Origin of the sequence: Streptomyces sp. NRRL F-5126 (assembly GCF_000721265.1) — a bacterium.
Classification (GTDB): domain Bacteria; phylum Actinomycetota; class Actinomycetes; order Streptomycetales; family Streptomycetaceae; genus Streptomyces.
Genome location: NZ_JOFZ01000004.1, coordinates 281,361 through 631,733, shown reverse-complemented (window position 1 = coordinate 631,733; position 350,373 = coordinate 281,361). Strand labels below are relative to the sequence as shown.

Genomic DNA, 350,373 nt, shown 5'->3' with positions numbered 1-350,373 from the left:
CGTGCCGGCCTGAAGGTCCCGGCGCACCACCCCGTGCAACGACGCCAGCGAGGGCACCTCGCCCCCGGGCCGCCTTCAGATACCGGTGCAGCACCGCCCAGCGACAAGGACACCAACCCTCCCGACACCCGAATACCACCAGCCCGCCGGGCATCAAGATCCACGAAAGAAGCGGACCACCTCCTCACCCAACAACCGACCGGAGCCCCGACCCCGTGCACCGCGACAACCCCCCCTGCACCACAAGGGCGGGCCCCACCATCTCAACGACTTCAGAATCCGCCTGCGCCCTGACTCGACAACACGCAAGAAGCAACCATAGAAACCATAGAAACTTAATTCGCTTCTCAGCTATCCAGCGGGCGCGCCGACGTGAACACGGAAACGACCGGCCGGCTCTTCCTCGCCTCAGGTTTCGATCACGTCAGCATGGACGAACCCGCGCGCGACCTCGGTACGAGCAAGAAAACGATCTACCACCAATTCCCGGACAAGCACAGCCAGCCCGTCACAGTCCTGGACCGACAATTCCCCACGATGCAGCACGCCCCGGTGACAACCGAGAACACACAAGAGCAACCACTCGGCATGCGCGTCCAGCGATTCGTCATCGCGGCGGGCAGCGAACTCGCGCGGATCGGTGCGGCCCAACTGGCCTCCGGCAGGGGCGAGGCGATGATGCGCCAGTACGTGGAGCAACGCGTGGACGCGGTGGTCTACCGCAGGCTCGATGAACTCTTCCGCGACGGGCACCGGCGCGGAGTGCTGCTGGCGCCACCCGAACTGCTGAGCGAGATCCTCCGCGGCGCCTTGGAACGGTTGCTCAGCTCGCGACTGCCCTACGACCTCGACTGGACCGCGGCCGATCTGCTGCGGGCGACCGTCGACACAGTGCTCTACGGGGTGATCCGCCCAGCACACCGAAGCGACGACGACGAACGCCTCCAAGAGCATGCCCGCGACGACGAGCAGGAGACCGGCCGGTGACCGAGGCGGACAGCAGGATCGCGCTGGTGACCGGGGCAAGCAGCGGGATCAGCGCCGCCACCGCACGCCTCCTGGCCCAGCAAGGAATGCGTGTCGTGGTCAACTACCTCCGGAGCACCACCGCCGCACAAGAGATCGTCACCGCCATCGAGGCAGAGGGCGGCCAGGGGATGGCACTACAGGCCGACGTACGGGAGACCACAGCCGTCACGAACATGATCGATCAGATCCACACGGCCTGGGGTAGCGTCGACGTACTGGTACACAACACCCTCACTCCCTAGGCCGACTCACACACCCCAACGACGTCACCCACGCAATCACCTTCTACACAAGCAAACACAACACCTTCACGACCGGAACCACAGCCGCAGTCAACGGCAGCATGACCATGCACCAACAACCAACCCCCACCCACACACAACCACCACACACCCACCCCAACCCGAGAACACACCCACAACCCCCAACACCACCCACCCCAACACCACCAGCCACTGCGACCGAGCTTGCGGCAGCCGTGGCGGTGTCCGCAAGCATTATGTCGATCGGGTACAGGCTGACCTCACCCGATCGGGCGGTGCAGTTCCGCCGGTTGACGCAGGGCCTCCTCGGCCACCTCGCGTGCCACGACGGCTTCGATGATGTCGCCGGGCGGATACCGGCAATAAGTGGCTTAATACCTAAGTCAGGATAAAGTGCCGCCGGTGTCTCAGCGGATCTTCAGCGCGCCGACTCCCGTCAGGGGTCGGCAGCGCACCCACTCACCCTGATCGCCCTTCACGCCGACCAACGGGAGAGCAGACCTATGAGCGTCGGCCCATGCGAGACCGAGGACTGTGAACCCGTTCGGTTCGGCCGGCGGTTTGGGTGTCGGTTCCCCGGCTGCGGCGCACGCCCGCGCATGCCTGTTCGTAGCGTCGTGCTGATGAGACGATGAGCCGCCACGTCCCTCAGGTGGTCGCCGACCTGCATCCGGGCTACGGAGCACTGCTCATGGCCACCGGGATCGTCTCCACGGGCTTTCATCTGTTCGGTTGGCACGTGCTGTCGGACATCTTCCTGGTGCTGGCCTTCATCGCGTTCGCCCTGTTGCTGGCGGGCTACGTCTGGCGTTCGGTGGCCCTTCCGGGGCGCGTGCTGGCCGATGCCCTCGATCCCGGCCGGGGCTTCGGATACTTCACGCTCGTGGCCGGTCCCAACGTGGTGGGCATGCGGCTCGCTCTCGACGGCCATGTGCTCGCCACGGCGGTGATCGCCGCAGCGACCGTCCCGGTGTGGATCACGGTCACCCTCTTCGTTCCGGGCTCCATGGTGATGGGCCACCGTGATGAGGCGGTACTTTCCCGAACCAATGGCAGTTGGTTCATGTGGGTGGTGGGCACTCAGTCGCTGGCCGGGGCGACCGCCGTCGTCGCCGCGGGCATACCCGATCTGACAGCTGCTCTGGCCCCGTTGGCCGTGGCGTTCTGGGGCATCGGAGTGGTGCTGTACCTGATGCTGGTCGGCCTGGTGACCGTGCGTCTCCTCGATGCCCCCGTCAGCCCCCATACCCTCAGCCCCACGTACTGGGTCTATATGGGGGCCACGGCCATCAGCGTGCTCGCCGCAGCCGCGATCCTGGCGCTGCCCGCACGCCTGCCCGTCCTGGCGGTGACCGGATACGTGATCTCCGGTCTCGCGTACCTGCTGTGGGCCTTCGGCACCTGGTGGATCCCCCTCCTGCTGGCCTTCGGGGTATGGCGCCACCTGCGGGGCGAGACGGTGGGCTACCACCCCACGTTCTGGAGCATGGTCTTCCCCCTGGGGATGTACGCGGCCGCGAGCGCCGACTTCGGGCGGGCGGCCGGACTCGGCTTCATGACCGACATCGCCCGGGTCGAGGTGTGGATCGGCTTCGCCGCATGGGTAGCCGTAGCCGCCGCCATGGGCAGATCGTTTGCACTCCCCCGGCGGCAAGGAGCGCCTACGTAAAGCCACGGACCACTCGCCGACCGCTGGGCACCGCCGGCGGCCCTGGCGCTCACGCACGAGAAGTCACCCACGATCAGCAGCGGCTACAGAAAGGACGCCGGTACATGGGCAACGATCGCATCACGGACATCTGGGGGCCTCGTACCCCGTATATCGCGGATACTCCCTGGCCGCAGCGAGTGGACCAGCACCTGGCCGACGGGATCGGTGAAGCCGACGTGGAGAAGTGGGTGCGCGGGGCGTGCCTGCTGTGCTCCAACGGATGCGGGCTGGAGGTCGCGGTCAAGGACGGCCGGATGGTCGGGGTCCGCGGCCGGGCCGAGGACCGGATCAACCACGGCCGGCTCGGGCCGAAGGGGCTGTACGGGTGGCAGGGCCAGCAGCACGACCGGCTGACCACCCCGCTGATCCGCGACAACGGCCGGCTGGTGGAGACCGACTGGGAGACCGCCATGGGGCGCGTGGTGGAGCGTTCCCGGTCGCTGCTGGATGCCAAGGGCCCGCTGAGCCACGCGTTCTTCACCTCGGGCCAGCTGACGATCGAGGAGTACTTCAGCCTGGCCACGATCGGCAAGGCAGGCATCGGAACCCCGCACATGGACGGTAACACCCGCCTGTGCACGGCCACCGCGGCCGCCGCGTTCCAGGAATCGTTCGGCTCCGACGGCCAGCCCGGGTCCTACGCCGACGTCGACGGATGCGACGCGCTGTTCCTGTTCGGGCACAACGTCGCCGAGACTCAGAGCGTGCTGTGGACGCGGATGCTGGACCGTCTCGAGGCCGCCGATCCACCGCGGCTGGTGTGCGTGGACCCGCGTCGCACCAAGGTCGCCGAACGGGCCACCGTGCATCTGCCGATCCGCAACGGCACCAACCTTGCCCTGATGAACGCCCTGGTGCACGAGCTGATCGCGAACGACTGGCTGGACCACCCCTACATCGACGCGCACACCGCGGGTTTCGAGGAGCTGCAGCGCCTCACGCGGGAGACGACACCGCAGTGGGCCGCCGGCATCTGCGACGTGCCCGCCGGCGACATCCGGGCGGCAGCGGAGATCTTCGGCACCAGCAAGCGGGTCGTCTCCACCTGCTCGATGGGCTTCTACCAGTCCCATCAGGCCACCGCCGCCTCCTGCCAGGTCAACAACCTCCACCTGCTGCGCGGCATGCTGGGCCGCCCCGGTGCCGGCATCCTGCAGATGAACGGCCAGCCCTCGGCCGAGAACAACCGTGAGGCCGGCTGCGGGCCCGCTCTGCCGGGCTTCCGCAACTGGGACAACCCCGAGCACGTGCGCGAGCTGGCCGAGCTGTGGAACGTCGACCCGATGGTGATCCCGCACTGGGCCGCCCCCACCGACGCCAACGCCATCTTCCGGTTCGCCGAGGAGGGCTCGATCTCCTTCATGTGGATCGCGGGCACCAACCCGGCGGTCTCCATGCCCGACCTGGCCCGCATCCGCCGCATCCTGTCGGGCGAGCAGTGCTTCGTCGTCGTCTCCGACGGATACCGCAGCGAGACCGCTGAACTGGCCGACGTGGTACTGCCGGCGGCGCTGTGGGCGGAGAAGACCGGCACCTTCACCAACGTCGACCGCACGGTCCACCTGCAGGAGAAAGCCGTCGAGCCGCCCGGACAGGCCCGCGGCGACCAGGAGATCTTCACCGACTACGCCCGCCGCATGGGCTTCACCGACAAGGACGGCCGCCCGCTGCCGGCCTGGGACACACCCGAAGGAGCCTTCGAGGCCTGGAAGGCCGCCAGCGCCGGGAGGCCCTGCGACTACTCGGGCCTGACCTACAAGAAGCTCCACGACATCGGCGGCATCCAGTGGCCCTGCACGGACGACGCACCACAGGGCACCGAACGGCTCTACACCGAGGGGGTGTTCAACACCGCCGTAGAGACCTGCGAGACCTACGGGCACAACCTGTCCACCGGGGCGCCCGTCGGTGAGACCGCCTACCGGGCACGCCGCATCGACGGCCGCGCCCTGCTGAAGACCGTGCCCTACGAGCACCCCTTCGAGGAGCCCGACGAGGCGTACCCGCTGCGGTTGACCACTGGCCGCACCGTCTACCACTGGCACACCCGCACGAAGACGATGCGCGCCCGGCAGCTCAACGATGCCGCCCCCGCGATGTGGGTCGAGCTGTCCCAGTCCGACGCGCAGCGGCTGGGTGTGGACGAGGGTGACATCGTGCGGGTCACCTCACGGCGCGGCACGATCGAAGCTCCCGCCCGGATCTGCCATATCCGCGAGGGCGTCGTCTTCGCTCCATGGCACTAGGGTGACCACATCACCGCTGCGAACGAGTTGACCCTCAACGGCTGGGACCCGGTGTCCAAGCAGCCCGAGCTCAAGGTCGCGGCGGTCGCGGTCGAGCGGATCGCTGCCGGTGACGGCCCCGCACCGGCTCCCACCACGACGGCGTCCGCGCCGATCCACCCGATGAACGACCTGGTCCATGAGTGAGGAGCCTGCCATGCATCTCGTGACCTACCTGGCATTCCAGCAGGAGAGTGAGCGTGCTCTCGGCGGCAGTTTCGGGGTGGTCTCCTACGGCCACACCGGCGAGGCCGACGTGCACTGGACCACTGGCACCTTCGCCCAGCAGTGTGCGGCCCACGCCGAGGCGCTGGGCCCGATCCTGGCCCGGTGCCCGGCGCCTGACGAGCCGGTTCCCGAACGTCTGCACGCGCAGGGGATGACCTCGGTGCGCTCCGGGCCGGCCGGTCTCCTACGGGATCTGCAGGACCTCTACCAGCTCGTCAATCTCGTCGACATCACCTGGTCGCTCATCGGCCAGGCGAGCCAGGCCGCTCGTGACCGCGACCTGCTCGCGGTCGGCCTGCGTTGCGCCGAACAGACCACGGCCCAACTCGACTGGCTGCGCATGCGCATGAAGGCGGCCGCGCCGCAGACGCTGCTCGTCGCCACCTGACACGTCCCTCGACGCGGGACGCGGCGGGCCCGTCAGGAAGCCGGCAGGCCCGCCGCGTGCCGGTGGACCGCGTCAGTCGGCCTGCAGGCCAGGCCGCATCCTCGACATCGCCCCTGGAGAGAGTGTGAAAGTGGCCCGGTGATGGTGCACCGTATTCTCAGGTCGCTGGCGCAGGACGTCTGGGACGTTCTTCGCGCGGCGAGCCCGACCCACGCGAGCTTGCGCGACAGACTCGTCAAGGCCTTCCTGCTCACAGTGATCGTCGACGTGGCCGCAAGCGTGGGCATCTACTACGCCGAGCGGCATGCGCCGATGACCGGCGTGCACGACTTCGGCGATGCGCTGTTTTGGACGACAGCACAGATGTCGACGCTCTCGTCCTCGCTGACCAACCCGCTCACCGGTGCGGGGAAAGCGATCTCCGTCGTCATCGACATCTACGCGATCACTGTGGTCACCACCCTGGCCGGCATCTTCAGCGCCTTCTTCTACCACCGCGGCGAGGAAGGCCGGCAGCGCGGTGACTCGTCCCACCAAGGCCCGTGAAGCCTCATGTCGAAGCGGTTTGCCGCCGGCCGGCTGCGTGCCCAACGCATGGACCTGTGCTTTGAGCGGCGTGGGAATCCGTGAGTATCGAGGAGCAGGAACGGGGCATCGGGCGCTGGAAGCTGTCCGGTGCGAACGGGCCCGACGCGGTCTGCCAGTGACGCCGGTTGAAGACTGGGAGGGGCCGTGGCGGCGGACTTCATGATGACAGCCCTGGTCGGCGCGGGTGCCGGTGGCACCGTAGGGGCTCCGCATGCGGTCCCACCGGTCATCTTGTGCCGTACTGCTGTGGGCCGATCGGATTCTATGCCGCAGGTGTCGCGGTGAAGGCAGGCCCGTGACGGCGGGTCGCTTCGGGCGCGTTACCGGGCGAGAAGGCATACTCAGCGTCATGGGCGCGCAGCGGGAAGCGGAGCCACCTCGTCCTTATTCGGGACCGGGGCCGGTTCGAAGAGGTACTTCGCCTGGCGGTGAGTCCACCTTCACCGTCATCGTTGCCGCATCCGCCAATTTCGGGATCGCCCTGGCCAAGGCGGCCGCCGGTATCCTCAGTGGATCCAGTGCCATGATCTCCGAGGCTGCGCATTCGCTTGCCGACACGGTCACCGAGCTGCTGTTGCTGACCGCGCTGAAACGCAGCAGGAAACCGGCGGACGAGGAGCACCCGCTCGGCTACGGCCCAGCACGGTACGTCTGGGCGCTGCTGGCGTCGGTGGCCACATTCGTGGGAGGCGGTGTGTTCGCCGTCTACGATGGGACCCGGGCGCTGGTGCACAGCGAGAGCCCTACCAAGGCGTTGGTCTCCTACATCGTGCTCGGTGCGGCGTTCCTCCTGGAGGGCTGGTCGTTCCGGACCGCGCTCAAGCAGAGCTCGGGCGAGGCCCGGCATTCCCGGATGCCGTTCCTGCACTACCTGCGCCACACGCCCGACACCGCGGTCAAAGCGGTCTTCATGGAGGACGGGGCGGCCCTTGTCGGGCTGGTGCTGGCTGCGCTGGGCGTTCTGGGCGGGCAGTTGAGCGGGTCCGGCGTCTGGGACGGCATCGCCTCGGTCCTCATCGGGCTGCTGCTCGTCTTCGTGGCCTGGGTATTGGGCCGATCCAACGCCGATCTCCTCATCGGCCGCGCCTTGCCGCAGCAGATGAGGGACGCGGTCCGCGAGGAGTTGATGGCCGTTGACGAGGTCAAAGGCGTACTGAAACTGACCACCCTGATGCAGGGGCCGAACGAAGTCCTCGTCGCCGCGAAGGTCGACTTTCGCAATGTCTCGACAGCCCACCAGGTCGAACTGGCCTGTGAGGAGGCCGAAGAGCGGCTGCGAACCTTGCTGCCGGCCATCAAACGGGTGTACTTGGACCCGACTCCTGACCGCCGCGCCGACGTCGTGGGAGATGAAGCGCCGTAGCGGCCGGGCGCTGTAACCGGGGTCGTACAGCTCCACGGTCTTCTCGATCTGTGGTTCGCCCAGCGGTTTGAAGAGCACGATCCAGGTGCGGTCCAGGCGGTAGCCGCACACATGATCCAAAGAGAGCCGCCCAGATCCTGCAAGGCCGAGACCGATGGCGGCGACCCCTAGGCCATGGGCAGTTCGCAACCGCCGGCGCAGCCGAAGAAGCCGTGCGGGACATGGACGGCGGCAGCGCCCGCCATCACGCCCGCCGCGCCGGCCCCGGCCCCGCTGACCATCTCTGCGGGCCCGGACGAGATTGCGCTCTCCTCACCGGGGTCGTACTCGTGGGACTCATGAACGTGGACGTGCCCTTCAGGCCCCCACCGCCGAACCACCCGAGACGAAGCAGCAGCCAAGATCTCGACGGTCGGGACGGAACACGGCGACGCACCTCCTGCGGTCACGTGTCTACGTTCACACTGCCTTCCACACTCGCTCCACTCATCGTTCTGCTCGGCCAGGACGGCGGTGCGGCCGGGGTTACCACCCAGGGCTGGGCTGGTTTCGGGGCCCGGCTCCGCAGGTTGCGGGCGATGGGGATGCCCGGATGCCCCATGCCCGTTCATGACGTGGGGGCGAGTGCGGCAGTGCTGCCGGGTCGAACCCTTACACCACCTGCCTGGGCGCAACTCCGGACCACAGCGGCTCACCCCGTCGCGAAGCGGGTGAGGACAGCGGCGGGGCGCACGCCCGGCAGCGCGGCGCGAAAGGCGCGGTAGTAGCCGAGTTCCTCCTTGCTGCGCAGCTGCGGCACACCCTTCTGGGCAAGCGCCGCGGCGTACTCGTGCTGGGTGATGCGGCTGTCCCAGATCTTGCTCAGCACGCTCTGTGCTCCGCTGCCCGTGCCGAACTGCTCCTTGCGCCGCCACAGCAGGTGGTGCGGCAACCAACCCGCGAAGGCGCGGCGCAAGTGGCCCTTCTCCATGCCGTCCTCCTCCAGGGTCTTCATGTCGGCGGGCAGCGACATCGCGTGGCCGATGACCTCGCGGTCGAGGAAGGGCACGCGGGCCTCCAGGCCGTGGGCCATGGTGACTCGGTCGCAGCGTTGCAGGTTGAGGCCGTGCAGCGATGTGATGGTCCGGCGCAGTTCCGCGTCCAGGTCCTCGGGGGCGGCGTGCTGCCGGTGGTAGTAGCCGTAGCCGGCGAACAGCTCGTCCGCGCCCTCGCCGGTGAGCACCGACTTGACGTGCTGTGCGGCGAGCGCGGACAGAAACCAGTTGGGCACCGCGCTGCGGATGAGGCTGGCGTCGAAGGACTCCACGCAGGCGACCACCTCGCCGAGGGCCTCGTGCGCCGCGCGGGCGTCCAGCAGCGCCTCTCGGTGCTCGGTGCCGAGGAACGCGGCAGTCTCCCGTGCGGCCAGCAGGTCCGGCGAGTCCGGTGTTCCCACCGCGAAGGTCTGAAGCCGGCGCCCCTGACGGGCATACTCCTTCGCGGCGACGGCGGCGACGATGCCGGAGTCGAGGCCGCCGGAGAGAAACACGCCGACCTCTACGTCCGCCATCAGATGCCGCCGAACCGAGTCCGCGACGCAGTCGAAGGTGGCCTTCTCGACGTCCTGCCGCGATGCGCCGTTCCAGTTTTGTGACGGCGAGGGTGCGGGGATCGCGTCGGCGAAACGGCGCAGACCCCCCTCCGGAGTCCACCGGTAGCCGGGCGGGAAGGCCTCGGCGCGCCCCTGCACACCGACGGGGAAGGCGCGCAGCTCGGAGGCGAAGTACACGGCGGTGTCCGTGCGCGCCCAGTACAAGGGCTTGATGCCGACCGGGTCGCGGGCGGCGACGAAGCGGCCGTCGCGCGTGGCCGCACACAACGCCCACATCCCCCGGAGCCGGCGCAGGCCGTCGGCGCCTTCGGTGCGCAGCAGCGCGAGGGCGGCCGCACAGTCGCAGCAGGAGCCGAACGCGCCGGCGGGCAGTTGGCCGCGCAGTTCCTGGTGGTTGTAGATCTCGCCGTTGCACACGAGGGACCAGTCGCCGTCGGCCGCTTCGCCAAGGGGCTGGTGCCCGCCGTCCAGGTCGACGATGGACAGCCTGCGGTGACCCAGCCAGCTGTGCTCGCCGAGGGTGCGTGTCCCTTTGTCGTCGGGTCCGCGGTGGGCCAGCCGGGCGAGCATGCCCTCCGCGTCCGCTGTGGCGCACACGGTGCCGATGTTTCCGTCAAAGCTGTGGATCGCTGCTATACCGCACATGCGGCACGACGATAGGCGGATGGGTGCGCAGGGTACATCGTGAGTTGCTGTATACGCACGCGTGGGGCAGGGTGGTCGCATGGGTAGCGAGAGCCTCAGCAGCGTGCACCGGGCACTGGACATCCTGCGTGCCCTCGGCCGGCGTCCGATGGGCGTCCAGGACGTGGCCCAGGCGGTGGGCAGGGAGAAGTCCCAGGTGTCACGGACGTTGAAAGTCCTGGCGCAGGAGGGGTTCGCCGAGCGGGATCCGAGCAGCCTGCACTACCGCATCGGCCCCCAGTTGCTGGCACTGGCCTCGTCGGCCGGTGAGAGCAGGCTGCACCGTGAGGCCCCGGCGGTGCTGCGTGAGCTGGTGCACCGGGTCGGCGAGCCGGCCTATCTGACGGTGCTGTCCGGGCACGGCGTGGTGACCGTGCTGACCGAGCGCACCTCGCGCACGCTCCAGGCGCACGAGTGGATCGGCCGCACCTCGCCTTTGAACTGCACCTCTGCCGGCCGGGCCCTGCTGTTCGATCGGCCGGACGAGGAGGTGGCGGCGCTCCTGGCCACCGAGGGCGAGGCACTGATGCCCGGCACCAACGCGGCTCCTCGCGAGGTGGCGGCCGTGCTGGAGCGGCTGCGCCGGGAACGCGAACACGGGTACGCGCTGGCCATCGAGGAGATGGAACCGGGGCTCATCGCGGTTGCGGCGCCGGTGTACGACCACCGCGGCCGCGTGGTTGCCGCGATGAACGTGTCCGCGCCGGTCTTCCGGCTACCGCCACAGGCAGTGCTGGGGACCGCGGAGGCGGTCGTCGGCGCCGCACACCGGCTGTCGGCACGCCTCGCCGGCGCCGAGCCGCCCGTTCGCTGAAACTCCGCCCGGTTCTCTTGCCTTGTGCAAGGATGGGTGGGCCGTCTTTGGTGGCGATGGGCGTTCAGCGGCATGCGCTGCCGGAGCGTCATCGCGAGAACACACTCCAGGCGCAGAAGGGGCCGTGATGCCGCGCAAGGTAAGAGCCACCCCGTCACCGACCGGCTGGCGCCGCCTGATCGCGCGTGCCCCGATCCACCTGTACCGCTGGCACCTGGGCGCTGTCACGGGCAGCCGCCTCATGTTGCTGACGCACACCGGCCGCAGCAGTGGGCTGCCCCGCCAGGTCGTCGTGGAGATCACCGGCCGCGTCCCGGGGACCGGCGCCTACCACCTGGCCTCCGGCTTCGGGCCCACCTCGCAGTGGTACCGCAACATCCAGCACACACCGCACGTCACGATCCAGGTCGGACGACACCGCACCAAGGCCGTCGCCCGGCCCATGACGCCCGAGGAATCCGGACGCGCCATGGCCGAGTACGCGCCCCTCCACCCGCGGACCGCCCGCCGCCTCATGGCTGTCTGCGGCATAGAGACCGACGGCAGCACCGAGGACTACTACGCCATCGGCCGCGATCACATTCCCTTCGTCGAGATCACGCCGACCCCGGAGTCAAGCGCGTCGGCTACGAGTCCTTGACCGCGGCCCGCGCGAGTACCGCCTCGCGCAGGGCGGCAGGGTCCTTCCCCAGTGCCGCCAGCACTTCCAGGCCGCGGCCTTCCCCTGCTGCCAGCAGGCCGAGCAGCACATGTTCCGTGCCGAACGTCTCGCGGCCCAGTGCTCGTGCCTCCCGCAGGGTGTGTTCGAGGGCTTTCTTGGCGTCCGGCGTGTAGGCAGGCCTGGGGTACTGGAAGGCGCCGAGGCCGAATGCGGCATCGGCCCGCCGCTGAATCTCGTCCACGTCGATACCGATGGCCGACAGTGCTTCCTTCGCGGGTCGGCCGCCGCAGGCTGCGACGCCGGCAGCCTCCAGGACCCGCACGGTCTCCTGCCTGGCCCGCGTCAACTCGACGCCGTGCTCCCGCAATACGTCTCCGGCGGTGCTCCGCTCGGTGCCGATGAGGCCGAGCAGGATGTGCTCCGTGCCGATGAAGTCATGTCCCAGTGCGATCGCCTCGTCCTGGGACAGCACCACGGCGCGCCTCGCGCGGTCGGTGAAATACTCGAACACCCCTAGTCCTCCTTGCCCGTGGCTTTGCGCCTGCTTGCGTGCTTCTCGTGGACCGACTGCCTGCTGACGTTCAGCGCCGTGGCGATGCTCTGCCACGACCAGCCCTGGCCGCGGGCGTTGTCGACGTGGACGCGCTCGAGTTCTTCCAGAAGACGGCGCAGTGCGACGACTGCCTGCAGGCCCACAGCCGGATCCTTGTTGGTGACTTGCCCGGCCAGCGAGGCCGGTGTGTCCTCAGCTCCCATGCGTGTCAGGGTGCCCTGACAGGGTGACGCCTGTCAAGGAACCCTGACAGGCGCCCCGGCCGGGTCGCAGTCCGGGGCGGCGGTCGTTACGGCGTCCGCGTTGCCGGGTACCCGGATCGTTCATGGGGCGGCCCGATGCCCGCCGCCGCTTGAGGAAGCAGAACGGAGGAACCGGAATGGCGAAGGAGTTTTCCGCGGGTGACCACGTGCGCTGGAATTCCGAGGCCGGTCACGTGGAAGGCGTCATCGTGAAGAAGCACACGCACGATGTGACGTTCAAGGGCTACACGCGCCACTGCTCACCGGACGATCCGCAGTACGAGATCAAGAGCGACAAGACCGACCACATCGCGATGCACAAGGGGGGTGCCCTCGCGAAGGCCTAGGTCATTGGCCGCGCTTTCGGGAGTTGTTCCATGAGCTACGTCGACGACGTCCGGGATGCGGTCTGCGCGATACCCGCGGGTGCCGTGGCCTCTTACGGCGACGTCGGCCGACAGGCCGGTGTCGGTGCACGCCAGGCGGGGCGGGCCATGGGTCTGCTCGGCGACGACGTGCCGTGGTGGCGCGTCGTGTACGCGGACGGCACACCTCCCACCTGCCACGGCGGGCAGGCTTCGGCCCTGCTTCGCAGCGAGGGGACGCCGCTGCGCGGAACACGTGTGGACATGGCGCGTGCTCGCTTTCAGTGGGCGTCGTGAACCATACCGGCGCCGTGCGGTCCGGCCCGTCAGGTTGATACGAACAGGGTCCGCGGCGCGGCTGCCTTCATGCGTGTGCGCGGCGGACGCCTTGGGCGTGGAAGCGCTCGGGCACGGGCTCGTCCGGCGATTCGAGGTGCGCCAGGACGGGGTCGAGCGACGCGGAGTGGGCGGAGCACTGGCGGGCGACGCACGCCCTGGCCCAGTGGAGGTCGGCGTCGGCGGTGCGGCCCCGGAGATGACCATGAGGCCGCTGCGCGAGGTGGCTGCACTGGTGTGCTGGAAGTCCAGGTAGGTCACGAGATGCATCGTGTCGTCTCTTTCACTCGTCGAGGGCGCCGAGGTGCGGACCGGAGCGGAGGCTGTGGTGAGGGGCGCGGGCCCCTTTCCCGTCGCGGTCCGTTCGACCGAGACGGCCGCCACCGTCCTCGTAGTGTCAGGGCCCGCTTCGTCGAGCCGTCGGCTACGCCGGGATCCTGGTCCGGGTGTGCCAGTAGTACGTGGTGCGTTCTGGAGGGAAGGTCATGGCACCCAGCGTGGAAAGAGGGCCGCCTGGTTGCCGCTCACCAGGCGCGGCAGGCCATGAAGACCGGCCGAAGGGCTCCGCCGAAATCCGCTTGGCGGCCGTCACGAGGTTGTGGACACTGGCGCGGTGTACTCGGACTCCGACGCCGCCGCGCTCTATGACCTGCTCGATCCGTGGGACCCTGACCGTTGGCCAGGAGACGCGTTCTATGCCGGTTTGCTGACAGACGCCGAGTCGGTCCTCGACGTCGGTTGCGGCACAGGGGCGATGCTGCACTGGGCGCGCGCGCACGGGCATCATGGACGCCTCGCCGGCCTCGATCCGGACTGCGCCGCCCTCGCGCGTGCGCGGCGCCGCGCGGATGTCGAATGGGTCAACGGGGTGGCGGCGTCGATGGGCTGGGACACCGAGTTCGAGCTCGCGATCATGACCGGCCACGCGTTCCAGTTCCTGATCGCCGACGACGACATACGTTCATCGCTCGCCGCGATCCGCGCGGCATTGCGCGCCGGCGGCAGATTCGCCTTCGAGACCCGTCACCCACAGGCACGGGCCTGGGAGGCCTGGAATCCGTCGAACGCATCGGACGTCGTCGACGCGGCCGGCCGGACGCTGCGGGTCTGGCATCAGGTGGAGGCCGTCCGTGAAGATGTCGTCACGTTCACGGGAACGACCGCGGAGCCCGGCGGGGCCGTAGTCCGCGTCGACCGCGCGAGCCTGCGCTTCCTGGACGCCGCCGGCCTCGACGCGTTCCTCGCCGAGGCCGGCTTCACGGTCGAGGCCAGATACGGGGACTGGGGACGTGGGCCCGTCACCTCCACGAGCGAGGAGATCATCACCATCGCACGCCGCGCGTAGGGAATCGGCGGGTGACGGTCACGGCCGAGGCTGCCTGGGCATGCCTGCCGGCCGGTCAGTTGTGGCCGTACTGTGTGCAATTCAGGCCGTGTCCGCTACCGTCGTCCCCGAGTGCGTGCGTTCCGGATCTTGCATCGTTGACAACGTTGTCCTTCCGGCGGGCCGGAACGCGTGCGTGTACCGCGAACGCTGGAGAGGTGCCGTGCCCACAAGACCCCAAGCCCCCTTCCCACGTCCGTTTTTCGCGAGACCCACCCGCCGGCGCCGCCGATCACTGCGCGCACTCGTCGCCGCTCTCCTGGCGGGGGCGCTCGGCCTCGCCGTGCTGGCAGGGGGCGGCACCGCCGTGGCGGCGCCCGTCGCGGCCGCGGCGTCGGGGTCTGCGGGGGCTTCCGGCGGCACCGACTGGACGAAGCTCGTCGACCCGTTCGTGTCGACAGCCGGTGACGACGGCAACGACCTGCCGGGCGCCGAGGCGCCGCACAGTCTGGCCAAGGTCAACCCGATGACCACGCCGGGCCGCAACCACTCCGGGTACGACTACGACGAGGACCACATCGCCGGGTTCACCGCCACGGACCTCGACGGTGTCGGCGGCTCGGGGGGCGGCGGGGACCTGCTGGTCGTGCCGACATCCGTGCGGTACGACAGCCGCCCCGCGACCGGCAGTTACGCGCACTCGTACAGCCACGACGACGAGACCGCGACGCCCGGCTACTACCAGGTGGGCCTGGGGGCTCTGGCCGGCTCCGGATCGTCGGTGAAGCCGGCTTCGGGGACCATCGACGCCGAGATGACGGCGACGACGCGTACGGCCCTCGAACGGTACAGCTTCCCCGCCGGGTCGGATCCCGAGCTCGTCCTCGACCTCGCGAACAACTACACCAGCCGCACCCGCTCGACCATGAAGGCGACGACGCTCCCCGACGGAACCACGTCGATCACCGGGCTCGTCGCGGGGTCGTTCAACGGCGCCTCGTACCGGCTGTACTACGCCGCCACCACCAACGCCCCCGTCACCTCCCTGCGCAGTTGGGGCGACGACGGCAGGCTGAGCGACGCCGCCGCGCAGGACGGCAGGGACACCGGCGCCGTCCTCGGCTTCGGCAAGACCGGCGGGGACGACATCGAACTGCGTGTCACGCTGTCGCCGATCAGCGCCGAGCAGGCCGTGAAGGATCAGCACAGCGAGGTCGGCAACCTCACCTTCGACGAGGCGCGCGCACAGACGAAGGCCGACTGGAACCGCACGCTCGGCGCCGTCGCCGTGAAGTCCTCCGCGAAGTCCGACCCCGGCTCGACGCTCACCAAGGAGTTCTACACGCATCTGTACCGCATGTACGGCCTGCCGGTGAACGCCACCAGCACCAGCGGAACGTACCGGGGCGTGGACGGGGCGGTGCACAAGGCGAACGGCTTCACGTACTACGACGGCTGGTCCACCTGGGACGACTTCCGCAAGTACTCCGTCGAGGCGTACATCGACCCGGCCACCTACCGGGACATGGTGCAGTCGGCCGTCATCCTCTTCGCCGACGCCCACACCGCTGGCAAGAGCCTCGGCAGCCTCACCCACTCGGTGCCGACCGTGCGCTGGGAGCGCTCGGCCGTGGTGATCGCCGACGCGCTGTCCAAGGGCTACAAGAAGTTCGACCGGCTCGACGAGGCCTACCCGGCGCTGAAGTCGTACGTCGGCTACTACACGGGTACGCAGCTGCGGCAAGGATATGTCGCGGGTGACCCCGGTACGACCGTCCAGCGCGGCTACGATCAGTGGGCGCTGTCCGTCATCGCCGGCGCGCTCGGCAAGGACGCGGACGCGAAGAAGCTGCGCAGCCAGTCGACGATGGCCATCGACAATCTCGTCAAGGCCGGCGCCTGGACAGCGCCGAACGGCACCAAGGTCGGTGTGCTCACCCCGCGCGCCGCGGGCGGCGACTGGCAGAGCGCCGACTACGAGCAGTTCGAGGCGGCGGGCCTCTACCAGGGCACGCTGTGGCAGTACAACTGGTACGACGCGTACGACATGGGCGGCCTCGTGCAGGCCATGGGCGGCGAGAAGGCCGGCAGAGCCGCTGTCGAGCACATGTTCGGCGAGGACTCGGGCGCCGACGACGGCTCCACCATGCTGCACTCCAACGCCAACGAGATCGACCTGCAGGCGCCCTACCTCTTCAACTACGTCGGCGAGCCGAGCCTGACGCAGAAGTGGGTGCGCGCCATCTACACCGGCACGACCTGGAACCGCTACATCGCGACCGGTTCCACGAACGAGGCCCCCAGCGGCCACGGTGAGTTCACCCCGCCGGTGAAGACGCGGGTCTACAAGCTCTCACCGCACGGCTTCCTGCCCACGATGGACAACGACGCCGGCACCATGTCGACGATGTTCGTGGCGGCCGCCCTTGGACTGTTCCCTGTCACGGCAGGATCCAGCCAGTTCCAGATCGGCAGCCCGTTCTTCGACTCCACGACGATCACGTACGCGAACGGCACGAAGTTCACGGTGAAGGCCGACGGCGTGTCGGCTGACGACTACTACGTGCAGAGCGCGACGCTCAACGGCTCGCGGTTCACGAACACGTGGCTGGACTACTCGCAGATCATCTCCGGCGGGACGCTGAAGTTCACCATGGGCTCCAAGCCGTCCAGGTGGGGCGTTCACACGAAGCCCGCGTACTCGCTGAACACGGACGGGGGTGACACGGGAGGCAGCGGCACCGGGCCCGGCAGGGGCGGCACCATACTCTCCGCCCGTCCCGCGACCGTCGACGCCGCCGCGGACGGCGCCGTCCACGGCAGTGTCAAGCTCGCCCTGTCCGGACGGGCGAGGTTCGCCGCGCACAAGAGGACCAGCCTCACCAAGACCGGCGCGGCTGCCGTGACCGGGCTCCCGGACGGCGTCACCGCCGATATCCGCGTCACCGGCTCGCGCACGGCGACGCTGTCGCTCACCGGCACCACGAAGGTCGACGCCCGGTTCGGCATCACGTTCAGCGACAGGGCCTTCGCCCACGGAGTGCCGGCCTCCTCGGTGCACGGCACCGGCATATCGGTGACCGATCCACTCGTCATCTCCGCGGCCGCCGCACAGCGGGGGGATCTCAAGTCGCTCGTCGACCAGGCGTCCCTTGTGCGCAGCGGCAACTACTCCGACGGCTCGTACAGCCTGTTCCGGTCGGCGCTGGAGCGCGGGCGGACCGTCCTCGCGGACAGCGGCTCCGCGACCGGGACGATCATGGCCGCGCACGACGCACTGCGGTCGGCCATCGACGCGCTCACGATCGCCGAGGGCGGCTACGCCGTCCTGCAGGCGGAAAGCCCCGACCAGGAGCACGGCCCCAGCCTCGTCCATGAGGCCTACCAGTCGGACGGCGACCTCGGCGGCGTCACGGAGGGGGCGTGGGAGCGGTTCGCCAAGCTGGACTTCGGCGGCGTGGCCCCGCACAGCATCTCGGTCCGTTACGCCAACTCGCAAGCGGCGACGGCGAAGCCGAGCAGTGTCGACGTTCACGCGGGCGACGCCGACGGCCCCGTGGTCGCGACCGTCTCGCTGCCCGGCACCGGAGGCTGGCAGTACTACGCCACCGTGCAGGCGGCCGTCACCGATCCGCAGGCCCTGCTGGACGCTTCGGGTGCCACCTTCGTCTTCCACGCCCCCACCGGTCAGCAGTGGGTGTCGAACTTCGACTGGTACCAGTTCTCGCCGAACGAGGTCTCCTCCTCCCCCACGACCACGCTCGCCACGCTGACCGCGGCGAACGCCGCGGCCACCGGGGGCGGTTCGCTCCCGCTCAACCTGTCGAACGGCATCTTCGAGAACGTGACGAACGGCGCCTGGGCCGAGTGGCACGGCACCGACCTCGGCGACGGCGCCGACACCGTGACCGTCAGCTATGACAAGCCGCAGTCGCGCGCGGCGTCGGACTCGCACATCGAACTGCACCTCGGCTCGAAGGACGGCCCGAAGAGCGTCGACATCCCGCTCGACTACACCGGTTCGGGCTGGGGAACCGTCGCCACCGCGACGGTGCACCTCGACAGCGGTGTCTTCGCCGGCGTCCAGGACGTGTACGCGGACTTCGTCTCGTCCACCCAGACGTCCTCCCAGCCCTACGTGGGCAACGTCTACTCGCTGAAGCTGACGAAGAGCGCCGACACTCCGACGGTGTTCGATGCCACGGCTTTCCGCTCGAACAGCGGCGGTGGGCTCAAGAGCGAGCCGGCCGGCTGGAGCGACGCGGGTTCCGCCACCGACCTCGGCGGGACGTACGACGGGGCCTGGCTCGACTACGGGGACATCGGCTTCGGCGACGCGCCGAAGAACACCGTCACACTCACCTACGTCAACAACTCGGCCCGCTGCGGCACCGGTTCCGCCGTCCAGATCTACCTGGACTCCTTCGACCCGGCCGACCCCGGGTCGCCCGATGCGACGGTCCCGCTGCCGGTGACGGGAAGCGCGTGGTCGTCCGGGGGCACGACGAGCCTGACACTGCCCAAGGCGATCACGGGCACGCACAGCGTCCACCTGCGGCTGACGACGAACGCGGACGCCTCGCACCCGTACGTCGCGAACCTCGGCCGTATCACCTTCAGTCACGTCGTGGCGCCCCCCGCCACGGACAAGACGGCCCTGCGGAAGGCGATCGCCCAGTACGAGGGACTCTCCGGCGACAAGGCGCGGTACGACACGATCGACTTCGGTGTGTACCAGCGCGAACTCGCCGCCGCACGTGCCCTCGCCGATGCCGACGACGCGACCCAGCTCGAGGTCGACACCCGGACCCGCAGCCTCACCCTCGCCGCCGGCCAGCTGGTGCCCCTTCCGAGGCTGAAGCTCGAGGACCTGGTCGCGACGGCTTCGGCCCTCGACGACGCCCGCTACACGGACGCCTCGTGGAAGGCGTTCACCGGGGCGCTCGCGTCGGCGAAGGCGGCCGTCGCGGACGACTCGGCGACGGACGAGGACCTCACCGCGCGGTACGAGTCCCTCGACCATGCGATGTCCGCCCTCACCACGAAGCCCAAGGCGGTGCCCGCCGCGCCCGGTGCCGTGTCGGCGACCGCGTCAGGTGCGAGCCTGACTGTCGCCTGGTCGGCGCCCGGTGACACCGGAGGCTCCGCCGTCACCGGGTACAGGGTCGCCCTCGACGACGGCCACCGGGTCGGGATCGCCGATCCCGGCAGCCGGAGCACGACGTTCACCGGTCTTCCGGCCGGCAGGTCGTACACAGCGCGCGTCCAGGCGGTGAACGGCGTCGGCGCGTCGAGCCCGACCGCCGCCACGGCGCCCGTGGTGACCGGCGGCGCCAGGCCGCAGAGGCCGGACGTGACGGGCGTGATCACCGACGGCAAGCAGGTCAGGGTGGACTGGCGGGCGGGCGGCGACGGCGGGTTCCCCGTCATCGGGTACACCGTTGCCCTCGACGACGGAACCACCGCACACGTCCCCGCCACGGCGGACACGGCACTGCTGACCACCACCGGCAAGGCGAGGACGCACACGGCGACCGTGAGCGCCCTCACCCTGGCCGGGACCTCGGACGGCGCCGGCACCGTGGCGACGTCGTCGTCCGGTGGCTCCGACCCGTCCTCGTACGTGCCGTCCCCGTTCCCCGACGACACGCTGAACGCGAAGTACGCGTCGGACGCGTGGCCGGCGACCGGTGACGGGACCGACTACTTCGACGACTTGCTCAGCGGCATCGACGACCTGCACACCGGCATCCTGGGCGCCAACACCAAGGTGCCCGTGGGCGCCCCGCTCACCGCCGAGAACGACAAGATCGCCGTGCGCATCAACAACGCGGCGACGCAGAAGGACGTGGACAGGGCAGAGACGGACGCCACGCACAGCGCCACGGTCACGATGGCCGACGGCCTCGGGTCCCGGCTCGGCAAGATCTACCAGGACGCCCTGAACGGCGGTGATCTGCCGAAGACCAGCGCGCTGTTCTCCCGCGTCACGAAGAACCTCGACACACACGACGCGGCGAAGGACCACTACGACTACCTGCGCCCGTACGTGCGGCTCGGGTTCGCCGGCGACGGCGGCGCCGTCTACGAGTCTCAGGACGGCTCGTACGCCTCGCTCGCCACCAGTGGTTCGTACCCGAGCGGCCACACCTACAGCGGGTACGAAGCGGGAACCATCATGGCCACACTCCTGCCGGAGCTGGCCCCTTCCATTCTCGCGCGCACCTCGGAGTACGGGAACAACCGCATCATCCTCGGGTTCCACTACCCGATCGACGTCATGGGCGGGCGCATCACCGGGCAGGCCACCGTGGCACACCGGTGGGCGGACCCCGGCTTCGCCAAGCTGCTGACGCAGGCACACACGGAGATGGAGAACGTGCTGCTCGCGCAGTGCGAGAAGGAGGGGTACGGCGACACGCTGACGGCCTGCGAGGGCGACTCGTACGACGGCCTGAGCACCGCCCAGGACGTCGATCTGTACACGCGGCGTCTGACGTACGGCTTCCCTCAGGTGGGAAAGGCGGGGCAGGCCCTCAAGGCGCCGTCCGACGCGGCGGCGCTGCTGGTCACGGCCTTCCCCGATCTCACCGACGAGCAGCGCACCGAGATCATCCGGCAGACCGCGACGGACTCGGGTTACCCGCTCGACGCAACGGCGGACGGTGGAGCGAGCTGGCAGCGGGTCAACCTGGCGGCCGCGATGGCGGCGCACGTGGCCGTGGGCGCCGACGGGTCGGTCACGGTGACGAACTTCGCCGACGCCACCAGGGCCAGTGTCGCCGACGCCCGCGCCATCACTGTGGGAGGCACCGCGATCGACGGGTTCGATCCGGACGTGTCCACGTACGTGGTCGACTGGCCGAACAACCGGAGGATCCCGGCCGTCTCCGCGGTGGCTGCCGAGCCCGGCGCCCGGGTGAAGGTCACGGACGGCAGCTCCGTGCTCACGTCGTCCGCGCACCGCTTCACCACCCGCACCATCACGGTGACCTCGGCCAACGGTTCGGTCCTGCGGACGTACACGATCGGGTTCCAGCGTTCGCACCCGGGTCACCGGCCGTTCGCGGCCGGCGGTGGCGGCGCGGGACGCGGATACGCCGGCGCCGCGGTCTGGTCGCTGGTGCCCGATCCGGCGAAGAAGGAAGGGGCCCCGTGGGCGCGCGGGAGGAATTGACGGCCTGAGCGGGAGCGCGCCTCGTGGCAGCGGCGGGAGCCCACTGGTCGTCACGAGGCGCGAGCCGTCGTCATGTGGTCGGCGCGTACGGGGGATCCGGTGGACGGAGATGTGTGAGCGCGAGTCCGCGGTGAACGGGGCGCCGGTCCAGTCCGCGTGCCTGCTTTCCAGCTCGGATCCGGCCGGCCGGGCCATGAGGTCGAGTTCGGACGGCCAGGTGGCGGCCCTGCCGGGTGGGAGCGATCGAGCTCGGGTACCCAGAGCACGATTGCGAACCGCCCTCCGGGCTCCAGGTGCCTTGCCGCGTTCCTGAAGCACTGGACCTGCTCGTCCTGGGTGAGCAGGTTGGCGATCGTGTTGTGGACGAGGTGGACCAGCGTGTACGTGCCGGGTGCGGCGCTGGTGGCCATGTCGCCCATGACCACGGGGATCGTGGCCTCGTCGACCTTGGTGCGGAGCGCTCCACCATCGGCAGTGACCGTTCGATGCCGGTGACACGTCCGCGGTCGGCCCCAGGACCTCGGGGGCGAACATGCCGGTCCCCGGCGTGTCGTGGCGGCGGGCGGCATCGCTGTCCCACAGTCTCTCCTGCTGCATTCCGCCCACGCTCGCCCGTCGGCGCGGGCGTTGTCCTCGGGTACTCGATGAACGTTCCGAGTTGGGCGAATGCCCAGGAGCGCCGCCGTGCCCGCTGGTTCTTGTCGGCCGCAACCCGCCGCCGGATACCGGGCGAGGGCGATGAGCTTCTTGGCGATGATGTGGTTGCGCTGCGTGGCGTACCGGGCATCCTTGCGCCGATTGCGCTTGAGCGCGCGGACATCGGACTGGTCGCCGTCCTCGCCGTCCCCGTCTTCGCCGAACGCCGCATCCACACCCCGGCGCAGGCCCGAGAAGCCCTCGACGCGGGTGCCTGGGGCGTCGTGGGCACCGCCTTCGCGGCCCCCAGGTGGATCACCGCGCGGTTCGCCGGAGCCCTCGGCGTAGCGTCATGTGCCCGAGGCGATCGCCCGTGTGACCGCCGTGACCGCGGGCGTGGGGTGGCCGGGCAGGCGTGCGACGAGGACCCTGCGGACCTCGGGGGGCACGCCATCGACATGCAGCAGGGCCACCCCGGGCGGCAGCACGGACGACATCCCCGACGGCACCGTCGTCACGCCGAAGCCGCCCGCGACCAGTCGCAGCTTCGTCAGCCAGTCGCGGGCGGAGTGGGCGATGTGCGGACGCCCCGGCAGGCCCGGCCAGACGCCGAGCAGCGGCTCGGAACGCGACGAGGCGGTGGCGATCCAGTCGGCGTCGACCAGCTCGTCGACGTGTACCGAGGTGCGGCCCGCGAACACACCGGCCGCGGGTGCGGCCACGACCAGTTCGGTGTCCTCGACAGTCTCCATGTGCAGGCGCGGCGACTCGCCGTCGGACGGCCGGTGGGGCGGCCTCGACGTCAGCACCGCGAGATCGATCGAACCGGCGCGCAGTGCACGGATGAGGCGGGGGGTGGTGCCCTCGGTCGTCTCGACCGTGACCTCGGGGGACGCCTGTGCGAGGTGTCCGAGCGCGGCGGGCAGGAGCACGGCGCCCGCGCTCAGGAACATGCCCAGCCGTACCAGTTCGGTGCGCGGGGCCGTGCCGGAGAGATCACGCTCGGCGGCCGCGACGGAGTCCAGGATCGTGCAGGCGTGCCGCAGCAGCACGAGGCCGGCGGGGGTCAGCCGCACCCCGTCGGGCCGCCGTTCGAACAGGGCCGCGCCCGCGCTGCGTTCGAGAGCGGCGGCCTGGCGTGAGATCGCCGACTGGGTGTAGCCGAGCCTGGCGGCAGCCGCGGTGAAGCTGCCGGACTCCGCGATCTGCCGCAGGGCGCGCAGTCCCTCACTGGAGATCTCCATGCGATGTGAGCATACCGGGGATGCCGGATGCTCGCTTCCCGCATGGCTGTCGCGCTCGTAGCGTTGACCTCGGAAACACGGAACAAGACGGAGGTCTCCACGTGCGCGCAGCAGTTCTCGCGAAGTTCGGTGCACCGCTCGAGGTGCGGGAGGTGCCGGTACCCGAGGCGGGGGGCGGCGAGGTGCTCGTCGAGGTGCTCGCCACCTGCGTGCTCCCGTATGCGGCCGAGATCTTCGGCGGCGAGCGGAACTATCCCCTCGTGCCTCCCGTCGTGCCCGGCATGGGCGGGGTGTGCCGGGTCGTCGGCATCGGCCCGGACGCCACCCGGCTGCGCCCCGGCGACCTGGTGTGGTGCGACTCGACGGTACGTTCGAGGGACGACGCGCTGACGCCCGACATCACGCTCCAGGGCTGGAGCTCGCGCGGCGAGGGCGGGGCGAGGCTCGCCCGGCACCTGCACGACGGCTCGTTCGCCGAGTCCATGCGTGTCCCCACAGAGAACGTTTTCCCCCTGCCCGCCGCAGCCGGGGACGACCCGGCGCGCTGGGCCGCACTCGCCGTGTACGGGGTCCCCTACGGCGGGCTGCTCGCCGGCCGCCTGGAGGCCGGAGAGACGGTGCTCGTCAGCGGGTCGACCGGCAACTTCGGCAGCAGCGCGGTCGCGGCCGCGCTCGCGATGGGGGCGGGCCGGGTCGTCGCGCCGGGCCGCAACCGGGCGGTGCTCGACCTGCTCGCCGACCGGTTCGGCCCACGGGTACGCACGGTCGAGTTGTCCGGCGACGAGGCGGCCGACCGCGCGGCGATGTCGGACGCTGCCGACGGCCCGGTCGACCTGGTGATCGATCTGCTCCCGCCGAGCGCGCCGAGTTCGGCCACGCGCGCGGCCGCCATGACCGTGCGCGAGTACGGCCGTGTCGCCCTCATGGGCGGCGTCGGCATGCTCGGCGGCGACGACCTGGCGCTCCCGTACCCGTGGATCATGCGCAACTCGATCACCGTGCGCGGGCAGTGGCTGTATCCGCGGGCGGCGAATGTCGGCCTCCTGCGGATCGCCGCATCGGGCGCACTGGACCTGGCCGCCGAGCGGGTGAGGACGTTCGCGCTGGACGACGTCAACGACGCTGTCGCCCATGCCGCGGCGCACGGCGGGCCCTTCGACCGTACGGTCCTCACCCCCCGGGCCGGCGCCGTCCGGGCGGCGACTTCGCGGTGATCTCCCGGGACCCGGTCAGCAGGCGCCGGTGCCGGGACCGCCCAGGCGGAACGAGTTCCTCTTGACCTTGCCGTAACCGTAGTACTGCGGGCTGCTGGCGGTGACGGTCAGTTGCGGCTTGTCGGCGGCGGCGTACAGGCGGAAGTCGCCGATCGACGAGGCGTGCTGATCACTGCCCGGCCGTCCGTTGCCCATATCGGTGCACGAGGGGCTGTCGGTCTCGTTCTCGGCCACCTCACCGAACGCGGTCACGACCTGCGCGCGCTGGTAGGTGCCGTTCCACAGGGAGCCGGGGAAGTAGCCGACCTTGGTGTGGTTGTACAGGATCCACCAGTCGCCGTCGATGTTGCGGATGGCGAAGTCGGCCTTGCGGCCGGCCTGGAGGGGCATGCCGGCGGTGATGGTCTTGGAGACGGGCACGAAGCCGCAGCCGTTGTAGCAGGACGTCTGGCCGTCGACCCAGTGGTAGACGAACAGGTGCGGTTGCCTGTCGCCGTTGAGCTCGGGGTCGACGGTCCAGCCGACTTCGACGGTGGACTGCTGGGCGGTGTCCTGGAGCGAGAGTTCCTGCAGGGAGTGCTCGCCGGTCTGGGCCGGGTTGACCTGCGGATCCGCGACCTCCATGCGTATGGAGGCGCCTGCGGTGTCGGTGTGCTGGCGTCCGTAGACGTAGTCGAAGCAGGCGCCGAACCAGCAGGTGGGCCCGGTCGCGGCCGTCCCCGCTGCCGAGGTCGGCGGCACGCTGGGGGCCGCGGCGTCCGCCGCTTGTGCGGACGGCGAGAACAGCGCCAGGGCGCCGGCCGCCGTGGCGAGTGCAGCGGCGAGGGACATGGATCTGCGCATGGTCGGGCTCCTGCTTCCATGAGAGTGCATGTAAGTTGAGAGATAATTAGACTTACATGGCGAGTTAAACTAGGCCTCGCATACGAGGTCCGCAAGCCCTGGCGGGCAGTCACTTGACATCGCTTCGAGCAGCGGGGCCTGTGGTAGGACTGGGCCCGGCCCGTCGATCGGGCAGTGAGGCGGGGGAAGGAAGGCGGCCATGGCCGGTGGCGGTACGGGCGAAGGTGCGCACCGTGAGGCACGCCGGATCGGGGAACGCGTCCAGGCTCTGCGTACCGGGCAGCGGCTGACCCAGCGTCAGCTTGCCGAACCGAAGTACACAGCGGCCTACGTCTCCACCGTCGAGGCCGGCAAGGCCCGGGCCTCGGAGACCGCCCTGCGCTACTTCGCGGTCAAACTCGGTACCACCTATGACCAGTTGACGACCGGAGTGCCTGCCGGGCTGCGAGCTGAACTGCGCGAGGGACTGGCATCCGCGAGCGATCTGATGGCGGGCCCGAGCGGCAGCAGGGCCGAGCCGCTACTGGCCGGCCTGATCGAGCGCGCCGGACACCACGGAGTGCCGGACCTGGAGTCACAACTGCGGGTGGCGCTGGGCCACTGCCTGCTGCGGCGCGGCGCACTGGCCGAGGGACGCGCACAGTTCGAGCGCGCACAGGGCCTCGTGGCCGACGAGCCGCTGCCCCGGCAGGTGCCGGCCGTGCGCGGGCTGGCCACGGCCCACCAGCTGGAGGGCGATGTGCGCTTCGCCTGCTACCTGCTGGAGAAGACCATCGACGAGCTCAACGCCCAGGGGCTTCCCGACCCCGAGGCGCTGATGCTGCTGTACGCCACGGTCATCACCCCGTACATGGACCTGGGCGCTCACGAACGCGCCGCCAAGGCAGCCGTCCTGGCCCTCGACCTCGCGCCGCGCGTCAGTGACCCGGTCGCCGTCGCGGGCCTGCACCGCTCCGTGGCCCGTACCCTGATCGCCGGCGGCCGCTACGACGACGCGGAAACGTATCTGGCCAAGGCGCAGGAGTTGTACCGGCGGCGCGACATCCACTCCGAACTCGCCCAGTGCCACTGGATGAGGGGCTACCTGCACACCCAGCACGGCAGGCTCGCCGAGGCCGAGGACGAGCTGCGTACCGCGCGCGAGATGCTGCGCACCACCGGCGGCAGCTTCTACGCCGCGCAGGTCGAGGTCGAACTCGCCGACGTACGCCGTCGACGTGGCCACGACAGTGACGCCGAGCAGCTCCTGAACACTCTGCTCGAAGGACTCGGGCCGGGGCACGGCGCCGTGCACGCAGCCGCGGCTCACCGGTTGCTCGGCCTCATCCACCAGGAGCGGGGCGAAGACGGCGCCGCGGAGCGGCACTACAAGGAAGCCATCCCCCTGCAGGAAGAAGCCGAGGTCAGCGGCGACCTGGCCGACACCTCCCGGCTGCTCGGCGACCTCCTGCACGCCCAGGGCCGCACCGAGGAGGCCATCGCCGTCTACCGGAGAGGCCTGGCCCGCCTGTCGCGCCCCGGGACGGTCACCCTCGGTCCCGCGCCCACTCCCCCGCCGCTGCACCCCATGGCACGCGCCCCGGAACGCTGAACGTCAGGACGCCGAACGGTGTGTCATCGGCCGGGTCGCGGGCGGACCGCGTCGACGACGAGGTCGAGGAGGCGTTTCGTGCGGTCGAGGCTGTCGCCCGCGGCCGTCGCGAGGAACACGCCGAGGAGCATCGTGGTGACGTCCTCCGCCTCGACGTCCGCGCGGAGTGTGCCCTCACGTGCCCCGGCTTCGAGGATCGTCGCGATCGCGGCGGTGACGCGCTCCCGTGTGGTCGGCGTCGCGATCCGTCCCGAGGCCCAGCCGGCACGGAGGGTGTCGACCATGCCGCGTTTGGTCGCGACGAACTGCGCGTAGCGGTCGGTCCACGCGCGCAGCGCGACGTCGGGCGGGTGCTCTTCGAGCAGGGCGCCGGCGCTCGTGGTGACGTCGTCCAGCTCGGCGGCGTAGACGGCCTCCACCAGTGCCTCACGGGTGGGGAAGTGGCGGTAGAGCGTGCCGATGCCGACTCCCGCGTCGCGGGCGATGTTCTCGAGCGGGACGGTGTCGTCCGCCGCCGTGAAGGCGGCCCGGGCCGCGGACAGGAGGTTCTCGCGGTTGCGCCGCGCGTCCTTGCGGAGCGGGCGTGCTGGCGTCGATTCCGGCGGAATCAAAACGGAGGCACCTCCGGTAGTGCTACAGTCGACTTAACGGAGGTTCCTCCGCTTCCCCTATCATCTCACGTGTCAGGAGTTCTGTGATGACCACCGGCACCCCCTCCTCCCCCGGCACCACGGCCTCGGGCGCCGCACGCCCAGGCGGCCCCGGCCTGATCGCCGGCCGGACCGTTTCACGCGTCGGCTACGGCGCCATGCAGCTCGAACGCGTGCGGGAAGGCCGCGCCGCGGCCGTCGCGCTGGTGCGCCGCGCGGTCGAGCTCGGCGTCGACCACATCGACACCGCCCAGTTCTACGGCGACGGCCTGTCCAACGAGGTGCTGCGCGAGGCGCTGCGCCCCGAGGACGACGTGCTCGTCGTGAGCAAGGTCGGCGCCACGCCCGACCCGGGCGGCCCCCGCCCGCTGCGCCTCGCCCAGCGGCCCGAGGAATTGCGGGCGAGCGTCGAGGACAACCTGAAGAGCCTCGGCGTCGAGCGCGTCCCCGTGGTGAACCTGCGGCGCACGGACATCGGGCCGGGGATCCGGGCCGAGGGCGACCAGGTGGTCGGCCTCGACGACCAGCTCGCGGTGATGACCGCGATGCGCGACGAGGGCAAGATCGGCGCGATCGGCCTGAGCAGTGTGTCCGCCAACGTGCTGCGCCGGGCGATGCCCGCGGGCATCGCGTGCGTGCAGAACAGCTACAGCCTCATCGCCCGCGAGGACGAGGAGATCCTCGCCCTGTGCGCCGAGCAGGGCATCGCCTGGGTACCGTACTTCCCGCTCGGCAGCGCGTTCCCCGGGTTCCCGAAGGTGACGGACGAGCCGGCGGTACTCGCCGCCGCGCAGTCGCTCGGCCGCAGCCCCTCGCAGGTCGGCCTGGCCTGGCTGCTGCACCACTCCCCGAACGTGCTCCTCATCCCGGGCACTGCGGACACAGGCCATCTGGAGGCGAACGTCGCCGCCGGAGCCGTCGCGCTCGACGACGCGACGCTCGCCGCGCTCGACGCCGTACCGTCTCGCTCCCAGGACGTGCCGCTCGGCTGACACGGCGCGCCTGCTCGCGGCAGACTCGGTGATCCGCGCTCAGGCGCCGACGTAGGCCGCCAGGTGCTCGCCGGTGACGGTGGAGCGCGCGGCGACGAGGTCGGCGGGTGTGCCTTCGAAGACGACGCGGCCGCCATCGTGGCCCGCGCCGGGACCGAGGTCGACGATCCAGTCGGCGTGGGCCATGACCGCCTGGTGGTGCTCGACCACGACGACGGTCCTGCCCGAGTCGACGAGGCGGTCGAGGAGCGCGAGCAGCTGCTCGACGTCGGCGAGGTGCAGGCCGGTGGTCGGCTCGTCGAGTACGTGGACGAGCCGGTCGCCGCCCTTGTCCCCCAGGTGGGTGGCGAGCTTCAGCCGCTGGCGCTCGCCGCCGGACAGCGTGGTCAGCGGCTGCCCGAGCGTCAGGTATCCGAGACCCACGTCGGTCATCTGCCGCACGATCCGCTGGGCGGCGGGGATGCGCGCCTCGCCGGAGCCGAGGAACTCCCCGGCCTCGGCCACCGACATCGCGAACACCTCGCTGATGTCGCGGCCGCCGAGACGGTGTTCGAGCACGGACGCCTGGAAGCGCTTGCCCTCGCACTCCTCGCAGGTGGTGGCGACCCCGGCCATCATCGCCAGGTCGGTGTAGACGACGCCGGCGCCGTTGCAGTTCGGGCAGGCCCCCTCGGAGTTGGCGCTGAACAGGGCCGGCTTCACGCCGTTGGCCTTCGCGAACGCCTTGCGGATCGGGTCGAGCAGCCCGGTGTACGTGGCGGGGTTGCTGCGCCTCGAACCGCGGATGGCGCTCTGGTCGACCGGCACCACGGTCATGCCCCGGGCCGGTGGCCGGCGGACGAGGGACCCGTGCACGAGCGAGCTCTTTCCTGAGCCGGCGACTCCGGTGACGACCGTGAGCACGCCGAGCGGGATGTCGACGTCGATGTCGCGCAGGTTGTTCGCGCTCGCGCCGCGGATCTCGAGCGCGCCGGTGGGCGTGCGCACCGTCTTCTTGAGGGCCGCACGGTCGTCGAGATGGCGGCCCGTGAGCGTACCGCTCCCGCGCAGCCCCGCGACGGTGCCCTCGTAGCAGATGGTGCCGCCGTCGCTGCCGGCGCCGGGTCCGAGGTCGACGACGTGGTCGGCGATCGCGATGACCTCCGGCTTGTGCTCCACGACGAGGACCGTGTTGCCCTTGTCCCGCAGCCGCAGCAGCAGGCCGTTCATCCGGCCGATGTCGTGCGGGTGCAGGCCGATGGTGGGCTCGTCGAAGACGTACGTGACGTCGGTGAGCGGGGAGCCGAGGTGGCGGACCATCTTGACGCGCTGCGCCTCGCCGCCGGACAGCGTGGCCGACGCCCGGTCGAGCGAGAGGTAGCCGAGCCCGATCTCCACGAACGAGTCGAGGACCCCGCGCAGCGCGGCCAGCAGCGGCGCCACGCCGGCATGGTTCGCATCGCGCGAGGATGACGGCGCTTCGCCGAGGGCGCGCACCCAGGCGGCGAGATCGCTGATCTGCATCGCGCAGGCGTCGGCGATGCTGGTGCCCTCGATCCTCGACGACCTGGCCGCCTCGCTGAGCCGGGTGCCGCCGCACTCCGGGCACGCGGTGAAGGTGACCGCCCGGTCGACGAACTCCCTGATGTGCGGCTGCATCGACTCGCGGTCCTTGGCGAGGATCGACTTGCGCACCCGCGGGAGGAGCCCCTCGTAGGTCATGTTGATGCCCTCGATCTTCATCCTCACCGGTTCGTGGTGGAGGAAGTCGCGCGTCTCCTTCTTTGTGTAGTCGCGGATCGGCTTGTCCGGGTCGAGGAGGCCGGACGCACTGTAGAGCCGGTAGTTCCAGCCGCCCGCCTTGTAGCCGGGGACGGTGAGCGCGCCTTCGGCCAGCGACTTGGAGGCGTCGAAGAGCTGGGTGAGGTCGATGTCCGAGACCGAGCCGCGGCCTTCGCAGCGCGGGCACATCCCTCCGGTGACGCTGAAGCTGCGGCGCTCCTTGACCGTCCGGCCGCCGCGCTCCATGGTGACCGCGCCCGCCCCGCTGATGGAGGCGACGTTGAAGGAGAAAGCGTTGGGCGAGCCGACGTGCGGCCTGCCGAGCCGGCTGAACAGGATCCGCAGCATGGCGCCGACGTCGGTGGCCGTGCCGACCGTGGAGCGTGTGTCTCCGCCCATCGGCCGCTGGTCGACGATGATCGCGGTCGTCAGCCCTTCGAGCACGTCGACCTCGGGGCGCGCCAGAGTCGGCATGAAGCCCTGCACGAAGGCGCTGTAGGTCTCGTTGATCAGCCGCTGCGACTCGGCGGCGATCGTGCCGAACACCAAGGAGCTCTTGCCCGAGCCCGAGACGCCGGTGACCACCGTCAGGCGGCGCTTCGGCAGCTCGATGCTGACGTCCTTGAGGTTGTTCTCCCGCGCGCCGTGCACGCGGATCAGCTCGTGGCTGTCGGCGGCGGGCGGCACGGCCGGCTGCGTCTGCGTGCCGGTGGCGCTGTCCGTGGACCTGGCCATCGTGTCTCCCTCTCTCAGGCGGCGCCGTACCGGCTACGAGGCGGGGCCCGGTCGGCCGGCTACGAGCCTAACCGGCGGTCCCGCCGTGCCGGGCACACGTTCAGCGGGCAGGAGCGGCGATCTCCACGCGGTCGCTTCCGTGGTCGGAGAGGAAGGACGCGAGCGCCCGCCCCTCCTCTGCCACGGCGTCGCGTTCGCCCGGTGACCAGCGGCCGAGCGGTGTGACGGCGACGGTGCCGGCCTCGACGCTCCAGGTGGCGGCGACCCTGCCGTCGACCAGGACCACGCGGGCGCCGGCGACCGACAGGCCGCGGTGGGCGTCATCGACGATCCGGCCGCGGTCCTGGTAGCCGAGGAGCGCGTTGTCGTACGCCGGCAGGAACCGCACCGGGGCGGGCGTCGCGGGGTCGGGCCGCGGCGCACCGGGCAGGTCGAGCAGCTCCCGGCCGCGCTCGTCGCGGAAAGCGACCAGTTCCTCGCGGATCGCGGCGACCGCGGCCGGCAGCCCCGCCAGGCCGCACCACGCGCGCAGGTCGGCCGACGCGGCGGGTCCGAACGCTGCCAGGTATCGCCGCACCAGCTGCCTGCCGACCGCGTCGGTGCCGCCGCGGTCGGGTGGGTCGACCTCGCGTCCGAGCCAGGAGGAGAGCGGGACGTTGCGCACCGCGCCCTTCGTGCGCCACAGGCCGCGGGGTGGCTGCTGGGCCATCGGGATGAGTGCGGCGACCAGCATCTCGCCCAGTGCCCGCGGCCCCGGCGACGGCCAGCGGCCGGCGAGCTCGCGTGCGAGTGAGGTCATCGAGCGGGCCTCGCCGTCGGCCATGACCGCCCGCCCGGCGGCGGCGAGTTCGTCGAGGTCCACTCCGTCGAGCTCGCGGCGGTAGGCCCCCAGCACCCTCTGGCGCAGCATCGTGTCGTGGCGCGATCGCCAGGCCAGGGCGTCCTCGGCGGTGACGAGGTGGACGGTCCGGCGCATGAGGTGGGTCCTCACCACGCGCCTGCCGGTCAGCAGGTCCGAGAGCGCGGACGGGTCGAACCCGCGCAGCCGCGACCAGAGTCCGGTGAAGGGTTCCTGCGGCTCCTGGGCCTGCAGGCCGCCAAGGTGCGCGACGGCGTCGAGGACGGGTACGTCGGCGCGGTCGAGCAGCAACTGGCGGGCGAGCGTGGCGCGGCCCAGGGCGCGGGTGCTGAGAACGGTCATCGTGTCACCGCCGCGCACGCGTGCCGGTCCTCGGACTCGGGCTCGGGCCCGCCTGCGGGGGCGGTGTTGACGCCGCCCGGCGCTTCGGGCGGGCCTGGCCGCACTGCCGCGTCCCTGCCGGCGAGCCGGCCGCTGCGTGTCCTCACCGTCACGTTTCCGCCTTCCTTCCGTGCGACCGCGCATCGCGGTCGTCCCGTTCGAGGGACAGGCTCTCAGGCACAGCGGTCAGGATGTGTCCGCTACTGGTGCGGGACGGGGGCCCGGGAGGGCGGCGCGGTGCTCGCGCGTACGACCAACCGCGGTTCCACCGAGGCCGGTTCCGGCAGTGCGCCCGGGTCGGCGAGGTGACGCAGCAGGTGCGCGACGGCGAGCGCGCCCATCCGGGCGAAGGGCTGGGCGACCGTGGTCAGCGGTGGCGAGCAGTACTCCGCGAGTTCGATGTCGTCGGTGCCGACGACCGAGATCTCCTCGGGGACCCGTCTGCCCAGTTCGCGCAGTGCCCTGATCACCCCGAAGGCCATCTCGTCGCTGGCCACGAAGACCGCTGTGGCGTCCCGGATGCGTGCCAGCACGAGGCCGCTGCGGTAGCCGGAGGCCGGGGACCAGTCGCCTTCCAGCGGTGGTGGGACGGGGCGCCCCGCGGCCTCCAGCGTCGCGCGCCAGCCGTCGCGGCGGCTCGCGGCCTCCAGCCACTGGCCCGGGCCCGCGATGTGCCAGACGGTGTCGTGCCCGAGGTCCAGCAGGTGCCGCGTCGCGAGGCGGGCGGCGAGTGTCTGGTCGATGGCGACGACCTCGGTGGCGTCGGTACGGGATCCGTCGATGGCGACGGTGGGCGTGGAGCGGGTGAGCTGCTCGATCCGTTCACTGGTGTGGATGAGCGGCACCGACAGGATGACGCCGTCCACGCCCTGGTCGGCGAGGCGGGACAGTGCGCTGCCGATGGCGGAGGTGTCGAGGGAGGCGGTCGTCGCCGTGCTGACGGCGTACCCGGCGGCCCTGGCCGCGTTCTCGATGCCCGAGGTGACGGCCGCGCGCGAGTAGAAGTCGGTCTGGAGAGTGACCACGCCGATGGTGCGGCTGCGTCCTGAGGACAGCATGCGCGCGGCGTTGTTCCTGCGGTAGCCGAGTTGGCCGACCGCCGCCAGGACCTTCGCGCGGGTCTTGGCCTGCACGTTGGGGTGGTCCGACAGGACTCGCGACACGGTCTGCGCCGACACCCCGGCAACCCTGGCGACGTCCGCCATCCCGGGCGGCCGCTCCCCGCCGTCACTGCGCTTCGCCATGGGTCCCTTGCTCGTCCACTCGTCGGATGCGTCGGTCACTCGGATAGGTGGAAGCCCCATGATATCGCCATCATGCATGTCTCGCTCCATGGTTGAGGCGTGCTTTGTTCGGCACTCCCACTCATTGGCATCGATAACATTCTCTGCAATAGTTCAGCCGTCAGCACCCAGGTCCGAGGCCGGGAGATCAGCTCATTGCCGCAATTGCCGGAGTAGCGGAAGTCCGTCGTCCCCCCTCGTGGTCGCCTTTTTCGCCCTGCGTCGCATCCGGCGTGCGGGCCTGACCGCCGGAGCCGTCAAGTGACCGCCCCACTCCCAGCGTCCGCCGCACCCGCCGAGCACCCGGCGCCCGCGCTCACCCGCTCGGGCGGCGTGTTCCTGCGTGACGGCCGGCCTCACCGCATCCTCGCCGGCTCCCTGCACTACTTCCGCGTCCACCCCGATCACTGGCCGGACCGCCTGCGGCGAGTGGCAGCGCTCGGACTCAACACCGTGGACACGTACGTCCCGTGGAACTTCCACGAGCCGTCGCCCGGCCGGGCGCGCTTCGACGGCCGGCGCGACGTGGCACGGTTCGCCCGGCTGGCGCAGGAGGAGGGCCTCGACGTCATCGTGCGGCCTGGCCCGTACATCTGCGCCGAGTGGGACAACGGCGGGCTGCCGACCTGGCTGACGGGACGGCCGGGCATGCGCCCACGCACCTCGCATGCGCCCTTCCTCGACGCGGTGGGGCACTGGTTCGACGAGCTCCTCCCGCGCCTGGCACCGTTGCAGGCCGCGAGGGGCGGGCCGATCGTGGCGATGCAGATCGAGAACGAGTACGGCAGCTACGGCGACGACGAGGCGTACGTCCGCTGGGTGCGCGACGCCCTGGTCGGCCGTGGCATCACCGAACTGCTCTACACGGCCGACGGCCCGACTCCCCTGATGCTCGACGGCGGCACACTCCCCGACGAGCTGGCGGCCGTGACGTTCGGCTCGCGGCCAAGGGACGCGGCGGCGCTGCTGCGCTCGCGGCGCCCCGGGGAGCCCTTCCTGTGCGCCGAGTTGTGGGGCGGATGGTTCGACCACTGGGGCGAGAAGCACCATGTCAGGTCGGCCGGCAGCGCGGCACGCGCCATGGAAGGCGTCGTGGCGGCCGACGGGTCGGTGAGCCTGTACATGGCGCACGGTGGCACGAACTTCGGGCTGTGGGCCGGCGCCAATCATGACGGTGCGGCCATCCGGCCCACCGTCACCAGCTACGACTCCGACGCGCCCATCGCCGAACACGGCGCGCTCACGCCCAAGTTCTTCGCCCTGCGCGAGAGGCTGACCACTCTGAACGGTGTCCCCGCGCCACCGCCGCCCGCCGATCCACCGAGGCTGGAGCCGCGGACCCTGCCGGTGACGCGCGGCGCGGCGCTGCTGGAGGCGCTGCGGACCATGTCAGAGCCGGTGCACGCGCCTGGCCCGCTCAGCTTCGAGGAACTCGGCCAGTCCGCGGGCCTGGTGCTGTACGAGGCCCGGCCGCTGCTGCCGCCCGGCGAGCACGAGATCACCGTGACGGGCCTGCACGACCGCGCGCAGGTATTCGCGGACAGCCGGCCCGTCGCCGTGCTCGACCGCGAGACCGCGGCGTTCACCCTGTCGGGCAACGGGACGCGCGTACGGCTCGAGTTGCTGGTGGAGAACCAGGGACGGATCAACTACGGCCCGCTGCTGGGCCAGGGCAAGGGCATACTCGGGGGCGTACGGGTGGAACGCCGCCTGGTGCACGGCTGGACCATGTACAGGCTGCCACTGGACGAGTGGGCGCCGCAGGACACGGCACGCGCCGTGTCCTCAGCGCCGCCTGGCGGCACGGCCGGATTCGCGACCGCCGACCTGCACGTCACGGAGGCCGCCGACACCTTCCTCGCCCTGCCCGGATTCACCAAGGGCTTCGTCTGGGTGGGCGGCAGCCTGCTCGGGCGCTACTGGGACGTCGGACCGCAGACCGCGCTCTACCTGCCCGGACCCTTCCTGCACACCGGGCACAACACGCTCACCGTGCTGGAGCTCGAACGGCGCGGCGACCACCTCGCGCTCCTCGACGGCCCGGAGCTCGGCCCGGCCGAGGAGTACGTCGAGACGTTCGGATGACGGCGGGGACGCACGAAGGCCCTGCCCGGCAAGCCGCCCACCCGTGCCCGGCCGACGCCGGGCCGGCACCGCACAACGAGGGGCCGGCGCGGCCCCCTGCGAAGGAGAAGGAGTACCTGTGGCAGTTCAACGCAAGACACTGCTCGGCACCGTCGTCGCCACGGCCCTGACCCTGGTGGGCGGCATGGCGGTCACGCCTCCCGCGTCGGCCGCCCCGTCCGGCCCCTCCCCCACGTACACCGTCACCGTGGGCGCCAAGGGCACCTGGAGCAACCCCGACGACACACCGGCCGCCTCCTACATCGACAAGGACGGCACCTTCTACTACCAGCAGTCGCACTCCCTCTACGGCGCGACCGCGAGCCGCCAGTGGAACTTCTTCACCGGCGGCGACTTCGACACCGCCACCCGCTCCAGCGCGATCAGCGACGCCGCCGACCCGGCCGATCCGCAGGACAGGAACAACGACACCACCTCGCGGTGCAACAACAGCCCGACGGGCAAGGAGGCCACCTTCCCGCCCGCGGGATCGAGCTACTCGCAGCGCAACTTCTGCGACCTGGCAGGCGTGTGGGTCGATCCGGACACCGGCGACTGGTACGGCCTGGTGCACAACGAGTTCACACCGCAGCCGTTCGGCGACGGCATCCACTACGACGCGATCGACTTCGCGCTCTCCACGGACCAGGGCAGGACCTGGACCATCAAGAACCATGTCATCACCTCGCCGTACAGCACCGTGCGGGGCGACAAGGACGCCTTCCCGCAGCAGACGTACTACTACGGCGACGGCGACCCGCGGCTGTTCGTCGATACCGCCTCCGGGTACTTCTACGTCTACTACGGCTCGCGGGTCGTGGAGAAGGGCGGCACCTGGAAGGCCTTCCAGGCCCACGTCGCCCGTGCGCCCATCTCCGCCAAGATGGCGCCCGGCTCGTGGCACAAGTGGTACGACGGCTCCTGGTCGCAGCCGGGGGTGGGCGGCAAGGAGAGCAACATGGTGCCGGTCGGCGCCGGCAGCACCACCGGCTACACGCCCACGGCCAAGGAGTACGACCCGCACAACAGCGGCACGGTCAGCCAGCAGGTCGCCGCGGGCACCATGCCGCCCACGTCACCGCTGTTCGTCATGGACATCACCTACGACGCCTATCTGGGGCTGTACATCGGCGAGCCGCAGGCCGTCAACCAGGACGGCTCGGAACCGCAGCACTACTACGCCAGCCGCGACCTGTCGACGCAGAAGTGGTTCCCGATCGGCGACACGGGCAGCGGCTACACCACGGCGTCCTGGTACCGCTGGTTCCTCGACGGCACGAACAGGACCAGCTCAGCGATCGTCGGCAGGACGTTCCGCTCGTACTGCTCGTTCGGCTGCTCGGACGGCTCCTCCAGCGAGTACGTGAACGTCACGATCGGTTCGTCCGCGCCCGCCGCGCCGGTGAGGTCCGGCGGGACGTACCGCATCGCGTCGGGCGACGGCCGGTTCCTGGCCCAGGCTGCCCACGGCTCCGCCACCACGTCACGGGCCTGGGCCACCGGTTCCGGCCATGACGCGTGGACGTTCGCGCCGGACGGGGACGGTTCGTACCGCATCACGAACGCCGCCACCGGCGGGCTGCTGGGCGTCGACTCGACCTCCACGGCGGGCCGCGCCTGGGGCGCGAGTCCCACCGTGACCGCCGCCCCGTCCGCAGGCCCGACCGTCGGGCAGCAGTGGTTCGTCATTCCCAGCACGCCTGCGGGCAAGGGATCCGCGAGGACGTACCGGCTGGTCAACCGGTACAGCGGCCTGGTGATCGGCCTGTCGTCGCACGCCGGCCGGCTTGCCGAGACGACGCCGGTGCGTTCCTGGACCGACACCAGCGGCAGCAGCGTCGGCGGGGCGCGCACGGCGGCGGAGCAGACATTGACGCTCACGCCGCAGCCGGCGGCGCACGGCCGTGGCCACGGTCATGGCCGTGGCCAGGGAGGCGGTTCGCTCGCGGGGCGCTAGTGGCCAGTCACACGCCTCGCGCTGCTCGTCGACGACCGGGTCCGGCCGCGGGCTGCAGGCCGATCCTCGCCGTCGACATCCTGGACCAGCGGCTCGGCGGCCCCGTCGAGGACACCACCCTGAACGAGGGCACGGACCTCGCGGCGCTCGCCGCCGACGGGACACGAGGCCTGGAGTACGAGCCGCCGCGGCGCCGCTGTTGGCGTTGCCGGGTGGCGCTCACCTCTGCCGCAGCCGGAGTCGTTCGCCGCTCTGTCCGTCGAGGCGCGGGACGGAGACCCCGGGTCCACGCTCAGGCTGTACCGCACGGCACCGCGGCTGCGCCGCGAGCCGGCCGTGGGCGGCCCGCGCTGCGCCCTCGGCACCGGGCCTGACCCCGTGGCGCGGCACGCCGAACGGGTGGCCGTTTGGCCCGTCCGGTGGGGCGCGCGGACCACTGCGCAGTGGCGGGCGCCCGCCGGCCGTGGGCAGCGCTATGGTCCGGCGGCCTGCTGTCGCCACCACGGGGAGGCCCCGATGCCGCTGCTCCTGACGCTGTTCGGCGCTCTCGCCGGCGGCTCGCTGCGCTACGTGACGGAGAAGGGCCTGCAGACGCGCCTGCGGCGGCCCGGCCGCGGGGGCCCGTTCGCGCTGAACTTCCTCGGCTGCCTGCTTCTTGGCGCGCTGTCGGGCTGGGCGTACCGGCAGGGCGCGGGCAGCGCGACGACGGCTCTCGGCGCGGCGATCACGCTGTTCAGCGTCTGCGGCTACGAGACCGCCCGGATCTTCCGCACGGGCCGGCGCGGCATGGCCCTGGCCGAGGCGGTGGCGGGCTGGCTCGTCGGGCTGATGGCGTCGGCGGCCGGGGTGTTCCTGGTGGTCAAATGAGTCCGCGGCGCCGACGCGCGAGGTGGACGGTGATGTCCGCGTCGACCTCGACCGTCCCCGGCAGCACCCCCAGGATCTCGCGGAACAACTGCTCCCGCTGCGGGCCCGGCAGCGCGAGGTAGGCCGAGACGGTGGAGAGATGGCCGACGTAGTCGCGTGCGGTCATCGTCAGCCGCCGTTCGATCACCGACTGCCGGACGTCGGTGAACCATGCGGACCTTACGAGTTCCGTTCCCGGCCACTGCATGTCCGACGACGGAGACGTGCCGTCCGGGGACGGGACGTCGTCGCTCTCCAGAAACGGCGCCCTCGCCGCACGCACCCTTTGCGCCACGGCCGCATCGGCGAGCCCGACCGGCCCGCCGAACGACGCGAACACGCCGCCCGGCTCCAGCAGGGCCGCCACCCGCGGCCATCGGCCCTCCCGGTCGGTCCAGTGCAGGGACGCCGCGGCACAGACCAGCCCATGACGCGCGTCGGGCCGCACCTCCTCGAACGCGGCCCGCACCGTTTCGACGTTCCCGGGGACGTGTTTGCGCAGTTCGGCGAGCATGGCGCCGTCAGGATCCGTCGCGGTGATCCTGATACCCCGTCGGGCGAAGAGGCGGGTCGCCTTCCCGGTCCCCGCACCGATCTCGAGGGCGCTTGCCACGGGACGTCCCGCGTAAGCCATCACCGTGTCACAGAGTTCCTCGGGATACCCGGGACGGAACCGCTCGTACGCCTCGGACACGGCACCGAAGCTCAGGGCACGAGAAGGCATGCGGGCATCCTGACACGAGCCGCGCCACCGGATCAGCTCAGTTTCGCCAGGTGGTGCGCGATGGCGGTTCGCAGCAAGTCGCCGCAGGCCGCGTCGGCGTCGGTGGCCCAGCAGACGTAGCCGTCGGGGCGGACGAGCAGGGCGGCGGCGCCCAGGTCGTCGGCGCAGGTGGCGCGGACGAGATCGACGCGCGGCGGGAGGCCGGGATCGGCGGGGACGGTGCCTGTGAGGTCGAGCAGGACGGCGTGCCCGGACCGGAACAACGCCGACAGTCGGGTGGGGCCGTCGCCGGTCACCAGGTCGGCGTCCGGGACGCGCTCCCCGGTGAGCGGATGGTCGCCGGGCAGGTCGTAGCGCAGCGACAGTCCGGACATCAGCCCCGCGAGATGGCGGTTGGTGTCGGGCAGTCGCAGGAGGTCGGTGACGATGTCGCGGAGGGCGGCCACGTCCTCCCCGGGATCCGGGTGGGCCAGGACGCGCTGTGCCGAGGTGTGGTGCAGGACCAGCGCCCCGGCCGGGTGCCGTTCGGTGTGGTAACTGTCCAGGAGGCCGCTCGGTGCCCGGCCCTGGATGACGGCAGCCAGTTTCCAGCCGAGGTTGAAGGCGTCCTGTACTCCGAGGTTGAGGCCCTGGCCTCCCAGCGGCAGGTGGATGTGCGCGGCGTCGCCCGCGAACAGGACTCGGCCCGCGCGGTAGTGCTCCAACTGGCGTGTGGCGTCGGAGAACCGGGAGGAGTTCTCGACGGCGGCGAGTGTTGTTCCCTGGCCGTAGACGGCCTTGAGCGCGTTGCTCACCTCGTCGTGGGTGACGGGGACGTCGCGGCCGGTTTCCGGCTGGTTCGCGTGTCCGAAGGTGAATCGGTAACGGTCATCGCCGAGGGGTACCAACATGGACCAGTACCCCGCCGCGTGCCGGGTCAGGGTGCTCATGTGGCCCATCTGCCGCGGCACCAGCGGCGTCACGGCGGACAGCCGGATGTCGGCAAGTGCCGCCTGCCTCGTTCCCGGCCTGCCGGGGAACGGCAGGCCGAGCAGCCGCCGGATCGTGCTGTGGCCGCCGTCGCACGCGGCGAGGTAGCGCGCCCTGGCCCGGAGGCCGCCTGCCGTGACGAGTACGCCGTCGTCGTCCGACTCGACCTGCGAGACCGCGGCGCCGCGCAGGACCCTCGCCCCGGCGGCGACCGCCCGCTCTTCGAGCACCTCCTCGATCTCCCACTGCGGGACCGTGAGCGGGAAGGGGTGCCTGGTGCGCCAGGGGGCGCAGTCCAAAGGCACCGGCAGGCCGGCGAAGTGCCCTCCCACAGGGTCGCGAGGCACGGCACGCTCCAGCAGCAGTTCCAGGAGCCCGCGGAGCTCGAGCAGTTCCGCGGTGCGTGGCTGGATCGCGCCGCCCTTCACCTGCTCGATGCGCTCGGGCAGCTTCTCCAGCACCAGGGTCTCGACCCCGGCAAGGGACAGTTCGCACGCCAGCATCAGCCCGGTCGGGCCGGCACCCGCGATGACGACGTCGGTCGTGGTTTCCGTCAGCGTTCCTGTCAGCACTGTCGCTCCGCCCCATCTCTCGACTCGGAGCAAATGTATACCAGGTGCAGAATTACCCTCGTCGCAGGGATTTGCTAGGGTGGAAGCCGTGGACAGCAAGCCAGGCCTGCGGGAACGCAAGAAGCAGCGAACCCGCGAGGCCATTTCGCAGGCGGCAATCGCGCTGTTCCTCGAACACGGCTTCAACCAGGTCTCGGTGGCTCAGGTGGCCGAAGCCGCCGAGGTGTCCAAACGCACGCTCTTCGCCTACTTCCCGGCGAAGGAGGACCTCGTGACGCACCGTCTCGCCGACCACGAGACGGAGATCGCGCGCGTGGTGCGGGCACGACCGCCACAGTCGGCCCCGCTGGCCGCGGTGCGGGACCACTTCCTGCGGGGGCTTCGCGAGCGCGACCCGATCACCGGGTTGAACGACGTCCCCGAGGTGCGGGCGCTCCACCGGATGATCCTCGAGACACCCGCGCTGGTGGCCCGGATGGAGCGGTTCAAGGCAGGTGCCGAGACCGCGCTCGCCAAGGCGCTGCGCGAAACGGCGGACGCTGCTGAGCTCACCGCGCGCCTGGCCGCGGTCCAGATCGTCGCGGTCCAGTGGGCGCTGGCCCAGGAGAACGCCGCGCGGCTCGCATACGGGGAGGAGGCCGACGCGCGCTGCGCGGGCGCGCTGGCTGACGCGTCGTTCGCGTTCGGGCTCCTGGAGAACGGCTTGCGCGATCTCGCCGCGCACCGGTGACGCGCTGCCCGAGGAGTGCCCGGGCGATCTGGCGGGTGCTCCGGGCGATCACCTCGGGGTCGTCCGCGTCAAGGGCGGCTCCTTCGACGCACCCCGCCGCGGCCCGGACATGGTGCCCGGGCCGCGGCGGTGCGGGTCAGGCGCCGCGGACGCGCCAGGCCAGCAGGCCGCCCGAGACGCCCGGCCGCAACCGAACCGCGAGCCGCAGAGCCGTGGTGCGCACCGTGTCGAAGCGGGCCTCGTTGAAGCTGTCCTTCGCCACGCCGTAGGCGGTCGCGCCGGTCACGGGGCGGAAGGTGCCGGAGCCGTCCAGGTACTCGACGGACCAGCCGGCCGGAACGCGGCAGGCGCCGTGGCCCGTGTCGTCGTACCAGTAGACCGAGACGCCGCTCGCCCTGATCGGCTCGTCCCACGTGTAGGCCACCCACTCGTCGGTGCCCGTGTGGTCCCACCAGGTGAAGCGCGGCAGGTCCTGGTCGTAGGAATCGGTGGGCTCGGCCGGGCCGTTGAGCACGAGCGCCTGCGGCTCGTCGACCCCGCTGAAGGACGCGGTGCAGGATGCCCAGGGCGTGGCCGCCGCCCCGGTGCCGGCGGTGGGGAACGACGTGACGCGCAGCCGTGCGGCCGCCGACGGGACGAGCGTGAGGACCTCGGTCCGCTCGCTGGTACGCACGGGGCTCGGCTGCAGCGGCGTGACCACGTCCTGGTCGTCGGCCGTCCAGGTGGGCACGCGGCGGCCCCTGGCGCGCAGGCGGATGGGTGTGCTGCCGGCCGTGAACGGGTTGGCGGCCGTAGCGCGGGCGTGCTCCACGTGGAACGAGCGGTCCGGGTGGGCCGCGTCGACGTCGAGTGCGTAGTTCCACGCGGACCCCGGGCGCACCTCGTACTCGGGCCAGTCGTCCGTACCGGCGAACCGCGACCACTGCTCGTCGATACGCAGCGAGTAGGTGAGCGGTCCCCGGTCGACGGAGACGGAGTCGCGGTTGTCGTGCCAGGTGCGTACGCGCACGTCCATCGGCAGGCGCAGTTCGACGCGGTCGTTGTGGTGCCAGTCGCGTTCGAGGACGAGGTACCCGCCGGTCCTCCTGGCGTGTGTGCCACGGCCGTTGACTTTCAGCGACGGTGCGGAGCACCAGCCGGGAACCCTCAGGTACAGCGGGAAGCGGACGCTCCTCGGCGTGGACAGGGCGATCGACACCGTCTCGTCGAAGGGATAGCCGGTGTGCTCGGTGAGCGTCACCGAGGTGCCGCCGGCGACCTTGGCGGTGACGGCGGACTCGCCGTACAGGGAGGCGCACAGCCCGCCGTCCCGGCTCGCGAGCCACATCTCCTCGGCGTAGTACGGCCACCCCATGCCGTAGTTGTGCGGGCAGCAGCGGTACTGGTGGATGCCGGGCATGTACGCCTGCATCGCGAAGCCGTTGTCGAACTGCCCGTGGGACTTAGGGACGTTGTCGAGCTGGATGCTGTTGGGCGCGGTGATGTAGTGCGTGCCCTTCTGCTCGGGGTCGAAGGCGGCGGGCAGCATGTTGACCGCGAGCTCCTCGCAGCGGTCCGCCCAGACCGAGTCGCCGGTGATGCGGGTGAGCATCTGGTGGCTGTGCATGTATTCGACGATGCCGCAGGTCTCGAAGCCCTGGCGCGGGTCGTGGTAGCCGCTTCTTGCGTTCTCGTCGCCCGCGAAGCCACCGCCGGCGAACTGCCCGTACCTGCCCATCACCGTGTCGTACACCCGATAGGTGGCGTCCTTGAAGGACCGGTCGCCGGCGAGCACACCGTACTGCGCGGGTTCCCGGAAGCCCTGGGCGAGGTTGACGTTGTGCCAGGTGGGGATGGAGTGCGTGTAGTCGGCGCCGTTGGTGTGCATGTCGTGCACGAGGTCGAGCAGCCAGCTGTCACCGGTGCGGTTGTAGAGCCAGTAGGCGGTGTCGATGGTGTCGCCGCACCTCGCGGAGCCCCAGCCCTGCGAGAACAGCGTCGGCGGCTGCTTGTGCAGGAAGGCGAGCCAGCTGGTCAGGGCGGGCACGACGCGCTCGTCGCCGCTGTACTCCTGCCAGGTGCGCAGCGCGTCGAGGACGGGCATGTGCGGCCAGAAGTCCACTCCGCCGTTGAGCGCGGTGCGTACGGACGTGGGCCCGAAGAAGCCGTCCGACTGCTGTGTCGCCAGGATGCGGTCGATCCACGTCCTGGTCAGTTCCAGCGTGGCAGCGTGGCCCGTGACGTAGCCGAGGTCGCCGAACCCGCGCAGCCAGTAGGGCAGTTCCTCCCAGCCGGGCTTGTCGGGGACGGACCAGCCGCTGGTGGTGAGGCCGAGGTAGTCGGAGACGTCGGGCATGCGCCCGTTGAGGCCCGCGATCTGAAGGTCGAGTTGGGCGCGCAGCCACCCCTTGGGAGTGATGCTGCCGGGCGGCAGCCTGAGGAACGGCTCGCTGGTCAGCGGGGCCTTGTTGGCGGTGTACTGGGGGCCGGCGCCGCCGCTTCGCGTGGGTACGGGGCCGGGCGGGGCGGCCGCGGAGGCGGCGGTCAGGTTGACGGACCCGGCGAGCGCGGCACCCGACGCGACGGCGGCGGTGCGGTTCAGGAACGAGCGTCTTTCCACGGTGTGTCCTTCCTCGCTGCGCGGGCGGGCACGGCGGCTCCGTGCCTGCGCGCACGGTGTTCGGTCACGTTCGGGAAGACGCGGACGGGCCCGCGTGCCCGCCCGCGCCCAGGGCCCCGCCCGCGATCAGGTAGCGGGCGGGGCCGCCGGTCGGCACCGGCTCGGTGCCCGGCGCCAGGAGCACGGCCTCAGTAGCGCAGGCTCAGCAGCGCGAACACGCCGCCGATGACCGGGCGCGCCTTGAATCCGCCGCTCGGCCTGTCGTCGATCGTGTCGTACCAGTCGCTGAAGGGCACCCGGCTGGGCGTGGTGTGCGCGAAGTCGTACAACGAGTCGATCAGGTAGTCGCGGACCGGGTGGTCGTGCAGCCAGGCGGCGGTCCACATCTCCCAGTCGCCCTTGGTGTAGGAGTGGCGGATGTCCAGCGGGATGCCGTACTGGTTGGCCCGGCTGAGGTACCAGTCGCCCTCGGCCTTGGCGACCTCGCGCGGGATGAGGTTCAGCTTGAGCAGCTGGTCGGGGTAGCCGTTGTACTTCAGGCTCCACGTACCCGGCTGGTCGTAGGCCAGCTTGAGGTGGCGCGCGTCGGCGTCCTGGGCCTTGTCGACCCACTGCGCGATGTAGCTCTTGGCCGTGGAGAGGTAGCTCGCGGCATCGGCGGTGTTCCCGGCCACCTTGGCGATCTTGCTCATGGCGCCGATGGCGAGGATGCCCTTCAGCGCGAGGTTGACGCTGTGCCCGATGAACCCGGTGAAGTCGTCCGTCTGGTTCTGGTACGCGGGGTCGAGCGCGTTGGCCACCAGGTAGTCGGCCCACTTCTTGAGGATCGTGTAGTGGCCGGTGGCGAACGTCTTCGCGTTCCCCGCGGACGTGCGGTCCAGGTATGCGGCGGACATGATGATGGCGTTCGCCGACTCCTCGACCGGCATGTCCTCCTCGTTGCCGTCGTTGTGCCCGGCGGCGTCGGGGTAGTGGCTGCCCAGGTCGTGCTCGGCGAAGTCCTTGGGCCAGCCGCCGTTCTCGGCGTAGTCGAGCATCGGCGCGAGCAGCAGCCCGAGGTACTCCGGGTCGGTGACGAGGAAGGCCGGTACGCCGGGGTACGTGACGTCGAGCGTCGACATGTTGCCGTCGGAGGAGATCTCCTTGAGGAACGCCCACGGCTTGCCGTTGCGGCTGACGAGCTCCGTGCCCGCGTACGCCTGGCGCAGCGCGAGCGCGCACAGCGCCGCGTAGCGTGCCCCGCCCGCGGCGGTCGCCTCGCGCCGGATGCGCCGGTCGAGGGAGGCCGTGCGGTGCTGGGCGCCCGGCAGGTCGGCGTGGAAGTCGCAGACCATCGACTGCCAGGTGTCCCAGTGCGATCTCCACAGCGGGGGCAGACGGTCGCCGAGGTACGCGACGGCCGGCTCGCGGACGTGGCCGATGGAGAGCACGGCGCTCTCCTTGCGGGACGCGACCGTGCCGAGGTCGAAGTGGTAGGCGAAGACGGGCCAGTGGTCGTTGATGGCCCGCGGCTGGTCGCCGTCCGAGGTATCGGCCAGCTTGCCGTCCCCCAGCGCGGCGGGCCGCACGGTGGTGTCGGGGCCGATCTGCCAGGTCAGTCCCGGACGGTCGGTGGCGCTGAACACCACGCTGCCCCAGGTGGCCATGTCGTTCTTCTCACCGATGACGGTTGGGTCGGTCGGCGTGCATGACATCGTTGTCAGCGATGCTCCGCCGGCGCCGTTCACCTTCTCCTGCTTCCACCCGATCTTCGTTCCGGCGTCGCCGCTCGCCCACTCGCCCGAGATGTCGAAGTAGAGGCCGACCTTGTGCCGATGCCCGTCGGTGGAGCGGACGTCGGCCGTGATGTACGACAGCGGCACGGACTGCCTGCGCAGGTCGCCCGGCTCGACCGGGGACAGGAAGGTGAGGGTCAGCTCGACGCCGCCACCGGTCAGGACGTAGACGGACCTGGTCGCCGTCACCGTCAGGGACTTCTGCACCATGCCGCGCGGCGCTGGGCTGTCGACGGCGGGATCGCCGAGGAAGAGGAAGTTGTCCCCGTCCACCGTCGCGTAGCCCACCATGGCCGTGGTGCGCCCCGTCCAGAAGCCGGGCCAGGTGCCCGCCAGGTTGTCGTCGGCGCTCCACGTGCTCAGGTAGGGCGACCGCACGGCCAGCGGCACGGCCGGGGGCCTGACCGGGTCGAAGGCGGGGAGAGCGGCCGTGCCGTTCCTCCCGGCGGCGGCCGGGGCGCCCTTCGGTGTCGCCGCGAGCGCGCTCTGGGGAAGCAGAGCCGCGCCGGCCGCGCCGAGGCCGGCCGCGCCCGTCCAGCGCATCAGGCCGCGGCGGCTGAGGCCGTCGCCGTTCACGGGTGTGCCGCCTTCACGGGCGGCATCGGGGGAATCGGCCGGGTCGGCAGGGTCGTGACGGAGCGACATCTTTTCCTCCACTTGTCCTGGGCCGGGGGCCGGGCGTGCCGTGCCCGGCCCACCGGGCCTGTCCAGGCGGCCGCAGCACGGGTGCGGCCGCCTGAGGTGGTACGGCGATGGTGCGGCGGCCGCTCTCGGTGGGGGCAGGAGCAGTGGTTGCCGCGGAGCCTGCCGGGGCGCGGGCGGGGAGAACGGCGTTGATCGCCATATGCCCCGTTGCGCCCCGGCGTCGATACAACGTTGGAAAACGATGGGGCAGCCAGCATGAGAGCACGGCGCGTCGGCCAGTGTCCAGGGGTGCGACACCGGCAACTACCCCGTTTTTACCTGAGCGCAGTCCGGATCCCGGCGTCCCGGAGCCGCCGATTCCGGGCTCGGGACCATGCTTTTTGCTCTCCGACGCACTCCCAAGACGTCTGCCGTCCGGGGTCGTTGCTCACGGTGGACGGCCCGGCGGGCAGCGGTGGCGGCAACGCGCCGGCGCCGCGTGCCGCGCGGGCACGAAAACGTCCTCCGGTGCGCCGCACTTTTCCGCATCGGCAACTTCCGGGTCGCACAGTTCCCTTGACACCCCGTGCGACGTGACGCAATCTCCTCCTTACATCGTTGGAACGACCCGTCGTCACCACACCGTCGGGGCCGTTCCCGGGCGACGTGCGCCTCCGGCGCTCCCGGCCCCCTCAGCCCTCTCCCCGCATCGACGAGGATGTGATCCGCGCATGAACGCCTTTCCCCGGGCCAAGGCCACGGCCGCCCTGGTGATGACCGCCGGTCTCTGCCTGGCGGCCTCTGCATGCACCAACTCGGGTACGTCGAACTCCGGTTCGTCCAGCAGCAGCCCGGGCGCCACGAGCAACAAGGCCGCGGAGCAGAAGGTCGTCTCCTCCGGCTCGTCCGGCCCGTCCTGCACGTACAAGTCGTACGGCGGTGGCGTGCCGAAGCTCGACATCACCGACGGCAAGACCGTGGTGGGCTTCTCCCAGTCGGAGTCGACGAGCAACCCCTTCCGTGCGACCGAGACGAACAGCATCACCGCGCAGGCGAAGAAGCTGGGGGTCAAGCTGATCCAGCGCAACGCCAACGCGGATGTCAACGCCCAGAACTCGCAGATCGAGGACATGATCGCGCAGGGCGCCAAGGTCCTCATCGTGGCGCCGGAGAACTCCGACGGGCTCGGCCCGGCGCTTGCCAAGGCGAAGGCGAAGAAGATCCCGGTCCTCACCATCGACAGGACGGCCGCCGGATCCGCCTGCACCGACTTCATGTCGTTCGTCGGCTCGAACTTCTACGGCCAGGCCCAGACCGCGGCGGACGACCTGGCCGCGGCGACGAGCGAGAAGGCGAAGGTCGCCATCCTCACCGGCACTCCGGGCAACAACGTGACGACCGACAGGACCAAGGGCTTCAAGGACCGCCTGAAGGCCAAGTACCCGAACATGAAGGTGGTCGCGTCGCAGACGGGCAACTTCGCCCAGACCGACGGCCAGAAGGTGATGGAGCAGTTGCTCCAGGCGCACCCGGACATCGACGCCGTCTTCACCGAGAACGACGAGATGGCGCTCGGTGCCCTCCAGGCGATCCGCTCGGCGGGCAAGACCCCGGGCAAGGACGTCAAGGTCGTCACCATCGACGGCATCAAGCAGGTCGTGCAGGACGTGTCCGCGGGCGGTGTCGTGGCCGACATCGAGACGAACCCCCGGTTCGGCCCGCTCGCGTTCCAGGCGCTGCAGGACTTCTACGGCACCAAGGGCGTGCAGGCCAAGGTCATCATCCAGGACGGCCACTTCACGCAGAAGAACGCCAAGCAGGCCCTGGACCAGGGGCTCGTGTACTGACGACCGCGCCCGAACGCACACGTCCAGGCACCTGACCCGGCCGGCTCCCCCCGACCGGCTCAGCCCGGCCCGGCCTCGGCTCGCACCCGGGGCCGGGCCGATCGTCCCGTCCGGCGCGGCCAGGACGGCGGCAGTTCCATGCGAGGAGGAGAACATGGCCCAGGAGGACGAACAGGCACCGGCGGCGCCCGCCCCGGTGCTCGAAGTCGCCGGTGTCACCAAGAGCTTCGCGGGCGTGCACGCGCTGCGCGACGTCGACTTCGCCCTCCGCCCCGGCGAGGTGCACGCGCTGGTGGGCGAGAACGGCGCGGGCAAGTCGACGCTCATCAAGGTGATGACCGGCGTGCACCGCCCCGACTCGGGCGCGGTCCGCTTCGAGGGCGCGGCCCGGGAGTTCCGCAACCCGCTGGAGGCGCAGGCGGCCGGAATCTCCACCATCTACCAGGAGGTCAACCTCGTACCGCTGATGTCCGTCGCCCGCAACCTGTTCCTCGGGCGGGAGCCGCGCCGTTTCGGGCTGATCGACCAGCGGCGGATGAACCGTGAGGCGGCCGCCGCGCTCGGACGCTACGGCGTCCACGTCGACGTGACGCGTCCGCTGCGCACTCTCGGGCTCGGCGCCCAGCAGATGGTGGCACTCGCACGCGCCGTCCAGGTCGACGCGCGCGTCGTCGTCATGGACGAACCGACCTCGTCACTCGAACCGCGCGAGGTCGAGACGCTCTTCTCCGTCATCCGCGGCCTGCGCGAGCGCGGCATCGCCGTCGTGTACGTCAGCCACCGCCTCGACGAGCTGTACGCGATCTGCGACCGCGTCACCGTCCTGCGGGACGGGCAGCACGTGCACACCGGGAGGATGGCCGACCTGCGGCGGCTGCAGCTCATCTCCATGATGCTGGGCCGCGAGATGGCCGCCGTGCGCTCCGGGGGCACCACGGCGTTCGACAGCGCGCGCCACGAGCAGGCCGGGACGGAGCCGGTCCTGCGCGCGAAGGGGCTCAGCGTCCGCCACCGGGTGCACGACGTGTCCGTCGATGTGCGTCCCGGCGAGGTCGTCGGCCTCGGCGGCCTGCTCGGCGCGGGGCGCAGCGAGACGGCGAAGGCCGTCGTCGGTGCGCTGGCGACCGACGCGGGCACGGTCGAGGTCGACGGCAGGCCGATGAAGCGGCGCAGCCCCGCGGCCGCCATCAGGGCGGGCGTGGTGATGCTGCCCGAGGACCGCAAGGCGGAGGGCATCATCCCGAACCTGTCGGTCCGCGAGAACATCTCGCTGGCGGCACTCCCCCGGCTGTCGCGGGCGGGCATCGTCTCCCGGGCGAAGCAGGACGAGGTGGTGCGCTTCTTCATGGACCGGCTGCGCATCAAGGCCTCGAGCCCGGACCAGAAGGTCAGCGACCTCTCCGGCGGCAACCAGCAGAAGGTGCTGCTCGCCCGGTGGCTCTGCCTCAGCCCCAAGGCCCTGCTGCTCGACGAGCCGACCCGGGGCATCGACGTCGGCGCCAAGGCCGAGGTGCAGGCCCTGATCGACGAACTGGCCGCCGACGGGCTCGGCGTGCTGCTCATCTCGTCCGACCTGGAGGAGCTCATCGAGGGGTCCGACCGGGTCGTCGTGCTCAAGGACGGCCGGGTCGTGGGGCACTTGACGGGGGACGAGGTCGGCGAGGAGCAGCTGATGACCGCACTCGCCGCGGCGGACCCGCAGGCGGACGCCGGCGCGCTCCCCGACTCCGCCCCCGGCACCCCGCCCACAACGAAGGAGTCCCGCCGGTGAGCGCAGAGACCCTGCAGACCCCCGCTTTCGACCGCGACCGGGCGCTGCGGCTGCTCCAGGAGTACGGCGTCTACGCGGCGCTGATCGTCCTCGCCATCGTCGCGGTGGGCCTCGACAGCCACTTCCTGTCGGCCGACAACCTGCGCGTGCAGCTGTTCCAGGTCTCTCCGACGCTGCTGGTGGCGCTCGGCATGGCCCTGGTGATCGGCACGGAGGGCATCGACCTGTCGGTCGGCGCGGTCATCGCGCTGTCCGCGTCCGTCCTCCCGCTGTACCTCGGCTACGGCCTGCCCGCCGCACTGCCGGTCGCGCTGCTGCTCGGCGCGGCGTCGGGCGCCGCGGGCGGGGCCATGGTGGCGCTCACCCGGGTGCAGCCCATCGTCGCCACGCTGTCCCTGATGATCGGCGTGCGCGGCCTGGCCGAGATCGTCAACGGCAACTCCGCCAAGCCGGTCAGCCAGGCCGGGGCGCTCGACCTGGGCACCGGGGCGCTCGCCGGCGTCCCGTACATGGCGTGGATCGCCGCGGCCGCCGCGGTGCTTACGGCCCTGCTGGTGCGCCGCACCACCTTCGGCAGGCAACTGGTGGCCGTGGGCGACAACCGCACCGCGGCCGGCCTGTCCGGCCTGCCGGTGCGCCGCGTGCTGATCACCGTCTACGTGATCTCCGGCGTGCTGGCCGCGCTGGCGGGCGTGCTGATCGTGGGTCACGGCGCGGAGGCGGATCCCGCGAACCAGGGCATCAACATGGAGCTCAACGCCATCACCGCGGTCGTCGTCGGCGGCACACCGCTCAGCGGTGGCCGCGTACGCGTGCTCGGCACTGTGGCGGGGGCGCTGTTCATGCAGCTCATCACCGCTGTGCTGACCCAGCACAACGTGCCCAACTCGTACACCCAGATCGTCGAGGCCGTCATCATCTGCTTCGCCGTCTACGCGTCCCAGGAGCGTGGTACCCGATGAGCGCCAGCCTGAGTTCGGCCGTCACCCCGGGGCCGCCGGGGCCCGGGCAGGACCTGCGCGCCCCGGCGCGCGAACGGCTGGCCGGCCGCCTCCAGCAGCACGGCGCACTCGCGGTCCTCGTGCTGGTCGTGATCATCGCATCGGCCACCTCGTCGGCGTTCCCGACCTGGGCGAACGTCAGCAGCATCCTCGGCGGCAACGCGTTCGTCTGGCTGCTGGCTCTCGGAATGACGTTCGTGATCATCACGGGCGGGATCGACCTCTCGGTCGGCTCGATGTACGCGCTCGGCGGGGTGCTCGGGGCGGAGGGCTCGCGCGCCGGCACCTGGCTGGCCATCCTGCTGCCGCTGGCCGTGGGCGCGGCCTGGGGCACGATGCAGGGCCTGCTCGTCGCGCGGGCGAAGATGGCGCCGTTCATCGTCACCCTCGCCGGGCTGCTCGGCGCACGCGGACTGCTCCAGGCGCTCACCCACGAAGGATCGAAGACCTACCTCGTTCCCAAGGGGTCGTTCTTCCGCCAGCTCGGCGGCGGCACCTGGGTGCCGGTGCTGATCGTGGCCGCGCTGTTCGCGCTCGGCGCGCTGCTGCTCACCCGTACCCGCTTCGGCGCGAACCTCACCGCGCTCGGCGGGAACGAGAACGCGGCGCTGCTGATGGGGCTGCCGGTCCAGCGCACCAAGGTCCTCGTCTACGTGCTGTCGGGCACACTCGCCGCGGCGGCGGGGGCACTGGGCGGCGCCCGGCTCGGCTCCGGCGTCACCACCATCGGCGTCGGCTACGAACTGACGGCGATCGCCTCGGTGGTGATCGGCGGCACGCTGCTGACGGGTGGCAGCGGCTCGGTGGGCGGAACGGTCAGCGGCGTCCTGCTGCTCGCCGTGATCCACAACCTCATCGACCACTACTTCTCGCAGTACGGCTCGGCCTTCACCGACGCCGTCAACGGCGCCTTCCTCGCCCTGGTGGTCCTGTTGCAGACGGTTCTCAGCAGAACCCAGAAACTACCGTGACCCGTTCCTGAGCGCCGCTCACGGCGCGGGAAACGGCGGGCCCGCCCGCCGCGGCAGCGCAGCACAGCATCCGGGCCCCGCGGCCCGGCCCAGGACAAGGAGCGCCGTGGGCGTCAGCCTCAAGGATGTCGCGCAGCGAGCGGGCGTATCGGTGAAAACCGTGTCGAACGTCGTCAACGACTTCCCCCATGTCACAGCCAGTACGAGGGCCCGGGTGCAGCGGGCCATCGACGATCTCGGCTACCGGCCCAATCTGAGCGCGCGCCATCTGCGCAAGGGTCGCACGGGCATCATCGCGCTGGCCGTCCCCGAACTCGGCAACCCGTACTTCGCGGAGGTCGCGGGCGCGGTGATCGACGCGGCCGTGCGCCACGAGCACACCGTGCTGCTCGACCACACCGCGGGGCGGCGCGAGCTGGAGAACCTCGTCTCGCAGGGGTTCCGTTCGCATGTCATCGACGGCCTGATCCTCAGCCCGATCGAGCTGGAGAACGAGGACCTGATCGCCCGTCCCTCGGGGCCGCCGATGGTCCTTCTCGGCGAGCGCCAGTACGACGCGCCGTACGATCACATCGCGATCGACAACATCGCGGCCGCGAGGACCGCCGTACGCCACCTCCTCGACCTGGGCAGGCGCCGCATCGCCTTCCTCGGCGCACGGCACGAGAGCGAGCGCCAGCCCGCCCATCTGCGCCTGCAAGGGTGGCGCGCGGAGATCGAGGCGAACGGCATGACGCCGCCCGAGTCGCTCGTCGTCGCCACGGACGGCTACGGGCGCCGTGACGGCGCGGTCGCGATGGCGGCGGTGCTCGACCGGGGCGAGCGGCCCGACGCGGTGTTCGCGTACAACGACATGATGGCGCTCGGCGCGATGCGCACACTCTACGAACGCGGGTTGCGCATCCCCGAGGACGTCGCCGTGGTCGGCTTCGACGACATCGAGGAGGGCCACTACGGGGCGGTGTCGCTCACCACCATCGCCCCTGACAAGGCGGCGATCGCGGAGCTGGCCGTGGAGTGCCTGGTCGCACGGATCACGACGCCTCCGTCTCCCTCGGACGAGCCGCGCCGCATCCATCCCCCGTACCGGCTTGTGGTGCGGGAGTCCACGCGCGTCAGGCGGGGCTGACGCCAGGTGGTACTCGCGGTCCCAGGAAGACGGGACGCCTGGCCGGCCGCGGCTGCGCGCCGCAGGGTGGAGCCATGACGACAACACTGATCACCGGAGCGAACAAGGGTCTCGGCTTCGAGACCGCACGCAGGCTCGTCGAGGCGGGACACACCGTCTTCATCGGCAGCCGTGACGCGGAGCGCGGGCGGCGTGCCGCCGAGGAGCTGGGGGCGCGGCTCGTCGTCCTCGACGTGGCCGACGACGCCTCCGTGGAAGCCGCGGCTCGGACGGTCGAGGCCGCCGGCGGGCTCGACGTGCTGGTCAACAACGCGGGGATCGAGCAGCGCGGCGCGGGCAACACCGTGACCGATGCGGCCGGCACGACGGCGGACGTGGTCCGGGAGACGTTCGAGACCAACGTGTTCGGCACCGTGCGGGTCCTGCACGCGTTCCTGCCGCTGCTGCGGCGTTCGGCCGCGCCCGTCGTGGTCAACGTGAGCAGCGGCCTGGCCTCGCTGGCCGGGCTCTCCACGCCGGGCACGCCCGCCTACGGCTATCCGGGGGTGGCCTACCCGGCGTCCAAGACGGCCGTGAACATGATCACGGTGCAGTACGCGAAGGCCTTCCCCGAAATGCGGATCAACTCGGTCGAGCCCGGGTTCACGAAGACCGACCTGAACGGGAACACCGGCCTGCAGACGGTCGAGGAGGGCGCGGGCATCATCGTCCGCATGGCGCAGGTGGGCCCCGACGGGCCGACGGGCGGCTTCTTCGACGCTCAGGGCCCGCTTGCCTGGTGACGGCGCGAGCCCGCCGTGCGGCGGATCGCGGGTGCCGGTGCGGTCCGGTCCGGTCCGGTCCGGTCCGGTCCCGGCCGATATTGCGATGCGAGCCGGTCAGGCCGGTACCTACAGTGGGATCCCGTGGAACCACTCACCGAGAAACAGATCCGCTCGTCGTTCGTGAACTGCACGAAGGGCGAGGCGACGCGGCTGCGGCTGCCCCTCGACTTCGCCGGCCTGCCCTGGGGGGATCTGGACTTCCTCGGGTGGGTGGACCCCGGGGCCCCGCTTCGGGCGCACCTCGTGATGCCCGGGGCACAGGGGCCGTTGGGCATCACGCTGCGTGTGCCGTCGGTGAGCCGTACCAGTGCGGTCAAGTCGAGTCTGTGCCAGATCTGCCTGACCGGCCATGCCTCTTCCGGTGTGACCCTGCTGGCCGCCCCGCTCGCGGGCGCGCGCGGCCGTGAGGGCAACACGGTCGGCATCTACGTGTGCGCGGACCTCGCGTGCCCGCTGTACGTGCGCGGGAAGCGGCAGCCGAAGCTGCGCGCGGGACGGTACGAGGAGTCGCTGACGCTGGACGAGCGCCTGGCGCGCATGGCGGGGAACCTGGACGCCTTCGCCGCGAAGGTCACCGCCGACTGAACCTCGCGCGGGCGCACGGGGGACGCCGGGGCGCGGGGGCGCGAGCGTTTCGCCGGCGGGCTCATGGCCGCCGCGCGACGAAGACGAATTCGCGGCCGGGGCGGTCGGGCGCGTCGCGGACGTCCTCGACGACGTACCCGTGAGCGGTCAGGTCGGCCTCGATCTCGTCCCGTTGGCGGAACCGGAGCGTCGAGCGCGACGTCAGCGTCCGCCCGTCAGCCACGAACACGTAACTCCACAGGAACGTCACCAACGGCCCGTTCACATCGAGGAGCTGGACCCAGCTCTCGACGGCGCCCACGCCGGGGACGTCCGTCACGCTGCGGGAGGCGTCGCGGTTCCACTCCCGCCAGGCGCGCCCGGCGGGGTCCCGGGTCTCGAAGATCAGGCGGCCGCCCGGCCGCAGTGCCGCGTGGACACCTCGCAGTGTGTTGTGCCAGTCGCCGGGGCGGGCGATGGCCTGGGCGACGTTGGCGGTCATCGTGGCCGCGTCGACCCGTAGTCGCGGGAGCGCCGTCGCGTCCCCGTGTATCCACCGCACGCGCCCGGCGCCCGGCTTGCCGCGTGCCACGGCCAGCGACGCCTCGGCGGGGTCGAGGGCGACGACCTCGACCCCGCGCTCCGCCAGGAGCAGGGCGAACACCCCGGTCCCGCACCCCACATCCAGCACGCTGCGCGCCCCGAACTCCCCCACCGCGCCGACGTAGGCGTCGAGATCGCCGCGGTCCGGGTCGAGCGCGTCGTAGATCGCGGCGAGTGCCGCGTCCCGGAACTCCTCGTCAGCCATGGGGCTCACGGTACGGGCCCGGGACCTCGGTCGGCGGATGATTATGCGGTGTGCGAGCGGCCTGCGTCGATGCCGGCGAGCAGGAGATCGATGCCGGCCAGGTACTGCTCGCGGTCGTCGTGCGCGCGCGCCTGGTCCGCGACGGCCCGGGTGAACGGGTAGTCGTCGGGGTCGAGCCTCTTCCACGCCGCCGACACGGTGCCGAGGAACTCGCCGCGGTCCGCCCCGGGACCGAGGGCGCGGGCGCTCTCGGTGTTGGCGACGTTCTGGCCCGCGGCGCCCAGGATGTAGTGCATCAGCGCCGAGGCCGCCGTGAACCAGCCGGCCTCGGGCACGCCCAGCGCCCGCACGTGCCGGCCGATGCCCTCCAGGATCCGCGGCGCGACCGTTCCCCCGGGACTGCGGGAGAGCTGCGTCGCGAGCTGCGCGGCGATCCACGGGTGTTCCTCGGTCGCGTCGAACAGGCGCAGGGCGACGGCACGGATCCCGTCCTCCGGATCCTGTGACGCCTCGCCGGCGCCGGCCACGGCGCCCGCGACGACGGCGTCGGTGGCGGCGGTGAGCAGTTCGTCCTTGTTCGCCACGTGCCAGTAGATCGCCCCTGGCCCGGTGGCGAGTCGCTCCGTCAGCGCCCGGAATGTCAGCCCGCCCTCGCCCGACGCGTCGAGCAGTTCGACGGCAGCCTTCACGATGCGCTCGCGGGAGAGCGCCTCTGTGCGCCGCTGTGACCGGCGTGTCCGCGTTGCCATGCGGCAAGTTTGACATATCTGGTACGCCGTTCCAAGAATGGAACGACATACCAGAGAGGGTTGGCCGGGCCTGCCCGGCCAGCTCCGGACTTCCGGAGGTTCACCATGCGTACGCACGTCACGATCATCGGTGCCGGTCTCGGCGGCCTCACGCTGGCCCGGGTCCTGCACGTCCACGGCATCCCGGTCACCGTCTACGAGGCGGAGCCGTCGCCGGCGGCCCGCGCACAGGGCGGGATGCTCGACATCCATGAACACAACGGCCAGCCGGCCCTGCGGGCGGCGGGCCTGATCGACGCGTTCCGCGGCCTGGTGCTGGAGGGGCGCGAGGCGACACGGGTCCTCGCCCCGGACGGGACCGTGCTGCACGACGAACCCGACGACGGCACGGGTGGACGCCCCGAGGTACTCCGCGGCGACCTGCGGCAGCTCCTGCTCGGCTCCCTCCCGGACGGCACCGTCCGGTGGGGCCGCAAGGTCAGCGGCGTCCGGGCCCTCGGCGGGGGACGCCACGAGGTGGCGTTCGCGGACGGCACCACGGTGGAGACGAGCCTGCTGGTCGGCGCCGACGGCGCGTGGTCACGGGTGCGCCCGCTGCTCTCCCCCGCCACCCCCGAGTACGCCGGCACGTCGTTCGTCGAGACGTACCTGTACGACGCGGACACCCGCCACCCGGCCGCGGCGAAGGCGGTCGGCGACGGCGGGATGATGGCGCTCGCGCCGGGGAAGGGCATCCAGGCACACCGGGAGAGCGGCGGCACGCTCCACACCTACGTGGCACTGCGCAGGCCGAAGGACTGGTTCGCCGGGATCGACTTCACCGATCATGCCGCGGCCGCCGCCCGGGTGGCGGCCGAGTTCGGCGGCTGGGCACCCGAACTCACCGCACTGATCACCGACGGCGAGACCGCGCCGGTCCTGCGCCCGCTGCACACCCTGCCCGCCGAACACCGGTGGAACCGGGTGGCCGGGGTGACCCTGCTCGGCGATGCCGCCCACCTCATGGTCCCGTCGGGCGAGGGCGCCAACCTGGCCATGTACGACGGCGCGGAACTTGGAGGTGCCATCGCCGCGCACCCTGACGACGCCGAGGCCGCGCTCGCCGCCTACGAGCGCGAGCTGTTCCCCCGCAGCGCCGCGGAGGCGGCCGAAGCCGTTCTCCTCCACGAGGCCATGTTCGGCGAGGACGCGCCCCGCGGCCTGATCGACATGTTCACGGGGCAGGAGTAGCCCAGGACCTGGAGCTCCACTGCGGTCCCCGAACGCGGCGGACCCTACCCGCGGGCGGCCGGCGCGCCCGCCGTTGATCCTGCGGCGTCCGGCGCGGGCTCGGCCGCCAGGTGGTCGCGGACCTCGCCCGGCGTGACCAGGCGCTGCAGCCGGCCGGGCACATCGAAGCCGACGAGGGCGACCACCACGACCGTGCCCACCGCGGTCAGCACGGCGAGCGCGGTGCCCAGCTTCATGCCGTCGGCCAGCCGTGCGCCGAGCACCGGGGCGACCGCCCCGCCCAGCGCACCGACGTTGTACGTGAAGCCGAGGCCCGCGGCGCGCGACTCGGTCGGGAAGTGGCCGCCGATGTAGCGGGGCAGCAGGCTGGAGATGCCGAAGCTCAGCGCTTGGAGGACGAAGAGCAGGACACCCAGCAGGGGCAGGTTGTCGTGGGTGGCGAAGACCGGGTAGACGAAGATCAGGGACGCGAGCAGCGTGAAGGCGTAGGCCTTGACCGTGCCGATCCAGTCCCCGAGGAAGCCGGCGAGCCAGCAGCCGGCGACGGTGCCGAAGCCCGCGTAGAACAGGACATCGGTCACCTGGCCCGTCGAGTAGTGCAGCTGGGTCTTGAGGTAGGTGGGCAGCAGCGCCTGGATGGGCCAGCTGTACATGAAGGCCACGAAGATCGTGACCATCAGCGACAGGTAGAGCAGCCAGCGGCGTCCGCCCAGCTGGACGGCGAAGGCGGCGAGGCAGAGACCGGCGACGACGGACAGCGGGAGCGTCAGGCCGCCCGCGTTCGACGTGAACACGCAGAAGAGGGAGACGGTGGCCAGCACGGCGAGCACGACGTTGACCGTGGCGAGGGCGGACGTCCGAAACAGCGGTCGGAAGGGGTTGGGGCGCGCGCCGCGGTCGGCGACCCGCTCCTGCCACTCGTCGGCCTCGGGCAGCGCGCGGCGCACCCACAGCGCGATGAGGATCGGGACGAGCCCGATGTAGAACATCCACCGCCAGCCGAGGTTGGGGACGACGACCTTGTACGCCTCGGCCGCCATGACGGTGCCCACCGAGTAGCCGGAGATCAGGAATCCGCTCGCCTTGTTGCGCATCCTGGCGGGCCAGCTCTCCAGCACATAGGTGGCGCTCGCCCCGTACTCGCCCGCCATGCCCATGCCGATAGCCAGGCGCGCGGCGAACAGGCTGGTGTAGTTCCAGGCGAATCCGCAGGCCAGCGTCCCGAGTGTGTACAGCAGGATGCTGAAGATCATGGAGTACTTGCGGCCGAAGCGGTCACCCACGGCGCCGAGCACGGCGCCGCCGAGCCAGCGCGTGATGAACGCGGCCGAGACCAGGCTCGCGGACTCGACGGTACTCAGGTGGAAGTCGTGGGCGATCTCCGTGAGGACGAGCGTGATCAGCACGAAGTCGAAGCCGTCGAGTACATAGCCGAGCCAGGCCGCGAAGAACGCCTTCCAGCGGCGGGCACCGAGCTCGCGGTACCACGGTGGCGGTGTGGTGGTGGGGTTGTGCATGTCTCTCCATGGTCCAGCCGCCGGATGCGGCGGTGGCTGGATGAGCGTAGGGGACGGGGAAGCGCCGCGGGAAACGGTGCGGGGTCAGCGGGCGTCCGGCGCGAGGGCCGCCGTGAACCTGGCGGTGATGGCGCCGGGCGCGGTGATGGCGGTGCCGACGACGACGGCGTGGGCGCCGCGGCGCAGCGCCTCCGCCGCCTCATCGGGCGTGCCGATCCTGCCCTCGGCGATGACCGGCAGGTCGGTCCTGCCGGCGAGTTCGGCGACCAGGCCGAGGTCGGGGCCGCTCCCCCGGTGCTGTCCCGGGACGTATCCCGACAGGGTGGTGGAGAGCAGGTCCGCGCCCGACCGCTGCGCGGCGATGCCCTCCGCGGCGGTGGAGATGTCGGCCATCACGAGGCCGCCGTCGGCGTGGACCGCGGCGACGAGGTCCGCGAACGTGCTGCCGTCCGGGCGCGGCCTGTCGGTGGCGTCGGCCGCGACCACCGCCGCGCCCGCCGCGCGTACCGCCATCGCGTGGCGCACGGTGGGTGTGATGTAGACGCCCTGGTCGCCGTCCTTCCACAGGCCGATCAGCGGCAGCGGTACGGCCGCCGCGATGGCGGCGACGTCGTCGGGCCCGTTGGCGCGGATGGCGACGGCGCCGCCGGCCTGCGCGGCGCGGGCCATCCGCACCATCGTGGCGGTGTCCCGCAGGGGGTCACCAGGAGGGGCCTGGCAGGAGACGATGAGCTGTCCCCTGAGCGCGGAGACCAGCGCGGCGGCCGTCTCGGAGGCATCCTGCGCGGAGGCGTCCTGGGTGAGTGGGGCGGAAGGTTTCATCGGGCCTCTCCGGTGTGCGGGGCGTGCAGGGGCGCGGTCGCGGTGAGAGCCGCCGCGCCGAGGACGGGTGCGTCGGGGCCCGCGAGCGGCGGGCGCGGGACGAGGGAGTCCGCCGCCGAACGCAGGGGCTCGATCAGTTCGGCGGCGAAGGCGGCGCGCAGCGGCGCCCAGTACGGGCCTCCGATGCCGGTGACACCGCCGCCGACCACCACGTGGCCGGGGCCGAGCGCGTTGGCCAGGCCGCCGAGCGCCCGGCCGGCGGCGGTGGCTCCGGTGGTGATCGCCTCGGCCGCGGGGCGGTCTCCGGCGGCCGCGCGTCGCGCGACCTCTTCGAGCGATGCCGGTGTCCCGCCGGCCAGGCGGGCGTACAGGGCCGCGATCCCGGGACCCGCCGCCACCGCCTCCAGGTGGCCGGCCACCCCGCAGCTGCACGGCAGCCCGGCCGCCTCGGGGCTCGGCAGGTGGCCGAGGTGGCCGGCGACTCCGGCGGATCCGCGCAGCATCCGGCCGCCCGCGACGACGGCGCCGCCCACCCCCGTGCCGACGGACAGGTGCAGCAGCGACGCGCCGGGCTCTTCCAGGGCGGCGTACTCGGCCGCCGCGGCGGCACGGACGTCGTTGTCGCAGGCGACCGGGCAGCCGGTGCGGGCGGCGAGGAGCGGGGCGAGCCGTACCCCTGACCAGCCCGCGATGGTGGAGGTCGCCGCGCGTACGGTTCCGGCCTCCGGGTCGACGACCCCGGCCGCGGCCACCCCGACGGCGCACGCTTCGGTGCCGCCGCGGACGGCGGCGGCCGCATGGGCGAGCGCGTCGAGCACGGCGTCCGCGCCCTCGGTCGCCGGGGTGGGGCGGCTGTATCGGGCACGTACCGTCCCGTCGGGGGCGACGAGCGCCGCGGCGATCTTGGTGCCCCCGAGGTCGAGGCCCACCACGGGCCCGGCCACGGGCGCCGCCGCGGGGCGTGCGAGGCTCACCGGGCCGCGCCGAGTCCCGCGTCCGCGAGGAGCTTCGCCACGCGCGCGACGGACGCGTCGTCCAGCGGGATCTGCGGGAACGCGGTGTCGTGCCGGTCAATCACCCCTTGCAGCCGCAGCGCGGCCTTGAAGGCGCCGAGCGCGGACGACGATCGGCCCATCCGGTCCTCCGGGCCGGCGTCGACGATCGCGAAGAGCGCGACGAGCCGCTCCTGTTCGGCGGCGGCGCGCTGCCAGTCGCCACCGCGCGCGGCGTCGTAGAGCCGTACGTACGCGGCGGGGTCGACGTTGCCGAGGCCGGGGACGACACCGTCGGCGCCGCACAGCAGGGCCGCGTCGACGGTCAGTTCGCCGCCCGTGAGCACGCTGAACCCGGGTGCGCCCCGGCCCGCGCGGTCGGGGCCGCCGAGCGCCGTCATCAGGCGCCGCAGACCGCCCTCGTCGCCGCTGCTGTCCTTGACGCCGGCGAGCGTGCCGTCGAGGGCCAGCTCGCGCACCAGGTCGGCGGAGAGCTTGCTGTGGACGGAGACCGGAATGTCGTAGGCGAACAGCGGGAGGTCGCACAGCTCGCGGATCCTGCGGAAGTGCGCCGCGATCTCCAGGGGGTGGGTCCTGGTGTAGAAGGGCGCAGTGGCGACGATGGCGTCCACGCCGGCGTGGGCCGCCGCCCGCGCGTGTTCCAGCACCCGCGGCGTGGTGGTGTCGATGACGCCGGCCAGCACGGGGACGCGCCCGGCCCCGGCGGACACCACCGTTTCGAGGACGGTGCGCCGCTGGGCGTCGGTGAGGTAGGCGACCTCACCGGTCGAGCCGAGCGCGAACAGGCCGTGCACGCCGCCGCGGACGAGGTGTTCCACGAGCCGGGTCAGCGAGGCCGTGTCGACCTCCCCCTCCGCGTCCAGGGGGGTGCAGACGGGGGGAACGACGCCGCGCAACGGGGCGGGCAGTGCCATGAGGTGCTCCAGCGTGAGTGACCGAGGGGATGTAGAACGTAGGATGTCCTATCTGTGAGCTAAGGTAAGCCGACGTTGGCGCATCCGGTCAAGGGCCGGAGGCCATCGAAAGCCGAAAAGCGGAAGGGAGCGCCGATGAGCAGGCCGAGCAGGTCCGAGGACGCCCGGGCGCAGATCAAGCAGCTGATCCTGGACCGCCGGCTGGCCCCTGGCGACCCGCTTCCGACCGAGACCGAGCTGATGAAGCTCCTCGACATCAGCCGCAACTCGGTGCGCGAGGCACTCAAGGCGCTGCAGGCCATGCGGATCGTCGACATCCGGCACGGCTTCGGCACGTACGTGGGGAGCCTCTCCCTCGATTCGCTCGCCGAGGGCATCGCCTTTCGCGCGGCCGTGCGCCACCACCAGGGCGAGGCCGGGCTGTACGAGCTGATGGCCGTGCGCGAGGCGCTGGAGTCCGGCCTGATCAGCTCGGTCGCGGGAGCCCTGCCACCCGGCGACCTCGCCGCCCTGCGGTCCATCGTGGACACCATGCGGCAGGAGGCCGAGCAGGGCGGCGTCGCCCCGGCGACCGACCGGGCGTTCCACGCCACGCTCTACGGGATACTCGGCAACCACCTGCTGAGCGAGGTGCTCGATGCCTTCTGGTCGGCCATGAACCAGGTGCGGGCCGAACTGCACGGCGGCCCGTCGGACCCCCTGTCGACGTGGAAGCAGCACCAGGCCATCGTCACCGCGCTGGAGACGGGCGACCGGCAGCGGGCCGCGGAGACGATGCACCGTCACTTCGACGACCTGCGCACGCTGCTGAGCGCCGAGGCGGCACCGGCGAACTGACCTCGGGCAGCGGGGCGTGGAGGCGTCAGACCGTGCTGCCGACGCGCTCCGCGCTGACCGCCAGCGTGGCGTACGGCATCGTGAACGCGCCTCCCAGCGCGTCGATGGCGGATCCCGCGCCCGCCAGCACCTCGGCCAGGGCGCCGGGTGCCAGGCGCGTGAAGGCGCCCTGGGTGGGCATCTGCTCCAGCCACTCCTCCCGGGTGTAGCGCCGCTCCCAGTCGAAGCGCCACAGCTCGGGATCGCCGAAGCCGCCCGAGCGCCGGATGCCGTCGGCGGCCATGTCCTGGAAGGGCCGGTAGCCGTCCGCGGCCGGCTTGGTGACCACGCTGAAGTCGAAGGGTGCACCGGGCATCACCCGCTCGCACGCCGCGGCGACGGCTTCCGCCACCGGGAGCGGCAGCTGGAAGGCGTTCCAGAACACGGTGAGCCTGCCGCCCGGCGCCAGCACCCGCGCGGCCTGAGCGGCTCCGGCCGCCGGATCGACCCAGTGCCACGCCTGGCCCGCGACGACCGCGTCGAACACGCGCCCCGCCGGGTCCCACTCCTCGAAGCGCCCGGCGTCGACCTCGATGCCGTCCTGCCGCGCCACGGCCGCCATCCGCTCGTCGGGCTCAACGCCGCGGACCCGGCAGCCCGCCCCCTTGAGCTGGCGGGCGGCGATGCCGGTGCCGCAGCCGACGTCCAGGACGGCACCCGCCGAAGCCGCGGCGGCGATCCGCTCGATCAGGGCCGCGGGATACCGGGGCCGCGACCGGTCGTAACGGCCGGGGTCGGAGCCGAAGGACTCCGCGACCGTCCTGAGCCGATGGGGTTCATCCCGTACGGGACGGGGGCGCTCCGGCGGTAGAGTGGGCATGCGCCCACCTTAGTGGGCGGATGCCCACTCGACAACCGTGCGGGCCATCGGGAGAGGGGCGGCAAGTGCCGACAGGGGTGGCCCTGCGCGACGTGCGCGAGCAGCTGTTCGACGCGGCCGAGCGCGTGCTGCTCAGCGACGGGCCGAACGCGCTGACCAGCAGGGCGGTCACGTCCGAGGCAGGCTGCGCCAAGGGCGTGCTGCACCGCCACTTCGCCGACTTCGACGAGTTCCTCGCCGAGCTCGTGCGCGACAGGATCGGCCGGATCGACGGCCAGGCCGCCGCCCTGCGGGACGCGGCGGGGACGGGCACGGTCGCGGGCAACGTCACCGCGGCACTGGCCGAGCTGTTCGGGACGGTCGCCGTGGCGATCGTCGGCCTCGTCACGTCACGCGACGAACTGCGCGCTCGGCTGCGCACGACCACGCCGGCCGGCATCCCCCTCCTCACCGAGGCCACGGCCATGTTCGCCTCGTACCTCGCCGCCGAACGCGGCCTGGGCCGCATCGCGGCGGACGCCGACATCGACGCACTCGCGCCGACGCTGACGGGCAGCGGCCACCTCCTGTTCGCCGACCGCAAGGCCGCCCCGCCCAGGGCGGAGGCCGTGCTCCAGGTGGTGACCGCCGTCATCGCCGGTGTGACGGGCAGGTCCTGACACCCGCACGCGAGTCGTTCAGGCGCCGGCCCGCTGGTAGAGGCTCAACGCCTCGTTGCCGAGGTAGGGGTGGTACTCGTTGCTCCCCGCGCTCACACTGATGTTGCCGACCAGGTAGCCGCCGCCGGTCGAGGTGTCGAAGTTCGAGAGGAACCCGCCACCGCTGGAGCCGCCCGACTGCACGCAGTCGATGCCCCACATCGTGGATCCCGCACGCCCCGTGTCGGCGAACTCCGTGCCCTCGCAGTGGTTCAGGCGCTCCCCGCTGCCCTCGGCCGCCGAGCCCCCGTACCCGAAGGAGTGCACGTCCTGCCCCGTCGGGGAGTTGAAGGCGATGCCCTCGGCGCCCACGGTGTCGACGAGCGTGCGGCCGCCCACCTGGCCCACCTTGGCGAAGGCGAAGTCGTAGTTGGCGTTGCCGCCGGTCGAGACGTACTGGTCGTCGTGGAAGAGGTCGGTGGCGGTGAACGTGCCGTAGGGCCGGTTGCCGTTGTTGTAGCCGGGGATGAAGACCCAGTTGTGGTACACCTCGCCGGTCGAGGCGTTGACCACGCAGTGTCCCGCGGTCAGGACGATGGACTTGTTGTCGCTGTTGGCGACGGTGGCCGTACAGGCGAAGGTCCCACCCGAGTTGTTCTGGAAGAAGACCTTGCCCGCCGTCGTGGAGATCAGGCCGCCACCCGTCCACGCCGTCGGTGAGGAGGCCGGGGAGGCTGCGGAACGCGCCGCCGCGGCATGCCGATCGGCGGTCGCGGGGCCCGGCACCGGCGGCACCGACACCGGAGCGCCGACCGGGCCCTCGGCCGCCGCCGTGGCCGCGCCCGCGTGCGCTCGCGGCGCGGTGGTGACGTCGCGGGCCGAGCGCAGCCGCGAAGCCGTCCAGAAATGGCTCGCCTCGCGCTGCTGGGAGGCGGAGACATGGGTGGCCACCGCGCCCGTGGCGGGCGCCGGCTGCGCCTGGGCGGGGACGGTCAGGCCCAGGGCGGCGATGCCGAGTGCGGCGCCTGCTAGTCCCGCCGCCTTGCGTCTGTTCGTTTTCACGGCTGCTCCCGATGGTGGGGGTACGGGGTGCCGGGAGGACGACAACGTTGTCACGATCCTCTCGGAGTGCGCCAACTCAGAGTGCCAGCCGTGCAGTTGACTGTCCATGGCGCGGACACGACAGAATCGGACCGCCAGGGGCCGGGGTGGCGGTACGCCTGTCGGGCGCCACCCACCGGGTGGCGCCCGACAGGCGTACCGCTCCTCGCCGTCAGTTGTAGTTGCGCCAGGTGTCGGAGAACGCGCCTGCGGACAGCGCGCTCGGCTGGGCCTTGACCGAGCCCGTGTCGAAGTTCTCCATGACGATCTCGTCCGAGCTGCCTGGCAGGGTCGACCCGTTGGCCGTCGAGCCGCTGAAGTTGACGGTCCCGAAGTTCGAGAGCGCGGCTATCTGGCCGTTGACCTGGGTGGCCTCCGCGATGACCTCGGCCGAGCTGCCGTTGACGCCCTGGCTGCCGGCGTGGTGGGTGGTCTTCGTCCAGCCCTCGGTGGAGTCGGCGAGGGTCATGGTGTACTGGCCGTTGCCGTCGTTCGTGACCGTGGCCTTGAGGTGGTCGCCGGGCTTGACCGTTACCGAGTACGCGCTCTCGGCCGCGGGCAGGACCTCCCACCATGCGCCGTAGGTGGCCCTGCCGTTGATGCAGTCCGCCTCGGTACCTGTCTGCTCCAGGCCGTTGTCGCTCTGGCTGTACCCGTCAATGCCCACCCAGAACGACGAATAGGTGTTCTGCGAAGTGCAGCTGACGGCAGGCTGGACCCACGAGGAGGAGACCGACTTGTAGGCGCCGCTGCCGCCGGTGGCCGCGTAACCCGACCAGTTGCTGGCCTCGGTGGTGGTGTTGTGGCCTCTGGCGCCGTGGAGGGCGTGCGACTCGTGGCTCGCGATGGACGAGTTGAGCTGGGCGGGGTTCTGCGGCGCCGCGTTCGCGCCCGCCATGCTCAGACCGGCCACGCTGACGACTGCGGCGCCGACGGACAGCGCCCGGAGGCTTTTGCGGCGGGTGGAGACGTGAGAGGACATACGGGTGCGCTCACTTTCTGTGCGTGGGGGGAGCACGTGATGGGGGGTGCCGGCCCGGCTTTGGCCACCTGGCCGGCGTTCACGGTTGTGCGCACCAGAAGAGTGACGGTTCGAAAGTCTGTACAGCAAGAGACGCAGGCTTTTTAGTTTTACGGGAGTTGAGCGCGGCAGTTGGGGCGCGCGGGAGTCGAGGGGCGGATCCGGGCCCAGGAGCCGGCGAGCGAGCGGCGGCCGGCGGAGTCGCGCGCTCCAGTCCTGGTTTCCTCTTGGGTAACCTTTGGTTGACCTGCACCCAACAACTCGGCGTAGCGTTCCGGACAGCACAGCGGCCGTCCGGAAGGCAGACACCGCATGCAGTTCGAACGCACGGCCCATGCCGCGTCCATGGCAGCTCCGGCGGTCCACCGCGGACTCGTCGACCGAGCCGGCGCGGGCCCGACGCCCCAGCTCGCGCAGTTGTTGCGCACCGGGCCCTTCCACGACGCGCTGCGCGCCGCCATCGCGGCGAGCGGGCTGAGCCTCGACAGGGTGCAGGACCGGCTGCGGCGGCACGGCGCCGACGTCAGTCTGGCCAGCCTGAGTTCCTGGCAGTCCGGCAGGTACCGCCCGGAGCGGCCGCGTTCGCTGGCCGCGCTCCGCGCCATGGAGCGCTTCCTGCCGGTGCCGGACGGCGCCCTGTTCGCGCTGCTCGGACCGCCGCGCCCACGCGGTCCCAGACCCCCGGGCGCGGAGGGCAGGGCCTCGCTGGAGAGCATGGTCCCCGCCCTCTCGCTGCCCGCCCTCAGCGGAATCGACACGAGCTGGGACGCGAGCCTGACGCGGATCAGCTGCCAGACCCGGATGGAATTCGACGAGAACGGCCGCAGCCGCGCGAAGTGGACGCGGCAACTGCTGCGGGCCGACCGTGACGGCCCCGACCGCTGGGTGACGGTGTACCGGCTGGACGAGCCGGGCTCTCCCCCGGGCATCGAAGTGGTCTCACCCTGCCGTACCGGGCGGGTCGTCAGGAGCCACGAGGGAGGCCTGCTCGCCGCCGAGCTGCTCTTCGACAGGCCGCTGGCGCGCGGTGAGACCGTCATCGTCGAGTACACGCTCACGCATGCCGCGCCCCGGCCGTTCGAGACGCATGTCGAGGCCGCACTGCACCTGCCGGTGCGCGAGTACGTGATGGAGGCCCGCTTCGACCCCGCGTGCCTGCCGTCGGCCTGCTACTCCTACCACCTCGACGGCGCCTGCGCGCGGGACGGCGCCGCGGACCAGCGCAGCGAACGGCTGCTGCGCATCGACGCGGCCGGGTCGGCCCATGCCGTGGCGCTCGAGGCGGGACACTGCCGCATCGGGCTGCGCTGGGCCTGGGAGGGCCCGCGCGGGGCGGGCGCCTGACCGGCACGCCGTAACGCCATGGCCCGCCGTTTCGGCGGGCCATGGCGCTGTCAGCCGGCGGAGCCGACGACGGCGGGCGGCGCGGCATCGGCCGACGTGCCCCACTGCGAGGGCCGCGGGCCGACCGTGAACGTCAGATCACGTGTGCGGCGCAGCGTGTCCGTCGTCAGGTACGTCTTGCCGTAGGAGGATCCGTCGGCCGAGACGGACTGCGTGTAGCGGTCGGTGCCGGACGTGCCCGCGGCCCTGATGGTGAGGTGTCCGCGGGGGTAGTAGTGCCGGTCGAGGGTGATGTCGACGCGGTCGAAGATCGGCGTGGACAGTCCCCAGGTGCTCGTGCCCGGCTGCACGGGAAAGATCCCGATGGACGAGAGCACGTTCCAGGCGGACATGGTGCCCAGGTCGTCGTTGCCGGTCATGCCGGTCGGCGTGTCGGTGAAGAGGGTCAGCGCCGCGTGCACCACGTCCGTGGTCTTCCACGGCTGACCCGTGGACAGGTAGGTGTAGGGCGCGATCAGGTCGGGCTCGTTGGACGGGTTGTACTTGTTCGCGTTGTAGTACGAGTAGGGCCCGTTGACCCAGACCTCACTCGCGGTCTTCGCCGGGTCCTTCAGGAGCTGGTCGTAGGCGAAGAAGGAGTCGAGGCGTGCGTTGGCGGCCTTCTCGCCGCCGATCAGGCCCACCATGCCCGGGATGTCCTGCGGCACCAGCCACTGGTACTGCCAGGAAGTGCCCTCGTGGAAGCCGACGCTCTGCGCCGGGTCGTCAGGTCCGGCCCAGGCGCCCGTGGTGTCACGCGAGCGGAAGAAGCCCGTGGAGGGGTCGAAGATGTTGCGGTAGTTCTCGGCGCGCTCGGCGTAGCGCGCCGCGTCGGCCCTGTGGCCGAGGTCGGCCGCCATCTGGGAGAGCATGCCGTCGGCGAGCGCGTACTCCAGCGTCGCGCTGCCGCCGTAGTCGAAGTCGGAGTCGCCCGGCTTTGCGTGCGTGTGGTTCGCGATGTAGGGCACGTAGCCGTTCGCGATGTACTGCTTGTTGCCCTCGCGCCCGACCGGTGCGGAGTCGGCGGGCGGCACGCCGTCCGCGTTCTTCTTCAGCGCCTGGTACGCCTGCTCCTCGTACCCCTTGAGCAGGCCCTGCTGGTAGGCGTTGGTCAGGAACGGCGTGACCGGGTCACCGGTCATGATGTTGGTCTCGACGGTCCCGTAACCCCACTTGGGCAGCCAGCCGCTGTCCTTGTCGATCTGGAGCACCGAGATCGCCATGTCGCGGGCCTGCCGGGGCGCGAGCAGGGACAGCAGCTGGGTCTGGGTGCGGTAGGTGTCCCACAGCGAGAAGTTCTGGTAGTACGTGAAATTCCTCGCCCGGTGGATCTTCTGGTCCCAGCCGGTGTAGCGCCCGTCGACGTCGCTGCCGGTGTTCGGCGCGAGGAAGGAGCGGTACAGCGAGGAGTAGAACGTCTTCTGCTGGGTGTCGCTGCCGCCCCGCGTCCGCACGCTCTCCAGGCGCCTCTCCCAGGTCGCCTGGGCGGCGTGCTCGACGCGCTTGAAGGAACGGCCGCCCTCGGCACGGAGGTTGAGCGCCGCGCCCCTGGCGTCGACGTAGGAGACCGCGGTGGTCGCCTCGACGGTGCGGTTCCTGCGCGTGTCGAAGCGGACGTAGGCGCCGTTGAGCCCCGAGGTCGCGGTGGAGTGCCGGGAGCCCGCTGTGACCGTCTCGCCGTTCCACGTACCGGAGGTGGTGAAGGGACGGTTGAAGCGGGTCACCGTGTAGACGGTGTAGGGCTTGGTGTCCTGGCAGAACCCGCTGCCCGTGATCGCCGTCTGCACCGTGTGGTCATTGAGGATCGTGACCTTGGTGGACAGCGTCTTGTGCAGCGCCTGGCCCGCGTTCAGCAGGACGTTGGCCTTGTCGGTCGCGGGGAACGTGTAGCGCTGCACACCCGTGCGCTGCGTGGCGGTGAGCTCCGCCTTGATGCCGGAGTCCAGGCCGACCTCGTAGTAGCCGGGGCTCGCCTTCTCGTTGTCGTGGCTGAACGTGGCCGCGTACTTGGAGTAGTCCGTCTCGGTCACATCGCCGGTGGTCGGCAGGACGGGCAGGTCGCCACCGAGGCCGCAGCCCACGCCGGAGAGGTGGACGAGCGAGAAGCCGCGTATGTGGTTCTGCGTGTAGTCGTACCCGGTGTTGTGGCCGGTGTCAGGGGAGAACTGGACCATGCCGAACGGCACGGTGGCGCCCGGATAGGTGTTGCCTTCGTCCTGACTGCCGATGAACGGGTTGACCAGGCTGGTGAGTCGGCCGTGCGCCCCGGCAGCGCTGTGCGGGGCTGCCTGCACGGCAGGCGCGGCGAGCGCGCCGCCGATCAGGACCGCGGCCGTCACCGCCCCCGCGGTGCGCAGGCGCGGAAGTCGGGTCCATCTCATCGGGGTTCCTCCAAGGTGGTGACCGCGTCGCCGCGACGGTGGCACCTCTGACTAGACAACGTTGTCATGACATGGCGGCATCATTCTTCGAGGGTTCGCGTCCACCGTCAAGGGGGCGTGCGTGAGTCGGCGCCGCGCGGACGTGCCGGTCCGCGCGGCGTCCGGGCGTCAGACCACGGTCGCGGCCTCACGGGTGGCCAGCGCGCGCAGGACGTCGGCGGCGAGCGCTGTGCGTTGCGTCATGCCGGCGAGGCTGATGTGCTCTTCGCGCGCGTGGGCGCCGGCGCCCACGGCGCCGAACCCGTCAAGTACGGGTATGCCGAGTGCGGCGACGAAGTTGCCGTCGCTGGCGCCACCGACCGAGCACTCGGGCAGGTCGACCCCGAGACCGGCGGCCCGCTCGCGGGCGAGCGCGTACAACCGGCCGTTGCCCGGGGTGCGTTCCATGACGGGCCTGTTCCACTCGCCGTCCCACTCCAGCACGGCGCGCGGGTCGTGCGGGCGGAGGGCGGCCAGGGCGCGGTCGATGCGCTCGGCCTCCCGCGCGTCGGCGACCCGCACGTCGATGTGCGCCACGGCATGGCCCGCCGCGACGTTGGTGCGGGTGCCGCCGCTGACGACACCGACGTTGACCGTGGTGCCTGCCGCCGGATCGGCGAGCGCGTGGAGGTACAGGACAGCGCGGGCTATCTCGTCCACGGCGCTGACGCCCTTCTCGGGGTCGAGCCCGGCGTGCGCCTCGATGCCCGTCGCGGTGACCCGGAAGAGACCTACGCCTTTGCGGGCCGTCTTGACTGCGCCGTCGGCCGATGCCTCGAAGACGAGGGCCGCGCGCACCCCCTCGGCCGCCGCCTCGATCACAGGGCGCGACGTGGGGCTGCCGATCTCCTCGTCGCCGTTCAGCACCAGGCGCAGCGGCGGGCGCGGCAGACCGAGCGCGTCGAGTGCCCGTACCGCCCACACGGCCTGCACGAGTCCGGCCTTCATGTCGAACACGCCGGGCCCGGTGGCGCGGTCGCCCTCGATGGTGAAGGGCCTCTGGGCGACGGTGCCCTTGGCCCACACGGTGTCGTAGTGGCACAGCAGCAGCACGGGCGTGCCGGCATCGTCATCCGGGCCGCCGGGGCGGGCGCCGGGCCAGTCCCATACCAGCGTGTCGCCGTATGTCCCGCCGTCGGCGCGGCGCCGGGCGGAGGGGGTGCCGAGCGCACATTCGAGCCAGGACTCCAGGCGGGGCAGGATCGCGTCGAGGCACTCCTTGTCGTCGCTCGGGGTGTCGGTGTTCACGTAGCGGGCGAGTTCGTCGAGCATGGTGTCGCGGTGGTCGGCGACCCAGTCGCATACGGATGCGGCGGCCGGTTCGCCCTGCGGGGTGGGTGTGGTGTTCAACGTGCGCTTCCGTGGGAGGTGTGGCGGTACAGGTCGGTGAGGTTGTCAGCGCTCATGGGGCGCGTGCCCGACTCGACCTCGGCGAGCATCGTCAGCAGGCGTTCCAGTGCCGGTGTGGGAACGCCCAGTTGGGCGGCCCTGCTCAGGACGGGCCGGTAGTGGTGGTGGACCTCCACCGGCCGGTGGCGTACGGCGATGTCGCGCCAGATGCCGCTGCGGTCCTTGGCCTGCCCGCCGAGCCAGGCGACCAGCCGGTCGGTCGCCGCCTCGCGTTCCGCGGCCCCGGCTGCGGGCAGGTAGGCGGACGGGTCGAACGCGTCGAAGGGTTCGAGCGTGAGCCCGTCCGCCGTGGCGACAGCGGCGACCTCGGCGGCGAGGGTGTGCATCAGCGGCCGGTGGACGTCGATGAGCCGCGCCATCGGCGCGTCGACGAGGGCCGTCGCGGTGAGCATGGAGCCGAACGACAGCTTGGACCAGAGATATCCGGCGACATTCCCCGTCTCGCGAGCGGGCCCCCACGCCTGGAGGTCGCGCACGAGGGCGCGCACGCGCTCGCTCGGCGTGCCGTCGAGTTCGCCGACGACGAGGGCACCCGCGCCGCCGTCCTGGACCACGCCGGGTGCGACCACGTCAGCGAACAGGTTCACGAAGGCGCCGATGGTGCGGTGTGTTCCGACGCGCCGTGCGATCGGGCGCTCGTTGAGGCCGTTTTGGAGCGACACGACGTAGCCGTCTTCGCCCAGCACGGTCGCCAGCCAGTCGGCCGCGGTCCCGGTGGCCTGCGCCTTGACGCAGAGCAGGACGTGGCGCGGCTGGTGGTCGAGCGCGTCGGGCGTGGTCGCGGAGACGGCGGCGGTGCGCTCGCCCTCCGGGCCCCGCAGTGTGAGTCCTTGGGCGCGCAGCGCGGCCACGTGGCCGGAGTCGGTGTCGACGATCCGTACGGTGTGTCCGGCGTCGGCTAGGTGGAAGGCGAGGGTGCCGCCGATCGCGCCGCCTCCGACGACGGTGTAGCCGGTGGGGTGGGCGGCCGTGGCGCCGTCCGTGTTCATGAGGCCTCCTCGTGCGGTGCGGCGCCCGCCTGGGTTCCCGACAGTTGCGGCCAGTGCAGGGGCAGCGTGGTCGTGCCGGCCGAGGCGCCGCCGTCCAGCCTGACGATCGACCCGGTCATCCAGGACGCCTCGGGTCCTGCCACCCAGCGGACCGCGCGGGCGATGTCGTCCGGTTCGCCCGCTCGCCCGAGGGGGTTGACCGACACCGCGGCCGCGTACGCGTCGGTGACGGGGTTGGCGGCGCTGTCGACCGTGACGAAGCCGGGCGACACGGCGTTGACGCGGATTCCGTGCGGCCCGAACTCAACGGCGCACGACCGTGTGAGCATCTCCAGTGCGGCCTTGGAGGCGCTGTAGTGGGCGGCGCCGGGACGTGCGCGCAGGGCGGCGCCCGAGGTGATGTTCACGACGGTGCCGGTCTCGCCGCGTGCGATGAGTGCCCGGGCGAGAGCCGTGGTGGTGAGCATCGCCGCACGGACGTTGACGTCCATCACGCGGTCCCACACCTCGGCGGTCAGCTCGCCGAGCGGTGTGGCCGGGTAGATGCCCGCCGCGTTGACGAGGACGCCGGGCGTGCCCGCGAGTCGCGACGCACGGCCAACGAGGTCCGCGGCCGCTCCCGCGTCGGACAGGTCGGCGGGCAGGGCGTGGGCGGTCGTGCCGTGCGCGGTCAGCCGCTTCACCAGGGCGTTCAGCGGCGCGCCCGGCAGGTCGCTCGCCGTGACGATGCACTTCTCCGCCGCGAACGCGGCGCAGATCGCCGCCCCGATGCCGCCCGCCGCCCCGGTGACCAGGACGTGCCGCGCGGACGGCGCGGGCCGGCCGGGCGGCGCGGAACGCTCGGGGGACGGGGTGCGTGGACTCATGCGATCTCCTTGCTCTTGGTCTCGGGCATCGTGGCGTAGACGATCACACCGACGAGCGCCGCGGCTGCCAGGTACAGCCAGACGAGGCCGCGGTGGCCGTGCGAGCTCATCCAGGTGGTGACGTAGGGGGCGGTGCCGCCGAACACCGCCACGGCGAGGGCGTACGGCAGGGCGATGCCCGTGGTGCGGACCTCGGGCGGGAACTGCTCGGCCATGACCACGGCGCAGTTGGCCGAGTAGCCCACGAGCAGCACCATGCCGACGAGTTCGACCGCCAGCAGCGTCCAGAAGCTGTCGCCCAGCACGTGGAACAGCGGCCAGGACAGCACGAGGAAGCCCGCCGCGAAGGCGAACATGGTGGGCTTGCGGCCGATCCGGTCGGACAGCATGCCGCCGAACGGCAGCAGCACGATGAACACCACGAGGGAGAGGGTGTTGGCGAGCAGCGCCCGGCTCAGCGGCATGCCCGTCGTCACGTGGACGTACGACGGCATGTAGCTGACCCAGATGTAGTAGATCAGGGTGCCCGCCACGGTCACACCGGCCACGCGCAGCGCGGCCCGCGGATGGTCGGTGACCATCGCGCGCAGCGGGTTGGCGCGGGGGCGTTCGGCGTGCTCCACGCGGCGGAACGACTCCGTCTCCTGCACGGACACCCGCAGCCACAGGCCGACGAGACCCAGCACGCCGGCCACCGCGAAGGCGACACGCCAGCCCCACGTGTCGAGTGCGTGCTCGTCGAGGCTGCTGGTCAGGATGGTGCCCATGAGGGAGGCGATGAGGGTGCCCGCGCCGACGGACACCTGCTGCCAGGAGCCCGCGAGCGCACGGCGTGACGGGGCGGCGGACTCGACGAGGAACGCCGAGGACGTGCCGAACTCGCCGCCTGCCGAGAAGCCCTGGACGAGCCGGGCGAGCACCAGCACGATGGGCGCGCCCACGCCGATGGTGGAGTAGCCGGGGCAGACCGCGATCACGAGCGCCGCGGCCGCCATCATGGAAATGGTCAGGGTCATGGCCTTCTTGCGGCCGTGGCGGTCCCCGTAGGCGCCGAGCAGCGCCCCGCCGATGGGCCGCATCAGGAATCCGACGGCGAACACCGCAAGCGTGGACAGCAGGGCGGCCTCGGGGGCGTGCGAGGGGAAGAACGTGCCGGCGAACACCGACGAGAACGTCGAGTAGACGGCCCAGTCGACCCACTCGACGGTGTTGCCGACGGCGCCCGCCCAGATGGCGCGGCGGCGGGCCGCGGCGCTGCCGGGCGCGGCGGCGGAAGGGGCGGTGGCCCCGGACGGCACGGAGCGGGCTGGCCGCGGCGTGCCCGGGGGCGTGGCGTGCTGCGTCATCGTGACTGCCCTTCGTGGACGGCTGGTCGCGGGGACGGTGCGCTGCTGCCGGCGGCCGTGGCCGCCGGTGCGTGGCATGGGTTGGCGGGGAGGCCGGCGCGCTCGGCCACGTACCGTGCGATGTCGGCGTGGGTGGCGAACCAGACGCCGGGGTGCGCCGTGATGTGGTCGAGCAGTTGGGCCAGTACCACGAGGCGTGAACGGTGGCCGATGAAGTGGGGGTGGCACGTGAGCTGGAAGACGCCGCCCTCGCGGTACGCCTGGTCGAACTCGTCGCGCCAGATGGTGAGGACGGAGCGCGGCGGTGTGTACGGGCGCAGTCCGGCGTAGCGCTCCATCATGAAGTAGGGCGCGTCGTCGCGAATCCACTCGACGGGTATCTCGACGATGCCGGTGGGTTCGCCGTCGGCGAGGAGTTCGTAGGGGTCGTCGTCGGCCATGAGGGACGAGTCGTACAGCAGTCCCATCTCGCGCGTGATGCGCAGCGTGTGGTCGGAGAAGTCCCACGATGGTGTGCGGATGCCCACCGGCCGTGTGCCCGTTACCCGTTCGAGGGTGTCGGCGCTGCGCAGCTGCAGCTCGCGTTCCGCGTCGGGCGGCAGCTGCATGTTGCGCTCGTGGATCCAGCCGTGGATGGCCGTCTCGTGTCCGGCGGCGGTGTACGACCGCGCCTCCTCGGGGTGCAGCAGCGCGGAGACGGCGGGCATGAAGAAGGTGGCGGGGGCGGAGTGGCGCTCGAGCAGCCGCAGGATCTTGGGGGCGGCGACGCGCGAGCCGTACTCGCCCTGCGCCAGTTTGCCCGGGCGTGTCTCGCCGTCGCGCAGTGCGGGCGTCTCGTGGTCGGAGTCGAACGACAGGGCCACCGCGACCCGCGCGCCGCCCGGCCACGCGGGCGGTGTGAGCGAGGCGCCCGCGCGCACCTGTTCCACGTGGCCGCGCCAGGTCTCCTCGCTCCACTGCCACGGCTCCTCGCCGGTGTGTCGCTCCCCGGCGTTGCCGCCCGTGGGTTCGTCTGCCATCGTGAACTCCCGTTTCATGCCTTCTCGTGTTTTGCACTGACTTATGCCACCGGAAAGCAGGCGACACCAGTGCCCGGACACGTGTGCGAGTGATGTGGTGGTGTGCCGCGCGCGGACGTTCTGGCGGGCACGGCCCGGCCTGCGTCGGCCGCCCTGCCGGTGTGATGCGCGGTGCCGCGCCGGTGCGTGTCGCCGGTGCGTGTCGCCGGTCACCGAAAAGGTGTCGTGGTTTCCGAGGCGCCGGACGTCCGTCCCCGATCGGGGGTGTACGGCCCGCGGCTATCCCTCGAAGATGTCCATGTTCCTGCTCAGCCGCTCGCCCGCTTCGAGCCGCTCGGAGCCGAGGTGCCCCACGACGCCGAGCGTGAGGGCAAGTCCCAGGCTGGTGGCGGCCGTTGTCGAGGGCAGTCCCCCGGACGCCTTGCCCGAGACACGCAGCACCAGCTCCGCGTCCTTGGCCAGCGAGGGGCTACCGTCGTCGGTGACCAGCAGGACGGGCACGCCTCTCGCGGCGAACATCCGCCCGATGTCGGCCGTACTGCGGGTGTAGCGGCGGAAGGTGAAGGCGATCAGCAGGTCTTCGGGGCCGACGTCGAGGAGTGGCTGGTAGTCGTGGAGGATCGCCGAGGTCACCCGGCGCACACCGCCCCTGACCCGCGCGAGCGAGAACGCGAGCGCGGCGGCGGCGGACTCGGAGGCCCGGCCGCCGAGCACCCACACGGCGCCGGCGCCCGCGATCATGCGGGAGGCGGCGTCGAGTACGTCGTCGGGCAGCTCCCTGAGCTGCTCCAGGTTGCGGGCCTCGCGCTCCCAGATGCGCGCGTATCTGCCCTCTCCCCCGGTCGGGGCCGCCTGCGGTGCGAGGACGGCGCGCAGGTCGCCGCGGACCGCGTCCTGGAGGTGCGGGTAGCCGTCGAAGCCGAGGCGCTGGGCGAAGCGGGTTACGCTCGCCGCGCTGACGCCGAGGCTGTCGGCGATCTCCGCCGCGCGCAGGAAGGGCACGTCATCGAGGTGTTCGAGGAGGTGGTCGGCGATCAGCCGGTCGGTCCGCGACAGCTCCGAGGAACAGGCGGCGATGCGTTCAGCCAGCATGGGTCCTCCCGGCACTCGGTGCTCGCAGCGCCGCAGGCAAGCCCGCAGCGTCTGCAATCTCGATTTCAGTTGCCGGGAACCTTACAAGCAGTCTTACGGGATGGGAAGAGGGTCCGTCTCTTCTTTCCACGGGCGCCTGGCGCGGCGGCCACGGCCTACGGCCGAGGCGGTTTGCCCGCCGTGTACAGCCAGGTGTGGAAGAGCTCCCCGAGGTCCTTGCCCGACACACGCTCGCTCAACGCGACGAACTGGGCCGTCGTGCCGTTGCCGTAGCGGTGGCCGTGCGCCCATGTCCGCAGGATGGTGAAGAACGCGCGGTCGCCCACGGCGTCGCGGAGTTCCTGGAGCGTCATGGCGCCCCGCGTGTAGACCGGTGAGGCGAAGATGTGGGCGCCGTCGCCGGGGTCGGCCGAGGGGAACGCCCAGAGGCCGTCGCTCGCGGGGAGGGCGTAGTAGTGGTCGAAGGACGCCTGCGCGCTGCGGCCGCCGTGCTGCTCCTGCCACAGCCACTCCGCGTAGGTCGCGAAGCCCTCGTTCAGCCAGATGTCCTGCCAGCTGGTGAGGGACACCGAGTCCCCGAACCACTGGTGCGCCATCTCGTGCACCACCGTGCCGACGTCGGGCGCCCGGTCGTAGATCGGCCTGGTCTGCGTCTCCAGCGCGTAGCCGACGTCCGGCGCGTGGTCGACGATGGCACCGGCCGCCGAGAAGGGGTAGGGGCCGAAGAGTTTCGTCTCCCAGTCCAGGATGTCCGGGATCCTCGCCAGCGCGGGGGCGGCGCCCTTCTCCTCGCGGGGATCGACGGCGTTGTACACGGGGATGCCCGAGCGGGTGGTGTACCGCTGGACGTCGAACTTCCCGACGGTCGCCGTGGCCAGGTAGGACGCCATCGGCCGGCTCTGCCGCCAGCGGAACGTCGTCTCGCCCCGGGACGTGTGCCGCGAGGTCAGGACGCCGCCTGCGACCGCGGTGTATCCGCTCGGCACGGTGATCTCGAAGGAGTAGGACGCCTTGTCGAGCGGGTGGTTGTCGGAGGGGAACCAGGACATGGCGCCCTGGGGCTCGCCCGCGACGAACGCGCCGTCGTCGGTGGCGATCCAGCCGTCGGGGGACCCGTCCGGGTCGGTGACCTGCTCGGGAACCCCGCCGTAGGCCACGTCGACGCGGAAGGCGGCGCCGCGCCTCAGCGTTCGCGCCGGCTCGATGACGAGTTCCTGGCCGCGGCGCGTCCAGTGTGCCGCCCTGCCGTCCACGCGCACGCCTGCGACCGTCAGCCCCGACAGGTCGAGGTCGAACGCGCGCAGGCCTTGGGTGGCGTGCGCCGTGATCACGGCGCGCCCGTCGAGCCGCCTGGTGGCGGGATCGTAGGCGAGGTCGAGGTCGTAGTGCCGGACGGTGTAGCCGCCGTTGCCCGCGAGAGGGAAGTAGGGGTCGCCCTGGCCGGGCGCGCCGGCGCCGGCGCCTGGGGCGGCGACGGAGCCGCCGGCCGTCAGGGCGGTGATCGCGAGGGCCGTGGCGGCGACGCCGACGACTCTGGAGCGTACGGAACCGGGGCGCGGACGGGCGCGGGACACGGGGGGTTCGGCAGCGAGCACGGGCACTCCTGGAACGGGGCGGCAGCCCGGGAAGGGGGCACTGCGGAAGCGGGCACACAGTAATGCGCACGCACGGCGGAGACAAGACGACAACACGTGTGCCGGCAGGCCCGGTTGCCCCGTGGACATGGGGCGCGACCGCGCGGGGAAAGTCGGAGAAAGAATGCTCGCCATCCGTGAACTTTTCCCCAAGGCCCCGCATCGGACGTGGTGTAAGGCTTCAAGCGGAAAGGTGAACGACATGAACGTGTACCAGCGGTGGGGCAAGCGCGGGACAGTGGCCGCGACGATGGCGGCGGTCGCCCTGACGGGCACGGCGGCCGCGGGTGTCGCGCAGGCGGCACCGGCCGCACCGGCGTCCGCGAAGACTCCGACCTGTTCCGCATCCTCGCTGCAGGCATCACTGCACCACCCCCTCGCGGGAGGCATGAACCACGAGGGCGCGGTGCTGCAGCTGAAGAACACCGGTGACCGCACCTGCGCGCTGCTCGGCTACCCCGGCCTCGGGCTGGAGAACGCTCAGCACAAGGTGCTCGCCTCGCACGTGAGTTGGGGCAGCACCTGGTACGCGAAGAACCCGGGCAAGAAGGTCGTGGACCTTGAGCCGGGACAGGCCGCGCAGGCCGTCATCGCGTGGACTCACGCCAACGCCAACACCTCCGGCGCGACCCACGCCGCGTACCTGATCGTCACGCCGCCCGCTTCCACCGCGCACAAGACGCTCGCGTTCGGCAAGTGGGTCGACAACGGCGACCTCGACGTGACGGCGATGGCCCACCAGGTGGCCATCAACGGCTGACCGAACGCACGCTCGCCTCGGCGACCAGCGGCCCGCTCCCCGACCGGGGGCGGGCCGCTTTCCGTGTCACGGCCGCCGCGCGACGGGCCTTGACAGGCTCTCGTCATGCGCGGAACACTCCGAGTCGGGAGAGCGCTCTCCCGGTTCTCCCTACTCGTCCGGCGCGGTCCACGCGAAGCACCGCGGGGTCACCGCTCCGGAGCCAGGAACCTGATAGGAGGTCTCCCATGGCACGGAGGTCCAGAGTCTTCTCCGGGCTGCTCCTGTTCGCGGCGACGAGCCTGACCGGCCTGAGCCTCGTCGGCGTCGCCGCGGCGGGCAACGCGTCCGCCGGCACGTCCACGCCTGCGGGCATGGCCGCGTCCACGCAGACGTCCGGCGACGACCCGGACGGCGACGGCTACATCATGGCCGACCCGCCCGTCACCGGCGTCACGCCCTCGACGTATGTCCCGCCGCACGCGTACTTCCACGAGTTCCAGGCCAAGTGCGCGGCGGACCACACGCTCCCCGACGACCCCATCGTCTTCCCCGGTCAGCCGGGCAAGTCCCACGACCACACCTTCATGGGCAACACGGGCACCGACGCGTACACCACGACGGCGTCCCTGGACACCGCCGGCACCGCCTGCCTGGCACCCGGCGACAAGTCCGCCTACTGGATGCCCAGTCTCTACGACGGGGACCGCAAGGTCCTGCCCATCGGCCCGCAGACGATCTACTACAAGTCCGGTGTCACGGACTACACGAGCGTGCGCCCGTTCCCCAAGGGCCTGCGGTTCGTCGTCGGCAACCCCATGCAGACCCTGGACGAGTTCAAGAACCTCAAGGGCACGGTCGAGGGGTGGGAGTGCGGTACGTCGTACAAGAACTTCGACTTCCCCACCAGCTGTCCCTCCACCCCCGACACGCAGCTCAACATTCGTCTCCAGGCCCCGAGTTGCTGGGACGGCATCCATCTGGACACGCCCGACCACAAGAGCCACATGGCCTACCCGCTGGCGACCGGCAACAACCAGAACGTCTGCCCTGCCGACCATCCGGTGGCGCTGCCGATGATCGAGTTCAAGATGGCGTGGCCCGTCAACGGCGACACGTCGAAGCTCAGGCTGGCCAGCGGCACCGGGCACTCCTTCCACTACGACTTCTTCGACGGCTGGGACGAGGCCACGCTCAGCGCCATGGTCGCCCACTGCATCAACGGCGGCCTGCAGTGCGACGCCCACGGCTACGACCAGGCGCACCCCGAGAAGGGCGCGGTTCTGGACGCCGACTACGAGCTTCCCTAGCCGATCGCTCAAGGAGGATCCGATGTATCCACCCCCCACCAGACCTCAGCGAACCAGGCGCGCCCTGGCGCCGCTCGCCGCCGTCGCACTGCTGTCCGCAGCGGTGGTCGGCCTGCAGGCACCACAGGCGCACGCGGTGGGCAGCGTCGTCAAGGTCACGGGATCGCAGGGCGACTGGCAGCTGACGGTCAACGGCGCGCCCTACGAGATCAAGGGCCTCACCTGGGGTCCCCCGACCGCCGACGCTGCGAAGTACATGCCGGACGTCGCCTCGATGGGCGCCAACACGGTGCGCACCTGGGGCACGGACGCCACCAGCAAGCCGCTCTTCGACGCGGCGGCGGCCAACGGCGTGAAGGTCATCGCCGGTTTCTGGCTGCAGCCGGGCGGCGGCCCGGGAGCCGGCGGCTGCGTCGACTACCTGACGGACACGGCGTACAAGAACGACATGCTCACCGAGTTCCCGAAGTGGGTGGCCACGTACAAGGACAACCCCGGCGTCCTGATGTGGGACGTGGGCAACGAGTCCGTGCTCGGCCTGCAGAACTGCTACAGCGGGACCGCGCTCGAGCAGCAGCGCGACGCGTACACCACGTTCGTCAACGACATCGCGAAGAAGATCCACCAGGTCGACCCGAACCACCCCGTGACGTCCACCGACGCGTGGACCGGCGCCTGGCCCTACTACAAGAGGAACGCCCCCGATCTCGACCTGTACGCGGTCAACGCGTACAGCGACGTCTGCAATATCAAGTCCGCCTGGGAGCAAGGCGGTTACACCAAGCCCTACATCGTCACCGAGACGGGTCCCGCCGGCGAGTGGGAGGTGCCCGACGACGCCAACGGCGTGCCCGACGAGCCCACCGACGAGCAGAAAGCGGCGGGATACACCAAGGCGTGGGGGTGTGTCACGGGTCACCGCGGCGTCGCGCTGGGCGCCACGCTGTTCCACTACGGCACGGAGGACGACTTCGGCGGCGTCTGGTTCAACCTCGTCCCCGACGGGCTCAAGCGCCCTTCGTACTACGCGGTGAAGAAGGCGTACGGCGGCGATACCTCGCACGACAACGCGCCGCCGCAGGTCACCGATATGACCGTCAGCGGCGCCACACAGGGCGTCGGGGCCGGCAGCGACGTCACCATCAGCACCAGGACGACGGACCCCGATGGCGACCCCGTCTCCTACCAGGTGCTGTTCAGCAGCAACTACATCGACCAGAACAAGGGGCTCGTGCCGGCGGACGCCACCGACCACGGCGACGGCACGCTCACGGTGAAGGCGCCGGACAAGCTGGGCGTGTGGAAGGTGTACGTGAAGGCCACGGACGGCCACGGGAACGTCGGCATCGGGTCCAAGTCCCTCAGGGTCGTGGCGCCGAAGCCGTCCGGCACGAACGTGGCGCTGGGCAAGCCCGCCACCGCGTCGTCGTTCCAGACGGACCCGACGGGCGGCTGCCCGTGCACGGCGGCGGACGCGGTCGACGGCGACCTCACGACCCGCTGGTCGAGCGACTGGAGCGACCCGCAGTGGCTGCAGGTGGACCTCGGCGCGCCGACGTCGTTCCACCACGTGCAGCTCGCGTGGGAGACGGCCTACGCGAAGGCGTACGACATCCAGACGTCCGACGACGGACGGAACTGGACGACGGTGAAGTCGGTGACGGACGGCAACGGCAACGTGGACGACCTCGACGTCGACGGCACGGGGCGCTACGTCCGCGTGACGGGCACTTCGCGGGGCACCGGATACGGTTACTCGCTCTACGAGTTCGGTGTCTACCACTGACGCACCACAGCACCACAGCACGACGGCAACACAGCACCACGGCACCGGCGGCGCGGTGGTGCGGGGCTCACGCCGAGGCCCGCACCACCAACTCCGGGTCGAAGACGACAGAGGTGACGGCGCGGTCCTGCTGCTCGATGTGCTGCTGGAGGAGGCGGGCCATCTCGCGGGCCATGTCCTCGACCGGCTGCCGGACGCTGGTGAGCGGCGGTGTGCAGGCGGACGCCACGGAGCTGTCGTCGAAGCCGACCACGGCGACGTCGTCGGGCACCCGCCTGCCGTGGTCCCGCAGCACCTGGCAGGCACCCTGCGCCATCAGGTCGTTGGCCGCGAACACGCCGTCGAGATCCGGGGTGTCCGCGAGCAGCCGCTCCATCGCGCGTGCGCCGCCGACGAGTGTGAAGTCGGCCTCCGCCACCGGTGCGTACGGGTGGCCACCGCGTGCCATGGCGTTCCTGAAGCCGTCCAGCCGGTCGTGGCCCGACGGCACGTCAAGCGGGCCCGCGATGGTGACGACCCGCCGGCAGCCGCGGGCCAGCAGGTGGTCCACGGCGAGCCGTGCCCCGTCCTGGTGGGCGAGGTCCACGTAGCTGATCGGCACGGGGCCCGCGGGCCGGGAGAACAGGACGGCGGGCAGGGACGCCTCGGCGACCATGGCGGGCAGCGGGTCCTGCGCGTGCGTCGACACGATGAGCGCGCCGTCGGCGCTACCCTGCCGCAGGAAGCCCACGACCTGGTCGCGGGCATCGGACGTCTCGGCGAACATCAGCACCGGATGCATGGAGCGCGGCCTGAGGTAGCTGATGACGCCGCTCGCCACGCGCCCGAAGAACGGGTCGGCGAACAGCCGGGACGCGAAGGCGTCCTGCTCGGCCTCGGACGCGTCGCCCGCCCCGGAGACGACCAGCGCGATGACCTCGGCGCGGCGGGTCACGAGGGAGCGCGCGGCGCGGTTGGGCGTGTAGCCGGTCGCGGCGACCGCCTGGCGCACCGTCTCCTGGATCTCGGGGTCGACGTTGCGCACACCGTTGACGACCCGCGAGACCGTCGCCCGTGAGACACCGGCGGCGCGCGCCACGTCCTCCAGTGTCGGTCCTGGGGACGCCCCCGTCCTACTGTTCATGGGAGGGGATTCTACCTCAGAGAGAGCGCTCTCCGGCTAGGAGCCCGGGCAGCGCAGGGCCAGCAGGGCCTGGTCGTCGTGGGCGCGTCCGCCGCTGTGCCTGCTGACGTCGTGGATGAGGGCGTCGAGCAGCACGGCGGGAGCGGGGGACTCCCCGGCGGCGTGCGGAAGGTGGTGCATGAGGTGGGACAGCCGGGCGAGGGGGTCGTAGAAGACGCCGGAAGGGTCGCGTGCCTCGGTCAGCCCGTCGGTCAGGAAGACGAGCGTGGCGCCCGGCGGCAGCTCGAACCTGTCGACGGGGGCGTGCCACCTGCCGAGTGCGGTGAGACCGAGCGGCGGCGCCTCGCGCGAGGGCTCAAGGGCCGTGACACGCCCGTCGGGGCAGTGCAGCAGGGGCGCGGGGTGGCCGTGGTTGACGATGCTCACGCGCCTGAGGTCGGCGCTCAGTTCCGCGATGACGGCGGTGGTGAACCCTCGGTCTGGTCGAGCCCCTGCCTGCGGGCGCCCTCCCTGCGCAGGGACTCTTCCATGGCGTCGACCAGTTCCGGGAGGGTGCCCGCCAGGTCGGCCGCGAACCGGAAGGCGCTGATGTCCATGCTGACCGCGGCGACCGCACCGAGGCCCTTGCCCCGCACGTCGCCGATCATCACGCGCACGCCGAACGGTGTGTCCTGCACGACGTACAGGTCACCGCCGATGAGCGCCTCCCGGTCGGCGGGGACGTAATGGGCGGCGATGCGCAGGGCGCCCAGCTCCTCGGGCGGTGCGGGCAGCACGGCCCGCTGCGCCAGCGCGGCGGCGCGCCAGGCGCGGTCGGCCTTGCCGTGCTGCATGCGCAGATTGTGGTTCAGCCATACCGAGAGGACCGTCACGGCAAGGAGGCAGAGCTGGTTGGCGATGCCGTGCTGCCAGCCGAAGGTGTGGTCGACACGGGCGAGCCAGGCGTGCACGGCCATCGAGACGGCGCCGACCAGCACGATGCCGACCGGCCCGAGCAGGGGCGCTGCGGCGACCGGCGCTGCGATCAGGAGGGCCGCGGACGAGACGGCCGTCGGTGTCACGAGGTCGATCACGACCGCCACGACGATCACCGCCCAGGGGACCCAGGTCCTCTTCGGTCGCCACACGGGAGCACTCATCCGCGCCAGCATGCCGCAGACGGCGGCGAAGCCCCGGCCCAGCACGCCCGGTCCTCCCTCAATCCGCCATGTGGACCAGCAGGCGGCCGGCTCAGGCGCCGAGGCGCTCCGCCGTGTCGCGCTCGGGGGTCGCGCGCAGTTCCGCGATGACGCTGTCGAGGTGGGCGCGCGCGGCGGCCTCGGCCGCGGCGCCGTCGCCGGCGACGACCGCGTCGATGATGGCGAGGTGCTGCGGAAGCGACTGGTTCGGGCGGCCGGGGCGCAGGGCGAGCCGGAACTGGTACCTGACCATCTGGCCCTTGAGCCGGTCGAGCAGCCCCTCGGCGACGGTCTGACCGCTCATCCGCGCGATGGAGTCGTGGAGTTGGCGGTTGAGCGCGGAGTACGCGTTGAGGTCGCCCTCGGCGACCGCCTTGCGCATCCCCGTGCCGATCTCCCGCAGGCCCTCACGCCGCTGCGACGGCGCGTGCTCCGCCGCCCGCCTGGCGCACAGACCCTCGAGCGCGGCCCGGCACTCGGTGATCTGGATGGCCTCCTCGACGGAGACGACGCGCACGCGCGCCCCTCTGCGCGGCACGAGCTCGACGAGGCCCTCCGCCGCGAGGTCCTGGAGCGCCTCGCGCACCGAACTGCGCGTCGCGTGGTACCTCTCGGACAGTTCCTGCTCCACGAGGCGCTGGCCGGGCACCATGTCGCCCGCCGAGAGCGACCTTCGGATCGCCGTGCTGACCACATGCCGACCCGCTCGACCGGTGACCCGGTTCTCCGCCACTCCTACCGCCTCACTGCGCCGCGAACACTGTCAGAAGCCGTTGCCCTACCGACGGCCCGCAGTCTATCCGCGCCGCCCTCCGTGCCGATCATAAGGGGAACTTTTTCGTCGGAGCTATTGTCAACAATTTCGTCGCCAGTTAAGTTGACGCTCAACACACCAGCGAGGGGAGAGCAATGACGCAGCCCACGTCCATCCGGCCGGCAGGCGGCACGCGCCGCCGTGGCGGCCAGACCGCGGTTCCCTGCTGGTTCATGCGCGGCGGCACCTCACGTGGTCCGTTCTTCCGCGCCGGCGATCTGCCGTCCGGCCGTGCCGCGCGCGACGCGATCCTGCTGGCGGCCCTGGGTTCGCCCGATCCCCGGCAGATCGACGGCCTCGGCGGGGCGCACCCCCTCACGAGCAAGGCCGGCATCGTCGGGCCCGGCAGCCGCCCCGGTGTGGACCTGGATTTCCGCTTTGCCCAGCTCCAGCCCGAGAGCGACGTCGTGGACACCACGCTGAACTGCGGCAACATGCTCGCGGCCGTGGTCCCCTTCGCCGTCGAGTCGGGCCTGATCACACCGGAGGCCGACACCACCACCGCACGCGTGCTCACCCTCAACACCGGTGTCACGGCGGACATCACCATCGCCACCCCCGAGGGACCCGAGGGCCGCTACGTCGAGTACGCCGGATCCACGCACATCGACGGCGTGCCGGGAACGGCGGCCCCTGTGACGATCGACTTCCTCGACACGGCGGGCTCGGTGTGCTCCTCGCTCCTGCCCACGGGCAACGTCCGCGACCGCGTCGAGACCCCCTCGACAGGGCCCGTCGACGTCACATGCGTCGACAACGGCCAGCCGCTGGTCGTGGTCGCCGCCGCCGACCTCGACCGCACCGGCTACGAGTCCGTCGCGGAACTCGGCGCCGACGAGGAGCTGAAGTCCAGGGTCGAGGAGCTGCGGCTGGCCTGCGGCGAGCTAATGGGGCTCGGCGACGTCACGACGAAGAACTACCCCAAGATGACGCTCGTCGCGCCGCCGGCGCACGGCGGCACCCTCAGCACCCGCAGTTTCATCCCGCACGTGTGCCACGCGTCGATCGGCGTCCTGGCCGCGGTCACCGCGGCCACGGCGTGCGTGCTCGACGGCTCGGTCGCCCACGCCGTCGCCGCGCCCGCGGGCGCGGACGGCACGGTCTCCGTCGAGCACCCGTCCGGCGAGTTCAGCGTGGTGCTCGGCCTCGACCCCGCAGACCCCCAGCACGTCACCCGCTCGGCCCTGCTGCGCACCGCGCGCCTGATCATGGCGGGCGACGTGCTGGTCCCCCACAGCACAACGCACGACGGCGCGACGCCGTCCCATGAGGAGAGCCGATGATCATCGACTGCCACGGCCACTACACCACCGCACCGCCCGCCCTGGCGTCGTGGCGCGACCAGCAGGTCGCCGCACTCTCGGACCCGGCCGCCGCGCCCTCCCCCGCAGGCCCTGCCATCAGCGACGACGAGCTGCGCGAGAGCGTCGAGGCGAACCAGCTGCGCCTGATGGACGAGCGCGGCATCGACATGACGGTCTTCTCCCCCCGGGCGTCCTTCATGGCCCACCACATCGGCGGCTTCGAGACGTCCTCCCAGTGGGCGGCCCTGTGCAACGACCTCTGCCACCGCGTGAGCGCGCTCTACCCCGACCGGTTCGTGCCCGCCGCGATGCTCCCCCAGTCGCCGGGTGTGGACCCCGCCACCTGCCTGCCGGAGCTCACCCGGTGCGTGGAGGAGCTCGGCGCGGTGGCGCTGAACCTCAACCCTGACCCGTCGGGCGGCCACTGGAGCGCCCCGCCGCTCACGGACCGCTCGTGGTACCCGGTCTACGAGAAGATGGTCGAGTACGACGTCCCCGCGATGGTGCACGTCAGCACGAGTGTCAACCCGGCCTTCCACACCACGGGAGCCCACTACCTCAACGCCGACACCACCGCGTTCATGCAGCTCGTGCAGGGGAACCTGTTCGCCGACTTCCCCACGCTCCGCCTGATCATCCCGCACGGCGGCGGGGCCGTCCCCTACCATTGGGGGCGCTTCAGAGGCCTCGCGATGGCACTGGGGAAGCCGCCGCTCGAAGAGCACGTCCTGGGCAACGTCTTCTTCGACACGTGCGTCTACCACCAGCCCGGCATCGACCTGCTGCTCGACGTGGTCCCCACCCGCAACATCCTGTTCGCCTCGGAGATGATCGGCGCCGTACGGGACATCGACCCCGCCACGGGCCACCACTTCGACGACACGCGCCGCTACACGCGCGCGGCGGGGTTGCCGCCCGGCGACCTCGCCGCCATCCAGGAACACAACGCGCGTGCCGTGTACCCGCGCCTCGACGCCCTGCTGCGGCGGCAGGGCCGCTGACCGCCCGGCGGCCGCGCACCGCACCGTTCCACCACGCTCAAGGAGGAGCACCCCCGATGTACGAACTCGGAGTCGTCCACCGCACCGTCCACCGCCCGGCCCGCGAGCGGGTCGAAGCGGTGGCACCGTTCGGCGTCGCCACCCTGCACGAGGCCATGGGGCGCACCGGCCTGATGCGGCCGTACCTGCGGCCCGTCTACCGCGGCGCCGCGCTGTGCGGAACGGCGGTGACGGTGCTGCTGCAGCCGGGCGACAACTGGATGCTGCACGTGGCGATGGAGCAGGTGCGGCCCGGCGACGTCCTGGTGGCCGCCTGCACCACGGAGTGCGGGGACGGGTTCTTCGGTGAGCTGCTGGCGACCTCCGCCCGTGCCCGCGGCGCGGTCGGCCTCGTCATCGACGGCGGGTGCCGGGACGTCGCGGAGCTGGAGGCGATGGACTTCCCCGTCTTCAGCCGTGCGGTCCACGCCAAGGGGACGGTCAAGGCGACACTCGGTTCGGTCAACGTGCCCGTGGTGTGCGCGGGCGCCCTGGTACGCCCCGGCGACGTGGTCGTCGCGGACACCGACGGCGTGGTCGTCGTCCCGCCGGAGCGCCTCGACGACGTCGCCGGGGCCGCCCGCCGGCGCGAGGACGCCGAGGAGGGCAAGCGCCGGCGGCTCGCCGCGGGCGAGCTCGGCATCGACATGTACGGCATGCGCGGGCCGCTGGACGCCGCGGGCCTCAGGTACGTCGACTGACGGACGCGACCGAGGCCCCGCCCGAACACTTACGGAGAACCATGAGCAACCCCGCATTCACCAAGACCCCCGGCTGGCTGGACTGGTACCGCGACCCGTCCGTACCCGCCTTCGCGCTCCCGCGGGGCACCGTCGACGCGCACTGCCACGTCTTCGGTCCTGGGGCCGAGTTCCCCTACGCTCCGGAACGCAAGTACACGCCGTGCGACGCGAGCAGCGAGCAGCTGTTCGCGCTCCGCGACCACCTCGGCGTCAGCCGCAACGTGGTCGTGCAGGCGACGTGCCACGGCGCGGACAACAGCGCCATGCTGCACGCGGTCGAGGCGTCCGGCGGGCGGGCACGCGGCATCGCGACCGTACGCGAGGACGTCACCGACGCCGAGCTGGCGAGGCTGGACGCGGCGGGCGTGCGCGGTGTGCGGTTCAACTTCCTCAAGCGCCTGGTCGACGCCTCGCCTCGGGATGAACTCGCGGCGGTGGCACGGCGGATCGCGCCGCTCGGCTGGCACATCGTCCTCTACTTCGAGGCTGAGGACCTCCCCGAGCTCGAAGACTTCTTCACCTCGCTGCCCACACCGCTCGTCGTGGACCACCTCGGGCGGCCCGACGTCGCCAGGCCGGCCTGCGGGCCGCAGTTCAGCCGCTTCCTGCGCTTCGTGGAACGCGGCGACGTGATGGTCAAGGTGACGTGCCCGGAGCGGCTGAGTGTCACCGGGCCCGCCGCGCTCGGCGGCGAGCGCCACCCTTACACCGACGTGGTGCCGTTCGCGCGCCGGGTCGTCGAGGAGTTCCCCGACGCCGTGCTGTGGGGCACCGACTGGCCGCACCCGAACCTCAAGGACCACATGCCGGACGACGGTCTGCTGGTGGACTACGTGCCACTGGTCGCCCGGACCGCCGAGCAGCGCCACAAGCTGCTCGTCGAGAACCCGATGCGCCTGTACTGGCCCGACGAGAGTGCCTGATTTCTTCCCATCCACCTTCCTTCGCAAGGGCCGTGCCACGATGCAGCATTCCAACGCGATGAACCGGCTGAACCGGCTACCGCTGTCCCGGTTCCACAAGATGACCCTGGTGGCCGTCTCGTTCGCGTACTTCTTCGAGTTCGCGGACATCAACAGCTTCTCCTCCACGGCGCCGCACCTGGTCAAAGTCTGGGGCGTCAGTGTCAACCAGGTCGCGTACGTGACGTCCCTGTCGTTCGTCGGCATGTTCCTCGGCTCGATCACGGCCGGCTGGGTCGCGGACCGGTGGGGCCGCAAGAAGGCACTGACCATCACGACGGTGTGCTTCGGTGTGTTCTCCTTCGCGGCGGTGTTCTCGTGGAACCTCGTCTCCCTCGGCATCTTCCGTGTGCTGACCTCGGCGGGCCTCTCCGCCATGACCGTCGTGGCCGTCATCTACGTCAACGAGCTCTACCCGGCGGCCGTGCGCGGCAAGTACCAGGCCTACGCGATCGTCATCGGGATCTGCGGCACGCCGGTCACCAACCTGATCGCGAGCGCGGTCGTCCCGCTCAACGACTGGTCGTGGCGGCTGGTGTACCTGTGGGGCGCGCTCGGCATGTTCTACATGCTCTTCGCCAGGCGCCTGAAGGAGTCGCCGCGCTGGTACGAGAACAAGGGCGACTACGCGCGGGCGGACGCCGTGCTGGCCGAGATCGAGGCGGAGGTCTCGGCCGAGAAGGGCCCGTTGCCCGAACCGGCCCCGCCGGTCGAGGCCGCTCCCCGGGCGAAGGCACCCCTTCGCACCCTGCTGCAGAAGAAGTACCTGCTGCCGACCGCCCTGCTCGCGGTCCTGTGGATCACGCAGACCATCGGCTTCTTCGGCTACTCGAGCTTCGCGCCGACGCTGCTGTCCAAGGAGGGCTTCAGCGTCGGGAAGTCGATCTTCTTCGTGGCGCTCACCACCGTGGGCGCGCCGCTCGGCTCCTACCTGGCGTCGCTGGTCACCGACAGGTTCGAGCGCAAGTGGTGCCTGGTGGGCTTCGGCACGGTCATCGCGGTGTGCGGCCTGCTCTACGGGCTGACCTTCAATCCGGTGCTGATCGTGATCTTCGGCTTCCTCGTCAACCTCTTCGAGCGCGGGTACACGGCGCTCGGCTACGCCTACTCCCCCGAGCTGTTCGACACGCACGGCCGCTCGCTCGGCACCGGTGTCTCCTACGGTCTCGGACGGCTGTCGAACGCGGCCGGCCCTCTGATCATCGCCGCGCTGTTCAACCACTCGGGCTACCAGAGCGTGTTCCTGTTCATCGCGGGCGTCTGGCTGCTCGGCGCGCTCGTGCTGGCCCTCTTCGGGCCGAAGACCCGGCAGGCGCGCCTCGCCCCGCCGCAGGAGCAGCGGCCCGTAGGGGTCTGAGCCGGGGCCCGGCGCGGGGCGCGGCCGGTACGGGCGGCGGCAGACGGGACGCGCGGCGGCGCATAGGCTGCGGGCGCGATCCCGCGCCTCTCGCCCTGTGTCTCTCGCCCGGAGGTACCGATGTCCGTCCGTCGTGTCGTGCCCGTCCTGCGCTCCGTGTCGCCCGCCCGGAACAGGGAGTTCTACGGTCTGCTGGGCCTGCACGAGGTGATGGACCTCGGCTGGATCACGACCCTCGCCTCGCCCGCGAATCCGACCGCACAGGTCAGCTTCATGACACGCGACGAGACGGCCCCCGTCGCACCGGACGTCAGTATCGAGGTGGAGGACGTCGACGCCGTCCACGCGGCTGTTCTCGCGCAGGGCGCCGAGATCGTCCATCCGCTGCGTGACGAGGAGTGGGGCGTGCGCCGCTTCTTCGTCCGCGACCCCGAGGGCCGTGTCGTCAACGTGGTGAGCCATGGGAGCCGCCACTGAGGCAGGGCGTCAGACGAACGCGCTGTAACCCGTTGCCGCGCGGCCCACGATGAGCGAGTTCATGTCGCGGGAGCCCTCGTACGAGTACAGGGCCTCCGCGTCGGCGAAGAAGCGGGCGGCATCGTGCTCCAGCAGGATGCCGTTGCCGCCGAACACCTCACGCGCCCACGCGACCGTCTCCCGCATGCGCGTGGTGCAGAACATCTTGGCGAGCGCGGCCTGCGCGTCGCCGAGCCTGTCCTCCTCGTGGAGCCTGGCCATCCGCACCGCCATGGCCTGGCAGGCCGTGATGTTCGCGAGCATGCGCGCCAGCAGGTCCTGGACGAGCTGGAAGGAGCCGATGGGGCGCCCGAACTGCTCGCGTCGCACCGCGTAGCCGCGGGCCGCCTCGTACGCGCCGACGGCGCAGCCCGTCGCGGACCAGGCGACCCCGCCGCGCGTCACCTTCAGCACACGCGCGGTGTCGCGGAAGGTGTCCGCGTGCTGGAGCCGGTTCTCCTCGGGCACGCGGACCCCGTCGAGGACGATGTGCGCGTTCTGCACGCCGCGCAGCGAGATCTTGTCCTCCAGGGCCGTCGCGGAGAACCCCGGCGTCCCCTTCTCCACCACGAAGCCCTTCACCTGCTCGTCGGCCACGTCCTTGGCCCACACGACGACGAGGTCCGCGAAGGTCGCGTTGCCGATCCACTTCTTCTCGCCGTCCAGCACCCAGCCGCCGCCCTCGCGGCGCGCCGTGGTGGTCAGGCCCAGCGCCGTGCCGGAGCCGACCAGCGGCTCGGTCAGGGCGAACGCGCCGATCTTGTCCCAGCGCACCATCGGCGGCAGCCAGCGGTCCTTCTGCTCCCGCGAGCCGCACTCGCGGATCGAGCCCATCGCAAGCCCCGCGTGGACGCCGAAGAACGTCGCGAACGACGGGTCGACGCGGGACATCTCCATGCCGAGCAGGCCCGTCAGCAGGTAGCTGCGCGGGGCGATGGCACGGTCGTCCGCGTAGGTGCCGGTGATGTCGAGCTCGCGGATCTCGTCGCGCAGGTCGAGCGGGCTCTCGCCGGCGATCCACAGCTCGTTGGCCCTCGGCGCCACCCGCTCGACCAGGAAGTCCCTGACCCGGTCCAGCTTCCCCCGCTCCTCGCGGTCCAGCAGGTCCCTGACGTAGAAGAAGTCGCCCTCGACCGCCGCGGGGTCGATCCTGTGCTGCCGCTCAGCCATGTGCGCGCCCATCCTTCCCAGTGATCCGGTTACCGGCGGGTACCCCGTCGTGCGCCCGTCAGACCACCGGTCGGCGCGGGCGCCCGCAGGCCCCTCCTCGCACGCACGGACCGCGCCGTGGATCCGCGGAGTACCCGTGAGTAACCTGATGCGGACCACGGGCCGTCCCGGGTCGGCGCACCCGCGCCGGCGCCGCCGGCCCGCCACCGGACCCGCTGGAGGTACCGATGCGGCTCGCCCCGCGCTCGCCCCTTCTGCTCGCAGGCCTGCTCGGCAGTGCCGGCGTGCTGCACTTCGCCAGGCCGCGCCCCTTCGACACCACCGTGCCGCGCCTGCTGCCCGGGGCGCCCCGTACGTGGACGTACGTCAGCGGGGCCGTGGAGCTCGGCCTTGCCGCGGCGGTCGCGGCGCCCCGCACCCGGCGCGCCGCCTCCCTCGCCGCCGCGGGGTTCTTCGTCGCGGTGCTTCCCGCGAACGTGCAGATGGCGCTCGACCGGCGGGAGCGGCACGCGGCGATGAGGGCGGCCGCCTACGCGCGCCTGCCGCTCCAGGCGCCGCTGGTGGCGTGGGCCCTGCGCGCGAGCCGCGACGCACGCGGCTGAGCCCGCGTCAGGCCGCCGCACGCTCCCGTGCGGGCCTGCGGCGGCGGTACGGACGCTGGATGGCCGGGGGCGCGTAGGCCTGATCAAGCCTGCCGACGTCGGTACCTGGCGGCACGATCGCGTCGATCCGGTCGAGGATCTCGTCGCCGAGCGACACCTCGGCGCCCGCGAGAAGGTCGTCGAGGTGGCCCATCGTGCGCGCCCCGACCAGCGCGCTGGTCACGCCAGGGTGGGCGATGGTGAACGCCATGGCCAGGTGGGGCATGGGCAGGCCCGCCTCGTCGGCGAGCGCGACGAACCGCTCGACGACGTCGATCCTGCGCTCGTCGCTGAGGTGCCTCACGAGGGACGCGCGGCGCAGGACGTTCGCCTCGCCCCTGCGTACGCGGCCGGTGAGCATGCCCTGCCCGAGCGGGCCCCACACCAGCGTGCCCATCCCATGGCGCTGCGCGGTCGGCAGCACCTCGCGTTCGATACCGCGGTCGAGCAGCGAGTACGGCGGCTGCTCGGTGTGGAACCGCTCCAGGCCGCGCCGCTCGGCGACCCACTGGGCCTCCACGATGTCGGAGGCGGGCATCCCGGACGTCCCGATCGCACGGACCTTCCCGCTGTGGACGAGGTCGGTGAGCGCGGACAGCGTCTCCTCGACGTCGGTTTCCGGATCCGGGCGGTGGATCTGGTAGAGGTCGATACGGTCGGTGCCAAGACGGCGCAGGGAGTTCTCGACCGCCGTGATGATCCAGCGCCGCGAGGCGCCCTGCTGATTGGGGTCGTCGCCCATCGGGCGGCCCAACTTGGTCGCGAGGACGACGCTGTCGCGGCGTCCCTTGAGCGCCTTGCCCACGACCTCCTCGGAGTCGCGGTAGGAGTCGGCCGTGTCGATGAGGTTGATGCCGGCGTCCAGCGCCCTGTGGATGATCCGGGCGGAGTCGGCGGGGTCGGGGTTGCCGATGGACGTGGCGAGCATCAGCGCGCCGAGCCCGTAGGGGCTGACCTTGATGCCGGTCCTGCCGAGAGTGCGGTACTGCATGGAGTCCGTGCCCTTCCTTGCGTGTGCCGGTCCCGGTCGTGCGCGGGAGCGGCGCCGGCGATCCCGCCGGACGGCCTCAGCGTGCGGCGCCGCGGGTGCGGGCGGGAGAGACGCGCTTATCCGGGGACCGGCTCTCCCTGGCTGCGCGCGGCGTGGCGGGGCATGGTGGCAAGCATGGGCATGGACAGATCCGGGCTGGCCGACTTCGTGCGCCGCTGCCGCACCCGCCTCGCCCCGGCCGACGTGGGGCTCCCGCACGGCGCACGGCGCCGCACTCCGGGGCTGCGCCGCGAGGAAGTGGCGCAGCTCGCGGGCATGTCCACCGACCACTACACGCGGCTCGAGCAGGCCAGGGGCTCGCGCCCGTCGCGCCAGATGCTGTCCGCGCTCGCCCGCGCGCTGCGGCTGACCGGCGACGAGCGCGACCACCTCTTCCACCTGGCGGGCGAGGTGGAGCCGCGGGACCTGCCCGCCACGGACCACGTGCGCCCAGGACTCCTCCTCGTCCTCGACCGGCTGACCGACACCCCCGCCCAGGTGGTGAGCGACCGCGGCGACGTCCTCGCGCAGAACGCGATGTCCAAGGCGCTCTCCGGTGACGCGTCGGCCCGGCCCGAGGCCGAGCGCAATCTCGTCCGGCGCTTCTTCACGGACCCGGCGGCGCGCGGACTGTTCCCGGCCGATGAGCACGAGCACGCCGCCCGCGTGGCGGTGGCGGACCTGCGTGCCACGCTCGCCGCCCGGCCGGACGACGCGCGGCTGGCGGGGCTCGTACGCCGGCTGCGCGCCGGGAGCGAGGAGTTCGCCGCGCTGTGGGAGGCCCACGACGTGGCCCTGCGCCGCACCGACGTCAAGCGCTTCCTGCATCCGGTCGTCGGCCTGCTCGAGTTGGACTGCGAGGTCCTGCTGAGCCCGGAGCACGACCAGCGGCTCGTCGTCTACACGGCGCGCCCCGGCAGCGAGTCCCGCGAGCGGCTCGAACTGCTGCGCGTGGTCGGCCTGCAGGAGCTCACCCTCGGCTGAAAAGCTCCCAGGTGCGTGCGGCCCCTCCCCCGCAAGGGTGACGCGGTCCGCGGCGTGCGCGCACGGTGGTAGGTCTCGGTCACGGCGGGGCGGCCGCCGGGGCCCGGTACGTGCCCGCGCGGCCGTCGGCCCGCACACGCCGATCGCAACCGGGAGTCCCCATGACCGACATCTCCGCCGGCGCACCGCCCGCCGGTGGCACGACCGTGCACGACTGGCCCGTCAGCCACCTCGACGGCCTGGACTTCGATCCGCTGCTGCACCGCCTGCTGCGCGAGGAACCCGTCGCCCGGGTGCGGATGCGCTTCGGCGAGGGCGACGCGTGGCTCGTCACGCGGTACGACGACGTCAAGGACGTCACGTCCGATCCCCGGTTCAGCCGCGCCCTCACCGTGGGCCGCCCGATCACCGGAATGACGCCCCATCAGATCGCCCCGGCCTCCGGCGTCGGTCGGACGGACCCGCCGGTCCACACCCGGCTTCGCCGGCTGACCTCCCAGGCGTTCCGCCGCAAGCGCGTGGCCGCCCTCCAGGTCGACGCACGCGCGATCGCCGACGAGCTCGTGTCGAAGATGCTCGCCGAGGGAGCGCCGGCCGACCTGACGGAGCACCTGACGGGTCCGCTGCCGGAGCGCGTCATCGCGACGCTGATGGGCGTGCCCGCCACCGGCCTGCCGCGGCTGCGCACGTGGCGGGCGGTGATCCTTTCGAGTTCCCACTCGCTGGAGGAGGCCTCGGCCGTCAAGGCCGAGATCGCCGGGTACTTCGGCGACCTGGCGGACCACAGGGCGAAGCAGCCGTCCGACGACCTGTTCAGCGAGCTCGTGGGCGCGCACCGGGAGGGCGCGCTGAGCCGCGCGCAGCTGATCTCGCTGTCGGTGATGATCGTACTGAACGCGCTCGACCAGGTGCGCAACCAGACGTCCACCATGGTGTACGCCCTGTGCACGCACCCGGACCAGCTCGCCCTGGTGCGCGACGACCCGGCCCTCCTCCCCCGTGCCATCGACGAATTGCTGCGCTTCATCCCGCAGCGCAACGGTGTCGGCATGCCGCGCGTCGCCACGGAGGACGTCGTGGTCGGCGGGGTGCGGATCAGCGCGGGCGACGCCGTGTACGTCTCGTATCTGGCGGCCAACCGCGACCCCACGGTCTTCAGCGACCCCGACCGGCTCGACCTGGCCCGCGACGAGGCGCCCCACCTCGCCTTCGGGCACGGCGCGCACTACTGCGTCGGCGCGGCGCTCACCCGCATGCTGGCCGAGGTCGTCCTCACGACCGTGGTGCGCGACCTGCCCACGGCCCGGCTGGCCGTCGCCCCCGAGGAGGTCCGCTGGCTGCGGGGAACGGTCAACCGGGGGCCCGAGGCACTGCCGATGGCCTGGTAGCGCCGGCCCGGCGGGACTCGCGCCGCCGCCGTGGGCGCGCCGCCGGTATTGCCGCAACGTTCGCCGGATCCCGCGAACGGCTTCACAGGTATGGCCCACTGACGCCCCGCAGGCCACACGGCCCATCCCCCCGAAGACGTCGTCCACCTGCCCTGACGTGCGAAATCCTCTCGCGTCCCGGGTAGTTGACGATCAGTTTCCGCGGGGGTACTGCTGGGGCCGGCGCGTTCGATCCCTCCACTCCCCAGGAGCTGCCCATGCGACGAGATCGTCACTCCGCGCGTGCGAGAGCCGGGCACCGGCCCGTGCTGCGCACGGTCTTGACGGCCGGTACGGCGGCGGCCCTGCTGCCCGTGCTCGCCGTCACCCAGCCGGCCTCGGCCGCCCAGCCGCACAGAGCCGGGTCACTCCAGCAGGCGTTCGCATCCGCCGCCCACCGCTACCACGTGCCGGAGGGCGTCCTGCTCGCCGTCTCGTACATGGAGTCACGGTGGGACACCCACGCTGGAGCGCCCAGCGTGTCCGGCGGGTACGGGCCCATGCACCTGACCGACGCCCGCACCGCCCTTGCGCAGTCGCACGCGGACGCCCGGGCCGGGGACACCCGGGCCGCGGGCGACGGGCGCGGTGACACGGCCAGGCCGATGAGCGTGACGGCCGCACCGGCGAAGAACGCCGAGGTGCCCGCCTCGCTGCGGACGGCGGTACGCGCCGCCACGCTCACCCGTGTGCCCGAGGACCGCGTGCGCCGTGACCCCGCCGCCAACGTCGCGGGCGGGGCGGCCCTGCTCGCGGCGGACCAGAAGGCGCTCGGACACCCCCTCAGCGCCGACCCCGCGGACTGGTACGGCGCCGTCGCCCGGTACGGCGGGTCCTCCACGCGGACCGCGGCGGCCGGATTCGCCGACAGCGTGTACGCCACCCTGCGTTCGGGCGAGAGCCGCACGACCGACCAGGGGCAGCGCGTCGCCCTGCCCGCGCGGCCCTCGGTCTCGCCGCGCACCGCGCAGGTGGACGCGCTCGGCCTGCCGAAGTCCGGCGGTGGCACGACCGAGTGCCCGAAGTCGGTCGCCTGCGCCTGGGTGCCGGCGCCCTACGAGCAGTACGGCCCGAACCCCGGCGACTACGGCAACCACGACCTCGCCGACCGCCCGCACGACTCCTCGATCGACTACATCGTCATCCATGACACCGAGGAGACGTGGGACGACACCCTCGGGCTCGTGCAGGACCCCACGTACCTCGGGTGGCACTACACCGTGCGCTCGTCCGACGGCGCGATCGCGCAGCACATGGCGACCAAGGACGTCGGCTGGCACGCGGGCAACTGGTACATCAACTCGAAGTCCATCGGCGTCGAGAACGAGGGCTTCCTCACCGACCCGGACGCCTGGTTCACCGAATCGATGTACCGGTCCTCCGCCGCCCTCGTGCGCTACCTGGCGTCCCGCTACGACATCCCGCTCGACCGGCAGCACATCATCGGCCACGACAACGTTCCCGGCACCGTCCCGAGCACGGTGGCCGGCATGCACACGGACCCAGGACCCTACTGGGACTGGGCGCACTACTTCCGGCTGCTCAAAGCGCCGTTCCACCCGAACGCGGGACGCCGCTCGGGTGCCGTCACCATCGATCCGTCGTACCGGGACAACAAGCCGGTGCTGACGGGCTGCGTGAGCGCGGGCACCCCGTGCGCGCCGCACGGGTCGAGCGCCGTCCTGCTGCACACCGCGCCGAGCGAGAGCGCGCCGCTCGTCAAGGACGTCGGCCTGCACCCCACCGGTGGCTCCACAACCGACGTCAACGACACGGGCGCACGCGCCTCGACGGGGCAGCAGTACGCGGTCGCCGACCACCAGGGTGACTGGACCGCGATCTGGTACCTCGGCCAGAAGGCCTGGCTGCACGACGCACGCAACGCTCCCGCCACGGTCCCGGCGCGGGCCACCGTGGCGACGCCGCGCGCGGGTCTCTCGTCGATCCCGGTGTACGGCAGGGCCTACCCCGAGGCGTCCGCCTACCCCGCGGGGGTGCCGGTGCAGGCGCAGACGCCGCTTCAGTACAAGCTGCCCGCGGGACAGAGCTACGTGGTGGGAGGGCGGATGCCCGGCGAGTACTTCTACTCGACGACGTTCGACACCTCTCACCAGGCGTGGGTCAGGGGCCGGGAGCAGTACTACGAGATCCAGTTCGGGCAGCGTGTGGCCTTCGTGAAGGCTGCGGACGTGACGCTGCACCGGGTGAAGTAGCGGGCAGGGTCGCGGGCCCGGTCACCCCTGGCCGGTCCCTGCCCCGGACCCGCCTACCGCCGGCGGGCAGCACGGGGACGGCGGTCTACGCGCACCGCCAGGACGTGCCGACGACGCTACGGGGCGGCGGCAGCGGCCGGGATGCCGCCGGTGCGGCCCGGCTCGGTGGGAGACATGGGGGCATGATGCCCATTGGCGGCGTCCGTCACAGACGGTCGGCGGCCCAGCGGCTGGCGCCGCACCGCTACCGCGCGGCCGGCCCCGGCGCTGCGGCCCGCAGCCGTGCCAGGCGCTGCTGGATGTTCGCCACCGCGCCCGGGCGGCGTCCCGGCACCCGGTGGCGCAGTGCCAGCAGGTGCTGCGCGAGGCGCTCGGCACGCGCCGCGTCGGAGACCCGGCTCCACTGGTGGTGTGCGCGGTCGAGGGCTTCCGTGAAGGCGGGGTCGTCGGTGCCGCCCGGCAGCGCGAGTCGCGCGTCGCAGGCACGCAGCCACAGCTCGCAGCTCCGGTAGGGGTCGTGCGAGAGCCAGGCTATGTCCGCCTGCACCTCGATCCAGTGCACGGCCTCGGGGGATCCGGGCCCGTGGCCGCGCAGCGCGGCGCTCTCCCAGGCGGCGGCTATGGCCGACGCCTCGCCGAACCGGCCGGCACGAGCCGCAGCCTGCACCGCCTGGTGCGGATCGTGGGCGGCCGGCGAGGGAACGATCGGGCCGGATCCGCGTGCGGAAGCCGGTGCGGCAGCGCGGTCGGGCTTGGGCAACACGGCCGGGGCGCAGGACGGCGCGGGCACCGGGGCGTGCGCCGAAACCTGCGCCGGCGACGACGAGGCCGGGACGGCCGCCCGAGGCGCGTGCGGCGCATCGGCGGAGGGGACGGGCGCGGGGGCCGACGCGGGGACGGGCGCGGGCAGGACCGTGGGCGCGCTCCCGGCAGCGCGGGCGCGCCCAGGGGCCGCCTGGGGTGCGGGCACGACCGCGGACGCCCGTGGTGCGGAGCGCGGCACGGCCGCGGGCATGGGTCCGGCGTGGGTCGTGGCGGCGTACGTCGCGCGGGGGGTCTCAGCCGGCGGCGCGACGGGTTCGCCGTCGTGCGGGGCGAGGAACACCGCCCCGCCCGCGTCTCCCGCCTGCTCGGCGGCGTACCGGTGGAGCTGCCCCGCCGGCAGGCCACGGCCGTGCGCGCGCAGGAGTGCCGCGTACGCCCGCAGATACGTGGGCGCCACGGCGGACGCCCTCGTGCGCCGCGCGGGCGGCGGGGCGATACGGCCGTACAGCCGCGCGCCGGGACCGAGAGTCAGCTCCTCGCCGGCCGCCCGCAGGCTTTCGCACACTTCGCGGTCGGCGACGAGGTCGACGACGGCGGTGGCGCCCGCCGGGCGGCGTCCGAGCACGTCCGCGAACCACGCCCACGGCAGCGCCGTGTAGCGCAGCGTCGCCGCCGTCGTCCTGGCCAGGGCGATGTGCGGCAGGTGCTGGCGGGAGTCGAGGTGCAGCTGACCCGCGACGTACACGGACAGGTGCCCCGGCGCGTCCGCCGCGGTCCGCAGGCGCGTGAGCACCGTCTGCGGGTCGACCGGGTCGGCGAGCTCGACCAGCGAGGCGGTCCGTGCGCCCGCGAGGACGGCGGGCGCCACCGCGGCGAGCGCGGGCAGCGCGGACGCCGCGTCGATCAGGCGGCCCCGCCCGAGGGGCGCCGCCGCCAGTAGCAGGGCCGCGCCCTGGCCCGGCTCTTCTGCCTCCCCCGAGATCGTCACGACACACACGGTAACTCCTCCGCGTCCGGGGCCGTCCTGCCCACCCGGTGGTCGGAGGTCTCGCCATGCGGGGGCGGACGTCACTGCGCGGCGTCCGCCACCCATCGCGTCCGGCGATATCGGGTTAAAGTTGGTGAAACTCTCTCGCGCGGCGGGAGGAGCCAGCGTGGAATCAGACGAGGGCAGCGACCTCCTCGGGGGTTTCCGGTTCGATGCCGTCGCCGTCGCCGTGGTGGACCGTGAGGGGCTGGTCGTCTCCTGGTCAGCGGCCGCGGCCCGGCTCTTCGGGCGCGGTACCCGCGAGGCCATGGGTGTCCCCCTGTGGGAAATGCTCTCCCCATCCGGCGAGTGCCGCTCCGTGATCCTCGCGGAGACGGTGCGCGCCGGGCACGGCAGGGCGGGCGGGACGACCGTCGACTTCGGAGTGTGCCCGGTGCCGCCCACCGGGCACCGCGTCGTCATGCTCCTGCCCTCGCGGCAGGCGGTGGAGTGGGCGCAGGGCATCTCCTTCTTCCAGGCACTCTTCGCCCAGGGACGCATCGGCGTCGGCGTCCACGACAAGGACCTGCGACTCGTTCGGACCAACATCAGCCACGGAATGTTCGGCCAGCCCGCCCCGGGTCCCGGGGAGCCGTGGGAGAAGGGCCTGAACACGGCGGACGCCGACTGCCTGCGTGCCCTGCTCGCGGACGTCCTTCGTACGGGCGTGCCGGCCCTCGGCGCGCAGCAGTCGCTGCGGCTCGCGGACGCGCCCCTGCGCAGGCCACAGGTGGCGTCCATCTCCGCCTTCCGGCTCCATGACGGCGAGGGCAGGCCCAACGGTGTCGTGGCGCTCGTCGAGAACGTGACGAAGCAGCTGCGGGACCAGCGGCACCTGGCCCTGCTCCACGAGGCCGCCGCACGGATCGGCTCGTCGCTCGACATCCGGCAGACCGCGCATGAGCTGGCGGACGTCCTCCTGACGGATCTGGGCAGCCTCGTCACCGTCGACCTCACCGAGGGCGTGCTCGCGGGCGACGACCCCCCGGCCGCCCTCGGCACCCGTACCCCGCGCCTCACGCGCGCCGCCGTCGCCTGCGAGGACAGCCGCAGGGCCGAACCGCTGCTCGGCGAGGGGGACACCTACCCCATGCTCCCGGAGAGCCCGCAGCTGCAGCGGGTACGGCAGGGGCACGCGGTGACGATGTCGCGCGACGAGGCCGTCGGCGCCCTCTCCGATCCCCGGCTGACCGATTTGCTCGTACCCGAGGGCGCCGGGTCGCTCACGGTGGCGCCGCTGCTCGCGCGCGGTCTCGGCCTCGGTGCCGTCTCCGTGTGGCGCACGGAGCGGCCCGAACCGCTCGACAGCGACGAGCTCTCCCTGCTGAGCGAGATCGCCTCACGCGCCGCCCTCGGCATCGACAACGCGCGCCGCTACGCGCGCGAGCACCGCGCGGCCGTGTCCCTCCAGGAGAGGCTGCTGCCGCGTGCCGCCGCCGACATCGCCGCGGTGGAGGCGGAGGGCATCTACCGGCCCGCCACGGGCCGCGCGGACATCGGCGGCGACTGGTTCGACGTGGTCACCCTGCCGTCGCTGCGCGCGGCGCTCGTCATCGGCGACGTCATCGGCCACGGCCTGCCCGCGACGGCCACCATGGGCCGGCTGCGCACCGCGATCCTGACGCTCGCCGACCTGGAACTCGACCCCGCCGAGGTGCTGACGCGGCTCGACGACCTCATCCAGCGCCTCGCGGCGGAGACGGTGGCCGAGCAGAAGGACGCCGTCGGCGCCACGTGCCTCTACGCGGTGTACGACCCGGTCGAGGCCAGGATCACGCTCGCGAACGCGGGCACGCCGCCGCCGGTGCTGATCTCCCCCGACGGCGCCGTGTCCTTCGTCGAGGCGCCGCCGGGGCCGCCGCTCGGCGTGGGCGGCGTCCCGTACGAGTCGGTGGCGCTCGAACCGGAACCCGGCAGCGTGCTGACCCTCTACACCGACGGCATGCTCGCGCTGACCGAGTACGACGACGAGCTCGGCCTGTGGCGCCTCAAGGAGGGGCTCTCGTCGTCGTGGCGTCCGGGCATCGATCTGCGGGACCTCGGCCGCCGGATGCTCGGCGAGCTCGGCGACACGCAGCCGCGTGACGACATCGCGCTGCTGATGGCGCGCACGCGCGTCGTCGACGCGTCGCACACGGCGAACTGGCAGCTGCCCGCGGCCCCCGAGTCCGTCGCCGAGGCACGGAAACTGGCGGACGACCAGCTCGACGCGTGGGGCCTCGACCGGCTGAGCCTGACCACGGAGCTGATCGTCAGCGAACTCGTCACCAACGCCGTGCGGTACGCGGGCGGCCCGATCGGTCTCCGGCTGATCCGCGACGCGGCGGTCCTCATCTGCGAGGTCTCCGACCCGAGCAACACCCAGCCCCGGCTCGTGCGGGCCGGCGACACGGACGAGGGCGGGCGCGGGCTGTACATCGTCGCGCAGTGCTGCCAGCGGTGGGGCAGCCGCTACGGCCACCGCGGGAAGACCATATGGACCGAGCAGTCGCTGGACGAGCAGGGGACGGCGTTCCCGCCGGACATGTGGGCGGAGGAGTGAACCCGGGCGCGGGGCGGCTGCGTACGCGGGGCGGCTGTGCGGGGTGTGGCTTCGGCGCCGGGGCCCCGGCGCCGAAGCCACACCCCCGGCACTGCTGCGACGTCGCCGCCGTGGCGCATCGGGCGGCCGGTGGGGCGGTGGGGCGGTGGGCGTCCACCGCCCCGGGGTGCCGGCCTAAGCCTGGGAGGGCGGCTCGACCACGGCGTCGGGGCCGGGCTGGATCAGCGTCTCGTGCCCGTCCTCGAAGCGGATCCGGTAGGGCGGAGCACCGTCCTGGCCGAGCACCTCGATGACCTCCCCGGTACGGTCGTGCTGTCCGACGGTCCTGCCGTGGATGTGGATCCGGTCGCCGATACTGGCCTGCATGTCGTCGCCTCTCTTGCCGATGGGTTCCGTGGGGGTCGCCACCACGGCAGCGTAGGAACCACGGCACCACGACACGCCTGCGACGCCGCGCCGCCGCGTACGGTGCACCCGGAAAGAGGCACGCGGCACCGCGGCGGACGGGGTACGGTGCATGCAGCGTCGCGTGCCGGTGGCAGACCGTGTCAGGCATGGAGGCGCCGGACCGAAGGAGGCCGACGATGCGTTCGTCGCACCCTTCGCTCTCGCGTGTCTGAGCGCGAGACGACCAGGCTTGTGGCCTGGAGCCAGGAAATCCGCCGGGTACACGGCAGGCTGCGGGAAGCTCTGGCCATGACCCGCGCGTCCCTTGCCGATGGCACCCCGGGCGAGGCGGCCACCCGTGAACTGCTGCTGTACTGCCATGGCTTCTGCGCGGCTCTCGACGGCCATCACCGGGGCGAGGACCGCACCCTGTTCCCGGCCGTCGCGGCGGCACATCCGGAGCTGCGACCTGCGCTGCGCACGCTCGAACAGGACCACTCGACGATCGCGCACCTGCTCACCGCCTTGCGCGCCGCCACCGCGCGGGCCGCGCCACCCGACGAGCTGGACCGCCATGTCGGGGGCATCGCCGCGCTCATGGAGAACCACTTCCGCTACGAGGAGCGGCTGTTGCTCACGGTGCTCGACACGCTCGAACCGGGGGCCGTCCCCGGCGAGACGCTCGGCCCGCTGTGACCCCAGCGCCGGCGCGCGTGCGGGTGCCGTCAGCCGGTAACGCGGCTCGGCAGGGCGGCGGCCAGCCGTTCGAAGGCGGTCGGGCGCGGGAGGCCCCCCGACAGACGCCGCGCGATGCGCTCCGCGCACTGACGTGGGCTCTCGCGGCCGGTGTCGACGGTGATGTCGTGGACGCCGTGCGCGTGCACCACCGGGTACTGTGCGGCGGCGAGCCCGGGCGTGCGGTCCCCGCGCTCGGTCTCGCGTCGCACCAGTTCTGCCCGCGGGCAGTAGACCTTCACGAGCATGACCCGGCGGGAGTCGAGGAGGTCGAGGCAGTCGAGGAGCCGCCAGCGGCGGCTCAACGGGTAGTCCACGACCAGGTTGTTGCCCGCGGCCGCCATGCCCGCGACGGCCCGGTGGAAGCCCTTCGAGGTCCGGTCGATCTCCGCCTGGAGGTCCTCGTCCGCGATGCCCCGGTCGACGCGCATCGCGTGGAACGCGTCGACCGGCATGTGGAAATAGGTCTCGGCCAGCAGCGGCAGCAGCGCCTTGGCGATGCTCGACTTGCCGGAACTCGACGTGCCGTTGAGCAGGATCACCGTGCCGGGCCCGACGGTGCGCGGTACGTCCTCGCGGAGGAAGTCGTCCGCCGAGACCCGGCCGCCCGGCACATCACCGGCGTGCCTGGTGTCGTCCAGTGGCATCGCGTCCGCCTCTCCCCCGCCGTCCCCGGGCAGTCAACCACGTGAGCGGTCCCCTTGTGGCGTGTCGGCGATCGGTGACACGCTGGCACGCCGTGGTGCCACCAGCGGCGTTGCCGCCCGCGGACGCGTCGTGCGCGGGTGCCGGCGCCCGCGCCGTCAGAGGGGCTCTACTCGCAAGTGGAGGGGACGCATGGCTGATTTCGCCGTGGAGGCGGAGGCCGGGGAACTCGGCTTCGACGCGGGCCGGCTGGCCCGCATCGACCGGTACTTCCGTCCTTACGTGGACGACGGGCGGCTGCCCGGCTGGCTGATCAGCGTGAGCCGGGCGGGGCGGATCGTGCACCTGTCCACCTACGGCCATCGCGACGTGAGCAGCGGACGCCCGGTGGAGACGGACACCCTGTGGCGCTGGTACTCGATGACGAAGCCCGTCACGTCGATCGCGGCGATGATGCTCTTCGAGGAGGGCGTGCTCCAGCTCACCGACCCCGTCGAGAAGTTCATCCCCTCCTTCGCGGACCTGAGGGTCTTCGCTGCGGGCAGCGACCTCAAGCAGGAGACCGTGCCGGTCACCGAGCCGATGACCGTGTGGCACCTGCTCACGCACACCTCCGGGCTCACCTACGGCTTCCACCGCGCCCACCCCGTCGACGCGATCCTGCGCGCCCGCGGGTTCGAGTGGGGCCAGCCGGAGGGGTACACGCTGGCGGACGCGTGCGACGCGTGGTCGCGGATCCCCCTGCTGTTCCAGCCCGGCGCCGAGTGGAACTACTCGCTCTCCACCGACGTGCTGGGCCGCGTCGTCGAGGTGGCCTCGGGGCAGAGCCTCGACACCTTCTTCCGTACCCGGATCTTCGAGCCGCTCGGGATGGACGACACCGGTTTCCACGTCTCCGGCGACGGAGCCGACCGGCTCGCCACCCTGTACGTGCGGGGGCCGGACGGCGCGCTCGCGCCGACCGGCGCGCCCGCCGGCAGCCTCGTCCGGCCGCCGAGCTACCTCTCCGGCGGCGGCGGGCTCATCGGGCCCGCCGCCGACTACCACCGGCTGACGCAGATGCTGCTCGGCCGCGGCGCGAGCGGTGGTGCCCGGCTGCTCGGCTCGCGGACGGTGGACCACATGACGCGCAACCAGCTTCCGGGCGGCGCTGACCTGGCGCACTTCGGCCGGCGGCTGTTCAGCGAGACGGTGTTCGACGGCACCGGGTTCGGACTCGGCTTCTCCGTCGTCACGGACCCGGTGGCGCTGCGCAACATCGCCTCGGCCGGCGAGTACGGCTGGGGCGGCGCGGCGAGCACCGCGTTCTGGGTGGATCCGGCGGAGGACATCACCGTCTCGTTCTTCACCCAGCTGCTGCCGTCCAGCACGTACCCGATCCGCGCCCACCTGCGCACGCTGGTGCAGCAGGCGCTGGTGGACTGATAGCCCCCGACGCCTCAGTGCGCGGAGAGTGGCGTTCGCATCCGTGCGATCTCCGCCGTCCGGGACGAGGCGATCGACGCCGGGAGGTGCCGTGCCGGGCCGTAGTTGTCCTCGGCGTGCTCCGTGTGTGCCATGGCCGCCGCGCCGCGGTGGAGAGCGATCATCATGCGCAGGAACGCCGTGTCGAAGGCCTCGCCCGACGCCTTGCGCAGCGCGGCCAGTGGGTGGCGGCCGCCGGCGGGACCGGGCGCCCCGGGCGGCGAGCCACCCGGACATGGTGGTGATCTCGGGACCCTGCGCACGCGCGATGCCCGCGGCCGGCGACTTGACAGCCGGCGATCCGGCCCGCGACGCAGAGCCGGTCGCGGGGCGGGCGTTCCCCCGAGCCCTGTCCGCGGCAGGCGGTGCGGACGAGCGTGGCGGCCGTCAAGGCGGTGGCAGCGGCGAGGGCGCGGCGGGCCGGGTGACGTGCCGGTGCCGTGCGGGTGCCTCTGGACGCGCAGGAGTTGCAGTTCGCTGAGATCGGGCGGGGCCCGGCAGGCGGAGTGGACGGGCGAGTGCGGGTCCGGCGCCGCCGAGGGCGCGTCGACGGAAGTCACGGACATCTGCGGGGGGCCGGAGGCGTCCAGGGCGTGACGAGGCCGCGCACAGCGTGGTCGCGCAGTCGTGCCCGGCATCCGTGCCGCCGCCGCACGGGCCCGGCCCGGGCGCTCGCGCGGGCGGTGGTCGACCGGGCGCGCCCGTGGGCGCCCCCGTTGGCGACGTAGACCGCGGAGGAGCGGGGCGCCGCGAGGTGCGTACGGCGCGCGGCGCCGGGAGCGCGGCGTGCGTGGGCAGGCCGCACATGGCCAGGAGGCCGGAGAGCAGGGCCAGGACGAGCAGCGCGTCCGAGGTCAGCCGATGAGCCCCAGCCGCACCGTGCCGTCGGGCTCCACGCTCCAGGCGGGGTTGTGCGCAATCTCCCAGACAAGACCGTTCGGGTCGGCGACATGGGCGTGGTATCCGCCGAAGGCCGCCTCCTGGGGCTCTTTGAGCACCGTCCCGCCGGCGGCCACTGCACGCTCCACTGCCGCGCCCACGGCCTCGGGGCCGGCGACGTTGTGGGAGAGCGTGACGCCGCGGATCGGCGCGTCGCGCACGCCGAGGTCCTCGGCGAACTTCCCGGCGTCGAACAGGCCGAGTACGAGTCCGTGTCCCACCTGGAAGAAGACGATCTCGCCGGGAACGTCGAGCAGGGGCGTCCAGCCGAGTCCGTCGCGGTAGAAGGCACGGGCCGCGTCGAGGTCCGCGGTGGAGAAGGTGAGGAAGTCGGTTCGCTGTTCCATGGGACGAGTGTGGCGCGTGGGCCGGGTCCATGTCTTGAACGGAACGGACACGCCGCGCGTCCACGACTCCCGGGCAGGAGCCGGCCGGGCGGCTCTACTGTGCGGCCCGGAACGAGGCCGCCCAGGTGCGGTCGCGGCCGGGCAGGCCTCCCGTCCCGATCCCGCAGACGTACGGGCAGAAGATGCTGTTGAGCACCCAGGGCGAGCTGTTCGCGTCGAAGTCGGGGATCGGGCCGCCCTGGGTGATGCCGTAGCCGGCCACGGCGAGCCTGCCGGTGTCGCGCAGGCGCGCCATCTCGTTCCTGATGAAGGTCTTGTGGTTGGCGAACCACGTGTTCGAGAGCAGGAAGTCGTTCCACTTCTGCTCCGTGAAGGGGCGGTTGGCGGCGTTGTGGATGACCTGCCACACGGGAGTACCGGCCGGGGTGCCGTAGGCGCTGGTGAAGGCGGCGTCCACCGGGTCGCCCATGTGCTGCCTCCACAACTTGATCAGGGAGAACTCGGTGGCGAGGAACTTCTGGTCGGCACGCAGGTACGGCAGCACGAAGTCGGTGTACTTCTGCGCGGCGTCAATGCCCGGCACGTGGGGGTGGATGTCCACGCCGGCGATGTCGGTGTCGCCGGCCGCGAAGGTCATCCAGCGCTTCGTCTGCGCGTTCTGGTTCGCTGGATCCTCCAGGCCGTTGAGCGCGCCCATGTACAGCGCGGTCTTGCAGTCCGTGCCGCCGCGCGCTCCCCGCACATTCCGGTTGACGGGGCGCCGGCCCTGCACGGTGGTGATCGCGCCGGGCGGCGGGCGTCCGGCGGAGGCGGGCGAGCGCCGGCCGCCGGCGAGGCCGGGTGTCGCTGATCTTTAACCACCGCCGATGCGTACCTTAAGCGCTCCCTAAGAACGCCCGTCCCTGCCCGATACGCGGATTTCGCGGCAGCCGGCCGGGCTAGCGTCCTGGAGCGCAAGGCCTCCTTGCTCCCCACCAATCCCGGCTACACAGAGGCAGATACGCGATGGGCAACAGCACACACCGCCGCACGGTGACCACGAGGACCAAGGTGATCGGGGCCGTGGTCGCGGCGGGCGTCATAGGCGGCGCCGGGTTCGTGGTCGCCGGCAGTGCGCAGGCCGCCACGGCGGGCGCCGCCTACTCCAGGACCGCCTCCTGGTCGGGCGGCTACACCGGCAGGTACGTATTGACCAACTCGACGGACAAGACACTGTCCGGCTGGACACTGGAGTTCGACCTGCCGGCGGGGACCACCCTCAGTTCGCTGTGGAACGGTACGCACACCGTGCAAGGGCGGCACGTAACGGTGAAGCCGGCGAGCTGGAACGGGGACATCGCACCCGGCGCGTCCGTCACCGTCGGCTTCGTGACGTCGTCCTCGGGCAAGGCGGCCGATCCGACTTCGTGCCTGATCGACTCCGCGAAGTGCTCCGCCGGCGGCGGGGCGGCCCCGGAGCCGAGCGGCCGTCCCACCGCGGCGCCGACCACCACTCCTTCCGGCAGCCCGTCGCAGCGGCCGTCGTCCCCGCCGCAGGCGTCGGCGACGTCCTCGGCTCCCGCGTCGTCCTCGGGCGGCAAGTTCTCCCCCTACGTGGACACCTCGCTCTATCCGTCGTACGACCTGCTGGACACCGCGTCGAAGACGGGGGTCACCACGTTCAACCTGGCGTTCGTCACCTCGGGCGGCGGCTGCGTACCCAAGTGGGGCGGCGTGAGCGCCATCGGCTCGGACGGCACGCCCGGGCAGATCGACGCCCTGCGCGCCAAGGGCGGTGACGTGCGTGTCTCGTTCGGCGGTGCCTCGGGCACCGAACTCGCGGGCGCCTGCTCGTCCGTCTCCGACCTCGCGGCGGCATACGGGAAGGTCATCGACCAGTACAAGCTGACCAAGGTGGACTTCGACGTGGAGGGCGCCGCGCTGCCGGACACGGCGGCCGGCACGCGGCGGTCGCAGGCCATCGCCACACTGCAGAAGTCGCACCCGGGGCTCGACGTGTCGTTCACGCTGCCGGTCATGCCCGAGGGGCTGACGCAGGCCGGCGTCGACCTGGTGTCGGACGCGCACAAGAACGGCGTGAAGATCGGCGCTGTCAACGTGATGGCGATGGACTACGGGGCGTCCTACAGCGGCGACATGGGCCAGTACGCGATCCAGGCGGCGACCGCGACGCAGGCGCAGATCAAGGGCGTCCTCGGCCTGTCCGACGCCGCGGCGTGGGAGAAGGTCGCGGTCACGCCGATGATCGGGGTGAACGACGTGAGCTCCGAGAAGTTCACCGTCGCCGACGCGTCGAAGCTGGTGGACTTCGCGCGGTCGAAGAAGCTCGCCTGGCTGTCGATGTGGTCCGCGGCCCGCGACAAGCAGTGCCCGGGAGGCGCGAAGAACTCCGCCGACCCGACGTGCAGTTCGCTCACGCAGCAGCCGCTGGACTTCACGAAGGCGTTCGGCGCCTACGAGTGAGACCGGCCCGCACGCGGCGTGCCGCGCCCTCGCGGATAGGGTGACTTGCGCGGGAATTCACGCGGAAAGGCGAGGTCACGGCGATGGCGAAGGCATTGGTTGTGCAGCACGGCCCGGGGAGCGGGCCGGGGCGGTGGGCCGGCTGGCTGGCGGAGGGCGGCCTCGCGCTCGACGTCGTCGCGGCGTACGAGGGCGACCCGCTCCCCGCCTCGCTCGACCACCAGGCGCTGATCGTGCTCGGCGGCGGCTACCTGCCGGACGACGACGCCCGCGCGCCGTGGCTCGCCCCGACGCGCGCGCTGGTGCGCGAGGCGCTGGACAGGGACGTCCCCCTGTTCGGGATCTGCCTGGGCGGCCAGATGCTGGCGCAGGTCGCCGGGGGCACCGTGCGCGGCGAGTACGGCGAGCCGGAGTTCGGCAGCACACCGCTGACGCTGCGGCCCGAGGCCGCGGACGACCCGCTGTTCGCGGGGCTGCCCGCCAGCCCGAGCGCCATCGAGAACCATGTCGACCGGATCACCGAGCTGCCGCCTGGCGCGCGGTGGCTCGCGCACAGCGGGCACTGCCCCTACCAGGCGTTCCGCCTCGGGGACCGCGCGTGGGGCGTGCAGTTCCACCCGGAGGCCGAGGCCGGCCGGATCCAGGGGTGGAGCACGGAGCGTCTGGGGAGGTACGGGGTGGACCGGGCGGAGCTGCACGCGGCGGCGGTACGCAACGAGGCGGCCGAGAGCGCCGTCTGGCGGCAGGTCGCCGCACGTTTTGCCGCTCTCGCGTCCGCGGCGTGAACGGCCGCCGGATGGCGCCGTCTTGGTAAGATCCAGGTTTCGATGACTGTGATCGCCCACGTACCCGCCCTGTCCGCCGCCGGGAGGAGCCGGTGACGGGCTACGGCGGAGACCCGGCGGCCGGGCGGCGGCGCTTCCTGCCGGCGTTCCCGCGGCTCCGGCGGCGTGCGGCCGTGGTCGGTTCCGTGGCGGCGGCGTACGACGCGGCGCACGACGGCAGACACGCGGGCACGCGGCCGATGAGCAGGGAGGACGAGCAGCGCGTCCTGCGGGAGTGGGAGGTGCTGCGGGACAGGCTCACGTCGCTGGCGCGGGCGCGCCTCGCCGACGTGGGCGATCTGCTGTCCGATGCGCGCCTGGAACTCCCCGGCGGGGCGGAGCCCGCGGTGCGGCGGGAGTACGAGGCGGCGCTGGAGGCATTCCAGGCGGCGGGCAAGATCCTGGACGAGGCGACGGACCTGCCGGACCTCGCGGCGTCCGTGGTACTCGCCGACCGCGCGGCGGAGCTGTTCGCCGCCGCGCACGCACGTCACGAAGGCAGGCGTCCGCAGAAGAGGGCGGTGCGCTGCTTCTACAACCCGCTGCACGGACGCGCCGAGCCGCCCGGGGCGCACGGAAAGCGAGGCAAGGGCGGCAAGGGCGGCGGACGCGTGCGCGTCTCGCCGCGTGAGGCGGCTGCCGGCCGGCGGCCCGCCTGCTCCTCGTGCCGGCTCGCCATCCTGGCGGACCAGACCCCCGACGTGCTGCCCGCGCTGTTCACCGTCAAGGTGTCCAAGCACCGCACCGCGAAGGTGTTCGTGCCGTACTACGCATTGCCGCAGCAGATGTCGCTGTGGTCGGTGACGGGGTGCGGGGCGTACGACGAGGAGGCGCCGGCCCGCGTGCTGCGCGGGGAGCACCGGCGGCGCGCCGAGGGGGCCCGCTGAATTCCCGGTGACCCGCGGGGATGCCGGGGCTAGGTTGGCCCGTGTGTCCTTCCAGGTGATCGTACTCAACGGTGGTTCCAGCGCGGGCAAGTCCGGGATCGCCCGGTGCCTGCAGCACGTCCTGCTCCCTGAGCCGTGGCTGTCGCTCAGCGTCGACACACTGGTCGACGCGCTGCCGGCCGCGCTGCGCGACGCCGAGGGCGGTCTGACGTTCGAGCCGTCGGGCGAGGTGCGCGTGGGAGCCGGCTTCCGCGAGGTGGAGGCGGCGTGGATCGAGGGGGTGGCGGCCATGGCGCGGGCCGGCGCGCGGGTCGTGGTGGACGAGGTGTTCCTCGGTGGCACCACGTCGCAGGAGCGGTGGGTGGCGCGGCTCGGCGGGCTGCGGGTGCTGTGGGTGGGGGTCAGGTGCGACGCCCGGGTGGCGGCGGGCCGGGAGGCCGCGCGCGGCGACCGGGTGGCCGGGATGGCCGCCGCGCAGGCCGACGTGGTGCACCGGGGCGTGCGCTACGACATGGAGGTGGACACGACCCACACCGAGGCGCGGGACTGCGCCCTGGCCATCGCGGCCCGCGTCGCCCCGCGGGACCGCCCGGCGCCCGGCGGGAATTGACCTCTGCACGTGTCTAGGCCGTACCGACCGGTCGGTACTAGCCTCTCCCCCACCTCGGAGCGGTTGCGGGCGCGGGGTGCGCCCGCACGGCGCGCTCCGGCATGCGCAGGAGGCCCCCATGCCCACCCGTCCTGGCCGTCCCGGCGTCGCCTCCCGGCTGTGGTACCGGGAGTTGCCGCACTATCCGGCGCCGCCCCGGCGGTACGCCAACCTGGCGATCGTCGTGGTGACGACGGTCGTGCTCTACTACATGCTCTACGTGCAGTACGCGGTGGCGACGTCGATCATCACCCACTACGGCATGAGCTACACGTACTTCGTCTGGGTGTCGGTGCTGGGCAACCTCGTCGGCGCGTTCACCTCGCTGGTCGCCGGGCTCGCCGACCGCTGGGGGCGGGCGAACCTGGTCGTCTACGGGCTGCTCGTGGCCGGACTGCTGCTGGTGTTCGCGCTGCCCGCCGCGCCGGACAAGACGCTCTACACGGTGGTGTTCTGCCTGGTGGGGCTCGTCGAGGGGATCGTGCTGGTCGCGACGCCCGCGCTGATACGCGATTTCTCGCCCCAGCTGGGTCGCGCGACCGCGATGGGCTACTGGACGATGGGGCCGGTGCTCGGCTCCCTGGTGGTCACCGTCGTCACCAGCACCACGCTCGACTCCTCGTCGTGGCAGGACGAGTTGCGGTACTCGGGCGTCGCCGGGCTCGTCGTGTTCGCCGCCGCGCTGTTCGCGCTGCGCGAGCTGTCGCCCGGTCTGCGCGGCCAGGTGATGGTCAGCCTGCGCGACCGTGCGCTGGTGGAGGCCCGGGCCCGGCGCGGCGGGGGCGCGGCGGTCGCCCGGGCCGGGTCGCCGTGGCGGCAGATGCTCCACCTCGACGTGGTGGGTTCTGCTGTCGCCATCAGTGTGTTCCTGCTGCTGTATTTCGCGGCTGTGGGCAACTTCGTGGTGTACTTCTCCGCCAACTTCGGCTACAGCCAGCAGCGCACGAACGCGCTGGCCAACTGGTACTGGGGCGCCAACGCGATCGCTCTCGTCGTGGTCGGGCTGCTGTCGGACAGGCTGCGGGTGCGCAAGCCGTTCATGCTGGTGGGTGCGGCCGGCTCGATCGCGGCGACGTCGTACTTCGCGGTCCTCGCCACGCGCCACGCCACGAGCTACTCGACCTTCGCGTGGCTGTTCGTCGCGATCGGTGTCTTCTCGGGCGTGGCCTACGCGCCGTGGATGGCGAGCTTCACCGAGACCGTGGAGAGGCGCAACCCCGCGGCGACGGCGGCCGGCCTCGCGGTGTGGGGCTGGACGCTGCGGATCGTGGTGGCCGCGTCGAGCGCCGTGCTGCCGCTCGTGGTCACCTCCGCGTCACCGCTCGTCGAGCACGGGGAGGCGGTCGCGGCGGCGCAGCACGAAGCGGGCCCGGCGCTGGCGGTGGTGAACGCACACCCGGATCTGTTCGCGCGCCTCGCGAAGTACCCGGCGGGCAAGGCGCCGCAGGAGCTGGCCGCGCGGGCGGCGCGCGAGGTGGGCCCCTCGGGCCTCGCCCTCGTGCGGAAGGCGCAGCCGCAGCTCGACGTACTGCGCCGGTACGGTCCCGAGGTCGCGAGGGCGAGCCGGCAGGGTCCTGGCCAGTGGCAGACGTGGTGGTGGGTGACGGTGGGCGGCCAGGTCGTGTTCGTCCCGTTCGTCTTCGTCATGGCGGGACGCTGGAGCCCGCGCCGGGCGAGAGAGGACGAGCGGCGCCACCGGGAGGCCGTGGCGGACGAGGAGCTGGCGCTGGCGGGCGACGGGACCTGACGCGCCGCCGGCGGCCCTGACGCCGCGGCTCTGTTCAAGCCGGGCGTTCGGTGAGACGGTGGGGGCCGGGCGCCTGCCCGGCCCTACTGGCCGGCGGCCCCGAGGCCATCAGGCAGGTGTGGCCGCACCCGGAGAGGGGGAAGCGGCATGTCCACGATGACTTGCACCTCCGCGCGCCACGCCCGTGCCGTCGTACTGTCACCGCACGGCGATCTCGACTTCGGCGCGCTTCCGCTGCTGTGCCGGGCTCTCGCCGAGGTGCCGGCCGGCACGCGCGAGGTGACGCTCGACATGAGCGACGTGCCCTTCATGGACATCGCGGGCGTCCATCTGATGGAGGAGCTGCGCCTGTTCGGGCTGCGGCGCCGGGCGAGTGTGGAGACCGTCGGCTGGCAGCGTCAGCCACTGCGCGTGCTGCGCCTGAACGGCAGGGCCGCGCGGGACGGCCGGTACCGGGTGAGCGCGGCGTGCGTCCTGGTGCACCGCCGCGTGCGTCCGGACGGCGGGGACGGCCCGGCCGGCTGAGCCGTCACGGATCGTCCCGGCTCTGTAACAGGCCGGCGTCCGTACAACTCCCCCCGTGGGTCGGCAGTCTGACGATGTGTGGCGTTGACCGACGCCACTACTGCCAAGAGCAGGGGGAACAACGATGAAGTTCACTCAGCGTGGTGCCGTGGCCGGAGCCGCTCTCGCGGGTCTGGCGTGTGCCGGCGTGGTCCTCGCGCCCGCCGCCGGGGCCGCTCCGTCCTCGGGTGCCGCCCCCGCCGCGACCGCCTCCGCCGCCTCGCACGCGGTGCCGGCAGCGGCGGCTGTCACCACCGGGGCGAAGGCCCCGGCCGTCGCCTACAACAATGTCTGCGGCTCCGGGTACGGCGTGGTCAACTCCGCGCCGATCGGGACCGCGGGCACCGTCTACCTCACCTACAGCTCGAAGACCAAGAAGAACTGCGTCGTCACCGTGCGCAGCAGGCCGGGCGCCGCGGTCCACATGACGGCGTCCGTCGGCATCGGCACGCACACGCACGACGTCATCGACTCGGGCAACTACACGACGTACGCGGGTCCCGTGTACCTCTACGCGCCGGGCCAGTGCGTCAGCTGGCGCGGCGAGATCGCGGGCGCGGTCGCGGGCAAGAACCAGACGAACTGCGCGGCTCTCGCGCGCTGACGCCCGTGCGGGCGGTCCGGGAACCACCGGGCCGCCCGCACCCGCACGGACATGTGCCCGCATGCGCCGTGCTCAGGCGCCTTCGCGGTCGAAGGGCTGCTGGTGGTCGTGCGAGGGTGCGCGGCCCGGCGGCTGGGCGGGCGCCGGGTGCACGGACCACACGGGCAGCTTGCGCTCCACCGGGGCCCCGGCCGTCACGGTGATCCGCTCCCCGCAGTGCTTGAGCGGCAGCGGGTCGCCCTCGAGGAGTGTGTACGTGACCGACGACGTCCTGATCTCCACGGCCAGCCTGCGCCCGAAGATGTGCATCTTGAAGGCGAGCCGGCGCAGCCGCTCGGGCAGCTTCGGGGTGAACTCCAGGTCGTCACCGCGGTGGCGCATGCCGCCGAACCCCGCGACCAGCGCCATCCAGGTTCCGGCGAGCGACGCGATGTGCACGCCGTCCCTGGTGTTGTTCTCCGTGTCCTCCAGATCCAGCAGCGCCGCCTCGACCAGGTAGTCGTAGGCGAGCCTGAGGTGGCCGACCTCCGCGGCCACCACGGACTGGACGCATGCGGACAGCGACGAGTCGCGGACTGTCAGGGGCTCGTAGTAGGCGAAGTTGCGCGCCTTGTGGTCCGCGTCGAACTCCTCGCCTCGCAGGTACATCGCCAGCACCAGGTCGGCCTGCTTGACGACCTGTTTGCGGTAGAGGTCGAAGTACGGGAAGTGCAGCAGCAGCGGGTACTGGTCGGGGCGCGTGCCCGCGAAGTCCCACTGCTGGTGGCCGGTGAAGCCCGCGTGCTGCTCGTGCACGCGCAGCTCACTGTTGTACGGCTTGTTCATGGCGTCGGCGGCGTCGCGCCAAGCGGCGCTCTCCTCGTCGTCCACGCCGAGTTCCGCCGCCCTGCGCGGGTGGCGCTCCACCGCGTCGGCAGCGTGCCTGAGGTTCGCGCGGGCCATCAGGTTCGTGTACGTGTTGTCGTCCATCGCGGCGCTGTACTCGTCGGGACCCGTGACCCCGTCGATGTGGAAGACGCCGTGGTGGTCGTGGTGGCCGAGCGAGCGCCACAACCGTGCGGTCTCGACGAGGAGTTCGACGGCGATCTCGCGTTCGAACCCCTCGTCGCCCGTCGCCGTGACGTAGCGGACGGCGGCGTCGGCGATGTCCGCGTTGACGTGGAAGGCGGCCGTGCCGGCGGGCCAGTACGCGGAGCACTCGGACCCCTCGATGGTGCGCCAGGGGAACGCGGCGCCCTCAAGGCCGAGTTGCTCGGCGCGGTCCAGGGCCGCGGGCAGCGTGCTGTGCCGCCACCGCAGGGCCTCCTCCACGGCGTGCGGCGACGTGTAGGTGAGCAGCGGCAGGACGAAGGTCTCGGTGTCCCAGAAGCTGTGCCCGTCGTAGCCCGATCCGGTCAGTCCCTTCGCGGGGATGGCGCGCTGCTCCGCCCGCGCGCCCGCCTGCAGGACGTGGAAGAGCGCGAAGCGCACGGCCTGCTGGACTTCCTCGTCGCCGTCCAGCTCCACGTCGGCCCTGGACCAGAAGTCGTCGAGGTAGTGGCGCTGTTCCGCGACGAGGCCGTCCCACCCCGTGGACATGGCCTGGGCGAGCGCCGCGTCCACCTGGTCTCGTACGCCCGGCAGTGAGCGGGTGGACGACCAGCCGTAGGAGACCGTCTTCTCCAGGCGCAGCACCTCGCCAGGCTGCAGCTGGGCCGTGCACGTCACCCGTCCGACGTCGTCCCCGCTCTCGCTGCTCGTGCGCGTCGAATCGGGGCCGGTGACGACGTGGTCGGCGGCCACGGCGACCCGCAGCCCGCTGCGCGCGGTGGTGTGGACGAGCCTGACCCGTGCGTCGGTGGCGAAGTGCTCCTCGGAGACCAGCGGCGACTCCAGCGCGACCGCGGCGCGCGGGTCGCCGTCGGAGCGCGGCAACTGCTCGTTGGCCATCAGCTCGGACTGCACGACGAGGCGCACGTCGCTGTCGACGGCCTCGACCTCGAACCGCACGGCGGCGATGGCACGCTGGGTGAAGGAGACCAGGCGGGTTGAGCGGACCTTGACGGCGCAGCCCGCGGGCGAGACCCACTCGCACGTCCTGTGCAGCAGCCCGGTCCTGAAGTCGAGTACGCGCTCGTGGGAGCGGACGGTGCCGTAGCGCAGGTCGAACGGCTCGTCGTCCACGAGCAGCCGGATGATCTTGCCATTGGTGACGTTGATGACCGTCTGGCCCGACTCGGGATATCCGTAGCCCGCCTCCGCGTAGGGCAGCGGGTGCAGTTCGTGGACGCCGTTGAGGTAGGAGCCGGGCAGGCCGTGCGGCTCGCCCTCGTCGAGGTTGCCCCGCCAGCCGACGTGGCCGTTGGAGAGGGCGAAGACGGACTCGCTCTGCGGCAGGACGTCGAGGTTGATGCCGCACTCCCGCAGGACCCACGGCTCGACGGTGTAGTTGGAGTGCTTGATCATGCGTCCGTCCCCAGGTCGGCGAGGTCCTTCACCACGATGTCGGCGCCGTGGGCGCGCAGCGCGTCCGTCTGTCCCACCCGGTCGAGGCCGACGACGTAGCCGAAGTGCCCCGACCTGCCGGCGTCCATGCCCGCGAGGGCGTCCTCGAACACGGCGCTGTCCGCCGGGTCCACGTCGAGGTCGTGCGCGGCGGCGAGGAACGTGTCGGGGCGCGGCTTGCCCGGCAGCCGCCGCTCGGCCGCGACGATGCCGTCGATGCGGACCTCGAAGAGGTCCTCCGCGTGCACGGAGCGCAGGATGTCACGGCAGTTCGCGCTTGAGGAGACGACGGCGGTGCGCAGGCCGCGCTCGCGCGCGTCCCGCACGTAGCGCAACGTCCCCTCGTACGGTTCGACCCCGTCGGTGCGGATCTTCGCCAGCACCAGGGTGTTCTTGCGGTTGCCGAGCCCGTGGACGGTGTCCTTGTCCTCGGGGTCGCCGTCCGCGCCCTCCGGAAGTTCGATGCCGCGCGAGGCAAGGAAGGAGCGCACCCCGTCCGCGCGGGGCAGGCCGTCCACGTACCGGTCGTAGTCGTCCGGGGTGAACGGGCGGAAGTCCGCGCCGTCCCGTCGTCGCAGGAATTCGTCGAACATCTCCTTCCACGCGGCGGCGTGCACGACGGCGGTCTTGGTGATGACGCCGTCGAGGTCGAACAGACAGGCCCGGATGTGTTCGGGCAGACCCAGGTTCTTCATGGCACCCACCTTCCCCCGCCGGCGCGGATCTCCTCCCGCGGACGCGCAGATGAGGCGCGTTCCACTCGCGGAGCCGCAGGTCGGACGGGCATGTGTGACGCGCGCCACGGAGAGCTCTAATGGCACACATGTTCGGTTTTCGCGTTACGCTGGCCCCATGTCCGTTCCACTCCAGGGTTCGCTCTTCGACCAGGACGCGGCGCCCGGGCTCGGGCCGCTCGCCGCCGCCCGGCGGACGGCGCTGGGCGACGGGGCGTGGATCGACCTGCTGCCCTCCTGGCTGACGGGGGCCGACGAGGTCTTCGGCACGCTTGCCGCCGACGTGCCGTGGCAGGCCGAGCGGAGGCGGATGTACGAGCGCGAGGTCGCGGTACCCCGGCTGCTGTGCTTCTACCGTGCGGGCGCGCCGCTGCCGCATCCCGCGCTGGCCGAGGCGCGTGATGCGCTCACCGCGCACTACGCCGGCGAGCTGGGCGAGCCGTTCACCACCGCCGGGCTCTGCTTCTACCGGGACGGCCGCGACAGCGTCGCCTGGCACGGCGACCGCGTCGGGCGCGGGTCGCGCGAGGACACCATGGTGGCGATCGTCTCGGTGGGACAGCCGCGCGATCTGGTCCTGCGGCCGCGCGGCGGCGGCAGCGCACGGCGTGTCCCGCTCGGCCACGGCGACCTGGTGGTGATGGGCGGCTCGTGCCAGCGCACGTGGGAGCACGCCATCCTCAAGACCGCCCGCCCGGTGGGCCCTCGCATCAGCATCCAGTTCAGGCCGCACGGCGTGCGCTGACAGCCGATGACGTGCGACGACGCGCCTCCTGGCACAGGGGCCGCGGCGCGTGCACGGCCGGGTCGGATCTACCGTGGGCCCGTGAGCTACGACATCGCCTCCATACGCGCCCGGTTCCCCGCCCTCGACAGCGGCGTCGCCTTCTTCGACGGTCCGGGCGGCACGCAGACACCCCGGCCCGTCATCGACGCCGTCGCCGCGGCCATGTGCGCGCCGCTGTCCAACCGCGGCCGGCTGACGGCCGGCGAGGTGAACGCCGACCGGATCGTCACCGGCGCCAGAGCCGCGCTCGGCGACCTGCTGGGCGTCGCGCCCGGCGGTGTCGCGTTCGGCCGTTCCGCGACGCAGCTGACCTACGACCTGGCGCGCACGCTCTCGCGCGGCTGGGCGCCGGGCGACGAGGTGGTCGTCACCCGCCTCGACCACGACGCGAACATCCGGCCGTGGGTGCAGGCCGCGGCCCGCGTGGGCGCGACCGTACGGCACGCGGACTTCGACCCGGAGACCGGCGAGCTGACGGTCGCGGACATCGAGGCGGTGCTCGGCGACCGGACGCGTCTCGTGGCCGTGACCGCGGCCTCCAACCTGATCGGGACCCGGCCGCCGGTCACCGCGATCGCCGAGGCGGTCCACGCGGCCGGCGCCCTGCTGCACGTGGACGGCGTCCACCACACGGCGCACGCGCCGGTGGACCTGGCGACGCTGGGCGCGGACACCTACGTCTGCTCCACGTACAAACTCCTCGGCCCGCACCTGGGCGTGCTGGCGGCGGACCCCGCCTTCCTCGAAGGGCTGCGGCCCGACAAGCTGCTGCCGTCCTCGGACGCGGTGCCCGAGCGGTTCGAGCTCGGCACGCTGCCGTACGAGCTGCTGGCGGGCGCGGAGGCCGCCGTGGACTTCCTCGCCGGACTCGCGGGCTCCACGGAGGGGACGCGTCGGCAGCGCCTCGCCGGGGCCTTCGACGCGCTGGAGGGCCACGAGAACGCGCTGCGGGCACGCATCGAGTCCGGCCTCGCCGAGCTGCCCGGCTTGACCGTGCACTCGCGGGCGAAGGATCGCACGCCCACGCTGCTCGTGACGTTCGCGTCACGGGACGCGGCCGGCGCCTACCGCTTCCTCGCCGAGCGGGACGTCGCCGCGCCCGCGTCGTCCTTCTACGCGCTGGAGGCCTCGCGCAGGCTCGGCCTCGGGGACACGGGCGGCCTGCGCGTCGGCATCGCCCCGTACAACGACGCACAGGACGTGGACCGCCTGCTCGCGGGCCTGGCAAGTTACATAGGTGCGTGATACAACTTAAAGGGTGAGTGAGGAAGAACCCCCTCAGGACGACATGGCCGACTTCATCGAGGCGGCCGCGCTGCTGACCATCCGGTATCTGATGGCCCGCGACGTCAGCCTCAGTGCGGCGGCCACGCTCAGCAGGCTGTCCCGCACGGGTCCCGCGCGGCTGACGGCGCTGGCCGCCGAGGAAGGGTCGTCGCAGCCGTCGATGACCCAGCTGGTGCAGCGCCTCGAACGGCATGGCCTGGTCAGCAGGGTCAAAGACCCGGACGACGGGCGCGTTGCGCTGCTGTCGATCACCGACGCGGGGCGGGTGCTGCTCGACGAGCGGCGCCGCACCCGCACGCGGCGGCTGAAGGCCCTGCTGCGCACCCTCTCCCCCGAGGACGGCGCCGCACTCACCGAGGCGGCGCGGCTCGGCATGCCCGCACTGCGCCACCTCGCGGAACGCGCCGCCGGCAGCGACGCCGACGGCCCCGCGGGCGCACCGCCCGGCTGACGGTCCCCCGCACGGAGCGTTCCGCGTCCCACCCGTCCCCCGTCCCCTGTCTGGAGCTGCACGTGTCGTCACAACCCGGCGCTGTGAGCCCGTTCCGCCAACCGAAGGCCGTCTGGGCCGTGGCCTTCGCCTGCGTCATCTCGTTCATGGGCATCGGCCTCGTGGACCCGATCCTGCCCGCGCTGGCCAGCGGCCTCAAGGCGTCGCCGAGCCAGGTCACGCTGCTGTTCACCAGCTACCTCGTGGTCACCGCCGTCGCGATGCTCTTCACCGGCTTCGTCTCCAGCCGGATCGGCGCCAAACGCACGCTGGTCGCCGGTCTTGCGATCATCGTGGTCTTCAGCGCGCTGGCCGGGGCGTCCGGCAGCATCGGCGGGATCGTCGGCTTCCGTGCCGGCTGGGGGCTCGGCAACGCGCTGTTCATCGCGACCTCGCTCGCCGTCATCGTCGGCTCAGCGAGCGGCGGCTTCGCCGGAGCGATCATCCTGTACGAGACGGCGCTCGGCATAGGCATCGCCATCGGGCCGCTGCTCGGTGGCGAGTTGGGCGGGATCAGCTGGCGCGGGCCGTTCTTCGGCGTCGCGGTGCTGATGGCGATCGCGCTGGTGGCGACGGTGGTGCTGGTGTCGCCCACACCGAAGCCGCAGCGCAAGCAGTCGATCGTGGAGCCGCTGAAGGCGCTGCGCCACCGCGGCCTGCTGACGATGGGTCTGACGGCGCTGCTGTACAACTGGGGCTTCTTCACGGTGCTCGGCTACGCACCCTTCCCCATGCACCTGGGAACACACCAGTTGGGCTACGTCTTCACCGGCTGGGGCGTGCTGGTCGCGTTCTTCGCCGTGTTCGGCGCGCCATGGCTGCAGGCGAAGCTGGGCATCGCGAAGGCCCTCTACCTCAACCTGGCCCTGTTCGCGCTCGACATCCTGGCGATCGCGGTGTTCACGGACCACAAGACGGGCCTGATCGTCGCCGTGATCGTGTCGGGCGCCTTCATCGGGATCAACAACACGATCACGACCCAGGCCGTGATGACCGTCTCCCCCGTGGAGCGTCCGACGGCCTCGGCCGCCTACGGCTTCGTGCGGTTCATCGGCGGCGGTCTCGCGCCGTTCGCCGCGGGCAAGCTGGCCGAGCACTTCAACGTGCACGTGCCGTTCTACCTGGGCGCCGCCGCCGTGGCGGTGGCCATCGGCGTGCTGGCCACGGGCCACTCGCTGCTCGCCGCCGCCGAACACAACCAGCGCGCAGACCTGGCATCGCACGCCGGCGACGAGGAGCGGCTCGTGGAGCAGGCCGAGGCGGAGGACGTCGGGTCGAGCAGCTGATCCGTCATGCGGCCGAGGGGCCGGCGCCGCGGTGGGAACGCCGCGGCGCCGGCCCCTCGGCCGCATGTGGCGCGTGTGGCGCCTGTGGTGGCGGCCCGGGGCGCACGCGAGCGGTGGGGCGGCGCCTTCCATGCGGTCAGGACGACCGTCCCACCATGTGGTTGAGCCGGAAACCATGTGCCGCACCGACCTTGACACAGCACCCGCGGAGCAGCAGGCTTCCGGCATCCGATAGATCCATACCGGTATCCGGTAGCGGCGCGCCGGGTGTACGTCGAAGCGGTGATCCGTCGCGCCACGCCCGCGAAACGCCGACCGGAGCCGGGCGCGAAGGAGGAGACGGCAGGACAGTGGGCCTCGCGGCGCCGCGGCCACGCCAGGCCATGGCACCCGAAGAAGCCAACGGCAGGCCTCAGAACGAGGAGACGCGATGAGTCGGCATCTGGTTCGGGCGGGCGCCACGGCGCCGGATGAGACCGCGCCGCGCGCGCTGCTGCTGGCCCAGCGGCTGCGCGGGCGCATCGGCGCCGACAAGGTGCTGACCGACCCCGCCCAGCTGCGGACGTACGAGTGCGACGGCCTCGCCACGTTCCGGGTGCGGCCCGCCGTCGTCGTTCTGGCGGGAGACCGCGACGACGTCGTGGAGACGGTACGCATGTGCGCGGCGGACGGCGTGCCGTTCGTGGCGCGCGGCAGCGGCACGGGGCTGTCCGGCGGCGCGATGCCCGTCGCCGACGGCGTGCTGATCGTGCTCTCGCGGCTGCGTCGCATCGTGTCCGTCGACCCGGACAACGCGCGCGTCGAGGCGGAGCCGGGCGTCATCAACCTCTGGGTGACGCGGGAGGCGGCGCCGTACGGGCAGGCGTACGCGCCCGACCCGTCGTCACAGCAGGTCTGCTCGATCGGCGGCAACGTCGCGGAGAACGCGGGCGGCGCACACTGCCTCAAGTACGGCTTCACCGTGAACCATGTGACGGGCGCCGAGGTCGTCCTGCCGGACGGCGAGGTGGTGCACCTCGGCGGCACCGCGCCCGAGCACCCCGGGCTCGACCTGCTCGGCGCGTTCGTCGGCAGCGAGGGAACACTCGGCATCGCCACGCGGGTGACGGTGCGCACGATCCAGGCGCCCGAGGCGGTGCGCACCATGCTGGTGGGCTTCCGCACCGTCGCCGACGCCGCCGGGACGGTCAGCGACATCATCGCCGCCGGGATCCTGCCCGCGGCGGTCGAGATGATGGACGCACTCGCCATCGAGGCGGCCGAGGCCGCGGTCAGCTGCGGCTACCCCGAAGGCGCGGTCGCCGTGCTCGTCATCGAACTCGACGGGCCACTGGCCGAGGTGGAGGAGCAGTTCCGGCAGGTCGAGACCATCGCGGACGCGCGCGGCGCCTTCGAGACGCGGATCGCGAAGGACGACACGGAGCGCGCCCTGATGTGGCGCGGACGCAAGTCGGCGTTCGCCGCCGTGGGCCGGATCAGCCCCGCGTACTACGTGCAGGACGGCGTCATCCCGCGCACCCGGCTGCCCGAGGTGCTCAGCGAGATCGGGCGGCTCGCCGACGAGGCGGACGTGCGCGTCGCCAACGTCTTCCACGCGGGCGACGGCAACCTCCACCCGCTCATCCTCTTCGACGACACGGTGCCGGGGGCCGCCGAGGCCGCCGAGGAACTCGGCTTCGCGATCCTCGACCTCTGCGTCGACCTCGGCGGTTCGATCACCGGCGAGCACGGTGTCGGTGTGGAGAAGAAGTCGAGGATGGCGCGGCAGTTCACATCCGCGGACCTCGACACCATGCAACTGGTGCGGTGCGCCTTCGATCCCGCGGGGCTCGCCAACCCGGGCAAGCTGTTCCCGACGCCCCGGCTGTGCGGCGAACGCCCCGGCGTGCGCACCGCGGCGGACACGCACGACCCCGCCCTCGGCGAGGTGTTCTGACGTGGCGCCAGTGACGGGCGGGGCCCGGGACGCCGTCGCGGGCGTGGCGGCCGGCGACGTGGTGGCGCCCTCGAGCGCCGACGAGGTCGCCGAGGTCCTGCGCTCGACGCGCGGCAGCGTGGTGGCGGTCGGCGCGGGGACGAAGACGGGCTGGGCGGCGCCGCCGTCCTCCTGCGACCTGCTGCTGCGCACGTCGGGCCTCGGCCGCATCGTGGAACACGTCCCCGGAGACCTGATCGCGGTGGCGGAAGCGGGCGTCCGGCTCGACACGCTCCAGAAGCGGCTGGCCGAGCACGGCCAGATGCTGGCGCTCGACCCGCCGGAGGAGGGCGCCACGCTGGGCGGGATCGTCGGCGCGAACGCGTCGGGGCCGCGCAGGCTGCGCTACGGCACGGTGCGCGACCTGCTCATCGGGGTGCGTGTGGTACTCGCGGACGGCACGGCGGCCCGTTCGGGCGGGAAGGTCGTCAAGAACGTCGCGGGGTACGACCTCGGCAAGCTGTACACCGGAGCCCACGGAGCGCTGGGCATCGTGGTCTCCACGGTGTGGCGGCTGCACCCGCTGCCGAAGGCCTCGGGCGCCGTGATCGTGCCGGTGGCGGACGGCGCGGAGGCCGGCCGGCTCGCCGCGCTCGTGGCGCGCTCCACGCTCACGCCGACCGCCGTGGAACTGCGGTTCCACGACGGGGCGTGGGAGCTCGTGCTGCTCTTCGAGTCGATCGAGGCGTCCGTTCGGGCCCAGTCGGCGGAGGCGCTCCGGCTGCTCGGCGGTGGCGAGCGCGCGGCCGCGCCCCCCGCGTGGTTCGGGCGGCGGCCCGAGGGCCCGCTCGTGCTGCGCCTCGCCCACGCGCCCGCGGCGCTGCCGCACATTCTGGCGGCGCTGCCCGGCGCCGCTCGTGGCACCGCCTCCGCCTGCACCGGCGTGGCCTACGCGGCGGTGCCGGAGGAGACCGACCTGGCGGCGCTGCGGGCGGCGATCGCGCCCTACGACGGCTCCGCCGTGGTGGTCGCCTCGCGCGAGCCGCGGGACGCGGCGGCCCACTGGGGGCCTGTGACCGACTCGTTCGGTCTGATGACACGCGTGAAGGACCAGTTCGATCCGGCGCGGCGGCTGTCGCCCGGCCGCTTGCTCGGAGGGCTCTGAATGGCCATGGCACAGGACGCGGAAGGCCCCGGTCGAGGCGAGGGCGGCGCGGTCTCCGCGACGGCGGCTGCCGCGACAGTCGGCCTCGGAATGCCGGGCAGCGGTCCACCGCCCGACGGCGCCTTCGACGCGCTGCGCCCGCCGGACGCCGCGCTGATCGGCGACTGCGTGCATTGCGGGTTCTGCCTGCCGACCTGCCCCACCTACGTGCTGTGGGGCGAGGAGATGGACAGCCCTCGCGGCCGGATCGACATCATGAAGGGCGGTCTGGAGGGCGACGCCTTCGACGCGGGCAGCGTGCGCCACCTCGATCAGTGCCTCGGCTGCATGGCGTGCGTGACGGCCTGCCCGTCCGGCGTGCAGTACGACAAGCTGATCGAGGCGACCCGGGCTCAGCTGGAGCGCCGGGTCGAGCGGCCCCGCGCCGAGCGGCTGCTGCGCACGGCGGTGTACTCGGTGTTCCCCCATCCGCGCCGGCTGCGTGCCCTGCGCGGGCCGCTGCGCGCCTACCAGGCCACGGGGCTCGGACGGCTGCTGGCCCGGACGGGCGTGCTCGGGCGGCTGCCCGAGCCGCTGCGCGCCATGGAGTCGCTGGCGCCGAAGCTGGGACGGATGAAGGCACTGCCGGCGCGCGTTCCCGCTCGGGGCACCCGCCGCCGCACGGTCGGCCTGCTGACCGGCTGCGTGCAGGGTGCGTTCTTCCCCGACGTGAACGCGGCGACCGTGCGCGTACTCGCGGCCGAGGGGTGCGACGTCATCGTGCCGCGACGTCAGGGGTGTTGCGGCGCGCTGTCGGCACACGCGGGTCGCGAGGGCGAGGCGCTCGCGTTCGCGAAGCGCGCGATCGAGACGTTCGAGGCGGCCCGGGTGGAGACGGTCGTCGTGAACGCGGCGGGCTGCGGATCCCATCTCAAGGAGTACGCGCACCTGCTGCGCGACGAGCCCGGCTGGCCCGAGCGTGCGCGGGCGATGGCGGCGAAGGTCAGGGACATCACCGAGCTGCTCGACGAACTCGGGCCGGTCGCGAAGCGCCACCCGCTGCCGATGAGGGTCGCCTACCAGGACGCCTGCCACCTCGCACACGCCCAGCGGGTGAGGGAGCAGCCGCGGCGGCTGCTGCGCGGCGTGCCCGGCGTGGAGCTCAGAGAACCGGCGGAGGCGGAGATCTGCTGCGGCAGCGCGGGCACCTACAACCTGCTGCACCCGGGACCTGCCCGCGAGCTCGGCGAGCGCAAGGCGAACGCCGTGCTGGCCACGGGCGCCGAGGTGATGGTGACGGCGAACCCGGGGTGCTGGATGCAGGTGGCGACGACGCTCGCCGCCATGGGCGAGCGCATGCCGGTCGCGCACACGATCCAGGTCCTCGACGCTTCGATCCGCGGCGTCCCCGTCGAACGGCTCCTCGCGCGCGCCCTCGACGGCCCGGGCACCGCGCTGCCCGCCTCGGGGACGTCCCCGGCCGCACGCCCGGGCGCCGGGCCCGCAGTCTCCCCGCCGTCCTAGACGCCGGGGCCGCAGTTTCTCCGCCGTCCCAGAAGGGATGCACATGCTGCTTGCCGACTATCAACAGGGCTACAGCCCGATAGCGGACTCGGTCGGATGGTCGTCGCTGGTCGCGATCCTTCCGCTCCTCGTCCTGTTCGTGCTGCTCGGCGTCCTGCGCATGCGGGCCTGGCTCGCCTCGCTGATCGCCACGGCGGTGGCCGTCGTCACCGCGGTCGCCGCGTACTCGATGCCGATCGGGGACGCTCTGAACAGCGGCGCGCTGGGCGCCGCGAACGGTTTCTTCCCGATCATGTGGATCGTGATCAACGCGATCTGGGTCTACAACCTCACCGTCGCGACAGGCCACTTCGACGTGCTGCGCAGGTCGTTCGCGTCCGTGAGCGACGACCAGCGGGTGCAGGCGATCATCATCGCGTTCTGCTTCGGCGCGCTGATGGAGGCGCTGGCCGGGTTCGGCACGCCGGTCGCCATCAGCTCCGTCATGCTGATCGCACTGGGGTTCAAGCCGCTCAAGGCTGCCACGGTCTCCCTGGTCGCCAACACCGCGCCTGTCGCGTTCGGCGCGATCGCCGTGCCCATCACCACGCTCGCCGGCGTGACGAACCTGCCGGTCGACCACCTGGGCGCGATGGTCGGGCGCCAGACCCCGGTGCTCTCGGCGTTCGTGCCGCTCGTGCTGGTGCTGATCGTGGACCGCAGGAAGGGGCTGCGGCAGGCCTGGCTGCCCGCCGTCGTGGCCGGTGTGGTCTTCGGTGTGTTCCAGTACCTCTCCTCCAACTTCTGGTCGGTGCAACTGGCCGACATCATCGCGTCGTTGGTTGCCGCGCTCGCGGTGGTCCTGTTGACCAGGGTGTGGCAGCCGAAGGAGACCTACCAGGAGGCGGGACGCGAGAACGGCGCCGCCCCCGAAGCATCGCCGCATGCCGCGGACGACGCCGCCCGGCCGGCTCGCGACACACCGTTCGAGGTGTTCCGCGCCTACGTGCCCTACCTCGTGATCATCGTGGTGTTCGTACTGGCGACACGCGTCCCGGCCATCCAGGGCAAGCCGCCATCCGGTGTGGGCGACGCATCCGGCACCGGCATCGAATCGGTGACCCGGATCGTCAACTGGCCGGGCCTGCACATAACCAACGCCGCCGGTGATGCGGTGGGCACGACGTTCAAGCTCAACTACCTGTCGACGGCAGGGAGTCTGCTGCTGATATCCGGCCTCGTCACCCTGCTGATCCTCGGCGTCGGCCCGGGCCGCGCGCTCAAGGCATACGGACGGACCCTGAACCAGCTGAAGTTCGCCATCGTGACGGTGATGCTGGTGCTTGGCCTCGGCTTCATCATGAACGAGTCGGGGCAGACGACCACGCTCGGCGTGTGGGTCGCGGGCGCGGGCGGGTTGTTCGCCTTCCTCTCGCCGATCCTCGGCTGGTTCGGCGTCGCGGTGACCGGCTCCGACACGTCCTCCAACTCGCTGTTCGGCGCCTTGCAGATCACCGCCGCGCACCAGGCCGGTCTCTCACCGACGCTGATGGCCGCGGCCAATTCGTCGGGTGGTGTGCTCGGCAAGATGATCTCGCCGCAGAACCTGGCGATCGCGGCGTCGGCGGTGGGCATGCAGGGCAAGGAGGGCATCATCTTCCGCAGGGTCATCGGCTGGTCGCTGGTGTTCCTGCTGTTCATGTGCGTGCTCGTGTACCTCCAGTCGACACCGGTGCTCGGCTGGATGGTGGTGTGACGGCGCGCAGGGGCGCGGCCGTCAGGACGACGGGTTGAACGTGTCCGGGTCGAAGCCCCTGCGCTCGTTCCTGTTGAGCGCCGAGATCTGTGCGATGTCGTCCTCGCTGAGCGCGAAGTCGAACAGGTCGAAGTTCTCCTTCACACGCGCCGGCGTGACCGACTTCGGGAAGACGATGTCGCCCCTGTCGATGTGCCACCGCAGCGTCACCTGGGCCGGGGTCTTGCCGAGCCGCTCGGCCATGGAGGTGATCACCGGGTCGCCGAGCACGGCGCCCTGGGCGATCGGCGACCACGCCTGCGTGGCGATCTCGTGCTCCGTGTCGAAGGCGCGCAGCTCGTCCTGCGTGAGGTAGGGGTGGATCTCGATCTGGTTGAGCGCCGGCACGATCGTGGAGTTGTCCAGCAGGCGCCGCAGGTGGTGCGGCTGGAAGTTCGACACGCCGATCACGTTCACGTCGCCCGAGCGGTACATCTCCTCCATGGCGTGCCACGTCTCGACGAAGTCGCCGACCTTCGGCAGGGGCCAGTGGATCAGGAAGGCGTCGACGTGGCCGATGTCGAGCGTCTCCAGCGTGCGACGGAAGGCCCGCTGCGCGACCTCTGGCTCGTGCGCGTCGTTGTCGAGCTTGCTGGTCACGAAGATCTCGGTGCGGTCGAGGCCCGAATCCCTGACCGCCTGGCCGACTTCCCGCTCGTTCCCGTACATCTGCGCGGTGTCGATGTGGCGGTAGCCGACCTCGAGCGCGGTCAGGACCGCCGCACGGGTGTCCTTCGGGGGGATCTGGAACACCCCGAAGCCCAGTTGAGGGATGCCGACACCGTTGTTGAGGGAGATGGTCGGTACCTCGGTCACGTTCGTTCCTCCATCGTGGGTGTTTCGGCCCTCGCCCCTTTCGGGTCCCCCGCGCACGCCTTCGGAAACGTGTACCCGGCAGTCACCACCCGCTCGGCGCACATCCGCGGTGCCGCGCCAGGCGCTGCCGGGCGTCGTCCAGGACGGGACGAGGGGGCGCCGGCCGTATGGAACACTGACCGCCGAAAGACCGTTCGAGCGTGGGGGCAGCCCTGTACTGGTACATCGAAGTCCTGAAGAAGTACTCCGTGTTCACGGGGCGTGCGCGCCGCCGGGAGTTGTGGATCTACGCGGTCGTCAGTCTCGTGGCGGCGTACGTGGTGGGCTTCGCGGGTTCGGTGGCCGGGATCTCCGAGCACCTGGAGGACGCCTACGGCCTCGCGGTGCTGGTGCCGACGGTGGCGGTGCTGACGCGCAGGCTGCACGACACGGGCCGCTCGGCGTGGTGGCTGCTGGTGCCGCTGGTTCCGCTGGTCGGCACGCTCCTCTTCCTCGTCGTGCTCTGCCTCGGCGGGGACGGCGGCGGCAATCGCTACGGGGCGGCTCCCGGACAGGCCGGGCCGGTCAGCCCTTCAGCCCCAGCGCGGTGACGGCGGCGCGCGCGCCCTTCTCCACGAGGGAGACCCCGGAGGGCATGTCCGCGTTGCCTGACGACAGGGCCGCGAGCAGCACCCGGTGCCCGCCGACCGTGACGAGTCCGATGCTGTTGATGTCCCACTTCTTCGTGGCGCTGCGCGGCAGCCAGCCGTTCTTCAGCCCCTCGGCCCTGCCGGCGGCCGAGACGCCCCACCGCTGGTCCTTCTCGACCTGGCTCATCAGCGTGCGCGCGTAGGAGCGCGAGGCCGCGCTCAGCGGCGAGTGGCCGCCGTAGACGGCGGAGAGCAGGGTGAGCTGGTCGTGTGCGGTGGTCTGGGTGAGCCCCCACAGGCCGCCCGCGCCCGCTGTGGTGCGGGTGAGGCCGATGCGGCGGTTGGCCCGGGTGAGGCCCGAGGTCCCGCCGATGGTGTCCCACAAGGCGTCGGTGGCCTTGTTGTCACTGGCCCTGATCATGTCGCCGGCGAGGCTCTTCTGCTTCGCGGTGAGTGGGCGGCCGGCGTCCTGCGCCCGCAGGAGCAGCGCCGCGAGTATGTCGACCTTGACGATGCTCGCGGTGTCGTGGACGGGTTCCGACGCCGTCCGGTACCCGGCCCTGTGGCCGTCGGTGAGGTCGAGTGCCGCGATGGAGAGCGCCGCGGACGAGCCCTTGCTCAGAGTGATGGGGATCTCGTGCACGGACCCTTCCGGCTGTTCGGCGGCGGCGCGGCCGTGGGCGGGTGAGGCCGCGAATGCGTGGTCGGCGGCCGTCCATCCCGCCAGGAGCAGGGCGACGGCCGCCGACGTGCCGAGCAGGCGGCGGCGCCGCACGGGGGCGTGCGTGGTCGACAGGGGCCGGGGCATACGGGCGAGCGTAGGAAGTCCGGCCGTGCGAAAACCACCGTTTCCCGTGCACGAAAAATCACACTGCCGGGTCCCTGTCGAAGAGGCGGCGCGTGTAGTCGTTGCGGAACGTGCCGGACGGGTCGAGCGTGCCGGCCAGCGCCCGGAAGTCCTCGTAACGCGGATAGAGCTCCCGCAGCCGGTCGCCGCCGGTGAGGAAGACCTTCCCCCAGTGCGGACGTGCGGCGAAGGGGGCGAGCGCCTCCTCGATGGCGGCGAGCGCCGGGGCGACCGCGTCGATGTCCTGGACCCAGGTGAAGTGGAACGCGACCGAGTCGCGGCCCTGCGCGGGGTCGAGCCACAGGTCGGTGGCCGCGACGGTGCGGATCTCGCCCACCAGGAGGACGGGCGCGATGCGGTCGGCCACCGCGCGCAGCGCCTCGAAGGCGGCGGGGCCGTCCTCGCGGGCCACGAAGTACTCGCTCTGGAGTTCGTCGCCTTTGCTCGGGGTGAACTCCGCCCTGAAGTGGGGCAGCCGCTCGTGCCAGGGGCCGGCGTCGCCGCCCTGTACGGTGCAGTGCGCCGGGTCCACGCCGGGCACGGGGTGGCGCGGTCCTTCGGCGAGGCGCGCGCCGTGCCAGACCGGTGGCGCCGCCCCGTCGGCGCCGGGCCCCGGGTCGCCCACGCGCTGCTTGAGCCACACCTGGTCGGCCTCGTCGCCCTGCCAGCGTGTGAACACGCTGACGCTGTAGGCGGATGTGAGTATCTCGTCGAAACGCTCGGCCAGCACGGCGTGCGGCAGCCCCTCGTACACCCACTGCCGCACGTCGAAGGCGGGTACCAGGTCGAGGGTGGCGCGGGTGACGACGCCGAGCGAGCCGAGGGCGACGACGGTACCGGGGAAGTCCTCGTCGCCGCGCTCGAAGGTGCGCAGGTCGCCGTCGGCCGTGACGAGTTCCACCGCGCGCACGGCGGTGGCGAGGGAGCCGTTGCCCGCGCCTGACCCGTGCGTGCCGGTCGCGCAGGCGCCGGCCAGCGAGATGTGCGGCAGCGATCCGAGGTTGTGCAGGGCGAGCCCGGCCCGGTGCAGCGCCCCGGTGAAGGCGGCGAACCGCAGTCCGCCGGAGACCGTCGCCGTGCGCGCCGCCGGATCGATGTCGACGCACGCGGGCAGTCCTGCGACGGACACCTGATCGCCCGTGGTGTCCGCGATCGTGTTGAAGGAGTGCCCGCTGCCGAGCACCCGCACGGAGCTGCTCGCGGCCACGGTCTCGCGGAGCTCGTCGACGGTGGCGGGAGTACGCAGGCTCGCCGCGTGGAAAACGATGTTCCCGGCCCAGTTGGCGGGGATCCGGTCGGGTGTCGCTCCGGGTGTACGGCGCACGGCTGTCTCCTTGACTGCGTTCGGACGTGCTCGAATCGGCATGGCACTCGTCGTCCTCGTGCACGCCGGGAGCTGGAAGAACTCTGACACGGCCGGTAGGGACCGGTGGAAGGCAGGTGGCGATGTGGCCGGGCGACTGCCCGTCGCGGCACGGTGTGCCGTCCCCGGGCTGCTGATGCTCACGTTCGCGACCGGGCTGGTGGACGCGTTCTGCTACCTGGGACTCGGCCGCGTGTTCGTCGGCAACATGACGGGCAACGTGCTGCTCCTGGGTTTCTCGGTGGCCCCCGGCTCGGGGCTGCCGGTCGCCGACCCGCTCGTGGCGATGGCCGCGTTCGTGGTCGGCGCCCTTCTCGGCGGACGGATCGCGGGGCCGGCCGAGGCGGTCGGCCGGCGGCCTGGTGCGGTGTTCGCGGCGGAGGCCGCGGTGTTCACGACGCTGGCGGTGCTGCTCGCCAGGGGCGTGCTCGGCATGGCCGGCCCCGGGCGCTCCGTGCTCATCGTGGCGCTCGCGGTCTGCCTGGGCGCGCAGACCTCGCTGGTGCGGCTCATGGGGTCGCGTGACGTCACCACGACCGTCATCACTCAGTCGCTCGCCGGGTGGGCGGCGAACACCGCGGTCGGCGAGGGCGGGCGCGCCACGCAGCTGCGCAAGGCCGCATCGGTGGTGACGATGCTCGCCGGTGCGGCCACGGGCGCGTTGCTGCTCCGGGTGACGACGGGGGGCGTCCTGGGCCTCGCGGCGGCCCTCGCGGCGTGCGCGGCCGCGCTCTTTCTGCTGGCCCGCCCGCTCGCGGCCGAGACGGAAGCCGAGCCGGAAAAGGACGCGACCGGCGGGCAGGACCGGCCGTAGCCTCAACGCCATGGCGACGACCGAGGACACCCTCGACGACCTGCTCGCGACATACCGGCCGCGCACGCCCATCGAGGCCGAACACGTGCGTGCCGCCCGCGCTCTGGCCACCGCGGCGCCGGACCCGTGGTCGCGGGCGCTGCCCCTGCACGCGACCGCGTCCGCGCTGATCGTCCATCCCCCGACCCGCAGGGTGCTGCTGCGGTGGCACGCACGCCTGGGAGCCTGGCTCCAGGTCGGCGGGCACGGCGACCCCGGCGAGAGCGCGCCGCTCGCGATCGCGCTGCGGGAGGCCCGGGAGGAGACGGGTCTGGCGGACCTCGAACCGTGGCCGGACGCCTCGCCGCGCCACGTCGCGGTCGTACCCGTACCCGCGGGCGGCGGCGAACCGGCGCACGAACACGCCGACCTGCGCTTCGTGTTCGCGACGGCCGATCCCGGCTCGGCGCGCCGGGAGAACGCCGAAGCGCCGCTGTGTTGGCTTGGTATCGAGGAGGCGCGGGAGAGGACGGCGCAGGCCAATGTGCGGGAATCCCTGGCGCGGGCCGCGTACCTGCTGACCGCCGCCGGCGGCAGCGGCCGGGTATAGCGTCCGGGTTCGCCATGGAACTGTCGCTCTGGGGGTACGCCGCGCTCGCCGCGGCCACGGCGCTCGTCGGGTTCTCCAAGACCGCCGTCAGCGGTGCCAACACCGTGTCGCTCGCCGTCTTCGCGGCGGTTCTGCCCGCGCGTGCGTCGACGGGCGTGCTGCTGCCGTTGCTGATCGCGGGTGACCTGGTGGCCGTGGCGAGCTACCGGCGGCACGCGCACTGGCCCACGCTGCTGCGGCTGTTCCCCGCCGTCGCGGCGGGCGTCGTGGTCGGCACCGGCTTCCTCGTGTGGGCGGGCGACGCGGTGGTGCGCGTCTCGATCGGCGCGATCCTCATCCTCATGGCGTGCGTCACGATGTGGCGCAGGCGTGCGGCCGCACGGCGGGAGGGCGCCGATCAGGAGCCGGACACGGGTACCGGGCGCGCCAGGGCACGGTCGTACGGGGTGCTCGGCGGGTTCACGACGATGGTGGCCAACGCGGGCGGTCCCGTCATGTCGATGTATCTGCTTTCCGCGGGGTTCGGCAAGTGGCGCTTCCTCGGCACGTCCGCGTGGTTCTTCCTCGTCGTCAACGTGTCGAAGCTCCCTTTCAGTGCGGGTCTCGGCCTGATCGACGGCCATTCGCTGCTGCTCGACCTCTCGCTCGCCGTGTTCATCGTCCCCGGCGCGTACGTCGGCCGGCGCTGCGCCGCCCGGCTCGACCAGCGGCTCTTCGAACGTCTTGTGATCGCGGCGACGCTGCTCGGCGGCGTCGAGCTGCTGCTGCGGTGATCGCCGCGGGCCTCCCCCGTGAGTCACGGCCCGCCGCGCACTGGCAAAATCAGGGCTCGGGACGTCGTCGACCGGGTGGAGACAGCTGCATGGAACAGGACGAGAAGACCGGTTCGGACACGGTGACCGGCGCGCCCTGCTGGGTAACGCTGCTGTCCCGCGAGCTGTCCACCGCGCAGGCGTTCTACTCCGACGTACTGGGCTGGACGTACCGGGACACGAGCCTCGGCGACAACTTCTGCGTCGCGCTCACGAACGGCTCGCCGGTCGCGGGCATCGGCGGCGTCGCCTCGTCGCTGCAGGTCGCCGCCGCGTGGACGCCGTACTTCGCGGTATCGGACGTCGACGCCGCGGCGGCCAGGATCAGGGAGCGCGGCGCGACGGTCGCCGTGGGCCCCCTCGCGTTCCACACGGGACGTGCCGCGCTGGCGACCGACCCGGACGGCGCCGCGTTCGGCATCTGGGAGGGCGCTGTGCGTTCCGACTGGACCGTGGGACAGGGGTCCGCGCCCGCATGGCTCGAGTTGCGCACGCGTGACGCGGCGGGCGCGACCCGCTTCTACGACGAGGTGCTCGGCTGGTCGGGGGACGCGCGCAGCGCCCTGTCCCCCGCGTACGAGGACGGGAACGCGGTACTGCGGCAGCACGGCCACATGGTGGCGCGCATCAGCGAGGGTGCGGTGCCCGCGTCGGCTGATCCGCAGGTCAGACCCCGCTGGCACGTCTACTTCCGGGTACAGGACGTGGGCGCTTCGGTGGCTGCCGCGGTGGCGGCCGGCGGCGGTCTCGTGAGCCCGGCCACCGAAGGCGAGCAGGAGCGCGACGCGACGCTGCGTGACCCCGACGGCGCGCTGTTCACGGTGACACCGGCCTGACGACGGCCTGCTCCGGGCGGCGCCCGGGGGCACGCGGCCCGCGGATCAGAGCGGCCTGACCGGTCCCATGCCCTCGACCTCGAAGGCGACGCCGTCCTCGTAGCACCACCACCAGCCCTCGCCCGGCTCGTAGCTGCGGACCAGCGGGTGGCCCGTCGCCTCGTAGTGTGCCGTGGCGTGCTTGTTCGCGGAGGAGTCGCAGCAGCCGATGTGGCCGCAGCTCTGGCATTCGCGCAGGTGCACCCAGGTGTCGCCGGCGGCGACGCACTCGGGGCAGCTGTCCGCGCTGTCCGCCGTCACGGGCTCGACGTCCGCCAGATGGCTGCAGATCGCCATCTGGCTCGCGAGGCCTTCGTTCTCCGCCATGGTGCTGTCCGCCCGTCCCGTCCTGTCCGGTCACGTCGCGTAGTCGTTCGCACCTCAACCGTACGGCCGTGCGCACCGTACCGCCAGCAGGACGGGCCGGGGCGCCATGACCGCCCGTACCCGTTCGGGTGCCTTGTCAGCGATGCCGGGCCGGAGAAGCCCGAGAAGGCAGCGCCGGGGGGGCGCAGGCCGGGGGAACGGGGGCACCGCGATGACCGTGACGCGTCCGCATGCCAGGAGCGGCTGCCGCTCGCCGCGCTCGGTCCGCTGGACAGGTCGCTGCGCGACGTCGACCGCGCGACGACGGGCAGTGCGCTGACGCACGCCCTCGGTGCGGCGGCCACCGCCTCGACGACGGCGGCGGAATCCGTCGGGTCGGCCGACACACCGGACGACGCCATCGCGGGCGGCACCCGGCCGGCCCAGGTGCTGCGCGACCTCGGCGACGGCCTGCGAAGCGCGCGCGGCAAGGGAGACCGGTGCGCCATCTCGCCGCGCGTCGAGATGGGGACGGGCGCCTACCTCCAGTCGGTACGGGACGCGCAGAAGGCGCTGTCCACGCTCGGCCGCACGGCGCCTGAACGCCCGGCGCCGGGCGTGCTTTGATGCGGTGTGGCGGATGACGGCGAGGGACACGGCGGCTTCGAGGCCGCCACCGGCTACGGCCCCCCGAGGGCGGAAGCCGCGCCCCGCGGCCGCGCCGCCGAGGTGCGGGTGGCGTACGAGGGGCTCCGCCAGATCCGGCGCCTGACAAACGCGGGCTCCGGCGATCCCGCGGGCGCGCCCGCCGCCTGGGAGCGGCAACGTCCGGTACGCGCGGTCGCGCTCGCGCTGGAGGCCGCGGGGATCCCGCCGTCGGCCGTGGACGACGCGGGGTCCCGCACGGCGACGGGCTACGCCGTACGGGAAGGGGACGGCCCCGGCACGGCGCGGGTGGAGTGGCTCGGCCCGGCCGGCAGCGGCGCGGCGCTCGAGGAGGAGGCAGCGCTGACGCGGTGCGCTGACGCGCTGGAGCGCCTCGGCTGGGAGGCGCTGCTGTACAGGGGGCCGAGGCGGCGCCGGTACCTGGAGGTCGAACCGGCGCGCTGAGCCGCCGGGTCGCCTCGTCACCGGCACGCCGCCTCACCGGCACGCCGCGTCAGGGCCGTTCGGCCCGGGCGAGGTGCGCGACCAGCAGTTCGGTCACTGCCGCGGGCTCCTCCACGACGGCGAGATGGCCCCCGTCCACCACGTCGAGGCGCGCGCCGGGGATCGAGTCGGCCAGTTCGCTCCCGTGCGACACGGGCGTCGCCACGTCTCCCGCCCCGGCGACCACCTGCGTGGGTGCGGTCACCGCGGCGAGCCCCGCCCGCTCGTCGAACGCGGCGAGCGCGTCGCAGCAGGCGGCGTAGCCCGCGGGGTCGGCCGCCGCGTGGTCGGCGAGCAGCGCGGCGCCCCGCGGCGTGGTGGCGGTCTCGGGGTGGGCGAACCAGCGGGCCGGCGCCGTGGCGGCGACCGGCGCCATCCCCTTCTCCCGCACCAGCGCGGCCCGCTCGCGCCAGGTCCCCGCGCCGCCGAAGTGGGCGGAGGTGCACACGAGTGCCAGCGAGGCGATCCGGTCGGGGTGGTGGACGGCGAGATACGTGCCGACCGCGCCGCCGAGCGAGACCCCGGCGTAGTGGAATCGGTCGAGCCCGTGCCGGTCGGCGAGGTCGAGCACGAGGCCGGCGAGGTCGGCGACCGTGGTGGCGCCGGGTTCCTGATGCGGCAGCAGCGATGCCGGGGAGCCCCCGTGGCCGGGAAGGTCGTACCTGATCACCCGGTGGGCCCTGGCGAGGGCGGCGAGTTGCGGGATCCAGAGGTCGAGCGAGGTGCCGAGGGAGGGGCCGAGGAGGAGTGCCGGGGCGTCCTCGGGGCCGGTGGCTTCGTGGTGGAGAACAGGGGCGTTGTCGGTCACCTGCCCATCCTCTCAAGCGGCCGGTCCTGGCCGGAGGGCGCGGCGGCGGGAGCGGTGCGGTGGGGTCTCGCCGCTGGGCGGCCTGTACGGGGAAGGTGCCGTCCGCGTACCGTCGGCCCGAAGCGTTACTCGCCAGTAGGAACGATCGGAGCCCTCATGCCACGCACCCTCACCGTCTCGGACAGCGTCGTCGTGGCCCGCGCGCCGCTGGCCGTCTACGAGCAGGTCAGCAGCGTCTGGCGGATGGGCGAGTGGAGCCCGGAGAACCTGGGCGCCCGGGTGCGCGGCGGACAACGGGCGGCCGAGGCCGGGATGGTGTTCGACGGGCGCAATCGGCGGGGCGTCTTCAGCTGGACGACCCGCTGCACCGTCGTGGCCGCGGAGCCGGGCGAACGGTTCGTGTTCGCGGTGCGCGCGATCGGCCTGCGCACCCCCCGGCTGCGCGGCCCCATCGCCACATGGGAGTACCGCTTCGAGGCGGTGCCCGGGGGCACGCGCGTCACCGAGACGTGGACGGACGACCGCACGCGCTGGCCCGATCCGGTCGCGAACGCCTTCGACCGGATCGCCACACGCGGGCACACGTTCGCCGCCTTCCAGGCCCGCAACATCGCCACGACGCTGCGCAACCTCAAAGCGGCCCTTGAGCGGCAGCGGAATCAGTGACGTCGAGGGATCCGCAGACGCCTCTGGCATATGCTGCAAGCACCCGTATGCCGAGTGTCGCCAAACGGCTTACGCGTCACAGGCGCGTGTGTCAGAGTCGGTACGGTCCCGTCAGCCAGAGGCGCACGAGCGCGCCCGTATCGGAGAACGAGATGCCGTCCCCCCTCTTCGCGGAGCATTCCACCCCGCCGCCGGGCCGGGACACGGTGGACGCGCTCATCACGCAGACGCGCCTGCTGCGCGGCGAGGTCGACGCGGTACGCCAGGACACGGCGCTGGACGAGGACGACGCGCTCTGGCGCTGGCAGCGCGCCCTGTGCGATCTCGCGGTGCACCAACTGGACGATCTCGGGGCCCACTTGGACCAGCTCAGGGCGGGGCGGCCCGGCGGCGCGGCGGGCGAAGGACCGCCCGCCGGCGCGGGCGCCACCACGTCGGGGACGCTGACCGGCCGGGTCGGCAGCGCCGAGTGGGACCTGACCACCGACGAGGTCAGCTGGTCCGACGAGCTGTTCGGCATACTCGGCCGGCCGCGCTCCAGCGGCGCGCTGTCCCTGGACGAGCTGCCGTCCCTGGTGTTCGCGGAGGACCGGGCGCTGCTCACCGCCATGGTGACGGGGTGCCTGATCGACGGCAGCCCGATCGACGGCGAGTTCCGCGTGGTCCACGGGGACGGCCAGGTACGCACGGTGCACATGATGGGCGAGCCCGTCCTCGACGGGTCGGGCCGCACGGCGTCCATGTGGGCCGTCCTACGCGATGTCAGCGACCTGCGCCGCGGCGAACGCACGGTCAGGGCGACCCGCGACTCGATCGTCCGGGACGGCGCGTCCGCGAAGCCCGGGGACACCGAGCAGCCCGCAGCGGCGAGACGGCCGGCGCTCGGCATGACGGCGCAACAGCTCCACCGGGAGTACGCGCCGCACGCGGCGCTGGATGTCTCGGCGTACTGCCCGCAGGGCGGGGGCGGGCCGCTGCTCGGCGGCGGCTGGCACGACGTGTTCGCGCTCCCCGACGGCGACATGCTGCTCGCCGTCGGCGACCTCATCGGGTACGGCGCTTCGGCCGCCTCGTCCCTCTCGATGGTCCGCGGTGCGCTGCGCGGCATGGCTGTGGCGGGGGTCGGGCCGGGACCGCTCCTCGGGCATCTCGGCCACCTCGGCGACGCCCAGGACCAGCCGGCGCTCGGCAGCGTGGTGTGCTCCCGCTACCACCCGCCGGCCAGGGCGTTCACCTGGGCGGGGACCGGCGGTCCCGCGCCGCTGCTCGTCCGCGACTCCACGGCGCGCGCCCTGACGCCGCCGGACGGCACACCGCTCGGCGCGGCCCCCGGCGCCCCGTACGGGCAGTCCGGGGTCCGGCTCCTGCCGGGCGACGTGCTCGTGCTGCACACGGAGGCGCTCGCCGCCGACGCCCCCGCACGCCTGCGAGCGCTCGCCGCACGGCTCACGGCCGCACCGTCCGCGCGCGAGTGCGCGGCCGTCGTCGCGGCCGCGTTCGACTCCACGCCGCACACGGACGACGCGTGTCTCCTGGTGGCCAGGGCGGCGTAGGCGCCCGCGGCCCGCACTGCTACGCGCGTACGCCGCGGGAGCGGGACGGCGCCTTCGCGAGTGCCTGCGCCATGTCGTCGCGCAGGTCGTCGACCTCGGCGCTCCCCGCGTACCTGCCGGTGAGGCGGTACATCTCACGCAGCCGGTCCCAGGTGCGGTGCGACGAGGTCTCCCCCATCGACACCAGCGCCAGGCGCGCGTACCGGTCGGCCTCCTCGGGGTCGTCGGCGATGAAGCAGGCCGACGCCATCGACAGGTAGTCGAAGATCGTGGACCTCTTGCGGCCCTGCGCGCGCAGGTCGAGCGCCTTCTTCGCGTGCTTCCTCGCCGTACCCGCCGCCTCGGAATCGTGGTCGGCGAGCGTGCGGTACGCCAGGGCCTCCATGCCGTGCAGGTCGGCCTCGTCGAACAACTCCATCCAGCTCGGCGGCTCGTCGCCGTCCCGGTCGGAGACGAACAGCTCCTCGGCCTCGCCGAGCGTGCGCCGCATCGCCTTCCCGTCACCCATGGCCGCCTCGGCCCAGGCCTCGATGGTGCGCAGCATCGCGCGCGTCCTGGGCAGGGCCTGTTCGCCCGAGCCCGAGGAGGCGAGCTTCATCAGGTCGAGCGCGTCGTCGGGCCGGCCGAGATGGACCATCTGACGGGCGGCCCTGGACAGGGCCTCGCCGGCCCTCGGGCGGTCGCCGCCCTCGCGCGCCGCGTGGGTGGCGATGACGAAGTACTTCTGCGCGGTCGGTTCGAGGCCGACATCGTGCGACATCCACCCGGCGAGTACCGCGAGGTTGGCGGCGACGCCCCACAGGCGGCGCTGGATGGAGTCGGGGTGGCGGTAGGCGAGCATGCCGCCCACCTCGTTCAGCTGGCCCACCACGGCCTTGCGCTGGAGTCCACCGCCCCTGGCGGCGTCCCAGGCGCGGAACACCTCGACGGAACGCTCCAGTGCGTCGATCTCCTGCGACCCGACGGGGGCCGCCTCGTAGCGGTCGAAGCCCGCCGGGTCGGCGCGCAGCGGCTCGGCGGTCGCGGGGGCGTCCGCGCCGAGTACGGGGTCGGCGTGCAGCCAGTCGTGCATGGAGCTGGTGAGTGCGGAGCCTGCGGTGAGCGCGGCGCCCGCGCCCACCAAGCCGCGTCGGTTGAGCATGAGGTCCATTCCCGTGAATTCGGTGAGGACCGCAGCCGTCTGCTCGGGCGCCCAGGGCAGGCCGCCGGGGTTGTCTTCCGTCGTCCCGGCGTCCCGCCGTTTCCTCGCGCGCCCCGTGCGTACGAAACCGAGGTCCTCGATGGTCACGACACGACCGAGCCGCTCGGTGAACAGAGCCGCGAGCACCCGCGGCACGGGATCCCTCGGGGTCTCCCCCATGTCGATCCACCGCCGCACCCGCGAGGTGTCGGTGGACAGTTGGGGGTGGCCCATGGCCGCCGCCTGCCTGTTCACCAGCCTCGCGAGCTCGCCCTTCGACCAGCCGGCCAGGCCGAACAGGTCGGACAGACGGGTGTTGGGTTCTCCACTCACAATCAAGCCCCCAGGTTCTCGGCTGACTTGACAGTAGCCCGCCGGCAGGTGCGTCGCGACTATTCGCCAGGGTTCGCCAGGGTGCGCCAGATGGTGTGCCACCGGTGGCCGGGTGTCGGGTAGGAGTGCGCCATCCCGCCCCGGCGGCCGGCCGTACTCCCCAGGGTGCGGATGGGCACCGGGGTGGCGGCGCACGCAACGTGTCGGCACACGAAGGGATCTGTCCCCCCATGTACACAGCATCGTCCTCCGTGTCCGCCCCGTCCGGGTCGCAGCGCTCGGTCATCCCCGGGGGCGGACCGTACGCCGCTCCCGGACAGGCAGGCCGGGTACGGCGCCAGGCAGGCGCGGGCACGCCCCGGGTCAGCGGCAGGCTGGACCTGTCGGGCCCGCAGGGCGCCCAGCTGCGGATGGCGGTCGCGTCGGTGCACCGCATCTGCCCCGACTTCCACCCGGCGCAGGTGCTGCGGCGCAGCGGCCGTTCCGTGCTGCTCGTCGGGTCGGCCGGCCGTGCCACGGTGGTGGCCAAGTGCCTGCTCGACCAGTCCCCGGTGTGGGTCGAACGGTTCAGGCACGAAATAGCGTCGTACCGCGCGTTCGTCAGGAACCGCCCGCCAGTGCGCGTCCCGCGCCTGGTCGCGGCCGATCCTGCGGGCGGCGCGCTCGTCCTGGAACGGATCCCCGGCCGGCCGGCGGCGCTCGCGCGCCACCCGCTGCAGGCACCGCCGCGCACGGACGTCCGCGCGGTACTGAGCGCGATCGCGGGGCTCAACACCTGGCAGCCTCCGGCCGGGCTGTTCGAGGCACCGCTCGACTACGCGTCGCGGGTCTCGCGCTATCACGAGCTGGGCCTCTTCACCGACCGCGACCTCGGCGACCTGCAGAAGCTGCTGCACGGCATCGCCGCGCAGCGGCACGGCGCCCGCCAGTTCTGCCATGGCGACGCGCTGCTGTCCAACGTGCTGATCGCGCCGACCGGCCCGGTACTGGTCGACTGGGAGCACGCGGGCTGGTACCTGCCGGGCTACGACCTGGCGACGCTGTGGGCGGTCCTCGGCGACGATCCCTCCGCGCGCCGCGAGGTCAGCAAGCTGGCGCAAGCGGGCGGGCCTGCCGCACGCGACGCCTTCCTCGTCAACCTGATGCTGGTGCTGACGCGCGAGATCAGGATGTACGAGACGGCCGTGCAGCGCACGCTGCGGGAGGCCCCCGCGGTGGGCGGCCAGGTGGCGCAGACCCAGAGCGGCCTCGCACCGGGCGAGGAGCAGCGGCTGCTGCTGCGGCGGCTGCACGACGACTGCGCGCTGGCGCGGCGCGCCGTGCGCGCCGCGGTCGGCACCCGGTGAGGCCGCCGCTGATGACGGTGTGTCAGTAGCGCAGGACGGCGGCGATGCGGCCGCGCTCCGCAAGGCTGCCGTCCGGCAGGAAGACCACCTCGGCGCCGCTGTCGAGCGCGGCCTCGACGAGTTCGTCGACGAGGTCGTCGCGCACGTCCGGCCATGCCACGGCCGCGTCCTCGACGGGCAGCAGGTGCCCGTCGTCCACGCGCACCGTGACGTTGAAGTGCTCTTCCAGGGCGACGAGTTCGACGCGCTTCTCGCGCACGGACTCCCATACCTCGTCCAGGCCCGCGGCGAAGGCACGGCGGCTCTTCGCCGCGTCCAGCCTGGCGAGCACCTCGGTGCGCTCGCGGCGCGCGTGCTGGTCGAGCAGCGGTCGCAGTTCCCGCAGCAGCACGGGGGCGGGGCCTTCGGTGAAGCCGCCTTTGACGAGGCGGCCGGCGGCCTGGCGCGTGGCCGCGTCGCCCGCCTGCTCAAGCAGGGCGAGCGCGGGGGCGAGGCCCACCACGTACAGCGGGCGCGGACGGCGGGCGAGCACGGTGGCCACGGCCGAGTCGACCGACCTGAGGAAGCGGCGCGTCTCCTCGTCGCGGAAGGTGCTCGGGGTGTCGCCGACGCGTTCCTCGCGTTCGACGTCCCATTCCGACGGCGGCGGGGTCATCGGGAACCCGTCGCCGGTGTGCTCGTGCAGGCTCTCTCCTCCGCCGCTCCACAGGGTGGCGCGGTCGGCGGAGACACCGAGGACCCAGTACGGGTGGGACTGCGCGGTGGCGGCGACGAGGTTGCGCGTCAGGTAGGTGTCGCTGAGGACGACGGCCTCGGGGACGGTACGCGGCAGGTACCAGACGCTGTGCTCGCCGCTGTCCGCGAGGATCAGCAGTCCGTCGAGCGACCTTCGCGTGTCGACCTCCGCGACGGCCCGGTCGAGCTGCTGCCTGACGGCGCCGCGTGCCGTGCGCGACACGTCGGAGTCGGCCTCCAGCCTGCGCACGCCCTGGGCGAGGAGGTTGCGCAGGCGCACGCCGTCCTGCTCACTGCGCGGATCGCGGCGGTGTGTCGGCATCGTGAGCGACACGGCGGGGTAGGAGCGCGGAGCGCGCAGTTCCCGCAATGCGTCCGGGGTCAGTGCGTCGCCGTCCATGCTGTCCCTCCGCTCGACAGGGCCCACCGCTCGGCAGAGTCTCCGGCGTGCCTCCCATTGTGCGGTCAGCCGCCGCGTCCCGCAGGACGGCGGGTACCGGACGGACCGGGACGAGCGGTTCAGCCCTGCTGGAACAGCTCTGCGGGCAGCGGCTTGAGCAGCGCGTAGAGGTCGTCCGTGATCGGGCGGTCCCAGCTCGCGATGGTGACGAGGACGTTGTCGCTGCGGTCGAACTGCACGCAGGAGACGCGGTCCTCCGACAGCTTGAGGCGGCGCACGATCAGCAGGTTGTCCCCCTGCATCACCGGGGAGTCCTCCGCGCCCACGACCTCCACCGGCTCGTCGTTCTCCAGCGCGAGCAGCAGCTGGGCGACCTCGAAGGGGACCTGGCCCTCCGAGAGCTCACGAGCCGGGGATCCCTCGGGAAGGTTCCCGATGATCATCGCGGGCCCGCGGCCGCCGAACAGGTCGTACCTCAGGAACACGCCCTGGCAGGTTCCGTCCGGCGCGGGAAGCAGTCCGGCGCCGAGGTTGCCCGGCCAGTCGCCGGGGTCCATGGCCAGGACGTCGAAGTCGGGGCCGGCGGGCGTGGCTGCGCTGCGGCGGCGGAGGAAGGACATCCCCCCATCGTACGGGTCCTGCCGCCTGCGCAGGAGCCGGGGCGGCCGTCGCCGGGCCCGTCAGGAGCCGCCTCGGCGGGCCGGGAAACGCACGGGCGCGGGAGGGGCGTCGGGACGCTTCAGACACCGAACGCGGCGAGCGCGTCGAGGAATGCGCGTGGTTCCCGCGCGTGCACGAGGTGGCCGGCGTCGATGGTGACGAGCCGGGCGCCCGGGATGCGCTCGGCCTGCCGGGCGCAGCCCTGCTGCGGGAACGGGCTCGACGGGCCGCCGGCGACGATGAGCGTGGGTGCCGCGATGCGGGCGAGTCCTTCGTACCAGGCGGGGTCGGGCGCGTTCAGTGCCCGGTCCACGGCGGGCACGACGGCCCAGTCGAACCCGAGCGGCCCCGCAGGACGCTCCGCGGGCGGGCGCGGCGGGTCGAGCGGCAACAGCGGTGGGCTCTCCTCGAGCACGAGGCGGCCGACGAGGCCCGGTGCGTCCTGGGCAAGCAGCGCTGCGGCGAACCCGCCCATCGAGTGGGCGACGATGTCGGCGCCGGTGAGCTGGAGCGCGGTGAGGAAGCCGCCGAGGTCATCGCGGAAGCCGGGCAGCGAGTACCGGCCGGGCCAGTCACTGCGGCCGTGGCCGCTGAGGTCGAGTGCGAGGACGCGGCGGTGGTTCGCGAGGGCGGCAGCGACGGTGGCCCAGTCGAGGCTGTCGGCGGTGCGGCCGTGCACGAGGACGACCGGCGGGGTGCCGTGCTGGGCGCCCCGGATCCGGTAGGCGAGGCGGAGCCCGTTCGCCCGTACGGTCAGGGGCGCGGGGGCGCCCGGCGGGTCCGTGTCGTGGATCGCTTCCGGCGTCATGGTGCGATGCTCGCACCCCGCCGAACTGTTGACGGGGCGCCGCAGTCGCTGGATAACGTGTCCCACGGCCGCTCAACCGAATGATCGGTCGACGGAAGGGAGCGTCGGATGGCACCTCTGCTCGACTCCGGGGAGCGGCTGACCCGCGTGGAGCTCGAAGAGCTCCAGCTGCAACGGCTGCGTGCGACCCTGCGGCACGTCTACGACAACGTCGCCTTCTACCGTCGCGCGTTCGACTCGGCGGGCCTGCGTCCCGAGGACTGCGAGAGCCTGGCCGATCTGGCGCGCTTCCCCTTCACCGCGAAGGCCGACCTCAGGGACAACTACCCGTTCGGCATGTTCGCCGTCGAGGAGTCCGAGGTGCGCCGCATCCACGCGTCCAGTGGGACGACGGGTCTGCCGACGGTCGTCGGGTACACCGCGCGCGACCTGGACACCTGGGCGGACGTGATGGCGCGCTCGATCCGCGCGGCCGGCGGGAGGCCCGGGCACAAGGTGCACGTCGCGTACGGGTACGGCCTGTTCACGGGCGGTCTCGGCGCGCACTACGGCGCCGAGCGGCTGGGCTGCACCGTCATTCCCGCGTCCGGTGGCATGACGGCCAGGCAGGTGCGGCTGATCACGGACTTCCGTCCCGAGGTCATCATGGTGACGCCTTCCTACATGCTGACGCTCCTCGACGAGTTCGAGCGGCAGGGTGTGGACCCGCGGTCCACGTCCCTGAAGGTGGGCATCTTCGGTGCCGAGCCGTGGACGGAGGCGATGCGGCGGGAGATCGAGGAGCGCTGCGGGCTCGACGCCGTGGACATCTACGGCCTCAGCGAGGTGATGGGCCCGGGTGTCGCACAGGAGTGCGTGGAGGCCAAGGGGGCGCTGACCGTCTGGGAGGACCACTTCTACCCCGAGGTCGTCGACCCCTTCACCGGGGAAGTGCTGCCCGAGGGCGAGGAGGGAGAACTCGTCCTGACGTCTCTGACGAGACAGGCCATGCCGGTCGTCCGCTACCGGACGCGTGACCTCACCCGCCTGCTGCCGGGTGACGCGAGGGTGTTCCGCCGCATGGCCAAGGTGACGGGCCGCTCCGACGACATGGTCATCCTGCGCGGGGTGAACCTCTTCCCGACCCAGATCGAGGAGATCGTGCTGCGTACGCCGGCCGTCGCACCGCACTTCCAGTTGCGGTTGACGCGCGAGGGCAGGCTGGACGCGCTGACGGTACGGGCCGAGGCGCGGGCGGACGCCACGCCGGAGCAGCGGGAGGAGGCGGCGGTCGCGATCGCGGCGGCGGTCAAGGAGGGCGTGGGGGTCTCCGTCGCCGTCGAGGTGGTGGACCCGGAGACGCTGGAGCGTTCCGTGGGCAAGATCCGGCGCATCGTGGACCTGCGGCAGGAGGCGGCGCGCGGCTGACACCCGCCGGACCGGCCGCGCTACGGGCTGATCGCGAGGAAGACGAATGCCGCGCACAGCACGAGGTGCACGCCGCCCTGGAGCATGGTGGCGCGGCCGGGCAGCACGGTGAAGGCGCCCACCACCAGCGTCAGCGCGAGCAGCACCATGTGGGTGGCGCCGAGCCCGAGCACGAGCGGGCCCTTGATCCACACGGTGGCGAGCGCGATGGCCGGGATCGTCAGCCCGATGGAGGCGATGGCCGAGCCGTACGCGAGGTTGAGGCTGGTCTGGACGTGGTCGCGGCGTGCGGCCCGCACGGCCGCCAGCGTCTCGGGCAGCAGGACGAGCAGCGCGATGACCACGCCGACGACCGCCTGCGGCAGCCCGGCCGACGAGACACCCGACTCGATGGTCGGCGACACGGCCTTGGCGTCCCCGACGACGGCCACGAGCGCCACGAGCAGCAGGCCGAGGCTCACCAGCGCGGTGCGTCCCGTGGGTGGCGCGCCGTGCTCGTCGCCCGCGCTCCCGTCGGGCCTGCCCTCGTCGGTCACCGGCAGGAAGTACTCGCGGTGGCGCACGGTCTGCACGGTGACGAACAGGCCGTACACGGCGAGCGAGGTGAATGCGGCGAAGGCCAGCTGTGTGCCGGAGTAGCGCGGCCCGGGCGTGCTGGTGGTGAACCTGGGCAGGACGAGTCCGAGCGTGGCGAGTGTGCCGACGGTTGCCAGCGCCGCACCGGCCCCTTCCGCGTTGAACACGGCGACCCGCCGCCGCAGGGCGCCGAGCAGCAGGCAGGCGCCCGCGATGCCATTGCAGGTGATCATGACGGCGGCGAAGACGGTGTCGCGGGCGAGCGAGTGGCTCTCCGAGCCGCCGTCGATCATCAGGGTGACGATGAGGGCCACCTCGATGAGGGTGACGGCCACGGCCAGGACGAGTGACCCGAACGGTTCGCCGACCCGGTGTGCCACCACCTCGGCGTGGTGGACGGCGGCGAGTACCGCACCCGCGAGGCACAGTGCGATCAGGGCGACGGCGAACCCGGGGATGCCTTTCCTGCCCCAGCTCAGGACGAGTGCGACCACGGCGACGAGCGGCACGGCCACGGTCCACCGGGACAGCAGGGGGCGCAGCACGGAACGCGTCGTCATGGTCGACACGCTGCCAGAGCCCGGCCCTTCGCGCCCGTCGGCGGTGGGGCCCTACGGGCGCCGGGTGAGCACGAGCGGGCCGGTCTCGGTGATGGCGACGGTGTGCTCGGAGTGGGCGGTGCGCGAACCGTCCGCCGAGCGGATCGTCCAGCCGTCCGGATCGAAGACGATCTTGTCCGTTCCCGCGGCGAACCAGGGCTCGATCGCGATGGTCAGCCCGGGGCGCAGCTTCCAGCCGCGACCTGGGCGTCCGTCGTTGGGGATGTGCAGGTCCTCGTGCATCGTGCGGCCGATGCCGTGGCCGCCGAACTCCAGGTTGACCGGGTAGCCGTACCGGGCGGCGACCGCGCCGATGGCTGCCGAGATGTCCCCGAGCCTGTTGCCCGGCAGGGCCACCTCGATCGCGGCTTCCAGGGCGACCTCGGTGGCCTCGATGAGCCGCAGGTCCTCGCGGGCCGGGGTGCCGACGACGACGGAGTGGGCCGAGTCCGCGGCCCAGCCGTCGATGGCCACGGCCATGTCCATGGACAGCAGGTCCCCGTCGCGCAGCTTGTAGCTGTGCGGCAGGCCGTGCAGCACGGCGTCGTTGACCGAGAGGCACACGACGTTGCGGAACGGCCCCCTGCCGAACGACGGCGCGTAGTCCCAGTAGCAGGACTCCGCGCCGCGCTCCTTGATCCGGCGGCGGGCGTGGTGCTCCAGATCCATGAGGTCGACGCCCACAGCGGCGAGGCCGCCCAGCTCGGCCAGCACCTCGCCGACGAACCGTCCGGTGACATGCATGCGTTGGATGTCCTTGGGGGACTTGTGCTCGATCACCGTGATCCTCGACTTCCCGGAGTGCCAGAGAGGTATATTTATACCAGAGGGCGAGGTGGTTGCCGCCGAAAACCGGCGGCTTTACCATGTGCCCATGGTTCGCCACCCGCTCGCCCCAGAACAGATCGAGGCGGGCCGGCGCCTCGGGGCGGCCTTGCGCTCCGCCCGGGCCGGACGCAGCCCCGTCGAGATCGCCCTGGCGGCGGAGATCTCGCCCGAGACCCTGCGCAAGATCGAGACGGGCAGGCTGCCCACGCCCGCGTTCGGCACCATCGTCAGGCTCAGCGAGGCGCTCGGCGTACCGCTGTCCGAACTCGCCCTCGCCTGGCGCACGGACCCTGCCCTGAGCGAAGCCTCCTGACGCTGCGGCTGGAGGTCACTCCCACCGGCGCGCACGGCGCCGACAGCCGGCCACCCGGGACAGCCGACAGGGTCGCCCCGCGCCGCCCTCGCGAGAACGGGGTGGCCCGCGCCGCGCATGAGTACGCGTACCCGACTCCGTGTCACAAGACACGGGGACTCGCGGTGCGAGGGTTGACAGCCGCGCCCTGCCGCAAGAAAGTTTCAGCTGTTTGCGCAGTCCCGAAAGATACTTTCAGGGAGGGCTTGGATGTCGGAGGACCATGTCATCGCGGGGAGATCGGTGAGCCGCCGCCAGTTCGCGGGCGCCGCACTGGCGTTGGGCGGCGCCCTCGCCGTGGGCCCGCTGCCGTTCGCCGGTACGGCAGCCGCCGCGCCTACCGGGCACGGGCGGCAGCGCACCACCACGCTGCGGCACGGTTCCGCACGCGCGGCCGGCCTGCTCGGCGACCAACTCGACGAGCTGGTCACGGCCGCGGAGCGCTATCTCGGTCCCTCCCCCACCCACCCGTACTACGCGGGCGCGGTGCTGCTCGCCGGGCGCGGTGGCACCGTCGCGCTGCACCACCCCATCGGCAAGGCCGTGCGCTACAGCGGCTACGACGACAAGACCGACACCGGCATCGAGTTCCCGCCCCAGCAGCAGATCGACGCCGCCCGTGACACCGTCTACGACCTGGCGTCGCTGTCCAAGCTGTTCACCTCGATCCTCGCGGTCCAGGAGGTCGAGCGCGGCCGCCTCGACATCGAGTCGGCCGTCGCGCACTACCTGCCCGAGTACGCGGGCGGCGGCAAGCAGGACATCACCGTCCGGATGCTGCTCACGCACACCTCGGGCCTCCAGGCCGACCTGCCGTTCTACGACGAGCCGGACCGGGCCGCGAGGCTGCGGCTGCTCATGGACGAGGCGCCCGTCAATCCGCCCGGCACGGTCTACCTCTACTCGGACCTCAACATGATCTCGCTGCAGCTTGTGCTGGAGAAGATCAACGGCAGGCCGCTGGACGCGCTGGTGCGCACGAGGATCACGACACCCCTCGGCATGACCCGCACGCGCTACAACCCGCCCGCCTCCTGGAAGCCGAGGATCGCCGCGACCGAGGACGAGCGGCCGCCGTGGTCGGCGCTCACCCGTGGCCTCGTCTGGGGCGAGGTGCACGACGAGAACGCGTACGCCTTCGACGGCGTGGCAGGCCACGCCGGGGTCTTCTCGTGCGCCTGGGACCTCGCGGTCCTCGCGCGTACCCTGCTCAACGGCGGTGCCTACGGCAGGGCCAGGATCCTGCGGCCCGACTCCGTGAAGCTGATGTTCACCAACTTCAACACCGCGTTCCCGGGTGACGAACACGGCCTCGGCTGGGAGCTCTACCAGCACTGGTACATGGGCGCCATGGCCACGCCGCGCACGGCCGGCCACACCGGGTTCACCGGCACCAGCATCGTCATCGACCCGACGAGCGACTCGTTCCTGATCGTGCTCGGCAACTCCGTGCACCCGGTGCGGAACTGGCGCACCGGCAGCGCACCGCGCGTCGCGACGGGCGACCGGATGGCGCGTGCCGTCGCCGTCACGCCGCCCGACGGGCACGCGGCCTGGTTCTCGGGCATGGCGAGCGCGTCGACGGCCACGCTGACGCTGCCCGACCTGGCGCTCTCCTCGTCCCGCCCCCGTTACGAGTCGTCGCTGTGGTGGGACACCGAGCCGGGGTCGGACTTCGTCTTCCTGGAGGCGTCCACGGACGCCGGTGCGACCTGGAACCCTGTCCCGTTCACGACTTCGGGCGGCGGCGACCCGGCGCAGGAGCACACCGCGGGCTCGGCCACCGGGTGGTCGGGGCGCGTGTGGCACCGGCTCTCCGCGGACCTCACCGCCTGGCGCGGCAAGCAGGTGCGGCTGAGGTGGCGGTACGGGACCGACCCGCTGTACGTGGGACGCGGCGTGTACGTGGCCGGGCAGCGCGTCGACGACGGCGCCCGTACCGCGTTCGACGACAGGCGCAGGGCGGACGCGTCCCGTGTCAGCGCGGACGGCTGGACCCGGTCACGCACCTGACGGGCCGAGCCGGTCACCTGCCGAGTACGGCCATCGCCGCGTTGTGTCCCGGCACCCCGCTCACTCCCCCGCCGCGCACGGCGCCGGCCCCGCACAGCAGGACGGCGGGGTGCGCGGTCTCCACGCCCCAGCGGCCCGTGTCCGCCGCCCTGTACGGGAAGGACAGGTCGCCGTGGAAGATGTGGCCGCCCGGCAGGCCGAGTTCGCGTTCCAGGTCGAGCGGGGTCTTGGCCTCCACGCAGGGGCGGCCGTCGGCGTCCGTGGCGAAGCAGCCGGCGATGGGTTCGGCGAGCACGTCGTCGAGGCGGCTCAGCGTCGCGGTGAGCAGCCGCTCGCGCGCGGCGTCGTTGGCCGCGTCGCCGCCGGCGAACAGCCGGGCGGGGGTGTGCAGCCCGAACAGCGTCAGGGTGTGGTGCCCCTTGCCCGCGAGACCGGGGCCGAGGATCGAGGGGTCCGTCAGGGTGTGGCAGTAGATCTCGGAGGGCGGCGCCGAGGGGAGCCGGCCGTCGGCCGCCTCCCGGTAGGCGGCGGCCAGTTCGCCGTACCCCTCGCCGATGTGCAGGGTGCCGGCGAACGCCTCCCGCGGATCGACGGACGTGTCCTTGAGACGCGGCAGCCTGGTCAGCACCATGTTGACCTTGAACTGCGAGCCTTCCGCCGGTCGCGGCTCCTGCTCGCCGAGCAGGGCGGCGAGCGTCCGCGGCGACGCATTCACCAGGACGTGCCCGGCCCCCACCGTCGACTCGCGGTCGCCGGCGCGGTAGGCCACCTCGGCCCGGCGCCCGTCGGTGTCGATCCGCACCGCCTCGTGACCGGTGGCGATCTCGGCGCCTGCCGCCCGCGCGGCGCCGGCCAGCGCGTCGGTCAGCGCGCCCATGCCGCCGACGGGCACGTCCCAGCTTCCGGTGCCGCCGCCGATGACGTGGTAGAGGAAGCAGCGGTTCTGCACCAGGGAGGGGTCGTGCGCGTCCGCGAACGTGCCGATCAGCGCGTCGGTGAGGACCACCCCCCGTACGAGGTCGTGGCGGAAGCGGTCCTCGATCGCGACGCCGATGGGTTCCTCGAACAGGGCGCGCCAGGCGGCCCCGTCGTCGATGCGCTCGCGCAGCTCGTCGCGTGTGGGCAGCGGCTCGGTGAGCGTCGGGAAGACCCGCTCGGCCACGCGCGTGGTCGCGCCGTAGAACTGCTGCCACGCCACGTACTCCGCGTCGCTCCCGGTCAGCTCGGCGAACGAGGCGCGGGTGCGGCTCTCCCCCACGAGCAGCCCGCCGTCGCCGTGGGGCGTGTACGACGAGACGGGCCTGCGGCGCACCTCGAACCGCAGCCCCAGGTCGGTGCGGATCTTCTCGGGGAGCAGCGACACGAGGTAGGAGTAGCGGGACAGCCGTGCGTCCACGCCGGGGAACGGGCGGGTGGACACGGCGGCGCCGCCGGTGGCGCCGAGGCGTTCGAGGACGAGGACGGAGCGTCCCGCCCCGGCGAGATAGGCGGCGGCGACCAGTCCGTTGTGGCCGCCGCCCACGATCACTGCGTCGTACGAGGAATGTGCGGGCATGGCCCTTCGTAACACGCGGATCTTCGGTGGCCAAGGTGGCGCGGGCGTTCCGGTGCCGTGGGGGTGGTCCCGTGGAGGGGTGCCGTGCGCGTGCCGTGCACATGCGGGCCGACGGGTCAGGCCGTTGCCGGGCCGCGCCCAGCGCGCAGGGCGGCGATCCTCGCGCGCAGCCGCCCGGCCTCCGCCGTGCGGCCCAACTGCTCCAGGCAGCGCGCCTCGTCCCCCAGGGCGGTGAGCGTGTCGGGGTGCGCGTCGCCCAGGACGCGCGTCCGGGCGGCGGCGACCTCGCGGTACTCGGCGAGCGCGTCGTCCCAGCGGCCGAGCCAGCCGAGCGCGACGGCGACCTCGCGGCGGCTGACGAGGGTGTCGAAGTGGTCGGGGCCCAGGGCGCGGCCGCGTACCGCCGCGACGTCGCGTGCCTCGGCGAGCGCCTCCTCCCAGCGGCCGAGGCGGCCGAGGTTCACCCCGTAGCCGTGGCGGGCGCGCAGCGTCTCCTGGTCACCGGGGCCGCCGAGGCGCGTGCGGTCGGCGGCCAGTGCGCGGAACTGTTCGAGGGCGTCCTGAGCGCGTCCCAGCCTGCCCAGGCAGATGCCGATCTCGTAGCGGGCGGCGAGCGTGTCGCGGTGATCCGCGCCGAGGACGCGGCCGCGCGCCGCGGCGACCTCGCCGTAGCGGTCGAGCGCCTCCTGCCAGCGGCCGAGCCGGCCGAGCGCGTAGGCGGCCTCGTAGCGGCTGACGAGCGTGTCGGGGTGGCTCTCGCCCAGCTTCCCCGCCCGGGCGGCCGCTACCTGCTGTGCCATGGCGAGCGACTCCTCGGTCCTGCCGAGCCTGCTCAGGCTGAACGCCAGGTTGTGGCGGCAGCGCAGGGTGTCCGGGTGGTCGGGGCCGAGGGTGCGCTCGCGGGAGGCGAGCAGCGAGGCGTACACCTCGTGGGCCTCGGCGTGGCGGCCGAGCCTGCCGAGGACGTGCGCCGTCTCCTGCCGTGCGGCGAGCGTCTCGGGATGGTCGGGGCCGAGAACGCGCTCCCTGCCCTCGGCGACCTCCGCGAAAGCGGCGAGTGCCTCTGCGTGCCTGCCCGTCCTGGTGAGGGCGTAGGCGGCTTCGTGGCGGCTTCCGAGGGTGTCGTGGTGGTCGGGGCCGAGCAGGAGTGCGCGTTCCGCGGCGAGGGCGCGGTGCGCCTCGCCGGCCTCGTCCCAGCGGCCGAGGCGCCCGAGGCGCAGGGCAGCGCCGTGCCGTTCGGCGAGGTCGGCGAGGTGTTCGGCGTTGGGCCGATCCGGGGTGGACGGTTCGGGGGCGGGCCCGGGGGGCTCGGGGGCGGGCCGCCCGGGTGGCATGCCGGGCGCGGCGGGCTGCTGCTGACCTGGCTGCTCGGCGCTCGTCCAGAGGCCGGTGAGCCCCTCCACGGGCCCGGGCCGCGGGTCGCGCGCGGCGGCCGTGCCCGCCGCGAGGCGGCCGGCGGTCATGCCGTGCGTCCACGCGGGCAGCGCCGTGTCTCCTGCGGCGGAGGCGGGCGCGGGCGCGGGGACGGAGGCGGGCGCGGGGACGGAGGCGGGCGCGGGGACGGAGTCGGGCGCGGGAGCGGGCGCGGGTCCGCGTGCCCCGTGGCTCGGCGTCACCCAGGCGCGCTCCCCGGTCCAGCCGTCCGCCGGCTGGGGCGGTGCGGCGGTCCAGGCGGCCGGCGCCGTCCCGCCGGGTGCGGCAGGACGGCCTCCGGGCGTGCGCGGAGCCGCGAGCCTGCGCCGCAGTTCGGCCGCCTCGGCGGGCCGGTCGTCCGGTTCCTTGGCGAGCAGGTCGAGGATGAGGGAGTCGAGGCGGCCGGGCAGCTCGGGGCGGTGCTCGCGGGGCGGCTTCGGCAGCGTCTCGCGGTGGCCCACGATGACGGCCCAGGCATCACCGAGGTCGAACGGCGGCGCACCGGTGGCCAGTTCGTACAGGACGCAGCCGAGGGAGTACAGGTCGCTGCGGGGGTCGACGTCACCGCCCGCGATCTGCTCGGGCGACATGTAGTGCGGCGTGCCCATGGCCATGCCGGCGTTGGTGAGCTTGGACGTGAGGCCGACCTCGCGGCCGAGGCGCGCGATGCCGAAGTCGCAGATCTTCACGGTGCCGTCGGTGAGCCGCACGATGTTCGCCGGCTTCAGGTCGCGGTGCACGATGCCCTGGGCGTGGGTGTACGCCAGGGCATCGGCGACCTGGACGGTGATGTCGAGTACGTCGGCGACGGGCAGCGGTCCGGCACGGTCGGCGATGAGGCGCCCGAGGTCGTGGCCGTCGAGCAGCTCCATCACGAGGTAGAGCACGCCGTCGTCCTCGCCGAAGTCGTGCACGACGGTGACGCCGCGGTGCTGCAGCTGTGCCGCCACCCTGGCCTCGCGCCTGAATCGCTCCCGCAGGACGCGGGTGTGGGCGGCGTCCTGCTCGGGACCCAGCGGCTTGAGGCACTTGACGGCGACCAGCCTGCCGAGCGCCTCGTCGCGGGAGCGCCACACCTCGCCCATGCCGCCGCGCCCGATCAGTTCGAGCAGTCGGTACCGGCCCTGGATCAGCCTGGTTTCGGCCATGGCCCGCTGTCGCCCCCGTCGCTTCGCTGGTCGCCTCCCGGCCCGTCCAGTATGGCCGTGCCGCGGCGTACCGAGCCGTAAGGGTCCGGCCTGGCCGCGGGCCCGATCCTGGCCACCGCCTTGAGGATGTGTTTCGGCGGCAGCTGCCACCTCACGGTTGACGGCACGAGCCGCAGCAGGTTGCCTGCGACGGTGAGCCTGCGGTCCACCGCGGCGGGTGCGGGGGCGGGCCGTCCGTACAGGGCATGGGCGTAGCGCGGCAGCGCGTCGTACGCGAGTCCCGCGACCCTGCTCCACAGCAGGGCGCGCGCCGGGACGAGCGGGGCGGGCACGGGCGGGTGGCGCAGGAAGTCGTCCACCTCGCGTGCCTCGGGGCCGCACGCCAGGGCGGGCGCCATCCGATGCAGGTAGGCGTCGAGTTCGGCCGTTGTGGCGGGCACGTCGGCCGGATCGAGCCCGACGAGGCGGGCGGCGCTGCGCTGCTCCGCGACGTACCGGTCGGCGGCCGCGTCGTCGACGGGCAGTCCTGAGCGGCGGGCGAGCCTGAGGTAGGAGTCGATCTCGGCGCAGTGCACCCACAGCAGCAGTTCGGGCTCGTCGACGCCGTAGCGTTCGCCGGTCGCCGGGTCGGTGGCCTTCAGGCGGCGGTGGATGGAGCGCACGCGCGCGCCGGCCTTCTCGGCAGCCGTGGTGGTGCCGTAGCTGGTGGCGGAGACGAACCGGGCGGTGCGCAGCAGCCTGCCCCACGCGTCGTTCCTGAAGTCGCTGTTCTGCGTCACGCCGCGGACGGTGCGCGGGTGCAGGGCCTGGAGGTAGAGGGCGCGGATGCCGGCGATCCACATGATCGGGTCGCTGTGCAGCTGCCAGGTGACCGATTCGGGGCCGAACAGGCCGCTGTCGGTGTCCGCCATCGCCCCTCCCTGCCGTGTGACGTTGCCGCGTCCGCCTCGCCCGGGGCAGCCGCCGGAGCCCCGGCGGCCAGCGTACGACCCGCACGGGCCCGTCCACACGGCGGCCCGGCCGTGGCGCGGTGCATCATGGCCGCATGCTGCTGGCTCCGCTCGCACGTGTGTCAGGGGAGGTCGCCGGGACGTCGGCGCGGTCCCGCAAGATCGCGCTGATCGCCGAGGTGTTCCGCGACGCGGAGCCGGACGACGTGCCGGTGGTGATCGCGTACCTGGCGGGGCGGCTGCCGCAGGGGCGGATCGGCGTGGGCTGGAGCGCGCTCAAGGATCCGCCGCCGCCCGCTGACACCCCGACGCTGACGCTGCGTGAGGTCGACGCCGCCTTCTCGGCGCTGGCCGCGGTCTCGGGCGCGGGTGCGCAGGCGCGGCGGCGCCGATTGGTGGGTGAGCTGCTCGGCGCGGCGACGGAGCCGGAGCAGCGGTTCCTCGTGGGGGTCGTCTCGGGCGAGGTACGGCAGGGCGCGCTGGACGCTCTGGCGGTGGAGGCGCTCGCGGTCGCCGCGGGTGCGCCGCCCGCCGAGGTGCGCAGAGCGGTCATGCTGGCGGGCGCCGTGGGTCCTGTGGCGGAGCGGTTGCTCTCGGAGGGACCGGCCTCGCTCTCCGGGTTCGGGCTGACGGTCGGCTCCCCCGTGCTGCCGATGCTCGCGCGGACCGCCTCGTCCGTCGCGGACGCGGTGGAGCGGCTCGGCGGCTGCTCCGTGGAGGAGAAGCTCGACGGGATCAGGGTGCAGGTGCACCGTACGGGCGACACCGTGCGGGTGTTCACCCGGACGCTCGACGACATCACCCCCCGGCTGCCCGAGGTGGTGTCGGTGGCGCGCGGCCTCGACGGGGACGGGTTCGTGCTGGACGGCGAGGTGATCGCGTTCGGCGCCGACGGCAGGCCGCGGCCGTTCCAGGACGTGGCCGGGCGGGTGGGATCGCGCAGCGACGTGGCCTCGGCCGCGGCGGCCCTGCCGCTGTCCGTGGTGTTCTTCGACATCCTGGCCGCCGGGGGCGAGGACCTACTCGACCTGCCGTACACCGAGCGGCACGCGGCGCTCGCGCGCCTGGTGCCCGAGCCCGTGCGGGTGCGGCGCGTGGTGGTCGCGGCCGGCGGGGAGGCGGATGCCGCGGAGGGCGAGGCGTTCCTGCGCGAGACGCTGGGGCGCGGCCACGAGGGCGTGGTGGTGAAGGGTCTCGACACGGCGTACAGCGCGGGCAGGCGCGGCGCGGGGTGGCTGAAGGTCAAGCCCGTGCACACGCTGGACCTGGTGGTGCTGGCGGCCGAGTGGGGGCACGGCAGGCGCACGGGGAAGCTGTCGAACCTGCATCTGGGGGCGCGCGGTGAAGACGGCTCGTTCGTGATGCTCGGCAAGACGTTCAAGGGCCTGACGGACGAGATGCTGGCGTGGCAGACGGCCCGGCTGGGCGAACTCGCCGTCTCCGACGACGGGTTCACCGTGGCGGTGCGTCCTGAGCTGGTGGTCGAGATCGCGTACGACGGTCTGCAGCGCTCCACGCGCTACCCGGCGGGGGTCACGCTGCGGTTCGCACGGGTCGTGCGCTACCGGGAGGACAAGCGCCCCGGGGACGCGGACACGGTGGAGACGGTGCTGGCCGCGCACGGCTGACGGGACGGGCGCGGCCGGCAGCCCTGCGGCGGGCGCCGGAGCGGTGGCGCGCGCCGCGCCCGCCGGGACGCAATGCCGGAGGGCGCGGCACGGGCAGGCCGGCCCGTTCGGCGGCCACGGCCGGCCCACGTGCACTGCCGTGGCCAGATGCCGGGGACTCACTCGGGCAGGGGCACCGTGGCGCTCACCGATACGGGCAGCCCCTTCGCGGCGCCCGGGACCAACGGGGCCGGCGCCGTACCGGCCGATCTCAGTTCGGCACGGACGCGTGAAGCAGCGCCGATGGCGACCGCACTGCCTTCCAGCCCCGCCCTGACCAGCGTGATCGGAGCACCGCTGACGGGCGGTTCCGCAGCGAGTCGCACCCGCACCCGCGGTTCGAGCAGGTGCCAGGATCCGCTCACGCCGCCGCCCACGACGACGGTCGTCACGTCCGCCACCCCCGCGACGATGAGGATGGCGCGGGCGAGTGCCGCGCCCGCGGCGTCGAACACGGCGAGGGCGTCGGGGTCGCCGCCGTCGGCCGCCGCGCCGACCTCCTTCGCGGTCCTGCCGTGGCCCGTCCGCTCCCGGTACCGGGCCGCGATGGAGCGGCCGGACGCCAGGGTCTCCAGGTGCCCGTGGCCGCCGCAGGTGCAGCGGATGTCCCCGAAGCCGGGAACGTGGCCGATTTCCCCTGCTGCTCCGTGAGGGCCTTCGAAGAGCCCGCCGTCCAGCCAGAGCGCGCCACCGACGCCGGTTCCCAGTGTGATGCCGAGCGCGTACGGCTCGCCTGCCACGGCGCCGCCCGTGGCCTCGCCCCGCAGGAACGCGTTGACGTCGTTGTCGAGGAACGCGGGGACGCCGAGTGCGGCCTCCAGGGTCTTGGTGACCGGGTAGCCGGCCCAGTCGGTGAAGGAGTCGCTCGCGACGAGGATGCGTCCTCTTCGCGGGTCGACGATGCCCGCGGCGCCCACACCGACTCCCGCCAGGCGCGCGGCGGGTCTCCTTCCGAGGAGGGCACGCAGCTCGGTGAGGGCGACGCGGATCATGGCGTCGCCGCCCTCGGTCGCGGGCGTGGGGCCCTCGGCGTGCTCCAGTACGTCGAGACCCTCCGTACAGAGCACGACCTGGGTGGTGGTGCCCCCGATGTCGATTCCCGCGTACAGGTCGCGCGTGGCCCGGTGGTTCTTCGACGGACTCACGCGACGGCGTCCGATCCGCCGGCGGCCGCGAGGCGTTCCGCCCGGCGCTGTCGCTGCCGCACCGGGTCCGCCACGGGCACGGCCGCGAGCAGCCTGCTCGTGTAGTCGGTCCCGGGGCGTATGAGGGTGGTCCTCGTCGACCCCTGCTCCTCGATGCGTCCGAGGCGCATGACGACGACCCGTTCGGCGAACTGCTGGACCACGGCCAGGTCGTGGGAGACGAACAGGCAGGCGAAGCCGAGTTCGTCCTGGAGTTCGGTGATCACTTCGAGGACCGTCTCCTGGACGCTGACATCGAGGGCGCTGGTGGGTTCGTCCGCGACGAGGAGCCGCGGGTCGAGGACGAGCGCCCTGGCGAGGCTCACACGCTGGCGCTGGCCGCCCGACAGTTCACGCGGTGCGCGCTGGGCGAACGACCTTGGCAGGCGCACTCGTTCGAGGATCTCCCCGACGCGCGACGCGCGTTGCGCCGCGGACATTCCGCCGCGGTGGACGCGCAGCGGCTCCGCGATGCACTCGGCGACGGTCATGCGGGCGTCGAGCGAGGCGACCGGGTCCTGGAGGACGACACCGATGCCGGACCGCATGGCGCGGCGGTCGCGCCTGCGCGTCTTGTGCAGGTCGGCGCCGAAGAGGTGCACCACGCCCTGGGAGGGGGTGACGAGGCCGAGCGCGACCCGGGCGGCGGTCGACTTGCCGGACCCCGACTCGCCCACGAGACCGACCGTCTCGCCGGGCCGCACGACGAGGGAGACGCCGTCGAGCGCACGTACCGCCCGGCGGCCGCGGCCGAAGAGTACCGAGACGTCCCGCAGGTCCACGACCGGCTCGGCCGGGGCAGGATTCTCCTGGGCGCCGGCCGGTTCCGTTCCCTGCTCGGTGACCGTGAGGCGCGGGACCGCGGAGAGCAGGCGCTTGGTGTAGTCGTGGGTGGGCCGCAGCAGGACGTCCTCCACGGTGCCTGTCTCGACGATCTCGCCCTTGAGCATGACGGCGACGCGGTCGGCGAAATCGGCGACGACTCCCATGTTGTGGGTGACGAGGAGCACGGCGGTGCCCGAGCCGACGGTGAGTTCGCGCAGCAGGTCCAGGATTTCGGCCTGCACGGTGACGTCGAGTGCGGTGGTCGGCTCGTCGGCGATCAGCACCTTGGGGTCGTTGGCGATGGCCATCGCGATGACGACGCGCTGGCGCTGGCCGCCGGAGAGCTCGAAGGGAAAGGCCGAAGCGCGGCGTTCCGGGTCGGGGATGCCGACCCGGCGCAGCAGGTCCACTGCCGCGGCGGCGGCCTCCTTGGCCGGTATGTCCCGGTGGTTGGTGATGACCTCGGCTATCTGGGCGCCGACCCGTGCGAGGGGGTCGAGGGCGGTGGCCGGTTCCTGGAACACCATGGAGACGGTGTTCCCCCGCAGGTGGGCGAGGTCCGACTCGGCGGCGCCGACGACGTTCTTGCCGTCGACCGAGACGCCGCCCGTGGCGCGGGCGTTGCCGGGCAGCAGCCCGATCGAGGCCAGCGCGACGGTCGACTTGCCGGAACCGGACTCGCCGACAAGGGCGAGCGTCTCGCCGGGGCGCACCTGGAGCGACACCCCGCGCACGGCGGGTACCTCGCCGGTCTCGGTCGTGAACGTCACGCCGAGATCCTGGAGTTCGAGTATCGGCTCCGCGGCAGCGGAGCGTTCCGCGATGGTCATCCGCGTCCCCTCACGTCGAAAGCGTCCCGCAGGCCGTCGCCGATGGCGTTGAACGCGCAGACCACGAGGATGATGGCGAGGCCGGGTGGCAGGATGAGCCACCAGCGGCCCGAGTAGGCGGCGGTCAGGCCCGCCGACAGCATCCCGCCCCAGTCGGTGGCGGGCGGCTGTGCGCCGAGTCCCAGGTAGGACACGTACGCGACGAGCAGGATCGCGTCGGCCACCTGGAAGGTCGCGGCGACGACGATGGTGGAGATCGAGTTCGGCAGGATGTGACGCCCGATGGCGCGGGTGTGCCCGCCGCCGATCGCCCGCAGGGTGAGGACGTAGTCCCGGTTCTTCAGTGTGAGTGTCTCGGCGCGGATGAGGCGGGAGGGCACCAGCCAGGACACGAAGCCGATGATCACAATGAGCCCGGGAACGCCCGGGTTCGAGATGGCGGAGATGACCAGCAGGATGAACAGCGCGGGGATCGCGATGCCCGCGTCGACGACGCGCATCATCGTCGCGTCGACCCAGCCGCCCGCGTAGCCGGCCGCGGCACCCCACAGCGTGCCGATGACCGTCGCGAGGACGCCGGCGGCGAGGCCGACGAGCAGCGAGACCTTGCCTCCGAACATCAGCCGGCCGAGTTCGTCGTGGCCGACGGCGTCCGTGCCGAGCAGATGGCTGCCGCTCGGCGCCAGATTCACCTGGTGGAGCAGTGTGTGCGTCTGATCGGTCGAGTAGAGGAGCGGCCCGACGAAACAGAACAGGAAGAACAGGACCACGACCACGAGCCCGATGACGGCGAGCCGGTTCCTTGTGAACCTGCGCACCGCGAGGCGGAGACCTGTGGCCCCGGCCGCCTCGGGATCCGTCTCGGCGGACACACCTGTGCCGGGCGCCTGGCCCGGTTGCAGCACGGCGCTCATGAGCGGCCTTCCTTCACGCGCGGGTCGATGATCCGTTGCACGATGTCGGCGAGGAGCGTGCCGACGACGGTCGCGAGCGCGATGACAAGGACGCATCCGAGCAGCACCGGGTAGTCGGAGGACTGGGCAGCCGACCAGAACAGCAGCCCCATCCCCGGATAGTTGAAGAGCTGCTCGACGACGAGTGATCCACCGAAGACGACCGGCACGTAGTACCCGAGCATGGCCACCACGGACGTGAGGGAGTTGCGGAACACGTGACGCCACAGCAGGGAGCGCGCACGCGAACCCCCCGCCCGCGCCGTGCGGACGTAGTCCTCGGAGAGGTTCTCCAGGGTGGCCGCGCGCATGTAGCGGCTGAAGACGGCGACCATGGAGGCCGCACCCGCGACAACGGGCAGGACGAGGCCCTGGGGGGTGGCGAAGACCTGACCGAGCGTGTCGCCCTGGGGTGCCTGCGGTGGGAAGAGCGGCAGAACCTGGCTGAACACCAGAACCAGGATGAGGCCGAGGAAGTAGACGGGCGTCGAGTAGGCGATGAAGCTCAGCGTGGTGGCGATGTAGTCGACGGGCTTGTTGCGTCGCACGGCCTGCCACATGCCGAGGGGGATGGCCAGCAGCAGGCCGACGATCGCCGACAGGACCGTCAGCACGAGCGTCTTCGGCAGGCGCTGCACGATGAGTTGTGCCACCGGCTCGTTCAGGGTGTACGAGGTGCCGAGGTCTCCGTGCACCAGACGGCCGAGGTAGTAGACGTATTGCAGTGGCAGCGGCTTGTCGAGGCCCTGCGCGTGGTTGAAGGCCGCGAGTTGCTGGGCGGAGGCCTGGGGCCCGAGGATGCCCCGGGCCGGCCCGCCGGGCAGTGCGTGCAGCAGGCAGAACACCACGATCGTGACGATGAAGATCACGACGATGGCCTGCAGGACGCGCCTGGTCAGGTAGAGGAAGGTCGTCATGTGTGGTCCGGCCGGTTCGGTTGGGGGCAACGGGACGGGCGGTGCCCGGGGGCCCGCGAGGGTGCCGGCCCGCACGCGAGCGGGCCGGCACCCTCGGACGCGGTCGTCACTTGCCGGTCCACTTCCACTGCTGGGGGTGGAAGTTGGCGAGTGCGTCCTGGGCGAAGCCGCCCAGGCCCTTCTTGATCACCGAGATCTGGTAATCGGGCTCGGGCAGCCAGACGACGGGCAGGTCCTTGGCGAGCGCGGCACTGTACTGCTGCACGGCCGCGTTGGTCGACGACGTCGTGGACGCGCCGATGAGCTTGTCGACCGACGTGTTCGAGTAGTTGCCGAAGTTCGAACCGCCCTTGGTCTGGAAGAGCGAGTCACCGGTCGGGAAGGCCGGGAAGTACCAGCTGCCCGCGGTGCCGAAGAACGACAACTGCCACTTGCAGATGGACTGCGACGAGGTGCACTGCGGGGTCTGCGAGAGGACCGAGTTGACGGGCGCCGTCTTGATGTCGAACTTGATGCCGGTCTTCTCGAGGGAGGACTGGATCGCGCTCATCATGTTGTCGGTGACCGGTGAACCGGACTGCGACAGCACCTTCATCTCGAACTTCGTGCCCTTGGCCACGCCTTCGCCGCACTGCGATGAGGATGAGCCGGGGCTGGTGCACACCATCACACCGCCCTGTTCGGACCAGCCGTGCGCGGTGAGGAGCGCCTTGGCCTTGGCGGTCGAGAACGGGTACGGGTTGCTCTTCTGGGCGGAGGAGACGAAGTCGGACGCCTCGGCGGTGGGGATCGGGCCGTAGCCGGGGACGGCGGTGCCGTTGAAGATGACCTTGGCGATGCTGGTCTGGTCGATCGACTCCTGGATCGCCTGCCGCGCGTACAGCTGCTTGAACACCGGTCCCATGGCCGGGTTGTTGAAGTTGTACGGCATGTAGGTGATGGCCCAGCCGGTCCACGGCTTGACGTCGTAGCCGAGGTTGGTGAACGACGACTTCTGGTCGAGTTCACTGGCGTTGATGTAGCCGTAGTCGACCTGCCCGGAACGCAGGGCGTTCTCCTCGGCGTCCGTGGTGGTGAACGGGAGGAGGTTCACCGTCGGGATGTTGGCCTTCTCGCCGCCGTCGTACTTCTTGTTGGCGGTGAGGACGACCTTGCCCGCGGTCGAGAAGGACTTGAGGGTGTAGGGGCCGTCGACGGTCTTCCACAGTGGGTCGGTCGCGTAGGCCGATATGTTCTTGGCGGCGTTGTTGAGGTATGTCCACACCTGCTTGGCGCCGGCCGTGGTCTCGTCCGCGTTGGTCACCTTGCCGGACGCGGAGGTCTTGTCCCATGTGTGCTGCGGCATCGGGATGATGAGGGGCAGTTCGTTGGCGAGCATCCACTGCGGGTTGTACGCCTTGTCGAACGTGATCGTGAAGTGGGTGTCGTCGACGATCTTGAGCGAGGTCCAGTTGTCGGGCGCCTGCCCCTTGTTGTAGCTGGCCCACTGCCCCTTGTTGGCCTTGACGACGTTGTAGAAGAACTGGACGTCGCGGGAGGTGACGGGCTTGCCGTCACTCCAGTGCCGGTTCCCGAGTGTGATCGTGACACTCTTGCCGTCCTTGGCGAAGTCGGCCGCGGTGGCCAGCGATGCCTTCTTGTTCCACTGGATCGAGCCGGTGGAGCCGTCGTACGCGATCAGCGGCTCCCACAGGGCCGCGATGATCGAGTTGTTGTTGGTGTTGAGGTGGGCGGCGGTACCGAGCGGAAGGATCCAGTTCGGTGTGAAGTTGGCCGGCAGAGCATAGTTGATCTTGTCGGGCGTCGCTGACGCCGAACCACCGCCGCTCGACCCACTGCACCCCGCGACCAGCGCGGCCGCGGAGGCGGCAGCGCCCGCGGTAAGTGCCCAGCGGCGGCGTTGCCGCAGACGAGCAGAAAGCATGACTCTCCTCAAGGTGAAACGGCCCGCCCGGTCCCACCCGGAGCGGGAGGCGTCACGGCAGGGGCGCTTGGGAGAGCAGTCAAAGCCGCCGGTGCCGAAAAAACAAACGCTGTTTCGTAAAAAATAGGTTTAGTTTGAAATGAAAAAAGAGTCGAGTGTGCTGTGCTTGCCTTGCCGATCGCCCTACCTGGTCGATGTTTGCGCCACACTGCCCGGGTTTTCTCGTGTGATGTGGGTCACAAATGCCTGGTCATGCCGGGCGTAGTGTCACCTCCAACATTCCCCCTCCGGAAGTAACTTCATCCATGTCTGACGTAAGTGCACCGCACTGGAGCGGTGATGGAGGTGCACGGCCACTCGCCTCGCGCGTCCTCGAACTCATCGCCTCAGGGCAGGCCGTGACGCGCACGGAGCTGGCGGGCCGGCTCGGTGTGGCCCCGTCGACGATCTCGATCACGGTCAGCCAGCTCGTGGAGCGAGGACTGGTCGCGGAGCACGGGACACGGGCCTCCGGTGGCGGGCGCCCGCGCAAGGTCCTGCGACTCGGCGGGACCGACGAGTTCGCCCTGGCCGCCGATGTAGGCGGCCGGCACGCACGCGTGGGCGTCGTCCAGCCCGGTGGGCGGCTGACCGATGTCTCGACGGTGCCCCTGGCGATCGCGGACGGCCCCGAGGCGGCGCTGACCCGCCTGGCGGACACACTGGAGGCACTGGCAGAGCAGCACGGCGGCAGGCGGCTCAGGGGGGTCGGTGTGTCCCTGCCGGGCCCTGTCGACGCGTCGTCCGGCGTGGTGACCCTTCCCTCCCGCATGCCGGGCTGGAACAAGTTCCCCGTCGGCCCCTGGCTGACCGAACGGTTCGGGGTCCCGGCGGCCGTGGACAACGACGCCAACTGCATGGCCGTGGGCGAGTACGCCACCCATCCCGACCGGCACCGCCAGACGATCATGGTGAAGATCGGGTCGGCCATCGGCGCGGGGATCATCGTGGACGGCCGGCTCCACCGCGGTGCCACCGGAGCCGCCGGCGACATAACCCACGTACGCATCGACGCCGCCGGGGACATTCCGTGTTCCTGCGGAAACAGCGGCTGCCTGGAGACCGTGGCGTCAGGAGCGGCTCTGGTCAGGATCCTCCAGGAGCGCGGCGCCGGCATCGGCTCGATCGAGGACGTGGTACGCCTCGCGTCCGACGCGGATCCGACGGCGACGAGCGCTGTGCGCCGCGCCGGGCGCTACCTCGGCCAGGTGCTCGCGGCGAACGTCAACTTCTTCAACCCGGACGCCGTGTACCTGGGCGGCATCCTGTCCACGCTCGAACCGCTGGTCGCCGCCGTGCGCAGCCAGCTGTACGAGGCGTGCCACCCGCTCGTCACCGAGCACCTGACCATCCAGCGGGCCAGCCGCGGGGTGGACGCGGGGCTCTTCGGAGCGGGCCAGTTCGCGCTCCAGCACGCGGTGCGCCTGGCGTTCGGGAGCGCGGCGGAGGGCGCTTCCGGCCCCGGACTCCCGCGCCCTGCCGAGACGACGACGGGCTGACAGCACCGCCGCCACGACCCTGTCCGCACGGGCCACAGGCCCGGCGGGGACAAGATCATCGATTGCACGCACGCCCCCGGAGGAGCCATGCCACGCCCCCGCAAGCCCGTCGCCCGTCCCGTCATCGCCATCGCGGGACTCGGCATCGAGTCGTCCACCTTCTCCCCCGCACGCACCGAGGCACCGGCCTTCCACCCGCTGCGCGGTGAGGAGGTCATGACCCGCTACCCCTTTCTCGCTCCGGGCGAGCCGCTGACCTCAGCGGCCGACTGGCGCGGTGCCCTCGTCGGCAAGTCGCTGCCCGGCGGGCAGGTCACCGCCGAGGCCTTCGCCTGCCTGTCGGACGAGTTGATCGAGCGCCTGGCGGCGATGCCCGCGCTGGACGGCCTCTGGTACGACATCCACGGCGCCATGACCGTCGAGGGCATCGACGACGCCGAGGCGCTGCTGCTCGCACGCATCCGCGAGACCGTGGGCCCCGAGGTCATCGTGTCGACCTCCATGGACCTGCACGGCAACGTGTCCCGCGAACTGGCCCACGGCAGCGACCTGATCACCTGCTACCGGATGGCACCGCACGAGGACTTCATGGAGACCAAGGAGCGTGCCGCCCGCAACCTCGTCGACCTGCTCACCTCGGGTGCGCCCCGCCCGGTCAAGGCATGGGTCCCGGTGCCCGTGCTGCTCGCCGGCGAGCAGACCTCGACCCGGATCGAACCCGCCAAGAGCGTCTACGCGAAGGTTCCGGAGGTGGAGGCCGCCGAGGGCGTGACCGACGCGGCGATCTGGGTCGGCTACGCCTGGGCCGACGAGCCGCGCAACCGCGCGGTCGTCGTGGTGACCGGGCAGGACGAGACGGCTGTCTCGGCGGGCGCGGAGCGGCTGGCCCGTGCCTTCTACGACGCGCGTGAGGACTTCGCGTTCGTGGCGCCGACCGGCACGCTCGACGCGTGCCTGGACGACGCCCTGGCCTCCCCCGACCGCCCCTACTTCATCAGCGACTCCGGTGACAACCCGACGGCCGGGGGCGCGGGCGACGTGACCTGGGGTCTGGAACGCCTGCTGGCACGAGCGGAGTTCAAGGATCCCTCGGGCCCGACGGTGATCTATGCCTCGGTGCCGGGCCCCGCGGCGGTAGCGGCGGCCGAGGCCGCGGGCGTCGGTGCGAGCGTGACCGTCACGGCGGGCGCCGAGGTGGACGACCGGCATTCAGGACCGATCACGGTGACCGGCGTTGTCCACGCGATCAGGCAGGGCGACCGTGACGCCGGGACCGAGGTCGTCCTGCGGGTGGGCAGCGTGTACGCGATCCTCACGAAGCGGCGCAAGCCGTACCACCACGAGCACGACTTCACCGACCTCCGCCTCGACCCGCGCGGTGCCGACGTCGTCATCGTCAAGATCGGCTACCTCGAACCCGAGCTCTTCGACATGGCGGCCGACTGGAAGCTGGCGCTGACACCCGGCGGAGTCGACCAGGACCTGGTGCGCCTCGGCCACCACCGCATCCGCCGTCCGATGTTCCCCTTCGACCGGCACATGGCGGAGCCGGACCTGACGGCCCGTATCATCTCCCCCTCGCACGAACCGCTCTCCGGCGCCGACGAGTGACCCGGCGCCGCTGACCGGCCCAGCACCGGCGGACGGCGGGGCGGCGGTCGCGGGTGCGGCACGGGTGGCGTGGTCCGCGCCACCCGTGCCGCACCCTGCCGCTACTGGGCGGCGCCGCGCGGGACGACCGCGGAGTCCACTGCCGGCAGGCTCCGCCAGTCCGCGGAGACGATACTGGCGTGGTCCTTGGCGAGCAGGTCGAGGCGGTCCCTGGCCTGCTGCTGCGTGGGGTTCGTACCGTCGATGGCCGGTGCGACGTTCTGGGCGTCGGTCAGGATGACGAAGTAGTGGTTCCGGTCGTACCAGTCGAGGTCGATCCCGTCCGTCACGAACCCGTTGGCGTCGGTGTCGAAGAACACGAACCACGGGCGCAGGGACGTGTCCGTGTACCGGGTGCGCGGGTCACCGGGTGCGGTGACGGTGTGTACGGCGGGGAAGGCGGTGGCCTGGGCGAGGTCGTCGGCGGCCTGGAGGTCGCGCAGGTACGTCGCGTACTCGCGGTCGGTCCACAGCGTGTCGAAGGGGTTCTGCTCCTCGACCGTCCCGGGGATGAGCTCGATGACGAACTTGCCCGCCAGCTGGTCACGGGTCGGCCATGCGTCGGCCTTCGCGGCCTGGTCGAGGGTGGCGTAGCGGCCGGCGGTGAGGTCGGCGGGGCTGAAGACCGAGTCGCCGAGCCTGCTGCGCACGATGGCGTCGAAGTCGGCAGGGCCGCGGCCCTTGTTCGCCAGGAAACCGTCCTTCATCTCCACCTTGACGACGACGGGCGGATGGTCCGGGTGCGCGTCGCTCCAGGTCCTGAGGTCGGTGAGGCAGCCGGCCAGGTCCTTGTCGGTGGAACCCGACGTCAGCCCGGCGACGGTGGTGGAGCCCGTGCAGTTGTTGTGGTTGCCGACGGGATCGTGCGAGACGCGGAAGGCGGGCCCCACGAGGTTGGTCCACGTGTCGATCTCGACCATGCCGGTGCCGGTGTCGAGGCCGTCCGCGAGGTAGGGGAAGGCGGCTGGGTCGTACGTGTTGTGTATGCCGACGGCCGTCGAGTGGGAGTACGGGAGCTGCTGTACGTCCGAGGCCGAGGCCGGGGAGGCGAGCAGGACGGCAAGTGCGGCGGCGCCCGCGGTGGCGGCGGTGGCGGCGTTGCGGAGGGATCTGGCCATGGGGATGCGTCCTCCCGGATGCATGAGTGGGGGCATGCCAAACAGCAAGGAGGTTAGGCCAGTTCGGTGTCCTGCGGGAGGACGCCTCCTTACGGGACGCCCCCTTGCGGCCGGGATGCCCTGCGTCCGACGAGATCCGCGAGTCCGCGCCTGGTGACCGCCACCACGGCCCGGTCGCCCGCCCGCAGGACGTAGCCGTCCGGCGGTGCGGGGACGCCGGCGGGCTCGACACCGTCGCTGCGCTCGACGGCGACGACCCGGCACGTGCCGGCTCTGAACACCTCCCCGACGGTGCGTCCTTCGAGTTGTGGCTGCCCCTCGACGCCGAGTGTCGCGACGAGCAGTACGCGGCGCTCCACGGGGATCGCGCCGACGATCTGACGCCCCAGCATGGCGGCGGCGAAGGCGGGTGCGGCGAGCGCCGACACGCTGCGGCTGCGTGTCGCCGCGGCCGGGTAGGCGGCGCGCATCGTGCGGTAGACCGCGGTCGCGAACTCGTCGTCGTACAGGCGCAGCGCGACCCGCAGGCCGGGCGCGAGCGACCGCGCGTAGAGCACCGCCTCCAGGTTGGTGGTGTCCTTGCTGGTGAGCGCGAGCAGCGCCGATGCCCGTTCGATGCCGGCGGCCTCGAGGACGCCCTCCTGGGTGACGTCGCCGATGACGGTCGGCACCCGCAGCCTGCGCGCGGCGGCGACGCCCCGCGCCGTCGGGTCGGACTCGACGCACACCACGGGTACGCGCCAGGCGCACAGTTCGCGCAGTACCCGGCCACCGATCTTGCCGAGCCCGAGGAGCACCACGTGGCCGGAGAGTGCGCGGCTCGGGCGGCGCAGCGACGACGCCGTGCGGAAGGTGCCGAACACTTCGAGGACGGCGGCCGTCACCAGCGGCAGCAGGAGCAGCCCGGCGAATCCGGCGAGCAGTTGGAGGATCTGGCGTTCGGCGGACTCGCCGACAGCGGGGTCGTCGATGGCGAACAGGTCGAGCAGGACCACGTAGCAGGCGCCGAGCGGTGTGGTGCCCGTGGTGAGCCAGGTCGTGGTGGCGAGGGCGAGCACGGCCGCGACGATGCCGGCGAAGGACCAGCGCACCTGCCGGGAGAAGATGGCCGCGAGCGGGGCGCCGCGCCCGGCCGCCTTGCGCCCCGTGTCCTGTCCTGCGGTCTGCACCACTTCGAGTACGAGGCGGCCGCGGTCGGGCGCGTCGGCCACCGCAGCCTCGTCGGGGAGCAGTTCGGGGCTTTCGTGGCCGTGGAAGAACGTGCCGGCGGCGGTGGCTCCGTTTGCCAGCAGCGCGAGGGTGGCGAGCGCGGGCCCACCGTCCCCGTCGTCCGCGTCCTCGCCCTCGGCGGGCGCGCCGCGCTCCACCGCGCGCAGCAGGACGCCGCCCGCGGCGATGGCCCTGCTGGTGCCGGCGGCCGCGGCCGCCGCGAGGGCCGGGGCGGCCGTCTCGGCATCGGAGAGGACGGTGGTCAGGCCCGCCCGCCCCGACTCGTTCCCGCCATCCGGGCCGCTGCCCGCCTGGTCGAGCAGGGCGGAGAGCTGCTCGCCGAGCTTGCGGTTGTAGGCGCGGATGACGAGCCGCAGGCGGGGGTTGGCCCTGCGGGCGGCGAGCGCGGCCCTGATGTTGACCTCGTCGTCCTCGTAGGTGAGCGCAAGCGCCACCGCGTCGTCGATCCCCGCCTCGATCAGCGTGCCGTCGTGGGGCTCGCGCGCCTCGATGACGCGGGGCCCCTGCGCGCGGCGCGTGCCGAACCGGCTCCGCGGGTGCTCGGGGGTGCCGGCGGGCGGCGCGACGAGGACGACGCTCTCCCCGTACAGCTCGTGCAGTTCGGTGGCGAGACGCCTGGCCAGCCCGTCGTCGCCGCAGACGATCATGTGGCCGCGCGGGCGCTCGCCTCGTTCGTCTCGGGGTGCCTGTCGGGGAAGTGGGGACACGGTCACAGTCTGCCGAACCGCTCGGGTCCGGCGCGCAGCGCCCCGGTGCTGTCCGCAGCGCGGTGCGGTGGCCGGCCGGGTGACGGGCCGTCAGAGCGCGACCAGGGTGACCTCGGTGGCCTTCACGCTGGTCCATACGCGGACGCCGTCGGCAAGGGCGAGGTCCGCGGCGGCCGCCGGGGTGATCTCGGCGACGAGGTCGGGCACCTCGTCCGAGGTGACGACGACCCGCAGCCTGCTGCCGCTCGCGGTGATCTCGCGGACCGTGCCGGGCCAGACGTTGCGGGGGCTGCCCGCGGGCCGTGTCCGGTACAGGCCGACGGCCTCGGGTTCGATGACGGCCAGCGCCCGGGCGGCATCCGGCGCCGGGTCCGCGACGACGAGCCGCCCCGTGGGCGCCACGTCGAGTCCCCCGTCCCTGCACGTGCCCGGCCACGCGTTGTGGCCGAGCATCCGCGCCACCCACGGCGAGCGCGGGTGGCGTGAGACCTCGGCGGGCGGTGCGTCCTGCAGGGCCGCGCCCGCGTCGAGCACGAGGACGCGGTCGGCGAGCGACACCGCCTCGACCGGGTCGTGGGTGACCATCAGGCACACGCCGCCGAACCCGGCGAGATGCGTGCGCAGGGTGTGCCGCACCTGCGCGCGGGTGGTCTGGTCGAGGGCGGCGAGCGGCTCGTCGAGCAGCAGCAGCCGTGGGCGGGCAGCGAGCGCGCGGGCGAGCGCGACGCGCTGCGCCTGGCCGCCGGAGAGCTCGTGGGGCCTGCGATGGGCGAGATGGCCCACGCCGAGCCGGTCGAGCCACTGGCGCGCGCTGCGCCGTGCCTCGGCGCGCCCGACTCCGTGGGCGCGCAGCCCGTAGGCGGTGTTGGCGAGCGCGTTCAGGTGCGGGAACAGGGCACCGCTCTGCGGCACCCAGGCCACGCCGCGCCGGTGGGGCGGCAGCCGCGTCACGTCGCTGTCGCCGAGGCGGAGTTCGGCGCGGGCGCGCGGGGTGAGCCCGAGCAGCGCGCGCAGCAGGGTGGTCTTGCCCGCGCCGTTGGGTCCGACGACGGCGATGGTGGTGCCGCCGCCTGCCTGGAGGGTGAGCCGGTTGAAGCCGGTGACGTCGGCGTGCAGGTCCCACCTCTCGGCGGGCACCGGCGGGGCGGCTGCACCACCGGCCGGCGGCTCGACAGGGACGGAGTCCGCAGCGGCGGCCTCCGTCCCCGCGGCTTCCTGCGTGCTCCGCCCGGCCGCGGGCCGGCGGGCCGCGCCCGTGCCGGCCCACCGGCCGCGCAGCGCGACGAGGACGGCCATCGCGATGACGAGCAGGAGCAGCGACACGGAGGTGGCCGCCTCGGGTGAGTCCTGGAGCAGCAGGTAGACGCGCAGCGGCAGTGTCTGGGTGGATCCTGGCAGGTTGCCCGCGAAGGTGATCGTGGCACCGAACTCGCCGAGGGCGCGCGCCCAGGTCAGCGCGGAGCCGGCGGCGAGCCCCGGCGCGACCATCGGCAGGGTGACGGTGAGGAACACCCGCAGCGGCGACGCGCCGAGGGAGGCCGCGGTCTCCTCGTACGCGGGCCTGAGACCGGCCAGGGTGCCTTCGAGGCTGATGACGAGGAACGGCATGGCCACGAAGGCCGCCGCGACGATGGCACCCGAGGTGTGGAAGGTCAGGACGATGCCGAAGGTGTGCTCGAGGAAGGGCCCGATCAGGCCGCGCCTGCCGAAGCCGAGGAGCAGCGCGACGCCGCCCACGGTGGGCGGCAGCACCATCGGCAGCAGCACGAGCGAGCGCACGAGCGTCTTGCCCGGGAAGTCGACGCGCGCCAGCAGCCAGGCCAGCGGGACGCCGAAGACCAGCGAGAGCCCGAGCGCGCTGAACGACACCACCAGCGAGAGCTTGAGCGCGAGCACGGTGTCGTGGCCGGTGAGGTCGTGGAACAGCTCGTGCCACCGGGTGTCGGCGACGACCGCGACGAGCGGCAGGAGCAGGAACGCCACCGCGAGCACGGCAGGCACCGCGAGGGCGACGGGAGTGCCCGCCCCGCGTGTTCGTATGCGTGTCATCCGGTGTTCCTGACGTCTGCGGTGTCGTGCGGTCGCGCCGGCCGCCCCTGCGCGGAACCTACGGCTGCTGGAAGCCCGCCTTGCGCAGGATGGACTGGGCCTCGGGGGTGGTGAGCCACTTGACGAACGCCTTGGCGGCCGCGGACTGCTTGGAGTCCTTGAGCGTCGCGGCCGGGTAGGACGCCACCGCGTTCTGGGAGTCAGGGATCGCGATGCTGTCGACCTTGTCGGGGGCGGTGGCCGCGTCCGTCTTGTAGACGATGCCGGCGTCGGCGCTGGTCTCGACCTTGGTGAGGACCGAGCGGACGTCGGCCTCCTCCGACTTGGGGTGGACCGTGACGTGCTGCTTCTTCAGGACCTGCGCGGCGTAGTTGCCCGCGGGCACGGCTGGGGCGGCGAGGACGACGGAGAGCTTGGGGTCGGCCAGGTCCTTGAGGGTCTTGACGTGGTCGGGGTTGCCCTTCTGCGTGACGATGACGAGGCGGTTCTTCGCGATGATGGTCGGCGCGCCGACGTCGGACCCCGCGTCGCCCATGGTCTTCGTGTTGGCCGTGACCAGGACGTCCGCGGGGGCGCCCTGCTTGACCTGCGCGACGAGTGCCTGGGAACCGGCGAAGGAGAACTTCACCTTGGTGCCCGGGTGCTCCTTCATGTACGTGTCGCCCGCGGTCTTGAAGACGTCGGTGAGCGAGGCCGCGGCGAGCACGGTCAGGTCGGCCGCGGGTGCCTTGCCCGACGAGGAGGAGGCGGCCCCGCTCGCGGAAGGACCCGAATCGGCCTTGTTTCCGCTGTCACCGCTGGAGCAGGCCGCGGCGAGCGGCAGGACGAGGGCGGCAACGGCGAGGGCGGCACAGCGGCGGTGGGTGACAAGTCGCATGGGACGGTGACTCCTTGGGCGTGGCGGGCCTGGGACGGCCCACGAGCGGATGGGGCAGGAGCGCCGGGGACGGGCGACGCGTTGCGTACAGCGGTGGTTCAACTGCGGTCGACGTGCACGTTGGTGGCCTTCACCCGTGCCGTGGCCCGCATGCCGACTTCCAGGCCGAGTTCCTCGACGGCCTCGCGGGTGAGCAGGGAGACGAGCCGGTGCCGCCCGGCCTGGATCTCGACCTGGGCGGCGACATCGCCGAGGGTGACGGCGGTGACGATGCCGGGGAAGGCGTTGCGGACCGAGGTGTAGGGCTCCTCGCCGTCGTCGGCGCCGCTCTGCGCGACCTCGACGGAGAAGGCCGCGAGGTCGCGGCCGTCGATGAGGCGGCGCCCTGCCTCATCGCGGTGTGTGGCGACCCGGCCGGCGTCGGCCCAGCGGCGCGCGGTGTCGGGGCTGACCCCGAGCAACCTTGCCGCCTGACCGATTGTATACGACTGCATGCGCGCCAAGATATGCCGCTCAGCCTGGTATTTACAACTCTTGATAGGTATCCACATAGCAAATGCGAGACCGTGCGGAGGATCCTCCTAAGAGCGCCTGTCAGCTCTTGACCGCGCGCAGCACCACGAACTTCGGATCGCTCGCGACGACCTTGCACCGGCCGAAGAGCCGGCGGAGTTTCCCGTGGTAGCCGAGGTGCCTGTTGCCCACGACCCACAGCTCGCCCCCGGGGCGCAGCGCGGCCCGCGCACCGGTGAACATGCGCCAGGCCGTCTCGTCCGTCGTCGCCCGGTGGCTGTGGAACGGCGGGTTGTTGAGTACGAGGTCCACGCTGCCCGGGGCCGTGTCGCTCAGCGCGTCGCCGAGTACGAAGCGGGCCGACGGGGCCTTGGCCGCCCCGCCGGGCCCGGGCGCGAACGCCTCCTGAAACGTGGCCTGGGCGGAGGCGATCGCCGAGTGGGACTCGTCGACGAAGGTGACGCGCCCCTCGGGGTTGGCGAGCGCGGCCGCGGTGCCGACGACGCCGTTGCCGCAGCCGAGGTCCACGACGTGCTCGGGGCCGTGCCGCTCGGGCAGGTGGCGCAGGAAGAACCGGGTGCCGATGTCGAGGCGTTCGGCGCAGAAGATCCCCGCGTGCCCCACGGCCGTGCGGCCCGACATGACGCCCACGTCCCGCGGCAGCGCGTACCGCACCGGCCAGGGGTTCCGCGGCCGCGCGGGCCCGTCGCCCACCTTGTCCGCGGCCGGGGTGGTGAGGACGAGGCGGGACTTGTGGGCGGCGAGCGTGGTCCTGGTCTGCCCGATGACGTCCTCGAAGAGGCGGAGGGTCGAGTTGTGGATCTCGGTGGTGCGGCCGGCACCGACGACGAGGGAGCCCGGGTGCAGCGCGGGGGCGAGCCGGTGCAGCTGGTCCTCCAGCAGGGCGAGGCTCTTGGGCACGCGGACGATGAGGACGTCGACGCGCGCGGGGGGCGTGTCGCGCACGGACAACAGGCGCACGGCGTCACTGTCCGCGCCCGAGCGGCGGAGGTTCGCCCGGGTCGCGCACTGGGTGAGATGGCTGTCGGTGATCTGCACGAGCGTTCCGTGCGGGGCGAGCCGGCCCGCGGGCGGCTGTTCGAGCCTGGCGGCGGCGAGGGCCGTCGCCAGGGCGCCCCAGCGGTCACCGACGACCGCCACCGTGCCGGTCAGGTCGGCCGCGGTGGCCGCGAGGTGGCTGAGCAGATACGTGTCGGCGCCGTCCCAGGCGCGCAGGGCGTCGCGGGGGTCCTCGGGGTAGCGGGTGAGGACGTGTTCGCCCCAGGGAGTCGTGAAACCGTTCATGGTGGTCAGCAGGCTAGCCGCCGGGGGCGGGCCGCCCGTACTCGCCACCGCGGCCCGCCCTGCGTGCGCGGTCGAGGGCGGACTGCGCCTGGGTACGGTTCAGGACGGCGGCGAACTCGGACCGTGCGATGTCGAGCACCACGTCGGCGCTCGCCGGCGGGTGCGGGTGGTCGCGCAGGGCGATGTCGGCCGCGGCGCGGGCGAGTATGTCGTCGTCGGGCGCCGCACCGGGCCGCGACAGCGAGTGCAGCACCTGGAGCCAGAGGGCGGGCATGGCGTCACTTTCCTTCGTTCCCCGTGTGGACGGTCCGCCACCTTCCGTGACGAGCATGCCACGCGGAGCGCCGACGCACTCCCCGTTCCGCGAACAAACGGCTACCAGTCGTGGACGGTGCCGTCGATGAGGCGGTTCACGGGCAGGTACGCCGGTTCGTACGGATACCTGCCCGCCGCCTCCACGTCGAAGTCGACGCCGAGACCCGGCAGTTCCGAGGGGCGCAGCATCCCGTCGGTGAAGGTGTGCGAGGGCCGGAAGACCTCCAGCGTCTCCTTGGCGTGCCGCGTGTACTCCTGGATGCCGAAGTTGTGCACGGCCGTGTCGAGGTGGACGGCCGCGGCCATCCCGACCGGGGAGATGTCGGCGGGCCCGTGGATGGCGGACTTGACCCCGTGGACGGCCGCCAGGTCCAGGAGCTTGCGCATGGCCGTGACGCCCCCGATGTGGGTGACCGCGGAGCGCGCGTAGTCGATCAGCCGCTCGGTCAGCAACGGACCGTAGTCGTGGACCGAGTTGAAGACCTCGCCGATGGCGAGCGGCGTGGTGGTGTGTCCGCGTACGAGACGCAGCGCCGACGGGTCCTCCGCGGGCGTCGCGTCCTCCAGCCAGAACAGGTCGTACGCTTCGAGGTCCTTGCCGAGCCGGGCGGCCTGGACGGGCGTCATCCGGTGGTGCCCGTCGTGCAGCAGGGGCAGTTCGGGCCCGAACTCGGCGCGCACGGCCTCGAAGACGCGCGGGATGTGGCGCAGGTACGCGGCCGTGTCCCATGTCTCCTCGAAGGGGCGCGGGTGCCCTGACGCGCCGGCGGGCGCGTCGCCTCGTGCCGGGTCCGCCACTCCGTACACCGCGCCGAGGCCGGGGACGCCCGCCTGGACGCGGACGGCGCGGAAGCCCTGCTCGCGCACTGCGCGTACCGAGTCGAGCACCTCGGGTATGTCGCGGCCCGAGGCGTGCCCGTAGGCGAGGGCGCCGGTGCGGGAGGCGCCGCCGAGCAGCTGGTAGAGCGGCATGCCCGCGGCCTTGGCCTTGATGTCCCACAGCGCGGTGTCGACGGCCGCGATCGCGGCCATGGTCACGGGGCCGCGCCGCCAGTAGGCGCCGCGGTAGAGGTACTGCCAGGTGTCCTCGATCCGCCCCGCGTCGCGCCCGGCGAGCAGCGGTGCGACGTGGTCGCGCAGGTACGAGGCGACGGCCAGCTCGCGGCCGTTGAGCGTGGCGTCGCCGAGGCCGGTAAGGCCCTCGTCCGTACTGATACGGAGGGTGACGAAGTTGCGGCCGGGGCCGGTGACGATGGTGTCGGCTGCGATGATCTTCATACGGACGCGGCTCCTGTCGTGGACGGGGGTGTGCGCGACCAGCATGCCCGCCCCGCGCGGTGCCGCACCGGCTGTCAGGGGGTGCGCGGTCCTGCATGCGCGGCGAGCAGCAGCGCCGCCGCCTCGCGTGCCCGCGCCGCGGGGTCCGCGCGGCCGTGGATCGCCGCGGTCACCATCGCGCCCTCGGCGAGCAGCAGCAGGTGGTCCGTCGCCGCGTCCGGCAGCCCGGCCGCCGCGACGAGGTCCGCGAGGTATGCGCGGAACGCCGCCTTGTGTGCCTTGGCGAGTGCGGCGACGGCCGGGCTGGTGGCGCCCAGTTCCCCGTAGGCATTGATCCACGCGCAGCCCCGGAAGCCGGGTTCGCCGAACCACTCGCCGAGGAAGTCGAAGACGGTGAGGATCCGCTCCCCGGGGTCGCTCGCACGCTCGACGCGGTCCGCCAGCCTGCGCCGCCACGTGACGTCCCTGCGCTCCAGGCAGGCCTGGACGAGCCGGTCCTTGGCCGGGAACAGCTGGTAGAGCCGTTTGAGCGACACACCGGAGGCCGTGCGGATCTCGTCCATGCCCACGGCGCGTATTCCGCGCGCGTAGAAGAGCCGTTCCGCCGCGTCGAGAGCCTGCCGGCGGGCGGCCGTGCCGTCCATGATCCTTCACCACTCCTCGCCGGCGCTTGACCGCGATTCCGGCAGTACTTACCGTAACAGCGGAGCGGAGAACGCCGGTTCTCCCGGGAAGGCAGCCCATGAACGCTCGTCCACCGCTTCCCCCTTTCACCCGGGAGACCGCGGCACAGAAGGTCCAGGGCGCCGAGGACGCCTGGAACACCAGGGATCCCGAGAAGGTCGCGCTCGCGTACTCGGAGGACTCGGTGTGGCGCAATCGCGACACCTTCGTCACCGGCCGCGCCGAGATCGTCGCGCTGCTGGCGCGGAAGTGGTCCCGAGAGCTCGACTACGCGCTGCGCAAGGAGCTGTGGGCGTTCGACGGCGACCGCATCGCCGTCCGCTTCCAGTACGAGTGCCATGACGCGGACGGCCAGTGGTGGCGCTCGTACGGCAACGAGCTGTGGGAGTTCGACGAGAACGGGCTGATGAGCCGCCGCGAGGCGAGCATCGACGACGTCCGCATCGAGGAGGGCGAGCGGCGCATCTTCGGCGCGCGGCCCGAGGACGAGCGCGGCGCGTCCTTCCCGCTGCGGTGAGGAGCCGCCGACGCACTTCGCGCCCGCCGCCGCGCGGCGGTTCAATGGAGTGAGGGGACCGGCGACGCGATGGGGCCGAGGAGCGTGGAGGGCCATGCACACGACGGGTGAGCGGCGGGTGGTCGCCGGGGTGAGCGGTTCCCTGGGCAGCATCGCGGCACTGCACAGGGCCGTGGCCGAGGTGCGCTCCGCCGGCGGGACGCTGTGGGCCGTGCTCGCCTGGGAGGCGCCGCTGACGGAGTTGGGCCCGCGTGGCTCCTTCCCGTCCCCGTCGCTGGGCGAGGACTGCCGCCGCGAGGCCGTCGACGTGCTGGTCACCGCACTCGACACGGCCTTCGGCGGAGCGGAGCCGAGCGTGCCCACCGAGTGCTTCGTGGCACGCGGCGCGCCGGGGCAGGCGCTGGTCGACATCGCGGACCGCGAGGACGACCTGCTCGTGGTGGGCACGGGCCGCCGCGGCCTGTGGCGCCGCGCCCTGTTCCCGTCCGTGGCACGCTTCTGTGTGGCGCACGCGGCGTGCCCGGTCCTGACGGTGCCGCCACCGCCGCTCCAGCGCACGCTCGAGGCGGTGACCCGCGGCCACGGCTCGCGCCTCGACCTGCGCGAGCTGCAACACCCTGCGGTGGGCGGGGCATGACGGTTGCCGCGTCGCCGGCACCTCGTTGACGGGCCGTTCCTCGCGGAACCGCCCATCGCCGCCGACGAAGCCCGGAAACGTGCAGCAGGTATTGCGGCCGACGCCCGCCTGAACGCTTGGGAAGCGGTTCTTCCGCGGCTTCCAGAGCCTTGTGTGTCGCACTGACCTCGGACAGCGACACAGGTTTCGTGGCCCGTGCGGGGTGCAGCGTCTGGCGGGCGAGCCGGAGAAGAGGCCTCCCACTGCCTTGGCGACGGCGATGACCAGGTTCGCGGTGAGGGCGACGAGGACGGTGGTGCGCGTCGTGCCGTCCTTCACACGATGGCGGCCGCTCGCCCCCTGGCCCGGGGCCGCAAACCCCGGGCGCAGGGGCCTTGAGTCAGCGACGAAGAAGGCGCCTGCGTGGGTGCGCGGGCCGGGTTTTCGGCTCCGGCTCCCGCATGATGTATTCCTCGAGACGGCCCATCCCGACGACCACTCCGAGCATCGCGGGTGGGAAAAGTACGCCGCACAGCATGGGTATGAGGCCCATGGCCAGCCCCTTCCTGGTTCCGGCGGGCGTTCCCGGTTGCGTCCGGGTGCCTCGATCCGGCCGGAACAAACGCACGGAACCCCGTTCTTCACCCGGCCGGGTGAAGATTTCGCCGCGTGCGACCGTCAAGTGGTCATCACTGGCTGCCGAAGGGGTACTCGATCGCACATGAACCCACCGAACATGCTGTACGCACACGACGTGGTCCTTGCGGCCGGCAACGTCTGGATGTTCCCGATCGGGCTGGTGATCGTGATCATCCTCGTCGGGGGATTCTGGTTGGGTTTCCGCCGCAGGGACGACGTCAACCACCACCCGGGACCGCAGGAGCAACCGCGCAGGCCGGAGCACCAGAGCCACCTGGAGGGTACGGGCGACGCGAACGAGACGTTCCCCAAGGACGGCCGTCTGCTGCCGCACGAGCTCGGCGGCCACGGCGAGGAGGTCAAGCCGCGCGACGAGCACGAGGGCGAGCGCAAGGGCCCGCCGCCGCTCGCCTGAGCGCCGTGCGTGTACGCGTACACGCGGAGAGATCGCGGTACCAGGGCGCCCCCGTGCACCGGAGCACTCGGGAGGCGCCGGTGCGCGCGCCTGTCATCCGGCGGCGTGGCCCGCGGTGGGGGTGAGCAGACGTCCGATGTGGGCGCCGCCGTCGACTCGCTCCTCGACGCGTCCGACGTCGGCTTCGAGCCCTCATGGCAGGATGCCTGCCGCCTCCGCCGCCGCTTCCAGCACCTCACGGAGCATGAGCGGTGTGAGGCGTCCGGTGAAGACGTTGCGCTGGCTGACGTGGTAGCAGCCGAACAGGTCGAGCCTCGCCTGCCCGTCACGTTGGCCCAATGTCACCCGTGTGCCGTGCCCGAAGGCGGGACGCGGCCGGGGAAGCGCCCAGCCGGCCTCGGCCAGAGCGGGCATCAGGGCCTGCCAGCCGAAGGCGCCCAGGACGACGACCGTGCGCAGCGTGGGGGCCAGGAGCCGCAGCTCGCGGGCGAGCCACGGGCGGCACGTGTCGCGTTCGGCAGGTGTCGGACGGTTGGCCGGCGGCGCGCATCGCACCGGCGAGCTCATCCGTACGCCCCGCAGCGTCATGCCGTCGTCCGCTGCCACCGGGTCCGGGCGGGACGCGAGACCGAGGGCGTGCAGCGCGGCGAAGAGCACGTCGCCCGACCTGTCGCCGGTGAACATCCGGCCCGTCCTGTTGGCGCCGTGCGCGGCCGGGGCGAGGCCGACGATGAGCAGTGGGGCGTCAGCCGGGCCGAAGCCGGGTACTGGACGCGCCCAGTACCGCTGGCCACGGTAGGCGGGCAGGTCGTCGTGCGCCTTCTCCTCACGCCAGGCCACCAGCCGCGGGCACGCGGCGCAGCGCGTGACGCGGGCGTCGAGTCCGGCCAGCGAGGTCTCGGCCGCGGCTGCCGCCCGCGGAAACGCCGGGTCGCCGGGGTCGTTGGGGCCGTCGGAATCGTCGAGGTCGTCGCGCCTGCGCATTCGGGTGACGGTACCGGAGGAGACGCGACCGTGCCGTTGCGAGTGGCGCACGAGGGGGAAAGAGCGTGAGGTGTTCGACGTCCGAAATCGTGTGAAGGCCTCGGCCCTGCGCGTACTGCGGCTGCGCAGGGAGCCCGTGGTCGTCCAGACCCTGCGCTCGACAGCGGCGGCGACCATCTCGTTCATCGTCGCGGAGCGGCTGTCCAGCGAGGCTGCGCCCCTGACGGCGCCACTGACGGCGCTGCTCGTCACGCAGGTGACGCTCTTCTCCACCATCCGGCTCAGTCTCACGCGGGTGAACGCGGTCGTCACGGGCGTCCTGGTGGCGATCGGCTTCAGCGCTCTCGTGGGCCTCGCCTGGTGGAGCCTCGCGCTCATCATCCTGATGGCGCTCGTCGTGGGGCGGATCGTGCGCGCGGGCGACTTCGTCGTCGAGGTGGCGATCAGCGCGATGCTGGTCCTCGGTGTGACGCAGGTGCAGGTGGAGTCCACTGCCTGGACGAGGGTCCTCGACACCCTGATCGGCGCGGGCGTGGGCCTGCTCTTCAACTTCCTGTTCATCCCGCCCGTGTGGGTCGAGACGGCCGGCGAGTCGATCGAGGCGCTGGCCCGCAGGATCCGCCGGCTGATGCTGCACATCAGCGATGGGCTCGCGGACCCCACCACGGTGGAGACCGCCGCCGCCCGGCTGCACGAGGCCCGCAGGATCGATCAGGAGATCACCGACGTCGACGCGGAGCTGCGGCAGGCGGAGGAGTCCCTCCGGCTCAACCCGCGCGTGCGCGAGGGCCTGCTGCACCGGGTGGTACTGCGCACCGGTCTCGACACGCTGGAGATCTGCGCCGTGGTCGTGCGCGTACTCGCGCGGACCCTGACCGACCTCGCGAAGGCCCGTGTCGAGGAACCGATGTTCCCGCCCCGGACGGGTGCCGCGATGGAGAACGTGATCGCCAGGATGGGCGATGCGATCGTGAGCTTCGCCGTCCTCGTCACCTCGCCGGTCAGCGCGAACGCCGAGCGCGCGGAGACACGGCTCGCCGAGGATCTGGACGAGGCGCGCGGGGAGCGTGAGCACGTGGCACAGCTGCTGCTCGACATGGTGCGCGACCATCCGGCCGAGTGGCAGCTGCACGGGGCGCTGCTCACCCAGATGGACCGCATCCTCGACGAGCTGGATCTGGAGAACCGCTCGATACGGCTGATGGAGGAACTGGACAACTCCACGCGCAGGCAGCGCGAGAAGTACCGGTGGCTGAGGGATTGGCGGGCGCGGCTGGGCGACGGCGCGCGCCGTGCCCGCGACGTGCCCCGGCCACGGCGCGGCGGTGACCGCGGGGGGAAGGGAAACCGCAGCTGACAGGTGCGGTGGTACGCGACCGGAGGCCCGCTCGGGCCTCCTTGACCATTTCTTTATACATCTATCGGTTACTTGTAACAAACCCCGTCTGACGTGCGGAAGTTCGGTGAGTGACGGCGTGTCCGGATGCGCGCGAGCCGCGTCGCCATCCACTCCAACCGGACATCCGGCACGTGAGGAGCCGGAGTTGGCAGAGGTGGGCGGCGGACACGAGTGACGAGGGCGGTACTGTGCGCCCGGCCGCCATCGTGGGCGGCGCTTGTACTCCCCGGAGGAAATCTGTGACTCGATTCGGATCGCTCAGGCGCCCTGGGGCCCTGATATCGGTCGCGGCGGCGGGCGTGCTGGGAGTGGGCCTCGCGGCCGGCCCGGCGTCCGCGCACACGCCCAGGTGGCAGCTCACGTGTGACAGCGTGTCGGTCAATCTGCAGGCCTACAACGGCCAGGTCAAGAACACCGTGGAACTGACGGTGGACGGCAAGGACCTGCTGCCCGTCACCACGTTCGGCAGCAGCTTCCAAAAAAAGAAGCTGCCGCTCCCGGACCACGCCAAGGACATCAAGGTCCGTCTGATCGTGAAGGCGGGCGACAGCCCCAGGTACAACTTCGACGACACGAAGACGGTGGCGGCGTGCGCCGGTCACTCCGCCCCGCCGTCGTCGCAGCCGCCGTCGTCCCAGCCCCCGTCGTCGCAGCCGCCGTCGTCGCAGCCGCCGTCGTCGCCCGCCGGCTCCGCTCCGGCGAGTTCCGCGCCCGCCGGCCCGGCCCCGGCGTCGTCGTCGGCCGCCGCCGCTCCGGTCGCCTCGCCCAGCGCGTCGGGTGACAACCTCGCCGAGACCGGTTCGTCCAGCTCCACCCCCGTCATCGCCGGGGCGGCCGCCGTCGTGGTGATCGCCGGAGCGGGCATCCTGTGGGCGTCGCGCAAGCGTCGCGCCGCGCAGCACTGATCCGGCGCCCGAGCAGGTTCGCCGCGCGGCCGGTCCGCTGACGGACCGTGCCGCGGTACGCCGGGGGCGCGGCACCTCCTCGTGGGCGGATCGGAGCACCGGGGCCCCATGGCGTCGTCACTGACGCCATGGGGCCCCTTCGCGTCCGCCGGATGCGGGCGCGAACGGCCGCGCCGACAATGGGCGCATGGACCCGGTGACGGCGCTCGACAGGATCGCGTTCCTGCTGGAGCGGTCGGGCGCGGAGACCTATCGGGTCAAGGCGTTCCGCACGGCGTCAGGCGTGGTGTCGGCGATGGGGGCCGGTGAGTTGGCCGCGCGCCTCGCCGCCGGCTCGCTGACCCGCGTGTCCGGCATCGGCCCGCGCACCGCCGAGGTGGTGCGGGAGGCTGCCGGCGGCTCCGTGCCCGGGTACCTGGCCCGGCTGGAGTCCGAGCAGGCGGGGCCGCTCGCCGAGGGCGGGGAGGAACTGCTCGCGGCGCTGCGGGGCGACTGCCACCTGCACTCGAACTGGTCCGACGGTGGCAGCACCATCGAGGCGATGGGTGCGGCGGCGGCCGGGCTCGGACACGAGTGGGCCGTGCTCACGGACCACTCCCCCCGCCTGACGGTCGCACGCGGGCTGTCCGCCGACCGGTTGCGGGAGCAGCTGGACGTCGTCGCGGAACTGAACGGCCGCTGGGCGCCGTTCCGGCTCCTGACCGGCATCGAGTGCGACATCCTTGACGACGGTTGCCTCGACCAGGAGCCCGAACTCCTCGCGCGGCTCGACCTGGTGGTCGTGTCCGTGCACTCCGGACTGCGGATGGACCGGCACGCGATGACGCGCCGGATGGTCGCGGCCGTCCGCGATCCGCACGCGGACGTGCTCGGCCACTGCACGGGGCGGCTGCTGACGGGACGGGGGCGCCCCGAGTCGGAGTTCGACGCGGACGCCGTGTTCGCGGCGTGCGCGGAATCCGGTACGGCGGTCGAGATCAACTGCCGTCCCGAGCGGCTCGATCCGCCGCGCCGGCTGCTGCGCACCGCTGTCGCGGCGGGCACGCTGTTCGCCGTCGACACCGACGCGCACGCCCCGGGCCAGCTCGGCTGGCAGCAGCGCGGGTGCGCCCGTGCCGAGGAGTGCGGAGTGCCGGCCGAGCGGGTCGTCAACACGTGGCCTGCGGAGGCCCTGTTGGAGTGGACGGGACGGCAGCGCGCGCGCTGAACCGCCGACCTGCCCGACTGCACCGGCCCTGCGGGGGCACAAGTGGGATGACGTTGCTCCCGACCGGTGCAGGGAAGAAGTGGTGCCACATGTCGTCCACACCCGGGCCTTCCTCGTGGTCCTCAAGCGAGCAGCCGCACGAGGGACTGCCCTCGGCACCGCCCTACCCGGGTCCGCAGGGCGACCCGGGGTATCCGCAGCGCAGGCGCGGCAACGGCATGGCAGTCGCCGCGCTCGTGCTGGGGATCCTCGCCATCGTGTTCTTCTGGACGGTGTTCGGCGGCATCGTCCTCGGCATCATCGGGATCGTGCTGGGCATCTTCGGCGCCCGCAGGGCGCGCGGCGGCATGGCGCCGCATCGTGGGATGGCGATCGCGGGGGCCGTGCTGGGCGCGATCGGGCTGATCGCGGGCGGCCTGATCGTCGCCCTGGGCGTCTCGGTGCTGAACTCGCACGACTTCAAGAACTACAGCGACTGCCTGCGGCACGCCCACAGCCAGTCGGATCGGCAGCAGTGCGTGGACGACTACAAGAACGACGTCACGCACTGAGCGGGCCTGTCATGCCTCCTGGCCGCCCGTGCGGGCCTCGTCCGCCGGCGGCAGGCGCAGGTGCGCCAGGTCGGCGGGGACGGGGCCCGGGGGCCTGCCGAACGGGTCCAGGGGGCCTTCCCCGTCCGTGGCGGGCGCGTCGGTGAGGCGGAAGCGGTGGCGCAGCCGCTGGTAGAAGTCGGTGGGCGCGAGCCTGATCAGGGGCAGCCGGTAGTCGGCCGCGTGGACGGCGATCCAGTCGCCCGGCTCCAGCACGCCGCGCAGCCGGCCGTCGACGCTGAGCGCGGCGGGCCCCGAGTGCGGCAGGACGCGCAGCGCGACGGGTTCGTCGGGCGCGGCCACGACCGTGCGGTCGAAGGTCATGTGCGGGGCCACCGGGGTGAACACCACGGCGTCCATGTTCGGTGAGAGCACGGGGCCGCCCGCGGCGAAGCTGTAGGCCGTGGAGCCCGTGGGGGTGGCCACGATGGCGCCGTCCGCCGAGTAGGACGCGAGCAGGCGGCCCGCGAGGTAGACGCCGAGGTCGACCTGGCGGTCGCGGACGAGCTTCTCCAGGACGATGTCGTTGAGCGCGGCGACGTCGAGGGCCACGCCCCAGTCGTCCACCGCGTCGGCCTCCTCGCGCACCTCGGGCGGGGGCAGGGCGGGACCGCGTCCCGACCGCAGCAGCGCCTCCATGCTGGTGGGGATGCGCAGGGGCTTCGACGCGCGCAGGGCGAGCGTCATGCGGGTCTCGACGAGGGCGCGGTCCTCGTTGACCGCGTCAAGGGCGGCGACGACGTCCTGCGCGGGCACCTCGGTCAGGAAGCCGACCGTGCCGAGATCGACGCCCAGCACGGCCCCGTCGCCCTTCGCGGCGATGCGGGCGCCGCGGAGGAACGTGCCGTCTCCGCCGAGCGTGACGACCAGGTCGGGGTGGCCCGCGACGGTTTGCCGGTCCTCCTCCGCATGCCGGGGGCCGTCGTGCTGCCACACGTCGATCTCCGTGCACTGCACGTTGTGCAGGGCGCCCCATGTGTGGACGTCGGCCGCCACGCGCAGCGCGTCCCTGCGGCCGTGGTGCACCACGAGCCCCATCCGCTTCACCGTCACCGTGTGCTCCCTGGCGAGACGTCGTCCTCTCACTGTGCCCCCTTCCGGAACGGGTTGCTTCCCGGGAAGTCCTCGGCCGCCGTCCCCGGAGGCGGCGGGCCGTTCGGGCCGCCCTACACTCCGGTGCCAGGTCCGTTCGGTTACCGCACGCTCGATCTGTTCACTATGTCGAACGGCATACGCGGACGACCCGTACGCTGAGACGAACGCAGCCGATCGCCGTAGGAGCATCGAGTGACCCCCGCAAGCAGTTCGGTCAGGGACGTCCTGGCCGCCAACCTCAGACGCGAGCGCACGCGCCGCGGCCTGTCCCTGTCGGAGCTCTCCCGGCTGTCGAAGATCGGCAAGGCGACGCTCTCGCAGCTCGAGTCGGCCACCGGCAACCCGACGATCGAGACGGTGTTCAGCCTCTCGCGCGCGCTGGAGATGCCGATCTCGGACCTGCTCGACACGCGCCGCACCGACACGGTGACCGTGGTGCGCGCGGCGGACGCCGAGGTGCTCAGCGGGGAGGGCGTCGATCTGCGGCCGCTGCAACGCATCGAGACCGGCGGCGTGATCATGGAACTCTACGACCAGCAGGTCAGGGCGGACTCGCGCCAGCCGTCGCTGGGGCACGCGGGCACCGAGCACACGGTCGTGCAGAGCGGGACGCTCGCGGTGGAGGTGGACGGCCACCGGGTGGAGCTCGGCCCGGGCGACTACGTGTCGTTCGACGCGTCGCTGCCGCACTGCTACGCGGCGCCGGACGGGCCCGTGCACTCGGTGCTCCTCCTGCACTACAGGTCGGGAGCCGGTGAGCCGCAGGAGCGGCACGGCGCGCCGCACTGAGCGGCTGACACGCCGGCCGTTGACACCCATCCCCGGGCGACCTAGTCTCGGATCGTTCGCTTTACAGAACGAGGAGGACGGGTGGACCGAACGCGTGTCGTGATCCTCGGTGCCGGCATCGTCGGGTCCGCCTGCGCCAGGGAACTCGCCCTCGCGGGTTGCGACGTCCTGGTGATCGACCGGGGCGGCCCGGCGGCCGCGACCACCTCCCACGGCGAGGGCAACATCCTGCTGTCCGACAAGGGACCGGGGCCCGAGCTCGAACTGGCGAAACTGTCCCGGCGGCTGTGGCCCGAGGTACTCGCGGACCTCGGCGACCTCGCAGCGCAGGCCGAGTGGCAGCCCAAGGGCGGCATCGTGGTGGCCACCACCGAGGCGGGCGCGGAAGGCCTGCGGCCGTTCGCCGCCTCCCAGCGGGAGTCGGGAGTGGTGGCCGAGGCGATGGACGCGGACGCGCTGCGCGCCGCGGAGCCGCACGTCACCCGCGAGCACACCGCGGCCGTGCACTACCCGCAGGACGCCCAGGTGCAGCCCGCCGGCGCGGCCGCGGCACTCCTCTCAGGCGCCCTCGCGGCCGGCGCGGCCCTGCGCTCCGGCCGCGAGGTGCTCGGCGGCGTCGTGCGCGGCGGGCGGCTGACGGGTGTCCGCACGTCGCACGGCACGCTGGAGGGCGACGTCTTCGTCAACGCGGCGGGCCCCTGGTCGGGTGAGCTCGCCGCGCGGCTCGGCGCGCCCGTCGACATCAGGCCGAGGCGCGGCGAGGTGCTGGTGACCACGCCGCTCCCGCCGACGGTGTTCCACAAGGTGTACGACGCCGACTACGTCGGTGCGGTCGGCAGCGGGGCCGGCGATCTCCAGACGTCCGCCGTCGTCGAGGCGACGCTCGCCGGCAGCGTGCTGCTCGGCTCGTCGAGGCGCCGCGTCGGCTTCGACGCCAGGACGCGCCCCGAGGTGCTGTCCGCGATCGCCGCGAAGGCGCTCAGGCTCTTCCCGTCACTCGCCACGGTGTCCGTGATGCGCGCCTACGGCGGTTTCAGGCCGTACGTTCCCGACCACCTGCCGGTGATCGGCCCCGATCCGCGGCTGGCGGGGCTGTGGCACGCGAGCGGCCACGAGGGCGCGGGCATCGGCCTGTCGGTGGGAACGGCGCGGCTGGTGCGCTCGCTGCTCGACGGGCGCGAGCCCGAGATCGACGCGGGCCCGTTCCGGGTGGAGCGGCCCGCGGTGCTGGGTGAGGACGTACCGGCCGGGTCTCCGGCCGGGGAGGAGAGGACATGAGTCCGAGGCTCGTGCCAAGGGCGACCGACCGCGTGCGGCGCATGGAGACACCGCTGACGGTGACCGTCGACGGCGAGCCGGTGCGCGGGATCGCGGGGCAGACCGTGGCGGGGCTGCTCCTTGCGTCCGGGCGCACGGCGTGGCGGGCGACCGGTTCCGGCGCGCCGCGCGGTGTGTTCTGCGGGATCGGTGTGTGCTTCGACTGCCTGGTGACGGTCAACGGCGAGCGCGACGTGCGGGCCTGCCGCACGCGCGCCCACGACGGTGACGCGGTCTCCACGCAGGCACGGGGCGAGCAGGACGAGCGGGGCGAGCGGTGACGGCAAGCACGGGCGGCGCCGGCAGCCATGTGGTGGTCGTGGGCGCGGGCCCGGCGGGTCTCGCCGCCGCGGACGCGGCGCTCGCGGCGGGTGCGCGCGTCACACTGATCGACTCGGCGGAGCAGCCGGGCGGCCAGTACCACCGGATGCTGCCCGAAGCGTACGAGGCGGCCAACCCCGACGTGCTGCAGCACGGTTACGACGCGTTCGAGCAGCGCGCGATGCGGGTCATCGGGCACCGGCGCTCCACCTGGCTCGCGGACACGTCGGTGTGGGCCATCGAACGGGACGACCCGTCACACGCCCCGTTGGTGCACGTGCTCACCGGCCGATCGCCGCGGCAGCGGCGGACGCTGCGCCCGGACTCGCTGGTGCTGGCGACCGGCGCGCACGACCGCGTACTGCCCTTCCCCGGCTGGGAGTTGCCCGGCGTGTTCACGGCCGGGGCCGCGCAGGCGCTCGCGAAGGGCGAGCGGGTGGCGGTCGGCGACCAGGTCGTGGTGGCGGGCACGGGACCGTTCCTGCTGCCGGTCGCGGTGTCGCTGCTCGAAGCGGGGTCGCGGGTCGTGGAGGTGCTGGAGGCCGCGCGTGCCGCCTCCGCGACGCGCGGCTGGCTGCGCAGGCCGTGGGAGCTGGCCGCCCAGGCGGGCAAGACCGGCGAACTCGCCTCGTACACGGCGGCGCTGGCCCGCGAGCGGGTGCCGTACCTGCCGGGCCGTGCCGTGGTCGAGGCGCGCGGCGACGGACGCGTGGAGGAGGTCGTGAGCGCGCGGGTGCGCGGCGACTGGTCGGTCGTGCCGGGCACCGAGCGGGTGACGGCGGCGGACGCGGTGTGCGTCGGCCACGGTTTCACACCGCGCCTGGAACTCGCGGTCGCGTCCGGGTGCGCGCTGCGCGGTTCGGCGCCCGCCGAGGTGTTCGTCGAGGTCGACGGGGACCAGCGCACGAGCGCGCCCGGGGTGTACGCGGCGGGCGAGGTCACCGGCATCGCGGGCGCTCCCGCGGCCCGCGCGGAGGGCGCGGTGGCGGGCTGGTTCGCCGCGGGGGGCGACCCTGCGGCGCGCACACTCGCACCGCTGCGCCGCGCCCGCGACCAGGGCCGCGCGTTCGCCGATCGACTCGCCCACGCGCATCCGGTCGGCGAACAATGGCCCGGCTGGCTGCGCGGCGACACGATCGTGTGCCGGTGCGAGGAGACGGACTACGCGGCAGTGTGCGCGGCTGCCGGCGACCCGGTGTCGTCCGAGGCGCGGGTCGCGCGGCTCGGCACGAGGGCGGGGCTCGGGCCCTGCCAGGGGCGGATGTGCGGTGTGACGGTGGCCGAGCTGAGGGCACGGCTCGGCGCGCCTGACACGGATCCGGCCGCGCCGCACCGCAGGCCGGTGGCGGAGCCGATCCGCCTCGCCGAACTCGCCGCGCCGCCCGCGGAGCGTGCGCCGTGACCGATGTGCCGCGAGGCGCCGCACGCCCGCTGCCCTCTGCGAAGCGGCTCCGGGCCCGTGGCGCGCGAGTGCCGTTGGCGGTGGGTCCGTCCGGCCGGGCGGCAGCCTCCGAGACGCGGCCCACGCGGCGCGCGGCGCCGACTGCCGGAGCACGTGGCACGCCCCACGAGGCACGCGGGCGTCCGCGCGTGCCGACGTCTCCGCGTCCGGGGGTGGCGTCCGCCGGAGCGGCTCCGTTCAGTGCCGTACCCGCGGCAGGCGATGGTCCGGTGCGGGCCGCACGGTTGCGCGGTGCACTCCCCGTCGCTCCGCGCGAGCGCCCCTCCCCCGTACGGGAGTTCGCCTCTGTCCGTCCCGGCTGATCCGTCCCGGGTCCGAGCCCGTGCCGGGGTCGTCCCGGTGTTGTCCGTCAAGAAGGAGATCGCGCATGTCCACCTCGTCCCCCGGTACCGTCCTCAACGGCGTCGTCGTCGCCACCGCCCTGCCCTACCGCGAGGACGCGTCCGCGCCCGCCGGGCTCGCCGTCGACCTCGACAGGTACGCCGAGCACTGCTCGTGGCTCGTCGACAACGGCTGCGACGGCGTCGGCCCCAACGGTTCGCTCGGCGAGTACTCGTCGCTCACGGACGACGAGCGCCGCGCCGTCGCACGCACGGCGATCGGGGCCGTCGCCGGGCGCGGCAAGGTCATCGTCGGCGTGCACGGCGTCGGTTCGCACCTGGCCGCCCGCTGGGCCGAGGCGGCGGCGGAGGACGGCGCTGACGGCGTGTTGTGCCTGCCGCCCACCATGTACCGCGCCAACCCGGGCGAGGTCATCGCGCACTTCGAGACCGTCGCGGCCGTCGGACTGCCCGTCATGGTGTACAACAACCCCTTCGACACGAAGGTGGACCTGACCCCGGCGCTGCTCGCCGAGATCGCCGCGATCGACAACGTGTACGCGGTGAAGGAGTTCTCCGGCGACGTGCGGCGCGTGCTGGAGATCAAGGAGCAGGCGCCAGGGCTCGACGTGATCAGCGGCGCCGACGACGTGGTGCTCGAAAGCCTCCTCATGGGCGCCGCCGGCTGGTTCGCCGGGTTCCCCAACGTCTTCCCCGCCGAGTCGGCGCGGCTGTTCCAGCTGGCGCGCGCGGGCAAGCTGGAGGAGGCGCGGGCGCTGTACGAGCCGCTCGTCGCCGCGTTCCGCTGGGACTCGCGCACCGAGTTCGTCCAGGCCATCAAGCTCGGCATGGAGATGGTGGGCCGCTACGGCGGTCCGTGCCGCCCGCCGCGCGGGCCCCTCGTGCCGGCGTTCCGCGAGCAGGTCACGGCCGACATGCGGCGCGCGATCGACGCGCTGGCCGCGCTCGGCGACGAGGGGCAGCGGGCCTGATGCGCAGCGTCCGCACTCTCAGTGCCGTCGACTCGCACACCGAGGGGATGCCCACGCGCGTCGTCACCGGCGGCGTGGCGCCCATCCCCGGCGAGTCGATGGCGCAGCGGCGCGCGTACGCCGTCGAGCACCTTGACGAGCTGCGGCGGTTCCTGGTGGACGAGCCGCGCGGCCACTCCGCCATGAGTGGGGCGATCCTGCAGCCCCCGCTGCGCGAGGACGCCGATTGGGGAGTGCTGTACGTCGAGGTGAGCGGTTTCCTGCCGATGTGCGGGCACGGCACGATCGGTGTGGCGACGGTCCTGGTGGAGACCGGGATGGTGGCGGTGACGGAGCCGGAGACGGTCGTGCGCCTCGACACACCCGCCGGGCTCGTCGAGGCGCGCGTGGCCGTGTCCGACGGCGTGGCTCAGAGCGTGACCCTGCGCAACGTCGACGCGTTCGCGCTCGCGCTCGACGCCGTGGTGCCGGTGCCCGGCCTTGGCGAGGTCCGCTACGACATGGCGTACGGCGGCAACTTCTACGCCATCGTCGATCTGGCCTCCATCGGCCTGCCGTTCGACCGGGCGCGCAAGGACGAGATCCTCGCGGCCGGCCTGGCGATCTCCGATGCGATCAACGCCGCCGATCCGCCCGTCCATCCGGCCGACCCGGCCATCCGCGGCTGCAAGCACGTGCAGTTCCTCGCGCCGGGCTCCGACGCGCGCCACTCCCGAAATGCCATGGCCATCCAGCCGGGCTGGTTCGACCGCTCGCCGTGCGGCACGGGCACGTCGGCGCGGATGGCGCAGCTGCACGCGCGCGGCGAACTGGCCGTCGGTGCACCGTTCGTGAACGAGTCGTTCATCGGCACCCGGTTCACCGGGCGGGTGGTCGCGGAGACGGAGGTCGCGGGCCAGCCCGCGGTCGTGCCCGAGTTCACCGGGCGGGCGTGGATCACCGGCATGGGCACGTACCTGCTCGACCCGGACGATCCGTTCCCGCACGGGTTCGTGCTGTAGCGGCCGGTCAGACGTCACGGCGCCGCACCGCGAACACGGCGAGCGCGATCGCGATCAGCGGCCAGACCGCGTAGACGAACCAGGAGCCGTGGACAGTGGTGCTGGGCGCACGGGACCGGGTCCAGCTCGTGATCACCGCCTACGAGACCGGCCTGGTCACGCTGGACCACTGAGAACCGACACCAACGGAGAACTGCACCACGGGAGGGCGAACGATGGCAGGCGAGTTCGACGCGCACGAGCGGCAGATGTGGGCGGGCGCGGCCAAGGCCTATGCGGGGAGCTTCGCGGCCCTGTGCGCGGGGGCGGCGGAGGCGCTGCTGGACGCGGCCGGGGTCCGTGAGGGCGTCCGCGTGCTGGACGTCGGCACGGGGCCGGGCACGATCGCGGCGGCGGCGCTGGCGCGGGGCGCCGAGGTCGTGGCGGTGGACGCCGAGCCGAGCATGGTGGAGTTGGCGGCCGCGAACGCGCCCGGGGCGGAGGTCCGGCACGGTGTGCTCCCTGAACTGCCCTTCGCGGACGGCTCGTTCGACGCGGTGGTGGGCAACTTCGTGGTCAATCACGTGGAGGACCCGTGGGCGGCGCTGACCGAGTTGCGCCGGGTGGCCCGTCCGGGCGGCCGGCTCGCGGTGACGGTCTGGCACGCCACCGCCAACGAGGCGATGTCACTGTTCAACCAGGCGATGGACGAGGCAGGCGTGGTGCGCCCTTCTTACCCCGCCCCGATGAGCTTCACCCGGACCGTGGAAGGCCTGTGCGGCCTGCTGGAGCAGGCGGGACTCGCCGAGGTGGCCGGGCGCGAACTCGCCTGGACGCACCGGGAGGACCCCGAGGTCTGGTGGTCGGGCCCGGCCGGTGGGGTGGCCGGCATCGGCCGGGTGATGTCGGAGCAGACACCGGGGATGTACGCGCGGGTCAAGACCGCGTACGACAGGCTGGCGGCCGGGCGACTCGGCGGCGACGGCTTGATCGGCCTGCCGGCCGTGGCGGTGCTGGCGTCCGGCCGGTGTCAGCAGGTCACCGGCGGCCATTCGGTTGTCGCCGGCCGCTGAACGGGCCGGCGCGGCGGGGAACAGCGCGGGGAGCCGGTCGCGCCGCAAACTGGGGACGTGCTGAGAGCTGACCCTGGTGGGCCGGGTGCCGGCTTACCGGCCCTGGTGCCCTCCGGCGGGAGGGTCTCGAAGACGCGCCCGGGCGCGGACGTGTCGGGTGGTCAGGGCCGGCCGCCGAACTGCCAGTCGTGCACCTCGATGGCCGCATACCGGTCACGGGCGGTCAGGACGGCGCGTGCGGAGTCCGGGTCCTGGGCGCGGAGCAGCGCCGCCGTGCCCAGCCAGGCGGCGCCGTCGTCAGACAGCAGTGGCCCGTAGGCGATCAGTTCGTTTCGGCCGGCCGGGACCGCGAGGTCGGCGGCCTGCCCCGTGCCGAGGCCGAGGACCAGGTAGCGGTTGCCGCCCGTGCGGCCGCCGGGGAAGTCCCACATGGTGCGCCCCAGCGTGTTGCGCCACCGGCGCAGCAGCACGTCGCGGTAGACCCCGGCCTGGTGGTTCGGCTCGTCGAAGGCGAACGCGCGGGCGGCCGCCGGGCCGGGCAGGTCGAGGATGTGCAGGCTGCCGGTGGGTGTGTCGCCGTCGGGTGCGAGGGTCGGGCCCCGGGCGATCATCTCTTTCGCGTACCGGTCCATGTACGACCAGTGCTCTTCCGCCAGCGTCTCGCGCAGCGGGAGGGAGCCGGGCCGGTCGCGGTGGTAGCAGAGGAACTCCATGCCCGAGGGTCTCCCGGCGCGAGCGTCCGGGTCCAGTGGGTTTCACCGCAGGCGGCTCCGCGGGATCTGCCACTGACCGCGCGGTCTCGTCACGGGCGTGCGCAGCGGGTCAGCGGTCTCATGACGCGTGCCGCGCGCGGGTCACCCGCCGTTCGCGGCCGTCGCCGCGGTAGCTCGCCCCGCGCCAGGTACGCGTCAGGCACGCGCCGGCGCGGGTCACCGGCGGGCCTCGCCGGCGTCCGCGCCACGGCCCGCGCGGCGCGGGCCGCCCGCGGCAAGGGTGCCGGGCTCGCCGCATGTCTCGCAGGCCGGGCCACGCGGCGCGCTCGCGCGCAGGCCCTCGACCACCAGGTCGAGCAGCCGCCGGGCGCGGGCCTCCCAGTCGCCGGCCGGGTCGATCTGCCACAGGCCCGCGATCGCGAGCATGAGGTCGTCGGCGCCGATGTCCCGGCTGACCGTGCCGGCCTCGTGGTTGGCCGCGAGGAGCGTTTCGACGGCGGACCTGACGGCGTCGTGGCCCACTCCCGCCAGGCTCCCCCTGGCGCATGTCGCCTTGCGCATGGCCTCGGCGAGGCCGGCCTTGGTCATGGCGTAGCAGGAGAGGCGGTCGAGCCACTCCCGCAGCGCCCGCTCGGGCGGGCGCGTCGCGAGCAGCCGGTCCGCGGACTCGGCGACCTGCTGGACCTCGTAGCGGTAGACCTCGAGGATGAGCGCCTCGCGGCTGGGGAAATGGCGGTAGAAGGTGCCCTGCCCGACGTGCGCCTTGCGCGCGATCGACGTGATCGAGGCATCCGGGTCCTCGGTCAGTACGTCCCAGGCGGCCTCAAGGATGCGCCGGCGGTTGCGCAGCGCGTCCGAGCGCAACGGCTCGCTTCTCACCGGGCGCACGCGTCCTCTTCTCGGGTCCCGTCGAAAGGTGTTGCTAAGCGGACAGTCGTCCGCTAATTTCAGGTAAGCGGATCATCGTCCGGTTGCCCGCCCACCATAAGCCATACCCATTTGCGTCGACAGTCCCTTTCAGTGACGCGTTTGCGGGCCGCCGGCCCCAGCGCCCGGCCGGACGGACGAGACCGCGCACGCACGGGCGACACCGAGTACTCAGGAGATGGCCGGACATGGCCCTGGCGACATCCAGCACGATCACCTTGCACGTCAACGGCGAACGGCGCACCCTGCCCGTGGACCACCGCACCACCCTGCTCGACGCACTGCGGGACCATCTGGAGCTGACCGGTTCGAAGAAGGGGTGCGACCACGGCCAGTGCGGCGCCTGCACGGTGGTGCTCGACGGCCGCCGCGCTGTCTCCTGCCTCCAGCTCGCCGTCGCCGCCGAGGGGCGCGAGGTCACCACCATCGAGGGCGTCGCGGACGGCGACACGCTGCACCCGGTGCAGCAGGCCTTCATCGAGCTGGACGGCTACCAGTGCGGTTACTGCACGCCCGGCCAGATCTGCTCGGCGATAGCCGTCATCGAGGAGCACGCGGCCGGCTGGCCGAGCGCGGCCACCGAGGACGTGCGGCCCGAGGCCGGTCCCCCACCGCTCGACGCGGACGAGATCCGGGAGCGGATGAGCGGCAACCTGTGCCGCTGCGGCGCGTACGTGTCGATCGTCCAGGCGGTGGCGCGTGCGGCCGAGGCCGCGCAGGGCAAGACCGCGCAGGGCGAGGACCTCGCCGGCGCCGAGGCGGGCACGGCGGTGACGGCATGAGGGAGTTCGGCTACGAGCGCGCCACGGACGTCTCGGCGGCCGTCGCGCTGCGCGGCGCGGACGGCGGCACGTCGTACCTGGGCGGCGGTACGAACCTCGTCGACCTGATGAAGTCGGGCGTGGAGCGGCCCGCGCTGCTCGTCGACGTGCGCGAGCTGCCGCTCGACCGCATCGAGGCCACGCACGACGGCGGGCTTCGCATCGGCGCCACCGTCACCAACAGCGACCTCGCCGTCCACCCCGAGGTGCGGCGGCGCTACCCGATGCTGGCCGAGGCCCTGCTGGCCGGCGCGTCAGGACAGCTGCGCAACATGGCGACGGTCGGGGGGAACCTGCTGCAGCGCACCCGGTGCGGATACTTCACCGACACGAGCAAGGACTGCAACAAGCGCGTGCCGGGCAGCGGTTGCCCCGCGATCGCCGGGGAGCACCACAACCACGCGATCCTGGGCGCCTCGGAGCACTGCGTGGCCACCCACCCGTCGGACATGGCGGTCCCGCTCACCGCGCTGGACGCCGTCGTCTCCTACGAGACGGTGGACGGGCCGGGTGAACTGCCGCTCGACGGCTTCTACCTGCCCGTCGGCGGCACCCCGCACCTGGAGACCGCGCTGCCGCCGGGCGCGCTGATCACGCACGTGACCGTGGGGCCCGCGCCGGTCGCGGCGCTCTCCCACTACCGCAAGGTCAGGGAGCGCGCCTCGTACGCGTTCGCCATCGGCTCCGTCGCCGCCGCGCTCGCCGTGCGGAACGGTGTGGTCGAGGAGGTGCGGCTCGCCCTCGGGGCGGTCGCGTCCAGGCCCTGGCGGGCGCGTGCGGCGGAGCGCGCGCTGACGGGCGGACCCGCGACGGCGGACGCGTTCGCCGCGGCGGCGGACGCCGAACTGGCCGCCGCGAAGCCGCTGGCGGACAACGCGTACAAGGTGACGTTGACACGGAACCTCATCGTGTCCGAGCTGACCCGACTCGCCGAGGAGAGCGCCCGATGACCACGACGACCGAGGCGACCAGGCTGGCGGGGGCCGTCGGCGTCGCGCACACCCGGGTGGAGGGCCTCGACAAGGTGACGGGCGCGGCCCGGTACGCGGCCGAGCACCACTTCACCGAGCTCGCCCACGGCTGGCTGGTGCTGTCCACCGTGGCACGCGGCCGGATCACCGGCATCGACAGCGCGCCCGTCGAGGCGATGCCCGGCGTGCTCGCGGTGCTGCACCACGAGAACGCGCCGCGCCTGGAGAGGGCCTCCGGCTTCTTCGGCCCGGACCCGACCGTTCAGGTGCTCCAGGACGACCGCGTGCCGCACGTCGGCTGGCCGGTCGCGCTGGTCGTGGCCGAGACGCCGGAAGTGGCCAGGGAGGCCGCGGAGTCGCTCGTCGTGCACTACGAGCAGGAGCCGCACGACACGGTGTTCCGGGCGGAACACCCGGACACCTACACCCCCGGGGACGATTCCTCGGAGACTTCCAAGGGCGATCTGGAGGCGGAACTCGCCGCGTCCGCTGTCGTGGTGGACGAGTGGTACACCACGCCCGAGGAGCACCACAACGCCATGGAGCCGCACGGGGCGATCGCGCGCTGGGAGGACGGCCGCCTCGAGGTGATCGACACCACGCAGGGCGCCTTCGCCACGGCGCAGGACCTCGCGGCGCTCCTCTCCCTCGACCCGTCCTCGGTGCGCGTGGTCTCCGAGCACGTCGGCGGCGGATTCGGGTCCAAGGGCCTTGTGCGCCCCCATTCCGTGCTCGCGGCGATGGCCGCGACGGTCGTCCACCGTCCTGTGCGGGTCGTCATGACGCGCCGCCAGGTGTTCTCACTGGTCGGCCACCGCCCCGCGACGGCGCAGCGGATGCGCCTCGGCGCGGACGCGGACGGCCGGCTGCGCGCCCTCGACCACCAGGCGTCCAGCTACACGTCGCGGGTCATGGAGTACGTGGAGACGAGCGCGGCCATCAGCCGGGTGCTGTACGGGGCGGACGCACACCACACCGTGAACCGGGTGGTGCCGCTCGACGTGCCCACTCCGCGCTGGATGCGCGCGCCCGGCGAGGCGCCCGGTTCCTTCGCCGTCGAATCGGCGATGGACGAGCTGGCGCAGCGGTGCGGCGTCGACCCGGTCGCGCTGCGGATCCGCAACGAGCCGGCCGTCGGGCCGGTCTCGGGGCTGCCGTTCAGCAGCAGGTCGACGGTCGCGTGCTTCGAGGAGGGCGCCCGCAGGTTCGGCTGGGGGGAGCGCGACCCGCGGCCCGCCGTGCGCAGGGAAGGCCGCTGGCTGCTCGGCACGGGCGTGGCGGCCGCGACCTACACGGCCGGTGTCGTCCCGTCGACCGCGTCCGTGACGGCCGAGGCCGGCGGCGACTTCACCGTGCGGATCACCGCGGCCGACATCGGCACGGGGGCGCGGACCGCGCTGGTGCAGATCGCGGCCGACGCGCTGGAGGTCCCGGTCGGCCGGATCCGCATGCGCATCGCGGACAGCGACTTCGGTCAGGCGATGCTCGCGGGCGGCTCGACCGGCACCAGGTCCTGGGCACACGCGATCGTCGCGGCGGTCGCCGAACTGCGGGCGGTGCTGGTGCCGGGCATGGAGATTCCGTCCGACGGGATCACCGTGCGCGGCAACTCCCTGGACGCCGTCCGCGGGCTGGCGAACCTGGAGCGGCACTCGTTCGGCGCGCAGTTCGCGGAGGCCGCCGTCGACATCGCCACGGGCGAGGTGCGGGTGCGGCGCATGCTGGGCATGTTCGCCGCGGGCCGCGTGGTGAACCCGCTCACGGCGCGCAGCCAGCTGGTCGGCGGGATGGTGTGGGGGCTGTCCATGGCGCTGCACGAGGAGGCCCACAGGGACCCGGCGTCCGGCGGCCTGGTGGGCGGTGACCTGGCCGGGTACCACATCGCCGCGAACGCCGACGTCCCGCTGATCGAGGCGGACTGGGTGAACGAGGTCGACCCGCACGATCCGACCGGCATCAAGGGGCTCGGGGAGATCGGCATCGTGGGAGCGGCGGCGGCCGTCGCGAACGCGGTGTGGCACGCGACGGGCGTGCGCCACAGGCAGCTTCCGATCAGGCCCGACCGGGTACTCGCTGCGGCGGCCGCCGAGCGCGGCTGACCGCCCCCGGCCGGAGGGGCGCCCCGGCGGCCCTCCGGCCCTCCGGCCTTCCTGGCCGCTCAACACCTTACGGAGATCACCATGCTGGACATCGCCGGCGAGCTCGACCGGTGGATTTCACAGGGCCGGACGTTCGCCGTGGCCACCGTCGTGGCGGTCGGCGGCAGCGCCCCGCGGCAGCCGGGCGCCGCCCTCGCCGTGGACAGCGAGGGCGCCGTGATCGGCTCGGTGTCGGGCGGATGCGTCGAGGGCGCCGTGTACGAGCTGTGCGAGCAGGCGCTGGACAGTGGCCGCAGCGTGCTGGAACGGTTCGGCTACAGCGACGACGACGCCTTCGCGGTGGGTCTTACGTGCGGCGGCGTGATCGACGTCCTCGTGACGCCGGTGGCGCCCGGCACGGCGGGCGCGGCGGTGTTCGCGGCCGGGCTCTCGGCCGTGGTGCGCGGGGACACGGCGGCGCTCGTGCGTGTGGCGGACGGGCCCGAGGAGCTGATGGGCGCGGCGATGCTCGTCGGCCCCGGGCAGGCGTCGCGGGGATCGCTCGGCGGTCACCCGGAGCTCGACCGTACGGCCGAGGGCGAGGCGCGCGCCATGCTGGCGGCCGGCCGCACGGGCACGGTCGTGGTCGGCGCGGACGGTTCGTACTGCGGCCGGCCCGTCACGCTGCTGGTGGAGTCGAGCGTGCCGCCCCCGCGCATGATCGTCTTCGGGGCCGTGGACTTCGCGGCGGCACTGGCCCGCATGGGGAAGTTCCTCGGGTACCACGTGACGGTGTGCGACGCGCGCCCCGTCTTCGCCACCAGGCAGCGCTTCCCCGACGCGGACGAGATCGTCGTCGAGTGGCCGCACCGCTATCTGGCGGGTACGGAGACGGACGGCCGCACCGTGCTGTGCGTACTGACGCACGATGCGAAGTTCGACGTCCCGCTGCTGGAAGTGGCACTGAGGCTGCCGGTCGCGTTCATCGGCGCGATGGGGTCGCGCCGCACGCACGAGGACCGCTCGCGGCGGTTGCGGGAGGCGGGGCTGAGCGAGCGGGAGCTGGCCGGGCTGCGTTCGCCGATCGGCCTCGACCTGGGCGCCCGTTCGCCCGAGGAGACGGCGCTGTCCATCGCGTCGGAGATCGTGGCGGCGGCCAGGGGCGGCACGGGTGCCCCGCTGACCGGCGTGAGTTCACCGATCCACCGCGACGCGCACGGCGCGGGGCCGCTCGGCTCCGCGGCCTGACGCGCGCCGCCCCCGCGCCGCCCCTGCGCGCGACCGGGGCGGGGGCGGCGCGGCGCGGCGCTCAGCCGGTGCCGAACAGGCCCTTGTCCTTGAGCATGCCGCGCAGGTGGGAGAAGACGCGGACGTCCTCGTGGAGGCCGTCGTGCTCGTACTCGTTGGTCACCCAGGCGTGCGCGTTGCCGACCCTGGACGCGGTCTCCAGCTGGAGTCCCGAGTCGACGTACATGTCGTCGAAGTAGACCGCGGCCGCAAGCGGCACCTCGTTCGCGGCCAGTCGGTCCAGGTCGTAGAGGCGGGGCCACTCGTCGCGCGCGGCCAGCAGTTCCACGGCCGGACGGAACGGCCGCAGCGCCCTGATCTCCTCGAACATCCAGGGATAGACCATCTCGCCCGTGAACAGCAGCGGCCGGACGTCCTCGCCGAACTGCGTCCGGGCCGCGCGTTCGCGCTCCGCCGCCCAGGCGGTGGCCCCCGCGCCGCCGGCGTAGATCGTCTCCTGGAGCGCGGCGTACAGCGGGTTGGTGTGGAAGGCCGTGCGGTCCCTGACACCGGCGAGGAACGTGTCCGTCAGCCGCTCCCCCGCCACGGGCCCTTCGGCGAACGCCTCGTCGAACAGCCAGTGCATCCGCTCGAAGCCTGGCTTCATGCCGAAGTCGAAGCCCAGCGTCTGGAGCCGCCGTACCGTCAGGACGTCGCCGTCCGGCAGGACCACGTCGCCGGCCGCGACGCGGTCGGCGACCCGTGCGACCACGTCCACGTCGTGCGGGTAGCGCTCGCGGTAGATCCGGTTCTTCGCCTCGGCCCGCGGGTACGTGTGCCGGTAGACGGCCGAGGCGTCCTGTGTCACGGAGGCGAGACCGCCGGTCACCAGGCACGCGTGCAGCCCCTCCGGGGCCTGGGACAGGTAGCACAGCGTCAGGAAGCCGCCGTAGCTCTGGCCGAGCGTCGTCCAGGGCCGGCCTGCGAACACGGTCTTCCGCAGGTGCTCCGCGTCGGCGACGATCGAGGGCGCGAGGAAGTGGGACAGGTACGCGGCGCCCGCCTCGGCCGTGCCGAGTGCGGCCATCACGGACCCGTCGACGGGCGTGCTGCGGCCGGTGCCCCGCTGGTCGAGCAGGACCACCCGGTGGGTCTTCAGGGCCTCGCCGATCCACCCGCTCCTGGCCGTCGGGCGCGGCGACTTCCCGCCGGGGCCGCCCTGGAGGTAGGTCAGGTACGGCAGGTCTTCGCGCCGGCGCTCCGGATCGACGAGCTCCCTGGCGAACACCGCGATGGCCGGGCCGTCCGGTACGGCCCAGTCGAGCGGCACGTCCACCCGGTGGTCCCGTACGTGGATGCCCGGCAGCGTGTACTCGGCCGTGATCATCTGCTCTTCTACCTTCCTACCGCGTAGCCCTGCATGCCGCGGGGGTTGGCCGCGGCCCTCAGCCAGCCGTCCTCGCGCGCGACGGCGCTGACATGGCCCAGGGACCAGCCGTCCCCGGTCGTCACGATATGTCCTCGCCTGCGCAGCTCGGCGACCGCCTCCGGGTCGTGGCGGTCCTCCAGCAGGACGTGTCCCGGGTGGGCGTCGCGCGGGTAGAACGAGTTGGGCATGTGGGTGGTGTGGAACTCCGGGAAGTCGATGGCCTCCTGGAGGTTCATGCCGCCGTGCACGACGTTGAGGAAGAAGTGCAGCGTCCACTGGTCCTGGAAGTCGCCGCCCGGCGTGCCGAACGCCAGCCAGGGCCTGCCGTCCTTGAGGGCGAAGGACGGTGTGAGCGTCGTACGGGGGCGCGCGCCGGGACGCAGCGAGTTCGCCAGCCCCTGCTCGACCCAGAACATCTGGCCGCGGGTGGAGAGGCAGAAGCCGAGCCCCGGCACGGTGGGCGAGGACTGCAGCCAGCCGCCGCTCGGCGTCGCGGAGATCATCATGCCGCTGCTGTCGGCGACGTCGAGGTGGCAGGTGTCGCCGCGCACCTCGCCCGACGCGTCGACGGTGGGCTCCCCCGCGCCGGCGGCGGCCCCGCGCGCGGTGCCGGCGCCGGCGCCGTCCTGGGCGCCCGGGTAGTGCGGCAGCCGTGGCGCGCGGCCGTCGGGGGCTCCTGGCCGCAGTTCGAGGGACGCACCGTCGCCGATGAGCTTCGCGCGCTCCTCGTTGTAGCCGGGGCTGAGCAGCGCGGTGACGGGGACGTCGGTGAAGCGCGGGTCTCCGTACCAGGCCTCGCGGTCGGCGAAGGCGAGTTTCCCGGCCTCCACGACGGTGTGCACCCAGTCGGCCGAGCCGGCGCCCATGGCGGTCAGGTCGTACCCGTCGAGCAGGGCGAGTTGCTGGAGGAAGACGGGCCCCTGGCCCCACGGTCCCGTCTTGCAGACGGTGTGGCCGTGGTAGTCGAAGGTGACGGGGTCCTCGACGGTGGGGTGCCACGCGGCGAGGTCGTCCGCGGTCAGCAGGCCGCGGTGCGGGGTGCCGGAGGTGTCCATCACCTCAGTGGTCCGGCAGTACGCGCCGATCGCCTCGGCGACGAAGCCGCGGTACCAGGCGTCGCGCGCGGCCCTGATGCGGTGCTCGCGGCTGCCGCCCGCGGCCTCGGACTCGTCCACGACGCGCCGGTAGGTGGCGGCGAGCACGGGGTTGGTGAAGCGGCTGCCGGCGCGCGGCACCGTGCCGCCGGGCAGCCAGGTGGCGGCCGAGGTGGGCCAGTGGGTGCGGAACATGTCCGCCACGGTCTCCAGTGCCGAGGAGACCCGCCCGAGCAGCGGGTGGCCCTTGTCCGCGTAGCGGATGGCGGGCGCGAGTACGTCCGCCACGGACCAGGTGCCCCAGCGCTCCAGCAGGAGCAGCCAGGCGCCGAAGGAGCCGGGCACGACGTTGGGCAGGAAGCCGGTGCCCGGCACGACGTCGAGCCCGAGGGCGCTCAGGGCCTCGCCGGTCGCGGCGGCGGGCGCGACGCCCTGCCCGCAGACCACGGAGACCTTCTCGTCCTTCGGGTCCCACAGCAGGATCGGCACGTCGCCGCCGGGGCCGTTGAGGTGCGGCTCCACGACCTGGAGGACGAAACCCGCGGCGACGGCGGCGTCGGCGGCGTTGCCGCCGCGCTCCAGCACGCTCATGCCGGTGGCGGAGGCGAGCCAGTGGGTGGAGGCGACCATGCCGAAGTCGCCGACGAGTTCAGGACGTGTGGTGAACAACGCCGTTCCTTCCCTGGGTGATGTCGGGTCCGCCGGTCGCCGGGTCCACGAGGTGGCAGGAGACGGGGTGGTCGGCGCGGGTGACACCGGCGAGCGGGGGCACCTCGGTGCGGCAGCGGTCCACGGCGACGGGGCAGCGGGGGTGGAAGGGGCAGCCGGGAATGCGGGTGGACTGGCTGGGCAGGTCGCCTCGCAGGACGACACGTCCGGCTGCCCTGGTGGTGTGCGGGTCGGGTACGGGCGCCGCGGACAGCAGCGCCTGCGTGTAGGGGTGCTGGGGGTGCGCGAAGAGCTCTTCGCGGGTCGCCGTCTCGACGATCCTGCCGAGGTACATGACGGCGATGCGATCGCTGATGAACTCGACGACGGACAGGTCGTGGGTGATGAACAGGCAGGAGAAGCCCATGTCGGACTGCAGGTCGAGGAGCAGGTTGAGGATGGACGCCTGGACGGACACGTCGAGCGCGGAGACCGGTTCGTCGGCGACGACGAGCCGTGGCGCCATGACGAGTGCGCGGGCGAGCGCGACGCGCTGGCGCTGGCCGCCGGAGAGCTCGTGCGGGAAGCGCGTGGCCATCCGGGCACGGAAGCCCACGCGTTCGAGCATGTCGAGGGCCCTGCGGCGGCGCTGCGCCGTGTCGCCCTCGCCGTGCTGGCGCAGCGGCCCGCCCACGATGTCGCCGATCTTCATCCGGGGGTCGAGCGAGGAGTAGGCGTCCTGGAAGACGACATGGACGTCGCGCCGCAGGGACCGCATCGCGCGGCGGTTGATGGTGGAGATGTCGCGGCCGAGCAGTTCGATGCGGCCCTCGGTGGGTTCGGTGAGGCGTGCGACGCACTTGCCGACGGTGGACTTGCCGCTGCCCGACTCGCCGACGAGGCCGAGCACCTCTCCCCTGCCGATGCGCAGGTCGACGCCGTCGACGGCGCGGATCGGGCCGTTCCTGCGGGCGGCACGCGATCTGCCGGAGTAGTGCTTGACCAGCCCGCGCACGTCGAGTACCGGGGCGTCGGCCGCGGGTGCGCCGGGGCCGGGTGGCTGTGCCGCGGCGCCTGTGCGCTCTGGTGTGTCGTTCATGCGGTCCCTCCAGGGCCCGGGTGGTAGCAGGCGACCAGGTGGCCGTCGTCGACCCGGCTCAGTGCGGGCCGCCTCGCCGTGCATCCCGCGTCGGCGCGCGCGCAGCGCGGCGCGAACTGGCAGGCGTCGGGGTCGGTGGTGGGCGGCGGCACCATGCCGGGGATCTCGGTGAGCCGGCGTCGGCCGCCGCGGCGCGCGGCGCGTGCGGGCAGTGCGTCCATCAGGCCGAGCGTGTAGGGGTGTTGCGGCTTGTCGAAGAGGGCCGCGGTGGGCGCGTGCTCGACGTGGCGCCCCGAGTACATCACGACGACGTGGTCGGCGACCTCCGCGACGACACCGAGGTCGTGGGTGATGAGGATGACGGCCGTGCCGAGTTCCTCGCGCAGCCTGCGGATGATGTCGAGCACGGCGGCCTGGATGGTCACGTCGAGCGCGGTGGTCGGCTCGTCGGCGATGAGGACCTTGGGGTCGCAGGCGACGGCGGTGGCGATCATCACGCGCTGCCGCATGCCGCCGGAGAGCTCGTGCGGGTAGGCGCCGAGCCGCCGCCGGGCGTCGGGCATGCCGACGAGTTCCAGCAGCTCCACGACGCGTTCGCGCACCTGCGCGCGGTTCATGTCGGTGTGGCGCCTGATGACCTCGCCGATCTGCTTGCCGATGGTGTAGGCGGGGTTGAGGGATGTCATGGGCTCCTGGAAGACGACGGAGATGTCCTTGCCCCTGATGTCCTGCATGCGCTTCTCCGGCAGCCGCGTCAGGTCGGTGCCGTCGAGGACGACCCTGCCGCCGATCGTCGCGTTGCCGCCGTCGAGCAGCCGCGGCACGGCCATGGCCGTGGCGGTCTTCCCGCATCCCGACTCTCCGACGAGCGCGAGTATCTCGCCGCGCTCCAGTGAGAAGGACACGTCCTTCGTGGCGTGGACGGGGCCGTCCTCCGTCCGGTACTGGACCCGCAGGTCCGTCACTTCGAGGAGTGGCATCACAGCTCCCTGGGGTCGAGCACGTCGCGCAGGCCGTCACCGAGGAGGTTGAAGCCGAGCGTGGTGAGGGCGATGGCGACGCCCGGGAAGACGGCGAGCAGCGGGTCCTGCGCGAGGAACTGCTGGGCGCTCGTCAGCATGACGCCCCAGGAGGCCTGGGGCGGCTGGACGCCGAGGCCGAGGAAGCTGAGCGCCGCCTCGCCGAGTATTCCGGCGGGGATGGCCACGGTGGCCTTCACGATCAGTGTGTTCGTCATGTTCGGCAGGATGGACCGCCACATGATCGCCAGGTCGCGCGTGCCGTCCGCGACGGCTGCCTGGACGAAGTCCTGCTGCCTGAGCACAAGCGTCTCGCCGCGGACGACGCGGATGACGGACGGGACCTCGGCGACCGCGAGCGCGATGATCACGTTGTGCAGGGACGGGCCCAGTATGGCCGCCATTCCCACGGCGAAGATCAGGTACGGGAACGACAGGACGACGTCGTTGATCCGCATGAGCACGGAGTCGGTCCAGCCCCTGAAGTAGCCGGCGGCGAGGCCGAGCGGCACCCCCACGGCCATGGCGAGCGCGGAGGACACCACGCCGGCGAGCAGCGACACGCGCGCGCCGTTGCAGATGCGGGCGACCACGTCTCGGCCGAGGTCGTCGGTGCCGAGCCAGTGCGCGCCCGACGGCCCCGCGAGGATGTCCGTCAGGCCGAGCCTGGTCGAACTGCCCGCGACGAACGGCCCGATGAGCGCGACGCCGAGGAAGACGACGACCATGACCGCGCCGATGACGGCCATCCTGCGGCCCAGCAGCCTGTGCAGGCTGCGCCGCCATCCGGTGTTCGGGGCTGCCGCCTCGGCACCCGCGGCCGGGTCGGCGGTGAGGCCCGTCTCGTCGACGGCTGTTTCGTTCACTGCGTGCCTCCAGCCATGCGCAGGCGTGGATCGAGGTAGGCGTACGCGACGTCCACGAGGAGGTTGATGACCACGTAGCCGGCGACGGTGACCAGGACGGCGCCCTGGATGACGGGGTAGTTGCGTGAGGAGACCCCGTCGACGATGAGCTTGCCGAAGCCGGGGATGACGAAGATCTGCTCGGTGATGACGGCGCCGCTGATGAGCCCGGCGAGTTGGAGGCCGACGACGGTGGTGACGGTGGTGAGGCTGTTGCGCAGCGCGTGCCTGATCTGCTGGCCGCGCGAGAGCCCCTTGGACCGTGCGGTGCGCACGTAGTCGGCCCCGAGCTGGCTGAGCAGGGACGAGCGGGTCTGCCGCATCACGACGGCGGCGAGGCCGAGGCCGAGCACGAGGACGGGCATCACCATGCGTTCGAGGTTGCCGACGGGATCGTCCGCGAGCCCGACGAAGCCGGAGGCGGGCAGGATGTGCCAGTGCACGGAGAACACGACGATGCCGAGCAGTCCGAGCCAGAAGTGGGGTACGGACAGTCCGAACAGGCCGAATCCGTTGGCCGCGTAGTCGAGTGCCGTGCCCCTGCGCACCGCGGAGACGATGCCGGCGAGCACACCGACGAGGACGCCGACGAGGATGGCGAGGAAGGTGAGTTCGAGCGTGACGGGGAGGCGTTCGCCGAGCACCTGGGTGACGGGCGCCTTGTCCTGGGTGGAGGAGCCGAGGTTGCCCTGCAGCGCCTGCCCCATGTAGTGGAGGTACTGGACCGGCAGCGGCTGGTCGAGCCCGAACTGCTTGCGGATCGCGGCGACCACCTGTGGTGTGGGGCTCTCCCCCGCGAGCACGGTGGCCGGGTCGCCCGGCAGGGCACGCACCCCGAGGAACACCGCGATGCTGGCGAGGAAGAGCGTGATCACGGCGGCGCCTGTGCGACGGAGTATGAACTCAATCATGAGACATGCGGATCTTCCTGGGATGGAGGCAGGTCAGCGGGACAGGTAGGCGGTCTTGAACCGGGGGATACCGTCCGGCGGGTAGACGACGCCGTGCAGTTCGTCGCTGGTGCCGACGAACCAGCGGTCGTGGTAGAGGTAGAGCAGGGACCGGTTCTGGCCCACCCGGCGTACCGCGGCGGCGTAGAGCTCGGCCCGCTTCCTGCTGTCGTTCGTCTGCGCGGCCTGGGCGATCAGCCGGTCGACGGTCTTGTCGGCCGCTCCGGAGAAGTTGTTCGAACCGCCCGTGGTGATGATGTCGTTGGTGTCGCCGTCGGGGTCGACGCGTCCCGACCACCCTTCGAGGAACGTGTCGAACTGGCCCTTGCGCGCGAGGTCGAGCCCGGAGACGAGGTCGATCGGGCGCACGTTGACCTTGAAGCCGACGTCCTCGGCCATGGACTGGATGACCTGCGCCTCGCGCTGGCTGGCGGCTCCCGTGGGCACCATCAGCTGGACGGGGACGGGGGTCTTCACACCGGACTTCCTGACCAGGGCGCGCGCGGCCCCCGGGTCGAAGGGGGTGCAGTGGGGGGCGGTGCGCAGGGGGCTCTGCACCGGCAGGGGGCCGCAGTCCGGGACCATCTGCCCGTTCCACACCGCCTGGTTGAGCGCCTTTCTGTTGATGCTCATCTCGAAGGCCTTGCGCAGGTCGGAGGAGTGGCTGAGCGCGGTCTTCGCATTCTTGCGCACGTTGATGGAGATCGACTGGTAGGCGATGGTGTCGGAGTGCAGCACCTTCTCGCGGCCCTCGTTCTCCAGGTTGAGGGCGTCGCTCGCGTCGAGGTGCTCGGCGGCCTGGACGTCGCCCGACTCCAGGTTCGCGGTGGCCACGCTGGAGTTGTTGATGAACCGGTAGACGATGCCGCGAAGACGCACCTTGGCGCGATCGTAGTAGTAGGGCGACTTGGCGAAGGAGATCTCGTTGCCCGAGACGCGGCTCTTGAAGGAGAAGGGGCCCACGCACACCGGAGCCGTGCCGAACTTGGCGCCGAGTTTCTTCAGCGCCGTGGGCGACATCACGAGTCCGGATCGGTCGGCGAGTTGGGAGAGCAGCGGGGCCGAGGGGTGTTTGAGCACGAGCCGCACGGTGTACGGGTCCTTCACCTCGACCCGGGAGACCGCGTTCAGCTCGCCGGCGCGGGCGGAGGCCTTCATCGTCAGGTCGCGGACGAGTGTGGTCCTGACGGCGGCCGCGTTCAGCGGTGTGCCGTCGTTGAACCTGATGCCCTTGCGCAACGGGATGTCCATCGTCCTGCCGCCGTCGGACATCTTCGGCATGCCGGCGGCGAGTTGCGGCACGATCTTGAGGTGGGAGTCGACGTCGTAGAGTTTCTCGCAGAAGCTGGTGAACACCATTCTCGCGGCGAAGGTGTCGGCGAACGTCGGGTCGAGGCTGTCGGGCTCGGTGGGTGTGGAGACGACGAGCGTGTCGGAGCCGGCGCCTGCGACGGCGCCGCCGCCGGGTGTGGAGCATGCGGTCAGCAGGAGTGCCGCCGCGGCCGCGACGGCTCCGGCGGCGAGAGTACGTGGGCGCATGGGTCCTCGATGGGTTGCGCGTGGGCGGAGGGGACGGTGCGGCGGAGGGGCAGCGGGCACAGGGGGACGTGCGGCGCTTGGGACGTGCGGCGCTTGGGCCTGAGAACGGCTAGGGGGACTGGGGGGCCCGCATCCAGCGCTCCAGGCCGTGCGCGTCGAGCGGCAGCGCGCCGGACAGGACGTCCGAGCCGTCGGCGGTGACGAGGACGTCGTCCTCGATGCGCACCCCGATTCCGCGCAACTCCGGCGGGACGGTGAGGTCGTGGGCGTGGAAGTAGAGGCCGGGCTCGACGGTCAGGACCATGCCGGGCGCCATCGTCCTGCCGTGGTAGGCCTCGTAGGTGGAGCGTGCGCAGTCGTGGACATCGAGGCCGAGGTGGTGGCCGATGCCGCAGATGAGGTAGCGGCGGTGGTGCTGGCCCCGGTCGCCGAGCGCCTCGTCGACGGAGACCGGGAGCAGCCCCCAGTCGTCAAGACCGCGCGCGATCACCTCCATCGAGGCGTGGTGGAAGTCGGTGAAGGGGCGGCCGGGGCCCACGGCGGCGAGGCCCGCGCGGTGCGCTCGCTCCACGAGGTCGTGCACCTGGCGCTGGACCGGCGTGAAGGTGCCCCCGGCGGGGAAGGTCCGGGTGACGTCGGCTGTGTAGTGGCTGCGCGTCTCCACGCCCATGTCGAGCAGGAGGAGGTCGTCCTCGGCCACCGGGCCGTCGCAGCGCACCCAGTGGAGGGTGGGCGCGTGCTTGCCGCTGCCGACGATGGTGGCGTAGCCCGGGCCGTTGCCGACGGTGCGCGCATGGCGGTCGAAGGTGCCCTGCAGCCAGCGTTCGCCGCCGCCCCGCACGGCGGTGGGTATCTCGGCGGTGACGGCCGCGAACCCCTCGACGGTACGGTCTACGGCCTCGCGCAGCCGCTCGATCTCCCAGTCGTCCTTGATCATCCGCAGGTCGGCGAGCGTACGGGCGAGCTCGCCCGACGGTGCGAGGCCGTGTGCGGCGAGCGTGTCCCGGTCGGGCCTCCCGGCGACGAGCGGGTCGCGGAGCCGGCCGAGTGCGGCGCCGAGTCCGTCCGTGTCGCGCACGTCGATGCCGAGCGCCTCCCGCCAGTCGGCGGCGCCGGGCACGGGTCCTGCCCACAGTTCGCCGCGCGCCGCGTCGGTGAAGAACGCGTGGCCGCCGGGGCGTGCGGGCTCCGGCAGGTACAGCACGGCGTCGTGGCCGGCGCCCGCCGGGGTGAGCACCAGGACCGCGCGCTCCACGGGCACGCCGGTCAGCCACAGGAAGTCGCTGTCCGGCCGGAAGTCGTAGTACGTGTCGTTGCTGCGGACCGGGGCGGTGCCCGATCCCACCACGAGTGCCCTGCCCGGGTGGAGCGCGCTGAGCAGCTCCCGGTGGGCGGCGGCCGCTGCCACGGCGCCGGGCACCAGGCGGGGCGTGCGGTCGGCGTCCGCCCAGCCCGCACTCATCAGCTCCACGAACGGGGGGAGTTCGCCCAGCCGCGGCAGGCGGGCAGGTGCGGTGGGGAGTGATTCGTTCATGCCGGATCCGCCCTTCGGTGCAGTGGTCCTTCGGGGGCTGCCGTGGCGGAGACCGGTTCTCCCCCGCACGCGATGCCGCACATGGAACCGAACCATCCACGTTCCATACAGCGAACACCCAGAAACTAAGGGCACTTCCTGAGGGGTGTCAATGGTCTCACCGAAGGGAGTTCATGGACGCCGATCGGCCATCGGCGGAGGTTGCGGTTGCACCGCGGCCGCCCGCACGGTGGTTGACGAGGAGCACGGACCGCACCGGCCCGTCAGGAGCGGCGTAGCCGTGCGGGAGGGCGGCGTCGAACGACACGTAGTCGCCGGGGCCGAGGCCGACGCGGTACCCGTCCACGAACAGGTCGAGGCGGCCTGCCTGGACCACCGCGTGCTCGGTCCCCTCGCGCACGGGGCACTCCTGCCGCTCCCCCGCACCGATCCGCTGTTCGTAGAGGTCGCAGACGAGCCCGCCGCTCTCGATCCTGCCGTACTGGCGCAGGCACGCGCCCTCGCCGGTGAGCGGCGTCAACTCGGCGGCCCTGACCACGGCCATGCCACGGCGGGCGGGCGGTTCGAGCAGGTGCGTGAGGGGTTCACCGAGGGCGCGCGCGAGGCTGGAAACGGTTTCGATCGTGGGGTTGCCCGCCCCCGACTCCAGTTGGGAGAGTGTCGCCTTGCTGAGGCCCGAGAGCCGGGCGAGCCGGGAGAGCGACATGTTCTGCCTGGCCCGCGCGGCCTTCAGGTTGGCGGCCAGGAGGTCCCGCACGGAACTCTCGCGGGGGTCAGCGCTCACCGTTGCACCCCTCCAAGCGTTCGCTATAACGCACACGTTTCGTTCACTCTAATGAACGCTCTCGCCGACGACAACGCGCGGCCCCGGGGTCCTCGGGCACTCCGGGCGCTGTGGGCGAGGGCCGCCTGACCACCCGTGAGTAACCTCGGCAACACCCTTGACGGTCCCCACAGTTCCCCGGATAACGTGACCCGGCAGGAACCTGACAACGTTGTCCAGTATCTGACCACCCTCATGGGAGCGTACGCATGCAGCACCCGCATCCCCCCAGCCGCCGGCCAAGACGCAGGCGGTCCCTGACCGTCGGCCTGGCGGCTCTGGCTCTCGTGGCCTCGGCCCAGGGCTCGGCTCTCGCCGCCTCCGCCTCGGCGGCGGGCAGGCACCACGCGAACACGTCCTTCAGCTCCTCGTTCGAGGCGAGCGACCCCGCTCCCACCTGGACGGACACGGCGGAGACGGGGAGCGGCGGCGCGCCGCGGGTCTCCGGCGTCGACGGCAAGTACAACAGCGGTGTCCCCGGCAATACCAACGACCACGTGACCTCGATCGCCGCCAGCGACGAGAACACCGGCGGCGGTGAGGTGGCACGCAACCTGACGGACGGCGACTCCGCCACCAAGTGGCTGGCGTTCACCCCCACCGCCTGGGTCACCTACGACATGGACGCCCCCGTCGCCCTCACCGGCTACGCGATGACGTCCGCCAACGACCACGCGGAGCGCGACCCGAAGTCCTGGAAGCTGGAAGGGTCCACGGACGGCAAGGACTGGAAGACCCTCGACACGCAGAGCGACCAGTCCTTCTCCGCCAGGTTCCAGCTCAAGAACTACGACCTCGGCGCTTCGCAGCCCGCTTACGCGCACTACCGCCTCGAGGTCACCGCCAACAACGGAGCCACGGACGCCACGCAGCTCGCCGGCCTGCAGCTGGTCTCCGGCGCCAAGGACTCGCCGCCGCCCCCGCAGATGCTGACCCGCGTCGACAGCGGGCCGACGTCCTCGCCGACCGCCAAGGTCGGCATGGGCTTCTCGGGCAAGAAGGCGCTGCGCTACGCAGGTACGCAGACCGCGAAGGGCCGCGGCTACTCGTACAACAAGGTCTTCGACGTGAACGTGGCCGTGCGCCGCGACACGCAGCTGTCCTACGAGATCTTCCCGGCGATGCCCGGCGGCGACCTCAGCTACCAGGCCACCAACGTCTCCGTCGACCTCGCCTTCACCGACGGCACGTACCTCAGCGACCTCGGCGCCGTCGACCAGAACGGCTTCGGCGTCTCCCCGCGCGCACAGGGCGCCTCCAAGTCCCTGTACGTCAACCAGTGGAACCACCGGGTCTCCCGCATCGGTGACGTCGCCGCGGGAAAGACCGTGGACCGGATCCTGGTGGCGTACGACGCGCCGAAGGGGCCGCAGAAGTTCCAGGGCTGGGTGGACGACATCGGCCTCGCCGTCAAGCAGCCCGCCAGGCCGAAGGCCCACCTCGCGGACTACGCGCTGACCACCAGGGGCACGAACTCCAGCGGCAGCTTCTCGCGCGGCAACAACTTCCCCGCGACCGCGGTGCCCAACGGCTTCAACTTCTGGACGCCGGAGACCGACGCCGGCTCCACGAGCTGGCTCTACAACTACGCCAGCACCAACAACGCGGACAACCTTCCCGAGATGCAGGCGATCGGCCTCAGCCACGAGCCGAGCCCCTGGATGGGTGACCGGCAGACCTTCCAGCTGATGCCGTCCGCCGCCTCCGGCACGCCGGACACCTCGCGCACCGGGCGCGCGCTGCCCTTCAGCCACTCCAAGGAGGAGGCGCGGCCCTACGAGTACGGCGTCACCTTCGAGAACGGTCTCAAGGCCAAGGTGGCACCGACCGACCACGCCGCGATGATGCAGTTCACCTACCCCGGCAAGGACGCGTCGGTCGTCTTCGACAACGTCTCGAAGCAGGGCGGCCTCACGCTCGACAAGTCGAACGGCACGTTCACCGGCTACTCCGACGTCAAGAGCGGCCTGTCCACGGGCGCCACGCGGCTGTTCGTGTACGGGAGCTTCGACTCGGCGGCCACCGGCGGCGATTCGAGCGGCGTCACCGGCTGGATGAGGTTCCACGCCCGGCACGGCCACACGGTGACCCTGCGCATGGCCACCTCGCTGATCAGCGTCGACCAGGCCAAGGCCAACCTTGAGCAGGAGATCCCGGCGGGCACGCCGTACCGCAAGGTGCGCGACGAAGCCCGCGCGCAGTGGGACAGGCTCATGGGCCGCATCACGGTGAAGGGCGCGAGCGAGGACCAGCTCACCACGCTCTACTCCAACATGTACCGGCTCTACCTGTACCCGAACTCGGGGTTCGAGAACACCGGCACGAAGAGGCACCCGGTCTACCAGTACGCCAGCCCCTTCTCCCCGATGAAGAGCCAGGACACCGCCACGCACACCGGCGCGAAGATCGTCGACGGCAAGGTGTACGTCAACAACGGCTTCTGGGACACCTACAGGACGACCTGGCCGGCCTACTCGCTGCTCACGCCGAAGAAGGCGGGCGAGATGGTCGACGGGTTCGTGCAGCAGTACAAGGACGGCGGCTGGACCTCGCGCTGGTCCTCGCCCGGCTACGCGGACCTGATGACGGGCACGTCGTCGGACGTGGCCTTCGCGGACGCCTACGTCAAGGGCGTGAAGTTCGACGCCGAGGCCGCCTACGACGCCGCGGTGAAGAACGCCACGGTGGTCCCGCCGTCCTCCGGCGTCGGCCGCAAGGGCATGAACACCTCCCCGTTCCTCGGCTACACCACCACCTCCACGGGTGAGGGCTTCTCCTGGGCGATGGAGGGCTACGTCAACGACTACGGCATCTCCCAGATGGGCAAGGCGCTGTACGCGAAGACGGGCAAGAAGCGGTACAAGGAGGAGTCCGCGTACTTCCTCAACCGCGCCCAGGACTACGTCAAGCTCTACGACAAGCAGGTCGGCTTCTTCCAGGGCCGTGACGACCAGGGCAACTGGCACCTGCCGCCCGGGCAGTACGACCCGCGCGAATGGGGCGGCGACTACACGGAGAGCAACGGCTGGGGCTACTCCTTCACGGTGCCGCAGGACACCAGGGGCCTCGCCGACGTGTACGGCGGCCGCGCCGGGCTGGCGAAGAAGCTCGACACCTTCTTCTCCACACCGGAGACGGCGACGTTCACCGGTGCCTACGGCGGTGTCATCCACGAGATGACCGAGGCCCGCGACACCCGGATGGGCGAGCTCGGCCAGAACAACCAGCCGGCACACGCCATCACGTACATGTACGACGCGGCAGGCCAGCCGTACAAGACGCAGGCCAAGGTGCGCGAGGTGCTGTCCAGGCTCTACCAGGGCTCCGAGATCGGCCAGGGCTACCACGGCGACGAGGACAACGGCGAGCAGTCGGCCTGGTACATCTTCTCGTCCCTCGGCTTCTACCCGATGGTCATGGGCAGCGGCGACTACACGATCGGCTCCCCGCTGTTCAAGCAGGCCACCATCCACCTGGAGAACGGCCGCAAGCTGACCATCAACGCCCCGCGCAACAGCTCCAGGAACATCTACATCCAGGGCGTGAAGTTCAACGGGAAGCGGTGGAACTCCACTTCGCTCCCCCACGACCTGCTCTCCAAGGGCGGCACGCTGGACTTCGCGATGGGTTCGCAGCCGTCGTCGTGGGGCAGTGGCGAGAAGGACGGCCCGACGTCGATCACCAAGGGCGACAAGGCGCCGGCGCCGCGCACCGACGCCCTGTCGGGTGACGGCGCGCTCTTCGACAACACGTCCGACACGAACGCCACGTTCACGTCGATCGACCTGCCGCTCGGCACGTCGGGTGACGCGGTCAAGGGCGTCCAGTACACGCTGACGTCCTCGGACCGCACGAAGGCGCCGGACGGCTGGGTCCTGCAGGGCTCCACGGACAACAGCCACTGGACGACGCTCGACAAGCGGTCGAACCAGTCGTTCAGCTGGGACAAGCAGACGCGTCCGTTCACCATCGCCCACCCCGGTTCCTACACGCACTACCGCCTGGTGGCCGACCACCAGAGCACCCTGGCGGAGGTGGAACTGCTGCACTGACAAAGCCGCACCGCAGTACCGGCCGGGGGCCCGCCGCTCAGCGGCGGGCCCCCGCGCCGTCGGTCACCGCGCGACGCCGCCGCGCCCGCCGAGAGCCCTCAGGGCGAAGTCGACGACGCGGTCGCCGGCCTCGCGCGCGCCGTCGGGCGAGGGATCGGCGAGCTGCTCGTCGAAGGCCTGCCGCAGCAGCGAGCCGATGCATCCCGCGTCCGCGTACGCGTCGCTGACGCAGGGGAACTCGCCCCACGCCCTGCCCTGCTCCAGTATCCCGGCGAGCAGCCCGTCGGCGACGGCGTCGACCCGGGCGCGCTCCGCCCCGTACCCCTTGGCCCGCACGGCCTGCTCGCAGACCATGAGCAGCACGTGCCGCCTGCGCCGCGGGTCCCAGGTGAGCCGCAGCGTGGCGCGCACGAAGCGCCTGAGCGCGTCCGTCGGGGACGAGGCGGCTTTGGTCACGTCACGCATCTCGGCCGTGAAGCGCTCGGCGTCCCTGCGAAACATGGCGAGCAGCAGGTCGTCCTTCGAGCCGAAGTGGCGGTAGAAAGCGCGGGTGGACAGGCCCGCCTCGGCGAGTATCTCCCCGACGGACGCGGACTCGCCGCCGCTCGCCGCGAGACAGCGGTGCGCGGCCTCCTCGATGCGCACGCGCTCGCCGTCGCGCCCGGGGATGTCCCGCACAGTCCCGTTCCCGCCGCCCCACCGGGCCATTGGGCCGCCTCCCCGTGCTGTCTTCGCCTTCGTCGCTGCCCTTCAGGTGCGCCAGGGTAGCGGGGCGTGCCGCAGCTCCGGCGCACGGGGCGGCGGGGCCGACGGGGAACGGACCCGTCAGTAACATCACGGGGAGCAGCGACCGTACGACGACGGAGGTCACGTGAGCGCCGACCGCACCCCGCACGCACCGAAGGCCGCCCCGACGCGCACCGGCCCGCTGGCCGGGATCAGGGTGGTGGAGCTGGCCGGCATCGGGCCCGCTCCGATGGCCGCCATGACACTGGCCGAACTGGGCGCCGACGTCGTGCGCGTGGACCGGCCGGTCCCCTCGCTGGTGACCGACGGCCTGGACCGGGGCAGGCGCTCCGTGGTGGTCGACCTCAAGCACCCTCAGGGCCCTGAGGCCGTGCTGCGGCTCGCCGAGCGGGCCGACGTCCTGATCGAGGCGTACCGCCCCGGCGTCGCCGAGCGGCTCGGCGTGGGGCCCGTCGAGGCGCTGCGCCGCAACCCGCGCCTGGTGTACGGGCGGATGACGGGCTGGGGCCAGTCGGGGCCGCGCGCATCGACCGCGGGGCACGACATCAACTACGTATCCCTTACCGGAGCGTTGTCCGCGATCGGCCGCGCCGGAGGGCCGCCGCAGGTGCCGGTCAACCTGCTGGGCGACTTCGGCGGCGGCTCGATGTACCTGCTGGTCGGTGTGATGGCCGCACTGCACCACGCGCGGTCGACCGGGCAGGGGCAGGTGGTCGACGCCGCGATCGTGGACGGCCTCACGCACCTGTCGTCGATGGTGTGGGCCCAGCGCCGCTACCACGGGTGGACCGACGAGCGCGGAACGAACCTCCTCGACACCGGCAGGCCGTTCTACGACGTCTACGAGACGTCCGACGGGGGCTGGTTCGCGGTCGGCGCCCTGGAACCGCAGTTCTACGCGCGCCTGGTGGAGCTCCTCGGCCTGCCCGAGTGGGCCGGGTGCCAGTACGACGCCGGGCACTGGCCCGCGATGCGCGAGGCGTTCGCCGCGGTGTTCGCCTCCCGTACCCGCGCCGAGTGGGAGGAGGTCTTCGACGGCTCGGACGCCTGCGCCTCGCCCGTACTCAACTGGGCGGAGGCGGTTCGCGACCCGCATCTGGCGGCGCGTGGTACGCACGACAGGGTGGACGGCGGCGACGTCCCCTCCCCCGCGCCGCGCTTCTCCGCGACCCCGACGCGCACGGCCCAGGCGCCGGGGCCCGTGGGGGGCGACGGGCGCCGGGTCCTCACGGATTGGGCGGTGCGGGACGCGGACGCGCTGCTCGCGGGCGGCTCCGTACGGGAGGCGTGAAGTCCGCCCTCACACCGGCCCCTTGGCGCGGTGTGAGGGCGGAGCCTGCGGGGCCGGCGCTCACGCGGCGTCCCGCGCCGCCTGTCCGGCCAGCGGGAAGTGGCACGCGACCTGGTGCCCCACGCCGGCCGGCGTGGTGACGGCGGGCTCCACCTTCGCGCAGATGTCCTGCGCGATCGGGCACCGGGTGCGGAAGCGGCAGCCCGACGGCGGGTGTGCCGCGGACGGTGTCTCGCCGCCGAGCGGCGTCCCGCCGTCGCCGGCCGCTTCCGGGTCCGGCACGTTGACCGTGTCGAGCAGGCCGCGGGTGTACGGGTGCAGCGGCTGCGCGTACACCTGGTCCGCTGGTCCGCACTCGACGAGCTTGCCGAGGTACATGACGCCCACGGTGTCCGCGAGGTAGCGGATCACGGCGAGGTCGTGCGAGATGAACAGGTACGTCAGCTCGCGGTCGCGCTGCAGTTCGCGCATCAGGTTGAGGATCTGTGCCTGCACGGACACGTCGAGGGCCGAGACCGGCTCGTCGGCGACGATGAGTTCGGGCGACAGCGTCAGGGCGCGGGCGAGGCCGAGCCGCTGGCGCTGGCCGCCGGAGAACTCGTGCGGGTAGCGGTCGACCGCGCCGCGCGGCAGGCCCACCGCGTCGAGCAGTTCGGCGACGGCCTTGTCCTGCTCGGCGCGGTCGCCGACGCCCTGGATGACGAGGGGCTCGCGCAGGATCGTGCCCACGCGCATGCGCGGGTCCATCGCGGCCGTGGAGTCCTGGAACATCAGCTGGATGGACTTGCGGTGGCGGCGCCGCTCGGACCTGGTCATCGTCGCGAGGTCATGGCCCTCGAAGGTGATGGAGCCCGACGTCGGGTCCTCAAGGCCGGCGACCATGCGCCCGATGGTGGTCTTGCCGCACCCGGACTCGCCCACCACTCCGAAGGTCTCCCCCTTGCGCACGGTGAGCGTTACCCCGCCGACGGCGCTGACGGTGCCGCGGCCGCGCGCGAACGGCCCGCCCCTGAGCGGGAAGTCCTTGCGCAGGTCGGCGATCTCCAGCAGCGGGCCGCCCGACGTGAGGGCCGGGGTGTGGCGCTGCCCGTCGGGTGCCACGTCGTCGAGAGGGTCCGCCGACTCCAGGGGCACCGGGTGGAAGCAGGCGAACGCGTGGTCGTCGCCGGAGAGGACCGGCTCCTCGGTGCGGCACACGTCGGTGGCGTACGCGCACCGTGCGGCGAAGCGGCAGCCGTGCTGCTCCACCGCGAGGTTGGGCGGCAGGCCGGGGATCGTGCGCAACTCGGTCGCCCCGACGACGGCCTTCTCCGGCAGCGCGGCGAACAGCGCCTCGGTGTAGCGGTGCCTGGGCGCGCGGAACAGCGACCGCACTCCCGCCGTCTCGGCGATCTTCCCCGCGTACATCACCGCGACCCGGTCGACGCGGTTGGCGATGACTCCGAGGTCGTGGGTGACGAGGATCATCGCCATGCCGAGGCGGGAGCGCAGGTCGTCGATGAGTTCCAGGATCTGGTGCTGGGTGGTGACGTCGAGCGCGGTGGTGGGCTCGTCGGCGATCAGCAGCTTGGGCTCGCACACCAGCGCCATGGCGATGGCGACGCGCTGCCGCATGCCGCCGGAGAGCTGGTGCGGGTAGTTCTTCATGCGCTCGGCGGGCTGGGGCATGCCGACGAGGCCCAGCATGTCCTGGGCGCGCGCCCAGGCCTCCTTCTTGCCGATGTCGTGGTGCAGCAGCAGCGGCTCCGCGACCTGGGCGCCGATCGTCATGGTCGGGTTGAGGGAGGTCAGCGGGTCCTGGAAGACCACGCCCATCGTGTTGCCGCGCACGTCGCGCAGTTTCCTGTCGCCGCCGGCGATCAGGTCGTCGCCGTCGAAGCGCACGCTGCCGCGGGTGACGGAGCCGCCGCTGGGCAGCAGGCCGAGGAGGCTGAGCGCGGTCATGGTCTTGCCGGAACCGGACTCGCCGACGACGCCGAGCGCCTCGCCGGGCGCGAGGTCGAAGCTGACACCGTCGAGTGCGTGGACGGTCCTGTCACGGCTCGTGATCTCGACGTGCAGGTCGTCGACGCTGAGCAGGGGTTCGCTCATGGCATGGTCCTTACGGGACGAGGTTGGGCCGTCACTTCTTCTGCAGCCGTACTTCGAAGGCGTCCCTGAGGCCGTCGCCGATGAAGTTGAAGGCGCCGACGACGAGGACGATCGCGATGCCCGCCGGGAAGATCATCCACCAGTAGCCGTTCTGGGTGTAGGTGATGCCGGAGGACAGCATCGAGCCCCAGTCCGTGGCGGGCGGCGGTATGGACAGGCCGAGGAAGGCCAGGTAGCTGACGTAGAGGATGGCGTCGGCGACCTGGAAGGTGGCGTTGACGATGACCGTGCCGATGGCGTTGGGCACGATGTGGCGGAACACGGCGCGTGCGCCGCCGCCGCCCATCATCCGCATGGCCTGTACGTACTCGCGGTCGCGCAGGGACAGCGCCTCGCCGCGCACGAGGCGGGCGGGCGAGAGCCAGGCGACGGCCGCGATGATCAGGATCAGGACGGTCTTGCTCGGCGTGATGATCGCGGAGACCACGACGAGCAGGAACATCGCGGGGATGGCGAGCGCGGCGTCCGTCACGCGCATCATGACCGCGTCGACCCAGCCGCCGAAGTAGCCGGACACGGCGCCCCAGACGGTGCCGAACAGTGTGGCGAGCACACCGGCGGCGAGGCCCACTTCGAGGGACGACTGGCCGGCCACCATGAGTCGGCCCATCAGGTCGTAGCCGAGGTCGGTGGTGCCGAGCAGGTGCCCGGGCGCGCCGGGCGCCAGGCTCGCCTGGGACAGGTCGGTGTGCACCTGGTCGGTGGGGTGGACGAGCGGCCCCACGTAGCAGAACAGCAGGAGCAGTACGAGGACGACGACGCCGGCCAGGGCGAGCTTGTTGCGGGTGAAGACCTGGACGGTGCGCCGGGCGAGCGAGGGGGTCGCCTGTGCGGCCTCCTCGTGCCCCGGGGCGACGGCGGGTGAGATCACGCTCATGACACGCTCCGGATCCGGGGGTCGAGTACGGCGTAGACGATGTCGGTCACCAGGGATCCGACGACGGTGGCGACGCCGACGACGAGCGTCACGCCCAGCAGTACGGGGAAGTCGCTGCCCTGTGCGGCGTTCCAGAACAGCAGGCCCATTCCGGGGTAGTTGAACATGGACTCGACGACGAGGGCGCCGCTGAACAGGGTCGGCAGGTAGAGGCCGAGCAGGGTGACCAGTGGGATCAGCGCGTTGCGCAGGACGTGCTTGGCGAGGATGCGCCGGCTCGACTGGCCCTTGGCCATCGCGGTGCGCACGTACTCCTCGGTCAGGTTGTCCAGCGTCGCCGAGCGCATATACCGGCTGAACATCGCGATGATGCCGAGCGCCATGGTGGCGATGGGCAGGATCATGCCGGAGAAGCCGCTGAAGATGGAGCCGATCGAGGTGCCCTGCGGTGCCTCGGCGGGAAAGATCGGTATCGCCTGGCTGAAGACGATGATGAGGATGAGGCCGAGGAAGAACACCGGGGTGGCGTACGCGAGGAACGCGCCCGCGGTCAGCAGGTAGTCGGCCGGCTTGCCCCGGCGGACGGCCTGGAGCAGGCCGAGCGGCACGGCGACGGCGACCGCGACGATGGTCGCCAGAACCGTGAGGATCAGGGTCTTGGGCAGTCGCTGCCCGAGCAGGGAGCTGACGGACTCGTTGAGCTTGTAGGACTCGCCGAGGTTGCCGTGGAAGAGGCGGACGAGGTAGTCCCAGTACTGCACGGGCAGCGGGTCGTTGTAGCCCTGCACCTCGTTGAAGTGGGCTATCTGCTGCGGTGTGCCCTTGGGGCCGAGGATGGCACGGGCCGGGCCGCCCGGCAGGGCGTGCAGCAGCAGGAACACGATGATCGTGACGAGGAAGAGGACCACCAGCGCCTGGAGGAGGCGCTTGACGAGAAAGCCGGTCACTGAGCGGCACCCTTCTTGACGTAGTACCAGCTCTGCGGCGAGAACGTGGCGGTCGGGTTCTGCTCGACACCGCGCAGGTCGTTGCGGATGACCGAGACCTGGTAGGCGGGGTTGGGCATCCACATCACCGGGAGCTGCTGTGCGAGGTACTCGCCGTAGGCGTGCATGGCGTCCGGGTCGGAGGAGTACAGCACCGAGTGGATCAGCTTGTCGGCCTTCGGGTCCGAGTAGTTGCCGAAGTTGGCGGAGGCGCCGGTGGAGAAGAGCTCCTCGCCGCTCGGGTTGAGCGGGAAGTACCAGCTGCCCGCCGTGCCGAAGAAGGACATGTCCCAGTCGCAGCCGGGGTCCTTCGCCTTGCAGGGCACGGAGTTGCCGAGGACGGAGTTCAGCGGCTGCTGGCGCACCGTCAGGTCGATGCCGGCCTTGCTGAGGGAGGACTTGAGCACCTGCATCATGTTGGTCGTCTCCGTGGAGCCCGACTGGGAGAGCAGTGTGAGCTTGAGCGGCTCGTCCTTCTTGATGCCGGCCCCGCACTCGTCGGCGCCGGTGCCCGGCCTGGTGCACACGGCCTGCCCGCCACGGTCGGTCCAGCCGTGCGAGGTGAGCAGCTCGCGGGCGGCGCCGACGTCGTACGGGTAGTCGTTGCGCGCCATGGCGGGCGACAGGTACTGCGTCTTCGGGTAGGCGGGCACGGGGCCGAGCGTGGGCTTCGCGCTGCCCTGCCAGACGACGTTGCTCATGCCCTTCTGGTCGACGAGGTGCTGCATGGCCTGGCGGATGTACAGCTGGCTCATCTCCGGCCCCGCGTGGGTGGAGTTGAAGTTGTAGACGATGTAGCTGACGGCCCAGCCCGTCCAGGGTGCTATGCGGTAGCCGCGCTTCTCGAACTGCGCCTTCTGCGCGAGCACGGACGGCGGGATGTAGCCGTAGTCGACGCCGCCGGAACGCATCACGTTGTACTCGGAGTCGGCGGTCGTGAACGGCTTGAAGACGACCTTGTCCAGGTGCGGGTGCTGAGTGCCGGTGTACTTGGGGTTCGGCACGATGGTGACCTGGCCGGTGTCCCGCCAGCCCGCTATCTTCCAGGGCCCGTCCACGGTCTGCCACAGCGGGTCGCTGCCGTACGAGCCCAGGTTCTTGGAGTGTGCCGTCAGCCGGGCGAACACCGCCTTGGCTCCGGCGGTGGTGCGGTCCCAGTCGCCGATCTTCCCGCCGTCGGTCTTGGCGTCCCACGCCTGCTGGGGCAGGGCCCGCATCAGGGTGAGCTGGTTGGCCGTGAACCAGTCGGGGTTGTACGAGCGGTCGAGGTGAAGGCGGATCGTGTGGTCGTTCACGATCTCGAACTTCTTGACGTCGTCCGGCATGGTGCCGACCGTGTAGCTGGCCCAGTCGGCCTTGTCGGCCTTGACCATGTTGAACCAGAACTCGATGTCCCTGGCCGTGACCGGTGTGCCGTCGGACCACGTGATGTCGGTGCGCAGCGGCACCGTCACCGTCTTGTCGCCGTCGCTGTACACGGGCTTCCTGCCCAGCGTGCTCGGTCCTGTGGGTACGAGGTCGCTGCCCTTCTGCACCGCGTCGTACACCGGCATGAAGAACAGGTCCTGCAGCGAGGAGTTGTAGGTCGCGCTGAATCCGGGCGGGCCGATGGGGAAGATCCAGTTCGGCGTGGCGGCGGGCGGCAGTGCCATGGTGACGGTGCCGCCCTGGACCGGCGTGCCGCCGGTGGGGGCCATGTCGATCGCGCCGCTCTCCCGCGTGCAGCCGGAGAGCACTACGGCGAGTGCGGCGGCAAGCGCTGCGGCGACGGCGCGAAACCGCGCGGGTGAACGCCCAGAGCGCATGTAGGGGCCTCCATCGGTCCGGCGAAAGGCCGACTCATTGTTCGGCCAAGGATGGAAGAAAGTTAGGTCCGCGAGGAAAAGTAAGTCAAGAGGCCAGGCGGTAAATCACAGCGGCAACTTGTCCGTATTCATGCATATTTGTTCCACTTAGCTTCTCATGGTCATCGAAAAATCTTTCCTGAGACGGTGGCGAAAGTAGCACCGAGGTCGGTAACTTGCATCGAAGACCACCAGACTTGATGCAATATTCGAAGCAAGGCAGGGGACACGATGACGGACAGTGCCTCGACGAAGGACATCCTTCGCATGGTGTCCACGGGCGCGGCCTCCTCACGGGCCGACCTGGTCCGGGAGTTGGGCCTCGCCGCGTCGACCGTCTCCCTGCGCGTCCAGGAACTGGTCGCAGCCGGACTGCTGACCGAGTCGGGCGAGGGCGCCTCGCGCGGCGGCCGCCGTCCGCGGCTGCTCAGCATCCGCCGGCGCGACGACGTCTGCGTCGCCGCCGACCTCGGCTCGCACCACGGCCGGATAGGCGCGGTCGCCCTCGACGGCACATTGCGGGACGTCGACGAACACCACCACGACCTCACGGCGGGTCCCGAGCCGTCCGTGGAGTGGCTCGTCGAGCACCTCGGCGCGGTGGCCGAGCGGCAGCGCAACGCCGGCAGGGCCGTGGCCGGCGCCGGCATCGCCTTCCCCGGGCCCGTGGACGCGCAGGGGCGCGTCCAGACGCCGTCCCGGATGCCGGGGTGGCACCGCTACCCGCTCGCGGAAGTCCTCTCGCAGCGGCTCGGCATGCCGGTCACCGTCGACAACGACGCCACGCTCATGGCGGTCGGCGAGCACCTCACCGCGCGCCGGGACCTCAGCCACCTGGTGGTCGTGAAGGTCGGGCGCGGCATCGGCTGCGGTGTGATCTCCGCGGGCAGTGCCTACCGCGGCGCGAACGGCGCGGCGGGCGACATCAGCCACGTGCGGGTCGACGCGGCCGAGGAGCGCCCGTGCTCCTGCGGCAACATCGGCTGCCTGGAGACGGTCGCGAGCGGTGCGGCGCTCCAGCGCGAACTGGCGCTCCAGGGCCCGTCCGTGGACGGCACGACCGACCTGCTGCGGCTCGTCGCCGACGGCGACCCGTACGCGACGACGCTGGTGCGTGCGGCGGGGCGCCACATCGGCACCGTGCTGAGCGTCGTCGTCAACTTCTTCAACCCGGAGGCGGTGGTGCTCGGCGGCGCGCTCGCCGTGGCGGAACCGCTCGTCGCCTCGGTGCGCGGGGTCCTCTACGAGCGCTGCCTGCCGATGGCCACGGCGGGGCTGGAGATCACCACCACCGTCACCGGCCGGGACGCGGGCCTGCTCGGCGCGGGGCTCACCGTCCTGCGCCGGGCGCTGCCGCACGCGCCGCTCGGCTGACACGCACCGCTCGGCCTGCACGGCGCCGGGCACCGACCTCCGTCACACCACCAGTCCACACCGGATCCGGAGAGCACCACCATGACCACCGCCACCCACACCCGCCGGCTGCGCATCGCGATCGGCGGCATCGGCATCGAGTCCTCCACCTTCTGCCCGCACCGCTCCACCGCCGACGACTTCCGGCAGACGCGCGGCCAGGACCTCCTCGACCGCTACACGTGGACGCGGCCCGACTCCGACCTGGCGGACCTGGTGGAGTGGGTGCCGCTGCTGCACGCGACCGCGCTGCCCGGCGGCCCCGTCGAGCCCGGCTCCTACCTGTTGCTCAAGGACGAGCTGGTGGAGCGCGTGCGCGCGGCGGGCCCGCTGGACGGCATGGTCTACGACCTGCACGGCGCGATGAGCGTGATCGGCCTCGACGACGCGGAGGGCGACCTCACGGAGGCCGTGCGCGCCGCGCTCGACTTCGTCGGCACGCCCGCCGACCCAGCACACGGGCGGCCGATGATGTCCGCGGCGATGGACCTGCACGGCAACGTGTCCCGCCGGTTCGCCGAGCCGCTCGACCTCCTCACCGCGCACCGGATGGCGCCGCACGAGGACGCCTGGGACACCCGCGAGCGCGCGGCGCGCAAGCTCGTCGAGCGGCTCGGGCTGCCGGAGGACCGGCGCCGCCCGCACCGCGCGTGGGTCCAGGTGCCCGTCCTGCTGCCCGGCGAGAAGACCAGCACCAGGCTCGAGCCGGCGAAGGGCCTGTACGGCCGGCTCCCCGGCATCGAGGCGAAGCCCGGCATCGTGGACGCCGCGATCTGGGTCGGCTACGCCTGGGCCGACCAGCCGCGCTGCCGCGCCGCCGTCGTCGTCACCGGCGACGACGCGGAGCTCGCGGCGGCCGAGGCCGAGTCGCTCGCCCGGGAGTACTGGGACGTGCGACGCGACTTCGTCTTCGTGGGCCCGACGGGCACGGCCGAGGGGTCCATCGAGCGCGCGGTGACCTCTGACAAGCGCCCGTTCCTCATATCGGACTCGGGCGACAACCCGACGGCGGGCGGCGCCGGCGACCTCGCGTACATGCTCGGCAAGCTGCTGGAGCGCGAGGAGATCGCCTCGGGGAAGGTGACCGCCGTGCATCCGGGGATCATGGACCCGGCGGCGGTCGCGGCCTGCTTCGAGGCGGGGATCGGCGCGGAGGTCACCCTCGGTATCGGCAACAAGGTCGACACCACGCAGGGCGGCCCCTACGAGCTGACCGGCACGGTCACCGCGCTGCAGAGGGCCGCGGACAAGGCCGACGGGGCCGGGGGCGGCGCCTACGACCGCGGCTGCGACATGGCCGCGATCACCGCGGGCGGGCTCACCGTCGTCGTCACCGAGCGGCGCAAGCCCTTCCACACACTGGCCGACTTCATGGGTCCGGCCGAGGGCGGCCTCGGGATCGACCCGCGCACGTTCGACCTGGTCGTCGTGAAGATCGGCTACCTGGAGCCCGAGCTGTACGACATGGCCGCGGACTGGCTGCTCGCCCTCACGCCCGGCGGCGTCGACCAGGACCTGCTGCGCCTCGGCCACCACAAGGTGGCCCGCCCGCTGTACCCGTTCGACGACGACGCGTACGAGGGCGGCGCGGGCCCCGGCCTCACACCTGTCCTGCTCTGAGCGAGGAGCCGGCCTCCGGCGCCGTCAGGTCGAGTTCCATGACGATCTCGTCGTGCAGCTCGATGCCGTGGTGGCCGCGGAGCGGGATGGAAGGCTTCAGCTCCCGCGCCGCGTCCACCGCACCCGCCGACACGCCGGCGATGCGCAGGCCGCGCCGCTGGTAGAACCGCAGAGCGTCGAGGTTGTCGTTGGACGTGACGAGCCACAGCCGCGGCGCCCCCGCCTCGCGCGCCCGCCGCACGGCCTCGGCGAGCAGCGCGGTGCCCGCGCCCGACCATCGGACGGTCGCGTCCAGGGAGACCACTTCGAGGCCGCGCTCCGTCACCTGGTACGTCAGCAGCCCGCACACCGCGCCGTCGCGTTCGGCCATCAGGGCCGGCAGTGCCGACGCGTCGAGGGCCACGCCGTGCGCGACGACGGTCGTGGATCCCCACGAGTCCGTGAGCAGGCGGGTGACGGCCATTCGGTCCGCGGCCGCGGCCGCCCGTACGGTCAGTGTGTCTGCCATGGTCGGGACCGTACCGGACCGCTCAGGAACGCCCGCCGCCTCCCGGCGTCCGCACGACTGGCGCCACGCTCCCGCCCGGTCGGACAATGGCCGCATGAAGACAGGATCCGATGTGCGTGCGGCCCGCGTGTACGACCCGCCGGGGCCGGATGACGGCGCGCGTGTACTGGTGGACAGGCTGTGGCCGCGGGGCCTTTCGAAGGAGGCCGCGCGGCTTGACGAGTGGTGCAAGGACGTGGCCCCGTCCACCGAGTTGCGCCACTGGTACGGGCACGACCCCGCGCGCTTCGCGGAGTTCGCCGCCCGCTACCGCGCCGAGCTGGCCGAGCCGGGACGCGCCGCGGCGCTGGAGCGGCTGTCCGTCTGGTGCGAGCGCGGTCCCGTGTCACTCCTGACGGCCACCAAGGAGGTCGACCTCAGCCAGGCTGCCGTTCTGACGCGTGTCCTGACGGAGGAAGCGGCGTAGCCGCCTGCCGCGGCGAAGTTCACGAGGCCCGCGCGGCCCCGTTCATCATGGCGACCCAGCTGTGGGGTGCGTCGTCGCCGAGCATCAGCCCGTAGATGTCCTCGTCGCCCGTTTCCGCGGCGGACCGCGGGAACATCGCCTGTTCGTACTCGGCCAGCGCGGCCTCGACGTCACCGGGGTGCGCGGCGATGGCCCGGCCGAGTTCGGCTCCGTCCCGCATGGCCGCGTTCGCACCCTCGCCGTTCGGGAGCGCGAGGTGTGCCGCGTCACCGATCAGGGTCACGCCCGGCACCCGCTCCCAGCGGTGCGCCGCCGGCAGTGCGCAGAGCGGGCGCACGACCGGTGCGGTGTCGCTGCCGGTGATCAGCGCGGTGAGCTCGGGCGCCCACCCCTCGAACTCGGCGGCGACCCGCGCCGACACGGATGCGGCATCGGCCGCGTCGGTGCCGCCGAGCCAGTCGCGTGCCACCTTGAGTTGTACGTAGGCGTGCAGCGTGCCGCCTCGTTCCCGGTGCGCCAGGATGCCCCTGCCAGGCGCCAGCGCGAACAACGACCCGGCGCCGACCGCCTCTGCCGTCGCACGGTGGCGGGTGTCGCCGTCGAAGAGTACGTACTCGACGGAAGTGACGCCCATGTGCCGGGGTGTCGCGTCGGACAGCAGCGGCCGGATCCGCGACCACGCGCCGTCCGCGCCGACCAGTGCGCTCGTGACCGCGGTGGAACCGTCGGTGAAGCGCAGCTCATGGCGGCCCTCACCGAGGGCCCGCGCCCCGCCGGCCTTGCGCCCCCACTGGACGACGCCGTCCGGGAGCGAGTCGAGCAGCATCCGGCGCAGCTCGCCGCGCGACACTTCGGGACGCTCGCCCGTGCCGCCGTGGGACGTGTCGAGCAGCACCGTCCCCGCCCGGTCCAGGACCCGGTAGGACTCGCGGCCGGGCAGGACGAGGTCGCGGAACTCCCCCAGCAGGCCGGCCGCCTGAAGCGCCGTCTGGCCGCTGCCCGGATGGATGTCGAGCAGCCCGCCCTGGGTGCGAGCGGCGGGTGATGCCTCCGCCTCGTGGACGGTGACCGGTATGCCGTTCAGGTACAGGACGCGGGCCAGCAGGAGACCGCCCAGGCCGGCTCCCACGATGGTGATCGGTGTGGTCATCGTATGCCTCCGAGGGTTGATTGGATCGTCACTCCAACGACGCTAGCACACGCTTGGATCGCCGATCCATCTGTGCGAGAATGGGCGCCATGGTGACCAGACCCGGGCGGGCCGGACGCGCCCCGCGACGTACGGATCCGCTGTCCAGGGACGTGATCGTCAAGGCCGCCGCCGACCTGCTCGACGCCGAGGGTGAGGACGCGCTGACGCTGCGCGCCCTCACCGTGCGGCTCGCCACCGGGTACGGCGCGATCTATCACCATGTCGCGGACAGGAACGAGCTGCTCGCGGCAGCCACCGAGCACGTGATCACCCGCGCCGTGCCCGGCCCCGAACCCGGCGCCGGGCCCCGGCAGGCGCTGCGCGCCGTCGCGCTCGGCCTGTTCGATGCGATCGACGCCCACCCATGGGTCGGCGCCCAACTGGGCAGGGAGCCCTGGCGGCCGGCGCTGCTGGACATCTACGAGAGCGTCAGTGGGCGGCTGCGGGAGCTCGGAGTGCCCGAGCGGGCGCTGCCCGACTCCGCGGGTGTGCTCGTGAACTACATACTCGGCGTCGCCGGCCAGAACGCCGCCAACGCGCGCGCGCTCGCGGGCAGCGACACGGACCGCTCGGCATTCCTCGCCGATGTCGCCGAACGGTGGGCGCGGCTCGACCCCGCCAGATACCCGTCCATGCACAGGGCCGGGACACACCTGCGCGAACACGACGACCGAGAGCAGTTCGCCGCCGGCGTCGATCTCATCCTGGCCGGCATCGAGACCGTCCACCCCGCGGGAAGTGAGGGGCCCGACCGGTAGGCGACGAGCCTCGGCCGCGCCTTGCCGGTCAGGTCTGTCCCGTCAGCGGTGCGCCGCGTCCACCTCGTCCTTCGGGTCCCGGGCCGTGCGATACAGGCCGAGCGTGGCCAGGCGGGGTCTGGCGCGGGCGGCTGTGACGCGGACGCGGAGCGCGCGCGTGGTCACGGGATCGGCGAGGGGCAGAATGCGCGCGTAGCCGATGGTGGTGCCCGTCGCGATCTCCGTCCAATCCGTGCCCGTCCAGGCGTCGCACGCGAACCGTTGCACGTGCTGGCCCCTGGCGATGTCCTCGCCCAGGCGGATCCTGTCGAATGTGGCATCACCGCGGAGCCGCAGCTCCAGCGTGCCCGTGGTGGCGCCACCATGCGGGGACCATGCCGTGCCCGTCCCGTCGCCGGTGAGCGCCCGTGCCGTGTGCGCGGGTTCGGCGCCCGCCAGGAGGTTGCGGCCGTATGTCCGTGACACCGTGCGGCCGAACGCGGTGAGCGCGGCCACGTCCTCGTCGGCGACGCGCCCCGAGATTGCCGGCGGGACGTTGAGGAGCAGCACCGCGTTGCGTCCCACCGACTCCTCGAACAGCCGTGTCAACTGCTCGGCGCTCTTCGGGTGTTCGGACGCGTGCCAGAACCAGCCGGGGCGGATGGAGACGTCCGCCTCGGCCGGGAACCACTGCAGGTAGCGCACCCCTGGCGCGGTGATGGCCGCGTCCGAACCGATGTCCTCCGCCTGCGGGCCGCCGGGGAGCAGGGTCTCCCCGTGTGCGGTGTCCGGGTCGGCCGTCGCCGGGGTGACACTCCACTCCGTCAGGCGCGCCCGGCCCTCCTCGTTGCCTACCCACCGGGTGCCCTGCGGGCCCGCGAACGTGACGGTGTCCGGTGCGAGAGCGTGGATCAGCGCGAACCAGGAGGTGAAGTCATAGGTCTCGCTGATGCCGCTCGACGTCCACGGGTTGGCGCCGTCGAGCCACAGTTCGTCGATCGGCCCGTACTGCGTGAACAGTTCGTACAGTTGGTTGAGGTAGTAGGCGTTGTAGCCGTCGGCCCTGACATGGAACACCGGCAGCCGCCCCGAGCGTACGGCGTCCTCGCGGTCGTCGCCGGGCACGAGCGTCGGGATGGTGCGGGCGGTGACGGGGCTGCCGCTGCCGTAGCGTCCCATGCCGGCCGGGGTCCGGGCCCGGTCGTCGTAGGTCGACTGCTCCTCGATGCTGAGGGAGCCGCCCGCGTCGTGCTTGGCGACGATGTCCCGCACCCAGCCGGCGTGCCAGGCGTGCGGGAGTTCGGCGCCGTCCGCGGGCGACAGGTAGACGCCCACCTTGAGGCCTACCGCACGTGCGGCGTCCAGGTAGGTGCCGAGCAGATCGCCGCGCGGATTGACGTTGCCCGCGTTCCTGGCACGCCAGTACGCCCACGGGCCGGTGGCGCGCCGAGCGGCGGCGCGCGCCCTGGCGGCCGTGGCCGCGCGGTCCGGCCGGCCGCCGGTGTACCACCAGGGCGAGGCGACCACCGAGTGGTTGGTGTAGCGGGTGGGGTAGAGGACGAAGCCGTCGTGGTGCTTCGCGGTGAGCATCACCTGCTTCATCCCGGCCGCACGGTAGGCGCGCATCCACTGGTCGATGTCGGCCTCGGCGGGGGCGAAGGTGGCCTCGTCCTCGCATCCGGAGCCCCACTCCCGGTCGGTGAAAGTGTTCATGCCGAAGTGGGTGAAGCCCGTCACTTCCCGGGCCTGCCAGGCGAGTTGTGGCGGCCTCGGCACGATGCGCGCGGCCTTGGCGACGATCTCGGCCGGTGTGTCGCCCGCGGCGACCTCGACCACGGAGGCGGGTCGGCCGGGCGGGTGGGCGCCCTGCGGCGCCTTCCCGGCGGGCGCTGCCGTCGCCTGGACGGGGGTGAACGCGGCGGCCCCGGCAGCGGCCCCCGCGGCCAGGACCCCTCGACGGCTGATCATGGCGTCACCTTCCTTGCCGTGTCGCGGCCGGAGCCTGGGGTGCGAGGTGCCAGACGGCGTGCCGCGCGGTGTCCCGGGGCCGCTGGACGGCGGCGCCCGCGGAGGTCACGGTGAGGACCTGCTGGGTGATCGCGTCGACCAGCCGGTAGCCGCCCGGCGCCGGTTCCAGCTGCCACTTCTGCGAGGCGGCCGCGGTGCACGTCTCGGCCGTCGCGGCGGCGCCCGCCCGCTCGACGACGTGCATCGCGTTCGATGCGCCGCGCGACACGTCGGCGCACAGGCCGCTGCCCGCGTCGAGGACCCGGTAGTAGCCGTCGTCGGTCTTGGTCAGCCGCCAGCCGCCCGCCTGCTGCTTCCCGCGCACAGCGGTCAGCGGGGCGCCGGGCGCCGGAGTCGGGCCCGCGGTGAGGGTGGCACCGGTCGCCGAGCGCAGGCTGTAAGAGCCGTCGGCCACCGGCTGCGTCCAGGCGGGGCCCCAGCCGGGTGCGTGGCCCACGGTGGCGGCGAGGGCGGTGAAGCCCGCGTAGTCGGCGGTTGGTTTCGGACCTCCCCAGGCGCCCTGCGCGAAGACGCGCAGCGAGTCGAACATCCCTTGCTGCGCCTGGTTCTCGGTCTCCTTGCCGTAGTTGTCGGGCCACACCATGTACTCGGCGCCCGTGATGCCGTCCCGGTGCGAGGTGGCCGTACCGTCGGCGAAGTCGGAGGGCGTCCAGCCCTCGTCGTACAGCTTCTGCGCGTCCGGCCGGTAGCTGCCGCGCACGTAGTACAGGGCGTCGCTCGCGTTCATCACCCGGTAGCCCTGGTCGAGGAGTTGCTGGGAGGTGACCGGCTCGGGCAGCCAGTGCTCGACGACGACGTCCTTGTTGAGTGGCACGGTGTTCTCGCCGGTGAGGCCGTCGTTCCAGATGCGCAGGGTGCGGCCCTTGGACCGTACGTACGCGTCGACGCGGTTGACGAAGTCGATGTAGGCGTCCTGCGGGGTGGCGTCGGGGCCGAACTTCTGCCGCGCGTAGGCGAGCAGCTGGGGGTAGTGGGAGTAGGCGGAGCGGATCATGTACTCGTCGGCGCCCATGTGGAAGTAGGGCCCCGGGAACACCGCGAGGTCGGCGTCGATCAGGTGCGTGTAGAAGGTGAACGCGCCGGGGTCGGTGATGTCGAGCCGTGTCGGGTCGGGGGCCCCTGTGGTGTCGGCGAGTTGGAGGTCCGGGTAGGGCGTGAGGTAGGGGTCCATGTGGCCCGGGGAGTTGATCTCCGGGATCACGGTGATGTGGTAGCGGGCGGCGAGCGCGACGATGCCGCGCACCTCGCGCGGTGTGTAGTAGGAGAAGGTGTTGACCGCGGGGTATTCGGCGCTCTTGACCTTGAGTTCCAGGTGCAGTGTGTTCAGTTTCAGGTACGCCATGTCCTTGATGAGGCGGGTCAGCCAGGCGTCCGTGTTGTAGGTGTAGCAGGCGCACACGCCGACGGCTCGCTCGCCCGACGACGGTACGTCCGTGGTGTGCCCTGTCGGCAGCGCCTTGGACGTCCGCAGCTCCTGGAGGAGTGTGCGTGTCCCGTAGAAGACGCCGGCGCCGCCGTGGCCGGTGACGCGCACCCGGTCGGTGACCGACAGGGCGTAGCCCTCCGTTCCGAGGTCGCGCCTCGACGGGTCGACGCGGAGCACGATGTCCCCGGGTCTCGACCTGCCGTGCGTGACGGGCACGTCGCGGCCGAGGGACTCGCGCAGCTCGCCGGCGAGCAGGCGCGCGGTGGCCGTTGCGGCCCTGTCGGTGTCGATACGGGTACGGGCGCCCAGCCGCAGCGTGCCGCCGCCCGGCGTCCACTGGTGCGGCGCGGGGATCACGGCGGGCGCGGCGGGCGCGGCGGGTTCTGGGGTGCTCGCCGCGCCGGCGGGGGTGGCGCCGGCGAGGCCGGCCGCGAGGAGTCCGGCGGCGGCGAGGAGCGAGGTGAGGTGTCTCGCGCGCGGGCGGCGTGCGCCGCCCGTGCGGTCGCGGCGGTTCATGCGTGCTCCAGGTGGGAGTGGATGGCGCGGCGGACGGTACGGGACGGCTTCGGTGCGGGCGCCGGCACGGGGCCGGCGGGCCGGCCCGATGGCGCGTCAGGCGCTACGGCGGATGCGGCCCTTGTAGCGGTCTTCCAGTGCCTTGTTGTGCTCGTCCCCGCCGGGCACGTTGGCGGAGAGGTACACGGGCGGGGTCACCCCGGCGCCGGTCAGCAGCCGCACCACCTCGGCGTTGATCATCTGGGCGAGGTAGGCGGCGGTGATGGACGAGACCGCGCAGGCGGCGCCGCCTCCCGGCAGGGGCAGCAGCGCGTCGCCGAACGGGGCGCCGTTGTCGAGGACCACGTCGGCGAAGTCGGTGAGGCGCTTGCCCGAGGGGTGGCGAGAATCGACGCGCGCGGTGTGTTCGAGGCTGGTGAGGGCGATGAGCGGGTGGCCGCGCTCGGTGACGATACGGGCCATCTCCACCACGCAGCCGTTGATGCCGGAGTTGGACGCGATGACGAACACGTCCTCGGGGTGCGGCGCCGTCAGCTCGTAGAGCCGGTGGGCGATCGAGGGGTCGCGTTCGAGCGTGGGGTCGGCGAGCAGTTCCTGGGACGCGCCACCGTGGAGCACGAGGTCGCGCAGTGCGATCTTGTTGGTCGGGACGAGGCCGCCGGCCCTGCCCGCGATCTCGGTGGCCAGTGACTCGGAGTGGCCGGTGCCGAACGCCTGGACCACGCCGTCGCCGCGCAGCGCCTTCGCGATCAGCTCCGCCGCCGTGGCGACCGCTTCCGTGTGCGCGGCGACCACCCGGTCGACCACGGCACGTGCCGCCGTGAGGAATTCCTGGCTGTCCGGCACCCGATGCTCCTAGGGAGTCGCTGGGACAAGGCATGAAGAATTTTTCTCTTCGCCGCATGACTGTGCGCGCCCCTCCGCGTCAAGTCAAGGGTGCGGAAGGGGAATCGCGGGGCGACGGGAGGCGTATCGTGAAGAATTATTCTTCGTTGCGGGAGGCGCCCTCGATGGACACACTCACCGGCCGCGCGGACGGCGGGATCGTCGGCCGCATTCGTGAGCTGCTGCCCGGGCTGCCCGATGCGCAGCGCACAACGGCCGCCCTGGTCCTCGACGACCCCGCCGCGGCCGCCCGGATGACCATCGTCGACCTGGCGGACGCGTGCGGGGTGTCCACCGGCTCCGTCACGCGCTTGTGCCGGACGCTGTCGCTGCCCGGGTACGCGGCGTTGCGGCTGGCGCTCGCGTCCGACACCGGCCGCTCGGAGCGCGAGACGTGGCAGGACAACATCGGCCGGGACATCTCTGAGAGCGAGGGGATCGGCGAGGTGGCGGCCGCCATCTCGGCGGGTGTGCGGCACGCCGTGGGCGAGACGCTCGCGCACGTCGGCCTCGCGGCCGTGGAGGGCGCGGCGACGGCCATCGCGGGGGCGCGCCGGGTCGAGGTGTGCGGGGCGGGCGGCAGCGGCAGCATGGCCGCCGAGTTCCAGCAGCGCGTGTACCGGATCGGCGTGCCCGCCTGGTGGTCGGCCGACACCCAGGTCGCGCTGACCGGCGCCGCGCTGCTCGGCCCCGGCGACGTGCTGCTCGCGCTGTCGCACAGCGGACGCACGCGCGAGGTCGCCGACCTGGCTGCGGAGGCGGCGTCGCGCGGCGCGACGACGGTCGCCGTGGTCGGGGACCCCGCGTCGCCGCTCGCGCGCCGGGTCGACACCGTACTCGCGACGACCGTGACGGACGACGGCCCCGCCGGGCACACCATCCTCAGCCGGCACGCCCAGATGGCCGTGCTCGACCTCCTCTACATCGCGGTCGCCCAGCGCACGTACGGCCAGAGCACGGAGGCGATGGCCGCGACGAGCGAGGCCGTGCGGCCGTACAAGCAGGACCGCTGAGCGGGCTCGCCACCGGACACACGAGGCAGGAGCGGCAGCGTGACGGCACACGACCTCGTTCTCGGCATCGACGCGGGCGGCACCCGCACGCGCGCGGCCGTCGCCACCGCGGCCGTCGCCACCGCGGCCGTCGCCAACGCGGCGGGCGGCGGCACCGAACCGCCGCTCGGCACGGGCACGGCGGGTCCTGGCAACGCCCTGTCCGTGCCGCCCGATGTGCTCGCCGCCCACCTGCGGCAGGCCGTCGCGGGCGCCGTGCCGCCCGCGCTGCGTTCGGCCGTGCGCTCGGTTGCGGCGGGTCTCGCGGGGTGCTCGTCGCTGCCGGGCAACGCGGGCGCCGCCCGTGCCAGGGCCGCGCTGGAGGGTGCCCTCGCCGAACTCGGCGTGCGGCCGGACCGGTTGAGCGTCCACGGGGACACCGAGGTCGCGTTCGCCGGCGGCCCGGGCGCGCCCGCCGAGGGCCTCGTGCTGATCGCGGGCACGGGCGCGGTGGCGGCCAGGATCGCGGGCGGGCGTACGGTCGCCACCTCCGACGGCAACGGGTGGCTGCTCGGCGACGACGGCAGCGGCTTCTGGATCGGCCGCAGGGCGGTGCGGGCCGCCCTGGCCCAGCTCGACGGCCGCGGCGCGCCGACCGTGCTGACCGCGGCCGTCCACGCGTACTACCTGGACGGGCCTGCGCCGGGCGGCCCGGCCGACGCGCAGGTCCTGCGCGAACGGCTCGTCCAGGCGGTGCACGAACGGCCGGTGCTTGACCTCGCGGCCCTCAGCCCTGCCGTCGCCGACGCGGCACATCGTGGCGACCCGGTGGCGCGGCGGATCATGGCGGGCGCGGCGAAGCGGCTCGCCGGGACACTCGCGTCCCTCGGCCCGCGGCCCGGCGACCCGCTCGTCACGACGGGCGCGCTGCTCGGCCCCGGCGGCGTCCTGCTCCCCGCGCTCCGCCGCCGCCTCACGCCGTACGGGGTGAGACCGCACCCGGTGCCCGACGGGCTGCCGGGCGCGCTCGCCCTGGCGCGCGCGTCCCTGACGGGGGCGGGCACGGGCGGCCGGCGTCCGGCGGGCTCGGCCCCTGGGACCGCGCCCGCACCGCGAGACTACGATCTACGCGACCGGCGAGAGGGGGAATCGTGACCGTCCACGACATCGCGGTGATCAGGGGTGACGGTATCGGGCCCGAGCTGATCGACGCGGCGCTCACCGTCCTCGCAAAGGCCTCCGACGCGTACGGCTTCGACGTCGGCATCACCGAGGTCGACGCCGGCGCGGGCACCTACGAGCGGACCGGCACCGCGCTGGGGCCCGAGGGCCTGGCCGCCGTGCGGGCCGCCGACGCCACACTGAAGGGGCCCGTGGGGCTGCCGTCCGTACGCCTGCCGGACGGCACGGAGGCGGGTCTGCTGGGTGGCGTCCTCAGGTCCGGGCTCGACCTGTACGCGAACGTGCGTCCGATCGAACTGCTCCCCGGGGTCCACTCGCGGCTGCGGGCGAAGCCGGGCAGCATCGACTACGTCATCGTGCGGGAGAACACCGAGGGCCTGTACGCCTCGCGCGGCAAGGGTGTCGGCACGGCAACGGCGATGGCGGACACCCTGCTCGTCACGCGGCAGGGGTGCGAGCGCATCGCCCGGTTCGCGTTCGACCTGGCGCGTACACGCTCCGGCTCACGGCCCGACCGGGTGCGCAGGGTCACCTGCGTCGACAAGGCGAACGTCCTGCGGAGCATGTACTTCTTCCGCCAGGTCTTCCTCGAAGTCGCGGAGGACTACCCGGACATCCAGGCGGAGTGCCTCTACGCGGACGCGGCGGCGCAGGCGCTGGTGATGACGCCCGAGTACTTCGACGTGGTCGTCACGGAGAACATGTTCGGCGACATCCTCAGCGATCTGGGCGGCGGCACGGTCGGCGGGATCGCGATGTGCCCGTCGGGCAACGTCGGGGACGGCTGCGCCTGCTTCGAGCCGATCCACGGCAGCGCCCCGTCGCTCGCGGGCCGCAAGAAGGCGAACCCCACGGGCCAGATCCTGGCCGTGGCGATGATGCTGGACCACCTCGGCGAGCGGGCCGCCGCGCATGCGGTGCGCGAGGCGGTGCGCGGCGCGCTCGACATGGGCACGGTGAAGGTGGAACGGGACGGCCGCTGCGACAGCGGCCCGGCGGCGGCAGCGGAGGCGATCGCACGCGAGGTCCAGCCCGGCGCGTGAACAACCGCCGCCGTGTTTCACAGCCAGTCGTCCTGCGGGGTGGCCGCGGTCAGGGCTTTCGCCGCGTCCACCGTCAGGGGCTCCCCGTGGGGCACGCAGACGGTCCGCGGCTCCAGGGCCGCCAGCCGGCGGAAGGAAGCCACCGCCGCCGCCCTGTCGAGGTTGAACGGGCCGAGCACGGCGCGGCCCTCCACGGTGGCGATCGTGTCGCCGGGGAACAGCACCCCCGTGTCGGGGAGGTACAGCGCGATGGACCCCGGCGTGTGCCCGGGCACGTGCAGGACTTGGACCGTCTCGCCCCAGTCGTCCGGGCTGTCGCCGTCGCGCAGTTCCGTGTCCACGCGGACGGGCGGGTTCGGCGGCGCCCCGGTCGAACCGAGTCCGGCCATGATCCGCTCGTGCAGCGCCCGCTCCTTCTCGGTGTGCACGGGAGGCGGCTCGGGCCGCTCGCCGCTGATGTACGGGGCGTCGGCGGCACCGGCGAGCACCCGGGCCCCCGTGGCGGACACAAGGCCGGCGGCCGACCCGGCGTGGTCGAGGTGGGAGTGGGTGAGGACGATCAGCCGTAGGTCCCCAGGCCCGCCACCGAGGGCGGCGACGGCGTCGAGGATCGCGGGCGCGCTGCCCGCCACGCCCGTATCGACGACCGCGAAACCGCCGCCGCCCAACCGCACGAGGTGAACGTGGCTGACGGGCAACGGGAGTTGCCAGACCCGCGAACCGAGCTGAATGAGTGTCATGCCGTGACGCTACCCGCCGATCACACCGCAGGCCGGGGCTTACGCCACGGGCAGATTGCGCGCACAGCGCACAGCACATCGCGCACTCCGCACTGCGGCGCGAAGGCGCCGAACCGCTCAGTGCAGCAGCAGGAACACCGCCGTCCCGGCCGCGATGGAGAGCAGGGTGGAGCGCCGCCACGTCTGGAGGGCCACCGTCACGGCGGTCGCCGCCAGTTCGGCGGGCCAGTCGGCCGGCACGGTGTGGGACGGCGGGAGCACCAGGTACACGAGCAGGATCGTCATCAGTCCCGCGGGCAGCAGCCGTCCCACCGCCTGCGCGACGCGGGCTTCGCGCAGGCGGCTCGCGATGGTGAACGGCAGCGCGCGGAGCGCGAACGTGATGGGTGCCGCGACGGCGATGACCGCCGCGACGCGGGCGGGCTCAGGCATCGCGCACCACCGCACGCTCCCCGTAGGCCGCGGCCGCGACGGTGCCCGCGACGAACAGCCCCATCGCCACGAGCAGGAACTGTCCCGGCGCCACGAGCCAGGCCACGACCGCGCACCCGAGCGCGTACAGCGGCACGCGCGCGGAGCGCAGGGCGCGCACCGCCTCGGTGGCGAGGACGGCGAAGAGCCCGGTCAGCACCCAGGAGAGGTCGGGCAGGTGGGCCGCCACCGCGCCGCCGACGGTGGCACCGAGCACGCCGCCGCCGACCCAGTAGGTCTGCAACAGGATCTGCATGGCCATGAGTTGCGGGCCCGTCAGGTCGCGGCCCGGTGGCACGGAGGTCAGGGCGTACGCCTCGTCGATGAGGGCGAACATGCCGTAGGCCCGCGCCAGCGGCCCGGCCACCCTGTGCAGCGGGAACGTGAGGCAGTAGAAGACGTGGCGCCCGTTGACGAGCAGCGTGGTCACGGCGACCGCGGCCGGCGACACGGGCGTGGCCGCGGTCGCCGCGGCGAGCAGCAGGAACTCGAGCGAGCCCGCGTAGACAAGCCCGCCGAAGGCGGGCGCCCACCACCAGGCGAGCCCCGACTGAACGACCAGTACGCCGAAGGCGATTCCCAGCGGCACCATGCCGAACGCGCAGGGCAGCGTCAGGCGCGCGACCGTGCGGAACGAATGTGCGGTTTCCATCATGGCGGCAAGCCTAGGCGGGTGAGCGCGCACGATGGTTGCTGAAAATTGCCCGTGGTGGAGCCCTCGCGCAATAATCGGACTGTGGATGACCTCGATCGCGCCATCATCATGGAGCTGGAAGCGGACGGCCGTATCAGCAACGCGGAGCTCGCGGCACGCGTCGGCCTCACCCCCGCCCCGTGCCTGCGCCGGGTCCGGCGCCTCGAAGAGGACGGTGTGATCACCGGCTATCACGCCCGGGTGGATCCCGAGGCGACGGGCCGCGGCTTCGAGGTGCTGGTCAACGTGGACCTGATGGTGAAGGACCGCGCCACCACCCTCGCGTTCGAGGACCGCGTCGCCTCGTTCGGCGAGGTCGTCGAGTTCCGCCGCATGTTCGGCCTGCCGGACTACTTCGTGCGTATCGCCACCGAATCCATCGAGCACTACGAGGAGTTCGTGACCCACGTGATGGACGTGCCGGGTCTCGCCCGGGTCGACTCGCACCTCACGATGAAACGCATCAAGTGACGCGCGGTGGCCCGGCCCCGGCCGTCACTTCGTGACGTGCGCCTCCATCCGTACGAGCCCCGCCACGCCGAACTGGAGGATGATCGGCAGGGTGTGACGGCTCGTCACGCCCTTGACGTGGTGGAAGGCCACCGTGGGCCCGCCGCTGGAGCCGAAGGTGGTGCTGCCGTTCGGCAGGATCTGGATGCCGGCCGTGTTCAGGGCGCCGTTGCCCTTGGTGCCCTTGGCACCCGTGAGCTTGCCGCGCGCCCCGCCAGGCGCGCCGACCATGTCGAGGTGGTCGGTGACCGTTCCTGAGTTGCGTACGGTCATGGAGAGCGTGCCGTCGCCCGACGCGTCGAGGTGCGCCACGGCCCCGGTGACCGTCACCACGGAGCTGTTGTTGCTCGCCTTGACCTCCCCCGGCGTGCCGCTCGGCGAGGGGGAGGCGGAGGCGCCGGACGACGAGTCGCCGCTGCACCCCGCGAGGCCGCCCACGAGGAGGGCGGGCAGTACGACCGCGGTGGCCGCCCTGGCGAGAAGGGTCTTCCGTGCGGGCTTCGCGTTACGTGCCATTCCTGCATTATGCGAGCGTGCGGTCGCGGCCGTGCGGGCGGGTCCGCTCAGGCGTTTCGCGTCGGCGCGTTCAGCGCGGCGTCGATCTCGTCCAGGTACGCGGTGACGGGCCCGAGGGTGAGCAGCCCGCTGCCCGCACCCGCGAGTTCCCCGGCGGCGGGGACGAGGGCGGTGCGTGCCCGCGCCAGTGCCTCCCCGTCCCCCAGCGTGAGGGCCGCGCGCGCGGCGAGGCACCACATCGCCTCGGTCAGCAGGTCGCCCGGCGGGTCGGGAAGGGCGCGCAGGGCGGCGCGCGCGGCTTCCTCGCGGTGCTCGGCCAGCAGGAGCAGCGGGAGGACCCAGGGTTTGTAGGGGCCCCAGTCGGTGTCCCGGGACCCGCCCGGGTCCGCGGGCTGCCCGTCGCGCACCCGCAGCGACAGCAGGGCGAGCGGCAGCAGGCCGCGCTCCAGACCCGGCATGCCCGCGCCGTCGAGCGCCGCCGCCGCACCCCGGTAGGCGGCGGCAGCCTCGGCCGCGGGCGCCGCACCGGTCGCGGCGAGGCGGAGCGCCCGGTACCAGCGGGTGAACACGTGCACCAGCGGCAGCTCGTTGCGTCGCGCCAGGGCGGCGGCCGCGTCCGCGTGCCGGTCGGCCGCGGCGAAGTCGCCCAGCGCGGAAAGGGCCTGGCAGCGGATCAGGTGGCCGAGCACCTCGTACGTGACCAGGCCGTGCCGCGCGGCGAGGGCGACGAGCTCCGCGCCGATGGCGTCACGCTCCGGTGCGAGTCCTGTGCGGTGGCAGGTCTGCATGAACAGCCCGTCGAGGGCGAACGCCAGCAGGGCGGGGTCGTCGAGGCCGCGGGCGATCCGTTCGGCGCGCAGGGCGGCCGTGCGGCCGCGTGACGGCGGGGCGCCTTCGGGCGTGGGCGGAGCGCCGCGGGTCTCCACGGCGATGGTGGCGAGCAGCCTGACCCTGGCGCTGTCGTGGCCGTCGTCCGGAAGGGCGGCGAGTGTGCGCTCGGCGGCTGCCACGACGCGGGCGGCCTGCTCGGGGTCGTCCACGCGGGTCCACACGGCGGGCACGTCGTACGCGCCGATCACGCGGGCCGTGAGTTCCGCGTCGCCGGTCTCCTCCGCGGCCAGGGCCGCGGCCACCCGGTGCTCGCGTGCCGCGAGGAGGCCGGGCCCGCCGGTGACCGCGAGGTCGCGCAGCAGTCCCACCGTCGATTCGAGGCGCGCGCGTGCGCCCACGGCCACGGTCCTGTCGTACGCGGCCGCCGCCCTGGCCCACACCTCCTCGGCGCCGCCGCCGGGACCGAGGTGCCCGGCCTGGGCGAGTATGTCCTCCTCCAGGCGGCGCAGCGCGGGGCCCGGCTCCACGCCGAGCCGGCCGGCCAGCAGGGCGCGGGCGCGGCGCAGGACCGCGAGGGCCTCGCCCTGGCGGCCGTCGCGGTAGAGGGCGCGCGCCAGCAGGCCCCAGGCGTTCTCCCGCCACGGATGCTCGGCGACGTGCGCGTCGAGGTCGGCGGCGGCCTCGGCGGCGAGGCCGAGGGCGAGCCGCGCCTCGGCCCGGGCCTCGACGGCCCGCAGGCGCAGTTCGGCGAGGCGCGCGCGTTCCGTGCGTGCCCAGGGCTCCCCGGCGAAGTCGGCGTAGGCGGGGCCGCGCCACCAGCCGATGGCCCGGTCGAGCCGCTCGGCCGCCTGCGCGGGCGCGAGGCCGGCCGCGGCGGTCACGGCGTGCTCGAAGCGCCAGGCGTCGACGGCGTCGCGTTCCGGGCGCAGCGCGTATCCGGGCCCCTCGGTGAGGAGAAGGCGGGGCGTCGCGCGCGGCGGCCGTTCGGGTTCGATGGCGCGGCGCAGGGCGGCGACGAAGGTGCGGACGGCTCCGACCGCGTCGGGCGGCGGCTCCTCCCACAGGTCCTCGACCAGGCGCGTGACGGGCACGACCCGGCGGCGGGCGACGACGAGCCGCGCGAGGACGGCGCGGTGGCGCGGGCCCTTCAGGGCGACCTGGCCGCCCTCGCCGTCCCACGCCCGCACGGGCCCGAGGACCCCGATGGCGACGCCCACGCCCGCACCGTCCTCTCCCGCGCCCGCGCCCCGTGCCGTTCGCCTGCCTGCTGGTCAGCGTAGGACGTGCTGATCGGATGCTCATCCGCGGCCGTGAGTCTTGAGTGGCTGGTCGCAGTCACCCAAGGAAAGGAACGCGAGCAATGGCTCCCGTCATCCCAGGCTTCGAGTACCACCGCGTGCCGGTCGCGGACGGCGTGTCCCTCAGCGTCGCCGTCGGCGGTGCGGGGCCCGCGATCGTCCTGTTGCACGGCTTCCCGCAGACCCACCTCATGTGGCGGCACGTCGCCACCCGCCTGGCCGCCGACCACACCGTGATCTGCCCCGACCTGCGCGGGTACGGCGCGAGCGGCAAGCCCGCCGAGTACGGCCTGGACACGTACTCCAAACGCACCATGGCTGAGGACGTCGTCGCGCTCGCGCGGGCGCTCGGCCATGACCGCTTCGCCCTGGCCGGGCACGACCGCGGTGCGCTGGTGGCATTCCGCGCCGCGCTCGACCACCCGTCCGCCGTCACACGTCTGGCCTGCCTTGACGTGCTGCCGACGCTGGACATGTGGGAGGCGATGCACGGCGCGGCCGCCGCCGTCGGCTTCCACCTCTATCTGATGGCACAGCCGCCCGGCCTGCCCGAGCGGATGATCGCCGCGGCCCCCGACGCCTTCTTCGGCCACTTCCTCGACGCCTGGACGAACGATCCGGCCGCGCTCCCGGCCGATGTGCGCGCCGCCTACCTGGACGCGTGCCGCGGCGCCGTGCCGTCGATCGTGGCCGACTACCGCGCGTCCGCGGGCATCGACGTGCGGCACGACGAGGCGGACCGCGCGGCGGGACGCCGGCTCGCCATGCCGGTCGCGGTCCTGCAGCAGGACTGGGGCGCCGCACTCGGCTACGACGCGGCGGCGCTGTGGGGCGCCTGGGCCGCCGACCTGCGCCATACGACGGTCACCTGCGGCCACTTCATGGCGGAGGAGGCTCCGGACGAGGTCACGAAGGCACTGCGCGATCTCATCGGCTGACAACGATCGCGGGGGCAGGGGACGTTCGTACCCGGCGCGATCCGCCGGGGTCTCGACAGAAGCCGGCATTCCGGTGACAGTGGTGGCGGCAGGCGCGCCGGCGGTCGCAGCCGGGCCGCCTGCCACAGCCACAGCGGAATCGGACGCGGGGCGCCGACCGCCCGTGTCCCCGATGCCGGCACCGTCCGGCGGAAGCGAGGCACCATGGCCGACGTGATCGTGATCCGCAAGCTGGACAAGAAGGAGACCACCGGCGACAGCGGCGGCAACGGCGGTTCCTGACAGGGCCGTTGCCGCGCGGTACGAGCGAGAGGAGTCCGCATGGCCGACGTGATTGTCATCCGCAAGCTCGACAAGAAGGAAACCACCAGCAGCAGCAACCAGAGCAGTGCCTGACCCTGCCGTTGCCGCCCGCGAGCGAGAGGAGTCCGGATGGCCGAGGTGATCGTCATCCGCAAGCTCGACAAGAAGGAGACCACCGGCGACAGCAACGCCAACGGCACCTGACGGGGCCGTGCTGTGCGAGACGGGGCCGGACCAGGCCCCGCGGTGAGGGGGCGCCTGCCGCGTGCGGTGGGCGCCTCGCCGGTCCCTCACGTCCCGAGGGGCCGGTCCACGTTCCCAGGGGGTCGGTCAGTGTGAGTACACCCGCAGCGCCGCGGCTCGCGCGGCCCCGGGTCAAGCCGGAGCACGCCGCGTACCGGACGGTGGACGGCAACGTGCGCATCGGGGGTGTGGTGTACGGGATCGGCTCCGAGATCGCCGACCCGCTCGGGTGGGTGTGGTCGCTGGTGTGCGCACTCGACGGCAGCCGCTCGGAGCCCGAGGCCGTTGCGGACGTCTGCCGGGCGCACCCGGACGTCGGTGAGGACGCAGTGCGGGCGGCGCTCGGGCAGCTGGTGTCCGCCGGGTACGTGGACGACGCGGCCGCCTGTCCCGACGGATTCTCCGCGCGTGAGCAGGAGCGGTACGGGCGTAGCGTGGCGTTCTACCGCTGGAGCGACCTCTCCGCACGCGCCTCGGCGTGGGAGGTACAGCGGCAGCTGCGTCAGGCGCGCGTCGTGGTGCTCGGCGTCGGCGGCACGGGCGGTTCGGCGGCGCATGCGCTGGCCGCGTCGGGCGTGGGGTCGCTGCACCTGGTCGACGGCGATGTGGTGGAGCTGTCCAACCTGAACCGCCAAGTGCTGTACGAGGAGGGCGACATCGGCCGCCCCAAGGTGGCGGCGGCGGCCGGGCGGCTGCGTGCGGTCAACCGTGACATCGAGGTGACAGCGGAGCGGCGGACCGTATCCGGCAGTGCCGAAATCGCCGCGCTGGTCGCGGGCTTCGACGTCCTGGCGCTCGCCGCCGACCAGCCGCGTGACATCCGCCGCGCCGCCAACTCGGCGTGCCTCGCGACCGGCACACCGTGGGCCACGGCGGGCTATCACGGCCCCGCAGTCCGCGCGCAGGCGTTCAGGCCGGGCGACGGCGCGTGCTGGGAGTGCCGGCACACCAGCGCCTACGCGGAGGCGGACCTGCGCCTCGCGCCGGGCCAGGACCCCGAACTGGCCTCGGCGCACCTGTCGCACAACCCCGTGAACGCGGTCTCGGCGGGTATGTCCGGCATGCTGCTCGCCCACGCGGTGCTGGCGCTGCTGACGGGCGTGCCCGCGCTGCCGTCGGGCAGCGGGTTCGGTGTCAATCTGGCGCTGCCGAGCGACACGGTGTGGGACCACGGGCCGCGTCTCGCCGACTGCCCGGCCTGCGGTGACGGCGCACGGTGAGCACGGCGGCGGGCGCGGCGGGCGCGGACGACAGCCGGGTCACCCTGCATCCGCTGCGGGGCAGGCGGGACGGCGCGGAGTGGATCGTGGGCCGGATGGACACCGGCGACTTCGTCGCACTGCCCGACGCCGGCCACGACGCGGTCGAACTTCTCGCCGCCGGCCTGACCGTCCGGCAGGCCAGGCAGGGGCTCGTGGACCGCACGGGACGCGAACTGGACCTGGCCGCGTTCGTCGCCGCGCTGGTCGATCTCGGGTTCGTCGCGGCGATCGACGGTGTCGCGGTGGCGTCGCCGCCCCCGGTGCGTCCGACCTGGCCGCGACTGCGCGAGGGGCACGTCCGCTGGCTGCTGCGTCCGGCGGTGTCCGCCGTGCCGTTGCTCGCGGTGCTCGCCGCCGTGGTGGCGGTGGCGCGGCGGCCCGCGCTGCTGCCCTCGTACCACGACCTGCTGTTCAGCCGGCACGGCAGTGTGGTGCTCGCGGTGGAGTTCGTGTGCGGCTGGTCGCTGGTGTTCCTCCACGAGCTGTGCCACCTGGTGACGGCGCGGGCGGCCGGTGTGCCCGGCCGGATCAGGATGGGGACGCGGCTGCAGTTCCTCGTCGCACACACCGACGTGAGCGGCATCGTGACGGCGCCGCGCCGGCACCGGCTGACGGTCTACCTGTCGGGCATCGCCTTCAACCTCACCGTCTCGGCGGGGTGCGTGCTCGCGCTCGCGGCGGGTCTCCCACCCGGCGGGCTGCCCCACCGTCTGGTGGCGGCGATCGCCGTCGTCTCGCTGCTCTCGCTGCCGTTCGAGTTCATGGTGTTCATGCGCACCGACGTGTACTTCGTGCTGGAGGACCTGGCGGGCGCGAAGGACCTGTACGGCGACGGCACGGCGTACGCGCGCCACCTGGTGGCGCGGGCCGGGCGCCGGCTGCGCGGCAGGCCCGCGCCGACGGATCCGAGCGAGGGCTTCGGGTCGCGGGAGCGGTGGGCCGTCAGGGCGTTCAGCGTGCTGCTGGTGGCCGGGACGGCCGCCTGTCTCGCGACGATGGCGGCGGTGACGCTGCCCGCCGACGTCGGGCTGCTCTCCGGTGCGGTCCGCCATCTGGCCGGTGGGCGGGGAACGTGGGACAGGTGGGACGCGACGGCCGTGCTGACCGTGCTCGGCGGCGGGCAGGCGGCCTGGGCGTTCCTGTGGTGGCGCCGGCACCGTGTGCGCGCGGCCCGGCTGGCCCGCCGCGTGCTGCGCCGGGCCCCGGCCAGGGCCCGCGCTCCACGCTGACACGACGGGTTCGTCCGCGCGCCGTGACCTCCGCGCGGTGCGGGCGTTTTCCAGACGTACACGAGCGATCTTGCGCAAACCGTTGACCGAGAAGTAACTCGCAAGTAACTTCCGCAGGGCGCCGCTCACTTCATGCCCGGCTCCGCCGGGCACCCTCACGCCTGACCCGAGGAGACCGCAGATGTCGATGCGCGCCCTGATCCGAGGACTCACCGCCGCCACCGCAGCCGCCGGCGCGGTGGCGCTCGGACTCACCGCCCCCACCGCCCAGGCCGCCACCCCCCTGCCGTACGTCGCGATGGGCGACAGCTACAGCGCGGGTTCCGGCATCCTGCCGCTCGACCCCACCGCCTCGCTGCTCTGCGCCCGCTCGACGGCCGACTACCCGCATGTCATCGCCTCCCGCACGGGAGACCGGCTCACCGACGTGACCTGCGGCGGAGCCGAGACCAAGGACTTCGCGGGCTCCCAGTACCCGGGAGTCGCCCCGCAGCTCGACGCCCTGGGCGACAGCACCCGGCTCGTCACGATGACGATCGGCGGGAACGACAACGGCACCTTCATCGACGCGCTCCTCGCGTGCGGTTCCGCGGGGATCGTCACGGTCGGAAACGGCGCGCCGTGCAAGGCCCTGTACGGGGACTCGTTCGACCGGACGATCGACAACAGCACGTACCCCGCCGTGCGCTCGGCCCTGCGGGCCGTGCGGGCCAAGGCGCCCAACGCTCGCGTGGCCATCCTCGGCTACCCGTGGATCGTGCCCGCCAAGGCCGACCCGTCGTGCTTCGTGAAGATGCCCATCGCCTCGGGTGACGTGCCGTACGTGAGGGACATCCAGACACACCTCAACGCGGCTGTGCGGCGGGCCGCCCGTGACACGGGGGCGACATTCGTCGACCTGTCGGGCGTGTCCGAGGGCCACGACGCGTGTGCGCCCGTCGGCACGCGCTGGATCGAACCGGTGCTCTTCGGCAGCAACTACGTGCCCGTCCACCCGAACGCGCTCGGCGAGCGGGAGATGGCGACCCAGACCCTGAAGGTGCTCGACGCAAGCTGACCGGCCGATCGCACTGGCCCGGCGCCGGCGGCGCCGGGCCAGTGTGGCGCCGCCGGGAGCCGCGCTCTAATATCGAACGCATGAACGAACTATGTCGTGCGGTCGCGCCCCTCCCCCGGCGCTCCGGCCGGGTGCGGGCCGGATGACGGAGGGCACACCGCCACCCTCTCGCCTCGCCCTCCTGCGGTTCCTGCGCCGCTACGTGGAGCAGGAGCTCGGCCGGATCGACACCTGGATCGCCCACGAGGAACGCGCGGCGGACGAGGAGCGGCGGGAGCACCGCAAGCGGCAGCAGGCACGCCCGCCCGCCGGGGACTGGATCATCAGCGACGCCAAGGGACCGCGCCCGGGGACGACGGTGTGGCTGCACACCGGCGGGTGCTGGGACCTGCGCCCCGGCATGCGGCCGCTCACGCGGGCCCAGGCGCTGGACGCGCTCGGCCGGGACGGCGTGCACGCCTGCCCGTCGTGCCGGCCCGACCGGGATCTCGGCGTGCTGGAGTGATGGCGGCCCGGCGGCCCGCACCCGAACGCACGAAGGCCCCGCCGGCGCTGCGGGAGCGCTGCGGGGCCTTCGTACAGACGTCCGGGTCTCGGACCGCGACTAGTGGGCGCCGCCCGCGAGGAAGCCGCCCTCGGCGTGCGTGATGCCGTAGGGGCCGCCCAGGTTGGTGTAGCTGCCGTGCCCGCCGATGAAGCCGACGCCGTGCTCGTGGTGGGCGTGGCGGCCGTGGTGGTGGCCGTGACCGTCCGCGAACGCCGTGCCGGTGACGGGGACGAGGGCGGCCATGCCCAGGGCGACGACGGCCGCGGCGCGGGCGATGTTCGTGCGCATTCGGTACCTCCTGCTGGTGAAAGGGACTTGGGTTCCTTCACCTGTCGCGCGGCACGCGTACCGAATCCGGCGGCGAGTTGCCTCTTCCGGGTGAGGTTCTTGCTCCGCCCTCAGCAGGCCGCGGCCCTCCGGGCCCAGCGGCTCCTCAGTCCTTCTTGGCGGCGACGCCCGCCCAGACCGGCGCCCTGTGCTCGTCCACCCGCATGTCCGCGCTGCCGATGTCGAGAGCCACGGGTTCCGGGCGCCACATGTGCGGCACCACGAGACCCGGCTCGACCAGCGAGAGGCCGTCGAAGAAGCCCAGGACCTCGTCCTTGGTACGACCCTGCAGCTGGGAGCCCGAGGACTCGAAGTCCGACTCGAGGCCGCCCACGCCGTCCTGGTCGAGGTCGCGCGCGAGGTGGGTGATCACCAGGAAGCTGCCCGGAACGAGCTCACCGACCAGGCGCCGCACGACCGCGTACGGGTCGGCCGTCTCAGGCAGCCAGTGCAGCAGCAGGCACATGCTGAGCGCCACCGGGCGGCCGAGGTCGAGGGTCTCGCGCAGCAGCGGCGAGGCGAGGATGCCGTCCGGGTCGGACGCGTCCGCGTCGATGTAGGCCGTACGGCCCTCCGGATCGCTGGTGTGCAGCGCGCGCGAATGGGCCAGCACGATGGGGTCGTTGTCCACGTACACGACCCGGCTGTCCGGGGCGACGGACTGGGCGGCCTCGTGCAGGTTGGGCTGTGTCGGGATGCCGGTGCCGACGTCGAGGAACTGCCGGACGCCGGCCTCGGCCGCCAGGTACCGCGTCGCCCTGAGCATGAAGTCCCGGTTGGCCCTGGCGGTCGGCTGCGCGGTGGGCACGTTGGCGACGACCTGCGCCGCCATGGCGCGGTCGGGCTCGTAGTTGGTCTTGCCGCCGAGCAGCACGTCGTAGACGCGCGCGGCATGCGGCCTGTCGGTCTTCAGATCGACCGGCTCGCGGTTGTCACCCCGTGTCATCCAATCCGATGTGTCCGGCATCGCGCTCCCACCCTTTCCCGTGCCAACTCCCCCGCACCATAGACCGTTCGGCGGACACGGGCAGCCACCGGCGTCGCGCCTACCGCCATCGCGCGCCCCTGAGGGGGCCGACCAGCTCGCAGGGCGCGGGCGCCGTCTCGCGCTCCCCCGCCGGCTCGGGCGCCGGCGCGGCGGCGGACCCGGGCTCCTCGCCGCACGCGACCGCCGCCCAGACCGCCTTGCCGTCGGCGCCGGGCGTGGTCCAGCCCCATGTCTCGCTCAGGCAGTCGATGATGTGCAGGCCGCGCCCCGACTGGGCGAAGTAGTCCGGCTCCCTGAGTTCGGGTACCGCCGTACTGCGGTCACAGACAGCGAACAGCACGGTGCCGCGGCGGCGCAGCAGGCCGAGCCAGAGCGCGGGCGCGGGCGCGTGCCGCGACGGCAGCGCGCCGAGCCCGTAGCGCAGCGCGTTGCTCAGCAGCTCCGAGACGATGAGCGCCGCGTTGTCCACCATGGGGCCCAGCGACCAGCCGTGCAGCGTGGAGCCGGTGAACTGCCGTCCCTCGCCGACCGCCTGGCCGTCGGCGGGCAGGGCGCGCGCCGTGAAGCGCGGGGCCGTGACCGTGCCGTCCTGCGGGAAGGCGTCGCGGGACACGCGCTGCAGCAGACGGTCGACGGTGGCCCCGTGTAAGGCACCTGATGGTCCGTTCGGGCGGCATGTCATCGCGATCTCCGTGGAGCAGCCGGTCATCACAAGCGGGTGATCGCCGCCCACTATCCACCTGAGGGGGATGGTGCCGCAACTGCATCTGCAATTACAGTCGAAGGAACGCAATTGCTGCATCAAGTGCAGATGCAATTGCAGAAGGTGACGCCTGCCCAGGCGGCGCCCGAGAGACAAGAGGAGCGGCTGGCATGCGGAAGACCGACAACGGAACGCGGTCCGACCTGATCGAGGGCGTCACCTGGACGAAGAGCCTGCACAGCGCCCCAGGGGGCAACTGCGTCGAGCTGGCCGCACTTCCCGACGGCGCCGTCGCGGTACGCAACTCCCGCCATCCGCAGGGCCCCGCGCTCGTCTATACGCGCGCCGAGATGGCCGCGTTCGTCGCGGGCGCGAAGGACGGCGAGTTCGACGGGTTCACCGGCTGACACCCGCCCACGGCGAGCGGGCCCGCGCCCATCCGCGGCGGCGGGCCCGTGCTCACCCGGAGCGACGATCCGTGCCCCTGCTGTACGCGACGGGGTCCGGGGTGGAACACTGGGGTGTTCGTGTCCACGTAGTCGCCATACGGGAGTTGTCATGACCGCCATGCCGCGGCCGAACGGTGAGCAGTCCTCGCTGAGGCACTACCTGGACCGGCCCCAGATCGGCCCGACAGCGCTGCGCGTCCTGCTGGGCGGGCGCCTGCGCCGTCTGCGGCAGGAGCGCGACATCACCCGCGTGCAGGCGGGCAAGGAGATCCGCGCGTCGGACGCGAAGATCACCCGCCTCGAACGCGGCCAGGTCGGCTTCAAACAGCGCGACGTCGCCGACCTGCTGACGCTGTACCACGTCCTGGACGAGGCCGAGCGTGCCGACTACGTGGAGATGGCCAGGCAGGCGAGTCTGCCGGGGTGGTGGCACCGGTACAACGACGTGCTGGAGAGCTGGTTCGAGCTGCACGTCGGCCTCGAAGAGGCGGCGTCCCTCATCCGCACGTACGAGGTCCAGTTCCTACCCGGACTGCTCCAGACGCCCGAGTACGCCCGCGTCGTCACGCGTCTCGGCTACCCGGACGCGCCGGAGTCGAAGATCAACCGCCTCGTCGAACTGCGCATGGAGCGCCAGAAGCTGCTGACGCGCGGCGGGGCGCCGAGACTGTGGGCCGTGGTGGACGAGGCCGTGCTGCGCCGCCCGTTCGGCGGGCCCGCGGTGGTGCGCCGCCAGATGGAGCACCTCATGGAGGTCGCCGAACTGCCCAACGTCACCCTGCAGATCGCCCCGTTCAGCGTGGGCGCGATGGCCGCGGCGGGCACGCCGATCACGATCCTGCGCTTCAGCGAGCCCGACCTGCCCGACAAGGTCTACCTGGAGAACCTGACGGGCGCGGTCTACCTGGACAAGCAGGAAGAGATCGACCAGTACTCGCTGATCATGGACCGGCTGGTCACCGAGGCGAACCCGCCCCAGGAGGCCGCGGACTACCTCAAGGGCCTCATCGACCAGTACTCCTGACGCCGCCTCCGCCGTCGTGCACGGGGGCATCACGAGGGTGGTGAGACTGCCGACGGGCCAGGCCCTGAGGTGAGTTCGCGGCACGTCGGGGCCGGCCCCCGCGTCGAGCGTGCCGGTGCAGGCAGCACCAGGGTGCGCCGGCGCTCGTCGCGCCCAGCCACGCGGCGCCCTCCAGGTCCGCTGCGGGCGGCCGGGGCACAGCCGCGGGGCGCCGCGCTCCGGGGAACTCCTCGCGCTCGGTGACCGGCGCGACGGCAGGGGTGTGCCTCCTCGCGGGTGCCAGGACGGCTCGTGCCTCCCGTTCCGGGTCGCGTGGAGGCGCAGGGCGCCCGTGCGGACCCCGCCTTGGCTCCTTCCAGGAGCGACCCGCAGGGACAATGCGCGCATATGGGGCGTTACGGGTGGAATACTGCGGCACTCAGCACGCCGACCGCCCGGACCCTGAGCGGCCACCGGCGCCCGTACCCAGGAGACGCCCGTGTCCCAGCCCGCCAGCCTGCTCGCGGCAGTCCTCCTGCCGCCTTCCGCGGCGCCGGGCGGCGTGACGCCCGGTGACCTCTCGGCCGCGCGGGCGCAGATGGGCTTCTCCCTGGCGTGGCACATCGTGGTGGCCTGCCTCGGCGTGGGCCTGCCGCTGCTGACGCTCGCCGCCGAGTGGTACGGGATCCGCACCGGTAATCCGGCACACCGGCTGCTGGCAAGGCGCTGGGCGCGCGCCATGGGCGTGCTGTTCGCCGTCGGGGCCGTGTCGGGGACGATCCTCAGCTTCGAGATGGGGCTGCTGTGGCCGGGGCTGATGGGCAGGTTCGGCCAGGTCATCGGGTTGCCGTTCGCGCTGGAGGGCATCGCGTTCTTCATCGAGGCGATCTTCCTCGGCATCTACCTGTACGCGTGGGACCGGCTGCCGCCCCGGCTGCACCTGCTCACCGGCGTGCCGATCGTGGTGGCGGGCATCCTGTCCGCGTTCTTCGTGGTGTGCGCGAACGCGTGGATGAACCAGCCGCGCGGTTACACGCTGCGCGGCGGCCGGGTCGTCCACGTCGATCCCTGGGCGGCGATGCTCAATCCGGCGAGCCCGCCGCAGAGCGTCCACATGGTGCTGGCGGCCCTGGTTGTCTCCTCGTTCCTCACGGCGTCCGTGTACGCGGTGGCCCTGCTGCGCGGCCGCCGTGACACCTACCACCGCACGGGGTTCTTCATCCCGTTCGTCCTGGGAGCCGTCGTGACCCCGTTCCAGCTGGTCGCCGGGGACTGGGCGGCCCGGTTCCTCGCCCACTTCCGGCCGACGAAGCTGGCCGCCATCGAAGGGGTCTTCCACACGCACTCCCACGTGCCGCTGACCGTGCTCGGCTTCGCGGACGGCGACCGGCTGCGCTACGGCCTCGAGATCCCCGACGGCCTCTCCCTGCTGGTGGGTTACCGGCCCTCCACCGTGATCAAGGGGCTCGACCGGGTGCCGCGCGAGGACTGGCCGACCGTCACCAGCGTCCACCTCTCGTTCGACGTGATGGTCGGGCTCGGCTGCTTCCTCCTGCTGATGGGCGTCTGGCTGCTGCTGGCGTGGTGGTGGGGCAGGCGCACCGGCACCGCACCGCTCGCCGTGCGGGGCACGCGGCTGTTCCTGCTGCTCGCCGCCGTGGCGGGGCCCGCGGCCGTCGTCGCCCTCGAGTGCGGCTGGTGCGTCACGGAGTTCGGGCGCCAGCCGTGGGTGGTGTGGGGTGTGATGCGGGTCCGCGACGCGGTGAATCCGGCTCCCGGGCTGATGACCGGGCTGTGGCTCGTGCTGTTCGTCTACGCGGCGATGACCACGGCCGCGGTGTACGTGCTGCGGCGGATGACCCGCGACACGCCCGTGCCCGTCGCTCCGCAGGAGAGCGACGTCGAGGAGTACCCCGTGGCCTGACCCGGTTCGCGTCCCGCCTGTTCCCATCGAGCCCGCACACACCGGGAGACGACCGTGCTCGCAGATCTGACGCTCGCCGTGACGTGGGCGGGTCTCACCTGCTATGCCTTGTTCGCCGGGGCCGACTTCGGCGCCGGGTTCTGGGACCTGCTCGCCGGACGCGACACGCGCGGCCTGCCGCAGCGCCGGTTCATCGAGCACAGCATCGGGCCGGTGTGGGAGGCCAACCACGTCTGGCTGATCTTCGTGCTCGTCCTGCTGTGGGCGGGCTTCTCGCCCGTCTTCGCGGCCGTGCTGTCGACCCTGTACATCCCGCTGACGCTGGCCGCCCTCGGCATCATCGCCCGCGGTGCGGCGTTCGCCTTCCGCAAGGCCAGCGTCGAGCTGTGGCAGCAGCGCCTGTTCGGGGCGTGCTTCGCCCTCTCGTCCGTCCTGACGCCGTTCTTCCTCGGCACGGTGGCGGGCGGCGTCGCCTCGGGCCGGGTGCCGGCCGGTATCGCGGCGGGAGACACCGTGACGAGCTGGGCCAACCCCACCTCGTTCCTCGGCGGCGTGCTCGCGGTGCTGGCGTGTGCGCACCTCGCTGCCGTCTACCTGTGCCAGGACGCCGCGCGCGGCGGCGACGCGGCGCTGGCCGCCCAGTTCCGCCGCAGGGCCGTGCTGAGCGGGCTGGCGAGCGGTGTGGTCGCGCTGGCGGGCATCGCGATCCTGCACGAGGACGCGACGGTGCTCTTCCACGGCCTCACCCACCGGGCGCTGCCGCTCGTCGTCGTCAGCGCGGTCGCCGGCGTGGCGGGGCTCGTGCTGCTGGTGAGGGACCACTTCGTGTGGGCGCGCGCGGTGGCCGCGCTCGCGGTGGCCGCCATCCTGTGGTCCTGGGGCGCCGCCCAGTACCCGAACATGCTGGTGCCGTCGACGACCGTCAGCGACGCCGCCTCGACGGACGCGGTGCTGGCGGCATGCCTGATCTCGCTGGCCGTCGGGTTCCTGCTCCTCGTCCCGTCGCTGTGGCTGCTGTACGCGACCTTCCAGCGCGAGCAGCCTGCGCATGCCGACGCCGGCACGGACAGCACCGGCTGACCGACGCGGGGCCGCGGGGCACGATCAGCCGGTCGCCGACACCGTTGTGCGCGGCGCCGCCGAAGCCGCGCGGGGTCCGGCCGCACCTCGTGGGCGATCGACGGGGCCCACGTCCCTCGGCAGCGGCCAGGGTCACCTCCCGCAGGCGCGGCAAGCCGCCTGAACGGCCGAGTGCCCACAGGGCGGTGGCCGACACGCGGCCCGGGCTCGCGCTCCGCCGCCCGTCGCCATGACGGGGGCCAGTGGGCGGCGGATACTGAGGACATGTCCCAGGTGAGGAGCGCGCGGCGGCGAGGAGCGGCTGAGCGCTGCCGGCGCGCTCGTCCACGGGGATGATCTGATGGCCGCGGATCGCAGTCGTGGGCACGACCTTGTAAGGAGATTCCCGTGAAGATGCTGATCAACGTGGCGGAGACCGTGGTGGCTGACGCGCTGCGCGGCATGGCCGCCGCTCATCCCGCCCTCTCCGTCGATGTCGAGAACCGGGTGGTCGTCAGGCGTGACGCGCCCGTCGCAGGCAAGGTCGCCCTCGTCTCGGGCGGCGGGTCCGGGCACGAACCGCTGCACGGGGGTTTCGTCGGCCCTGGGATGCTGTCGGCGGCCTGCCCGGGCGAGGTGTTCACGAGCCCCGTGCCGGACCAGATGGTCCGGGCGGCCGCCGCCGTGGACAGCGGCTCCGGGGTGCTGTTCATCGTGAAGAACTACACCGGGGACGTGCTGAACTTCGACATGGCGGCCGAGCTCGCGGAGGACGAGGGCATCCAGGTCGCCAAGGTGCTCGTCAACGACGACGTCGCGGTGACGGACAGCCTGTTCACGGCGGGCAGGCGCGGTACGGGCGCCACCCTCTTCGTCGAGAAGCTCGCCGGTGCCGCCGCCGACGCGGGCATGCCGCTCGAACGGGTCGAGTCGATCGGCCGGCAGGTCAACGCCGCCTCGCGCAGCTTCGGCGTGGCGCTGACCGCGGTCAGCACGCCGGCGAAGGGCAGCCCCACTTTCGACCTGCCGGAGGGCGAGCTGGAGCTCGGCATCGGCATCCACGGGGAGCCGGGCCGCGAGCGGCGCGCCATGATGACCTCCAGGGAGATCGCGGACTTCGCCGTGGGCGCCGTCCTCGACGACCTCAAGCCGCGGGGACCGGTGATCGCGCTGGTCAACGGGATGGGCGGCACGCCGCTCCTTGAGCTGTACGGATTCAACGCCGAGGTCCAGCGGGTGCTGGAGGAGCGCGGTGTCTCCGTGGCCCGTACGCTCGTCGGCAACTACGTGACGTCCCTCGACATGGCGGGCTGCTCGGTGACCCTGTGCGAGGTGGACGAGGACCTGCTGGCCCTGTGGGACGCGCCGGTGGCGACGCCCGCCCTGCGCTGGGGCCGCTGAGCATGAGGAGAGACGACGTGGCAGAGCAGGAGCCGGGCACGGGCCTGGACGCGGCCTTCTTCACCAGGTGGCTCACCGCCTGTGCGGCCGCGGTGGAGCGCGAGGCCGCGCATCTGACGGACCTGGACGCGGCGATCGGCGACGCGGACCACGGGAGCAACCTCCAGCGGGGTTTCCGCGCCGTGGCGGACGCGCTGGGCAAGGACGAGCCCGCCACCCCGGGTGCCGTGCTGACGCTCGCGGGCCGTCAGCTGATCTCGACGGTCGGCGGGGCGTCGGGGCCGCTGTACGGGACGCTGCTGCGCCGCACGGGCAAGGCGCTGGGCGACGCGCCCGCCGTCGGCAGGGCGGAGCTGGCCGAGGCGCTCGGCCAGGGCGTCGCGGCGGTCGCGCAGCTGGGCGGCGCCAAAGCGGGCGACAAGACGATGCTCGACGCACTGGAGCCGGCCGTGACCGGGCTCGGGCAGTCGTACGCGGACGCCGCGCGCGCCGCCGCCGACGCGGCGGAGGCGACGACCCCCCTGCAGGCGCGCAAGGGCAGGGCCAGCTACCTGGGCGAACGCAGCATCGGCCACCAGGACCCCGGCGCCACGTCGGCGGCGCTGCTGATCGGCGTGCTCGCCGAGACGGCGGAGGCCGGGCGTTGAGCGCCGGCGGCCAGGTGGGCATCGTGCTCGTGTCGCACAGCGCGGCGGTCGCGTCCAGCGTCGCCGAGCTGGCCAGGGGGCTCGCGGGCGGCGGGGCGACGGCCCCGGTGGCGGCGGCGGGAGGCACGCCGGACGGCGGGCTCGGCACCAGCTCCGAGCTGATCACCGCCGCCGCGGCCGAGGTCGACGGCGGCGCGGGCGTCGCGCTGCTCGTGGATCTCGGCAGCGCGGTGCTGACGGTGAAGACGCTGCTCGCGGACGGGGACGAGCTGCCGGACGGCGCCCGCCTCGTGGACGCGCCGTTCGTGGAGGGCGCGGTCGCCGCGGTGGTGACCGCGTCGGCGGGCGGCGACCTCGACGCGGTGGCGGCCGCCGCGTCGGAGGCGTACGGCTACCACAAGGATTAGCCGCCCCCGCGAGGGGCCCGCGTCGCCTGCGGGCTCCTCGCGCGCGTGCGGTGGCATCCGCGCCCGCCTCGCTGGGCAGTCACTGAGGGGCGCCTCGCGCGCCCTGCACGGGACGCGGCGACGGGACGAGCGACACGCTCGGGGCGGGAGCGACATGGACGCGCACAGCACCTGGGAGTTCACGGACGACAGAGGCCTGCGGGTCACCGCGGCGAGCCGCCCCACGCGGCTCGTCGCCTACATCCAGGCGGGCGCGACGCTGTGGGACCACGGCCTGCGCCCTGCGGGCGTCTTCGGCTCCCACCACGACGGCGGGGCGCAGGACCCTGCCAAGGCCGGCGGCCTGCCGCTGGAGGAGATACGGTCCTTCGGCTCGGGCAGCGGCGTCGACATCGAGGCGCTGGCCGCGGCGGAACCCGGCCTGGTGGTGGCGGTGACGTACGGCGGTGACCAGGTCTACGGGCTCGATCCCGACGCCGCCAAGCACCTCGGCGAGCAGGTACCGGTGGCGGTGATCGACGTGGGCACGTCGCGTTCGCTCGCGCAGGTGCGCGGACGTTTCACGGAACTGGCGCGGGCGCTCGGCGCGCAACCGGATGCGGCCGCGCGCGGCGAGGAGGAACTGGCGCGCGCTGAGGCGAGGCTGCGGTCACTGGCCTCGCGGCCGGCGCGGCCCCGTGTGCTGGCGCTGTCAGCGGCGGACGAGCGGACGGCGCACCTGGCGCGCCCCGCCACGTGGCCGGGCCTGCGCGCCCTCGGCGAGCTCGGGGTCGAGCTGGTGGACCCGGAGGGTGAGGGCGGGGCGAACTGGCGCACGGCCGAATGGGCCGAGGCCGCCGCGCTGCGGCCCGACATCGTGCTGGCGGACGTACGCGCCAACGCGGCCCCGCCGCGCCTGCTGGCGGGCAACGCGTCCTGGAGCGCGATGACCCGGCGGGCGCAGGTCCTCCCGTGGAACCCGGAGAATCCGGCGAGCCACCGCGCGCACGCCGGGTGGCTCGACACGGTGGCCGACGCGATGTGACCGGCCGGCGCGCCCAGAGGGCGCAGGCCGCGCCGGAAGGCCGAGGCACCGGGCTCGGCGGCCGTACTGCCCGGTGGGGCAGACCCGCGCGGCCGTGGCGGTCGCCCGGTGCGGGGGCGACCGCGGCGCCACGCCGGGCGCGGTGGCGAGCGGGCAGCCCACCGCGGGCTGCCCGCTCGCGGGCTCAGCCCGCCAGTACCGCCTGCACGGTCTTGCCGTTTCCCGGATCCCCGAGTACCGAGAAGCGGCTGGAGAGCCCGCGCACCATCGCGATCCCGCGGCCGCTCTCCGGCAGTGCCTCGGGGGACTCGGGCGCGAGGACGGGGTCGTCCGGGCGCAGCTTCCTGAGGGCGGGGAAGGCCGGTCCGTTGTCGTGCACCTCCACGGTGACGCGGCCCGGCCCGGCCGTGAGCCGCAGCAGGCAGTTGCCCGCGCCGTGCCTGGTGGCGTTGGTGACGAGCTCGGAGACGACCAGTCGCGCGTCCTCGATCCGCTCGCGGGGGATGCCGCCCCCGCAGTCGCGTGTGAGGTAGGCGTCGGTCAGATAGCGCGCCCAGCCGGCCGAGGTGTCCGAACTGGGCAGCGCGTAGGTGACACGCGCGGCACACCGGTGGGCATGCCCGCTCGCACGCATCCGGACCACTCCTTCCGCAAGCCTTGTTTTCGGCCTCAGTGCACCAGGTTCCCTGCACAGCGCGAGTCAATCTTCAGGCACGCGTGCGACGCGCCGTCACAAGCCGAACAGGCGCCCGTGCACGGAAGGACGCGAGGGGCCAAGCGCCGGCGCCCCGCCGTTACTTGTTGACGAATCAGGACGCCGGAACGGCCGGTTGGTGCACAAGTCTTGACGCGTGCGAGACACAGGGGAACCATCTTGGCTACCCGCAGAGAGCGCTCTCTCGTTCTCTCCCACCCTCCTCGCACCCGCACCCGTCCCCCTCTCCCCCGTTCCTTTCGCGACCTTGGAGGTCCATACCCCCATGCAGCAGCCTCCCCGGGATCCCGCACGTCAGGACGCATCCCCCCAGCTCAGCAGGCGCGCGTTCGCCGGCGCCGTGGCCGGCGCCGTCATCGGCTCCGCCCTCCTGCCCGCGGCCACCGCGAACGCCGCGCCCCACAAGCAGGCGAAGCGCGCCAAGAACGCTTCGGCGGCCGTCGCGGGCGGCGGTGACCTCGGCCCCAACGTCATCGTCTTCGACCCGTCGACGCAGGGCATCCAGTCCACGCTCGACTCGGTCTTCAGCAAGCAGGAGTCGGCCCAGTTCGGCACGGGCAGGTACGCCCTGCTGTTCAAGCCCGGTACGTACAACGGCCTCAACGCGCAGCTCGGCTTCTACACGTCGATCGCGGGACTCGGCCGCAACCCCGACGACGTGCAGATCAACGGCGATGTCACCGTGGACGCGGGCTGGTTCAACGGCAACGCCACGCAGAACTTCTGGCGCTCGGCCGAGAACATGGCGCTGACCCCGGTCAGCGGCACGGACCGGTGGGCGGTGGCCCAGGCCGCACCCTTCCGCCGCATGCACATCAAGGGCGGCCTGAACCTGGCGCCCAACGGCTACGGCTGGGCGAGCGGCGGCTACATCGCCGACAGCCGGGTCGACGGCACGATCTCCCCCTACTCGCAGCAGCAGTGGTACACGCGCGAGAGCCAGATCGGCGGCTGGGGCAACGGCGTCTGGAACATGGTGTTCTCCGGTGTGATCGGCGCCCCGGCGCAGGGCTTCCCCAACCCCGTGTACACGACGCTGGACAGCACGCCGGTCTCCCGCGAGAAGCCCTACCTCTACCTCGACGGCAGCGACTACGCGGTGTTCGTGCCGTCGCTGCGCACCAACGCACGCGGGGTGTCCTGGGCGAACGGTTCGACGCCGGGCACGTCCGTCCCGCTGTCCCAGTTCTACGTGGTGAAGGAGGGCGCTACCGCCGCCACCATCAACCAGGCGCTGTCGCAGGGCCTGAACCTGCTGTTCACACCGGGCATCTACCACGTCGACCAGACCATCGACATCACCCGCGCGAACACGGTCGTGCTCGGCATCGGATACCCGACGATCATCCCGGACAACGGGGTGACCGCCATGCAGACGGCCGACGTGGACGGCATCAGGCTGGCGGGCCTCCTGCTGGACGCGGGCACCACCAACTCGCCCTACCTGCTGCGGGTCGGCCCCTCGGGCGCGTCGGCGGGCCACGGCTCGAACCCGACGACCGTGCAGGACGTGTTCGTCAGGATCGGCGGCGCGGGCGCCGGCAAGGCGACCACCAGCATGGAGATCAACAGCAACGACACCATCATCGACCACACCTGGATCTGGCGCGCCGACCACGGCGCGGGCGTCGGCTGGGACACCAACAGGGCCGACTACGGCCTGCGGGTCAACGGCGCCGACGTGCTGGCGACGGGCCTGTTCGTGGAGCACTTCAACAAGTACTGCGTCGAGTGGAGCGGCAACGGCGGCCGGACCATCTTCTTCCAGAACGAGCTGGCCTACGACGCGCCGAACCAGGCCGCGATCCAGAACGGCTCGACGGCCGGGTACGCGGCCTACAAGGTGGACGACGCGGTCAGCACGCACGAGGCGTGGGGGCTCGGCAGTTACTGCAACTTCACCTCCGACCCCAGCATCAGGGTCGACCACGGCTTCGAGGCGCCGCAGAAGTCGGGCGTGAAGTTCCACGACCTGCTGGTCATCTCCCTCGGCGGCATGGGCCAGTACAACCACGTCATCAACAGCACGGGAGCGGGGACATCGGGCACCAGCACCACCCCGTCCAACCTGGTGTCCTACCCGTGAGCACGCGCCGGCCGGGGGCCGCGGGCTGACGTCCCCGCGGCCCGGAGCGGCACCACGGCGCTCACGACAGCAGGGCCCGGCCCACACCCCCCACGCCCCACCGGCCGGGCCCTGCGCCATGCCCGTAACGGCCGGACCCGTGCGGTACTCGCGCCCGTACGGCGGATCAGTCCGGGCGGTGCGGGGCGGCCCGCAGCAGACTTGACGGCATGTCGGGCAAGCGAAGCGCGGGACTGCTGGTCTACCGGGTCACGGACACCGGCACGGAGGTACTCATAGGCCATATGGGCGGCCCGTTCTGGGCGGGCCGCGAGGCCGCGGCGTGGTCGATACCGAAAGGCGAGTACACGCAGGAGGAGCGGCCCGAGGACGCCGCGCGCCGCGAGTTCCGCGAGGAGCTGGGGCTCCCGGCGCCCGGCGGGCATCCGGTCCCGCTCGGCGAATCACGCACGCGCGGCGGCAAGACGGTGACCGTCTGGGCGGTCGAGGGCGACCTCGACACGGCGGACGCCGTGTTCGGCACCTTCACGATGGAGTGGCCGCGCGGCTCGGGCACCCAGCGGGAGTTCCCCGAACTCGACCGGGTGGCCTGGGTGGAGGCGGGCGAGGCGGCGCAGCGCCTGGTGGCGGGGCAGCGCGTCTTCCTCGAACGGCTGGACCAGCACCTCGCAGGGGCGGGCTGAGCCGCGCCCGCACGAGCGGAGCACCGCGCGCACGCCATGTCCGTACCGCCCTGACGAAAGGCCTCTCCCGGTGCGCTATCGCACGCATGTCGTCGCCGCGGCAGGCACGCTGCTCGCCGCGGCGTCCGTGGTCCCCCACGCGTCCCTGACCGATGTCGCGCTGGCCGTCGCGGGCACCGGCCCCGGCGCGGCGCCCGAGCGGGACGGCGCCCTCCCGGGCGAGCCGGCCTGGCCGGACGCGCCTGCGCGGGCGGCCGCGCCCGCGCAGGGCCCGCCCGGGGCCGCGGGCGCCACCGCGGCGTCCCCCGGCGAGGGCACCGTGAGCGCGGCGCGGCTGCTGGCGCGCACCGCGCAGTGCGACGAGGTGTCCGACGGGCGCTACCGGATGGACGACAGCGATGACGAGCCGACCGTTCCGGTGTGCGCGACCGCGGGGGCGGTGTACTGGAAGGCCGACATGGACATCGACTGCGACGGCAAGGTCACCAGGCGCTGCAACGAGGACACCGACGGGTCCTTCCAGGACATGACGGCCTTCACCCGGTCGGACGGCGCCCCGCTGGACGCGGCGAAGCTGCCGTACCTGGTGGTCCCGGACCCGGGCGACACGTGGGACTACCGGAGTTCGGGCATCCGGGGAGGCGGTCTGGCCGCCGTCGTCTACCGCGGGCGGGTGGAGTACGCGGTGGTCGGCGACACCGGCCCGGCCGGGCTCATCGGAGAGGCGTCGTACGCGACCGCTCAGGCGCTGGGCATCCCGGCCGACCCGGCGGGCGGCGGGGCGCCGAAGGACGTGACGTACATCTTCTTCAAGGACACGAAGGCGCGGCCCGTGGAGAGCCATGCGGCGGCGGTAAGTGCAGGCGACCGGCTGGCGCGGCGTTTCGTCGCGAGCAAGAAGTAACCGCCGTCGTACGTGAGTTGGCCCCACCGGCCGGGGGGAGGCCCGGTGGGGCCTACGGGCTCCGGCGGCCGGGGGGATGGCCGCGGGCCCGGGTCGATGGTCCGTTTGCCCCCTCGCGGGTGCCCCATGCCTGCCCTCACGCAGATCTTTTCGCGGCCCTCCCGCCACGGGCCCTGCGGGCAGTCGCCGCGCACGGACCGGGCACACTGTGGGTGGGACACCGGCGTCCCGCGACCCCACCCGATTCCGCCAGGACGACCCGCGGGAGGCGCGATGGCGCTGCAGATCAGCGCGACCAATCCGGAGCACCCTGCCCGGCTGCTCGACCTGCCGTGGAACACGCTGCTCGAACAGTGGCCGGAGAAGTGCCTGGTGCCGCTCCCCCGCGGCATCTCGCGCCACGTCGTGCGGTTCGCCTCGGCGGGGCCCGAGGTCGTGGCCGTCAAGGAGATCACCGAGCGTGCCGCCGTGCGGGAGTTCGGGCTGCTGCGGGACCTGCACCGGCTGGGCATACCGGCCGTCGAGGCCCTCGCCGTGGTCACGGGCCGTACCGCGGCGGACGGCGAGGACATCGAGTCGGCGCTGGTCACCCGCCATCTGAAGGGCTCGCTTCCGTACCGCTCGATGTTCGAGTCGACGATGCGTCCCTCCACGGTCAAGCGGCTGATGGACGCGCTCGCCGTGCTGCTGGTGCGGCTGCACCTCGCGGGGTTCGCCTGGGGCGACTGCTCGCTGTCGAACGCGCTGTTCCGCCGCGACGCGGGCGCCTACGCGGCGTACCTGGTGGACGCGGAGACCGGCGAGCTCCATGACGACCTCAGCCGCGGCCAGCGTGAGTACGACATCGAGCTGGCCCGGGTGAACATCGCGGGCGAGCTGATGGACCTCGAGGCGTCGGGCGCGCTGCACCCGTCGATCGACCCGGTGCCGTTCGGCGCGGCGATCGTGGGGCGCTACGAGGAGCTGTGGCACGAGCTCACGCGCGAGTCGGTCTACCCGCTCGACAAGCGCCACTACATCGACCGCCGGGTGCGCAACCTCAACGACCTCGGCTTCGACGTGGCGGAGATGCGCATCGAGAGCTCGCCGCAGGGGGACACCGTCCGCTTCCTGCCGAAGGTGGTCGACGCCGGGCACCACCAGCGCCAGCTGCTCAGGCTGACGGGGCTCGACGCGGAGGAGAACCAGGCGCGCAGGCTGCTGGGCGATCTGGAGTCGTGGATGGCGACGCAGGACGACTACGCGCCGGGCGACCCGCTGGGCGCGCGCCCCGAGGTGCTGGCGCACCGCTGGGTGCGGGACGTCTTCCGTCCGACGGTGCGCGCGGTGCCGCGCGAACTGCGCGGCGATACGGACACGGCGCAGATCTACCACGAGGTGCTTGAGCACCGCTGGTACCTCTCGGAGCAGGCGGGCGAGGACGTCGGCCTCGATGCGGCGGTGGCGGACTACGTCGCGCACGTCCTGCCGCACAGCCCGACGGCAGCAGCGACGTCCTCGCGCCCGGACGACGACGAGGCCTGACGCCCCGTGGCGCGAGGCGCCGGGTGGGCGCGGCCGGGGGCCGCGTCCTTCGCCGGCCCCGGGGGCGTGGGGCAACGGGCGCCTGCCGGCACCGCCGCGGGACGCGCCGCGCGCGTCGTGGCGCACACACCCCCGGCCACTGGGCCGAGCGCCGGACGGCGTACTTCACCGGCCCCGCGGGCGTGCGGCGACGGCCGCCCGACCGGCACCGATGGCGCGGCCTCGGCGCACGCGCCGCACGCGTCGTGACGCACACGCGGGCACCGGCGCACGCGCACGGCCGGTGCGGCCGCCGGGCTGGGCGTGCTCACTGCAGCGCACGCACCGCCGCCGTGAAGACGGCCGGCAGCGCGGCGGCGGCAGGGACGAGCGCGTGTGCGGCCGCCGGGTGCGCGGTCACCTCCACGAGTGCGGCGGTGAGCGCGCGGTGGCGGCGGGTCAGGGCGTGCCACTGCCGTTCGTACGCCTCGGGCCGCCCCGCCCGTACGCACGCGACCGCGGCGCGCGCCGAGGCGAGGCCGAGCGCGATGCCCTCGCCCGTCAGGGCGTCCACGTACCCGGCCGCGTCGCCGACCAGCAGGACGCGGCCCGCGACCCGTGCGCGGGCGCGCTGCCTGAGGGGGCCGGCGCCGCGCACCGCTGTCGCGGGCTCGGCGGCGAGCCTGGCGCGCAGCCGCGGGAAGGCCGCGAGGTGGTCGTCGTAGCCGCACCGCCGTGCGCTGAGCACGGCGACGCCGACGAGGTCGCCGGCGACGGGCGTCACGTAGGCCTCGCCTCCGCGCGACCAGTGCACCTCCACGAAGTCCGTCCAGGGAGGCATCCGGTAGTGGCGGCGCTGACCGTAGCGGCGCGGCGCGCGCGGGGGCGGTGCGAGGTCGAGCCCGAGGGCGCGGCGCAGCGGCGAGTGCAGTCCGTCGGCGGCGATGAGCCAGCGCGCTCTGATGCCGCCTGCCACCACCGAGTCCGTGTCCTGCACGACGCCTTCGGCCCGTCCCCGCACGAGTGTGACGCCGGCCTCCGCCGCCCGCCGCAGCAGCGCGGCGTGCAGTTCGGTGCGCCGGATGCCGCGCCCCCGGCCGGGGGCGAACAGGGCCTGTGCGCTGTGCCGGCCGCGCACGTAGCGGATGCCGCGCAGCGGGTGGCCCGCGGGCAGTTCGACGCCCAGATCGGCGAGCGCCCGGACGCCGCTCGGCATCACGCCCTCGCCGCAGGCCTTGTCGACGGCGCCGCTGCGGGGTTCGAGCACGACGGTCTCCAGGCCCGCTGCGGTCGCGTGCAGCGCGGCGGCGAGCCCGGCGGGGCCACCGCCGGCCACCAGCACGTCGATCACGTGGCGGCGCCCGCCAGGGCCAGCGCCTGGTTCTCGCACCGTATGCGCACGGCCAGCAGCCAGGCGTTGAGCACCGTGAACACGAGAGCCGTGATCCACGCGGTGTGCACGAGGGGCAGGGCGGCGCCCTCGGCCACGACCGCCACGTAGTTGGGGTGCCTGAGGCCGTGCAGCCGGTAGGGGCCCGCGTCGACCAGCGGCAGCCCGGGCACGACGAGCACCTTGGTGTTCCAGCGCGGCCCGAGCGTCCTGATGCACCACCAGCGCAGCCCCTGGGCGAGCACGGTGACCGCGAGCATCGGGATGCCGAGGGCCGGCAGGAACGGGCGGTGCGCGCTCCACACCTCGGCGAGGCAGCCGAGCAGCAGGCCGGTGTGCAGCGCCACCATGGCGGGGTAGTGGCCGCGGCCGCGCTCGACGGCGCCGCGCGCGAGGCTCCAGCGCATGTTCCTCCTGGCCACGGCGAGTTCGGCGACGCGCTCGATGCCGACGGCCGCGACCAGGACGGTGTACCAGATCATCGTCGCCCCCCTGGGTGCTCCACCACGCCTGTCACCAGCGCAGCAGCACGAGTTCGGCGCAGAAGCCGGGTCCCATCGCGAGCAGCAGACCGGGGGTGCCGGGCGGCGGGGGCCGCTCCGCCAGCGTGTCGCGCAGGACGTGCAGGACGGACGAGGAAGAGAGGTTGCCTTCCGCCGCGAGCGAGCGCCACGTCATCTCCAGTGCGTCATCCGGCAGTCGGAGTGCTTCCTCGACGGCTTCGAGTACCTTGGGGCCGCCCGGGTGGCACACCCACGCGGTGATGTCCTCGCGCCGCAGGCCGTGGTCGGCGAGGAAGCCGTCGACATCCGCGGCGAGGTTCTTGCGCACGAGGTCGGGGACGCTCGCGTCGAGTACCACCTTGAACCCGGAGCCGGTGATGTCCCAGCCCATCACGGCCTCGGTGTCCGGGTACATGCGGCTGCGTGTGGCGACGACGGTGGGCCCCGCGCCCGCCCGCCGTGCCCCGCAGGCGACGACGGCGGCCGCGCCGTCCCCGAAGAGGCCGGTGGCGACGAGGTTCGCCACGGACGGGTCGTCGCGCTGGAACGTGAGGGTGCACAGTTCGACGGAGAGCAGCACGGCGACGTCGTCGGGCCGTCCCGCGAGGTAGTCGTGCAGGCGTGCGATGCCGGCGGCGCCCGCCACGCAGCCGAGCCCGAACACCGGTACGCGCTTGACGTCGGGGCGCAGGCCGAGCCGGCCGACGAGGCGCGCGTCCACGGACGGTGCGGCGATCCCGGTGACCGAGGTGAACATCAGCAGGTCGACGTCGCGCGGCGAGAGCCCGGCCTGCCGGAGCGCGCCCGTGACCGCCTCGGCGCCGAGAGGTACGGCGGTCTCGATGAACGCGTCGTTGGTCTCGCCGAAGCCGCTGAGTGACACGTACCGTTCGAGTGGCAGGGCCATCGCCCGCCGCTCGACGCGCGCGCTGCCGTGCAGGCGGTCGAGCAGCCGCCGGTCCCCGCCCGGCGGCAGGCAGGTACGTGCCACCATGTCGGTGATCTCGCGTTGGGCGTACCGGTGCTCGGCAAGCACCCCGTGGACGGCTCCGATGCGTGTCATCCGGTGTCCGATCAGGTCGGGAACGTGACATCACTGCCCGCACGGCGTGCGGTCACACGCCAGATCGCCGGTACGGCCCCTGACGGAAGTATGACGTTCCCTCTTCCCGCGGCGCGGCGTGACATGCGGGCCCATCGGCCGGCCCGCTGCCTACGATGGCCGGATGGACGCCACCGAGCGGCCGATGACGACCGCACAGCATCCCTCGCCCGCCGGGCGGGCCGGGCCGGGCGCCCCCGGCACCCGGGGTGTCCCGCGCATCGCACGCCGGGCGGCCGCGCTGCTCGGTGCCTGCCATCCGGGGCCGACGGTCGCGGTGACGGCGCTGGTCGCCGGGGTCGCCGTGGCTTCGGGGCAGACGGCGACGGGCTGCCTGCTCGTCACGGCGGCGGTGCTCGCGGGGCAGTTGTCGGTCGGCTGGAGCAACGACGCGATCGACGCGGCGCGTGACGTGGCGGCGGGGCGCCGCGACAAGCCGGTGGCCGGCGGCGCGGTGACGTCGGCGGGGGTGCGGGCGGCGGCACTGGCCGCGCTGGCGCTGTGCGTCCCGCTGTCGCTGGCGTACGGGCCGCTCGCGGGGGCGGTGCACCTCGCGGGGGTCGGCGGCGCCTGGGCGTACAACGCGGGCCTGAAGTCGACGGTGCTCTCGCCGCTGCCGTACGCGGTGGGGTTCGCGTCGCTGCCCGCGTTCGTGGCGCTCGGGCTGCCCGGCTCGCCCGCACCCGCCTGGCGGGTCGTGTGCGCCGCCGCGCTGCTCGGGGTGGGCGCGCATCTCGGCAACGTGGTGCCGGACATCGAGGACGACCTGGCGGCGGGGGTTCGCGGCGTGCCGCAGCGGCTCGGGCAGGGCGCCGTGCGGGCGCTGCTCCCGGTGCCGCTGGTGGCCGCGACGGTGCTGCTCGCGCTCGGCAGGCCGGCCTGGGCGGCCGGGCCTGCGGTGGGCGCGGCGGTGGCCGCGGCCGCCGCAGGCGCCGCGGCCGGGCGCCGGTGGCCGCGGCTGCCGTTCCTTACCGCCGTCCTGGTGGCGGCCGTCGACGTGGCCCTGCTGCTGTGGCAGGGGGCGGCGGTTGCCTGAGCCGGGGCCCTGTGCGAGGTTCACCCGAAGGGCGGCTTCGGGCCGGGCACCTTCCGTGCCTGCCGGGCGTTGACCCTGCAGGCACGACCTGATCTACGAGGAGAGATGACCGCATGGCCCTGTGGGACCGCTTCAAGGAATCCGCCGCGACGATGCAGACGCAGCTGACGGCGAAGAAGAACGACCTCAAGAGCGGTGCCTTCCGTGACGCGAGCATGGCAATGTGCGCCCTGGTCGCCGCCGCCGACGGCTCCGTCGACCCTTCTGAGCGTCAGCGGGTCGCCTCGCTGATCACGGCCAATGACGTGCTCCAGAACTTCCCCGCCGCCGACCTGCAGAGCCGCTTCGACGACAACGTCGGCAAGCTCCAGGCGGACTTCGCGTTCGGCAAGGTGGGGGTGCTGCAGGAGATCGCGAAGGCGAAGAAGAAGCCGGCGGAGGCCCGCGCGGTGATCCAGATCGGCATCGTCATCGGCGGCGCCGACGGCAACTTCGACAAGTCGGAGCAGGCCGTGGTGCGGGAGGCGTGCTACGCGCTCGGCCTGCCGCCGCACGAGTTCGACCTCTGAGGTCCCGTTGTCACCCGCGCCGGGTGACAGGTGGGTGACGAGCGTGTCCGGGGCGCCCCGTGATCGCCCGCGCGCCGGCGTTCCCGCCCGTTCGATAGCATGGCCCATCGTGTCGTCGAAGGGCCAGAAGATGGCCACCATCAGGGACGTCGCCCAGCGGGCAGGGGTCGCTCCGAGCACCGTCTCCTACGTGTTCAACGGTTCGCGGTCCATCTCGGAGGAGACGCGGCGCAAGGTGCGCGAGGCCGTGGAGGCCCTCGGCTACCACCCGCGGGCCAGCGCCAGGACGCTGCGCAGCAGCCGCACGCGGGTGATCGCGCTGGCGCTGCCCCGCGCGGCCGGCGGGCGGCATGCGGTGGACGGCAGGTTCGCCATCGAACTCAGCGACGCCGCGCACGGTCTGGGCTACGACCTGCTGCTGACCACCAGCGAGGACAAGGCCGAGGGGCTGCGCCGGGTGGCGCTGAGCGGGCTCGCCGACGCGGCGGTGCTGATGGCGGTCGACATGGAGGACGCGCGCATCGACGTCGTGCGCGAACTGGCCTTCCCCGCCGCGCTGATCGGCAGGCCGGCCGACGAGGACGCGCTGCCGTGGGCCGACCTCGACTGGGCGGAGGCAGCGGCCACGACGGTGCGCACGCTGGCGGCAGCGGGCCACCGTGAGCTGGTGTACCTGGCGCCGGCCGAACGCGAGGTGTCGGCGGGACGCAGCTACGCGCTGCGCGGGATCGCGGGGGCACGCCGAGGCGCGGCCGAGGCAGGGTGCGCGGTCGAGGTGGCGCACGCGCTCGACGACCCGGACCGGATGGCCGCGCGGTTGGGGGTCCTGTTCGGTGACGGGCGGGGCGGCGGTCCGGTCGCGGGGCGCCGGCCGACGGCGCTGGTCGTGCAGCACCCGTCCGCGCACCACCACATCCTGGCGTCGTTGCACGCGGCGACCGGCCTGCGCGTGCCCGAGGACCTGGCGATGGTCGTGATCGGTACCCTGCCGGACGATCCGTCGAGCAGCAGGCTGCCGAGGATCGAACTGCCGGTGCGGACGCTGGCGGTCGAGGTGACGAGGCTCGCCGTCGCGGCCGCGGAGGCGCTGCGCGCCCCGGCCGCGGGTCTTGACGGAGCCGACGACCGGCCGGCCGCCCGGCTGCTCGCCGAGTCGGTGGGCCACCTGCTCGTACCGCCGACCCTGCTGCCGGGGGCCACGGGCTCCCTCACCGCGCGGCCCCCGGCCCTCTGACGTCTTCCGTCCGTTTTCGCGCCCGCCGCGGTGCTGCGCCGTGCAAGGTCTTGTCCGGGCCCCCTGGAGGGCCTACCATCACCGCGTCACCCAGTCGAATCGATTCGACAGCTTCTGCGGCACGGCTCGCGCCCGGGTGGCCTCCGCGTTCTCGCAGATCCGTAGACCGAACGGAGAGCACCGACCATGGATCCGACCCGCCACCGCCTCAGGGCGGCGGCCGTGATGTCCGCCGCCGCGCTGGCGGCCACCGCAGTGACGGGGTGCGCGAGCGGCCCCGACCCGGGCACCGTCACGGTGCTCAACTCGGCCACCGACAGCCTCGAACACGCGCAGGAGCAGAAGTTCTTCGACCTGTGCGCGAAGCCGCTCGGGGTGCGGGTCCGCCAGACGAGCGTGCCGGCCGACCAGGTGGCCTCGAAGGCACTGCGGATGGCGTCGTCGCACTCGCTCACCGACATCCTGGAGCTCGACGGCTCCGAGGTGCCGCAGTTCGCCGCCACCGGCGGCCTCGTACCCGTGCGGCAGGCTGGCGTCGACGTCTCAGGGATGTCGAAGAGCGCGGTGACCATGGGCAGTTACCGCGGCACGCAGTACGGCGTCGCGCGCGCGGTCAACTCCCTCGCGCTCATCTACAACAAGGACCTGCTCAGCCGCGCGGGCCTGAAGCCGCCCACCACGTGGGACGAGTTGAAGAGTACGGCGAAGAAGCTCACGCACGGCTCGACTTTCGGCATGGCGTTCAGTGCGACACCGGACGCCGACGGCGTCTACCAGTTCCTCCCCTTCTTCTGGTCGGCGGGCGGCGACGAGGCCCACCTCGACGACGGCAGGGGCGCGCCGGCCCTCCAGCTGTGGAAGGACCTCGTCGCCGGGAAGGCGGCGTCGAGTGCGGTCGTCACGTGGAACCAGCAGGACGTCAACGACCAGTTCATCGCCGGCAGGGCGGCCATGATGATCAACGGCCCGTGGCAGGTGCCGGTGCTCGACCAGCACAAGGACCTGCACTGGGCTGTCGCACCCATACCCGTGCCGAACGCGGGCGACCCGGTCGTGCCGCCGATCGGCGGCACCGTGATGACGATCCCGCAGACCCGCGACACGGGCAGGCAGCACACCGCCGCGAAGATCATCAACTGCCTCAACGAGCAGCGCAACCAGGTGGCGTGGGGCGAGTCCGTCAACAACGTGCCGACGATGACCGCCGCGGCCGAGCAGTACGCACGGCAGAATCCGAAGCTGGCCGCCTTCGCGAGCGAGGTCGCCACCGCGAGGTCGCGCACCGACCGGGTGGGCGCCCGGTGGCCCGTCGTGTCGGACGCGCTGTCCGGCGCCTTCCAGTCCGTGCTGACCGGCGGTGCGAGCCCTCGCGCCGCGCTGAAGCAGGCCCAGGCCCGGGCCACGGCCGGCGAGTGAGGAGAGACGGGACATGACCATCACCGCCACAGGAGCGGCCCCCGCGGGCACCCGGCCGCCGGCCGAACGCACGACCGCGGGACGCGGGCGCGGCGGCGGGCTGCTGCGCTGGTGCTTCGTCGCACCGGCCGTGCTCTACATGCTGGCCTTCTTCGGATATCCGCTCGTGCGCAACATCGTCATGAGTTTCCAGCACTACACACCGCGCACCTACTTCACCGGAAGCTCGCCGTTCAACGGGCTCGGCAACTGGCGCGCCGTCTTCTCCGACCCGCTGTTCACCGGATCCCTGTGGCACACACTGGTGTTCACGGCCGGATCGCTGCTGGGGCAGTTCGTGATCGGGCTCGCCCTCGCGGTGTTCTTCTCGCGCCGCTTCCGGCTGTCCGGCTTCGCGCGCGCCGTCCTGCTGCTGCCGTGGCTGGTGCCGATGGTCGTCACCTCCATCGTGTGGCGCAAACTGCTCGACCAGGACACCGGTGTGATCAACTCCGTACTGACCGGCCTGCACCTTTCCTCGGGTCCCGTGCCGTGGCTGAGCAGCCCCGGTGTCGCGCTCCTTTCGGCGATCCTGGTGAACGTCTGGATCGGCATCCCCTTCAACATGGTCATCCTCTACGGCGGACTGCAGGAGATACCGCGCGACCTCCACGAGGCCGCGGCCCTGGACGGCGCCGGGGCGTGGCGCACCTTCCGCAGTGTGACCCTGCCGATGCTGCGCCCCGTGGTGACGGTCGTCCTCGTGCTCGGCTTCATGTCGACGGTGAAGATCCTCGACCTGATCCTCGCCCTGACGGCGGGCGGGCCCGCGGACGCCACCCAGACCCTGGGCACGGTCACCTACCAACTCTCTTTCGAGCAGCTCGACTTCGGTCAGGGCGCCGTCGTCGGAAACGTTCTGATCGCGGTGAGCGCCGTCTTCGCCGTGCTCTACCTGCGAGCCAACAGGGCCGACTTCGGCCGGGGGAAGTGAGCGCCGTGAAACACACCAGCGCACCGCGGCGGCACGGCAACACCGTGATCGCCGTCCTGATCCTCGTGATCCTGCTGTTCCCGCTGTACTGGATGGTCAACATCGCGCTCCAGCCCGGCGAGGGCCTCGCCTCGACCGACTGGTTCCCGGTGGACGCGGGGCTCGGCAACTTCCGGCGCGCGCTGAGCAGTCAGGGCGGCTCGCTGGTCACCAGCCTCGTCGTCGCGCTCGGCGCCGTGGTGGTGTGCCTGGCCCTGGCCGCGCCCGCGGCGTACGGCCTCGCGCGGTTCGGCCTGCGCGGCAGCCGCACCATCGTGTTCGGCACGCTGATCACGCAGATGGTGCCGGGCATCGTCGTCGCCAACGCGCTGTACAGCGCCTACGTCGACCTGCACCTGGTGAACTCGGTGCTGGGGCTGATCCTCGCGGACGCCTCGCTCGGGCTGCCGTTCTCGCTGGTGCTGCTGCGGGCGTTCATGGTGTCCATCCCGCGCGAGGTGGTGGAGGCGGCGCTCGTGGACGGCGCGAACCGCTTCACGGCCTTCGTGCGGATCGTGCTGCCGATGAGCCGCAACGCGCTGATCACGTCGGGCCTGTTCACGTTCCTCTTCGCGTGGTCGGACTTCATGTTCGCACTGACCCTCAACACCACGGACGACGTCAAGCCGGTCACGCTCAGCATGTACGAGTACATCGGCGCCCATGTCAGCGACTGGGGCGCCGTGATGGCGACGGCAGTCGTCTCCGCCGTGCCCGCCGCGATCCTGCTGGTGCTCGCCCAGAAGTACGTCGCGGCCGGCATCAGCGGCGGATCAGTCAAGTAACACCGAACAGGAGCACGCCTGATGAAGTTCACCGACGGCTACTGGCTGATGCGCCCGGGGATGACCGCGCACCACGCGGCTTCCGTGGCGGACGCCGTCGTCGCCGATGACCGGCTCACGCTGTACGCGCCGGTCAGGAACGTCCGGCACCGCGGTGACACCCTCAACGGCCCGCTGATCACGGTGGAGTGCTGGTCCCCGGCGGAGGGGGTGATCGGCGTGCGCACCACCCACCACGCAGGGCGCCCGTCCCCCGGCCCGGAGTTCGCGCTGAGCACGAAGGACGGCGGCCACGCCACGACCCACGAGGAGGGCAGCACCCTGTCCCTGCGGTCGGGCGGGCTGACGCTCACCGTCGACACCGCGGGGCCGTGGCAACTCGACTTCACCGCGGGGGAGCGCCGGCTCACCTCGATCGGCCCCCGCGGCACCGGATTCGTCACCGACGGCGAGGGCCGCCACTTCATGGTGGCGCGGCACGCCCTGGGGGTCGGCGAGAACGTCTACGGCCTCGGCGAGCGCTTCACCCCGTTCGTCAAGAACGGCCAGAGCGTCGACATCTGGCAGGCCGACGGCGGCACCAGCAGCGAGCAGGCCTACAAGAACGTGCCGTTCCATCTCACCGACCGCGGTTACGGCGTCTTCGTCAACCACCCGGGCCGGGTGTCGTACGAGGTGGGCTCCGAGGCGGTCGGCCAGGTCCAGTTCAGCGTCGAGGACCAGTCGCTTGAGTACTTCGTCGTGCACGGCCCGTCCCCCAAGGAGGTGCTCGCGCGCTACACGGCCCTGACCGGGCGCCCCGCACTGCCGCCCGACTGGTCGTTCGGGCTGTGGCTCTCCACGTCGTTCACCACGGACTACGACGAGGCGACGGTGGGCCGGTTCGTGGACGGCATGGCGGACGCGGGCGTGCCCCTGAGCGTGTTCCACTTCGACTGCTTCTGGATGCGCGCCTACCACTGGAGCGACTTCGTCTGGAACCCCGACGTCTTCCCCGACCCGGCCGGGATGCTGTGCCGGCTCAAGGAGCGCGGCCTGAGGATCTGCGTATGGATCAACCCGTACATCGCACAGCGCTCCGCCCTGTTCGATGAGGGCATGGCGCGCGGCTTCCTGCTGCGGCGGCAGGACGGCGGAGTGTGGCAGTGGGACAAGTGGCAGGCGGGCATGGCGCTGGTCGACTTCACCCATCCGGGGGCGCGCGCCTGGTACGCCGGCAAACTGCGCGAACTGCTCGACCAGGGCGTCGACTGCTTCAAGACGGACTTCGGCGAGCGGGTGCCGCTCGACGTGGCGTGGCACGACGGCTCCGACCCGGAGCGCATGCACAACTACTACGCGCAGGCCTACAACGAGACCGTCTTCGACCTGCTGCGCGAGGTGCGCGGTGAGGGTGAGGCCGTGGTGTTCGCCCGGTCCACGACCGCCGGCGGCCAGCGGCTGCCGGTGCACTGGGGCGGCGACTGCGAGTCGACGTTCGAGGCGATGGCCGAGTCCCTGCGCGGCGGCCTCTCGCTCGGCCTGTGCGGTTTCGGCTTCTGGAGCCACGACATCGGCGGGTTCGAGGGCACGCCGTCGCCGGCGCTGTTCAAGCGCTGGGTGCAGTTCGGGCTGCTCTCGTCCCACAGCAGGCTGCACGGCTCCACGTCGTACCGGGTGCCGTGGGACTTCGGCGAGGAGGCGGTGTCTCTCACCCGTGACTTCACACGGCTCAAGAACCGCCTGATGCCGTACCTGTACGGCGCGGCCGTGCAGGCCAGGGACCACGGCACGCCCACCGTCCGGCCGATGGTGCTCGAATTCCCCGACGACCCGGCCTGCCGGACGCTCGACCGGCAGTACATGCTCGGCGACGACCTGCTGGTGGCGCCGGTCTTCGACGAGGGCGGCGCCGTCGAGTACTACGTGCCGTCGGGCGTGTGGACGAACATCCTCACCGGACGGTGTGTCACCGGTCCCGGCTGGCAGCGCGAGACCCACGGCTTCGGCACGCTGCCGCTGCTCGCGCGGCCGGGCTCCGTGGTGCCGTTCGGCGCGCGCGACGACACGCCCTCCTCCAGTTGGGCGGACGGCGTGACCCTGCGCGTCCACTCCCCCGCCGGCTCCGCCGACCCGGCCGATACGACGACGGTCGTGCCGGCGCGTGACGGGACGCCCGCCGCGACGTTCACCGTCCGCGCGGAAGGTGACACGGTCACGGTCGAGACGGACAGCGCGCCGGCGTGGCGGCTGCTGCTCGTGGGCGAGGAGGCCGCAGGGTCCCCAGGCGTCGCCGAGGCCGCCGAGGCCGCAGGCCGGACGGCCGTGGAGGCCGCCGCGGATCCGCTCGGGGCCCGGTACGACTGTCCGGCCGGTACGTTCCGCCTGACCGTGCCACGGCGCTGACACGCTGAGGCACGCGGTGGCGCGGACCGCGGCGTTCCGCCCCTGACATACCCTCGTACCGTCGTCGTTCCCGTCACGGCGCCCGGGTGAGGAGGGACCACGTTGCACGCCTTGGCCATCGCCCTGTTCGACCCGGCAGCGGGTCAGGGAGGCCGCCAGTTCGCGGAGCTGGCGTTCGCACTGCTGCTGTCGACGCTGATCGGCGCGGAGCGTGCCCGCCAGCAGAAGAGTGCGGGGCTGCGCACGCACACGCTGGTCGGCGTCGGCAGCGCGCTGTTCATGGAGGTCTCGCAGCACGGCTTCAACGCGGTACTCGGCCTGGACAACGTCTCCTTCGACCCCTCGCGCGTGGCCGCTCAGATCGTGTCCGGCATCGGCTTCATCGGCGGCGGGCTCATCTTCGTGCGGCGGGACGCGGTGCGCGGCCTGACGACGGCGGCGACGGTCTGGCTCACCTGTGCGGTGGGCATGGCGTGCGGCGGCGGCCTGCCGCTGCTCGCCGTCGGGGTGACGGGTGTGCACTTCCTGGTCGTCCAGGGGTATCCGTACGTGACGCGGCGCATCCCGGCGCTCGCGACGCCCGAGGTGACCCGGCTGCACCTGGCGTACCGGATCGGCACGGGCGTGCTGACGCGCGTCCTGGAGTTCACCACCGGCCGGGGCTTCCAGGTGGTGCAGGTGCGGGTGGACCGGGCGGCGCCGCACCCCGACGACGACGAGGCTCCGCCGAGAGCGGGCGAGGCCGGCACCGCGCTCGTCTACGTGGACATCGAGGGCAGCGGCAGCGTGTCGCAGCTCGTGGCGGAGCTGTCGGAGTTCGAGGAGCTCATGAGCGTGTCCTCGCTGCGCGGCGAGGACGACGGCGGCGACTGACGGGGCGGGGCGCCCCTCACTCCTCGCGCAGTCGCTCCGCGAGCGCCTCGATCCTGGACCGCCACGCCGCGAGCGCCTCGTCCGTGTCGAGGGTCTTCGGGCCCGTCTGGGTGAGGACGAGACGTGCCCCGCGGCCGGTGCCCTCCCGCAGTTCCCATGTGACGGTGGCGCCGTCGTCCCACCCGTAGCCGAGGAAGTGCGGCGGATGCACCTCGCTCACGTGGCCCGCGGGCACGCCCGGCGCGGTGAACCCCGCGGGCACGGGCAGCCCCGGCACGGGTTCGATGCCCGCGCACAGCACCTTCCAGACCTTCGCCGCCGGCGCGGTGAGCCGGCGCTCGAAGCGCACCGTGCGCATGGCACCGCTGCTGTCCGCCGTGCCGCGGTCGAGGCCGAAGAGGCGCACGTACGCGTCGTGCGCCTCGGCCGTGTCGTGCGGGGGCTGCACGGGCCCGCCGTCGAGCAGCCGGCCGAGCGCGGCCATGCACGCGTCCCATCCGGCGGCGAAGCTCGCGGCCTCCGCGCGATCGTCGAAGGTGTGCACCAGGGACAGGACCGATCCTGCGCCCTCCTCGGCCACGCTCCACGACAGGTGGTCGGGGCCCCGGTCGAACGCGAAGAGGCCCGGCGGCACCAGATCGGTGACGGTGCCGGTGGTGCCCCGCTCCTCGCCGCCGGGTGAGGTGAAGGAGATCGCGCCACCGGGGCGCGGGTCCAGGCCGACCTGGAACGGGAACCACTGGGACAGCCGGGCCGGATCGGTGAGGGCCTCCCACACCTCGCCGCGCGGGTGGTCGAACCGTCGGGCCATGGTCAGGATGGAGCGTCCGCCGCCGGAGGTGAGGGCGTCGGCGTACCGGTCTGCGTTCATGGCCGCTCATCCTGCCAGGGTTGCTCTCGGTTTCGGCCAGATGCGGCGCGTGACCCTCGTCGAAACTGGCTGGAACCATATGGTGACAGCGCGTCAACATCGGTCACATAATGACGTGATCGCACGATGGGGCGATCATGTTCGTCCCTGCTCTCCCGGGTATCGCCCCACGGCCAACCGACCCCAACGGACGGCGCAAGGAGAGCGGCCGTGCATGACGAATTCCTCTGCCATGTCACCGCCTACGGCGTGTGCGGCGGGCAGCGCGTCGGCGTCCCGCTCGGCACCTACCGGGCGCCCACCCTGGCACTCGCCCTGTGGTGGCTGCGCGACCGCGCGTCCTGGATCGCCGAACGCCTCGACCCGACCCCGGACGGCGGCAGCATTCCCGGCCACGCGCTGACCCCGGTCGGCACCGACGTGCCGGACGTCCCGCACACCCTGCGGTCCTGGCGCGACGACACGCAGCACCAGGAGATGATCGCCGAGCACCTGGCGCACGGGCGGCTGATCCGGGTGGCGACCCACGATGACACGACGGAGTACGAGTTGCTCGCGGAGTCCGTGGACGCGCTGCGCATGGAGAGGACGGCGCCGGTGCCGCTGGTGTCCGCCGTGCCTCGGGCGGAGCGGCGCTTCCCCGCGCTCGCGGGCAGCGTGGCGGAGCCGTTCGGGGACACGGTGTGGTTACGCGCCGTGGGCGCGTAACCGGTCACCGCACCATCGCGAAGATCCTCCTTCCGGACCGATGAGTACGGTCGCCCCGTGCGGTCCACCCCTCGACGACCGGCCTGCGAGAGGGGCATGCGATGTTGGGTGCATCAGAGGCGTTCAGTGGTTTCGCGGTGGACGACACCGAGGCGGCGAAGCGGTTCTACGGCCGGACCCTGGGGCTGCGGGTGACGGAGGCGAACGGCCTGCTCACGCTCGAGCTCACCGGCGGCACGCGAGTCCTCGTCTATCCGAAGGAGAAGCACACCCCCGCCTCCTTCACCGTCCTCAACTTCCCGGTCGACGACATCGAGGCGGCCGTGGACGAGCTCGTGAGCAGGGGGGTGCGGATGGAGCGCTATCCGGGGATGCCGGCCGACGAGCGCGGGATCATGCGTGAGGGGGGTCCGTACATCGCCTGGTTCACCGATCCCGCGGGCAACGTGCTGTCCGTGCTCCAGGACCGGCCCGCCTGAGGCCGGGGCGAACCGCCGTGGTGCGCCGGTGAGCGCGCCCGCACCGGGTAGACGGCAGACTGGCGGTACGCAGGTAGGAGCCGGTGCCAGGGAGGCGAGTGGACGGTGTTCGAACCCGAGGACATCAGAGAGTGGCGCGACCACGACGTGGTCGATGTCGGCAAGAAGAAGATCGGCACGCTGGAGGCCGTCTACGTGGACACGGCGACGGACGCCCCGTCGTTCGCCACCGTGACGATCGGGCTGCCGACCAAGCGCCGGCTGGTCTTCGTACCGCTTGAGCACGCGACGGTCGGCCCCGATTACCTGAAGGTCACCGTGGACCGCAAGGTGGCGAAGGACGCGCCGTCGATCGATGTGGACGGCGAGCTGCTCGCGGAGGACGAGCCCAAGGTGTTCGCGCACTACGGCATGCCGTACGCGACGGGCGCGGGCGGCGAGCGGCGTCTCGGCAGGCGGTGACGCGGGCGGGGCCGGTGCGAGGCGGGCGGTGCGGGCGGGCGCCCGCACCGCCCCGTGCGTTCTCCGGCTCCGGCTCGGGCTCCGGCCCGGCGCCCGGGAACTGCCAGGGCCCTCGGCCGCGTTCACGGCACAGCGCCCCGTGTACCCCGCCGGGAGGCGGCACTGGTCCACGTGGGGCCGACTATATGATCCAGTCCACGCCGTGGGCGCGTCCCGGCACCCTTTCGGGTGCGCCCGCCCGAGCGACCGCCGCAACCTGAGGGGTTCGAGACGCAGCGATGACCCGGAAGCATGTCAGCGAGGTGGACAGGCCGGGCAGGGTCCTGCGCGTGCGGCGCCGGTTCGCGGGCTCGATGGCGGACGTGGCCTGGGCCCGGGGCCGCGAGATGGAGCTGATGCACCGTGCCATGGGCTTCGCCGCGCTCGGCTTCCTCACCCTCGTTCCGCTGCTGATCGTCATCGCGGCCACCGATCCGGCGAGCGGCCAGGGGTTCGCCCGGTGGATGGGGCAGGGCATCGGGGTGTCGGCGGGCCCGCAGCACGAGCTCGAGCAGCTGTTCGGCCGGCCGCGGCAGGCGCTCCAGGGCACCACCGCGCTCGGCCTCGCCGCGCTCGCCGTGTTCGGCCTCAGCTTCGGCGGTGCGGTGCAGACGGGCTACGAGCGCGTCTGGGACCTGTCGGCGGCGCGCTGGCACACCATGTGGCGGCACGTCGTGTGGCTGGCGAGCCTGATCGTCTACCTGGTCATCTTCGTCAACATCCCCGTGACCTCGGACTCGCTGCCGTGGAAGGTCGTGGGGACGCTCGGCGACGTGGTGGCCGCCTACCTGTTCGTGTGGTGGTCCCAGCGGGTCCTGCTCGCGGGCCGTGTGCGCTGGAGCGCGCTGGTGCCGGGCGCCGCGGCGACCGCGCTCGGCATGCTGGGCCTGCGCATCTTCTCGCAAGTCGTGTTCTCGCCGCTCATCGCGTCGAGCGCGGTGACCTACGGGCCGTTCGGCACGGTGCTGGTGATCCAGTCGTGGCTGGTCGGCGTGGGTTTCGTGGTGTACGGAGGGGCGCTGGTCGGGCGGCTCGTCCACGAGAACCGCACGCGGCGGCGGCTTCGGGACGCGACCGCTGCCGCGGAGGCCGGCCCGCCCGGGAGCTTCTGAGTCACGGACGTGCCGGCCAAGGCAGGGCGCGGTCAGCAGCTGAGGTCGGCGCCCGGGTCCACGCCGAGTATCTGGGCGAAGTGCGTGTAGTTGTCCACGCGGTCCTGCACCTCGGCGGGGTTGCCGCCGTCGCACTCTATGGACCCGTTGATGGACCGGATGGTCTCGCCGAAGCCGCGACCGTTCACCATGGCGTCGTGCGGGGTCATGGTCCCTGGCCCGCTCTGGGTGTCCCAGTACCACAGGCCGGTCTTCCAGGCGACGGACGCGTCGTTCTGGACGAGGTCGGGGTTGTCGAGCAGGTCGATGCCGAGAGCGTCGCCCGCGGCCTTGTAGTTGAAGTTCCAGCTGATCTGGAGGGGGCCGCGGCCGTAGTACTTGTCCGTGCCGGCCGGGCAGCCGTACGGCTGGGTCGTGTCGCAGTAGTGCGAGTAGTTGGCGGTGTTCTGCTCCACCACGTACTTCAGGCCCCCGGTCTCGTGGCCGACGTTGGCGAGGAAGGCGGCGGCCTCCTGTTTCTTGACGGTGTCGCTGCCGGTGCCCGCGAAGCCGGGGTACGCGCTGAGCGCGTCGGTGAGGCCGGCGTACGTGTAGAAGGGGTTCCTGCTCGGGAACATCTGGTCGAACTGGCCCTCGCTGACGACGAAGGCGGCGTCCGTCCCCGCCGGGTGCGCGGGCGCGGCGGCCTGCGCGGGGGCGAACGAGAGCACGGAGAACGCGGCCGCGGAAACGGTGGCGGCGAACGTGGCGATGAGGCGACGGCGCACGGGCTTCACTCCTCGAAGGACCGCCGTCCCCGTGGCGGCCCGTTCCCTGTGGGGGGTTGGCCCGGGTTCACGGACGGGAGCGTGCGGGGACCCCCGGGCATGACGGGGCGCCACTTCCCGTGTGTGGGGCACGGGATGCGCGGATCCTCTGCGTTCGCAAAGGCCCCGTCGTTGGACTAGACCATACCCACGGGCGTGTTCGCGTCAAGGGTGTGCGCGTCGGCGTCGCAACGCGCTGCCGCGGCACCACCGCGGCCCGGCGGGGGGTGCGGTTCGCGCCGGCGCCTCCCCCGCCTCGTAGGGTGGCGCCATGAGTGATCGCTCCCGTACACGCCCCCGGCTCGGTTACCCGGCCGCGGCCGCCGTGTTCGCCATCGGCATGCTGGGGACGACGCTCCCGACGCCGCTGTACGGCCTGTACCGGACGGAACTCGGCTTCTCCGAGTTCGTGGTGACGGTCGTGTTCGCCGTCTACGCCGTCGGCGTGATCGCGGTGCTGCTGCTGGCGGGGAACTTCTCGGACCAGGTGGGGCGCAGACCCGTCCTGCTCACCGCGCTCGGCCTGTCGGCGGCGAGCGCGGTGTGCTTCCTCTTCGAGGGCGGGCTTCCGGTGCTGCTGCTGGGGCGGCTGCTTTCCGGCTTCTCCGCCGGCCTGTTCAGCGGGGTCGCCACGGTCACCGTGATGGAGGTGGCGCCGCGGGAGCGCGCCGCGCGCGCGGGTTTCGCGGCGACCGCGGCGAACATGGGCGGACTCGGCTGCGGCCCGCTCGTCGCCGGGCTGCTCGCGCAGTACGTGTCCTCGCCACTGACCGTGCCGTTCCTCGTGGACATGGCGCTGATCGCCGCCGCGTGCGTGCTGCTGTGGGCGCTGCCCGAGACGGTGGCCGAGCGGCGCAGGCCGCGGCTGAGGCCGCAGGGTCTCACGGTGCCGCCCGAGGCACGTGGGGTCTTCACGCCCGCCGCGACCGCCGCCTTCGCGGGCTTCGCACTGCTCGGCCTCTTCACAGCCGTGGCACCGAGCTTCCTCGCGCAGACGCTTTCCGAACGCAATCTGGCGGTAGCGGGCGCGGTCGTGTTCACGGTGTTCCTCGCGTCGGTGGTGGGCCAGTCCATGACGGACCGCATCGGCCGCCGCCGCACGCTGCCGGGCGGCTGCTTCGTGCTGGTCGCCGGGTTGCTGCTGGTGGCCGCGGCACTGTATTGGGAGTCGTTGCCGCTGCTGGTGGCCGGGGCCGTGTGCGGCGGTCTCGGCCAGGGGCTGTCGTTCCGTGCCGCCGTGGGGACGGTGTCCGCGGCGGCCCCCGCCGAGCACCGGGGCGGCACCATCTCGTCCTTCTTCGTGATCGCCTATCTGGGCATCTCGCTGCCGGTCGTGGGCGTCGGCGCGCTCACTCTGGCCGCCGGGCTGCGGGACGCGGGGCTCATCTTCACGGCGTGCGTGATGGTCCTCGCGGTCGGCGTGGGCCTGTACGTGCTGCGCAAGCCGCCGCGTACGGCCTGACCCGCCCGGAGCCGCTCAGGGACGCCCAGCCGCCGGAATCTCCTCGCCGGCCGGCGGCGGTCCCGGCGGCGTGCCGTCGCCGAAGGGGCGGCCGCCCAGCTCCTGCCTGCGGTGCGGCGCGAGCCATCCCGACAGGTCGGGGCCGAGCGGCACGATGCCCGTCGGGTTCACCCCGGTGTGCACCTGGTAGTAGTGCCGCTTGATGTGGTCGAAGTCGACGGTGTCCCCGAAACCCGGCGTCTGGTAGAGATCGCGAGCGTAGGCCCAGAGCACCGGGTCCTCGGCGAGCTTGTACGCGTTGCACTTGAAGTGGCCGTGGTAGACGGCGTCGAACCGCACCAGCGTCGTGAACAGCCGGATGTCGGCCTCGGTGATCGAGTCGCCCATCAGGTAACGGCGGCCTGCCAGCCGCTCCGAGACGGTGGCGAGCCGGCGGAAGACCGCGCGGAAGGCGTCCTCGTACTCCTCCTGCGTGGTGGCGAAGCCGGCACGGTAGACCCCGTTGTTGACGTCCCGGTACACGCCCTCCATCACCTCGTCCGTCTCCTCGCGCAGCGCCCGCGGGTAGAGGTCGGGCGCGCCGTCGCGGTGCAGGGCGCGCCATTCGGTCGCGAAGTCCAGCGTGAGGCGCTGGTAGTCGTTGGTGACCAGCCTCTTCGTGGGGACGTCGACGAGGGCGGGGACGCTGACGCCGCCCGGGTAGCCGCTCTCGCGCGCGTCGTAGGCCTCCGACAGGTAGCGGATTGCGAGCACCGGGTCGCGGCCCCCGGGGTCGAGGGTGAAGCGCCAGCTGCGGTCGTCCTGGATCGGGTCGGTGACGGCGAGTGAGATCGCGTCCTCCAGGCCGAGCAGGCGCCAGGAGATCAGCGCGCGTCCGGCCCAGGGGCAGGCGCGGCTGACGACCAGCCGGTAGCGGCCCGCCTCGACGGGCCACCCGTCCCGGCCGTCCGCGGTGACACGGTCGGCGAAGTGGCTGCGGGACCGCTTGAAGGGCTTGCGTCCGTACGCGGCGTTCCCCGCGCCGTCCGCGTCGCCCGCGCCGTACGGCCCCGTGGTGGACATGGCTGCCATGGTGGTCACTCCCGTCTGCCGGTTGCCCTGTCCACCTTTCCACTCGGGCCGGGCGTACGCAGTTCCCGCGTCGCACCCCCACCCGATGGCCCGCCCGGCACTGCTCCCGGCCCGGCGCGGTCCGCCCGGTAGCCGGGCGGATCCCTTGCCGGACGCCGATCCGACCGGGACGGAGGCTAGGACTTCCGCGTTGCCCTGCCGGCGATCACGTCCGCCAGCGCGACGATCAGCGCCGCCACCACGAAGGCGACGGAGACGACCAGGCCGTGGTCGTACGCCGTGCCCCAGCCGTCCTTTCCGACCTGGGCGAAGAACACGGAGCCCACGGCCGCGATGCCGATGGCCGAGCCGACGCGCTGGCCGGTCTGCAGCGTGCCGCCGGCGCTGCCCGCGGTGTCCACCGGCACGCGGGAGAGGGTCAGGGTCTGGTTGGGTGCGATGACGAGTCCGCTGCCGAGGCCGGCGAACAGCAGTGGGGCCGCCATCGCCCAGCCGACGCCGCGCCCGGGCACCTGGTGCACGGCGAGGGCCGTGCCGCCGAGGCCGACCGCCACCATCGCCAGGCCGACGGCCACGAGCGGCCTGCCGAAGCGGCTGACGAGCCGGCCGCCGATGGCCGCGGCGAACCCCGAGCCCAGCGCGAAGGGCGTGATCGCGAGGCCGGCGAGCAGCGCCGAGTAGTGGAGCCCGTTCTGCAGGAAGAGCGTGCTGACGAAGAAGATCGAGGTGAAGCCCGCGAAGTAGAGCAGGATCAGCGAGCTGCCGAGGGAGAACGACCGGATGGTGAACAGCGAGAGTCGCACCACAGGCTGCGTGCCGCCCGCCGGGCAGCGCGCCTCCCATGCCACGAAGGCGGTGAGGATCACCGCCGCGGCCACCAGCAGCAGGTACTTGCCGTCGCCCTTCCACTGCTGCGCCTGGACGAACGGCAGCAGCAGGCAGAACACGCCGGCGCCGAGCAGCACGACGCCCAGCGGGTCGAGTTCCCGCAGCCTCACACGGGACGCGGACGGCGTGTCGGGCAGCAGCCTGCGGGCGAGGAGGACGCAGAGCACGCCGATCGGCAGGTTGACGTAGAACACCCAGCGCCAGCCCTCGGTGGGGCCCGCGGCCTGGATCAGCAGCCCGCCGAGCAGGGGGCCCACCGCGGTGGAGATGCCGACCACCGTGCCGAAGGCGCCGAACGCCTTGCCGCGCTCGGCGCCGCGGAACATCTGCTGGATCAGCGCGGAGATCTGCGGCGAGACCAGGCCGCCCGCGACGCCCTGCACGAGCCGCGCGATCACCAGCCAGCTGCTGGACCGGGCGAGCCCGCAGGCCGCGGACGCCACGGTGAACAGGCAGAGCCCGAAGATGAAGACGGCCCGCCTGCCCCGCGCGTCCCCGAGCCGTCCCGCGGGGATGAGGAAGAGGCCGAAGGCGAGCGCGTAGCCGGAGAGCACCCACTGCAGATCCGACGCCGGGGTGTGCAGGCCGGACTTGATGGACGGCAGCGCCACGTTCACGATCGACACGTCGAGCAGGGTCATGAAGCCGGCGACCAGGCAGACGGCGAGCGCCCGCCAGCGGTGGGGGTCGGGCGCGTCGGTGTCCCCGGCGGTGCCCGGGGAGAGCTGCCGGTCCGCCACGGGCGTCTCCTCTCGTCGGGGCATGCGCCGCGCATCCGGCGGGGCCCGCGCCTCAGCGGCGCCCGGCGGGCACGACCTGCCGGGTTCCCGACCTTATACAGGGAAACGGCGTACACGGGAGCCGCACCCTCAGCGTGCGGCCAACCATTTAGATGAACGTCCGCTCAAGATGTCCTATGGTGGCGAGGTGGGACGCAAGCGCGGGTTCGAGATCGATGAGGCGCTCGGCGCGGCGGTCGACACGTTCTGGGAACGCGGCTTCGACGCGACGTCGGTGCAGACCCTGTGCCGGGCGATGGAGCTGCAGCCGGGCAGCGTCTACGCCGCCTTCGGCAGCAAACGGGAACTCTTCACGGCGGCGCTCGGACGGTACGTGGCGACCGTGTCGGCGGAGGCCGTCGAGCGTGTCAACGGCGCGCCGAGCGGCATGCTCGGCCTGCGCGCCTACTTCGCGCACCTGGTGGACTCCATGGTCGACGGCAAGCGCCGCTGGGGCTGCCTGATCACCAACTCCCTGGTGGAGCTGGCCGACCGGGAGCCGGAGTTGGCCGGTCTCTTCCAGCGCCACCTGGCCAACCTGGAGACGAGTTTCGCAGCCGCGCTGACCCGCGCACGCGACGACGGGGAGCTTCGCGCGGGTGTGGGCCCCGAAGCGGCGCCCCTCCTCGTCGCCGTGGTGCAGGGGATGAACGTGATGGCCAAGGGCAGGCCGGGACGCGCCGCACTGAAAGCCGTCGCGGACTCGGCGCTGGCCGGTCTCGCCGCCTGAGCCGCCGCCCTCCGGTCGCGCCAATCGCCCGATTTCGCCCCATACGATGCATACGGTGGCCCCATGGCCGCTGAACACGACGACGACGTCCCCCGCCCGAGTGGCTCGCAGACGGGAGAGCCGGCGGGCGGCGGCGCCCGCCACGGCGGCGAGCACGGCAGGCGCCCGGGGCTGCGCGAGCGGTGGGAGGCGTTCACCGACTCGCCGTACCTGCCCGCCGTCGTCCTGGTGTTCATCCTGTCGGCGGGCGCCGGCCTGTTCGCCGGGTCGTACACGTACAACATGGCGAATCCGACCCCGCGCCACATCCCCACCGCCGTCGTCGGCTCCGACGCCACGCCGCCCGCCCGGGCGTTCACCGCCGGTCTCGAGAAGGCGCTGAACACCTCCATCGCACTGCATTCGTACGGCAGCCGCACGGCGGCGCTGCACGCGGTGGAGGAGCAGAAGGTCTTCGCCATCGTCACGTTCCGCGAGTCGGGCGGCCGGACGACGGTACGGATGGACGTGGCGAGCGCGGCGGGCCAGTCCGTTGCCCAGGTGCTGGCGCAGGCGGCGCCGAAGGTGGCCGAGGCGGTGCATGTGCCGCTCGTGCTCGGCGACGTCAAGCCCCTGCAGAGGGGCGACCCGCGCGGGCTCGCGATTTTCTACATCACCCTGGCGGCCGTCATCCTGGGCTTCGTCGGCGCGATCCAGTTGAGCGTGCACGCGCGGCTGCTGACGCCCTTCGAGCGGATCCTGGCCATCGTGGCGAACTCGCTCCTCGGCGGCTTCACGATCTGTGCGGTGGTCGACTGGTGGCTCGGCGCGCTGGACCTGCCGTTCGTCGAGTCGTGGCTCATCCTGGCGTTCACGATGTTCACCTCGGGCATGGTGTTCACCATGTTCAACACCCTGGTGGGCCGGTGGGCGATGCTGCCGACATGGGGTCTCATGGTGCTGCTGGGAAACCCGTCGTCGGGCGGCGCGGTCTCCTGGCCGCTGCTGCCTTCGCTGCTCGGCCGCATCGGGCAGTGGCTGCCGCCAGGGGCGTCCGTGAACGCGCAGCACACGGCGGTGTACTACGGGGACGCCCAGCACGTGTTCCCGTTCCTCGTACTGGCGATGTGGGCGGCGCCGTGCACCGCCGTCTTCTGGGTGTGGCGCCACCGCCATCCGGGCGGACGGGACCGGGCCCCCGCGCACGCGGCGAACGCCGACGGCGGCGCGGGGGCCTGAGGCTGGACGGGACCACAGCCGGGACGGGTCAGCCGACGTTCACATCGATGCAGGTGTAGAACGCGTTGGCCGTGTCGGCGATGTTCCAGACGGCGAGTACCTTCTGCTTGCCGCGCAGGTCGCCGAAGTTCACCTGGTGGGTGACGGTGGCGTTCGGCCTCGCGCCGTGGTCGTTGAACTCCGCGATCTTCCGGTCGCCGACGAAGTACTGCCAGGTGCTGGTGGCGTGGCGGGCCGTCAGCGTCCAGGTGAACGTCGTGGTGGACGAGACGGGCGTGACCACCCAGCCCTTGCTGTCGTCGTCGAGCTCGGCGAACCTGGCGTTGCCGCCGCTGCAGCTCTTCAGGCCCTTCGGGCCCTCCACGCTCTGCGGCTCCCACTTGATGGGGCCGCAGCTCACGATTCCCTCGGCGCACTGCGCCTGCCGGCTGGGCGGCGACGAGACGTAGCCGTGTGCGCTCGCCGAACTCGCCGGGAGCGCCACCGCGACGACGGGCGCGAGGACCGCGCCTCCCAGGGCTGCCTTCCACTTGTTGCCTGCACGCATCACGAACTCCTTCACGCGAGGCGGTGCCGTGTGCCGCGAGCCATGGGGTACTCGCGGGGACGGCGGCGCGCCTCTGGTCGAGTGTGGGGCCTGGCTGTGCGAAGGACGACGGCGCTCGACCGCCCGCCACGGCCTCATCCGGGATGCGTGGGGACGGGCGCCGCCGCTTGGACTAGACCATTGCAGCGCGACGTGCTCACGTCAACAGCAGGTTTCGGCCCCCCTCAGCGTGCCGTCCAGCCACCGTCCAGCGTGAGGGACGAGCCCGTGACGAACGACGCCTGCTCGGTGCAGAGGTAGGCGACGGCCTCCGCGACCTCCTCCGGCTCGAGCAGCCGCTTCAGCGCCGTCTCGGTGAGCATCACCTCGGAGACGACGCGTTCGGGAGGGATCCCGTGGGCCTCGGCCTGGTCGGCGATCTGCCGCTCCACGAGCGGAGTGCGTACGTAGGCGGGGTTGACGCAGTTGGATGTCACGCCGTGCCCGGCCCCTTCGAGCGCCGCAGTCTTGGACAGCCCCTCGAGCCCGTGCTTCGCGGCGACGTACGCCGATTTGTACGGCGACGCCCTCAGTCCGTGCACCGACGAGATGTTGACGATGCGGCCCCATCCCTTCGCGTACATGTGCGGCAGCGCGCCCTTGATCAGGCGGAACGGCGCCTCGAGCATCACCGTGAGTACGGTGTGGAAGACGTCGGCAGGGAACTCCTCGATGGGCCTGACCAGTTGCAGGCCCGCGTTGTTGACGAGGACATCGGCGCCCGCGGCCGCGCGCTGAGCGGCGTCGAGGTCGGTGAGGTCGAGCACTTCGGGCAGCAGGGCGCCGTCGCCCTCGATGGGCTCCGCGGCCAGCGCGGCGAGGCCGGACGCGTCCCGGTCGAGCGCCCGCACGGCGGCGCCGGCGGCCGCGAGCCGCAGCGCGCAGGCCCTGCCGATGCCGCCGGCCGCACCGGTGACGAGGGCGGTGCGGCCCCTCAGGTCGAGCCCGCCGGAGCGGCCGGCGGCGCGGGAAGCGGGTTCTGTCGCGTCGTTGTGCGTCATGATCCCACCGTAGTGATCCGCCCGTGATGGTCCGCGGGTTGTCCGCGAGCCCGCGGCCGGTCAGCCGATGGCCGGCTCGAACCAGGTGGGCCCGTCGCCGAGCGCCTGCTTGAGGCGGAACAGCGCGAAGTCGCGCAGCTCGGGCAGCGCGTCGACCGGGAACCAGCCGACCTCGAGGGACTCCTCGTCGTGCACGTGCGCCTCGCCGCCGATCGCACGGCAGGCGAAGGTGATGTCCATGAACTGGCACACGTCGCCGTTGGGGTACGTGATCGGCTTGCGCATCGCGTGCACGGACACGACGCGTTCCGTCTCGCAGTGGACGCCGGTCTCCTCGAAGACCTCCCGCACCGCGGCGGCCGCGGGCTGCTCCCCCGGCTCCGGGATGCCCGCGACGAGCGCCCACTCGCCGTTGTCGGCCCTGCGGCCGAGCAGGACCCGGCCCTCGTCGTCGAAGACGACGGCGGTCACCCCCGGCAGCACGAGCAGCTGGTGGCCGGCGTCGGCGCGGATGTCCCGGATGAAGTCAGGCGTTCCCATGGTCACCGACCCTACGGCCCCGGCGGCTGCTCGGGCGACGTGATCCGGCCGGTCACGCCCGCGCGGCGGTCGAACCGCCGCGCCTGCTCCGTACGGTGCGCACGACGGTCCAGGCGACGCCCGCCCCGCCCACGGCGACGAGCAGCCACTCGGGCAGCGTGCCGAGCCGGGTCGCGGGGGTCAGCGACGTACGCAACGGGACCTTGCCCTCCAGGATCGCGGGCGTGAACATCCCGCTCTTCCGGGTGATGCTGCCGTCGGGCTCGATGATGGCGCTGACGCCGCTGGTCGTGGGCACGACCACGGAGCGGCTGTGCTCGACCGCGCGCACCTCGTCCATCGCCAGCTGCTGGTACGTCATCCGGCTGCGGTCGAAGGTGGCGTTGTTGCTCGGCACGGCGAGCATCTCGGCGCCCGCCACGACCGGGTCGCGCACGTCGTTGTCGAAAGCGGCCTCGTAGCAGGTGGCGAAGCCGACCTTCGTGCCCGCCATGTCGAAGACGCCGACCTTGGTGCCGGGCGTGAAGTCCTTGCGCACGAGCGCGACGTCCTTGCTGAACTTCTCGGCGAGCGAGCGCATCGGGATGTACTCGCCGAACGGCTGGATGTGGCGCTTCTCGTAGGTGGCGCCGGGACCCGTGGTGGGGCTCCAGTTGATCAGCGTGTTGTAGAGCTTGCCGTCGGGCCCCGGCTGCTGCACGACCGTGCCGATCTCCGTGGGCACCCCGATCGCCTTGACCGCCGTGTCGATGGCCAGGCGCGCGCCCTCGTCGTGGAGCGGGTCGATGTCGGAGGAGTTCTCCGGCCACAGCACCAGGTCGGGTTTGGGCCGCTTGCCCGCCTTGACCTCGGCGGCGAGCTTCAGCGTCTCCTTGACGTGGTTGTCGAGCACGGCGGAGCGCTGCGCGTTGAAGTCCAGGCCCATGCGGGGCACATTGCCCTGGATCGCGGCCACGGTGGCGGAGCCCGCCTCGGGGGCGGTCGACACGAGCGGCAGCGCCGCGAACGCCCCGGCGACCGGGGCGAGGACCGTGACGGCCGCGGCGGTCACGGCGCCCCTGCGCGCGTCGCCCGATCCGCGGCCGGCTGCCACCCGCCGCGCGGCCTGCCGGGCCGCCTCCGCGAGCCCGAAGGCGCACAGGACGACGGCGAAGCCGAGCAGCGGCGTGCCGCCGACCGCGGCGAGAGGGAGGAAGAAGCCGTCCGGCTGGCCGAAGGCGACCTTGCCCCAGGAGAACCCGCCGAACGGGAACCGCGCTCGCGCGGCCTCCCCCGCGATCCACACGCCCGCAGCCCACAGGGGCCATACGGGCAGCCTGCTGACGGCGGCGATACCGAGGCCCACACACCCGAGGAAAAGCGCCTCCGCGACGGCGAGCGCGATCCACGGGAAGGACCCGACCTCGACGCTCGTCCATTCGAGCAGCGGCAGGAAGAAGGCGAGCCCGCCGAGAAGCCCCAGGCCGAACCCCACGCGGAGCCTGCGCCCGTACAGGCTCCAGCCGAACAGCGCGAGCCCCGGCAGGGCGAGAAACCACAGGGGTTGCGGCGGGAAGCTCACGTAGAGCAGCAGCCCGCCGGCCACCGCGGCGGCGGGCCTGATCAGCCCCCGCAGCAGACGCTGCCCGACGGGGGCGGGTGCCGGGGCGGGTCCCGGCTGGGGGGTCTCGACCGACGTCACGGTGGCGCTCACCCTGCGGAGTGTACGGCGCGCACTTGTGCGGCCCGGGGGCCGCGCGGCGCGCAATGGGCGACCACGAGAGCCCCCTGCGACGCCGGCGGCCACATTTCGGCACCATTCCTTCGCACCGTGTCCACGCGGGGCGGCGCAGCCGCTACGGTGTCGCCAGTCTTCGACGGGGGGTCGAGGGGTTGACAACAACACAGGAGAGACCGCCGGTCCCGGGGGCCGGCGGGGCGCCGGGCTCCGTGGGGGTCATCGTGCTCGGCTGCTGCGCGGTGTGGGCGCTGATCAGCTCGGCTCTCGGGCAGGGCAGGCCGGAGGGCGTGCTGCTCGCCGTGCTCGCGGTCGTGGCGGGCTACGCCTGCGGCCGGATCGGCGGCTCTGCCGTACCGGCGGGCGCGGCCGTGGCGTCGGCGCTGGCGGCGGGGGCCGCGGCGGCGGCCGCGGCGACCGGTTCCGGCGCAGGCGATGGACGCGCCGGCGAGGTCGCGGCGCTGCTCGCCCTGGCGCAGGGCGCGGCGTGCTGCGCGGCCTGCGCGGTGCGCACCGGGGGCCGGGCCTGGGCCGCGCGACTGCTCGTGGTGGCCGTGGTGGTACTTGCCGCGGTGCTCGGGTCGCCCGCGGGATGCGCGGCGACGGCCGCCGTGGCGCTGTGCGCGCTGGGGGCGGCGGGGGCGCACGGACGCGGACGCGGGCCGGTCCTGCTGGTGTGTGCGGCGGTCGCGGCGGCGGCCGTCGCGGGGGTGTGTGCCGTCGCGCACGGCGCGCTGCCCGCGGACGGCGCGGTGCCCACGCGCCGCGTGGCGGTCTGGCACGAGGCGGTGGCACTCGCGCGCGAGCACCCGGTGACCGGCGCGGGGCCCGACCGCTTCGGGGAGCTGGGTCCGGCGGCGGCCCAGGCCGCCTCCGCATTTGACGGTGAGGCCCACTCGGCGCCGCTGCAGGAGGCCGCGGAGCAGGGCGTGGTGGGCCTCGCACTGCTCGCGGGCGTCTACGTCTGGATGCTGTACGGGCTGGCGCGCTCGCCCCGTACGACACCGGTCGCGGTGTCGGCGGCTGCCGCGCTGACGTGCCTGGCGGTCCTGGCGAGCGCGAGCGACGCGCTCAGCTTCGCCCCGGTGGCGGCGGCCGCGGGCGCGCTGGCGGGCCTCGGCACGGCGGATCCCGCGCCGCCGGCTGTGCCGTACGGGTGACGCGTGCGCCGTCCGGGTGACGACGCGGAAGCCGGACGGGCGGGCCGCAGGCCCCGCCCGCCCGGCACACTGCGCCCTACCGCGTCGCGCCGCGGGGCGCGCAGGCAGGCGCGCCGACGGGCCAGGCTCCGTGCTGCTTCGCCGCGCATGAGGCAGGCCCCGGTGGGGCCGGGGAAGCGCCAGACCCAGCCCCATGAGGGCAGACGCCGACGGCATCGGCCCGTGAGCCCATGGGGGCTCCTCCTGGCCCCGCACGCTGAGACTCTGCGGGGCGCGCTTCTCCACCGCGCCGCCGGCATGCCCCTGGGTTCCGGGCCTCAGGCTGTGGGCCCAGATCGCCCGCCCCAAAAAGGCGTCCCGACAGGTGTTCGAGCTGCCCGACGCGCGCCTGCGGAGGCACCGGTTTCCGTCGCGCCGCCGGGCCCGTCGCACGGTGGGCGCGCGGGCGCCGGATCGCCGTGGGACGTGGCCCCCGTGCGAGCCGATGCGCGCCCTTCCGGGTGCGCTACACGGCCCTGCCCGGGCGGGACGCGCGGCAGCGGGCGCGCAGGATGCGCACCGCCGACTCGGCGTCGTCCACCGTCACCGTGAAGTCGCGTCCGTCGAGCATCCGCAGGACCAGCCCCTCTCCCCTGCGCACCACGACCGCCGTGCCCTTCTCCGGCCGCCAGCGGTAGCCCCAGCCGCCCCACTGGTGCGGTGTCACACGGGGCGCGAAGTCCGCGTCGATGACGTGCGAGAGGGGGATGCGGCGGCGCGGCACGCCGATGTGGCCGCACCGCACCTCCAGGCACTCCTCGTCGATCCGTACGCCGACGTGGACGAACGCGAGGGTCCCGAAGAGCATCAGGAGGCCGGCGGCGAAGCAGCCGATCACGGACATCAGCAGCGCGGCCACTCCGGACGTCCAGGTGGAGTCCACGGCGAGCTCGACACCGAGCGCGATGCACGCGGCGCCCACCGCCGCGAGCAGCCACTGCACGCGATTGGTCGCCCGGCCCGACCAGCGCTCGGACAGGGTCGTCGCGGCCTGGCCCGCGGGGCCCTGCTGCCGTGAGTGCTCCGTCATGGCATGCAGCGTACCCACGTTCCGGAGAACTGGGCCCCTTGAGTTCGGCCGGAACGGGACACTGGCCGTGAACCTCGACACGCCGCACGCGGGGGGCGGTGGCCGCCCTGGTGGCGGGCGGCGCCGCCAGGGGCTCAGACGAGACGGCCGACAGGGGCCAGCAGGCGGCCCTGTTCATAGGCGAGCGCCTCGGGCGGCAGGTCGGACTGCCTGCCGCTCAGCAGCACGACGGGCGGCCCCGCCGGCTCCGCTTCCGGGGCGGGGTCCGCGCCGATGCGGCGCAGCGCCTGGCTCGCGACCGCCGTGGCCGATCCGTGCAGCGCGGCGCCCGGCGCGACGGCGGCCGCGATGCGGTCCGCCACCAGTTCGTAGTGGGTGCAGCCGAGTACCACGGCCCGCACCCCCGCCGGGGTGAGCGCGGCAGCGGCGGCCACCGCGCGGTCGACGGCTTCGTCGTCGGCGCTCTGCACGGCGTCCGCGAGCCCGGGGCACGGCACCTCGGTGACCTCGGCGCCCTGGCCGAACTCGGCGATCAGCCCGCGCTGGTACGGGCTGCCCGTGGTGGCGGGGGTTGCCCACACCGCGACGGCTCCGCCGCCGGCCGTGGCCGGCTTGATCGCGGGGACCGTGCCGACGACCGGCAGCCCGGGCTCGTACGCGGCGCGCAGCGCGGGCAGGGCGTGCACGGTCGCGGTGTTGCAGGCCACGATGAGGGCGTCGGGCCGGTGCGCCGAGGCAGCGTGCGCGACGGCCAGTGCCCGGCCGCTGATGTCCTCGGGCGTCCGCGGCCCCCAGGGCAGCCCGTCGGGGTCGCAGGACAGGACGAGTTCCGCGTCCGGCCGCAGCCGGCGCACCGCGGCGGCCGCCGCGAGCAGGCCGATACCGGAGTCCATCAGCGCGATCTTCACGACGTCACCCTAGTCGACCGTGACCCGCCGCCCGGTGTGCGGCAGACTGCGGCGGGTGAGCATCGTTGTGTGGATCTCCGTGGTGTCGCTGGCCGTCTGGTGCTGGCTTCTGTTGGGACAGGGCTTCTTCTGGCGGACGGACCAGCGCCTGCCGTCGGGTGCGCGCGGGCTGCCCGCGCCGGGGCAGTGGCCGTCGGTGGCCGTGGTCGTGCCGGCGAGGGACGAGGCGGAGGTGCTGCCGTCGAGCCTGCCGTCGCTGCTCGCGCAGCAGTACCCGGGCAGGGCCGAGGTCTTCCTCGTCGACGACGGCAGCGGCGACGGCACGGGGCAGCTGGCGCGGGAGCTCGCCGAGCGGGACGGCGGGTTGCCGCTGACGGTCTCCTCCCCCGGTGAGCCGGGGCCCGGCTGGACGGGCAAGCTGTGGGCCGTGCGGCACGGCATCGCGCTGGCGCGCGGCGTGGAACCCGACTATCTGCTGCTGACGGACGCGGACATCGCGCATGAGCCGGACAGCCTGCGCACGCTCGTGGAGGCCGCGCACGGCGGCGGCTACGACATGGTCTCGCAGATGGCGCGTCTCAGGGTGGCGAGCCTGTGGGAGAAGCTCGTCGTACCGGCGTTCGTGTACTTCTTCTCCCAGCTGTATCCGTTCCGCTGGGTCAACAACCCGTCTCTTCGCACGGCCGCGGCCGCGGGCGGCTGCGTGCTGCTGCGGGCGCAGGCGGCGGAGCGCGCGCGGGTCCCGGAGTCGATCCACCAGGCCGTGATCGACGACGTGTCGCTCGCGCGCGCCGTGCAGGCGTCGGGCGGCAGGATCTGGCTGGGGCTCGCGGAACGGGTGGACAGCGTCCGGCCGTACCCGCGCCTGGCCGACCTGTGGAAGATGGTCTCGCGCAGCGCGTACGCCCAGCTGCGGCACAACCCGCTGGTGCTGTTCGGCACGGTGGTCGGGCTCGCGCTGATCTACCTGGTGCCGCCCGCGATGACGATCGCAGGCCTGGCCGGCGCGGGCGCCTGGGCCGGCTGGGCGGGTTTCGCGGCGTGGGCCGTGATGACGGGCTCGTACCTGCCGATGCTGCGCTACTACCGCGAACCCCTGTGGACGGCACCCCTGCTGCCGTTCACGGCGCTGCTGTACCTGCTGATGACCGTCGACTCCGCCGTGCAGCACTACCGTGGGCGCGGCGCCGCGTGGAAGGGACGCACGTACGCGCGCCCCGAGGCCGCCCAGGAGCCGTGACGGGGCGCCGCACGCCGCTACTTGCGGCCCGGTGTCCAGTCCATGCCCCAGCCGTACGCGCGGTCGACGGTGCGCTGCGGGCTGACACCGCGGTCCGGTACGAGGAACCGCGCCTCGCGCTGTACGACCAGGTCGGACCCTTCGCGGGTGAGCAGCGCGAGTGCGCACACCCGGGAGGGGACCGTGCACTCCCCGAGCGCGAAGTCGATCGGCGCGCCGTGCTGCGGCTGGAGGGTGACGCCCGCCTCCAGGTCGGCGAAGCTGCTGGCGCCCTCGTAGATCGTGACGAAGATCAGGATGCGCCGGAACGCGTCGGTGTGGTCGAGGTTGACGGTCATGTTCTCGCCGGCGGCGACGGCGCCCGTGCGGTCGTCCCCGTCCAGGTGGATGTACGGGGGCCGCTGCAGCGAGCCGAATGCGTTGCCGAGCGCCTGCACGACACCCTTGCGGCCGTCGGTCAGTTCGTAGAGGGCGCACAGGTCGAGGTCGAGGGTGGCGGGGCCGGCGAGCGCGCGGCCCAGCTTGGCCCCCCAGCCCTTCGGCTGCTGCCGTTTGGCGCGCATCTGCCAGTTGAGGTTCACCCGCAGGGCTCCCGAGCCGCCACCCTGCTTGGCGAGCGAGACGGTGGGCGCGTCCTTCGTCAGGGTGACCTTGGACAACCTGACCGGCCGCGACGGCGACGCGGCGGATTCCGAAGGGGCGCCGGGCGCCACCGGCGCGGCGGACGACGCGGCGGGCGGCGTGGGGTCGGGCGCCGGGGGGAACGCCGGGGCGGACGGCGGCACGGGGGGTGCCGGCGGGGCGGACGGCGACGGTGCCGGGGGCGCGCCCAAAGTCCCTGCGCCAGAGGCGGGTCCGTCGACCGTGATACCGAAGTCCGTTGCCAGACCGGCGAGTCCGGTGCTGTAGCCCTGCCCCACCGCCCGGAACTTCCAGCCGCCCTGGCGCCGGTAGAGCTCGCCGATGACGTAAGCGGTCTCGACCGTCGCGCCGTCGCTGTCGTAGCGCGCGATCTCCGCGCCGGAGGCGGCGTCGGTGACGCGCACGTAGAGCCCGGGGACCTGCCCGAACGTGCCGCCGTCGGCGGAGGCGGCGAGCACGACGCGCTCCACGGCGGGTTCGATGCGCGCGAGGTCCACGCCGAGCGCGTCCGTCACGGCAGGTCCGCCCGTCCGCTTGCCCTCGTGGCGCACCGCGCCGGACGGGTCGGAGGGCTGGTTGTAGAAGACGAAGTCGGCGTCCGACCTGACACGGCCCGACACGAGCAGCAGCGCGGACGCGTCGACGTCGGGCGCACCCGGCCGGGGACTCCAGCCCAATTCGATGTGTACGGCAGGAGCGTGCACCTGCACATTGGCGCCTTTAAGCATGGACATGATCTCTCCCAGCGCGCCGCGTCCCTACCGGACTTTCCATGATTCCAACGTAATCACACCGGTGCGTGCGCGCCGGGTGCGACTCGTCGGTAACCCGTACCCCACTTGCCTTTACATGATTCAAACCCGTCACGGCGACCGTTTTTGACAAGTTCGCTCGCATTGGGGATCCGGCGTCACGCAGAACTGCCTAAAGAACCGTCTAACCGGACTCCCCAATAGGCACATGGTGGGCTTAATCTCTGTCCCATGACCTCCCCCCGCTCCTACGGCGGCGGTTACTACGCCACGCCGCCCTTCCCGGACACCCCGATCTACGACTCGCTCGTCGCGGAGCGGGGCACGCCTCAGATCGCTCCGATCCGAGTGCCCGCCGCGTACGACACGGGCTCCAGTTACCTGCCCGCCCTTCCCTCGTCCCTGCCCGCGCTGCCGGCGGCACCCTCGCAGCCCATGCAGCAGCCGTACGGCTACCCGCAGCAGATGCAGCAGCCAGTCCCGCTCCAGCAGGCGCCGGCGCCGTACATCCCGCAGCAGGCCCAGCAGCCGCGCGGCGGCTACCCCGGCCAGCACCCCGGCTATCAGGCTCAGCCGCAGCGCCCGATGGCGCAGCGCCCCGCACCCGCCACGGGCTACGACGCGATGCGCCCCGCAGGACCCATGCGGCCCGCGGCGCCGATGCGGCCCGCACCCGCGCCGGGACCGTACGAGGACCCGTACAACAGGCCTTACCAGGGACGGGGGTACTGACCCGCGACGACGGGCACGCACCGGACCCCTGGGAGGTCCCGTACGAACACGGCAGGGCGACTCCGCCACGGAGCCGCCCTGCCGTGTTCGTACGCCGTCCCGCCGCGCTCCCCGCCCCGGCCGCTTTCTTTGTGCGCGCTGTGTGAGCCGTGCCACCGCGGGAACCCGAGCCTGCGGCGGCTGCGTTGCTTCCCACGGAAGGGGGTGCGGGACGGTGAGAGTGGTACTGGGTATCTGGCGATGGCGGCACAACCCCCTGCGCCGGACGACCGACCTGGTGGAGGCGTGGGTCGCTGTGCTGGCCGCGCTGCTGCTCGTACTCGGGGCGCCGGCGGCGGGATGGCTGAGCGGGGCGGAGCTGAACTCGTCGCTGCAGCACACGGTGGCCGTCCAGCAGCACGAGCGGCACGTGTCGCGTGCGGTCATGGTGGCGGACACGGGGCAGCGGGGCGGCACCGGCATCTTCGACCCGGAGTCCGCCGCGGGGCGCAACACGAACGCACAGGTGATCGCGCGGTGGACGACCCCGGGCGGCGCCCACAAGGTCGGCACGGTGACGGCGCCGAGCACCCGGCTCCAGCCCGGCGACACCTTCAGCATCTGGTCGGACACGCACGGCACGCAGGTGCCGCCGCCGATGAACTCCTCGGTCGCGCACTTCCACGCGGTGTTCTCCGGTGTCGTGGCCGCGCTGTTCGCCGCGCTGCTCGTGCTGGGCGCCTGGCGGCTGGCCGTGTGGGAGATCGTGCAGCGGCGTTACAGGCGCCTGGACAGGCAGTGGGCCAGGCTGGGGCCCGACTGGGGCCGTACGGGCACCGGGAGTTGACCGGCGGGGCCGGCGCTCGGCACGCCGTACGAGTTCGGCGCGCCGAGCGCCGCCCGCCGCGTCCGCGCTACGCGCCGCCCGGCCGGGTCGTCACGTCAACTCGCCTGCGCCGCGCGCGCTAACGTGGTGCGCGACCCGGTCCTCGTCGCGGCCGGGAGCACCGCAGTCGCACGAGGTGGGGGCAGCACAGCGCCATGGCACAGGGCACGGTCCAGGTGACGCACTCGGGTACATCGCGGTGGCGGCGCCGCACGGGTGATTACGCCTCTCTCGCCGCAGCCCTGGAGGCCGCGAGCGACGGTGACATCCTCACTCTCGCCCCGGGCACCTACCGGGAGAACCTCGTCGTGGGGCGCGCGGTGACGCTGCGGGGCCCCGAGGGGTCGGCCGGTTCGGTGCGGCTCGCCCCGTACGACGGCGTGCCGCTGACCGTGCGCGCGTCGGCGACCGTGCAGGACATCCACCTGGAGGGGCAGGATTCGGCGGCGCCCGCGCTGCTGGTCGAGGACGGCACGCCGGAACTGCTCGACCTGCGCATCGTGACCCGCTCCGCCGCCGGCATCGAGGTGCGGGGCGCGGCCAGGCCGACGGTGCGCCGCACCACGGTCGACAACCCCGCGGGCGTCGGCCTCGCGGTGCTCGACGGAGCGGGGGGCGTGTTCGAGGAGTGCGAGATCGTCGCGGCGGGGCAGGCCGGCGTGTCGGTGAGCGGCGGCGCCCACCCGCGGCTCGAACGCTTCCGCGTGCACCATGCCTCGGGCGCCGGGATCAGCGTCAGCGGCGAGAACAGCGGCCTGGAGGCCATCGGCTGCGAGGTGTACGAGGTCAAGGGGGCCGGGGTGCAGGTCGCCGCGCGCGGCGCGGCGCACCTCACCGACTCCTCGGTCCACCGTACGACGGCGGACGGCGTCACGCTCGACACGGACGCCGTGCTGACCCTGTCCGACTGCGACATCCACGACGTGCCGGAGAACGCGGTGGACCTGCGGTCGCGCTCGGTCCTGACGCTGACCCGCTCCACGGTCCGCAGGTTCGGCCGCAACGGGCTGTCCGTCTGGGACCCGGGCACGCGCGTCGACGCGAACCAGTGCGAGATACACGACTCCACGGGCGACTACCCCGCGGTCTGGGTCAGCGACGGAGCCACCGCGGTACTGGACTCCTGCCGGGTGCACGACGTGCCGGACGCGCTGTTCGTCCTCGACCGCGGCTCGCGGGTGGACGTCGTGGACAGCGACCTGGCCCAGGTGCGCAACACGGCCGTCTCCGTGAGCGACGGCGCGACGGTGCAGCTGGACGACTGCCGCATCAGCCACGCCTCGACGGGCGCCTGGTTCCGCGACCACGGCAGCGGCGGCACGCTGGCCTCCTGCACGGTGGACTCCGTGCAGACGGGCGTGATCGTCACCAGGGGGGCCGACCCGGCGATCGAGCGCTGCGTCATCAGCTCCCCGTCCGAGGCGGGCTTCTACGTGTCCGCCGAGGGACGCGGCACGTTCCGTGGCTGCCGGGTCACGGGCAGCGGCGGCTACGGCTTCCACATCATGGACGGCTGCCGCACCACCCTGAACCGCTGCCGCACCGAGCGGTGCGCGCGGGGCGGCTACGAGTTCACTGACGAGGGACCCGTCGTGGAGGACTGCACGTCCGACGAGAGCGGCACCGTCTCCGCGGGCCCCGAGCCGAGACGGACGGCAGCCGCGGCGGCGCAGGTCGCGCCGCAGTTCGGCGCGGTGCCCGCGCAGGCCACGGCCGCCGCCGTCGCGACCGAGCCGGCCGGCTCTCCCGCCACCGCGGCCCCGGCCGCCTCCGCCAGGCTCTCCGGTGACGTACTGGCCGAACTGGACGGCCTGGTCGGCCTCGACAGCGTCAAGCGCGAGGTGCGGGCGCTGACCGACATGATCGAGGTGGGCAGGCGGCGCAGGGAGGCGGGGCTGAAGGCGGCGTCCGTGCGCCGCCACCTCGTCTTCACCGGCTCCCCGGGCACCGGCAAGACGACGGTCGCCAGGCTGTACGGCGAGATCCTGGCGTCGCTCGGGGTGCTTGAGCGCGGCCACCTCGTCGAGGTGTCGCGGGTGGACCTCGTCGGGGAGCACATCGGCTCGACGGCGATCCGCACGCAGGAGGCGTTCGACCGGGCGCGCGGCGGGGTGCTGTTCATCGACGAGGCGTACGCGCTGTCGCCGCAGGACTCGGGCCGCGACTTCGGCAAGGAGGCCATCGACACGCTGGTGAAGCTGATGGAGGACCACCGGGAGGCCGTGGTGGTGATCGTGGCCGGATACACCGCGGAGATGGAGCGGTTCCTCGCCACCAACCCCGGCGTCGCCTCGCGCTTCTCCCGCACCATCACCTTCGGCGACTACAGCCCCGGTGAGCTGCTGCGGATCGTGGAGCAGCAGGCGGACGAGCACGAGTACCGCCTCGGCGACGGCGCGGCCGAGGCGGTGCTCGCGTACTTCACCGCGCTGCCGAAGGGCCCCTCGTTCGGCAACGGGCGCAGCGCCCGCCAGACGTTCGAGTCGATGGTGGAGCGGCACGCGGGGCGTGTCGCCCAGCTGGCCGAGGCCAGCACGGACGACCTGACCCTGCTCTACGCGGACGACCTGCCCGTACTGTCCTGAGGCCGCCCGGCACGGTCCTGCGCGTGCCCGGCACCGTCCTGGGGCCGCTGCTGTTGCGGCACGCCGGGCGGCAACAGGCCGAACAGGGCCGCGCGTTCCTCGGCGAACGCCGGGTCTGCCTGGTAGGAGCCATGGCCCTCGATGCCTTCGAGCAGCGGGTGCTCCACGGAGCGGCCGTACGACGCCGGGTCCTTGAGCGGCCCCCTGTCGACGCCGGGCAGTCGGCCCCCGTCGGTCGCGCCGACCGGGCCGCCGATGGCGTCGGTGTCGCGCCACAGGTTGCGCCAGCGGCGCAGCTCGCGGTGGAGCTGCGTCAGTTGCGGCTCGCCGAAGTAGGCGGGGAACCACCTGCCGTACAGCCGCTCCAGCGGCGCACCGTACGTGAGCAGCGCGATGCGCGAGCGGGTGGCGTCGTCCAGCTGCCAGACGGTGGCCGCCGCGAGGACCGTGCCCTGGGAGTGCGCCGAGAGCACCAGCCTCCCCCGGGTCGCATCCGTCCATGTGCGGATGCGCCACGCCAGGTCGGGCACGGCGCGCTCCGCGTAGCAGGGCGGCGCGAACGGGTGGGCGGCGCGCGGCCAGAAGGTGCCGACGTCCCACAGGATGCCGATGGTCTGCCGGGTGGAGGAGCGCGCGTAGGCGAGCCTGCCGAGGGTGACGAAGGCGAGGAACCCTATCCCGACGAACCAGGAGCCGAGGCCCTGCGCCGTTTCGGCCGCGCCCTCGGTGAAGGAGCCGGCATGCTGCGCGGCCCGCCCCGGCACCTCGTCCGACGCCCAGGAGAGCGCCACGGCGGCCGCGCCGAGCAGCAGGGCGGCCCCGGCGAGCGTACCGACGAGCCAGGACGCCGCATCGGTGAGGCGGACGAGGGCGCGGCGCCTGGCGATCAGCCGGGTGCGCACGGCGTCGGCCCGTGGCGCGCCCGCGCCTTCGCCCACGCCGTAGTCGGCCTCGACGCGCGCCCGCCCGGCCCTGGCGGCCCGCGTGGTGCGTACCGCGAGCACGGTGACGGGCACGAGCAGCAGCACCAGCAGGACCGGGATGACCGACGCCTGCCAGCTCAGCAGCGGCGGCGGCGCCGGCACGGCATCGCCGCCCATGCCAGGGGTGGCGCCGCCGTCGAGCCAGTCGGCCACGCGCTGCGCGACGCCGCCGGTCATCACGCCGGCGGTGCCGCAGGCGAGCACCGCGACGGCGGGGCCGCCGAGGCCGTGCAGCACGGTGGCGGGCCTGTGCGTGGTGGCGTGCAGGAGGGCCGCGGCGACGGCGAGCGCGACGATCAGCGCGGCCTGGGCGAGCGCGACGGCGCGGTAGCCGGCGTCGCCGGTGAGCATCCCCGAGGAGCGCCAGCCCGGCCGTGACCAGCCCGCGTACAGGGCGGTGAGGCCCAGCAGGACGAGGCTCGCGCAGGGCAGCGCGGTGGTCAGGCCCCGGTCGAGGCGCCGGTCGCGGACGGATTCGCTGCGGCCGCTGCGGCACACCACCCAGACGGCCGTCAACGCGGCCGCCGCGAGCGCCGCCTGCAGCAGCCGTCCCGGCAGCGCGTGCGCTCCTGCGGCGGCGTCGTGGCGTGCGGTGGCGCCCGCGAGCGTGGCGGCGATGGTGAGGAACCCGGCGGCGGTGTGCGCGCCGCGCAGCCGGGCGACGCTCCTGCGGCCGAACCAGAACCCTGGACGTGCCAGCGCCGGGCGCGGCGAGGCCGGGTCGTACGGGCCCGCGGGCTCCTCGTCGTCGCCCGGCGGGCGCTGATTCTCGTACCTCGCCCAGGTGCGGGCGGACAGGAACCACAGCAGCGCGACGAGCGCGGCCGGGACGAGCGCGGCGAGCGCGAGCCTGCGGCCCGGCTGCGACCACCAGCCGTGGTGGGCGGGCGCGAGGAAGGCGAGCCAGGACCGGTGCGCCGCGCAGGCGGCCGACCCGGCGCACTGCCATGCCGTCAGGTCGAGGGCCACCTCGCAGGCGGAGGCGGTGAACAGGACGGTCAGCGAGAGGGCGACGAGCCGCACGAGGGCGCCGTACAGCCTGCGCACGCGCGGCAGGCCGTGGGTGTCGGGGCGCATCCAGTGGGCGAGGTTGGCGACCATGAAGGGCAGCAGGAGCAGCCACAGTGCGCGGGACGCGCCGCCCGAGGTGAGCCCCGACCAGCAGTAGGCCTCCTGGACGGGTCCCGGCCGGGCAGCGGCGGGGTCGGCGCGCCGCTCGGCCTCCGTGTCGTCCACCCGGCGGTAGATGGCGGCCGTGTCGTCGCCGGTGATCCGTACGGTGCGGGCGCTGTCGAGCATTTCCTGCGGTGTGTGCCCGCCGACCCCGTGCACGAGCAGTTCCAGTTCGGCGCCGGCGCGCGGCCCCGGGGGCGACGCGGGCAGCGGTGGCGGGACGGGTTCAGGTGCCGGCGGCGGTGGGGTCACGGTGGCGGCTCGCTCTCGGGCGGGGACGAGGTGGGTGGTACGGGGCGGCGGGGCCAAGCATCCCGGATCCTGGGGCCGCTTCTTCCCCGTGTCCACGGAAAATCCCCCGGCCGTGTCGAATGCTTTCCCACCACGCGCCGTTCCGCACAGGCCGGCGCGTGCGAGGATGAGCAGACCCGCGGAGGATCGATCGTCTTGCGCGAAGGCACGAAGGGGAAGGACGGGGTGGGTCGGTGGGCGACAGCCGCAACCTCCTGGCCGAGCAGCGGCGCGCGCTGATTCTCGACGAGGTACGCAGGCGCGGGGGCGTCCGCGTCAACGAGCTCACCCGCACGCTCCGGGTGTCGGACATGACGGTCAGGCGGGATCTGGACATCCTCGCCAGGCAGGGGGCCGTCGCGAAGGTCCACGGCGGCGCGGTGCCGGTGGCGGACGCGAGCGCGCACGAGCCGGGGTTCGAGGCCAAGTCCGCGCTCGAACTCAGCGCGAAGGAGGACATCGCGCGGGCCGCGGCCGAGTTCGTCGCGGCCGGCAGCGCGATCGCACTGTCTGGCGGCACGACGACGTACGCGCTGGCACAGCGCCTCGTGGACGTGGCCGACCTGACGGTGGTGACGAACTCGGTGCGTGTCGCGGACGTCTTCCACGCGGCGCAGCCCGCGTCCCCGTCCGGCGGGCACCGTCAGGGCGCCGCGACGGTGGTACTGACGGGCGGCGTGCGCACGCCGTCGGACTCGCTGGTGGGCCCTGTCGCCGACCAGGCGATCCGCTCCCTCCACTTCGACGTGCTCTTCCTCGGGGTGCACGGCATCTCGGTGGAGGCGGGCCTGTCGACGCCCAACCTCGCCGAGGCGGAGACGAACCGGCACTTCGTGCAGGCGGCGCGGCAGGTGGTGGTGGTCGCGGACCACACCAAATGGGGCACGGTGGGGCTCAGTTCGTTCGCGACGCTGGACCAGGTCGACACGCTGGTGACGGACGCGGGCCTGCCGCCCTCGGCCCAGGAGGAGATCGAGGAGCGGCTGGCTGAGCTCGTGGTGGCGGGGGCTGTACGGGAGGGACCCGAGTTCGGATGACGGCCTTCACGGTGGAGCGCGCGCCGGCGCTGAACACCGGGGAGGCGTGGCGGCGGCTGACCGACTGGCCGTCGCATGCGAGCCGTGTCCCGCTGACGCGGATGCGCGTCACGACGCCGGGCCCCACGCGCGTCGGCACGGTGATCGTCGCGAGGACCGGGGTCGGGCCCGTGGGGTTCGACGACCCCATGGAGATCGTGGTGTGGTGCCCGCCGGACGACGGCGGCGCGGGCCGCTGCCGTCTTGAGAAGCGTGGCCGGACGGTGCGGGGCTGGGCGGAGATCCGGGTGCGTGGGGACGGCGCCGGGGTGACGCGGGTGTCGTGGGTGGAGGACCTGCGCGTCGCGTTCCTGCCGCACCTGTTCGACGGGGTGACCGCGGACGCCGGGCGGCTGGTGTTCGGCCGGGAGGTCGACCACCTCCTGAGCGCCCGGCGGGCCTGAGCGCCGCCGCGCGGCGGATCCGAGGTGCGCGCTCCTCGCGAACGCCGCCGGCGGGAGGCTTCAAGCGGCCCCTGCGGTGGAATCCCTCTCGTAGGGCGGCGCCGGGAGCGGCGCGGCCGGCCCCGTCGAGTCGCTGGGGAAGTGAGGACCGTGCTCCGACATGGACGCCCGGTAGGGCCCGAGTTCGCGGAGTCGGCACCGGTGCGCATGGCCTTCGGCGCCGAGGTGGCGGCGCCTCCCGCCGCCGTGTACCGGGAGCTGGCCGAGCGCGGCGAGGACTGGCCCGACTGGTTCGGCCCCCTGGTCGCGGTGGCGCGGACCCCGCAGGGACGGCAGGTGCGGCTGCGGGGCGGCGGGCAGTTCTGGGAGACGGTGCTGGTCGCGGAGCCCGACACGCGGTACGTCTACCGCACCGACCGCACCAACGCGCCGGGTGTGACGGCGCTCGTCGAGGCCTGGCTGCTGGTTCCCGCGGGCGGGGCCACGCGGGTGCGCTGGACGGTCGGGACGGACGGCACGGCCCTGTACCGGGCGGTCCTGCGGGCCGCGCGCCCCGCGATCGGCCGGGCGTTCCGCGACGCGATGCGCGCCCTGGAGCGGCGGCTCACCCTGCCGGAGGGCTGACCCGCACCGCGCGGACATCCCGGCCGCTCGGCTCAGGACCGCGGCCGGCTGCCGTGCAGCAGGAAGTGGTCGAGCGCGGCGGTGTACGGGGCGATGTCGAGGCCCTGCTCGGCGAGCCACCCGTCCGAGTAGTACTTGTCGAGGTAGCGGTCGCCCCCGTCGCAGATCAGCGTGACGACGCTGCCGCGCTCGCCCCGCTCCACCATCTCGGCGACGATCCGCAGCGCGCTCCACAGGCCGGTGCCGGTGGAGCCGCCCGCCTTGCGGCCGACGATCCGCTCCAGGGTGCGCACGGCGGCGACGCTCGCCGCGTCCGGCACCTTCATCATGCGGTCGATCGCGCCGGTGACGAAGCTCGGCTCCATGCGGGGCCGCCCGATGCCCTCGATCCTGGAGCCACTGCTGCTGGTGGCCGCCGGGTCGTGCCGGGTCCAGCCGTCGAAGAAGCACGAGTTCTCCGGGTCGGGCACGCAGACGCGGGTGTCGTGGCCCATGTAGTGGGCGTAGCGCGCGATGGTCGCCGAGGTGCCGCCCGTGCCGGCGGTGGCGACGATCCAGGCGGGCACCGGGTAGCGCTCCAGGCGCAGTTGCTCGTAGATCGACTCGGCGATGTTGTTGTTGCCGCGCCAGTCCGTCGCGCGCTCGGCGTAGGTGAACTGGTCCATGTAGTGGCCGCCGCCGTCCGACGCGAGCCGCGCGGCCTGCTCGTACAGGGTGCGGGTGTCGTCCACGAAGTGGCAGGTGCCGCCGTGGAACTCGATCAGCCGGCACTTCTCACGGCTGGTGCCGCGGGGCATGACGGCGATGAACGGCACGCCGATCAGCTTCGCGAAGTACGCCTCGGAGACGGCGGTGGAGCCGCTGGACGCCTCGACGACCGGCCTGCCGGGCCTGATCCACCCGTTGCACAGCCCGTAGAGGAACAGCGAGCGCGCGAGCCGGTGCTTGAGGCTGCCGGTGGGGTGTGTCGACTCGTCCTTGAGGTACAGGTCGACGCCCCACCGGTCGGGCAGCGGGAAGCGCAGCAGGTGGGTGTCGGCCGAGCGGTTGGCGTCCGCGCGCACGAGGCGCACGGCCTCCTTGAGCCAGGCGCGGTACGCGGCGTCGCTGCGGTCCGCGTCCATGGTGGAGGCGGCTTCGGCGCGCGGGGCAACGGGCTCGGCGACGGGTGCCGCGGGGGCAGGTGCGGGGGTGGGACGGTGCTCGGCCATGGGCCAAGTCAACCGCAGGGCCTCGCAAAACGCTCACTTTGGGTAGCCATAAGGCGGCGCCGGGGCCGGGTCCCCTCCCGCGCGAGTTGCGGCACAGGCACCGCGGGTCCAGTCTGGTCTCACTTCACTCAGGGTGAAACGGCGGTGACGCTGCGATCCAGCCCCGCCGGGCAGCAACGGCGGCCGGGTCGCGAGCCGGCAGCCGGATGGCGAACCTCGCTTCTTCCGAACTCAATTCGGGGAGTCGCAGCCGTGATCAGCCAGCAAAGCAGGCACTGCACGGTGGAGCTCCATGCCCTGCCGTCGCGGATCGGACAGGTCCGCAGAATCATCTCGGCGCAGTTGCGCTACTGGCGCCTCGACCCGTTGATCGACCATGCGGCACTCGGAGTGACCGAGCTGCTGACCAACGTCCACCGGCACGCGCAGCCGGACAAGCGGTGCACGGTGGATGTGGCGCTGCTGCTCGACAGTCTCACGGTGTCCGTCAGTGACCACGATCCCCGCGTACCGAACCTCACGGACGCGGACACCTACGACACGGGGGGCCGCGGTCTCGCGCTGATCGCGGCGGTCAGCCAGAGCTGGGGGGTGCGCCCGAGCGCGGGCGGCAAGAGCGTGTGGTTCACGCTTCCGGCGCCGCCGGGGTCCGCGGCGGCGAGACCGGCGCACTGCCCCGTGTACGGGGCGGCCACCGACGGGCCGTTCGACGGGGCGGATCTCGAAGCGGTGATCCTGGAGTACGGGCACGCTACGGCCAGGACCGTGGTGATGGGCTGAGTCGTCCGAGCGCCGCACGGCGGGCCGGGCGGGGCGTCTACCGCCCTGCCCGGCCCACGCCGGGGAACCCTCCCACCGCGCTTCGGGGCGCGTCAGACCGTGCCGCCGGCCTTGCCTCCCGGCCTGCCGAACTGCTCGTCCAGGACGGAGAGCCTGCGCCAGTACTCGTCCTCGTCGATCTCACCCGAGGCGAACCTCCGGCCGATGATCGCGATCGGGGACTGCGGGTCGTCGCCGCGCCCGTGCTGCCAGGGGCCGCCGTGGCCGAGGGCGCGTCCGCCGAAGCGTCCCGTGCGCCGTACGAGGGTGACCACCGTGGCGATGACCGCGGCCCAGACGAGGGGCACGAACAGGATCCACGGGCCGGGTCCGCCGTCGTGGAATGCCAGCGTGTTCATGGGGCTCAACTCCAAACGTCTCCGCGTGTCCGCGGGATGCGCCGCGACGTGTCCGCGGTGTTTCCTGACGCTTCCGAGCCTCCCGCCCGCGCGCGTCCGCGTCGTCGTACGGCCGGCGGCACTCGGCGTACCGCACGGGAAGTACGGGGCCGGCGCGGGTGCGGGCCCTGCGGCGTACCCCGACCTGCGCGCCTGACGGGCAGGGCCCCGCGGCGCACGGCAGGCGCACCGCGGCGCGCGGTCGGAGCCTCCCGACGCGCGGTCGGAGCCTCCCGACGCGCGGTCGGAGCCTCGCGACGCCCGCGAAGGCCACGGGTGTTCACCCGCCTGGCGGCCAGGCCCCGCGATCACGCCGAGTGATCGCCGCGTCAGCCGGTCAGCGCCCCCAGCGGGTCGTCGAGTACCGGCTGCCAGGCCACCTCGCCCGCTCCGACGAGGCTGTTGTGGTCGAGCGTGCAGCCCAGCACGGGGACGGCGCTGCTGCGGCCCCACAGGCTGCGGTCCGCGACGACCGCGCGCAGCCGGTCCGGGTCGGCCTCCAGCAGTTCGCGGTGCAGACCGCCGAGGATGATGCGGTCGGGGCTGAGGATGTTCACCAGGCCCGCGAGGCCCAGGCCCAGCCGGTCGATCAGCCGGTGCGTCGCGGACCGCACGGCGGGCTCGGCGCGTCCGGCACGCACCAGTGAGGCGGCCTGCTGGAGCAGGCTGGTCTCGGGGCCGGGCTCGCGGCCCGCTTCGGTGAGGAAGGCGAGCGGGTCGGTCTCCACGTCGAGGCAGCCCCTGCCGCCGCAGTAGCAGGGCCTGCCCTCGGGGTTGACCGCGAGGTGGCCCACTTCGAGCGCGAGCCCCGAACTTCCGGTGTGCAGGCGGCCGCCCAGCACGAGCGCGCCGCCGACCCCGCGGTGGCCCGTGGCCACGCACAGCAGGTTGTCCGCGCCGCGGCCGGCGCCGTGGCGGTGCTCGGCGAGCGCGGCGAGGTTGACGTCGTTGCCGGTGAAGACGGGCCCGCCGATGCCGATGGCCCGCACGCGCTCCGTGAAGATCTGCTGCACGGGGGCGCCCGAGGGCCAGGCGATGTGCACCGGGTTGAACGCGGTCCCCTCGGGTTCCGCCACCGCCGACGGTACGGCGAGCCCCGCGCCCACGCACCGTCTGCCCTCCTCCCGCAGCAGCGCCTCGCCCGCCGCGACGCACTCGCCGAGCACCTGGGCGGGGTCCGCCTCGACGACGGAGCGGCCGGCGGCGGTGGCGACGATCCTGCCGCCGAGACCGACGAGCGCGACCCGGAACCCGTCCGCGTGCACCTGGGCGGCGAGCGCGACAGGCCCCGCCTCGTCCACGGCGAGCCGGTGCGAGGGCCGCCCCTGGGAACCGGCGCCCGCGCCGGGCCGCGAGTCGACCCTGATCAGCCCGAGCGCCTCCAACTCCGCTGCGACGGCGCCCGCGGTGGCGCGCGTGACGCCGAGCTCGGACGTGAGCACGGCGCGCGTCGGCGCGCGGCCCGTGTGCACGAGTTCGAGCGCGGGGCCGAGCGCGCTCCTGCCGCGCTCCAGACGCGTACGGGTCGGGGTCGCCTTGCCGTTCATGGGCCCGAGTCTCCCATGATCCGCGGCGCCGCCTTCTTCCTTGTCCTGCTGCGCACCTGTCCCTATGCTGCTTTTGTGCCGCACTTGAACAAACCCGTGAAGGGCTCGTCGTACGACGGCCGGGCCGACGGTCCGCCGAACTTTGACAGCGCCGTGGCCGAGCGCCGGCGCCTGTCGCGGCTGCGCGCGGTCGTGACGCTGTTCTTCGGCCTCGACGGATTCGTCTTCGCCGGATGGGTCGTGCGCATCCCCGCGGTCAAGGCGCAGACCGACGCCTCGGCGAGCGCACTGGGGCTCGCCCTGCTCGGCGTATCGGCGGGCGCGGTCGTCACCATGACGCTCACGGGCCGGCTCTGCAGGACCTTCGGCTCGCGCCCGGTGACGGTGGGGTGCGCGGCGCTGATGTCCCTCGCGGTCGCGCTGCCCGCCCTCACCCACTCCGCCGTGGCCCTCGGGCTCGTGCTCGTGGTCTTCGGCGCGGGATACGGCGGGCTGAACGTGGCGATGAACGCCGTCGCCGTCGACCTGGTCGCCGCGCTGCGACGGCCCATCATCTCCAGCTTCCACGCGGTCTACAGCCTCGGCGGCATGATCGGCGCCGCGCTCGGCGGGCTCGTCGCCAGCCGCATGAGCGCCATGACACACCTGGCGCTGCTCGCCGCCGTGGGAGTCGCCGCGACGGCGGCGCTCGCGCCGTTCCTGCTGCGCGGGCCCGAGCCCGTACCGCCGCGCGAGAGCGTAGACCGGGCGGCGCCCGGCGCATCCCCCGGCCCCACCACGGCCCGTACCACGCGCGCGCGAACCGGCAAGGTGGTCGCGCTCTTCGGAGTGATCGCGCTGTGCACGGCGTACGGCGAGGGGTCGGTGTCCGACTGGAGCGCCCTGCACCTGACGCAGGACCTGGGCGCGGCGCCCGGTGTGGCGGCGCTCGGCTACTCGGCGTTCGCGCTCGCCATGACCGTCGGCAGGCTCTCGGGCACGGCAGTGCAGGAGCGCTTCGGCCAGACCGGCGTCCTGGTCGCCGGCGGCCTGATGGCGGCGGGCGGCATGCTGGTCGGCGCTCTCGCGCCGGTCACCTGGCTGGTGTTCGCGGGTTTCGTGGTGATGGGCCTCGGCCTGTCCAACATCTTCCCGGTCGCGATCGGCGGCGCGGGCGCGCTCGCCGGGCCCGGTGGCGTGGCCGCGGCGTCGACGCTCGGCTACGGGGGCATGCTGGTCGGGCCGCCGGTGATCGGGTTCCTGGCCGACTGGCTGTCGATGCCAGTCGCGCTGACAACGGTCAGCGTCCTCGCGGCGCTCGCGGCCGCACTCGGCTACGCGGCACGCGGCGCGGGCCGGCAGCCGCCGGAGGCGGCCTGACCGGCGCCTTCCCCCGGCTGCGTCCGGTCACTTGCATCCCGGCCCCTCTCCAAGCCGGGCAACTGGGCCGCTAGTATGCCGAGTTCGGGGCGTGTGCCAGGACACGCCCCGATCGACGGAGAGGGGCCGGGCGTGGGTGGCGCACCGCACGACGACGTGAACTGGATGGGCCGCGAGCCGCGGCCTTCGCTCGACCTGCGCACGGACCAGCCGCACTCCGCCCGCGTCTACGACGTCCTCCTGGGCGGCAAGACCAACTATCCCGCCGACCGGCGGGCCGTTGCCGACCTGCTGGCGAGCATGCCGATCGCCCGGCGCACGGCACTGGAGAACCGGGCCTTCATGCACCGGGCCGTCGGCTACCTCGCCGGCGAGGAGGGCGTGCGCCAGTTCCTCGACATCGGGACCGGCATCCCGACCGAGCCGAACCTGCACCAGGTCGCGCAGGGCGCCGATCCCACCGTCCGCGTCGTCTACGCGGACAACGACCCGATCGTCCTCGCGCACTCCCGTGCCCTGCACCAGGGCACCCCGGAGGGTCGCACCGACTACGTGCACGGTGACCTGTGCGAGCCGGAGGCGATCCTTGCCGAGGCGCGGAAGACGCTGGACTTCTCCCGGCCGATCGCCGTCACGCTGCTCACCGTGCTGCATTGGCTGCCCGCCCACGCCGACGCCTACGAGATCGTGCGCACGCTGATGGACGCCGTACCCGCCGGCAGCGCACTGGTCATCACCCACGTCACCCGGGACCACGAGGACTCGGCGGTCGGCGCGGCCGCCGAAGGGCTGAACGCGCAGGGCTCCCATGTCACTCCCCGATCGCGCGATGAGGTGGCCCGGTTCTTCGACGGGCTCGAACTGGCCGCGCCGGGCCTGGAACTCGTGGAACGCTGGCGCACCGACGCGCGTCCCGACGCCCCGGTAGGTCTGCCCGCCGGTCCTTCGCAGCCCGCGGAAGCGGAGGACATCGTGCCGCTCTACGTGGCGGTGGGCCGGAAGCCCGCCTGACCGCACGCCGCGGCCCCTCCCGCCCGGCGCTCCATCGGGCCGGACGGGAGGGGCCTGGAGCGGCCTACTTGGTGAAGGCCGCCGTTCCGTTGGGCGTACCGAGGCCCGTGGGGCCGTCGTAGCCCTGGCCCGCCGTGCACAGGTACGACGTGCTGCAAGAGCCGTTGGAGCCGCTGGTCACGTCGTTGAGCGCGCTGGTGTGGGCGTACGGGTAGGACGCCGGGGTGTCGGCGGAGCCCGGAGCACCCGCGAGCGCGTAGACGGCCGCGATGATCGGGGACGAGGCGCTGGTGCCGCCCACGACCTGCCAGCCACCGGCCTGGTAGCTGTCGTAGGTGGCCAGGCCCGTGGCCGGGTCGGCGACCGCGGACACGTCCGCGACGGCGCGCTTGGCGCAGCCGCTGTCCTTCTGCCATGACGGCTTGGCGGAGTACTGCGAGCAGCCGGAGCCGGCACCCTCGCCGCCGGCGCTCGAGCCCCAGACCTTCTCGGACCAGCCGCGCGAACCGCCGCCGCCCTGGCTCAGCGACGTGCCACCGACAGCCGTCACGTACGGCGAGGACGCCGGGTACTCGACCCCGTAGCCGCCGTCGCCCGAGCTGACGGTGATGGCGACCCCGGGGTGCTTGAAGTACTGGTCGTCGGCCTGCTGGTCCGACGAGTCCTCGCCGCCGCCGTAGCTGTTGGAGACGAACTTGGCGCCCTTCTCCACCGCCTGGTTCACCGCCGCGCCGAGGTCGTCCATGCTTGCGCTCTTGGCCTCGACCAGCATGATGTTGCACTGCGGGCACGCGGCGCTGACCATGTCGAGGTCGAGGGAGATCTCCCCGGCCCAGCCGGCGTCCGGCGCCGGGTAGTTGGTCCCGCCGTTCTGGTCGATCTTGGAGAAGCAGCCGCTGGCGCTGGTGCACTCGGGCAGGCCATACTGCTTGCGGTAGGTGGCCAGGTCCTGCTCCGCGTTGGGGTCGTCGTTGGCGTCCACGATGGCCACCGTCTGGCCCTTGCCGCCGTCCGGAAGGTTGTACGCGGACTTCAGCTCGTCGGGTCCGTAACCCTGGGGAGCCGCCTTCGGGTTCAGGGACTTGAAGGTCTTGAGGTCGGTGCGGACCAGGGCGTTGCACGCCATGTAGCCGGGCTTGGTGTGCTGGGAGCACAGGTGGCGCACGTGGACGGCCGAGGCGGACTTCGCGGCGCCGGCGGTCGCGTGGGTGGGCGCCGGTGCGGCGAAGGCCGTCGTCTGGACGGCCATCAGGCCGCCGCCGGCCAGGACTGCGGAGAGCAGGGCCGGAGCGCTGCGGCGTATCAGTGTGCTTCTGCGGTGGGACGACATGAAGTGCCTTCCGTGTGGGGGAACGCTCCGCGGCGGACGTCGGGACAGAGCCCTATGCATGGCGAGCACATGACAACCGACTGTCCGGACGAGCTGCCGGAAGCCGAAGGTGGCGCCGATCACTGGGTGGCGTGGGGGTGCCACCCTGTCCAGTGGTGGCGCTGGAGTGGAAACTATTGAGACACCAGGCCAAGAAGCCACCATGTCTCAGCAAAAGGAACGTAAGATCCGCTCCTCGATGAGCGGTCATCTACTCTGTGGAGTCATGAAGTTGGGAGATGAAGCTGTCGGTGACCTCGTCGCCCTCGGGCTGGCCCGCTACGAGGCTCGTGTGTATCTCGCCCTCATCGGGCGTGACTCGTACACGGCCGCGGAGGCCGCCCGCGAGGCGGGTGTACCGCGGCAACGGGTCTACGACGTGCTGGACGCCCTGGTCCGGCGCCGGCTCGCCACCGCGAGCCACGGAAAGGTGACGAGCTACTCGGCCGTGCCACCTGAACTGGCACTCGCGCGCCTGATGTCCCACCAGCGAGCCGCGCTCGACCGGCTCGACCGGGTGTCGGAAGGCCTCGCCTCCATGCTCCAGCCGGTGTGGACCGAAGGGCGGATGCAGTCCGATCCCCTTGACTACATCGAAGTCCTGCGCGACCCGAACGCCGTCGCCCACCGCTTCGCCGACGTGCAGCAGCGGGCACGCCGGGAGCTCCTGACGTTCTGCAAGCCGCCGTTCATCGACCCGTCGGACAACGTCGACGGCGTCAGGGCCGTACGGCGGCTGTCCCGCACGGGTGGCGCCGCCAAGGCGGTCTACCTGGGCGACTCGCTGGCGGACGCCGGTACCGCCCGGCACATCGAGCGCTTCGCCGAGGCCGGGGAGCAGGCCCGCTTCGCCGACGAGCTGCCTCTCAAGCTCGTCATCGCCGACTCCGCGCTCGTGCTGTGCGACATGCCGGACCCGGTCGCCGGCAAGGAGTCCACCACCACGCTGTTCATCGAGCATCCAGCACTGGCCGGCTGCCTGCGGCTGGCGTTCCTGACCACCTGGGGGGCCGCCGCCGAACGGCCGAGGGCGGACGGTGGCGGGAAGGTTCCCACTCAGCCCAGCCAGCCCGGGCGCACAAGACCCGTCTCGTAGGCGAGGACGACGAGCTGAGCGCGGTCGCGTGCGCCCAGTTTCACCATCGTGCGGCTCACATGGGTCTTCGCGGTGAGCGGGCTGACGACCAGGCGGCGGGCGATCTCCTCGTTCGTCAGGCCGATGCCGACGAGGGCCATCACCTCGCGCTCGCGGTCGGTGAGGCCGGCGAGCGCCGTGGTGTGCTCGGGCGACTTGGAGCGGGAGGCGAACTCCGCGATGAGCCGGCGGGTCACGCCGGGCGACAGCAGGGCGTCGCCCGCGACGACGGCCCGTACGGCGCGCAGGAGTTCGTCGGGCTCTGTGTGCTTGACGAGGAAGCCCGAGGCGCCGGAGCGGATCGCCTCGAAGACGTACTCGTCCAGCTCGAACGTGGTCAGCATGACGACGCGTACGCCGTCGAGGCCCGGGTCCGCGGTGATCTCGCGCGTGGCGGCGAGCCCGTCGAGCAGTGGCATCCTGATGTCCATGAGCACGACGTCGGGGCGCAGTTCGCGCACCCGGCGCAGCGCCGCCTCGCCGTCCGCCGCCTCGCCGGCCACCTCGATGTCGCCCTGCGCGTCGAGCAAGGCGCGGAAGCCTGCGCGGACGAGCGACTGATCGTCGGCGAGCAGGACTCTGATCACGGTTGTCTCCTCAAGGGTGTGTCCGTCCCCGCACGGGCAGGGTGACGCGGACCCGGAAGCCGCCGTCGTCGCGCGGGCCCGCCTCGACCCGGCCGCCGAGCGCGGCCGCACGCTCCCGCATGCCGGTGAGGCCGTTGCCGCTGCCGCCGGCCTCCACGCCGGTGGGCGGGCCGGCGTCGTCCACGCGCAGTTCCACCGCGTCGGGTCGGTAGCGGATCAGCACGGATGCGGTGCGGGAGCCGGAGTGGCGCACCACGTTCGTCAGCGCCTCCTGGACGACGCGGAAGGCGGCGAGGTCCGCACCGGGCGGCAGCCGGTAGGGGGTGCCCTCGGTCCGTGTCTCGACGTGCAGCCCCGCGCCGGCGGCCTGTTCGGCCAGTTCCGGCAGCCGGTCGAGACCGGGAGCCGGTGCGCGTGGCGCGTCGCCCGCCGTCCTGAGGGTGTCGAGCACCTGCCGCACCTCGCCGAGCGCCTCCTTGCTCGCCGTCTTGATCGTGGCGAGCGCCGTGCGCGCCTGCTCGGGATCGGAGTCGAGCAGGGCGAGGCCCACGCCGGCCTGGACGTTGACGACGGACAGGGAGTGCGCCAGCACGTCGTGGAGTTCCCGCGCGATGCGCAGGCGCTCCTCGTCCCTGCGGCGCGCCTCCGCCTCCGCGCGCTCCCGCCGCTCGCGTGCCCACTGCTCGCGCCGGGCCCGCAGCAGCTCGGAGGCGGCGAGCACGGCGAGGGCCCACGCGGCCAGCGCCGTCTCGCCGATCCAGCCGCCCGCGTGGTCGCCGGGCGGCGGCAGCCAGCGGTAGAGCCAGTGCGCGACGAGGACGTGCCCGGCCCAGAGCATGGCGGCCGCGCCCCAGGCCGCGCGCCTGCGGCCGGCGACGATCGCCGCGAACACGGCGACGGCGCAGGTGAGGAGGACAGGCCCGTAGGGGTATCCGGCGCCGAGGTACACGAGGACCGCCCCGGCCACCACGTACGCGGTCGCGACGGGGTGCCGGTGGCGCGCGAGGAGCGTCGCGCAGGCGAGGACGAGCAGCAGCCAGCCGAGCGGGCCGAGGCTCGTCCTGTCCGGCTGGCCGTGCCGGGCGAAGGCGGTGCCGAAGAGGACGACAAAGGTGACCGCCGCCGTGGAGCGGACCGGCAGCCTGGCGCCACGCTCGCCCTCGGCCCAGCCGCGCAGCATCGGCGGGCCGCCGCCCCGTGGGCCGCGGCGCGGCCCACGCGGGCGCCGCCGGCCCCCGCTCCACGGGTGGCCGCCCCGCTGCGGGGCACGCTGATCGTCCATGGGGCCACGCTAGACCGGCCGGCACGCTCGCGGCGTCCGCCGGCCGGGGCGCTCGCGCGTACTCCCGGGGTAGTACGTACGGACCGGTGACCTGCCCTCGCCGCTCCTGCCCCGGCGGTCGGCTACTCGGGGGACCCGGCCCTGCGGTGGTCCGCCTCCCCGTGCGCGCCGGCGACGGGGGCGCCGCCGTCAGCCGGCTCCGGCACTACGGCCTCGGCCGCCTCCGGGCGTGCGGCCTCCTGCCTGCGGTCCAGCGCGTTCAGCGCGCGCCGCGCCAGCGGGTGCGTGCGGACGAGGCCCGCAAGGGTGGTGGAGCCGCGCACGATGTCCGTGAACGCCTTCCAGGCGGGCCGGATCGAGGTGAGCGCACCGTGTATCACGGCGGGCCTGCGCTCGAAGACGGACAGCATCCTGCGGCCGATCGCCATCTCCACGCCGAGGCCCGCCTTGATGGCGAAGGCGTAGTTGAGCGCCTGGCGGCGCGCGTCCACCGCGTCGTGTGCCTCGGCGATGCGCACCGCCCACTCCCCCGCGAGCCGCCCGGAGCGCAGCGCGAACGAGATGCCCTCGCGCGTCCACGGCTCGAGCAGGCCCGCGGCGTCGCCCGCGACCAGCACCCGGCCGCGCGAGAGCGGGGAGTCCTCGCTGCGGCACCGCGTCAGGTGCCCGGAGGAGATCGACGGCTCGAACCCGGCGAGGCCGAGCCGCGCGACGAAGTCCTCCATGTACCGCTTGGTCGCTGCGCCCTCACCGCGCGCGGAGATGACGCCCACCGTGAGTGTGTCGCCCTTGGGGAAGACCCAGCCGTAACTGCCGCGCAGCGGTCCCCAGTCGAGGTGGATCCGGCCGGCCCAGTCCTCCGCGACGGTCGGCGGGACGGGGATCTCGGCCTCGAGCCCGAGGTCGACCTGGTCCATCTTCACGCCGACGTGGGCGCCTATGCGGCTGGCGCTCCCGTCGGCCCCCACCACGGCGTGCGCGAGCACCGTCTCGCCGTCGGAGAGGACGACCGCGACGGTGCGCCTGTCGGGTACGGCGGGGCCGTGCTGCTCGACGCGCGAGACCGTCGCCCCGGTGCGGAGCACGGCGCCGGCCTTCTGCGCGTGCTCGACGAGGCTCGCGTCGAACTCGGGCCGGTTGATGAGGCCGAACAGCATGCGCTTGGAGCGCCGCGTACGCGTCAGCCGGCCGTTCAGCGAGAACGTCACCGCGTGGACACGGTCCTTGAACGGCAGTTCGAAGCCGGGGGGCAGCGCGTCGCGCGAAGGTCCGATGATTCCGCCGCCGCAGGTCTTGTAGCGGGGCAGTTCCGCCTTCTCAAGGAGCAGCACCCGGCGGCCCGCGACCGCGGCGGCGTACGCCGCGTTCGCTCCGGCAGGTCCCGCGCCGACCACGACGACATCCCACACCGGCTCGTCGCGCTCCCGGCCGGCGTCTGCGTTCTCGCTGCTCACGATGTGCTTCTGCTCCCGACTTAGCCTGTTGCCCTGTTGTCGAACGGCATCCTACGGGCGCGGGCGGGACGACCCCGCTGTGGGAGGATCATCCTGCTATCGGCCCACCTCGACCGACCGCAGCCATCTGTACAACGTCACACCCCCGGAGAGCGTGCCCATGACCACGGATCCGATCGCCGAAGCCGATCCGATCGCACAAACCGTCGCATCCCTCATGCCCGCGGCGAGGACGGAACTCGCCGAACTGGTCGCGTTCACCTCGGTGGCCGACCCGGAGCAGTACCCGAAGAGCGAGTGCGAGGCCGCCGCTCGCTGGATCGCGGGGGCCCTGGGGTCCGAGGGGTTCGAGGACGTCGAGATCCTCGACACCCCGGACGGCACGCAGTCCGTGTACGGCAGGCTCGCGGGCCCCGAGGGGGCGCCGACGGTGCTGCTGTACGCGCACTACGACGTGCAGCCGCCCCTCGACGAGGAGGCCTGGGACTCGCCGCCGTTCGAACTGACCGAGCGGGACGGGCGCTGGTACGGGCGCGGTGCGGCGGACTGCAAGGGCGGCGTGATCATGCACCTGCTTGCGCTGCGCGCCCTGAAGGCGCACGGCGGGGTGCCGGTGACCGTCAAGTTCATCGCGGAGGGCTCGGAGGAGCAGGGCGGCGGCGGGCTCGAACGGTACGCGGAGAGCCGCCCGGAGCTGCTCGCGGCGGACACCATCGTGATCGGCGACACCGGCAACTTCAGGGCCGGCGTGCCGACCGTGACGGCGACGCTGCGCGGCATGGCGATGGTCTCGGTCCAGGTCGACACGTTGCGCGGCAACCTCCACTCGGGCCAGTTCGGGGGCGCGGCGCCCGACGCCCTCGCCGCGCTCGTCCGGGTGCTCGACTCGCTGCGCGGCGAGGACGGCTCGACGACGGTCGACGGCCTCGCCTCCGGCGAAGTCTGGGAGGGCATCACGTACGAGGAGGCCGACTTCCGCGCGGACGCGGCCGTGCTCGACGGGGTGGAACTCATCGGCGGCGGCTCGGTGGGCGACCGGATCTGGGCCCGCCCGGCCGTGACGGTCCTCGGCATCGACTGCCCGCCGGTCGTCGGCGCGACCCCGTCCGTGCAGGCGAGCGCGCGGGCGCTGGTGAGCCTCAGGGTGCCGCCGGGCCAGGACGCGGCGGCGGCGAAGACGCTGCTCAAGCAGCACATCGAGCGGCACGTGCCGTGGGGCGCGCACGTGAGCGTCGAGGACGGCGGCCAGGGGGAGGCGTTCCGCGCGGACACGTCGAGCGCGGCGTACACCGCGATGGCGGAGGCCATGGCGGTCGCCTACCCGGGCGAGACGATGCGGACGGCCGGCCAGGGCGGCTCGATCCCCCTGACCAACACGCTGGCGGGGCTGTACCCGGATGCGGAGATCCTGCTGATCGGGCTGAGCGAGCCGGCGGCGAGGATCCACGCGGTGAACGAGAGCGTGGACCCGGAGGAACTGCGCCGCCTCTCGGTGACGGAGGCGCACTTCCTGCGCAAGTACGCGACGGCGCACACCGCCTGACGCCCCCGGTGCGGCGCGCCGCGCCGCACCGGCCGGCCGCATTCGACCGCGGGCCCCGGGGCCGCTGTCCGACGCGGCCGCCGGCGCTACGGTGACCGGTGCGGGGAGCGGCGGATCGCGAGGACGGCAAGGTCGTCCTGCTGTACTCCCGCGGTGAAGGCACGCGCATCGTCGACGAGCGAGCCGGTGAGCCGGCCGGCAGTGATGTCGTCACGACCGGCAAGACGTGCTTCCAGCGGGTAGAAGGCGCCCTCGGGTGAACGGGCCTCGGTCAGACCATCGGTGCACAGCAGCAGTGTCGCACCGGCGGGAAAGGCGAACCATGCCACGGTGCGCGGCTCGTCGACCAGGTTCGCCAGACCGAGCGGCACATGCTCCTCCTCCGCACCGACGGCGCTGACGGCGCCTGCGTGCAGCAGGGAGGGCGGGATGTGGCCGCAGGAGACGAGCTGGGCCTCGGCCCCTCTGTCGACCCCCAGAACGACCGCGGTGACGAACCGGGTCGGCTCGCCGCGCTGTTCGGCGTCGTCGTTGTGCCGGACGACCGCCGCCTCGAGTGCGTCGATGAGCGAGGTCACCGTCGGCTCGCGGTGGGCTGCCTCGCGGAAGGCTCCCACCACGTCGATGCCCATGCCGATGGCGGGAAGCCCCTTTCCCTGGACGTCCCCGATCAGCACGCGCGTGCCCCACGGTGTGGCCGCCACGTCGTAGATGTCGCCCCCGACAAGCTTGTCCTGCTGCAGCGGCTCGTACACCCCGTCCACGAGGACTTCGTCGGTGAGCAGCGGCAGCGGCCGCAGGATCTGCCGCTGCATCGCGGCCGCGGTCGACCGCAGTCGCACCAGCGCCGTTTCGCGCGCGATCCGTGTCCGGGAGCCGTAGACGGACAGCGCGCCGAAACCGATGGCGAACAGCGCGAGGATCACCCGGTTGACGACCCAGTCGTTGGACAGGGCGGCCGCGGGAACGATGACGACGACGCACACCCATGTCGAGACCAGCGCTGTCTGGCGCGGGTTGCACAACGCGGCGGCGAACGCGGGCAGGTACACCAGCAGGCCGAGAAGGAGCACCGTGACCCCGGTCAGCAGCACCACGATGAGCGCCACCGCCGTCGTCGCCACCAGCACCAGGACAACGCCCCGGGTCGGGGGCGCGCCGATTTCGGCGGTGCCGTCGTTGTCCGCCGTTCCTGACGCCGAGGGCCCCCAGGCCCGCAACGGACGGAGCATGCCTGTGACCTCCAGCGGCAGTCATGATGAGCCGGGGTGCCTGTGCGATCGGCGGTGGACGGCCTGCCTCGATCCTTCACCGCGGCAGGGGGAGCGGCTGGAGGCTGGCCGCGTCCGTGCCGAAGTGCACCCGTACGAGCGACGCGGCGCGGAGCAGGCACACGGTTCGCCGGCGTCGAGGACAGCCGCGGAGGCCGGACGGCCGCCCTGGCGAGGGAGACCGCCCGGCCGCGCGCGTTGCTACCGGATGTCGTAGGCGCGGGTGATGGTCTGGGTGACTGCGTTGTGGTGAGAGTCCGTGAGGGCGACCCTCAGCGTGACCTGACTCCCCGCGGCACCGCTGTGGTCGAGGACTGCCGTCCATGTGCCGTGCTCGTGCTTGGTCGGCGCCTTGGTCCAGGTGGTGCCGCCGTCGTAGGAGTAGGACAGCGACGCCGCCGTGATGGTGCCCGGCGTGTACCCGGCGTGGCCTTCGGCCGACAGACCCACCTTGATGCCGTTCTGTGCGGGAAGAGTGTTCATCCCGTCCACGGGCAGGTCGTATGCCGGGAAGAGGATGGGCAGGCCGCGGGAGTAGACGTCCGGCTCCAGGTGGGAGCGGAAGCTCCAGGTCGTGGTGACGCCGGTGGAGCGCAGCCAGTTCTCGTCGGACGACGGGATCTTGGACAGGTGCTGGGTGAGCTCGTACGCGGAGTCCTCGGCCGGGACCGTGAACACGTCGTACGGGTAGGCGCTGGTGCCGATCTGCTCTCCGTTGCGCTTGAGCACCAGGTTGCCGAGGTCTCCGAAGGACGCGCCGGCGGACCAGTGGTCACCCGATGCGTCAAGCCACAGCCCGTCCTGGAAACCGATCCGATCGCCCTGCCGCTCGGCGGCCAGCGCCAGGTTGCCGTCCGCGTCACGCGGCGCGGCCGGCCGCAGGAGGCCCCGGTACCACTCCTCGGAACGCCGCTCGCCGGCCCGGTAGGTGCGGTTCTGGTCGTTCATGAAGGCGGCCCAGGGGAAGCTGGTCATCGCGCCGTGGGACCAGGCGTCCTCGCCGGTCGTGTAGTAGGCGGTGCGGGTACCCGGCACATGGACCGGGTCGAACAGGCTCACCGTGATGCTGGTGCCGGTGTCCCCGGCGGGAAGGACGAACAGCCCGTCGAGGTAGTCGGCCCTCTTGCCGAGGGCGTACCACTTCTCGGTGACCTGGGCCAGCTTGGAGTCCCGCGGCTGATAGACACGGTCGGACCGCAGAGGGCCATGGGTCGGGAAGGAGAGGTTGTACACGTATGACGAGCCGTCCTGGGAACCGGTCGCACGCCAGGTGGGCCTGAACTCGAACGTGCCCTTGTGCGCCCGCCCGTCGATGGAGGCGTAGAAGTGCCGTACCGCGCTGCCGGCCATGAGCGATCCACTCAGCTGCCAGGTGTTGTCCCAGGTGCGGGAGTAGCTGAGGATGGTGTGGGTCGGCGTCGATGGGCGATCGGTGCGCAGGCTGAGCCGGTGGGCCCGGCGGGCGTCCAGGACGACGGTGGTGTCCCCGGTGATCCGCAGTTGCGGGCGTGCGAGGTAACTGATGGATTCGGCGGCGTTGTTCGCGTCGTCGCTCTCCACGAAGCCGGAGAGGGCGTAGTCGCCGGGACGCACACGGTATGTCTGCTCGACCGCGCCCTGGTTGCTGCGGCGTTGCCCCTTGTCCGTGTCGAGGCTGACCAGGTCGAGGGAGGACGCGCCCGCCGCGGGCTTGCCCTTGCGGTCGATGGCCTTGACCTTGAGGGTGACCGTTCGCGGCTGGACGTACAGCGCGACCGGCACGGAGACGTGTGCCGTGTCACCGGTAGCCGTGATCCGGCCCGTGATGTCCCCGTACTGGGCGGCCTGGAGCCGGGCGGCGGGATCGATCCGCACCGGCACCTTGACGGTGGCCCCCGCAGGAACCGTCACCCTGTTCTGCTCCACCTTGATGACGTCGGACTTCACGTCGCTGCCGTCGTTGCCGCGCACACCGCTGACCTTGAGGCGAAGCGTCAGGTCGCGGGCGGAGGTGTTGGTGAACGGCACCCGCACCGTGGTGCGGTCCGAGGCGTCCTGCGGCCAGTCGTAACTGCCGCCCTGGACCGCGGGCGCGGACAGCAGCCGCTGGTGCACCGCGGCCACCACGTCGAGCTCTCCGGCGCCGGTCTGGTCGGCGCCGGCGATCTTGCCACCGGTACGGGCGGAGGAGACCAGTGCGGCCTTGACCTGCTGCGCGCTCCAGTCCGGGTGGGCCTGGCGGACGATGGCCGCGGCGCCCGCGACGTGCGGGGTCGCCATGGAGGTGCCCGACATCGTCCGGTAGGCGTAGATGCCGCGTCCGCCCGCGTTGGCCGCCAGGATGTCCACGCCCGGGGCGGTGATCTCGGGCTTGAGCGTGTGGGTCACGGCCACCGGGCCTCGGCTGGAGAACGACGCGGTGGTGTCGTCGGGGCCGACGGCGCCCACCGTCAGAACGCCGGGAGCGCAGCCGGGCGAGGAGACGGTCTCGGTGGCGGGACCGGAGTTGCCGGCGGCGACGACGAACAGGGTGTGCTTGTTCCGTGAGAGCTGCTGCGCGGCCTGGGCCAGCGGGTCGCCGCAGTCGCCGATCACGGGGTTGCCGAGGCTCATGGAGACGACGTCGGCCCGCTGGTCGACGGCCCACTGCATGCCCGCGATGATCCCCGAGGTCTCGCCGGAGCCGCTGTCGTCGAGGACCTTGCCGATGAGCAGGGACGTTCCGGGTGCGACGCCCTTCTCACGGCCGTCGCTGGCCGCTCCGGAGCCGCCGACCGTTGAGGCGGTGTGGGTGCCGTGCCCCTGCCGGTCGTCCGTGCTGTCGGAGTCGGTGAAGTTCTTGGACGCGGCGATTCGGTTCACCAGGTCGGGGTGGGCCGCGTCGACGCCGGTGTCCAGCACGGCGACCTTGGTGCCCTTGCCGTCGTAGCCCTCGGCCCAGGCCCGGGGCGCGTGCACCTGCCCGGTGGACTGCTGCAACGTGGCTTTGACCTTGCTGTCCAGCCACAGCTTCCTCAGCGTGGAGGCGGAACGCGAGCGGGTGCCGGTGACGTCCTGCCAGAACGTGGCGGCAGTGACCTTGTCGGCCCTGAGCGCGACGCCGTCCACTGCCGGGAGGCTCAGCCCCCGCTCGGCCCCGCGCGGGGCGGCGGGTGCCGCCGCGGCGACGTTCACCCCGGCCCCGTAGGTGGCGATGAGGGGCAGGGTCTTGGTGTGGGCGTCGTCGTAGCCCTGGCGGATCAGCCCGGTGACGTTGAAGAGCTGGTCGTCGACCTTGCCCTCGGCGATGGCCCGGGAGGCGTCGTCCGGGTAGACGTAGAGGTCCTTGCCCAGCTGGAACGTCTGCACGATCGGCCGCGTACCGTCCGCGCGGGGCAGCACGGCCGCCGAGCTGTGGCCCGACGGGTCCGTGGTCACCACCACCTTGTCGCCGGTCACGAGCGTCACCGTGACGTGCTTGGCGCCCGCGGCGGCGCTCCCCCGGCCGACGATGGGGCGCTGCCCCGAGGCGCCGCCAGGCGGTGTCGCTGCCGCCCCGGAAGGCGCGACGGCGGTGAGGGCCAGGGCGGCGGCGGTAACCGCACCCCAGCCCATGCGCGCTATCGGATGCATGAGTCTCCTTGATCGAATCCGTCAACCTGCCGTATTGCGGATGCATCCTGGCAGGGGAACGGATCGCGGAGAGGCTCCCGCACATGACGGGTTCACCGCATGACGGCATCCCGCCACGCCCACGCCCCACGGCCCGTCAGCTTCCGGCCCGGGCTACCGAGGGAGAGGTCACAGCCAGCCCGCACGTGCGGCGTGCCAGCCCAGTTGGAGGCGCGAGCCGCCGCCCGCAAGCTCCGTCAGCCGTCGCACCCGCCGCTCCACGGTGCGGAGGGACAGACCGAGTTGGGATGCCACCCGCCGGTCGGAGATCCCGGCGAGGAGGAGGGCGAGCACCTCCAGCTCTCCCTCGGTCGGCTGCTGATCGTCCACCGGTTCCTCGCACACACCCGCAGTGGCCGTGTACATCGGCCGGGCATGGGCCCATTCCCGCTCGAAGAGCTGGGCCAGGGCCGTCAGCAGGCCACTGCGATGCACCACGATCGCGCTCGGCTCATCCCCCGGGACCGATACGTCCAGCGGCACCATGGCGCGCTCCCGGTCCGAGACGACCATCTTCAGTGGCAGCGACTCGGCCATGCGGAGCTCGAGACCTCCCCTGACGGCCTCCCGCGCCTCCCGGACCATGTCGTGGCTGCCGAGGTAGTCCCTCGTGGCCACGACCCGGAAGTCGACCCCCCGGCGCAGGGCGGAACCCTCCGACGAGTCGCTGTCCTCGCGCGGCACCGCAACGGGTGGGCCCACGAGGAAGACCAGCAACTCCCGCTGGGCGCCGCACTGCAGCTGATGGAACCGGTGCGCGACCTGGTCCACGCCGACGACCACTTCCACGACGCCGTCCGCGGTCTGCGCGGGGCTGTTGCGGTACTGCTCGGTCAGCTGTGCATAGGCCGTCTCGGCCCGCTGCAGGGCGCCCCGCTGCTCGACGAGCAGAGGGGCGAGTGCCACCGACGGCGGCGTGAGCCGGTAACGTGCGGGCCGCCGGCCCGCCCCGGGTTCCGCGGGGCAGGACGCCGCCTCGGTGACGACGGACAGGAGCCCACGTCCCGAAAGGTCACGCAGAATCCGGTCGGCCTCCGCCTCCCCAAGCCCGGCCTGCCGGGCGAGTTCCTGCGCGGAGGCGGACGGGCGGGCCAGCAACGCCGTGTAGACGGCCTCTTCGGGCGCGCCCAGCCCCAGCACCTCCAGCATCCGGCCCTCCCCCGAGCCGTCGGCGTTTCCCGGCCCCGACGCAACCCGCCCGCACCCAGCGGATCCTTCGCGACCGAAGCCTATCCTCCGGCCGGCGTCGGTGTGGCCGCCGGCCGCCAAAGCTCTGTGATCTGCTGAGCGCCCACCACCGCCAGGGCCAGAGGCGCAGACCCGCCGGGCCCGTCTTCGCGGACCCGGCGGCGACGCGAGGCCGCAAAGGCCACCGGGCAGGGCCGGGAGTCGGCTTGCGGTCCACCCGATGCGGGCGAAGTCCGACCGCAGCCACGGGAAGAACCGCGGTCACGAGCCGGGCCGGGACCCCGTGCTCGGGTCCGCAGGCCTGTCCACCGCCCCAGTGGCACGCGCCTGCCGCCCGTACGAAGGCCGAGGCGGCCCGTACGCGCAGCACAGAGCCGGTCCGCCGGCGGGCGGGAGCAGGCGCACCGGCGGGGCGGAGGCCCGCTTTTCGGGCGCCTCCGGCGACGCGCCCCGGAGCCGGGTCCTGGGCCCACGGCTCCCGGGCCGGACCATCCCGCCCGCGGGCGGGTCCGTGAGCGGCGGGGACGCCGCCGTGCGGCGGGTCAACCGCCCACGGGGACGCCCGACTCCAGGTTGAGCACCTCGCCGCGTTCCCGCGCGCGCAGCGCCCACCGCAGGCGTGCGTAGCGGACCGGGGGGAGGAGGCTGCCCGCCTCCTCCTCCGTCACGAAGCGCCACGCCCGCAGTTCGGCGTCCGGCAGGGCTATGCCGGACGCGGCATGGAGCAGCCCGCCGTCGAAGAGCAGCCGCAGCCCGCCGTAGCCGGGCGGCCTCGGCTGCTCCCAGTCGACCACCAGCAGCCGCGGCACCTCGGCGAGTTCGACGCCGATCTCCTCCGCCACCTCCCGGATCCCCGCCCGCGCGGGCGCCTCGCCCGGCTCGACCACCCCGCCGGGAAACTCCCACCCCGGCTTGTACGTCGGGTCGACCAGGAGCACCCGTCCCGCCTCGTCGAACAGCAGCACCCCCGCCGCCAGCGTCTCCCCCGTCGGTTCTGGCGTCATGACGATGTCGCGGACCCCGGCCGCGCCGCTGCGCACCTCCTCCGCCAGGCGCGCGGCGGTCTGCCGCGGCGTGAGGCCCGTCGTGTCGAGCGGGTGCGCGTCGCGGGCCAGCCAGCCGCCCAGCGCCGAGCGGTAGGCCTCGGCGTGCTCGCGCCGGCCGCTCCCGTCCCCGCGGCCCCCTGCCCGCACACGCAGGATCGTTTCGTCAGTTGTCAAAAGCACATGCCTGACGGGGATGCGCCGGGCCGCGAGCCCGCCGAACATCTCGTCGCGGTACTCCTGCCGCAGCAGGGTCATCGGCACCACGAGCACGCCGCCCACCTCCGCGAGCAGCGCCGCCGCCGCGTCCACGACGAGCCGCCGCCACATGGGCAGGTCCTGGTAGTCGTCCACCTCCGCGAGGCGCTTCTGCGGCAGCAGGCACCGCATCCCGGCCCCGATCACCTCGGGGTCGTACAAGGTGCTGTTCGGGATCAGGTCGACCAGTTCGCGCGCCACGGCCGTCTTGCCCGTCCCGAACGCCCCGTTGATCCATACGATCACGGATCCCCCTCTTCTCAGCCCGTCGCCCGCCGCACAACCCCCAGCGGATTCCCCCCAACTACCTCCCACGGAAACCGTTGGCCCGAACCTCACACCGGCCCGCGCGCCGTAACGCTTTGCCCCACGCTCTCGTTGGATGCCGATGTGACAAGTGTGACAAGGGCGCGCACAGCCCCCAGGACGGTGCTCAGGAGATTCCCCGCAGGCGGGCCGCGCGGCAGCCTGCCGGCGGAGGAGTTCGCGCGGGCGCGCCGCGACGAGGGCACGCCGGCCGAGGTCGTGATGGACCTGGCCGGGGACCTCTTCCTCGTCGTCGTGGCACGGCCCGGCGCCCTCGTGTCCCCGGCGGGGGACGAGTGAGGAGCGGCGCGGCGGCCGGCGCCCCCGTGGCGCTCGTCCTCACGCTCGCGGGCGGCGCCCTGTGCGCCACGGCCGCTCCCGCCGCCGCCGACAGCAGCGCCTGCACGCACGACTTCTCCGGGCCGCAGGTCTGCATCCGCCTGAACGGGCAGGGCGCCACGAACTCCGTCACGGGCATCTGGACCAACCCGCCGTCCGGCCTCTCGTCGCGCACCGTCTCACTCACGTTCGACGGGCGGCTCGTCTCGACGGCGACCGCCACGCGCTCGGGCAAGGCGCTCACGCACACCTGGCCGAGCCGGTACACGGGCAGTGGCACCAAGGTGTGCGTGACGTTCCGCGGCAGCGCGCGCAGCGCCTGCCAGACGACGGGGTGACGGGGTGACGGGGCAGCGCCACGTGCGCGGGGGCACCCGCGGCACCGCGGCACGCGCGCGGCGCCGCCGGGCGGCGCCGGCGGCTCAGCCGCCGACCACCGCCGCGTCGCCGTCCCTCGCGCCGAGCCCCGTCGCGGCCGCGGCGCCCACCAGGCCGCCGTCCGTCCCCGTCATCGCGGGCGCCACCTTGAGCCCCTGGACGAAGGAGAGCGTCGCGTAGTCGCGCAGCGAGCGGCGCAGCGGCCCGAACAGCACCTCACCCGCCCTGCTGACGCCCCCGCCGATCACCACGAGGTCGATCTCGACCAGGGTGGCGGTGGCAGCGATGCCCGCCGCGAGGGCCTGCGCCGCGCGCTCGAACGCGGCCGTCGCGATCGGGTGCCCGGCCGCCGCCGATGCGGCGACCGCCGCGGCGGTCGCGTCGCCGTCGGGGCCGGGCTGCCAGCCCGCTCCCAGCGCCCAGCGGGCGATGTTGGGGCCGCTCGCGATCCGCTCGACGCAGCCGCGGCTGCCGCACGGGCACAGGTCACCGTCGAGGTCGACACTGATGTGGCCGATGTGGCCCGCGTTGCCCGTCGGCCCGGGGTGCAGGGCGCCGCCGAGCACGAGCCCGCCGCCGACGCCGGTGGAGACCACCATGCACAGCGCGTTGTCGTGGCCGCGCGCCGCGCCCTGCCAGTGCTCGGCGGCGGCGATCGCCACGCCGTCGCCCACGAGCGTGACCGGCAGCCCGCCCGTCACGGCGCGGACGCGCTCCACGAGCGGGAAGCCGCGCCACCCGGGCACGTTGACGGGGCTGACCGTGCCCGCCGACGCGTCGACCGGGCCCGCGCTGCCGATGCCGACCGCCGTGGCTCCGACCCAGAGCTGGTCCGCCATCAGCTCGCCGAAGACCTCCTCGACCGCGCCCATGATCCGCTCGCCGCTCTCCTTGGCGGGGGTCGGCCGCTGCGCGCGCACGAGCACGCCGCCCGTGCCGTCCACCAACGCGCCGGCGATCTTGGTGCCGCCGATGTCGAGCGCGGCGACGTAGTCGGTATGCATCGGTGTGAGGTCTCCAGGGTCAGTACGGGTGCCCGCTGGGCGGGACATGGGGGTGGACCTGCCGCTCAGGTAACAGTCTCCATTCACCTGACAACGTTGTCCAGGGCCTATGCTCGTCGCCACAGCCCTTCAAGGCAAACCGACCCCACGACAGGACAGCACACTGTGGCCGAATCCTCCCGCCGCCTCCGCCCGGAACCGCGCTACGGCACCAGGCCGACCATGAAGGATGTCGCGGCACGCGCCGGAGTGGGACTCAAGACGGTCTCCCGGGTCGTCAACGGCGAGCCGGGCGTGACCCCGGACACCGAACGGCGGGTGCAGGAGGCGATCGAGGCGCTGGGGTTCCGGCGCAACGACTCCGCGCGCGTGCTGCGCAAGGGCAGGACCGCGTCCATCGGGCTGGTCATCGAGGACCTGGCGGACCCCTTCTACGGTCCGCTGAACCGCGCCGTCGAGGAGGTCGCACGCGCGCACGGCGCACTGCTGATCAACGGGTCGAGCGCGGAGGACCCGGAGCGCGAGCAGGAGCTGGTGCTCGCGCTGTGCGCGCGCCGGGTGGACGGGCTGATCGTGGTCCCGGCCGGACACGACCACCGCTACCTGGAGCCCGAGATAAAGGCCGGTGTCGCCACGGTCTTCGTGGACCGCCCCGCGGGCCGGATCGAGGCGGACGCCGTGCTGTCCGACAGTTTCGGCGGCTCGCGCGCGGGCACCGCCCACCTCGTCGCCCACGGCCACCGCCGTATCGGCTTCATCGGCGACCAGTCGACCATCCACACGGCCGCCGAGCGGCTGCGCGGCTACCGCGCGGCGATGGCCGACGCGGGCCTCGTCATCGAGCCGGGCTGGATCTCGCTCGGCACCACCGATCCCGACCGGGTGCGCGAGGCGGTCGGCACGATGCTGGACGCGCCTGACCCGGTCACCGCGATCTTCGCGGGCAACAACCGCGTGACGGTGACGGCCGTGCGCGTCCTCGCCGGACGGTCACGCTCGGTCGCCCTGGTCGGCTTCGACGACATCGAGCTCGCGGATCTGCTCGACCCGGGCGTCACGGTGGTGGCGCAGGATGCGGCGACACTCGGCCGTACCGCGGCCGAGCGGCTCTTCCAGCGCCTGGACGGCGCGGCGGACGCGCCGTCCAGGGTGGTGCTGCCGACGCGGCTCATCACCCGGGGTTCCGGCGAGCTGGCGCCGGCGTACTGAGGACGCGCGCGGGCGCCGAGGTCAGGAGGCGGCCGTGGCCGTCAGGTCGCCGCGCCTCGGTGCCGCGTACCCCTCCAGGCGCTCGCGGTCGAGTCCGGTGAGCGCCGTGACCTCGTCCGCGTCGAGGGCACCGCAGTCGAGGCCGCGCAGCAGGTAGCCGCTGAGCGCCTTCGCGGTGGCGGGCTCGTCGAGCACGCCACCCGCGGTGTGCGACGCGTAGTCGGCGAGCCGCCGGGCCGCTGCCGCCATGCCCTCGCGGTAGAAGGCGTAGACGGCCGCGTAACGGGTGGGCAGGTGCCCCGGGTGCATGTCCCAGCCCTGGTAGTAGGCGCGGGCCAGGGCGCGGCGGGTCAGCCCGAAGTGCAGCCGCCACGCCTCGTGGACCTGCGCACGGGTACCGACGGGCAGGACGTTGGTCGAGCCGTCGCACACGCGGACGCCGGTGCCCGCGGCGGCGACCTGCATCACGGCCTTGGCGTGGTCGGCCGCCGGATGGTCGCTGGACTGGTAGGCGGCGCTGACCCCGACACAGGCGCTGTAGTCGAACGTGCCGTAGTGCAGTCCCGTGGCGCGCCCGTCCGCCGCGCCGATCATGCGGGCGACGGTGGCCGTGCCGTCCGCGCCCAGGATGGACTGGCTCGTCTCGATCTGGATCTCGAAGCCGAGCCTCTTGGCGGGCAGCCCGTGCGCGCGCTCGAACGCGTCGAGTACGCGCGCCAGTGCCGCGGTCTGCTCGGGGTAGGTGACCTTGGGCAGGGTGAGGACGAGCCCTTCCGGCAGACCGCCCGCCTCGATCAGGCCGGTGAGGAAGATGTCGAGGGTGCGAAGGGCGCGCTCGCGCACGGGCGCCTCCAGGCACTTCATCCTGATCCCCGTGCAGGGGGCGGCGGTTTTGTTCGCGCTGGTCTCGTGCAGCAGGCGCGCGGCGCGCGCGGCTGCCTCGTCCTCCTCGGCGCCGGGCCGCGCACCGTACCCGTCCTCGAAGTCGACGCGCAGGTCCTCGACGGGCTCGCGTGCGAGCTTGGCCCGTACCCGCTCGTAGACCGGGCCGGCCAGCTCGTCGGCAAGACCGGTGGCGCGCGCGAACGTCTGCGCGTCGGGGGCGTGCTCGTCGAGGGACGCGAGCGCACGGTCCCCCCAGTCGCGCGGGGTGGTGGCGGTGTAGGCGTCGCCCGGCACGTAGACGGTGTGGACCGGCTGGCGGGTGCCGGGGTCGCCCGGGTAGCGGCGCGCCAGCTCGGCGTCGACGGGCGCGAGGGCGGCGCCGACCTCCTTGCCCACCGCGTCAGGAAGACTCGTGACGATGCGCTCCGCCTGCTGTGCCATGGACACACACTCTCCTGGTCTCCGCCGCGCCCGACTTCAACATTCTGTTGAACGTGACCGTAATGGGCGGCGGGCGGGGCGTCAACGGTGGCGCGGGACGGCCCGGGGCCGCGCGGTCGTCCACCGCGCGGCCCCGGGCCGTGTCCCTCCCGTACAGCTCGCGAGGGGTCAGCCCTTGCGGGCCTTGACCTCGTCCGTCAGCTGCGGGACGACGTCGAACAGGTCGCCGACGATGCCGTAGTCGACGAGGTCGAAGATCGGCGCCTCGGAGTCCTTGTTGATGGCGACGATCGTCTTCGACGTCTGCATGCCGGCGCGGTGCTGGATCGCGCCCGAGATGCCCGACGCGATGTACAGCTGCGGCGAGACCGACTTGCCGGTCTGGCCCACCTGGTTGGAGTGCGGGTACCAGCCGGCGTCGACGGCGGCACGCGAGGCGCCGACAGCGGCGCCGAGCGAGTCGGCGAGCGCCTCGATGACCGAGAAGTTCTCGGCGCCGTTCACACCGCGGCCGCCGGAGACCACGATGGCGGCCTCGGTCAGCTCCGGGCGGCCCGTGGTCTCGCGCGGGGTGCGCGAGACGACCTTGGTGCCGGTCGCGGTGGCACCGAAGGACACCTGGAGCGCCTCGACCGCGCCCGCCGCGGCCGACGGCTCGACCTGCGCCGAGTTGGGCTTGACGGTGATGACCGGAACGCCCTTGGAGACACGGGACTTGGTGGTGTAGGCGGCCGCGAAGACGGACTGCGTGGCGACCGGGCCCTCGGCGCCGGCCTCCAGGTCGACGGCGTCCGTGATCAGGCCTGAGCTGATCCGGACGGCGAGGCGCGCCGCGATCTCCTTGGCCTCGCCGGAGGACGGCAGCAGCACGGCGGCGGGCGACACGCTGTCGTACGCGGCCTGCAGGGCGTCCACCTTGGGCACGACGAGGTAGTCCGCGAACTCGGTGGCGTCGGCGGTCAGTACGCGCACCGCGCCGTGCTCGCCGAGCGTGGCGGCGGTGGCCTCGGCACCGGCGCCGAGTGCGACGGCGACGGGCTCGCCGACGCGGCGTGCCAGCGTCAGCAGTTCGAGGGTGGGCTTGCGGACGGCACCGTCCACGTGGTCGACATAGACGAGAACTTCAGCCATGGGACTGCTCTCCTGCGGAAGTGAAGTACGGGGGCTGGTGGGTGCGCCGGGTCGCCGCCGCCGGGCGGCGGGGCCCGCGGCGCGGCGGGGTCAGATGAACTTCTGCTCCGCCAGGTAGGCGGCGAGCTGCTTGCCGCCCTCGCCCTCGTCCTTGACGATCGTGCCCTGCGTGCGCGCGGGGCGCTCGGCCACCGCGTCGACCGCGGTCCAGGCGCCGTCGAGGCCCACCTCGTCCGCGTCGATGTCGAGGTCGCTCAGGTCGAGCGACTCGACCGGCTTCTTCTTGGCGGCCATGATGCCCTTGAAGGACGGGTAGCGCGCCTCGCCCGACTGGTCGGTGACGGACACGACGGCCGGCAGCGAGGCCTCGAGGTGCTCGGTGGCGGCGTCGCCGTCCCTGCGGCCCTTGACGGTGCCGTCCTCGACGGAGACCTCGGACAGGAGCGTCACCTGCGGGACGCCGAGGCGCTCGGCGAGCATCGCCGGCAGCACGCCCATCGCGCCGTCGGTGGAGGCCATCCCGCACACGACCAGGTCGTAGCCCGTCTTCTCGACGGCCTTGGCGAGGACGAGGGACGTGCCGGCAACGTCGGTACCGTGCAGGTCGTCGTCCTCCACGTGCACCGCCTTGTCGGCGCCCATCGACAGGGCCTTGCGCAGCGCGTCCTTCGCATCCTCGGGACCGACCGTCAGGACGGTGATCTCGGCGTCGTCGGCGTCATCGGCGATCTGCAGCGCCTGCTCGACCGCGTACTCGTCCAGCTCCGACAGCAGACCGTCCGCCTCGTCGCGGTCGACCGTGTGGTCGTCCGCGAACTGCCGGTCACCGGCGGCGTCGGGCACGTACTTCACACAGACAACGATCCTCAAGCTCACGCCAGCTCCCTTGCACGTCTGTCCGTCGTCCTCAACGGGCGGCCTCGGTCGTATGCAAGCATATGCGCGCGCTCGCGCCGCGCTCCTGCCCCGGCTGCCGCCCCCGGACGCGTATATTACTCACCAGTAAGCAACATGTTCACCCAGCTCCTGCCCGCTGAGCAAGCGCTTGGAACTGTGACCTCAGTCGCGTGCCGCACCGAGGGAGTGGAAGCCGCCCTGGTGGTAAAGGAGGGGGCGGCCCGCGCCGGCCGGATCGCCTTCGACGACACGCGCGACGACGATCCTGTGGTCGCCCGCGGGTATGCGCGCCTCGATGCGGCACACCAGCCAGGCCAGCACGCCGTCGAGCAGCGGAACGCCCTCGGGCCCAGGACCCCACGAGGTCGGCGGCGCGAAACGGTCGGCGCCGCTGCGCGCGAAGGTCGCCGCCAGTTCGCGCTGGTGCTCCCCGAGTACATGCACCCCCACGTGCCCGGCCTCGGAAAGCACCGGCCAGCACGACGAGGAGGACGACACGCCGAAGGAGACCATGGGCGGGTCGGCCGCGACGGACGTGAGGGACGTGGCGGTGAAGCCGACCGGTCGCGCGCCGCACGCGGTGATCACGGCCACCCCGGCCGCGTGGCGGCGGAAGGCCGAGCGGAGGAGGTCGGGAGAGGCCGGCTCCCCCGAGCGCTGCGTGGAGACGGCTCCGACGCCGTAGCCCGTCGTCACCTGACCGCCTCGCCCAGCGCGGCGATCACATCGGCCTTGCGCGGCAGGCCCGACGCCCTGCGCACGATGCGGCCCTCGGCGTCGAGCACCAGCACCGTCGGCGTCGAGCGCACGTCCAGATCACGGACGAGGCCGAGGCGCGCCTCCGCGTCGACCTCCACGTGGGCGACCCCCTCGACCATGCGGGTGACCTCCGCCAGCGTGCGCCGGGCGGCCGCGCACGGGCGGCAGAAGGCGCTGGAGAAGTGCACGAGCGTGGCGCGTTCCCCGAGGTCGGCGCCGAGTTCCGCGGCGCCGAGCGACCGTACGCCGTACTGCCCGTCCACCTGTGGCCTCCCGCCCGAAGTCGTCGTCCCGCTGCCCGCACCCGGACGGCGGTCTCCTACCCACCGAGCCGCAGCGCGCACGCTGCCTGCGATTATTCCGTGTAAGGGGCAGTCATGGGGCCGACGTGACAAGGATCTCCCGCCCCGCGGCCGGGGAGGCTGGTCAAGGCCCCGCCCATCGGGCACGATCGGCCCGAACCGAACACAGAAGGGTCCCCACCAGATGCCAGAGCTCGTCTATCGGCCGGTCATCGGCTTCGTCCGGTCGGTTTTCGCTGCGCTGGACGTCAAGATCGATCTCCAGGGCAGCGAGAATCTTCCGCGCAGCGGCGGCGCCGTGCTGGTCAGCAACCACATCAGCTACCTGGACTTCGTCTTCGCGGGCCTGACGGCGCTGCCGCAGAAGCGGCTGGTGCGCTTCATGGCCAAGGAGTCGGTCTTCCGGCACAGGGTGTCGGGGCCGCTGATGCGCGGCATGAAGCACATCCCCGTCGACCGCGACGAGGGCGAGAAGGCGTACGCCGACGCCCTGGCGAGACTCCGCTCCGGGGAGATCGTCGGGATCTTCCCCGAGTCGACCATCTCGACGTCGTTCACCCTGAAGAGCTTCAAGACCGGTGCCGTACGGCTGGCCCAGGAGGCGGGGGTGCCGCTTGTCCCGATGGCACTGTGGGGTTCCCAGCGGCTGTGGACCAAGGGCAGGCCGCGCAATTTCAGGCGCAGCCACATCCCGGTGACCGTTCGGGTCGGCGAGCGCGTGCAGGCCCCGGCGGGCCAGTACGCGGGGCCGATCACCCGCCGGCTGCGCGAGCGGGTGCAGGAGCTGCTGGAGGCGGCGCAGCGCGCCTATCCGGCGCGGCCGAAGGACGCGGCCGACTCCTGGTGGCTCCCGGCACACCTGGGCGGCACGGCGCCGACCGCGGCGGAGGCGCGCCAGGCCGGGGCCTGAGCGAACACGAAGGCGCCGGGGACGGGGCGCTCCCCCGATCCCCGGCGCCGTGGTCACACCGTGCGGGCCGACTCCTCCTTGAGCGCCTGCACGAAGGCGTCGACGTCCTCCTCGGTGGTGTCGAACGAGCACATCCAGCGCACCTCGACCCTCGGGCCGGTCTCGTTCCAGAAGTAGAACCTGACGCGCTTTTGCAGCCGCTCCGCCACATCGCGCGGCAGCCGCGCGAACACGCCGTTGGACTCGACCGGGTAGATGATCTCCACGCCGTCGACGCCGCGCGCCCCGCCGGCGAGGCGCCGCGCCATCGCGTTGCCGTGTCGCGCGCCGCGCAGCCACAGGTCGCCCGCCAGCAGCGCTTCGAGCTGCACGGACACGAACCGCATCTTCGACGGGAGTTGCAGCGACAGCTTGCGCAGCCGCTTGACGGCACGCGCCGCGTCCGGGTTGAGCACGATCACGGCCTCGCCGAAGAGCATGCCGTTCTTCGTGCCGCCGAAGGAGACCACGTCGACGCCCGCGTCGGTCGTGAACTCCCGCACGGGCACGTCGAGCGCGGCTGCCGCGTTGGCGATGCGGGCGCCGTCCAGGTGGACCGCCATGCCGTGCCGGTGCGCGTGCTCGCACAGCGCCCTGATCTCCTCGGGCGTGTACAGGGTGCCCAGTTCCGTGGACTGGGTGATCGACACGACCTGGGGCATGGCGCGGTGCTCGTCGTCGAAGCCGAACGCCTGCAAGTCGACGAGGCTCGGCGTGAGCTTGCCGTCCGGCGTCGCGACGGTGAGCAGCTTCAGCGCGCCCACCCGCTCGGGCGCCCCGCCCTCGTCGGTGTTGATGTGGGCGCTCTCGGCACAGATCACACCGCCCCAGCGGTCCACCATGGCCTGGAGGGCCACGACGTTGGAGCCCGTGCCGTTGAAGACGGGGAAGGTCTCGGCGCGCTGCCCGAAGTGGCCCCGTACGACGTCCTGGAGGTGGGCGGTGTACTCGTCCTCGCCGTACGCGATCTGGTGCCCGCCGTTGGCCAGGGCGAGCGCCGCCAGCACCTCGGGGTGGGCGCCCGCGTAGTTGTCGCTGGCGAAGCCGCGCGCCGCCGGGTCGTGGTGGCGGCTCGCGTCGGTCGCCGCGCCGGGCGTCGGGTTCAGGGTCGGTTCGGTTCGGGCGTCAGCCACAGACGGTGTCCATTCACTTCCTGCGCGGGCCGGTCCCAGAGCCCGGCGATGGCCTCGGCCAGGTCCTTGACGTCCGTGAAGCCCGCGAACTTCGCATCGGGGCGCTCGGCGCGCATCGCGTCGTGCACCAGTGCCTTGATCACCAGGATCGCAGCCGCCGCCCTGGGCTCGGCGTCGCCCCCCGCCTTCGCGGCCTTGCGGAACGAGTCGCCGAGGGCGAGCGTCCACGCCTCCGCCGCGGCCTTGGCCGCGCCGTACGCGGCGTTGCCCGCGGTGGGTTTCGTCGCGCCGGCGGCGCTGACGATCGCGAACCTGCCGCGGCCGCTGCGCAGCAGCGCGTCGTGGAAGGCGAGGCTGGTGTGCTGCGCCGTGCGGATCAGCAGCTTCTCCAGCAGGTCCCAGTCGGCGAGGTCGGTAGCGGCGAACGACTTGCTGCCGCGCCAGCCGCCGACGAGGTGCACGACGCCGTCGACCGCGCCGTGCTCCTTCTCCAGGCGGTCGGCCCAGGCGCGTGCCGCGGCGGCGTCGAGCAGGTCGACGGTCTCGCCTGTGACCTTGGCGCTGCCCGCGTACGCGGCCGCGTCGACGACCTCCTTCAGGCGTGCGGCGTCGGCGTCCGCCGCGGCGACCGTGGCGCCCGCGGCGGCGAGCCGCAGCACGGCCGCCCGCCCCGCGGGGCCCGCGGCACCGGCCACGGCGATCACCATGCCGTCGAGTACCGGACCTCCGGCGGCTGTGTCCATCGCGCTGTCCTCTCCCGGATCGCTTCCCCGGCCGCTCACGCCGCGGCCCGCTCGCCGCTCGCGGAGTGCCCGGCCACGTTCGGCGTGATGCCCTTGGTGGAGGCGACGACCTTCTTCAGCTTCTTCGCGAGGGCCTCGTAGAACATGCTGAGCGGAAACTCGTCGGGCAGCACGTCGTCCACGAGCTTGCGCGGCGGCAGCGTCAGGTCGAGGGCGTCGGGGCCCTTGTTCCACTTGGACCCGGGATGCGGGGAGAGGTAGGTGGACACCAGGTCGTACGCGGCGAACCAGTGGACGATCTTGGGCCGGTCGATGCCCTGGCGGTAGAGGTCCTCGATCTCGGTGCAGAGCTTCTTGGTCACCTCGGGGGCGCGGTCCCAGTCGATGCGCAGCGTGTTGTCCGTCCAGCGCACCACGTCGTGCTTGTGCAGGTAGGCGAAGAGCAACTGCCCGCCAAGCCCGTCGTAGTTCTTGACGCGGGAGCCGGTGACCGGGAATCGGAACAGCCGGTCGAAGAGCATCGCGATCTGCACGTCGCGGCCCTGCGGGAGCCCGTCGGCCTCAAGACCCACCGCCTCGCGGAACGCGTTGAGGTCACAGCGCAGCTCCTCCAGGCCGTACATCCAGAACGGCTGGCGCTGCTTGATCATGAAGGGGTCGAACGGGAGGTCGCCGTGGCTGTGCGTGCGGTCGTGGATCATGTCCCACAGCACGAACGCCTCCATGCAGCGCTGCTGGTCGTCCAGCATGGCGCGCACGTCCTCCGGCAGTTCGACGCCGAGCAGGTCGACGGCCGCGCCGGCGACCCGGCGGAAGCGCGCGGCCTCGCGGTCGCAGAAGATGCCGCCCCAGCTGAAGCGCTCGGGCACCTCGCGCACGGCGATCGTCTCGGGGAAGAACACCGCGGAGTTGGTGTCGTACCCGGCGGTGAAGCCCTCGAAGGTGATGCCGCAGAACAGCGGGTTGTCGTAGCGGGTGCGCTCGAGCTCGGCCAGCCAGTCGGGCCAGACCATGCGCAGCACGACGGCTTCGAGGTTGCGGTCGGGGTTGCCGTTCTGCGTGTACATGGGGAAGACGGCCAGGTGCTGGAGGCCGTCGGCGCGGTGGGCGGCGGGCTGGAAGGCCAGCAGCGAGTCGAGGAAGTCCGGTACGGCGAAGCCGCCGTCGGCCCACGCGCGCAGGTCGGCGACGAGCGCCGCGTGGTACCCGGCGTCGTGCGGCAGGAGGGGCGAGAGCTTCTCCACGGCGCTGATGACGCGCCGGAGCGCGGCGCCGGCCTCCTCGCGGGTGGGGGCGCCATCGGCCTCGAAGTCGATGGAGCCGTCCGCGGCCTGCCAGGGCCTGATCTCCTCGACGGCGCTCTTGAGCTCGGGCCACGCCGGGTGTTCGACCACCCTGTCAGCGGCGGATGTAGTCGTCTGGGCGGCGTCCTGCTCAAGAATTTCCGTCATGTCACTTCCTCCACGGGAGAACCTCGCGTACAGACACCGTATAAGTGAGAGGTTCATCCCCACAAGGCGGGGGAGCGTGGATTATCGCGTCCAGAGGGGCATTCACCGATGATTTTACTGTCACAGGGCGGTTAGAAGCAGAGATTCGTGGGCACGATCCCGCTCGCGCAGGCTGAGCGCGCATCCGGACGGGGACACGGCTCCGGCAGCTCCTCCAGCACGCTCGGCGCCCGTTAGGCTGCCGGTCACGCCGCCGCTTCAGGGGCGCGGGGCGGATCCGCCGTCGACGGAAGCGAGAGAGCCGTGAGTTTTCCCACCATCGGTCACCGGGGCGTGATGGGCGTCGAGCCGGAGAACACCCTGCGGTCGTTCCGGCGGGCCGAACAGGCGGGTATGGACGCCATCGAGCTCGACCTCCACCTGAGCAAGGACGGCGCGCTGGTCGTCATGCACGACGCCGACGTGGACCGCACGACGGACGGCAGCGGCCCGATCGCGGAGCGCACACTCGCCGAACTCAGGGAGCTCGACGCGGGCGGGGGCGAGCGCGTGCCCGTGTTCGAGGAGGTGCTCGACGCGGTCGGCTCGCCGATCCAGGCGGAGATCAAGGACGTGGCAGCCGCCAGGGCGCTTGCCGAGGTGATCCACGCACGCTCGCTCGTGGAGCGGGTCGAGGTGTCGTCCTTCCACGACGAGGCGGTCGCCGAGATCGCGCGGCTCGTGCCCGGCGTGCGCACGGTGCTGATCGCGAGCCGCTGGGGCGCGGACGTGGTCGACCGGGCGAAGGCCGTGGGCGCGGGGACCCTGGCCCTCGGGATCCGCAGGGTGACCCTTGAGGTCGTGGAGAACGCACACGCGAACGGGGTGCGGGTCATCGGCTGGGTCGTCAACACCGAGGAGCGGCTGCGCCTCGCGCGTGCGCTCGGTCTCGACGGTGTGACGACCGACTTCCCCGAGATCCGCCGCGCCGCCCGCCTCAGCGGGTGACGGCCGCCCCGCCGCCCGCCTCGGCCGCGTCGCCGGGAAGCAGCGGCTTGACCAGCAGCTCGAACCTCAGGTCGTCCCTGGTGGGCACGCCGAACCGCTCGTCGCCGTACGGGAAGGGCGTCTCCACCCCCGTGCGGCGGTAGCCGCGCCGCTCGTACCAGGCGATCAGCTCCTCGCGCACGGTGATGACCGTCATCTGCATCTCCCGCGCGCCCAGTTCCTCCCGGGCGATCCGCTCCACGTCGGCGATGACGCGCCTGCCGATGCCGTCACCCTGCATCCCGGGACGCACGGCGAACATCCCGAAGTACGCGACGCCCGCTCCGCGTGCCTCCAGCTGGCAGCAGGCGACGAGCGCACCGCCGCGCTCGACCACGATCAGCCGGCTTCCCGGCGCCTCGATCACCTCGAGCACACCACGCGGGTCGGTGCGCCGGCCCCGCAGGATGTCGGCCTCCGTGGTCCAGCCGGTCCGGCTGGAGTCGCCCCGGTAGGCGGACTGCACGAGAGCGACCAGCGCCTCCACGTCGGCCGTGGTGGCGTCGCGGTAGGTGAGCCGCTCCGTCGGCCGCCGCGCGGTGTCCGCGGCGCCGGTCTCTGTCTCCATGGGGCGGTGTGCCTTCCTCGGGCGTGTGCACGGCGGGACGTCCGAGCCTAACGCGGGCCGCGCCTGCGGCCCTCGCCGAGGCGGCCGGGCGCGCTCAGCGGCTGCCGGGCCCTGGGCGGGTGGGCAGGCGGCCGAGGAGCTCGGCGCCCGCGCTCAGGTCGAACAGGCCGCCGTGTTCCGGCAGCTCGGCGCGGACCCGCACGTCAGGGTGGTAGCGGCGAAGGAGCTCGGCGGTAGGCAACGGCGACGAGGTGTCCGGCGCGGCGACGTTGACGACGTGGCAGCCGTCCGGGCCGGCCTCCAGGGCGCGGCGCACCGCCTCGGCCGCGTCCCTCGTGTCGAGCCAGCCCCACAGCTCCGCGGCGTTGCGCCCGCCCGGGTCGGCTGCGACGCGCTCGAAGTGGCGCGCGAGGCGCTCGCCCGTGCCGACGAACGGGAAGCGCATGCAGACGATGCCGGTCCCGTAGCGGCGGTGGGTGGCACGGGCGATCTCTTCCAGCGCCACCTTGGAAAGACCGTAGGGGTCCTGGACGACGAGGGGGTGTTGCTCGTCCACGGGCACGTAGCGCGGGGACTGCGGGGTCGGCGCCCAGGCGAGACCGAGGGCGGAGAGGCTGGAGGCGGCCACCACGCGGCGCACACCCGCACGGCCCGCACTGTCGAGCACGCGGTGTGCGGTGAGGCAGTTCGCGGCGAACAGCGCGCTGCCGTCGTCCACGTCGGGGTGCGGGATCGCGCCCAGGTGCACGACGGCCTCCACCCCGTCCATCGCAGCGGACACCAGTTCAGCGTCCCGCAGGTCCCCGATGTGCACGCGCGCCGGGCGGGGGTCGTCGACCGGGACCCGGTCGGTGGCGACGACCTCGTGTCCGGCGGCCAGGAGCGCGTCGAGGACGTGACCGCCGATGTGCCCGGCCGCGCCGGTCACCAGGACGCGCATCAGGCCGTCGCCGCCGCGCACGGGCTGCCGGCGCCAGCGGCGTGGGGACGGGGGTGGGAGACGGTCGACGGGATCACCACGATCGGAGCACCTGCCAGGAGGTTGTTGTGTGGGCCCATTCTGCGTCAGGGCGAGGGCGCAACTCCATCGTCGGCGGAAGAATTCGAACGGTTTCTCGGCGATACCCGGACGGATGAGAGTCGTCACGGTGCGGAAGTCGCCGCACGGGAAATGGTGTGTGAGTTGTTCCGCGAGAGACACGGAAATCGCCTGCCGGCCGCACCGGAAAACGCCGAATGCGGAACATCCGCCTCCCACTTGGACGAAATTCCCCGAAAGCCACTTCGGCACGGTCTACCTTCGGGACCGAGGTGCTTCGGACCGGAGGCATCGACCGCAACAGTAGGGGGAAGCAAAACATGCGCAAGATCGCGACGGCCGCCGCAGGACTGTCACTCGCCATGGGCGCGCTCGGGCTTGCCGTGGCGCCGAGCGCCGAGGCGGCGACGCCCTGCCCGTCGGGGGCAGTCTGCATCCGCGAGACGAACGGCACCATCCTGAACAGGAACATCTTCTACAGCTACGGCGCACACAACCTGTCCAACGTCATCGGCAAGCGCGTCATCGTCAACAATCAGACCGGCAACGCCGGCTTCAAGCTGTGCCGAGGCTACAACGGCGGCAGCCCCTGCACCGACGTGGAGCGCTACAGGGGCTCGTACGAGCCCTACAACATGACGCCGATCAACTCCGTGGTCCTCGTGAAGTAACCGGTAAGAAAGGCCGGTGAAGAGCCCGGGAGCCGCTGACGTGTTCAGCACTCCCGGGCCATACGGGTTTCACCGGCATTTCGCGTTTCTCCCGCGCATTGACGACCCTACGCGGCGAGCGCGGCAAAATGGCGTGCGCCGCCGAACACGCCCCTTGTGTTCCCGTGCGCCTGTATGCGCGCCGCTCTTGCCGGGCAACACCCCACTGAAGGTTCCGGGGGGAGGGGATGCGGCGTGCACGCACCACTGTTGGTGAGCTGGCTGATGGTCGCCGTGTGCGCCGCGTCCGGGTCGTACTGTCTGCTGCGCACGCGCGTGGCCGCCGGCGGCACGAGGGCGACGGCGCGTGGCGAGGCGCTGATGGGGTTCGGCATGGCCGCCATGGCACTCCCGGCCCTGGTGCGGGCGCCACCGCTCTGGGTGTGGGGCGCGTACGCCGTCGTCTTCGGCCTCGCGGCGCTGCGTGCGTGCGTGGCCGTGGCCGTGCGTGGGCGGTCCGCGGGGCACCACGCGCACCATCTGGTGGGGACGCTGGCCATGGTCTACATGTCCTTGGCCATGGGGTCCTTCCCGGCGGGCGCCGGCAGCCACGGTGCGATGGCCGGGATGGGCGCGGGCGAGGTGATGGCGCCGGCCGGGATGCCGGTGATGACGGGGGTGCTGCTGCTCTACTTCGCGGGTTACGTGCTGTGGGCGGGCTCCCGGCTGATACCGGGGATCGGGGCCGCGCCGGCGGGCGCGCCGGCGCCGGACGGAGTACGCGCGGTGAGGGGGGCTGCGGTGCGCGTCGCGGTCAGGCCCGAGGTCACACTGGCCTGCCGGCTCTCCATGAGCATGGCCATGCTGGCGATGCTGCTCACGCTCTGACGACGCTCTGCGTCTTCACCGGTTCGAGGGAGCCTCGTGCCGCGCCGGGTGACGGCCGCGATGCGGCCGACGGCCGGGACTGCGCGCCGACGGCCCCGAGGGAGGCGGGAGTTGCCTGGGCCGCCGCGGTGCCGGAGCGTGAGGGTGTCCTGCGTCACTTGGCGTCGGAGGCCGTATCCGGGGTGGCACGGTCCTCATAGGCTGGGGCCATGATGGTCTCGATAGCGCTGCTGCTGCTCGGGGCGCTCGCCGCCGTCGTGGCGCCGCGGCTGCTGTCGCGGGCCGACTGGCGGGAGCGTGAGCCGGTGGTCGCGCTGTGGGTCTGGCAGTGCGTCGTGGCCGCCGTTCTGCTCAGCTTTGCCCTGTCGATGGTCTTCAGCGCCGCCGCAGCGTGGGCGTCCGTCAGGGGCCATGTCTTCGTGGGCGCTCCGGCAGGCGTCGTGCGCGCGTACGCGCTGGGCGCCCACCGCCCGTGGGCGGCGATGCTCGCGATCGTGCTGGCGAGCGGCGGGTTGTGGACGGCCGCGATGCTGACGCGCGAGATCCACACGTCCCGGGAGCGGCGCAGGCAGCGCCGCAGGGAACTCCTCGTCCGCTCTCCCGTCCTGCCCGGCGAGGAGCCGGGCGAGGAGCCCCTGGTGGTCCTGGAGGGCGACAAGCCCGACGCCTGGTGGCTGCCGGGCGCCGCTCCCCGGCTGGTCATCACGACGGGGGCGCTGCGGCGCCTGAAGGGCCGCGGGCTCGACGCCGTCCTGGCGCACGAGCAGGGGCACGCGCGCGCCAGGCACGACTGGCTGCGGCACTGCTCGTGTGCGCTGGCCAACGGTTTCCCGCAGGTGCCCGTGTTCGCCGCGTTCCGCGACGAGATCCACCGGCTGGTGGAGCTGGCGGCGGACGACTCCGCATCGCGGCGTTACGGCCACCGCGCGATCGCGCTCGCCCTCGTCGAACTCAACGAGGAGCGCGGCGTGTTCGTCCCCGGGCACGGCACGGACACCGAGCTGCCGCAGCGGGTGGACCGGCTGCTGTCACCGGTGCCGAGGCTCGCCCCGGCCCGCAGGCTGCGGCTGACGGCCGCCGCGGCGCTGGTGCCCGCGGTGCCGCTGCTCGTGGCGCTGGTACCGGGGCTGCGCGCGCTCGGCTGACCTGCTCGGGCGGCGGTGCCGGGGCCGGTTGGCGCGAGCGTCGCCCGGTCGGCGAGTATCACCGTCATGCCCGTACCCCTCTCGGTCCCCGCCCGCACCGCCGTGCTGAGCGGCGCCGCGTTCGCTGTGGTCCTCGGCCTGGTGGTGGCGGGCTGGGGCCCTTTGGTCTCGTTCGACCGGTGGACCGCGGCCGGCCTGCACCACCGCGCGCTGTCGGATCCGGGGGTGACGCACGCCGCCGGAGTGCTCACGGACTGGGTGTGGGACCCCACGACGATGCGGCTGCTGACGGCCGCGTGCGTGGTCGTGCTGTGGCTGCGCGGCGCGCGGCTGCTCGCCGGGTGGCTGGTCGCGGCCACGCTGGTCGGCTGGGGTCTTGAGCAGCTGGTGAAGTCGGCGGTCGGGCGGCCGAGGCCGCACTGGCAGCACCCCGTGGATTCCGCGCACTTCGCGGCGTTCCCCTCGGGGCACGCGATGGCGGCGACGATCGCCGTCGGGCTGCTGCTGTGGGCGGCGCACCGCCAGGGCCTGGCCGGCGCGTGGTGGGCGGTGGCGCTGTCCGTGGCGGTCGTGTCGGCCCTCGGGGTGGGTCTGACCCGGCTGTGGCTCGGCGTGCACTGGGCGTCCGACGTGCTGGGGGGATGGCTGCTCGGCGTGTGCGTCGTCGCGCTGTCCGTCGTCTGTTCCGGCGCCTGTTCCGGGCGTTTGGCCTTGTACCGGGACCAGTGAGCCCGCGAGGATCGGTCCCATGACGTTCAAGGCAGTCCTCTTCGATTTCTCAGGGACCCTGTTCCGTATCGAGTCGGCCCGGTCGTGGCTGGACGCGACCCTCGCCCAGGCGGGCGTCGCCATGCCGTCCGACGACGTGCGGCGCAGCGCGATGCGGCTGGCCGTCGCCGGCGCGCTGCCCGGGGGTCCGCCGCCGGAGAGGGTGCCCGAGCACCTGGCGGGCGCGTGGGCGGTACGGGACAGGAGCGCGGCAGAGCACCGCGCCGCCTACACGGGCCTGGCCCGCGAGGCGCGGCTGCCGGACCCGGCGCTCTACGACGCGCTGTACGAGCGGCACATGACGCCCGACGCGTGGCGGCCCTACGCGGACGCCGCCGAAGTGCTCGGCGCCCTGCGGGGCGCGGGTATCGCGGTCGGCGTGGTCAGCAACATCGGGTGGGACCTGCGGCCGGTCTTCCGCGCCCACGGGCTCGACGCGCTGGTGAACGCGTACGTCCTGTCCTTCGAGCACGGGGTGCAGAAGCCGGACGCGCGCCTGTTCCAGACGGCGTGCGACGAGCTCGGCCAGGACCCGCACGACGTGCTGATGGTGGGCGACAGCAGGGAAGCGGACGGCGGCGCCTCGGCGCTCGGCTGCGAGGTCTTCTTCGTGGACCACCTGCCGGTCGAGGAGCGCCCGGCGGGGCTGCGGCCCGTGCTGGCGCTCGCGGGCCCCGGCTCCGCTCCGTAGGAGGGGTTCCACGCCCCGGGAGGGCGGGGCGTGGAAGCGCGCATGGCATGCGAAAGCGTCCGCCTTGGACGATCCCCCGCGTCGCCCAAGGCGGACGAAACCCGCCGACCAGGGCCTCAAGGGCCTGCGGCAAGTCGCATTGAGTATACTGGCTAAGAGCCAGTCAACGCAGGAGTAAGCATGTCCCCGCGAAGCGCAGAGGTCAATGAGGAGCTCCGTCGACGCTCGCGCGAGCGGCTGCTCGACGCCACCGTCGAGCTGGTCGCGGAGGCGGGGTACGAAGCGACGACGCTGGCGGACATCGCCGACCGGGCCGGCTCCGCGCGCGGCCTCGTGTCGTACTACTTCCCCGGGAAGCGGCAGCTCCTGCAGTCGGCCGTCCACCGGCTCATGCACCGTGCCCTGCAAGCCGGTCTCGAGCGCGAGCCGCGCACGGACGACGGACCCGAGCTGATGGCCCGGGCCATCGACGCGATCCTCGGGCTCACGGTCTCCCACCCGACGCTGATGCGCACGCACATGGCGGGGATCCTGCAGGCCGAGGGGTTCGTGCGGTGCCCCGAGCAGCAGCGTCTCGCGCAGTTGCTGCACGAGACGGTCGAGCGGTACGGCTCACCCGACCCGGACGCGGACTACCCGCTGCTGCGGGCACAGTTGATGGGCTCGGTATTCGCGATACTGATGCCGGGCGCGCCGATGCCGCTGCCGCGCCTGCGGGCCGACCTCTTCCAGCGCTACGGACTCGACTGGCGGCTCGGTGTCCCGCCGGGCGATGAACCGCCGGGCGGCGCCGGGTTCGTGGCTCTCGCGCGCGGCTGAGCGGCCGCGCGACCAGGTCCGAGCCCCCGCCGCGCGGCCGGGGCTCAGGCCTTCCGCCTGCGGGAGGGCAGGTGACCCGCGTCGCGCGCGCCCGCGATGAGCCGGAGGGTGCGGCGCCTGCCGAAACCCGTCGCGGCCATCACGGCGAGCACCGGGTCCTCACCACGCGACTGGGCGGCGCGGTACGCGTCCACGACGTCCCCGCGCCTGCCGCCCCGCCGGCCGGCGGCGCCGTGGCCGCGGTGGCGGCCTCCCGCCGCCGCGGCCACGGCGGGCGCGGCGGACGGCGGCGCGTCGCCGTCCACGGGGCCGTCGGCGGCGGCGAGCGGCTGAACCTGCTCCTCGGGGGCAGGGCCGATCGGCGACGCCACGGGAGCCACCTGAGTGGCCGGTTCCGGCGCGATGGCCGGTGACGGTGGTGCGGGCGGCGCCGTCCGCACAGTGGAGTCGTAGGCGGACGCCGGGGCCATGACGGACGCGCACGCCGCCTCCAGCGGGCCGTGCAGGGCCGACGACAGGGCGCCGAGGGAGGCGAGGGGCAGCGGAGGGTCGGCCTGTGCGTCCTCGATGGCGATCGTGTCGCCCCGCACCACCGCGAGCACGTCCACGCGTGCGCCGTCCGGCAGCGTGAGGCGGACGTCGAGCCAGGGCGGGCGCGCTTCGCGGCCGGCTCCCGTCACGGTGCCGTACCCCTGGACTTCCCAGACGGGCAGGCCCTGCGCGGTGAACTCATCACACGCCTTGGCGGTCATCAGCTTGTGTTCCGGCACATTCACAACTTAATCAGGCAATCCGCCCTTATGGTCATGGCGCGCCGCACGCCACCCGAGCAGGCCGTCATCGTGCGGGGAATCTTTCCGCGGCACGCGGCGTCGTACGACAGGAACCGTACAAACGCATGACCTTTTCGCAGTGATTGGAGCTCTCGTGAGCGCCCTCTTCGAGCCGTACACCCTGCGGTCGCTGACCATTCCCAACCGCGTGTGGATGGCTCCGATGTGCCAGTACTCGGCCGCGGCGACCGGCCGGGACGCGGGCGCCCCCGCCGACTGGCACTTCGCGCACATCGCGGCGCGCGCCACAGGCGGCACGGGGCTGGTCATCACGGAGGCGACGGCCGTGAGCCCCGAGGGCCGCATCAGCCCCTACGACCTCGGCATCTGGAACGACACCCAGGCCGAGGCGTTCCGGCGGATCACACGCTTCATCACCGAGCAGGGCGCGGTGCCCGGCATCCAGCTGGCGCACGCGGGCCGCAAGGCGAGCACCGACGCGCCCTGGAAGGGCGGCGGGCCGATCGCCGCACAGGACGGCGGCTGGGACGTCGTGGCGCCGAGCGCGCTGCCGTTCGCGGAGGGGCACCCGGTGCCCGCCGAGCTGACCACGCAGGGCATCGCCGAGATCGTCGGGCAGTTCGCCGACGCCGCCCGCAGGGCGCTGGCCGCCGGGTTCGAGGTGGCGGAGGTCCACGGCGCGCACGGCTACCTCATCCACCAGTTCCTCTCGCCCCACAGCAACCACCGCACGGACGCGTACGGCGGCTCGTTCGAGAACCGCACCAGGTTCGCGCTCGAGGTCGTCGACGCCGTGCGCGCCGTGTGGCCCGACGACCTGCCGGTGTTCTTCCGCATCTCGGCCACCGACTGGCTCGAACAGGGCGGCTGGACGCCCGAGGAGACCGTCAGGCTCGCGGACGAGCTGCTCGCGCACGGGGTGGACCTGATGGACGTGTCCACGGGAGGCAACGCCACCGGGGTGCGCATCCCGGTGCGCCCCGGCTACCAGGTGCCGTTCGCCGAGCGGATCAAGTCGGGTTCACGGATGCCCGTGGCGGCCGTCGGCCTGATCACCGAGCCCGAGCAGGCGGAGAAGATCCTCGCCAACGGCGAGGCGGACGCCGTCCTGCTGGCGCGCGAGCTGCTGCGCAACCCCTCCTGGGCGCAGCGCGCGGCAGCGGAACTCGGCGATGCGGCGCACGTGCCACCGCAGTACGAGCGCGCGTTCTGATATGACGCGCCGCGCTGTCGCCCCGTCGTCGCCCGCCGGTCGAGCGGCAGCGCCACCATGTCACCCCGGGACAGGCGTGGTCACGGCGCCGGGTAGGTGACCGTGCCGTCCGGATCCACGCGCGCAGCCGCGCCCCAGCCGCCCAGTTCATGGGCGCGCGGCTCGCCGGTTCCGAGGATGTGGAGCACTGTCCATCCGCGCGCGGTGAGCGTGTTCGCGATCAGGAGCCGGTGGCAGCGCCAGGGCACCGGCTCGGCGCACATCACGGCGACGCGGTGCCCGGCCGCCAGGGAGGTCAGGCGGTCGATGCCGCGTTCGTAGGCCGGGCCGAGCGTGTAGTCGGCGTAGTTCTTGAAGCTCGCGTTGCGCCATCCGGCGTTGATCGCGGGGTCCACGTCCTGCCGGCGCCGGCGGCCGCCCAGTTCCTCGCCCAGGTACGTGTAGGCGATGCCCGCACGCTCCAGCCAGCCGCGCATCGCGTCCGCCAGGAACTGCGGGCTCGCGCGCGAGCCCGGATGGGCGCGCACGTCCACCAGCGTGTCGATGCGCTGCGCGTCGAGCAGGCCGAGGAATTCCTGCTCCGGGCACGTCCAGTGCCCGATCGTCCAGATCTCGCGCTCCGTCCCGTGCATCGCGCCACTTCCCTCGGCAAGGCGTACGGCTCCCCCCACCGAGCCAAGCGTCCCGCCTCGCGGCGGGCTACCGCCACACGGGGCCGGGCCGCAGCGGCCGACTTCGCCCGGCCGGGCGGCGTCGGTGCGGGCGCCTTGCCCGCAGCGCGGAACGCGCGCACGAGGCGTCCCGCCTGGTCATGGCGCGACTCGGCGGGGACGGGCAGTCCGGCCGGCTCACCCGGGAGCGGGCGGAGCGGTCCGGCTCGGATCATCGCCCGAGACGCTCCGCACCAGCGGCGCGGCGGACGGGAGGCCGGTCAGGGCAGGCGCCAGTCCACCGGCTGCGCGCCCTGGCCAACGAGGTAGTCGTTGGCTCGGCTGAAGGGCCGCGAGCCGAAGAAGCCGCGGTCCGCCGACATGGGAGACGGGTGGGCGGACTCGACCGCCGGCAGGTCGCCCAGCAGGGGGCGCAGGTTGCGGGCGTCCCTGCCCCACAGGATCGACACGAGCGGCTTGCCGCGCGCCACGAGCGCGCGGATGGCCTGGTCGGTCACTTCCTCCCAGCCCTTGCCGCGGTGGGCGGCGGGCTTGCGGGGCGCCGTGGTCAGGGCCCTGTTGAGCAGCAGCACGCCCTGGCGGCTCCACGGCGTCAGGTCCCCGTTGGAGGGCCTCGGCAGGCCGAGGTCGGCGTGCAGTTCGCGGAAGATGTTCTCCAGGCTGCCCGGCAGCCTGGAGACCTCGGGCGCGACGGCGAAGCTGAGCCCGATGGGCATCCCCGGGGTCGGATACGGGTCCTGACCGACGATCAGGACCCGTACATCGTCGAAGGGTTGCTGGAAGGCGCGGAGCACGTCGGGTCCCGCGGGCAGGTACGTGCGGCCTGCCGCGATCTCGGCCCGCAGGAAGTCCCCCATCGCCGCGACGCGTCCCGACACGGGGCGCAGGGCCTCGGCCCAGCCGGGTTCCACCAGTTCGCTCAACGGTTGCGCTGTCACGGGCCGTCACCCTACCGGCTCACGGGGCCGCACCTCCCGGCCGCCCGTGGTCGCCGTCGCCCGGGCGGCGATAGGCTTCGCGCCGATCGTCGTCCGGCCCCGTCGCCACTCTGGAGAACACCCATGAGGTCGCGCAGTTGTTCACCCACAAGCAGGTGGCTGCCGTGAGCTGGGTGCTGGGCGTCGACTCCGGCGGCTCAGGGCTCAGGATCGCCCTGGGTTCGGCGGACGGTCGCGGCGCGGTACGCAGGGCCGGGCCCGTCACCACGGCGGGGCCGGTGCCGACGGGACCCGCGGGCATCGACGCGGGACGCCTGCTCGACGCGGTGGTGCCCGCCGCGCGCGCACTGCTGGCGGACGCGGGCGCCGACGGACGGGCGGACCAGGTGCTCGCGGCAGTCGCGGTGGGGGCGGCCGGCATGGCGACACTCGGCGGCGACCTGCGCGCGCGACTGCCCGGCGGCCTGCGGGACGCGCTGGGCGTGCGCAGGGTCGCGCTGGCGGCGGACGCGGTCACCGGCTACGCGGGAGCGCTCGGAGCGCGCCCGGGCGCCGTCGTCGCGGCCGGCACGGGCATGATCGCGCTCGGCACGGACCTCGCGCGGTGGCGCAGGGCCGACGGCTGGGGCCATCTGCTCGGTGACTGCGGTGGCGGCGCCTGGATCGGGCGTGCGGGCCTGGATGCGGCGATGCGCGCGTACGACGGACGACGCGGCGGTTCCGCCCTGCTGCTGGCGAGGGCCGAGGAGGCGCTGGGGCCCGCGCCGGAACTGCCCGGTCTGCTGTATCCGCGCACCGACAGGGCCGCCGTGCTCGCCTCGTTCGCCCCTGAGGTGGCCGCGTGCGCCGGCCGCGACCCCGTCGCGGCGGGGATCCTCTCAGCGGCGGCCGGGCACATCGCGGACGCCGCGGCGGCGGTCGCCCCGGCGTCCGGCGAGTGCCGCATCGCGCTGACCGGCGGCCTGTTCGGGATGGGCGAGCCGCTGCTCGCGCCGGTGCGTGCGGAGTTGGCGGAACGCGTCACGCGCGGGCACGTGGTGGAGCCC

Annotated in this window: 308 protein-coding genes and 4 pseudogenes (1 of these 312 cut by a window edge); 164 read left to right on the top strand and 148 right to left on the bottom strand. The window is 72.7% G+C overall.

Annotated features, from left to right (window positions below):
- Positions 1-372: 372 nt before the first annotated feature.
- The 7 genes and pseudogenes from IH48_RS0111280 to IH48_RS0111250 all read left to right on the top strand — a co-directional run bounded on the left by IH48_RS0111280 (position 373) and on the right by IH48_RS0111250 (position 7,855).
- The gene (locus tag IH48_RS0111280) at positions 373-987 is read left to right on the top strand and encodes a TetR/AcrR family transcriptional regulator (RefSeq protein ID WP_051839546.1); all 615 of its coding nucleotides are present in this window, start codon (positions 373-375) and stop codon (positions 985-987) included.
- Positions 984-1,271, top strand: a complete 288-nt coding sequence (locus IH48_RS36975; protein WP_030902454.1) for an SDR family NAD(P)-dependent oxidoreductase — start codon at positions 984-986, stop codon at positions 1,269-1,271. Before IH48_RS0111280 ends, IH48_RS36975 begins: the two co-directional genes overlap by 4 nt.
- A gap of 652 nt (positions 1,272-1,923) precedes the next feature.
- Positions 1,924-2,961 (top strand): tellurite resistance/C4-dicarboxylate transporter family protein, encoded by a 1,038-nt coding sequence (locus IH48_RS0111270; RefSeq protein ID WP_030902452.1) that lies wholly within the window; start codon positions 1,924-1,926, stop codon positions 2,959-2,961.
- Between the two features lie 104 nt (positions 2,962-3,065).
- A pseudogene (locus tag IH48_RS33170) lies at positions 3,066-5,435 on the top strand (molybdopterin oxidoreductase family protein).
- A gap of 10 nt (positions 5,436-5,445) precedes the next feature.
- The gene (locus IH48_RS0111260; protein ID WP_030902450.1) at positions 5,446-5,904 is read left to right on the top strand and encodes a hypothetical protein; all 459 of its coding nucleotides are present in this window, start codon (positions 5,446-5,448) and stop codon (positions 5,902-5,904) included.
- Positions 5,905-6,042: 138 nt separating this feature from the next.
- Positions 6,043-6,450 carry a hypothetical protein gene (locus IH48_RS0111255; RefSeq protein WP_030902449.1) on the top strand — a complete coding sequence of 136 codons (408 nt, stop codon included), beginning with the start codon at positions 6,043-6,045 and terminating at the stop codon, positions 6,448-6,450.
- 391 nt (positions 6,451-6,841) lie between these two features.
- Positions 6,842-7,855 (top strand): cation diffusion facilitator family transporter, encoded by a 1,014-nt coding sequence (locus IH48_RS0111250; protein WP_037841670.1) that lies wholly within the window; start codon positions 6,842-6,844, stop codon positions 7,853-7,855.
- 691 nt (positions 7,856-8,546) lie between these two features.
- Here IH48_RS0111250 and asnB read toward each other — a convergent pair.
- Positions 8,547-10,091, bottom strand: a complete 1,545-nt coding sequence (gene asnB / locus IH48_RS0111240; protein WP_078849617.1) for an asparagine synthase (glutamine-hydrolyzing) — start codon at positions 10,089-10,091, stop codon at positions 8,547-8,549.
- A 79-nt stretch (positions 10,092-10,170) separates the two neighbouring features.
- Between asnB and IH48_RS0111235 the strand changes: the two genes are divergently transcribed.
- Both IH48_RS0111235 and IH48_RS0111230 read left to right on the top strand, forming a co-directional pair.
- The gene (locus IH48_RS0111235; RefSeq protein WP_030902446.1) at positions 10,171-10,944 is read left to right on the top strand and encodes an IclR family transcriptional regulator; all 774 of its coding nucleotides are present in this window, start codon (positions 10,171-10,173) and stop codon (positions 10,942-10,944) included.
- A 127-nt stretch (positions 10,945-11,071) separates the two neighbouring features.
- Positions 11,072-11,584, top strand: a complete 513-nt coding sequence (locus tag IH48_RS0111230) for a nitroreductase family deazaflavin-dependent oxidoreductase (RefSeq protein WP_030902445.1) — start codon at positions 11,072-11,074, stop codon at positions 11,582-11,584.
- Here IH48_RS0111230 and IH48_RS0111225 read toward each other — a convergent pair.
- The 3 genes and pseudogenes from IH48_RS0111225 to IH48_RS0111220 form a co-directional block, all read right to left on the bottom strand.
- Positions 11,571-11,927, bottom strand: coding sequence for a Clp protease N-terminal domain-containing protein (locus IH48_RS0111225; RefSeq protein ID WP_420705471.1), 357 nt, complete (start codon positions 11,925-11,927; stop codon positions 11,571-11,573). The two genes, IH48_RS0111230 and IH48_RS0111225, sit on opposite strands and share 14 nt — an antisense overlap.
- Positions 11,928-11,975: 48 nt before the next feature.
- Positions 11,976-12,116 (bottom strand): annotated as a pseudogene (locus IH48_RS37615) (Clp protease N-terminal domain-containing protein); the annotation flags it as partial.
- 2 nt (positions 12,117-12,118) lie between these two features.
- Positions 12,119-12,361, bottom strand: coding sequence for a hypothetical protein (locus IH48_RS0111220; protein ID WP_030902442.1), 243 nt, complete (start codon positions 12,359-12,361; stop codon positions 12,119-12,121).
- Between the two features lie 176 nt (positions 12,362-12,537).
- Here IH48_RS0111220 and IH48_RS0111215 point away from each other — a divergent pair, with 176 nt between their 5' ends.
- The 4 genes from IH48_RS0111215 (at position 12,538) to IH48_RS0111195 (ending at position 21,602) form a co-directional block, all read left to right on the top strand.
- On the top strand, positions 12,538-12,747 hold the full coding sequence (locus IH48_RS0111215) for a DUF2945 domain-containing protein (protein WP_030902440.1): 210 nt from the start codon (positions 12,538-12,540) through the stop codon (positions 12,745-12,747).
- A gap of 30 nt (positions 12,748-12,777) precedes the next feature.
- Positions 12,778-13,062, top strand: coding sequence for an MGMT family protein (locus tag IH48_RS0111210; protein ID WP_030902437.1), 285 nt, complete (start codon positions 12,778-12,780; stop codon positions 13,060-13,062).
- Positions 13,063-13,714: 652 nt separating this feature from the next.
- Positions 13,715-14,446 carry a methyltransferase domain-containing protein gene (locus IH48_RS0111200; protein WP_030902434.1) on the top strand — a complete coding sequence of 244 codons (732 nt, stop codon included), beginning with the start codon at positions 13,715-13,717 and terminating at the stop codon, positions 14,444-14,446.
- Between the two features lie 202 nt (positions 14,447-14,648).
- Positions 14,649-21,602: a glycoside hydrolase domain-containing protein gene (locus IH48_RS0111195; protein WP_037841666.1), complete on the top strand. Its 6,954-nt coding sequence runs from the start codon at positions 14,649-14,651 to the stop codon at positions 21,600-21,602.
- 90 nt (positions 21,603-21,692) lie between these two features.
- Here IH48_RS0111195 and IH48_RS36970 read toward each other — a convergent pair.
- Together IH48_RS36970 and IH48_RS0111190 are read right to left on the bottom strand one after the other, a co-directional pair.
- Positions 21,693-22,199 (bottom strand): annotated as a pseudogene (locus tag IH48_RS36970) (methyltransferase domain-containing protein); the annotation flags it as partial.
- A 389-nt stretch (positions 22,200-22,588) separates the two neighbouring features.
- Positions 22,589-23,482, bottom strand: coding sequence for a LysR family transcriptional regulator (locus IH48_RS0111190; RefSeq protein ID WP_030902429.1), 894 nt, complete (start codon positions 23,480-23,482; stop codon positions 22,589-22,591).
- 101 nt (positions 23,483-23,583) lie between these two features.
- Here IH48_RS0111190 and IH48_RS0111185 point away from each other — a divergent pair, with 101 nt between their 5' ends.
- On the top strand, positions 23,584-24,696 hold the full coding sequence (locus IH48_RS0111185; RefSeq protein ID WP_030902428.1) for an alcohol dehydrogenase catalytic domain-containing protein: 1,113 nt from the start codon (positions 23,584-23,586) through the stop codon (positions 24,694-24,696).
- Between the two features lie 15 nt (positions 24,697-24,711).
- Here IH48_RS0111185 and IH48_RS0111180 read toward each other — a convergent pair whose 3' ends face one another.
- Entirely contained in the window at positions 24,712-25,539 is an 828-nt protein-coding gene (locus IH48_RS0111180) for a neprosin family prolyl endopeptidase (RefSeq protein ID WP_030902426.1), read from the bottom strand.
- A gap of 199 nt (positions 25,540-25,738) precedes the next feature.
- Here IH48_RS0111180 and IH48_RS0111175 point away from each other — a divergent pair, with 199 nt between their 5' ends.
- A complete protein-coding gene (locus IH48_RS0111175; RefSeq protein WP_051839544.1) occupies positions 25,739-27,130 on the top strand; it encodes a helix-turn-helix domain-containing protein in 1,392 nt (463 codons plus the stop codon).
- Positions 27,131-27,153: 23 nt separating this feature from the next.
- Here IH48_RS0111175 and IH48_RS0111170 read toward each other — a convergent pair whose 3' ends face one another.
- On the bottom strand, positions 27,154-27,741 hold the full coding sequence (locus IH48_RS0111170) for a TetR/AcrR family transcriptional regulator (RefSeq protein WP_030902422.1): 588 nt from the start codon (positions 27,739-27,741) through the stop codon (positions 27,154-27,156).
- 86 nt (positions 27,742-27,827) lie between these two features.
- Between IH48_RS0111170 and IH48_RS0111165 the strand changes: the two genes are divergently transcribed.
- Positions 27,828-28,772, top strand: a complete 945-nt coding sequence (locus IH48_RS0111165; RefSeq protein ID WP_030902420.1) for an aldo/keto reductase — start codon at positions 27,828-27,830, stop codon at positions 28,770-28,772.
- 39 nt (positions 28,773-28,811) lie between these two features.
- On the opposite strand, the gene IH48_RS0111160 is transcribed toward IH48_RS0111165, so the two are convergent.
- The 4 genes from IH48_RS0111160 to IH48_RS0111150 form a co-directional block, all read right to left on the bottom strand.
- On the bottom strand, positions 28,812-31,268 hold the full coding sequence (locus IH48_RS0111160; RefSeq protein ID WP_030902418.1) for an excinuclease ABC subunit UvrA: 2,457 nt from the start codon (positions 31,266-31,268) through the stop codon (positions 28,812-28,814).
- A 100-nt stretch (positions 31,269-31,368) separates the two neighbouring features.
- Complete coding sequence (locus tag IH48_RS0111155) at positions 31,369-32,469, bottom strand: winged helix DNA-binding domain-containing protein (protein WP_030902417.1); 1,101 nt, start codon at positions 32,467-32,469, stop codon at positions 31,369-31,371.
- Positions 32,466-32,621, bottom strand: coding sequence for a hypothetical protein (locus IH48_RS36200; protein ID WP_158710275.1), 156 nt, complete (start codon positions 32,619-32,621; stop codon positions 32,466-32,468). The genes IH48_RS0111155 and IH48_RS36200 overlap by 4 nt, the downstream gene beginning before the upstream one ends.
- An 87-nt stretch (positions 32,622-32,708) precedes the next feature.
- Positions 32,709-33,752 (bottom strand): LacI family DNA-binding transcriptional regulator, encoded by a 1,044-nt coding sequence (locus IH48_RS0111150; RefSeq protein ID WP_030902414.1) that lies wholly within the window; start codon positions 33,750-33,752, stop codon positions 32,709-32,711.
- Positions 33,753-34,052: 300 nt separating this feature from the next.
- Here IH48_RS0111150 and IH48_RS0111145 point away from each other — a divergent pair, with 300 nt between their 5' ends.
- From IH48_RS0111145 to IH48_RS0111135, 3 genes are all read left to right on the top strand, one after another.
- On the top strand, positions 34,053-35,876 hold the full coding sequence (locus IH48_RS0111145) for a glycoside hydrolase family 35 protein (protein WP_051839542.1): 1,824 nt from the start codon (positions 34,053-34,055) through the stop codon (positions 35,874-35,876).
- 118 nt (positions 35,877-35,994) lie between these two features.
- Positions 35,995-37,872: an RICIN domain-containing protein gene (locus IH48_RS0111140; RefSeq protein WP_420705467.1), complete on the top strand. Its 1,878-nt coding sequence runs from the start codon at positions 35,995-35,997 to the stop codon at positions 37,870-37,872.
- A gap of 516 nt (positions 37,873-38,388) precedes the next feature.
- Positions 38,389-38,739 carry a CrcB family protein gene (locus IH48_RS0111135; RefSeq protein ID WP_051839540.1) on the top strand — a complete coding sequence of 117 codons (351 nt, stop codon included), beginning with the start codon at positions 38,389-38,391 and terminating at the stop codon, positions 38,737-38,739.
- Here IH48_RS0111135 and IH48_RS0111130 read toward each other — a convergent pair.
- Both IH48_RS0111130 and IH48_RS0111125 read right to left on the bottom strand, forming a co-directional pair.
- Entirely contained in the window at positions 38,732-39,502 is a 771-nt protein-coding gene (locus IH48_RS0111130) for a class I SAM-dependent methyltransferase (protein WP_030902402.1), read from the bottom strand. The two genes, IH48_RS0111135 and IH48_RS0111130, sit on opposite strands and share 8 nt — an antisense overlap.
- Positions 39,503-39,534: 32 nt before the next feature.
- A complete protein-coding gene (locus tag IH48_RS0111125) occupies positions 39,535-41,043 on the bottom strand; it encodes an FAD-dependent monooxygenase (protein ID WP_267885308.1) in 1,509 nt (502 codons plus the stop codon).
- Between the two features lie 79 nt (positions 41,044-41,122).
- Here IH48_RS0111125 and IH48_RS0111120 point away from each other — a divergent pair, with 79 nt between their 5' ends.
- On the top strand, positions 41,123-41,773 hold the full coding sequence (locus IH48_RS0111120) for a TetR family transcriptional regulator (RefSeq protein ID WP_037841475.1): 651 nt from the start codon (positions 41,123-41,125) through the stop codon (positions 41,771-41,773).
- Positions 41,774-41,909: 136 nt separating this feature from the next.
- Here the strand turns inward: IH48_RS0111120 and IH48_RS0111115 are convergent, their stop codons facing one another.
- Both IH48_RS0111115 and IH48_RS0111105 read right to left on the bottom strand, forming a co-directional pair.
- Positions 41,910-44,372, bottom strand: a complete 2,463-nt coding sequence (locus tag IH48_RS0111115) for a beta-L-arabinofuranosidase domain-containing protein (RefSeq protein WP_030902393.1) — start codon at positions 44,370-44,372, stop codon at positions 41,910-41,912.
- Positions 44,373-44,560: 188 nt separating this feature from the next.
- On the bottom strand, positions 44,561-46,723 hold the full coding sequence (locus IH48_RS0111105) for a glutaminase family protein (RefSeq protein ID WP_234434209.1): 2,163 nt from the start codon (positions 46,721-46,723) through the stop codon (positions 44,561-44,563).
- Between the two features lie 779 nt (positions 46,724-47,502).
- On the opposite strand from IH48_RS0111105, the gene IH48_RS0111100 reads away from it, so the two are divergent.
- The 7 genes from IH48_RS0111100 to IH48_RS0111070 all read left to right on the top strand — a co-directional run bounded on the left by IH48_RS0111100 (position 47,503) and on the right by IH48_RS0111070 (position 54,899).
- A complete protein-coding gene (locus IH48_RS0111100) occupies positions 47,503-48,618 on the top strand; it encodes an ABC transporter substrate-binding protein (RefSeq protein ID WP_030902387.1) in 1,116 nt (371 codons plus the stop codon).
- 154 nt (positions 48,619-48,772) lie between these two features.
- Positions 48,773-50,389, top strand: a complete 1,617-nt coding sequence (locus IH48_RS0111095; protein ID WP_051839538.1) for a sugar ABC transporter ATP-binding protein — start codon at positions 48,773-48,775, stop codon at positions 50,387-50,389.
- Positions 50,386-51,351: an ABC transporter permease gene (locus IH48_RS0111090; RefSeq protein WP_030902382.1), complete on the top strand. Its 966-nt coding sequence runs from the start codon at positions 50,386-50,388 to the stop codon at positions 51,349-51,351. The genes IH48_RS0111095 and IH48_RS0111090 overlap by 4 nt, the downstream gene beginning before the upstream one ends.
- A complete protein-coding gene (locus IH48_RS0111085) occupies positions 51,348-52,361 on the top strand; it encodes an ABC transporter permease (protein WP_030902379.1) in 1,014 nt (337 codons plus the stop codon). The genes IH48_RS0111090 and IH48_RS0111085 overlap by 4 nt, the downstream gene beginning before the upstream one ends.
- 106 nt (positions 52,362-52,467) lie before the next feature.
- Positions 52,468-53,490, top strand: a complete 1,023-nt coding sequence (locus IH48_RS0111080; protein WP_030902376.1) for a LacI family DNA-binding transcriptional regulator — start codon at positions 52,468-52,470, stop codon at positions 53,488-53,490.
- 74 nt (positions 53,491-53,564) lie between these two features.
- Positions 53,565-54,272 carry an SDR family NAD(P)-dependent oxidoreductase gene (locus IH48_RS0111075; RefSeq protein WP_030902374.1) on the top strand — a complete coding sequence of 236 codons (708 nt, stop codon included), beginning with the start codon at positions 53,565-53,567 and terminating at the stop codon, positions 54,270-54,272.
- 123 nt (positions 54,273-54,395) lie between these two features.
- Positions 54,396-54,899, top strand: coding sequence for an FBP domain-containing protein (locus tag IH48_RS0111070; RefSeq protein ID WP_030902373.1), 504 nt, complete (start codon positions 54,396-54,398; stop codon positions 54,897-54,899).
- A gap of 61 nt (positions 54,900-54,960) precedes the next feature.
- Here IH48_RS0111070 and IH48_RS0111065 read toward each other — a convergent pair whose 3' ends face one another.
- Entirely contained in the window at positions 54,961-55,686 is a 726-nt protein-coding gene (locus tag IH48_RS0111065) for a class I SAM-dependent methyltransferase (RefSeq protein WP_030902372.1), read from the bottom strand.
- Between the two features lie 41 nt (positions 55,687-55,727).
- The gene (locus tag IH48_RS0111060) at positions 55,728-56,435 is read right to left on the bottom strand and encodes a TetR/AcrR family transcriptional regulator (RefSeq protein WP_030902371.1); all 708 of its coding nucleotides are present in this window, start codon (positions 56,433-56,435) and stop codon (positions 55,728-55,730) included.
- Positions 56,436-56,540: 105 nt separating this feature from the next.
- Between IH48_RS0111060 and IH48_RS0111055 the strand changes: the two genes are divergently transcribed.
- Positions 56,541-57,665 (top strand): FAD-dependent oxidoreductase, encoded by a 1,125-nt coding sequence (locus IH48_RS0111055; RefSeq protein ID WP_030902370.1) that lies wholly within the window; start codon positions 56,541-56,543, stop codon positions 57,663-57,665.
- 44 nt (positions 57,666-57,709) lie between these two features.
- Here IH48_RS0111055 and IH48_RS0111050 read toward each other — a convergent pair whose 3' ends face one another.
- The 4 genes from IH48_RS0111050 to IH48_RS0111035 all read right to left on the bottom strand — a co-directional run bounded on the left by IH48_RS0111050 (position 57,710) and on the right by IH48_RS0111035 (position 61,931).
- Positions 57,710-59,182, bottom strand: a complete 1,473-nt coding sequence (locus tag IH48_RS0111050) for a sialate:H+ symport family MFS transporter (protein ID WP_030902369.1) — start codon at positions 59,180-59,182, stop codon at positions 57,710-57,712.
- Between the two features lie 84 nt (positions 59,183-59,266).
- Positions 59,267-60,004: an N-acetylmannosamine-6-phosphate 2-epimerase gene (locus IH48_RS0111045; RefSeq protein ID WP_078849615.1), complete on the bottom strand. Its 738-nt coding sequence runs from the start codon at positions 60,002-60,004 to the stop codon at positions 59,267-59,269.
- Positions 60,001-60,978: an ROK family protein gene (locus tag IH48_RS0111040; RefSeq protein ID WP_234434208.1), complete on the bottom strand. Its 978-nt coding sequence runs from the start codon at positions 60,976-60,978 to the stop codon at positions 60,001-60,003. The genes IH48_RS0111045 and IH48_RS0111040 overlap by 4 nt, the downstream gene beginning before the upstream one ends.
- On the bottom strand, positions 60,975-61,931 hold the full coding sequence (locus tag IH48_RS0111035) for a dihydrodipicolinate synthase family protein (protein ID WP_030902364.1): 957 nt from the start codon (positions 61,929-61,931) through the stop codon (positions 60,975-60,977). The genes IH48_RS0111040 and IH48_RS0111035 overlap by 4 nt, the downstream gene beginning before the upstream one ends.
- A gap of 135 nt (positions 61,932-62,066) precedes the next feature.
- Here IH48_RS0111035 and IH48_RS0111030 point away from each other — a divergent pair, with 135 nt between their 5' ends.
- Positions 62,067-62,768 carry a FadR/GntR family transcriptional regulator gene (locus IH48_RS0111030; protein WP_030902362.1) on the top strand — a complete coding sequence of 234 codons (702 nt, stop codon included), beginning with the start codon at positions 62,067-62,069 and terminating at the stop codon, positions 62,766-62,768.
- 25 nt (positions 62,769-62,793) lie between these two features.
- On the opposite strand, the gene IH48_RS0111025 is transcribed toward IH48_RS0111030, so the two are convergent.
- Entirely contained in the window at positions 62,794-63,627 is an 834-nt protein-coding gene (locus IH48_RS0111025; protein ID WP_030902360.1) for a class I SAM-dependent methyltransferase, read from the bottom strand.
- Positions 63,628-63,692: 65 nt separating this feature from the next.
- Between IH48_RS0111025 and IH48_RS0111020 the strand changes: the two genes are divergently transcribed.
- Positions 63,693-64,286, top strand: a complete 594-nt coding sequence (locus IH48_RS0111020) for a TetR/AcrR family transcriptional regulator (RefSeq protein WP_030902359.1) — start codon at positions 63,693-63,695, stop codon at positions 64,284-64,286.
- Positions 64,287-64,304: 18 nt separating this feature from the next.
- On the opposite strand, the gene IH48_RS0111015 is transcribed toward IH48_RS0111020, so the two are convergent.
- A complete protein-coding gene (locus IH48_RS0111015; protein ID WP_234434207.1) occupies positions 64,305-65,327 on the bottom strand; it encodes a trypsin-like serine peptidase in 1,023 nt (340 codons plus the stop codon).
- Positions 65,328-65,538: 211 nt separating this feature from the next.
- Complete coding sequence (locus tag IH48_RS33160) at positions 65,539-66,348, bottom strand: G1 family glutamic endopeptidase (RefSeq protein ID WP_030902354.1); 810 nt, start codon at positions 66,346-66,348, stop codon at positions 65,539-65,541.
- 351 nt (positions 66,349-66,699) lie between these two features.
- On the opposite strand from IH48_RS33160, the gene IH48_RS0111005 reads away from it, so the two are divergent.
- Positions 66,700-67,731: a hypothetical protein gene (locus tag IH48_RS0111005; RefSeq protein WP_234434206.1), complete on the top strand. Its 1,032-nt coding sequence runs from the start codon at positions 66,700-66,702 to the stop codon at positions 67,729-67,731.
- A 50-nt stretch (positions 67,732-67,781) separates the two neighbouring features.
- Here IH48_RS0111005 and IH48_RS0111000 read toward each other — a convergent pair whose 3' ends face one another.
- The 8 genes from IH48_RS0111000 to IH48_RS0110970 all read right to left on the bottom strand — a co-directional run bounded on the left by IH48_RS0111000 (position 67,782) and on the right by IH48_RS0110970 (position 78,486).
- Positions 67,782-70,151, bottom strand: a complete 2,370-nt coding sequence (locus IH48_RS0111000) for a GH92 family glycosyl hydrolase (RefSeq protein WP_030902350.1) — start codon at positions 70,149-70,151, stop codon at positions 67,782-67,784.
- Between the two features lie 168 nt (positions 70,152-70,319).
- The gene (locus tag IH48_RS36965) at positions 70,320-71,540 is read right to left on the bottom strand and encodes a M20 family metallopeptidase (protein ID WP_234434205.1); all 1,221 of its coding nucleotides are present in this window, start codon (positions 71,538-71,540) and stop codon (positions 70,320-70,322) included.
- Complete coding sequence (locus IH48_RS36960; RefSeq protein ID WP_234434204.1) at positions 71,537-72,589, bottom strand: ketopantoate reductase family protein; 1,053 nt, start codon at positions 72,587-72,589, stop codon at positions 71,537-71,539. The genes IH48_RS36965 and IH48_RS36960 overlap by 4 nt, the downstream gene beginning before the upstream one ends.
- Complete coding sequence (locus tag IH48_RS0110990) at positions 72,586-73,455, bottom strand: SDR family NAD(P)-dependent oxidoreductase (RefSeq protein ID WP_078849614.1); 870 nt, start codon at positions 73,453-73,455, stop codon at positions 72,586-72,588. The genes IH48_RS36960 and IH48_RS0110990 overlap by 4 nt, the downstream gene beginning before the upstream one ends.
- Positions 73,452-74,801: an MFS transporter gene (locus IH48_RS0110985; RefSeq protein ID WP_051839536.1), complete on the bottom strand. Its 1,350-nt coding sequence runs from the start codon at positions 74,799-74,801 to the stop codon at positions 73,452-73,454. The genes IH48_RS0110990 and IH48_RS0110985 overlap by 4 nt, the downstream gene beginning before the upstream one ends.
- A complete protein-coding gene (locus IH48_RS0110980; protein ID WP_078849631.1) occupies positions 74,798-75,820 on the bottom strand; it encodes a polysaccharide deacetylase family protein in 1,023 nt (340 codons plus the stop codon). Before IH48_RS0110980 ends, IH48_RS0110985 begins: the two co-directional genes overlap by 4 nt.
- 279 nt (positions 75,821-76,099) lie before the next feature.
- A complete protein-coding gene (locus IH48_RS0110975) occupies positions 76,100-76,912 on the bottom strand; it encodes a MurR/RpiR family transcriptional regulator (protein ID WP_051839534.1) in 813 nt (270 codons plus the stop codon).
- Positions 76,913-77,067: 155 nt separating this feature from the next.
- Complete coding sequence (locus IH48_RS0110970; protein ID WP_030902342.1) at positions 77,068-78,486, bottom strand: M1 family metallopeptidase; 1,419 nt, start codon at positions 78,484-78,486, stop codon at positions 77,068-77,070.
- Positions 78,487-78,748: 262 nt separating this feature from the next.
- Here IH48_RS0110970 and IH48_RS0110965 point away from each other — a divergent pair, with 262 nt between their 5' ends.
- From IH48_RS0110965 to IH48_RS0110955, 3 genes are all read left to right on the top strand, one after another.
- Entirely contained in the window at positions 78,749-79,306 is a 558-nt protein-coding gene (locus IH48_RS0110965) for a DUF4232 domain-containing protein (RefSeq protein WP_051839532.1), read from the top strand.
- Between the two features lie 227 nt (positions 79,307-79,533).
- Positions 79,534-80,595, top strand: a complete 1,062-nt coding sequence (locus IH48_RS0110960; protein WP_030902338.1) for a DUF1996 domain-containing protein — start codon at positions 79,534-79,536, stop codon at positions 80,593-80,595.
- 22 nt (positions 80,596-80,617) lie between these two features.
- Positions 80,618-82,381, top strand: coding sequence for a discoidin domain-containing protein (locus tag IH48_RS0110955; RefSeq protein ID WP_030902337.1), 1,764 nt, complete (start codon positions 80,618-80,620; stop codon positions 82,379-82,381).
- Positions 82,382-82,448: 67 nt separating this feature from the next.
- Here the strand turns inward: IH48_RS0110955 and IH48_RS0110950 are convergent, their stop codons facing one another.
- The 4 genes from IH48_RS0110950 to IH48_RS0110940 form a co-directional block, all read right to left on the bottom strand.
- Entirely contained in the window at positions 82,449-83,504 is a 1,056-nt protein-coding gene (locus tag IH48_RS0110950) for a LacI family DNA-binding transcriptional regulator (RefSeq protein WP_030902336.1), read from the bottom strand.
- A 36-nt stretch (positions 83,505-83,540) separates the two neighbouring features.
- On the bottom strand, positions 83,541-83,930 hold the full coding sequence (locus IH48_RS37480) for a PP2C family protein-serine/threonine phosphatase (protein WP_324604296.1): 390 nt from the start codon (positions 83,928-83,930) through the stop codon (positions 83,541-83,543).
- Between the two features lie 17 nt (positions 83,931-83,947).
- Positions 83,948-84,643 carry a hypothetical protein gene (locus IH48_RS37475; protein WP_324604295.1) on the bottom strand — a complete coding sequence of 232 codons (696 nt, stop codon included), beginning with the start codon at positions 84,641-84,643 and terminating at the stop codon, positions 83,948-83,950.
- Between the two features lie 91 nt (positions 84,644-84,734).
- The gene (locus IH48_RS0110940; RefSeq protein ID WP_030902335.1) at positions 84,735-85,415 is read right to left on the bottom strand and encodes a GntR family transcriptional regulator; all 681 of its coding nucleotides are present in this window, start codon (positions 85,413-85,415) and stop codon (positions 84,735-84,737) included.
- A gap of 176 nt (positions 85,416-85,591) precedes the next feature.
- Between IH48_RS0110940 and IH48_RS0110935 the strand changes: the two genes are divergently transcribed.
- The 6 genes from IH48_RS0110935 to IH48_RS0110910 all read left to right on the top strand — a co-directional run bounded on the left by IH48_RS0110935 (position 85,592) and on the right by IH48_RS0110910 (position 91,379).
- Positions 85,592-86,779 carry a 4-oxalomesaconate tautomerase gene (locus tag IH48_RS0110935; RefSeq protein WP_037841472.1) on the top strand — a complete coding sequence of 396 codons (1,188 nt, stop codon included), beginning with the start codon at positions 85,592-85,594 and terminating at the stop codon, positions 86,777-86,779.
- On the top strand, positions 86,776-87,801 hold the full coding sequence (locus tag IH48_RS0110930) for an amidohydrolase family protein (protein ID WP_030902333.1): 1,026 nt from the start codon (positions 86,776-86,778) through the stop codon (positions 87,799-87,801). The genes IH48_RS0110935 and IH48_RS0110930 overlap by 4 nt, the downstream gene beginning before the upstream one ends.
- A gap of 56 nt (positions 87,802-87,857) precedes the next feature.
- Entirely contained in the window at positions 87,858-88,541 is a 684-nt protein-coding gene (gene ligK, locus IH48_RS0110925) for a 4-carboxy-4-hydroxy-2-oxoadipate aldolase/oxaloacetate decarboxylase (protein ID WP_030902331.1), read from the top strand.
- 41 nt (positions 88,542-88,582) lie between these two features.
- A complete protein-coding gene (locus IH48_RS0110920) occupies positions 88,583-89,506 on the top strand; it encodes an amidohydrolase family protein (RefSeq protein WP_030902329.1) in 924 nt (307 codons plus the stop codon).
- 40 nt (positions 89,507-89,546) lie between these two features.
- Entirely contained in the window at positions 89,547-90,902 is a 1,356-nt protein-coding gene (locus IH48_RS0110915) for an MFS transporter (RefSeq protein WP_030902327.1), read from the top strand.
- A 120-nt stretch (positions 90,903-91,022) separates the two neighbouring features.
- Entirely contained in the window at positions 91,023-91,379 is a 357-nt protein-coding gene (locus IH48_RS0110910) for a VOC family protein (RefSeq protein WP_030902325.1), read from the top strand.
- A 9-nt stretch (positions 91,380-91,388) separates the two neighbouring features.
- On the opposite strand, the gene IH48_RS0110905 is transcribed toward IH48_RS0110910, so the two are convergent.
- A complete protein-coding gene (locus tag IH48_RS0110905; protein ID WP_030902323.1) occupies positions 91,389-92,588 on the bottom strand; it encodes an acyl-CoA dehydrogenase family protein in 1,200 nt (399 codons plus the stop codon).
- Positions 92,589-92,815: 227 nt separating this feature from the next.
- Between IH48_RS0110905 and IH48_RS0110900 the strand changes: the two genes are divergently transcribed.
- Positions 92,816-93,190: a membrane protein gene (locus IH48_RS0110900; RefSeq protein ID WP_030902316.1), complete on the top strand. Its 375-nt coding sequence runs from the start codon at positions 92,816-92,818 to the stop codon at positions 93,188-93,190.
- A gap of 7 nt (positions 93,191-93,197) precedes the next feature.
- Here IH48_RS0110900 and IH48_RS0110895 read toward each other — a convergent pair whose 3' ends face one another.
- The gene (locus IH48_RS0110895; protein ID WP_030902313.1) at positions 93,198-94,220 is read right to left on the bottom strand and encodes an aldo/keto reductase; all 1,023 of its coding nucleotides are present in this window, start codon (positions 94,218-94,220) and stop codon (positions 93,198-93,200) included.
- 180 nt (positions 94,221-94,400) lie between these two features.
- On the opposite strand from IH48_RS0110895, the gene IH48_RS0110890 reads away from it, so the two are divergent.
- The 3 genes from IH48_RS0110890 (at position 94,401) to IH48_RS0110880 (ending at position 98,883) form a co-directional block, all read left to right on the top strand.
- On the top strand, positions 94,401-95,243 hold the full coding sequence (locus tag IH48_RS0110890) for a helix-turn-helix transcriptional regulator (RefSeq protein WP_030902303.1): 843 nt from the start codon (positions 94,401-94,403) through the stop codon (positions 95,241-95,243).
- Positions 95,244-95,404: 161 nt separating this feature from the next.
- Positions 95,405-96,631: a cytochrome P450 gene (locus IH48_RS0110885; protein WP_030902301.1), complete on the top strand. Its 1,227-nt coding sequence runs from the start codon at positions 95,405-95,407 to the stop codon at positions 96,629-96,631.
- Positions 96,632-96,888: 257 nt separating this feature from the next.
- On the top strand, positions 96,889-98,883 hold the full coding sequence (locus tag IH48_RS0110880) for an N-acetylmuramoyl-L-alanine amidase (protein ID WP_199809929.1): 1,995 nt from the start codon (positions 96,889-96,891) through the stop codon (positions 98,881-98,883).
- A gap of 244 nt (positions 98,884-99,127) precedes the next feature.
- On the opposite strand, the gene IH48_RS0110875 is transcribed toward IH48_RS0110880, so the two are convergent.
- Positions 99,128-100,636, bottom strand: a complete 1,509-nt coding sequence (locus IH48_RS0110875; protein ID WP_030902297.1) for a hypothetical protein — start codon at positions 100,634-100,636, stop codon at positions 99,128-99,130.
- A 166-nt stretch (positions 100,637-100,802) separates the two neighbouring features.
- Between IH48_RS0110875 and IH48_RS0110870 the strand changes: the two genes are divergently transcribed.
- On the top strand, positions 100,803-103,217 hold the full coding sequence (locus IH48_RS0110870) for an ATP-binding SpoIIE family protein phosphatase (protein ID WP_051839526.1): 2,415 nt from the start codon (positions 100,803-100,805) through the stop codon (positions 103,215-103,217).
- Positions 103,218-103,391: 174 nt separating this feature from the next.
- Here the strand turns inward: IH48_RS0110870 and IH48_RS0110865 are convergent, their stop codons facing one another.
- A complete protein-coding gene (locus IH48_RS0110865; RefSeq protein WP_030902289.1) occupies positions 103,392-103,583 on the bottom strand; it encodes a DUF1918 domain-containing protein in 192 nt (63 codons plus the stop codon).
- 246 nt (positions 103,584-103,829) lie between these two features.
- Here IH48_RS0110865 and IH48_RS0110860 point away from each other — a divergent pair, with 246 nt between their 5' ends.
- The gene (locus tag IH48_RS0110860; protein ID WP_030902288.1) at positions 103,830-104,300 is read left to right on the top strand and encodes a hemerythrin domain-containing protein; all 471 of its coding nucleotides are present in this window, start codon (positions 103,830-103,832) and stop codon (positions 104,298-104,300) included.
- Between the two features lie 29 nt (positions 104,301-104,329).
- Here the strand turns inward: IH48_RS0110860 and IH48_RS0110855 are convergent, their stop codons facing one another.
- A complete protein-coding gene (locus IH48_RS0110855; protein WP_078849611.1) occupies positions 104,330-104,986 on the bottom strand; it encodes a chloramphenicol phosphotransferase CPT family protein in 657 nt (218 codons plus the stop codon).
- A gap of 190 nt (positions 104,987-105,176) precedes the next feature.
- Between IH48_RS0110855 and IH48_RS0110850 the strand changes: the two genes are divergently transcribed.
- The gene (locus IH48_RS0110850; RefSeq protein ID WP_030902285.1) at positions 105,177-106,409 is read left to right on the top strand and encodes a serine hydrolase domain-containing protein; all 1,233 of its coding nucleotides are present in this window, start codon (positions 105,177-105,179) and stop codon (positions 106,407-106,409) included.
- Between the two features lie 14 nt (positions 106,410-106,423).
- Here IH48_RS0110850 and IH48_RS37610 read toward each other — a convergent pair whose 3' ends face one another.
- The 3 genes from IH48_RS37610 to IH48_RS0110835 form a co-directional block, all read right to left on the bottom strand.
- Positions 106,424-107,014: a DUF305 domain-containing protein gene (locus IH48_RS37610; RefSeq protein ID WP_420705466.1), complete on the bottom strand. Its 591-nt coding sequence runs from the start codon at positions 107,012-107,014 to the stop codon at positions 106,424-106,426.
- A gap of 288 nt (positions 107,015-107,302) precedes the next feature.
- A complete protein-coding gene (locus IH48_RS0110840) occupies positions 107,303-107,734 on the bottom strand; it encodes a VOC family protein (RefSeq protein WP_030902284.1) in 432 nt (143 codons plus the stop codon).
- Between the two features lie 94 nt (positions 107,735-107,828).
- Positions 107,829-108,506, bottom strand: a complete 678-nt coding sequence (locus tag IH48_RS0110835; protein ID WP_158710274.1) for a hypothetical protein — start codon at positions 108,504-108,506, stop codon at positions 107,829-107,831.
- Positions 108,507-108,739: 233 nt separating this feature from the next.
- Between IH48_RS0110835 and IH48_RS0110830 the strand changes: the two genes are divergently transcribed.
- The 7 genes from IH48_RS0110830 to IH48_RS0110800 all read left to right on the top strand — a co-directional run bounded on the left by IH48_RS0110830 (position 108,740) and on the right by IH48_RS0110800 (position 115,472).
- Positions 108,740-110,197: a cellulose binding domain-containing protein gene (locus IH48_RS0110830; RefSeq protein WP_030902282.1), complete on the top strand. Its 1,458-nt coding sequence runs from the start codon at positions 108,740-108,742 to the stop codon at positions 110,195-110,197.
- A gap of 83 nt (positions 110,198-110,280) precedes the next feature.
- The gene (locus IH48_RS0110825) at positions 110,281-110,982 is read left to right on the top strand and encodes a type 1 glutamine amidotransferase (RefSeq protein ID WP_030902281.1); all 702 of its coding nucleotides are present in this window, start codon (positions 110,281-110,283) and stop codon (positions 110,980-110,982) included.
- A gap of 92 nt (positions 110,983-111,074) precedes the next feature.
- Positions 111,075-111,908 carry a hypothetical protein gene (locus IH48_RS0110820; RefSeq protein ID WP_030902279.1) on the top strand — a complete coding sequence of 278 codons (834 nt, stop codon included), beginning with the start codon at positions 111,075-111,077 and terminating at the stop codon, positions 111,906-111,908.
- A 43-nt stretch (positions 111,909-111,951) separates the two neighbouring features.
- Positions 111,952-112,518 carry a chloramphenicol phosphotransferase CPT gene (gene cpt, locus IH48_RS0110815; protein WP_030902276.1) on the top strand — a complete coding sequence of 189 codons (567 nt, stop codon included), beginning with the start codon at positions 111,952-111,954 and terminating at the stop codon, positions 112,516-112,518.
- A 118-nt stretch (positions 112,519-112,636) separates the two neighbouring features.
- The gene (locus IH48_RS0110810; RefSeq protein WP_037841469.1) at positions 112,637-114,304 is read left to right on the top strand and encodes an MFS transporter; all 1,668 of its coding nucleotides are present in this window, start codon (positions 112,637-112,639) and stop codon (positions 114,302-114,304) included.
- Positions 114,305-114,451: 147 nt separating this feature from the next.
- Positions 114,452-114,829 carry an STAS domain-containing protein gene (locus tag IH48_RS33140; protein ID WP_030902274.1) on the top strand — a complete coding sequence of 126 codons (378 nt, stop codon included), beginning with the start codon at positions 114,452-114,454 and terminating at the stop codon, positions 114,827-114,829.
- A gap of 124 nt (positions 114,830-114,953) precedes the next feature.
- The gene (locus tag IH48_RS0110800) at positions 114,954-115,472 is read left to right on the top strand and encodes a hypothetical protein (protein ID WP_030902273.1); all 519 of its coding nucleotides are present in this window, start codon (positions 114,954-114,956) and stop codon (positions 115,470-115,472) included.
- Positions 115,473-115,544: 72 nt separating this feature from the next.
- Here the strand turns inward: IH48_RS0110800 and IH48_RS0110795 are convergent, their stop codons facing one another.
- Both IH48_RS0110795 and IH48_RS0110790 read right to left on the bottom strand, forming a co-directional pair.
- Entirely contained in the window at positions 115,545-117,917 is a 2,373-nt protein-coding gene (locus IH48_RS0110795) for a glycoside hydrolase family 65 protein (RefSeq protein ID WP_051839522.1), read from the bottom strand.
- A complete protein-coding gene (locus tag IH48_RS0110790) occupies positions 117,914-118,651 on the bottom strand; it encodes an HAD family hydrolase (protein WP_030902271.1) in 738 nt (245 codons plus the stop codon). Before IH48_RS0110790 ends, IH48_RS0110795 begins: the two co-directional genes overlap by 4 nt.
- A gap of 157 nt (positions 118,652-118,808) precedes the next feature.
- On the opposite strand from IH48_RS0110790, the gene IH48_RS0110785 reads away from it, so the two are divergent.
- From IH48_RS0110785 to IH48_RS0110750, 8 genes are all read left to right on the top strand, one after another.
- Positions 118,809-119,435 carry an alpha-ketoglutarate-dependent dioxygenase AlkB gene (locus IH48_RS0110785; protein ID WP_030902269.1) on the top strand — a complete coding sequence of 209 codons (627 nt, stop codon included), beginning with the start codon at positions 118,809-118,811 and terminating at the stop codon, positions 119,433-119,435.
- An 81-nt stretch (positions 119,436-119,516) separates the two neighbouring features.
- A complete protein-coding gene (locus IH48_RS0110780; RefSeq protein WP_030902267.1) occupies positions 119,517-120,722 on the top strand; it encodes a cysteine desulfurase-like protein in 1,206 nt (401 codons plus the stop codon).
- 13 nt (positions 120,723-120,735) lie between these two features.
- Positions 120,736-121,215, top strand: a complete 480-nt coding sequence (locus IH48_RS0110775; RefSeq protein WP_030902266.1) for a MarR family winged helix-turn-helix transcriptional regulator — start codon at positions 120,736-120,738, stop codon at positions 121,213-121,215.
- A 62-nt stretch (positions 121,216-121,277) separates the two neighbouring features.
- Complete coding sequence (locus tag IH48_RS0110770) at positions 121,278-122,540, top strand: MFS transporter (RefSeq protein ID WP_078849609.1); 1,263 nt, start codon at positions 121,278-121,280, stop codon at positions 122,538-122,540.
- 430 nt (positions 122,541-122,970) lie between these two features.
- Positions 122,971-124,476 carry an FAD-linked oxidase C-terminal domain-containing protein gene (locus IH48_RS0110765; RefSeq protein ID WP_078849608.1) on the top strand — a complete coding sequence of 502 codons (1,506 nt, stop codon included), beginning with the start codon at positions 122,971-122,973 and terminating at the stop codon, positions 124,474-124,476.
- A gap of 1 nt (position 124,477) precedes the next feature.
- Positions 124,478-125,620, top strand: a complete 1,143-nt coding sequence (locus tag IH48_RS0110760; protein ID WP_030902260.1) for an FAD-binding oxidoreductase — start codon at positions 124,478-124,480, stop codon at positions 125,618-125,620.
- Complete coding sequence (locus IH48_RS0110755) at positions 125,621-127,123, top strand: (Fe-S)-binding protein (RefSeq protein ID WP_078849607.1); 1,503 nt, start codon at positions 125,621-125,623, stop codon at positions 127,121-127,123.
- 43 nt (positions 127,124-127,166) lie between these two features.
- Positions 127,167-128,858, top strand: a complete 1,692-nt coding sequence (locus IH48_RS0110750) for an L-lactate permease (protein WP_030902256.1) — start codon at positions 127,167-127,169, stop codon at positions 128,856-128,858.
- 21 nt (positions 128,859-128,879) lie between these two features.
- Here IH48_RS0110750 and IH48_RS0110745 read toward each other — a convergent pair whose 3' ends face one another.
- Positions 128,880-129,713, bottom strand: coding sequence for an aldo/keto reductase (locus IH48_RS0110745; RefSeq protein ID WP_030902254.1), 834 nt, complete (start codon positions 129,711-129,713; stop codon positions 128,880-128,882).
- Positions 129,714-129,913: 200 nt separating this feature from the next.
- Here IH48_RS0110745 and IH48_RS0110740 point away from each other — a divergent pair, with 200 nt between their 5' ends.
- Positions 129,914-130,303 carry a DUF805 domain-containing protein gene (locus IH48_RS0110740; RefSeq protein WP_234434202.1) on the top strand — a complete coding sequence of 130 codons (390 nt, stop codon included), beginning with the start codon at positions 129,914-129,916 and terminating at the stop codon, positions 130,301-130,303.
- Here the strand turns inward: IH48_RS0110740 and IH48_RS0110735 are convergent.
- A complete protein-coding gene (locus IH48_RS0110735) occupies positions 130,278-131,150 on the bottom strand; it encodes a serine hydrolase (RefSeq protein WP_030902251.1) in 873 nt (290 codons plus the stop codon). The genes IH48_RS0110740 and IH48_RS0110735 overlap by 26 nt on opposite strands.
- A gap of 58 nt (positions 131,151-131,208) precedes the next feature.
- Positions 131,209-132,513, bottom strand: a complete 1,305-nt coding sequence (locus tag IH48_RS0110730) for a D-arabinono-1,4-lactone oxidase (protein ID WP_234434201.1) — start codon at positions 132,511-132,513, stop codon at positions 131,209-131,211.
- Between the two features lie 40 nt (positions 132,514-132,553).
- Here IH48_RS0110730 and IH48_RS0110725 point away from each other — a divergent pair, with 40 nt between their 5' ends.
- The 4 genes from IH48_RS0110725 (at position 132,554) to IH48_RS0110710 (ending at position 135,603) form a co-directional block, all read left to right on the top strand.
- A complete protein-coding gene (locus IH48_RS0110725; RefSeq protein ID WP_051839520.1) occupies positions 132,554-133,366 on the top strand; it encodes a YoaK family protein in 813 nt (270 codons plus the stop codon).
- Between the two features lie 10 nt (positions 133,367-133,376).
- Entirely contained in the window at positions 133,377-133,955 is a 579-nt protein-coding gene (locus IH48_RS0110720; RefSeq protein ID WP_030902246.1) for an NUDIX hydrolase, read from the top strand.
- A 14-nt stretch (positions 133,956-133,969) separates the two neighbouring features.
- Positions 133,970-134,728, top strand: a complete 759-nt coding sequence (locus IH48_RS0110715; protein WP_030902244.1) for a sulfite exporter TauE/SafE family protein — start codon at positions 133,970-133,972, stop codon at positions 134,726-134,728.
- Positions 134,729-134,817: 89 nt separating this feature from the next.
- Positions 134,818-135,603, top strand: a complete 786-nt coding sequence (locus IH48_RS0110710; protein WP_030902241.1) for a VOC family protein — start codon at positions 134,818-134,820, stop codon at positions 135,601-135,603.
- 45 nt (positions 135,604-135,648) lie between these two features.
- Here the strand turns inward: IH48_RS0110710 and IH48_RS0110705 are convergent, their stop codons facing one another.
- Entirely contained in the window at positions 135,649-135,969 is a 321-nt protein-coding gene (locus IH48_RS0110705; protein ID WP_234434200.1) for a UBP-type zinc finger domain-containing protein, read from the bottom strand.
- A gap of 426 nt (positions 135,970-136,395) precedes the next feature.
- Here IH48_RS0110705 and IH48_RS0110700 point away from each other — a divergent pair, with 426 nt between their 5' ends.
- Positions 136,396-136,575, top strand: a complete 180-nt coding sequence (locus IH48_RS0110700; RefSeq protein WP_030902237.1) for a hypothetical protein — start codon at positions 136,396-136,398, stop codon at positions 136,573-136,575.
- Positions 136,576-136,581: 6 nt separating this feature from the next.
- On the top strand, positions 136,582-137,058 hold the full coding sequence (locus tag IH48_RS0110695; protein ID WP_030902235.1) for a hypothetical protein: 477 nt from the start codon (positions 136,582-136,584) through the stop codon (positions 137,056-137,058).
- Positions 137,059-137,107: 49 nt separating this feature from the next.
- On the opposite strand, the gene IH48_RS0110690 is transcribed toward IH48_RS0110695, so the two are convergent.
- On the bottom strand, positions 137,108-137,905 hold the full coding sequence (locus IH48_RS0110690) for an alpha/beta fold hydrolase (RefSeq protein ID WP_037841464.1): 798 nt from the start codon (positions 137,903-137,905) through the stop codon (positions 137,108-137,110).
- A 156-nt stretch (positions 137,906-138,061) separates the two neighbouring features.
- On the opposite strand from IH48_RS0110690, the gene IH48_RS0110685 reads away from it, so the two are divergent.
- Positions 138,062-138,571, top strand: coding sequence for an SRPBCC family protein (locus IH48_RS0110685; RefSeq protein ID WP_030902232.1), 510 nt, complete (start codon positions 138,062-138,064; stop codon positions 138,569-138,571).
- A gap of 152 nt (positions 138,572-138,723) precedes the next feature.
- Entirely contained in the window at positions 138,724-140,124 is a 1,401-nt protein-coding gene (locus IH48_RS0110680; protein ID WP_030902230.1) for a SpoIIE family protein phosphatase, read from the top strand.
- 19 nt (positions 140,125-140,143) lie between these two features.
- Here the strand turns inward: IH48_RS0110680 and IH48_RS0110675 are convergent, their stop codons facing one another.
- Positions 140,144-141,637, bottom strand: coding sequence for a hypothetical protein (locus tag IH48_RS0110675; RefSeq protein WP_030902228.1), 1,494 nt, complete (start codon positions 141,635-141,637; stop codon positions 140,144-140,146).
- A 230-nt stretch (positions 141,638-141,867) separates the two neighbouring features.
- Between IH48_RS0110675 and IH48_RS0110670 the strand changes: the two genes are divergently transcribed.
- Positions 141,868-142,983, top strand: coding sequence for an aminoglycoside phosphotransferase family protein (locus IH48_RS0110670; protein ID WP_030902227.1), 1,116 nt, complete (start codon positions 141,868-141,870; stop codon positions 142,981-142,983).
- Positions 142,984-143,005: 22 nt separating this feature from the next.
- Here the strand turns inward: IH48_RS0110670 and IH48_RS0110665 are convergent, their stop codons facing one another.
- The 3 genes from IH48_RS0110665 to IH48_RS0110655 all read right to left on the bottom strand — a co-directional run bounded on the left by IH48_RS0110665 (position 143,006) and on the right by IH48_RS0110655 (position 145,586).
- Complete coding sequence (locus IH48_RS0110665; RefSeq protein WP_030902225.1) at positions 143,006-144,118, bottom strand: hypothetical protein; 1,113 nt, start codon at positions 144,116-144,118, stop codon at positions 143,006-143,008.
- 119 nt (positions 144,119-144,237) lie between these two features.
- Entirely contained in the window at positions 144,238-144,738 is a 501-nt protein-coding gene (locus IH48_RS0110660; protein ID WP_030902223.1) for a hypothetical protein, read from the bottom strand.
- A gap of 119 nt (positions 144,739-144,857) precedes the next feature.
- Positions 144,858-145,586: an alpha/beta fold hydrolase gene (locus IH48_RS0110655; RefSeq protein ID WP_051839518.1), complete on the bottom strand. Its 729-nt coding sequence runs from the start codon at positions 145,584-145,586 to the stop codon at positions 144,858-144,860.
- 108 nt (positions 145,587-145,694) lie between these two features.
- On the opposite strand from IH48_RS0110655, the gene paaK reads away from it, so the two are divergent.
- Positions 145,695-146,993 carry a phenylacetate--CoA ligase PaaK gene (paaK, locus tag IH48_RS0110650; protein ID WP_030902220.1) on the top strand — a complete coding sequence of 433 codons (1,299 nt, stop codon included), beginning with the start codon at positions 145,695-145,697 and terminating at the stop codon, positions 146,991-146,993.
- A gap of 20 nt (positions 146,994-147,013) precedes the next feature.
- Here paaK and IH48_RS0110645 read toward each other — a convergent pair whose 3' ends face one another.
- Together IH48_RS0110645 and map are read right to left on the bottom strand one after the other, a co-directional pair.
- Positions 147,014-148,129, bottom strand: coding sequence for a calcium:proton antiporter (locus IH48_RS0110645; RefSeq protein ID WP_030902217.1), 1,116 nt, complete (start codon positions 148,127-148,129; stop codon positions 147,014-147,016).
- Between the two features lie 51 nt (positions 148,130-148,180).
- A complete protein-coding gene (gene map, locus IH48_RS0110640; RefSeq protein ID WP_030902215.1) occupies positions 148,181-148,948 on the bottom strand; it encodes a type I methionyl aminopeptidase in 768 nt (255 codons plus the stop codon).
- 94 nt (positions 148,949-149,042) lie between these two features.
- Between map and IH48_RS0110635 the strand changes: the two genes are divergently transcribed.
- Both IH48_RS0110635 and IH48_RS0110630 read left to right on the top strand, forming a co-directional pair.
- Positions 149,043-149,309 (top strand): helix-turn-helix domain-containing protein, encoded by a 267-nt coding sequence (locus tag IH48_RS0110635; protein WP_030902214.1) that lies wholly within the window; start codon positions 149,043-149,045, stop codon positions 149,307-149,309.
- A 249-nt stretch (positions 149,310-149,558) separates the two neighbouring features.
- Entirely contained in the window at positions 149,559-151,361 is a 1,803-nt protein-coding gene (locus IH48_RS0110630) for a serine hydrolase domain-containing protein (protein WP_030902210.1), read from the top strand.
- Between the two features lie 13 nt (positions 151,362-151,374).
- Here IH48_RS0110630 and IH48_RS0110625 read toward each other — a convergent pair whose 3' ends face one another.
- The 3 genes from IH48_RS0110625 to IH48_RS0110615 all read right to left on the bottom strand — a co-directional run bounded on the left by IH48_RS0110625 (position 151,375) and on the right by IH48_RS0110615 (position 156,388).
- Positions 151,375-152,916, bottom strand: coding sequence for a phytoene desaturase family protein (locus IH48_RS0110625; RefSeq protein WP_030902208.1), 1,542 nt, complete (start codon positions 152,914-152,916; stop codon positions 151,375-151,377).
- Between the two features lie 116 nt (positions 152,917-153,032).
- Positions 153,033-155,477, bottom strand: coding sequence for a serine/threonine-protein kinase (locus IH48_RS0110620; protein WP_030902206.1), 2,445 nt, complete (start codon positions 155,475-155,477; stop codon positions 153,033-153,035).
- A complete protein-coding gene (locus tag IH48_RS0110615) occupies positions 155,459-156,388 on the bottom strand; it encodes an oxygenase MpaB family protein (protein ID WP_037841461.1) in 930 nt (309 codons plus the stop codon). Before IH48_RS0110615 ends, IH48_RS0110620 begins: the two co-directional genes overlap by 19 nt.
- Before the next feature lie 134 nt (positions 156,389-156,522).
- Here IH48_RS0110615 and IH48_RS0110610 point away from each other — a divergent pair, with 134 nt between their 5' ends.
- A complete protein-coding gene (locus IH48_RS0110610; RefSeq protein ID WP_030902203.1) occupies positions 156,523-158,055 on the top strand; it encodes an ATP-dependent DNA ligase in 1,533 nt (510 codons plus the stop codon).
- 158 nt (positions 158,056-158,213) lie between these two features.
- Here the strand turns inward: IH48_RS0110610 and IH48_RS0110605 are convergent, their stop codons facing one another.
- From IH48_RS0110605 to IH48_RS0110585, 5 genes are all read right to left on the bottom strand, one after another.
- On the bottom strand, positions 158,214-159,239 hold the full coding sequence (locus IH48_RS0110605; RefSeq protein ID WP_234434199.1) for an ROK family protein: 1,026 nt from the start codon (positions 159,237-159,239) through the stop codon (positions 158,214-158,216).
- Positions 159,236-160,933: a dipeptide ABC transporter ATP-binding protein gene (locus IH48_RS0110600; protein ID WP_030902199.1), complete on the bottom strand. Its 1,698-nt coding sequence runs from the start codon at positions 160,931-160,933 to the stop codon at positions 159,236-159,238. Before IH48_RS0110600 ends, IH48_RS0110605 begins: the two co-directional genes overlap by 4 nt.
- Positions 160,930-161,847 carry an ABC transporter permease gene (locus IH48_RS0110595; RefSeq protein ID WP_030902197.1) on the bottom strand — a complete coding sequence of 306 codons (918 nt, stop codon included), beginning with the start codon at positions 161,845-161,847 and terminating at the stop codon, positions 160,930-160,932. The genes IH48_RS0110600 and IH48_RS0110595 overlap by 4 nt, the downstream gene beginning before the upstream one ends.
- Positions 161,844-162,803, bottom strand: a complete 960-nt coding sequence (locus IH48_RS0110590) for an ABC transporter permease (RefSeq protein WP_030902196.1) — start codon at positions 162,801-162,803, stop codon at positions 161,844-161,846. Before IH48_RS0110590 ends, IH48_RS0110595 begins: the two co-directional genes overlap by 4 nt.
- 106 nt (positions 162,804-162,909) lie before the next feature.
- Complete coding sequence (locus IH48_RS0110585; protein WP_030902194.1) at positions 162,910-164,727, bottom strand: peptide ABC transporter substrate-binding protein; 1,818 nt, start codon at positions 164,725-164,727, stop codon at positions 162,910-162,912.
- 305 nt (positions 164,728-165,032) lie between these two features.
- Here IH48_RS0110585 and IH48_RS0110580 point away from each other — a divergent pair, with 305 nt between their 5' ends.
- The gene (locus IH48_RS0110580) at positions 165,033-166,265 is read left to right on the top strand and encodes an ROK family transcriptional regulator (protein WP_051839516.1); all 1,233 of its coding nucleotides are present in this window, start codon (positions 165,033-165,035) and stop codon (positions 166,263-166,265) included.
- An 87-nt stretch (positions 166,266-166,352) separates the two neighbouring features.
- Positions 166,353-167,876 (top strand): M81 family metallopeptidase, encoded by a 1,524-nt coding sequence (locus tag IH48_RS0110575; protein WP_030902190.1) that lies wholly within the window; start codon positions 166,353-166,355, stop codon positions 167,874-167,876.
- 101 nt (positions 167,877-167,977) lie between these two features.
- Here IH48_RS0110575 and IH48_RS0110570 read toward each other — a convergent pair whose 3' ends face one another.
- From IH48_RS0110570 to IH48_RS0110530, 9 genes are all read right to left on the bottom strand, one after another.
- Entirely contained in the window at positions 167,978-169,033 is a 1,056-nt protein-coding gene (locus IH48_RS0110570) for a phosphatidylinositol-specific phospholipase C domain-containing protein (RefSeq protein WP_030902189.1), read from the bottom strand.
- An 89-nt stretch (positions 169,034-169,122) separates the two neighbouring features.
- A complete protein-coding gene (locus IH48_RS0110565) occupies positions 169,123-170,910 on the bottom strand; it encodes an NAD-binding protein (RefSeq protein ID WP_030902188.1) in 1,788 nt (595 codons plus the stop codon).
- Positions 170,911-171,060: 150 nt separating this feature from the next.
- Positions 171,061-173,019 (bottom strand): ABC transporter permease, encoded by a 1,959-nt coding sequence (locus IH48_RS0110560; RefSeq protein WP_030902187.1) that lies wholly within the window; start codon positions 173,017-173,019, stop codon positions 171,061-171,063.
- Positions 173,020-173,077: 58 nt separating this feature from the next.
- Entirely contained in the window at positions 173,078-173,896 is an 819-nt protein-coding gene (gene modA / locus IH48_RS0110555; RefSeq protein WP_030902186.1) for a molybdate ABC transporter substrate-binding protein, read from the bottom strand.
- Between the two features lie 98 nt (positions 173,897-173,994).
- The gene (locus IH48_RS0110550; RefSeq protein WP_030902185.1) at positions 173,995-174,390 is read right to left on the bottom strand and encodes a TOBE domain-containing protein; all 396 of its coding nucleotides are present in this window, start codon (positions 174,388-174,390) and stop codon (positions 173,995-173,997) included.
- Positions 174,391-174,490: 100 nt separating this feature from the next.
- A complete protein-coding gene (locus IH48_RS0110545) occupies positions 174,491-175,714 on the bottom strand; it encodes a methyltransferase (RefSeq protein ID WP_030902184.1) in 1,224 nt (407 codons plus the stop codon).
- A 13-nt stretch (positions 175,715-175,727) separates the two neighbouring features.
- On the bottom strand, positions 175,728-175,988 hold the full coding sequence (locus IH48_RS0110540; RefSeq protein WP_030902183.1) for a hypothetical protein: 261 nt from the start codon (positions 175,986-175,988) through the stop codon (positions 175,728-175,730).
- A 101-nt stretch (positions 175,989-176,089) separates the two neighbouring features.
- Complete coding sequence (gene manD, locus IH48_RS0110535; protein ID WP_030902182.1) at positions 176,090-177,307, bottom strand: D-mannonate dehydratase ManD; 1,218 nt, start codon at positions 177,305-177,307, stop codon at positions 176,090-176,092.
- Positions 177,308-177,381: 74 nt separating this feature from the next.
- Positions 177,382-177,951 carry a TetR/AcrR family transcriptional regulator gene (locus tag IH48_RS0110530; protein ID WP_030902181.1) on the bottom strand — a complete coding sequence of 190 codons (570 nt, stop codon included), beginning with the start codon at positions 177,949-177,951 and terminating at the stop codon, positions 177,382-177,384.
- Between the two features lie 98 nt (positions 177,952-178,049).
- On the opposite strand from IH48_RS0110530, the gene IH48_RS0110525 reads away from it, so the two are divergent.
- From IH48_RS0110525 to IH48_RS0110510, 3 genes are all read left to right on the top strand, one after another.
- A complete protein-coding gene (locus tag IH48_RS0110525; protein ID WP_030902179.1) occupies positions 178,050-178,508 on the top strand; it encodes a nuclear transport factor 2 family protein in 459 nt (152 codons plus the stop codon).
- A 94-nt stretch (positions 178,509-178,602) separates the two neighbouring features.
- Positions 178,603-179,145, top strand: a complete 543-nt coding sequence (locus tag IH48_RS0110520) for a universal stress protein (protein WP_030902178.1) — start codon at positions 178,603-178,605, stop codon at positions 179,143-179,145.
- A gap of 700 nt (positions 179,146-179,845) precedes the next feature.
- Positions 179,846-180,178, top strand: a complete 333-nt coding sequence (locus tag IH48_RS0110510; protein WP_030902176.1) for a DUF6479 family protein — start codon at positions 179,846-179,848, stop codon at positions 180,176-180,178.
- A 192-nt stretch (positions 180,179-180,370) separates the two neighbouring features.
- Here IH48_RS0110510 and IH48_RS0110505 read toward each other — a convergent pair whose 3' ends face one another.
- The gene (locus tag IH48_RS0110505) at positions 180,371-181,162 is read right to left on the bottom strand and encodes a uracil-DNA glycosylase (protein ID WP_030902175.1); all 792 of its coding nucleotides are present in this window, start codon (positions 181,160-181,162) and stop codon (positions 180,371-180,373) included.
- A 70-nt stretch (positions 181,163-181,232) separates the two neighbouring features.
- On the opposite strand from IH48_RS0110505, the gene IH48_RS0110500 reads away from it, so the two are divergent.
- The 4 genes from IH48_RS0110500 (at position 181,233) to IH48_RS0110485 (ending at position 185,224) form a co-directional block, all read left to right on the top strand.
- The gene (locus tag IH48_RS0110500; protein ID WP_051839512.1) at positions 181,233-182,519 is read left to right on the top strand and encodes an FUSC family protein; all 1,287 of its coding nucleotides are present in this window, start codon (positions 181,233-181,235) and stop codon (positions 182,517-182,519) included.
- Between the two features lie 281 nt (positions 182,520-182,800).
- Positions 182,801-183,466, top strand: a complete 666-nt coding sequence (locus IH48_RS0110495) for an LAETG motif-containing sortase-dependent surface protein (RefSeq protein ID WP_199809928.1) — start codon at positions 182,801-182,803, stop codon at positions 183,464-183,466.
- Between the two features lie 187 nt (positions 183,467-183,653).
- Positions 183,654-184,673, top strand: a complete 1,020-nt coding sequence (locus IH48_RS0110490; protein ID WP_030902170.1) for a PHP domain-containing protein — start codon at positions 183,654-183,656, stop codon at positions 184,671-184,673.
- A gap of 89 nt (positions 184,674-184,762) precedes the next feature.
- Entirely contained in the window at positions 184,763-185,224 is a 462-nt protein-coding gene (locus tag IH48_RS0110485; protein ID WP_234434198.1) for a DUF4190 domain-containing protein, read from the top strand.
- Between the two features lie 9 nt (positions 185,225-185,233).
- On the opposite strand, the gene IH48_RS0110480 is transcribed toward IH48_RS0110485, so the two are convergent.
- On the bottom strand, positions 185,234-186,316 hold the full coding sequence (locus tag IH48_RS0110480) for an NAD(+)/NADH kinase (RefSeq protein ID WP_030902167.1): 1,083 nt from the start codon (positions 186,314-186,316) through the stop codon (positions 185,234-185,236).
- Positions 186,317-186,550: 234 nt separating this feature from the next.
- On the opposite strand from IH48_RS0110480, the gene IH48_RS0110475 reads away from it, so the two are divergent.
- The 6 genes from IH48_RS0110475 (at position 186,551) to IH48_RS0110450 (ending at position 192,560) form a co-directional block, all read left to right on the top strand.
- Positions 186,551-187,147: a helix-turn-helix domain-containing protein gene (locus IH48_RS0110475; protein ID WP_030902166.1), complete on the top strand. Its 597-nt coding sequence runs from the start codon at positions 186,551-186,553 to the stop codon at positions 187,145-187,147.
- A gap of 81 nt (positions 187,148-187,228) precedes the next feature.
- A complete protein-coding gene (locus IH48_RS0110470; protein WP_030902165.1) occupies positions 187,229-188,425 on the top strand; it encodes an NAD(P)/FAD-dependent oxidoreductase in 1,197 nt (398 codons plus the stop codon).
- Positions 188,422-188,745, top strand: a complete 324-nt coding sequence (locus IH48_RS0110465) for a (2Fe-2S)-binding protein (protein WP_078849605.1) — start codon at positions 188,422-188,424, stop codon at positions 188,743-188,745. Before IH48_RS0110470 ends, IH48_RS0110465 begins: the two co-directional genes overlap by 4 nt.
- Positions 188,742-190,187: an FAD-dependent oxidoreductase gene (locus IH48_RS0110460; protein ID WP_030902163.1), complete on the top strand. Its 1,446-nt coding sequence runs from the start codon at positions 188,742-188,744 to the stop codon at positions 190,185-190,187. The genes IH48_RS0110465 and IH48_RS0110460 overlap by 4 nt, the downstream gene beginning before the upstream one ends.
- Before the next feature lie 427 nt (positions 190,188-190,614).
- Positions 190,615-191,559, top strand: a complete 945-nt coding sequence (locus IH48_RS0110455) for a dihydrodipicolinate synthase family protein (protein WP_030902160.1) — start codon at positions 190,615-190,617, stop codon at positions 191,557-191,559.
- On the top strand, positions 191,559-192,560 hold the full coding sequence (locus IH48_RS0110450; RefSeq protein ID WP_030902159.1) for a proline racemase family protein: 1,002 nt from the start codon (positions 191,559-191,561) through the stop codon (positions 192,558-192,560). Before IH48_RS0110455 ends, IH48_RS0110450 begins: the two co-directional genes overlap by 1 nt.
- A gap of 7 nt (positions 192,561-192,567) precedes the next feature.
- On the opposite strand, the gene IH48_RS37360 is transcribed toward IH48_RS0110450, so the two are convergent.
- Entirely contained in the window at positions 192,568-192,696 is a 129-nt protein-coding gene (locus IH48_RS37360; protein WP_267885307.1) for a hypothetical protein, read from the bottom strand.
- Positions 192,697-192,775: 79 nt separating this feature from the next.
- Here IH48_RS37360 and IH48_RS0110440 point away from each other — a divergent pair, with 79 nt between their 5' ends.
- The gene (locus IH48_RS0110440; RefSeq protein WP_051839510.1) at positions 192,776-193,612 is read left to right on the top strand and encodes a class I SAM-dependent methyltransferase; all 837 of its coding nucleotides are present in this window, start codon (positions 192,776-192,778) and stop codon (positions 193,610-193,612) included.
- 161 nt (positions 193,613-193,773) lie between these two features.
- On the opposite strand, the gene IH48_RS0110435 is transcribed toward IH48_RS0110440, so the two are convergent.
- Both IH48_RS0110435 and IH48_RS0110430 read right to left on the bottom strand, forming a co-directional pair.
- The gene (locus IH48_RS0110435) at positions 193,774-194,325 is read right to left on the bottom strand and encodes a YciI family protein (protein ID WP_030902156.1); all 552 of its coding nucleotides are present in this window, start codon (positions 194,323-194,325) and stop codon (positions 193,774-193,776) included.
- Between the two features lie 216 nt (positions 194,326-194,541).
- Positions 194,542-195,213 carry a TetR/AcrR family transcriptional regulator gene (locus tag IH48_RS0110430; protein WP_078849604.1) on the bottom strand — a complete coding sequence of 224 codons (672 nt, stop codon included), beginning with the start codon at positions 195,211-195,213 and terminating at the stop codon, positions 194,542-194,544.
- A gap of 227 nt (positions 195,214-195,440) precedes the next feature.
- Here IH48_RS0110430 and IH48_RS0110425 point away from each other — a divergent pair, with 227 nt between their 5' ends.
- From IH48_RS0110425 to IH48_RS0110410, 4 genes are all read left to right on the top strand, one after another.
- Positions 195,441-196,034, top strand: coding sequence for a 2Fe-2S iron-sulfur cluster-binding protein (locus IH48_RS0110425; RefSeq protein WP_030902152.1), 594 nt, complete (start codon positions 195,441-195,443; stop codon positions 196,032-196,034).
- The gene (locus IH48_RS0110420; RefSeq protein ID WP_030902151.1) at positions 196,031-197,023 is read left to right on the top strand and encodes an FAD binding domain-containing protein; all 993 of its coding nucleotides are present in this window, start codon (positions 196,031-196,033) and stop codon (positions 197,021-197,023) included. The genes IH48_RS0110425 and IH48_RS0110420 overlap by 4 nt, the downstream gene beginning before the upstream one ends.
- Complete coding sequence (locus IH48_RS0110415) at positions 197,020-199,143, top strand: xanthine dehydrogenase family protein molybdopterin-binding subunit (RefSeq protein WP_030902149.1); 2,124 nt, start codon at positions 197,020-197,022, stop codon at positions 199,141-199,143. The genes IH48_RS0110420 and IH48_RS0110415 overlap by 4 nt, the downstream gene beginning before the upstream one ends.
- Positions 199,144-199,224: 81 nt before the next feature.
- Entirely contained in the window at positions 199,225-200,370 is a 1,146-nt protein-coding gene (locus IH48_RS0110410) for an XdhC family protein (protein ID WP_030902147.1), read from the top strand.
- A gap of 61 nt (positions 200,371-200,431) precedes the next feature.
- Here the strand turns inward: IH48_RS0110410 and IH48_RS0110405 are convergent, their stop codons facing one another.
- The 9 genes from IH48_RS0110405 to IH48_RS0110365 all read right to left on the bottom strand — a co-directional run bounded on the left by IH48_RS0110405 (position 200,432) and on the right by IH48_RS0110365 (position 211,350).
- The gene (locus tag IH48_RS0110405; protein WP_030902145.1) at positions 200,432-201,736 is read right to left on the bottom strand and encodes an alpha/beta fold hydrolase; all 1,305 of its coding nucleotides are present in this window, start codon (positions 201,734-201,736) and stop codon (positions 200,432-200,434) included.
- A gap of 8 nt (positions 201,737-201,744) precedes the next feature.
- A complete protein-coding gene (locus IH48_RS0110400; protein WP_030902144.1) occupies positions 201,745-203,541 on the bottom strand; it encodes a gamma-glutamyltransferase family protein in 1,797 nt (598 codons plus the stop codon).
- On the bottom strand, positions 203,522-204,619 hold the full coding sequence (locus IH48_RS0110395; RefSeq protein WP_051839509.1) for an ABC transporter ATP-binding protein: 1,098 nt from the start codon (positions 204,617-204,619) through the stop codon (positions 203,522-203,524). Before IH48_RS0110395 ends, IH48_RS0110400 begins: the two co-directional genes overlap by 20 nt.
- A complete protein-coding gene (locus tag IH48_RS0110390; protein ID WP_030902141.1) occupies positions 204,616-205,599 on the bottom strand; it encodes an ABC transporter ATP-binding protein in 984 nt (327 codons plus the stop codon). The genes IH48_RS0110395 and IH48_RS0110390 overlap by 4 nt, the downstream gene beginning before the upstream one ends.
- Entirely contained in the window at positions 205,599-206,504 is a 906-nt protein-coding gene (locus tag IH48_RS0110385; protein ID WP_107059270.1) for an ABC transporter permease, read from the bottom strand. Before IH48_RS0110385 ends, IH48_RS0110390 begins: the two co-directional genes overlap by 1 nt.
- A complete protein-coding gene (locus IH48_RS0110380; protein WP_030902137.1) occupies positions 206,501-207,454 on the bottom strand; it encodes an ABC transporter permease in 954 nt (317 codons plus the stop codon). The genes IH48_RS0110385 and IH48_RS0110380 overlap by 4 nt, the downstream gene beginning before the upstream one ends.
- Positions 207,455-207,487: 33 nt before the next feature.
- Positions 207,488-209,032 (bottom strand): ABC transporter substrate-binding protein, encoded by a 1,545-nt coding sequence (locus IH48_RS0110375; RefSeq protein ID WP_051839508.1) that lies wholly within the window; start codon positions 209,030-209,032, stop codon positions 207,488-207,490.
- Positions 209,033-209,141: 109 nt separating this feature from the next.
- Positions 209,142-210,566: an aminopeptidase P family protein gene (locus IH48_RS0110370; protein ID WP_037841455.1), complete on the bottom strand. Its 1,425-nt coding sequence runs from the start codon at positions 210,564-210,566 to the stop codon at positions 209,142-209,144.
- A 157-nt stretch (positions 210,567-210,723) separates the two neighbouring features.
- Complete coding sequence (locus IH48_RS0110365; RefSeq protein ID WP_078849603.1) at positions 210,724-211,350, bottom strand: helix-turn-helix domain-containing protein; 627 nt, start codon at positions 211,348-211,350, stop codon at positions 210,724-210,726.
- Positions 211,351-211,598: 248 nt separating this feature from the next.
- On the opposite strand from IH48_RS0110365, the gene IH48_RS0110360 reads away from it, so the two are divergent.
- Complete coding sequence (locus IH48_RS0110360) at positions 211,599-215,441, top strand: GH92 family glycosyl hydrolase (RefSeq protein ID WP_078849602.1); 3,843 nt, start codon at positions 211,599-211,601, stop codon at positions 215,439-215,441.
- A gap of 63 nt (positions 215,442-215,504) precedes the next feature.
- Here the strand turns inward: IH48_RS0110360 and IH48_RS0110355 are convergent, their stop codons facing one another.
- Positions 215,505-216,119 (bottom strand): TetR/AcrR family transcriptional regulator, encoded by a 615-nt coding sequence (locus IH48_RS0110355; protein ID WP_199809927.1) that lies wholly within the window; start codon positions 216,117-216,119, stop codon positions 215,505-215,507.
- Between the two features lie 193 nt (positions 216,120-216,312).
- Here IH48_RS0110355 and IH48_RS0110350 point away from each other — a divergent pair, with 193 nt between their 5' ends.
- Positions 216,313-217,479, top strand: coding sequence for a CaiB/BaiF CoA transferase family protein (locus IH48_RS0110350; protein WP_051839504.1), 1,167 nt, complete (start codon positions 216,313-216,315; stop codon positions 217,477-217,479).
- Positions 217,480-217,539: 60 nt separating this feature from the next.
- Here IH48_RS0110350 and IH48_RS0110345 read toward each other — a convergent pair whose 3' ends face one another.
- From IH48_RS0110345 to IH48_RS0110330, 4 genes are read right to left on the bottom strand one after another with little or no spacing between them, the layout of a single operon-like run.
- Positions 217,540-219,570, bottom strand: coding sequence for an ABC transporter ATP-binding protein (locus IH48_RS0110345; protein ID WP_037841453.1), 2,031 nt, complete (start codon positions 219,568-219,570; stop codon positions 217,540-217,542).
- A 31-nt stretch (positions 219,571-219,601) separates the two neighbouring features.
- Positions 219,602-220,507 (bottom strand): ABC transporter permease, encoded by a 906-nt coding sequence (locus IH48_RS0110340; protein ID WP_030902126.1) that lies wholly within the window; start codon positions 220,505-220,507, stop codon positions 219,602-219,604.
- Complete coding sequence (locus IH48_RS0110335; protein ID WP_030902124.1) at positions 220,504-221,454, bottom strand: ABC transporter permease; 951 nt, start codon at positions 221,452-221,454, stop codon at positions 220,504-220,506. The genes IH48_RS0110340 and IH48_RS0110335 overlap by 4 nt, the downstream gene beginning before the upstream one ends.
- Positions 221,451-223,298 (bottom strand): peptide ABC transporter substrate-binding protein, encoded by a 1,848-nt coding sequence (locus tag IH48_RS0110330; RefSeq protein WP_030902123.1) that lies wholly within the window; start codon positions 223,296-223,298, stop codon positions 221,451-221,453. The genes IH48_RS0110335 and IH48_RS0110330 overlap by 4 nt, the downstream gene beginning before the upstream one ends.
- A 270-nt stretch (positions 223,299-223,568) precedes the next feature.
- On the opposite strand from IH48_RS0110330, the gene IH48_RS0110325 reads away from it, so the two are divergent.
- Both IH48_RS0110325 and IH48_RS0110320 read left to right on the top strand, forming a co-directional pair.
- A complete protein-coding gene (locus tag IH48_RS0110325; RefSeq protein ID WP_037841451.1) occupies positions 223,569-224,711 on the top strand; it encodes an ROK family transcriptional regulator in 1,143 nt (380 codons plus the stop codon).
- Positions 224,712-224,792: 81 nt separating this feature from the next.
- Positions 224,793-226,370 (top strand): M81 family metallopeptidase, encoded by a 1,578-nt coding sequence (locus tag IH48_RS0110320; RefSeq protein ID WP_030902118.1) that lies wholly within the window; start codon positions 224,793-224,795, stop codon positions 226,368-226,370.
- On the opposite strand, the gene IH48_RS0110315 is transcribed toward IH48_RS0110320, so the two are convergent.
- Entirely contained in the window at positions 226,351-226,878 is a 528-nt protein-coding gene (locus tag IH48_RS0110315) for a GNAT family N-acetyltransferase (RefSeq protein ID WP_051839502.1), read from the bottom strand. The genes IH48_RS0110320 and IH48_RS0110315 overlap by 20 nt on opposite strands.
- 94 nt (positions 226,879-226,972) lie before the next feature.
- Here IH48_RS0110315 and IH48_RS0110310 point away from each other — a divergent pair, with 94 nt between their 5' ends.
- A complete protein-coding gene (locus tag IH48_RS0110310; protein ID WP_030902114.1) occupies positions 226,973-227,344 on the top strand; it encodes a DUF488 domain-containing protein in 372 nt (123 codons plus the stop codon).
- A 19-nt stretch (positions 227,345-227,363) separates the two neighbouring features.
- Here the strand turns inward: IH48_RS0110310 and IH48_RS0110305 are convergent, their stop codons facing one another.
- A complete protein-coding gene (locus IH48_RS0110305; RefSeq protein ID WP_030902112.1) occupies positions 227,364-228,494 on the bottom strand; it encodes an FAD-dependent oxidoreductase in 1,131 nt (376 codons plus the stop codon).
- Positions 228,495-228,583: 89 nt separating this feature from the next.
- Here IH48_RS0110305 and IH48_RS0110300 point away from each other — a divergent pair, with 89 nt between their 5' ends.
- Positions 228,584-229,294 (top strand): TetR/AcrR family transcriptional regulator, encoded by a 711-nt coding sequence (locus IH48_RS0110300; RefSeq protein WP_030902110.1) that lies wholly within the window; start codon positions 228,584-228,586, stop codon positions 229,292-229,294.
- 42 nt (positions 229,295-229,336) lie between these two features.
- Here IH48_RS0110300 and IH48_RS0110295 read toward each other — a convergent pair whose 3' ends face one another.
- The 3 genes from IH48_RS0110295 to IH48_RS0110285 all read right to left on the bottom strand — a co-directional run bounded on the left by IH48_RS0110295 (position 229,337) and on the right by IH48_RS0110285 (position 234,089).
- Entirely contained in the window at positions 229,337-231,241 is a 1,905-nt protein-coding gene (locus IH48_RS0110295) for an alpha-L-fucosidase (RefSeq protein ID WP_051839500.1), read from the bottom strand.
- A 4-nt stretch (positions 231,242-231,245) separates the two neighbouring features.
- Entirely contained in the window at positions 231,246-233,243 is a 1,998-nt protein-coding gene (locus IH48_RS0110290) for a family 20 glycosylhydrolase (protein WP_051839498.1), read from the bottom strand.
- Between the two features lie 96 nt (positions 233,244-233,339).
- Positions 233,340-234,089 (bottom strand): sugar isomerase domain-containing protein, encoded by a 750-nt coding sequence (locus IH48_RS0110285; protein WP_030902104.1) that lies wholly within the window; start codon positions 234,087-234,089, stop codon positions 233,340-233,342.
- Positions 234,090-234,253: 164 nt separating this feature from the next.
- Between IH48_RS0110285 and IH48_RS0110280 the strand changes: the two genes are divergently transcribed.
- Genes IH48_RS0110280 through IH48_RS0110270 form a run of 3 tightly spaced genes read left to right on the top strand, consistent with a single transcriptional unit; the run spans position 234,254 to position 237,345 of the window.
- Positions 234,254-235,141, top strand: a complete 888-nt coding sequence (locus tag IH48_RS0110280) for a MurR/RpiR family transcriptional regulator (RefSeq protein ID WP_030902102.1) — start codon at positions 234,254-234,256, stop codon at positions 235,139-235,141.
- Positions 235,142-235,180: 39 nt separating this feature from the next.
- The gene (locus tag IH48_RS0110275; RefSeq protein ID WP_078849599.1) at positions 235,181-236,275 is read left to right on the top strand and encodes an N-acetylglucosamine kinase; all 1,095 of its coding nucleotides are present in this window, start codon (positions 235,181-235,183) and stop codon (positions 236,273-236,275) included.
- Positions 236,272-237,345 carry an isocitrate/isopropylmalate dehydrogenase family protein gene (locus IH48_RS0110270; RefSeq protein ID WP_030902099.1) on the top strand — a complete coding sequence of 358 codons (1,074 nt, stop codon included), beginning with the start codon at positions 236,272-236,274 and terminating at the stop codon, positions 237,343-237,345. Before IH48_RS0110275 ends, IH48_RS0110270 begins: the two co-directional genes overlap by 4 nt.
- Before the next feature lie 17 nt (positions 237,346-237,362).
- On the opposite strand, the gene IH48_RS0110265 is transcribed toward IH48_RS0110270, so the two are convergent.
- From IH48_RS0110265 to IH48_RS0110255, 3 genes are all read right to left on the bottom strand, one after another.
- On the bottom strand, positions 237,363-238,085 hold the full coding sequence (locus tag IH48_RS0110265; protein ID WP_030902097.1) for an MBL fold metallo-hydrolase: 723 nt from the start codon (positions 238,083-238,085) through the stop codon (positions 237,363-237,365).
- Positions 238,086-238,202: 117 nt separating this feature from the next.
- Positions 238,203-238,517, bottom strand: a complete 315-nt coding sequence (locus IH48_RS0110260; protein ID WP_030902095.1) for a branched-chain amino acid transporter permease — start codon at positions 238,515-238,517, stop codon at positions 238,203-238,205.
- Positions 238,510-239,211, bottom strand: coding sequence for an AzlC family ABC transporter permease (locus IH48_RS0110255; RefSeq protein ID WP_051839494.1), 702 nt, complete (start codon positions 239,209-239,211; stop codon positions 238,510-238,512). The genes IH48_RS0110260 and IH48_RS0110255 overlap by 8 nt, the downstream gene beginning before the upstream one ends.
- 81 nt (positions 239,212-239,292) lie before the next feature.
- Here IH48_RS0110255 and IH48_RS0110250 point away from each other — a divergent pair, with 81 nt between their 5' ends.
- Positions 239,293-239,721 (top strand): Lrp/AsnC family transcriptional regulator, encoded by a 429-nt coding sequence (locus IH48_RS0110250; protein WP_030902091.1) that lies wholly within the window; start codon positions 239,293-239,295, stop codon positions 239,719-239,721.
- Between the two features lie 24 nt (positions 239,722-239,745).
- Here IH48_RS0110250 and IH48_RS0110245 read toward each other — a convergent pair whose 3' ends face one another.
- Both IH48_RS0110245 and IH48_RS0110240 read right to left on the bottom strand, forming a co-directional pair.
- On the bottom strand, positions 239,746-240,276 hold the full coding sequence (locus IH48_RS0110245) for a hypothetical protein (RefSeq protein WP_051839492.1): 531 nt from the start codon (positions 240,274-240,276) through the stop codon (positions 239,746-239,748).
- A gap of 47 nt (positions 240,277-240,323) precedes the next feature.
- On the bottom strand, positions 240,324-242,324 hold the full coding sequence (locus tag IH48_RS0110240; RefSeq protein ID WP_030902087.1) for an AfsR/SARP family transcriptional regulator: 2,001 nt from the start codon (positions 242,322-242,324) through the stop codon (positions 240,324-240,326).
- Between the two features lie 143 nt (positions 242,325-242,467).
- Between IH48_RS0110240 and IH48_RS0110235 the strand changes: the two genes are divergently transcribed.
- From IH48_RS0110235 to IH48_RS0110215, 5 genes are all read left to right on the top strand, one after another.
- Positions 242,468-243,343, top strand: coding sequence for an alpha/beta fold hydrolase (locus IH48_RS0110235; protein WP_030902085.1), 876 nt, complete (start codon positions 242,468-242,470; stop codon positions 243,341-243,343).
- Between the two features lie 638 nt (positions 243,344-243,981).
- Positions 243,982-245,109 (top strand): HesA/MoeB/ThiF family protein, encoded by a 1,128-nt coding sequence (locus IH48_RS0110230; RefSeq protein ID WP_030902083.1) that lies wholly within the window; start codon positions 243,982-243,984, stop codon positions 245,107-245,109.
- Complete coding sequence (locus IH48_RS0110225; protein WP_199809926.1) at positions 245,106-246,380, top strand: M50 family metallopeptidase; 1,275 nt, start codon at positions 245,106-245,108, stop codon at positions 246,378-246,380. Before IH48_RS0110230 ends, IH48_RS0110225 begins: the two co-directional genes overlap by 4 nt.
- Before the next feature lie 181 nt (positions 246,381-246,561).
- Positions 246,562-247,437, top strand: coding sequence for an SGNH/GDSL hydrolase family protein (locus IH48_RS0110220; protein ID WP_030902079.1), 876 nt, complete (start codon positions 246,562-246,564; stop codon positions 247,435-247,437).
- 142 nt (positions 247,438-247,579) lie between these two features.
- Positions 247,580-247,942, top strand: coding sequence for a DUF6233 domain-containing protein (locus IH48_RS0110215; protein WP_030902077.1), 363 nt, complete (start codon positions 247,580-247,582; stop codon positions 247,940-247,942).
- Positions 247,943-248,041: 99 nt separating this feature from the next.
- Here IH48_RS0110215 and IH48_RS0110210 read toward each other — a convergent pair whose 3' ends face one another.
- The 3 genes from IH48_RS0110210 to IH48_RS33135 all read right to left on the bottom strand — a co-directional run bounded on the left by IH48_RS0110210 (position 248,042) and on the right by IH48_RS33135 (position 249,912).
- The gene (locus IH48_RS0110210; RefSeq protein WP_030902075.1) at positions 248,042-248,272 is read right to left on the bottom strand and encodes a hypothetical protein; all 231 of its coding nucleotides are present in this window, start codon (positions 248,270-248,272) and stop codon (positions 248,042-248,044) included.
- Between the two features lie 145 nt (positions 248,273-248,417).
- The gene (locus tag IH48_RS0110205) at positions 248,418-249,257 is read right to left on the bottom strand and encodes an SAM-dependent methyltransferase (RefSeq protein WP_234434196.1); all 840 of its coding nucleotides are present in this window, start codon (positions 249,255-249,257) and stop codon (positions 248,418-248,420) included.
- A gap of 100 nt (positions 249,258-249,357) precedes the next feature.
- Positions 249,358-249,912 carry an ATP-binding protein gene (locus IH48_RS33135; RefSeq protein WP_199809925.1) on the bottom strand — a complete coding sequence of 185 codons (555 nt, stop codon included), beginning with the start codon at positions 249,910-249,912 and terminating at the stop codon, positions 249,358-249,360.
- A 260-nt stretch (positions 249,913-250,172) separates the two neighbouring features.
- On the opposite strand from IH48_RS33135, the gene IH48_RS0110195 reads away from it, so the two are divergent.
- The 8 genes from IH48_RS0110195 to IH48_RS0110160 all read left to right on the top strand — a co-directional run bounded on the left by IH48_RS0110195 (position 250,173) and on the right by IH48_RS0110160 (position 257,916).
- A complete protein-coding gene (locus IH48_RS0110195) occupies positions 250,173-250,409 on the top strand; it encodes a DUF397 domain-containing protein (RefSeq protein WP_030902072.1) in 237 nt (78 codons plus the stop codon).
- A gap of 151 nt (positions 250,410-250,560) precedes the next feature.
- Positions 250,561-251,475, top strand: coding sequence for a DUF5753 domain-containing protein (locus IH48_RS0110190; RefSeq protein ID WP_030902071.1), 915 nt, complete (start codon positions 250,561-250,563; stop codon positions 251,473-251,475).
- A 478-nt stretch (positions 251,476-251,953) separates the two neighbouring features.
- Positions 251,954-253,378, top strand: a complete 1,425-nt coding sequence (locus tag IH48_RS0110185; protein WP_420705464.1) for a cytochrome ubiquinol oxidase subunit I — start codon at positions 251,954-251,956, stop codon at positions 253,376-253,378.
- A gap of 54 nt (positions 253,379-253,432) precedes the next feature.
- Positions 253,433-254,458: a cytochrome d ubiquinol oxidase subunit II gene (locus tag IH48_RS0110180; protein WP_030902067.1), complete on the top strand. Its 1,026-nt coding sequence runs from the start codon at positions 253,433-253,435 to the stop codon at positions 254,456-254,458.
- A 387-nt stretch (positions 254,459-254,845) separates the two neighbouring features.
- A complete protein-coding gene (gene dhaK, locus IH48_RS0110175) occupies positions 254,846-255,838 on the top strand; it encodes a dihydroxyacetone kinase subunit DhaK (RefSeq protein ID WP_030902065.1) in 993 nt (330 codons plus the stop codon).
- Positions 255,839-255,840: 2 nt separating this feature from the next.
- Positions 255,841-256,485 carry a dihydroxyacetone kinase subunit DhaL gene (gene dhaL, locus IH48_RS0110170; protein ID WP_051839582.1) on the top strand — a complete coding sequence of 215 codons (645 nt, stop codon included), beginning with the start codon at positions 255,841-255,843 and terminating at the stop codon, positions 256,483-256,485.
- Positions 256,482-256,892: a PTS-dependent dihydroxyacetone kinase phosphotransferase subunit DhaM gene (locus tag IH48_RS0110165; RefSeq protein WP_030902062.1), complete on the top strand. Its 411-nt coding sequence runs from the start codon at positions 256,482-256,484 to the stop codon at positions 256,890-256,892. The genes dhaL and IH48_RS0110165 overlap by 4 nt, the downstream gene beginning before the upstream one ends.
- A gap of 154 nt (positions 256,893-257,046) precedes the next feature.
- Positions 257,047-257,916, top strand: coding sequence for an ABC transporter substrate-binding protein (locus tag IH48_RS0110160; RefSeq protein ID WP_030902060.1), 870 nt, complete (start codon positions 257,047-257,049; stop codon positions 257,914-257,916).
- A 184-nt stretch (positions 257,917-258,100) separates the two neighbouring features.
- Here IH48_RS0110160 and IH48_RS0110155 read toward each other — a convergent pair whose 3' ends face one another.
- Positions 258,101-258,550, bottom strand: a complete 450-nt coding sequence (locus tag IH48_RS0110155) for an ATP-binding protein (RefSeq protein ID WP_051839490.1) — start codon at positions 258,548-258,550, stop codon at positions 258,101-258,103.
- 346 nt (positions 258,551-258,896) lie between these two features.
- Here IH48_RS0110155 and IH48_RS0110150 point away from each other — a divergent pair, with 346 nt between their 5' ends.
- The 4 genes from IH48_RS0110150 (at position 258,897) to IH48_RS0110135 (ending at position 263,828) form a co-directional block, all read left to right on the top strand.
- Positions 258,897-260,717 carry a hypothetical protein gene (locus IH48_RS0110150; protein ID WP_051839489.1) on the top strand — a complete coding sequence of 607 codons (1,821 nt, stop codon included), beginning with the start codon at positions 258,897-258,899 and terminating at the stop codon, positions 260,715-260,717.
- 209 nt (positions 260,718-260,926) lie between these two features.
- Positions 260,927-261,400 (top strand): NUDIX domain-containing protein, encoded by a 474-nt coding sequence (locus tag IH48_RS0110145; protein ID WP_030902055.1) that lies wholly within the window; start codon positions 260,927-260,929, stop codon positions 261,398-261,400.
- Between the two features lie 70 nt (positions 261,401-261,470).
- Complete coding sequence (locus IH48_RS36950; RefSeq protein ID WP_037841449.1) at positions 261,471-262,304, top strand: glycoside hydrolase family 75 protein; 834 nt, start codon at positions 261,471-261,473, stop codon at positions 262,302-262,304.
- 273 nt (positions 262,305-262,577) lie between these two features.
- Positions 262,578-263,828, top strand: a complete 1,251-nt coding sequence (locus IH48_RS0110135) for a DUF4032 domain-containing protein (protein ID WP_030902051.1) — start codon at positions 262,578-262,580, stop codon at positions 263,826-263,828.
- 307 nt (positions 263,829-264,135) lie between these two features.
- Here the strand turns inward: IH48_RS0110135 and IH48_RS0110130 are convergent, their stop codons facing one another.
- Genes IH48_RS0110130 through IH48_RS0110120 form a run of 3 tightly spaced genes read right to left on the bottom strand, consistent with a single transcriptional unit; the run spans position 264,136 to position 266,763 of the window.
- Positions 264,136-265,158 (bottom strand): NAD(P)/FAD-dependent oxidoreductase, encoded by a 1,023-nt coding sequence (locus IH48_RS0110130; protein WP_030902049.1) that lies wholly within the window; start codon positions 265,156-265,158, stop codon positions 264,136-264,138.
- A complete protein-coding gene (locus IH48_RS0110125) occupies positions 265,155-265,679 on the bottom strand; it encodes an isoprenylcysteine carboxyl methyltransferase family protein (protein ID WP_030902047.1) in 525 nt (174 codons plus the stop codon). Before IH48_RS0110125 ends, IH48_RS0110130 begins: the two co-directional genes overlap by 4 nt.
- Positions 265,680-265,710: 31 nt before the next feature.
- Complete coding sequence (locus IH48_RS0110120; RefSeq protein WP_030902044.1) at positions 265,711-266,763, bottom strand: type III polyketide synthase; 1,053 nt, start codon at positions 266,761-266,763, stop codon at positions 265,711-265,713.
- A gap of 163 nt (positions 266,764-266,926) precedes the next feature.
- On the opposite strand from IH48_RS0110120, the gene IH48_RS0110115 reads away from it, so the two are divergent.
- The 8 genes from IH48_RS0110115 (at position 266,927) to IH48_RS0110080 (ending at position 276,112) form a co-directional block, all read left to right on the top strand.
- On the top strand, positions 266,927-267,838 hold the full coding sequence (locus IH48_RS0110115) for a UbiA family prenyltransferase (protein WP_030902042.1): 912 nt from the start codon (positions 266,927-266,929) through the stop codon (positions 267,836-267,838).
- A gap of 113 nt (positions 267,839-267,951) precedes the next feature.
- Positions 267,952-268,407 (top strand): tellurite resistance TerB family protein, encoded by a 456-nt coding sequence (locus tag IH48_RS0110110; RefSeq protein WP_030902040.1) that lies wholly within the window; start codon positions 267,952-267,954, stop codon positions 268,405-268,407.
- A gap of 109 nt (positions 268,408-268,516) precedes the next feature.
- Entirely contained in the window at positions 268,517-269,641 is a 1,125-nt protein-coding gene (locus tag IH48_RS0110105; protein WP_234434195.1) for a LacI family DNA-binding transcriptional regulator, read from the top strand.
- Between the two features lie 186 nt (positions 269,642-269,827).
- Complete coding sequence (locus IH48_RS0110100; protein WP_030902037.1) at positions 269,828-271,057, top strand: sugar ABC transporter substrate-binding protein; 1,230 nt, start codon at positions 269,828-269,830, stop codon at positions 271,055-271,057.
- Between the two features lie 13 nt (positions 271,058-271,070).
- Positions 271,071-272,030 (top strand): carbohydrate ABC transporter permease, encoded by a 960-nt coding sequence (locus IH48_RS0110095; protein WP_030902035.1) that lies wholly within the window; start codon positions 271,071-271,073, stop codon positions 272,028-272,030.
- A 92-nt stretch (positions 272,031-272,122) separates the two neighbouring features.
- The gene (locus IH48_RS0110090; RefSeq protein ID WP_420705470.1) at positions 272,123-272,854 is read left to right on the top strand and encodes a carbohydrate ABC transporter permease; all 732 of its coding nucleotides are present in this window, start codon (positions 272,123-272,125) and stop codon (positions 272,852-272,854) included.
- A gap of 21 nt (positions 272,855-272,875) precedes the next feature.
- Positions 272,876-275,239, top strand: a complete 2,364-nt coding sequence (yicI, locus tag IH48_RS0110085) for an alpha-xylosidase (RefSeq protein WP_030902033.1) — start codon at positions 272,876-272,878, stop codon at positions 275,237-275,239.
- A gap of 102 nt (positions 275,240-275,341) precedes the next feature.
- Positions 275,342-276,112 carry an MgtC/SapB family protein gene (locus IH48_RS0110080; protein WP_030902032.1) on the top strand — a complete coding sequence of 257 codons (771 nt, stop codon included), beginning with the start codon at positions 275,342-275,344 and terminating at the stop codon, positions 276,110-276,112.
- A gap of 16 nt (positions 276,113-276,128) precedes the next feature.
- Here IH48_RS0110080 and IH48_RS0110075 read toward each other — a convergent pair whose 3' ends face one another.
- Positions 276,129-276,983, bottom strand: coding sequence for an SRPBCC domain-containing protein (locus IH48_RS0110075; protein ID WP_030902031.1), 855 nt, complete (start codon positions 276,981-276,983; stop codon positions 276,129-276,131).
- 210 nt (positions 276,984-277,193) lie between these two features.
- Here IH48_RS0110075 and IH48_RS0110070 point away from each other — a divergent pair.
- From IH48_RS0110070 to IH48_RS0110055, 4 genes and pseudogenes are all read left to right on the top strand, one after another.
- Positions 277,194-277,592, top strand: a pseudogene (locus tag IH48_RS0110070) (hypothetical protein); the annotation flags it as partial.
- A 200-nt stretch (positions 277,593-277,792) separates the two neighbouring features.
- The gene (locus IH48_RS0110065) at positions 277,793-278,170 is read left to right on the top strand and encodes a VOC family protein (RefSeq protein WP_030902027.1); all 378 of its coding nucleotides are present in this window, start codon (positions 277,793-277,795) and stop codon (positions 278,168-278,170) included.
- A gap of 105 nt (positions 278,171-278,275) precedes the next feature.
- A complete protein-coding gene (locus tag IH48_RS0110060; RefSeq protein WP_030902025.1) occupies positions 278,276-278,632 on the top strand; it encodes a PRC-barrel domain-containing protein in 357 nt (118 codons plus the stop codon).
- Positions 278,633-278,910: 278 nt separating this feature from the next.
- Positions 278,911-279,783 (top strand): YhjD/YihY/BrkB family envelope integrity protein, encoded by an 873-nt coding sequence (locus IH48_RS0110055; RefSeq protein ID WP_078849598.1) that lies wholly within the window; start codon positions 278,911-278,913, stop codon positions 279,781-279,783.
- A gap of 32 nt (positions 279,784-279,815) precedes the next feature.
- On the opposite strand, the gene IH48_RS0110050 is transcribed toward IH48_RS0110055, so the two are convergent.
- On the bottom strand, positions 279,816-280,493 hold the full coding sequence (locus tag IH48_RS0110050; RefSeq protein WP_420705469.1) for a chitinase: 678 nt from the start codon (positions 280,491-280,493) through the stop codon (positions 279,816-279,818).
- Between the two features lie 367 nt (positions 280,494-280,860).
- On the opposite strand from IH48_RS0110050, the gene IH48_RS0110045 reads away from it, so the two are divergent.
- Positions 280,861-282,051: an MFS transporter gene (locus tag IH48_RS0110045; protein WP_030902019.1), complete on the top strand. Its 1,191-nt coding sequence runs from the start codon at positions 280,861-280,863 to the stop codon at positions 282,049-282,051.
- A gap of 15 nt (positions 282,052-282,066) precedes the next feature.
- On the opposite strand, the gene IH48_RS0110040 is transcribed toward IH48_RS0110045, so the two are convergent.
- Positions 282,067-283,113, bottom strand: a complete 1,047-nt coding sequence (locus IH48_RS0110040) for a glutathione S-transferase family protein (RefSeq protein ID WP_030902018.1) — start codon at positions 283,111-283,113, stop codon at positions 282,067-282,069.
- 185 nt (positions 283,114-283,298) lie between these two features.
- Positions 283,299-284,774 (bottom strand): MFS transporter, encoded by a 1,476-nt coding sequence (locus tag IH48_RS0110035; RefSeq protein WP_051839487.1) that lies wholly within the window; start codon positions 284,772-284,774, stop codon positions 283,299-283,301.
- Positions 284,775-284,937: 163 nt separating this feature from the next.
- Between IH48_RS0110035 and IH48_RS0110030 the strand changes: the two genes are divergently transcribed.
- Together IH48_RS0110030 and IH48_RS0110025 are read left to right on the top strand one after the other, a co-directional pair.
- On the top strand, positions 284,938-285,519 hold the full coding sequence (locus tag IH48_RS0110030) for a TetR/AcrR family transcriptional regulator (protein WP_030902011.1): 582 nt from the start codon (positions 284,938-284,940) through the stop codon (positions 285,517-285,519).
- A 63-nt stretch (positions 285,520-285,582) separates the two neighbouring features.
- The gene (locus IH48_RS0110025) at positions 285,583-286,737 is read left to right on the top strand and encodes an ABC transporter permease (RefSeq protein WP_234434194.1); all 1,155 of its coding nucleotides are present in this window, start codon (positions 285,583-285,585) and stop codon (positions 286,735-286,737) included.
- Positions 286,738-286,765: 28 nt separating this feature from the next.
- Here IH48_RS0110025 and IH48_RS0110020 read toward each other — a convergent pair whose 3' ends face one another.
- The 4 genes from IH48_RS0110020 to lnt all read right to left on the bottom strand — a co-directional run bounded on the left by IH48_RS0110020 (position 286,766) and on the right by lnt (position 290,557).
- Positions 286,766-287,284: a lytic polysaccharide monooxygenase auxiliary activity family 9 protein gene (locus tag IH48_RS0110020; protein ID WP_030902007.1), complete on the bottom strand. Its 519-nt coding sequence runs from the start codon at positions 287,282-287,284 to the stop codon at positions 286,766-286,768.
- A gap of 224 nt (positions 287,285-287,508) precedes the next feature.
- Complete coding sequence (locus IH48_RS0110015) at positions 287,509-288,324, bottom strand: 3-hydroxybutyrate dehydrogenase (protein WP_030902006.1); 816 nt, start codon at positions 288,322-288,324, stop codon at positions 287,509-287,511.
- 60 nt (positions 288,325-288,384) lie between these two features.
- On the bottom strand, positions 288,385-288,864 hold the full coding sequence (locus IH48_RS0110010) for an NUDIX hydrolase (protein WP_030902004.1): 480 nt from the start codon (positions 288,862-288,864) through the stop codon (positions 288,385-288,387).
- Between the two features lie 52 nt (positions 288,865-288,916).
- Positions 288,917-290,557: an apolipoprotein N-acyltransferase gene (gene lnt / locus IH48_RS0110005; protein ID WP_030902003.1), complete on the bottom strand. Its 1,641-nt coding sequence runs from the start codon at positions 290,555-290,557 to the stop codon at positions 288,917-288,919.
- Between the two features lie 236 nt (positions 290,558-290,793).
- Here lnt and IH48_RS0110000 point away from each other — a divergent pair, with 236 nt between their 5' ends.
- On the top strand, positions 290,794-291,741 hold the full coding sequence (locus IH48_RS0110000) for an O-antigen ligase family protein (protein ID WP_030902001.1): 948 nt from the start codon (positions 290,794-290,796) through the stop codon (positions 291,739-291,741).
- Positions 291,742-292,246: 505 nt separating this feature from the next.
- Here the strand turns inward: IH48_RS0110000 and IH48_RS0109995 are convergent.
- Together IH48_RS0109995 and IH48_RS0109990 are read right to left on the bottom strand one after the other, a co-directional pair.
- Positions 292,247-292,810, bottom strand: coding sequence for a hypothetical protein (locus tag IH48_RS0109995; protein WP_051839486.1), 564 nt, complete (start codon positions 292,808-292,810; stop codon positions 292,247-292,249).
- Between the two features lie 134 nt (positions 292,811-292,944).
- A complete protein-coding gene (locus IH48_RS0109990) occupies positions 292,945-293,718 on the bottom strand; it encodes a glutamate racemase (RefSeq protein ID WP_030901996.1) in 774 nt (257 codons plus the stop codon).
- Between the two features lie 55 nt (positions 293,719-293,773).
- On the opposite strand from IH48_RS0109990, the gene IH48_RS0109985 reads away from it, so the two are divergent.
- On the top strand, positions 293,774-294,958 hold the full coding sequence (locus IH48_RS0109985; RefSeq protein ID WP_030901995.1) for a glycosyltransferase: 1,185 nt from the start codon (positions 293,774-293,776) through the stop codon (positions 294,956-294,958).
- A gap of 17 nt (positions 294,959-294,975) precedes the next feature.
- Here the strand turns inward: IH48_RS0109985 and IH48_RS0109980 are convergent, their stop codons facing one another.
- The gene (locus tag IH48_RS0109980) at positions 294,976-296,328 is read right to left on the bottom strand and encodes a TerD family protein (RefSeq protein WP_030901993.1); all 1,353 of its coding nucleotides are present in this window, start codon (positions 296,326-296,328) and stop codon (positions 294,976-294,978) included.
- Positions 296,329-296,583: 255 nt separating this feature from the next.
- Between IH48_RS0109980 and IH48_RS0109975 the strand changes: the two genes are divergently transcribed.
- The 3 genes from IH48_RS0109975 (at position 296,584) to IH48_RS0109965 (ending at position 300,534) form a co-directional block, all read left to right on the top strand.
- On the top strand, positions 296,584-297,084 hold the full coding sequence (locus IH48_RS0109975) for a DUF6643 family protein (RefSeq protein ID WP_030901991.1): 501 nt from the start codon (positions 296,584-296,586) through the stop codon (positions 297,082-297,084).
- A 214-nt stretch (positions 297,085-297,298) separates the two neighbouring features.
- Positions 297,299-297,910, top strand: coding sequence for a hypothetical protein (locus IH48_RS0109970; protein ID WP_030901990.1), 612 nt, complete (start codon positions 297,299-297,301; stop codon positions 297,908-297,910).
- 194 nt (positions 297,911-298,104) lie between these two features.
- Positions 298,105-300,534 (top strand): right-handed parallel beta-helix repeat-containing protein, encoded by a 2,430-nt coding sequence (locus IH48_RS0109965; RefSeq protein ID WP_030901989.1) that lies wholly within the window; start codon positions 298,105-298,107, stop codon positions 300,532-300,534.
- Here IH48_RS0109965 and IH48_RS0109960 read toward each other — a convergent pair.
- Positions 300,504-302,942: a hypothetical protein gene (locus tag IH48_RS0109960; protein ID WP_420705463.1), complete on the bottom strand. Its 2,439-nt coding sequence runs from the start codon at positions 302,940-302,942 to the stop codon at positions 300,504-300,506. The two genes, IH48_RS0109965 and IH48_RS0109960, sit on opposite strands and share 31 nt — an antisense overlap.
- Before the next feature lie 233 nt (positions 302,943-303,175).
- Here IH48_RS0109960 and IH48_RS0109955 point away from each other — a divergent pair, with 233 nt between their 5' ends.
- The 3 genes from IH48_RS0109955 (at position 303,176) to IH48_RS0109945 (ending at position 305,085) form a co-directional block, all read left to right on the top strand.
- On the top strand, positions 303,176-304,018 hold the full coding sequence (locus IH48_RS0109955) for a DeoR/GlpR family DNA-binding transcription regulator (protein WP_030901987.1): 843 nt from the start codon (positions 303,176-303,178) through the stop codon (positions 304,016-304,018).
- Complete coding sequence (locus IH48_RS0109950; protein WP_030901986.1) at positions 304,015-304,461, top strand: hypothetical protein; 447 nt, start codon at positions 304,015-304,017, stop codon at positions 304,459-304,461. The genes IH48_RS0109955 and IH48_RS0109950 overlap by 4 nt, the downstream gene beginning before the upstream one ends.
- Positions 304,462-304,611: 150 nt before the next feature.
- Positions 304,612-305,085 (top strand): SRPBCC family protein, encoded by a 474-nt coding sequence (locus IH48_RS0109945; RefSeq protein WP_030901984.1) that lies wholly within the window; start codon positions 304,612-304,614, stop codon positions 305,083-305,085.
- 32 nt (positions 305,086-305,117) lie between these two features.
- Here the strand turns inward: IH48_RS0109945 and IH48_RS0109940 are convergent, their stop codons facing one another.
- Positions 305,118-306,209 (bottom strand): PLP-dependent cysteine synthase family protein, encoded by a 1,092-nt coding sequence (locus IH48_RS0109940; RefSeq protein ID WP_051839575.1) that lies wholly within the window; start codon positions 306,207-306,209, stop codon positions 305,118-305,120.
- 339 nt (positions 306,210-306,548) lie between these two features.
- Here IH48_RS0109940 and IH48_RS0109935 point away from each other — a divergent pair, with 339 nt between their 5' ends.
- Complete coding sequence (locus tag IH48_RS0109935) at positions 306,549-307,076, top strand: ATP-binding protein (RefSeq protein WP_030901980.1); 528 nt, start codon at positions 306,549-306,551, stop codon at positions 307,074-307,076.
- A gap of 92 nt (positions 307,077-307,168) precedes the next feature.
- Here IH48_RS0109935 and IH48_RS0109930 read toward each other — a convergent pair whose 3' ends face one another.
- Both IH48_RS0109930 and IH48_RS0109925 read right to left on the bottom strand, forming a co-directional pair.
- Positions 307,169-307,474 (bottom strand): SHOCT domain-containing protein, encoded by a 306-nt coding sequence (locus IH48_RS0109930; protein ID WP_030901976.1) that lies wholly within the window; start codon positions 307,472-307,474, stop codon positions 307,169-307,171.
- A gap of 368 nt (positions 307,475-307,842) precedes the next feature.
- Positions 307,843-309,060 (bottom strand): ROK family protein, encoded by a 1,218-nt coding sequence (locus IH48_RS0109925; RefSeq protein ID WP_030901974.1) that lies wholly within the window; start codon positions 309,058-309,060, stop codon positions 307,843-307,845.
- Between the two features lie 75 nt (positions 309,061-309,135).
- On the opposite strand from IH48_RS0109925, the gene IH48_RS0109920 reads away from it, so the two are divergent.
- Both IH48_RS0109920 and IH48_RS0109915 read left to right on the top strand, forming a co-directional pair.
- Positions 309,136-310,419: an MFS transporter gene (locus IH48_RS0109920; RefSeq protein ID WP_420705462.1), complete on the top strand. Its 1,284-nt coding sequence runs from the start codon at positions 309,136-309,138 to the stop codon at positions 310,417-310,419.
- A 132-nt stretch (positions 310,420-310,551) separates the two neighbouring features.
- Positions 310,552-311,430 carry an SAM-dependent methyltransferase gene (locus IH48_RS0109915; protein WP_324604294.1) on the top strand — a complete coding sequence of 293 codons (879 nt, stop codon included), beginning with the start codon at positions 310,552-310,554 and terminating at the stop codon, positions 311,428-311,430.
- A gap of 64 nt (positions 311,431-311,494) precedes the next feature.
- Here IH48_RS0109915 and IH48_RS0109910 read toward each other — a convergent pair whose 3' ends face one another.
- The gene (locus tag IH48_RS0109910) at positions 311,495-312,760 is read right to left on the bottom strand and encodes a S53 family peptidase (RefSeq protein WP_030901965.1); all 1,266 of its coding nucleotides are present in this window, start codon (positions 312,758-312,760) and stop codon (positions 311,495-311,497) included.
- A gap of 265 nt (positions 312,761-313,025) precedes the next feature.
- On the opposite strand from IH48_RS0109910, the gene IH48_RS0109905 reads away from it, so the two are divergent.
- The gene (locus IH48_RS0109905) at positions 313,026-313,895 is read left to right on the top strand and encodes a TrmB family transcriptional regulator (RefSeq protein ID WP_051839482.1); all 870 of its coding nucleotides are present in this window, start codon (positions 313,026-313,028) and stop codon (positions 313,893-313,895) included.
- Here the strand turns inward: IH48_RS0109905 and IH48_RS0109900 are convergent.
- The 3 genes from IH48_RS0109900 to IH48_RS0109890 form a co-directional block, all read right to left on the bottom strand.
- Positions 313,856-314,521: a response regulator transcription factor gene (locus IH48_RS0109900; RefSeq protein WP_030901960.1), complete on the bottom strand. Its 666-nt coding sequence runs from the start codon at positions 314,519-314,521 to the stop codon at positions 313,856-313,858. The genes IH48_RS0109905 and IH48_RS0109900 overlap by 40 nt on opposite strands.
- 10 nt (positions 314,522-314,531) lie before the next feature.
- Positions 314,532-315,803 carry a sensor histidine kinase gene (locus IH48_RS0109895; protein WP_078849593.1) on the bottom strand — a complete coding sequence of 424 codons (1,272 nt, stop codon included), beginning with the start codon at positions 315,801-315,803 and terminating at the stop codon, positions 314,532-314,534.
- A 122-nt stretch (positions 315,804-315,925) separates the two neighbouring features.
- Positions 315,926-317,257 carry a geranylgeranyl reductase family protein gene (locus IH48_RS0109890; RefSeq protein WP_078849592.1) on the bottom strand — a complete coding sequence of 444 codons (1,332 nt, stop codon included), beginning with the start codon at positions 317,255-317,257 and terminating at the stop codon, positions 315,926-315,928.
- Between the two features lie 160 nt (positions 317,258-317,417).
- On the opposite strand from IH48_RS0109890, the gene IH48_RS0109885 reads away from it, so the two are divergent.
- Positions 317,418-318,800: a dipeptidase gene (locus IH48_RS0109885; protein WP_030901954.1), complete on the top strand. Its 1,383-nt coding sequence runs from the start codon at positions 317,418-317,420 to the stop codon at positions 318,798-318,800.
- Between the two features lie 86 nt (positions 318,801-318,886).
- Here IH48_RS0109885 and IH48_RS0109880 read toward each other — a convergent pair whose 3' ends face one another.
- The 4 genes from IH48_RS0109880 to IH48_RS0109865 form a co-directional block, all read right to left on the bottom strand.
- Positions 318,887-320,032 (bottom strand): PP2C family protein-serine/threonine phosphatase, encoded by a 1,146-nt coding sequence (locus IH48_RS0109880; protein WP_030901952.1) that lies wholly within the window; start codon positions 320,030-320,032, stop codon positions 318,887-318,889.
- Positions 320,033-320,272: 240 nt separating this feature from the next.
- A complete protein-coding gene (locus IH48_RS0109875; RefSeq protein WP_030901950.1) occupies positions 320,273-323,662 on the bottom strand; it encodes a S8 family peptidase in 3,390 nt (1,129 codons plus the stop codon).
- Positions 323,663-323,830: 168 nt separating this feature from the next.
- Complete coding sequence (locus IH48_RS0109870; RefSeq protein ID WP_030901949.1) at positions 323,831-324,850, bottom strand: TrmB family transcriptional regulator; 1,020 nt, start codon at positions 324,848-324,850, stop codon at positions 323,831-323,833.
- 581 nt (positions 324,851-325,431) lie between these two features.
- On the bottom strand, positions 325,432-326,436 hold the full coding sequence (locus tag IH48_RS0109865; RefSeq protein ID WP_030901947.1) for an NUDIX domain-containing protein: 1,005 nt from the start codon (positions 326,434-326,436) through the stop codon (positions 325,432-325,434).
- Positions 326,437-326,589: 153 nt separating this feature from the next.
- Between IH48_RS0109865 and IH48_RS33125 the strand changes: the two genes are divergently transcribed.
- A complete protein-coding gene (locus IH48_RS33125; RefSeq protein ID WP_037841445.1) occupies positions 326,590-326,796 on the top strand; it encodes a hypothetical protein in 207 nt (68 codons plus the stop codon).
- On the top strand, positions 326,793-327,173 hold the full coding sequence (locus IH48_RS0109855) for a hypothetical protein (protein WP_158710273.1): 381 nt from the start codon (positions 326,793-326,795) through the stop codon (positions 327,171-327,173). Before IH48_RS33125 ends, IH48_RS0109855 begins: the two co-directional genes overlap by 4 nt.
- An 84-nt stretch (positions 327,174-327,257) precedes the next feature.
- Here IH48_RS0109855 and IH48_RS0109850 read toward each other — a convergent pair whose 3' ends face one another.
- Positions 327,258-328,217 (bottom strand): ROK family protein, encoded by a 960-nt coding sequence (locus tag IH48_RS0109850; RefSeq protein ID WP_030901942.1) that lies wholly within the window; start codon positions 328,215-328,217, stop codon positions 327,258-327,260.
- A 222-nt stretch (positions 328,218-328,439) separates the two neighbouring features.
- Here IH48_RS0109850 and IH48_RS0109845 point away from each other — a divergent pair, with 222 nt between their 5' ends.
- Positions 328,440-329,426: a LacI family DNA-binding transcriptional regulator gene (locus tag IH48_RS0109845; protein WP_199809924.1), complete on the top strand. Its 987-nt coding sequence runs from the start codon at positions 328,440-328,442 to the stop codon at positions 329,424-329,426.
- A gap of 21 nt (positions 329,427-329,447) precedes the next feature.
- Here IH48_RS0109845 and IH48_RS0109840 read toward each other — a convergent pair whose 3' ends face one another.
- The 5 genes from IH48_RS0109840 to IH48_RS0109820 all read right to left on the bottom strand — a co-directional run bounded on the left by IH48_RS0109840 (position 329,448) and on the right by IH48_RS0109820 (position 333,802).
- Positions 329,448-330,752: a DUF6986 family protein gene (locus IH48_RS0109840; protein WP_030901939.1), complete on the bottom strand. Its 1,305-nt coding sequence runs from the start codon at positions 330,750-330,752 to the stop codon at positions 329,448-329,450.
- Positions 330,753-330,920: 168 nt separating this feature from the next.
- Positions 330,921-331,883, bottom strand: coding sequence for an electron transfer flavoprotein subunit alpha/FixB family protein (locus tag IH48_RS0109835; RefSeq protein WP_030901936.1), 963 nt, complete (start codon positions 331,881-331,883; stop codon positions 330,921-330,923).
- A gap of 90 nt (positions 331,884-331,973) precedes the next feature.
- Positions 331,974-332,759: an electron transfer flavoprotein subunit beta/FixA family protein gene (locus tag IH48_RS0109830; RefSeq protein ID WP_030901935.1), complete on the bottom strand. Its 786-nt coding sequence runs from the start codon at positions 332,757-332,759 to the stop codon at positions 331,974-331,976.
- Positions 332,760-332,942: 183 nt separating this feature from the next.
- The gene (locus IH48_RS0109825; protein ID WP_030901933.1) at positions 332,943-333,476 is read right to left on the bottom strand and encodes a flavin reductase family protein; all 534 of its coding nucleotides are present in this window, start codon (positions 333,474-333,476) and stop codon (positions 332,943-332,945) included.
- Positions 333,473-333,802, bottom strand: a complete 330-nt coding sequence (locus IH48_RS0109820) for a TlpA family protein disulfide reductase (protein ID WP_030901930.1) — start codon at positions 333,800-333,802, stop codon at positions 333,473-333,475. Before IH48_RS0109820 ends, IH48_RS0109825 begins: the two co-directional genes overlap by 4 nt.
- 223 nt (positions 333,803-334,025) lie before the next feature.
- Here IH48_RS0109820 and IH48_RS0109815 point away from each other — a divergent pair, with 223 nt between their 5' ends.
- Positions 334,026-334,751 (top strand): lysophospholipid acyltransferase family protein, encoded by a 726-nt coding sequence (locus IH48_RS0109815; protein WP_030901928.1) that lies wholly within the window; start codon positions 334,026-334,028, stop codon positions 334,749-334,751.
- A gap of 53 nt (positions 334,752-334,804) precedes the next feature.
- On the opposite strand, the gene IH48_RS0109810 is transcribed toward IH48_RS0109815, so the two are convergent.
- From IH48_RS0109810 to IH48_RS0109800, 3 genes are read right to left on the bottom strand one after another with little or no spacing between them, the layout of a single operon-like run.
- Complete coding sequence (locus tag IH48_RS0109810; protein ID WP_030901924.1) at positions 334,805-335,896, bottom strand: threonine aldolase family protein; 1,092 nt, start codon at positions 335,894-335,896, stop codon at positions 334,805-334,807.
- A complete protein-coding gene (locus tag IH48_RS0109805; protein WP_030901922.1) occupies positions 335,893-336,666 on the bottom strand; it encodes an SDR family NAD(P)-dependent oxidoreductase in 774 nt (257 codons plus the stop codon). Before IH48_RS0109805 ends, IH48_RS0109810 begins: the two co-directional genes overlap by 4 nt.
- Positions 336,667-336,701: 35 nt before the next feature.
- On the bottom strand, positions 336,702-338,117 hold the full coding sequence (locus IH48_RS0109800; protein ID WP_030901920.1) for a DUF6421 family protein: 1,416 nt from the start codon (positions 338,115-338,117) through the stop codon (positions 336,702-336,704).
- A 336-nt stretch (positions 338,118-338,453) separates the two neighbouring features.
- On the opposite strand from IH48_RS0109800, the gene IH48_RS0109795 reads away from it, so the two are divergent.
- Complete coding sequence (locus tag IH48_RS0109795) at positions 338,454-339,104, top strand: glycerophosphodiester phosphodiesterase (protein ID WP_030901918.1); 651 nt, start codon at positions 338,454-338,456, stop codon at positions 339,102-339,104.
- On the opposite strand, the gene IH48_RS0109790 is transcribed toward IH48_RS0109795, so the two are convergent.
- Together IH48_RS0109790 and IH48_RS0109785 are read right to left on the bottom strand one after the other, a co-directional pair.
- Positions 339,094-339,711 (bottom strand): GNAT family N-acetyltransferase, encoded by a 618-nt coding sequence (locus IH48_RS0109790; protein ID WP_030901915.1) that lies wholly within the window; start codon positions 339,709-339,711, stop codon positions 339,094-339,096. The two genes, IH48_RS0109795 and IH48_RS0109790, sit on opposite strands and share 11 nt — an antisense overlap.
- Before the next feature lie 94 nt (positions 339,712-339,805).
- A complete protein-coding gene (locus tag IH48_RS0109785) occupies positions 339,806-340,672 on the bottom strand; it encodes an NAD-dependent epimerase/dehydratase family protein (protein WP_234434193.1) in 867 nt (288 codons plus the stop codon).
- A gap of 398 nt (positions 340,673-341,070) precedes the next feature.
- Here IH48_RS0109785 and IH48_RS0109780 point away from each other — a divergent pair, with 398 nt between their 5' ends.
- From IH48_RS0109780 to IH48_RS0109755, 6 genes are all read left to right on the top strand, one after another.
- A complete protein-coding gene (locus tag IH48_RS0109780) occupies positions 341,071-341,421 on the top strand; it encodes a hypothetical protein (RefSeq protein WP_030901910.1) in 351 nt (116 codons plus the stop codon).
- A gap of 234 nt (positions 341,422-341,655) precedes the next feature.
- Positions 341,656-342,288: a DUF5134 domain-containing protein gene (locus IH48_RS0109775; protein WP_030901908.1), complete on the top strand. Its 633-nt coding sequence runs from the start codon at positions 341,656-341,658 to the stop codon at positions 342,286-342,288.
- Between the two features lie 209 nt (positions 342,289-342,497).
- Positions 342,498-343,433, top strand: coding sequence for a M56 family metallopeptidase (locus IH48_RS0109770; protein ID WP_030901905.1), 936 nt, complete (start codon positions 342,498-342,500; stop codon positions 343,431-343,433).
- Between the two features lie 66 nt (positions 343,434-343,499).
- Entirely contained in the window at positions 343,500-344,162 is a 663-nt protein-coding gene (locus IH48_RS0109765; RefSeq protein WP_051839480.1) for a phosphatase PAP2 family protein, read from the top strand.
- Positions 344,163-344,181: 19 nt separating this feature from the next.
- Positions 344,182-344,892 (top strand): HAD family hydrolase, encoded by a 711-nt coding sequence (locus tag IH48_RS0109760; protein WP_030901901.1) that lies wholly within the window; start codon positions 344,182-344,184, stop codon positions 344,890-344,892.
- A 180-nt stretch (positions 344,893-345,072) separates the two neighbouring features.
- Positions 345,073-345,711, top strand: a complete 639-nt coding sequence (locus tag IH48_RS0109755) for a TetR/AcrR family transcriptional regulator (RefSeq protein WP_030901899.1) — start codon at positions 345,073-345,075, stop codon at positions 345,709-345,711.
- Between the two features lie 44 nt (positions 345,712-345,755).
- Here IH48_RS0109755 and IH48_RS0109750 read toward each other — a convergent pair whose 3' ends face one another.
- Positions 345,756-346,481 carry a DUF6214 family protein gene (locus IH48_RS0109750; protein WP_158710272.1) on the bottom strand — a complete coding sequence of 242 codons (726 nt, stop codon included), beginning with the start codon at positions 346,479-346,481 and terminating at the stop codon, positions 345,756-345,758.
- Positions 346,482-346,638: 157 nt separating this feature from the next.
- On the opposite strand from IH48_RS0109750, the gene IH48_RS0109745 reads away from it, so the two are divergent.
- On the top strand, positions 346,639-347,718 hold the full coding sequence (locus IH48_RS0109745) for an NADH:flavin oxidoreductase/NADH oxidase (protein WP_030901894.1): 1,080 nt from the start codon (positions 346,639-346,641) through the stop codon (positions 347,716-347,718).
- An 80-nt stretch (positions 347,719-347,798) separates the two neighbouring features.
- Here the strand turns inward: IH48_RS0109745 and IH48_RS0109740 are convergent, their stop codons facing one another.
- Together IH48_RS0109740 and IH48_RS0109735 are read right to left on the bottom strand one after the other, a co-directional pair.
- Positions 347,799-348,350 (bottom strand): DUF488 family protein, encoded by a 552-nt coding sequence (locus tag IH48_RS0109740; RefSeq protein ID WP_030901892.1) that lies wholly within the window; start codon positions 348,348-348,350, stop codon positions 347,799-347,801.
- Positions 348,351-348,649: 299 nt separating this feature from the next.
- The gene (locus IH48_RS0109735) at positions 348,650-349,327 is read right to left on the bottom strand and encodes a uracil-DNA glycosylase (RefSeq protein WP_030901889.1); all 678 of its coding nucleotides are present in this window, start codon (positions 349,325-349,327) and stop codon (positions 348,650-348,652) included.
- Between the two features lie 137 nt (positions 349,328-349,464).
- Here IH48_RS0109735 and IH48_RS0109730 point away from each other — a divergent pair, with 137 nt between their 5' ends.
- Positions 349,465-350,373 carry the 5' portion of an N-acetylglucosamine kinase gene (locus tag IH48_RS0109730; protein WP_234434192.1) on the top strand. The gene runs 105 nt beyond the window's last position, so the window shows 909 of its 1,014 coding nt (coding positions 1-909); its start codon is at positions 349,465-349,467; the stop codon falls past the right edge of the window.

Excerpts from the sequence above, each read along its gene's own strand:
- IH48_RS0111270 (WP_030902452.1), top strand. The coding sequence starts at position 1,924 with ATGAGCCGCCACGTCCCTCAGGTGGTCGCCGACCTGCATCCGGGCTAC.
- IH48_RS0111260 (WP_030902450.1), top strand. The coding sequence starts at position 5,446 with ATGCATCTCGTGACCTACCTGGCATTCCAGCAGGAGAGTGAGCGTGCT.
- IH48_RS0111250 (WP_037841670.1), top strand. The coding sequence starts at position 6,842 with ATGGGCGCGCAGCGGGAAGCGGAGCCACCTCGTCCTTATTCGGGACCG.
- asnB (WP_078849617.1), bottom strand. The coding sequence starts at position 10,091 with ATGTGCGGTATAGCAGCGATCCACAGCTTTGACGGAAACATCGGCACC.
- IH48_RS0111235 (WP_030902446.1), top strand. The coding sequence starts at position 10,171 with ATGGGTAGCGAGAGCCTCAGCAGCGTGCACCGGGCACTGGACATCCTG.
- IH48_RS0111230 (WP_030902445.1), top strand. The coding sequence starts at position 11,072 with ATGCCGCGCAAGGTAAGAGCCACCCCGTCACCGACCGGCTGGCGCCGC.
- IH48_RS0111220 (WP_030902442.1), bottom strand. The coding sequence starts at position 12,361 with ATGGGAGCTGAGGACACACCGGCCTCGCTGGCCGGGCAAGTCACCAAC.
- IH48_RS0111215 (WP_030902440.1), top strand. The coding sequence starts at position 12,538 with ATGGCGAAGGAGTTTTCCGCGGGTGACCACGTGCGCTGGAATTCCGAG.
- IH48_RS0111210 (WP_030902437.1), top strand. The coding sequence starts at position 12,778 with ATGAGCTACGTCGACGACGTCCGGGATGCGGTCTGCGCGATACCCGCG.
- IH48_RS0111190 (WP_030902429.1), bottom strand. The coding sequence starts at position 23,482 with ATGGAGATCTCCAGTGAGGGACTGCGCGCCCTGCGGCAGATCGCGGAG.
- IH48_RS0111180 (WP_030902426.1), bottom strand. The coding sequence starts at position 25,539 with ATGCGCAGATCCATGTCCCTCGCCGCTGCACTCGCCACGGCGGCCGGC.
- IH48_RS0111175 (WP_051839544.1), top strand. The coding sequence starts at position 25,739 with ATGGCCGGTGGCGGTACGGGCGAAGGTGCGCACCGTGAGGCACGCCGG.
- IH48_RS0111165 (WP_030902420.1), top strand. The coding sequence starts at position 27,828 with ATGACCACCGGCACCCCCTCCTCCCCCGGCACCACGGCCTCGGGCGCC.
- IH48_RS0111160 (WP_030902418.1), bottom strand. The coding sequence starts at position 31,268 with ATGGCCAGGTCCACGGACAGCGCCACCGGCACGCAGACGCAGCCGGCC.
- IH48_RS0111155 (WP_030902417.1), bottom strand. The coding sequence starts at position 32,469 with ATGACCGTTCTCAGCACCCGCGCCCTGGGCCGCGCCACGCTCGCCCGC.
- IH48_RS0111150 (WP_030902414.1), bottom strand. The coding sequence starts at position 33,752 with ATGGCGAAGCGCAGTGACGGCGGGGAGCGGCCGCCCGGGATGGCGGAC.
- IH48_RS0111135 (WP_051839540.1), top strand. The coding sequence starts at position 38,389 with ATGCCGCTGCTCCTGACGCTGTTCGGCGCTCTCGCCGGCGGCTCGCTG.
- IH48_RS0111130 (WP_030902402.1), bottom strand. The coding sequence starts at position 39,502 with ATGCCTTCTCGTGCCCTGAGCTTCGGTGCCGTGTCCGAGGCGTACGAG.
- IH48_RS0111100 (WP_030902387.1), top strand. The coding sequence starts at position 47,503 with ATGAACGCCTTTCCCCGGGCCAAGGCCACGGCCGCCCTGGTGATGACC.
- IH48_RS0111095 (WP_051839538.1), top strand. The coding sequence starts at position 48,773 with ATGGCCCAGGAGGACGAACAGGCACCGGCGGCGCCCGCCCCGGTGCTC.
- IH48_RS0111085 (WP_030902379.1), top strand. The coding sequence starts at position 51,348 with ATGAGCGCCAGCCTGAGTTCGGCCGTCACCCCGGGGCCGCCGGGGCCC.
- IH48_RS0111075 (WP_030902374.1), top strand. The coding sequence starts at position 53,565 with ATGACGACAACACTGATCACCGGAGCGAACAAGGGTCTCGGCTTCGAG.
- IH48_RS0111065 (WP_030902372.1), bottom strand. The coding sequence starts at position 55,686 with ATGGCTGACGAGGAGTTCCGGGACGCGGCACTCGCCGCGATCTACGAC.
- IH48_RS0111060 (WP_030902371.1), bottom strand. The coding sequence starts at position 56,435 with ATGGCAACGCGGACACGCCGGTCACAGCGGCGCACAGAGGCGCTCTCC.
- IH48_RS0111055 (WP_030902370.1), top strand. The coding sequence starts at position 56,541 with ATGCGTACGCACGTCACGATCATCGGTGCCGGTCTCGGCGGCCTCACG.
- IH48_RS0111050 (WP_030902369.1), bottom strand. The coding sequence starts at position 59,182 with ATGCACAACCCCACCACCACACCGCCACCGTGGTACCGCGAGCTCGGT.
- IH48_RS0111045 (WP_078849615.1), bottom strand. The coding sequence starts at position 60,004 with ATGAAACCTTCCGCCCCACTCACCCAGGACGCCTCCGCGCAGGATGCC.
- IH48_RS0111035 (WP_030902364.1), bottom strand. The coding sequence starts at position 61,931 with ATGGCACTGCCCGCCCCGTTGCGCGGCGTCGTTCCCCCCGTCTGCACC.
- IH48_RS0111030 (WP_030902362.1), top strand. The coding sequence starts at position 62,067 with ATGAGCAGGCCGAGCAGGTCCGAGGACGCCCGGGCGCAGATCAAGCAG.
- IH48_RS0111025 (WP_030902360.1), bottom strand. The coding sequence starts at position 63,627 with ATGCCCACTCTACCGCCGGAGCGCCCCCGTCCCGTACGGGATGAACCC.
- IH48_RS33160 (WP_030902354.1), bottom strand. The coding sequence starts at position 66,348 with ATGTCCTCTCACGTCTCCACCCGCCGCAAAAGCCTCCGGGCGCTGTCC.
- IH48_RS0111005 (WP_234434206.1), top strand. The coding sequence starts at position 66,700 with ATGCAGTTCGAACGCACGGCCCATGCCGCGTCCATGGCAGCTCCGGCG.
- IH48_RS0111000 (WP_030902350.1), bottom strand. The coding sequence starts at position 70,151 with ATGAGATGGACCCGACTTCCGCGCCTGCGCACCGCGGGGGCGGTGACG.
- IH48_RS36960 (WP_234434204.1), bottom strand. The coding sequence starts at position 72,589 with ATGAACACGGACGGCGCCACGGCCGCCCACCCCACCGGCTACACCGTC.
- IH48_RS0110990 (WP_078849614.1), bottom strand. The coding sequence starts at position 73,455 with ATGAGTCCACGCACCCCGTCCCCCGAGCGTTCCGCGCCGCCCGGCCGG.
- IH48_RS0110985 (WP_051839536.1), bottom strand. The coding sequence starts at position 74,801 with ATGACGCAGCACGCCACGCCCCCGGGCACGCCGCGGCCAGCCCGCTCC.
- IH48_RS0110980 (WP_078849631.1), bottom strand. The coding sequence starts at position 75,820 with ATGGCAGACGAACCCACGGGCGGCAACGCCGGGGAGCGACACACCGGC.
- IH48_RS0110975 (WP_051839534.1), bottom strand. The coding sequence starts at position 76,912 with ATGCTGGCTGAACGCATCGCCGCCTGTTCCTCGGAGCTGTCGCGGACC.
- IH48_RS0110965 (WP_051839532.1), top strand. The coding sequence starts at position 78,749 with ATGAACGTGTACCAGCGGTGGGGCAAGCGCGGGACAGTGGCCGCGACG.
- IH48_RS0110960 (WP_030902338.1), top strand. The coding sequence starts at position 79,534 with ATGGCACGGAGGTCCAGAGTCTTCTCCGGGCTGCTCCTGTTCGCGGCG.
- IH48_RS0110955 (WP_030902337.1), top strand. The coding sequence starts at position 80,618 with ATGTATCCACCCCCCACCAGACCTCAGCGAACCAGGCGCGCCCTGGCG.
- IH48_RS0110950 (WP_030902336.1), bottom strand. The coding sequence starts at position 83,504 with ATGAACAGTAGGACGGGGGCGTCCCCAGGACCGACACTGGAGGACGTG.
- IH48_RS37475 (WP_324604295.1), bottom strand. The coding sequence starts at position 84,643 with ATGAGTGCTCCCGTGTGGCGACCGAAGAGGACCTGGGTCCCCTGGGCG.
- IH48_RS0110935 (WP_037841472.1), top strand. The coding sequence starts at position 85,592 with ATGACGCAGCCCACGTCCATCCGGCCGGCAGGCGGCACGCGCCGCCGT.
- IH48_RS0110930 (WP_030902333.1), top strand. The coding sequence starts at position 86,776 with ATGATCATCGACTGCCACGGCCACTACACCACCGCACCGCCCGCCCTG.
- ligK (WP_030902331.1), top strand. The coding sequence starts at position 87,858 with ATGTACGAACTCGGAGTCGTCCACCGCACCGTCCACCGCCCGGCCCGC.
- IH48_RS0110920 (WP_030902329.1), top strand. The coding sequence starts at position 88,583 with ATGAGCAACCCCGCATTCACCAAGACCCCCGGCTGGCTGGACTGGTAC.
- IH48_RS0110915 (WP_030902327.1), top strand. The coding sequence starts at position 89,547 with ATGCAGCATTCCAACGCGATGAACCGGCTGAACCGGCTACCGCTGTCC.
- IH48_RS0110910 (WP_030902325.1), top strand. The coding sequence starts at position 91,023 with ATGTCCGTCCGTCGTGTCGTGCCCGTCCTGCGCTCCGTGTCGCCCGCC.
- IH48_RS0110905 (WP_030902323.1), bottom strand. The coding sequence starts at position 92,588 with ATGGCTGAGCGGCAGCACAGGATCGACCCCGCGGCGGTCGAGGGCGAC.
- IH48_RS0110900 (WP_030902316.1), top strand. The coding sequence starts at position 92,816 with ATGCGGCTCGCCCCGCGCTCGCCCCTTCTGCTCGCAGGCCTGCTCGGC.
- IH48_RS0110895 (WP_030902313.1), bottom strand. The coding sequence starts at position 94,220 with ATGCAGTACCGCACTCTCGGCAGGACCGGCATCAAGGTCAGCCCCTAC.
- IH48_RS0110890 (WP_030902303.1), top strand. The coding sequence starts at position 94,401 with ATGGACAGATCCGGGCTGGCCGACTTCGTGCGCCGCTGCCGCACCCGC.
- IH48_RS0110885 (WP_030902301.1), top strand. The coding sequence starts at position 95,405 with ATGACCGACATCTCCGCCGGCGCACCGCCCGCCGGTGGCACGACCGTG.
- IH48_RS0110880 (WP_199809929.1), top strand. The coding sequence starts at position 96,889 with ATGCGACGAGATCGTCACTCCGCGCGTGCGAGAGCCGGGCACCGGCCC.
- IH48_RS0110865 (WP_030902289.1), bottom strand. The coding sequence starts at position 103,583 with ATGCAGGCCAGTATCGGCGACCGGATCCACATCCACGGCAGGACCGTC.
- IH48_RS0110855 (WP_078849611.1), bottom strand. The coding sequence starts at position 104,986 with ATGCCACTGGACGACACCAGGCACGCCGGTGATGTGCCGGGCGGCCGG.
- IH48_RS0110850 (WP_030902285.1), top strand. The coding sequence starts at position 105,177 with ATGGCTGATTTCGCCGTGGAGGCGGAGGCCGGGGAACTCGGCTTCGAC.
- IH48_RS37610 (WP_420705466.1), bottom strand. The coding sequence starts at position 107,014 with ATGTCCGTGACTTCCGTCGACGCGCCCTCGGCGGCGCCGGACCCGCAC.
- IH48_RS0110840 (WP_030902284.1), bottom strand. The coding sequence starts at position 107,734 with ATGGAACAGCGAACCGACTTCCTCACCTTCTCCACCGCGGACCTCGAC.
- IH48_RS0110830 (WP_030902282.1), top strand. The coding sequence starts at position 108,740 with ATGGGCAACAGCACACACCGCCGCACGGTGACCACGAGGACCAAGGTG.
- IH48_RS0110825 (WP_030902281.1), top strand. The coding sequence starts at position 110,281 with ATGGCGAAGGCATTGGTTGTGCAGCACGGCCCGGGGAGCGGGCCGGGG.
- IH48_RS0110810 (WP_037841469.1), top strand. The coding sequence starts at position 112,637 with ATGCCCACCCGTCCTGGCCGTCCCGGCGTCGCCTCCCGGCTGTGGTAC.
- IH48_RS33140 (WP_030902274.1), top strand. The coding sequence starts at position 114,452 with ATGTCCACGATGACTTGCACCTCCGCGCGCCACGCCCGTGCCGTCGTA.
- IH48_RS0110800 (WP_030902273.1), top strand. The coding sequence starts at position 114,954 with ATGAAGTTCACTCAGCGTGGTGCCGTGGCCGGAGCCGCTCTCGCGGGT.
- IH48_RS0110795 (WP_051839522.1), bottom strand. The coding sequence starts at position 117,917 with ATGATCAAGCACTCCAACTACACCGTCGAGCCGTGGGTCCTGCGGGAG.
- IH48_RS0110790 (WP_030902271.1), bottom strand. The coding sequence starts at position 118,651 with ATGAAGAACCTGGGTCTGCCCGAACACATCCGGGCCTGTCTGTTCGAC.
- IH48_RS0110785 (WP_030902269.1), top strand. The coding sequence starts at position 118,809 with ATGTCCGTTCCACTCCAGGGTTCGCTCTTCGACCAGGACGCGGCGCCC.
- IH48_RS0110765 (WP_078849608.1), top strand. The coding sequence starts at position 122,971 with ATGAGTCGGCATCTGGTTCGGGCGGGCGCCACGGCGCCGGATGAGACC.
- IH48_RS0110755 (WP_078849607.1), top strand. The coding sequence starts at position 125,621 with ATGGCCATGGCACAGGACGCGGAAGGCCCCGGTCGAGGCGAGGGCGGC.
- IH48_RS0110750 (WP_030902256.1), top strand. The coding sequence starts at position 127,167 with ATGCTGCTTGCCGACTATCAACAGGGCTACAGCCCGATAGCGGACTCG.
- IH48_RS0110735 (WP_030902251.1), bottom strand. The coding sequence starts at position 131,150 with ATGCCCCGGCCCCTGTCGACCACGCACGCCCCCGTGCGGCGCCGCCGC.
- IH48_RS0110725 (WP_051839520.1), top strand. The coding sequence starts at position 132,554 with ATGGCACTCGTCGTCCTCGTGCACGCCGGGAGCTGGAAGAACTCTGAC.
- IH48_RS0110720 (WP_030902246.1), top strand. The coding sequence starts at position 133,377 with ATGGCGACGACCGAGGACACCCTCGACGACCTGCTCGCGACATACCGG.
- IH48_RS0110715 (WP_030902244.1), top strand. The coding sequence starts at position 133,970 with ATGGAACTGTCGCTCTGGGGGTACGCCGCGCTCGCCGCGGCCACGGCG.
- IH48_RS0110710 (WP_030902241.1), top strand. The coding sequence starts at position 134,818 with ATGGAACAGGACGAGAAGACCGGTTCGGACACGGTGACCGGCGCGCCC.
- IH48_RS0110705 (WP_234434200.1), bottom strand. The coding sequence starts at position 135,969 with ATGGCGGAGAACGAAGGCCTCGCGAGCCAGATGGCGATCTGCAGCCAT.
- IH48_RS0110685 (WP_030902232.1), top strand. The coding sequence starts at position 138,062 with ATGCCACGCACCCTCACCGTCTCGGACAGCGTCGTCGTGGCCCGCGCG.
- IH48_RS0110680 (WP_030902230.1), top strand. The coding sequence starts at position 138,724 with ATGCCGTCCCCCCTCTTCGCGGAGCATTCCACCCCGCCGCCGGGCCGG.
- IH48_RS0110670 (WP_030902227.1), top strand. The coding sequence starts at position 141,868 with ATGTACACAGCATCGTCCTCCGTGTCCGCCCCGTCCGGGTCGCAGCGC.
- IH48_RS0110665 (WP_030902225.1), bottom strand. The coding sequence starts at position 144,118 with ATGGACGGCGACGCACTGACCCCGGACGCATTGCGGGAACTGCGCGCT.
- IH48_RS0110660 (WP_030902223.1), bottom strand. The coding sequence starts at position 144,738 with ATGTCCTTCCTCCGCCGCCGCAGCGCAGCCACGCCCGCCGGCCCCGAC.
- IH48_RS0110655 (WP_051839518.1), bottom strand. The coding sequence starts at position 145,586 with ATGACGCCGGAAGCGATCCACGACACGGACCCGCCGGGCGCCCCCGCG.
- paaK (WP_030902220.1), top strand. The coding sequence starts at position 145,695 with ATGGCACCTCTGCTCGACTCCGGGGAGCGGCTGACCCGCGTGGAGCTC.
- IH48_RS0110645 (WP_030902217.1), bottom strand. The coding sequence starts at position 148,129 with ATGACGACGCGTTCCGTGCTGCGCCCCCTGCTGTCCCGGTGGACCGTG.
- IH48_RS0110635 (WP_030902214.1), top strand. The coding sequence starts at position 149,043 with ATGGTTCGCCACCCGCTCGCCCCAGAACAGATCGAGGCGGGCCGGCGC.
- IH48_RS0110630 (WP_030902210.1), top strand. The coding sequence starts at position 149,559 with ATGTCGGAGGACCATGTCATCGCGGGGAGATCGGTGAGCCGCCGCCAG.
- IH48_RS0110625 (WP_030902208.1), bottom strand. The coding sequence starts at position 152,916 with ATGCCCGCACATTCCTCGTACGACGCAGTGATCGTGGGCGGCGGCCAC.
- IH48_RS0110620 (WP_030902206.1), bottom strand. The coding sequence starts at position 155,477 with ATGGCCGAAACCAGGCTGATCCAGGGCCGGTACCGACTGCTCGAACTG.
- IH48_RS0110615 (WP_037841461.1), bottom strand. The coding sequence starts at position 156,388 with ATGGCGGACACCGACAGCGGCCTGTTCGGCCCCGAATCGGTCACCTGG.
- IH48_RS0110610 (WP_030902203.1), top strand. The coding sequence starts at position 156,523 with ATGCTGCTGGCTCCGCTCGCACGTGTGTCAGGGGAGGTCGCCGGGACG.
- IH48_RS0110600 (WP_030902199.1), bottom strand. The coding sequence starts at position 160,933 with ATGACCATCGCGGAACGCTCCGCTGCCGCGGAGCCGATACTCGAACTC.
- IH48_RS0110595 (WP_030902197.1), bottom strand. The coding sequence starts at position 161,847 with ATGAGCGCCGTGCTGCAACCGGGCCAGGCGCCCGGCACAGGTGTGTCC.
- IH48_RS0110590 (WP_030902196.1), bottom strand. The coding sequence starts at position 162,803 with ATGACGACCTTCCTCTACCTGACCAGGCGCGTCCTGCAGGCCATCGTC.
- IH48_RS0110585 (WP_030902194.1), bottom strand. The coding sequence starts at position 164,727 with ATGCTTTCTGCTCGTCTGCGGCAACGCCGCCGCTGGGCACTTACCGCG.
- IH48_RS0110580 (WP_051839516.1), top strand. The coding sequence starts at position 165,033 with ATGTCTGACGTAAGTGCACCGCACTGGAGCGGTGATGGAGGTGCACGG.
- IH48_RS0110575 (WP_030902190.1), top strand. The coding sequence starts at position 166,353 with ATGCCACGCCCCCGCAAGCCCGTCGCCCGTCCCGTCATCGCCATCGCG.
- IH48_RS0110570 (WP_030902189.1), bottom strand. The coding sequence starts at position 169,033 with ATGGCCAGATCCCTCCGCAACGCCGCCACCGCCGCCACCGCGGGCGCC.
- IH48_RS0110565 (WP_030902188.1), bottom strand. The coding sequence starts at position 170,910 with ATGATCGTCTGCGGCGACGACGGGCTGGCCAGGCGTCTCGCCACCGAA.
- IH48_RS0110560 (WP_030902187.1), bottom strand. The coding sequence starts at position 173,019 with ATGACACGCATACGAACACGCGGGGCGGGCACTCCCGTCGCCCTCGCG.
- modA (WP_030902186.1), bottom strand. The coding sequence starts at position 173,896 with ATGCGACTTGTCACCCACCGCCGCTGTGCCGCCCTCGCCGTTGCCGCC.
- IH48_RS0110550 (WP_030902185.1), bottom strand. The coding sequence starts at position 174,390 with ATGCAGTCGTATACAATCGGTCAGGCGGCAAGGTTGCTCGGGGTCAGC.
- IH48_RS0110545 (WP_030902184.1), bottom strand. The coding sequence starts at position 175,714 with ATGAACGGTTTCACGACTCCCTGGGGCGAACACGTCCTCACCCGCTAC.
- IH48_RS0110540 (WP_030902183.1), bottom strand. The coding sequence starts at position 175,988 with ATGCCCGCCCTCTGGCTCCAGGTGCTGCACTCGCTGTCGCGGCCCGGT.
- manD (WP_030902182.1), bottom strand. The coding sequence starts at position 177,307 with ATGAAGATCATCGCAGCCGACACCATCGTCACCGGCCCCGGCCGCAAC.
- IH48_RS0110530 (WP_030902181.1), bottom strand. The coding sequence starts at position 177,951 with ATGGACGGCACGGCCGCCCGCCGGCAGGCTCTCGACGCGGCGGAACGG.
- IH48_RS0110525 (WP_030902179.1), top strand. The coding sequence starts at position 178,050 with ATGAACGCTCGTCCACCGCTTCCCCCTTTCACCCGGGAGACCGCGGCA.
- IH48_RS0110520 (WP_030902178.1), top strand. The coding sequence starts at position 178,603 with ATGCACACGACGGGTGAGCGGCGGGTGGTCGCCGGGGTGAGCGGTTCC.
- IH48_RS0110510 (WP_030902176.1), top strand. The coding sequence starts at position 179,846 with ATGAACCCACCGAACATGCTGTACGCACACGACGTGGTCCTTGCGGCC.
- IH48_RS0110505 (WP_030902175.1), bottom strand. The coding sequence starts at position 181,162 with ATGCGCAGGCGCGACGACCTCGACGATTCCGACGGCCCCAACGACCCC.
- IH48_RS0110490 (WP_030902170.1), top strand. The coding sequence starts at position 183,654 with ATGGACCCGGTGACGGCGCTCGACAGGATCGCGTTCCTGCTGGAGCGG.
- IH48_RS0110485 (WP_234434198.1), top strand. The coding sequence starts at position 184,763 with ATGTCGTCCACACCCGGGCCTTCCTCGTGGTCCTCAAGCGAGCAGCCG.
- IH48_RS0110465 (WP_078849605.1), top strand. The coding sequence starts at position 188,422 with ATGAGTCCGAGGCTCGTGCCAAGGGCGACCGACCGCGTGCGGCGCATG.
- IH48_RS0110455 (WP_030902160.1), top strand. The coding sequence starts at position 190,615 with ATGTCCACCTCGTCCCCCGGTACCGTCCTCAACGGCGTCGTCGTCGCC.
- IH48_RS0110450 (WP_030902159.1), top strand. The coding sequence starts at position 191,559 with ATGCGCAGCGTCCGCACTCTCAGTGCCGTCGACTCGCACACCGAGGGG.
- IH48_RS0110440 (WP_051839510.1), top strand. The coding sequence starts at position 192,776 with ATGGCAGGCGAGTTCGACGCGCACGAGCGGCAGATGTGGGCGGGCGCG.
- IH48_RS0110435 (WP_030902156.1), bottom strand. The coding sequence starts at position 194,325 with ATGGAGTTCCTCTGCTACCACCGCGACCGGCCCGGCTCCCTCCCGCTG.
- IH48_RS0110425 (WP_030902152.1), top strand. The coding sequence starts at position 195,441 with ATGGCCCTGGCGACATCCAGCACGATCACCTTGCACGTCAACGGCGAA.
- IH48_RS0110420 (WP_030902151.1), top strand. The coding sequence starts at position 196,031 with ATGAGGGAGTTCGGCTACGAGCGCGCCACGGACGTCTCGGCGGCCGTC.
- IH48_RS0110415 (WP_030902149.1), top strand. The coding sequence starts at position 197,020 with ATGACCACGACGACCGAGGCGACCAGGCTGGCGGGGGCCGTCGGCGTC.
- IH48_RS0110410 (WP_030902147.1), top strand. The coding sequence starts at position 199,225 with ATGCTGGACATCGCCGGCGAGCTCGACCGGTGGATTTCACAGGGCCGG.
- IH48_RS0110405 (WP_030902145.1), bottom strand. The coding sequence starts at position 201,736 with ATGATCACGGCCGAGTACACGCTGCCGGGCATCCACGTACGGGACCAC.
- IH48_RS0110395 (WP_051839509.1), bottom strand. The coding sequence starts at position 204,619 with ATGAACGACACACCAGAGCGCACAGGCGCCGCGGCACAGCCACCCGGC.
- IH48_RS0110390 (WP_030902141.1), bottom strand. The coding sequence starts at position 205,599 with ATGCCACTCCTCGAAGTGACGGACCTGCGGGTCCAGTACCGGACGGAG.
- IH48_RS0110380 (WP_030902137.1), bottom strand. The coding sequence starts at position 207,454 with ATGATTGAGTTCATACTCCGTCGCACAGGCGCCGCCGTGATCACGCTC.
- IH48_RS0110375 (WP_051839508.1), bottom strand. The coding sequence starts at position 209,032 with ATGCGCCCACGTACTCTCGCCGCCGGAGCCGTCGCGGCCGCGGCGGCA.
- IH48_RS0110370 (WP_037841455.1), bottom strand. The coding sequence starts at position 210,566 with ATGAACGAATCACTCCCCACCGCACCTGCCCGCCTGCCGCGGCTGGGC.
- IH48_RS0110360 (WP_078849602.1), top strand. The coding sequence starts at position 211,599 with ATGCAGCACCCGCATCCCCCCAGCCGCCGGCCAAGACGCAGGCGGTCC.
- IH48_RS0110345 (WP_037841453.1), bottom strand. The coding sequence starts at position 219,570 with ATGAGCGAACCCCTGCTCAGCGTCGACGACCTGCACGTCGAGATCACG.
- IH48_RS0110340 (WP_030902126.1), bottom strand. The coding sequence starts at position 220,507 with ATGAGCGTGATCTCACCCGCCGTCGCCCCGGGGCACGAGGAGGCCGCA.
- IH48_RS0110330 (WP_030902123.1), bottom strand. The coding sequence starts at position 223,298 with ATGCGCTCTGGGCGTTCACCCGCGCGGTTTCGCGCCGTCGCCGCAGCG.
- IH48_RS0110325 (WP_037841451.1), top strand. The coding sequence starts at position 223,569 with ATGACGGACAGTGCCTCGACGAAGGACATCCTTCGCATGGTGTCCACG.
- IH48_RS0110320 (WP_030902118.1), top strand. The coding sequence starts at position 224,793 with ATGACCACCGCCACCCACACCCGCCGGCTGCGCATCGCGATCGGCGGC.
- IH48_RS0110315 (WP_051839502.1), bottom strand. The coding sequence starts at position 226,878 with ATGGCAGACACACTGACCGTACGGGCGGCCGCGGCCGCGGACCGAATG.
- IH48_RS0110310 (WP_030902114.1), top strand. The coding sequence starts at position 226,973 with ATGAAGACAGGATCCGATGTGCGTGCGGCCCGCGTGTACGACCCGCCG.
- IH48_RS0110305 (WP_030902112.1), bottom strand. The coding sequence starts at position 228,494 with ATGACCACACCGATCACCATCGTGGGAGCCGGCCTGGGCGGTCTCCTG.
- IH48_RS0110300 (WP_030902110.1), top strand. The coding sequence starts at position 228,584 with ATGGTGACCAGACCCGGGCGGGCCGGACGCGCCCCGCGACGTACGGAT.
- IH48_RS0110295 (WP_051839500.1), bottom strand. The coding sequence starts at position 231,241 with ATGATCAGCCGTCGAGGGGTCCTGGCCGCGGGGGCCGCTGCCGGGGCC.
- IH48_RS0110290 (WP_051839498.1), bottom strand. The coding sequence starts at position 233,243 with ATGAACCGCCGCGACCGCACGGGCGGCGCACGCCGCCCGCGCGCGAGA.
- IH48_RS0110280 (WP_030902102.1), top strand. The coding sequence starts at position 234,254 with ATGGACACACTCACCGGCCGCGCGGACGGCGGGATCGTCGGCCGCATT.
- IH48_RS0110265 (WP_030902097.1), bottom strand. The coding sequence starts at position 238,085 with ATGACACTCATTCAGCTCGGTTCGCGGGTCTGGCAACTCCCGTTGCCC.
- IH48_RS0110260 (WP_030902095.1), bottom strand. The coding sequence starts at position 238,517 with ATGCCTGAGCCCGCCCGCGTCGCGGCGGTCATCGCCGTCGCGGCACCC.
- IH48_RS0110255 (WP_051839494.1), bottom strand. The coding sequence starts at position 239,211 with ATGATGGAAACCGCACATTCGTTCCGCACGGTCGCGCGCCTGACGCTG.
- IH48_RS0110245 (WP_051839492.1), bottom strand. The coding sequence starts at position 240,276 with ATGGCACGTAACGCGAAGCCCGCACGGAAGACCCTTCTCGCCAGGGCG.
- IH48_RS0110235 (WP_030902085.1), top strand. The coding sequence starts at position 242,468 with ATGGCTCCCGTCATCCCAGGCTTCGAGTACCACCGCGTGCCGGTCGCG.
- IH48_RS0110220 (WP_030902079.1), top strand. The coding sequence starts at position 246,562 with ATGTCGATGCGCGCCCTGATCCGAGGACTCACCGCCGCCACCGCAGCC.
- IH48_RS0110215 (WP_030902077.1), top strand. The coding sequence starts at position 247,580 with ATGACGGAGGGCACACCGCCACCCTCTCGCCTCGCCCTCCTGCGGTTC.
- IH48_RS0110210 (WP_030902075.1), bottom strand. The coding sequence starts at position 248,272 with ATGCGCACGAACATCGCCCGCGCCGCGGCCGTCGTCGCCCTGGGCATG.
- IH48_RS0110205 (WP_234434196.1), bottom strand. The coding sequence starts at position 249,257 with ATGACACGGGGTGACAACCGCGAGCCGGTCGATCTGAAGACCGACAGG.
- IH48_RS0110195 (WP_030902072.1), top strand. The coding sequence starts at position 250,173 with ATGCGGAAGACCGACAACGGAACGCGGTCCGACCTGATCGAGGGCGTC.
- IH48_RS0110190 (WP_030902071.1), top strand. The coding sequence starts at position 250,561 with ATGACCGCCATGCCGCGGCCGAACGGTGAGCAGTCCTCGCTGAGGCAC.
- dhaL (WP_051839582.1), top strand. The coding sequence starts at position 255,841 with ATGAGGAGAGACGACGTGGCAGAGCAGGAGCCGGGCACGGGCCTGGAC.
- IH48_RS0110160 (WP_030902060.1), top strand. The coding sequence starts at position 257,047 with ATGGACGCGCACAGCACCTGGGAGTTCACGGACGACAGAGGCCTGCGG.
- IH48_RS0110155 (WP_051839490.1), bottom strand. The coding sequence starts at position 258,550 with ATGCGTGCGAGCGGGCATGCCCACCGGTGTGCCGCGCGTGTCACCTAC.
- IH48_RS0110150 (WP_051839489.1), top strand. The coding sequence starts at position 258,897 with ATGCAGCAGCCTCCCCGGGATCCCGCACGTCAGGACGCATCCCCCCAG.
- IH48_RS0110145 (WP_030902055.1), top strand. The coding sequence starts at position 260,927 with ATGTCGGGCAAGCGAAGCGCGGGACTGCTGGTCTACCGGGTCACGGAC.
- IH48_RS0110135 (WP_030902051.1), top strand. The coding sequence starts at position 262,578 with ATGGCGCTGCAGATCAGCGCGACCAATCCGGAGCACCCTGCCCGGCTG.
- IH48_RS0110125 (WP_030902047.1), bottom strand. The coding sequence starts at position 265,679 with ATGATCTGGTACACCGTCCTGGTCGCGGCCGTCGGCATCGAGCGCGTC.
- IH48_RS0110120 (WP_030902044.1), bottom strand. The coding sequence starts at position 266,763 with ATGACACGCATCGGAGCCGTCCACGGGGTGCTTGCCGAGCACCGGTAC.
- IH48_RS0110115 (WP_030902042.1), top strand. The coding sequence starts at position 266,927 with ATGGACGCCACCGAGCGGCCGATGACGACCGCACAGCATCCCTCGCCC.
- IH48_RS0110110 (WP_030902040.1), top strand. The coding sequence starts at position 267,952 with ATGGCCCTGTGGGACCGCTTCAAGGAATCCGCCGCGACGATGCAGACG.
- IH48_RS0110100 (WP_030902037.1), top strand. The coding sequence starts at position 269,828 with ATGGATCCGACCCGCCACCGCCTCAGGGCGGCGGCCGTGATGTCCGCC.
- IH48_RS0110095 (WP_030902035.1), top strand. The coding sequence starts at position 271,071 with ATGACCATCACCGCCACAGGAGCGGCCCCCGCGGGCACCCGGCCGCCG.
- IH48_RS0110090 (WP_420705470.1), top strand. The coding sequence starts at position 272,123 with ATGGTCAACATCGCGCTCCAGCCCGGCGAGGGCCTCGCCTCGACCGAC.
- yicI (WP_030902033.1), top strand. The coding sequence starts at position 272,876 with ATGAAGTTCACCGACGGCTACTGGCTGATGCGCCCGGGGATGACCGCG.
- IH48_RS0110075 (WP_030902031.1), bottom strand. The coding sequence starts at position 276,983 with ATGAACGCAGACCGGTACGCCGACGCCCTCACCTCCGGCGGCGGACGC.
- IH48_RS0110065 (WP_030902027.1), top strand. The coding sequence starts at position 277,793 with ATGTTGGGTGCATCAGAGGCGTTCAGTGGTTTCGCGGTGGACGACACC.
- IH48_RS0110055 (WP_078849598.1), top strand. The coding sequence starts at position 278,911 with ATGACCCGGAAGCATGTCAGCGAGGTGGACAGGCCGGGCAGGGTCCTG.
- IH48_RS0110045 (WP_030902019.1), top strand. The coding sequence starts at position 280,861 with ATGAGTGATCGCTCCCGTACACGCCCCCGGCTCGGTTACCCGGCCGCG.
- IH48_RS0110040 (WP_030902018.1), bottom strand. The coding sequence starts at position 283,113 with ATGTCCACCACGGGGCCGTACGGCGCGGGCGACGCGGACGGCGCGGGG.
- IH48_RS0110035 (WP_051839487.1), bottom strand. The coding sequence starts at position 284,774 with ATGCCCCGACGAGAGGAGACGCCCGTGGCGGACCGGCAGCTCTCCCCG.
- IH48_RS0110025 (WP_234434194.1), top strand. The coding sequence starts at position 285,583 with ATGGCCGCTGAACACGACGACGACGTCCCCCGCCCGAGTGGCTCGCAG.
- IH48_RS0110020 (WP_030902007.1), bottom strand. The coding sequence starts at position 287,284 with ATGCGTGCAGGCAACAAGTGGAAGGCAGCCCTGGGAGGCGCGGTCCTC.
- IH48_RS0110015 (WP_030902006.1), bottom strand. The coding sequence starts at position 288,324 with ATGACGCACAACGACGCGACAGAACCCGCTTCCCGCGCCGCCGGCCGC.
- IH48_RS0110010 (WP_030902004.1), bottom strand. The coding sequence starts at position 288,864 with ATGGGAACGCCTGACTTCATCCGGGACATCCGCGCCGACGCCGGCCAC.
- IH48_RS0109995 (WP_051839486.1), bottom strand. The coding sequence starts at position 292,810 with ATGACGGAGCACTCACGGCAGCAGGGCCCCGCGGGCCAGGCCGCGACG.
- IH48_RS0109980 (WP_030901993.1), bottom strand. The coding sequence starts at position 296,328 with ATGCTTAAAGGCGCCAATGTGCAGGTGCACGCTCCTGCCGTACACATC.
- IH48_RS0109975 (WP_030901991.1), top strand. The coding sequence starts at position 296,584 with ATGACCTCCCCCCGCTCCTACGGCGGCGGTTACTACGCCACGCCGCCC.
- IH48_RS0109965 (WP_030901989.1), top strand. The coding sequence starts at position 298,105 with ATGGCACAGGGCACGGTCCAGGTGACGCACTCGGGTACATCGCGGTGG.
- IH48_RS0109950 (WP_030901986.1), top strand. The coding sequence starts at position 304,015 with ATGACGGCCTTCACGGTGGAGCGCGCGCCGGCGCTGAACACCGGGGAG.
- IH48_RS0109940 (WP_051839575.1), bottom strand. The coding sequence starts at position 306,209 with ATGGACGCGGACCGCAGCGACGCCGCGTACCGCGCCTGGCTCAAGGAG.
- IH48_RS0109930 (WP_030901976.1), bottom strand. The coding sequence starts at position 307,474 with ATGAACACGCTGGCATTCCACGACGGCGGACCCGGCCCGTGGATCCTG.
- IH48_RS0109925 (WP_030901974.1), bottom strand. The coding sequence starts at position 309,060 with ATGAACGGCAAGGCGACCCCGACCCGTACGCGTCTGGAGCGCGGCAGG.
- IH48_RS0109910 (WP_030901965.1), bottom strand. The coding sequence starts at position 312,760 with ATGTCGTCCCACCGCAGAAGCACACTGATACGCCGCAGCGCTCCGGCC.
- IH48_RS0109905 (WP_051839482.1), top strand. The coding sequence starts at position 313,026 with ATGAAGTTGGGAGATGAAGCTGTCGGTGACCTCGTCGCCCTCGGGCTG.
- IH48_RS0109895 (WP_078849593.1), bottom strand. The coding sequence starts at position 315,803 with ATGGACGATCAGCGTGCCCCGCAGCGGGGCGGCCACCCGTGGAGCGGG.
- IH48_RS0109885 (WP_030901954.1), top strand. The coding sequence starts at position 317,418 with ATGACCACGGATCCGATCGCCGAAGCCGATCCGATCGCACAAACCGTC.
- IH48_RS0109880 (WP_030901952.1), bottom strand. The coding sequence starts at position 320,032 with ATGCTCCGTCCGTTGCGGGCCTGGGGGCCCTCGGCGTCAGGAACGGCG.
- IH48_RS0109875 (WP_030901950.1), bottom strand. The coding sequence starts at position 323,662 with ATGCATCCGATAGCGCGCATGGGCTGGGGTGCGGTTACCGCCGCCGCC.
- IH48_RS0109870 (WP_030901949.1), bottom strand. The coding sequence starts at position 324,850 with ATGCTGGAGGTGCTGGGGCTGGGCGCGCCCGAAGAGGCCGTCTACACG.
- IH48_RS0109850 (WP_030901942.1), bottom strand. The coding sequence starts at position 328,217 with ATGCATACCGACTACGTCGCCGCGCTCGACATCGGCGGCACCAAGATC.
- IH48_RS0109845 (WP_199809924.1), top strand. The coding sequence starts at position 328,440 with ATGAAGGATGTCGCGGCACGCGCCGGAGTGGGACTCAAGACGGTCTCC.
- IH48_RS0109840 (WP_030901939.1), bottom strand. The coding sequence starts at position 330,752 with ATGGCACAGCAGGCGGAGCGCATCGTCACGAGTCTTCCTGACGCGGTG.
- IH48_RS0109835 (WP_030901936.1), bottom strand. The coding sequence starts at position 331,883 with ATGGCTGAAGTTCTCGTCTATGTCGACCACGTGGACGGTGCCGTCCGC.
- IH48_RS0109815 (WP_030901928.1), top strand. The coding sequence starts at position 334,026 with ATGCCAGAGCTCGTCTATCGGCCGGTCATCGGCTTCGTCCGGTCGGTT.
- IH48_RS0109805 (WP_030901922.1), bottom strand. The coding sequence starts at position 336,666 with ATGGACACAGCCGCCGGAGGTCCGGTACTCGACGGCATGGTGATCGCC.
- IH48_RS0109800 (WP_030901920.1), bottom strand. The coding sequence starts at position 338,117 with ATGACGGAAATTCTTGAGCAGGACGCCGCCCAGACGACTACATCCGCC.
- IH48_RS0109795 (WP_030901918.1), top strand. The coding sequence starts at position 338,454 with ATGGGCGTCGAGCCGGAGAACACCCTGCGGTCGTTCCGGCGGGCCGAA.
- IH48_RS0109790 (WP_030901915.1), bottom strand. The coding sequence starts at position 339,711 with ATGGAGACAGAGACCGGCGCCGCGGACACCGCGCGGCGGCCGACGGAG.
- IH48_RS0109780 (WP_030901910.1), top strand. The coding sequence starts at position 341,071 with ATGCGCAAGATCGCGACGGCCGCCGCAGGACTGTCACTCGCCATGGGC.
- IH48_RS0109770 (WP_030901905.1), top strand. The coding sequence starts at position 342,498 with ATGATGGTCTCGATAGCGCTGCTGCTGCTCGGGGCGCTCGCCGCCGTC.
- IH48_RS0109765 (WP_051839480.1), top strand. The coding sequence starts at position 343,500 with ATGCCCGTACCCCTCTCGGTCCCCGCCCGCACCGCCGTGCTGAGCGGC.
- IH48_RS0109760 (WP_030901901.1), top strand. The coding sequence starts at position 344,182 with ATGACGTTCAAGGCAGTCCTCTTCGATTTCTCAGGGACCCTGTTCCGT.
- IH48_RS0109755 (WP_030901899.1), top strand. The coding sequence starts at position 345,073 with ATGTCCCCGCGAAGCGCAGAGGTCAATGAGGAGCTCCGTCGACGCTCG.
- IH48_RS0109740 (WP_030901892.1), bottom strand. The coding sequence starts at position 348,350 with ATGCACGGGACGGAGCGCGAGATCTGGACGATCGGGCACTGGACGTGC.